Annotated in this window: 329 protein-coding genes, 7 pseudogenes, 2 riboswitches and 1 other annotated feature; of the genes and pseudogenes, 298 read left to right on the top strand and 38 right to left on the bottom strand. The window is 45.4% G+C overall.

From position 1 onward, the window contains the following. Positions 1 to 856 (bottom strand): annotated as a pseudogene (locus KY305_RS06650) (lipase); the annotation flags it as partial. A 57-nt stretch (positions 857 to 913) separates the two neighbouring features. Between KY305_RS06650 and KY305_RS06645 the strand changes: the two are divergent. From KY305_RS06645 to KY305_RS06630, 5 genes and pseudogenes are all read left to right on the top strand, one after another. Beyond that, a complete protein-coding gene (locus KY305_RS06645; protein ID WP_223061872.1) occupies positions 914 to 1231 on the top strand; it encodes a DUF1433 domain-containing protein in 318 nt (105 codons plus the stop codon). Between the two features lie 344 nt (positions 1232 to 1575). Beyond that, positions 1576 to 1710 carry a hypothetical protein gene (locus tag KY305_RS19930; RefSeq protein ID WP_262417617.1) on the top strand — a complete coding sequence of 45 codons (135 nt, stop codon included), beginning with the start codon at positions 1576 to 1578 and terminating at the stop codon, positions 1708 to 1710. A gap of 156 nt (positions 1711 to 1866) precedes the next feature. Continuing rightward, on the top strand, positions 1867 to 2112 hold the full coding sequence (locus KY305_RS06640) for a hypothetical protein (protein WP_262417616.1): 246 nt from the start codon (positions 1867 to 1869) through the stop codon (positions 2110 to 2112). A gap of 256 nt (positions 2113 to 2368) precedes the next feature. Beyond that, positions 2369 to 2473, top strand: a pseudogene (locus KY305_RS06635) (preQ(1) synthase); the annotation flags it as partial. Positions 2474 to 2820: 347 nt separating this feature from the next. After that, entirely contained in the window at positions 2821 to 3096 is a 276-nt protein-coding gene (locus KY305_RS06630; RefSeq protein WP_223061871.1) for a DUF3219 family protein, read from the top strand. Between the two features lie 80 nt (positions 3097 to 3176). Here the strand turns inward: KY305_RS06630 and KY305_RS06625 are convergent, their stop codons facing one another. Then, on the bottom strand, positions 3177 to 3362 hold the full coding sequence (locus KY305_RS06625) for a YkvS family protein (RefSeq protein ID WP_214799694.1): 186 nt from the start codon (positions 3360 to 3362) through the stop codon (positions 3177 to 3179). A gap of 162 nt (positions 3363 to 3524) precedes the next feature. Between KY305_RS06625 and KY305_RS06620 the strand changes: the two genes are divergently transcribed. The 15 genes from KY305_RS06620 (at position 3525) to KY305_RS06550 (ending at position 21088) form a co-directional block, all read left to right on the top strand. After that, the gene (locus KY305_RS06620) at positions 3525 to 3719 is read left to right on the top strand and encodes a hypothetical protein (RefSeq protein WP_223061870.1); all 195 of its coding nucleotides are present in this window, start codon (positions 3525 to 3527) and stop codon (positions 3717 to 3719) included. A 274-nt stretch (positions 3720 to 3993) separates the two neighbouring features. Next, the gene (locus KY305_RS06615) at positions 3994 to 4617 is read left to right on the top strand and encodes a cell wall hydrolase (protein WP_223061869.1); all 624 of its coding nucleotides are present in this window, start codon (positions 3994 to 3996) and stop codon (positions 4615 to 4617) included. A 114-nt stretch (positions 4618 to 4731) separates the two neighbouring features. Then, positions 4732 to 6069 (top strand): polysaccharide biosynthesis protein, encoded by a 1338-nt coding sequence (locus KY305_RS06610; protein ID WP_223061868.1) that lies wholly within the window; start codon positions 4732 to 4734, stop codon positions 6067 to 6069. A 62-nt stretch (positions 6070 to 6131) separates the two neighbouring features. Beyond that, positions 6132 to 6623, top strand: coding sequence for an endospore biogenesis thiol-disulfide oxidoreductase StoA (stoA, locus tag KY305_RS06605; RefSeq protein ID WP_223061867.1), 492 nt, complete (start codon positions 6132 to 6134; stop codon positions 6621 to 6623). A gap of 238 nt (positions 6624 to 6861) precedes the next feature. Then, positions 6862 to 8775: a heavy metal translocating P-type ATPase gene (locus tag KY305_RS06600; RefSeq protein WP_223061866.1), complete on the top strand. Its 1914-nt coding sequence runs from the start codon at positions 6862 to 6864 to the stop codon at positions 8773 to 8775. A 109-nt stretch (positions 8776 to 8884) separates the two neighbouring features. Then, positions 8885 to 9979, top strand: coding sequence for a M24 family metallopeptidase (locus tag KY305_RS06595; protein ID WP_223061865.1), 1095 nt, complete (start codon positions 8885 to 8887; stop codon positions 9977 to 9979). 281 nt (positions 9980 to 10260) lie between these two features. After that, complete coding sequence (locus KY305_RS06590; protein ID WP_223061864.1) at positions 10261 to 11223, top strand: LacI family DNA-binding transcriptional regulator; 963 nt, start codon at positions 10261 to 10263, stop codon at positions 11221 to 11223. A 50-nt stretch (positions 11224 to 11273) separates the two neighbouring features. Beyond that, positions 11274 to 12140 (top strand): glucose PTS transporter transcription antiterminator GlcT, encoded by an 867-nt coding sequence (gene glcT / locus KY305_RS06585; RefSeq protein WP_223061863.1) that lies wholly within the window; start codon positions 11274 to 11276, stop codon positions 12138 to 12140. A gap of 231 nt (positions 12141 to 12371) precedes the next feature. Beyond that, positions 12372 to 14468 carry a glucose-specific PTS transporter subunit IIBC gene (gene ptsG / locus KY305_RS06580; RefSeq protein ID WP_223061862.1) on the top strand — a complete coding sequence of 699 codons (2097 nt, stop codon included), beginning with the start codon at positions 12372 to 12374 and terminating at the stop codon, positions 14466 to 14468. Between the two features lie 96 nt (positions 14469 to 14564). Next, positions 14565 to 14831, top strand: coding sequence for a phosphocarrier protein HPr (locus KY305_RS06575; protein ID WP_043857399.1), 267 nt, complete (start codon positions 14565 to 14567; stop codon positions 14829 to 14831). Then, positions 14831 to 16546, top strand: a complete 1716-nt coding sequence (gene ptsP, locus KY305_RS06570) for a phosphoenolpyruvate--protein phosphotransferase (protein WP_223061861.1) — start codon at positions 14831 to 14833, stop codon at positions 16544 to 16546. Before KY305_RS06575 ends, ptsP begins: the two co-directional genes overlap by 1 nt. An 88-nt stretch (positions 16547 to 16634) precedes the next feature. After that, positions 16635 to 16874, top strand: coding sequence for a splAB operon transcriptional regulator SplA (splA, locus tag KY305_RS06565; protein ID WP_223061860.1), 240 nt, complete (start codon positions 16635 to 16637; stop codon positions 16872 to 16874). Positions 16875 to 16959: 85 nt separating this feature from the next. Further along, on the top strand, positions 16960 to 17988 hold the full coding sequence (gene splB / locus KY305_RS06560; protein WP_223061859.1) for a spore photoproduct lyase: 1029 nt from the start codon (positions 16960 to 16962) through the stop codon (positions 17986 to 17988). Positions 17989 to 18158: 170 nt separating this feature from the next. Then, positions 18159 to 20126, top strand: a complete 1968-nt coding sequence (locus KY305_RS06555) for a methyl-accepting chemotaxis protein (protein WP_223061858.1) — start codon at positions 18159 to 18161, stop codon at positions 20124 to 20126. A 95-nt stretch (positions 20127 to 20221) separates the two neighbouring features. Then, positions 20222 to 21088, top strand: coding sequence for an NAD(P)-dependent oxidoreductase (locus tag KY305_RS06550; RefSeq protein ID WP_223061857.1), 867 nt, complete (start codon positions 20222 to 20224; stop codon positions 21086 to 21088). Between the two features lie 552 nt (positions 21089 to 21640). Here the strand turns inward: KY305_RS06550 and KY305_RS06545 are convergent. From KY305_RS06545 to KY305_RS06535, 3 genes and pseudogenes are all read right to left on the bottom strand, one after another. Next, the gene (locus KY305_RS06545) at positions 21641 to 22033 is read right to left on the bottom strand and encodes a hypothetical protein (protein WP_223061856.1); all 393 of its coding nucleotides are present in this window, start codon (positions 22031 to 22033) and stop codon (positions 21641 to 21643) included. 242 nt (positions 22034 to 22275) lie between these two features. Next, positions 22276 to 22413: pseudogene (locus KY305_RS19925) on the bottom strand (P-II family nitrogen regulator); the annotation flags it as partial. Positions 22414 to 22637: 224 nt separating this feature from the next. Next, positions 22638 to 23414, bottom strand: a complete 777-nt coding sequence (locus KY305_RS06535) for a CAP domain-containing protein (RefSeq protein WP_223061854.1) — start codon at positions 23412 to 23414, stop codon at positions 22638 to 22640. Between the two features lie 337 nt (positions 23415 to 23751). Between KY305_RS06535 and KY305_RS06530 the strand changes: the two genes are divergently transcribed. Continuing rightward, entirely contained in the window at positions 23752 to 25884 is a 2133-nt protein-coding gene (locus KY305_RS06530) for a peptidoglycan D,D-transpeptidase FtsI family protein (protein WP_223061853.1), read from the top strand. Between the two features lie 177 nt (positions 25885 to 26061). Then, positions 26062 to 27882, top strand: a complete 1821-nt coding sequence (locus KY305_RS06525; protein WP_223061852.1) for a PAS domain-containing protein — start codon at positions 26062 to 26064, stop codon at positions 27880 to 27882. A gap of 14 nt (positions 27883 to 27896) precedes the next feature. On the opposite strand, the pseudogene KY305_RS06520 reads toward KY305_RS06525, so the two are convergent. Then, positions 27897 to 29077 (bottom strand): annotated as a pseudogene (locus KY305_RS06520) (aminotransferase A); the annotation flags it as partial. A 193-nt stretch (positions 29078 to 29270) separates the two neighbouring features. Then, positions 29271 to 29432 (bottom strand): hypothetical protein, encoded by a 162-nt coding sequence (locus KY305_RS06515; RefSeq protein ID WP_223061850.1) that lies wholly within the window; start codon positions 29430 to 29432, stop codon positions 29271 to 29273. Positions 29433 to 29620: 188 nt separating this feature from the next. Between KY305_RS06515 and cheV the strand changes: the two genes are divergently transcribed. Further along, complete coding sequence (gene cheV / locus KY305_RS06510; protein WP_223061849.1) at positions 29621 to 30532, top strand: chemotaxis protein CheV; 912 nt, start codon at positions 29621 to 29623, stop codon at positions 30530 to 30532. Positions 30533 to 30571: 39 nt separating this feature from the next. Here the strand turns inward: cheV and KY305_RS06505 are convergent, their stop codons facing one another. The 4 genes from KY305_RS06505 to KY305_RS06490 all read right to left on the bottom strand — a co-directional run bounded on the left by KY305_RS06505 (position 30572) and on the right by KY305_RS06490 (position 33963). Beyond that, on the bottom strand, positions 30572 to 31036 hold the full coding sequence (locus KY305_RS06505) for a YkyB family protein (RefSeq protein ID WP_061522084.1): 465 nt from the start codon (positions 31034 to 31036) through the stop codon (positions 30572 to 30574). A 122-nt stretch (positions 31037 to 31158) separates the two neighbouring features. Further along, the gene (locus KY305_RS06500) at positions 31159 to 32451 is read right to left on the bottom strand and encodes an MFS transporter (RefSeq protein WP_223061848.1); all 1293 of its coding nucleotides are present in this window, start codon (positions 32449 to 32451) and stop codon (positions 31159 to 31161) included. A gap of 75 nt (positions 32452 to 32526) precedes the next feature. Next, positions 32527 to 33021, bottom strand: coding sequence for a L,D-transpeptidase family protein (locus KY305_RS06495; protein WP_223061881.1), 495 nt, complete (start codon positions 33019 to 33021; stop codon positions 32527 to 32529). A gap of 81 nt (positions 33022 to 33102) precedes the next feature. Beyond that, positions 33103 to 33963 carry a metallophosphoesterase gene (locus tag KY305_RS06490; protein ID WP_223061847.1) on the bottom strand — a complete coding sequence of 287 codons (861 nt, stop codon included), beginning with the start codon at positions 33961 to 33963 and terminating at the stop codon, positions 33103 to 33105. A 147-nt stretch (positions 33964 to 34110) separates the two neighbouring features. Here KY305_RS06490 and fadH point away from each other — a divergent pair, with 147 nt between their 5' ends. The 13 genes from fadH (at position 34111) to KY305_RS06425 (ending at position 44091) form a co-directional block, all read left to right on the top strand. Further along, positions 34111 to 34875, top strand: coding sequence for a 2,4-dienoyl-CoA reductase (gene fadH, locus KY305_RS06485; RefSeq protein ID WP_223061846.1), 765 nt, complete (start codon positions 34111 to 34113; stop codon positions 34873 to 34875). Positions 34876 to 35356: 481 nt separating this feature from the next. After that, on the top strand, positions 35357 to 36577 hold the full coding sequence (locus KY305_RS06480) for an EAL domain-containing protein (protein ID WP_223061845.1): 1221 nt from the start codon (positions 35357 to 35359) through the stop codon (positions 36575 to 36577). A 446-nt stretch (positions 36578 to 37023) separates the two neighbouring features. Beyond that, positions 37024 to 37263: a YkuJ family protein gene (locus tag KY305_RS06475; protein ID WP_061522077.1), complete on the top strand. Its 240-nt coding sequence runs from the start codon at positions 37024 to 37026 to the stop codon at positions 37261 to 37263. A gap of 124 nt (positions 37264 to 37387) precedes the next feature. Then, on the top strand, positions 37388 to 37906 hold the full coding sequence (locus KY305_RS06470; RefSeq protein ID WP_223061844.1) for a ribonuclease H-like YkuK family protein: 519 nt from the start codon (positions 37388 to 37390) through the stop codon (positions 37904 to 37906). 141 nt (positions 37907 to 38047) lie between these two features. Then, positions 38048 to 38239, top strand: coding sequence for an antirepressor AbbA (abbA, locus tag KY305_RS06465; protein ID WP_214799644.1), 192 nt, complete (start codon positions 38048 to 38050; stop codon positions 38237 to 38239). A gap of 142 nt (positions 38240 to 38381) precedes the next feature. Further along, complete coding sequence (gene cbpB, locus KY305_RS06460; RefSeq protein WP_061522074.1) at positions 38382 to 38825, top strand: cyclic-di-AMP-binding protein CbpB; 444 nt, start codon at positions 38382 to 38384, stop codon at positions 38823 to 38825. A 139-nt stretch (positions 38826 to 38964) separates the two neighbouring features. Further along, positions 38965 to 39846 carry a transcriptional regulator CcpC gene (ccpC, locus tag KY305_RS06455; RefSeq protein ID WP_214799642.1) on the top strand — a complete coding sequence of 294 codons (882 nt, stop codon included), beginning with the start codon at positions 38965 to 38967 and terminating at the stop codon, positions 39844 to 39846. A gap of 114 nt (positions 39847 to 39960) precedes the next feature. Continuing rightward, positions 39961 to 40434, top strand: coding sequence for a flavodoxin (locus tag KY305_RS06450; RefSeq protein WP_223061843.1), 474 nt, complete (start codon positions 39961 to 39963; stop codon positions 40432 to 40434). Then, a complete protein-coding gene (locus KY305_RS06445; RefSeq protein ID WP_223061842.1) occupies positions 40424 to 41317 on the top strand; it encodes a WD40/YVTN/BNR-like repeat-containing protein in 894 nt (297 codons plus the stop codon). Before KY305_RS06450 ends, KY305_RS06445 begins: the two co-directional genes overlap by 11 nt. A 26-nt stretch (positions 41318 to 41343) precedes the next feature. Next, on the top strand, positions 41344 to 41799 hold the full coding sequence (locus tag KY305_RS06440; RefSeq protein WP_223061841.1) for a flavodoxin: 456 nt from the start codon (positions 41344 to 41346) through the stop codon (positions 41797 to 41799). Between the two features lie 81 nt (positions 41800 to 41880). Next, positions 41881 to 42591 carry a 2,3,4,5-tetrahydropyridine-2,6-dicarboxylate N-acetyltransferase gene (gene dapD, locus KY305_RS06435; protein ID WP_223061840.1) on the top strand — a complete coding sequence of 237 codons (711 nt, stop codon included), beginning with the start codon at positions 41881 to 41883 and terminating at the stop codon, positions 42589 to 42591. Between the two features lie 68 nt (positions 42592 to 42659). Continuing rightward, the gene (locus KY305_RS06430; RefSeq protein ID WP_223061839.1) at positions 42660 to 43784 is read left to right on the top strand and encodes an N-acetyldiaminopimelate deacetylase; all 1125 of its coding nucleotides are present in this window, start codon (positions 42660 to 42662) and stop codon (positions 43782 to 43784) included. 61 nt (positions 43785 to 43845) lie between these two features. Continuing rightward, positions 43846 to 44091 carry a YkuS family protein gene (locus tag KY305_RS06425; RefSeq protein WP_214799631.1) on the top strand — a complete coding sequence of 82 codons (246 nt, stop codon included), beginning with the start codon at positions 43846 to 43848 and terminating at the stop codon, positions 44089 to 44091. Positions 44092 to 44124: 33 nt separating this feature from the next. On the opposite strand, the gene KY305_RS06420 is transcribed toward KY305_RS06425, so the two are convergent. Continuing rightward, positions 44125 to 44931: a mechanosensitive ion channel family protein gene (locus tag KY305_RS06420; protein ID WP_223061838.1), complete on the bottom strand. Its 807-nt coding sequence runs from the start codon at positions 44929 to 44931 to the stop codon at positions 44125 to 44127. Between the two features lie 251 nt (positions 44932 to 45182). Here KY305_RS06420 and ahpA point away from each other — a divergent pair, with 251 nt between their 5' ends. The 3 genes from ahpA to rok all read left to right on the top strand — a co-directional run bounded on the left by ahpA (position 45183) and on the right by rok (position 47356). Continuing rightward, complete coding sequence (gene ahpA / locus KY305_RS06415; RefSeq protein WP_061522065.1) at positions 45183 to 45725, top strand: biofilm-specific peroxidase AhpA; 543 nt, start codon at positions 45183 to 45185, stop codon at positions 45723 to 45725. 85 nt (positions 45726 to 45810) lie between these two features. After that, positions 45811 to 46269 carry a TlpA family protein disulfide reductase gene (locus KY305_RS06410; RefSeq protein ID WP_214799627.1) on the top strand — a complete coding sequence of 153 codons (459 nt, stop codon included), beginning with the start codon at positions 45811 to 45813 and terminating at the stop codon, positions 46267 to 46269. A 490-nt stretch (positions 46270 to 46759) separates the two neighbouring features. After that, positions 46760 to 47356, top strand: coding sequence for a transcriptional regulator Rok (rok, locus tag KY305_RS06405; protein ID WP_223061837.1), 597 nt, complete (start codon positions 46760 to 46762; stop codon positions 47354 to 47356). A gap of 24 nt (positions 47357 to 47380) precedes the next feature. Here rok and KY305_RS06400 read toward each other — a convergent pair whose 3' ends face one another. Beyond that, positions 47381 to 48364 (bottom strand): coiled-coil domain-containing protein, encoded by a 984-nt coding sequence (locus tag KY305_RS06400; RefSeq protein ID WP_223061836.1) that lies wholly within the window; start codon positions 48362 to 48364, stop codon positions 47381 to 47383. Between the two features lie 143 nt (positions 48365 to 48507). On the opposite strand from KY305_RS06400, the gene mobA reads away from it, so the two are divergent. The 16 genes from mobA to sipT all read left to right on the top strand — a co-directional run bounded on the left by mobA (position 48508) and on the right by sipT (position 64927). Next, positions 48508 to 49110 carry a molybdenum cofactor guanylyltransferase gene (gene mobA / locus KY305_RS06395; RefSeq protein ID WP_223061835.1) on the top strand — a complete coding sequence of 201 codons (603 nt, stop codon included), beginning with the start codon at positions 48508 to 48510 and terminating at the stop codon, positions 49108 to 49110. Between the two features lie 52 nt (positions 49111 to 49162). Beyond that, a complete protein-coding gene (locus KY305_RS06390) occupies positions 49163 to 50182 on the top strand; it encodes a MoeB/ThiF family adenylyltransferase (RefSeq protein ID WP_223061834.1) in 1020 nt (339 codons plus the stop codon). Positions 50183 to 50200: 18 nt separating this feature from the next. Continuing rightward, positions 50201 to 51493: a molybdopterin molybdotransferase MoeA gene (locus KY305_RS06385; protein ID WP_223061833.1), complete on the top strand. Its 1293-nt coding sequence runs from the start codon at positions 50201 to 50203 to the stop codon at positions 51491 to 51493. Next, positions 51454 to 51975: a molybdopterin-guanine dinucleotide biosynthesis protein B gene (gene mobB / locus KY305_RS06380; RefSeq protein WP_223061832.1), complete on the top strand. Its 522-nt coding sequence runs from the start codon at positions 51454 to 51456 to the stop codon at positions 51973 to 51975. The genes KY305_RS06385 and mobB overlap by 40 nt, the downstream gene beginning before the upstream one ends. Then, positions 51976 to 52449, top strand: a complete 474-nt coding sequence (locus KY305_RS06375) for a molybdenum cofactor biosynthesis protein MoaE (protein ID WP_223061831.1) — start codon at positions 51976 to 51978, stop codon at positions 52447 to 52449. Further along, positions 52442 to 52675 carry a molybdopterin converting factor subunit 1 gene (gene moaD / locus KY305_RS06370; protein ID WP_223061830.1) on the top strand — a complete coding sequence of 78 codons (234 nt, stop codon included), beginning with the start codon at positions 52442 to 52444 and terminating at the stop codon, positions 52673 to 52675. The genes KY305_RS06375 and moaD overlap by 8 nt, the downstream gene beginning before the upstream one ends. Positions 52676 to 52880: 205 nt before the next feature. Beyond that, on the top strand, positions 52881 to 54638 hold the full coding sequence (locus tag KY305_RS06365; protein ID WP_223061829.1) for an ABC transporter ATP-binding protein: 1758 nt from the start codon (positions 52881 to 52883) through the stop codon (positions 54636 to 54638). Positions 54639 to 54646: 8 nt separating this feature from the next. After that, positions 54647 to 56455, top strand: a complete 1809-nt coding sequence (locus KY305_RS06360; RefSeq protein ID WP_223061828.1) for an ABC transporter ATP-binding protein — start codon at positions 54647 to 54649, stop codon at positions 56453 to 56455. A gap of 169 nt (positions 56456 to 56624) precedes the next feature. Further along, positions 56625 to 57320 (top strand): YknW family membrane protein, encoded by a 696-nt coding sequence (gene yknW, locus KY305_RS06355; protein WP_223061827.1) that lies wholly within the window; start codon positions 56625 to 56627, stop codon positions 57318 to 57320. 1 nt (position 57321) lies between these two features. Next, the gene (locus KY305_RS06350) at positions 57322 to 58458 is read left to right on the top strand and encodes an efflux RND transporter periplasmic adaptor subunit (protein ID WP_223061826.1); all 1137 of its coding nucleotides are present in this window, start codon (positions 57322 to 57324) and stop codon (positions 58456 to 58458) included. After that, a complete protein-coding gene (locus tag KY305_RS06345; RefSeq protein ID WP_223061825.1) occupies positions 58459 to 59151 on the top strand; it encodes an ABC transporter ATP-binding protein in 693 nt (230 codons plus the stop codon). It begins immediately after the preceding gene. Beyond that, positions 59148 to 60341: an ABC transporter permease gene (locus KY305_RS06340; protein ID WP_223061824.1), complete on the top strand. Its 1194-nt coding sequence runs from the start codon at positions 59148 to 59150 to the stop codon at positions 60339 to 60341. The genes KY305_RS06345 and KY305_RS06340 overlap by 4 nt, the downstream gene beginning before the upstream one ends. A gap of 286 nt (positions 60342 to 60627) precedes the next feature. Further along, positions 60628 to 61383: a DeoR/GlpR family DNA-binding transcription regulator gene (locus tag KY305_RS06335; RefSeq protein WP_223061823.1), complete on the top strand. Its 756-nt coding sequence runs from the start codon at positions 60628 to 60630 to the stop codon at positions 61381 to 61383. Next, positions 61380 to 62291 carry a 1-phosphofructokinase gene (gene pfkB, locus KY305_RS06330; RefSeq protein WP_214799596.1) on the top strand — a complete coding sequence of 304 codons (912 nt, stop codon included), beginning with the start codon at positions 61380 to 61382 and terminating at the stop codon, positions 62289 to 62291. The genes KY305_RS06335 and pfkB overlap by 4 nt, the downstream gene beginning before the upstream one ends. A gap of 14 nt (positions 62292 to 62305) precedes the next feature. After that, positions 62306 to 64210: a PTS fructose transporter subunit IIABC gene (locus KY305_RS06325; protein WP_223061822.1), complete on the top strand. Its 1905-nt coding sequence runs from the start codon at positions 62306 to 62308 to the stop codon at positions 64208 to 64210. Positions 64211 to 64345: 135 nt separating this feature from the next. Next, complete coding sequence (gene sipT / locus KY305_RS06320) at positions 64346 to 64927, top strand: signal peptidase I sipT (protein WP_223061821.1); 582 nt, start codon at positions 64346 to 64348, stop codon at positions 64925 to 64927. A gap of 37 nt (positions 64928 to 64964) precedes the next feature. Here the strand turns inward: sipT and KY305_RS06315 are convergent, their stop codons facing one another. Beyond that, entirely contained in the window at positions 64965 to 65234 is a 270-nt protein-coding gene (locus KY305_RS06315) for a hypothetical protein (RefSeq protein WP_223061820.1), read from the bottom strand. A 160-nt stretch (positions 65235 to 65394) separates the two neighbouring features. Between KY305_RS06315 and KY305_RS06310 the strand changes: the two genes are divergently transcribed. Continuing rightward, positions 65395 to 67014, top strand: coding sequence for an ABC-F family ATP-binding cassette domain-containing protein (locus tag KY305_RS06310; RefSeq protein WP_061522045.1), 1620 nt, complete (start codon positions 65395 to 65397; stop codon positions 67012 to 67014). 136 nt (positions 67015 to 67150) lie between these two features. Then, entirely contained in the window at positions 67151 to 68059 is a 909-nt protein-coding gene (locus tag KY305_RS06305) for a ketopantoate reductase family protein (protein ID WP_223061880.1), read from the top strand. A gap of 30 nt (positions 68060 to 68089) precedes the next feature. Here the strand turns inward: KY305_RS06305 and KY305_RS06300 are convergent, their stop codons facing one another. The 3 genes from KY305_RS06300 to mreBH all read right to left on the bottom strand — a co-directional run bounded on the left by KY305_RS06300 (position 68090) and on the right by mreBH (position 70644). Then, the gene (locus tag KY305_RS06300; RefSeq protein ID WP_061522043.1) at positions 68090 to 69322 is read right to left on the bottom strand and encodes an aminopeptidase; all 1233 of its coding nucleotides are present in this window, start codon (positions 69320 to 69322) and stop codon (positions 68090 to 68092) included. 99 nt (positions 69323 to 69421) lie between these two features. Then, positions 69422 to 69556 (bottom strand): protein YkpC, encoded by a 135-nt coding sequence (locus KY305_RS06295; protein ID WP_214799584.1) that lies wholly within the window; start codon positions 69554 to 69556, stop codon positions 69422 to 69424. Between the two features lie 80 nt (positions 69557 to 69636). Then, positions 69637 to 70644: a cell shape-determining protein MreBH gene (mreBH, locus tag KY305_RS06290; protein ID WP_223061819.1), complete on the bottom strand. Its 1008-nt coding sequence runs from the start codon at positions 70642 to 70644 to the stop codon at positions 69637 to 69639. 270 nt (positions 70645 to 70914) lie between these two features. Here mreBH and KY305_RS06285 point away from each other — a divergent pair, with 270 nt between their 5' ends. The 5 genes from KY305_RS06285 to ade all read left to right on the top strand — a co-directional run bounded on the left by KY305_RS06285 (position 70915) and on the right by ade (position 76095). Then, positions 70915 to 71196 (top strand): transcriptional regulator AbhA, encoded by a 282-nt coding sequence (locus KY305_RS06285; protein WP_061522042.1) that lies wholly within the window; start codon positions 70915 to 70917, stop codon positions 71194 to 71196. 175 nt (positions 71197 to 71371) lie between these two features. Further along, a complete protein-coding gene (locus KY305_RS06280; RefSeq protein ID WP_223061818.1) occupies positions 71372 to 72676 on the top strand; it encodes an ATP-binding protein in 1305 nt (434 codons plus the stop codon). Between the two features lies 1 nt (position 72677). Next, positions 72678 to 73505 (top strand): gamma-glutamylcyclotransferase family protein, encoded by an 828-nt coding sequence (locus KY305_RS06275; RefSeq protein WP_223061817.1) that lies wholly within the window; start codon positions 72678 to 72680, stop codon positions 73503 to 73505. A 41-nt stretch (positions 73506 to 73546) separates the two neighbouring features. Beyond that, positions 73547 to 74212: a Ktr system potassium transporter KtrC gene (gene ktrC / locus KY305_RS06270; RefSeq protein WP_223061816.1), complete on the top strand. Its 666-nt coding sequence runs from the start codon at positions 73547 to 73549 to the stop codon at positions 74210 to 74212. Positions 74213 to 74361: 149 nt separating this feature from the next. After that, positions 74362 to 76095 (top strand): adenine deaminase, encoded by a 1734-nt coding sequence (gene ade / locus KY305_RS06265; RefSeq protein ID WP_223061815.1) that lies wholly within the window; start codon positions 74362 to 74364, stop codon positions 76093 to 76095. A 32-nt stretch (positions 76096 to 76127) separates the two neighbouring features. Here ade and rnjA read toward each other — a convergent pair whose 3' ends face one another. Together rnjA and KY305_RS06255 are read right to left on the bottom strand one after the other, a co-directional pair. Further along, positions 76128 to 77795 (bottom strand): ribonuclease J1, encoded by a 1668-nt coding sequence (gene rnjA, locus KY305_RS06260; protein WP_223061814.1) that lies wholly within the window; start codon positions 77793 to 77795, stop codon positions 76128 to 76130. 5 nt (positions 77796 to 77800) lie between these two features. Then, positions 77801 to 78010 carry a DNA-dependent RNA polymerase subunit epsilon gene (locus tag KY305_RS06255; protein WP_061522037.1) on the bottom strand — a complete coding sequence of 70 codons (210 nt, stop codon included), beginning with the start codon at positions 78008 to 78010 and terminating at the stop codon, positions 77801 to 77803. A gap of 366 nt (positions 78011 to 78376) precedes the next feature. Between KY305_RS06255 and KY305_RS06250 the strand changes: the two genes are divergently transcribed. Next, a complete protein-coding gene (locus tag KY305_RS06250; RefSeq protein ID WP_214799571.1) occupies positions 78377 to 79150 on the top strand; it encodes a Cof-type HAD-IIB family hydrolase in 774 nt (257 codons plus the stop codon). 33 nt (positions 79151 to 79183) lie between these two features. Here KY305_RS06250 and def (KY305_RS06245) read toward each other — a convergent pair whose 3' ends face one another. Further along, on the bottom strand, positions 79184 to 79738 hold the full coding sequence (gene def / locus KY305_RS06245) for a peptide deformylase (RefSeq protein WP_223061813.1): 555 nt from the start codon (positions 79736 to 79738) through the stop codon (positions 79184 to 79186). A gap of 109 nt (positions 79739 to 79847) precedes the next feature. After that, positions 79848 to 80030 (bottom strand): YjcZ family sporulation protein, encoded by a 183-nt coding sequence (locus tag KY305_RS06240; protein ID WP_223061812.1) that lies wholly within the window; start codon positions 80028 to 80030, stop codon positions 79848 to 79850. A 251-nt stretch (positions 80031 to 80281) separates the two neighbouring features. On the opposite strand from KY305_RS06240, the gene KY305_RS06235 reads away from it, so the two are divergent. The 5 genes from KY305_RS06235 (at position 80282) to lpdA (ending at position 86350) form a co-directional block, all read left to right on the top strand. Next, positions 80282 to 80950: a YkyA family protein gene (locus KY305_RS06235; protein WP_223061811.1), complete on the top strand. Its 669-nt coding sequence runs from the start codon at positions 80282 to 80284 to the stop codon at positions 80948 to 80950. Positions 80951 to 81379: 429 nt separating this feature from the next. Continuing rightward, positions 81380 to 82495, top strand: coding sequence for a pyruvate dehydrogenase (acetyl-transferring) E1 component subunit alpha (gene pdhA / locus KY305_RS06230; protein ID WP_061522033.1), 1116 nt, complete (start codon positions 81380 to 81382; stop codon positions 82493 to 82495). A 3-nt stretch (positions 82496 to 82498) separates the two neighbouring features. Beyond that, positions 82499 to 83476 (top strand): pyruvate dehydrogenase complex E1 component subunit beta, encoded by a 978-nt coding sequence (gene pdhB, locus KY305_RS06225; RefSeq protein ID WP_013352120.1) that lies wholly within the window; start codon positions 82499 to 82501, stop codon positions 83474 to 83476. A 128-nt stretch (positions 83477 to 83604) separates the two neighbouring features. Then, complete coding sequence (pdhC, locus tag KY305_RS06220) at positions 83605 to 84933, top strand: pyruvate dehydrogenase complex dihydrolipoyllysine-residue acetyltransferase (protein WP_061522032.1); 1329 nt, start codon at positions 83605 to 83607, stop codon at positions 84931 to 84933. A 4-nt stretch (positions 84934 to 84937) separates the two neighbouring features. Beyond that, positions 84938 to 86350, top strand: coding sequence for a dihydrolipoyl dehydrogenase (gene lpdA, locus KY305_RS06215; RefSeq protein ID WP_214799563.1), 1413 nt, complete (start codon positions 84938 to 84940; stop codon positions 86348 to 86350). Positions 86351 to 86397: 47 nt separating this feature from the next. Here the strand turns inward: lpdA and KY305_RS06210 are convergent, their stop codons facing one another. Beyond that, the gene (locus KY305_RS06210) at positions 86398 to 86772 is read right to left on the bottom strand and encodes a hypothetical protein (RefSeq protein ID WP_214799561.1); all 375 of its coding nucleotides are present in this window, start codon (positions 86770 to 86772) and stop codon (positions 86398 to 86400) included. 246 nt (positions 86773 to 87018) lie between these two features. On the opposite strand from KY305_RS06210, the gene KY305_RS06205 reads away from it, so the two are divergent. Together KY305_RS06205 and KY305_RS06200 are read left to right on the top strand one after the other, a co-directional pair. After that, positions 87019 to 87819, top strand: a complete 801-nt coding sequence (locus KY305_RS06205; RefSeq protein WP_223061810.1) for a polysaccharide deacetylase family protein — start codon at positions 87019 to 87021, stop codon at positions 87817 to 87819. A gap of 113 nt (positions 87820 to 87932) precedes the next feature. Beyond that, positions 87933 to 88052: a GapA-binding peptide SR1P gene (locus tag KY305_RS06200; protein WP_003154518.1), complete on the top strand. Its 120-nt coding sequence runs from the start codon at positions 87933 to 87935 to the stop codon at positions 88050 to 88052. 50 nt (positions 88053 to 88102) lie between these two features. Here KY305_RS06200 and KY305_RS06195 read toward each other — a convergent pair whose 3' ends face one another. Then, positions 88103 to 89575 carry an aminotransferase class I/II-fold pyridoxal phosphate-dependent enzyme gene (locus KY305_RS06195; protein ID WP_223061809.1) on the bottom strand — a complete coding sequence of 491 codons (1473 nt, stop codon included), beginning with the start codon at positions 89573 to 89575 and terminating at the stop codon, positions 88103 to 88105. A gap of 179 nt (positions 89576 to 89754) precedes the next feature. On the opposite strand from KY305_RS06195, the gene KY305_RS06190 reads away from it, so the two are divergent. Further along, positions 89755 to 90021 (top strand): UPF0223 family protein, encoded by a 267-nt coding sequence (locus KY305_RS06190; RefSeq protein WP_223061808.1) that lies wholly within the window; start codon positions 89755 to 89757, stop codon positions 90019 to 90021. A 34-nt stretch (positions 90022 to 90055) separates the two neighbouring features. On the opposite strand, the gene KY305_RS06185 is transcribed toward KY305_RS06190, so the two are convergent. Further along, complete coding sequence (locus tag KY305_RS06185; protein WP_223061807.1) at positions 90056 to 90688, bottom strand: DUF1054 domain-containing protein; 633 nt, start codon at positions 90686 to 90688, stop codon at positions 90056 to 90058. Positions 90689 to 90921: 233 nt separating this feature from the next. Here KY305_RS06185 and KY305_RS06180 point away from each other — a divergent pair, with 233 nt between their 5' ends. The 3 genes from KY305_RS06180 (at position 90922) to KY305_RS06170 (ending at position 92480) form a co-directional block, all read left to right on the top strand. After that, positions 90922 to 91110, top strand: a complete 189-nt coding sequence (locus tag KY305_RS06180; protein WP_214799552.1) for a hypothetical protein — start codon at positions 90922 to 90924, stop codon at positions 91108 to 91110. Between the two features lie 133 nt (positions 91111 to 91243). Further along, entirely contained in the window at positions 91244 to 92041 is a 798-nt protein-coding gene (suhB, locus tag KY305_RS06175; protein ID WP_223061806.1) for an inositol-1-monophosphatase, read from the top strand. Beyond that, positions 92028 to 92480, top strand: coding sequence for a GNAT family N-acetyltransferase (locus tag KY305_RS06170; protein ID WP_223061805.1), 453 nt, complete (start codon positions 92028 to 92030; stop codon positions 92478 to 92480). The genes suhB and KY305_RS06170 overlap by 14 nt, the downstream gene beginning before the upstream one ends. 99 nt (positions 92481 to 92579) lie before the next feature. Here the strand turns inward: KY305_RS06170 and KY305_RS06165 are convergent, their stop codons facing one another. Then, entirely contained in the window at positions 92580 to 94145 is a 1566-nt protein-coding gene (locus tag KY305_RS06165; RefSeq protein ID WP_223061804.1) for a M4 family metallopeptidase, read from the bottom strand. A gap of 322 nt (positions 94146 to 94467) precedes the next feature. Here KY305_RS06165 and KY305_RS06160 point away from each other — a divergent pair, with 322 nt between their 5' ends. The 4 genes from KY305_RS06160 to KY305_RS06145 are packed head-to-tail and all read left to right on the top strand — an operon-like array spanning position 94468 to position 97476. Next, positions 94468 to 96405 carry a hypothetical protein gene (locus tag KY305_RS06160; protein ID WP_223061803.1) on the top strand — a complete coding sequence of 646 codons (1938 nt, stop codon included), beginning with the start codon at positions 94468 to 94470 and terminating at the stop codon, positions 96403 to 96405. Next, on the top strand, positions 96395 to 96664 hold the full coding sequence (locus KY305_RS06155) for a hypothetical protein (protein ID WP_223061802.1): 270 nt from the start codon (positions 96395 to 96397) through the stop codon (positions 96662 to 96664). The genes KY305_RS06160 and KY305_RS06155 overlap by 11 nt, the downstream gene beginning before the upstream one ends. Beyond that, positions 96665 to 97186 carry a sigma-70 family RNA polymerase sigma factor gene (locus tag KY305_RS06150; RefSeq protein ID WP_223061801.1) on the top strand — a complete coding sequence of 174 codons (522 nt, stop codon included), beginning with the start codon at positions 96665 to 96667 and terminating at the stop codon, positions 97184 to 97186. Beyond that, positions 97183 to 97476 (top strand): anti-sigma factor family protein, encoded by a 294-nt coding sequence (locus tag KY305_RS06145; RefSeq protein ID WP_223061800.1) that lies wholly within the window; start codon positions 97183 to 97185, stop codon positions 97474 to 97476. The genes KY305_RS06150 and KY305_RS06145 overlap by 4 nt, the downstream gene beginning before the upstream one ends. 35 nt (positions 97477 to 97511) lie before the next feature. Here KY305_RS06145 and KY305_RS06140 read toward each other — a convergent pair whose 3' ends face one another. Together KY305_RS06140 and KY305_RS06135 are read right to left on the bottom strand one after the other, a co-directional pair. Next, on the bottom strand, positions 97512 to 98129 hold the full coding sequence (locus KY305_RS06140; protein WP_223061799.1) for a hypothetical protein: 618 nt from the start codon (positions 98127 to 98129) through the stop codon (positions 97512 to 97514). A 311-nt stretch (positions 98130 to 98440) separates the two neighbouring features. Then, the gene (locus KY305_RS06135) at positions 98441 to 98629 is read right to left on the bottom strand and encodes a YlaF family protein (RefSeq protein WP_214799536.1); all 189 of its coding nucleotides are present in this window, start codon (positions 98627 to 98629) and stop codon (positions 98441 to 98443) included. A gap of 111 nt (positions 98630 to 98740) precedes the next feature. Here KY305_RS06135 and typA point away from each other — a divergent pair, with 111 nt between their 5' ends. Further along, a complete protein-coding gene (gene typA, locus KY305_RS06130) occupies positions 98741 to 100579 on the top strand; it encodes a translational GTPase TypA (protein ID WP_223061798.1) in 1839 nt (612 codons plus the stop codon). Positions 100580 to 100634: 55 nt separating this feature from the next. Next, positions 100635 to 100955: a YlaH-like family protein gene (locus tag KY305_RS06125; RefSeq protein WP_061520393.1), complete on the top strand. Its 321-nt coding sequence runs from the start codon at positions 100635 to 100637 to the stop codon at positions 100953 to 100955. Between the two features lie 42 nt (positions 100956 to 100997). Here KY305_RS06125 and KY305_RS06120 read toward each other — a convergent pair whose 3' ends face one another. Together KY305_RS06120 and KY305_RS06115 are read right to left on the bottom strand one after the other, a co-directional pair. Further along, positions 100998 to 101207 (bottom strand): YlaI family protein, encoded by a 210-nt coding sequence (locus KY305_RS06120; RefSeq protein WP_223061797.1) that lies wholly within the window; start codon positions 101205 to 101207, stop codon positions 100998 to 101000. Between the two features lie 112 nt (positions 101208 to 101319). Continuing rightward, entirely contained in the window at positions 101320 to 101943 is a 624-nt protein-coding gene (locus KY305_RS06115; RefSeq protein ID WP_223061796.1) for a YhcN/YlaJ family sporulation lipoprotein, read from the bottom strand. Between the two features lie 155 nt (positions 101944 to 102098). On the opposite strand from KY305_RS06115, the gene KY305_RS06110 reads away from it, so the two are divergent. After that, positions 102099 to 103427: a PhoH family protein gene (locus KY305_RS06110; RefSeq protein WP_223061795.1), complete on the top strand. Its 1329-nt coding sequence runs from the start codon at positions 102099 to 102101 to the stop codon at positions 103425 to 103427. On the opposite strand, the gene KY305_RS06105 is transcribed toward KY305_RS06110, so the two are convergent. Then, positions 103422 to 103898 (bottom strand): peptidyl-prolyl cis-trans isomerase, encoded by a 477-nt coding sequence (locus KY305_RS06105; RefSeq protein WP_223061794.1) that lies wholly within the window; start codon positions 103896 to 103898, stop codon positions 103422 to 103424. The genes KY305_RS06110 and KY305_RS06105 overlap by 6 nt on opposite strands. Positions 103899 to 104001: 103 nt before the next feature. On the opposite strand from KY305_RS06105, the gene glsA reads away from it, so the two are divergent. The 4 genes from glsA to pyc all read left to right on the top strand — a co-directional run bounded on the left by glsA (position 104002) and on the right by pyc (position 110258). Further along, a complete protein-coding gene (gene glsA / locus KY305_RS06100; protein WP_223061879.1) occupies positions 104002 to 104931 on the top strand; it encodes a glutaminase A in 930 nt (309 codons plus the stop codon). Between the two features lie 108 nt (positions 104932 to 105039). Beyond that, positions 105040 to 105321, top strand: coding sequence for an Fpa/YlaN family protein (locus tag KY305_RS06095; RefSeq protein WP_003154494.1), 282 nt, complete (start codon positions 105040 to 105042; stop codon positions 105319 to 105321). Between the two features lie 205 nt (positions 105322 to 105526). Beyond that, positions 105527 to 106735: an FtsW/RodA/SpoVE family cell cycle protein gene (locus KY305_RS06090; protein WP_223061793.1), complete on the top strand. Its 1209-nt coding sequence runs from the start codon at positions 105527 to 105529 to the stop codon at positions 106733 to 106735. A 76-nt stretch (positions 106736 to 106811) separates the two neighbouring features. Then, entirely contained in the window at positions 106812 to 110258 is a 3447-nt protein-coding gene (pyc, locus tag KY305_RS06085) for a pyruvate carboxylase (protein ID WP_223061792.1), read from the top strand. Between the two features lie 127 nt (positions 110259 to 110385). Here the strand turns inward: pyc and ctaA are convergent, their stop codons facing one another. Continuing rightward, on the bottom strand, positions 110386 to 111312 hold the full coding sequence (gene ctaA / locus KY305_RS06080; protein ID WP_223061791.1) for a heme A synthase CtaA: 927 nt from the start codon (positions 111310 to 111312) through the stop codon (positions 110386 to 110388). A gap of 342 nt (positions 111313 to 111654) precedes the next feature. Between ctaA and cyoE the strand changes: the two genes are divergently transcribed. The 6 genes from cyoE to ctaG all read left to right on the top strand — a co-directional run bounded on the left by cyoE (position 111655) and on the right by ctaG (position 117647). Beyond that, positions 111655 to 112572: a heme o synthase gene (gene cyoE / locus KY305_RS06075; RefSeq protein ID WP_223061790.1), complete on the top strand. Its 918-nt coding sequence runs from the start codon at positions 111655 to 111657 to the stop codon at positions 112570 to 112572. A 237-nt stretch (positions 112573 to 112809) separates the two neighbouring features. Further along, entirely contained in the window at positions 112810 to 113880 is a 1071-nt protein-coding gene (gene coxB, locus KY305_RS06070; RefSeq protein ID WP_223061789.1) for a cytochrome c oxidase subunit II, read from the top strand. A 31-nt stretch (positions 113881 to 113911) separates the two neighbouring features. Further along, entirely contained in the window at positions 113912 to 115780 is a 1869-nt protein-coding gene (gene ctaD / locus KY305_RS06065) for a cytochrome c oxidase subunit I (protein WP_223061788.1), read from the top strand. Next, positions 115780 to 116403, top strand: a complete 624-nt coding sequence (gene ctaE, locus KY305_RS06060) for a cytochrome c oxidase subunit III (protein ID WP_223061787.1) — start codon at positions 115780 to 115782, stop codon at positions 116401 to 116403. The genes ctaD and ctaE overlap by 1 nt, the downstream gene beginning before the upstream one ends. 2 nt (positions 116404 to 116405) lie before the next feature. Then, a complete protein-coding gene (ctaF, locus tag KY305_RS06055) occupies positions 116406 to 116738 on the top strand; it encodes a cytochrome c oxidase subunit IVB (RefSeq protein ID WP_223061786.1) in 333 nt (110 codons plus the stop codon). A 24-nt stretch (positions 116739 to 116762) separates the two neighbouring features. Further along, a complete protein-coding gene (gene ctaG / locus KY305_RS06050) occupies positions 116763 to 117647 on the top strand; it encodes a cytochrome c oxidase assembly factor CtaG (RefSeq protein WP_223061785.1) in 885 nt (294 codons plus the stop codon). Positions 117648 to 117681: 34 nt separating this feature from the next. On the opposite strand, the gene KY305_RS06045 is transcribed toward ctaG, so the two are convergent. Continuing rightward, positions 117682 to 118041: a YugN family protein gene (locus KY305_RS06045; RefSeq protein WP_223061784.1), complete on the bottom strand. Its 360-nt coding sequence runs from the start codon at positions 118039 to 118041 to the stop codon at positions 117682 to 117684. Between the two features lie 140 nt (positions 118042 to 118181). On the opposite strand from KY305_RS06045, the gene KY305_RS06040 reads away from it, so the two are divergent. From KY305_RS06040 to coaD, 8 genes are all read left to right on the top strand, one after another. After that, the gene (locus KY305_RS06040) at positions 118182 to 118628 is read left to right on the top strand and encodes a CBS domain-containing protein (protein ID WP_223061783.1); all 447 of its coding nucleotides are present in this window, start codon (positions 118182 to 118184) and stop codon (positions 118626 to 118628) included. Positions 118629 to 118710: 82 nt separating this feature from the next. Then, positions 118711 to 119748, top strand: coding sequence for a CAP domain-containing protein (locus KY305_RS06035; RefSeq protein WP_223061782.1), 1038 nt, complete (start codon positions 118711 to 118713; stop codon positions 119746 to 119748). A 178-nt stretch (positions 119749 to 119926) separates the two neighbouring features. Then, positions 119927 to 120337 carry a YlbD family protein gene (locus KY305_RS06030; protein ID WP_223061781.1) on the top strand — a complete coding sequence of 137 codons (411 nt, stop codon included), beginning with the start codon at positions 119927 to 119929 and terminating at the stop codon, positions 120335 to 120337. 15 nt (positions 120338 to 120352) lie between these two features. After that, a complete protein-coding gene (locus KY305_RS06025; RefSeq protein ID WP_061520411.1) occupies positions 120353 to 120592 on the top strand; it encodes a YlbE-like family protein in 240 nt (79 codons plus the stop codon). A gap of 117 nt (positions 120593 to 120709) precedes the next feature. Continuing rightward, entirely contained in the window at positions 120710 to 121159 is a 450-nt protein-coding gene (gene ricF / locus KY305_RS06020) for a regulatory iron-sulfur-containing complex subunit RicF (protein ID WP_223061780.1), read from the top strand. A 57-nt stretch (positions 121160 to 121216) separates the two neighbouring features. Further along, positions 121217 to 121489, top strand: a complete 273-nt coding sequence (locus tag KY305_RS06015; protein WP_214799917.1) for a YlbG family protein — start codon at positions 121217 to 121219, stop codon at positions 121487 to 121489. 300 nt (positions 121490 to 121789) lie between these two features. Further along, positions 121790 to 122344 (top strand): 16S rRNA (guanine(966)-N(2))-methyltransferase RsmD, encoded by a 555-nt coding sequence (gene rsmD / locus KY305_RS06010; RefSeq protein WP_214799505.1) that lies wholly within the window; start codon positions 121790 to 121792, stop codon positions 122342 to 122344. Between the two features lie 4 nt (positions 122345 to 122348). Beyond that, positions 122349 to 122831, top strand: a complete 483-nt coding sequence (gene coaD, locus KY305_RS06005) for a pantetheine-phosphate adenylyltransferase (RefSeq protein WP_223061779.1) — start codon at positions 122349 to 122351, stop codon at positions 122829 to 122831. 18 nt (positions 122832 to 122849) lie between these two features. Here coaD and ylbJ read toward each other — a convergent pair whose 3' ends face one another. Then, positions 122850 to 124076 carry a sporulation integral membrane protein YlbJ gene (gene ylbJ / locus KY305_RS06000; protein ID WP_223061778.1) on the bottom strand — a complete coding sequence of 409 codons (1227 nt, stop codon included), beginning with the start codon at positions 124074 to 124076 and terminating at the stop codon, positions 122850 to 122852. Between the two features lie 178 nt (positions 124077 to 124254). Here ylbJ and KY305_RS05995 point away from each other — a divergent pair, with 178 nt between their 5' ends. Continuing rightward, positions 124255 to 125034, top strand: a complete 780-nt coding sequence (locus tag KY305_RS05995) for a patatin family protein (RefSeq protein WP_223061777.1) — start codon at positions 124255 to 124257, stop codon at positions 125032 to 125034. 5 nt (positions 125035 to 125039) lie between these two features. Then, positions 125040 to 126062, top strand: a complete 1023-nt coding sequence (locus KY305_RS05990) for a SepM family pheromone-processing serine protease (RefSeq protein ID WP_223061776.1) — start codon at positions 125040 to 125042, stop codon at positions 126060 to 126062. A gap of 19 nt (positions 126063 to 126081) precedes the next feature. Here the strand turns inward: KY305_RS05990 and KY305_RS05985 are convergent, their stop codons facing one another. Then, positions 126082 to 127329 (bottom strand): nucleotidyltransferase, encoded by a 1248-nt coding sequence (locus KY305_RS05985; RefSeq protein WP_223061775.1) that lies wholly within the window; start codon positions 127327 to 127329, stop codon positions 126082 to 126084. Continuing rightward, a pseudogene (locus KY305_RS20320) lies at positions 127326 to 127509 on the bottom strand (hypothetical protein). Before KY305_RS20320 ends, KY305_RS05985 begins: the two are co-directional and overlap by 4 nt. 27 nt (positions 127510 to 127536) lie before the next feature. Between KY305_RS20320 and KY305_RS05980 the strand changes: the two are divergent. From KY305_RS05980 to gerR, 3 genes are all read left to right on the top strand, one after another. Beyond that, positions 127537 to 128055, top strand: a complete 519-nt coding sequence (locus KY305_RS05980) for a YceD family protein (protein ID WP_223061774.1) — start codon at positions 127537 to 127539, stop codon at positions 128053 to 128055. 21 nt (positions 128056 to 128076) lie between these two features. Beyond that, a complete protein-coding gene (gene rpmF, locus KY305_RS05975) occupies positions 128077 to 128256 on the top strand; it encodes a 50S ribosomal protein L32 (RefSeq protein ID WP_003154457.1) in 180 nt (59 codons plus the stop codon). Between the two features lie 154 nt (positions 128257 to 128410). Beyond that, positions 128411 to 128992, top strand: a complete 582-nt coding sequence (gene gerR, locus KY305_RS05970; protein ID WP_223061773.1) for a sporulation-specific transcriptional regulator GerR — start codon at positions 128411 to 128413, stop codon at positions 128990 to 128992. 40 nt (positions 128993 to 129032) lie between these two features. On the opposite strand, the gene KY305_RS05965 is transcribed toward gerR, so the two are convergent. Continuing rightward, complete coding sequence (locus KY305_RS05965) at positions 129033 to 129515, bottom strand: N-acetyltransferase (protein WP_223061772.1); 483 nt, start codon at positions 129513 to 129515, stop codon at positions 129033 to 129035. A gap of 161 nt (positions 129516 to 129676) precedes the next feature. Here KY305_RS05965 and KY305_RS05960 point away from each other — a divergent pair, with 161 nt between their 5' ends. From KY305_RS05960 to KY305_RS05715, 50 genes and pseudogenes are all read left to right on the top strand, one after another. Continuing rightward, complete coding sequence (locus KY305_RS05960; protein ID WP_316252433.1) at positions 129677 to 130558, top strand: 2-dehydropantoate 2-reductase; 882 nt, start codon at positions 129677 to 129679, stop codon at positions 130556 to 130558. An 86-nt stretch (positions 130559 to 130644) separates the two neighbouring features. Beyond that, positions 130645 to 132264 (top strand): bacillithiol biosynthesis cysteine-adding enzyme BshC, encoded by a 1620-nt coding sequence (bshC, locus tag KY305_RS05955; RefSeq protein WP_223061770.1) that lies wholly within the window; start codon positions 130645 to 130647, stop codon positions 132262 to 132264. A gap of 125 nt (positions 132265 to 132389) precedes the next feature. Continuing rightward, positions 132390 to 132821, top strand: a complete 432-nt coding sequence (gene mraZ, locus KY305_RS05950) for a division/cell wall cluster transcriptional repressor MraZ (RefSeq protein WP_223061769.1) — start codon at positions 132390 to 132392, stop codon at positions 132819 to 132821. 71 nt (positions 132822 to 132892) lie between these two features. Continuing rightward, the gene (rsmH, locus tag KY305_RS05945) at positions 132893 to 133828 is read left to right on the top strand and encodes a 16S rRNA (cytosine(1402)-N(4))-methyltransferase RsmH (RefSeq protein ID WP_223061768.1); all 936 of its coding nucleotides are present in this window, start codon (positions 132893 to 132895) and stop codon (positions 133826 to 133828) included. 39 nt (positions 133829 to 133867) lie between these two features. Next, entirely contained in the window at positions 133868 to 134221 is a 354-nt protein-coding gene (gene ftsL, locus KY305_RS05940) for a cell division protein FtsL (RefSeq protein ID WP_223061767.1), read from the top strand. A gap of 6 nt (positions 134222 to 134227) precedes the next feature. Then, positions 134228 to 136357, top strand: a complete 2130-nt coding sequence (pbpB, locus tag KY305_RS05935) for a penicillin-binding protein 2B (RefSeq protein WP_223061766.1) — start codon at positions 134228 to 134230, stop codon at positions 136355 to 136357. A 111-nt stretch (positions 136358 to 136468) separates the two neighbouring features. Then, positions 136469 to 138458, top strand: a pseudogene (locus KY305_RS05930) (stage V sporulation protein D). Between the two features lie 124 nt (positions 138459 to 138582). Beyond that, positions 138583 to 140055, top strand: coding sequence for a UDP-N-acetylmuramoyl-L-alanyl-D-glutamate--2,6-diaminopimelate ligase (locus tag KY305_RS05925; protein ID WP_223061764.1), 1473 nt, complete (start codon positions 138583 to 138585; stop codon positions 140053 to 140055). A 114-nt stretch (positions 140056 to 140169) separates the two neighbouring features. Continuing rightward, positions 140170 to 141144 carry a phospho-N-acetylmuramoyl-pentapeptide-transferase gene (gene mraY / locus KY305_RS05920; RefSeq protein ID WP_061520429.1) on the top strand — a complete coding sequence of 325 codons (975 nt, stop codon included), beginning with the start codon at positions 140170 to 140172 and terminating at the stop codon, positions 141142 to 141144. Continuing rightward, positions 141145 to 142500: a UDP-N-acetylmuramoyl-L-alanine--D-glutamate ligase gene (gene murD, locus KY305_RS05915; protein WP_223061763.1), complete on the top strand. Its 1356-nt coding sequence runs from the start codon at positions 141145 to 141147 to the stop codon at positions 142498 to 142500. A 59-nt stretch (positions 142501 to 142559) separates the two neighbouring features. Beyond that, on the top strand, positions 142560 to 143660 hold the full coding sequence (gene spoVE / locus KY305_RS05910; RefSeq protein WP_223061762.1) for a stage V sporulation protein E: 1101 nt from the start codon (positions 142560 to 142562) through the stop codon (positions 143658 to 143660). Between the two features lie 114 nt (positions 143661 to 143774). Then, on the top strand, positions 143775 to 144863 hold the full coding sequence (gene murG / locus KY305_RS05905) for an undecaprenyldiphospho-muramoylpentapeptide beta-N-acetylglucosaminyltransferase (protein WP_223061761.1): 1089 nt from the start codon (positions 143775 to 143777) through the stop codon (positions 144861 to 144863). A 31-nt stretch (positions 144864 to 144894) separates the two neighbouring features. Beyond that, positions 144895 to 145806: a UDP-N-acetylmuramate dehydrogenase gene (gene murB, locus KY305_RS05900; RefSeq protein ID WP_223061760.1), complete on the top strand. Its 912-nt coding sequence runs from the start codon at positions 144895 to 144897 to the stop codon at positions 145804 to 145806. A gap of 129 nt (positions 145807 to 145935) precedes the next feature. After that, complete coding sequence (locus KY305_RS05895; RefSeq protein WP_223061759.1) at positions 145936 to 146718, top strand: cell division protein FtsQ/DivIB; 783 nt, start codon at positions 145936 to 145938, stop codon at positions 146716 to 146718. Positions 146719 to 147276: 558 nt separating this feature from the next. Further along, on the top strand, positions 147277 to 148590 hold the full coding sequence (gene ftsA, locus KY305_RS05890) for a cell division protein FtsA (protein ID WP_214799476.1): 1314 nt from the start codon (positions 147277 to 147279) through the stop codon (positions 148588 to 148590). A gap of 35 nt (positions 148591 to 148625) precedes the next feature. Then, entirely contained in the window at positions 148626 to 149777 is a 1152-nt protein-coding gene (gene ftsZ / locus KY305_RS05885) for a cell division protein FtsZ (RefSeq protein WP_214799475.1), read from the top strand. Between the two features lie 284 nt (positions 149778 to 150061). Continuing rightward, complete coding sequence (locus tag KY305_RS05880) at positions 150062 to 154348, top strand: S8 family peptidase (RefSeq protein ID WP_223061758.1); 4287 nt, start codon at positions 150062 to 150064, stop codon at positions 154346 to 154348. 217 nt (positions 154349 to 154565) lie between these two features. Continuing rightward, positions 154566 to 155495 (top strand): sigma-E processing peptidase SpoIIGA, encoded by a 930-nt coding sequence (spoIIGA, locus tag KY305_RS05875; RefSeq protein ID WP_223061757.1) that lies wholly within the window; start codon positions 154566 to 154568, stop codon positions 155493 to 155495. 58 nt (positions 155496 to 155553) lie between these two features. Then, entirely contained in the window at positions 155554 to 156273 is a 720-nt protein-coding gene (gene sigE, locus KY305_RS05870; protein ID WP_007409714.1) for an RNA polymerase sporulation sigma factor SigE, read from the top strand. 140 nt (positions 156274 to 156413) lie between these two features. Further along, on the top strand, positions 156414 to 157196 hold the full coding sequence (gene sigG, locus KY305_RS05865; RefSeq protein WP_061520440.1) for an RNA polymerase sporulation sigma factor SigG: 783 nt from the start codon (positions 156414 to 156416) through the stop codon (positions 157194 to 157196). A 131-nt stretch (positions 157197 to 157327) separates the two neighbouring features. After that, positions 157328 to 158122 (top strand): ABC transporter ATP-binding protein, encoded by a 795-nt coding sequence (locus KY305_RS05860; RefSeq protein ID WP_223061756.1) that lies wholly within the window; start codon positions 157328 to 157330, stop codon positions 158120 to 158122. Between the two features lie 11 nt (positions 158123 to 158133). After that, positions 158134 to 158239: riboswitch (TPP riboswitch) on the top strand. Positions 158240 to 158356: 117 nt separating this feature from the next. Then, positions 158357 to 159622 carry an acetylornithine deacetylase gene (locus KY305_RS05855; protein ID WP_223061878.1) on the top strand — a complete coding sequence of 422 codons (1266 nt, stop codon included), beginning with the start codon at positions 158357 to 158359 and terminating at the stop codon, positions 159620 to 159622. A 59-nt stretch (positions 159623 to 159681) separates the two neighbouring features. Next, positions 159682 to 159933: a YlmC/YmxH family sporulation protein gene (locus KY305_RS05850; RefSeq protein ID WP_061520809.1), complete on the top strand. Its 252-nt coding sequence runs from the start codon at positions 159682 to 159684 to the stop codon at positions 159931 to 159933. Between the two features lie 154 nt (positions 159934 to 160087). Beyond that, positions 160088 to 160924 (top strand): peptidoglycan editing factor PgeF, encoded by an 837-nt coding sequence (pgeF, locus tag KY305_RS05845; protein WP_223061755.1) that lies wholly within the window; start codon positions 160088 to 160090, stop codon positions 160922 to 160924. Between the two features lie 6 nt (positions 160925 to 160930). Further along, positions 160931 to 161623, top strand: coding sequence for a YggS family pyridoxal phosphate-dependent enzyme (locus KY305_RS05840; protein ID WP_223061754.1), 693 nt, complete (start codon positions 160931 to 160933; stop codon positions 161621 to 161623). Then, positions 161620 to 162078, top strand: coding sequence for a cell division protein SepF (sepF, locus tag KY305_RS05835; protein WP_214799464.1), 459 nt, complete (start codon positions 161620 to 161622; stop codon positions 162076 to 162078). Before KY305_RS05840 ends, sepF begins: the two co-directional genes overlap by 4 nt. Before the next feature lie 6 nt (positions 162079 to 162084). Next, a complete protein-coding gene (locus tag KY305_RS05830; protein ID WP_003154408.1) occupies positions 162085 to 162363 on the top strand; it encodes a YggT family protein in 279 nt (92 codons plus the stop codon). 60 nt (positions 162364 to 162423) lie between these two features. After that, positions 162424 to 163194: a YlmH family RNA-binding protein gene (locus tag KY305_RS05825; RefSeq protein WP_223061753.1), complete on the top strand. Its 771-nt coding sequence runs from the start codon at positions 162424 to 162426 to the stop codon at positions 163192 to 163194. Between the two features lie 94 nt (positions 163195 to 163288). Next, positions 163289 to 163783 carry a septum site-determining protein DivIVA gene (divIVA, locus tag KY305_RS05820; protein ID WP_061520447.1) on the top strand — a complete coding sequence of 165 codons (495 nt, stop codon included), beginning with the start codon at positions 163289 to 163291 and terminating at the stop codon, positions 163781 to 163783. Positions 163784 to 163844: 61 nt separating this feature from the next. Next, positions 163845 to 164073: a binding site (T-box leader), on the top strand. A gap of 51 nt (positions 164074 to 164124) precedes the next feature. Then, complete coding sequence (gene ileS, locus KY305_RS05815; protein ID WP_223061752.1) at positions 164125 to 166890, top strand: isoleucine--tRNA ligase; 2766 nt, start codon at positions 164125 to 164127, stop codon at positions 166888 to 166890. 148 nt (positions 166891 to 167038) lie between these two features. Next, complete coding sequence (locus tag KY305_RS05810) at positions 167039 to 167410, top strand: TraR/DksA family transcriptional regulator (protein WP_223061751.1); 372 nt, start codon at positions 167039 to 167041, stop codon at positions 167408 to 167410. A 112-nt stretch (positions 167411 to 167522) separates the two neighbouring features. Further along, on the top strand, positions 167523 to 167984 hold the full coding sequence (gene lspA / locus KY305_RS05805; protein WP_223061750.1) for a signal peptidase II: 462 nt from the start codon (positions 167523 to 167525) through the stop codon (positions 167982 to 167984). Position 167985: 1 nt separating this feature from the next. Then, the gene (locus tag KY305_RS05800) at positions 167986 to 168900 is read left to right on the top strand and encodes an RluA family pseudouridine synthase (RefSeq protein ID WP_223061749.1); all 915 of its coding nucleotides are present in this window, start codon (positions 167986 to 167988) and stop codon (positions 168898 to 168900) included. A 181-nt stretch (positions 168901 to 169081) separates the two neighbouring features. After that, positions 169082 to 169627, top strand: coding sequence for a bifunctional pyrimidine operon transcriptional regulator/uracil phosphoribosyltransferase (gene pyrR / locus KY305_RS05795; RefSeq protein ID WP_223061748.1), 546 nt, complete (start codon positions 169082 to 169084; stop codon positions 169625 to 169627). 171 nt (positions 169628 to 169798) lie between these two features. After that, entirely contained in the window at positions 169799 to 171091 is a 1293-nt protein-coding gene (pyrP, locus tag KY305_RS05790; RefSeq protein WP_223061747.1) for a uracil permease PyrP, read from the top strand. 159 nt (positions 171092 to 171250) lie between these two features. Further along, the gene (locus tag KY305_RS05785) at positions 171251 to 172165 is read left to right on the top strand and encodes an aspartate carbamoyltransferase catalytic subunit (RefSeq protein ID WP_223061746.1); all 915 of its coding nucleotides are present in this window, start codon (positions 171251 to 171253) and stop codon (positions 172163 to 172165) included. Further along, positions 172149 to 173435, top strand: a complete 1287-nt coding sequence (locus KY305_RS05780) for a dihydroorotase (RefSeq protein ID WP_223061745.1) — start codon at positions 172149 to 172151, stop codon at positions 173433 to 173435. The genes KY305_RS05785 and KY305_RS05780 overlap by 17 nt, the downstream gene beginning before the upstream one ends. Next, positions 173432 to 174526 carry a carbamoyl phosphate synthase small subunit gene (locus KY305_RS05775; RefSeq protein ID WP_223061744.1) on the top strand — a complete coding sequence of 365 codons (1095 nt, stop codon included), beginning with the start codon at positions 173432 to 173434 and terminating at the stop codon, positions 174524 to 174526. The genes KY305_RS05780 and KY305_RS05775 overlap by 4 nt, the downstream gene beginning before the upstream one ends. Next, positions 174511 to 177726 (top strand): carbamoyl-phosphate synthase (glutamine-hydrolyzing) large subunit, encoded by a 3216-nt coding sequence (gene carB, locus KY305_RS05770; RefSeq protein ID WP_223061743.1) that lies wholly within the window; start codon positions 174511 to 174513, stop codon positions 177724 to 177726. Before KY305_RS05775 ends, carB begins: the two co-directional genes overlap by 16 nt. Beyond that, complete coding sequence (locus tag KY305_RS05765; protein WP_223061742.1) at positions 177723 to 178493, top strand: dihydroorotate dehydrogenase electron transfer subunit; 771 nt, start codon at positions 177723 to 177725, stop codon at positions 178491 to 178493. The genes carB and KY305_RS05765 overlap by 4 nt, the downstream gene beginning before the upstream one ends. Beyond that, positions 178493 to 179428 (top strand): dihydroorotate dehydrogenase, encoded by a 936-nt coding sequence (locus tag KY305_RS05760; RefSeq protein WP_223061741.1) that lies wholly within the window; start codon positions 178493 to 178495, stop codon positions 179426 to 179428. Before KY305_RS05765 ends, KY305_RS05760 begins: the two co-directional genes overlap by 1 nt. Then, positions 179397 to 180116, top strand: coding sequence for an orotidine-5'-phosphate decarboxylase (pyrF, locus tag KY305_RS05755; protein ID WP_214799433.1), 720 nt, complete (start codon positions 179397 to 179399; stop codon positions 180114 to 180116). The genes KY305_RS05760 and pyrF overlap by 32 nt, the downstream gene beginning before the upstream one ends. After that, complete coding sequence (gene pyrE, locus KY305_RS05750; protein WP_223061740.1) at positions 180113 to 180745, top strand: orotate phosphoribosyltransferase; 633 nt, start codon at positions 180113 to 180115, stop codon at positions 180743 to 180745. Before pyrF ends, pyrE begins: the two co-directional genes overlap by 4 nt. 102 nt (positions 180746 to 180847) lie before the next feature. Further along, positions 180848 to 180952: riboswitch (SAM riboswitch) on the top strand. A gap of 131 nt (positions 180953 to 181083) precedes the next feature. Next, positions 181084 to 181785 carry a phosphoadenylyl-sulfate reductase gene (locus KY305_RS05745; protein WP_214799429.1) on the top strand — a complete coding sequence of 234 codons (702 nt, stop codon included), beginning with the start codon at positions 181084 to 181086 and terminating at the stop codon, positions 181783 to 181785. A 12-nt stretch (positions 181786 to 181797) separates the two neighbouring features. Continuing rightward, positions 181798 to 182862: a sulfate permease gene (locus KY305_RS05740; protein ID WP_223061739.1), complete on the top strand. Its 1065-nt coding sequence runs from the start codon at positions 181798 to 181800 to the stop codon at positions 182860 to 182862. 48 nt (positions 182863 to 182910) lie between these two features. After that, positions 182911 to 184059 (top strand): sulfate adenylyltransferase, encoded by a 1149-nt coding sequence (gene sat / locus KY305_RS05735; RefSeq protein ID WP_223061738.1) that lies wholly within the window; start codon positions 182911 to 182913, stop codon positions 184057 to 184059. A 13-nt stretch (positions 184060 to 184072) separates the two neighbouring features. After that, a complete protein-coding gene (cysC, locus tag KY305_RS05730) occupies positions 184073 to 184666 on the top strand; it encodes an adenylyl-sulfate kinase (protein WP_223061737.1) in 594 nt (197 codons plus the stop codon). A 122-nt stretch (positions 184667 to 184788) separates the two neighbouring features. After that, positions 184789 to 185562 carry a uroporphyrinogen-III C-methyltransferase gene (gene cobA, locus KY305_RS05725; protein WP_223061736.1) on the top strand — a complete coding sequence of 258 codons (774 nt, stop codon included), beginning with the start codon at positions 184789 to 184791 and terminating at the stop codon, positions 185560 to 185562. Next, positions 185563 to 186348 (top strand): sirohydrochlorin chelatase, encoded by a 786-nt coding sequence (locus tag KY305_RS05720; protein WP_223061735.1) that lies wholly within the window; start codon positions 185563 to 185565, stop codon positions 186346 to 186348. Next, positions 186329 to 186817 (top strand): precorrin-2 dehydrogenase/sirohydrochlorin ferrochelatase family protein, encoded by a 489-nt coding sequence (locus tag KY305_RS05715; RefSeq protein ID WP_223061734.1) that lies wholly within the window; start codon positions 186329 to 186331, stop codon positions 186815 to 186817. The genes KY305_RS05720 and KY305_RS05715 overlap by 20 nt, the downstream gene beginning before the upstream one ends. Before the next feature lie 120 nt (positions 186818 to 186937). On the opposite strand, the gene KY305_RS05710 is transcribed toward KY305_RS05715, so the two are convergent. Then, complete coding sequence (locus KY305_RS05710; protein ID WP_223061733.1) at positions 186938 to 188644, bottom strand: Rqc2 family fibronectin-binding protein; 1707 nt, start codon at positions 188642 to 188644, stop codon at positions 186938 to 186940. Between the two features lie 118 nt (positions 188645 to 188762). Between KY305_RS05710 and KY305_RS05705 the strand changes: the two genes are divergently transcribed. From KY305_RS05705 to spoVM, 17 genes are all read left to right on the top strand, one after another. After that, positions 188763 to 191435 (top strand): calcium-translocating P-type ATPase, SERCA-type, encoded by a 2673-nt coding sequence (locus KY305_RS05705; RefSeq protein WP_223061732.1) that lies wholly within the window; start codon positions 188763 to 188765, stop codon positions 191433 to 191435. Between the two features lie 82 nt (positions 191436 to 191517). Further along, positions 191518 to 192393: a YicC/YloC family endoribonuclease gene (locus KY305_RS05700; protein ID WP_223061731.1), complete on the top strand. Its 876-nt coding sequence runs from the start codon at positions 191518 to 191520 to the stop codon at positions 192391 to 192393. Between the two features lie 76 nt (positions 192394 to 192469). Continuing rightward, entirely contained in the window at positions 192470 to 192739 is a 270-nt protein-coding gene (remA, locus tag KY305_RS05695; RefSeq protein WP_003154355.1) for an extracellular matrix/biofilm regulator RemA, read from the top strand. 7 nt (positions 192740 to 192746) lie between these two features. Further along, positions 192747 to 193361, top strand: coding sequence for a guanylate kinase (gene gmk, locus KY305_RS05690; RefSeq protein WP_223061730.1), 615 nt, complete (start codon positions 192747 to 192749; stop codon positions 193359 to 193361). A gap of 3 nt (positions 193362 to 193364) precedes the next feature. Further along, entirely contained in the window at positions 193365 to 193568 is a 204-nt protein-coding gene (gene rpoZ, locus KY305_RS05685; RefSeq protein ID WP_061520469.1) for a DNA-directed RNA polymerase subunit omega, read from the top strand. A gap of 90 nt (positions 193569 to 193658) precedes the next feature. After that, positions 193659 to 194879 carry a bifunctional phosphopantothenoylcysteine decarboxylase/phosphopantothenate--cysteine ligase CoaBC gene (gene coaBC, locus KY305_RS05680; protein ID WP_223061729.1) on the top strand — a complete coding sequence of 407 codons (1221 nt, stop codon included), beginning with the start codon at positions 193659 to 193661 and terminating at the stop codon, positions 194877 to 194879. Further along, the gene (gene priA / locus KY305_RS05675) at positions 194876 to 197287 is read left to right on the top strand and encodes a primosomal protein N' (RefSeq protein ID WP_223061728.1); all 2412 of its coding nucleotides are present in this window, start codon (positions 194876 to 194878) and stop codon (positions 197285 to 197287) included. The genes coaBC and priA overlap by 4 nt, the downstream gene beginning before the upstream one ends. 23 nt (positions 197288 to 197310) lie before the next feature. Next, positions 197311 to 197793, top strand: coding sequence for a peptide deformylase (def, locus tag KY305_RS05670; protein WP_223061727.1), 483 nt, complete (start codon positions 197311 to 197313; stop codon positions 197791 to 197793). A gap of 4 nt (positions 197794 to 197797) precedes the next feature. Continuing rightward, the gene (gene fmt, locus KY305_RS05665) at positions 197798 to 198751 is read left to right on the top strand and encodes a methionyl-tRNA formyltransferase (RefSeq protein ID WP_223061726.1); all 954 of its coding nucleotides are present in this window, start codon (positions 197798 to 197800) and stop codon (positions 198749 to 198751) included. Continuing rightward, complete coding sequence (rsmB, locus tag KY305_RS05660; RefSeq protein WP_223061725.1) at positions 198738 to 200081, top strand: 16S rRNA (cytosine(967)-C(5))-methyltransferase RsmB; 1344 nt, start codon at positions 198738 to 198740, stop codon at positions 200079 to 200081. Before fmt ends, rsmB begins: the two co-directional genes overlap by 14 nt. A 2-nt stretch (positions 200082 to 200083) precedes the next feature. After that, positions 200084 to 201175, top strand: coding sequence for a dual-specificity RNA methyltransferase RlmN (gene rlmN, locus KY305_RS05655; protein WP_214799396.1), 1092 nt, complete (start codon positions 200084 to 200086; stop codon positions 201173 to 201175). A 5-nt stretch (positions 201176 to 201180) separates the two neighbouring features. Then, positions 201181 to 201942, top strand: coding sequence for a Stp1/IreP family PP2C-type Ser/Thr phosphatase (locus KY305_RS05650; protein WP_223061724.1), 762 nt, complete (start codon positions 201181 to 201183; stop codon positions 201940 to 201942). Continuing rightward, positions 201936 to 203879, top strand: coding sequence for a Stk1 family PASTA domain-containing Ser/Thr kinase (gene pknB / locus KY305_RS05645; protein ID WP_223061723.1), 1944 nt, complete (start codon positions 201936 to 201938; stop codon positions 203877 to 203879). Before KY305_RS05650 ends, pknB begins: the two co-directional genes overlap by 7 nt. Positions 203880 to 203893: 14 nt before the next feature. Further along, positions 203894 to 204784 carry a ribosome small subunit-dependent GTPase A gene (rsgA, locus tag KY305_RS05640; RefSeq protein ID WP_223061722.1) on the top strand — a complete coding sequence of 297 codons (891 nt, stop codon included), beginning with the start codon at positions 203894 to 203896 and terminating at the stop codon, positions 204782 to 204784. Position 204785: 1 nt separating this feature from the next. Continuing rightward, on the top strand, positions 204786 to 205439 hold the full coding sequence (gene rpe / locus KY305_RS05635) for a ribulose-phosphate 3-epimerase (RefSeq protein ID WP_214799388.1): 654 nt from the start codon (positions 204786 to 204788) through the stop codon (positions 205437 to 205439). A 66-nt stretch (positions 205440 to 205505) separates the two neighbouring features. After that, a complete protein-coding gene (locus KY305_RS05630; protein WP_223061721.1) occupies positions 205506 to 206150 on the top strand; it encodes a thiamine diphosphokinase in 645 nt (214 codons plus the stop codon). Positions 206151 to 206236: 86 nt separating this feature from the next. Next, positions 206237 to 206317, top strand: a complete 81-nt coding sequence (gene spoVM / locus KY305_RS05625; RefSeq protein WP_061520481.1) for a stage V sporulation protein SpoVM — start codon at positions 206237 to 206239, stop codon at positions 206315 to 206317. A gap of 76 nt (positions 206318 to 206393) precedes the next feature. On the opposite strand, the gene rpmB is transcribed toward spoVM, so the two are convergent. Beyond that, positions 206394 to 206582: a 50S ribosomal protein L28 gene (gene rpmB, locus KY305_RS05620; RefSeq protein ID WP_003154328.1), complete on the bottom strand. Its 189-nt coding sequence runs from the start codon at positions 206580 to 206582 to the stop codon at positions 206394 to 206396. Positions 206583 to 206841: 259 nt separating this feature from the next. Here rpmB and KY305_RS05615 point away from each other — a divergent pair, with 259 nt between their 5' ends. The 127 genes and pseudogenes from KY305_RS05615 to KY305_RS04990 all read left to right on the top strand — a co-directional run bounded on the left by KY305_RS05615 (position 206842) and on the right by KY305_RS04990 (position 333613). Continuing rightward, the gene (locus tag KY305_RS05615; RefSeq protein ID WP_061520482.1) at positions 206842 to 207204 is read left to right on the top strand and encodes an Asp23/Gls24 family envelope stress response protein; all 363 of its coding nucleotides are present in this window, start codon (positions 206842 to 206844) and stop codon (positions 207202 to 207204) included. 15 nt (positions 207205 to 207219) lie between these two features. After that, a complete protein-coding gene (locus tag KY305_RS05610) occupies positions 207220 to 208887 on the top strand; it encodes a DAK2 domain-containing protein (RefSeq protein ID WP_223061720.1) in 1668 nt (555 codons plus the stop codon). Between the two features lie 140 nt (positions 208888 to 209027). Beyond that, positions 209028 to 209690 (top strand): L-serine ammonia-lyase, iron-sulfur-dependent subunit beta, encoded by a 663-nt coding sequence (gene sdaAB, locus KY305_RS05605; RefSeq protein ID WP_214799380.1) that lies wholly within the window; start codon positions 209028 to 209030, stop codon positions 209688 to 209690. A 20-nt stretch (positions 209691 to 209710) separates the two neighbouring features. Further along, positions 209711 to 210613 (top strand): L-serine ammonia-lyase, iron-sulfur-dependent, subunit alpha, encoded by a 903-nt coding sequence (gene sdaAA / locus KY305_RS05600; protein ID WP_223061719.1) that lies wholly within the window; start codon positions 209711 to 209713, stop codon positions 210611 to 210613. After that, positions 210591 to 212639 carry an ATP-dependent DNA helicase RecG gene (gene recG, locus KY305_RS05595; RefSeq protein ID WP_223061718.1) on the top strand — a complete coding sequence of 683 codons (2049 nt, stop codon included), beginning with the start codon at positions 210591 to 210593 and terminating at the stop codon, positions 212637 to 212639. The genes sdaAA and recG overlap by 23 nt, the downstream gene beginning before the upstream one ends. Positions 212640 to 212743: 104 nt before the next feature. Further along, the gene (fapR, locus tag KY305_RS05590) at positions 212744 to 213310 is read left to right on the top strand and encodes a transcription factor FapR (RefSeq protein WP_223061877.1); all 567 of its coding nucleotides are present in this window, start codon (positions 212744 to 212746) and stop codon (positions 213308 to 213310) included. Positions 213311 to 213323: 13 nt separating this feature from the next. Then, positions 213324 to 214322 (top strand): phosphate acyltransferase PlsX, encoded by a 999-nt coding sequence (gene plsX / locus KY305_RS05585; RefSeq protein ID WP_214799375.1) that lies wholly within the window; start codon positions 213324 to 213326, stop codon positions 214320 to 214322. 18 nt (positions 214323 to 214340) lie between these two features. Beyond that, positions 214341 to 215294: an ACP S-malonyltransferase gene (gene fabD / locus KY305_RS05580; protein ID WP_214799372.1), complete on the top strand. Its 954-nt coding sequence runs from the start codon at positions 214341 to 214343 to the stop codon at positions 215292 to 215294. Then, positions 215287 to 216027, top strand: coding sequence for a 3-oxoacyl-[acyl-carrier-protein] reductase (fabG, locus tag KY305_RS05575; RefSeq protein WP_223061717.1), 741 nt, complete (start codon positions 215287 to 215289; stop codon positions 216025 to 216027). The genes fabD and fabG overlap by 8 nt, the downstream gene beginning before the upstream one ends. 85 nt (positions 216028 to 216112) lie before the next feature. Further along, positions 216113 to 216346: an acyl carrier protein gene (gene acpP, locus KY305_RS05570; RefSeq protein ID WP_003154310.1), complete on the top strand. Its 234-nt coding sequence runs from the start codon at positions 216113 to 216115 to the stop codon at positions 216344 to 216346. A gap of 138 nt (positions 216347 to 216484) precedes the next feature. Then, on the top strand, positions 216485 to 217234 hold the full coding sequence (gene rncS, locus KY305_RS05565; RefSeq protein ID WP_223061716.1) for a ribonuclease III: 750 nt from the start codon (positions 216485 to 216487) through the stop codon (positions 217232 to 217234). Between the two features lie 103 nt (positions 217235 to 217337). Further along, on the top strand, positions 217338 to 220898 hold the full coding sequence (gene smc / locus KY305_RS05560; RefSeq protein WP_223061715.1) for a chromosome segregation protein SMC: 3561 nt from the start codon (positions 217338 to 217340) through the stop codon (positions 220896 to 220898). Between the two features lie 19 nt (positions 220899 to 220917). Next, positions 220918 to 221907 carry a signal recognition particle-docking protein FtsY gene (gene ftsY / locus KY305_RS05555; protein ID WP_223061714.1) on the top strand — a complete coding sequence of 330 codons (990 nt, stop codon included), beginning with the start codon at positions 220918 to 220920 and terminating at the stop codon, positions 221905 to 221907. Positions 221908 to 222117: 210 nt separating this feature from the next. Continuing rightward, positions 222118 to 222450 (top strand): putative DNA-binding protein, encoded by a 333-nt coding sequence (locus tag KY305_RS05550; RefSeq protein ID WP_223061713.1) that lies wholly within the window; start codon positions 222118 to 222120, stop codon positions 222448 to 222450. A 13-nt stretch (positions 222451 to 222463) separates the two neighbouring features. Then, positions 222464 to 223804: a signal recognition particle protein gene (ffh, locus tag KY305_RS05545; RefSeq protein WP_223061712.1), complete on the top strand. Its 1341-nt coding sequence runs from the start codon at positions 222464 to 222466 to the stop codon at positions 223802 to 223804. Between the two features lie 105 nt (positions 223805 to 223909). Further along, positions 223910 to 224182 (top strand): 30S ribosomal protein S16, encoded by a 273-nt coding sequence (gene rpsP, locus KY305_RS05540; protein WP_214799356.1) that lies wholly within the window; start codon positions 223910 to 223912, stop codon positions 224180 to 224182. Continuing rightward, entirely contained in the window at positions 224182 to 224427 is a 246-nt protein-coding gene (locus tag KY305_RS05535; protein ID WP_061520497.1) for a KH domain-containing protein, read from the top strand. The genes rpsP and KY305_RS05535 overlap by 1 nt, the downstream gene beginning before the upstream one ends. An 87-nt stretch (positions 224428 to 224514) precedes the next feature. After that, positions 224515 to 224901, top strand: coding sequence for a YlqD family protein (locus tag KY305_RS05530; protein ID WP_061520498.1), 387 nt, complete (start codon positions 224515 to 224517; stop codon positions 224899 to 224901). Between the two features lie 4 nt (positions 224902 to 224905). Beyond that, complete coding sequence (gene rimM, locus KY305_RS05525; RefSeq protein WP_223061711.1) at positions 224906 to 225430, top strand: ribosome maturation factor RimM; 525 nt, start codon at positions 224906 to 224908, stop codon at positions 225428 to 225430. Further along, complete coding sequence (gene trmD / locus KY305_RS05520; RefSeq protein ID WP_214799348.1) at positions 225427 to 226158, top strand: tRNA (guanosine(37)-N1)-methyltransferase TrmD; 732 nt, start codon at positions 225427 to 225429, stop codon at positions 226156 to 226158. The genes rimM and trmD overlap by 4 nt, the downstream gene beginning before the upstream one ends. Before the next feature lie 140 nt (positions 226159 to 226298). Then, entirely contained in the window at positions 226299 to 226646 is a 348-nt protein-coding gene (gene rplS / locus KY305_RS05515; protein WP_003154288.1) for a 50S ribosomal protein L19, read from the top strand. Positions 226647 to 226788: 142 nt separating this feature from the next. Continuing rightward, on the top strand, positions 226789 to 227637 hold the full coding sequence (gene ylqF, locus KY305_RS05510; RefSeq protein WP_223061710.1) for a ribosome biogenesis GTPase YlqF: 849 nt from the start codon (positions 226789 to 226791) through the stop codon (positions 227635 to 227637). Positions 227638 to 227709: 72 nt separating this feature from the next. Further along, the gene (locus KY305_RS05505) at positions 227710 to 228477 is read left to right on the top strand and encodes a ribonuclease HII (protein ID WP_223061709.1); all 768 of its coding nucleotides are present in this window, start codon (positions 227710 to 227712) and stop codon (positions 228475 to 228477) included. Between the two features lie 16 nt (positions 228478 to 228493). Continuing rightward, positions 228494 to 230212, top strand: coding sequence for a glycosyl transferase (locus KY305_RS05500; protein ID WP_223061708.1), 1719 nt, complete (start codon positions 228494 to 228496; stop codon positions 230210 to 230212). After that, the gene (locus KY305_RS05495; RefSeq protein WP_223061707.1) at positions 230209 to 230490 is read left to right on the top strand and encodes a FlhB-like flagellar biosynthesis protein; all 282 of its coding nucleotides are present in this window, start codon (positions 230209 to 230211) and stop codon (positions 230488 to 230490) included. The genes KY305_RS05500 and KY305_RS05495 overlap by 4 nt, the downstream gene beginning before the upstream one ends. 174 nt (positions 230491 to 230664) lie before the next feature. Continuing rightward, entirely contained in the window at positions 230665 to 231822 is a 1158-nt protein-coding gene (gene sucC / locus KY305_RS05490) for an ADP-forming succinate--CoA ligase subunit beta (protein ID WP_223061706.1), read from the top strand. Between the two features lie 28 nt (positions 231823 to 231850). Next, positions 231851 to 232753, top strand: coding sequence for a succinate--CoA ligase subunit alpha (gene sucD, locus KY305_RS05485; protein WP_214799337.1), 903 nt, complete (start codon positions 231851 to 231853; stop codon positions 232751 to 232753). 211 nt (positions 232754 to 232964) lie between these two features. Further along, positions 232965 to 233720, top strand: coding sequence for a DNA-processing protein DprA (dprA, locus tag KY305_RS05480; RefSeq protein ID WP_396021510.1), 756 nt, complete (start codon positions 232965 to 232967; stop codon positions 233718 to 233720). 182 nt (positions 233721 to 233902) lie between these two features. Next, a complete protein-coding gene (gene topA / locus KY305_RS05475) occupies positions 233903 to 235978 on the top strand; it encodes a type I DNA topoisomerase (RefSeq protein WP_223061704.1) in 2076 nt (691 codons plus the stop codon). Positions 235979 to 236045: 67 nt separating this feature from the next. Then, complete coding sequence (gene trmFO, locus KY305_RS05470) at positions 236046 to 237353, top strand: FADH(2)-oxidizing methylenetetrahydrofolate--tRNA-(uracil(54)-C(5))-methyltransferase TrmFO (protein WP_214799331.1); 1308 nt, start codon at positions 236046 to 236048, stop codon at positions 237351 to 237353. 70 nt (positions 237354 to 237423) lie between these two features. Next, positions 237424 to 238341 (top strand): tyrosine recombinase XerC, encoded by a 918-nt coding sequence (xerC, locus tag KY305_RS05465; RefSeq protein ID WP_061528733.1) that lies wholly within the window; start codon positions 237424 to 237426, stop codon positions 238339 to 238341. Between the two features lie 15 nt (positions 238342 to 238356). Continuing rightward, the gene (gene hslV / locus KY305_RS05460) at positions 238357 to 238902 is read left to right on the top strand and encodes an ATP-dependent protease subunit HslV (protein WP_061528734.1); all 546 of its coding nucleotides are present in this window, start codon (positions 238357 to 238359) and stop codon (positions 238900 to 238902) included. 7 nt (positions 238903 to 238909) lie between these two features. Then, positions 238910 to 240322 (top strand): ATP-dependent protease ATPase subunit HslU, encoded by a 1413-nt coding sequence (gene hslU / locus KY305_RS05455; RefSeq protein WP_262417618.1) that lies wholly within the window; start codon positions 238910 to 238912, stop codon positions 240320 to 240322. A 37-nt stretch (positions 240323 to 240359) separates the two neighbouring features. Further along, positions 240360 to 241139, top strand: a complete 780-nt coding sequence (gene codY / locus KY305_RS05450; protein WP_061520513.1) for a GTP-sensing pleiotropic transcriptional regulator CodY — start codon at positions 240360 to 240362, stop codon at positions 241137 to 241139. Between the two features lie 353 nt (positions 241140 to 241492). Further along, positions 241493 to 241882 (top strand): flagellar basal body rod protein FlgB, encoded by a 390-nt coding sequence (flgB, locus tag KY305_RS05445; protein WP_223061702.1) that lies wholly within the window; start codon positions 241493 to 241495, stop codon positions 241880 to 241882. Continuing rightward, positions 241882 to 242334, top strand: coding sequence for a flagellar basal body rod protein FlgC (gene flgC, locus KY305_RS05440; RefSeq protein WP_223061701.1), 453 nt, complete (start codon positions 241882 to 241884; stop codon positions 242332 to 242334). Before flgB ends, flgC begins: the two co-directional genes overlap by 1 nt. A 10-nt stretch (positions 242335 to 242344) precedes the next feature. Then, positions 242345 to 242665 carry a flagellar hook-basal body complex protein FliE gene (fliE, locus tag KY305_RS05435; protein ID WP_214799320.1) on the top strand — a complete coding sequence of 107 codons (321 nt, stop codon included), beginning with the start codon at positions 242345 to 242347 and terminating at the stop codon, positions 242663 to 242665. 43 nt (positions 242666 to 242708) lie between these two features. Beyond that, positions 242709 to 244319 (top strand): flagellar basal-body MS-ring/collar protein FliF, encoded by a 1611-nt coding sequence (gene fliF / locus KY305_RS05430; protein WP_223061700.1) that lies wholly within the window; start codon positions 242709 to 242711, stop codon positions 244317 to 244319. Positions 244320 to 244331: 12 nt separating this feature from the next. After that, entirely contained in the window at positions 244332 to 245348 is a 1017-nt protein-coding gene (gene fliG / locus KY305_RS05425) for a flagellar motor switch protein FliG (RefSeq protein ID WP_214799316.1), read from the top strand. Then, positions 245341 to 246096, top strand: coding sequence for a flagellar assembly protein FliH (gene fliH / locus KY305_RS05420; protein ID WP_223061699.1), 756 nt, complete (start codon positions 245341 to 245343; stop codon positions 246094 to 246096). The genes fliG and fliH overlap by 8 nt, the downstream gene beginning before the upstream one ends. Beyond that, on the top strand, positions 246093 to 247409 hold the full coding sequence (fliI, locus tag KY305_RS05415; protein ID WP_214799313.1) for a flagellar protein export ATPase FliI: 1317 nt from the start codon (positions 246093 to 246095) through the stop codon (positions 247407 to 247409). The genes fliH and fliI overlap by 4 nt, the downstream gene beginning before the upstream one ends. A gap of 3 nt (positions 247410 to 247412) precedes the next feature. Continuing rightward, positions 247413 to 247856, top strand: a complete 444-nt coding sequence (fliJ, locus tag KY305_RS05410; protein ID WP_223061698.1) for a flagellar export protein FliJ — start codon at positions 247413 to 247415, stop codon at positions 247854 to 247856. Positions 247857 to 247867: 11 nt separating this feature from the next. Further along, complete coding sequence (locus KY305_RS05405) at positions 247868 to 248476, top strand: MotE family protein (RefSeq protein ID WP_223061697.1); 609 nt, start codon at positions 247868 to 247870, stop codon at positions 248474 to 248476. 12 nt (positions 248477 to 248488) lie between these two features. Next, positions 248489 to 249856, top strand: coding sequence for a flagellar hook-length control protein FliK (locus KY305_RS05400; RefSeq protein ID WP_223061696.1), 1368 nt, complete (start codon positions 248489 to 248491; stop codon positions 249854 to 249856). After that, the gene (gene flgD, locus KY305_RS05395; protein WP_223061695.1) at positions 249857 to 250282 is read left to right on the top strand and encodes a flagellar hook assembly protein FlgD; all 426 of its coding nucleotides are present in this window, start codon (positions 249857 to 249859) and stop codon (positions 250280 to 250282) included. It begins immediately after the preceding gene. 24 nt (positions 250283 to 250306) lie between these two features. Then, positions 250307 to 251083 (top strand): flagellar basal body rod protein FlgG, encoded by a 777-nt coding sequence (flgG, locus tag KY305_RS05390; RefSeq protein ID WP_223061694.1) that lies wholly within the window; start codon positions 250307 to 250309, stop codon positions 251081 to 251083. 39 nt (positions 251084 to 251122) lie between these two features. Beyond that, positions 251123 to 251338: a swarming motility protein SwrD gene (gene swrD, locus KY305_RS05385; RefSeq protein ID WP_223061693.1), complete on the top strand. Its 216-nt coding sequence runs from the start codon at positions 251123 to 251125 to the stop codon at positions 251336 to 251338. Further along, positions 251335 to 251754 carry a flagellar basal body-associated protein FliL gene (gene fliL / locus KY305_RS05380; protein WP_223061692.1) on the top strand — a complete coding sequence of 140 codons (420 nt, stop codon included), beginning with the start codon at positions 251335 to 251337 and terminating at the stop codon, positions 251752 to 251754. The genes swrD and fliL overlap by 4 nt, the downstream gene beginning before the upstream one ends. A gap of 33 nt (positions 251755 to 251787) precedes the next feature. Beyond that, entirely contained in the window at positions 251788 to 252786 is a 999-nt protein-coding gene (fliM, locus tag KY305_RS05375) for a flagellar motor switch protein FliM (RefSeq protein ID WP_223061691.1), read from the top strand. Continuing rightward, positions 252776 to 253903, top strand: a complete 1128-nt coding sequence (fliY, locus tag KY305_RS05370) for a flagellar motor switch phosphatase FliY (RefSeq protein WP_223061690.1) — start codon at positions 252776 to 252778, stop codon at positions 253901 to 253903. The genes fliM and fliY overlap by 11 nt, the downstream gene beginning before the upstream one ends. 27 nt (positions 253904 to 253930) lie before the next feature. Then, positions 253931 to 254293: a chemotaxis protein CheY gene (gene cheY, locus KY305_RS05365; protein ID WP_003154238.1), complete on the top strand. Its 363-nt coding sequence runs from the start codon at positions 253931 to 253933 to the stop codon at positions 254291 to 254293. Positions 254294 to 254307: 14 nt separating this feature from the next. Further along, entirely contained in the window at positions 254308 to 254961 is a 654-nt protein-coding gene (gene fliZ / locus KY305_RS05360) for a flagella biosynthesis regulatory protein FliZ (RefSeq protein WP_223061689.1), read from the top strand. After that, the gene (gene fliP, locus KY305_RS05355; RefSeq protein WP_214799291.1) at positions 254954 to 255619 is read left to right on the top strand and encodes a flagellar type III secretion system pore protein FliP; all 666 of its coding nucleotides are present in this window, start codon (positions 254954 to 254956) and stop codon (positions 255617 to 255619) included. Before fliZ ends, fliP begins: the two co-directional genes overlap by 8 nt. Before the next feature lie 14 nt (positions 255620 to 255633). Further along, complete coding sequence (gene fliQ / locus KY305_RS05350) at positions 255634 to 255903, top strand: flagellar biosynthesis protein FliQ (RefSeq protein ID WP_061520532.1); 270 nt, start codon at positions 255634 to 255636, stop codon at positions 255901 to 255903. 6 nt (positions 255904 to 255909) lie between these two features. Next, on the top strand, positions 255910 to 256689 hold the full coding sequence (gene fliR, locus KY305_RS05345; RefSeq protein ID WP_223061688.1) for a flagellar biosynthetic protein FliR: 780 nt from the start codon (positions 255910 to 255912) through the stop codon (positions 256687 to 256689). Then, positions 256689 to 257768: a flagellar biosynthesis protein FlhB gene (gene flhB, locus KY305_RS05340; RefSeq protein ID WP_223061876.1), complete on the top strand. Its 1080-nt coding sequence runs from the start codon at positions 256689 to 256691 to the stop codon at positions 257766 to 257768. The genes fliR and flhB overlap by 1 nt, the downstream gene beginning before the upstream one ends. 33 nt (positions 257769 to 257801) lie before the next feature. Then, positions 257802 to 259835 carry a flagellar biosynthesis protein FlhA gene (gene flhA, locus KY305_RS05335; RefSeq protein ID WP_223061687.1) on the top strand — a complete coding sequence of 678 codons (2034 nt, stop codon included), beginning with the start codon at positions 257802 to 257804 and terminating at the stop codon, positions 259833 to 259835. Continuing rightward, the gene (flhF, locus tag KY305_RS05330; protein ID WP_223061686.1) at positions 259835 to 260929 is read left to right on the top strand and encodes a flagellar biosynthesis GTPase FlhF; all 1095 of its coding nucleotides are present in this window, start codon (positions 259835 to 259837) and stop codon (positions 260927 to 260929) included. The genes flhA and flhF overlap by 1 nt, the downstream gene beginning before the upstream one ends. After that, positions 260926 to 261819, top strand: coding sequence for a MinD/ParA family protein (locus KY305_RS05325; RefSeq protein WP_223061685.1), 894 nt, complete (start codon positions 260926 to 260928; stop codon positions 261817 to 261819). The genes flhF and KY305_RS05325 overlap by 4 nt, the downstream gene beginning before the upstream one ends. Next, the gene (locus KY305_RS05320; RefSeq protein WP_223061684.1) at positions 261816 to 262883 is read left to right on the top strand and encodes a protein-glutamate methylesterase/protein-glutamine glutaminase; all 1068 of its coding nucleotides are present in this window, start codon (positions 261816 to 261818) and stop codon (positions 262881 to 262883) included. The genes KY305_RS05325 and KY305_RS05320 overlap by 4 nt, the downstream gene beginning before the upstream one ends. A 5-nt stretch (positions 262884 to 262888) precedes the next feature. Then, positions 262889 to 264913 (top strand): chemotaxis protein CheA, encoded by a 2025-nt coding sequence (gene cheA, locus KY305_RS05315; protein WP_223061683.1) that lies wholly within the window; start codon positions 262889 to 262891, stop codon positions 264911 to 264913. Positions 264914 to 264933: 20 nt separating this feature from the next. Continuing rightward, entirely contained in the window at positions 264934 to 265407 is a 474-nt protein-coding gene (gene cheW / locus KY305_RS05310) for a chemotaxis protein CheW (RefSeq protein WP_214799276.1), read from the top strand. Between the two features lie 15 nt (positions 265408 to 265422). Next, positions 265423 to 266052, top strand: coding sequence for a chemotaxis protein CheC (cheC, locus tag KY305_RS05305; protein WP_214799274.1), 630 nt, complete (start codon positions 265423 to 265425; stop codon positions 266050 to 266052). Next, positions 266049 to 266549, top strand: a complete 501-nt coding sequence (gene cheD / locus KY305_RS05300; RefSeq protein WP_214799272.1) for a chemotaxis protein CheD — start codon at positions 266049 to 266051, stop codon at positions 266547 to 266549. The genes cheC and cheD overlap by 4 nt, the downstream gene beginning before the upstream one ends. Before the next feature lie 26 nt (positions 266550 to 266575). Next, positions 266576 to 267340 carry a FliA/WhiG family RNA polymerase sigma factor gene (gene sigD / locus KY305_RS05295; RefSeq protein ID WP_214799270.1) on the top strand — a complete coding sequence of 255 codons (765 nt, stop codon included), beginning with the start codon at positions 266576 to 266578 and terminating at the stop codon, positions 267338 to 267340. A 27-nt stretch (positions 267341 to 267367) separates the two neighbouring features. Next, positions 267368 to 267844 (top strand): DUF6115 domain-containing protein, encoded by a 477-nt coding sequence (locus tag KY305_RS05290; protein ID WP_223061682.1) that lies wholly within the window; start codon positions 267368 to 267370, stop codon positions 267842 to 267844. Between the two features lie 143 nt (positions 267845 to 267987). Continuing rightward, on the top strand, positions 267988 to 268725 hold the full coding sequence (rpsB, locus tag KY305_RS05285; protein WP_223061681.1) for a 30S ribosomal protein S2: 738 nt from the start codon (positions 267988 to 267990) through the stop codon (positions 268723 to 268725). Between the two features lie 98 nt (positions 268726 to 268823). Beyond that, positions 268824 to 269705, top strand: a complete 882-nt coding sequence (tsf, locus tag KY305_RS05280; protein ID WP_223061680.1) for a translation elongation factor Ts — start codon at positions 268824 to 268826, stop codon at positions 269703 to 269705. 145 nt (positions 269706 to 269850) lie between these two features. After that, complete coding sequence (gene pyrH / locus KY305_RS05275; RefSeq protein ID WP_214799262.1) at positions 269851 to 270573, top strand: UMP kinase; 723 nt, start codon at positions 269851 to 269853, stop codon at positions 270571 to 270573. A gap of 1 nt (position 270574) precedes the next feature. Next, complete coding sequence (frr, locus tag KY305_RS05270; protein WP_061520548.1) at positions 270575 to 271132, top strand: ribosome recycling factor; 558 nt, start codon at positions 270575 to 270577, stop codon at positions 271130 to 271132. A gap of 126 nt (positions 271133 to 271258) precedes the next feature. Further along, positions 271259 to 272041, top strand: coding sequence for an undecaprenyl pyrophosphate synthase (locus tag KY305_RS05265; RefSeq protein ID WP_223061679.1), 783 nt, complete (start codon positions 271259 to 271261; stop codon positions 272039 to 272041). 3 nt (positions 272042 to 272044) lie between these two features. Next, positions 272045 to 272842: a phosphatidate cytidylyltransferase gene (locus tag KY305_RS05260; RefSeq protein ID WP_214799258.1), complete on the top strand. Its 798-nt coding sequence runs from the start codon at positions 272045 to 272047 to the stop codon at positions 272840 to 272842. A 55-nt stretch (positions 272843 to 272897) separates the two neighbouring features. Next, the gene (gene dxr / locus KY305_RS05255) at positions 272898 to 274049 is read left to right on the top strand and encodes a 1-deoxy-D-xylulose-5-phosphate reductoisomerase (RefSeq protein ID WP_223061678.1); all 1152 of its coding nucleotides are present in this window, start codon (positions 272898 to 272900) and stop codon (positions 274047 to 274049) included. Positions 274050 to 274055: 6 nt separating this feature from the next. Then, a complete protein-coding gene (rseP, locus tag KY305_RS05250; protein WP_223061677.1) occupies positions 274056 to 275324 on the top strand; it encodes an RIP metalloprotease RseP in 1269 nt (422 codons plus the stop codon). Between the two features lie 32 nt (positions 275325 to 275356). Then, entirely contained in the window at positions 275357 to 277051 is a 1695-nt protein-coding gene (locus KY305_RS05245; protein WP_223061676.1) for a proline--tRNA ligase, read from the top strand. Between the two features lie 111 nt (positions 277052 to 277162). Then, entirely contained in the window at positions 277163 to 281476 is a 4314-nt protein-coding gene (locus KY305_RS05240) for a PolC-type DNA polymerase III (RefSeq protein ID WP_223061675.1), read from the top strand. A gap of 243 nt (positions 281477 to 281719) precedes the next feature. Further along, on the top strand, positions 281720 to 282193 hold the full coding sequence (gene rimP / locus KY305_RS05235) for a ribosome maturation factor RimP (protein ID WP_223061674.1): 474 nt from the start codon (positions 281720 to 281722) through the stop codon (positions 282191 to 282193). Positions 282194 to 282228: 35 nt separating this feature from the next. Further along, on the top strand, positions 282229 to 283344 hold the full coding sequence (nusA, locus tag KY305_RS05230) for a transcription termination factor NusA (protein WP_223061673.1): 1116 nt from the start codon (positions 282229 to 282231) through the stop codon (positions 283342 to 283344). Between the two features lie 13 nt (positions 283345 to 283357). After that, positions 283358 to 283633 (top strand): glucose-induced regulator RulR, encoded by a 276-nt coding sequence (gene rulR / locus KY305_RS05225; RefSeq protein ID WP_003154193.1) that lies wholly within the window; start codon positions 283358 to 283360, stop codon positions 283631 to 283633. A 1-nt stretch (position 283634) separates the two neighbouring features. Continuing rightward, positions 283635 to 283937: a YlxQ family RNA-binding protein gene (locus KY305_RS05220; RefSeq protein ID WP_003154192.1), complete on the top strand. Its 303-nt coding sequence runs from the start codon at positions 283635 to 283637 to the stop codon at positions 283935 to 283937. Between the two features lie 19 nt (positions 283938 to 283956). Next, positions 283957 to 286104, top strand: coding sequence for a translation initiation factor IF-2 (gene infB, locus KY305_RS05215; protein WP_223061672.1), 2148 nt, complete (start codon positions 283957 to 283959; stop codon positions 286102 to 286104). Continuing rightward, positions 286101 to 286379: a DUF503 domain-containing protein gene (locus KY305_RS05210; protein ID WP_061520559.1), complete on the top strand. Its 279-nt coding sequence runs from the start codon at positions 286101 to 286103 to the stop codon at positions 286377 to 286379. The genes infB and KY305_RS05210 overlap by 4 nt, the downstream gene beginning before the upstream one ends. 16 nt (positions 286380 to 286395) lie before the next feature. Next, positions 286396 to 286749 carry a 30S ribosome-binding factor RbfA gene (gene rbfA / locus KY305_RS05205; protein ID WP_003154185.1) on the top strand — a complete coding sequence of 118 codons (354 nt, stop codon included), beginning with the start codon at positions 286396 to 286398 and terminating at the stop codon, positions 286747 to 286749. 91 nt (positions 286750 to 286840) lie between these two features. After that, on the top strand, positions 286841 to 287770 hold the full coding sequence (gene truB / locus KY305_RS05200) for a tRNA pseudouridine(55) synthase TruB (RefSeq protein WP_223061671.1): 930 nt from the start codon (positions 286841 to 286843) through the stop codon (positions 287768 to 287770). Between the two features lie 19 nt (positions 287771 to 287789). Beyond that, complete coding sequence (gene ribF, locus KY305_RS05195; RefSeq protein ID WP_223061670.1) at positions 287790 to 288731, top strand: bifunctional riboflavin kinase/FAD synthetase; 942 nt, start codon at positions 287790 to 287792, stop codon at positions 288729 to 288731. Positions 288732 to 288897: 166 nt separating this feature from the next. Next, the gene (gene rpsO, locus KY305_RS05190) at positions 288898 to 289167 is read left to right on the top strand and encodes a 30S ribosomal protein S15 (protein WP_003154182.1); all 270 of its coding nucleotides are present in this window, start codon (positions 288898 to 288900) and stop codon (positions 289165 to 289167) included. Between the two features lie 172 nt (positions 289168 to 289339). Next, a complete protein-coding gene (pnp, locus tag KY305_RS05185; RefSeq protein WP_223061669.1) occupies positions 289340 to 291457 on the top strand; it encodes a polyribonucleotide nucleotidyltransferase in 2118 nt (705 codons plus the stop codon). 112 nt (positions 291458 to 291569) lie between these two features. Next, complete coding sequence (locus tag KY305_RS05180; protein ID WP_223061668.1) at positions 291570 to 292529, top strand: polysaccharide deacetylase family protein; 960 nt, start codon at positions 291570 to 291572, stop codon at positions 292527 to 292529. Between the two features lie 40 nt (positions 292530 to 292569). After that, complete coding sequence (locus KY305_RS05175) at positions 292570 to 293805, top strand: M16 family metallopeptidase (protein WP_223061667.1); 1236 nt, start codon at positions 292570 to 292572, stop codon at positions 293803 to 293805. Between the two features lie 80 nt (positions 293806 to 293885). Beyond that, entirely contained in the window at positions 293886 to 294143 is a 258-nt protein-coding gene (locus KY305_RS05170) for a YlmC/YmxH family sporulation protein (protein ID WP_223061666.1), read from the top strand. Positions 294144 to 294296: 153 nt separating this feature from the next. After that, a complete protein-coding gene (gene dpaA, locus KY305_RS05165; RefSeq protein ID WP_223061665.1) occupies positions 294297 to 295187 on the top strand; it encodes a dipicolinic acid synthetase subunit A in 891 nt (296 codons plus the stop codon). Positions 295188 to 295189: 2 nt separating this feature from the next. Further along, complete coding sequence (gene dpaB, locus KY305_RS05160) at positions 295190 to 295780, top strand: dipicolinate synthase subunit B (RefSeq protein WP_223061664.1); 591 nt, start codon at positions 295190 to 295192, stop codon at positions 295778 to 295780. Between the two features lie 135 nt (positions 295781 to 295915). Continuing rightward, a complete protein-coding gene (gene asd, locus KY305_RS05155; protein WP_223061663.1) occupies positions 295916 to 296956 on the top strand; it encodes an aspartate-semialdehyde dehydrogenase in 1041 nt (346 codons plus the stop codon). A gap of 90 nt (positions 296957 to 297046) precedes the next feature. Next, positions 297047 to 298261, top strand: a complete 1215-nt coding sequence (gene dapG, locus KY305_RS05150) for an aspartate kinase (RefSeq protein WP_223061662.1) — start codon at positions 297047 to 297049, stop codon at positions 298259 to 298261. A gap of 30 nt (positions 298262 to 298291) precedes the next feature. Next, positions 298292 to 299161, top strand: a complete 870-nt coding sequence (dapA, locus tag KY305_RS05145) for a 4-hydroxy-tetrahydrodipicolinate synthase (RefSeq protein ID WP_061520570.1) — start codon at positions 298292 to 298294, stop codon at positions 299159 to 299161. 178 nt (positions 299162 to 299339) lie between these two features. Further along, on the top strand, positions 299340 to 301007 hold the full coding sequence (gene rnjB / locus KY305_RS05140) for a ribonuclease J2 (protein WP_223061661.1): 1668 nt from the start codon (positions 299340 to 299342) through the stop codon (positions 301005 to 301007). 116 nt (positions 301008 to 301123) lie between these two features. After that, the gene (locus KY305_RS05135; protein WP_214799218.1) at positions 301124 to 301861 is read left to right on the top strand and encodes a ClpP family protease; all 738 of its coding nucleotides are present in this window, start codon (positions 301124 to 301126) and stop codon (positions 301859 to 301861) included. Next, entirely contained in the window at positions 301858 to 302106 is a 249-nt protein-coding gene (locus KY305_RS05130; protein WP_061528759.1) for a YlzJ-like family protein, read from the top strand. The genes KY305_RS05135 and KY305_RS05130 overlap by 4 nt, the downstream gene beginning before the upstream one ends. Positions 302107 to 302199: 93 nt before the next feature. Continuing rightward, positions 302200 to 304560 carry an FtsK/SpoIIIE family DNA translocase gene (locus tag KY305_RS05125; protein WP_223061660.1) on the top strand — a complete coding sequence of 787 codons (2361 nt, stop codon included), beginning with the start codon at positions 302200 to 302202 and terminating at the stop codon, positions 304558 to 304560. 144 nt (positions 304561 to 304704) lie between these two features. Then, positions 304705 to 305430 (top strand): GntR family transcriptional regulator, encoded by a 726-nt coding sequence (locus KY305_RS05120; protein ID WP_223061659.1) that lies wholly within the window; start codon positions 304705 to 304707, stop codon positions 305428 to 305430. A gap of 46 nt (positions 305431 to 305476) precedes the next feature. After that, positions 305477 to 306769: a bacillibactin exporter BcbE gene (gene bcbE, locus KY305_RS05115; RefSeq protein WP_316252435.1), complete on the top strand. Its 1293-nt coding sequence runs from the start codon at positions 305477 to 305479 to the stop codon at positions 306767 to 306769. Positions 306770 to 307088: 319 nt separating this feature from the next. Next, positions 307089 to 308369, top strand: coding sequence for an EF-P 5-aminopentanol modification-associated protein YfmF (gene yfmF, locus KY305_RS05110; RefSeq protein ID WP_223061658.1), 1281 nt, complete (start codon positions 307089 to 307091; stop codon positions 308367 to 308369). After that, a complete protein-coding gene (gene yfmH, locus KY305_RS05105) occupies positions 308366 to 309652 on the top strand; it encodes an EF-P 5-aminopentanol modification-associated protein YfmH (RefSeq protein ID WP_223061657.1) in 1287 nt (428 codons plus the stop codon). The genes yfmF and yfmH overlap by 4 nt, the downstream gene beginning before the upstream one ends. 58 nt (positions 309653 to 309710) lie before the next feature. Further along, positions 309711 to 310439 carry an elongation factor P 5-aminopentanone reductase gene (gene ymfI, locus KY305_RS05100; RefSeq protein WP_223061874.1) on the top strand — a complete coding sequence of 243 codons (729 nt, stop codon included), beginning with the start codon at positions 309711 to 309713 and terminating at the stop codon, positions 310437 to 310439. A gap of 77 nt (positions 310440 to 310516) precedes the next feature. Beyond that, the gene (locus KY305_RS05095; protein ID WP_223061656.1) at positions 310517 to 310774 is read left to right on the top strand and encodes a DUF3243 domain-containing protein; all 258 of its coding nucleotides are present in this window, start codon (positions 310517 to 310519) and stop codon (positions 310772 to 310774) included. Between the two features lie 127 nt (positions 310775 to 310901). Then, positions 310902 to 311693 (top strand): DUF3388 domain-containing protein, encoded by a 792-nt coding sequence (locus KY305_RS05090; RefSeq protein ID WP_061520583.1) that lies wholly within the window; start codon positions 310902 to 310904, stop codon positions 311691 to 311693. A gap of 18 nt (positions 311694 to 311711) precedes the next feature. Further along, a pseudogene (locus tag KY305_RS05085) lies at positions 311712 to 312624 on the top strand (helix-turn-helix domain-containing protein). 45 nt (positions 312625 to 312669) lie between these two features. Further along, positions 312670 to 313251, top strand: coding sequence for a CDP-diacylglycerol--glycerol-3-phosphate 3-phosphatidyltransferase (pgsA, locus tag KY305_RS05080; RefSeq protein ID WP_223061654.1), 582 nt, complete (start codon positions 312670 to 312672; stop codon positions 313249 to 313251). Positions 313252 to 313269: 18 nt separating this feature from the next. After that, positions 313270 to 314520 (top strand): competence/damage-inducible protein A, encoded by a 1251-nt coding sequence (locus tag KY305_RS05075; protein WP_223061653.1) that lies wholly within the window; start codon positions 313270 to 313272, stop codon positions 314518 to 314520. Between the two features lie 171 nt (positions 314521 to 314691). Further along, positions 314692 to 315735, top strand: a complete 1044-nt coding sequence (gene recA, locus KY305_RS05070; RefSeq protein ID WP_223061652.1) for a recombinase RecA — start codon at positions 314692 to 314694, stop codon at positions 315733 to 315735. Between the two features lie 176 nt (positions 315736 to 315911). Continuing rightward, positions 315912 to 317093 (top strand): serine hydrolase domain-containing protein, encoded by a 1182-nt coding sequence (locus KY305_RS05065; RefSeq protein ID WP_223061651.1) that lies wholly within the window; start codon positions 315912 to 315914, stop codon positions 317091 to 317093. Between the two features lie 293 nt (positions 317094 to 317386). Further along, positions 317387 to 318946 (top strand): ribonuclease Y, encoded by a 1560-nt coding sequence (gene rny, locus KY305_RS05060; RefSeq protein WP_061520590.1) that lies wholly within the window; start codon positions 317387 to 317389, stop codon positions 318944 to 318946. Between the two features lie 67 nt (positions 318947 to 319013). Beyond that, complete coding sequence (ymdB, locus tag KY305_RS05055) at positions 319014 to 319808, top strand: 2',3'-cyclic-nucleotide 2'-phosphodiesterase (protein WP_223061650.1); 795 nt, start codon at positions 319014 to 319016, stop codon at positions 319806 to 319808. 199 nt (positions 319809 to 320007) lie between these two features. Next, on the top strand, positions 320008 to 320268 hold the full coding sequence (gene spoVS, locus KY305_RS05050) for a stage V sporulation protein SpoVS (RefSeq protein ID WP_003154135.1): 261 nt from the start codon (positions 320008 to 320010) through the stop codon (positions 320266 to 320268). 252 nt (positions 320269 to 320520) lie between these two features. Continuing rightward, positions 320521 to 321564, top strand: a complete 1044-nt coding sequence (tdh, locus tag KY305_RS05045) for an L-threonine 3-dehydrogenase (RefSeq protein ID WP_223061649.1) — start codon at positions 320521 to 320523, stop codon at positions 321562 to 321564. A gap of 12 nt (positions 321565 to 321576) precedes the next feature. Next, the gene (locus KY305_RS05040; protein WP_214799908.1) at positions 321577 to 322755 is read left to right on the top strand and encodes a glycine C-acetyltransferase; all 1179 of its coding nucleotides are present in this window, start codon (positions 321577 to 321579) and stop codon (positions 322753 to 322755) included. Positions 322756 to 322895: 140 nt separating this feature from the next. Next, complete coding sequence (gene miaB, locus KY305_RS05035) at positions 322896 to 324425, top strand: tRNA (N6-isopentenyl adenosine(37)-C2)-methylthiotransferase MiaB (RefSeq protein ID WP_214799189.1); 1530 nt, start codon at positions 322896 to 322898, stop codon at positions 324423 to 324425. A 2-nt stretch (positions 324426 to 324427) separates the two neighbouring features. Continuing rightward, on the top strand, positions 324428 to 324859 hold the full coding sequence (gene ricA, locus KY305_RS05030; RefSeq protein WP_214799187.1) for a regulatory iron-sulfur-containing complex subunit RicA: 432 nt from the start codon (positions 324428 to 324430) through the stop codon (positions 324857 to 324859). Between the two features lie 251 nt (positions 324860 to 325110). Further along, positions 325111 to 325656 carry an outer spore coat protein CotE gene (cotE, locus tag KY305_RS05025; RefSeq protein ID WP_223061648.1) on the top strand — a complete coding sequence of 182 codons (546 nt, stop codon included), beginning with the start codon at positions 325111 to 325113 and terminating at the stop codon, positions 325654 to 325656. Between the two features lie 121 nt (positions 325657 to 325777). After that, positions 325778 to 328363, top strand: a complete 2586-nt coding sequence (gene mutS / locus KY305_RS05020; protein WP_223061873.1) for a DNA mismatch repair protein MutS — start codon at positions 325778 to 325780, stop codon at positions 328361 to 328363. 15 nt (positions 328364 to 328378) lie between these two features. After that, positions 328379 to 330247, top strand: coding sequence for a DNA mismatch repair endonuclease MutL (mutL, locus tag KY305_RS05015; protein ID WP_223061647.1), 1869 nt, complete (start codon positions 328379 to 328381; stop codon positions 330245 to 330247). Positions 330248 to 331018: 771 nt separating this feature from the next. After that, on the top strand, positions 331019 to 331510 hold the full coding sequence (locus KY305_RS05010; RefSeq protein ID WP_396021509.1) for a stress response protein YvgO: 492 nt from the start codon (positions 331019 to 331021) through the stop codon (positions 331508 to 331510). An 815-nt stretch (positions 331511 to 332325) separates the two neighbouring features. Further along, positions 332326 to 332502 (top strand): hypothetical protein, encoded by a 177-nt coding sequence (locus KY305_RS05005; RefSeq protein ID WP_045506830.1) that lies wholly within the window; start codon positions 332326 to 332328, stop codon positions 332500 to 332502. A 23-nt stretch (positions 332503 to 332525) separates the two neighbouring features. After that, on the top strand, positions 332526 to 332792 hold the full coding sequence (locus KY305_RS19920; RefSeq protein WP_262417606.1) for a hypothetical protein: 267 nt from the start codon (positions 332526 to 332528) through the stop codon (positions 332790 to 332792). Continuing rightward, positions 332743 to 333060: a hypothetical protein gene (locus tag KY305_RS19915; protein WP_262417605.1), complete on the top strand. Its 318-nt coding sequence runs from the start codon at positions 332743 to 332745 to the stop codon at positions 333058 to 333060. Before KY305_RS19920 ends, KY305_RS19915 begins: the two co-directional genes overlap by 50 nt. A gap of 134 nt (positions 333061 to 333194) precedes the next feature. After that, positions 333195 to 333422 (top strand): hypothetical protein, encoded by a 228-nt coding sequence (locus KY305_RS04995; protein WP_223061645.1) that lies wholly within the window; start codon positions 333195 to 333197, stop codon positions 333420 to 333422. Beyond that, positions 333419 to 333613, top strand: a complete 195-nt coding sequence (locus tag KY305_RS04990; RefSeq protein WP_223061644.1) for a hypothetical protein — start codon at positions 333419 to 333421, stop codon at positions 333611 to 333613. The genes KY305_RS04995 and KY305_RS04990 overlap by 4 nt, the downstream gene beginning before the upstream one ends. Positions 333614 to 333684: the final 71 nt, after the last annotated feature.

Raw genomic sequence — 333684 nt, 5'->3', positions numbered from 1 at the left:
GTTCGGACAGTGTTCCATTAAGCCGCTCCTTTCGGCTGAACTGCGAGAGCGAGGGGTTTTTCGTATAAATCGTTGTCCCATTGTGCCGGTCATATTCGTTCCAATAACCTGCCCCAACCATGTCGTCCGGATTGATGATTGATCGTATGTAAGAATCGTATATGCCGCTGTTGATTTCTTTCTGTTTAGCCTCATCATGCAGTTTAACAACAGAAGGACTGTTAAACGCTACTGCATAGATATCATTATTAACCGAGCTGTATTCCGCCTCAGCGCCGCCGAGTGAGTGACCGGTTGTTGAAACAATCGTTGACGTTCCGGTATACTTTTTCTTCACTTCCTTAACGAGCTGGTCTGCTTGGTCGATTTGGGACGTTTTCGTAATGAGTTTATATTCTCCTGTTGTTAGCATTGCGTCTTGGGAGGGAGTTCCGTTATATTTCCCGAGAGTTTTAGACGTGTCCTTGGCGTCCTTTTTAACAATAAAATGGGCTTCTTTTTTTGGGTCGCTTCCGAAAACAACGTTACTTCCATCAGCTTTTACACCGTCATTGATCGGGTCCTTACCGAGATCTGTTCCTGCAAAAGATACTACAACATTTTCGGGATTTTTTGTTTTAACCCATTTGCCGTTTTTCTTTTCTGCTTGTACTAATACAGCCGCATCAAGTCCTGTGTCATCGTCTGATTTTATTCGGTCAACATACCAGTAAGTAGGATTTGAAATGGAAGAATTGATACGTATATAATCGTTGTTCTTTAATTTCTTTTTGAGATAATCATAGTTATAAGCACGTTGACTCATCCTATAATATGTTTCATCCGTAAGGCTTGAAGTCCTAATTTTCTTGCTCAAGATATACAACACCTTTCTTGTCATGTAAAATAATGAAGGGAAAGGGATGATCTTTTTTTGAAAAAATACCTTATTATTCTACTATTGTTAATTATAACCGTTGGGGGAATGATTATGAAGCATCAATATAATGTGAAAAAGGAAGAAAATGCTCTTTTCGAAAAAGCTAAAACTAAAATGACAGAGTACCTTCATAGTGAATACAAGGGTATAGAGAAAATTTCTTATTATGATGATTATTTTATTGATCCAACTGGTGGAATTACGGTTGAGGGATACCTTAATGGCGATAAAACTAAAGAATTTGACGGCTTATATGATCCTAATGGTGACAAAATAGGAAGCTCCTCAGTGGATGCGGATGAAAAATCTTAAGACGCCTAAATGGCGTCTATTTTTGTATGATTCCTTCTATTGCATCGGATATCGTGGACCATTTTTCTAGTCCGTGAACTGCATGCGTACCTTTACCTGCTATTGTCGCGTATGCTTCGGATGTATTATTAGCCTCGAATACTCTAACCTATAAATTCCTCTCTCTAAAGAGTAGCCATTCTTGTTTTTCTCCTTCAAACAGCATGATTCTCTCCTTCTACCTCGATTAAACTCGTTTATATCTTCAATGTCTAAGGCATTTGCTATGCGTTCAATATGTCCGAAATTATGAAGGTTCTTACGGTCCGGAAATCGGCTGGCATTCCGAAATAAGCGAAAATGTAATGTATTCAATATCGAAAAACGGCCGCATTCCGAGTTTAGAAGAAATCGCAGCAATGTCAGCGGTTGAGCTTATGCTGTTCTTAGCAGGTAAGTACGGAAAGGGGGCGGCTACGCACAATAGTCGGGTGGTTTAATGTGTATGCGGCCGGAAGTGATAGGTATGTCAATTTGAAACCAGAGGATTTTTACGTGCTCTTGCCGCAAGTATCTCGGCGAGCATGCTCTGGCTGCGGGGAAATTAGTGTCACTGCGGCACTTGAACTTTTTGGTGAGCAGGAGGTGCTGCCAGCATGACATCATTCAAGCCGGAAAAAGTACGTTTAGTTCGACATGGCGCGGTGGAATTTTCTTATACGGAAATAAACGACGCCTGCCTTATCGCAGCGGATACAGTAGCCTTGTTTGACTTCAATAGTATGGGCGGGGGCCGATTTGCGGCTTACGATGAGAAGGGCCTAACGAAGTTGCATGATGGATACCACCTATACGACGACAAACATCCGAAAGCATTTGTTTTTGAATTTCCTAATACATAGCATTAACTCGGCTTGATGGCCGGAAAATGGCAGATATGAGTGTCGCGCAGTTCATGCGGATGTTCTTTTAAATGAATGCCCAATGATCCGGGCGAGCGGCAACTCGCGTACGGCAATCGGGAGAGGACAGCCAAAACGAAAAGTGGCGGTCATATATCATGCAACTAGTTAACCGGAGGACTTAAATTGAACGGATTCGAGCAGGGCAGTTGGCGATACTCTGCTATTTTTTTGTCCATTTTCCGAAGTATATACGCATCCATACACAAACTACGGCAGACCGGGAACGAAGTATGAACAAATGGCTGAGCATCGTATGATGAATCATGATATGTATCCGGAGACGATTGATAATCGTTAATGATCTAAAGGCCCCTGTCTTTTCAGGCGGGGGATTTTTGTATAGTTTTTACTGGACAGTCTAAATGATAGGGAATCGTAATAATGCAATACGAAGCTCCGAGTTTCAAGCTGCATCCCTTGGATAAAAAGAATTTTGCTTTGAAAAAAGACGAGTAAACCCGGGGGATTGTACTCGCCGCTACATCACGTGACGGGTGCTGGATGGCAGCTCGTCTGTTTTATTATAAAATAGGAACATACGTTTGTAAATGCCTTCACTTAAATTATTCATTATCGGCAAACAGATCAATTGTAAATCGGTCAGCGGCGTGATAGCATGTCCTGTAAAAAGAAGGAGTGAACATCATGGAGCCGCTGCTTTTAAACGGTGTAAGGCTGGATATGTATAACTGTAAAGAAGGGACGGGCCAAAGCGGCCGTGTCATTTCATTTGTATTAAAGGTAACCAGTGAAGCATATCCTGATATCGCCGTCCTTCTGTATGAAAAAACATTCGAGGTGCAGGCTCCTGAGCGGGGTCTCGATTTCCGCGGTGAAATCACCAATTATTATACATCGATGACAAACCTTTATCGGGAAGGTAAGACCGGGGACTTTTTTATTGAGCTGACTGAGGTTTGACTTCATGTGAAAAAGCTGCCGGGCGGCAGCTTTTGAAAAGCGTGCGGGATATGTAAAGTGTTCGGGTTGCGTGCGGGGGGTTAAATGGAGTCTTTGATGATTTTATAGTTTTTATGATTAACGACAGTGAGGGAATCTAATTCAAGATCACGATAATTATCCATGATGGTTACATCAACGATGACGGAATTTTCATTTACCTTTTCAACAATACCGGTTAATCCGTTTTTAAATTCAATGACGTTTCCAACCTTTGCAATTTTCACGAGCTTCCTCTCCTTTATCATAATTCCTGTTTGAAAATATTTTGCAGTATTTTCTTTAAGAAGTAAAGCAATATGGGTATTGTTCCGCTTATTCATTGTCCGGACGCGGCAAAGATGGTATATTGTTTTTCGTTAATAAGCAGAAAAAGGGGGCTGTTTTTGTTGCTGCCGGAAGAAATTACAGAACGTATCAATCAAATCCGCACCGGGGAAATCCCGGAATTCAGGGTGCAAAAAGAACACTTTCTTGCATTTCGGGCTGTGTTATCAAAGCAGGAAGATTTTAAGCATTTTCGCGGCATTGCCCAGCAAGGCGGAGATGTCGTATTCCAATATTTAGAACAGCCAAGAAGCTGAGGACCCCTCCATGTGAGGAGTCTTTTTTTTATTTTCAGATGCTGACTTCATCTCCCTGTAACAGATGTAAACAAATTGTAAACTCCCTCCGATGGATGTTTTTACAACTATTTGGCTATTTTTATGTGAATCACAGCTGTTTTCTTGGCAATAACAAGGCCGTTATAGAACATCTTCCAGCATAATAGCTGTTTGGGAGAACTGGAAAATCTTTAACCGTGAATTTGAGTGCTGCTCTTGTTAAGGTAGTGAAGTATTTTAAGGAGGAAATCGTATGACGACAAAATTTGCTGCCTTGGCTGTCTTTTTTCTTTGTTTTATGCCTGCAACAAAAATTGAACATACACAAGCTCTAGTTAGTTTAACAAAGAAGCCAAAGCAAGAAGGCACTTCATTGGTTAATCATATAAAACGAAATAGCGCCGTTCCAAAGCTGGCAGATGCTGATCAAAAGCATTCAATCAATGTGATCAAGCTGTCAACGCATACAAAGAAAAAAGCCAAGCCGGAGCCGGCTGAGTATCATCCGTCTAAAAAGGTTTATTCCCAAGCTGACAGAGAACTTCTGTCCCGTCTCGTTCACGCAGAAGCGAAAGGCGAGTCTTATAAAGGGAAAGTGGCTGTGGCAAGCGTAGTGCTGAACCGTACCGAGAAGCACGGCTTTCCGGACACCATTCGGGGCGTTATTTATCAAAGGAACGCATTTGAGCCGGTATCGAACGGAAGTATTAATCAAAAACCGGATAAGGATTCCATTGCAGCGGTAAAAGAGGCGGTGGAAAACCAGGGCAGAGATACAAAGGCATTGTACTTCTACAATCCGAAAACAGCTTCTGACCACTGGATCCGTTCCAGAAAAATCATCGAAAGAATCGGCAGACACGTATTTGCCGTATAAGCATAGCGGGATGAAAAATCCCGGCTATGCTTTTTTTCAATTTTAAGAAATCGAAAATATTTTCAGAACTTGTCTCATATGATGGTGGAAGAACGAGAGACAAGGAGAGACAGCATGAATCGATTTGTGAAAGGGATTATCCTTTTATCCATTGCCGCCTTTTTCGCTGAATGCCTGGAATTTGTAGTGAATATGATATTGGCGCGGGAGCTTGGCGAGCATGGAATGGGGCTTTATATGAGTATTCTGCCCACCATTTTTTTGATTATCGTTATAGCAAGTCTCGAGCTTCCAATCTCAATTTCAAAATTTATTGCTGAATCAAACCAAAAGCTGCATGAAAGCATGCTCCGGCATGCTTTCCGAATGACCGCCATATTTACCGCTTTTTCGACCGCCGCTGCCAGCATCGCGCTGCCGTTTATTCCTGTATTTGATACGTATCATCCTTTTATCAAAGGAATTGTTATCGGCCTGATTCCCATTGTGGCTTTCACATCCATCGCCAGAGGTTATTTTATGGGTGTGCAGCAGATGGGGAAAATCGCTGTTGCGAATGTCCTGAAAAAAATCATTCAAGTGCTGTGTCTGTTTGTATTTTTTCAATGGTACTCTTTTGAAATTGACATGGCGGTGCTCATTTCATTGTTTGTGCTTGTCGCAAGCGATCTCGTGGTGTTTGTTTACCTGTATACGCAGTTTATTTTAGCGCGGAGGGCGATTTCCGGCCAGCAGCATATCCATCTGCGCGGAAGGGATGTGCGGAAACGTCTGTTGGCCGTTTCGATTCCGACAACGGGATTGCGCATTTTTCATGCCGTGACCAATGCTATTGAACCTTTTCTGGTGAAAGCGGCGCTTTTGGCGGCGGGGGCTGCCGGAACAGCTGCGATTGATCAATACGGCATGCTTGCCGGGGTAGCGGTAACGATCGGTTCGTTTCCCGCGTTTATCGCCCATTCATTAATGGTCGTGATGATCCCGAGTATTTCTGAAGCGTACGCGCTTTCTCAATATGATATTGTATTGAAACGGCTGAGGCAGTCGATTTTTATTACATTCGGCTACGGCATTCCGGCAGTTTGGGTGATGTTTCAATTCGCCGGCCCGCTGACCCATCTTTTTTTTCAATCTCCGGAAGCGCAGGTTTATTTGCAGCTGTTATGGCCGTACTTTCTTTTTCACCTGTTTGTTATGCCGTTTCAGGCTTGCCTGATCGGAATCGGCCATGTGAAAACGGCTTTTTTCCATAACGTGTGGAGCCATATTGTTGCGCTGACGATGATGTATGTGCTTGGTTCCATGCCGAATCTGCAAATGCTCGGCATTATTCTCGGAATGAATACGGGGATGATTCTCTTAACAAGCTTGCATTACACGACGATTTGCAAAGAGCTTGGTGTGTCTGTATTTCTTACAGGCGGGGGCAGATCGCCTCGCATCGAAAGCTGAAAAAGCTGATACATTTCAATAAGGAAGGGCAAGCTATCTGAAACGCATGAAAGGAAGATCATATGCTGAAAAATCGCCTTATTGTATGTGCAGCTCTTTTCATACTTGCCGCAGCCTGGATGCCTGAGGCAAAAGCCGCCGGAAAACAGGCTGTTCCTGCAGTCTTTATGATGAAAACGATTGAAGGAGACGATATTTCGATCCCGCATAAAGGCCGGAAAACGATTTTGCATTTCTGGACGTCATGGTGTCCTCCATGCAAAAAAGAACTGCCCCAGTTTCAAACGTATTATGAAAACCATCATTCTGATCAAGTGAGCCTTGTGACGGTTAACCTGGTAAACGCGGAGCAAAACAAGCAGGCCGTTCAAAGCTTCATAAACCAACACCATCTTACATTCCCGATCGTTCTCGATTCCAGAGGCGAGCTGATGAAGGAATACCGTATCATTACAATTCCGACTTCGTTTCTGCTGAATGAAAAAGGAGAAATTGAAAAAACGGTCGTCGGCCCGATGACGGCAGCACAGTTAAAAAAATGGTCAGAACAATAAAAGCTGAGAGGATTTCCTCTCGGCTTTTTTTGCATATAATGAAAAGCAGAAGAGATGCTAATGATAATTATTATCATAAAGAAATTAAAACAATTATAATTGAAATCTTCCGCCGTCGTGCTATAATAAAGAAAACACTGCGATATTGCAGTAAGAGCGCTGCCTGTGAGGCAGCCGTTTTGCTTTTATCAGAGAAATGAAGATGATTTGCGTTCTCAATTAGAGAGGAGAATCTATAATGAATGAACAAGTAATGACCCAAACCAATTCACAGCAGCCAATACAAGAAGAACGGCCTGAGAAAAAGTGGCTTCAGCATGCTGAGCTGATCGCAGCCCTCGTATCCGGCGTCCTCATTCTGGCGGGCTGGTTTTTCAGCGAAACAAAAAGTCTGTCCGTCTCCCTGTATATACTTGCCTTCCTGATCGGCGGATTTGCGAAAGCGAAAGAAGGTATTCTGGATACACTGGAGACAAAGGCGTTAAATGTCGAGCTGCTAATGATTTTTGCAGCTGTCGGTTCTGCTCTTATCGGGTATTGGGCGGAAGGAGCTGTCCTCATATTTATTTTTTCATTAAGCGGCGCATTAGAGACATACACGATGAACAAAAGCAGCCGGGATTTAACATCCTTAATGAAACTTGAGCCGGAGGAAGCGAGCCTGCTTGTGGGCGGTAAAGAAAAACGGATTCCGGCCGCTGATATTAAAGTCGGTGACATGATTGTCATAAAGCCTGGCGAACGCGTAGCAGCCGACGGTATCATTGAATCCGGCTCAACGAGTCTGGATGAGTCTGCGCTCACCGGGGAAGCGATGCCGGTGGAAAAGACAGCCGGAGATGCCGTCTATACAGGCACAGTGAACAGAAACGGTTCATTAACGGTACGTGTCACTAAATCAAATGAACATTCCTTATTCAGAAAAATTATCAGGCTTGTGGAAGCGGCGCAAAACAGTGTGTCGCCGGCCCAGGCGTTTATTGAACGATTTGAAAACGTCTATGTGAAATGCGTGCTTTTTGCGGTCGCATTGCTTTTATTTGTTCCTCATTTCGCTTTAGGCTGGAGCTGGAGTGAAACCTTTTACCGGGCGATGGTATTTATGGTTGTGGCCTCTCCGTGCGCACTTGTTGCTTCCATCATGCCTGCGGCGCTTTCGCTTATTTCTAACGGGGCGCGCAACGGTTTATTGGTAAAGGGGAGCGTATTTTTAGAGCAGCTGGGAAGCGTCAAAATGATTGCTTTTGACAAAACCGGTACAGTTACAAAAGGACAGCCGGCGGTCGAAGCGTTCCAAGCTGCGGAAGATGTAAATGAAGATGAAGTATTAGAAGCGGTTTATGCGATTGAAAAGCAATCAAGCCACCCGCTTGCCAAAGCGATAGCGGAATTTGCTGAGAGCCGCGGCGCCGCGCACGCAGGCTATACATCGATTGACGAAACGTCCGGTTTCGGTGTTCAAGCCGACGTTTCAGGAGCCAAATGGATGATCGGAAAAGCCGGATTCATCGGTGAAGATCTGGCCGCTGCATTTTTGGAAAAGACGGGAAAAGGTTTGAACGATAAAGGCTATACGCTTGTTTTTATTAAAAAAAATGAACGGATAGCGGGCTGCATTGCCTTGAAAGATCAAATTCGGCCTGAAGCAAAAGCGGTTATGGAGGAGCTTGAAGCACTCGGAATCAAAACCGCCATGCTTACAGGCGACCACCCGGAAACAGCGGCTGCCATCGCTAAAGAAGCAGGCATGACGACGGTTGTCGCAGAATGTCTGCCCGATCAGAAGGTAGAAGAAATTAAAAAACTTAAAAAAACATACGGAACGATTGCGATGGTAGGAGACGGCATTAATGACGCGCCGGCTTTAAAAACTTCTGACGTCGGCATCGCGATGGGCGGCGGCACGGACGTCGCATTGGAAACAGCCGACTTGGTCCTTATGCAAAACGATTTGCATAAACTTGTGAAAATGTGCCGGCTTTCCAGAAAAATGAACCGCATCATTAAGCAGAATATCGTTTTCTCACTGACAGTCATATGCCTGTTGATCTGCGCTAATTTTTTGCAGGTCATGGAGCTTCCTTTTGGTGTTATCGGCCATGAAGGAAGTACGATTTTGGTCATCTTAAACGGATTGCGATTATTGAAATAAAAAAACAGCTGCCCGAAAGGCGGCTGTTTTTTAATGGCCATGAAAAGCAAAATCAGCAAAAAACTGATAGAATGGGAGAAGAGTCACTAATGGTAAGGAGGAAAAAGGAATGAACAGATTAGAACGGATTTCGTCCTGGCTGAAAAAAGAAGGGCATGAGGCGGCGTTTATACATACAAAGGAAAACGTATTTTATTTAACGGGTTTTTATACGGACCCGCATGAGCGGCTAATGGGATTGTTTCTTTTTCAGGATCAGGAGCCATTTTTCATCTGCCCGGGAATGGAAGCCGGCCAAGCCCGCAGCGCCGGATGGGAGCATGACATCATCGGTTACGGAGATCATGAGGATCCATGGGAGATGGTACAAGCCGAGCTTGCGAAACGTGACGTCCGGATGCATTCCATCGCGGTAGAAAAGGATTCGATTTCTCTTTCCCGTTCAGAAAAACTCAAGCAGGCTGCAGGCGGCGCTGAGTTTGTTTCCGCGGAAGAAACGCTCAACCAATTCCGTCTAGTGAAAGATGAGAAAGAAATCAGCATTCTCCGGGAAGCGGCAAAACTTGCAGATTACGGTGTTGAAGTCGGTGTTGCAGCGCTTAAAGAAGGAGTCAGTGAAACGGAGGTTCTTGCGCAAATCGAGTTTGAGCTGAAGAAAAAAGGCGTACAGGGCATGTCTTTCTCGACAATGGTGCTGTTCGGAGAAAAGTCAGGCCAGCCCCACGGCAATCCGGGGGCAGACCGTTTGAAAAAAGGTGATTTCGTCCTGTTCGATTTAGGCGTCATCCTTGACGGCTATTGTTCAGACATTACGAGAACATTTGCATACCAATCAATCAGCCCGAAGCAAGAAGAGATTTACCAAACGGTGCTGCGGGCGGAACAAGAGGCGCTTCAGTTAAGCAAACCGGGCGTCAGAATCGGTGACCTTGATTTAAAAGCCCGCGGCATTATAGAAAAAGCGGGATACGGAGACTTTTTCCCGCACCGGCTCGGCCACGGGCTCGGTATTTCGGTTCACGAATATCCTTCAATGAGCCGCACAAATGATACGCTGCTGACAGAAGGAATGGTTTACACGATCGAACCGGGCATTTACGTGCCGGAAGTCGGAGGCGTGCGCATTGAAGATGACGTACTTGTCACTAAAGACGGTGCTGAAGCATTAACGCGTTATCCGAAGGAATTAACGATCTTAAAATAGAAAGCCGTTTTGTGATAAAAAAGGACTTTTCATCACAGAGTCCTTTTTTATTCCCCGTATTAAATAAAAAAATCATCAAAATTCCGAAACGGTTTTATGTCATGCTTTTGCTTAAGCGGCTTTAAAGCAAGGAAGCTGCCGCCAAGAACAGCCAGACACAACCCGAGCAAACAAAAGATACCCATCGCTTTTCTTCTCCTTTCAAGCTGAGTAAAAGTGTTTTGTTTTATCTTAATGTATGAAACGCATTCCAGAGCAAGGGAAAAAGAAAGGGGAGCGCAGTGGCTACGATCAGAGACATTGCCAGCGCGGCTGGTGTTTCCGTTACGACTGTATCAAGGGTATTAAACGACCATCCGTATGTAAGTGAAGAAAAAAGATTGAAAGTGAAAAAAGCGATGGAATCTCTCGGATATACGCGCAATATCCATGCCGTACATTTATCTAAGGGTTTTTCCAATATGATCGGAGTGGTGCTTCCGTCCATTCATCTGCCGTATTTCGCAGACCTGATCGCAGGCATTGCAGACGCTGCCGAAGCATCGGGCGTCCATCTCTCTTTGTACCAGACTGATTATCAGCCTGAAAAAGAAGTTTTTGCCTTATCTCAATTACAGGAGCGCCAGGTGGACGGCCTGATTTTCTGCTCAAAAGCGATTTCCGATGAGCAACTGCTCGGCACGAAAGGCCCGATCCTGCTTTGCCAGGCAGATGCCGCCGGGTTTTCCTCAATCAGCATTCCGCATCAAGAAGCATTTCGGCACGGAATGAACTACTTAATAGAAAGAGGCCACGAAAAAATAGCAATCTGCCTGGCAAGGAAGAAAGGGATGAACAGCCAAGTCCGTATCGCGGCTTATAAGGAAGCGCTGAAAGACATCGGGCAGCCTTATCGGGAGAACTGGGTTGTTGAAAAGGTGATCACGATGCTTGACGGTAAAGCGCTTTTTCATAAATGGAAAAAGTGGCGTGACAAACCGACTGCGCTTTTTGCCGCAAATGATCAAGTATCAGCAGGCTTTTACCTTGAAGCAAGGGCTCACGGCGCCCGCATACCCGAAGATGTCGCCATTTTAAGCATTGATAATCATGAAATCAGCCGGTTGCTCGGTATTTCGACCATTGATATTCAGACGAAAGAAATGGGAAAGCAGGCCTTTCGCATGCTGGAGAAAAGCATCAGAGGACAGCCCGCTGCAAAGAAGGTTCTTGAATACCGCCTCATTGAAAGGTCGACCGTATAAAAAAAGAATTGACGCGCTTTCCGTTCGTTTTGTACGATATGAGGTATTGAATGACAAAGGAGCTGAGGATCATGAATGGGTCCTTTACAGTTGAAAAGGTATTAAATAACAATGTGCTTATTGCAACCCATGATAGATACAGTGAGGTCGTTTTAATCGGAAAAGGGATCGGCTTTGGAAAAAAACAAGCGGATGTCATTGAAGATAAAGGCTATGACAAGATGTTCATCTTAAAGGATGAAAAAGAACAAAAACAATTTAAAAAGCTCCTCGGTTATGTGGACGAAACACTTGTCGACATCTCCAATGACGTCATTTATCATATCAAAAAGCGGACAAACCACTCATTAAATGAGCATATTCATATTGCGCTGACGGATCATATCGCCTTTGCGGTTAAGCGATTGCAGCAGGGTTTTGATATCAAAAATCCGTTTCTGATGGAAACGGAATCACTTTATCCTGAAGAATTTCAAATTGCCCGTGAAGTCGTCGGCCTGATTAATGAAAAGACGGGGATCTGTCTTCCGGAAGGAGAAATCGGCTTTATCGCCCTTCATATTCATTCATCCCTGACGAACCGCCCTCTGTCGGAGGTGAACCAGCATTCCCAGCTGATGGCCCGGCTCGTGCAGGTTATTGAGGACTCTTTTCAAATGAAAGTGGATAAAGAAAGCGTGCACTATTTGCGGCTGATCCGGCACATCAGATTTACCATTGACAGGATTAAGCGGGAAGAGCCGACAAAAGAACCAGAAAAGTTAATGTTATTATTGAAAAATGAATATCCGCTATGCTACAATACTGCTTGGAAACTGATAAAAATCTTACAGCAGATGCTGAAAAAACCAGTTCATGAGGCGGAAGCGGTTTATCTCACGCTTCATCTGTACCGATTAACCAATAAAATTTCATAATTTCAGTTCAGCCTTTAAAAACGTGTTACTGATTCGATCAGGCATGAGTGATTGAGGGTAAAAAACGGGAAGAGCGTTCCCGTTATTTTGCACACCCTTTTTTACTCATGCCTTTTTTGTTGTGTAAAAGGGCAAATGTAAACGGTTAAACTGAAGACTTGCGCCTATGAATTCGTTGTCATGAATTTTCGCTGTAAGGTCAAACTAGCTAATAGAGGAGGTACATTCTTTATGTTTAAAGCATTATTCGGCGTTCTCCAGAAAATTGGCCGTGCTCTTATGCTTCCGGTTGCGATTTTACCGGCTGCGGGGATTTTGCTCGCGCTTGGAAATGCCATGCAGAACAAAGATATGATTCAAGTAATGCATTTCCTAAGCAATGATGGCGTCCAGCTTGTGGCGAACGTCATGGAAAGCGCCGGTCAAATCGTGTTTGACAACCTGCCGCTTCTATTTGCAGTAGGGGTTGCGATCGGTCTTGCAAACGGAGACGGCGTTGCCGGAATCGCAGCAATTATCGGATACTTGGTGATGAACGTATCCATGAGTGCTGTGCTTATGGCTAACGGAAGCATTCCGTCCGACAAAATTGAACGGGCAAAGTTCTTTGCGGAAAATCATCCGGCCTATATTAACATGCTGGGGATTCCTACTTTGGCGACGGGCGTGTTCGGCGGTATTATCGTCGGGGTGCTGGCCGCGTTATTGTTCAACAAATTTTATAAAATTGAACTTCCGCAATATCTCGGATTTTTTGCGGGTAAGCGTTTCGTTCCGATTATCACATCAATTTCCGCATTAATTCTCGGTCTTATTATGTTAGTGATCTGGCCTCCGATTCAGCACGGTTTGAATTCCTTCTCAACGGGACTTGTGGAAGCGAATCCAACCTTGGCTGCCTTTATTTTCGGAATGATTGAACGGTCCTTGATTCCGTTCGGTCTGCATCACATTTTCTACTCGCCGTTTTGGTATGAATTTTTCAGCTACAAAGATGCGGCGGGCGATATCATCCGCGGGGATCAGCGGATTTTCATGGCGCAGATTAAAGACGGCGTTCAGCTGACAGCAGGAACATTTATGACAGGTAAATATCCGTTCATGATGTTCGGGCTTCCTGCGGCAGCACTTGCAATCTATCATGAAGCGAAGCCGGAAAAGAAAAAACTTGTTGCCGGAATCATGGGTTCTGCCGCATTGACAAGTTTCTTAACGGGTATTACCGAGCCGCTTGAATTCTCATTCCTGTTTGTGGCTCCTATCCTGTTTGCGATTCACTGCGTATTCGCGGGGCTTTCCTTTATGGTCATGCAGCTGTTGCATGTAAAAATCGGTATGACCTTCTCAGGCGGTCTGATTGACTACTTCCTGTTCGGAATTCTGCCTAACCGGACGGCTTGGTGGCTTGTTATTCCGGTCGGCTTAGGGTTAGCCGTCATTTACTACTTCGGTTTCCGGTTTGCGATCAGGAAGTTCAATCTGAAAACGCCGGGCCGTGAAGAAGAGGCTGCGGATGAAGGAGCGGGCGCCTCAGGCGAAGCCGGCGACCTTCCTTATGAAATCCTGCAGGCAATGGGTGATCAGGAAAACATTAAGCACCTTGACGCTTGTATCACGAGACTTCGCGTTACGGTCAACGACCAGAAGAAAGTGGATAAGGCCCGTCTGAAACAGCTTGGCGCCTCAGGCGTTCTTGAAGTCGGAAACAACATTCAAGCCATTTTCGGCCCGCGCTCTGACGGTTTAAAAACGCAAATGCAGGATATTATTGCGGGACGCACGCCGCGCCCTGATCCGAAAGTATCCGCACAAGAAGAAGTCAGCCAGCAGGTTGAGGAAGTTATCGCCGAACCGCTCCAAAATGAGCAGGGTGAAGAAGTGTTCGCTTCTCCGATCACCGGTGAAATTCATCCGATTACCGATGTGCCTGACCAAGTATTCTCAGGAAAAATGATGGGTGACGGATTTGCGATTCTTCCAGAAGAAGGTACTGTGGTATCGCCTGTTCGCGGAAAAGTATTAAATGTTTTCCCGACAAAACATGCGATCGGCCTGCAGTCTGACGGCGGCAAAGAGATACTGATCCATTTCGGTATCGACACAGTCAGCCTCAAAGGCGAAGGGTTTACTTCTTTTGTATCTGAAGGAGACCGCGTTGAACCGGGTCAAAAGCTTCTGGAAGTCGATCTTGAAGCGGTGAAACCTAAAGTGCCGTCACTGATGACACCGATTGTATTTACAAACCTGGCTGAAGGTGAAACGATCGCCATTTCAGCTGAAGGTTCAGTAAAAAGAGAACAAAAAGACATCGTGAAAATCGGCAAATAAGCATATAAATACGCCGTGCTTGTCAGATGACAAGTACGGCTGTATGATATAATATTGTGTAGTAAAATAGCTTTAATTTAAAGGAGAATGATAAACATGGCACAAAAAACATTTAAAGTAACTGCAGATTCTGGAATCCACGCTCGTCCTGCGACTGTTCTTGTACAAACTGCAAGCAAATATGACGCTGACATCAATTTGGAATATAACGGAAAAACAGTAAACCTTAAGTCTATTATGGGTGTTATGTCTTTAGGTATCGCGAAAGGCGCTGAAATCACAATCTCTGCTTCCGGCGCAGACGAAAACGACGCTCTTAACGCTTTAGAAGAAACAATGAAAAGCGAAGGACTCGGCGAGTAATGCAAGAATTAAAAGGAATAGGAGCTTCAGCCGGAATTGCAATTGCAAAAGCATACCGGCTTGAAGAGCCGGACTTAACGGTTGAAAAGAAAAACATTGCTGACGCTGAAGCGGAAGTAAGCCGTTTTGAAGAAGCGATTGTACGTTCTAAAGAAGAGCTGGAAAAAATTAAAGAGCATGCTTTAAAAGAACTGGGACAAGACAAAGCAGACATTTTCTCCGCTCACCTTTTAGTTCTGAGCGATCCTGAGCTGTTAAACCCAGTGAAAGAAAAAATCAGCTCAGAATCAGTCAGTGCTGAATTCGCTTTAAAAGAAACAGCTTCCATGTTCGTTACAATGTTTGAATCAATGGATAACGAGTACATGAAAGAGCGTGCGGCTGATATCCGCGACGTGACAAAACGTGTGACAGGACACCTGCTGGGCGTTGAAATACCAAACCCGAGCATGATCTCAGAAGAGGTTATTATCGTGGCTGAAGACTTGACACCGTCTGACACGGCGCAATTAAACCGTGAGTTTGTAAAAGGATTTACGACTGATATCGGCGGCCGTACTTCACATTCCGCGATCATGGCCCGTTCGCTTGAAATCCCGGCTGTCGTCGGTACAAAAGCGGCTACTGGCACAATTGAAAACGGTGTTACGGTTATCGTTGACGGAATCAATGGCGATGTCATCATTGATCCGGCAGCTGAAATCGTAAAACAATATGAAGAAAAGCATAACGCTTATCTGGCGCAAAAAGCTGAGTGGGCGAAGCTCGTCAATGAACCGACTGTTTCAAAAGACGGCCACCATGTAGAGCTTGCAGCCAACATCGGTACGCCTGATGATGTAAAAGGCGTTCTGGAAAACGGCGGCGAAGCTGTAGGGCTTTACCGTACGGAATTCCTTTACATGGGGCGCGACCAGCTTCCGACGGAAGAAGAGCAATTTGACGCCTATAAAACAGTTCTGGAGCGCATGGAAGGAAAATCAGTTGTCGTACGGACATTGGATATCGGCGGCGACAAAGAGCTTCCTTACCTGCAGCTGCCGAAAGAAATGAACCCGTTCTTAGGCTACAGAGCGATCCGTCTTTGCCTTGAAGAGCAAGAGATTTTCAGAACTCAGCTTCGTGCGCTGCTTCGTGCAAGTACATACGGAAACTTAAAAATCATGTTCCCGATGATTGCGACAGTAAACGAGTTTAAAGAGGCAAAAGCGATTCTTCTTGAAGAAAAAGAAAAACTCGTGAAAGCCGGCGTAACGGTTTCTGACGACATTGAAGTCGGTATGATGGTAGAGATTCCGTCAACAGCCGTCATCGCAGATCAGTTTGCTAAAGAAGTTGATTTCTTCAGTATCGGAACAAATGACTTGATCCAATACACGATGGCTGCTGACCGTATGAACGAGCGTGTTGCTTATCTGTATCAGCCATACAATCCAGCGATTCTCCGCCTCATCACCCTTGTGATCGAAGCCGCTCACAAAGAGGGCAAGTGGGTCGGTATGTGCGGAGAAATGGCGGGAGACGAAATTGCGATTCCGATTCTTCTCGGCCTTGGCTTGGATGAGTTCTCAATGAGTGCAACTTCCATCCTTCCGGCAAGAACGCAGATCAGCAAGCTTTCTAAAAAAGAAGCTCAGTCATTTAAAGAAAAAATCTTATCTATGAGCACGACAGAAGAAGTTGTTGCGTTCGTAAAAGAAACTTTCAATAAGTAATAGAAAACCAGACGGACATGAATCCGTCTGGTTTTTTTCATATTCGAAAAGAAGGAGGGAACAATAACCTTCAACAGGAGGGATTACAATGACAAAACCGTTTGGGGCGGGAGATACGGTCTATGTGATTTACCGCAATCCGCATGCCGCCAATGTTGCCCATATTAAAGAGGCGGAAATCGTCCATCACCCGTATCACGAGGGGGAACTGTCACTGTTTTTATACGAAACCTATCACCCGCTCGCAGAGGACGATGCTGTCTTTTCTACTTACGAAGAAGCTGAAGCGCTGTATCATGAGCTTTTTGACGATAATCAATATCAATAAGTGAAGGAAATGTTTACAACACATATCCGCTCCCCTTTAGCGAAAAGTAACCATATGAGAATACGTAAAAAGGGAGTGTCATTCCATGCTGAAGCCGTTTGTTCCGCAGCTTGTTTATATCGAACCGAGAGCGCTGGAATACCCGTTAGGACAAGAGTTAAAAAATAAGTTCGAAAATATGGGACTAGAAATTAGAGAAACGACATCGCACAATCAAGTTCGGAATATTCCGGGAAAAAACCATCTGCAGCAGTACAGGAACGCGAAATCAACATTAGTCATCGGCGTCCGTAAAACGTTAAAATTCGATTCTTCTAAACCATCAGCCGAATATGCAATTCCGTTTGCAACAGGCTGTATGGGGCATTGCCACTACTGTTATTTACAGACAACGATGGGGTCAAAGCCTTATATCCGTACGTATGTTAATGTCGAGGAAATTTTGGACCAGGCAGATGAATATATGAAAGAACGGGCTCCGGAATTTACAAGGTTTGAAGCCTCATGTACGTCAGACATCGTAGGTATCGACCACCTGACCCATACGTTAAAAAGAGCAATTGAGCATTTCGGCCAAAGCGAGTTGGGAAAGCTCAGATTTGTGACAAAGTTCCATCATGTTGATCACTTGCTGGACGCCAAGCATAATGGAAAAACAAGGTTCAGATTCAGCATCAATGCGGATTATGTGATCAAAAACTTTGAACCCGGAACATCCCCGCTCGATAAACGGATAGAAGCGGCTGTAAAGATTGCTAAAGCAGGCTATCCGCTCGGTTTCATCGTCGCTCCGATTTATATTCATGAAGGCTGGGAAGAAGGCTATAAGGAGTTATTTAAAAAGCTGGACGCCGCATTAGATGAGGATGTACGGCATGATATCACGTTTGAATTGATTCAGCATCGTTTTACGAAACCGGCAAAACGGGTGATTGAAAAAAACTATCCGAAATCAAAGCTTGAGCTTGATGAAGAAAAACGCAGGTACAAGTGGGGACGCTACGGAATCGGCAAGTACATCTATCAAAAGGATGAAGAGCATGCTCTGCGGGAAACGCTCGAGTCTTATATTGAAACCTATTTTCCGAAGGCGAAAATCGAATATTTTACGTAAAAGCGGGCTGTCAGCGGGACAGCCCTTTTTTGTTTTCATGAATACGATTTAAGCCGTTTACAACGGGCGTAATGTAAAGAGAAGAAAAGATGAAATTTCAGATAATTATTCCAAGAGTTTATTCATTTTCTTAGTCAAAAGACCGATATAACTCTCAGGAGGGGATGGGTATGTTTAAAAAAATGCATATCAAAATTGCTGTTTTTGTATCGGCAATGCTTATATTAACGGTTGTTTTTTTAACGGTTTCTTCTTATCTGACATTAAAACCGATGATGACGGATGAAGCGAAACATACGACACAGAACGTCACAAATTCACTCGGACAAAACATCGAGCTTCAATTGAAGAATTATGAAATTTCTTTATTGAGATTAGCAAACGGTGAATTGTCCCGTTCATTCTTAACGGAGGAGAAGAAGGATACCGCCCAGCTGTTTCATGATGAATTAAAGCAGATTGAAGAAAATGACAAGTATGTTGCTCTCGCATACGTCGGAACCGAAAGAAAGCAAATGATTACATATCCAAAGGCCGATTTTGCCAAAGACTATGATCCGACAAACAGATCGTGGTATAAGCTGGCAGCTGAAAAGCCGGATCGTGTTGTGTGGACTGAGCCTTATAAAGACGTTGTAACCGGAGATATGATTGTTACAGCTGCCAAAGCGGTTCAAAACGGCGGAAAAGTTATCGGAGTCGCGAGCTTAGACCTTAAACTGTCCTCCATTCAAAGCATGGTCAATAAGCAAAAGGTTCCGTATAAAGGGTTTGCATTTTTGGCTGACGAGAATGGAGCTCTTCTGGCACATCCGTCAGAACAAGGGAAAAATATTTCGGACGATCAAGCCTTAAAAGTAATCAGCTCCGGAAAAGAAGGGATTCAAGAGCAGCAGGGGAAAATGATCGTCTATCAAACGATAAAAGAAACAGGCTGGAAGGTCGGGACGCAGTTTGACAAAGATCAGCTGATGGGGGTCGCCGACCGAATGAACACAGTGGGCATTTTCATGTCACTGATCGCTCTTATCATAACGATCGGGCTCAGCTATTTTCTGGCTAAAACAATTACCGGTCCGATTCAGCAGCTGATCGCAAAAACGAACTCAGTTTCTGCCGGAGATCTAACCGTTCATGCACAGACGAAATCAAGAGATGAAGTAGGCGTATTGACAAAAGACTTTAACCAGATGGTTGAAAATATGAAATCGATGGTCGAGCAGGTCAAAGCCTCTTCTGAACAAGTGTCCGACACGTCAGAACAATTAACCGTCATATCACAAGAGACGAATGAAACGAGCGGGCAAATCGCAAAAGCGATAGAAGAAGTTGCCGCCGGAGCGACAGAGCAGGCGTCCGAGGTTGAAACGATCAATGAAAAATCCGAAAATCTTTCAAGCAAAATGAAAGGAATCGCTGACCGCGCAGGAAGCATTAAAACTCTTTCAAAATCATCAGAGGATGCCAGCTACAAAGGATTGGACGCGCTTGGCCAGCTGCTGATGAAGTCAAACGAAGCCAATACCGAAACGAAAAAAGTAGAGACAATGCTGACTGATCTGGAAAATCAAACGAAAAACATAGAGGAAGTCGTAACGGCGATATCAGCGATCTCTGACCAGACGAATCTGCTTGCGTTAAATGCGAGCATTGAAGCGGCCAGAGCCGGAGAAAGCGGGCGGGGATTTGCCGTGGTTGCAGAAGAAGTCCGCAAGCTCGCTGAACAATCCGCCCTTTCTTCGAAGCATATCAGTGAGACGGTCCGGCTGATTCAATCAGAAACAAAAGAGGCATCTCATGCCATGACAGAGGCAAGCAGAATGAATGATGAACAAAACAGCGCCATTCATGAAACGGGCGAAGTGCTCAATCTCATTACAACTGAAATGCAGTCACTCGTTCAGGGAATCGACCATATCTATCATGACATTCAAAAGATGAGCGAAGAACAAGCGGCTATCTCAGAAGCCATTCAAAGCATTTCCGCCATCTCGCAGGAATCTGCGGCCGCGGCGGAAGAAGTGAACGCCTCGACGGATGAGCAGCTGGTTACGCTCGAAAAAGTGAAACAATCGACAGATCTGTTAAAAAGCGCAAGCGAGGAACTGGTCGGCGCCATCTCTAAATTCACACTGTAGCCGAACTCTTTTTCACTCTATAGAATCGATCTGTAATATGGTAATCTAGAAATGGAAGAATGATATGTGAATCGATCACCAGGGAGGAAAGCGCATTGAAAAAAACAGTCGGTTTTATCGGTTTAGGCGTGATGGGAAACAGTATGGCGTCCCATATTTTAGAAGCAGGCTATCCAGTCCTGGTGTATACGCGGACAAAACAAAAAGCAGATCCGACCCTCAACAAGGGAGCTGTCTGGAAGGAGACGGTCAAGGACCTTTCAGAGGAAGCTGATGTCATCATTACAATGGTCGGCTATCCGAGTGACGTTGAGGACATTTATTTAAGCGAAAATGGGATTCTCAATCATGCAAAAGAGGGGACATATGTCATTGACATGACGACATCAAAACCGTCCCTTGCCAAAAAGATAGCAGAACAGGCGCAGCAAAAATCAATATACGCCATTGACGCACCTGTTTCGGGAGGAGATATCGGCGCCCGAAACGGAACGCTTGCCATTATGGCCGGCGGAGACAAAGAAGCGTTTGAAGCCTGCCTCCCGATCTTTAATGTAATGGGTGAAAACATTCAATATCAAGGGCCGGCAGGAAGCGGGCAGCACACAAAAATGTGCAACCAAATCGCGATTGCGGCCGGAATGGTCGGAGTGGCTGAGGCGATGGCATATGCTCAAAAATCCGGCTTGAATCCGGAACATGTGCTCAAAAGCATCACAACCGGAGCTGCCGGAAGCTGGTCATTGTCAAACCTCGCTCCCCGTATGCTGAAAGGCGACTTTGAACCCGGTTTTTATGTCAAACATTTCATTAAAGACATGGGAATTGCCCTTGAGGAAGCGGAACTGATGGGAGAGGACATGCCCGGCTTGGCGCTTGCCAAATCGTTATACGATAAACTTGCGGCACAGGGCGAGGAAAACAGCGGGACTCAAAGCATTTATAAGCTTTGGGTGAAATAAAAAAGATTGCCCGAACGCGACTATTTTATGGATGCTAAGGAAGCGAAGGCTTACAGTATTGTTGATGGTGTTTTATAAACAATGATCTGCAAACCTTGTATTCTTAGAGCCTTTAATGAAGACAGGAACTTGGCAGGATAATGTATTAACGTGTATCCGTTTATAATGTTCTACTGTTTGGAAAATCCCCCTCGTTTGTTTGATGCTGACTGTCTATTATAAAGGGGGATTTCCGAATAATTATTAGGATTAATACAACTTTACAACAGTAGGATGTATCATGTTTGATTCAAACTATGAATTCGAGTAACCCAAATGTAATAGCAATAAATCGAGTTCGTATTCCCGCAATTAAAACCTAATAATTTGGCATCCGAAATTGAAACTCTACAGATTAGCCTTCTAGCAAAACTGAAAAATAAAAGAGGATGTATCGTAAAAAATCCAAGAGATTTACGAAAACATCCTCGATTCAGAGATTTCATCATTACATGCTGTTTTTTGAATTCCAGATGAAATCAACGTTAAACCCATTTGTTAATAATATGAATTTTAATGTTGTACAGTAATATAGTGTTTCAGTTCTCCTCTATGGGTTTGATTTCCCCAAGTCAATGCTACCACCACATCATACTTGCCTGCTGGAATATTTTTTGTCAAAAAGCTCACTTTAAAACTGCGAATATTACGGCCATTAACATCTATATCTTTGACTACATCTCCTTTTTTATTGACAAGAAGAACTCTAACACCCCAGTTTACCTCATATTTTGTAGGAACAGTACCTGTTACGACAATAGAAGTAGCGTGTTTTGAGTAAGTATTAGCATCTGTTTGGAATTTAATTGCTCCTTTTGAAGTCATGGCTAACGCTTCTGAACTGTTTGAGAAAATCCCGAATGTCAAAAGAGCAACTGTGAATAGTGTCATTACAATTTTTTTCAATTGAAACTTCCTTCCTTCCTTCCTTCCTTCCTTCCTTCCTTCCTTCATTTATTTAGAAACATATTTACTATATTACTGAATTTTGAAAAAGTATTCAACAAAAAATAGGTAAATTCTACTTTTTATTAAATGAAGTATTACTAAAGAAGTAAAGGCTAGCAAAACCAATTTAATCATCACGTTTGAGATTTTACAAAAAAGCTCCCGGCACCTCTGTGCCGGGAGCTCAAATTTTTATAAATTTATAAAGTGTCAGGCCCTTCTTCGCCCGTACGGATGTTGATTTTGTTGTGAATTTCATAAATAAAGATTTTGCCGTCTCCGGGTTCACCGGTTTTGAGCGCTTTTTGCGCCGTCTCAGCCACTTTTTCGACAGGCAAAAGATTGCCCGGAGGGGCAATCTTCAGGCTGTCGAGAAAACCTCGACAGCCTTTTTGAAATTTTAACCACACAATATACTGGTTTGATTCCACATGCAGGAACACCATATTTTGTGTCTCAGAACGAAAGAAATTAAAAAAAGGAGGGTTTCTTTGACATACGTCTTTAAAACCCCCACTTTCTCTTTAATCTGAAGATTGCCCGGAGGGGCAATCTTTTTTGTTTATTTTCCGATAAATTGCTGTGTCCAGATGTTGCCTGATGCCACATAACCGACACCGATTTGAGTAAACTCAGGATTTAAGATGTTTTCTCTATGGCCCTTACTGTTCATCCATGCTTTAACGACAGCTTCAGGAGTCGGCTGTCCTTTGGCGATATTTTCACCAGCAGTTTTATAAGTGATTCCGAAAGACTTCATCATATCGAAAGGTGAGCCATAAGTAGGGCTTTGGTGATCGAAATAGTTTTTGTCTTTCATATCTTGTGATTTTGCGTGCGCTGATTTGCTTAGTTTTTCATCAATCTGCAAAGGTTTTAAGCCTTGCTTTTGTCTCTCTGCATTTGTCAATTCAACGACTTTCTTTTCGTACGCACTTACAGATGAAGGAGCGGCCGTTGTGCTGCTGTTTGTTTTATCTGTTTGCTTTGCGTTGTCAGCCGATTGGCTTTGCCCGGCTTTCGGTTTTTCTGAAGCCGTCGGAGCCGTTTTCGCCGGTGTATTTTTTTGAACATCTTTAATTGTCATATCTGAATGCTTCGCGTGCTTTTGAAGAAGCTGCTTTAATTCTTTTTCATTTTTGACCTTTAACGTTTTAACGCTTGTTTTCATATGTAGCTTTGCGGATGCCTCTTTAAGCGTCAGGTGCTGTACTGTATTTCCTGTTTTTACAGTGACCACGTGTTGGCAAGACAATTCTTTTGCAGATGCCTGCTGGATGCCTCCGAATGTAAATAAGCTGACTGCCGCGGCAGCAGATAAAATAAATGCTTTCTTCATAAGTTCATAGCCTCCCAGAGAAGTTTTTTTCTACACCAAAAATCTTATCATAGTTTTTTTGTCATATTGGAACCAGCCTTTTCCTTTGACAACGGAGGATTGTCATATTTGTAACTGAGAGACGCCGGAAGGCTTTATACAGGGAAAAACGCTCTGTATTTATTTTTATGGTTCTGTTACATGTCTTCAAATTATTTGAAGCGTTAGATATATTTTAAGATAATTTGATCTTGACAGTTTTTTTTACCCTTTTTCGCTGTAACAACTTTTACAAAAATGTTACAATTAAAATCTGTTTATGTAAATATATTGAATGATTTGAGAGGTGTAACGGGAAGTGGCTGAAGTCGCGCGCGAACCAAAGAAAAAAACCAAAAAGCACAGAGCGTTGAGAATGAATCTTTATTTCTTGATTGTTTTCTTTCTCTTTACGGCGCTTATTTTTAAACTCGGTATCGTCCAGATTGTCGAAGGGGATAAACATCGCCAGGATGCGGAGAAGGCAAATGCAAAAACCGCCTATTATCCGACACCGAGGGGAAAGATGTATGACAAGCGGAACAGAGTGGCGGTTGATAACCAGGCCGTACCCGAAATTGTATATGTATCCACCTCAAAAACCTCGGCAAAGGACAAATTGAAAACGGCAAAAAATCTCGCCGCACTGATCCATATTGATACTGAATTTATGAAGGATCGAAATATCATTGATTACTGGCTGGCGGCACATCCGAAGAAGGCGGAAAAGCTTATGAAGGATTCAGAAAACAGCCTGAAACCGCAAGAAGTATACAAACGCCAGATTGAACGCGTTCCGAAGCAGGAGATTGACGCGATCAAAAAAGATAAAAAAGAGCTGGAAATCGCGGCGATTTATACGCGTTTTTCAAGTGGCAACGCCTATCAGCCGCAAGTCGTCAAATCAATGGACCCTAATAAGCTTAACGGAAACGGAAAAAGCGGGTCGCTGCTTGACGAGCATGAAAACAATAAGCAGAAACCGAAAAGCGATCTGACATATGAAGAAGTTTCTATCGTATCCGAGAACCTGAAAGAGCTCCCCGGCATTGACGTAATCAATGACTGGACGCGGAAATATCCTTACGACAAAACGCTGTACTCTCTGTTCGGCGGTGTGACGACCCCGGAACAGGGATTGTTGGGTGAACGGAAAGATTACTATGTCACAAGAGGCTACTCACTGAATGACCGAGTGGGAAAAAGCTACATCGAATATCAGTATGAGGACTATTTAAATGCTCATAAAGAAAAAGTAGAGTATGTGGAAAACAGCAAAGGTGAGGTCGTCAGCCAAAAGCCCGTCGATGAAGGCAGCAGAGGCTACGACCTGCAGCTCTCGCTTGATATGGAACTGCAGTCGAAAGTAGAAAAAGTAATTGAAAAAGAGCTGAGAAGAAGCCGCGCTGCAGGCAACTATATGGTTGACAGAGGGTTTGCCGTCATGATGGATCCGAACAACGGGGATATTCTCTCAATGGCGGGGAAACGCATCGATCTGGAAACAAATAAAATTCAGGATTTTGCGATCGGATCATTTACGACCCAATATGAGATGGGCTCTTCTGTTAAAGGAGCGACTGTTCTCGCGGGGTATCAAAGCGGCCTTCCGCATTATAAAACGTTTGTCGATGCACCTCTTACGTTTAAAGACAACACGAAAAAACAATCGTGGACACAAATGGGACCCATCACTGAGCTGACCGCGCTGCAAAGAAGTTCAAACGTGTATATGTTTAATGTTGCCATGCATATCGCGGGCATTACCTACATCCCGAACGGCACGCTGCCTGCCGGATTAGACGATATTAAGAAAATGCGCAACTACTACGCCCAATTCGGCCTGGGTGTGAAAACCGGGATTGATCTTCCTCAGGAATCAGCGGGAATGCAGTCCAATCCGCAAGTGGTCGGGGGATTGCTGCTGGACTTTGCGATCGGACAATTTGATACATATACGCCGCTTCAAATGGCTCAATATATTTCAGCCATCGCAAACGGCGGATATCGCGTCCAGCCGCGGATCGTCACAAGCATTCATGAACCGGACAGCAAAAACAAACTGGGGAAAGCGATTGAACAGCGTGATATCAAAATATTGAACAAAGTCAATAACAGTCCGAGTGATTTTGACCAAGTTCATAAAGGAATGAAATTGGTCACAAGCTCACCTCAAGGTACGGCTTATACAACGTTCCAAGGTTCCGGCGCTGATGTTTCCGGAAAAACGGGAACCGCACAGACGCACTATTACGGCACGAACAGAAACTGGTGGGGAAAAGAGCCGTATAACCTGACCTTTGTCGGTTATTATCCGTCAGAAAATCCAAAAGTGGCATTCAGCGTCGTTGTTCCCTCAGTTCAAGATGATCACGATCCCGTCAGCAAAAATATTGCCAAGGGAGCAATTGACGCTTACAAAGAACTTGAAAAGAAATACAATAAAAAATAACAAAAGAAAGGGCGGCCGAACATATCGTGCGCCCTTTCTTTCATTCAGGAAAATTGACGTTCACAATTAGAATAGAAGGAGAATACTCATTTTTTAGCGAATCAATCTAGTGGAAATTCTTTTACTATCAGTCCGTGGGCAGCCTGCAGTGCGAGTATAATGCAAAGGAGGGATTCTGTGGAACAGGATACTCAGCATGTAAAACAGCTTCAATCGAAAACTGATATTCATGCCGTCTTAACTTCTAACGGACGCATTATGTATATTTCTGCAAACTGCAAATCATATTTCAGCTATTCCCAGGAAGAGATGATGGGATCATTTCTCAAAACATTTCTGCATGAGGAAGATCAGTTTTTGGTTGAAAGTTATTTCTATAACGAGCATCATTTAATGCCGTGCACCTTTCGTCTTATTAAAAAAGATCATACCATCGTATGGCTTGAAGCGGGTGTGGAAATTGTCACACCGCAAATGGAGGGAACAGAGCGGGAAATCATCCTTAAGATCAAGGTGCTTGAGGAAGAAACGCCCCGCATGCCTCTCATCTGTGAGCAAAAGAAGCAGCAGGCAGAAGAACAGTCAGCAGAGGCGGCTGAAAACGGCGAATTTGAACGTCTTGTTGAAATGCTTCCCAACCCTTTATACGTCAGCATCAACGGTACAATAGCGTACGCAAACAATGCGATGCTTGCAATGCTGGGAGCCGAAAGCAAGGATGTTGTGATCGGCAGGCGATCTTATGAATTTATCGAGGAAGAATATCATGACATCGTGAAAAACAGAATTGTGCGCATGCAAAAAGGAATGGAAGTCGGAATGATTGAACAGACGTGGAAAAGGCTTGACGGCACACCCGTTCATTTAGAGGTGAAAGCGGCTCCAACGACATACAAAAATCAGCGGGCTGAATTGCTTCTCCTGATTGATATTTCTTCACGGAAAAAATTTCAAACGATCCTGCAAAAAAGCAGGGAGCGTTATCAGCTGCTCATTCAAAATTCCATCGACACGATTGCCGTTATTCATAATGACAAATGGGTGTTCATGAATGAATCGGGTATTTCACTGTTTGAGGCGGCAACGTATGAAGATTTAATCGGGAAAAACGTCTATGACCAGCTTCATCCTTGCGATCATGACAGCGTGAGGAAACGCGTCCAAAACATTATCGAACGGAAGACCGAGTCCGAAATCATTAAACAATCTTGGTTTACGTTTAAAAATCGGCTGATCTATACGGAGATGGTCTGTATCCCGACGACGTTTTTCGGAGAAACGGCCGTACAAGTTATTCTGCGTGATATCTCCGAGCGGAAGCAGACAGAGGAATTAATGCTGAAGTCGGAAAAACTGTCCATTGCAGGGCAGCTCGCGGCGGGAATTGCCCATGAAATCCGCAACCCGCTGACGGCCATTAAAGGCTTTTTACAGCTGATGAAGCCTACAATGGAAGGCAATGAGCATTATTTTGAGATTGTGTTTTCTGAACTGAGCAGAATCGAATTAATCCTGAGCGAGCTTTTGATGCTTGCCAAACCACAGCAAAACGCCGTTAAAGAGCGTGTAAACCTGAAGAAAATCATAAGCGAAGTGACGGCTCTCCTAGAAACACAGGCAAATCTCAAAGGAACTTTCATCAAGACGGAATACGGTCAGGACAGCGTGTATATTAACGGCGACCAAAACCAGCTGAAGCAGGTGTTTATCAATTTGATTAAAAATGCGGTCGAGTCCATGCCTGATGGCGGAACGGTTCACATTCTCATGACAGAAGACGAGTATTCCGTTAACGTGACGATAAAAGACGAGGGTGACGGTATACCGGAGAACGTGCTGAAACGAATAGGAGAACCGTTTTTAACGACAAAAGAAAAAGGAACCGGACTGGGGCTTATGGTAACGTTTAATCTGATTAAAAATCATCAGGGAGCCATTCAAGTAGACAGCAAACCGGATAAAGGCACAGCCTTTAAAATTTCATTCCCAAAACAATAAAAAAACAACGGCGTTATGCCGTTGTTTAAATAGTCTGCATGGATTCTCTCGTTTTTAAAACAAATGCTTCCAGCCGGTCCAAGCCTTCTCTTAATGTATCCAGTGAATATGCGAATGACAGCCTCACATATCCTTCACCTAACTTTGAAAACGAGCTGCCGGGCACCAGCGCCACACCTGCATCCTCCAAAAGCGCCATACTAAAATCAAACGATGACATCCCGAATGATTTAATGGAAGGGAAGATATAAAAGGCACCTGACGGCTTTACAACGTCAAGTCCCATTGAAATGAGACGGTCATATACATAATCAAGCCGCTTTTTATACTGTTCTCTCATGATAAGCGCATCATCAACACCGTTTGTCACCGCCTCAAGCGCCGCTTTTTGGGAGATGGATGACGCGCATGTGACGCTGTATTGGTGCACTTTTAAAATATGCTTTGCAATTTCTTTCGGAGCGAAAATGAACCCGATTCTCCAGCCTGTCATGCTGTGTGATTTTGAGAGGCCGTTGATCACGATCGTCTGGTCTCTCAAAAACGATGCAATAGAATAATGAGGTCTGTCAAAGGTTAATTCGCTGTAAATTTCGTCAGATAAAACAAACACATTTCTGCCCTTCAGTACGGCTGCGATATTCTTCAGCTCTTCCTCAGATAACGTCACCCCGGTCGGGTTTGACGGATAAGGAAGCACGACACATTTTGTTTTCGGCGTTATTGATTCTTCAATAAGACGCGCCGTCAGCTTAAAGCCGTGTGTCGTCGTATCAACGTGGACGGGAATGGCGCCGCACATGCGGATAATCGGTTCATAGCCCGGATAAATCGGTCCGGGCAGAATAACTTCATCGCCGGGAGATAAAATCGTCCGCAAAGAGGCGTCAATCGCTTGGCTTGCCCCCGTTGTGACGATGATTTCAGTTTCAGCTTCATAGTTCAAATCGGCTTTTTTCTTCATATAAAGCTGAACGGCCTGTCTCAGCTCAAGCCCGCCCGCATTCGGTGTATAAGCCGTTGCATTCTCATCGATTGCTTTTTTTGCAGCTGCTTTGACATGATGCGGCGTGAAAAAATCCGGCTGGCCGATGGTAAGCGAAATGACGTTTTCGTATTGGGCTACAAGATTTGAGAATTTGCGAATTCCTGAAATTTCGATTTCTTTTACTTTCGGATTAAGCAAATGTTCCATAATTCATCACCTTACACTATATATTGAGTTTATCCTATTTTACCATTAGCTGAGCATTTGTCATCTATTTAATTGGTCTAACCCGAGTATATGTCCGATATGTGAAAACATACCTTCTTTCAGAAAAAAATAAGACAACCAGCTGAAATGATTGTCTTCATTGTATCATGATCTATCTATTGTGATATGTTCATCAATAACCGTATTCAAAGCTGAGATCTTCCTGCCATACGAAATACGGGGAGGGCTTATCAAGACTATCTTCTGCTTCTTTTTTCATCCGCAGATAAGCCGTTTTGCTGATATCTTCTAATACTGTCATTTTATCTTGGTCGAATATGACTACTGTACCCATTCATTACACCCTTCTTCCTGAAAAATCCTTGACTATTTTACCACTGGACGCCAAAAAGTCAATGGGGTATCGGCAAAATGAATCTTTTTGTAAAGAGTTCATAGCCAGTTGGCCTGAACACATTCACTTTTTCTATTTTCAGCCGATATATACAGTACAATACTGAATGCGGATAGCGAGGGATTGAATTGTCTTTACAACAATACAATATTTTATTGGATTCAGGCACAAATGAATTAGAAATCGTCAAATTTGAAGTAGGCGTTAATACATTTGGCATTAATGTGATGAAAGTCCGGGAAATTATCCAGCCGGTCGACGTGACATCAGTGCCCCAGTCTCACAAGGATGTAGAAGGAATGATTAAGCTGAGAGGCGAAATCCTTCCCGTCATCAGCCTGTATTCATTTTTTGACGTTGACGCTCAAGGATCAAAAGACGATAAATATATCGTAACAGAATTTAACAAACGGAAAATTGTCTTTCACGTCGGTTCCGTTTCACAAATCCACCGGGTGTCATGGGAGGCCATTGAAAAGCCGACTTCACTCAACCAGGGCATGGAGCGGCATTTGACCGGTATCATTAAACTCGAAGACACAATGATCTTTTTACCTGATTATGAAAAGATCATTTATGATATTGAATCGGCTTCAGGGGTCGAAACATATCATGTTCACCAAGAAGGGTTTGATGAAAGACGGGCAGGCAAAAAGCTGATTATCGTTGAAGATTCGCCACTTCTGATGCGTTTGCTGACGGATGAATTAACCGAGGCCGGCTACAATGAGATCGCTGCCTTCGAAAACGGCAAAGAGGCGTATGATTATGTGATGAATCTCACGGACAACGGAGCAAACCTGTCAGAGCATGTTGACATGATCATCAGTGACATTGAGATGCCGAAAATGGACGGCCACCGTTTGACAAAGCTTCTGAAGGATAACCCGAAAAGCTCTGATGTGCCGATTATGATCTTTTCGTCCCTGATTACAGATGATCTGCGACATCGGGGAGAGGTCGTCGGGGCAGACGAACAAATCAGCAAACCGGAAATCAGTGAATTGATTAAAAAAGTCGATACATACGTCATGGAATAGAGAAAAGCCGATGCGTTTAAGCATCGGCTTTTTGCAGAATTAAAAATAACTTTCACCGAGTTTTTTAAACACGGGTTTATGATAAGCGGGCTGCTGCCTGTTTGCGGCAATTGGTTTTTCCTTTAAGCCCACATACTTTTGCAATAAGTTTTTCGCTTTTGTCAAAGACATTTGTGCTTTAGGATTGCGGTACGATTGATTTAACGTACCTAAATGCGGAAGATGCTGGAAGTCTTCTTTTGTTGGAGGCATGTGAAAATAGTAGTCTCCGATAGAGATAAGTACGTCTGACTGCTGTTGGCTAAACCTGGGATTATTTGAAAAATGAAGCCCTATTTTCTTCCCTTTGCCTTCTTTCACAAGCTTTTGTAAAGCCCGTTTTTTCAGCAGATAAAGGTATTTAGGGTTGGGGGCGGTTTTTGCATGGCGGTTCACAGTATAAACAGCTTTTGAAAGATTCTCGATGGTTGGCTGCAGCTCTTTCGAATAAGCGTGGTCGTCCATTATTTCTCTCCTTTGCATTGATCAAGTTCTTATATAGATTATACTTTTTTAGCGTTGAAATGCAAATATTGATTAAAAAAATACGCCTTTTTCTGATGAAAAGGGCGCATTTTTTTCCTTTATTAGACAGATTTCGCCGTTTTTCTGGATTCGGCCTTTAACGATTTCTGAACATCGATCTCGGCTGCCTCGGCGCTGTATTTCGGAAGAGCGATAAAATAGAACACAAACACCATCAAAATAACGGCTCCCATACCGTAATAAAGGTAATCAATATTGGAAACGATCTTCGGGAATAACAGGGCGACCAAACCGAGTGTAATGGACTGGGCAAACATCATAAAAGGGTCTTGCCAGCCGCTCACACGGCCCATAATTTTCGGATGGACGATTTTTGGCATCCAGCCGCCGATAGCGATATTGACGGGGCCGATACACATGCCAAGCACGAAAGCAGTCGCATAATAGATCCACAGGTTATCTGTATAGCCAAGCAGAAAGATCAATAGCCCGGCTGCCAAAATAGGAACCGACATTAAATGATGCGGCTTGACCTTCTTGGCGATGACCGTTCCGGCGACACTTCCGGCAAGCAAGCCAAAGCCGAGAGCGACCGTAAAGATGGAAGTATGCGATTCATAATTGTCAGGCGCAAGTCCGTACTTCATTGTAAACATCGGCAGTACGGCAAATCCGCCATTGACAAATCCAAAGATGAAAAAACCGAAAATAAGTGAAGCAAGCAATTTGTTTTTGACAATATACACGATACCTTCTTTAAAATCTGCGACCGAATCTTTAAGCACTGAATCTCCCCATTTAAAAGGACCGTTCGGCTGACGGGCTTCTATTGGAATGCGGCAGGCGCGGATGAGACAGCCTGACACAATAAAGCTGACAAAATCAAGAATGATCGCTCCGTGAATGCCGATCGTTTTATACATAAATGCACCTATACCCACGCCGAATACCATAAAGATGCTGAACAGAATTTGATTAAGCCCCGCAGCTTTCGCATAATGCTCCTTAGGCAGGATAGCTTGTACAAGGCTGGCTTCTGCCGGGAAAAAGAACTTTGTCACGGCGCTTCTGATGAACAAAATACAGAACACGAGAGGGATACTCCCGCTGTATAATGCGGCAAACAATACGATCGTCAGTCCGGCTCTGATCCAGTCACAATTCTCTGCGACCTTTTTCCTGTCAAGCCGGTCAGCTGCGACACCGACAATCAGAAATACGAAAACTGTCGGCAGTGAATACATCAGCTCAGCCAAAGTCGTGTATGCCGGCTGTCTGGAAAAATGGTCCAGCAAGTAAAAAGCGAAAGCCATATTACCTACAGTCGTTCCCATTTGAGAAGCGAGTGCTGCGAAAAATAAACGGACAAAATTACGATTTTTAAATATATCCATAAACACGCTCCTTACCCTAAAGGTCCCACTGTAATATATTATCATCAGCTCGTTTTTTAAACAAATGAGATACCGCTACCTCGTAATTGTCACTTTTGTTCCGTTCGGCACGGTTGCTGCAAGTTCAATAACGTCTTGATTATACATTCGAATACATCCTTTAGACACAGCTTTGCCGATCGAAGAGGGGTTATTTGTCCCATGGATGCCGTAGTGCAGTTTTGACAGGCTGAGCCAATAAGCGCCGAAAGGGCCGCCGGGCTTGGGCTGGCGGTTCACGATGTAAAATTCTCCGGTCGGCGTAGTCGTCAATATTTTTCCGACTGCGATCGGGTATGTGCGGATGAGCCGGCTGTTGCGGTATAATTGCAGCTGCTTCGCTCCGATAGAGACAATAATGGAAAATGGGATGGAGGATGGATCTGGAAGTCCCGGTATTATGATGTTCTGCCCCGGATTGACAGCCGAATGTATAGAGGGGTTTGCCTGAAGAAGCGCCGCAGTGCTCATTCTGAAATCTGCGGCAATGCTGGATATGGTTTCACCTTGTTTGACTTGGTAGATCAGCAGTTCAATCACCCTTCCTATAAGTTCTTTCCCATATACATATTAAGGAAGGGGCGTTTCTGCATCAGGACAAAAGTCTTATTTTTATGCAGCGCACTTCAGCGTGAACAGCGCGATTTCCGGTTTGGCCAAAAATCGCAGCGGCAGCCTTGTCGTACCGAGGCCGCGATTTACATAAATGGCTGTGTCATTTAATGTATACATGCCGTCTGTATATATTTTTCCGTATGGCGGCGTAATAAGAGGCCCGAAAAAAGGGAGCTGAATTTGTCCGCCGTGGGTGTGTCCCGACAGCTGCAGGTTGACGGGGTGTCCGCCAATCTTTAGAGCGGCATCCGGCTCGTGAACGAGTAAAATTGAAAACACATCCGCTGAAAGCCGGGAAAGCGTTCCTTCATAATCGGGTTTTCCGAGCATTAAATCATCCAGAGCGGCGATTTCGATGCTGCTTCCGTCCGTCAGCCGCAGCCGCTCGTATCCGTTCCGCTTTACTTGAAACCCTGCTCCTTCCATCAGCGCCTTATAGGTGTTCGTGCCGAATCCTCCGTGATCATGATTTCCGTAAACACAAAATTTGCCGAAGGGAGCCTGAAGCCTTTGCAAAGCAGCGAGCGCTCTCTTATGATCCCGATACATATGAGGTTTATCGATTAAATCACCCGTGAAGGTAATCAAGTCAGGTTTCAGCTGATTTATCTGTTGCACCGCTTTGTCCAAATCCTTGGATGTATACACATCACTTAAATGTGTATCGGTGAACTGAACGATTTTGAAATTGTCAAAACCGCGTGGGATGAAGCGGTGACGGATCGTGTGCCGGGTTAAATCGATCATACGAGGTTCAATATACCGGGCATAGCTATAGCCGCCGCCGGCCGTCAATATACCCGCGGCCAAAACGCCGATCCCTCTTTTTAAAAACGTTCGTCTTGTCATTTTCTCCATATGTAAACGCCAACCTTTGTCAGAGTTTTTCTATTATATCATCAGCTCGTCTGAAAAATCCCTTTTCAACATGTAATGACGGGAAAAGACAAATATGATAGAATTATGAATGACTATTCATTCAATAAATAAAGGGGTGTGTTTGTTATGAATAAGAAGGCAGTAATGATTACAGGCGGATCGAGCGGTATGGGAAAAGCGATGGCAAAAAGACTCGCAGGAGAGGGATGGCATGTCATGCTGGCGGGCAGAACTCTCGATGCGCTTGAGGAAACGAAAGCCGAAATTGAGACATTTCCGGGGCAGATTGCTTTTATTCAGATGGATGTCCGCTCCGAGACGGCGGCGGAACAAATGGTGGCCAAAACGGAGGAAGCTTTCGGTCGCGTCGACGCACTGATTAACAATGCGGCCGGGAATTTCATCTGCCCTGCTGAAGACCTTTCACCGAACGGATGGAAGGCTGTCATCGACATCGTCCTGAACGGAACATTTTTCTGCAGTCAAGCGGCAGGCCGCTATTGGATTAAAACGAAACAAAAGGGTTCCATTTTAAATATGGCAGCGACTTATGCCTGGGGAGCCGGGGCGGGTGTCGTCCATTCAGCAGCTGCCAAAGCAGGCGTGCTTTCGTTAACAAGAACGCTGGCGGTCGAATGGGGCAGAAAATACGGCATCCGCACAAACGCCATCGCTCCGGGACCGATCGAACGAACCGGCGGAGCGGAAAAACTCTTTGAATCAGAAGCTGCAATGAAGCGAACGCTGAACAGTGTGCCGCTCGGCCGTTTCGGCACACCTGAGGAAATCAGCGCGCTGGCGTCCTTTCTATTATCAGAGGATTCGTCTTATATGAATGGCGAATGTGTGACATTGGACGGAGGTCAATGGCTGAATTCACATCCTTTTTAAAAAACAAATCAGCGGGTATTGACGCTGTCCATATAGTCAATCTGACTTCGACCGGGTCGGAGTAAAAACCACTTGATCAAGGAATGAAATACTTACCAAAAAAATAAATAGGTAAGTAACCGAGCATGTAGTGAAGTTTTAGAAGACGTAAGAATGCCGAATAAAAAATGCAGCAGGCGGCAAATTTTTTTGCTCGCCTGTTTATAGTAGTTTCTTTCAGGTATAGGAGTGTAGCGTTGAAAAAATGTTAGATAATGCTCACATTGTTTTTCGTGGTTCCCTTTTTTTATAACGCCTTGCTCTTACTCATATTACTGCCAATCTTTTATTTAGTTAATAAAAAATATAATGAACGGCTAAATAAGTAATATCATTTCTGATATTACCTAATTCTGTACCCTCAAAAGAATTACCCTGCCTTAAATTGATGTCAATAACCAATGTGGTATAATCAGACAAAGATAGAGAAGCAGGTGATAACATGTTGGACCCACTTGATATATTAACGAATATTGATGATGTCATTCCGTATTATCAAGCCATTTTCAGCGCTGAAGAGCAAAGAGTCGTAGGCTACGAGGTGCTGGGGCGTATTTCGGCAGATTCTGAGATAGAGAGTCTCGGGCCGTTTTTTTTAGATCCCGGCATTCCTGAGGAATATAAGCTGGAGGTCGATGACAAAATTATCCGGCAGGCGCTCGACCGGTTTACAGATGCGGACCGTGACCTTTTAATCTTTATCAATCAGGATGCGAATGTTCTGATGCTTGATCACGGTGAAAGCTTTCTGGAACTCTTGAAAGAATATGAAGCAAAGGGTATTGAACTGAACCGCTTCGTTTTGGAAATCACCGAGCACAATTTTGAAGGTGACATTGAACAGCTGTACCATATGCTTGCATACTATCGTACATACGGAATTAAAATCGCAGTAGACAATATAGGCAAGGAAAGCAGCAACCTGGACAGAATCGCGCTCCTTTCACCAGACCTTTTGAAAATTGATTTACAGGCGCTGAAAGTGTCGCAGCCATCACCGTCCTATGAGCATGTACTGTACAGCATTTCATTGCTGGCGAGAAAAATCGGCGCTGCATTGCTGTATGAAGATATAGAGGCTGACTTTCAGCTCCAATACGCCTGGAGAAACGGAGGCCGCTTCTTTCAGGGCTATTACCTGCAGGCGCCGACTGATCATTTCTTAGATCGAGATCTTTTAAAAGCGAGATTAAAAACAGAGTTTCAGCAATTTATCACGAGAGAAAAAAAGAAGCTGGAAACGGTATATGAACACTCTGAGAATTTTTATAAGCGGGTCAATCAGGCTGTTTCCGAGCTGAAGAAAACCCATCAGGCGGATGATGAGTTTATTAAAAAACTGGCGGAAAACCTGACGGACTGCTGCTTCAGAATTTATATGTGTGATGAAGAAGGCTATCAGCTGACGGGAAATGTGTTCAAGCAATCCGGTGAATGGATCTATCAGCCCGAATATATGGAGAAAAACTGGAGCTGGCGCCCGTATTTTTTAGAAAACATCATGCGGATGCGGAATTCGAGAAAAGGTTTTTTCAGTGATCTATACAGTGACATTGAAACGGGAGAGATGATCAGAACCTTTTCATACCCGATGGATGACCATATGTATTTATTTATCGATCTGCCTTACTCTTATTTATATGAACAGGACGGATTACTTTAAAGCGGCTGCGGAATGCCGCTTTTTTTATATCATTTGAAAAAAATTTTAAAAAAATGATTGACATTGATACTGATAATCATTATCATTTACTTATAGAGAGAAGTTACTCTCTGTTCCCCAACCCCTCTATCAGATCAAGATCCGAAAAAGCTTGGCGCTACCCCCGCCAAGTTTTTTTTTGCTGTCTGTGCATAAAAAAGCCTGTTTTTTCATACATATAACGATGACGGCTCAAAAAGTAAAAAAATCATTTTTAACGCGTATGACATTCAAAAAAAAGCTTCAAACTATCAGAAAACAAGGTTTTCCCGTTTTTTTCTTTTTGTAAAATCCAGCGGGGAAATGCCATCCGGCCTTACTTTATGGTATGATGCTCTGTAGAACTTGTATTATAATAAATACTTGTTGATTTTGAAGTTGTTTTTTGAAAGGAGTCTTTTTTTAGAATGTCACAATTAATGGGTATCATCACAAGGCTGCAAAGCCTGCAAGAAACGGCGGAAGCGGCAAGCGAGCCGATGCAGCGTTATTTTGAAGTTAACGGCGAAAAAATATGCAGTGTTAAATATTTCGAAAAGAATCAAACGTTTGAGCTTACGGTATTTCAAAAAGGTGAAAAACCAACGACATATCCGTTTGATAACATTGACATGATTTCTATTGAAATCTTCGAGCTCCTTCAGTAACTTTATTTGATTTTTCAGGCTGACCAAGCTTCCCGTCTTCCGCAAGCGGAGAGCTTATAAATAACGCAAAGGAATGTGCTTGTTTCATATTGGTTGTAAGATCTTTGAAGAGGAGTGTCTTTACATGGCCGATTCTTTACTGTTTTATAATCTTTCAGAGGCACAAATGACCTTTCAAGATGTGATGGAACGGATGAAAAGCTTTGTCAGAAGAGATCCCCGTTCAGCATATGTGCTGTCTGTAGGGACCGATTCACAAGTTTTCCGCGACCGCACGAAATTTATTACAGCGATACACTTGCACCGAACAGGAAAGGGAGCTTGGGGCTGTTTGAAAAATCATGAACTCGCCAGACCGATACATAGCCTTCGCGAAAAAATTTCGCTTGAAACCGCGTTCAGCCAAGAGACTGCCGCATATATCCTTGACGGCCACTTAATTGAAATTACGGATTTGCTTCTGCCGTTCACCGGAGAAGGAGCGGATCTCACATTTGAAGTGCATCTGGATATCGGAAAAAAAGGGCTGACAAAAGAATTGATACAGGAAATGACCGGCAGGATTACCTCGATGGGCATTGAAGCGAAAATCAAGCCCGATTCCTACACAGCATTCAGTTATGCAAATCGTTATACAAAATAATATTTCATGCTGAGACCGTAAAATGTCGAATTATGCGGTTGACGATTTTTTTCTGTTTACTTATTCTAGCGGTAGAGCTGAAAGCAAATCTAACCTTGCTTTCAGAGGTATTCAGTAAAAAAATAGGGGGCCTGATTACGTATGAGTCTTATCGGTGAACGATTTACGGAAGAAGAACAAGATCTTCTGCTGAATATCCTGATCAATCATGAATATGCCATCGAGCTTTTGACCAGCGAGATCAACGATATAGAAGCAGGGACAAAAAGCGTTGATGGAACCACTTATAAAAAACTCGTAACGCTTTATGACCGTTTTCGAAACGAAAATTAATCAGTGACCTATAATTGATACTCGAATGCAAAGAGTATCTTTTTTATTGACGGAAACTTTTCGACAAAAAATGATAATGTTTATATTATTGTAATATAGGGTATACATGTTTTGATGAAAAATGTAAAGGGGTCGAAGTGACATGATTAGCTTACAATCGGATCAGCTTCTTGAAGCAACAGTCGAACAATTTATGATCGAGGCGGATAAAGTCGCGCACGTACAGGTCGGAAACAACCTTGAGCATGCTCTTTTAGTGCTGACAAAAACCGGCTATACTGCTATCCCTGTCTTGGACGCTTCGTACCGTCTGCACGGCTTGATCGGGACAAACATGATTATGAACAGCATATTCGGACTTGAACGGATTGAGTTTGAAAAGCTGGACCAAATTACGGTTGAGGAAGTCATGCTGAAGGATATTCCGCGTCTTCATATAAATGATCCCATTATTAAAGGGTTCAGTATGGTCATTAATAACGGATTTGTTTGCGTTGAAAATGATGAAGGCGTATTTGAAGGCATTTTTACGAGAAGAGTCGTTTTAAAGCAATTAAGCAAGCATATCAGATCATTGAATAAGTAGGCTCGCAGCACCGGCCTATTTTTTCTTCGTATACCAAAAAAAGAAAGCGTATACATACGAGTGATGCTTGCCTCGGCAGCCTTTATTTTATTAGAATGGAAGATAAGAAATATGCAGGTGCATTGAAAAGGAGGACGACATGCAGCTTCAAGAGCTTCATATGCTCGTAGTTTTAGCTGAGGAATTAAACATGAGAAAGGCTGCCGAACGATTATTCGTGTCACAGCCGGCTCTGTCCCAGCGATTGCAGACCATCGAAAAAGCCTGGGGAACAAAGATCTTTTTAAGGTCTCAAAAAGGATTGACGGTAACGCCGGCAGGGGAAAAAATCATTCAATTTGCAAATGACGTCACGGATCGGCAAGAGAGAATAAGAGAAAATATTGATGAGCTTGAAGGGGAAATACACGGCACATTGAAGCTTGCCGTCGCCTCCATTATCGGCCAGCACTGGCTGCCGAAGGTCTTAAAAACATATGTGGAGCGGTACCCGAATGCCAAGGTCTCACTCATTACCGGCTGGAGCAGCGAAATGCTGAAGAGTTTGTATGAAGACCAGGTACATATCGGCATAATCAGGGGAAACCCGGAGTGGAAAGGCCGAAAAGAATATTTAATGACCGATCATCTATATTTGGTCGATACTGAAATTTCTTGTATTGATGATATCGCCCATACTGATCGGCCGTTCATTCAGTTCAAGAGTGACAGTACATATTTTCAAGAAATTCAGCATTGGTGGCATCAAAAATTTAAAACCTCACCGAAGCAGACGATCCTCGTCGACCAGATCGAAACGTGCAAGCAGATGGCTCTGCACGGAATCGGCTATGCCATTCTGCCTTCCGTCACGCTTGAAGAGGAAGACAAAGTAAATAAAATGCCGCTTTTGGATGTAAAGGATCATCCGATAGGGCGTGATACATGGCTTCTCGGGTATGAGCCGGCATTTGAATTAAAACAGGTGCAGGCCTTTGTTTCTGTCGTGAAAGATATGCTGAAAGAGGAACGCCCATTTTAAGAAAGACAGCGCACATGCTGTCTTTTTTTTTATTTTTCATTGACAATGAAAATCATTATCATTTAAAGTATTGTATATGTTAATGAAAATCATTATCAATTATGGGGTGGTCATATGCAAAAAGCATTAATCATATACGCAAGCATGTCCGGGAATACAGAGGATATTGCCAATATCATAAAAGAAACACTGAAAGAGCACCAGATTGCAATTGACTGTGCTGACATGGATGAAGCTGATGCAGATTCCCTTATGTTATATGATTATGTCTTTATCGGGACATATACCTGGGGTGACGGCGATCTTCCTTATGAAGCTGAGGATTTTTATGAGGACATTTCAAATCTCCAGCTCAATGGGCTGAGAACGGCTTGTTTCGGGTCCGGCGACCATGCTTATCCGAAGTTTTGCGAAGCTGTAACTCTCTTCAGCCACGTGCTGGAAAAGGCCGGAGCTGTTTTGTATCCGGAAACGCTGAAAATCGAGCTTGCGCCGGAGACGGATGAAGATAAGGAGTGCTGCAAGGAGTTTGTCCGCGGTTTCCTTGCCTGGGCCGCACACCACGGGGACCAATGCCATGTTTCATAAAGGCGCGACGGCGGTGATGGCCTCTGTGTCTTCAGGGTATTTTGTCGCCATCAAAGGAGAGGGCATCTTTCATTTTTCTTTAGAAGAGGGATGGAAAAAGCTGTTTCAAATGAAAAGCACTATTCATGTAATGACGTACATAGGGCCTTATATATTTGCCGCGGGAGAAAAAGGGGTTATCATCAGATCGGCCGACCAAGGAAAAACCTGGACGACATCCAGTTTTCCGACGAGCGCTGCGATATGGGCTGTTACGGGCCGCAGCGACGGGTTTGTTTGTGCGCACGGCAAGCATTGCCTTTACTTATCCGATGATTTCGGCGCCACTTGGCATGTGGCTAAACCTTTTTCACGATTGAAGGAGCCGCCAGTGATCCGGTCATTATGTTTACACGGGCAGACCCTTTATATCGGCACTCGAATCCATATGAACCACGGCGGCATTTGGGCCTTTGATTTGGTGAGCGGAAGCGTCCGGCACGTGAATCGGGAAAGTCACCGCATGACGGCATCGATGCTGATGTATCAGGAGGACTGGCTGATTTCCGCCAAGGGTTCCATTAAGGGGAAACGAGGCGCGGTTACAGTACAAAATATCTGGACGGGAGAGGAGCTTGCCATTTCACCCGGACCTGCCGGGCGGGAAAAATCATTTCTCGATGTCTCTGAGGATGACGGCATTATTTATGTCACCTCTTCCCAAGATGAAAATGGGTTTTCACGCATTTATCAGGCGGATCTCGCGGCGCGGGAATTAAAATGGTTTGATACCATCAAAGGCCACGGCTGGAGGGTTGCAAACCGAAAAGAGAACTTTTTTTGCGCGGGTCTGTATGAATGTAAATTTGTCAGGCCGTATGAGGCAGCGCAGCTCGCGCATTAATGTCAATACATAAAGGAGAGAAGAAGATGGGGAATATTTTGCTTGTTTATGCCACGATGTCAGGAAACACTGAAGCAATGGCCGATCTTATTGAAAAAGGGCTTCTTGAAGCTGAGGCATCCGTTGACAGATATGAAGCAATGGATATAGATGCTGAGCTTTTGAATGATTATGAGCACATTATTTTTGGAACATATACATGGGGGGACGGAGATCTTCCCGATGAATTAATGGATATTGCCGAGGATATGGAAAACCTTCAATTTACGGGGAAAACGTTTGCTCTGTTTGGATCGGGAGACACGTCCTATGAATTTTTCTGCGGAGCGGTTGATGAATTGGAAAAGACGATCACGGCACGCGGCGGCCGGGTGGTGCTGCCGTCTGTCAAAATTGAAATGAACCCTGAAGGCAGTGAGGAAGAGGAATTGAAGGAATTCGGAAGACAATTTGCCGTTTTGTGCAGACAGCCGGCAGAATAAAGGCTTGTTCCTTTTTTTCTTGTCTTTGTATCCTTCCTTTGTTACAGTAATGAGGTAGAAAATCAGAGGAGGACATTACATATGAAAATGATGGACGCAAATGAAATTATTTCATTTATTCAAAATAGTACAAAATCAACGCCTGTTAAAGTTTACGTAAAAGGTGAACTGGAAGGCATCAATTTTGGCGCTTCAGCAAAAGCTTTCATCAACGGAAACACGGGTGTCGTTTTCGGTGAATGGAGCGAAATCAAAACAGCTATCGAAGAAAACCAAAATAAAATCGAGGATTACGTGATAGAAAACGACCGCCGCAATTCTGCGATCCCTATGCTCGATCTTAAGGATGTAAAAGCACGCATTGAGCCGGGCGCAATCATCCGCGACCAAGTAGAAATCGGTGATAATGCAGTCATCATGATGGGCGCTTCTATCAATATCGGTTCGGTGATCGGCGAAGGCACGATGATCGATATGAACGTTGTCCTCGGCGGACGCGCGACAGTCGGAAAGAACTGCCACATCGGAGCGGGTTCTGTATTAGCGGGAGTGATCGAGCCGCCAAGCGCTAAACCGGTTGTTGTTGAAGATGATGTCGTCATCGGCGCAAACGCAGTTGTGCTTGAAGGTGTAACGATCGGAAAAGGCGCGGTTGTCGCTGCAGGAGCAATCGTTGTAAATGACGTTGAGCCGTACACCGTTGTAGCGGGAACACCTGCGAAAAAAATCAAAGACATTGATGAAAAAACAAAAGGCAAAACAGAAATCAAACAGGAATTACGCCAACTGTAAGGAATGGTTTGATGGGAAGGGCGTGGATGACAATCCACGCCTTATTCGTATAGGCAGGAGGAATCAAAATGGAAAAAGAGCGGCTGATTGCCATCCGCAGAGACTTGCACCGCATTCCGGAGCTTGGCTTTCAGGAATATAAAACCCAGCAATATCTATTAAATATCCTAAAGCAATACCCTGAAGATAGAATTGAAATCGAAACATGGAGAACGGGGATTTTTGTGAAAATCAACGGGACGGCCCCGGAAAAAATGCTTGCCTACAGAGCGGATATGGACGCGCTTTCGATTGAAGAACAAACGGGGCTTCCGTTTGCGTCTGAGCATCCCGGCTTTATGCATGCGTGCGGACACGATATGCACATGACGATAGCGCTTGGCATTATTGATCATTTTGTCCATCATCCCGTTAAGCATGATCTTCTTTTCTTATTTCAGCCGGCGGAGGAAGGTCCGGGCGGGGCAGAACCGATGCTTGAAAGTGATGTCCTGAAAAAGTGGACGCCGGATCTTGTGACGGCTTTGCATATCGCGCCTGAACTGCCGGTCGGCACGATTTCCACGAAAAGCGGGCTGCTTTTCGCCAATACAAGTGAGCTTGTCATTGATCTGGAGGGCAAAGGCGGACATGCGGCGTATCCGCATACCGCAGATGACATGGTCGTAGCCGCAAGCACGCTTGTCACTCAGCTGCAAACAGTCATTTCCCGGAACACGGATCCGCTTGACAGCGCGGTGATCACTGTCGGGACGATTACCGGGGGAACGGCGCAAAACATCATTGCGGAAAACGCTCATCTGGAAGGAACGATCCGGACGCTTTCTGAGAAGTCAATGCGTATGGTGAAAGAACGGATTGAAGAATTGGTCAAGGGGATTGAAATAGGGTTTCGCTGTAAGGGAAAGGTCACATACCCATCTGTTTATCATCAAGTATATAATACAAGCGGCCTGACTGAAGAGTTTATGGAATTTGTCGCTGACCGTCAACTGGCAGTAGTAAAAGAAGCGAAAGAAGCCATGACCGGGGAAGATTTCGGGTATATGCTTAAAAAGTATCCCGGCTTTATGTTTTGGCTCGGAGCTGATTCCTCCCACGGTCTGCACCACGCAAAGCTAAACCCCGATGAGGGCGCGATAGAAACCGCAGTAAAGGTTATGGTCGGATATTTTTCGGAATATGCCAATTAAAGCCGAGAAGAAGAATAATCTAACAAAAAATGAGCCATTCTACATAACGGAGGTGTTCGATATGACGAAAAAAATTGGAATTGAACAATCATTATCGGATGTAGAACAAGCTTTAAAGCAAAAAGGCTATGACGTTGTGATGATGAAGACTCCTGATGACGCTAAAGGCTGTGACTGCTGTGTCGTCACCGGGCTTGACAGCAATGTGCAAGGTATAGCCGATACTTCCACACAGGCATCTGTCATTACGGCTTCCGGGATGACGGCTGACGAAATCTGCAGCGAAGTAGAAAAGAAACTTCATTGAATTGAAAAAACCGAAGCATGGGCTTCGGTTTTTCTATTCATCTGAAGCGGCTGCCTTGTGCCGGTCAAGCGCGATTTTTATTTCTCTTCGCAGGACGCGTTCGACCCGCCATTGCTCCATGTTTTCTGTTTTCGCGATAATTCTGATCACCATTTCGGATGCGCTTAAATCCTGCACGCCGATGACATCCGGCCCTTCTTTAATTTGCGGAAGCTCTGCGGCGGCTTTGTCACACGCTGCCTGAAGAATTTGAACCGTTTCATCGAGATTTTTTTCAAGCGGCACTTTAATATCGACAAGCGCCTGCATCGTGCCGCGGGAATGGTTGCTCACATTAATGATGCCTCGGTTGGGAATATAGTGGAGCGTGCCGTCAAAGCTGCGGATTTGTGTTGTGCGAAGCCCGACCTGCTCGACGATACCGTTGAAGCCGGCAACCGTAATGTAATCACCGACGTCGATTTGTTTTTCTAATAGGATGAAAAATCCGGTGACGATGTCACTGACAAGCCCTTGGGCGCCAAAGCCGACCGCAAGCCCTACCACGCCTGCTCCGGCAATGAGGGCACTCGGGTTGTAATGAAATAAATCCAATATCATCACGATAAAAATGAAAATCAGTATGTATGCATACACATTCAGCGCCAGGCTTTGCAACGTATAGGCGCGGCCTGTCGAAAGGTTGTTTTGTTTCTCGAATTTCGCAAACAGATGCTTGATCAGTTTGCTGCCGAGCGCCCGAAAAATAAAATAGGCTAAAATAATGAGGACCAGTTTTATGACGAATATTCCGGCAACAGTCAGCAGTCCGGCCCAATCATAGTGTTTCAAATCAATCATAGAGATGTCTTCCTTTCCGGTCATATTGCAGATAAAGCTAAAAGTTTGTTTCCCTGCTCAAGAACATGTTAAACTTTTTATAGCGATTGCGATAGAGTTATTTACATTTATTATTTGTTAATATTGACTAAAAAAACTGATTCCTTTATAATTATTTTTGTGAAGATATTAACTAAATGAGAATATTTATTCTCTTTTCTCATTTTAACATGGCTATTCAGCCAAATCATATACTTTGGAGGGAATTACATATGGCAGAACGTATGGTAGGAAAACAAGCTCCTCGTTTTGAAATGGAAGCTGTTCTCGCAAATAAGGAATTTGGCAAAGTCAGTCTTGAAGAAAATATGAAAAACGACAAATGGACAGTGCTTTTCTTCTATCCGATGGATTTCACTTTTGTATGCCCGACTGAAATTACAGCAATGTCAGACCGTTATGACGAGTTCGAAGACCTTGATGCAGAAGTTATCGGCGTATCAACTGATACAATCCACACTCACTTGGCTTGGATTAATACTGACCGTAAAGAAAACGGCCTTGGCGAGCTGAAATACGCGCTTGCTGCTGACACAAACCACGAAGTATCCCGTGAGTACGGCGTGTTAATTGAAGAAGAGGGTGTAGCGCTTCGCGGATTGTTCATCATCAATCCTGAAGGCGAACTTCAATATCAAACAGTATTCCACAACAACATCGGCCGTGACGTTGATGAAACATTACGTGTTCTTCAAGCCCTCCAAACAGGCGGACTTTGCCCGGCTAACTGGAAGCCAGGCCAAAAAACACTTTAATTTCGTTCACTTGAGCGGAGAAGATAAAAAGGTCTAACTACTGTTAGGCCTTTTTCATACTTATCAATATTGGAGGGAAAAAGAGATGAAATTACGTCAGCCAATGCCTGAATTGACAGGCGCTAAAGCTTGGTTTAACGGAGAAGTCACAAAAGAGCAGCTGATCGGAGAAAAACCGACATTAATTCACTTCTGGTCTGTCAGCTGTCATTTATGTAAAGAAGCAATGCCGCAGGTGAACGAGTTCCGCGATAAATATAAAGATAAGCTGAACGTTGTTGCCGTTCATATGCCTCGTTCCGAAGACGATCTTGATCTTGACAAAATCAAAGAAGTAGCGGCTGAGCATGATATTACACAGCCGATTTATGTAGACAGTGATCATGCGCTGACAGAGGCGTTTGAAAATGAATATGTGCCTGCTTATTACGTATTTGATAAAACGGGCCAGCTCCGCCATTTCCAAGCGGGAGGCAGCGGGATGAAGATGCTTGAAAAACGCGTCAACCGTGTTCTTGCGGAAACAGAGCAGGCTTCTGAATAATGTGATGACAGATTGGCTGCCGGGATGTTCCTGTCAGCCTTTTGTCTCGTTTTTTAAAAACCCTTCCCGTATCGGCAGAAAGGGTTTTTTGTGCGCTATTTGGATATGGATTTCCAAATAGCACACTTGCGAAATTTGTTAATAATTGTATGGTGATTTCTGCGGCAAGAGAGAAAAACAGCTGAGTACAGGCTCGTTCCTCGTTTTTCTCCTTTTTTGTTTATCGGTTTACATAGTCGAAAATTGTAGATAACTTCATTAAAGAAGTAATTTTAAGTTATATTTTGCATTTGTTGAAAAAAATGGAATGTTGTCCAAAATCCCCTATGGAATAAGGGATTTTTGTATAAAAAGTCTCATTTTCAGAAAATAAGCACTTTTTCATAGAGTAAATAAAATAGTAAAATGATAAAATAATAGTTGATAAAATTACTTTTGTAATCTAATATCTTAAATAAAGCGTTTAAATTTTTGACAGGGGGTTTTACACATGTTTAATGAAAGAGAAGCGCTGCGCTTACGTTTAGAACAATTGAATGAAGCAGAGGTTAAAGTCATTCGTGAATATCAAATAGAACGTGATAAAATATATGCAAAACTGAGAGAATTGGACAATACAGGAAGCCTGTCTGATACAAAAAAAGAGTATCGTCCGGAGAAGAAAAGCGAGTCTCTTCCGGTGCTTGCAGAGCTAGCGGCACAGGAAATGAGAAGCTATCAAAAACCGCAAACACAGCCTCAATCCGTTCAGCCGCAAATACAGTCTATTTCATCTCTTCCCGCCGGCATTCCTGACGGTTCTACAAGAAGAAGAAGAGGAACGGCAAGACCCGGATCAAAAGCAGCAAAACTGCGCGAAGCAGCTATTAAAACATTGAAACGCCACAACGCAGCCATTAAAAGTTCTGAGCTGCAAAAGGAAATTGAAAAGGAAAGCGGCCTTGAAATTCCTAATATGACAACATTTATGCAAAGCTTAATTAAAATGTACCCGGAAGTAAAAAAACCATACCGCGGCCAGTATATTCTCGAAGGTGAAATTGCTCCGGAAACGTCTGAATCAGTTACTGACACGTCTGCTGAATAGAAAAACAGTAAAAAACTGCTTGCGTTACTCAAGCAGTTTTTTTGCGTTGTCACGTTTACTCTCAGCTGATTTTGTGTCTTTTTTTTCGAGCTTTACGACCCATTTTTGGAAAGGTTTTTCTTCAGCTGCCCGTTCCTTGATCGCGTCCAGTTTTTCATCCAGAGACTCATCACGCCGCTCTGATTCTGCAAGCTGTTTTTGCAGGGAGAAGACTTGCTCCGTAACGGCTTCAAGCAGATGCTCTGTATGTTCGGAATTCGCGGAAACTGTGTGAAGTTCTGCCGCCGGTTCTTTCGTTTCCGCCGTGCGGCTGTCAATATCAGCAAAATGGCTGGCAATCCAAGCATCACTTTCATCAAGCTGCCTTTTATACGATAAAATGGTTTCTTGAAATAGTTTTTCTTTTGTTTTTTCTATTTCTACAAGCCGTTCTTTTGTTTCTATTATTCGTTCTCTCATATGATTAATTTCTATTTTGATATTTTTCAGCTGGTATTCTTTTTCTGTGATTTGTTTTTGCAGCCGGTTTTTTTCCTCCGCAACAGCGTCAAAAAGCTGTTTCGTTTCCTGATGAGAAGTCTGTTCAGCTTGTATGGCGGTTTCAAGTAATTGGATTCGGGTATGTAAGTTTTTATTTTCTTCTTCGAATTTTACGTTTGTCAGATGAAGACGGTGTTTTTCTTCAATTTCTCTTTTTCGCTGGAACGTTTCTTGCTGAAGCAGTTCTTGCAGGGTGACAATTTTATCAAGCAGCTCGGCTCTGACCTCCTGAAAAGTCCGGCTCGAGTTGTTTGTCTGTTTTTGCTGTGCCGTCATTTCTTCTAATTCGGATGAAAGTTTTTGAAGCTGTTCCTTAATGTTGGCGTTTTCCTGGAGAAGTTTATTGTTTTTTTGATGAAAATAGCTTTCTTCAAACTCTGAAATTAATTTTTGGCATCTGGCCAGTTCTGATTTTAAGTAAAGGTTCTCTTGAGAAGTGTCGTGGAAAAACGGACCTGATATTTTCATAAGAACCATCTCCCTCATGATGTTAACACTACAATATGGGAAAGGAAGAACGGCTATTCCTCTTAAATAAACAGACAAGCACCGGAACATTGTGTTTCGTATGAGGCGTTTGCTATCCTTTTATACAGAATAGGAGAGATGACATGAAACGGGTGAATGTATTATTGGCAGGCGGAGCTTCCCGACGATTCGGTGAGCCGAAAGCATTTGCAAAATGGAGAGGCGAAATGTTTTATGAACGGGCGAAAAACGCATTTGGCAGCGGAGAATCGGTTATTATCTGCCGTCCTGAACATATTGAAAGATTTACATCACACAAAGAGAAATATGTTTTTCCGGATTTACTGCCTTTCCGGGGAATGGGTCCCTTGGCCGGCATATATACGGCAATGGAACAGATGGAGGGCGAGTCATATACGGTGTTATCCTGTGATACGCCGCTTGTTTCAAGGAGGACCGTGGCTTCACTGGAAATGAGGATGACGGGCGGAGCGGACGCTGTCATTCCGATTTGCGGAAAAAGAGAGCAGCCGCTGATCGCGGTATATCATAAACGGGTCAAAAACCTGCTTTTTGATCAGCTTACACATAACCAGCTGCGGATGGCGGATGCGCTGCGGCAGCTGTCGGTCTGTTACGTGCAGGCTGAAGAGATCGGCGCAGCGCCGGAGGAGTTTGTAAATATTAATACTCAGGATGACTACCTCGGACTTTTGGCTCATATGGAGTCTTCGAATCAGGACTAAGCGGGAAGAAACATGGTATGATGGAAATAAAAAAGGCAAGGGGACAATACAGATGGAAGAGCGCTATTCACGGCAGACGAGATTTAAGCCGATAGGGGAAGAGGGACAGAAGGCACTGGCTGACAGCAGCGTGCTGATCGTCGGAGCCGGCGCCCTCGGAACAGCCGGCGCGGAAGGCCTTGCGAGAGCCGGAATAGGCCGCATGGCGATTATAGACCGGGACTATGTGGAATGGAGCAATTTACAAAGACAGCAACTGTATACGGAAGAAGACGCGAAACAGCGCATGCCGAAAGCGATGGCGGCAAAATCGCGTCTTTTGGCGGTCAACAGTGAAATACATATAGATGCCTATGTGGCGGAAGGTACGGCCGAAACCCTTCAGCCCCTTATAGAAGCGGCTGATTGCGTAGTGGACGCGACTGATAATTTTGAAACGAGAATGCTGATAAATGATCTTGCGCAAAAAACGAAGACGCCTTGGATTTACGGGGCCTGTGTCAGCAGCCAAGGGATGTATATGACGATTATTCCGGGAGTTACGCCGTGTTTGTCATGCCTGTTTGAGCAAATACCAGTGGGCGGGGCGACATGTGATACGGCCGGCATTATTCCCCCTGCGGTTCATATCGTCTCTGCATATCAGCAGGCTGAGGCGCTTAAACTGCTGACAGGTCATGTGAAAACAGTCAATCGGCGCTTTGTCACCCTTGATGTGTGGAATAACAGCAGTATGAGCATAAATGTAGATCATATCAAGCGGGATCATTGTCCGTCCTGCGGCCTGGAGCCCGAGTATCCGTATTTGCAGCCTGAAAACACGCCGAAAGCAAGCGTGTTATGCGGAAGAGACACTGTTCAAATCAGATCGGACGCTTTAAAACGGCTGCCGAAACAAGAGCTTGTAAAACGGCTGAAGCTGATCGGGAAAGTCGAAGCGAATGAATTTCTGCTGCACATAGCGTATGAGCGTTTCAGAATCGTCATTTTTCAAGACGGCCGTGCGCTGATTCACGGTACAAATGACATAACAGAAGCAAATTCAGTTTTGGCAAGAGTGATTGGGCTGTAACAACAGGAGGGGATCTATATGCTGGAAAAAAGAACACCGATACAGGTAGATGAGGCGGTTCGCCGTGTAAGTCAATATAAAAAACAAGGGGAAACAGAATGGGTAGGGCTGGAGGACAGCCTTCACCGCTATTTGGCGGAGGACGTTAAAGCCGACCATGATGTGCCGGCTTTTGACCGTTCTCCATATGACGGGTTTGCCATCAGGGCTCGCGATACAAAGGCGGCTTCGCGGGAAAATGAAGTCAAGTTTGCGGTGATTGACCATATCGGAGCCGGCGCCGTGTCAGAAAAAGAGCTTGGCCCGTATGAAGCGGTCCGCATTATGACCGGAGCGCAGATTCCAAAAGGCGCGGATGCCGTCGTCATGCTTGAGCTGACCAAAACGTTTTCGGAAAACGGCACGGATTACATGTCAGTGAGACGCCCGTTTCATGAGGGTGATAATATCTCCTGTCAAGGAGAAGATGCAAAAAAAGGCAGATCCCTATTAAAAAAAGGAACGAAAATTACGCCAGGCGTAACCGCACTGTTAGCAACCTTCGGCTATGCGTCCGTTCCGGTTGTCAGAAAACCCGTTGTCGGCATTATCGCCACCGGAACGGAGCTGCTCCATGTCAGCGACCCGCTTGAGCCGGGTAAAATCCGCAACAGCAACGCGGCAATGGTATATGCCCAGGTCATTGAAGCGGGGGCGGTTCCTCTTGATTTAGGCAAAATCTCCGACGATTTTGAAGACAGCTACGCTGCGGTGAAGGAAGCGATGAAAAAAGTTGATTTTCTGATCACTACAGGCGGCGTGTCTGTCGGTGATTTTGATTTTCTGCCTGACATTTATGAAAAACTCGGCGCGGAGGTTTTGTTTAATAAAGTTGCAATGCGGCCGGGGAGCGTCACAACCGTAGCCCGGGCAAATGACATGCTGCTGTTCGGCCTTTCAGGCAATCCGTCCGCATGTTATGTCGGTTTTACGCTGTTTGTGAAGCCGATGATCCAGACGTGGCTTCTGAATGAAAAGCCTCACTCAGGATGGGCTGAGGCCGTGCTGACAAATGATTTTCCGAAGCCGAATCCGTTTACGAGATTTGTTCGGGCGTTCGTTTATCACGAGGATGGCAAGATGATGGCGTCACCGGTCGGTTTGGACAAATCAAGCTCCGTAACGTCCCTTGCTGAGGCGAATGCGTTCATTATTTTACCGGGCGGCACGAGGGGATATGAAGCGGGCCGGACGGTTTATGCGCTCCTTATCCGCGATGAGAATGGAAGTGAATGGCCGTGGTCAATTCTTTCCCGATCCTCCAGGTCGTAGGTTTTCAAAACAGCGGAAAAACGACGTTTATCGAACGGGTGCTGGCGTCTGCTCCGAAGGAATTAAAAGTGGGCTGTTTAAAGCATCACGGCCATGGCGGCGAGCCCGATCTGTTTTCTGAAGAGAAAGATTCGGAGCGCTTATTGGCGGCCGGAGCCGATATTACGGCAGTTGAGGGTGCTGGCGTCTTGCAGCTCACGGTGCGCAGGGAATGGGACCTCACGCGCCTGATCGGCCTGTACGGTTTTCTCGGGACGGACTGTCTGCTTATTGAGGGGTTTAAGCGTGAACCGTATCCGAAAATCGTGATGATTAAAAATAAAGAAGAATGGCAAAAGCTGCGGCAATTAGAGCACGTAATCGCCGTTGTCTGCAGAAATATGGAGCTTGCAGCGGCACAGCCGGGATTGCCTGTGTTCCATGCGGATGATCCGGCTGCCGTTACGTTTGTGCTTTCACAGCTGAAGGGGGAATCTGCATAAATGAACCGTTTTCAAATCACAACAGAACCTATCATTACAGAAGATATCGTAAAAAAAGTTGAAAAACGTGAAGCTGGGGCAATCACCACGTTTATCGGCACGGTGAGAGAGTGGACGGCCGGCCGCCGGACTGTAAGGCTTGAATATGAAGCCTATGAGCCGATGGCTGTTCAAATGCTGTCTCAAATCGGCGCAGAAATCAGCGCGAAATGGGAGGGGGCAGAGACGGCGATCACCCACCGGGTCGGCGTCCTTGATATCGGCGAGGCGGCAGTTGTCATTGCGGTCTCCTCACCGCACAGAAAGGCCGCATACGAGGCGAATGAATACGCGATTGAACGTATTAAACAGATCGTGCCGATTTGGAAAAAAGAAATATGGGAAGACGGTGAAGAATGGATAGGCGACCAGCTTGAAACGACTGCATATCCGAATGGAAAACCGGATCGCAAAAAAGGGGATAGCCATGATTAAAGTTCTTTTATTTGCCGGACTTGCCGAGCAGGCAAAAACATCTGTCATAGAGCTTGACGAGAAGCAGGCTGCAATTTCGGAAATTAAAACGCTGTTAAAAGAGCAATACGACCTTCACGCAATTGACAATGCGATGATAGCGGTAAATGAAATGTACGTAAAAGAAAACATCATATTATCGACTGGCGATACAATCGCCTTTATCCCTCCGGTAAGCGGAGGATGAGAAAAACCGGATGAGCATGACTGCCATCCGGTTTTTTATTTGCATATCTTCCGATTGAAACAGCATACAATGATGTTTTGTAAGGTATTTTACCGCCGCCGGATGGAGAAAAGATACATCTTCTGACTGATTTTTAGGAATATTATGGAAATGAAAAGAAGGAACGGATATAGTAAAAAGAATCATATCGGAAAGGTGCATGCTCATGAATACATTTAAAAGATTAAAACATTATTATTGGCCGTTCAAAAACGTATTTATATGGTCGATTCTTGCGATGCTCATTACAATTGCCATTACCGTTGTCTATCCTGTCATCTTGCAAATTACAATTGACGACATCGTGCTGGGCGGTCAATTCCAGCTTGCTGCATGGATCGGTCTCGGGTTTATCGGCGTCATGATCATAAAAGGAGCCGCTACGTTTTTTCATCAATATTTAGGCGACATGTTCGGTATTCGATCGGTTTATCAGTTAAGAAACGGACTGTACGGCAAGCTGCAAAGGCTGTCTTTTTCTTATTATGATAACGCCAAAACGGGGGACTTAATGTCTCGTCTTACTGCGGACGTCGAAGGCCTCCGTTTTTTCTTATCATACGGCCTCGCTGAATTCATTCGTTTTATTCTGCTCGTTTCGGTCAGTTTGAGCGTCATGTTTTACTACTCAGTTTCCCTCACCATCGTGACAATCGCTGTTCTGCCATTTTTAGCCGCCGCAGTATACAGGTTTGATAAAAAAGTCCATCCTGCCTTCAGAAGCGTCAGAACATCATTCGCAAGCCTCAACACGAAAGTTCAAGAAAATATCAGCGGTATTCATACCGTGAAATCGCTGTCCAGAGAAGACTTTCAAATCAGCGGATTTAACAAAGCGAATCAGGAATACCGCTCGACCTTTCTAAAGACCTCCTCGATCTGGTCAGCTTACTTTCCGTTAATGGAGCTGATCGGTAACATTTCTATCGTGGCACTTCTTTCTTACGGAGGCTATCTTGTTATGCAAAACCAGCTCAATCCCGGTGAACTGGTGGCGTTTTTCAGTCTTGTCAATTATATGATGTGGCCGATTATGAACTTGGGCTTTGTCATTAATATGTTCTCCCAAGCGAAAGCATCAGGCGAACGATTGCTCGACATTTTAGATCAAGAAGAAGAAATGAAAGATCAACCCGGTGCGGCAGTCATTGAGGGTGTGAAAGGCACTGTTCAATTCAGCGGCGTGTCATTTAGCTACGGAACGGAATCCAAACAAGCGCTCAGCAGCGTCAGTTTTGAAGCTGGACGCGGGAAGGTTATCGGATTGCTGGGGCCTACCGGCTCAGGTAAAAGCACAATTACTCAGCTTTTAAGCCGATTTTACGAACCGTCAGGCGGAGTGATTTTCTTGGATGGCAAGCCGCTTTCTGAGTACTCTTTGCAGTCATTGCGTTCCCGAATCGGTGTCGTGTTCCAAGAATCGTTTCTGTTTTCTTCGACGATAAGATCGAATATTTCATATGGAAATCCAGAAGCCGCAATGGAGGATGTCATTGAGGCGGCTGAAAAAGCCCAGGCCCATGACTTTATTATGGAGCTTCCTGACGGGTATGACACCATGCTCGGGGAAAGGGGGCTGGGCTTGTCAGGCGGCCAAAAACAGCGGATCGCCATTGCAAGGGCCATCTGCTTACAGCCTGACATTTTATTGCTGGATGATGCGACAAGCGCTGTGGATATGGAAACAGAGCAGAACATACAGGCGGGGTTAAAAGAGGTGATGAAAAATCGCATTACGTTTATCATCGCGCACCGAATCTCGTCATTAAAGCATGCAGATGAAATTCTGGTTATACAGGACGGAGCCGTCACAGAAAGAGGCACTCATGAAGAGCTTCTTGGGAAGTCCGGCTATTACAAAAAAATCCATGATATTCAGTACAAAGATCTGGAAGCGGTGCAGATGCCGCATCGGGTCGGATAGGGGGCCGCATGGACGGGACGAAAAAACAAACCGTGATGAAACGTTTTTATTACACATCTGATGAAATCATCGAAAAGCCTTTTAATTGGGGGCAAATGTGGCGGCTTCTAAGTTATGTGAAACCGTACAGAAAACATTTGCTGCCGCTTTCGTTTTTAACGGTGTTTATCGGAACGGCAGTCCGGCTGCTCGTTCCGGTTCTCATCGGAGTTTATGTGCTGGACAAAGCAATTACCGACAGAAATACCGGGCTGCTTGTTCAGCTGATCTTTGTCATCAGCGGGTTATATGTACTTAATTACGCTGCGAATACGTTAAGAATCCGCTGGATGAACCGGCTTGGCCAGCATGTTATTTACGATCTGAGAAAGCATTTGTTTACACATGTCCAGCGTTTGTCTCATCGCTTTTTTGACCAAAGATCGGCGGGTTCGATCTTAGTCAGAATTATGAATGATATTAATTCTCTGCAGGATTTATTTACGAGCGGCGTTATTAATCTATTAACTGACTTGCTGCTTCTTTTGGGCATTTTTGTTATTTTGTTCACTTTAAGCCCGCAGCTGACGGCGGCCATTATGATTACGCTGCCGATTATGTTTTTTATTTCGACAAGCTTACGGAAACGCATCCGCCGTTCATGGCAGACAGTCCGTCTGAAGCAATCAAAGCTGAATTCTCATTTGAATGAAAGCATCCAAGGCATCCGGGTTACACAAGCGTTTACGCAGGAAAACGAAAATATGGCATACTTTGACGGCATAAATCAGGAAAATTACCGTTCTTGGCAGGAAGCAACGAAAAAAAACGCCATTTTCAGGCCGCTCGTTGATTTGACCAATGCGGCCGGAACCGCTGTTTTGATCTGGTACGGAGCTGCATTGATGATGAACGGAGTGATTACGATAGGTGTTTTTGTTTCATTTGCGTTTTACCTGGGAATGTTTTGGGAGCCGATTTCAAGACTGGGCCAAGTGTATAATCAGCTGTTAATCGGAATGGCTTCGTCAGAACGGATATTTGAGTTTTTAGATGAGAAGCCGAATGTGAAAGAAAAACAAAATGCAGTCCGCCTTCCGCGTATAAAGGGAGATATTCAATTTCATCATGTTGAATTTTCATATGATCAAAAACGCAAGGCGCTTTCTGACGTCTCTTTCGCAGTCCCGGCGGGAACGACTCTTGCTCTTGTAGGACATACGGGCAGCGGCAAAACGACGATTGCGAATTTAATCAGCCGATTTTACGATGCGACGGGAGGGACGGTTGCAATAGACGGAATACCGATTGCAGACCTGTCACTTTCCGATTTGCGTGCAAAAATCAGTATCGTGCTTCAGGACACGTTTATCTTCTCGGGAACGATCATGGAAAACATCAGATTCGGAAGGCCGGAAGCTTCTGATCAAGAAGTCATAGAGGCGGCGAAAGCCGTCGGCGCGGATGAATTTATATCAAATCTCGCGAACGGGTATAACACCGAGGTAGAAGAGCGTGGCAATGTTTTATCTGCCGGACAGCGTCAGCTCATTTCTTTTGCAAGAGCTCTTCTTTGCGACCCTTCCATATTAATACTGGATGAAGCGACCGCAAGCATTGACACCGAAACCGAGGTGAAGATCCAGCATGCGCTGCGGACGCTTTTAAAGGACCGGACAGCGGTCATGATCGCCCATAGGCTGTCTACGATCCGTGATGCCGACCGGATTATCGTCCTTGATCACGGTAAAAAGATCGAGGAAGGAAATCACGCCGAGCTAATGAAGCATAACGGTATATACGCGGGACTCGTTAAAGCGCAGTACAGTATATCATGACAGTAAAAAATGCCTTCCCTCAGCGGAGGCGTTTTTACATAATAATGGAACGAAAACGAACTGGATTTATGTTACAATTTAGCATAAATGCGTATGCGGTAAAAAAATGAAACTTCTCCAAGCCTCATGCGTAACTATAAACTGAATATACATAGGAGGGATCAGCAGTATGGAACCAAAGGTTGAAAAAAGCAATACCGCAGTAACGGAAAAGCCGTCTCTCTTCGGCGTGATCACAAGTCCCGTTGTTCAATTTAAAAGATTAAGAGAAAAGCCGATCATAGGCATTCCGCTCTTCATTGTCATTGTTCTCATTGCAGTCGGCTATATGTTACAGGGACTGGGGATGAATTATGATGAAATTCTGAAAAGCTCGTCACTTGAGGGATTGACGGATGAACAGATAGAAATGACCAAATCCATTACGAAATACGCTACGATTTTCGGCGGCATCTTTGGCGGCATTCTCGCGCTGTTTATCGTTCCGTTAATTTATTGGCTGTGCGTGAAAATCTCAGGTGGTGTCACGACCTACAAAAAAATGCTCTCTCTCGGTCTATTCACGGCCTTTATTTCAAACATTGGCTTAGTCATTAACGGCCTTGTTATTTATTTCACTGATGCAAACTCAATTTACCGTGTCACGTCTTTGGCAAGTATCATACCCGCAGGCAAGTCAGCGGCGGCCTTTTTAAGCTCGATCGAAATCTTCAGCATCTGGAGCTATATTCTGCTTGCTGCAGGTCTGCATCACACAGGCGGCATTTCTAAAAAAGCGGCCTGTATTTCAGCAATCATTTTGTTTGTTATCATGCTCTTGTTCTCGTTTGTCGGAGGACTGGTAAATTCAGTGGCAGGTGCGTAACATGAAAAAAATATGGATCGGAATCGGCATCGCAGTTATTATCGCAGCATTCATCGGTATAAATATTTACCGGTCTGCCGCTCCCGCCGGCGGCAGCGCCGGGGAAAAGATTGAAACAGGAACCTTGGAAAAACAGGAAATCTCATCAACCGTTATGGTGCCGGGAACACTAAAATTTTCAAATGAACAGTATGTCTTTTATGAAGCTGATAAAGGCACTCTTGATAAGGTGAAAGTAAAGGAAGGGGACAAGGTGAAAAAAGGAACGTCCTTAGTTTCCTATACAAACGAGCAGCTGAACCTTGATAAAGAACAGAATGAGCTATCTGAAGAATCAAAACGGCTGCAAATCGATCAGATCACAGAAAAACTGAACACATTAAACAGCAAAGAAAAAGAACTGGCAAAGCAAGTGGGAGAAAAAGAAGCTGAAAAACAAATTGAATCTGAACGGACTGATTTACAGCTTCAGCAAAAAACGGCAGAAATTGAATTGAAGCAATCTGAGCTGCAAAAGCAATCTCTCAGAAACCAAGTGGCTGATCTTGAAGTAAAGAGCGAGATGGATGGAACGGTGATCTCGGTCAATCAAGAAGCGGCCTCTAAAAAATCAGATATTCAAGAACCGATCATACATATAGGCGACCCGGAGCATCTCATCGTAGCCGGAAGTTTGTCTGAATACGATACGCTGAAAGTGAAAAAAGGGCAAAAGGTAACGATCACCTCAGACGCCATTCCGGATAAAACGTGGAAAGGCAGAGTGACAGCGGTCGGCCTCGTTCCTGATCAAAAGTCAGGTACAGCCTCAGGCGCAGACACGGAACAAGCCGTGCAGTATCCGTTTCAGGTCAAGCTGATCGGCAGCCTTCCGGAAGGCAAACCGGGTTTTAAATTGATCATGAACATTGAAACGGACAAACGAAAAGCTGATACTCTTCCGTCAACGGCCGTCAAAAAAGAAGATAATGAACATTACGTCTTTACGATAAAAGACGGCAAGGCCAAACGGGTGAAGGTCAAAGTCGGCGATACGGCAAAGCAGATGACGGAGATAAAAGAGGGACTTTCAAAGGATGATAAAGTCATTCTGAATCCGGCTGACAGTTTGACCGACGGAACGGATGTGAAAGCGTAAATGATTCAGCTTTCAAAGGTGAAAAAGAGCTATCAGATCGGCAAGGAGACGTTTGATGTGCTCCGCTCTATCGACCTCACGATTGAAGAGGGAGAATACGTGTCGATTATGGGGCCGTCAGGATCGGGAAAATCTACGATTATGAACATTATCGGCTGCCTTGACAGACCGTCATCGGGGAGTTACAGACTTGCGGGTGAAGACGTTTCTTCCTGCACGGAAAAAGAGCTTGCAGCCGTCCGCAACAAATCAATCGGATTTGTGTTTCAGCAATTTCAGCTGCTGCCCCGTTTAAATGCGAAGAAAAATGTGGAACTGCCCATGATATACGCCGGCATCGGCAAAAAAGAACGCGAGGAGCGGGCGGAGTACGCGCTGGAAAAGGTAGGCTTAGCGGACCGGATGCTTCACATGCCGAATGAGCTGTCGGGCGGCCAAAAGCAGCGTGTAGCCATAGCAAGAGCGATTGTCAACGAGCCGAAGCTCATCCTGGCTGACGAGCCGACAGGCGCATTGGATACGAAAACAAGCATCTCCATTATGGAGCAGTTCACAGAACTGAATGCCGAGGGCGTGACCGTGGTGCTCGTCACTCATGAACCTGAGGTGGCGGACTTTACAAACAGAATCATTTTCGTCCGTGACGGCCAGATCGTTTCCCGCGATTCTGAGCAAAGGAGAGTGGGGGAATGAGTCTGATAGAAAATCTTCGGATGGCCCTCAGTTCTGTAAGAGCCCATAAGATGAGATCCATCCTGACGATGCTTGGCATCATTATCGGCGTCGGCTCAGTTATCGTCGTCGTAGCGGTCGGCCAGGGCGGCGAACAAATGCTGAAGCAATCCATCAGCGGCCCGGGCAACACGATTGAATTGTATTATCTTCCGAGTGATGAAGAATTGTCGGCCAACCCGAACGCTTTAATGGAAGCGAGCTTTACAGAAGATGATATTAATGGATTAAAAGGGCTGGACGGTGTCAAGCAAGTCGTCGCTTCCGCAGTCAAGTCCATGACGGCGCGTTATCATGAAGAAGAAACGGATATCACGCTAAACGGAATTAACAGCGGCTATATGGACGTGAAATCATTGGACGTCAAAGACGGAAGAACATTTACAGACGATGATTTTCTTGCCGGGAAAAGAGCGGGAATTATTTCGAAAAAAATGGCTGAGAAGCTGTTTGGCAAAAAAACTCCGCTCGGAAAAATCGTCTGGGCTAATGGCCAGCCGATTGAAGTTGTCGGTGTATTAAAAGAAGAAAACGGCTTTCTCTCGTTAGGCCTTAGTGAAATGTATGTGCCTTTTAACATGATGAAATCTTCTTTCGGAACGAGTGACTACAGCAATGTCTCTGTTCAGGCGGCTTCTGCCGACAGCATGAAAGCAGCGGGAAAAGAAGCGGCCCGGCTTTTGAATGACAATCACGGGACGAAAGAGTCCTATCAAGTCATGAATATGGAAGAAATTGCAGCCGGAATCGGGCAAGTCACAACGATTATGACGACAATCATCGGTTCAATTGCCGGCATTTCACTTGTCGTCGGCGGGATCGGAGTCATGAATATTATGCTTGTTTCAGTGACGGAACGGACCAGGGAAATCGGCATCCGTAAATCGCTCGGTGCGACAAGGGGACAGATTTTGACCCAATTCTTAATTGAGTCCGTTGTGTTAACCTTAATCGGCGGTCTGATCGGAATCGGCTTCGGCTATGGAGGGGCATCTCTCGTTTCTCTCATCGCGGGATGGCCGTCGCTCGTTTCATGGCAGGTCGTTTGTATTGGTGTTCTGTTCAGTATGCTGATCGGCGTTATATTCGGCATGCTGCCTGCCAACAAAGCGTCACGTTTGGACCCGATTGAAGCTTTACGATATGAATAGTCAAGAGCCCCATGCAGCCTGCATGGGGTTTTTTGGCGGGTTTTTATAGTAATGATGAATATAATAGACTTTTTTCATTTATCATAAAAGAAAATGTCATACAATTGTCCCTCTTTTTGTCGAATTTACAGTTTACAAACCCTATATACATACGTTAATATGAACAAACATGAAAGATTTTGATAGTTATTGAATGAATGTGAGCGATTTTAGTTGCTTAAAGTAAAAAAAGCGATTACAATAATCTTGTAACCAAAATGAATACGTTTTCATTAGGAGGCGGGATATGCTAACTCCTGAAAGGTATCAGTTGATTATTGATCAGATTGACAAGCGTGACGTGGTAAAGATTCAAGAGCTGATAAGCATGACGAACGCTTCTGAATCAACAATCAGAAGAGATTTATCAACACTTGAGGAGCGCGGTTTTTTAAAGCGCGTTCATGGCGGAGCGTCGAAGCTTTCCAATAGCAGGCTCGAACCGGATATGCTAGAAAAATCCTCCAAAAACCTTCAAGATAAACTGAAGATCGCTGAAACAGCTGCGGCTTTATTAGAAGAAGGCGACTGTATTTATCTTGATGCGGGAACAACTACATTGCATATGATTGAATTTATAGATAAAACGAAAGACATTGTGGTTGTCACAAACGGGGTTATGCATATTGAAGCTTTAATAAGAAAAGGCATTCCCTTTTATCTTCTCGGAGGATATGTGAAGCATCGAACAGGTGCGATGATCGGGGGCGCTTCATTAACCGCGATCAGCCAGTACCGATTCGATAAAAGCTTTCTCGGAGTCAACGGCGTGCATATTGAAGCAGGGTTTACAACACCAGATCCTGATGAAGCTCTGTTGAAGACAAAGGCAGTAAGGCAGGCAAAAACAGCGTATGTTTTAGCCGACCCTTCTAAATTTGGCGAGATTTCTTTCTCGGCGTTTGCCGACTTGAGCGACGCCGCAATCATTACCACTGACGCTGATGAACTTGCATTCGATAATTACCAAGAAAAAACTGTCGTAAAGGTAGTGAAACCATGATTTACACTGTAACTCTCAATCCGTCTGTTGATTACATCGTACACGTTGAAGATTTTACTGTAGGCGGTTTGAACCGCTCAAGCTATGACACGAAATATCCCGGCGGAAAAGGCATCAATGTTTCAAGATTGCTGAAAAGACACCATGTGCCGTCAAAAGCAATGGGATTTGTCGGCGGATTTACCGGAAACTATATTACGTCATTTTTACAGCAAGAAGGCTTAGAAACAGCTTTTTCTGAGGTGAAGGAAGACACGCGTATAAATGTAAAACTGAAAACGGGCGAAGAGACGGAAATTAACGGACAGGGCCCAATCATTTCAGACGAGGTGTTTAACGCCTTTTTAGAGCAATTCTCCGAGCTTGAAGAGGGAGATATTGTGGTTTTGGCGGGAAGCATTCCTTCTTCCTTGCCGCACAACACATATGAAAAAATAGCAGAAGTTTGCAGCAGGCAAAATGCCCGGGTTGTAGTAGACATCTCCGGAGAAGCCCTGATGAAAGCGACTGAAATGAAACCGTTTTTGATGAAGCCGAACCATCATGAGCTCGGCGAGATGTTCAATACGGTCATTGATTCCGCCGAAGCTGCTGTTCCTTACGGTAAGAAATTGATTGAACAAGGTGCTGAACACGCGATCGTTTCCATGGCTGGTGACGGAGCGCTCCTATTTACGAAAGAGGCGGTTTTCCTCGCTAACGTTCCGAAAGGAAAATTAGTCAATTCTGTAGGTGCGGGTGATTCCGTTGTAGCAGGTTTCCTTGCAGGGATTTCAAAGCAGCTGCCTTTGGAAGACGCGTTCCGCTTAGGAGTTGCTTCCGGAAGCGCGACGGCATTTTCTGAGGAGCTCGGAACTGAAGAGTTTGTAAAGCAGCTTCTTCCTGAAGTTCAGGTCACACGTCTATAGAGGAGGAATGAAAAGTGAAGATAACTGAGCTGTTAACAAAAGATACAATCCATCTGAACATAGAGAGTAAAGAGAAAGAAAACGTTATTGATGAAATGGTAACGGTGCTGGATAAAGCGGGCAGATTAAATGACAGAGAGGCTTACAAAGCAGCCATTTTGAATCGTGAAAGCCAAAGCTCAACGGGAATCGGCGAGGGCATTGCCATTCCCCACGCGAAAACAGCCAGTGTTATTAATCCGGCCATCGCATTCGGACGCTCAAAAGAAGGCGTTGATTACGATTCATTGGACGGCCAGCCGGCGCACTTAGTCTTTATGATTGCGGCTACTGAAGGAGCAAATAATACTCACCTTGAAGCATTATCAAGACTTTCTACGCTTCTTATGCGTGAAGAAATCCGCAAGCAGCTTCTCGAAGCTGAAACAAAAGACGCCATCATTGACATCATCAATCAGCACGACAAAGATGATGACGAGGAAGAAGAAGAGCAGGAAGAGCAGGCATCCCCGTCAGGCAAAGGGAAAATCCTGGCTGTTACGGCATGCCCGACAGGTATCGCTCATACGTTTATGGCAGCTGATGCGCTGAAAGAAAAAGCAAAAGAGCTCGGCGTTGAGATCAAAGTGGAAACAAACGGATCAAGCGGTATTAAGCATAAGCTGACGGCTCAGGAAATTGAAGACGCGCCGGCGATTATCGTCGCGGCCGACAAACAGGTTGAAATGGAACGTTTCAAAGGAAAACACGTTCTTCAAGTGCCTGTCACTGCCGGTATCAGACGTCCGCAAGAGCTGATTGAAAAAGCTGTAAATCAAGATGCTCCTATTTACGAAGGCAGCGGCGGTTCTTCATCTTCATCAAACGAAGACGGCCCGAAAACGAAATCAGGCAACAGCATCGGAAGCATGTTCTATAAACATTTAATGAGTGGTGTCAGCAACATGCTGCCGTTTGTAGTAGGAGGCGGAATCCTCGTTGCGATTTCATTCTTCTGGGGAATTCATTCAGCTGATCCGAAAGACCCTACTTATAATACGTTTGCTGCCGCGCTGAACTTTATCGGCGGCGACAATGCGTTAAAACTGATTGTTGCAGTGCTGGCCGGTTTTATTGCAATGAGCATTGCGGATCGCCCGGGATTTGCGCCCGGTATGGTCGGCGGTTTTATGGCTACACAAGCGAACGCAGGATTTTTAGGCGGACTGATTGCCGGATTCTTAGCCGGTTATGTTGTCATCCTGCTGAAAAAGCTGTTTGTCTTTATCCCTCAGTCGCTTGACGGTTTAAAACCGGTATTGATTTACCCGCTGCTTGGTATCTTTATTACAGGCGTACTGATGCAATTTGTCGTTAACACACCTGTTGCAGCGTTTATGAACTTCTTAACAAACTGGCTTGAAAGCCTGGGAACAGGAAATCTTGTCTTAATGGGTATTATTTTAGGCGGTATGATGGCGATCGACATGGGAGGCCCGCTCAATAAAGCGGCGTTCACCTTCGGTATTGCCATGATCGATGCCGGAAACTATGCGCCGCATGCGGCAATCATGGCAGGCGGAATGGTTCCGCCGCTGGGAATTGCGCTGGCGACAACATTCTTTAAACACAAATTCTCTAAACGCGACCGTGAAGCGGGTATTACATGTTACTTCATGGGAGCGGCTTTCGTCACAGAAGGTGCCATCCCATTTGCGGCAGCTGATCCGCTTCGCGTCATTCCAGCCGCTGTGATCGGTTCAGCGGTAGCCGGAGGCTTGACAGAGTTTTTCCGGGTAACCCTTCCTGCACCGCACGGGGGAGTATTCGTTGCCTTCATCACGAACCATCCATTGCTTTACTTAATGAGCATTGTGATCGGTGCGATTGTAACGGCGGTTATTTTAGGAATCATAAAAAAACCTGTTACTGAGAAATAAGAAAAAGCGTCCGTTACGGGCGCTTTTTTCAATCGCTTCGATATGTGCACAGCAGCGTTATGTATTTTGTTATAAATTGTGATAAAGTAAAGATGGTACATCAACTGAAACAGTGATCGTCTAGGAGGAACTACGTTGACTGAAGAACAAAAACCTGCTTCTGAAAAATCGGTAAAAAGAAAATCCAACACATATTGGGAATGGGGAAAAGCGATTATTATTGCGGTCGCACTGGCGCTTTTAATCCGCCATTTCCTGTTTGAACCGTACTTAGTGGAAGGATCATCAATGTACCCGACATTACATGACGGCGAAAGGTTGTTTGTCAACAAAAGCGTCAATTATATCGGAGAAATTAAACGGGGAGATATCGTCATCATTAACGGCGATACTTCGAAGGTGCACTATGTAAAGCGGCTCATCGGAAAACCGGGCGAAACGGTTGAAATGAAAAATGACACGCTTTATATAAACGGCAAAAAAACAGCCGAGCCTTACCTTGCAAGCAATAAAAAAGAAGCAAAGAAACTGGGAGTCAACCTGACCGGAGATTTTGGTCCCGTTAAGGTACCGAAAGGCAAATATTTCGTGATGGGAGACAATCGGCTGAATTCGATGGACAGCCGGAACGGACTCGGCTTAATTGCCGCTGATCGGATCGTGGGCACATCGAAGTTTGTGTTCTTCCCATTTCATGATATGCGTCAGACAAAATAGAAACGCCGCGCTGCCCGATTCGGACGGCCGGCGTTTTTTATTTCGCAAACGAGGCAGCTGCGGCGATGAAAAATACAGTGATCAGCACTGACCCGACAATCGCGAGGACGCTGAAAAAAAGATGCACCTGCTGCTGCTCTTTTCCCCGCTTTTGAAGCAGCTGTTTTGAAAAGATATGTGAAAACGTATAAATGAGGGCAATTCCGATATACAAGCCGATATCCTGTGCGTTAAAGCCGGTTACAGCCAAATAAACCCCCGTGAAAAAAATCAATAAACAGTATTCGGTAAGTGTTAAAAGCTTCAACTTGTTCCTCCGTGTTGATATATGTATATCACTATTGTATCACAGAGCTGTCCGTTTCGCGCATACGTGTTTTTCGACTAAGCAATTAGCAGGAAGCATTTCTCTTCCCCTTTATTCATGGTATACTTTTAATGATGATAGACACGATGGAGGATTCTAAATGATTGCTGTAAATAATGTGAGCTTACGTTTTGCGGACCGTAAGTTATTTGAAGATGTAAATATTAAATTCACGCCGGGCAATTGCTACGGATTAATAGGCGCAAACGGTGCCGGTAAATCAACGTTTTTAAAAATTTTATCAGGTGAGCTTGAGCCGCAGACGGGCGATGTTCACATGAGTCCCGGCGAACGTCTGGCTGTCTTAAAGCAGAACCACTTTGAATATGAAGAATACGAAGTGTTAAAAGTCGTTATCATGGGCCATAAGCGTCTGTATGAGGTCATGCAGGAGAAAGACGCTATTTATATGAAGCCTGATTTTTCTGATGAAGACGGAATCCGGGCCGCTGAGCTTGAAGGCGAATTTGCGGAATTAAACGGATGGGAAGCTGAAAGTGAAGCCGCCATTTTGTTAAAGGGCTTAGGAATTTCAGAAGACCTGCATACGAAGAAAATGGAAGACTTAGGCGGATCAGACAAGGTGAAAGTCCTTTTAGCACAAGCGCTGTTCGGCAAGCCTGACGTTTTGCTGCTTGATGAACCGACGAACCACTTGGATCTCAAAGCGATTCAGTGGCTGGAAGAGTTCCTGATTAATTTTGAAAACACAGTCATCGTCGTTTCCCATGACCGCCACTTTTTAAATAAAGTGTGCACACATATTGCCGATCTTGACTTTAACAAGATCCAAATTTATGTCGGCAACTACGATTTTTGGTATGAATCAAGCCAGCTTGCGTTAAAACTTTCTCAGGAAGCCAATAAGAAAAAAGAAGAGCAGATTAAGCAGCTTCAAGAGTTTGTCGCCAGATTCAGCGCCAACGCTTCGAAATCGAAACAAGCGACATCCAGAAAAAAACTTCTTGATAAAATTTCGCTCGATGATATTAAACCGTCATCACGCCGTTACCCTTACGTCAATTTTACGCCGGAACGCGAGATCGGAAATGACGTGCTTCGGGTAGAAGGGCTGACAAAAACGATTGACGGAGTCAAGGTGCTCGATAATGTCAGCTTTATTATGAATAAAGAGGATAAAATCGCGTTTACGGGTCGTAACGAGCTGGCAGTAACGACATTGTTTAAAATCATTTCCGGGGAAATGGAAGCTGACAGCGGCACATTTAAATGGGGCGTGACAACTTCTCAAGCGTACTTCCCTAAAGATAACAGCGATTATTTTGACGGCAGTGATGCGAACCTTGTTGACTGGCTCCGCCAATACTCGCCGCATGACCAAAGTGAGAGTTTCTTGCGCGGCTTCTTAGGCCGTATGCTGTTTTCAGGTGAAGAAGTCAACAAAAAATCCAACGTCCTTTCCGGGGGAGAAAAAGTGCGCTGCATGCTGTCAAAAGCGATGCTTTCCGGCGCGAACATTTTAATTTTGGATGAACCGACGAACCACTTAGACTTGGAATCCATCACAGCGCTTAACAACGGCTTAATCAGCTTTAAAGGCGCTATGCTGTTTTCTTCTCATGACCATCAGTTTGTACAAACGATCGCCAACCGTATCATTGAATTGACGCCTAAAGGCATTGTCGACAAACAAATGAGCTATGACGAATTTCTTGAAAATACAGATGTGCAGAAAAAGCTTGAAGAACTATACGCATGATAAAAAAGCAGAGGAAACTCTGCTTTTTTGCTTATAAACAAGTTTTCAATGTTCTGACTTCCTTGTAAAATAGACATAACATTTGATGTGACACGGTCGCCTGTTCAACATACATAAAGAGACGGAGGAATAAATGATGAAATTTTTAATTGTCGGAGCCGGAGGAGTAGGAGGATATATCGGTGCGCGGCTTGCAGAGAAGGGGAATGACGTCACGTTTCTCGTCCGTCAAAAACGGGCGGAGCAATTAAAACAGACGGGACTTACCGTAAAAAGCGAAAAAGGCGATGTATCCATTAAGCCGGCATTAATCAGTGCGGGAGATAAAGGGGAGTTTGATGCTGTTATCATTGCTTCAAAAGCCTATTCCCTGAAGCAGGTGATAAAAGATGTAAAATCGTTTGTACATTCCTCAACTGTCATCATTCCGTTTTTAAACGGGTACAGGCATTACAATGAGCTGTTTGACGCCTTTTCAAAACAGCAGGTGCTGGGCGGCCTCTGTTTTATTGAGAGCGCCCTTAACGAAAAGGGCGAAATTCTTCATACAAGCGCTGCTCACCGGTTTGTTTTCGGCGAGTGGAGCGGCGAACGCACCGAACGTATCAGAGAGCTGGAACAAGCATTTGCCGATATAAAGGCGGAGGTTATAGTCAGCACACATATTGAAAAGGACATCTGGAAAAAGTATATGTTTATTGCCGCCCAAGCCGGAGTGACTTCCTTGTTTCAAAAGCCGGTCGGCCCCATTTTGGATACAGAAAGCGGCCGTAATACGGCAAAACGTCTTTTTGCCGAACTCGGAGCCATATTTCGGGCTGACGGCATTCCGGCAGATCCGAATCTCGAAGAGGAGAGCTATCGTACATTGACAAGCATGGCTTACCATATGAAATCCTCTATGCTGAGGGATATGGAGAGGGGGCAAATGACCGAAGGGGACCATTTACATGGTTTTCTGCTTGAGAAAGCCAAACGTTTATCCGTGGAGACGCCCGTTTTGGAAACCGTTTGCGCCAACTTGCAAATATATGATGCGAAATAAAAAAGGAGGCCGATTCGCCTCCTTTTTTCATTAAAATGCCCAATTTCCGTTTCTGAAGACAGGTTCTCTTTTGCCGTCAGCTGTAATACCGTCGATATTCATATCTTTGGAACCGACCATAAAATCAACATGCGTAATGCTTTCATTCAGGCCTTCTTTGACAAGCTCTTCACGTGTCATTTGTTTTCCGCCTTCAATATTAAACGCATACGCGCTGCCGATCGCCAGGTGGTTTGATGCATTTTCATCATATAGTGTGTTGTAAAATAAAATATTTGATTTAGAAATCGGAGAATCATACGGGACTAAGGCAACTTCTCCAAGATAATGTGACCCTTCATCGGTTTCGACGATGCCTTTTAAAATATCCTCGCCCTTTTCGGCTTTTACATCAACGATGCGGCCGTTTTTAAAGGTAAGGGTAAAGTTGTCGATCACGTTTCCTCCATAGCTCAGCGGTTTTGTACTGGAAACTGTCCCGTTTACGCCGTCTCGCTGCGGCAGGGTGAAAACCTCTTCGGTCGGCATGTTTGCCATAAACTCATGCCCGCTTTCATTGACGCTTCCCGCACCTGCCCACACATGTTTTTTCGGCAGCTCAATGGTTAAGTCTGTGCCTTCAGCTTGATAATGCAGCGCGCTGTAATGTTTTTTGTTAAGGTGTTCCACCTTTTCATGAAGGTTCTGATCGTGTTTCTTCCAAGCTTCCACGGGATTTTCCTCATTTACACGGGTTGTTTTGAAGATTTCCTCCCATAATAGCTGAATGGCTTTTTCCTCCGGCTGATCTGGGAATACTTTTTTCGCCCAGCCTGCTGAAGCCGCTCCGATTACCGTCCAGCTTACTTTATCTGATTGAATATATTGTCTGTATGTATGTAATGCTTTTCCGGCGGCCTTCTGGAAGGCTGCGATCCGTTTGCCGTCAGTTCCCTTTAACAGATCGGGATCAGAGGACACGACAGAAATAAACGCCGCTCCTTTTTTGGCGAGCTCTTCTTTGCCTTTTGCCTCCCATTCAGGGTATTCTTCAAACGCTTCAAAAGGAGCCATTTCGTATTTTAATCTGGATAATTCATCGTCCTGCCAGTTTACGGTGACATGTTTAGCGCCTTTTTCATACGAGTGCTTGGCAAGCAGTCTGACAAGATCACGGACATCGGTTGAGGCGTTGATTACCACATGCTGTCCTTTCTGGACATTGACGCCGACTTCTACGGCCAGCTGAGCATATGTATTTAACTTTTCAATAAACGAACTCATGGTTCATTCCTCCTCATCGGTTTTTCTCATCATATCAAATATCACCGTAGAAAGGAAAGAAAGGAGCGTAAGCAAAAAGACACAGCCTCCGCTGCGTCTTTACGGGTGATTCGGTTTTACTGTGTTTCCCGCCGGGGAATGGGGCATATTGGCTAATGAAATGCTCATTCCCCCTAAAATAATACCGCTTAAAATGACGGCCACGGCTACGCGTCTTCCTACATCTTTAAGCATATGCTTCCTCCTTAATGTTTCTCCGTTCTCACAATATGAGCTGACCGGAGAAAAAAGAAGCAGGATATTTGTAAATATTATTATTTAATGGCTTTTTGAAGCTTGTCTATCACTTCTAAAGAACGTCCCGTGCCGATTGCCACTGACTCAAGCGGGTTTGCCGCCAAATGAACGGGAACGACGATTTCCTCTGTCAGCCATTCTTTCATGCCGTTTAACATCGCGCCTCCGCCGGTTAGCACGACGCCGCGGTCGACGATATCCCCGCTCAGCTCAGGCGGACAATCCTCAAGCGTGGCTCTGATCGCTTCAAGAATGTGCAGGAGAGATTCCCGCATCGCATGCTGAATTTCATTTGACTGCAGACTGATTGTTTTCGGAAGCCCGGTCACAAGGTCACGGCCCCTGATTTCCATTGTTTCCGGCACGTGTTCAATCAGCGCAAAGCCGATTTCCATTTTCACCTGTTCCGCCGTTCGTTCCCCGATCAGCAGGTTGTATTTTTTTCTGACGAACGAAACGATATCTTCATCAAGCTGGTCGCCGCCGATTCTGATAGAGTGACATGATACGACGCCTCCGAATGAAATGATGGCTACCTCAGTCGTTCCGCCGCCGATGTCCACGACGACATTCGCTACCGGCTCGTCAACCGGCAAGTCGGCTCCGATCGCAGCGGCCACGGGCTCTTCAATCAAGTGAACGTTTTTGGCGCCGCAGTTTTTGACGGCGTCACTGATGGCCCTGCGTTCGACAGCAGTTGAGCCTGAAGGCGTGCATACGACGACATTCGGTTTGCGGAATGTCATGCCGATCTTTTTTCCGGCTTTTTTCATAATGTGTTTTAATAAGTCAGTTGTCATATCATAATCAGCAATGACGCCATCTTTCATCGGTCTTACGGCGATGATTTTCCCCGGCGTTTTTCCGATCATGCTTTTCGCGTCGGTACCGATGGCCAGCACCGCTTTTGTTGTTGTATCTATAGCGACAACAGAAGGCTCATTCAAAATAATTCCTTTATTTTTACTGTAAACTAGTATATTGGCTGTTCCTAAGTCGATTCCGATCTCAGTTGATTGAAACATATTTTCACCCAATCCCTATCCTGATTTAATTGATTCTACATTTAAAGTTTCTAAGAAAAAACACGATTTTTGGGGGTTTGCGCCGGGAATGAAATGTTTTTGTAAAAAAGGAGGGAAAGTCTGTATCCCATGTTTCATACGGACTTCAATCTGTAAAAAAACAATCATTTCCGTAAGCGGAGAAACTTTTGCTCTATTACCTTCGTCTACGTTTATGAAGGATTTTCCTTGGACATATATAAGAGACATTAAAGGAAGTAGGGGATTTCTATGAAATCAATTGGTGTAGTAAGAAAAGTAGACGAACTTGGGCGTATTGTCATGCCGATTGAATTAAGAAGAGCATTAGATATTGCGATTAAAGATAGTATCGAGTTTTTTGTAGACGGAGACAAAATCGTCTTGAAAAAATATAAGCCGCACGGTATTTGCTTAATGACGGGAGAAATTACGACTGATAATAAAGAATACGGCAACGGTAAAATTATTTTAAGCCCTGAAGGTGCGCAAATGCTGCTTGATGAAATTCAGGAAGCACTAAAAGATAAATAATGGACAGGAGAAGGGGCGGAATGAAGATTCCGGCCTTTTTTCATTGAGTTGCGCAAAACACACGAACAATAGCAAGCAAACTGCCCAAATAATTGGGAATAGTTATCATTTTTTAGTCAATAATGCAGTCAACAATGTTACAATATACAGAGAAACGCTAGCGGCAGGTGGGAATATGGGAAAATATCAAGTGCGCATCATTTCCGTAATCATGGCAATTATTTTTATTATATTTTGGGATTATCTATTCTATATTATTGAGCGGAATCCGATTAACTGGCCTGCTGACATCACCTTCACAGCCGTTGCATTAATCAGCGTCTGGCTGCTGGCTTATTGTGTAGATGATAAAAAGCAGCTTTTGATAGAGCTGAAAGACAGTGAACAGAAAGCAAAGGCGTTATCAGATGAAAAAAACCGTATCATGGATAATCTGCAGGAAATCGTTTTTCAAACGGATTCACAAGGGAATATTACATATTTAAATCAAGCCTGGACGGCTATCACGGGCCACTCAATCAGCGGATGCATGGGCACGATGTATAACGATTATTTTATAAAAGAAAAGCATATCATTGATTATATTTCCTCCCAAATTAAACAAAAGTCGGCGTCGGGTATGTTTACGGCCAAATATATCAAAAGGGACGGCACCATATTTTGGGGAGAAGTCCACTATAAGCTTTATTATGACCGAAAACAGCAATTTGTCGGAAGCCTCGGCACGATGTCCGACATCAGCGAACGGAAAAAAGCGGTGGACGAGCTTTTGAAAACGAATGAACGGCTCGCGATGCAATCTCAAAAACTTGCCATCGCCGGCGAACTCGCGGCGGGAATCGCCCATGAAGTAAGAAATCCCTTAACATCAGTCAGCGGCTTTCTCCAGCTGATGAAAGCCCAGTACCCGGAAAGAACGGATTACTTCGATATCATTTTTTCAGAGATTAAAAGAATTGATCTTGTATTGGGTGAACTGCTCCTGCTTGCCAAGCCGCAGACCGTGGCGTTTAATTCTCATAATCTTAATCATATTTTAAAACAGGTGACGACGCTTCTGGATACAAACGCGGTCCTGTCTAACACGGTGATCGAAAAAGATTTCAGCCATACGGAGTCCTGTATGATCAACGGTGATGAAAATCAGCTGAAACAGGTTTTTATCAACATTATAAAAAACGCGATAGAAGCCATGCCAGACGGAGGATATATTCATATCTGCACTGAACAGAAAGAACATGATGCGGTTATCAGCATACAGGATGAGGGAAACGGCATGTCCAAAGAAAAACTTAAAAATATAGGAAAACCGTTTTTCTCCACAAAAGATCAGGGGACAGGACTTGGTCTGCCGATTTGTTTACGAATTCTGAAGGAGCATAATGGTAAACTAAACATTAAGAGCAAAAATGGGGAAGGCAGCACGTTTCAGGTGATTTTGCCATTGGAGTCGGCTGCTGTCCAAAAGGAGGAGAGATGAGGTGCTTCTTTTTGCATACGGTTTGTTACGGAAGCGTGAAAAAAACCATCAGTTGTTGAAAGGTAAGCGGTGTGTGTGCGAGCAGGCGGCAATAAACGGCGTGCTGTACGAAACTGATAAAGGTCAGCCGGCGGCGTCATTAACAGGAACATCTTTTATTTACGGAGAACTGTACGAAACAGATCATCAGATGATCCGTAAGCTGGATGCTCATTATCTGGATTTTGAGCGAACAGAGGTCGCCGTGAATACGGACCTCGGGAATAAAACCGCCTTCGCTTATGTCATGAAGCCGGAACAATGTGTTCCATTCGACCGTATCGAAAGCGGAGACTGGAAAGAGTACCGGTTTATGAAGCGGGAGGATGACAGCCCGGTTTATTATTTCGCATATGGCTCGTGCATGGATAATGCCCGCTTTAAACAGGCGGGAGTCGATCACTTTTTTGCCGAGCCTCTCGGAGGAGCCGTTGTTGAAGGGTATTCGACGAGATTCACATTAAAGCGTCCTGACGGTTCCAGAGCTGATCTTGTAGAAGACGGCGGCCGGACTGAAGGGGTGCTGTACAAGCTGCCGTTTGAAGCGGCAACCTATTTGTATAAAAGAGAAGGCGTCGATTCTTATACGTATCGTCCCGCTTTCATAGATGCTTGTGCCAATGGCCGTGTATACACCGGCTGTCTGACGTTTCTCGTGCTTGAAAAAGCGGAGGAAATTGCGCCTCCGGGTCATTATCAGGAGGAAATCGAACGCGGGGCGGACCTGTATTTATCTCCGGGCTTTTCAGAAAAGCTCAAGCGCTATATGAATTCTTTGCCGAAAATATGATAATATTCCTACTAAGAGATATTGATTAAAGGAGCACTGTAATGAGAAAAGAGTTTGCTGTTATCGGCCTTGGCCGCTTTGGGGGGAGCATTTGCAAAGCGTTAAGTGAGGAAGGCCTTGAGGTCATGGCGATGGATATTGATGAAGATAAAGTGAATGAATACGCCAAAATCGCTTCACACGCGGTGATCGGCGATTCAACCGATGAATCCGTTCTGAAAAATTTAGGGCTGCGCAATTTTGACCATGTAATTGTTGCAATCGGCGAAAATATACAGGCGAGTATTTTAACGACGCTTATTTTAAAGGAGCTAGGCGTTCAAACCATTACGGTAAAAGCGCAAAACGATTATCATGAAAAAGTGCTGGCGAAAATCGGAGCCGATCATATCGTCCACCCTGAGCGTGACATGGCAAAGCGGATCGCACATAATATCGTATCGAACAACGTGCTCGATTATTTAGAACTGTCCGATGAACACAGCATCGTTGAAATCGTGGCCAACAGCCGCCTTGCCGGGAATACATTGCTTGATTTGGACATTCGGGCGAAGTACGGAATTAACATCGTCGCTATCAAAAGGGAAAAAGAGGTCATCGTATCTCCGCTGGCAACTGAAGTCATTCAAAAAGAAGATATTCTGATCGTCATCGGATCTATTTCAGACATTTCACGTTTTGAAAAAAGAGTGCTGCATACAAAGTAGACTAAAGCCGTCTGAACAGGACGGTTTTTTTATATGTCAGAATAGAAAGACATTAGCATGTAAGCGGTGTTTTCTTCAATTTTTATTGACTAAGATTACGCGATCCGATAGCATATTGTACCATATAAAGAAAAAGAGGAGGCCCCATTTTGAACAAAGAAACACTGGCTAAACGGCTGAACGCTTCGGCCGGCAGACAAAAAGCCGATACCGTCATTAAGAACGGAAAAATCATGGATGTATTTAATCAGGAATGGATCTCTGCAGATATCGCCATCACTGACGGAATGATCGTCGGGCTGGGTGATTATGAAGGGGAAGAAGTCATTGATGCAGAGGGTCAGATGATCGTTCCAGGCTTTATTGACGGACATGTTCATATCGAGTCCTCTATGGTTACTCCGATTGAGTTTGCAAAAGCAGTCCTTCCGCACGGCGTGACCGCTGTCATTACCGATCCGCACGAAATTGCAAACGTTTCTGGGGCGAAAGGCATCTCATTTATGATAGAGCAGGCGAAAAAAGCGCCGCTTCACATTCATTTTATGCTCCCTTCCTGTGTTCCCGCTGCAAGCTTTGAACGCTCAGGCGCGGTGTTAACAGCCGCTGACTTAAAGCCTTTTTACCAGGAGAAAGAGGTATTGGGGCTTGCGGAAGTGATGGATTATGTATCTGTTGCCGAGGGCGAAGAGGATATGATCGAGAAACTGCTCGATGCCAAACTTCATGGGAAACGGATTGACGGACATTTAGCGGGATTATCTTCTGATTTGATTAATATATACAGAACCGCATTGGTGTCAAATGATCATGAAGTGACGACAAAAGAAGAAGCGCTGGACAGAATCAGACGGGGAATGTATGTGATGCTGCGTGAAGGATCAGTGGCAAAAAATACGCTCAGCGTACTGCCGGCGGTTAATGAAAAAAATGCGCGGCGTTTTTTCTTTTGTACGGATGATAAGCATGTGGACGATTTGCTTTCAGAAGGAAGTGTCAATCACCAAGTCAAATTAGCCATAGCAGCCGGTCTAGATCCGTTTTTGGCTTATCAGCTGGGCAGCTTAAACGCCGCTGAGTGTTACGGCCTTGATACGAAAGGAGCGGTGGCGCCGGGATTTGATGCTGATTTGCTGTTTATTTCTGATTTGCGGCAGGTCACGATTACAAAGACGATGGTGAACGGGCGAACGGTTGCGGAGAACGGCCGGACGACTTATGAGCAGACGGCTGACTCAGAATCACCAGATGCCGCGCTTCTGGACACCGTGCAGCTGAAAGCACCGCTGACTGAATTGGATTTTCACATGCCGGTTCAAGAAGGAAAACATATGAATGTGATTCAAATCATACCGAATCATTTGGAGACGAGACGGAAAGAAGTGCCCGCGCCGCCTTCTGACATGTTCCGGCCGGATATCGAGCACGATTTATTAAAGATCGCCGTCGTGGAACGGCATAGCGGAGAAAAAATCATGGGGCTCGGGATCGTTCATGGATTCGGGTTAAAAGAAGGGGCGCTTGCCACCACCATTTCTCATGATTCACACAATATCATCGCCGTCGGAACAAACGATGCGGACTTGGCCGCGGCGATCAACCAGCTTCACGACATCGGCGGAGGATTAGCCGCCGTTAAAAACGGGGAATTGCTTCATTCTGTTCCGCTGCCGATTGCGGGTTTGCTTTCTGACCAATCGGCGGAGTGGGTAAATGACAGTTTGGCCGTGCTTCACGAAAAGCTTCCGCTGATGGGATTTACCGGGGATTTTAACCCGTTTCTCACTCTTTCATTTTTAGCTTTGCCGGTGATTCCGGATATTAAAATGACGGCGACGGGGCTGTTTGACGTGAAAGCCTTTCAGCATATTTCGCTGCAATAAAAAAGCTGCACTCATGATGAGTGCAGCTTTTATTATACCTCCATAATGATCGGAAGGATCATTGGGCGGCGTTTTGTTTTTTCGTATAAGAACGGTGCAAGTGTATCGGTAATTTCGTTTTTGATTTCTGACCACTGCGTCGTTTTCCGATCCATTACTTTTTCCAAATGGTTCGAAATCAGCTGCTGTGCATCGTTGATTAAATCACCGGATTCTCTCATGTAAACAAAACCTCTGGATATTAAGTCAGGTCCTGCCGATACTTTAAAGTCATCCATATTGATGCTTACGACAACGATGACAAGGCCTTCCTCTGAAAGAATACGGCGGTCCCGAAGCACGATATTTCCAATATCACCGATCCCGCTTCCGTCAATGTAAACGGAGCCGGACGGGATTTTACCTGCCACAGAAGCTTCTTCACCTTTCAACGCAAGCACTTCGCCGTTGTCCATAATAAAACAGTTCTCTTCCGGTATGCCGCAATCCATCGCAAGTTTTGTATGCATTTTCTGCATTCTGTACTCACCGTGGATCGGCATGAAGAATTTCGGTTTGATCAGGCGGAGCATCAGCTTTTGCTCTTCTTGTCCGCCGTGTCCGGATGTATGAATGTCATTCAGAGACCCGTGAATAACCTCTGCGCCCGCACGGTACAATTGGTTGATCGTGCGGCTTACGCTGATCGTGTTTCCGGGAATCGGAGAAGAAGAAAAGACCACCGTATCTCCCGGATTGATTGAAATCTGGCGGTGCGTGCCGTTAGCGATTCGAGATAACGCCGCCATCGGTTCACCCTGGCTTCCCGTACATAAAATCGTTACTTTATTTGCGGGAATCCGATTGATTTCATTATGCTCGATAAATGTATTTTTCGGACATGTGATGTACCCGAGTGTCTGTCCGATTTCGATAGCCGATTCCATACTGCGTCCAAATACGGCGACTTTTCTGCCGTTTAAAACGGCTGCTTCAATCACTTGCTGAAGGCGGTGTATATTCGAAGCAAACGTCGCGAATATAATTCTGCCGTCCACTTTGCGGAAAATATCGTGAATGCTTTCGCCTACGCGGCGTTCTGACATGGTGAAATCAGGAACTTCACTGTTTGTACTGTCAGACAGCAGGCATAACACGCCTTCTTTCCCGATTTCCGCCATCTTTGTCAGATTTGCCGGTTCGCCTACCGGAGTAAAGTCGAACTTAAAGTCACCGGTATGCACGATGTTGCCCGGAGGTGTTTTGACAACAATTCCGTATGAATCCGGAATGCTGTGTGTCGTTCTGAAGAAGGACACAGACGTCTTGCGAAACTTAACAATGTCGTCTTCTCCGATAATATTTAATTTCGTCTGTCTTAACAGTCCGTGCTCTTCAAGTTTATTCCGAAGTAAGCCGATCGCGAGTTTACCGCCGTAAACGGGAATATTTACTTGTCTGAGCAGGTATGGAATACCGCCGATATGGTCTTCGTGACCATGGGTGATAAACAAACCTTTAATTTTATCTTCATTCTTTACTAAATACGTGTAATCAGGGATTACGTAATCAATGCCGAGAAGCTCGTCTTCTGGAAACTTAATTCCCGCATCAATCAGTACAATTTCATCCTGAAACTGCACCCCGTACGTATTTTTCCCGATCTCGCCCAATCCGCCGAGGGCGAAAACGGCAGTCTGGTCATTTTTTACAAATTTCATTCCGCTCATAACTCCAATACTTTAAAATTTTCGCTCTGCTTCTCATATTCTAAGAAAGCACCGTCTACAGGCTGAACAAATTCAATGTTGTATTTCTTATCTTTCAGCTTCGTTCTGACGTCCCGTTCTGAAACGCCCTCAATATAAAGTGAATCTGTTTTTTCACGAACAGGTACTTCGTCAGCCTTCTCTTGATAAAATACCTTATAAATCATCCAAATCTCTCCTTAAATGCCGTATGTTAGACTCGCTTATTCTATTATATTCGAAAACGGAATATAAGGAAAGTCTTGAGCAAAAAAGGGACTTTCGAAAAACGAAAGATCCCTGTCAGGCAATGACTTTTTTTCGGAGCATTCCGCCCCACTGCCGTCTGAGTTTCTTCCGTAATCTGCGCAGCATAGTGCATACCTCCCATTAGGCTTAACAATTACCTTTATAGCAGTAGTATGCGGAAAATCCTGTTTTGTTTTTCGTGGGTATAAATGGAATTTAAACAAGACGGTTTGCCGGACCGAAAACTTTCTGTATGATGAAAGGGGAAAAGACGTGATGACAAATGGGATAAAGGAGAAATTGATATGAAACCTAAATTAATCTTTTTTGATATTGACGGAACAATATACGACCATGACAAGCATATCCCCGAAAGCACAAGAAAAACGGTGGCGGCGCTTAAAGACGCCGGGCACCACGTGTTTATCGCCAGCGGCCGTTCTCCGTTTTTGGTAAAACCGATTCTCGAAGAGCTCGATATTCAATCGTTTATTTCTTACAATGGGCAGTTTGTCGTATTTGAGGGTGACGTGATTTATAAAAATCCATTGCCTGAAGATGCGATCGAACGTTTATTGCAGCAGGCGGCGGAGGGGGAGCATCCTGTTGTATTTATGGCTGAGGACACAATGAAAACGACCATTGCCGGACATCCGCACGTCTCAGAAGGGATCGGCACTCTGAAAGCTCCGTATCCCGAGGTGGATGAACAGTTTTATAAAGGGAAAGAAATTTATCAGCTGCTTTTATTCTGCCGGGGTCATGAAGAAAAAGCATATGCAGCTTTTCCGGAGTTTGATTATGTCCGCTGGCATGAGCTGTCAACTGATGTGCTTCCGAGCGGAGGTTCAAAAGCCGAGGGGATAAAAAGAGTGCTTGAGCGGCTTCCGTATGAAATCAGTGACACTTATGCCTTCGGCGACGGATTAAATGATCTTGAGATGATCGGGTTTGTCGGCACTGGGGTGGCGATGGGAAATGCTGTGCCGGAATTAAAGGAGGCAGCTGATTTCGTCACGAAACCTGTAGACGAGGAAGGTATCAGCTACGCTGTAAAAGAGCTTGGCCTTCTGAAATAAAAATACCGGCACTTCTAAAGTGCCGGTCGTTTTTTACCGATCAATGGCAATGGCATTGTCTGGTTCTTTGAACGGATTTTCTTTATCGATATGGTCGTAAAACATAACCCCGTTCAAATGGTCAATCTCGTGCTGAAACACAACGGCCGGAAAGCCCTTGAGGCGAATGTCAATCTGTTCCCCTTCAAGCGTCGTTCCTTTCACTCTGATGCGGGCGTAGCGAGGAACGTAGCCCGGAATGGGCTCGTCTACAGACAGGCATCCTTCTCCGCTTGTTAAATAGCTTCTTTCGACTGAGTGGCTGACGATTTTAGGGTTAAACAGCGCGTAGCTGTATAATGTTCCTTTAGCATCTTCAGCGTGAACAGCGATCATCCGTTTTTTTACGTCGGTTTGCGGAGCCGCAAGCCCTACACCCGGACGAAGCTGGTATTTTTCGGCCAACTCCGGGTTTTGGCTGTTTTTCACAAACTCAATCATATCAGCAAGGTGCTGTTTTTCTTCGTCGGACGCGGGAAGCTGCACCTCTTCTGCGATTTCTCTGAGCGCGGGATGCCCGTCTCGGACAATATTTTCCATAGTAATCAAGAAACTTCACTCCTAAAGCTTTATATGTAAATTATAGCGAATTTCTTTACCTGGGTGCAACGAAACAAATGACCAGCCTTAAAAGGCTGGTCGATTTCATGGAAGGCGATCAGCAGCCGCAGCCTCCTCCTAAATAAGCGGCACCGACGATGATCAATAAGATAAATAATACTACGATTAACGCGAACGTGCGGCCATATCCGCCTCCGCAGCCGTATCCTCCGCCATATCCGTAACCGCCGCCATAACCGCAACAACCGCCGCCATATCCGTATCCATATCCTCCGTACATAAAAAAACCTCCTCTTTTAATTACGCTGACCCTTTGTCAGCAGGGCCGGCGTCTACTATAACCTATGTAAAAGCCAAAAAGATGTATGGTCATACGCCCTGTTTTCTCTAATTTTTTGTGCAAGTTTTCTTTGACAATCTCCTGACGGCTGCAATCCCGAAGCATGCAGAAATAAGCAATTACAGCTCAGCTATTGTCAAACGGCGCCGAGGCTTCTATAGTGGAAATTGTCAAGATTGGGGGATTTCAGTGTGAATAATTTTCAAAAACGGATGTTTGCTGGCATCGGAGCACTCGGCGCTGCAAGTATGCTGCTTGCAGGCTGCGGGGGGAAGGATCCGGTTGACACGCTTCATGATGCGATGGAAAAAGCCGTTCAAGCGGAAAAGCCGTTTCAAAAGGAACAGAAGACATTAGAGAAATTAGAGAAGAAAGACGATAAGCTGTATAACGAGGTCATTCAGATGAACATGGACGATTACTCCAAAATCGTTTCTCTGTCGGATGAAGCGCTTAAAAATGCGGATCAGCGAGAGCAGCATTTAAAAACGGAAAAAGACAGTATTGACAGCTCTAAAAAAGAATTTGAAGACGCCAGACAAGCAGCTGACTCGATTAAAGATAAAACCATTAAGAAAAAGGCTAAAGAAGCGGCTGTCCATATGGAAAAACGTTATGCATCGTACACCGGCATGCATAAAGATTATGAAAAAGCGATTCAATACGACAAAGAATTGTACAAAATGATTAAGAAAAAAGACCTGACTGCCGATGATCTTGATGAACAGATCAGCAAAGTGAACGATTCCTACGAAAAGGTGTTAAAACAAACCGGAGCGTTCAACGAGCAGACAAAACAATACAATAAATCAAGGGAAGCGCTATATAAAGCGGCAGGCTTTCACATCAAAGAAAGCTGAACGTGTGTGAAGGGGCCGGCTGTCCGGTCCCTTTTTTTATATGTTTGAAAAAACAGTTTGTGAATTCTATTGTAGTACAGTTGACAGATGTATACTAGTACAGTTTGGAAAGTGAAAAACAGCTTGCCGCGCCCGGTAAATATAAAGCGAATACATTTATTAAAAATCAATGTTCAAAACGATTGACGGGTCTTCTTTGTTTAGTGTAAACTTATCCATGTTAAGCGGTGTTGTATCAGTCATTTACAACTCCGTAATAATACAGTTCAGATCAGATAGTGATGATCCTACATAAAAGGTTTCGGCAAACTGGGGATAGGCTAAATTATATACGACTTGCTGCTAATACTTTAGGGTATCCTAGGTTTGTATGTATAAAGGAATGCACGTCTAATGACTGTTTAAAAGAAAGGAAGAGGTGACTTTAGTATGGCTGCAAAAACGAAAAAAACGATCGTTGACAGTAAGAAGCAATTTGATGCCATTAAGAAGCAGTTCGAAACGTTCCAAATTTTAAATGAAAAGGGAGAAGTCGTGAATGAAGCGGCGATGCCTGATTTAACAGATGATCAATTAAAAGAGCTTATGCGCCGCATGGTGTATACACGTGTGCTGGATCAGCGCTCTATTTCATTAAACCGTCAGGGACGTCTCGGTTTCTACGCTCCTACTGCCGGCCAAGAAGCTTCACAAATTGCAACACATTTCGCGCTTGAAAAAGAAGATTTCGTTCTTCCGGGCTACCGTGATGTACCGCAATTAATCTGGCACGGTCTGCCGCTTTATCAAGCGTTCTTATTCTCTCGCGGACACTTCCGCGGAAACCAAATGCCTGATGACGTGAACGCCCTTTCTCCGCAAATCATTATCGGTGCTCAATACATCCAAACTGCCGGTGTGGCGTTAGGTCTTAAAAAACGGGGCAAAAAAGCCGTAGCGATCACTTACACAGGTGACGGCGGTGCATCTCAAGGGGACTTCTACGAAGGAATCAACTTTGCCGGCGCTTACAAAGCTCCTGCGATCTTCGTAGTGCAAAATAACCGCTATGCCATTTCAACTCCGGTTGAAAAGCAATCAGCGGCACAAACGATTGCTCAAAAAGCAGCGGCAGCAGGAATTGTCGGTGTGCAAGTAGACGGTATGGACGCTCTTGCGGTATACGCTGCAACTGCTGAAGCGCGCGAACGCGCAGTCAACGGCGAAGGCCCGACTTTGATCGAAACACTTACATTCCGTTACGGCCCGCACACAATGGCCGGTGACGATCCTACGAAATACCGTACGAAAGAAATTGAAAACGAATGGGAGCAAAAAGATCCGCTTGTTCGTTTCCGCGCATTCCTTGAAAACAAAGGACTGTGGTCTGAAGAGGAAGAAAGCAAAGTGATTGAGGCTGCGAAAGAAGAAATTAAGCAAGCCATCAAAAAAGCAGATGCTGAACCAAAACAAAAAGTGACTGATTTAATCAAAATCATGCACGAAGAATTGCCTTATAACCTTAAAGAGCAATTAGAAACTTATACACAGAAGGAGTCGAAGTAAGCCATGGCGCAAATGACAATGATTCAAGCAATCACGGATGCGTTACGCACAGAACTGAAAAATGACGAAAATGTCTTAGTTTTCGGAGAAGACGTTGGTGTAAACGGCGGCGTATTCCGTGCGACTGAAGGATTGCAAAAAGAATTTGGTGAAGATCGTGTATTTGATACGCCTCTTGCTGAATCCGGCATCGGCGGTCTTGCTCTTGGTTTAGGGTTGAACGGTTTCCGTCCGGTTATGGAAATTCAATTCTTCGGATTTGTATATGAAGTAATGGATTCAGTTTCAGGCCAAATGGCTCGTATGCGCTACCGTTCAGGCGGACGCTGGACTTCTCCTGTGACAATCCGTTCTCCTTTCGGCGGCGGTGTTCATACACCTGAACTTCACGCTGACAGCTTAGAAGGCCTTGTGGCTCAGCAGCCGGGAATTAAAGTCGTTATTCCGTCAACTCCGTATGACGCTAAAGGGCTTTTGATTTCTGCAATCCGTGATAACGATCCTGTCGTTTTCTTAGAGCATATGAAACTTTACCGTTCTTTCCGTCAGGAAGTTCCTGAGGAAGAATATACAATCGAACTTGGCAAAGCTGATGTGAAACGCGAAGGAACTGATCTTTCTATCATCACATACGGCGCAATGGTTCATGAGTCGCTGAAAGCTGCTGAAGAGCTTGAAAAAGAAGGCGTTTCTGCTGAGGTTATCGACCTTCGTACTGTAAGCCCGCTTGATATTGATACAATCATTGCTTCTGTTGAAAAAACAGGCCGCGCAATTGTTGTACAAGAGGCTCAAAAACAAGCCGGCGTAGGCGCTAACGTTGTAGCTGAAATTAACGACCGCGCGATCCTGAGCTTGGAAGCTCCTGTTCTCCGCGTCGCTGCGCCTGATACAGTATTTCCTTTCTCGCAAGCTGAGAGCGTATGGCTTCCAAACCATAAAGACGTTCTTGAAACTGCGAAAAAAGTTCTTGAATTTTAATCAGGTTTCATAACAGGAGGAGAAGACGAGTGCTTTTCCTCCCTTATTTAAAGGGCTGTTTTTCTGATGGTTCAATGCTTGCGTATGTATAACTAAAATTTGCTTAATCAACTAGGAGGTCGAAAACTGTGGCATTTGAATTTAAACTTCCAGATATCGGAGAAGGTATCCACGAAGGTGAAATCGTTAAGTGGTTTGTCAAGCCGAACGACGAGGTAGAAGAAGACGATGTACTGGCTGAAGTGCAAAATGATAAAGCAGTGGTAGAAATTCCTTCACCTGTCAAAGGAAAAGTATTAGAATTAAAAGTTGAAGAGGGAACAGTTGCAACTGTTGGACAAACGATTATTACGTTTGACGCACCTGGTTACGAAGATCTTCAATTCAAAGGAAGCGACGAGTCCGGCGACGCAAAAACTGAAGCGCAAGTTCAGTCATCTGCTGAAGCGGGACAAGATGTAGCGAAAGAAGAGCGCGCTGCCGAGCCGGCAAAAGAAACCGGCGCAGGACAGCAGGACCAAGCGGAAGCTGATCCGAACAAACGCGTAATCGCTATGCCTTCCGTACGTAAATATGCGCGTGAAAAGGGCGTTGATATCCGTAAAGTAACGGGTTCAGGAAATAACGGACGCGTTGTAAAAGAAGATATCGACAGCTTTGCAAATGGCGGAGCGGCTCAAGAGGCGGCGCCTCAAGAAACTGCTGCACCTCAGGAAACAGCAAAACCTGCAGCGGTTCAAGCTCCTGAAGGCGAATTCCCGGAAACTCGTGAAAAAATGAGCGGTATCCGTAAAGCGATTGCAAAAGCAATGGTGAACTCTAAGCATACTGCACCGCACGTAACTCTAATGGATGAAGTTGACGTAACAAATCTTGTTGCACACCGCAAACAGTTCAAACAAGTTGCTGCTGATCAAGGCATTAAGCTGACATACTTGCCTTACGTCGTAAAAGCTTTAACATCCGCGCTCAAAAAATTCCCTGTTTTAAACACATCTATTGATGATAAAACAGATGAAGTCGTTCAAAAACACTACTTCAACATTGGAATCGCTGCGGATACTGAAAAAGGCTTGCTAGTGCCGGTAGTGAAAAATGCCGATCGTAAAGCCGTTTTCGAAATCTCTGATGAAATCAACAGCCTTGCTACAAAAGCGCGTGAAGGCAAGCTTGCACCTGCAGAAATGAAAGGCGCTTCTTGCACAATCACAAATATCGGTTCTGCCGGCGGCCAATGGTTTACTCCGGTCATTAACCATCCAGAGGTTGCGATTCTCGGTATCGGCCGCATCGCTGAAAAAGCGATTGTCCGCGACGGTGAAATTGTAGCTGCTCCTGTCTTAGCTCTTTCTCTCAGCTTCGACCACCGTATGATCGACGGAGCAACTGCACAAAATGCGTTAAATCACATCAAGCGTTTACTGAACGATCCACAACTTATTTTAATGGAGGCGTAATGTTATGGTAGTAGGAGATTTCCCTATTGAAACAGATACTCTTGTGATTGGTGCGGGACCTGGCGGCTATGTGGCTGCCATCCGCGCCGCTCAGCTTGGACAAAAAGTAACAGTCGTTGAAAAAGCAACTCTTGGAGGCGTTTGTCTGAACGTCGGCTGTATTCCTTCAAAAGCGCTCATCAATGCAGGCCATCGTTATGAGAACGCAAAACACTCAGATGACATGGGAATCACTGCTGAGAACGTAACAGTTGATTTTACAAAAGTCCAAGAATGGAAAGCTTCTGTTGTAAATAAACTCACTGGCGGTGTTGCAGGTCTCCTGAAAGGAAATAAAGTAGACGTCGTCAAAGGCGAAGCTTATTTCGTAGACAGCAACTCTGTCCGTGTGATGGATGAGAACTCTGCGCAAACATATACATTTAAAAACGCGATTCTTGCTACCGGTTCTCGCCCTATCGAATTGCCAAACTTCAAATATAGCGAACGCGTTCTGAATTCTACAGGCGCACTTGCGCTTAAAGAAATTCCTAAAAAGCTTGTTGTCATCGGCGGCGGATATATCGGTACTGAGCTTGGAACAGCGTATGCAAACTTCGGAACTGAACTTGTTATTCTAGAAGGCGGAGACGAAATTCTTCCTGGCTTCGAAAAACAAATGAGTTCTCTTGTAAAACGCAACCTAAAGAAAAAAGGCAACGTTGAAATTCATACAAGCGCTATGGCAAAAGGCGTCGAAGAAAAAGCTGACGGCGTAACAGTTACCTTTGAAGTAAAAGGTGAAGAAAAAACGGTTGATGCTGATTACGTATTAATCACTGTCGGCCGCCGTCCAAACACTGATGAGCTCGGACTTGAGCAAGTCGGTATTGAGATGACTGACCGCGGCGTAGTCAAAACTGACAAGCAATGCCGTACAAACGTGCCGAACATTTACGCAATCGGTGATATCATCGATGGACCTCCATTGGCTCACAAAGCGTCTTACGAAGGTAAAATCGCTGCGGAAGCTATCGCCGGAGAGCCTGCTGAAATCGATTACCTCGGTATTCCAGCCGTTGTATTCTCTGAGCCTGAACTGGCTTCTGTCGGTTACACTGAAGCACAGGCGAAAGAAGAAGGTCTTGAAGTGGTTGCTTCTAAATTCCCGTTTGCTGCAAACGGACGTGCGCTTTCTCTTAACGAAACTGACGGCTTTATGAAGCTGATCACTCGTAAAGAAGACGGACTTGTCATCGGTGCGCAAATTGCCGGTGCGAGCGCTTCTGACATGATTTCTGAATTGAGCTTGGCGATCGAAGGCGGAATGACTGCTGAAGATATCGCAATGACAATTCACGCTCACCCGACATTGGGCGAAATCACAATGGAAGCGGCGGAAGTGGCCATCGGAAGCCCGATCCATATCGTAAAATAATAACGTAATACAAAAAACAGCCTCCGTGTCATAACGGGGGCTGTTTTTTATTGTGCCAGCACATGCTGCATAGGCTTTATAATATCTTCTTTTTTCTTAACCGACCCTTCTATCTTCATGACGACATGGCTATGGTTAATGACCATAAGAGCCGGGAACGTATTGATTTCTTTTTCCCATCCTTTTCTGTTGTCATATACCTTCATTTGATCTACATGATGAGGATATTTCTTCTCCAAATCAAGGATCGCATCGTAATAGGGCACTTCTTTATCTATATGGTTTTCATCGGAAAAAAACAAGATTTGAGTGTGATGAATGCTGTCGATCCGGTTTTTTTTGAATGGACTGACCGTAGAAACCGAACAGCTTGACAAAACAAACAACATCAAAAAAAAGGGAATCACCATGCGGTAGCGCATCTATCTTTCTCCTCTGTTTTATATTGTAATGGAATATCCGTTTAACAAGGACTATATAAAGTGTATCACGAGACCTGAGAAAGCTAAGGCTTGTTACTTAATTGTTATATAATTGAAACTGTTTTTAATGAAGAAATAATACGGGTGACAAGATCCGTTCACAATGCGTAATAAAGGCACATTATTCATCGTGAAACTGCTGTTTTTTCGTTATACTGTGGGCAAAACCAAGCAGGAGGGATTCTTATGTATAAAGCAATTGCAGCTGTCATGTGTGTTTTCTTCCTCGTCAGCTGCCAATCAAATCAGGAGCCGGAATCAAGCAAAACCCATTCGCATGTCGCTTCCGGTAAAACGGAGCAGAAAACCAGCAAGGAAAAAACAGATAAACCGGTAAAGCAAAAGGCTGAGGCCCGCTATCAAATCAATCCGAAAACCTTTGCGGTTGAAAGACTGGATGAACAGAAAGACAAAAAACCGATTGCGCTGTTAACCATTGATGACGCGCCGGACCGGCATGCGGCTGACATCGCCGACAAGCTGCACGACCTTCATGCATCAGCGATTTTTTTTGTGAACGGACAATTTCTAAAAAAAGATGAAAATAAAAAAGCGCTTCAGCATATTCATGATTTAGGCTTTATGATCGGAAATCATACGATGACCCATCAAAATTTAAAAAATCTTTCAGAACAAAAGCAACGGGAAGAAATTATCGGCGTCAACAAAGCCGTTGAGAAGGTAATCGGGGAAAAGCCTGCATTTTTCAGAGCGCCCTTCGGAAGCAACACGGATTACAGTGACAGGCTCATCCAAAAAGAAGGTATGGTGAAAACGAATTGGACCTTCGGATATGACTGGGACCAGAAATATCAATCAAAAAAAGCGCTCACAGACATTACCCTTAACAGCCCTTATTTACAGGACGGCGCTAATATCCTCATGCATGATCGGAAGTGGACGGATGAAGCGATACCGGACATTGTGAAAGGACTCCGGGATAAAGGATATACCATTATCGATCCAAAAGCGATCAAGAGGCCGTAAAAAATAAATGTGTTATACAGTTTAGTGGTTGACATATTAAATGTGACATAATAATATAATAACAACAAATGAAAATTAAGCGTTTTCAAATTCTGAGAAATGGGGAATGAGAGATGGGAACGATTGTTTGCCAAGACTGTAACGAAGCCATTCATTACTTTGAGGATGAGAAGGTGACAACGTTATACGGAACATGCTGCGGACAATGCCAGTGTCATCTTGAAGAAGAGTAAAAAATATAAAAAAAGCCCGAAACCACTTGTGTTTCGGGCTTTTTCATGCCTTATTGGATGGCCTTTTGTTCTTTAATGACACGGATCATTTCAAGTGTCGCGTCTTCAGGGCCTTGAACGGGAAGGCCGGCATCAAGGTTTTTGAAAATGTAGCTGATGTTTTCTTCTGTAATGATTTCACCAGGAATAAAAATCGGTATTCCCGGCGGATACACCATAACAAACTCCGCAATAATCCGTCCCGCCGATTCTTTCAAAGGGACGATTTCCGTATTGGCGTAAAATGCGTCACGGGGTGTCATGGCTAAAAGCGGAATTTCAGGGAGCAGGACTTCCGTTTGCTTATGAGCAAATTCATTGGCTGAGGCCCGTTTTGAAATCTCGGCAAGCGCGTTTACAAGACGGTCAGCATCATCAGCTCTGTCGCCCGGAGTGAAAATACATAAAATGTTATACAAATCGGACAGTTCGACTTCGATATTATATGATTCGCGCAGCCATTTTTCAACGTCATGACCCGTCAGGCCGAGATTTTTGACAGAGATGATTAATTTGGTCGGATCATAACTGAACGCAGCCTTAGAGCCCGTTATCTCTTCTCCGACACAGCGAATGCCTTCAATTTGGTTCAGGCGTTCCCGTGTTTGATTTGCCAGGATAATCGTATCCTCCAGAAGCTTTCGGCCTTCTGTTGCCAGCCGTTTTCTCGCGACGTCTAATGAAGCGAGAAGCAAGTAGGAAGTTGATGTTGTTGTCAGCATGCTTAAAATCGATTGCACCCTGTCTTTAGACACAAGGCCTTCTCTTACATTTAAGATAGAGCTTTGCGTCAAAGAACCGCCTAATTTGTGAACGCTTGTGGCTGCCATATCAGCGCCTGCCTGCATAGCGGACAGAGGGAGCTGATCATGGAAGTGAATATGCACGCCGTGTGCTTCATCCACAAGGACCGGGACGCTGTAAGAATGCGCGAGCTTCACAATGCTGCTTAAGTCGGCTGCGACGCCGAAATAAGTCGGATTAATGACAAGAAGCCCTTTGGCGTCAGGGTGCTCAGTCAAGGCGCGCTCGGCTGATTCGAGTGTGATGCCGTGAGAGATGCCAAGCTCGTCATCAATTTCCGGGTGTATAAAAATAGGCACCGCTCCGGAAAATACAATAGCTGTCATAATTGATTTATGGACATTTCTCGGGATGATGATTTTATCTCCGGGTCCGCAAACCGCCATGACCATCGTCATTATGGCGCCGCTCGTTCCTTGTACGGAAAAGAAGGTGTGGTCTGCGCCGAATGCCTCAGCCGCCAGTTCCTGCGCTTCTTTAATAATCCCTTTTGGCGCATGTAAATCATCAAGAGGTTCAATGTTAATTAAATCTATGCTTAACGCGTTTTCTCCGATAAATTGTCTGAATTCTGGGTCCATCCCTGCGCCTTTTTTGTGGCCCGGAATGTGGAATTGGACAGGCTGTCTGTTCGCGTGCTTTTTCAGTCCGCTGTACAGGGGTGTTTCTTGTTGCGGCAATTGTTTTCCCACCTTTGTCATAATACCTACGCAATTAGTGTGTATTACATTCAGTTTATTACCCGTTTTTTAAACGTAAAACAAATGAATTATATTATGAACTTGAAAGAATGTAAAGAACAATTTATGATCTATGGAAGATGCTTTTTTTGAGCAGGATAATGAAGGAGTGAAGAGATTTGGAATATCAATATCCGATGAACGAGGACTGGACGACAGAAGAGGCTGTGGATGTAATTGCCTTTTTTCAGCAGGTGGAAAATGCCTATGAAAAAGGTACGGACCGTGACAAATTGCTGCAGGCGTACCGCCGCTTCAAAGAAATTGTTCCGGGAAAAGCGGAGGAAAAGAAGATTTGCGGCCAATTTGAGACAGACAGCACATATTCTCCGTACAGGACTGTGAAACAGGCAAAAGAATCAGATCAAGCGGTTATTAAGATGTAAATAAAAGCGAGCCGGAAACGGCCCGCTTTTTATGTTATGAGACTTTCTGCGTCAGAGTGTATAAAAACGAAAGCTTATGAAAGGCATCTTCAATCGTTTGCAGAAATTCTTGGTTATTCATATTAATAACCTCGTCTTTTGGAAGCTGAATGCCGCATAAAAGCTCAGCTTTTTTTACTGTCTGCAGACGTTCAAATAATGTTTTCAGCTGCTCATGATCCATTTCTGACTGCTTGTACGCAGCAGGCTTCGTATGATCCGGCGACCAGACAAAGTGAGCCGGGATTTGCTTTGTAACCTCTTCCTGCTTCGCTTCAAGCAATTTGCCGTACTCCTCTTTTATCGGAGACTCATAAATGATGGCGAACCATACAAACATATGAGTGTCCCATAAACCGATTTGAAAGTGGGGGAGTTTTTTGTAGCCCCTTTTGCTGCTGGCAAAGGCGACCCAGCTGTCAGCCGGCGGGTTGACCGATCTTCTGGCGTGCTTGGCGACGTGCGGAAACATTTCGTCTCCGGTCAATGCCGACAATGTCGGGGCAAAATGCTCGCCTAAAAGGGTCAGCTTCGGCCGGACCTGTTCCTTTAACACCTCCATGCGCGCATCTAAACCTTCTATTGTAAATGTATCAAAGTCTTCATTTGTAAAACGCATCTGTGTCATGTTTTTCCTCCTTATAATAAGTATTCATATTTTACCACAGTTGCTTTTCCCGGCAAAAACATTGAGAACGTTTGAAGAGAGGAGAAATGTGGTAAAAAACGAATAGGTAAACACACAATTTTTAGAATGATGTTACAGCCGAATATAAGTTTCCATACGATATAAGAAGTATCATAAATGATTTGGAATGGGATGCTTTTTTAACAAATGATCTCTGGAAGGGGCGAAAGACAATGAGGCAAGTGGTGAAGGAAGGGTTCAGAGAGGAAAAAAATAACCGTGTAGCTGTCTGGAGACTAGAGGTTGATTATGAATTGGCAACCCTGTACGAGGCATTGCAAAAAGAAAATGAAGATCAAATTGATCTCAGCAAAAGGAAATTAGAGCGTCTCAGAAAAGAATGGATTCGTCTTAACGGATAAAGAATAGTAAAAACGAACCGCCGGAATGGTTCGTTTTTACGTGAGAAGGCATATTTTTCATTTTCCTTGCTTTTTAATCGCTTTTATCAGTATGCTATAGAGTAAAGCTATACATAGAAAAGAGGTACACGGTATGACAAATTGGACGGAAATTGATGAAATCGCAAAAAAATGGGTGAGAGAAGCGGGAAGCAGAATCAAACAATCCATGCAGGAAAAATTGACGATCGAAACAAAATCAAATCCGAATGATTTAGTCACGAATATTGATAAAGAGACAGAACGCTTTTTCATTGACCGTATACAGCAAACCTTTCCGGGCCACCGCATTCTCGGGGAAGAAGGGCAGGGGGATAAGCTGCACTCCCTTGAAGGCGTTGTCTGGATTATCGATCCGATTGACGGGACGATGAATTTTATCCACCAGCAGCGGCATTTTGCGATCTCAATCGGCATTTTTGAAAACGGAAAAGGGAAAATCGGGTTGATTTATGATGTCATGCAGGATGAGCTGTACCACGCATTCAGCGGAGAGGGCGCTTATATGAATGACACGGCGCTGCCTTCTTTGCGGGAAGTGTCGATTGAAGAAGCGATTATTGCAGTGAATGCCACTTGGGTGACGGAGAACAGAAGAATTGACCCGGGCATTTTAGCGCCGCTTGTGAAACGGGTGAGAGGGACACGCTCTTACGGCTCTGCGGCACTGGAGCTGGCAAGTGTCGCGGCAGGACGCATCGACGCATACATTACCATGAGGCTCGCTCCGTGGGATTACGCTGCAGGCTGTATTTTGCTGAACGAAGTCGGAGGCATTTATACAACAATTGAAGGGGAGCACTTCACGTTTTTAGACAACCACAGCGTGCTAGCGGGAAATCCGGCGATACATAAAATCATTTTTGACGACTATTTGCATGCTGACAAGTAGGGATTTTGAAGAGGCGGATCTCAGCTTCTTGGAGCGATTAGCAGAAGCTCATCCTGTGTGGAAAAAAGAGGAACTTGGAACAAAAGATGCTGCGAGCTTTATGCTTACGTACTCCATGTATAATGGAACATGGCTCGTATGGGAGGATGACGGGATTCCGGCTGCCGTCAGCTTTCATTTGGAATGGGCGCCCTCAAACGGTAAGCCGTGGCTTGGAACCGTGGCGGTACGTCCCGAAGCAGAGCATAAAGGATTTGCCCGCGCGATTATAGAAAAGATTGCAAGCAGGCTGAAAGCGGAAAATAAAGCTATGTTTGCAGCCGTTCCGGTTGACAGGCAGGAATGGGTTCTGTTTTTAAGCCAATGCGGCTTTGAACAGCTGAAACTTGAAAAAGACGACCGGGAAAATACGTATATGATTTTGGTAAAACCATTGTGAAAAGCCGCCGTGTAAAACCGGCGGCTTTTTTTATTGACAGCTGTAAGAACGTTTTTCAATATGACAAAAAGAGACCGGAAATATCCGGTCTCCTTATGATTACAATCCGACTGCATTCCATGCAGCTTCTACGCTGGCAGCGTCTTGAGAACCGTAAAGGTCGCGCGCTGATTGAATTAAAGCCGCTTTTGCATCTTTAAAACTGGAAGAAGGAGTGAGGTATACCGTTAATGCACGATAGTAAATTTGCTCCGCCTTTTTCACGCCGATTTTTGTAATCGTATTGTAAGCGGCTTTATTCGGAATTCCGCTGTTTGTATGAACGCCGCCGTAGTCGCCGTCATCGTTGTTCGGAAGATTTTGGTAATTTCTGTAATGGTCAGGCTGTCCGTATTTTGTCGGATTTGATAAGCTGCGGAGAGCCGGCTGGCTGACCGTAATATCTTCACCGATATCCCAGTCCTCAGTATCATTAAAGTATCCAAACACATCAGAGAAGGATTCATTTAAAGCGCCCGGCTGATTTTCATAATTCAGGTTTGCTGTTTCCTGTGTGACGCCGTGCGTCATTTCATGAGCGGTTACGTCCATTGAACCGGAAAGAGGAGAGAAGAATGAACCGTCACCGTCACCGTAAATCATTTGGTCGCCGATCCAGGCCGCGTTATTGTATCTGCTGCCGTAGTGAACGGAAGAAACGATTTTGCTGCCTCTATTATCATAGCTGTTGCGTTTAAAAGTCTGATAGAAATAATCATACACTTTGCCGAGATTGTAATGTGCATCAACGGCAGCGCGCTGAGAAGAAGTTGTGAATTGGTTTGTGCTGCTTGATACTAACGTACCCGGCAGGTTAGATTGGCGGTTTTGCAGATCATACGTAATAATTTGTGTTCCGGTTGGTTTGGAAAGATCGCGTAATACATATTTTCCGCCTTCAGATGAAATATTTAATGATACCGTTTTTCCTTTAAGAGTTGTACCTGTTCCGGTTACAGCGGCATGCTCGACTTTATTTTGCTTTTTCAGGATTTTACCCGTTTCTGCATCAACGGTTACTTCCCAGTTTGCCGGTTCCGGGTCGATGTAGCGGATGGTTACATCATAGGCGAGGCGGTATTTTCCGTCTTTTGTGGCAGCTGCTTTCAGCTCAGCTTTGTTTTTATTTGCAACATTTCCGTTAGAAACGGCTTCAGGTGATTTGCCGATCGCTTTAAAAGCGTGATCGAGCGCCTGGTTTGCAGACAATTTTTTGTTGTTCGCTGTTTTAGCGGAAGATTCGTTGTTTAATTCTCCGTTAATCGCATAGACATTGTTGGATTTATCGACGTGAATAATGACCTGAGAGTCTTTAACAGGTACACCATTAACGACAGGCACATAGCGGAAGTGCTTATAGCCGAGGTCATCTGTTGTATGGTCAATCAGTTTCAGTCTTTCAGATGGGTTGCCTTTAAACACCTTGCCGTTTTGTTTCAAGTATTGCTTGATCGCTTTATCACTGACAGAAGGTAATTCAGATTGCACCAATGAGTGCTTCGGCACAAAATTTGTCAGGTTTTCTTTAAGCTGAGGATTTTCAGCAGCCTGAACACCTGGCAAACTGATTGTTAAACTCATAAATGAAGCAGCGACAGCAACAGACAATTTCTTACCTAAACCCACAATAAATCCCCCTTTTTGAAAATAATGAAAACTTATATTGTTATAATAAACCAGTAATCTCACACTCTGCAATATAAAAATAGCCTTGAAAGATGAATTGATAGAATTGTCCTGTGTAAGCTTCTGTCGGAAGGTGTCGGGAGATAAGCCGAGAGGCACGTGTTGATGCAGACATGAGTCGAATGACGCGATTTAGAGTGAAAAAAATGACAAATGGAAGCAGAAAAAATGATAGGGGAAAAATTTTATTATCATTGAAACTTTTTTCAGTGCCGGTTGTCTAACCGGGTAAGGCCTTAATAAATGTAAAGGATTGTTACAGATGTCAGACACTTTCAGCCATTTTATTTTGCACTTCGACAGGCACTTTATTTTAAGCAGGCAGAGCGTTTTTATCATTCAGTGGTCAGCCGCTTGCCTTGCCGTTTTATACGCGCTTACCTTCCATCCGAAAATCAGCCGACAGGCAATGATGTTTTACGCCGGGTTTCTGCTGCGTGCCATTTTACTGACGGGCATTACAATTGAACTGATTCATCAGGTGCGAATCACTCATTTTACAGCGGGTTATTTGACGTCACAGAGCAGTGAGCTCCTCCCGATTCTCCATCTCTTAATGTATGGGTATGTGCTGCTTACAGCCTTTCACTATATGCTTTTGCCTCAAGAGCAGAAGGGCAAGGGAATGTTTTATACCTTTGATCTCACTGTCGTAACGATGCCTGTTATTCAGGTGATCTTCAGTTTTTTCTCCTATTGGAGACACAACCCTGAATACATATCAAAAACAGAAATTTATGAAGCGCTTTGTTCTACGGTGATTATTTTATTGCTCTTGGTCTCTATGAATTTCTTATTCTTTAAGATGTACTGGAAGCCGAAAGCCGTCTTTATCGGTTTGTTTTATGCGGTGGTGATCGGGCTTATGGTTTTCGTGCTCGTCCCGTATCCTGGCGACACTGCAAAGGATTACGGCAGGCTTTTTCCGTATACAACCTATTTAACAATGGCGGTTTTTTTGATGAGCCATCATTTGTTTCACAGGTCAAAAAGAATAAGCTGCCGGGTGAAAACAGCCCTTGCGGCAGCGATTGCTGTTTGTTTTATTGTCTTTTTAAACCCGCTGTACAATGCCGGGGATGCTGCTTTTGCCATTTCGAAGCCGATTGCAGCTGATTCTGTTGATTATGTCGGTGAGCATATTACCTCAGAAAAAGCGGAACGGATTGTAACGTCATTTTTTCCGGCAAAAGAACCGGTTTACTTAGCGGGGTCCGACCAGGATCTGCATTATTTTTATCGTTTTAAAACAGAAGATTATGAAGCAGACGTGGATGAAGTCTCACAAATGATACAAGATTACAACTGCCTGAAGAAACCGGAAGGCCGTACATTGACAGAGAAAGAATATCGCAAAAAGTCATTGGAGTTTTTATCTGCGCACGGCCGGAAGCTTGATACAGAACGCATTAAAACGAAAGTAAGGAAAGAAAATCAGCAGATTGTGGTAGAGATTATACCGAAGAAACCGGACATTCATCATGAGCAGCAGGGTGCTGTGTTTTACTGGGAAAAGGAAACCATCATGAGCTTTTCTGAAAACCCGTCAATCTATAAGCTTGAGTCCTTGCCGCAGGTGCACATGTCTCAAAAAGAGATCATTAATAAAACAAAAGCCGCCTTTCGTACGCTGCAAATGTCTGATCAGGCTTTTGATATTACAAATATAGACATCAACAGCGTGATTGGCAGCAGTTTGACGGTTACTGCGAAAAACGGTGCGGAGCTGGAGTTTGATACAGAATCCGGGCGTCTTTTCAAGATTAGTCTCCCAGATGGAAAATCGTCTCTTACAAAGGCCGGGCTTCAAAAAAAGCTTTTCTCATTGCTGGGCGCGGACATGGCAGAGATTAAGCAAGATAACAAATTGAAAGACGGTTTCGTGTTTCAGGATGCCGGCGGAAAGCACACGATTACACTGCAAAATGACGAGGGGATTACAGAGGTATCTTTAGATGATTGGGGGATGGCTAAAACATTTCAACACACATACGAAGAGGGAAAAAAAGCATTTCGCAAGGCAGCCGCAAAATATAACGGTGTCATCTACAAAAAACGGGTGAAGCCTGTCACAGCGGTGAAAGACGGTGTGAGATATAATGCGTGGCTTGTGATCATTCAGCCGTTCGGTTCAAACCGCCATGATGCCTATGTGGTAAATGCGGACACTTATAAGGCGGTGAACCTTTATGAACAATAAAGAAAAAAAGTCTGTTTTTCTCGATTTATATGAACTTTATAAGGAAGGAGAGCTTGAGGGCGGCACACTTCAATGGATGAAGGAACATGAACCGTTGTTCGGAACCGAAGCGAAAAAAGCGAAAAAGCAGCGTGAGGATGTGATGAAGACGCCGGCGGATGATGCCAGCCAGATCAAATATATGAAACGCTGCGCGTACGTATTATATAGCTTCTTTATCGTGCTCTCGATCTGGATGACAGTGTGGTTTTATTTTTAAATGAAAAACAAGATGTCGATTGAACAGTTATACCGTGAACATTATCAAGATATTATGTATTACTTGTACAGAAGGACGCATGATGCTGAAACCGCTAAGGATCTCGCCCAGGACACGTTTATGAAGGCATTTAACGGGCTTGAGTCGTTTAAAGGCCATTCTTCTATCCGGACATGGCTGTATGCCATTGCTCATCATACATTTATCAATTGGTACAGGCGGGACAGAAAATATCAATTTTCAGATATCAGCCTGAATGAAGGGCTTCAGCAAACGACATATGAACTGCCGGAACAATACATAAGCCGGACAGACAGGCATGAGGCATTAACCCGGCAGATTCTGCGTTTGAAAAGCGATCAGCAAACCGTTTTGATTTTAAGAGAATTTCAAGAGCTGTCTTATGAAGAGATTGCTGATATTTTAGGTTGGAGCCTTTCAAAGGTGAAAAGCACGCTCCACAGAGCAAGGCTGCAGCTGAAACAGCAATTAGCGGAGAAAAGGAAGGACGGACAGATATGACTTGCTGTTTAGTGAGAGATTTGCTCCCTTTATATATAGAAGGTGATTGCAAAAAAGAGACGGAACGGTTTATAGCCCGCCATCTTGAGGAATGTGAGGAGTGCGGGAAGTTGCATCGTTTGATGAAGGAACCGCTTGAGCTTGATGCCGTCAGGATAACAGAACCCGCCTGTTACGAGGAGGAAGAAAGGCGGTTCAGACAGAAATATTACGGCGTTTTGCTGACAAAAGCCTCCTGCTTGTTCGGCGCGGTATTCCTGATCATGCTGCTTGTCAATCTGCTGCTGTAAAAAAGCGCCCGGCTAATTGCCGGGCGTCTTTCCATTTATGCAGCTGGATGAAGGCCTGTATAAATGCTTTCCAGCACTTCTTGAGGCAGTGAATTGAAAAAGCCGGCATATAACTGCGCCTGTTCTTTGCCGATGCCTGCTTTCACGGCGAGTTCTTTGTCAAACACATAAGCGCCGTCTTCCTTGACGATCATTGTTTGAAGGAGCTGCAGGCTTTGTGAGAAGGCGGTAAACAGCTGATCAACGAAAAGGGCTTCTTTTTCCGTAAAGCCGAGTTCAACTGCTTTTTCTTTATTAAAGGTATACTCGCCGTCTTCTTTCTCAATACATTGAGAAAGAACGCTTAAAAATTCGGTTGAACTGTCCCACAATTTTTGAATGAGCTGTGCTTCTTCTTTGTCCATTCCCAATTCGGCTGCTTTTTCGCTGTCAAAATAATAGACGCCGTCTTTTTCGTCAATCGATTGATTAAGGATGTTAAGCAGCTTTGTAAGATCTTCAGGATTTTTTTGTGCGGCTGATTGCAGGAAATGTGTTTCATCTGGATTCAGCGTTTTTGCTCCGGCAGAGTCGAGCGGGCTGAATGCAAGCAAGGCGGCTGAGGCAGTTACGGCGGCTGTTAATGCGGTTTTCTTGAAAAAAGGTGTTTTCATTTCGTTCTCTCCCTGTCATGTGTATTTGCTTACAGTCACAGTATAGGGAGAGAGATTTGGAATTGAAATAGGTTTTATGGTATTTCCTGCATGACTTTGCCGGACTATTTCAAGGTGCACCGTTTGACTGTCTCTGCTGATGTAACTACGGCAAGTTCCGTTTTTTACGGCTTCCTGACTAGGTGACGGGGAGGTAAGCCTTAATGATCAGAACATTTTTGCATCATGGAGACGCAAAAAAAGCCTGAATCTTTTATTCAGGCTTTACAAGCGCTTTTTGTGTTTACGGGATTTCAGGATTGGTCATGCTTTTAATCAAGCAGTCCTCGTTCACGCATTTTTTTCTTTAAAGTGAAACCGCTTCCCATCATAACGGTAACGAGAACAAGGCTTCCGATGATGCCCCAGGCGCTTTTTTCTGCGATAGATACGCCGATCAGCATCATGCTGAAAACAGCTGCGAATGCAAATAATAATAAAAGCCAATTGAATTTTTTCATATTCCCATCCCCTTTAACGTCATACCTTCAGTTTACAGAAAAACGTAACGCTTTTAAAGAGGATGTGTGGTATAATATGAAAGTTATCTAATTTTTTTAGGAGATGAAAATGTGAAACTTCGAACCGATCTTCGCAACATCGCGATTATTGCCCACGTTGACCATGGGAAAACGACTTTGGTAGACCAATTGCTTCACCAAGCCGGAACATTCCGTGCCAACGAAAATATTGCTGAACGCGCAATGGATTCAAACGATCTTGAACGTGAACGCGGTATTACAATTCTTGCGAAAAATACTGCGATTAACTATAAAGATACACGTATTAATATTTTGGATACTCCGGGACACGCAGATTTCGGAGGAGAGGTAGAGCGGATTATGAAAATGGTTGACGGCGTTCTTTTAGTCGTTGACGCATACGAAGGCTGCATGCCGCAAACCCGCTTCGTGCTGAAGAAAGCTCTTGAGCAAAACTTAAATCCGGTTGTTGTCGTTAACAAAATCGACCGTGATTTCGCGCGTCCTGAAGAAGTGATCGATGAAGTTCTTGATTTGTTCATCGAACTTGACGCAAACGAAGAACAGCTTGAATTCCCTGTAGTATACGCTTCCGCCATTAACGGAACGGCAAGCCTTGACCCGAAAAAGCAGGACGAAAACATGGAATCTCTGTATGAAACGATTCTTGAGCATGTGCCTGCGCCGGTTGACAATGCTGACGAGCCTCTTCAATTCCAAGTGGCTTTGCTTGATTACAACGATTACGTCGGCCGTATCGGTATCGGACGTGTTTTCCGCGGCACGATGAAAGTCGGCCAGCAAGTCTCCTTGATGAAGCTTGACGGAACGGCGAAATCTTTCCGCGTAACGAAAATTTTCGGTTTCCAAGGGCTGAAACGCGTGGAAATTGAAGAAGCGAAAGCGGGTGACCTCGTAGCGGTTTCCGGAATGGAAGACATCAACGTCGGGGAAACGGTTTGTCCGGCTGACCATCATGAACCGCTGCCTGTTCTGCGTATTGATGAGCCTACCCTTCAAATGACGTTTGTCGTCAACAACAGTCCATTTGCGGGACGGGAAGGTAAATTTGTCACAGCCCGAAAAATTGAAGAGCGTCTGAACGCGCAGCTTCAAACTGACGTCAGTCTGCGTGTCGAGCCGACAGCATCACCTGACGCGTGGGTCGTTTCAGGCCGCGGTGAGCTTCACTTATCCATCTTGATTGAAAACATGCGCCGTGAGGGCTATGAGCTTCAAGTGTCTAAACCTGAGGTTATCATTAGAGAAATCGACGGGGTAACTTGTGAGCCGGTTGAACGCGTTCAAATCGACGTGCCAGAAGAGCACACTGGTTCTGTCATGGAATCAATGGGTGCCAGAAAAGGCGAAATGCTCGATATGATTAATAATGGAAACGGCCAAGTGCGCCTGATCTTTACCGTTCCTTCACGCGGTCTTATCGGCTACTCTACTGAATTTTTGTCACTGACGCGCGGTTTCGGTATCCTTAACCACACGTTTGACAGCTATCAGCCGATGCAAAAAGGCCAAGTCGGGGGACGCCGCCAAGGTGTGCTCGTGTCTATGGAAAACGGAAAAGCGACATCTTACGGAATTCAAGGTATTGAAGACCGCGGTGTGATTTTCGTTGAGCCGGGCACAGAGGTTTATGAAGGAATGATCGTCGGCGAGCATAACCGCGACAATGACCTCGTGGTGAATGTCAGCAAAATGAAACAGCAGACTAACGTCCGTTCTGCGACGAAGGACCAAACGACAACGATTAAAAAAGCGCGCATCATGTCGCTTGAAGAATCGCTGGAGTACTTAAACGACGATGAATACTGTGAAGTAACGCCGGAATCCATCCGTTTAAGAAAGAAAATCCTGAACAAAAACGAACGTGAAAAAGCGGCGAAAAAGAAAAAAACAGCAGGAATGTCTTAATCACTTGCAGAATTTGAAAAGATAGAACCCGAACGTAAAAGGGGAGGGAATCTTTTTGAATGAAGTGAGTGAGCGGCTGTCGTTCTTTGCAGCTCTTTATCAAGTGGATCAGCATCCGCTGACGGGGATGTGGCTGTTATACGGAACGATAGTCGTGCTTTCGGTGATTGTGTTTAAACTGGGCTTTGCCAAACGGCTGCCGGTTTTAAAGGCTGCGGCCGTTTATCTTTTTCTTGTGCTCGGCTGCACCGTGCTGACCTTTTTCGGTGTCTTTTTGCCGGTAGGGGAGGGCTTGGTTGTCGCCGCCTTGATTTTGATTATCTACAAAATCCGGCTGCACCAGTCAAAAAAAGGACAGTCAGCTAAACCGCAATAAAAAAATGACCTTGCCTCCCGGCGGGGTCATTTTTATTTCGATCTATTTTTTCACTTTGTCTTTTTTCGCTTTTTGTCCGGGATGAAAGGAGAAATGTCCGGTTTTCAGCCGCGCTTCTGTTTTGATTTTGATTCGATCATGGCATTCCTGGCACATATATGTATGAATCGGGCGGTTGCGGAGGCGTTTGGCTGTCAGTGTTTCATCATCAATTTGTTCAAGTTTGTCGCATATGGAACATTTTACTCTCATTGATTTTTTCACCTCTTTCACTATGACAAGCATTATAACACGGATCCGCCGGGGGCCAAAATAAGAAGATGAAAAGAAAACAACGCCCGGCATATGTGCAGGGCGTTGTTTCTTACTGCCGGTTTTTCATATGATGATCCGATTGATCGTTCTGTTCTTGCTGTAACTTGTTTTGGTCCCTTTGGTTAAGCTGATCATTATTTGATTTTGTCGGTGATTCTTTCTCATTGTCCGTCACATTGTTTGGCACTTCCGGCAGCACCCGGCCGACAATGGCGGCGAGTTCATCCAAAATGCCTGAGACAGGGCGGCCTGCCTTAATATCCTTGCCCATTCCTTTTAATCGGGCGACTGTATCAGGGTCGGCGACCACAACGGCATTTGCGCCGTAAGGATCATTTTTTAATGCTTGGGCCACGGTATATTTAATGGTTTCCACTTTGCTTCTTTCTAAATTATCCTCAACATCGATTCCGACAACGGAATACCGTCCGAGAACAACCGCAGTCGCGTCTGTTATACCGGGGATTTTTTCCGTTACCTCAACAAGGTGTCTGGCGATGTCTGTCCGGCCTGGATTGTTGTTTGTATCAGGAGCCGTATTTTTGACATGAATCGGTTTTGTTTCCTGCTGATTGGCTGATTCATTTTGTGCGGCGCGGTCCCGCCCGTACTGTACAGCGTTGCAGCCTGTCAAAATGAAAAGAGCTTGTATGATAATGAAAAGAATTCGCACTGACAGATTCCCTCCTTTAATGCTTTCATTTATTTTATTGTTGAATTAACCTTCTATCTTTATTCACCAAAACATATATTTTAGCAGGCATCCCCGTTTTTCAACTGAAGAGAAGCATATGCTGGGCTTTGATCCTTATATCAGGAGGCTGAGACTTGAGTAAAATTTATGTGTTAGATACGAATGTACTATTGCAGGATCCTAACGCCATTTTTTCCTTTGAAGAACACGAAGTTGTCATCCCTGCCGTTGTGCTCGAAGAGGTCGATTCAAAAAAGCGGTATATGGACGAGGTCGGAAGGAATGCGAGGCACGTATCTAAGCTGATAGACGGACTCAGGCAAAAAGGAAGGCTGCATGAAAAAGTTCCGCTTGCAAGCGGAGGAACGATTAGAATTGAACTGAACCACCGATCATTTCATCAGCTGCAAGAAATTTTTATTGAAAAAACAAATGACAACCGTATTCTGGCGGTGGCAAAAAATTTAAGCCTTGAAGAAGAAACAAAGGAAAACGGGCGCCTCGTCATCCTGGTCAGCAAAGATGTGCTTGTCAGAGTGAAGGCGGATGCCATCGGGCTTTTGGCTGAGGATTTTTTAAACGACAGAGTCGTTGATCATGATGAAGTCTACAGCGGGTACAAAGATATATACATGAATAAAGAGCTGTTCACATCGTTTTACAAAAACAAACAAATCACCGCGCAAGAGCTGCCTCAGCATCGGTTTTACCCAAATCAATTTGTGCTGATGAAGGATGAATTGGGGGGATCTTCGTCTGCGGTCGGCATTGCTGATAAAAAGGGAGAAGCCGTAAAAAGACTTGTCTTCGATGATGAACATGTATGGGGAATCAGACCGAGAAACGTCCAGCAGACAATGGCGCTTGAACTCTTGCTTCGGGAAGATATTCCGCTTGTGACATTAATAGGTAAAGCGGGAACCGGGAAAACCCTGCTCGCCCTTGCTGCAGGGCTATTGCAAACGGAGGATTTAGGTATTTATAAAAAGCTGATCGTCGCACGGCCGATCGTTCCGGTAGGGAAGGATATTGGATATTTGCCGGGTGAAAAAGAGGAAAAGCTTAAGCCTTGGATGCAGCCGATATTCGATAATCTTGAATTTTTGTTCAATGCGAAAAAGCCGGGTGAGCTTGAAGCGATTTTGGCCGGTATCGGTTCGATTCAGGTCGAGGCGCTGACATACATCCGGGGAAGAAGCATTCCGGATCAATTTATTATTATTGATGAGGCGCAAAATCTGACGAGGCATGAGGTGAAAACGCTTTTGACAAGGGTCGGTGAGGGCAGCAAAATTGTCCTGATGGGCGATCCGGAGCAAATAGATCACCCATATTTAGACAGTTTAAATAACGGACTTGCTTATGTTGTGGAACGGTTTAAAGGACAAAACGTTTCAGGCAGCGTCAAGCTTGTGAAAGGCGAAAGGTCCGGCCTTGCCCAGCTGGCAGCCGATTTGCTATAGGACTTCGATTTCTTTTACGCCGGTTATCGGCTCATCAAAGTTTTCGTCCACATAAATATGGATGGGACCGCCGTCTTGGAGCGGCTTGCCCGCTTCGCTGAAATGAGCGATGCTTTCAAGCGCCTTTTCCAGCGGTACGGCGGTTCTCTTTGAGTCTGAAATAAAGACGCATTGGACAGCGCTTTCTTTCGGTTCCGCGTTTGATAAAACCGCGCCCAGCTTCATTGCGAAACTGCCGTTCATCAGCTTTTCCTTTTCAAAGCGTTTTTCGCTTTTTAATGTCGGCGGCGAAATGCGCCCTTCTCTGATCACACGCTCTGTATCAATCGTATGTTCATCCGTTTCAGCCGTGCCGTCTGGATGAACGGGCTGCTGTTTCTCAAACGGAAACTTGCGGTCATCAAAAATCCAGACACTCGGGTCAATTGTAATTGGGTATGTTACATTTCCTTTAACTTGAATAACGCTCATGGTGAAGCCCCCCTTTTATCTAAAGTATAAAAGTTTTCGCATGAATTGTCACTTTGCGTCACAAATTAGATGTAAAGAAGGCAGCGAAGTGAGGGTGATCGAGATGGTGTGCCGGCATAACCGGGAGCTGGAGGCGTTAGTTCAGGAAGCGAAAAAAATGACCGAGAAAGGCAAGGTTGCCGACTACATTCCGGCTTTGGCTGAATCGGAGAAAAACAGCCTTTCCGTCACAATTTATCATGCGGAAAATACATGTCTGTCGGCAGGCGACGATGACCAAACATTTACGCTGCAGAGTATTTCGAAGGTGCTTACTCTTGCGCTTGTATTAATGGATTACGGGAAAGAAAAGGTATTCAGCTATGTCGGGCAGGAGCCGACGGGAGACCCGTTTAATTCCATTATTAAGCTTGAGACCGTGAATCCGAGCAAGCCTTTAAATCCGATGATTAATGCGGGCGCCCTTGTGGTCACAAGTTTAATTAAGGGACAGTCTGCGAAAGAAAGTCTGGATTATTTGCTCGGATTTATCAGAAGGCTTGCGAACAATCCTGATATTACATACTGCAAGCACGTAGCAGAATCAGAATTCCGCTCCTCGATGATTAATCGCGCGATGTGCTATTACATGAAGCAATATGATATTTTCGAAGGCGATGTTGAAGAGGTGATGGACCTATATACGAAGCAATGTGCAATTGAGATGACCAGCCTGGATTTAGCTAAAATCGGCTGCGTATTCGCACTTGACGGAAAGCATCCGGAGACGGGAGAGCAGGTCATCTCAAAAGATGTCGCAAGAATTTGTAAAACCTTTATGGTGACATGCGGCATGTACAATGCGAGCGGTGAGTTTGCGATCAAAGTCGGCATCCCGGCGAAAAGCGGCGTATCAGGGGGGATCATGGGTATTTCGCCTTACAACTTCGGCATCGGGATTTTCGGCCCGGCGCTGGACGAAAAAGGCAACAGTATAGCGGGTGTGAAGCTTCTGGAAATCATGTCTGAGATATACAGGCTGAGTATTTTTTAAAACATTTTTTTATCATAACATCTGCTTAAATCCTCTTGCAATTTCAGCTGATACCCTTTATGATAAATAGAAGAATTAGGTACTCGCCTGGGGAACGGAGGGATACTTTTGGCTTCAGAGATTATAGTTGACCATCAGCAGAAAGCATTTGAGCTGTTGAAGCTAGATGCTGAGAAGATTTTGAAGCTGATCCGAGTACAAATGGATAACTTAACGATGCCTCAATGTCCTCTTTATGAAGAGGTTTTGGATACTCAGATGTTCGGACTGTCGAGGGAAATCGATTTTGCTGTCCGCCTGGGATTAGTTGATGAAAACGACGGAAAAGAACTGCTGGACAGATTGGAAAGAGAACTGTCCGCTTTGCATGACGCGTTTACAGGAAAATAAATGATCAAACTCAAACTTTTCAACGGTTTGGGTTTTTTTATAACCGTAAACCGTTTTTTTTACATCTTCTTTTCAAGAGACGGTCTCTTAATCTGCATTTCATCCGAAAAACTATAAAGAAACTGCGTAAATTGTATATGAATTATAGTAAAATATAATACGCAATAAGTATTAAACGTAAGCTTTAAGCAGGAAAGAGGATGTTATGTTTAAAAGAATGTTAAAATCTTACGATTATTCATTGATATGCGCTATCATTTTGCTGTGCAGTTTCGGACTGTTGATGGTATACAGCTCAAGTATGATTACCGCTGTTTCGCGCTATGGGGTGAGCAGTGATTATTTCTTTAAACGGCAGCTGTTTGCTTTCATTGCAGGGAGCGTTTTGTTTATCATCATGGCCGTATTTCCTTACAAAGTGCTTGCCCATCAAAAAATTCAAAAATTTATATTGCTCGCGTCATTGGCTGCGCTGTGTGCGCTGTTTGTTTTCGGACATGTTGCCGGAAACGCGCAAAGCTGGTTTAAAATAGGCGGAATGGCCATTCAGCCGGGGGAATTTGTAAAGCTGACGCTTATTTTGTATCTTGCGGCTGTTTATGCAAAAAAACAGAGCTATATTGACCAGCTTTTAACGGGGATTGCGCCTCCGGTGATCGTTACCGTAGTCGTTTGCGCGCTTATTGCCATCCAGCCTGACTTCGGAACCGCGATGATTAACGGTTTAATTGCGCTCTGCGTCATTCTTTGCTCGGGCTTCAGCGGCAAAACACTGCTCAGGCTTGTCGTGATGGCGGGAATCGTCTTGCTTCTTGTCAGCCCGCTTATTTATTTGAATTGGGACAGCATTTTAACTCCGGGGCGTTTAAGCCGGTTTGAAAGCCTTGAAAACCCATTCAAATATGCCAGCACGTCCGGCCTGCAAATCGTAAACTCGTATTATGCGATCGGCTCAGGCGGATTTTTCGGACTCGGCCTAGGTGAAAGCATTCAAAAATACGGATACCTGCCTGAATCACATACTGACTTTATTATGGCAGTCATTTCAGAAGAACTGGGCATTTTCGGTGTCTTGTTTGTTATCCTATTACTCGGTTTTGTCGTGTTAAAAGGATTTTATATTGCCAGGAAATGTGAAGATCCGTTCGGAAGCCTTTTGGCAATTGGAATTTCAAGCATGATTGCGATCCAATCTTTTATTAATCTCGGCGGTGTGAGCGGTTTAATTCCGATCACCGGAGTTCCGCTTCCGTTTATCAGTTACGGAGGATCATCATTGCTCTTATTATTAACGAGCGCGGGTATTTTAGTGAATGTAAGTATGCATGTGAAGTACTCAGAAAAAAAGAAAAAGAGGGAACCTGTTCTGCCGAAGGGAAGCCAAAGACAGGCGGAAAAAACTGTGTATCTGTAAAAAACAAATGTATACACGGGGAGGATATTCCTTTATTATAAAGTACATATTTATTTAGGCCAAGGGGGAGAGAAGTTTGTCACAACAGTCCATCCAAAAAGTGTTAGTAGCAAACAGGGGAGAAATCGCGATCCGGATTTTCCGGGCGTGCACAGAGTTGAACATCAGAACGGTAGCCGTTTATTCAAAAGAAGATTCCGGTTCCTATCATCGCTATAAAGCGGATGAAGCATATATTGTCGGAGAAGGCAAAAAACCGATTGATGCGTATCTTGATATTGAAGGAATTATTGAAATCGCTAAAAGAAACAGCGTGGATGCCATTCATCCGGGCTACGGATTCTTATCTGAAAATATCCAATTTGCGAGACGCTGCGAAGAAGAAGGCATCGTATTTATCGGGCCGACTTCAGAGCATTTAGATATGTTTGGTGACAAGGTGAAGGCCCGCGAGCAGGCTGAAAAAGCCGGCATCCCAGTTATTCCCGGAAGTGACGGGCCGGCTGAAACGCTTAAAGATGTCGAACAATTTGCAAAAGTTCACGGATATCCGTTTATCATTAAAGCGTCACTTGGCGGCGGCGGTCGGGGCATGAGAATCGTCAGAAGCGAAAGTGAATTGAAAGATTCGTTTGAACGCGCCAAATCTGAGGCGAAAGCCGCTTTCGGAAACGACGAAGTGTATGTTGAAAAACTGATCGAAAATCCGAAGCATATTGAAGTTCAAGTAATCGGAGATAAAGAAGGCAATGTCGTTCATCTGTATGAAAGGGACTGTTCCGTCCAAAGACGCCACCAAAAGGTCATTGAAGTGGCACCGAGTGTTTCATTGTCGGCCGAATTAAGGGGCGAGATTTGTGAGGCGGCCGTCGCGCTTGCGAAAAATGTCGGCTATATCAATGCCGGAACAGTTGAGTTTCTCGTCGCGGATAATGAATTTTTCTTTATCGAAGTAAATCCACGCGTACAAGTGGAGCATACCATTACGGAGATGATTACGGGCGTTGATATTGTGCAGACGCAGATCCTTGTCGCACAGGGGCACAGCCTGCACAGCCGGGCTGTCAATATCCCTCAGCAGAAAGATATCGTCACAAACGGTTATGCCATTCAATCGCGCGTGACCACAGAAGATCCGCTGAATGATTTTATGCCTGACACGGGTAAAATTATGGCCTACCGCTCCGGCGGAGGATTCGGTGTCCGTCTTGACACGGGGAACAGCTTCCAGGGCGCTGTCATTACGCCTTATTATGATTCCCTCCTCGTTAAGCTGTCGACATGGGCTTTAACGTTTGAGCAAGCTGCGTCGAAAATGGTCCGCAACCTGCAGGAATTCAGAATCAGGGGCATTAAAACCAATATTCCGTTCCTTGAAAACGTGGCAAAACATGATAAATTCCTGACGGGTCAATATGATACATCGTTTATCGACACAACGCCTGAATTGTTCATATTCCCTAAACAGAAGGACCGCGGGACGAAAATGCTCAGTTATATCGGAAATGTGACGGTAAACGGTTTTCCGGGTATCGGGAAAAAAGAAAAACCTGCATTTGATAAACCGCAGATCGTTACGCTGGGTGTCGGAGAAAAGCCTGCGAACGGAACAAAGCAGATACTTGATGAACGAGGCGCAGAGGGGCTTGCGGACTGGGTAAAAGAGCAAAAGTCCGTTCTTTTAACTGATACGACGTTCAGGGATGCCCATCAGTCATTATTGGCGACTAGAATCAGAACAAATGATTTGAAAAGAATCGCAAACCCTACGGCTGCATTATGGCCTGAGCTGTTCAGCCTTGAGATGTGGGGAGGCGCGACATTCGATGTAGCATACCGCTTCTTAAAAGAAGATCCTTGGAAGCGCCTGGAGGATCTCCGGAAAGAAGTGCCGAACACTTTGTTCCAAATGCTGCTCCGCTCTTCGAACGCCGTCGGCTATACAAACTATCCAGACAATGTCATCAAGGAATTTGTGAAGCAGTCAGCTCAATCGGGAATTGATGTATTCCGGGTATTTGACAGCTTAAACTGGGTGAAAGGCATGACACTGGCCATTGATGCCGTTCGTGAAACAGGCAAAGTGGCGGAGGCTGCGATTTGTTATACAGGGGATATCCTTGATAAGAACCGGACGAAATATGATCTGAATTATTACCTCTCAATGGCGAAGGAGCTTGAAGCTTCCGGCGCGCATATTCTCGGCATTAAGGACATGGCCGGTTTGCTTAAGCCTCAAGCTGCATATGAGCTTGTGTCAGCACTTAAGGAAACGATTGATATTCCTGTCCATCTGCATACGCATGATACGAGCGGCAACGGCATCTATCTGTATGCTAAAGCTGTTGAAGCGGGTGTGGATATTGTTGATGTTGCTGTCAGCTCGATGGCAGGTCTGACATCCCAGCCGAGCGCAAGCGGATTTTATTATGCGCTGGAAGGAAACAGCCGCCGTCCTGAGATGAATGTGCAGAATGTTGAAAGACTGTCACAGTATTGGGAATCCGTGCGCCATTATTACAGTGAGTTTGAAAGCGGCATGAAGTCCCCTCATACTGAAATTTACAACCATGAAATGCCTGGCGGCCAGTACAGCAACCTTCAGCAGCAGGCCAAAGGCGTCGGCCTTGGCGAACGCTGGAATGAAGTAAAAGACATGTACAGCGTCGTCAACCGTATGTTTGGCGATGTCGTCAAAGTAACGCCGTCTTCTAAAGTTGTCGGAGATATGGCGCTTTACATGGTGCAAAATAATTTAACAGAGCAAGATATTTATGATAAAGGCGAAACGCTTGATTTTCCGGATTCAGTTGTCGAGCTGTTTAAAGGGCAGATCGGCCAGCCGCACGGCGGATTCCCGGAAAAACTGCAAAAACTGATTCTTAAAGGGCAAACGCCGATTACGGTAAGACCGGGTGAACTGCTTGAACCTGTATCATTCGACGGCATTAAAGAAGAATGGAAGGAAACCCATCAGCTGGAATTGAGTGATCAAGATGCTATTGCGTATGCACTTTATCCGAAAGTGTTCACGGAATATGTCAAAACAGCTGAACATTTCGGGGACATTTCCGTTTTGGACACGCCGACCTTCTTCTATGGCATGACGCTCGGCGAAGAAATTGAAGTTGAAATCGAGCGCGGAAAAACGCTGATTGTGAAGCTTGTGTCTATCGGAGAGCCGCAGCCTGATGCAACGCGTGTCGTTTATTTCGAATTGAACGGCCAGCCGCGTGAGGTTGTCATTAAAGATGAAAGCATCAAATCATCCGTGCAGGAAAAATTAAAGGCCGATCGGACAAACCCGAGCCATATCGCCGCCTCAATGCCAGGGACCGTTATTAAATTGTTAACGGAAACCGGCGCGAAGGTGAATAAAGGCGATCATTTAATGATCAATGAAGCGATGAAAATGGAGACGACTGTACAGGCGCCGTTCTCTGGAACAATACAGCAGATTCATGTGAAAAATGGTGAACCGATTCAAACAGGCGATTTACTGATTGAGATTGAAAAAGCGTAATTGATGAAAAGCCGGAGCATGCAACGCCATGGTCCGGCTTTTTTTATAAAAAGAACGGAAGGAATAGGTAAAAGGGGAATTTTTGTTCAAAAAAAGGCCGAAGCTGCTGAGCTTTGGCCTTTTTTCATCAGCCGTTCTGCTGTTTAGATTCATAGCGGAAACGGGCGATTAATAATAGGAAATAACATAAGACGCCGAACAATCCGGCGATAAAGAGCGAATGGGCAAGCGCGAAACCGGTCGCCATTTCGGAATAAACGACCATGATCCCTGATATCGCCTGCAATAAGACGAAGGCGAGTGCTGCCATCCAGCCCCAAAGAATCTGTTTTTGATCTTTGTAAGAACGAACCGCGTGCACGGCTGCGATAATGATCCATACAAATAACAAGAGCGCCGCCGTCCGGTGACCCATCTGCACCCATTCCTGGAAGTGGGCCGGAAGTCCGTGGTTCAGCCTGCTGCAAAGCGGAACATTCGGACAGGCCAGGCTTGAACTGGTATGGCGCACATAAGCGCCCGTATAAACGACGACATATGTGTAAATCAAAAGCCCGATCATATGCACCTGCATTTTCTTGCCGATACGAAGCGGTTTGACGAGCTTTCTGACTGATTTATCAGCTTCAAATATGAGCAGCGTTAAAATCAAAACGGAAGCGAAAGAAATCAGCGATATGCCGAAATGAAGCGCCATAATCAGCGCGTTTGAGCCGAAAACAACCGCCAATGCGCCGAGGAGCGCCTGTAAAAATAAAAAGATGATGGACATAATGGCGAGAAAGGTTGTCTCACGGAAAACCGGCGTGACTTTTCTCCATGCCCAAAAAGCGAGACTCAGGACGAGAACGATGGATACACCGCTTGCGAGCCTGTGGCTCCATTCAATGATGGACGCGGCGTTCAGTTCCGGGAAAAACCGGCCGTTACATAGCGGCCACTGCCTTCCGCAGCCGAGACCCGACCCCGTTTTTGTGACGAGGGCCCCGCCTATCAGGACGACGAGCATGACAAATGTCGTCAGCACACCTAGTGCTTTTAATGCTTTATTCATTATACATTCACCTTCTTAACAAACTGAACAAATTTATATACGTACCAAGTGTAAGCGAATATGTGTTTTGTGGCAATTCTCAATTCTGTTTGTTCACAAAAATATAATAGAATCAGGACTTCTTATATTATGGGGTTGATTATTCCACATGGGTCTGATAGAAATAAAGTAACCGCTTTACTCAAAATCGGCGAATTTGGTAAAATTCATAAAAAGTTCACAAATAAATTCCTGTTTCTCGTTTAATATTTAAGAGGATGTTTTTTTACAAGGAATTATCTTGTATGATAGAGTTGCAGGTCTTAAAAAACCTGTTTTAGGTTTGTAAGGGAGGTTTACGTTATGGCTAATTCCAGAATTTTAAACGATACAGCTATAGACGGGCAGATTGAAGAGACGACGGCATGGAAGGATTTCCTTTCTCTTATTAAAATAGGAATCGTCAATTCAAATTTAATTACGACTTTTACCGGGATGTGGCTTGCGTTACATATATCCGGTTTAAGCTTTTTAGGCAATTTAAACACCGTGCTTCTTACATTAATCGGTTCTTCTTTGATCATCGCCGGTTCCTGTGCCATTAACAACTATTACGACCGGGATATCGATCATTTAATGGAGCGCACGAAAGTAAGGCCGACGGTTACCGGAAAGATTCAGCCGAATCAAGCGCTGTGGTCAGGGATTTTACTCGTTGCTTTAGGACTTATCATGCTTTTAATGACCACCGTGATGGCAGCAGTGATCGGTTTTATCGGCGTGTTTACGTACGTTGTTCTTTATACAATGTGGACGAAACGCCGCTATACGATTAATACGGTTGTCGGCAGTGTCTCAGGCGCCGTGCCTCCGTTAATCGGCTGGACGGCAGTTGAAGGGCATATCGGGGTTGTCGCGTGGGTATTGTTCATGATTTTATTCATTTGGCAGATTCCCCACTTTTTATCGCTGGCGATTAAAAAAACAGAAGATTACAGAGCCGCAAATATCCCGATGCTGCCGGTTGTGCATGGCTTTGAAGTGACGAAAAGACAGATTATCGTCTGGGTCGCGTGCCTATTGCCGCTTCCGTTTTTTCTCGGAAGTCTCGGTCTTCCGATTGTCATTCTCGGCACTTTGTTAAACGTCGGATGGCTCGTTCTCGGACTGATGGGTTTCCGGATGAAAAACATCATGAAGTGGGCAACTCTTATGTTTGTCTATTCACTTAATTACATGACCATTTATTTTGTTGCGATGGTGATCTTTACTCTATTTTAAAATTGAATAACGAGCTTGTTTGATCGCTTCAAAACAAACGCTGACAACTAGTAAACGCCGCCTTGACCTTTTGTTTAATCAGGCGGCTTTGCTTTTATACATAGATGGAATTTTAAGTAAAAAATCTCATATTTTAAGAAATGAGGAAATGAAGCATTTCAGTTGGAAGCAGTTTATCTGCTTGTGAACATTCCGTTGAAGTTCATCTTGTACTGATCAAAAAAGGGGTTGGGTGAAATGTTAAAGCGTTGGCGTCTTTTTTCATTATTAGCCTTAGTGCCGCTTTTGTTGAGCGGCTGTGGAAAACCGTTTCTGTCCACACTCAAGCCTGCCGGCGAGGTGGCTGATAAACAGTATGATCTGACCGTGCTCAGCACACTTATTATGGTTGTAGTCGTGGCGGTCGTGGCCGTTATCTTCTTTTATGTCATTGTAAGGTTCAGACGGTCGCGTGTAGGAGAAAACACGATACCGAAACAGGTCGAGGGGAACCGCTTTTTAGAAATCACATGGACGGTCATTCCCATCTTGCTTTTGATTGTTCTTGTCATTCCGGTTGTAATCGACACACTGGCGCTCGCGGATACATCGCCGATGGATAAGAAAAACCGGAAAGCGGAGGATGCGCTCGTTGTGAATGTCAGGGCTAATTTATACTGGTGGGAATTTGAATATCCGGATTACGGAATCGTGACGAGCCAGGAGCTTATCGTTCCGACGGATGAGCGTGTCTATTTCAAACTGAAGTCATCAGATGTAAAGCATTCCTTCTGGATTCCGTCAGCGGGCGGGAAAATTGATACGAATACGGATAATGACAATACTTTCTTTTTAACCTTTGATTCGAAGCGAAGCAAAAAAGCGGGAGAGTATTTCTTCGGCAAATGCGCGGAGCTGTGCGGGCCTTCACACGCGCTGATGGATTTTAAAGTGAAGCCGCTCTCGTCAAAAGAGTTTAAAAACTGGACGAAAGCGATGAAAAATTATAAGCATAAGACGAATTCTGATTTAGCCGCACAAGGCGAAGAGCTGTTTAAGGAGAAAAACTGCCTGAGCTGCCACGCGGTTGAGCCTAATGATAAACGGGCAGAAGCGGCGAGAACGGCTCCGAACCTGGCAACCTTCGGCGAACGGGTCAAAGTAGCCGGGACCAAGGATTCGAATAAAAAAAATGTGAAGGCTTGGCTGAAAGATCCGGAGAGCATTAAGCCGGGAAACAAAATGACAGGATCGTATCCGAAGCTGACAGATTCTGAAACGGATGCGCTGTATGAATATTTAAAAGGGTTAAAAGCGGAAAGCAAGTGAGGACAGGGAGATATTTGGGGGGAGGTCGCAAATGTTGAATACGCTTACAGAAAAGCGGAAAAGAGGCTCTTTGCTTTGGGATTATTTGACGACGGTTGACCATAAAAAAATCGCGATTTTATACATGATCGCCGGGGGATTTTTCTTCGTAGTCGGCGGGCTTGAGGCGATGCTTATCAGGATTCAGCTCTTAAGGCCTGACAACCATTTCGTCAGTTCTCAGCAGTTTAATGAAATTATGACGATGCACGGAACGACAATGATTTTCCTTGCGGCTATGCCGCTTTTATTCGGACTGATGAACGCCGTCGTGCCGCTTCAGATCGGGGCCCGTGATGTCTCATTTCCATTTTTGAACGCGCTCGGCTTCTGGCTGTTTTTCTTCGGGGGGATTTTTCTGAATCTGAGCTGGTTTTTAGGCGGCGCCCCTGACGCCGGCTGGACATCTTACGCGTCGCTTGCGCTGCATTCAAAAGGGCACGGCATTGATTTCTTCGTGCTTGGTCTGCAAATATCGGGGTTAGGGACATTGATTGCCGGGATTAACTTCTTGGCAACCATTATTAATATGAGGGCGCCCGGTTTGACCTATATGAGAATGCCGCTGTTTACGTGGACGACATTTGTGGCGTCGGCACTCATCTTATTTGCTTTTCCTCCGCTCACGGTCGGCTTGGCGCTGATGATGCTGGACCGTTTGTTCGGAACGAATTTCTTTAATCCTGAGCTCGGAGGAAATACGATTATTTGGGAGCACTTGTTTTGGATTTTCGGGCACCCGGAAGTATATATTTTAATCCTTCCTGCTTTCGGAATTTTTTCAGAAGTGATTCCCGTATTTGCGAGAAAACGGCTGTTCGGATATTCCTCAATGGTCTTTGCGATTGTGCTGATCGGCTTCCTCGGATTTATGGTTTGGGTGCATCACATGTTCACGACAGGACTCGGACCGATTGCCAACGCGATTTTTGCTGTTGCTACGATGGCAATTGCAGTGCCGACGGGTATTAAAATTTTCAACTGGCTCCTGACGATCTGGGGAGGAAACGTCAAGTTTACGACTCCTATGCTGTACGCGGTGGCATTTATCCCTTCTTTCGTTCTCGGCGGGGTGACGGGTGTCATGCTGGCTGCGGCTGCGGCCGATTACCAGTTCCATGATACGTACTTTGTCGTTGCCCATTTCCATTATGTCATTATCGGCGGAGTTGTATTCGGCATCCTTGCCGGTGTGCACTTCTGGTGGCCGAAGATGTTCGGTAAGGTGCTTAACGAAACGATGGGAAAGATTTCGTTCATCTTATTTTTTATCGGTTTTCACTTAACTTTCTTCATCCAGCATTTTCTCGGATTGATGGGAATGCCGCGGCGTGTTTACACGTATCTTCCTGACCAGGGTCTTGATACGGGCAACCTCATCAGTTCAATCGGAGCATTTTTTATGGCCGGTGCGGCTGTTTTATTGGTAGTCAATATCATTTATACCTCTGTAAAAGGCAAATACGTCGGAAATGACCCATGGCTTGACGGGCGTACACTTGAATGGGCCGTATCTTCGCCGCCGCCTGAATACAATTTTAAGCAGCTGCCATTTGTAAGAGGGCTTGATCCGCTTTGGATCGAAAAGCAGGCCGGAAATCAGGGGATGGCACCCGCAGAGCCTGTAGAAGACATTCATATGCCGAACGGTTCCATTTTGCCGCTTATCATTTCTTTTGGGCTATTTGTCGCAGCATTCGGACTTTTGTATCGCTCCGACCATTCTTGGGGGCTTCCCGTCATCTTTATAGGGCTAGGCATTACGTTCTTTTCCATGCTGCTGCGCTCTGTGATTGATGATTACGGCTATCATATTCATAAAGAAGATTTGCCGAATGATGATAAAGGGGTGAAGGCGTAATGCAGCTTCAGGAAAAAATGACGGCTGAAACCTTTCCGGCTTCTCCTGAAAAAGAAACGCTGGAGGGGAAAAATAAATTTTTAGGATTTTGGCTCTTTCTCGGCGGGGAAACCGTTTTGTTTGCCTCGCTTTTTGCGACATTTCTCGCCTTAAGGCAGTCGAAAGCCGGGGGGCCGTCCACCGCTGAGATGTTTGAGCTTCCGATTGTGTTTATTGCTACGATGCTGCTGTTAACGAGCAGCTTAACAAGTGTGTATGCGATGTATCATATGAAAAATTTCTCGTTCAGAAAAATGCAGCTGTGGCTTCTGATCACCATCTTATTGGGAGCGGGATTTTTAGGCGTAGAAATTTATGAGTTTACACATTACACTCATGAATTCGGATTCACCATCACGAGCTCTGCGCTCGGTTCAGCGTTTTACACGCTTGTCGGCACACACGGAGCCCACGTGGCGTTCGGCCTTTTATGGATCAGTACGCTCATGATCCGAAATGCAAAAAGAGGGCTCAGCCTTTATAATGCGCCAAAATATTATGTTGCCAGTTTATATTGGCATTTTATCGATGTCGTGTGGGTCTTTATCTTTACCGTTGTATATTTAATGGGGATGGTGGGATAACGATGGACGATAAAAAAAACAGAGCGACTGTCAGTACGGATTTTGAATACAGGAAAAAGAAAAATGCCGAGGAGATGAAATATCAAATCATGTCCTTCGGTTTAATGATCGGCCTTACGCTTGTCGCGTTTCTGACGGTGGCGGCCGATGGCATCGCGAGCTGGTTTACAATGCCGTTTCTCATCCTGCTTGCAGTCATCCAAGTCATTTTTCAGCTGTTTTATTTTATGCATATGAGCCAAAAAGGGCATGAAGCGCCTTCATTATTTCTGTATTCGGGAATATTTGTCGCGTTTATCACCGTGCTGGCATTTGTCACGATTATTTGGTGGTAATCGGGGCGGCAGGGAGTGAGGGATTTGATTAATTTAGAGATGTTTGGGTTTCGCGCGATGTGGAGCCCTTATCTGTTCTGTGCGACTGCCGTGATTACGGCGCTTTATTTTTACTGGTGCAGCCGGCATAAGGGTCGTGTATCGGTAAAGGAGAAGGTTTTGTTCGGGCTTTCGGCGTTCTTTTTTTACGCAGCTGCCGGAAGTCCGGTGGATTTATTGGGGCACGTGATGTTCAGCGCTCATATGGCGCAGATGGCGGTTTTATTTTTAGTTGTGCCTCCGCTTTTGATTTCAGGAATTCCCGGCTGGGCGTGGGAGAAACTCATTTTCAGGCCGGTCGTTAAACCGCTGTTTTCTTTTTTTTCACTGCCGCTTATCGCATTGCTGTTATTTAACGGGATATTTTCTCTCTATCACGTTCCGTTTATATTTGATGCCGTGAAAACGGATTCTCTGTATCACACGCTGATGAACGGTTTGATATTTATCACGGCGTTTTTTATGTGGTGGCCGCTTGTGCATCAAGTGAACGGCCTGCCGCGCCTCAGCGGCTTAATGAAGCTTGGGTATATTATGGCAGACGGAATTCTTCTGACGCCGGCCTGCGCTCTCATTATGTTCAGCGGAGCACCGCTGTATGCGACGTATACAGACCCGGCAGTTTGGGCTGAAGCGATGAAGCTGTGCGTGCCTTTAGATTTGCTGCAGCAGATTCCTTTATCGGGGCCCGAGATGTTTAACACGCTGCCTCCTTTAGAGGATCAGCAGCTTGGCGCGGTATTAATGAAAATCATTCAAGAGCTCGTGTACGGAACGTATTTGGCTGTCGTTTTTTTTCAGTGGGTGAAAACGGAGCGGGAAAAAGATACGCCGACAGAGCCTCCGTATATTCAGCATACGGTATCATAAAAAAGGTACAGCAGAACATGCTGTACCTTTTGTCTTACATTTGCACTGTTTTTAAAGGCTCTGCTAATTCAAGGATCAATGCTTTGCTTTGGGCGACGACATGGCTCGGAAATTCTTCTGTGCTGCCGTATTCAACACCGTGCGGATAATAATGCTTGCCTAAAAGAGGGGCCATCAGCTGTATAACGGCGCGGCCGCTTCCTACATCACCCTCTGCTGCAACCCCTTGAATCCGCAGATAAAATGTCCCCTCAGCAACTGAAAATTTTTTATCATAGGTCACTCTTTCATAATCCCATTGGCCAGCCCGGATTAATCCCTTGCTTTCCATCAGGTCATCCAGGCGGTTAAGCTCGGCTTTTACTCCTTCAAGACCGCTGTCCTCAAACTTCAAACGTTCCCCCTCCTTTTAAAATTTACCTTTCCTGACAATCATAGTATGAAAGCGTTACACTTTCAATGATTCATACGGTGAAAGTATGCGGAAAGAAAAATTTGACGACAATAGTAGCAGAAAAAAGGAGGAATTCCGCAATGACAAAGATCAATAAGCTCATGACGTCAGACTTGCATTATTGTACAGTATTAGATAATGTATATGAAGCTGCGGTGAAGATGAAAGACGCAGATGTCGGCGCCATTCCGATTGTAGATGAGGACGGTAAGACACTGGTTGGGATCGTGACAGACAGAGATCTCGTATTAAGAGGGATTGCCTCAAAAAAACCAAATTCCCAAAAAATAACCGACGCTATGACAAAACAGGTCATCAGTGTTGAGAAGGATGCTTCTGTAGATGAAGTGCTCCATACGATGGCAGAGCATCAGCTCAGAAGAATTCCAGTCACACAGGATAAAAAGCTTGTCGGCATTGTCACCCTCGGGGATCTTTCTTTAGCCGAGCAATCAAACGAGAGGGCAGGCCAAGCTCTTTCTGACATTTCTGAAGATGGGGACAGCCAGCAGGGTTTTATCCATTAAACATAAATCACGGACGTTAAAAATAGGCTGTACTGTATGAGAAAAAATAATAGAACGGTATGATTTTTATGGGGGTGAGAGGTTGAAAAATATCGCAAGGGCTCTCGTTATCCTTTTACTTATTTACGGGGCGTATGTTCTGTTTATACAATATGGATCAGCTCCTCAGAAACAGACAAATCCTGAGGAGCCGCAGGTCTCTAACGAGGAAGCAAACGGAAAACGGCTGAAAATGCCGTCATCAGGACTTCTTTCTTTAATGGGGAAATCTGCTGCCGAGGTAAAAAAGAAACTGGGGGAACCGGTACGGAAAGATCCGTCTGCCTATGACTATGAATGGTGGGTATACAATCAGGGGAAAGACCAATATGTTCAAGTCGGCATTTTGAATGATAAAGCGGTGACTTTATACGCTTCAGGAAGCGGCATCAACGCGAAACCGTTTAAAATCGGGGAATCGACAGGCGAGGTCTTTAAAACAACACAGGTGGCTCCGTTCGTCAATGTCACTGACAAGGGGAATACGTATCGGTTTGAGTTTTCGGAAGAGGATATCAATACCCGTCCGACAGTGAAGATAGGCGGAATGTATGTTCAGCTGTATATGGACAAATTTGAAGGAAATCTATCAAGCATCCGCGCGTTTGATGCGGAAACGCTTGTGAAACAAAGACCGTACGAGGTCATGTACAGAGGGAAGCTGACCGAGCCGGAGCCTGTTTCCGATAAAAAATGGGATGAAATTGAGCGGGCGAGTGAACAGCAGATTCTTGATATAACTAATGTGATCCGCGTCAAACACGGCCTTGCGAGGCTGAAGTGGGATGAGCCGGCGGCAAAGGTGGCATTCGGCCATAGTGAAGACATGAAAGACAACAAGTATTTCTCGCATGTGTCAAAAAAATACGGCACTTTAAAGGACCGGTTAGAAAAAGGGAATGTGAAATTTCAAGAGGCCGGAGAAAATATTGCGTATAACTATGTGGACGGGCCGGCTGCCGTGGAAGGCTGGCTGAACAGCGAAGGGCACAGAAAGGCGCTGTTAAGCCCGGACTATACCCATCTCGGTGTCGGTGTGGACAGAAAATATTACACGCAAAATTTTATTAAGCCTTGGTAGCAAAAAGACCGCAGGGGAGGAATCACCCGTGCGGTTTTTTTATTGTTTTCTGCATCAGGTACTGACCAAAAGAAAGAACCTTTGAGATATACCAGCTTTTTTTTCAATTTAGGCGAACATAAAGGCGCATAAACCGATACATTATAGCAGGTAAAACTTTTCGGAGGGGGTGAGAATTGTGGCGAATCAACAATCCAGACAATCAATCGATGATTTTAAACAATTCGTAAAAAAGCATCCCAAGCTGATTCAAAACGTTCGCAAGGAACAAAAAAGCTGGCAGGAAGTTTACGAAAATTGGGTTCTGCTCGGTGAGGAAGATCCTATGTGGACTCCTTTTAAAGAACAGTCCGTGCAGCCTGCTTCTCAAGCGGAAACCAAAGAAGAACCGGCTGAAAAAAACGATTTTGTTTCAAAAATGGTGACCGCCGTCAAAAAAATGGATATGAACCAAATGAATGAGCAGATCAATAAAATGAGCCAGTCCATTTCGTCATTGCAAAGCCTTTTGAGCCAATTTTCAGGCAGCAGCTCAAAGCAGCCTCAGCAGGGCTCTGGACAACATCCTTTTTCGTTCAGAAAGGATTAAAGAAGGAGATCGTGTATGCGCAAAGAGGTTCAGGAATTCATATTGGCTGATGAAGAACGGAAACGGTTTATAAGGGAACGCCCCATCTGGTACCGCAGACTTGCGAGAAAACCCGATGATCTGAATTCATTTCAGCTTGACATGATGAATTTTTATGAAAAAACGATTCCGCACCGCGTTCATCAATTCACAAACGGAATTCAAATGGCGCAGATGATGATGCAGATGGTCCATGCGATGCGGACGCAGGATTAAAGCCCGGCTTTTTTTAGCCTCCGAAAACTCTCATAAAAAAGAAAAAGGAGCGCCTCATTCTCCGCATTTTCCAATTGGCTGGTTTCATGGTAAACTAACAACTGGAGGTGCGTATTCATGTATGCAACAATTGAGTCCGTCAAGCTTCAAAGTGAAGCGGAGCAGCTTGCCGGCATGATTCTGCAGTCTGAGACGGCTGAAAATTACCGCGATTGTTACAAGCGTCTCCGTGAAGATGAAGAGGCAGGGCGGATCATTCGTTCTTTTATGAGCATTAAAGAGCAGTATGAGGATGTGCAGCGATTCGGCAAGTATCATCCTGATTATAGAGAGATTTCCCGCAAAATGAGGGACATTAAGCGGGAGCTGGACTTAAACGATAAGGTGGCCGATTTTAAAAAAGCAGAGACCGAGCTTCAGTCGCTGCTTGACGAGATCAGCGTTGAGATCGGAACGGCCGTATCGGAGCATGTAAAAGTTCCGACGGGAAATCCTTATTTTGACGGCCTGTCATCCTGCGGCGGAGGCTGCGGTTCCGGCGGAGGCTGCGGATGCAAAGTTTCCTGACGAGACGGCCGTCTCGTCTTTTACATAAATGAAAAGAAAGTCAGGCGGGTGATAATGGTGGAAAGTAAGCGCCAAGGCATAATCGTATATCTTCACTCCTTAAAGCACAGTAAAATGCTGAGAAAATTCGGGAACGTGCATTATGTTTCGAAACGGCTGAAATACGTTGTGCTGTATTGCGATATGAGTCAAATCGAAAAAACGATGGACAAGATATCCTCTTACTCATATGTGAAAAAAGTGGAGCCTTCCTACAAGCCTTTTCTAAAGTTAGAGTTTGAATCTAAGCTTGATAAAGCAAAAGAATACGATTATAAGGTCGGTATATAAAAAAATCCCCGCAGACATCTGCGGGGTCCTTCTATTCCTTAACAAGTTAAGGAGAAGGCAAAGGGAGAGGAGAAACCGGAGGAAGAACTTATGGGGAAACGTAAGTCTTCTCCGCGGTTGGCAACAACATCACTAATGATGCTGTTACACGTAGTATTGACAAGAACGTGTGTAAGTATACATGGTATTCCCGTTCGTTGTTTGGGAGAATGCTTTATGATAAGATAGGATTTGTTTTTATACATATCGGCCTAAAGCCGAAGCCAGACATTAAAGTTTTCAGAAAAAGTGGTGTGGAAAATGAGAGTAATTTCCGGTTCGAGAAAAGGACGAGCCTTAAAGGCTGTGCCGGGCACATCAACGAGGCCGACGACGGACAAAGTAAAAGAGTCTATCTTTAATATGATCGGCCCGTATTTTGACGGAGGAACGGGGCTTGATTTGTTTGCGGGGAGCGGAGGACTCGGGATTGAAGCGCTGTCGCGCGGGTTTGACCGCTGCATTTTTGTAGACCGTGATTTTAAGGCCATCCAAACGGTAAAAGCGAATTTAAAAACGCTTGACCTGCTGTCTTCAGCGGAAGTGTACCGCAATGACGCAGAACGGGCTCTTTATGCCGCAGCCAAACGGGAAAAAGGTTTTCACGGTATTTTTTTAGATCCTCCGTATAAGGAACAAAAGCTGAAAGCGCTTATCGAGATGATTGATGAGCAAAACATGCTGAAAGAGGACGGTTTTATCGTTGCCGAACATGACAAAGAGGTGGAGCTGCCTGAAGCTGTCGGCGCGCTTCTTGTAACGAGACGGGAGATTTACGGGCTTACAGGAGTGACGATATACCGAAATAGGGGGTAGTGATGTGGCAAGTATAGCTGTGTGTCCCGGAAGTTTTGATCCTGTCACCTACGGGCATCTGGATATCATCAGACGGGGAGCGAACGTGTTTGAGCACGTGTACGTATGCGTGCTGAATAATTCTTCTAAGCAGCCTTTATTTACGGTCGAGGAACGCTGTGAGCTGTTAAGGGAAGTAACGAGAGACATACCGAACATTACGGTGGAAACGTCTCAAGGACTATTAATCGACTATGCGAAAAAGAAGCAGGCAAAAGCGATCATCAGAGGGCTGAGAGCCGTTTCTGACTTCGAATACGAAATGCAGGGGACTTCTGTAAACCGCGTGCTTGACGAATCAATAGAAACCTTTTTTATGATGACGAACAATCAATATTCATTTTTAAGTTCAAGCATTGTGAAAGAGGTCGCAAAATATAATGGCCCTGTTTCAGAGTTTGTTCCGCCGGAAGTCGAACAGGCACTGGAGCAGAAATTTAAAGGATGAGAAATGCCGGCCGGCGTCTCATCCTTTTTTTATTCTTGCTGACAGTCTATGCCAATAAATCATCACATACACGGCAAGCGCCGCCAATGTGACAGCTGGGCCGCACGCGACAAGGCTGTTCCAGCCGCTGACAAAAAACGATGCTGCTCCCTGATCATTCAGAGGCAGAAATACGGACTGATGAGGTTCGTCCAATGCGAGATAGAGCGGTTTCCACAATAAGAGAATAAAAACAGCGGCATAAAAGCCCTGAAGAGCACGCGCCATAAAAAACGGCTTGAACCTGATATCTGTATCTGATAATATCCCGGCAACCTGCGCTTGAACGGAAAGTCCGCTGAAACCAAGGATGAAGCTTGCGATCATGGCTCTTGGAAGCAAAGCGGCATCTGCTTCGCTGACCAGTTTGCTTCCGAGCGTAATTTCAAACATACCGCTCATGAGGGGGATGTCCAGTTTTGCAGGCAGATGAAAGAGTGTAAGTACAGCATTTGTGAAAACCGACAGGGCATCCATTACTTGTACAACAGATAATAACCGATTAAAAACAGAAAACAATATAATAAAACCGCCTACCATGAGAAGAGTTTGCACAGAAGAGGTTACCGCGTCGCCCAATATTTTCCCGAAAGGCCGTTGTTCCGCCATCCGTGCGCTGTGCAGCGCCTGGAATGCTTCCTTCAGCGAAGGAAGAGAGAACGTTTTTTTGCCGGTATACTTCGCTTCCTCTTTCCGTCCGTATGAACGCATTGTCAGGCCGACGGCGATATTTCCGAGATAATGAGCCGAGGCGAGCAAAATGCCTAGTGGCGCGTTATGAAAAAAACCGACCGCAACGGCGCCGAAAATAAATAAAGGGTTTGACGAATTGGTGAAAGAGACGAGTCGTTCAGCCTCCACTCTCGATATTTGTTTTTCCTGCCGCAGCCGCGCAGTCAGCTTAGCCCCGGCCGGATATCCTGAGGCCATGCCCATAGCCAGTACAAATCCGCCGACTCCCGGCACTCTGAAAATCGGGCGCATAAAGGGCTCAAGCAAAAGGCCGACAAACCTGACGATGCCAAAGCCTATTAAGAGCTCTGACAGAATAAAAAACGGAAGCAAAGAAGGAAAAACAACCTCCCACCACATTGAAAGACCGGTTTTGGAGGCTTCGAATGAGGCCTGCGGGTGCGTAATAACCGTCGCCGTCAAAAAGATAAAAAACAATGCAATCAAAAATGTATGAAACTTCGACAAGTTCATTCTTACCTCCCCGATGCTAAAAATGCACACTGACATTTATATCATGATAAAATAAAGATCAGACCTTAAGGATGGCCGGGCAAGTACCTATTTGTGATCCTGTACTAATATACGAGCATAGGGGTTCAATTTAGACCATAGAATTCAAGTATAGGATGTCTATAGGGGGTTAATCACGTTGGCCAAACCTACAATCGGGTTAGCGTTAGGTTCGGGAGGGGCCAGAGGGATTGCTCATCTCGGAGTGTTATCCAGTTTACATAAGCATCAGATTCCAATTGATATGATCGCCGGAAGCAGTATGGGAGCCTTGGTCGGCAGCTTTTATGCGGCGGGGCATGACGTCGCTACGATGAAAAAAGTTGCTAAAGCTTTTAAAAGGCGGCTGTATGCGGATTACTCGATACCGAGGCTCGGATTTTTGAAAGGAGACCGCATCAGGCAGCTCGTGCATGCGTATACGTTCGGCAAGCCAATAGAGGAACTGCAAATCCCGCTTGGCATCGTTGCCTGCGATCTGCAGACCGGCGAAAAAGTCGTCTTTAAAAAAGGCTCTGTTTCTGAAGCCGTCCGCGCGAGCATCAGCATACCAGGCATTTTTGTCCCGCAAAAGATGAATGGGCGTTTTTTGGTAGACGGCGCAGTAGTCGACAGAATCCCGGTATCGGCCGTGAAGGATATGGGGGCCGATATCGTCATCGCCTCAGATGTATCCCGGGTGAAAAAAACGGAAAAAGCGGCACATATTTTTGATGTAATCATGCAAAGTATGGATATACTGCAAAACGAATTGGTCCGTCACCAGACCATTGCCGCAGACGTCATGATCCGCCCTTCTCTTGAAACATTCAGCTCAAGCTCATTTGCCAACATCGATCATATGATCACCGCCGGCGAAGAAGCCGCAGACCGGATGATCGGCCGGATTAAACAAGAAATAGAGAATTGGGAGGGCTAACTCATATGAAGACAAAACATTTTCGCTGGGTGTTTATCATCCTGATCTTATTGATTGCCGTTACATTTATTAAGCTTCCGTATTACATAACACAGCCCGGAGAAGCATCGGAGCTCAGGCCGCTGATTAAAGTTGACGGAGGGTATCCGGAAAAGGGAAGCCTGTCCTTAATGACTGTAAAAGTTGGCCCTGCCAATCCGTATACATATCTTTGGGCGAAAGTGCACCCTTATGACGAGATCGTTCCTGACGAAAGCATTAAAGAAGAGGGCGAATCAGATACTGAATATATGAAGCGCCAGCTGCAAATGATGAAGAGCTCTCAGGAAAACGCGGTTATTGCCGCCTATCAGGAAGCGGGCAAACAGGTAAGCTACTCATTTAACGGCATTTACGCAAGCTCAGTGGTGTCAAACATGCCGGCGAAAGGAAAGATTGAGGTCGGCGATAAAATCATCAGTGCGGACGGGAAAAAATATGAGTCCGCAGAAAAGCTGATTGATTATATCAGCAGCAAAAAAGCCGGTGAAAAAGTGACATTTAAGATTGAACGTGACACAAAAGAAAAGACGGTCACTCTCGTGCTGAAATCATTCCCGGACGAGCCGTCAAGGGCGGGAATCGGCGTGGCATTATACACGGACCGGAACGTGAAAGTGAAGCCGGATCTCCATTTTAACATTGAAAACATAGGGGGCCCATCCGCCGGTCTTATGATGTCATTAGAAATTTATAACCAGCTGACAAAGCCGGACGAAACAAAAGGCTACAATATCGCCGGAACGGGAACGATTGACGTTGACGGCAAGGTCGGACCGATCGGCGGAATCGACCAAAAAGTAGTCGCCGCAGACAAAGCGGGAAAAGACATCTTTTTTGCGCCGAATCAAAACGGAGCAAAAAATTCCGATTATAAAAACGCTGTGAAAACGGCAAAAGCCATCGGCACCCATATGAAGATCGTCCCGGTCGACACCATGCAGGACGCGCTTGATTATTTGGATAAGCTGAAAGTAAAGAGCACCTGACGATCGTCAGGTGCTTTTCTCATGCATTCAAAAAACGTTTTTCATCTTCATCATAGCGGATCGGAGCTTGTGAAAATTCCTGCCGGTCAAACATCGTTCTGAGCGGCTCCTTTATCGGCAGGCTGTAAATCCGGCCCGCCTTAATTTCTAAATCAAGTGCGGGATGGGAAAAAGAAGACAGCTTGCTCACCAGCGGTGCTGAAAGCTCTTTTTTCTTACCGGCCAGATAGGCCTGTCCTTTTTTAGTCATTCCGAGCAGTCTGATATAAGGGGCGGCAGAAGGTTTCAGCAGCTTGTGCATATCCTCTTTTTTGGTTCGTGTCAATATGTGCGTGTTCATACGCTGGAGCCTCGTCCACGTATACCGTTTTGTTTTCAAAAGCTCCATCATCTCATGGTAAGATCGCGCCTGTCTGATGATCCGCAGTATTCTATGCTCAAGTCCCTCTTCCACTTCATAGATTTGGCTCAGCTCTTGCGGGGAGAACGTGCTGAGACTGTATTTTACATATGAAAAATAGTCTTCAGCGGTGTGCCATAATCCGTATGTTGTGTGATATGTGTTCAGCTCCCGCGCAGACGTTTCCGGGAGAAAGTCCTCGACGGCGGCCGATCCTTTTTCTATCAGCGCCTTGCGGATGCTTGTGGCACTGGCTATCCGGCTATTTGTGTCAGGGAGCTCGGCATCATGGTACTGTGAGGCGATTCGGGCTGTCGTGTACGGCTTCATGGAAGAGCCGGCCGCTTGTATCGCGGTTACATAGTGGAAACCGAGAATGTTGTTCGGCTTTGACAAGTCGAGCATATTGTTTTCTTTGAAAATGGCTGAAAATGCTTTTGAGGCGGCGGCGGGATAGCTGACGCCTTTTTTGAGCTCTTCTTTTACTATAATATTATAGTTCTTTTCCTGCCGGCCGAATGACTCAGCTGCCTCAATAAAAGGTTCAATCCGCCCGTTTTCGCTTCCGAAAAACAAGCTGCTGCAGCCTAATTGGTGTAAAAGCGAAACACTTCCCCGCGCAAATATTTCCGCTTTTTGCACGGCATACATATAAGGGAGCTCAATCACAAGGTCCACTCCGTTTTCCAGCGCCATCTTGGTTCGTGCCCATTTTGAGACGGCAGCCGGTTCCCCGCGCTGCAAAAAATGACCGCTCATCACTGCCGCAGCCACGCTGCTTCCCGTGCTGATTTTTGCTTGTTCGGCATGATAGCGGTGTCCGTTATGAAAGGGATTATATTCAACAACCAGTCCGACTGCCTTCATAAATCTCCCGCCTTTCTTGCTATGTTTTGCTTCGTGTGGTACATTTGCAAATGAAACGCATTTTGCGTCCGTTTCGTTTAGTGTATGCATAGCCCATTCGGCTGTCAACGATTGCATAACGGCGGCATTATGCTGTAAAGAAAAAATATTGACAAAAACATTCTGAAAAGCTATAATCATGTTTGTTGCTTTCCTGAGGTGATACAAATGAAATGGACGATTTATCAGCTTCATCAAATGGCTAAAAAGAGCTTTGAGTTTGATGAAACAGTTGAGTTAAATGAGATGACAAAATTGAATTCTGACATCCGCCGCATTTCTCCCGTCAGGGTGAAGGGCCGCGCGGAGATTGAATCCAAGCAGGTTTCGTTTGACTTTACGATTTCAGGCGAAATGATTTTGCCGTGCTCAAGAACTTTAGTTGATGTGCCGTATCCATTTACAATCGCGACAAAAGAACTGTTTAGATTTCATAAGACGGATGAAATAGAAGATGAGGACGTTCATATTGCAGAAGACGATACTGTCGACTTAACTCCGATCGTAAAAGAAGAGATTCTTTTAGAAATTCCTATGCAAATCTTTTGTGAAACTGAACAAAAAGAAGGAGCCGCTCCCCAAGTGGGGAAAGATTGGCAAGTGATTTCTGAGGAAGACAAGCAAAATCAAATCGACCCCAGACTTGCAGATCTGAAAAAGCTCTTAACACAAGATGATGAATCTTAACTCTTTAAGGAGGTGGGAATAATGGCTGTACCTTTTAGAAGAACTTCTAAAATGAAAAAAAGATTGCGCCGTACACATTTCAAACTAAATGTACCTGGTATGACAGAATGCCCGTCATGCGGAGAGATGAAATTGTCTCACCGTGTATGTAAAGCATGCGGATCATACAACGGCAAAGACATAAATGTAAAAAGCAATTAATGTATGAAGAAAAGCGCGGGAATTTGATTCCTGCGCTTTTCTTTTTTTCTCCCTCCGGCTTGTCTGTGCGAAAAAATTGTGAGCGGCAATAGTCTATCTAATCTATCAGCGGCATATGTATGAGGTAAACGAGCAAATATGGAGGGGGATACGATTGACCATAACGAGACAAGATGCCTGGACACAAGATGAAGATTTGCTGCTGGCCGAAGTGGTGCTGCGGCACATTCGGGAAGGCGGGACGCAGCTTTCCGCTTTTGAGGAAGTCGGCAGAGCTTTGACGAGAACGGCTGCTGCCTGCGGGTTCAGGTGGAATTCCTATGTCAGAAAGCAATACCAGTCCGGCATAGAGCTTGCCAAAAAGCAGCGCAAAGAATTAAGAAAACAAATCGGCGTGCATTCCGCCAATATGCCGGGCGCCGTTAGACAATCTCCGGTCCGCCGGGCGGAAGGAGAAAGAGAGTTATCCATTGATGACGTTATTGCGTTTCTTCAGCAATTCAAAGAGTCGCCGGCTGCCGAGGATGTGCATCACGAAAAAGAAAAGCTTTCGGCGCAGCTGAGCGCACTGCAAAAAGAGGTAGAGGATTTGCGCGAGGAAAATGAAAACTTGAGAAACAGGCTGGAGATGACGGAAGAGGATTATAAAGCTTTGATTGACATTATGGACAGAGCGAGAAGAATGGTGGATTCAAAAGAAGATGAAAGACATAAAAAATCGGCGCAGGGCATATAAAGTGAACCGGCCTGAGGGCAGTGTCCCGGCCGGTTTTTTATTATGCTGATTCCCCAGATGTCATTTCGCCGTCCATATCAGGATGCCAAATGTAAGGATTTTCTCCTTTGTCGCGCGCCATATCATATTTAACAGGCTCGAAATTCATTTTATCCCAGAAATCCGCCGATTTCATACGCGAATTTGTTCTGATCGGCATTCTGAATGATTTGGCGAAGTCAACGAGCGCCCTGCCGTAGCCGTTTTTTTGGTAGCCCGGAAGAACTTCAAGCTTCCAAAGCTCTAAAAAGTCCTGGCGCTGGTCAAAATACGGATTCGTGCTGCCGTTTACCTGATATAAACTCATCCGCGCCACTAGTTTATCCCCGAAGTAAATCCCGTAAAATGGCGAGGTGCTGTCATTTTCAATGATATTATCCTGAAGCTCCTCAAGCATCGACAGCTCCTGCATCCCGTATTCCTTAAACCTTTTAAATTCTTCAAGTGTTTTAAAGTTGATGAGCAATCGCTCTATTTTCAACACAAACTCCCCCTTTGTTGTGTTCTACCATTATTGTAAACGCTTTAATTGAAAATTCCAACTATAAGATGTTTATCGTACTTTCACCTGAAACGAAATTGAAGTAATTTGCCCCGGGTTCTGCTATGATAATATGGAAAAATGCAGATATAGGGTGTGACAGTGTGAAAATCGGAATTATCGGCGGCGGAGCGGTGGGCCTGCTGTGTGCTTATTACTTATCGTCCAGCCATCAGGTATCGGTCTTAACGAGGCGTCAGGAGCAGGCGGACGCTATAAATGCCCGCGGCATCCGCCTGGTGAAAGACGGAAAAGAGTTCAATGCCGAGTGCGGAGCTGCGGCAGGCGTTGTTTCCGGCTATGATCTTTTGATCGTAACCGTTAAACAGCATCAGCTCAGCAGTGTTTTACCGAGCTTGATGAACATAAAAGCGACAAATGTTTTATTTTTGCAAAACGGCATGGGGCATATACACGATATAGAACATTGGCACACGGATCATTCGCTTTATGTCGGCACGGTGGAGCACGGAGCTGTAAGAAAATCAGATACAGCCGTTGAACATACCGGAACCGGTGCGGTAAAATGGAGTACGTTTCGCGGCTCACGGCCGGAAGCACTCGAAAATATCTTTTCCGGCACGCACTCGTATTTTCCCGTTTATTTCGAAACCGATTGGTATCGGCTGTTAACGGGAAAACTGATCATTAACGTGTGCATCAACCCGTTAACCGCATTATTGCGTGTGAAAAACGGAGAGCTGTTATCGTGTGCTGCTTACAAAGAATATATGAGAAAGGTATTTGAAGAGGCGGAGGCGATTTTACGCCTCGACGACAGCGCCGAAGCGTGGAACCGGGTTTGCGTTGTTTGCAGGCAAACGAAAAATAATCACTCTTCCATGCTTGTCGATGTTATGGCGGGAAGGCAGACAGAGGTCGATGCCATTATCGGTTATCTTGTAAAAGAAGCCAAAAGCCGCGGATTGAAAGCCGTTCATTTGCCGTTTTTATACGGCAGCATAAAAGCGTTAGAAGGAAACTGAAACAAAGTCTTTTGAGGTTTCCGGGTAACATGCTATACTCATTTCGGAAACCTAACTATTTATTGGAGAAAGGAAGTTCCAGACAGATGCAGCTAACTGAACTTTCCATCAAAAGTCAAAACAAGTTTGTACAGCACTATATAGATGGAGAAAACATGTCTTCATTTTTTGATTATGATATTCATTCTGAGAACGTATGGCAAAAGAGGCTTCATGATCTGTCTGTACGGTCGTTTGCCAGGGAGGAATTAGCGGATTATCTATCCTCATATCACGAAAAATTTCACTCCGAAGCCATGCAGGCATCCATCGAAAAATTAAGAGATCCGTCAAGCGCTGCTGTAGTAGGCGGTCAGCAGGCCGGTCTTTTAACAGGGCCTCTTTACACTATACATAAAATCATCTCCATTATCGTACTTGCCAAACAGCAGGAACAAGCTTTACAGGTTCCTGTCGCTCCGATTTTCTGGGTGGCGGGGGAAGATCACGATCTGGAAGAAATCAATTATGTTCATACTTCATCAGACGAAAAAGGCCCCGTTAAATGGAAGCTGCCGCAATCCTACTGGAAAAAAACGTCGGCGGCTAAAACCGTGCTCGATCAAGAAAAATGCGCAGCATGGATCGATGACGTGTTCGCATCGTTTGAAGAGACGGATCACACAAACGCTCTACTTCAGCACGTGAAGCGATGTTTACGCTCATCAGAGACATTCACGGACTTTTTTGAGCTGTTAATTGCTGATCTCTTTCAAGAAGAAGGGCTTATTCTTGTCAATTCGGGAGACCCGGGTATTAAAAAACTGGAAACGTCAATGTTTCAGCAGATATTAAAGCACAATGATGAATTGTCGGACGCGGTGTCAAACCAGCAGCAAATCATGCGCGAGGCTGGCTACAATCCTATTATTGAATCGGGAAAAGAACAGGCGAATCTGTTTTATGAGTACGAAGGGGAACGCTTTTTAGTTGAAAAAGAAGACGGCGTTTTTGTCATTAAAGAGCTTGACCTGAAGTGGACAAAAGATGAACTCCATACTCATATGGAAGAAAAACCGGAATGCTTCAGCAATAATGTCGTGACAAGACCGCTCATGCAGGAGTTTCTCATCCCGACTCTTGCGTTTATCGGAGGCCCCGGTGAAGTCAATTATTGGGGCGAGCTGAAACAGGCATTTTCACTGATGGGTTTAAAAATGACTCCGGTTATGCCGAGGCTCAATATTACGATCCTTGAACGCCATATTGAAAAGAAGCTGGAAGAACGGAATATTTCGCTTCAGGAAGCGATCGAAGGCGGAACTGATCGTTTTAAGGACACTTACTTTGAAGCGCAAATCCCGGAAGAGTTTACGACTGTGATGGAGCAAGCAAAGGCGCAGATTGAAGCAATCCACAAGTCTGCGAGACAGCAAGCGCTTAAAGTCGATTCAAGCCTGGAGCCGCTTTTAGAGAAAAATGCCGCCTTTATTCAAGATCAGCTCACGTTTTTAGAACGGACGGTGACAAAACGAATTGAAGAAAAAGAAGGTTTCGTGCTGCGTGACTATGAAAGAATACAAAATAGCATCAAACCGCTGGGTGCCCCGCAGGAGCGGATTTGGAATATGATGTATTATCTTAACCGGTACGGTCCAAAATTCTTCACAACCTTCAAACATCTGCCATTTTCTTTTCAAAACCAACATCAAATTGTCAAACTTTGAAACAAAGTTTTAATGAACCCTGAATAGTTCAGGGTTTTTTTTTATGTGTAAACAGTGTAAAATGAGGGTGTGGAGAGAAGTGGCGGATAGTGGTGAGCTGAGGGGAGAAAGTGGGGGTCCTTATCATGTTTATGGGTGAATACCAGCATACAATCGATTCAAAGGGCCGCATGATCGTTCCCGCAAAATTCAGAGAAGGCCTGGGTGAGCAGTTTGTGCTGACCAGAGGGCTTGACCAATGTCTTTTCGGCTATCCCATGCATGAATGGAAGCTGATAGAAGAAAAACTGAAGGCTCTTCCTCTCACCAAAAAAGACGCCCGCGCATTTACCCGTTTCTTTTTTTCCGGGGCGACCGAATGCGACCTGGACAAGCAAGGAAGGATTAATATTGCGTCATCTCTTCTGAACTATGCAAAACTTGAAAAAGAATGTGTTGTCATCGGGGTTTCCAATCGAATTGAATTGTGGAGTAAGGTAATATGGGAACAATACACAGAAGAGCAAGAAGATTCATTCGCTGAAATTGCTGAAAACATGATTGGATTTGATATATAATGGATCTTCGTGCATCACACACTAACAACTGACAATTCAATTCATCCTGATAAAAGGTGGGACCGACACAAATGTTTCAGCATAAAACAGTACTTCTTCGAGAAACCGTCGACGGTTTAAATATCAAACCGGACGGAACCTATGTAGACTGCACCCTTGGAGGCGCCGGGCACAGTACATATTTATTACAGCAGTTATCGGAAAAAGGGCGGCTAGTCGCTTTTGACCAAGATGACACGGCGCTGGAGAACGCAAAGGAGACTTTGTCCGATTATAAAGGACAGCTTATTCTTGTGAAAAGCAACTTTCGTTATTTAAAAGAATGTTTACATGAACACGGCATTACGAGCGTCGACGGGATTTTATTTGATTTGGGAGTATCCTCTCCGCAGCTTGATACGCCGGAACGGGGATTCAGCTATCATCATGACGCACCGCTGGACATGAGGATGGACCAGTCGGCCGCACTTACGGCAAAAGAGGTCGTAAACGAATGGCGGTATGAGGATCTTGTGCGGATTTTCTTTAAATACGGAGAAGAGAAGTTCAGCAAGCAAATCGCCAGAAAAATTGAAGAGGCAAGATTAAAATCGCCTATTCAAACAACCGGCCAACTGGTCGATCTAATAAAGGACGCGATACCGGCTCCGGCAAGAAGAAGCGGGGGACATCCGGCGAAACGCGTATTTCAAGCGATTCGAATCGCCGTAAACGACGAGCTTAAAGTATTTGAAGAGGCCCTCTTACAAGCGATAGAGATGCTGAAGCCGGGCGGAAGGGTATCTGTGATCACCTTCCACTCGCTGGAAGACAGAATGTGCAAAACGACATTTAAGGAAAAATCATCACTTCCTGAACTGCCGCCGGGCCTTCCTGTTATACCGGAAGAATTTGAGCCTGAATTAAAACTCATTACGAGAAAGCCTATTACGGCGTCAAAAGAGGAACTTGAAGAAAATAACCGCGCCCGATCAGCTAAACTCCGGATTGCTGAAAAACGAAAATAACGGGCAGCAAATGACAACATTAAAGGAGGTCATCAGCCTATGAGCAATTTAGCTTACCAGCAAGAAAAACAACAGCGGCAAGTGATAAGTCCCGAAAAAAAGATGATTGTCAAAAAGAGGGTTTCCATTACACTCGGAGAAAAGGTGCTGCTCGTCCTGTTTGCGATTGCCGTGCTGAGCACATCAATGTTTATCGTGTCAAAAGCATATGCGGCATATCAATCAAATATTGAAGTGCAAAAACTGGAGGAGCAAATTTCCGAGCAAAAAAAGCAGATCGGTGACCTCGAAAAAACGGCAGGTGACTTAAGCAAGCCGCAGCGCCTGATGGATATCGCAAAAAAACACGGCTTGAATTTGAAAGACAAAAAAGTGAAAAACATACAGGAATGATAACCCATGCCGAAAAAAAATAAGTTTATGAACAGAGGAGCAGCGATACTTAGTATTTGTTTCGCTCTCTTTTTCTTTGTCATTCTTGGAAGAATGGCATACATTCAAATAACGGGCAAAGCAAACGGAGAGGCACTGGCGACAAAAGCGACCGAGCAGCATGAAAAGAAACGGACGATTGACGCGAGCCGCGGCTCTATTCTCGACCGAAAGGGCAAAGTGCTGGCTGAAGATACGGCCACTTATAAGCTCATTGCCGTGCTTGACAAAAAGATGGCGCCTCAGTATGTCAAGGATAAAGAGAAAACAGCGGAAGAGCTGTCCACGGTCATTGACCTTGACAAAAGTAAGATTCTGGACACTTTAAACAGGGATGGCGCGAAACAGGTCGAATTCGGATCAGCCGGACGGGACATCTCGTATGCGAAAAAACAAAAGATCGAAAAAATGAATCTCCCGGGCATTTCTTTCTTGAGAGATACGAAACGCTACTATCCGAACGGCGTATTTTTATCAAATGTTCTCGGCTATGCGGATGTCAACCAGAAAACAAACCAAATTCAAGGCTCCTTAGGGCTTGAAAAAATACTTAACAACTATTTAACGGAACACGACGGCTCTGTCACATATGAAAGTGATAAATCCGGCTGGAAGCTTCCGAACAGCAAAGAGAAAATTACCGCACCAAAAAATGGTGACAATGTATATTTAACCATTGATCAGAAAATTCAAACCTTTTTAGAAGACAGTATGACAAAAGTGGCGGAAAAATATAAACCGAAAAAGATCATGGCTGCCGTCGTAGAACCGAAAACCGGAAAGGTGCTTGCGATGGGGCAGCGCCCAAGTTTTGATCCGAATATAAGAAACGTCACGAATTATTACAACGACTTAGTTTCTTACTCGTTTGAACCGGGATCGACGATGAAAATCTTTACGCTTGCCGCAGCGATTCAGGAAAACGTGTTTAATGCAAATGAAAAGTATAAATCAGGAACGTATGAAGTTGGCAACAGACCTGTGAGAGATTGGAATAACGGAGCTGGCTGGGGCATGACAACCTTCCGTGACGGTCTTATGAGATCTTCAAATGTCGCCTTTGCCAAGCTGGCAAACGAAAAGCTAGGCTTTGACCGATATAATGAGTATTTGCATAAGTTCGGATTATACCAAAAAACGGGGATTGATCTTCCAGGCGAAGTGTCAAGTAAGATTAATTTCAAATATGATTTTGACAAGGCGTCTACGGCATACGGCCAGGCATCTGCGATTACGCCGATTCAGCAGCTTCAAGCGGTAACGGCGATTGCAAATAACGGCAAAATGATGAAGCCTTACGTCATTGACCATATTGTGGATCCGGATACGAAAAAAGTTGTCAAGCAGACTAAGCCTGAACAAGTAGGCACGCCGATTTCAGCCGATACGGCCAAAAAGGTCCGGAATCTGCTGGGAGAGGTCGTCACTTCAGATATCGGAACCGGTAAGCCTTATAAAATTGAAGGCTTTGATGTGGCAGGAAAAACCGGAACTGCGCAAATTGCCGGAACAGGCGGATATTTATCAGGAACGAGCAACTATGTGTTTTCGTTCATGGGAATGGCGCCGAAAAACGATCCTAAGCTTGTCATCTATGTGGCCGTGCAGCAGCCGCAATTAAAGGCGGGACAAAGCAGCTCAGATCCTGTTGCAGAGATCTTTAACCCGACGATGAAAAACAGCCTGCATTACTTGAATATTGAACCGACTGACACGTCTGATTCAAATAAAGAAGAAACGAAAACTCAGAAGATGCCTGATCTGACAGACCGAACGGTAACAAGTGCGGAGAAGGAAGCCAAAAGCGAAAACCTTACGCCGATTGTCATCGGCAGCGATGTTGCTGTAAAAGAGCAATATCCTGAAGCCGGGGAAGACATCATTACAAAACAGAAGATCTTCTTAAAAACAGACGGAAAGATGACCATGCCGGATATGTCAGGCTGGTCGAGACGGGAAGTGCTCCAATTCAGCAAAATATCAGGCATTCACATTGATGTAAGCGGTGAGGGATACGCCGTAAGCCAGAGTGTGAAAAAAGGAAAAAAATTAAAAGAAAACACAGTAATTAAGGTAAAATTCAAAAACCCTGATTAAATGAGAAAGGAAGTCCGCAGATGCTGCGGGCTTCTTTTTTGATACGCCGTTCTATGTGACCAAGCTTAGGCATAAATTGTAAACAAGCCTAAATAAGGAGTGAACGATCCCTTGCGCGTCTCAAATGTAACGGTTCGGAAACGTTTATTATTTGTTTTGCTTTTTGGAGTGATCATTTTCTTGGTCATTGATACTAGATTAGGCTATGTCCAATTTATTATGGGAGATAAGCTTACCTCGCTTGCGAAAGATTCGTGGAGCCGGAATTTGCCGTTTGAGCCGGAGCGGGGAGAAATTCTTGACCGGAACGGTGTCGAGCTGGCCACAAATAAAAGTGCGCCGACTGTATTTGTCGTTCCCCGCCAAATTCAAAATCCAATCAAAACAGGCAAGCTGCTCGCATCAGTCTTAAATATGTCGGAAGAAAAGGTCTATAAGCACATCACAAAGAAAGCCTCCATTGAAAAAATTTCACCCGAAGGCCGGAAGATTTCAAATAAGAAAGCAAAAGAAATCAAAGCGCTTGATTTAAAGGGGGTATATGTGGCAGAAGACAGTATCCGCCACTATCCGTACGGCAGCTTTTTATCACATGTTCTCGGCTTTGCCGGGATCGATAACCAAGGTCTTCTTGGGCTGGAAGCCTATTATGACGATGATTTAAAAGGTGAAAAAGGATCGGTGAAGTTTTATACAGATGCCAAAGGGAAAAAAATGCCGGATGAAGCTGATGACTACACACCGCCGAAGGACGGCCTCGATATGAAACTGACAATTGACGCCAAGGTTCAAACCATCATAGAAAGAGAGCTCGATAATGCGGCGGCGAAGTACAATCCGGACGGAATGATTGCGGTCGCCATGAACCCGAAAAACGGGGAAGTTCTCGGAATGTCAAGCAGACCTGATTTTGATCCTGCTGACTATCAATCAGTGGAACCGTCCGTGTACAACCGCAACTTGCCGGTTTGGAGCACGTATGAACCGGGTTCAACCTTTAAAATTATTACACTGGCAGCCGCCCTTGAAGAGCAAAAAGTGAATTTGCAAAGAGATCAGTTTTATGACAAGGGGTTTGCCGAGGTGGACGGCGCCCGCCTCAGATGCTGGAAAAAGGGCGGCCACGGCTCGCAGTCCTTTCTCGAAGTCGTCCAAAATTCCTGTAACCCGGGGTTCGTACAGCTTGGGGAGCGGCTTGGAAAGGAAAAACTGTTTAAATATATAAAGGACTTCGGTTTTGGGAAAAAAACCGGCATTGATCTGCAAGGGGAAGGAACGGGGATTTTGTTCCCGCTTGACAGAGTCGGACCGGTCGAGCAGGCGACAACTGCTTTCGGTCAGGGGGTGTCCGTCACGCCTATTCAGCAGGTAGCTGCTGTATCAGCAGCCATAAACGGCGGGACGCTTTACACCCCGTTTATCGCGAAAGAATGGGTCGACCCCGTCACGAAAAAAACGGTTAAAAAACAATCGCCAATTGCGAAAAGACAAGTTATTTCCCAGGAAACGTCAAAACAGATCAGATTCGCTTTAGAAAGCGTCGTTGCCCAAGGAACGGGACGGAATGCCTTTGTGGAAGGATATCGTGTCGGCGGCAAAACAGGTACGGCGCAAAAAGTCAAAGACGGAAAATATCTTGAAAACAACCACATTGTCTCGTTTATCGGCTTTGCGCCGGCTGACGACCCGAGCCTTGTCGTTTACGTTGCAGTCGATAACCCGAAAGGCACGATTCAATTCGGCGGAACCGTCGCAGCGCCGATCGTCGGAAACATCATGAGAGACAGCCTGCCGGAGCTCGGCGTTAAACCGAGAAAAAATCAAATAGAGAAAAAATATCAATGGTCCGACACAAAAACTATAGAGGTTCCGAATGTTGTAGGGATGTCTGTCTCTGATCTTGAGTCGCTGCTTGTCAATTTAAATATAGACTCCTCAGGAAAAGGAAGCAAAATTGTCAAACAATCACCTGCAGCCGGAACGAAAGTAAAAGAAGGCTCAAAGATCCGGGTTTATTTGAGTGAAGATTGAGTCTGATGAGGCAGCCGATTGTTTTCGGCTGCCTTTTATCATAATGAGAAAAAAAGAAGATAACTTTTAAGATTAACTGGATGTATCCTTTTTTTTACGCTAAAATATGAACTGTATGTTTAAAAGCCGTTCTGACTTTCATAAACGGTTATCACGATAAAAGAATGAATAGAATTTCTGAGAGGTTTGATACAATGAAACTTACAAAGCTGCTTACATATTTAATGACCGAACCTGTTCAAAATGACTTTCATGACCCTGATATAACTTCAATCGAGATGGACTCCAGGGAAGTGAGAAAAGGGAGTCTTTTTGTATGTATAAAAGGGTACACGGTAGACGGGCATGATTTTGCGCAAAAAGCTGAAGAAAACGGAGCAGCTGCCATTGTCGCTGAAAGAGAGCTTGACGTCAGTGTCCCTGTTATTATCGTCCGCCGTTCACAGCGGGCGCTCAGTGTCCTGTCAGACGCGTTTTACGGGCAGCCGACGAAACAGCTTCAGCTCATCGGCATCACCGGCACAAACGGCAAAACATCGACGACGCACATGGTGGATGAGGTGTTCAAAAAAGCGGGAAGACAGACAGGCTTAATCGGCACCATGTATATTAAGATCGGCGATGAAACATTCCCGGTAAAAAACACAACGCCGGAAAGTGTCACCCTTCAAAAGACGTTCAAAAAAATGAATGATGAGCATGTCGACACAGCCATTATGGAAGTATCGTCGCACGCTCTCTCATTGGGAAGGGTGCACGGCTGCGATTATGATATCGCCGTGTTTACGAATCTGACCCAAGACCATCTGGACTATCACAAAACGATGGATGAATACAGGCAGGCAAAAAGCCTTCTGTTCTCCCAGCTGGGCGGCGCCTTTAACCATGAAAAGCCGAAGCGGGCCGTGTTAAACGCTGATGATGAGGCGAGTGCTTATTTTGAAAAAGCAACGGCGGCGCATATCCTTACATACGGAATTAAAAACGATGCCGATGTGATGGCGAAACATATTGAGATTTCCGCGCAGGGCACAAGCTTTGAGCTTGTAACGCCAAAAGGGACGAAACATATTACGGTTTCTCTCGTCGGTCAGTTCAACGTGTATAATGTGCTGGCTGCCGCCGCGACGGCGATTGCTGCAGATCTTCCTTTTGATACGATTACAAGCGCACTTGAAGAACTGCAAGGTGTCAGAGGGCGTTTCGAATTGGTGAATAAGGATCAGCCGTTCCCTGTCGTCGTCGATTACGCACACACACCTGACAGTCTTGAAAACGTTCTGAACACCTGTAAAGACATGACCGAGGGCAAGCTTTTCGTCGTCGTCGGCTGCGGCGGTGACAGAGACAAAACGAAACGCCCGAAAATGGCGGAAATCGCGGTGCGTATTGCCGATGAACCGATTTTCACCTCAGATAACCCGAGAAGCGAAGACCCGCTGGCTATATTAAGAGATATGGAAAGAGGAGTCGAAGGCTGCTACTATCACAGTATCGCAAATCGTGAACAGGCAATCTTTTTTGCCATTGCCAATGCGAAAAAAGGAGATGTCGTGCTGATCGCCGGCAAAGGACATGAAACCTATCAGCAAATCGGCACTGAAACATTTGACTTTGACGATGCCGAAGTAGCGGGGAGAGCTATCGTCGAGCTGAATAAAAAGTAAAACAGGAAAGAGTGTTATGAATGAGGGAATTGAAAAGAATTTCACATACGGGGAAACAATGTGAATATGATAAATACGTATGTCGTTTGAACGAAACGGGAGGAGAAAAGAGCAATGCTTGAGCAAGTGATTTTATTTACAATTATAATGGGATTTTTAATCAGTGTTCTGATATCTCCGATTCTTATCCCGTTTTTAAGACGATTAAAATTCGGCCAGAGTATTAGAGAAGAGGGGCCGAAATCACATATGAAAAAATCAGGGACGCCGACGATGGGCGGGGTCATGATTATTGTATCAATCGCCATTACGGCCATTGTCATGACGCAGAAATTTTCGGAATTAAGCCCGGAAATGTTTCTTCTGCTGTTTGTCACAATCGGCTACGGGCTTCTCGGCTTTTTAGATGACTATATTAAAGTTGTCATGAAACGGAATCTCGGATTAACGTCCAAGCAGAAACTGATCGGTCAGATCATTATTGCTATCATATTTTATGGTGTATATCATTATTGCCATTTTGCAACCGATATCCGGGTGCCGGGCACTCATCTATCAATCGATCTCGGCTGGGGATACTTTATTCTCGTACTCTTTATGCTTGTCGGGGGCTCAAACGCCGTCAACCTGACGGACGGCCTTGACGGCTTGCTGTCTGGAACTGCGGCTATCGCATTTGGCGCTTTTGCTATTTTGGCATGGAATCAATCACAATATGATGTTGCGATTTTCTCAGTTGCCGTTGTCGGCGCTGTTCTCGGTTTCCTTGTATTTAACGCGCATCCCGCCAAAGTATTTATGGGGGATACCGGCTCGCTTGCGCTTGGCGGAGCGATCGTGACTGTTGCCATTTTGACGAAGCTTGAAATTCTGCTTGTCATTATCGGCGGAGTATTTGTGATCGAGACCTTATCTGTTATCTTACAAGTTATCAGCTTTAAAACGACAGGAAAACGAATCTTTAAAATGAGTCCGCTTCATCACCATTACGAACTGGTCGGGTGGTCTGAATGGAGAGTCGTCGTGACATTTTGGACTGCGGGACTGTTGCTTGCCGTTTTAGGAATTTACATCGAGGTGTGGTTATAAGTGGAAAAAGAACTTTTTTTGCAAAAACAAAATTTTCTAGTCCTCGGACTGGCAAAAAGCGGGTATGCGGCAGCGTCAATTCTGCATGAAAAAGGCATTAACGTCATCGTTAACGATCAGAAAGCCTTTGAAGAAAATGAACCTGCCCAAAAGCTTTCTGCCAGAGGGATTGAAGTCATCTGCGGAGAGCACCCGACGTCACTTTTTGATCAGCATGACATTACCATTATGATCAAAAATCCCGGGATTCCGTATGAAAATATTATGGTGCAGGAAGCGCAAAAAAGAGGCATCCCGGTCTGGACGGAAATTGAGCTTGCATATTATATAACAAACGCAAAATTCATCGGCATCACAGGCTCGAACGGCAAAACAACAACAACAACGCTCATATATGAAATGCTGAAGGCTGATTCTCAAAAAGCGTTGATTGCAGGCAATATCGGCACTGTCGCCAGTGAGGTGGCATATCACGCCGACGGAGACGAATGGATCGTCACGGAGCTTTCTTCCTTTCAGCTTATGGGGACGCATGCGTTCAGACCTGAAATCAGCCTGATTTTAAACATATTTGACGCCCATTTAGATTATCACCACAGCCGTGAAAATTACGAGAAGGCCAAGCAGAAGGTGTATCTTCACCAGCTTGAAAGCGATACGGCCATCGTCAATCAAAACGATGAAACAGTGGTGCGGCTTGCAGAATCGAGCAAAGCCGGCATCGTTCCGTTTTCAGTTCAACAGCCGCTCTCCAGCGGCGTATTCATAAAAGACGGAATGCTGATGTTTAATGATGAAGCGATTCTTCCTATAGATGACATCGTCCTGCCTGGCGCGCATAATTTAGAAAATATTTTGGCCGCCGTTGCCGCTGCGAAGACTGCGGGCGCATCAAATGAAGCGATTCAAAAGGTGCTGACAAGCTTTACGGGAGTGAAGCACCGGCTTCAATACGTGACGACGATTCAAGAACGAAAATTTTATAACGACAGCAAAGCGACGAATATTTTAGCAACGAGCAAAGCGCTTTCCGCGTTTAAAGCTCCGGTAATTCTGCTTGCCGGCGGTCTTGACCGCGGCAACGGCTTTGATGAACTAAAACCGTATATGGAACATGTCAAAGTGATCCTTACGTTCGGACAGACAGCGCCAAAGTTTGTAAAACTGGGCAACGAGCTGGGAATACAACATGTCAAACGTGTCGATAATGTTGAACAAGCAGTATCTGCGGCGTTTGCGCTCTCAAATGAAGGAGACGTCATCCTCTTGTCACCGGCGTGTGCAAGCTGGGATCAGTTTAAAACATTTGAAGAACGCGGTGACATGTTTATAGATGCCGTGCATATGCTTAAGTAAGGGCTTGTCTAAAGAATTTCGGCAGCCCTAATGAACTTATGCTTGGGGTGTCGATTGCTTTGACTACTAAAAAAACAGCGCCTGATTTGTTATTAGTCATTATTACGTTATTGCTTTTAACAATAGGATTAATTATGGTCTACAGTGCAAGTGCGGTATGGGCGGATTATAAATTTGATGACTCGTTTTTCTTTGCCAAACGGCAGCTGCTGTTTGCGGGGATCGGCGTCATTGCCATGTTTTTTATAATGAACGTTGATTATTGGACATGGCGGACTTGGTCGAAACTGCTTCTGATTATCTGTTTTTTTCTGCTTGTGCTCGTTTTGATTCCGGGAGTGGGAATGGTGCGGAACGGTTCAAGAAGCTGGATCGGTGTGGGAGCGTTCAGCATTCAGCCTTCGGAGTTTATGAAACTCGCGATGATTGCGTTTCTGGCTAAGTTTCTTTCTGAGAAACAGAAGAACATTACGTCATTCAGACGCGGATTCATTCCCGCGCTCGGAATCGTGTTATCTGCCTTTATTATTATCATGTGTCAGCCCGACCTCGGAACGGGGACGGTTATGGTGGGCACGTGTATCGTAATGATTTTTGTGTCCGGTGCGCGCATCGCTCATTTTGCGTTTCTGGGGCTGATCGGACTAAGCGGGTTTGCGGCCCTCGTCCTGTCCGCTCCGTATCGGATCAAGCGGATTACCTCTTACTTAAATCCGTGGGAGGACCCGCTTGGGAGCGGCTTTCAGATCATTCAGTCGCTGTACGCCGTAGGTCCCGGCGGGCTGTTCGGCATGGGGCTCGGCCAAAGCCGGCAAAAGTTTTTTTATCTGCCGGAGCCGCAAACCGATTTCATTTTCGCTATTTTATCAGAAGAGCTTGGCTTTATCGGCGGTACGCTCATATTGCTGCTGTTTAGTATTTTATTATGGCGGGGCGTCAGAATCGCCCTCGGCGCTCCGGATTTATACGGGAGCTTCGTCGCCATCGGTATTATTTCGATGATTGCCATTCAAGTCATGATTAATATCGGCGTTGTGACGGGTCTCATTCCGGTGACGGGAATTACGCTGCCATTTTTAAGCTACGGGGGCTCATCATTGACACTGATGCTTATGGCCGTCGGCGTACTCTTAAATGTCAGCCGGTATTCGAGGTATTGATCTGTATCTTGCCTCATAAATCATGATATATTCGTAATATAAAAAAACAGACAACATCAATAACCCTGTCCTAAAAAACAGGGTTATCGCTATGTGATGAAGGGGGACATACGCATGCGTATTGCAGTAAGCGGAGGCGGTACGGGAGGACATATCTATCCGGCCCTGGCCTTTATTAAAGAAGTGCAGCGCCGCCATCCGGATGTGGAATTTTTGTATATCGGAACGGAGAACGGCCTTGAGAAAAAAATCGTCGAACGGGAAAACATTCCGTTTCGTTCAATTGAAATTACGGGTTTTAAACGAAAACTTTCTTTTGAAAATGTAAAAACCGTTATGCGCTTCTTAAAAGGCGTGAAGACGAGCAAATCGTATTTAAAAGAATTTAAACCGGATGCCGTCATCGGGACGGGCGGTTATGTATGCGGTCCTGTCGTATACGCGGCTGCGAAATTGGGGATTCCGACCATTATTCATGAACAAAACAGCCTTCCGGGCATCACAAATAAGTTTCTCTCGAAATATGTTAATAAGGTAGCGATTTGCTTTGAAGAAGCAAAATCGCATTTTCCCGCTGAAAAAGTTGTTTTTACGGGAAACCCCAGAGCATCTGAAGTCGTCTCAATTAAGACAGGCCGCTCATTAACCGAATTCGGGCTGAAAGAAAATCAAAAAACGGTACTGATTTTTGGCGGTAGCAGAGGCGCAGCTCCAATTAACCGCGCCGTTATTGACATGCAGGAAGAATTAAAAACGAGACCTTATCAAGTGCTGTATATTACCGGAGAAGTGCATTATGAGAAGGTAACGGCGGAGCTGAAAGGCAAAGCCGCGGATAATATGGTGACTAAACCGTTTTTGCACCAAATGCCGGAATACTTAAAATCAATTGATGTGATTGTGGCAAGAGCCGGAGCGACAACAATCGCCGAGATTACCGCCCTCGGAATTCCGAGCGTGCTCATTCCGAGCCCGTACGTTACAGCCAATCACCAAGAAGTCAATGCGAAGGCGCTCAGCCAGCATGACGCTGCAATTGTGCTGAAAGAAACCGAGCTTAGCGGAGAAAAACTGATCGCCGCTCTTGACCGAATCGTAATGAATGAAGAAACACTAAAGGACATGAGTGAGCGGACAAAGTCACTCGGTGTTCCAGATGCGGCAGCCAGACTGTACAGTATCATGGAAGAGATTAAAAAATAAGAGAAGAGCAATTGGAATGCGGAGGTTTACGATGGAGAACGTGATACAGGAATTAAAAGACCGCGAAGTTGGCAAAGTGTTAGAACAAGAGCCGCTCGCGAACCATACAACGATGAAAATTGGCGGACCTGCCGACATTTTGATTATTCCCAATCGGGTGGAAGCGGTCAAAGATATCATGGATATTGTGAAAAAATATGATTTGCCATGGACTGTCATCGGCCGCGGTTCAAACCTGCTTGTACTTGATGAAGGCATCAGGGGAGTTGTCATAAAACTCGGACCCGGCCTTGACCATTTAGAGCTTGAAGGTGATCTAGCAACGGTGGGAGGCGGTTATTCAGTTGTACGTCTGGCTACATCCATGAGCAAAAAGGGGCTGTCCGGCCTTGAATTTGCAGCCGGAATTCCCGGGTCAATCGGCGGGGCCGTCTATATGAACGCCGGCGCCCACGGCTCGGATATGAGTGAAATCCTTGTAAAAGCCCGTATTTTATTTGAAGACGGTTCAATCGAATGGCTTACGAATGAAGAAATGGATTTCAGCTACAGAACGTCTATTTTGCAAAAGAAACGGCCCGGCGTCTGTCTTGAGGCGGTCCTAAAACTTGAACAGAAGGAACGTGAAGCGATCACAGCGCAGATGCAAAATAACAAAGACTACAGAAAAAATACACAGCCGTACTCAAGCCCGTGTGCGGGAAGCATATTCAGAAATCCGCTGCCGAACCATGCGGGAAGCCTGGTTGAAAAAGCGGGGTTAAAAGGGCATCAGATCGGCGGCGCCAAAGTATCCGAGATGCACGGGAATTTTATCGTCAATGCCGGCGGAGCGACTGCCAAGGACGTCCTTGACCTGATTGATTACGTGAAAAAGACAATCCGTGAGCAATATGACGTGGAGATGCACACAGAAGTTGAAATCATCGGCGGCAATCGCTAAATGGTTCTCTGATTTACACGAGCTCATGTGATATACTTTGAACAAATGGCAAACGGCATCACAGCATGCCGTTTGTTTTTCAATCAGACGAATGTAAAGCTGTTTCATTCTTAGTGAGGTGGACAGGCAGTGAACCCGAATCATGAAAGAGAAAAAATTGTAAATATTGAAGAACGGATTCCGAAAATTAAAGAGCAGCGAAAACAAAAAGCAAACCGCCGTCTCATTTCATTTATTCTGCTCTTTTTTATGATGGTGCTGATCATCGTGTATTTGCAGATGCCGATCAGTAAAGTATCTTCTGTTTCTGTTTCCGGAAACGAAATTGTGCCCGCAAAAGAGGTTGCCGCGCTTTCTGATATTCATAACGGCCAAACAGAATTCTGGAGCTTGAATAAGAAAAAAACAGAAGAAAAGATCGAGCAAAACAAGCTGGTGAAAAAGGCGGCGATTACAAAAGCCTTCCCTAACAAAGTCAACATCAGGATTGAAGAGTATAAGACCATTGCGTATTTACAAAAAAACGATGTATATTATGAAGTGCTGGAAAACGGAACCGTACTGCCGAACGAAGTCACTCCGGATGATGCCGGGCCGATTTTGGTAGACTGGACAAACGGGAAAAAACGGATCAAGTTGGCAAAGCAGCTTGATAAGCTGTCAGGTTCTTTAAAACAGTCGATTTCTGAAATTTATTACACGCCGGCAAAAATGGACAATGACCGGATCAAGCTGTATATGAACGACGGATATGTGGTTACGGCTTCTATTAAGACTTTTGCAAGCAAAATGAAAACCTATCCTTCTATTATTTCACAGCTGGATGGGAAAAAGGGAATTATCCATTTAGAAGTTGCTACATATTTTGAAGAATTTAACAAGGGTAATGGTGATAAGAAGAAAGGGAATTGATGAAATAAGTCTAAATGCCTATTTTGTGTCCGTTCAAAAGAATCAATTAAAATCAGCGCAGGCAGCCGATATAACCGATAGCGGAATAATTATGACACTATGTCTGTTTTTTGCTGAAGATATGGCTGATAAACAAGCGGAAAATTCTCAGTGTTATGTGTATGGTACATGAGATAAGCATTGCATTTGGAATTTTCCTCCTGTTTCTTCTTTTTTTGTATGATTCTGGCAATATCTATAGCTTTTCTGAAGGTTCATCTTAGTGTAGACTTGTATAAAGCGGATATATTTGCATCATGTGTTGTTACAATATGACGCCATCAAAAGAAATCTTCTGATAAGGTGGGCCATCTTTAAAAAAAATAAAAAAAATGTGATATAAAAGAGGATATACATAGAATATAACGAATAGTTTCAATAAACATAAATTGTGAGAAATCAGATAAGAATATGTTGTTGCTGTTGTTTTTGTTACACACTTGTAAAGCCACATTCATTGTATTGTTGTTCCGCAAATAATAGAATAGAATTGATCGAAATGTGAGGAGGTGCCATAGAATGAACAACAATGAACTTTACGTCAGTCTTGACATCGGTACGTCCAATACAAAAGTGATCGTCGGAGAAATGACAGATGATTCCCTTAACATTATCGGAGTGGGAAATGTACCGTCTGAAGGGTTGAAAAAAGGCTCAATCGTTGATATAGATGAAACCGTTCATTCTATAAGAAAAGCGTTTGACCAAGCTGAAAGAATGGTAGGTTTTCCGCTGAGAAAAGCCATCGTCGGTGTTAATGGAAATTATATTAATATTCAAGATACGAACGGCGTTGTCGCTGTTTCAAGTGAAAACAAAGAGATTCACGTGGAAGACGTCCGCAGGGTGATGGAGGCGGCACAGGTCGTTTCGGTCCCGCATGAGCAGCTGATCGTTGACGTCGTTCCGAAACAGTTTATCGTTGACGGAAGAGATGAAATTACAGATCCGAAAAAAATGCTCGGTGTCCGCCTGGAAGTGGAAGGCACGCTGATTACCGGCTCAAAAACGATCTTACATAACTTACTTCGCTGTGTGGAGAGAGCGGGCGTCGAAATTACGGATATCTGCCTGCAGCCGCTTGCGGCCGGTTCGGCGGCTTTATCAAAAGACGAAAAGAACCTCGGTGTCGCAATGATTGATATCGGCGGCGGATCTACGACGGTTGCGGTTTTTGAACAGGGGCATCTTAAAGCGACCACCGTAATTCCGCTCGGAGGCGAAAACATCACAAAAGACGTGTCAATCGGTTTACGGACGTCCACAGAAGAGGCGGAAAGAGTAAAAAAACAATTCGGACATGCTTTCTACGACGAGGCTTCAGAAGATGAAGTATTTGAAGTCACCGTCATTGGCACGAATCAAAAGCAATCTTTTACACAGCAGGAAATTGCCAATATCATCGAAGCAAGAGTGGAAGAGATTCTTGAGATTGCCGCATCTGAAATCGAACATATGGGAATTACCGACTTGCCCGGCGGCTTTGTGCTGACCGGAGGACAGGCCGCAATGCCCGGGGTGCTTTCATTGGCACAGGACGTGCTGCGGCACAATGTAAGAGTCGCAAGCCCGAACTATATCGGCGTAAGAGACCCGCAGTATATGACGGGTGTCGGCTTGATACAATTCGCCTGCCGAAACGCAAGAATTCAAGGAAGAAAAATAGGCTTTCATATGCCGGAGGAAGCCGTGCAGGAAATTGCGGTTTCACACGAAGAACAGCATCATCAGCGGCAAGAGGCACAGCAGCGGCCTAAAGCAAAACAAAAAACACAAGCCGAACAGAACAAACCGAGCAAAATGAAAAAACTATTAAGCATGTTTTGGGAATAGATAGATAGTCATTCGGCAGATTAGGAGGATTTAGCATGTTGGATTTCGAAACAAACATAGACGGCTTAGCATCAATTAAAGTAATCGGAGTAGGAGGCGGCGGAAATAACGCGGTCAACCGAATGATTGAAAATGAAGTGCAAGGTGTAGAGTACATCGCGGTGAATACGGATGCACAAGCTCTTAACCTGTCAAAAGCAGAAGTGAAAATGCAGATCGGAGAAAAACTGACGCGGGGTCTTGGAGCTGGAGCAAACCCTGAAGTCGGCAAAAAAGCCGCTGAAGAAAGCAAAGAACAGATTGAAGAAGCGTTAAAAGGCGCTGACATGGTTTTCGTTACAGCCGGAATGGGAGGCGGAACCGGAACGGGAGCCGCACCGGTCATTGCCCAAATCGCAAAGGATTTAGGCGCTCTGACTGTCGGAGTCGTAACAAGACCGTTTACATTTGAAGGACGGAAGCGCCAGCTGCAGGCGGCTGGCGGAATTACAGCAATGAAAGAAGCGGTGGATACGCTGATCGTGATTCCGAATGACCGTATTCTTGAAATTGTTGACAAAAACACGCCGATGCTTGAAGCATTCCGTGAAGCTGATAACGTGCTTCGCCAAGGGGTTCAAGGTATCTCTGACCTCATCGCGACGCCCGGACTGATCAACCTGGACTTCGCCGATGTCAAAACCATCATGTCGAATAAAGGTTCTGCATTGATGGGAATCGGAATTGCAACCGGAGAAAGCCGTGCGGCAGAAGCTGCGAAAAAAGCCATTTCCAGCCCGTTATTAGAAGCGGCAATTGACGGAGCGCAAGGTGTTCTGATGAACATCACAGGCGGCACAAATCTGAGTCTATACGAAGTACAGGAAGCTGCGGATATCGTCGCATCTGCATCTGATCCTGACGTGAATATGATTTTCGGTTCAGTAATCAATGAAAATCTGAAAGATGAAATTGTCGTGACTGTCATCGCAACAGGGTTTATTGAACAGGAAAAAGACGACTCAAAACCGCAGCGCCCGACATTAAACCAAGGGTTAAAATCACAAAACCAAAATGCTGCTAAGCGTGAGCCAAAGCGTGAAGAAACGCAGCAGCATCAAAACACGGCAAACCGTCATACATCACAGCCGGCGGATGATGCCTTGGATATTCCGACATTTTTAAGAAACCGCAACAAACGCGGCTGATTTAAAAGGACAAAACCACATGGTTTTGTCCTTTTTCTTTCCTCTATAGACTGATTTCTTCCCCAGATCCTCCGATTCATATACCAAAAAAGAATCTTTATCCCTATGTATAAAACATGACCATTGAATTATTTTCAGTTTCATATGGCTTTCTGACAGAATACGACAATATCTGAATTGAAGATTGTCTACATTTAACGTACAACATCGAAATGACAAACGATTCCATTTTTGAAGGAGGGAAGACAAAATTACATTATATTTCTAAATAAGGGGGAATACGATTGAGGAAAAAAACGAGAAACAAGTGGACAGGCTCCGTTTTAAGCGTCATTGTCGTCAGCTCACTGCTTTTTCCGGGTGCAGCCGGAGCGAACAGCACACATGCAGCTGCTTCTTTAAAAGAAGAACTCTCTTCCTCGAAGTCCATCCAGCATAAGATTTCTGATTCGGTCAAGAAACGTTTTGAAAAGAGTGATAAGGTCACGTTTCTCATTAAATTCAAAGAGCGGGCTGATACGAAAAAAGCTGCCAAGACGGCCGAAAAGAAAGCCGAGTCACATTCGCTTTCAGCAGCGAAAACAGAATATCAAAAACGTTCGGCCGTTGTCTCTTCTTTAAAGGTAACAGCTGATGATGCGCAGCAAAATATAAAAAATTACTTGGAAAAACAAAAAAAGAAAGGCAAGGCAGACCATATTCATTCCTATTATATTGTCAACGGAATGGCTGTCCGTGCTTCGAAAGAGGTAATGGAAAAAGTCGCTTCATTTCCTGAAGTAGAAAAAGTGCTCCCGAATGAAAAGCGTCAGCTGACAAAATCATCCGCACCTTTTCAAATGAAGAAAAAACAAAAAGAAATCAAAGCAAAAGGCGGTATCGAATGGAACATCAGCCAAATCGATGCACCTAAAGCCTGGGCTTTAGGCTATGACGGAACCGGTACGGTTGTGGCATCCATTGATACCGGAGTTGAGTGGGATCACCCGGCATTAAAGGAGAAATACCGCGGCTATGATTCTAAAAATCCCGCTCAGCCGAACCATGACATGAACTGGTATGATGCCGTTGCCAAAAAAGACGCTCCCTATGACGACCAAGACCACGGCACTCATGTGACCGGAACAATGACGGGGTCTGAACCTGACGGCTCAAATCAAATCGGCGTGGCTCCCGGCGCAAAATGGATTGCGGTAAAAGCTTTCTCGGATGACGGAGGGACAGATGCCGATATTTTGGATGCCGGTGAATGGGTGTTGGCGCCAAAAGATAAAGACGGGAAGCCGCATCCTGAAATGGCTCCGGACGTTGTGAATAATTCTTGGTCTGGCGGTTCAGGAATTGACGAGTGGTACAGAGATATGGTCAACGCGTGGAGAGCGGCTGATATTTTTCCGGAATTCTCTGCGGGAAATGAAGACTTGTTTACACCTGGAGGACCGGGGTCGATTGCCAATCCCGCCAATTATCCGGAAGCATTTGCGACAGGTGCTACCGACAGCCAAAAGAAACTCGCTGATTTCTCACTTCAAGGCCCTTCACCGTATCATGAAACAAAACCGGATATCTCGGCTCCGGGAGTCAATATCCGTTCATCGGTGCCGGGGGGAACATATGAAGGCGGCTGGAACGGAACTTCGATGGCCGGGCCGCATGTGGCTGCAACAGCGGCTCTGTTGAGGCAGGCGAATGCCTCTATTACGGTCGATGAAATGGAAGACGTCTTGACTCGCACAGCAGAAAAGCTGACCGATTCCGCCTTTCCGGATTCGCCGAATAACGGTTACGGCCACGGTCTTGTCAATGCATTTGACGCCGTTTCGGCTGTAACGGACGGGATCGGAAAAATAGAAGGGCAGGTGTTGACAGCAGGTGAAGATAACGAACCGCCTGTATATCAGCATGATCCTGTCTCGGAAGCTTATCAAGGCGCGAGTCTTCCGTTAACTGTCACGGCGGAAGACAATGTGGGCGTTACGAAGGTTACGCTTTCCTACCAGTTTGATGAGGGAGATTGGAAAACGATCACCGCGGTGCAAAAAAGCGGAGATGAAAAAAAAGGAACATATCAAGCGGAAATCCCGAATGTAATGGCCAAATCAGTAAGCTACAAATGGACGATAAAGGACTTTGGAGGTCATTCGGCGGAATCTGACACGTACCGGGTCACTGTCAAACCAAGCATTACAGCGGGCTACAAAGAGAATTTTGAGTCGCAGCCCGCAGGATGGTCAAGCTATGGAACACAAGATCAATGGGAATGGGGCGTTCCGGTTTCAGGCCCCGGTGCAGCAGTCTCCGGAGAAAAAGTATTTGCGACGAACCTGGCTGGCCCTTACGCCGATTCGGCCAACATGAATTTAGTGATGCCTCCGATTCAAGTGCCGGATGACGGGCGTCTGTTCCTTCAATTTAAAAGCTGGCACACGCTCGAAGAATTTTTTGATTACGGATATGTGTTTGTACTTCCTGAAGGGAAAACGAATTGGGAGCAGGCGGCCATTTATAACGGAGCTTCGGCAGGCTGGACTGATGAAGAAATTGATTTATCGGCATATAAAGGCCAAAACATTAAAGTCATGTTTAATTTGCAGTCCGATGAAGTGGTAAATGAAGACGGATGGTATATCGATGATGTCAGCCTCTCAGCCGACTCTTCCGGCAAGGTGAAAAAAGCTAAACTCGGTATACAAAAGCCGTCCGGCAAACTAAAGAAAAAGGCTGTTAATCCTAAAAAAGCGAAACCGGCGGCAAAATCAGCAGGAAAAGCTGTAAACCGCGGAACAAACCTGCTTCCGCTCAGAGCGCAAGTCAGTGTTGCCGAGACGGGAAAATCCGTTTATTCAGACCCGGCAAGCGGCAAATACACCCTTTCTCATAAAGCGGGCAGCTATACGCTGAAAGCGGAGGCTTACGGGTATCAGCCACAAACAGAAAAAGTCTCGATACAATCAGATCAAACGGCACAGGCAGACTTCACGCTGGAAAAAATGCCATCCGGCACGTTAAAAGGCACGATCACCAATCAGTCAACGGGAGAACCGGTGAAAGGCGCCGCGCTGTATGTCATCGAGGATGCCGCAATTGAACCGGCGGTTACGAATGACAAAGGGGAATATTCACTTCAGGTGTACGAAGGCTCCTATACGATCAAAATCGCCGCAAAAGGATTTTACAACAACGAATTTTCTGTTGATGTGAAAGGGAATGTCACCCAAAACTCCGAATTAAAGCCGTATATCGGCTATGAAGGCGAAATTGCCTATGATAACGGTGTGGAAGAAGCCGCCATGTCGTATTTTGAGGCAGGCAGCAAATCTGCGGTTAAGATGACGCTCGCTGACGGAAAAGACCTTGGCATGCTGACAGGAGGACTGTTTAAATTTTGGGGTGAAAACTGGCCTGCCCCTGGCGGCACGGAATTTCAAATAGAAGTATATGACGCATCGGAAAAAGACGGTGCGCCCGGTAAAAAAATCGCCGGTCCTTTCAAAGCGGAAGCGCTCAGAAACGGTGAATGGACAAAAGCCGACCTCAGCTCAAAAGGAATTGCGGTCGGTAAGGAATTTTATCTCGTCTTCGTACAGACGAAACCCGATCCTTATTCGCCGGGATTGTCAGCCGATGACGGAAGCCCGTATTCAAACAGAAACTGGCAGTACATCGGCGGCAGCTGGTCAAAATCGGATAAATCTGACGGAAACTATATGATCCGCGCTTTGGTTGACTATGAAGCGGCAGTGCCTGAGATTACTTCTCCGCAGGACAAATCATTTACAAATCAAGAGAAACTTGCGGTAAAAGGGACCGCTTCTCCGGGGACGGCTGTCCGTCTTTACAACGATGAAAAAGAAGCCGCTGAAACAAAAGCCGGAGCAGACGGCACCTTCCAGGCTGATGTATCGCTTCATAAAGGAGCCAACCGCCTGACGGCATCAACGTCAACCGACAGGGGATCAACAGACGCTTCCGGCCCTGTCACGGTGATACTTGATCAGGACAAACCGGATTTGACGATCGATAATCCGAAAAACGGAGATAAAACAAATAAAGAAACCGTGACTGTAAAAGGAAAAGCTGCCGATGATTATTTGAAGTGGGTGAAGGTGAACGGCCAAAAAGCTGAGGTGAAAGACGGCTCTTACCAAGCCCGAATTCTTCTGGAAAACGGCAGCAATGAAATCAAAGTCACGGCAGCGGATGAAGCGGGAAACAAAACGACGAAAAAGACGGTTATCAATGCAAATTACACCGCCCCCGTTATTTCTGGGTTAGTTCCCGGAGAGGATAAAACATTAAAAGCCGGAGAATCAGTGAAAATCGCTTTCTCCAGCGGAAAGAAATTAGACGCCACGTTTGTCATTCGTCTTCCGCTGACAAATGCGCGTGCAACTACTCAAAACGCAACGGAGCTTCCGCTGAGAGAAATTTCTCCGGGAAGATATGAAGGATACTGGACGGCCGCCTCTTCAATTAAAGCGAACGGAGCAAAAATTGACGTTATCGTAAGAGATGACTATGGGAATGAAACGAGACAAACGGCGAAAGGAAAACTTTATATTAACGAGTAAAGAAGAGCGCTGCCTTTAGAAGGGCAGCGCTTTTTCAGATGATCCGAACCTAGCAAAATGCCCAAACAGGCATCCTCGACAAATAAAACGGTTATCCCTTAAAAATTGTACTTTCCCCTCAACATTAATTGACAGACTTTCCCACAGAGCTTGCTTTATACTTATGAAACAAGAGAGAGAAACAGGTATGTAAGACAAAAGAGGAGAGGGGTCAGATGTGAAAATCTATCTGGATGTCATTTGGCTGTTGAACTTTTGTTTTGATTCTCTTTTGCTTTTATTGACGGCCTTTATTTTAAAACGCCAGGTAAAGAAAAGAAGAGTGGTGGCTGGGGGCTTGATCGGTTCAACGATTGTGCTGCTGATGTTCACCCCTGTTTCGCCGCTTGTGGAGCACCCAGCGGGAAAAATGGTATTTTCAGTTTTCATCGTGCTTACGGCTTTCGGATTTAAACGGTTTCGGTATTTTTTACAAAATTTGTTTGCCTTTTATTTCGCAACATTTCTCGTCGGCGGGGGAATGATCGGTGTTCATTCGTTATTGCAGACAAAATCAATCGTGCAGCATGGCGTAATGGTGACAAGCCAGACCGGGTTCGGTGATCCGATCAGCTGGATGTTTGTCGTCATCGGATTTCCCGCCGTGTGGTTTTTTTCGAAAAAAAGAATTGAAGAGATCGAAACAAAATCCATTCAGTATGATGAACTTGTCAGGGTGCAGGCTGAATTCGGCGGACAGACAATCCATGCGAAGGGATTGGTGGATTCGGGAAACCAGCTGTACGATCCGCTGACGAAAACGCCGGTCATGATTCTTCATATTGATAAGTTTGCCCCGCTTCTCGGGGAAAAGGAAACAGACATTATCAAAACCGCCAGTCCGCTTGAGGTGATCGAACAGCTGGATAATACGTTCCGCCACGCAGAAAAACTCAGACTGATTCCGTACAGGGGCGTCGGCCAGGACCATCAATTTTTACTCTGTTTGAAGCCGGATTACGTGACCATTTTAACAAAAGACGAAATGATCGCATGTGAGAAATGCCTGATCGGAATCAGCACGAGACAATTATCGGCAGACGGTGAATTTGACGCGATCGTTCATCCGAAAATGCTGACAGGAAAAGCGGTGAAACATGTATCCTGATATAAAAGTCTGTTACTAATCATACTCAATCCGCATTGTATTTAGAAGGGGGAGGAAGATGAAAAAACTTAAGCTGCGTTTGACATATCTTTGGTATAAATGGCTGATGAAACTCGGGCTGAAAAGTGATGAAGTTTATTACATAGGGGGAAGCGAAGCACTGCCGCCGCCTCTGTCAAAAGAAGAAGAACAGGTGCTGCTTTTAAAGCTGCCGAGCGGGGATCAGGCGGCACGCGCTATTTTAATTGAAAGGAATTTACGCCTTGTCGTATACATCGCCCGTAAATTTGAAAACACGGGCATTAATATTGAGGATTTGATCAGCATCGGGACAATCGGTCTGATCAAAGCGGTAAACACCTTTAACCCGGAAAAGAAAATAAAGCTTGCCACCTATGCATCACGATGCATTGAAAACGAGATTTTAATGTACCTGCGCAGAAACAATAAAATCCGTTCTGAGGTATCCTTTGATGAGCCGCTTAATATTGATTGGGACGGAAATGAACTGCTGCTTTCAGATGTGCTCGGAACAGATGATGATATTATTACAAAAGATATTGAAGCAAATGTGGATAAAAAGCTTTTGAAAAAAGCGCTTGAGCAATTAAACGAGAGAGAAAAGCAGATCATGGAACTGCGTTTCGGGCTTGTCGGAGAAGAAGAAAAGACGCAAAAAGATGTAGCCGACATGATGGGAATCTCCCAATCCTATATTTCCCGGCTTGAAAAACGGATTATAAAAAGACTGCGAAAAGAGTTTAACAAAATGGTGTAAAAAAATTTCCATCAGCCAACCCTTACTGCTGTAAGGATTGTCTTGGACAGATGTTTTTTTCTGTAAAATGAAAGTGCATATTTTTCCCACCCGAGGAGATACTTAACGTTGTACAGCAGCTCCTGTTGGGAGGGAAAAACGTGTCAAGAAATAAAGTCGAAATTTGCGGGGTGGATACCTCCAAATTACCGGTGCTCAAGAATGAAGAGATGAGAAAGCTATTTAAGCAATTGCAGGATGAAGGCGATGATTCAGCAAGAGAAAAGCTGGTAAACGGCAACCTGCGCCTTGTCTTAAGCGTCATTCAAAGGTTTAACAATAGAGGAGAGTATGTTGATGACTTATTTCAGGTCGGCTGCATCGGACTAATGAAATCCATTGATAATTTTGACCTAAGCCATAATGTTAAGTTTTCAACATACGCTGTACCGATGATCATCGGAGAAATCCGCAGATATTTGCGTGATAACAATCCGATCCGCGTCTCAAGATCGCTGCGTGATATCGCATATAAAGCGCTTCAAGTAAGAGAGCGGTTAATCAGTGAGACAAGCAAGGAGCCGACAGCAGAGGAAATCGCCAAAGTTCTTGAAGTGCCCCATGAAGAAATTGTGTTTGCTCTTGACGCCATCCAAGATCCGGTGTCGCTGTTTGAGCCGATTTATAACGACGGCGGTGATCCGATTTACGTCATGGACCAGATCAGCGATGAGCGAAACAAGGATACACAATGGATTGAGGAGCTGGCTTTAAAAGAAGGCATGAGAAGGCTGAACGAACGGGAGAAAATGATTTTGCGCAAACGCTTCTTTCAGGGAAAAACTCAAATGGAAGTGGCTGAAGAAATCGGCATATCCCAAGCTCAGGTTTCGAGGCTCGAAAAGGCAGCCATTAAACAAATGAATAAGAACATCCATCAATAACGGGAAAAGCCTTTAAAACAAATGTTTTAAAGGCTTTTTTCGTGTCTCCGGTTTACGTATGAAAAAAAGTCATGTATTCTAATCTGTAAAAGTTTTAAGAAAATTGAAACATATTTGCAGGAGGGAGCGTAATGATTTTACAGCTTGACCGCGTGTCATTAAAAAGAAACGGCAAATGGATTCTGAAGGATATAAACTGGCATGTTGAACAAAATGAAAACTGGGTGCTGTACGGATTAAACGGTGCCGGCAAAACAGCTTTGTTAAATATGTTATGCTCATATTACTTTCCTACTTCAGGAGAGATGCAGGTGCTCGGCCATCAATTCGGAAAAACAGAGCTCGGTGATAAGCTCAGAAGAAAAATCGGCCTTGTGTCAGCCGGGCTTCAGCATAAACTATACCCCGCGGATTCCGCATTTGAAATTGCTCTCAGCGGTGCGTACGCATCTATCGGTTTATACGAAACGCCGAGTGAACAAGTGAGGGAAAAAGCGATCGGGCTTTTGAAGGATTTGGGCGCGATCGGTTACGCGGACAGGCGCTATGAGACCTTATCTCAAGGAGAAAGACAAAGGGCGCTGATTGCCCGTGCCCTTATGGCAGATCCTGAACTTTTAATTTTGGATGAGCCGGTGACAGGGCTTGACTTTATGGCGAGGGAAAAACTGTTAGATACGATTACATATATCGCCGGAAAAGAAAATGCGCCGTCAATCCTTTACGTCACCCATCATGCTGAAGAAATTTTACCGGTATTTGATAAAGCGCTGCTTATAAAACAAGGAGAAGTGTTCGCCTCAGGCGGGATACGGGATATGCTTTCTGATGAACGGCTTTCTGCCTTTTTTGACATACCGGTCAGCGTGATGTGGAACAATGACCGTCCGTTTTTAACACGGGCGAAAGAAACGTCATCCGTGTGAAAAGTGAATACATTTCATCCTGGGGGTGCTGTCCGGCAGCTGAGAGAGGCGTGTGTCTCAACCCTTAACAGACCTGATCTGGATCATGCCAGCGGAGGGAAGCGGTGAAAAAAGCGGAGGAAGCGGCGGTTTACATATTGCCGAGCCCTGTGCGTTTTTTTAAAGCCGTTTCATTCGTTGAAACGGTTTTTTCTATACAACAAGAAGGAGAGATTTCCATTGGATCAACTCAATATGATATTACAAAAAGCAGATGAGCAGCAGGCTGATTTAATCAGTATCGCCAAAACTTTAATCTCCTTTCCCACACCGGCGCCGCCCGCAAGAAATACGAAAACCGCGCAGAAATGGGTTGCCGGGTTTTTAAAAGAGATGGGCTGTTCTGTCGATATATGGGATGTCTACCCCGAAGATCCGAACGTAGTCGGTGTGTTAAAGGGAACCGATTCCGAACATTATCAAAGCCTCATTCTAAACGGCCACATTGACGTAGCCGAAGTAAACGGGGAAGACTGGGACTCGGACCCGTTTCAGCCTCTTATAAAAGACGGCATGTTAATCGGACGAGGCGCTTCTGATATGAAAGGCGGGCTGGCGTGCGTGCTTTTTTGCCTGAAGCTGATTCATGAAGCCGGTTTACAACTGCCTGGCGATCTGATTGTGCAGTCGGTCATCGGCGAAGAGGTGGGTGAAGCGGGGACGCTTGAATGCTGCAGACGCGGTTATCATGCGGACTTTGCGGTTGTCGCGGATACGAGCAGCCTGCATATCCAAGGCCAGGGCGGAGTGATTACCGGCTGGATAGAAATCAAAAGCGCAAAAACGTTTCACGACGGAATGAGGCGCAATATGATTCACGCGGGCGGCGGCACATTCGGGGCAAGCGCGATTGAAAAAATGGCGAAGATCATCGGCGCCCTCGGAGAGCTGGAACGCCACTGGTCGGTAATGAAAAGCTATCCCGGCTTTACGCCCGGCACAAATACGATCAATCCCGCCGTAATAGAAGGGGGAAGACACGCCGCCTTTGTCGCGGATGAGTGCCGCTTATGGATTACGGTTCACTTTTATCCGAACGAAACACATGAACAAGTGTCGGCGGAAATTGAAGACTTTGTAAACCGAATCAGCGACAGTGATGTGTGGCTGAGGGAAAACAGACCGGTTTTCAAATGGGGCGGCTCTTCAATGATTGAGGACAGGGGCGAAATTTTTCCGGCGCTGGAAATAGATCCTGATCATCCGGCGGTTTGTGTTTTGGCAGCATCGCACCGCGCCGTCAAAAAGGAGGAGCCCGTTACAGATGTATCACAAACCGTAACAGACGGCGGCTGGCTTTACGATGCCGGGATTCCGAGCGTCATATACGGGCCGGGCGACCTGAAGAATGCCCATTCCGTAAACGAGGAAGTGTCCGTTGAGGAGCTTATTGAGTATACGAAAATCATGCTGAGATTTATCATTACATGGTGCAGCCGCAAAAAAGATTGCCCGGCTTGACAAGGTTCGGCCCGACCGTTCATATAATAAGAAAAAGAACGGTAAAGGACGTGATCCGGATGATCAGCATTTCTGAATTTCAAATAAAAGATGTGGTGAACGTTTCGAACGGAAAAAAACTCGGAAGCATCGGTGACATCGATATTAATGTGACAACGGGTAAAATTCAGGCGATCATTTTAGGGGGCAGCGGAAAAGTTCTCGGTTTTTTCGGAAAAGAAGAGGAAATGGTCATTCCTTGGCGAAATATAGTTAAAATTGGGGAAGATGTCATCTTAGTGCGTGTAAATGAACCAAAGGGCTCTGCGTGATCAGCCCTTTACTTGTAAAATGCCGGAAATCTCAATGTTTCCGGCACATTTATTTTATTCATTTTAAAGTCAGCCGCTAAACGAATGCTTTAAATTGTGGTAAAATGATTGGGAAATTACGCTTTTTTAATGTTTGTCGAAAGGTTGGATCCTCATGAATACATATCACCCGTTTAGTCTTACCACCCCCTCGGCACTCATGATACAAGACTGGAACCGTGTGAATCAGCATAACACAAAGGTCATCGCCGGATTTACAACGAAAAACGGCGGTGTCAGCAATCCGCCGTATGAATCGTTAAATACTGGATTGCATGTCCGTGACGAAGCTTGTGATGTCGTTAAAAATCGTGAAATCATCGCGTCTTTATGCGGCTCTGAACTGGATTCTTGGGTATTTGCCGATCAGACACATGAAAACCGCATTCAAAAAGTGACAGCCGGGGACAGAGGAAAAGGAGCGAGGGACTACTCCGCTGCATTTCGCAGGACGGACGGGCTCTACACGAAAGATAAAGGCGTCTTTTTGGCTCTGTGTTTTGCCGACTGTGTGCCATTGTATTTTTATGACCCTGTGAATTCTCTTATCGGCGCTGCCCATGCCGGATGGAAGGGAACCGTTAAACAAATTGGGCGCATCATGACGGAACGCTGGGCAGATCAGGAAGGCTCCCGTGTATCTGATATTCACGCTGTCATCGGCCCGTCCATCAGCGGCGGATGCTACACCGTAGATGACCGTGTCATCAATGAAGTCCGGGCGCTGCCTTTTTCGGCTGAGTCAGCCGTATGTGAAACGGGCGCAGGCCAATATAAGCTCGACTTAAAAGAGGTCAACCGTCTTCTTCTGACACATTGCGGCATTCCGGAAGAAAACATTTCTGTCAGCGGTTTATGTACGGAAACAGAGCGTGATCTTTTCTTTTCACACCGCCGCGACAAAGGAAAAACGGGACGCATGATGTCCTTTATCGGAATGAAGGAGGCATAAGTAATCTTGCGTGTTGCTGATCAATTACGACATATAAACGAACGAATAAACGAAGCATGTAACAGATCGGGCCGAAGCCCTGAGAATGTGACCATCATCGCTGTTACAAAATATGTATCAACAGAAAGGGCTCAGGAGGCCGTTGATGCAGGCATTACAAGCCTGGGAGAAAATCGGGATACCGAGCTGGTCCGCAAGCAGGATGCCATCACGGGGAATCCGGATTGGCATTTTATCGGCAGTCTTCAGTCAAGAAAAGTGAAGTCTGTCGTTGACAGCGTATCTTATATTCACTCCTTAGACAGACTGTCATTGGCAAAAGAGATTGAAAAACGCGCTTCACATAAAGTGCGCTGTTTAGTGCAGGTGAATACATCGCTTGAACCGTCTAAGCACGGTATGAAAACAGAAGAGGTCATCCCCTTTATCCGGGAGCTTTCAGGATTTACAAACATCTCTGTAGAGGGGCTGATGACGATGGCTCCGCTGACAGACGAAAAAGACAGGATCAGAGCCTGTTTTCGGGAATTACGGGATCTCCGCGACCGCGTGCAGGAGCTGAACCAGACGAACGCACCGTGCCGGGAGCTCTCCATGGGCATGTCAAATGATTATGAAATTGCTGTTGAAGAGGGCGCTACATTTATCAGAATAGGCTCCTCATTAGTCGGAAATGAAACAGGGGGTGTTAACAAATGAGCATGAAAAATAAACTGAAAAACTTTTTCTCCATGGATGAGGAAGAGTATGAGTACGAATATATTGAAACAGAGCAGGATCATCCGGAAGAGCATGATCAGCAAAAAGAAAAACAGCCAGCCTATGCTCAAAAGGCGGCCGGCAAGCAAAACGTGGTAAGCTTGCAAAGTGTTCAGAAATCCTCTAAAGTGGTGTTGAGTGAGCCGCGTGTATATGCGGAAGCGCAGGAAATCGCCGATCATTTAAAGAACAGGCGGGCAGTTGTCGTTAATCTTCAGCGCATTCAGCATGATCAGGCGAAAAGAATCGTCGACTTTTTAAGCGGGACTGTCTACGCCATCGGCGGCGACATCCAAAGAATCGGTTCAGATATCTTTCTGTGCACGCCTGATAATGTCGACGTATCCGGCACGATTTCGGAGCTCATATCTGAAGACGAACATCAGAGGTGGTAAAGCAGGATGATTCTTTATCAAATTTTTTCCGTTCTGAGCTATTTAATTTACATCTACTCGTTTGCCCTGATTATTTATATTTTTATGTCCTGGGTGCCGAGTACGAGGGAAACGGCAGTCGGACGGTTTCTCGCAGCAATATGCGAGCCGTATTTAGAGCCGTTCAGAAGGATCATTCCGCCGATTGCCATGCTGGATATATCCCCGATTGTTGCCATTATCGTGCTTCGGTTTGCCACGACAGGACTTTGGGGTCTGTACCGCATGATCGCAATGTATACGTAATGTGACAGTTTGATACAGGCTTGGCACCAGCCAAGCCTCTTTACATAGAAAGGAAAGAACATGAGCGATATTTACCAGCACTTCAGAAAGGACGAGCGGCCTTTTATCGATCAGGCGCTCGAATGGAAACAGATTGTCCTGGAGCAGTATCGGCTGAAACTGACCGATTTTTTAGATCCGAGGGAACAGGTGATGTTAAAAGCCGTTATCGGTGATGCCTGCGGTCTCGCGTTTTTCGGAGGATATGATCGGGCCGAACGCAAACGGGCGATATTATACCCTGATTATCTTGAGCCGGAACAGAATGATTATGAGCTTCAAGCTTTTGAGGTTCAATATGCTGAAAAATTCGTCAGCATCGACCACCGTTCTCTTCTCGGGTCTTTAATGGGGATCGGATTAAAGCGGCAGAAATTTGGCGATTTGGTGTTTTCGGAAAAAGCGGTGCAGCTTATCGTGTCCGGGGAAATTGCTGATTTTGTCAGCGTCCAGCTCAGCAAAGCGGGCAAAGCCCCGGTAAAGCTTGAGAAAATTGCGCTCGCCGATCTTCACATTCCTGCTTCGGATGTCGAAATAAGAGATGACACGGTTTCTTCATTGCGTCTCGATGCCGTTTGCGCCTCAATGAGCCGGCAATCCCGGCAAAAGGCGCAGACGCTTGTGAAAAACGGACTCGTCAAGGTAAATTGGAAGGCCGTTGAGGACCCGTCCTATCAGGTCGCAGAAGGAGACATGCTTTCCATTCGGGGCTTCGGCCGATGCAGTTTGACAAAAATTGATGGAAAAACGAAAAAAGACAAGTGGAAAGTCACGTTTGAACGTCAAAAATGAGTCGTTTTTTCAGTTTTTTTCTCCATCTGTGCCGTATTTGTTTTATAATGTGAACTAGATAATCGTACTGAAATGTAAAAATGGAGGTGGCAGTATGCCATTAACGCCAAATGATATCCATAACAAAACGTTTACAAAAGGTTTTCGCGGATATGATGAAGATGAAGTAAATGAATTTTTAATGCAAGTCAGAAAAGATTATGAAATCGCACTCCGTAAAAAAGCGGAGCTTGAAGCGAAAGTGAATGAGCTTGACGAAAGAATCGGACACTTTGCCAATATCGAAGAAACGCTGAATAAATCAATCCTCGTGGCGCAAGAGGCCGCAGAAGACGTCAAACGCAACTCACAGAAAGAGGCGAAGCTGATCGTCCGTGAAGCGGAAAAAAATGCGGACCGCATCATTAACGAGTCGCTCTCAAAATCAAGAAAAATCGCCATGGAAATTGAAGAGCTGAAAAAACAGTCAAAAGTGTTCAGAACCCGTTTCCAAATGCTAATTGAAGCGCAGCTCGACCTTTTGAAAAATGATGATTGGGATCATCTGCTTGAATACGAAGTCGATGCGGTGTTTGAGGAAAAAGAATAATTTTCTGATTTTCTTGACATTCTCAGGGCCGTTCGAATATAATACGTTCATAAATTCAGATGAAAAGACGATTGAAAGGGACCGTCATGACTCAAAAAAGCCATAAAGCGAACCGGGGAAGGTGGAAGCCCGGCATGGCCTGAATCATGTGGATCAGCCCTTTAGTTTCCTTTCTGAACTTACAGTAGGAAAGGACGTTCCATCACGTTACGATGCTCGAGTGGAAAAGGCGGGATTTGCCGCTTTTTCTAAAAGGGTGGTACCGCGAGATAAGCTTTCTCGTCCCTTATGGGATGAGAGGGCTTTTTTTATTTTCTGAAAAATGTTGTGGAGGAATGAAGATGGATTACAAAGATACGCTGTTGATGCCGAAAACAGATTTTCCGATGAGAGGAAATCTGCCGAACCGTGAACCGGACATGCAAAAACAATGGGAGGAACAGGACATTTACCGCCTTGTTCAAGAACGGACGAAAGACCGCCCGAAATTTGTGCTTCATGACGGGCCTCCGTATGCAAACGGAGACATCCACATGGGCCATGCCCTGAACAAAATCCTGAAAGACTTTATCGTCCGCTATAAATCAATGAGCGGCTACAACGCCCCGTACGTGCCGGGCTGGGATACACACGGGCTGCCGATTGAAACGGCGCTGACAAAAAACAAAAAAGTAAACCGGAAAGAAATGTCCGTTGCTGATTTCCGCAAGCTTTGTGAAGAATATGCATGGCAGCAGATTGAAGGGCAGCGCGAACAATTCAAGCGCCTTGGCGTCAGAGGAGACTGGGAAAACCCTTATGTCACGCTGCAGCCTGAATTTGAAGCGCAGCAAATCCGCGTTTTCGGTGAGATGGCGAAAAGAGGCTACATTTATAAAGGCCTGAAGCCTGTTAACTGGTCTCCTTCAAGTGAATCTGCTTTGGCAGAAGCGGAAATTGAATATCAGGACAAACGTTCTCCATCTATTTATGTCGCGTTTAAAGTGAAAGACGGAAAGGGCGTTCTTGAAAACGGAGAAAGCTTCATCATCTGGACGACGACACCATGGACGATGCCTGCCAACCTCGGAATTTCCGTTCATCCGGAGTTAGAATACAGCGTCATTAAAGCCGGAGAGAAACGTTATGTCGTCGCAACTGATTTAATCGAAAACGTTGCCCAAGCATGCGGTTTTGAAAACCCGGAAGTTGTCGCCCAATACAAAGGAAGAGAATTGGAACATGTGATTGCTGAACATCCGCTGTATGGCAGAGATTCGCTCGTCATGCTCGGTGAGCACGTGACAACGGATGCCGGAACGGGCTGTGTCCATACTGCTCCGGGCCACGGGGAAGATGACTTTATCGTCGGTCAAAAATACGGCTTAGAGGTTCTTTGCCCTGTTGATGAAAAGGGGAACATGACTGACGAAGCACCTGGTTTTGAAGGCATGTTCTATGATAAAGCAAACAAGCCGATCACAGAGAAGCTTGAAGAAAATGGCGCGCTGTTGAAGCTCGAGTTCATTACACACTCCTATCCGCACGACTGGAGAACAAAAAAACCGACCATTTTCAGAGCGACTGCGCAATGGTTCGCGTCCATCAAAGATTTCAGATCTGACCTGCTTGATGCCATCAAAAAAACGAAATGGGTGCCCGAGTGGGGCGAACAGCGTCTTTACAACATGGTGCGCGACCGCGGTGACTGGTGTATTTCAAGACAGCGTGTCTGGGGTGTACCGATTCCGGTATTTTATGCTGAAAATGGCGAGCCGGTTATCACTGACGAAACAATTGAACACGTTTCAGAGCTGTTCAAAAAACACGGCTCAAACATCTGGTTTGAAAAAGAAGCAAAAGACTTGCTGCCGGAAGGGTTTACGCATCCGGGAAGCCCGAACGGCATCTTCACAAAAGAACAGGACATCATGGATGTGTGGTTTGATTCCGGTTCTTCGCATCAGGCTGTGCTTGAAGAACGTGAAGATCTCGTCCGTCCGGCTGATTTATATCTTGAAGGCTCAGACCAATACCGCGGCTGGTTTAACTCATCCCTTTCTACCGCTGTTGCCGTCACAGGCCATGCGCCTTATAAAGGTGTCTTAAGCCACGGCTTCACACTTGATGCAAACGGCAGAAAAATGAGTAAATCACTCGGCAACACCATTGATCCGACAAAGATCGCCAGACAGCTTGGAGCGGAGATTTTACGCTTATGGGTGTCATCAGTAAACTATCAGGCCGATCACCCGGTTTCTGAAGATATTTTAAAACAAGTCGCTGAAGTATACCGTAAAATCCGCAATACATTCCGTTTCCTTCACGGCAACCTGTTTGATTTCAATCCGAACGTTAATGCCGTTGATGTAAAAGACCTTCGGGAAGTGGATCAGTATATGCTGATCAAACTGAATAAGCTGATTGACAAAGTGAAAAAAGCATATGATGAATATGAATTTGCGGTTGTATATCACAGCATTCATAATTTCTGCACGATCGAGCTCAGCTCTTTCTATCTTGATTTTGCAAAAGATGTGGTGTACATCGAGCATGCGGATCATCCGGACCGCCGCAGCATGCAGACGGTTTTTTATGAAACCCTGCTTGCGTTAGTGAAGCTGACTGCGCCGATTCTGCCGCATACGGCTGATGAAATGTGGTCTCATTTATCATTTGTGGAAGAACCGAGTGTTCAGCTGACAGATATGCCGGAAACGATCTCTGTTCCTGACAGTGGAGCGGCAGAGGAAAAATTTGACCGTTTCATGGAGCTGCGCAATGACGTGTTAAAAGCGTTAGAAACAGCCCGTAACGAAAAAATTATCGGAAAATCATTGGAAGCGAGCCTGACTTTGTATCCGAACAAAGAAAATCGTGACCTGCTGTCATCCATTAAAGAAAATACAGCACAGCTGTTTATCGTGTCTGAACTGACGGTGAAAGAAGAAAGTGAAGCGCCGGAAGATGCGCAAAGCTTTGCCACAGGAAAAATAACCGTAGAAAAAGCAGAGGGCCAAATGTGTGAACGGTCCCGTGTGATTTCCAAAGATGTCGGCGCCAATCCGAAATATCCGACATTATCGCTCCGAAATGCGGAAATCGTGGAAAAATATTATCAAAAGTAATGGTTTGTAGGCGCCCGGTGTGAACCGGGCGTTTTTTTCATGCCAGCAATGTCATCGATTAGAACGATAGGAAAAATCTTATGGGCTTCAGATGACGCCGCGGGGGCAACAATAGAGGTATAACCTCAAAGAGCAGGAGTTGTGATGAATGAATGATCAACTGACCGCAATCCATACGGAGCTTCTTATGATGAAAGAAGAACTCCAGTCAAGATTATTTGAGTATTCTTGCTTTCAAATGTCAGCATCTGTTGAACCTTCAATAAACAATCAAAAAGCAACTCTGATCTTTCATATTAAAGAAGAACTTCAGGATGTTCTTCTTGCGCTGTCTAAGTTTGAAAACAATACATTCGGTTATTGTGAAAAAACCGGCGCCCCCATTCCGATTGAAAAGCTTGCGGTTTTGCCGACGGCACGGACCGCCGATGATTTTTATTATCCCGCCCAATTTGAAAAGAAAACCCTTCCTTACTGGGAGCCCGAGATGTATTCATATGATCAGGCGCTGTATGAATGACAGCGTCTGTTTCCGTGTGTTTGCCGCAGCATGATGATCTGCCTTTACTCCTGCATCTTTTATTGATAAAATTCATAAAGGATAAAAGTAACTGTATAATGGAGGAACGTGTGTGCTTTATTATCTTATCGCTCTTTTAATTATCATAGCCGATCAATTGACGAAATGGTTTGTCGTAAACCATATGGAATTGGGACAAAGCATACCTGTCATCGATCAGGTGCTGTATATCACCTCACATCGGAACACAGGAGCGGCATGGGGCATTTTAGCCGGTCAGATGTGGTTTTTCTACTTGATTACCATCGCAGTGATCATCGGTATCGTTTATTACATACAGCGTTATGCAAAAGGGCAGATTTTACTCGGGATTTCTCTCGGTTTAATGCTGGGGGGCGCTGTCGGAAATTTTATTGACCGGGCGGCGCGTCAGGAAGTAGTGGATTTTATCCATGTCATCATCGTTAATTATCATTACCCGATTTTTAATATCGCGGACTCTTCATTGTGTGTCGGCGTGATACTTTTATTTATTCATATGCTGTTTGACAGCGGGAAAAAGAAGGAGCAATAACATGAATCAATTTGACATAACCGCTCAGCCTGAACAAAAAAGCGAGCGGATTGATAAATTTTTGGCCTCATCCGGTGAAAACTGGTCACGGACCCAGGTGCAGCAATGGGTAAAGGAAGGCTTTGTGTCTGTTAACGGAAAGTCAGTGAAAGCAAACTACAAAATGCAGCCCGGCGACCAAGTGACAGTGACCGTCCCCGAACCTGAGGAGCTGGACGTGCTTGCCGAGCCTATGGACTTGGATATTTATTATGAGGACCAAGACGTGTTGGTCGTAAATAAACCGCGTGGCATGGTCGTTCACCCGGCACCCGGCCATGTGACGGGGACGCTTGTTAATGGACTGATGGCCCACTGCAATGACCTTTCCGGAATCAACGGCGTCATGCGGCCCGGAATCGTTCACCGTATTGACAAAGACACCTCAGGCCTGTTAATGGTTGCAAAAAATGATATGGCGCATGAATCACTTGTCAATCAGCTCGTCAATAAAACCGTTACCCGGAAATACACAGCGGTTGTCCACGGAATTATTTCTCATGATGACGGAACCATTGACGCACCGATCGGAAGAGATAAAAAAGACCGCCAAAGCATGACCGTTACGAGAGAAGGCAGCAAAAATGCCGTAACGCATTTCCACGTGCTGGAGCGCTTTGATGACTTTACGCTTGTAGAGTGCCGCCTTGAGACCGGAAGAACGCACCAGATCCGCGTCCATATGAAGTATATCGGCTTCCCTTTAGCGGGAGATCCGAAATACGGGCCGAGAAAAACCATTGATTTTAACGGCCAGGCGCTGCATGCGGGAGTACTGGGCTTTCAGCATCCGCGGACAGACGAATATATGGAATTTGAAGCGCCGCTGCCCGAAGATATGCAAAAACTCATCGAAAATTTGAGAAATAGCCGTTGACAGCAAGTTTCTTTTCTGAAATAATAAAAACAAGCTAATAGATTCTTTAACACAGTCCAGAGAGGCTGAGAAGGATAACGGATAGGACGGAAGATATATGTGTTCCGTCCTGAAAGGAACCCCTCTATGCTCTGGCAGGAGGGGTTTTTTCTTCTTATATACGAATGGAGAGGTGTCACGCGTGAATCAAAAAGCTGTTATTCTTGATGAGCAGGCGATCAGAAGGGCTTTAACAAGGATTGCCCATGAAATGATCGAGCGGAATAAAGGAATGAATGACTGTATTCTTGTCGGGATTAAAACAAGAGGCATTTATTTAGCGAAGCGGCTTGCTGAACGAATTGAGCAGATTGAAGGAAATCCCGTGACCGTCGGGGAAATTGACATTACCCTTTATCGTGACGATCTTTCAAAAAAAACGAGCAATGAAGAGCCGCTTGTAAAAGGTGCAGACATTCCGACCGATATTACCGACCAAAAGGTCATTGTAGTCGATGACGTGCTTTATACGGGACGGACGGTAAGAGCGGCGATGGATGCGCTCGTTGATGTAGGGCGTCCGTCATCTATACAGCTTGCCGTGCTTGTTGACAGAGGACATCGGGAGCTGCCGATCCGAGCGGACTATATCGGGAAAAACATACCGACCTCAAAGGCTGAAAAAGTGATGGTTCAGCTGAGCGAAGTCGATCAAACGGATTTGGTCGCCATATATGAAAATGAATAAAGTACCTTTTTAAATGCATTCCAGAGAGTTTGCAAAGAGGATTTCTAACGCACAAAAGCCGGGCGGAATGACGCGGCCGGACTTTGTATGCCTCTTTGCGCAAAAAGCAAAGAGGTTTTTTTATACCATTTAAGAGTCATCCTAAAGAGACGTCAATCAGGAGGAAACGCCATGAGTAAGAAAAAAGTAAATCTGGGAGTCAGGGATGTCCCAAACCCATTGTCTTGGCTGTCATTCAGCCTGCAGCATTTATTCGCCATGTTCGGCTCAACCATCCTCGTTCCGAAACTGGTCGGGATGAGTCCGGCAGTGGCGCTTGTCACGAGCGGAATCGGGACACTCGCCTATCTCTTGATTACGAAAGGCCAAATTCCTGCTTATCTCGGATCATCATTTGCCTTTATTTCTCCGATTATATTGGTGAAAGCAACGGGAGGGCCGGGGGCGGCCATGGTAGGCGCCTTCCTGGCAGGAATCGTGTACGGCTTGATCGCGCTGCTGATCAGGCAGCTCGGAACGGGGTGGCTGATGAAGCTGCTGCCGCCGGTTGTCGTCGGACCGGTCATTATCGTCATCGGGCTCGGGCTGGCAAGCACGGCCGTCAACATGGCGATGTATGCAGACCCGAATGCGAAGGAGCTCGTCTACAGCTTAAAGCACTTCAGTGTAGCCGGCGTCACCTTGGCGATTACCATCATCTGCGCCATCTTTTTACGGGGGTTTTTAAGCCTGATCCCGGTGCTGATCGGCATTATAGGCGGGTACCTGTTCGCTCTTACACAGGGCATCGTCGATTTCCAGCCTGTCATTGATGCCAAATGGTTTGCCGCTCCTGAGTTCATCATTCCGTTTAAAGACTATACGCCGTCTGTGACACTCGGCATTGCAGCGGCGATGGTGCCGGTCGCTTTCGTGACGATGTCAGAGCATATCGGCCATCAAATGGTGCTGAGTAAAGTTGTCGGACAGGATTTCATTAAAAAGCCGGGACTGCACCGCTCCATAATGGGAGACAGCGTTGCGACAATCATCGCTTCGTTAATCGGCGGCCCGCCGACGACAACGTACGGCGAAAACATCGGTGTACTGGCCATTACGAGAGTCTTCAGCGTCTTTGTCATCGGAGGCGCAGGTGTCATCGCAGTATGCTTCGGGTTTGTCGGCAAAGTATCGGCGCTGATCAGCTCAGTTCCGTCCGCGGTCATGGGAGGCGTTTCCTTTCTTCTCTTCGGGATCATCGCGTCCAGCGGTTTGAGAATGCTGATCGACAATAAAATTGATTATGAAAACAACAGAAATTTAATTATTACATCCGTCATCCTCGTTATCGGCGTAGGCGGTGCTTTCATTCAAGTATCTCAAGGCGGCTTTCAAGTATCGGGTATGGCGCTTTCGGCAATCGTCGGAGTCATCCTCAACCTGATTCTGCCGCACGCAAAGGAAGAAGAGGCTGACGCCTCATAACAGCATCATATATAAACCTTTTAAAGAAAGTCCAGAGAGGCTTGGAAGGGTTATGACGGGAAGAAGCTGCGTGCTGCTTCTCTCTTTAACCGCACCCCGAGTCTAGTGACCGGGGTGTTTTTTTACGGCCTTCAAGTTGAAACGGAAGGGGAAAAAAACATGAATCATTTAACGGCGATGAGTGAACTTAGCACTGCTGAGATCGAAGAACTGCTGCGTGCAGCAAAAGCAATTAAAGAGGGAACGGAACACACGGACCTCGCAGGGAAATTTATTGCGAATTTGTTTTTCGAACCAAGCACCAGAACACGGTTCAGCTTTGAGGTTGCGGAAAAAAAACTCGGCATGAACGTTCTGAATTTAGACGGAACGAGCACAAGCGTTCAAAAAGGCGAGACTTTGTACGATACTGTCAGAACGCTTGAATCTATCGGTGTCGACGCCTGCGTTATCAGGCACAGGGAAGATGAATACTACAAGGATTTGGCAGACAAAGTTAATATTCCGATCTTAAATGCGGGAGACGGCTGCGGCCAGCATCCGACCCAATCATTGCTCGATTTAATGACGATACAAGAGGAATTCCAAAGCTTTAAGGGCCTGACAGTTTCCATTCACGGCGATATTAGACACAGCAGGGTGGCAAGGTCTAACGCCGAAGTGCTGACAAGACTGGGCGCGCACGTTCTGTTTTCAGGGCCGCCGGAATGGCAGGATGCAGAAAACACGTTCGGCACCTGTGTCCGAACGGATGAAGCAGTTGCCGCGTCAGATGTCGTCATGCTGCTCCGCATTCAAAATGAAAGGCACCAAACGGAATCCGACCAACAAGGCTACTTGGAAAAATTCGGGCTGACGGTAAAGCGGGCTGAAAACATGAAGCCGCATGCCATCATCATGCATCCCGCACCGGTAAACAGAGGAGTCGAAATTGACACAACATTAGTGGAATGCCGAAAATCAAGAATTTTTAAACAAATGGAAAACGGTGTGTTTATCAGAATGGCGGTACTAAAGCGAGCACTGCAAACAAATGTGAAAAGGGGAGAAGCGTCGTATGTCTTATCTCATTAAAAACGGCTGGATGTTAAACGAAAATGGTGAAAGAATCGAACAGGATATCCGTGTGGCTGGGGAGGTCATTTCTGAAATCGGCAGTCTCACAGCAAAAGACGGAGAAACGGTGATCGACGCCGAAGGGCTGTTCGTATCTCCGGGGCTTGTCGACCTCCACGTACACTTCAGAGAGCCGGGCGGCGAGAAAAAAGAAACCATTGAAACAGGCTCGAAAGCTGCGGCACGTGGCGGATTTACCACAGTCGCCGCCATGCCGAATACAAGACCCGTGCCGGATACGAAAGAGCAAATGGAGTGGCTCCAAAACCGCATTCAAGAAACCGCATCTGTCAGGGTGCTTCCGTACGCATCCATCACGATCAGACAAATCGGCGAAGAAATGACAAATTTTGAGGCGCTGAAAGAAGCAGGCGCGTTTGCCTTCACGGATGACGGCGTCGGTGTACAGACTGCCGGAATGATGTATGAAGCAATGAAGCGGGCTGCAGCTGCGGATAAAGCGATTGTCGCCCATTGTGAGGACAACTCCCTCATTTACGGAGGAAGCGTGCACGAAGGTGTTTTCTCAAAAGCAAACGGTCTGAACGGCATTCCATCTATATGTGAATCCGTCCACATTGCCCGTGATGTGCTGCTTGCAGAAGCAGCGGGCTGCCACTACCATGTGTGCCATATCAGCACGAAAGAATCCGTCAGAGTTGTAAGAGACGCTAAGAAGGCCGGGATCCGCGTGACAGCCGAAGTGTCACCGCATCATCTGCTGCTTTGTGACGAGGATATCCCGGGGCTTGATACCAACTATAAAATGAATCCGCCGCTTCGCAGCAAAAAAGACAGAGAAGCACTGATTGAAGGGCTGTCAGACGGCACAATTGATTTCATTGCGACTGACCATGCGCCGCATACGGAAGAAGAGAAAAATACGGACATGAAGCTTGCTCCGTTCGGCATTGTCGGCTTAGAAACGGCCTTCCCGCTTTTATACACACACTTCGTAAAAAACGGATCATGGTCGCTGAAGCAGCTCACAGACTATATGACGAAAAAACCTTGCGAAGCGTTTGACCTTCCGTACGGGACACTGAAACCGGGTGCGGCAGCGGATATCACCCTCATTGATCTGGAAAAAGAAGCCGCTATAGACAAAGATACATTTTTATCAAAAGGGAAAAACACACCATTCAACAAGATGAAATGTTTCGGCTGGCCTGTCGCGACAATCGCAGCCGGGAAGCTTGCATATGAAGAAGGGAGACTCGTCAAATGAAAAGAAGACTAGTACTGGAAAATGGAGCGGTGTTTGAGGGGAAAGCATTCGGAAGCCTGGAGCATACCGCGGGTGAAGTCGTATTCAACACCGGAATGACCGGTTATCAGGAAATTTTATCAGACCCTTCTTACTGCGGGCAGATCGTTACGCTGACGTATCCCCTTATCGGCAACTACGGCATTAACCGGGATGACTTTGAATCCATTACACCGTTTGTAAAAGGACTCATTGTAAAAGAGTTATGCGAACTGCCATCCAACTGGAGGTCGGCTTATACACTCGATGAATATTTAAAAATGAAAAATATCCCGGGTTTACAAGGGATTGATACGAGAAAGCTCACAAGAATGATCCGCACGGCCGGTGCATTAAAAGGAACGTTTGCTTCATGTGATGAGGATGTGGAAGCGGTTCTTACACGGCTGAAAGAAACCGAACTTCCGAGAAACCAAGTCGCGCAAGTGTCAGCGAAAACGGCTTATCCTAGCCCGGGCCGGGGCAAACGCATCGTGTTAGTCGATTTCGGCATGAAGCACGGCATTTTAAGAGAATTAAACAAACGTAAGTGCGACGTCATCGTTGTGCCTTACAATGTAACGGCAGAGGAAGTGCTTCAATTAAAGCCGGACGGCGTCATGCTTTCTAACGGACCCGGAGACCCGAAAGATGTCCCGGAAGCAATTGAAATGATAAAAGGAATACTCGGAAAAGTGCCTTTATTCGGAATCTGCCTCGGCCACCAATTATTTGCGCTGGCATCCGGAGCCGATACAGAAAAAATGAAATTCGGACACAGGGGCTCCAATCATCCGGTAAAAGAGCTTGCGACAGGAAAAGTCGCTTTGACTGCCCAAAACCACGGCTATACGGTCTCTTCTATTGATGAGACAGAGCTTGAAGTGACGCATGTCGCGATAAATGATGACACAATTGAAGGGCTGAAGCATAAAACATTGCCGGCATTTACGGTTCAATACCATCCTGAAGCTTCACCAGGCCCGGAAGATGCCAATCACTTGTTTGACAGATTCATCGACATGATCGAAACAACAGAGAAAGAAGGGGAAGCGGTATGCCAAAACGCGTAGATATTAAGAAGATATTAGTGATCGGGTCCGGTCCGATTATTATCGGCCAGGCGGCAGAATTTGATTATGCGGGCACGCAGGCGTGTCTTGCATTAAAAGAAGAAGGCTATGAAGTCATTCTCGTCAATTCAAACCCAGCCACTATCATGACGGATACAGAAATGGCCGATCGGGTATACATCGAACCGCTGACGCCTGAATTTCTCACCCGTATTATCAGAAAAGAACGTCCGGACGCCATACTGCCGACATTGGGCGGCCAGACAGGCCTGAACCTTGCCGTAGAGCTTTCTGACCTCGGCGTTCTTGAAGAATGCGGTGTGGAAGTGCTCGGTACGAAGCTGTCAGCCATCCAGCAGGCAGAAGACCGTGACTTGTTCCGCTCGCTGATGAATGAGCTGAATGAACCCGTGCCGGAAAGTGATATTATTCACTCTTTACAAGAAGCTGAGGATTTTGTCAGCCGCATCGGGTTCCCGGTCATCGTGCGTCCTGCTTATACATTGGGCGGAACAGGCGGCGGCATCTGCTCGAATGAAACGGAACTGAAGGAAATTGTAGAAAACGGATTAAAGCTGAGCCCGGTTCACCAGTGCCTGCTTGAAAAAAGCATCGCCGGCTTCAAAGAAATCGAATATGAAGTGATGAGAGACGGCAGGGACCACGCGATTGTCGTCTGCAACATGGAAAATATTGATCCGGTGGGCATCCATACGGGAGACAGCATCGTCGTTGCTCCGAGCCAGACTTTGAGCGATCGGGAGTACCAACTGCTGCGAAACGTCTCATTAAAGCTTATCCGCGCGCTCGGCATCGAAGGCGGCTGTAACGTTCAGCTGGCATTAGATCCTGACAGCTTCCAATATTACATTATAGAAGTAAACCCGCGGGTCAGCCGGTCATCTGCCCTCGCCTCAAAAGCAACGGGTTATCCGATCGCAAAATTGGCGGCTAAAATCGCAGTCGGTCTTTCTCTCGATGAAATGATGAACCCTGTAACGGGTAAAACATACGCGGCATTTGAACCTGCGCTTGACTATGTCGTCTCCAAAATCCCGCGCTGGCCGTTTGATAAATTCGAATCGGCAAACCGCAGACTCGGCACGCAAATGAAAGCGACGGGAGAGGTAATGGCCATCGGCCGCACACTTGAAGAATCGCTTTTAAAAGCCGTCCGCTCACTGGAAGCTGACGTCTATCATCTGGAATTGAAAGATGCGGAGGAGATTTCTGACGGGCTTTTGGAAAAACGGATCCGAAAGGCGGGAGATGAGCGGCTGTTTTATCTCGCTGAGGCTTTCAGAAGAGGCTACACAGTTGAACAGCTTCATGAGTTTTCTGCCATCGACGTATTCTTTTTGCACAAGCTGCATAAGCTGGTTGCGTTTGAAAACGAGCTGAAAGCAAATAAAGGCAGCCTAACAGTTTTACAGACGGCAAAAGAACTCGGTTTCTCTGACAAATACATCAGCAGGGAATGGAACATGCCGGAATCAGAGCTGTACAACCTGAGAAAACAGTCGTCTATCCTGCCGGTATTTAAAATGGTAGATACGTGTGCGGCGGAATTTGAATCTGAAACCCCGTACTTCTACAGCACGTATGAGGAAGAAAATGAGTCAGCTCTCACTTCAAGAAAAAGCGTCGTCGTCCTCGGATCAGGACCGATTCGCATCGGACAAGGCGTTGAATTCGATTATGCGACTGTTCATTCTGTGTGGGCGATTAAGCAAGCCGGCTATGAAGCGATTATCATCAATAACAACCCGGAGACGGTGTCAACTGATTTCAGCATTTCAGATAAGCTGTATTTTGAACCGCTGACGGTTGAAGATGTTATGCACATCATCGATTTGGAACAGCCGGAAGGCGTTGTCGTCCAATTCGGCGGCCAGACGGCCATCAACCTTGCAGAGGAGCTGAGCGCCCGCGGCGTCAATATCCTCGGCACATCACTTGAGGATTTAGACCGTGCGGAAGACCGCGATAAGTTCGAGCAGGCGCTTGAGGCGCTGAACGTGCCGCAGCCGCTCGGAAAAACCGCTGTGTCAGTTAACGAAGCGGTCAAAATTGCCGCGGCCATCGGCTATCCGGTTCTCGTCCGCCCTTCATATGTACTCGGCGGCCGGGCGATGGAGATCGTCTACCACGAAGACGAGCTTCTTCACTATATGAAAAATGCGGTGAAAATCAACCCGCAGCATCCGGTCTTAATCGACCGCTATTTAACGGGGAAAGAAATCGAAGTGGATGCCGTTTCAGACGGCGAAACAGTCGTCATCCCGGGAATTATGGAACATATCGAGCGGGCCGGCGTCCATTCAGGGGATTCGATTGCCGTCTATCCGCCGCAGTCTTTAAGCGAAGAAATTAAGCGGAAAATTGAAGAGTACACGGTGGCTTTGGCGAAAGGCCTCAACATCGTCGGCTTGCTGAACATCCAATTCGTACTGTCGCAAGGTGAAGTATACGTGCTTGAGGTGAATCCGAGATCAAGCAGAACCGTACCGTTTTTAAGCAAAATCACAAAGATTCCGATGGCGAACCTTGCGACAAAGGTCATCCTCGGCCAAAAGCTTGCTGATTTTGGCTATCAAGAGGGACTGCAGCCTGAACAGCAGGGAGTATTCGTCAAAGTGCCTGTCTTCTCATTCGCGAAGCTGAGAAGAGTCGATATTACATTAGGGCCTGAAATGAAGTCGACGGGAGAAGTGATGGGCAAGGATTCAACTGTCGAAAAGGCGCTTTATAAAGGGCTGATTGCCTCAGGCATCCAAATCCCGAATTACGGATCAGTGCTTCTGACCGTTGCCGATAAAGACAAAGAAGAAGCACTGTTGATCGCCAAACGCTTCCATTCGATCGGCTATAAGATTTTGGCGACGGAAGGAACGGCGGCATATCTGAAAGATGCTGCAATTCCGGCTCAGGTTGTCGGGAAAATCGGTGAAAAAGGCCAAAACCTGCTTGACGTCATCAGAAACGGAGAAGCGCAATTTGTCATCAATACGCTGACAAAGGGCAAACAGCCGGCAAGGGACGGCTTCAGAATACGCCGTGAATCTGTGGAAAACGGCGTGGCCTGCCTGACGTCTCTAGACACGGCCGAAGCGATTTTGCGGGTATTGGAAAGTATGACATTCCGAGCGGACCATATGCCGGCATCGGAAACGAATCAGGAGGCAGCTGTTACGATATGAAAAAAGCGCATTTGACTGTTCAATCCAACCGCGAGATTGCCGACCGAATCTATCAAATGGTGCTGAAAGGAGAACTTGTCCAGCACTTTACGGAGCCGGGACAATTTCTCCATCTGAAGGTAAGTGACGCGGTCACGCCGCTTTTAAGAAGACCGATCAGCATCGCAGACGTCAATTTTTCAGCGAATGAAGTGACAATTATTTATAGAACAGACGGTGAGGGAACGCGCCTTTTGTCTCAGAAGCAAAAAGGAAGCAAGATTGATGTTCTCGGCCCTCTCGGGAATGGATTCCCCGTTCGGCAGATTGAATCCGGAAAAACCGCCCTGTTAGTCGGGGGCGGGGTCGGGGTTCCGCCTTTGCAGGAACTGTCAAAGCGTCTTACGGAAAAAGGCGTAAACGTCATCCATGTGTTAGGATTCCAGTCGGCTAAGGATGTCTTTTACGAACAAGAATGCCTCAGATACGGAGACACCTATGTGGCCACGGCTGACGGGACACACGGTGAAAAAGGGTTTGTGACGGATGTCATTAAACAGAAGCAGCTCGAATTTGACGTCCTCCTCAGCTGCGGGCCGACCCCGATGCTGAAGGCATTAAAGCAGCAGTACGGCCATAAAGAGGTTTATCTTTCAATGGAGGAGCGGATGGGCTGCGGCATCGGAGCGTGTTTTGCCTGTGTGTGCCGCACTGACGAAAGCGATACGTCATATGTCAAAGTTTGTCTCGACGGGCCTGTATTTAAAGCTGAGGAGGTGGCGCTGTAATGTTAGAAGTGAATTTGCCGGGTCTTCATTTAAAGAATCCGATCATTCCCGCTTCCGGCTGTTTCGGCTTCGGGAAAGAATATGCACGGTTTTACGATTTGTCATGCCTCGGTGCGATCATGATTAAAGCGACCACGAAAGAAGCGCGCTTCGGAAACCCGACGCCGAGAGTGGCGGAGACCGGCGCAGGAATGCTGAACGCCATCGGACTGCAAAACCCCGGCCTTCAGCATGTTCTTGAACATGAACTGCCTTGGCTGGAACAATTTGATACACCGATCATCGCAAATGTGGCCGGCTCTCAGGTTGAAGACTATAGGGAAGTGGCAGAGCATATCAGCAAAGCGCCGAATGTGCACGCGCTTGAGCTCAACATCTCATGCCCGAACGTCAAAACAGGCGGAATCGCTTTCGGCACAGATCCTCTGATGGCCGCAGAAGTGACAAAAGCGGTAAAAGATGTGTCTGAAGTGCCTGTGTATGTCAAGCTGTCGCCGAACGTCGCAAACATTACAGAAATTGCAAAGGCGATTGAAGCGGCCGGAGCTGACGGATTGACGATGATCAATACACTTGTCGGGATGAGGCTTGATTTGAAAACCGGCAAGCCGATTTTAGCAAATAAAACGGGCGGGCTGTCAGGTCCGGCAATAAAACCTGTCGCCATTCGGATGATTTATGAAGTCAGTCAGGCTGTAAACATTCCGATCATAGGGATGGGCGGCGTCCAGACGGCAGAAGATGCATTGGAATTTCTTCTGGCGGGGGCGAGTGCGGTTGCCGTCGGCACGGCTAACTTCGTCAACCCTTTTGCCTGCCCTGAGATCATTGAACAGCTCCCTCGTGTGCTGGGCCAATACGGCTTTCAATCGATAAGTGAATGCATCGGAAGGAGCTGGAAACATGAAAAACAACCTGCCCATCATCGCGCTTGATTTCGCATCGGCTGATGAGACGCTCGCTTTTTTAGATCTATTTCAAAAAGAGAGGCTGTTTGTCAAAGTGGGAATGGAGCTTTTTTATCAAGAAGGACCCGCCATCATACAGCAATTAAAGGAACGGAATTGTGAATTGTTTTTAGATTTAAAGCTCCACGACATTCCGACAACCGTAAATAAGGCGATGAAACGGCTTGCGAGCCTCGGAGTTGATCTTGTAAACGTGCATGCCGCAGGGGGCGCGCAAATGATGCGGGCCGCTCTCGAGGGACTGGAAGAAGGAGCCCCGGCAGGAAAAAAACGGCCGTCTTTGATTGCGGTCACACAGCTGACAAGCACCTCAGAGCAAATGGCGAAGGAAGAGCTGCTGCTTCAAAAACCGCTTTTAGAAACGGTTGTGCATTACAGCAAGATGGCGGATGAGAGCGGGCTTGACGGGGTGGTATGCTCGGTTCATGAGGCAAAAGCCATTTATGAAACGGTCCGCCCGTCATTTCTGACTGTCACGCCCGGCATTCGCATGTCACAAGATACAGCAGACGACCAGGTTCGTGTGGCGACACCCGCTTTCGCACGAGAAAACGGATCATCAGCCATTGTCGTGGGCCGGTCCATTACAAAAGCGAAAAACCCCGTCAAAGCGTATGAATCAATCAAACTGGAATGGGAGGGCGTTAGCCAATGAAACAAGCCATCGCAAAACATCTATTAAACATTAAAGCTGTATTTCTGCGCCCGAATGAGCCGTTTACTTGGGCGAGCGGCATATTATCCCCGATCTATTGCGATAACCGTCTGACACTGTCGTTTCCGGAAGTGAGAAATGATGTGGCAGACGGCCTCAGCAAGCTGTTAAAAGAGCATTTCCCGGAAGCTGAGATGGTCGCGGGAACAGCAACGGCCGGCATTCCGCACGCCGCGCTTCTGGCAGACCGTTTGGATGTGCCGATGTGCTATGTCAGAAGCAAGCCGAAAGCACACGGTAAGGGAAATCAAATCGAAGGCGCCCTCAAAAAAGGGCAAAAAACCGTCGTGATCGAAGACTTAATTTCCACGGGAGGCAGCGTGCTTGAGGCAGCGGCGGCTCTTCAAAGAGAAGGCGCGGACGTTCTCGGCGTCATCTCGATTTTCACATACGGCCTTCCGAAAGCAAGAGAAGCATTTGAGAAAGCAGGCCTGCCGTATTATTCATTAACGGACTATGACACGCTGACGGAAGTGGCGCTGGAAAACGGGACGATTCACTCAGATGACCTCGAAAAGCTGAAAGCGTGGAAAAAGAATCCCGAGTCAAAAGATTGGTTTAAAAAATAAATGAGAGAAAACAGGCCGCAGGGCCTGTTTTTATTATTCCTATCAAAAAACTCGGGTTGACTTCTGTTAGAATTGTGCTAAAATTTAGTACAAATCTAAAAAAACTTATCAAGAGCGGCTGAGGGACTGGACCGATGATGCCCGGCAACCTGCATATCATGCAAGGTGCCGCATCCAGAAAAATGCATAGCATTTTGAAGATAAGGGCTATACCGGGTCACTGTCTTTCATTCCGCTGGATTGAAAGTTTTTTATATGATGAGAATAACAGATTAAGGAAAAGACAACCGGCAGAAAGCAACAGCTGTTTGATTGTCTCCGAGAGGAGGAAAGAAAAAATGTTAACGTATGACACATGGGAAGAGCCGGCGATTACATTTCCGGAAGACGATTCTTATAAGGGTGCGCTGTCAGTCCTGAAATGGGCGTACGGACACTACGGAGATCAGCTCGTTTATGCGTGCAGCTTCGGAATTGAGGGGATCGTTCTGATCGATTTAATTTATAAAGTGAAGAAAGACGCGGAAATCGTTTTTCTTGACACGGGTCTTCATTTTAAGGAAACGTACGAGACGATTGAAAAAGTCAAAGAGCGGTATCCCGGCCTTAACATCATTTTGAAAAAACCAAACCTTTCTCTTGAAGAACAGGCTGAGGCTCACGGGGATAAACTGTGGGAAAGTGACCCTAACCAGTGCTGCTTTATCAGAAAGATTCTGCCGTTAAGAGAAGCGCTGTCGGGGCATCCTGCATGGCTTTCCGGCCTGCGCCGCGATCAAGGTCCGAGCCGGGCAAATACGAATTTCCTGAATAAAGACGATAAGTTTCAATCAATCAAAGTATGCCCGCTGATTCATTGGACATGGAAAGACATCTGGAGATATACATCCAAGCATGAACTGGATTATAACCCCCTTCATGACCAAGGCTATCCGAGCATTGGCTGTGAACCGTGCACCTCTCCTGCATTTACCGCAGAAGATTTGCGCAGCGGCAGATGGAACGGCATGGCTAAAACGGAATGCGGCTTGCATGAATAAGGGAGCTGCGCGATGGAAATAGCCGCAATTTTATTCAGCCTGTTTTTTGCCATGAATATCGGAGCAAGCGGCGCAGCGGCTTCGATGGGAGTCGCTTACGGGTCTGGCGCCGTAAAAAAGAAAACCTTCGCGCTGTTGATATGTGCAGCCGGCGTTCTGTCCGGTGCGATCATCGGCGGGGGAGAAGTGGTCAAGACGATAAGCTCCGGAATCATTCCGGAACAGACGATTACGCTCTCTATTGTCTGCATCATTATCGGAGCGGCGGCACTGTCATTATTTACGGCAAATGTGCTCGGCATTCCGTTATCGACAAGCGAAGTGACCGTCGGTGCGATTGTCGGAGTAGGCGTAGCCTACAAAGTTTTATTTTTACAGCATCTTTTTGTGATCGTTATATTTTGGGTGCTGGTTCCGTTTGTCGCCTTCTGCTTCACGTATCTCATTTCGAAGCTGTTCAGTTCTCTGAATATTCGCGTCATTTCAACCCGAAAACAGCGAATATTGGGAATTGTGCTCCTTATCGCAGGATTTTCGGAAGCTTTTTCAGCCGGAATGAACAACGTGGCAAACGCCGTAGGCCCATTAGTTGCGGCCGGAGTGCTCAACGTGTCTAACGGCACGTTGTACGGAGGCGTCTTTGTTGCCCTCGGGGCCTTGCTCTTAGGACGAAAGGTGCTTGAAACAAACGGCAAAAAAATTACGAGATTTTCAGCCGGAGAAGGCATTCTGCTTTCCGGAACCGGAGCAGGTCTTGTCATTATCAGCTCCGTATTCGGATTGCCGGTTCCTTTGGCGCAAGTGACTTCATCGTCAATTATCGGTATCGGAATGGCTAAAAACGGGCCTAACGTTTTTCATAAACGAGTCGTGAAAACGATGCTGAAAGTTTGGATCGTTTCGCCGTTTTTATCACTGTCTATTTCTTACCTGCTTGTCTCCTTATTATTAAAAGGAGATTACTATTCCATCTTTATGATGGCAAGCGTGCTTTTAGCCGCCGGCGGAGCAGTCAGCCTGATGAAAGCCATCCGCAAAGAAAAGCGCTCTGTCCATGAACAAGGCGGGGGCATTTAACTATTAATCTGAGTTTATTTATCTGTTAACTGGGAGGAACAAATTGTTATGAGTTTAGCACCGCACGGAGGAACATTAATTAATCGGGTAAACGAGCAATACGACGTTACATCTATTCAAAAGGAAATCGAATTGGACCTGATTTCGTTTGCTGATTTAGAGCTGATCGGGATTGGGGGATACAGCCCGATTGAAGGATTTTTCACAGAAAAAGATTACGTGTCAGTCGTTGAAAACATGCGTTTGGCATCCGGAACTGTCTGGTCTCTTCCGATCACGCTTCCGGTTGATTCAGAAAAAGCAGCTGAGCTTGCAATCGGCGACACCGTCAAATTAACCTACGGCGGAGAAACATACGGCGTGGTAGAGATCGAAGATATGTACACGCCAGACAAACAAAAAGAAGCCATTCATGTGTATAAAACCGACGATGCCGCGCATCCGGGCGTGAAAAAATTGTTCAGCCGCGGTGATACGTACGTCGGGGGACCGATCACATTAATCAAAAAAGCGTCAAAACAGTTTCCGGAGTTTACCTTTGAACCTGCTGAAACAAGACGCAGCTTTGAAGAAAAAGGCTGGAAAACCATTGTCGGCTTCCAAACGAGAAATCCCGTTCACCGCGCTCACGAATATATTCAAAAAACAGCGCTTGAAACGGTTGACGGTTTGTTTTTGAACCCGCTTGTCGGTGAAACAAAATCAGACGATATTCCGGCAGACGTCAGAATGGAAAGCTATCAGGTGCTGCTCGATCATTATTATCCGAAAGACCGCGTTTTCCTTGGCGTATTTTTAGCGGCCATGCGGTATGCTGGCCCGAGAGAAGCCATTTTCCACGCGCTTGTCCGGAAAAACTACGGCTGCACACATTTTATCGTCGGCCGCGACCATGCCGGAGTAGGTGATTACTACGGCACATACGAAGCGCAAGAGCTGTTCAACCAGTTTACAGCAGATGAACTCGGCATTACGCCGATGAAATTCGAGCACAGTTTCTTCTGCCAAAAATGCGGCAACATGGCGACTGCCAAAACATGCCCGCACGAAAGAGAGCACCACGTCATTCTTTCAGGAACGAAAGTCAGAGAAATGCTGCGAAGCGGCGTGATGCCGCCTGCGGAGTTCAGCCGTCCTGAAGTTGTCGAGGTATTAATTAAAGGGCTGAAAACGAAAGAAGAAGCAGGCGTTTCTTAAGGAGGAAAAAAGAGTGACGAATCGTGATATTGTGTGGCATGATGCCTCAATAACGAAAGAAGAATATCAGGAGAAAAACAATCATAAAAGCTCCATTCTCTGGCTCACAGGCTTAAGCGGCTCCGGAAAATCCACGATTGCAAATGCCGCAGCGCGCGAGCTGTTTGAACAGGGCTATCAAGTGATCGTATTGGACGGAGATAATATCCGCCACGGATTAAATAAGGATTTAGGGTTTTCTGATGATGACCGCAAGGAAAATATTCGCAGAATCGGTGAAGTGGCGAAGCTTTTCGTTCAGCAGGGCACCATCGTCATTACCGCCTTTATTTCTCCGTTCCGTGAAGACAGAGAGCAGGTTCGCCAGCTGGTGAGTGAAGGTGAATTTAATGAAGTCTACATCAAATGCGACCTCGACATTTGTGAACAGCGGGACCCGAAAGGTTTATATAAAAAAGCAAGAAACGGCGAAATCCCTTTCTTTACAGGAATTGATTCTCCGTACGAGGAGCCGAAAGCGCCTGAGCTCGTACTTGATTCCGGCAAATATGAACGCGAAGAATGCACAAGCCAGCTCATTGAATTTGTGAAAAACAACTTAGCATAATAAGTCCAAAAAGGCCGCGCATTCAGCCGGATGTCCGTCAGAAGAACGGGATATGATAAAATGGCTGGTGTGCGGCCTCGCGGCTGTTCTGGAAGACTTCAAAACGGATCGGGGAGAATACCATGGGGAAAGTATTTATCGTTGGGGCCGGTCCGGGAGATCCGGACTTATTAACGGTAAAGGCAATGAAGGCCATTCAGCAAGCTGACGTTATTTTATATGACAGATTAGTAAACAAAGAGATTTTACAATACGCCAAAGAAGAAGCGGACTTGATTTACTGCGGTAAGCTCCCTGATTTCCACATTATGAAACAGGAAACCATTAACCGTTTCCTTGTGAAATACGCGAAAAAGGGAAAAACCGTCGTAAGGCTCAAAGGGGGCGACCCGTTCGTGTTCGGCCGCGGCGGAGAAGAAGCAGAAACTCTCGCGCAAAACGCCATTCCGTTTGAGATCGTACCGGGCATTACATCGGGCATTGCGGCGGCCGCTTACGCCGGCATTCCCGTCACGCACCGGGATGCGGGCTCAAATGTCGCGTTCGTTACCGGGCATTATAAAAAAGAGGACGATTTTGAAGAAAAATGGAGGGCGCTGGCGACCGGCATTGATACGCTTGTCATCTACATGGGCATCAAAAATATCCGGCATATTGAAAAAATGCTGCTGGAAAACGGCAGGGACGGCGAAACGCCTGCTGCCTTTATTCACTGGGGCACGACTGACAAGCAAAAGTCAGTTTTCTGCACAGTGGCCACACTTTCGGAAACGGTGATAAAAGAAGAGATCAAAAATCCGAGCTTAATTGTCATCGGTGATGTCGTCAATTATCACTGTAAGCTGGACTGGTTTGAATCTGAACTGAAAAAACATGATTTGAGCGAGGCGTTGTAAATGAAGCAGGCGATATTATACGTCGGACACGGGAGCCGGCTGAAAAAAGCTCAGACAGAATCGGCAGCGTTTTTAGAAGGATGCAAGATGCACACAAAAGCCCCTATTCAAGAAATCTGTTTTTTAGAGCTGCAGGAACCGTCTATTGAAACGGGATTTGAAGCATGTGTCAATCAAGGCGCCACTCACATTGCGGTGGTGCCTCTCTTGCTGTTGACTGCCGCTCACGCAAAACACGACATTCCGATTGAGATCGCTCACGCAGCAGCCCGCCATCCTGATGTACAGGTGACGTATGGCGTTCCGATCGGGGTGGACGACGAGGTCGTAAAAGCGGTTTACCATCGTCTCTTAGAAACAGGCGGAGCGATTGAACAGGCGAAAGTTGTGCTGATCGGAAGAGGAAGTACAGATCCCGCTGTCAAAAAGGATATCAGCGAGATTGCCGGAAGGCTCAGCCGGATCGCCCCCGTTAAAGAAGTAATTCCTTGTTTTTTAACTGCCTGTGAACCGCACTACAAAGAAGTGTTTGCCAGGCTTGCGGAGGATGACGGCGCTCCTGTTTTTATCGTGCCTTATCTGCTGTTTACCGGGCTTTTAATGACAGAGATCGAGCGGGAGGTTCAAAAGCTTCAAACCGTGAATCAAAACGTTTATCTTGCTTCATATCTGGGCTTTCACGAGCATATCAGGCAGGCGTTTTTGAACCGTGTGGCAGAAGCCGCTGAAAATCCCGACGGTCAGTTTGATTTCAAGGGGGAATTATATGCTGCCCCTTCACATTAACCTCAGCGGAAAGAAAGTGGTCATTGCAGGCGGAGGCAATGTTGCTTTAAGGCGGCTGAAAACAGTGCTTCCGGAACGAGCGGAGATTACTGTGATCAGCCCTGAAGCTCTCCCTGAAATTAAACAATTGGCGGAGGAGGGCCGCATCCGCTGGATTGCCCGCAAAATTGAAATGGAGGATCTTACGCCTGCCTTTTTCATCATCGCAGCAACAAATGACCGAACCGTGAATTTGCAGATTGCCGCAAACGCTTCTGATTCCCAGCTGGTCAACTGTGTAAGCGAGGCTGAAAACGGCAGCGTCTATATGCCGAAGATCATCCGTAAAGGGCATATTCAAGTGTCAATTTCAACAAGCGGTGCAAGCCCAAAACACACCAAACAGATTGCAGAAAAAATAGAACCGCTGATCGGCGGCGAATTGGTTGAAGAAGTGAACCGCTTGTTTGAGAAAAGAAGAGGAACATAAATACTGCCGAAACACCTTAGTAAGGAAGAGAGAGGCTGATGCAGCCTCTCTTGTTTATTTCTGGGTTCACTTCCTGAAAAAACCACCTCCAAATCAACTGGAGGTGGTGTTATGTTCTTTTTATTTTTTCAGCCGTATGACGAGGTCGGCATCAGGTGTGACAAATACGGTATGCTGGCTGTCATAGGTCACAAAGCCTGGTTTTGCGCCATTAGGTTTCTTAACGTGCCTGATTTTTGTATAGTCAACAGGCACTGATCCGGAATCCTTCGCTTTTGAAAAATAAGCGGCAATTGCTGCTGCTTCCAGAATGGATTGTTCATCCGGCTCGCTGCTTTTAATTACGACGTGTGAGCCCGGAATGTCTTTCGTATGAAACCACATATCATCCCTTGCTGCAGCCTTTGTCGTTAAATACTCATTTTGTTTATTATTTTTGCCGACCAGAATGCTCAGACCGCTGGAAGATTCATATTGCTCCAAAACAGGCGCGAGCTGTTTGTTCTTTTTCTGTCCTTTTTGCTGCTTCGGGCGTAAGTATTTGCCTTCGACAAGCTCCTCTCTTATTTCATGAATATCCTTTGTTGAAGCGGAAGAGAGCTGCTGGATCAGCTGATCGAAATAGGCGATTTCTTCCTCGGCCAAACGGATTTGCTCTTTGACGACCGCAACGGAATTTTTCGCTTTTTGATACTTAGTAAAATATATCTGCGCATTTTCTGAAGGTGTTTTGTTCGGATTTAAAGGAATGGTGATCACCGGGCTTTCTTCATCGTAATAATTGATGACCTTCGCTTCCTTATCTCCTTTTTTCAGCATATACAAATTCGCCGTCAGCAGCTCGCCATATAACTGGAATTCCTTCGCGTTCTCGGAATAGTCGAGCGTTTTTTCGAGCTTTTTGATTTTATTGGCGTTCTTTTTCCGTTCGTTCACGACAAATCGTTCGAGATCCTGAGCCTGCTGTTTGACGCGGTCACGTTCCGCTTTTCCGAAATAAAACCGGTCCAGCAGTCCGCTCAATGACTGAAAGCGGCGCTCCTCTCCGTTTACGTGCGTGAGTGCAAGTAAATAGAAATATTCCTTCCCGCCTGCTGATGTAATATTAGGCGTTAACTTGCCTTCCTTCACCGCTTGAAACATCTCTAACAATGTCTTCGGGAGCGTAATTTTGTTCGCCAGTCCCGCTCTGTAGACCGCTTCTTTTGCAAAAAGCGGAGAAACACCGGAGAAATGCTTGACGATCTGCTGGTCAAGCCGCCCTTCCTGAAAACTGAGATAACGTAAAATGTCCTCTTCATCCGCAGTCAGCGGCGATATTTTTTCCTGAGCGGGCGGAAGTTTGTAATCATAGCCGGGCAGCACGGTCCGGTAGCTGTTCATAGACGGAGATAAATGCTTTAAGCCGTCTATGATTGACCCTTCTTCGTCAGTCAAAATCAAGTTGCTGTGCCGCCCCATAATTTCGACGTAAAGCGTTCTTGCGGTTTCATCGCCGATCTCATTTCTGCTTTTAATATGAAACATCATAATCCGGTCTAATCCGGCCTGTTCGATTTTCTCAATAAATCCGCCTTCTATATGCTTTCGGAGCAGCATACAAAACATTGGCGGCTCGCTCGGGTTTTCATAGGCCTGACCGGTCAAATGCACCCGTGAGTAGCTGGGGTGTGCTGATAATAATAATTTATGGTTTTTTCCGTTTGCGCGAATATGGAATATCACGTCATGCTTAAAAGGCTGATGGACTCTTGTGATCCGGCCTCCGGCAATCTTGCTGTTCAGTTCGTGTGTCATTCCGTATGTAAACATGCCATCAAAAGACATATGAAACACCCTTTCCTTCTTCCTGCATTCGATAATTATAGCATGAAAAGGGACGAGTCAGAATAAGCTTGTTTGTAGAGTGACATCTCTAAAGTGAGCAGGGGAGTGGACGAGGGAAATGAAGTTTCATGAAATGGGACAAACCGATTTGCTGCAAGCAACAAATACGTCCATTAAACAGGGATTGACCGAAAAAGAAGTGAAAAAACGCCTTGAAAAGCACGGACCGAATGAACTTCAAGAGGGGAAGCGGACCTCAGCGATCGTATTGTTTTTCGCTCAGTTTAAAGACTTCATGGTGCTTGTGCTGCTGGCGGCAACTTTAATTTCAGGATTTTTGGGCGAATATGTAGATGCAATTGCCATTATGGCGATCGTATTTGTCAATGGTGTCCTCGGCTTTTTCCAAGAGCGGCGTGCGGAAAAGTCTTTGAAAGCATTAAAAGAGCTGTCGACGCCATATGTGTCAGCGCTTCGGGATGGGAACTGGACGAAAATTCAGTCCAAGGAACTCGTCCCCGGAGATATTGTGAAATTTACAAGCGGCGATCGGATTGGCGCAGATGTGCGAATCGTTGAAGCGAAGAGCCTTGAAATCGAAGAATCGGCACTCACCGGAGAATCACTTCCGGTTGTGAAGCAGGCTGATAAGCTGAGAGAGCCGGATGTCTCCTTAGGCGATATCACCAATATGGCGTTTATGGGTACGATCGTCACGCGCGGCAGCGGCGTCGGTGTCGTTGTCGGCACAGGAATGAATACGGCGATGGGAAAAATCGCCGATATGCTGGATTCAGCGGGCAATATTTCAACGCCGCTGCAAAGAAGGCTGGAAGAACTGGGCAAAATTTTAATTGTTGTCGCGCTGCTATTGACGGTATTGGTCGTAGCTGTCGGCGTTATACAGGGACATGAGCTCTACAGCATGTTTTTGGCGGGAGTGTCATTGGCGGTAGCCGCGATTCCGGAGGGCCTCCCTGCCATCGTTACGGTTGCTTTATCACTCGGCGTACAGCGCATGATCAAACAGAAATCAATCGTAAGAAAGCTTCCGGCGGTTGAAACGCTGGGCTGCGCCTCGATTATTTGTTCTGATAAAACCGGAACACTGACGCAAAACAAAATGACGGTCACCCACATGTGGTCGGGCGGAAAAACATTTAAAGTGTCAGGCATCGGCTATGAGCCGGCCGGGGTTTTCACACGCGATGATCAAGAAATCAAACCGAAAGATGATAAGCCGCTTGAGCAAATGCTGCTCTTCGGCGCATTATGCAATACGTCCGAAATTGCACTGAAAGACGGGCACTATGTATTAGACGGTGATCCGACGGAAGGGGCGCTATTGACGGCGGCGAGGAAAGGCGGTTTTACAAATGACTGGCTCCAGTCGCAATACCGCGTGATTACTGAGTTTCCGTTTGACTCCGTCCGTAAAATGATGACTGTTATTGTAGAGGGGAAGGATAAGAAGCAGTTCGTCATTACAAAGGGTGCTCCTGACGTGTTAATTGAGCGTTCATCACATATGATGTATGACGGCAGAACCGCCCCTTATTCTGGAGAAAAGAAAGCCGAAACAGAAGCGGTGCTCAAACAATTGGCGTCTCAAGCGCTCAGAACGATTGCCATTGCATACAAACCGCTAAAGTCCGGCGAGAAGCCGACGATGGAGCAGGCGGAAAAAAACCTCACGATGCTCGGGCTTTCCGGTATGATTGATCCGCCTCGTCCCGAGGTCAGGCAAGCCATTAAAGAATGCCGGGAAGCAGGCATTAAAACCGTTATGATTACGGGTGACCATGTGGAAACGGCAAAAGCTATCGCAAAAGAATTGCGTCTTCTTCCGAAAAAAGGCCGTGTGATGGACGGGAAAATGCTTAACGAGCTTACGTCAAAAGAGCTTGCTGAGGCTGTAGATGATGTCTATGTATTTGCCCGCGTATCGCCGGAGCATAAATTAAAAATCGTCAAAGCGTTTCAAGAGAACGGACACGTCGTCGCGATGACGGGAGACGGAGTCAATGACGCGCCGGCCATTAAGCAGGCCGATATCGGTGTCGCTATGGGCGTTACCGGTACGGATGTGGCGAAAGAAGCGTCCTCTCTTATTCTCGTAGACGATAATTTTGCAACCATTAAATCAGCCATTAAAGAAGGAAGAAATATCTATGAAAATATAAGAAAATTCGTCCGTTATTTGCTCGCATCAAACGTCGGTGAAATTCTCGTTATGCTGTTTGCGATGCTTCTCGCCTTGCCTCTGCCGCTAGTTCCGATTCAAATATTGTGGGTAAACTTGGTCACAGACGGCCTTCCTGCCATGGCGCTCGGCATGGATCAGGCCGAGAATGACGTAATGAGGCGGAAGCCGCGGCACCCGAAAGAAGGGGTGTTTGCCAGGAAACTCGGCTGGAAAGTGCTATCGAGAGGATTTTTAATCGGCGCCGCAACCATTTTAGCCTTCATCGTCGTCTATCATCGCAATCCTGAAAATCTGCCGTACGCCCAAACAGTCGCATTTGCAACCCTTGTACTGGCTCAGCTCATTCACGTGTTTGATTGCCGGAGCGAAACGTCTGTTTTCTCCCGTAATCCATTTGAGAATCTTTATTTAATCGGCGCCATCCTGTCGTCTGTTTTCTTGATGACCATTGTGATCTACTATCCGCCGCTGCAGCCGATATTCAAAACCGTACCGATTACGCCTGGTGATTGGATGCTCGTTATCGGCATGTCATCCATCCCGACTTTTTTACTGGCGGGTCAACTTTTGACAAGAAAAAAATAAATCCATATGATATAATCTTAGGGGTAATAGCATGTCTATTGCCCTTTTATTTTGATAACGGGAAAGAAATTGGGTGTTTCATATGATACGGAGTATGACAGGCTTCGGCAGCGCAAGCAGCACAAAAGACGATCTCTCAGCAACCGTTGAATTGAAATCCGTGAACTACCGGTTCAAAGAAGTCAATGCTCGTCTGCCAAGGCCTTTGCTATATGTAGAGGATAAGCTGAAACAAATGATTTTACAGCATATACAGCGCGGAAGAGTGGAATTATTTCTGACTGTAAACAGTGACGCGCTTATAAAAAGAAGCCTGGCGATTGATTGGGAGCTGCTTGATGAATATGTGAGCGCAGCACGCGACATGAAAAAGCGCTACAGCCTGGCTGCGGAGCCCGATGCAATGGATTTTTTCAAGTTTGAGCATGTCGCGCAGATCCATGAGGAACAGATGCGCGATGATAGGCTTGAAGAGGTGATCAGGGAAGCGGCTGAGCTGGCGGTAAAGGAACTTTGTGACATGAGGGCGAAGGAAGGCCGGCTTTTGGCAGAGGACTGCCTTTTGCATATTGAACGTCTCGAGGCTCTGTCCGGACAAGTGAAAGACCGCGCTTCGGCCGTTGTGGATCATTATCGCGAGCGGCTGTACGCCCGAATGAAGGAATGGACGGAGGACGCGCTTGACGAAAGCAGGCTGATCACGGAATGCGCGATTTTTGCCGACCGATCTGACATTACAGAAGAGATTACCAGGCTGAAGAGCCATTTTGTTCAATTTCGTGATATATTGGAAGAAGGCGGGGCTGTGGGCCGCAAACTCGATTTTCTCGTCCAGGAGCTGAATCGCGAAGCCAACACAATCGGCTCAAAAGCAAATGATCATCAAATCACAAAGCTTGTCGTCGAAATGAAAAGTTCTATTGAAAAATTAAAGGAACAAGTGCAAAATATAGAATAGCGACTGTGCGTATTGTTTACAGACGGTCTCTCTAGGTTACACTAGAGACGTCTATTTTACAGGGGGAACGTAGAAGATGACGATTAAACTGATTAATATCGGATTTGGCAATATCATCTCCGCCAATCGGATGATTTCGATTGTCAGCCCGGAGTCTGCGCCAATAAAGCGAATGATTCAGGATGCAAGAGACCGCGGAATGCTAATAGACGCTACATACGGACGAAGAACCCGTGCAGTTGTCGTCATGGATAGTGATCACATTATCTTATCTGCCGTCCAGCCTGAGACAGTTGCACACAGACTTTCTGTGAAAGAAGAAATTATGGATGAAGGGCAGGGATAATTGCCGCATGAAAGAAAGAGGGTTATTAATCGTTCTCTCAGGTCCCTCAGGAGTTGGTAAAGGAACGGTTCGGCAAGCAATATTTTCACAAGAGGATACGAAATTCGAATACTCGATCTCAGTCACGACGAGAAGCCCGAGAGCGGGCGAGACGGACGGAATCGATTATTTCTTCAAAACAAGAGATGAATTCGAACACATGATTGAAAACAACAAACTGCTCGAATGGGCAGAATATGTCGGCAATTATTACGGAACGCCCGTCGATTATGTCGAAAAGACGCTTCAAGAAGGAAAAGACGTCTTCTTAGAGATTGAAGTGCAGGGCGCACTCCAAGTGCGAAATGCATTTCCGGAAGGCCTGTTTATCTTCTTAGCGCCGCCGAGCCTTTCTGAGCTGAAGAACAGGATCGTGACGAGAGGCACAGAAACCGATGATTTAATTGAAAACAGAATGAAGGCGGCCAAAGCGGAAATCGAAATGATGGACGCGTATGATTACGTCGTTGAAAACGACAATATTCAAACGGCTTGCGACAAGATCAATGCGATCGTTCTCGCTGAGCATTTAAAGCGTGAACGCGTTGCTCCGAGATATAAGAAAATGCTGGAGGTAGAATAACTTATGTTAGATCCGTCAATTGACTCTTTAATGAATAAATTAGATTCAAAATATACGCTGGTGACTGTTTCTGCAAGACGTGCGCGTGAAATGCAAATCAAAAAAGACCAGCAGATTGAACATACCATTTCACACAAATATGTAGGCAAAGCTTTAGAAGAAATTGATGCGGGCCTGCTTTCGTTTGAAAAAGAAGACAGCGAATAAAAAGCACACGTAGCAACCTATCTCTAAATAGGTTGTTATTTTTTTCCGCTGGGAATTTGTCCAATGCTTTCATAAGGGGGAGAAGACTTCATGATTAACCGAAACATTTTACTATGTGTAAGCGGAGGCATTGCCGTTTATAAAGCCTGCGCACTGACAAGCAAGCTGGTTCAGGCCGGTGCGAACGTAAAAGTGATTATGACTGAGTCCGCGCGTGAGTTTGTTTCTCCGCTGACATTTCAGGCATTAAGCCGGAATGAAGTATATACAGATACATTTAAAGAACAGAATCCGAAAGTCATTTCCCATATCGATGCGGCTGACTGGGCGGATTTAATCATTGTGGCGCCCGCTACGGCAAACATCATCGGCAAGCTTGCCAACGGGCTGGCTGATGATATGCTCACAACAACGCTGTTAGCGGCGGAGGCCCCTGTCTGGGTGGCTCCTGCTATGAATGTCCATATGTATGATCATCCGGCGGTGAAACGGAATATCTCCGTGCTTTATCAGGACGGCGTTCGTTTTATCGAGCCGAGCGAAGGCTATTTGGCATGCGGGTATGTCGGCAAAGGAAGATTAGAAGAGCCGGAGCATATTGTCGAGCGTGTCAAAGAGCATTTTTCAAAGGCGGAGGAAGATGCGCCGCTGCGCGGAAAGCATGTCGTCATTACGGCTGGACCGACACGCGAAGCCGTTGATCCTGTCCGCTTTTTTACAAATAAGTCAACAGGGAAAATGGGGTACGCCGCCGCGGAGGCTGCCGTCCGGCTCGGTGCGCGCGTGACATTGATTTCCGGGCCGGTGGCGATAGAACCGCCCGAGGGGCTGTATCAATTTCTGCCCGTTCAGTCCGCAGCCGATATGAGAGAAGCGGTGCTTTCTGAGTTCGATTCATGTGACATGGTGATAAAAACGGCGGCCGTGGCTGATTTCACGCCGGCATCGGTTTCAGATCAAAAAATGAAAAAGAAGGACGGCTCGCTCACGATGGAATTCAATCGTACTGCTGACATTTTGAAAGAACTTGGCGAACGGAAAACCCATCAGCTTTTAGTCGGATTCGCGGCTGAAACACAAGACATCGAACGCTACGCGCGCAACAAACTGGAAAAGAAAAACCTTGATATGATTGTCGCTAATGATGTTAAAGCAGAAGGGGCCGGGTTCGGCACAGACACTAACCTCGTCACTTTCTATTTCCGGGACGGCAGAAAGCGGGAGCTTGCGCTTATGTCGAAGCTTGACGTTTCCTTTGAACTGCTGAAGGAAATGACCGCGTTGAAAGATGAGGGCCAAAAGCGAGTATGAATGTAGCAGAAGTCATTGTGGATGTCAGCTCCAAAAACATTGACAGGCCCTTTGATTACAAAATCCCGGATCATTTAAAAGGCATGATTGAAGTCGGCATGCGGGTGATTGTCCCGTTCGGCCCGCGCAAGCTTCAAGGATTTGTGACCGGTTTGAAAGATTCGTCAGAGCTTAACGGCAAGTCAGTGAAGGAAGTTGAGCAGCTTCTTGATTTGACGCCAGTGTTGACTGAAGAACTGATGCAGCTGTCTTCATGGCTCTCAGACAAAACGCTGTCCTTTAAAATCACAGCGCTTCAGGCGATGCTGCCTGCTGCGCTGAAAGCAAAGTATGAAAAAGAACTGAAGGTCATTGACGAAGAGGCATTGTCGCCGGAAATCAAGCAGCTCTTCCGGGACCAGAAGAACCTTCTGTACTCCGATATTTCCGATCAGAACATCCTTTCGTCACTTCAAAAATTCGTACGCCGAGGCAGCATTGATGTCACTTATAAAGTGGCGCAAAAAACGAATAAAAAAATGATCCGCATGATTGAGGCAGACGCAGACAAAGGAGAACTCATCCGGCAGGCAGACGCCTTAACGAAACAGGCTTCCAAACAGCTGGCCGTGCTTCACTATTTTATCGCCGGGGGAGCAAAGATTTCTGCAGCCGACCTTTGCAAAAAAACAGATGCCAGCTCAGCGACAATAAAAACGCTGCTCAAAAAAGGGCTTCTGAAGGAAAGCTTTGAAGAGGTTTACCGCGACCCTTATCAGGACAGAATGTTCAAAAAAACAGAGCCGCTGCCGCTGACAGACGAGCAGCATGCTGCTTTTGAGCCGATTAAACAAGCGGTAGCAGATAATGTCCATCATGTGTTTTTGCTTCACGGGGTGACCGGAAGCGGAAAAACGGAAATTTATTTGCAGTCTATTGAAAAGGTGCTTGCTAAAGGAAAGGAAGCAATCGTGCTCGTTCCGGAAATCTCTTTAACGCCGCAAATGGTCAACCGTTTTAAAGGCCGATTCGGCTCACAGGTTGCGGTCATGCACAGCGGTTTATCCACTGGTGAAAAATATGATGAATGGCGGAAAATTCAGCGCAAGGAAGTCAGGCTTGTCGTCGGAGCAAGATCGGCGATTTTTGCCCCGTTTGAAAACCTTGGCATGATTATCATTGATGAAGAGCACGAGTCTTCCTATAAACAGGAGGAAATGCCTCGATATCATGCAAAAGACGTGGCGATTAAACGGGCAGAGCATCACAGCTGCCCGGTCGTTCTCGGCAGCGCCACGCCGACGCTGGAGTCCTTTGCACGGGCGAAAAAAGGCGTTTATGAATTACTGCCATTAAAACACCGTGTAAATCGCCAGCTTATGCCGGAGGTTTCTCTCGTTGATATGAGGGAAGAGCTGAGAAACGGCAACAGGTCGATGTTTTCGACAGAGCTGATGGAACAGCTGGAGGAGAAGCTGGCAAAAAAAGAGCAGGCTGTGCTCTTTTTAAACAAGCGGGGTTATTCATCCTTTGTGATGTGCCGTGATTGCGGTTATGTGCCTCAATGTCCGCATTGCGATATTTCAATGACCTATCACCGCTACGGACAAAGGCTGAAATGCCACTACTGCGGACATGAGGAGCCCGTGCCGGGCACGTGCCCTGAATGCAGCAGCGAGCATATCCGTTTTTTCGGCACGGGAACGCAGCGTGTGGAAGAGGAACTCACCAAAGTGCTGCCGCAAGCGCGGGTGATCAGGATGGATGTAGACACGACCTCCAGAAAAGGCGCTCATGAGAAGCTGTTATCGGCTTTCGGCGAAGGAAAGGCAGATATCCTTCTCGGTACGCAAATGATCGCAAAAGGCCTTGATTTTCCGAATGTGACCCTTGTCGGGGTGTTAAGCGCGGATACAACGCTGCATATCCCTGACTTCCGGGCGGCTGAGAAAACGTTCCAGCTGCTGACGCAAGTAAGCGGACGGGCGGGCCGTCATGAGAAGCCGGGATCGGTGATCATCCAAACGTATACGCCGTCGCATTACAGCATCCAGCTGACGAAAACACATGACTATGAATCTTTTTTTCAGCAGGAAATGGCGCATCGGCGGGCTCAGTCCTATCCGCCTTATTATTATGTGGCGCTTGTGACCGTTTCTCATGAAGAAGCAGCCAAAGCCACGATAACCGCAGAAAAGATTACAAACTTTTTAAAATCAGGATGCGGGCCGGATACGAAAATTCTCGGGCCGGCTGCTTCACCGATCGCCCGGATCAAAGATAGATATCGCTACCAATGCGTGATAAAATACAGACAGGAAACCGAGTTGCAGGTTCAGCTCAAGAAAATACTGGACCATTATAAACGTGACATAGCGCAAAAGCATGTGATGATTTCCATTGATATGAATCCTTACATGCTGATGTAACATTTGTTTTGGAGGAAAAAAATTTGGCTGTGAAAAAAATCGTCACACACCCGGCGGAAGTTCTGGAAACACCGGCTGAAGATGTGACAGTATTTGATAAAAAATTAAAAAAACTGCTTGACGATATGTACGATACAATGCTTGAAATGGACGGCGTCGGCCTTGCAGCTCCGCAAATCGGCGTCCTCAAAAGAGCAGCCGTTGTGGACATCGGTGAAGAAAGCGGCAGGATCGACCTTGTAAACCCCGTCATTCTTGAGAAAAGCGGTGAACAAACAGGCGTGGAGGGCTGCTTAAGCTTCCCTGGTGTATACGGCGATGTCACACGTTCTGACTACGTGAAAGTAAAAGCTTTTGACCGCAAGGGAAAGCCGTTCATTTTTGAAGCGGAAGGCTTTTTGGCAAGAGCCGTGCAGCATGAAATGGATCATTTGGACGGCGTTTTATTTACATCAAAGATATTGACCTACTATACAGAAGAAGAACTGGCAGAAATGGAAGGATGATTGGATGACAAGGATCGTTTTTATGGGAACGCCCGATTTTTCAGTTCCCGTGCTGCGGACGCTTATAGAAGACGGGTACGAGGTCGTGGGTGTTGTCACCCAGCCTGACCGCCCGAAAGGAAGAAGAAAGGTAATGACGCCTCCTCCTGTAAAGGCTGAAGCCGAACGCCACGGCATTCCGGTGCTTCAGCCTGAAAAAGTAAGGCTCGAAGAAGAGATAGAAAAAGTGCTCAGCCTGCGCCCCGACTTAATTGTCACGGCCGCATTCGGGCAAATATTGCCTAAACAGCTGCTGGACGGCCCTAAACACGGCTGTATCAATGTGCATGCGTCACTTTTGCCTGAGCTAAGAGGCGGAGCGCCGATTCATTATTCCATTCTGCAAGGAAAGAAAAAAACCGGCGTGACCATTATGTATATGGTTGAAAAGCTTGACGCAGGCGATATGATTTCAAAAATCGAAGTGGAAATCGATGAGAAAGATAATGTCGGCACGCTTCATGACAAATTGAGCGCAGCCGGAGCGAAGCTTTTATCAGAAACCGTTCCGAACGTCATTTCCGGAAATATTAAGCCGATTAAGCAGGACGAGTCTAAAGCGACTTACGCGCCGAACATTAAGCGTGACGAGGAGCGGATTGATTGGACGAAAACGGGCGAAGAAATTTACAACCAAATAAGAGGTTTAAACCCTTGGCCGGTCGCCTATACAACGCTGAACGGGCAAAATGTTAAAGTGTGGGCGTCCGAAAAAGTCGATGCCGATTCTGAAGCAGCGCCCGGCACCGTCATTCGCACGGACCAAAACGGCTTTGTCGTCGCTTCAGGCAACAGCACCGCTATTTTAATTACAGAACTTCAGCCGGCCGGAAAAAAACGAATGAAGGGCGAGGACTTTGCAAGAGGCAAAAAAGTGCAGGCCGGTGACGTGTTAGGAGCAGCAAATGAAGAAAAATAATGTCCGGGAGCTTGCCCTCGAGGCGCTGGAAAAACTGGATCAAAACCAGGCATACAGCAACCTGCTCCTTACCTCAGTCATAAAAACAAACGAACTCAGTGACCAGGACAGAGGACTGCTGACAGAGCTTGTTTACGGAACACTCCAAAATAAATTCGCTTTAGACTATATACTGAAACCTTTCATCAACAAGCCGAACAAGGTAAAGCCGTGGGTGATTCAGCTTCTGCGCCTGTCTGTTTACCAAATGGAGTACTTGGAAAAAATACCGGATCGCGCGGCTATCCATGAAGCGGTTGAAATTGCCAAAAAGCGCGGGCATAAAGGCATTGCATCATTTGTCAACGGTATTCTCCGCTCCCTTCAACGGGAAGGCGCTCCGTCATTTGCCGATATAGAAGACCCGATTCTCCGCCTTTCAACGGAGACAAGCCATCCTGAATGGCTCGTTAAGGAGTGGGCGGAGGCGTATGGCTTTGAAGCGGCTGAGAACATTTGCAGCATTCATCTTGTTCCGCCGAAGCAGACTCTCCGTGTCAATCAAATAAAAGCCGACAGGGAAACAGTGCTGAAAGAAATGATGGATGAAGGAATCGAAGCTGAAACTGGAGACCTCTCTCCAGACGCGATTAAGCTTTTAAAAGGCAACATTGCGAAAACGAAATTTTTCCAAAGAGGGCAAGTATCCATTCAGGATGAAAGCTCCATGCTTGTCGCGAGGGCGCTTGATCCGAAGCCGGGCGAAACCGTGCTTGACGCTTGCGCCGCACCAGGAGGAAAATCCGCTCACATCGCTGAGCTGATGAAGAATGAGGGCAGCCTTACTTCCTTGGATCTTCACCGCCACAAGGTCAAGCTGATAAAAGAAGGTGCAGAGAGGCTCGGTCTGGATATCATTGACGCTAAAACGATGGATGCAAGAAAAGCGGGAGACGCTTTTCCTGCCGAACAATTTGACCGGGTTCTCGTTGACGCCCCGTGCTCAGGCTTTGGGGTAATCAGAAGAAAACCGGATATGAAATATACAAAAACACCGGAGGACAGCACACGGCTGTCGCACATTCAGCTCGGCATTTTAAGGGAAATCGCGCCATTAGTAAAAAAAGGTGGCACTCTCGTATACAGTACGTGTACAATGGACCGGACAGAAAATGAAGAAGTTATGCATGCGTTTATACAAGAACACCCTGAATTTGAACCCGATTTGTCTCTTGAAAAGCGGCTGCCTGAAAAGGCGAGACCCTTTGTTCAGGATGGAAGCCTTCAAATCCTTCCACACTATTTCGGAACAGACGGTTTCTTTATTAGCAGCATGAGAAAGAAGGGATAAAAATGACAGAACTAAAAAAGACAAAAGTACGAAAAGAGCTGCGGACTGAACAGCCGTCCATTTACTCTTTTGAATTAGATGAAATTAAACAATGGCTGACTGAGCAAGGCGAAAAGCCGTTCCGCGCGGCCCAGATTTTTGAATGGCTGTATGAAAAACGGGTGTCTTCCTTTGATGAGATGACAAACCTTTCAAAAAGCCTGCGTGACAAGCTGAAGAGCCATTTTGTGCTGACAACGCTGAAAACGGCGATTAAGCAGACCTCTCAAGACGGCACAATGAAATTTTTATTCGAGCTTCATGACGGTTATACGATCGAAACCGTATTAATGAGACACGAGTATGGCAATTCTGTATGTGTAACGACACAGGTCGGCTGCCGCATCGGCTGTACATTTTGCGCGTCGACGCTTGGCGGGCTGAAACGAAACCTTGAAGCAGGCGAAATCGTCGCTCAGGTCTTGAAAGTGCAAAAAGCGCTTGATGAGACGGATGAACGCGTCAGCTCCGTTGTAATAATGGGAATCGGCGAGCCTTTTGACAATTTCAATGAAATGCTTGCTTTCTTAAAAATCATTAACCACGACAAAGGCTTAAATATCGGCGCGCGTCATATCACGGTTTCTACGAGCGGAATCATTCCGAAGATTTACGAATTCGCCGATCAAAAAATGCAGATCAATTTCGCGATTTCTCTGCACGCGCCGAATACGGAAATCAGAAGCCGGCTCATGCCGATTAACAAAGCTTACAAGCTTCCTGATCTTATGGAAGCCGTTAAATATTATATTGAGAAAACAGGCAGACGGATCAGCTTTGAATACGGTTTGTTCGGAGGCGTGAATGACCAGGTCGAACACGCTGAAGAGCTTGCAGAGCTGTTAAAAGACGTAAAATGCCATGTAAACTTAATTCCGGTTAACTATGTGCCTGAACGGGATTACGTCCGCACACCGAGAGACCAGATTTTTGCATTCGAAAAAACGTTAAAATCCCGCGGTGTAAATGTCACGATCAGAAGAGAGCAAGGCCATGACATTGACGCGGCCTGCGGTCAGCTTCGCGCGAAGGAGCGTCAAGACGAGACGAGGTGAAGAGGTTGATTACAGCCTTAAAAACAGATACAGGTAAAATCCGCCAGCATAACGAAGATGATGCGGGTATTTTCAGAAAAGAAGATTTAGTATTGGCGGTTGTCGCCGACGGAATGGGCGGCCATCTTGCCGGAGATGTAGCGAGCAAGATGGCTGTGGCGGCCATGGAGGAGCAATGGAACCAGGCAGAAACGGTTCCTTCCCTGCCGTCTGAATGCGAAGTGTGGCTGAAAGAACGGATTCAGCAGGCGAATACCCGGATATATGATCATGCCAAAGCGCATGAAGAATGCCGGGGAATGGGAACGACCATCGTGTGTGTGTTATTTACGGGGAAGTTTGTCACTGTTGCGCATATTGGAGACAGCAGATGCTATCTGCTTCAAGAGGATGATTTCATTCAGCTTACTGAAGACCATTCACTTGTCAATGAACTTGTCCGCACGGGGGAAATTTCTAAACAAGACGCTGAGCATCATCCGCGAAAAAATGTTCTGACACGGGCGCTGGGAACAGATGAAAACATCAGTGCTGATGCCCGTTCATTTGAGCTTTCTGAAGGAGATCAGCTGCTCTTATGCTCTGACGGGCTGACGAATAAAATTGAAGACGATGAATTAAAACAAATGCTTCAAGCCGAATCTCCGCCTCAAGAAAAAGTTGACCTGCTCATCGACAAAGCGAATCAAAACGGCGGCGAGGATAATATTACCGCAGTTTTGCTTGAGCTTGCTTTACATGCAAAAGAGGGTGAAGACAAGTGCTAACCGGCAAGCGGATCAGCGGGCGTTATCATATTCTCCGGCCGATTGGCGGCGGCGGAATGGCGAACGTTTATTTAGCTGAGGACATCATTCTCGAACGTGAAGTCGCAATCAAAATTCTGCGGTTTGACTTTGTGAATGACAATGATTTTATCAGGCGTTTCAGAAGAGAAGCGCAGTCGGCATCAAGCCTTGACCATCCGAATATCGTCAGCATTTACGATATCGGGGAAGAAGGCGATATTTATTATATTGTCATGGAATACGTGGAAGGCATGACGCTGAAGGAATACATAACAACACACGGGCCGCTGCACCCGAAGGAAGCGCTGTCGATTATGGAGCAGATCGTTTCAGCCATCGCCCATGCCCATCAAAATCATATCGTGCACCGGGATATTAAACCGCACAACATTTTAATCGATCATATGGGGCATATAAAGGTTACCGATTTCGGCATTGCCACCGCCCTCAGCTCGACCACAATCACCCATACAAATTCTGTCTTGGGATCTGTCCATTACCTGTCTCCCGAGCAGGCAAGAGGCGGATTGGCAACTAAGAAATCCGATATTTACGCGCTTGGCATCGTGCTTTTTGAGCTGCTGACGGGCAAAATTCCTTTCGACGGGGAATCGGCCGTCAGCATTGCGTTAAAGCATCTTCAAGCAGAAACACCTTCGGCCAAAAAGTGGAATCCTTCCATTCCCCAAAGCGTCGAAAACATTATTTTAAAGGCGACCGCCAAAGATCCGTTTCACCGCTATGAAAGCGCGGAAGACATGGAAGAAGACATCAGAACTGCTTTCGATGCCGACAGGCTGAATGAAGAAAGATTTTCTGTGCAAGATGACGAGGAAATGACAAAAGCGATACCCGTTATTACAGACGATTCAGGCGTCACCCCGCCTGAAACGCAAAAGCAGGCTGAAGATGATGATAAAAAACCTGTGAAAAAGAAAAAGCGGAAATGGCCGTGGATTCTTTTAGCTGTCTGCTTCGTTCTCATAACTGCCTCTGTCCTTGCCGTCACCGTGTTCCCGTCTCTCTTTATTCCAAAAGACGTCAGCGTTCCTGACGTAAAAGGAATGGAGTACGAAAAGGCCGAGGCGCTTCTTGAAAAGAACGGGCTGCAGGCGGATTCTGATGTAACGGACATTGAGGATGAAAAAGTACAAGAAGGCTTAATGGTCAAAACTGATCCTAAAGCGGGTTCGACCGTAAAAGAAGGTTCTTCTGTAAAATTGTACAAAAGTATAGGGAAAGCGAAAACAGAGCTGGTTGACGTAAAAGGCCGGTCAATTGACAAGGCGAAAGAAGCATTAAAGGAAAAAGGCTTCAAGCATGTGAATGTAAAAGAAGTGAATGATGCCAGTGATGCCGGAACCGTTATTGATCAAGAACCGTCAGCGGGCACCGAGATGGTCGCGGGGGATGACGAAGTGAACTTGACGGTCAGTATCGGCCCGGCGGACATTACGCTCAGAGATTTAAAAACATACAGTAAAGAGGCGGCTTCAGGGTATCTTGAGGATAACGGTCTGAACCTGGTTGAAAAAGAAGCCCATTCAGATGACGTGCCGGAAGGGCAAGTGATCAAACAGGAGCCGTCGGCAGGGACGGCGGTGAAACCGGGAAGCGATGTCAAAGTTACATTTTCGCTCGGTCCTGAGGAAAAGCCGGCCAAGACGGTAAAAGAAAAAATCAGCATTCCTTACGAACCGGATCAGGAAGGGGACGAGCTTGAGGTCCAAATCGCGATCGATGATAAAGACCACAGCATTTCTGATACGTATGAGACGTTTAAAATAAAAGAGCCGACGGAAAAAACGATCGAGCTGAAGATTGAACAAGGGCAAAAAGGGTATTATCAAGTGATGGTAAACCATAAAGTCGTCAGCTACAAAACGATTGAATACCCGAAGGATGATAAAGACTGACAAGGAGGGACCGTATGCCGGAGGGCAAAATTATTAAAGCATTAAGCGGATTTTATTACGTATTGGATGAATCTGAAGACAGCATCATTCAATGCAGAGGAAGAGGCATCTTCAGAAAAAATAAAATAACGCCTCTTGTCGGCGATTACGTTGTGTATCAGGCTGAAAACGACAAAGAAGGCTATCTGTTAGAAATCAAAAAAAGAACGAATGAGCTGATCAGGCCGCCGATTTCTAACGTCGATCAGGCAGTTCTCGTCTTCTCAGCCGTCCAGCCGGCGTTCAGCACGTCTTTATTGGACCGTTTTCTCGTTCTCGTTGAAGCCAATGGCATTAACCCGATCATCTGCATTACCAAAATGGATTTAGCCGAAGACCAGGAAACGAAAGAAGCCATCCTTTCTTATGTGAAAGACTATCAAAAGATCGGGTATGACGTATATGTTACGTCTTCAAAAGAAAACAGCGGCTTAACCGACATCGCTAAACATTTCCCGAATAAGACGACGGTATTTGCCGGACAGTCCGGTGTCGGAAAATCATCGCTGTTAAACGCGATCAGCCCGGAGCTTGAGCTGAAAACAAATGAAATCTCCGCGCATTTGGGCCGCGGGAAGCATACGACACGCCACGTGGAGCTCATTCATACGTCCGGCGGTTTAGTGGCGGACACACCGGGGTTCAGTTCGCTGGAATTTACAGACGTAGAAGAAGAAGAGTTAGGAAGCACGTTTCCTGATATCAGAGAAAACAGCGCTGCGTGCAAATTCAGGGGCTGTCTGCATCTGAAGGAGCCGAAATGCGCTGTAAAGCAAGCGGTAGAAGAAGGAGAAATCCAGCCGTACCGCTATGAGCATTACAAAGAATTCATGCAGGAAATAAAAGACAGAAAGCCGAGGTATTAATATGATGAAGGTTGCGCCATCAATTCTTTCCGCCGATTTTGCTTCATTAGGCGAGGAAATTAAAGACGTGGAAAAGGGAGGGGCGGACTATATCCATATTGATGTCATGGATGGCCATTTCGTCCCTAACATTACAATCGGCCCGCTTATCGTGGAAGCGGTCCGTCCGGTGACAGATCTGCCGCTTGATGTGCATCTGATGATTGAAAATCCCGACCGCTACATTCCTTCATTTGCGAAAGCGGGAGCGGATATATTATCTGTCCACGTTGAAGCGTGCCCGCATCTTCACCGGACCGTTCAATTGATCAAAGAGCAGGGAGTGAAGGCGGGAGTCGTGCTCAATCCGCACACGCCTGTCCAAATGATCGAGCATATCATCGACGAGCTTGATCTCGTGCTTTTAATGACGGTTAATCCCGGTTTCGGAGGGCAGACTTTCCTTCATTCAGTCCTTCCGAAAATTCGTGAAGTCAAACAGCTCGCCGAGGAAAGAGGTTTAACTGAGCTTTTAATTGAGGTGGACGGAGGCGTCAATAAAGAAACAGCGCCTTTATGCGCTGAAGCGGGCGCCAATCTGCTTGTTGCCGGTTCTGCTGTTTATAATCAAGCAGACCGAAAAAAAGCCATTTCTGATATCCGAAGCGGCAAATAAGCTGAAAAAGAGCCCGGCATCAGCCGAATAGGCTCTTTTCTTGGTTGAAAGAGAAAGGAAAGCCATATGAATACAATCAATATCGTTGCAGGCGGCCCTCCTGAGCTCATCCCTGATCTGACCAAGTATACGGACAGCGATACGACGTGGGTCGGAGTGGATAAGGGTACGGTCACTCTCTTACAAGCCGGGCTGATTCCGAAAGAAGCGTTCGGCGATTTTGACAGCATAACAGATAAGGAGCGCCGACAAATTGAAAAAGCGGCGCCCGGCCTGCATGTCTTTCAGGCAGAAAAGGATCAGACCGATCTTGAGCTGGCCCTTGACTGGGCTTTAAAGATGGATGCGAACAACATTCACATGTTTGGTGTTACGGGCGGGAGAGCCGACCACTTTTTAGGGAACATTCAGCTTCTTTACAAAGGCTTAAAAACAAACGCCGCTATCAGGCTGATAGACCGGCAGAATGAAATTCAAATGTTCGCTCCGGGGCGTTATACGCTTGATGCAAGAAGTGACAAACGCTATATTTCATTTATCCCCTTTACGGAAGCCGCAGACGGCATGACCCTGGAAGGTTTCAAATATCCGCTGAATAATTGTCATATTACCCTCGGTTCCACACTATGTATTAGTAACGAACTCATTCATTCACGAGGTACTTTTTCGTTTGCAAAAGGCATATTAATAATGGTAAGGAGCGCGGATTAAAAAAGCGGCTTCTGCCATATACGGAAAAACCATGAATCCTAAAGTGATGAACGCAGCGGATACGGGACTTATAGGAGGGGACAAAAATGAAATTTTATACCATTAAATTGCCGAAGTTTTTAGGAGGAATTGTCCGGGCGATGCTGAGCTCATTTAGAAAAGAGTAAGCCTCAGAAGCTGAATTGCCCTCTTTGAACACATAAAAACGCCTGCCGCATAAAAGGGGCAGGCGTTCATTTTTGCTTATACACGCTCAACTTTACCGGATTTCAAAGCCCGAGCAGATACATATACTTTTTTAGGTTTGCCATCAACAAGGATGCGGACCTTTTGAAGGTTGGCGCCCCAAGTACGCTTAGAAGCGTTCATTGCGTGAGAACGGTTGTTGCCGGCTTTTGTTTTTTTACCTGTAATAAAACATTTACGTGCCATTTGTTTCCCTCCTAACTGCGCGAAACATCTTTTCCAAACATAGTGTCTTAGATGCTTTCGTTATACAATACTTTAAATAATTTACCACAGCTAAAAACCGTTTGCAACTATTGTTTACCCTACTTTCAAGAAAAATCACTTGACATGTAAAAGCAGCAACATTTCTTCTTGCAATGTTGCTGTCTGTATCTTTTCTTTTCATAATGGAATACATATAGTAGAATAGCTATAACTCTATGCACCCGAAGGAGGAACCTGTGTGTCCATTGAAATGAAGACAAAATACGGACAGATTGATATATCTAACGAAGTCATCGCAATGGTTGCCGGAGGCGCTGCCATTGACTGTTACGGAATAGTGGGGATGGCCTCAAAAAACCAGATTAAAGACGGTTTGTCTGAAATCCTCCGGAAAGAGAACTTCGCAAGAGGCGTGCATGTCCGCCAGGAAGCAGAACAAATACATATCGACATGTACATTATTGTCAGCTACGGCACAAAAATATCAGAGGTAGCCTACAATGTTCAGACGAAAGTAAAATACACAGTAAATCAAACAATCGGACTTGCAGTGGATTCTGTAAATATTTATGTCCAAGGCGTACGTGTAACGAACCCGTAGTGAGGAGGATGAGTATTGTCTAGACGAAACTTAGATGGAAGAGCCTTTGCGGCAATGATTCTGGCGGGGGCTGAGACATTGTCTCAAAACGCATCGGCAGTCGATGCGCTGAACGTATTTCCTGTGCCTGACGGCGATACCGGAACAAACATGAATTTATCCATGTCATCAGGCGCGAGGGAAGTTGAGCACCTTGACTCTCCTGAAATCGGCAAAGTCGGCATCGCCTTGTCAAAAGGCCTGCTTATGGGAGCCAGAGGGAACTCAGGGGTGATCTTGTCCCAATTATTCAGAGGTTTCACAAAAAGCATTGAGAACAAAAAAGAAATAAACGCCAAAGAATTTGCCGCGGCTCTTCAAGCCGGAGTGGATATGGCATATAAAGCGGTGATGAAGCCGGTTGAAGGAACAATTTTAACGGTGGCGAAAGACGCGGCTAAAAAAGCGGTCGCCTCAGCCAAAGAAGAAACCGATATCATTGCGTTAATGGAGGCGGTCATTGAAGAAGCGGAAGCGTCACTGAACCGCACGCCGGACCTGCTCCCTGTTTTAAAGGACGTCGGTGTCGTTGACAGCGGCGGAAAAGGCCTGCTTTGTGTATATGAAGGCTTTTTAGCTTCATTAAAAGGAGAAACCGTTTCAAAAAAAGCGGTTCTGCCGGCGCTCGACGATATGGTGAATGCCGAGCATCATAAAAGCGCGCAGAGCATGCTGAGTACAGAAGATATTGAATTCGGATTTTGTACGGAAGTTATGGTAAGGCTGGACCAAGATAAACGAACGTTCAGTGAAGATACGTTCAGAAATGAGCTGAGCCGTTTCGGCGATTCATTGCTGGTCGTTGCCGATGATACGCTGGCAAAAGTCCATATTCATGCCGAGGAACCGGGAAACGTGCTCAATTTGGCACAGCGTTACGGTGATTTAATCAAAATCAAAATTGAAAACATGAGGGAACAGCATACCTCCATTCTCAGCCAAGAGGCCGGGGAGCAGAAGCCGGCAGGCGTCTCGAAGGCGGCGCGAACACCTTTTGGAATCGTGACTGTGGCCATGGGGGAAGGCATTTCTGAACTGTTTACAAGCATCGGCGCGTCACATGTCATTGAAGGCGGGCAGACGATGAACCCCAGCACTGAAGATATTGTTGAGGCCGTAAAGTCTGTAAACGCGGAAACGGTATTCATTCTTCCGAACAATTCGAATATTGTGATGGCAGCCAATCAAGCGGCGAGTGTTGCTGAGGAAAAGGTAATTGTCATTCCGGCCAAAACGGTGCCTCAAGGTATGGCTGCGCTGCTTGCGTTTAATCCCGAGCAGTCAGCTGGGGTGAATGAAGCCGGCATGCTTGAAGCGATACAGCATGTGAAAAGCGGCCAGGTGACCTACTCTGTCAGGGATACCCACATAGACGGCAAGGATATTAAAAAAGGTGATTTTATCGGAATTTTAAACAGCTCGATTATCGGCAGCGCCGGCGATCGGCTTTCTGCCGCAAAATTGCTGCTTGATGAAATGATTGGGGAAGAAGATGAAATCGTAACTATTTTGTATGGAGAGGACGCATCAGAAGAAGAAGCTGAGAAACTCGGCGATTATCTCACAAGCGTTTACGACGATATCGAGGTTGAAATCCATAACGGCAGACAGCCTCTGTACCCATATATATTTGCGGCGGAATAGAAGGGCTTTTTAGGCCCTTCTATTCTTATGCCGTTATTTACCTGCGCCAGTGCGGCAGCGCGCCGGCTTGCCAATTTATAAATGATCAATTAGTCTAAAGAAAAGCGCTGAAGAAGTGATGATAAGGAGGAACAAACAGCATGAAGTATAGGAGCGTTTTTGATATTATCGGTCCGGTTATGATCGGCCCATCCAGCTCACATACGGCAGGAGCCGCACGGATCGGCAGAGTGGCCAGAAGTTTATTCAGGCGGGAGCCCCGGCGTATCGTTGTATCCTTTTACGGATCGTTTGCGGAAACGTACAAGGGACATGGCACTGATGTCGCCATTATCGGCGGCCTGCTTGATTTTGATACATTTGATGAACGAATTAAAACAGCGATTCAAATCGCTGAAGAAAAGGGCATACATGTAGAGTTCCGCACTGAAGACGCCGTGCCCGTTCACCCGAACACGGCGCGCATCGTCATTTCGGATGATGAGGGAGAGCTTGCCCTTACCGGTATTTCAATCGGCGGAGGCAAAATAGAAATAACGGAATTAAACGGTTTTGACCTGCGTCTTTCAGGAAACCACCCGGCCATTTTAGTGGTTCATAATGATAAATTCGGCACCATTGCGGGGGTTGCCAATGTGCTTGCGAAATTCTCCATCAATGTCGGCCATATGGAAGTTGCCCGCAAAGACGTCGGCCAGCTTGCGCTGATGACGATTGAAGTCGATCAGAATATTGATGAAGAAGTGCTTGACGAACTTTCAACACTGCCGAATATTATTCAGGTTACTAAGATAGCTGACTAAAAAGTCAGGAGGAATATGACATGTTTCGTAATGTAAAAGAATTAATCGAAATCACAAAAGAAAAACAAATTCCGATTTCAGAAGTCATGATTACGCAAGAGATGGAAGTTACCCAAAAAACGAGAGAAGAAATCTTTCAAGGGATGGAGCGCAACCTTTCCGTCATGGAGGCCGCAGTCGAAAAAGGGCTGAATGGCGTTACAAGCCAAACCGGATTAACAGGCGGAGATGCGGTTAAACTTCAGGCGTACATTCAATCAGGAAAGAGCCTGTCAGGCAATCTTATTTTAGACGCCGTTTCAAAAGCTGTAGCGACAAATGAAGTCAATGCTGCGATGGGAACGATCTGTGCGACTCCGACTGCCGGTTCGGCGGGGGTTGTGCCGGGGACTTTATTTGCCGTAAAGCATAAGCTCAACCCGACGACAGAACAAATGATCCGTTTTCTTTTTACAGCCGGTGCTTTCGGCTTTGTCGTTGCGAATAATGCGAGTATTTCAGGGGCGGCCGGCGGCTGTCAGGCAGAAGTCGGGTCGGCTTCCGGGATGGCAGCGGCTGCAATTGTGGAAATGGCGGGCGGAACGCCTCAGCAATCAGCGGAAGCAATGGCGATTACGCTTAAAAATATGCTCGGCCTCGTGTGTGACCCGGTTGCAGGCTTGGTTGAAGTGCCTTGCGTCAAACGGAACGCAATGGGGGCATCCAACGCAATGATTGCGGCAGATATGGCGCTTGCCGGCATCACAAGCCGCATCCCTTGCGATGAGGTCATTGACGCGATGTACAAAATCGGACAAACAATGCCGACCGCACTTCGAGAAACGGGACAAGGCGGTTTAGCCGCGACACCGACGGGAAGAGAATTAGAGAAAAAAATATTCGGAGGAGCGCTAAAGTCAAGTGAAACAACATCAGCAAACTAGTATAGCGGATATTAAGGGCATTGGGCCGGAAACAGAAAAAACATTACATGAACTGGGTATATATGATATTTCTGATCTTCTGAATTATTTCCCTTACCGTTATGATGACTATGAGCTGAGGGATTTAGAAGAAGTAAAACATGAAGAGAGAGTCACCGTAGAAGGGAAGGTTCATTCAGAACCTTCTCTTACCTATTACGGCAAAAAACGAAACAGGCTCACATTCAGAGTGCTTGTCGGAAACTATTTAATCACGGCTGTTTGTTTTAACCGCCCGTACTTAAAAAAGAAGCTTTCACTCGGTTCTGTCGTCACGATATCCGGAAAATGGGACAAACACAGGCAGACCGTTTCGGTGCAGGAATTAAAAAACGGCCCGCACCAAGAAGACAAAAGCATTGAGCCGGTATATTCCGTTAAAGAAAACGTCACCGTTAAAATGATGAGGCGATTTATCAAGGAAGCGCTGCAGCATCATCTTGATGCGGCCGCTGACCCGCTTCCTGAGAAACTGAGAATCCGCTACAAACTGCTTGATTACCGCCGCGCCTTGCAGACGATGCACCAGCCGGAAACGAGAGAATCTTTACAGCAGGCAAGACGCCGATTTGTTTATGAAGAATTTTTAATATTCCAGCTGAAGATGCAGGCGTTCCGAAAGGCGGAAAGAGAACAGTCAGAAGGCATCAGCCATTCGTTTCCGGCCGAAAAGCTCACCGCCTTTGTCAGCAGCCTGCCCTTTTCGCTTACAGATGCCCAGACGCGTGTGCTGCGTGAAATTACGGCGGATATGACATCGCCTTACAGAATGAATCGTCTGCTGCAAGGCGATGTCGGATCAGGGAAAACAGCCGTCGCCGCTATCGCTTTATACGCCGCGATTCTCTCTGGATATCAAGGGGCTTTAATGGTGCCGACGGAAATCCTTGCTGAGCAGCATGCCGACTCCCTCGTATCTTTATTTGCGAACGAAGATGTCAACATTGCGCTTTTGACCAGCTCCGTAAAAGGAAAACGGCGCAGGGAGCTGCTGGAGCGCCTTGCCCTCGGAGAGATTGATATTCTTGTAGGCACTCACGCCTTAATTCAGGATGAAGTGGAATTTAAAGCTTTAAGCCTTGTCATTACGGACGAACAGCACAGGTTCGGAGTCGAGCAGCGCAAAAAGCTCAGAAGCAAAGGCCAGGACCCTGATGTGCTGTTTATGACCGCCACGCCGATTCCGAGGACCCTTGCCATTACCGTATTCGGAGAAATGGATGTATCCGTTATTGATGAAATGCCTGCCGGGCGGAAACAGATTGAAACCTATTGGGTCAAGCATGACATGCTGGAGCGGATTTTGGCTTTTATTGAAAAAGAGCTGAAGCAGGGAAGACAGGCATATATCATTTGCCCGCTCATTGAAGAATCGGACAAGCTTGATGTGCAGAATGCAATTGATGTGTACAACATGCTGTCTGACGTTTACCGCGGAAAATGGAATGTCGGCCTGATGCACGGCAAGCTCCATTCTGATGAAAAAGACCAGGTCATGAGAGATTTCAGCGCCAACCATTGTCAAATTCTTGTATCAACAACCGTGGTTGAAGTCGGAGTAAACGTGCCGAATGCGACCATCATGGTCATTTATGATGCTGACCGCTTCGGTTTATCACAGCTTCACCAGCTTCGCGGCCGGGTCGGCCGGGGGGAGCACCAGTCCTTTTGTATCTTAATGGCCGATCCGAAATCTGAAACCGGCAAAGAGCGGATGAGAATCATGTCGGAGACAAACGACGGCTTTGAGCTTTCAGAAAAAGACTTAGAACTGCGCGGGCCCGGCGACTTTTTCGGGAAGAAACAAAGCGGCATGCCTGAATTCAAAGTGGCTGATATGGTTCATGACTACAGAGCGCTGGAAACGGCCCGGCAGGATGCAGTGAATCTTGTATCCTCAGAGGCTTTCTGGAAAGATGACGAATACCGCGCACTGCGGGATCACTTAATCTCAAGCGGCGTCCTTGAAGGCGAGAAATTAAGCTGAGCCGGAAATTTTGGTTTTCTTCGTAAACAATCATTGCATTCCAATCTATGAAATTATATACTACTATTAGTACCTAGTCTTAATTGTCCGGATGGTGTTTAATGATGAGAAGAAATAAGAAAGAACGCCAAAAATTATTACAGCAGACGATCAAATCGACACCCTTCATCACAGATGAGGAATTATCGGGGAAATTCGGAGTAAGCATTCAGACGATCCGTTTGGACCGCTTAGAGCTCTCCATACCGGAGCTTAGAGAAAGAATTAAAAACGTGGCAGAACAAACACTTGAAGACGAAGTGAAGTCACTGCCGTTAGATGAAGTAATCGGTGAAATCATTGATCTGGAGCTTGACGGCCAGGCCATTTCTATATTTGAAGTAAGACGCGAGCATGTCTTCAGCCGCAATCAAATTGCGCGGGGGCATCATTTGTTTGCGCAGGCGAACTCACTCGCCGTTGCCGTAATTGATGATGAACTGGCGCTGACCGCAAGCGCGCATATCCGTTTTACAAGACAGGTAAAAGAGGGAGAACGCGTCGTTGCAAAAGCAAAGGTGACGGCAGTCGAAAAAGAAAAAGGCAGAACGGTAGTCGAAGTCAACAGCTATGTAGGAGAAGAAGTCGTTTTCTCGGGGGATTTTGACATGTACCGTTCAAAACATTCATAAAGGTGGAGCATGCATGAGAATAGCTGTAGATGCAATGGGAGGCGACAACGCACCCAAAGCTGTTATTGACGGAGTAATGAAGAGTATAGAGGCTTTTGACGATCTTCATATTACGCTTGTCGGTGACAAGACAACAATAGAATCACATTTGCCAACAACATCAGACCGCATCACCGTATTGCACGCCGACGAAGTGATTGAACCGACGGACGAACCGGTTCGCGCCGTACGCAGAAAGAAAAATTCTTCCATGGTGCTGATGGCGCAGGAAGTGGCAGAAAACAGAGCGGACGCCTGCATTTCGGCGGGGAATACGGGTGCGCTGATGACAGCGGGGCTGTTTATCGTCGGCAGAATTAAAGGAATTGACCGTCCGGCGCTCGCACCGACGCTTCCGACCGTATCAGGCGACGGGTTCCTTCTTCTTGATGTGGGAGCCAATGTCGATGCCAAACCAGAACATCTTGTTCAGTATGCGATAATGGGTTCTGTCTATGCCCGCCAGGTTCTCGGTATCCCCTCACCGCGGGTAGGCTTATTAAATGTCGGCACGGAAGAGAAGAAAGGAAACGAGCTGACGAAAAAGACCTTTGAATTATTAAAAGAAACAAACGTCAATTTCGTCGGAAATGTTGAAGCGAGAGATCTGTTAGAAGGCGCTGCCGACGTCATTGTCACAGACGGCTTTACGGGAAATGTCACGCTGAAAACATTGGAAGGTTCGGCTTTATCCATTTTCAAAATGCTGAAAGACACGCTTACATCAAGTTTCGCATCAAAGCTTGCAGCCGGGGTGCTGAAACCGAAACTGATGGAAATGAAGCTTAAAATGGATTATTCTGAGTACGGCGGAGCGAGTCTTTTCGGATTAAAAGCGCCTGTCATTAAAGCGCACGGCTCTTCTGACGCACGCGCCGTTTACCATGCAGTGCGCCAGGCGAGAGAAATGGTCAGCCAAAACGTAGCTGCATTTATTGAAGAAGAAGTAAAAGAAGAAAAAACAGATGAGTAGTCTGGAGGTTACCGCATCATGAGTAAGATTGCATTTTTATTTCCCGGACAGGGATCACAATTCATCGGTATGGGAAAAGACTTGTATGAACGGGAAGAAGCATCAAAGCGTATTTTTGATGAAGCGGACGAGACGCTTGAAACAAAGCTCAGCTCGCTGATTTTTGAAGGAGACGCCAGTGAATTAACTCTTACATATAACGCGCAGCCCGCGCTGTTAACAACAAGCATTGCCGTATTAGAAAAATTTAAAGAATCCGGCATCACGCCTGATTTTACAGCCGGACACAGCCTTGGCGAATATTCAGCGCTTGTTGCGGCTGGAGCGATATCATTTAAAGACGCCGTCTACACTGTCAGAAAACGCGGAGAATTTATGAACGAAGCAGTACCGGCCGGAGAAGGGGCGATGGCTGCGATTCTCGGCATGGACGCGGAAGCCTTGAAGAAGGTAACGGATCAAGTGACCGAAAAAGGCAACCTCGTGCAGCTTGCCAACCTGAACTGCCCCGGTCAGATCGTGATTTCGGGAACGGCAAAAGGCGTAGAGCTTGCATCAGAAGAAGCGAAAAACAACGGAGCGAAACGGGCTATTCCGTTGGAGGTAAGCGGTCCGTTCCACTCTGAATTAATGAAACCCGCCGCACAAAAGCTTGAAGAGGTGCTTGACGCCTGTGAATTAAAAGATGCCGCTGTTCCGGTCATTTCAAATGTTTCAGCAGATGTTATGACCGAAAAAGACGATATCAAGAAAAAACTGATCGAACAGCTTTATTCACCTGTACGCTTTGAAGAAACCGTCAATAAGCTGATTGACGAAGGCGTCACGACTTTTATTGAAATCGGGCCCGGAAAAGTGCTTTCAGGGCTTGTAAAAAAAGTAAACCGCCGCTTAAAAACAATTGCGGTTTCTGATCATGAGACGATTGAATTGGCGATTCAAACGCTGAAGGAGGAGAACCAGGATGCTTAATGAAAAAACGGCAGTCGTAACGGGAGCGTCACGCGGCATCGGACGGGCCATCGCGCTTGACCTTGCGAAAAACGGCGCAAATGTTGTGGTCAATTATTCAGGCAATGAAGCGAAAGCGAATGAAGTGGTGGATGAGATTAAATCATTGGGCCGAAACGCGATCGCGGTAAAAGCGGATGTATCAAATCCCGAAGAAGTACAAAACATGATGAAAGAAGCTATCGCGGCATTTTCGTCTATCGACATTCTCGTGAACAATGCGGGCATTACGAAAGATAATTTATTAATGAGAATGAAAGAAAATGAATGGGATGACGTCATTAACATTAACCTAAAGGGTGTATTCAACTGCACAAAAGCTGTGACAAGACAGATGATGAAGCAGCGTTCCGGCCGGATTATCAATGTATCATCCATCGTCGGCGTCAGCGGAAACCCCGGACAGGCCAACTATGTGGCGGCAAAAGCCGGCGTGATCGGCTTAACCAAATCATCAGCTAAAGAGCTTGCAAGCCGCAATATTACGGTAAATGCCATTGCGCCGGGCTTTATTTCCACAGATATGACGGACAAGCTTTCTAAAGAAGTCCAAGATGAAATGCTGAAGCAGATTCCGCTCGCGCGTTTCGGAGATCCCGGTGATGTCAGCAGCGTTGTGACGTTCCTGGCTTCTGAAGGAGCGCGTTATATGACGGGCCAGACCCTTCATATTGACGGCGGAATGGTGATGTAAAGATTTGTTTTTAAAATTTCGTCCTAGTTTCTCTAGTTTTTTAAAAACGAATCCACTATAATACTTTGAGGGGAGGTGAATTGCTATGGCAGATACATTAGAGCGTGTAACGAAGATCATCGTAGACCGCCTTGGCGTTGATGAAGCTGACGTCAAACTTGAAGCTTCTTTCAAGGAAGACTTAGGTGCTGATTCCCTAGATGTAGTTGAGCTTGTTATGGAACTTGAAGACGAGTTTGATATGGAGATTTCTGACGAAGATGCTGAAAAAATTGCAACAGTCGGCGACGCTGTGAACTACATACAAAACCAGCAATAAGCTGATGCTGAAAGTCCCGCCTAACCGCGGGGCTTTAGCCCTTTAATCGTGCGGTTATCAGCGTATGACGCTGTGCGCGCTGCCGATTCCGTTTATGGTGAGGAGCGCGGTGAACCTGATGTGCCTATGGAGGTTACTATGTCAAAACACTCACATTTTAAAGATAAAAAAAAGTTCTATAAAAAAATAGAGCAATTTAAAGAGTTTCAAGAACGGATTTCGGTTCATTTTCAAAACGAGAAACTTTTGTATCAAGCATTTACACATTCATCTTATGTGAATGAGCATCGGAAAAAGCCGTATGAAGATAACGAAAGGCTTGAATTTTTAGGTGACGCTGTTTTGGAACTGACGATCTCCCAATTCTTATTTGCCAAATATCCGGCCATGAGTGAAGGAGATTTGACGAAGCTGAGAGCCGCTATCGTATGCGAGCCGTCACTCGTTTCCCTTGCCCACGAATTGTCCTTCGGCGACCTCGTGCTGCTGGGAAAAGGAGAAGAGATGACGGGCGGCAGAAAGCGTCCGGCGCTTTTAGCGGATGTGTTTGAGGCGTTTATCGGCGCGTTGTACCTGGATCAGGGCCTTGAGCCGGTTCAGCAATTCCTAAAAGTTTATGTATTCCCTAAAATAAACGATGGTGCTTTTTCTCATGTGATGGATTTTAAAAGCCAGCTTCAAGAATTTGTACAGCGGGACGGAAAAGGGTCGCTTGAGTACAAAATACTCAATGAAAAAGGGCCTGCCCATAACCGGGAATTCGAAGCCATCGTCTCTCTTAAAGGCGAAGCGCTCGGTGTCGGCAACGGCCGCTCCAAAAAAGAAGCCGAGCAGCACGCAGCACAGGAAGCTCTTGCGAAATTGCAAAAACACCATACGAAACAATAAAATCCCCCTGTATCTCCTAGGGGGATTTCAGTATGTTTGCCGACTGATATAAGCGTGTGATTATGATAATATTGAAATACTTATACGATAAGGAGGATCTAAGATGTTCCTCAAACGTTTAGACGTTATAGGATTTAAATCATTTGCAGAACGGATCTCCGTTGACTTTGTGAAAGGCGTCACGGCCGTTGTCGGACCGAACGGAAGCGGAAAAAGCAACATTACGGAAGCGATCCGCTGGGTGCTGGGCGAACAATCGGCCCGTTCGCTTCGGGGCGGGAAAATGGAGGACATTATTTTTGCCGGAAGTGACTCGCGCAAACGGCTGAATCTTGCTGAAGTTACTTTGACGCTTGATAATGAAGATCACTTTCTGCCGATTGATTTTCACGAAGTCAGTGTGACGAGACGGGTGTACCGATCAGGAGAAAGTGAATTTCTCATTAACAACCAGCAGTGCCGCCTGAAGGATATCATCGATTTATTTATGGATTCCGGGCTCGGAAAAGAAGCGTTTTCCATTATCAGCCAAGGAAAAGTCGAAGAAATTCTCAGCAGCAAGGCAGAAGACCGCCGCAGTATTTTTGAAGAAGCGGCCGGAGTGCTGAAATATAAAACAAGAAAGAAAAAAGCAGAAAACAAGCTGTTTGAGACGCAGGATAACTTAAACAGGGTGGAAGATATTCTTCACGAACTTGAAGGCCAGGTCGAACCGCTTAAAATCCAGGCGTCTATCGCCAAAGATTATTTAGAGAAAAAGAAAGAGCTTGAGCACGTTGAAATTGCCCTCACTGCTTTTGATATCGAAGAGCTGCATGGCAAATGGACCGGCTTAAAAGAAAAAGTACAGACGGCAAAAGAAGAAGAGCTTGCGGAATCGTCCGCAATATCAGCCAAAGAAGCGCTGATTGAAGAGACGCGAGATAAAATTCACGCTCTTGACGAATCAGTAAACGAACTGCAGCAGGTTCTGCTTGTGACAAGTGAAGAGCTTGAGAAGCTCGAAGGCCGGAAAGAAGTGCTGAAAGAACGCAAAAAAAACGCCGCACAAAACCAAGAACAGCTTGAGGAAGCGGTTACGCACTATGAAAAAAAAGAAACCGAACTGAAGGCCGGCATTTCGAAGCAGTCGGCTGTCTATGACAAGCTGCGGGCAGAAGTAAAACAATTAAAAGCCCAGGTGAAAGAAAAGCAGCAGGCCCTCAGTCTGCACAACGAAAACGTAGAAGAGAAAATTGAACAATTAAAAAGCGATTACTTTGAGCTGTTAAACGGTCAGGCGGCGATTCGGAATGAGCTTCAGCTTTTGGATGACCAAATGTCCCAATCAGCCGTCCAGCAGGCAAGACTGACCGCAAATAACGAAAAATACATCCAAGAACGCAAAGACATTTCTGTCCGCAAAGCGGCGTGTGAGGATGAATTGGCCCGTATTGAACAAGATATTCACAATCAGGTCGGCACATACCGCGACGTACAGACGGCATATGAACAGAAAAAACGCCAATATGAAAAAAAAGAATCCGCGCTTTATCAGGCATATCAATTTGTCCAGCAGGCCAGATCTAAAAAGGATATGCTTGAAACGATGCAAGGCGACTTTTCAGGATTTTATCAAGGTGTAAAAGAAGTGCTGAAAGCGAAGGAGCAGCTCGGCGGAATCCGGGGCGCCGTTCTTGAACTGATCACCACCGAACAAAAATATGAAACGGCGATCGAAATCGCGCTCGGCGCAGCGGCGCAGCACGTTGTCACAGAAGATGAGCAGTCCGCGAGAAAAGCGATTCAATATTTAAAACAGAATTCTTTCGGCCGCGCGACGTTTCTGCCGCTTTCGGTGATCAAAAACCGCCAGCTGCAATCACGGGACGAGCAGGTGGCACAAGGGCATCCTTCTTTTCTCGGCACAGCAAGCGGGCTCGTCACATATGACCCGGCTTACCGAAACGTCATACAAAACCTTCTCGGCACGGTGCTGATTACCGAGAATTTAAAAGGCGCAAATGAACTGGCCAAGCTTCTCGGCCACCGCTACCGCATCGTCACGCTTGAGGGCGATGTCGTCAACCCCGGCGGGTCTATGACGGGCGGTGCGGTGAAAAAGAAAAACAATTCTTTGCTGGGCAGAAGCCGTGAGCTTGAAACAGTGACGGCGCGGCTTACCGAAATGGAAGAAAAAACGGCCGTGCTCGAAAAAGAAGTCAAAACTCTGAAACAAGCCATTCAGGAACTTGAGAATACACTCACCGGCTTGCGTGAAGACGGTGAAGCCTTCAGAAGCAAACAGCAGGATGTAAAAGGCCGGCTGTATGAACTTGAAGTCGCCGAAAAAAACATCAATACCCATTTGGAGCTTTATGATCAGGAGAAAGCGTCACTCACTGAAAACAGCCGGGAGAAACAGATGCGCAAGTCGGAATTGGAAAAGCAGCTCCAAGAAGCATCAACCCAGCTGAAAGAGCTTGAAGAGGAAATGGACAGGCTGACAAAGCAAAAGCAAACTCAATCCTCTACAAAAGAAACGCTCTCCCATGAGCTGACAGAATGTAAAGTAGCCGCAGCGAAAAAAGAACAGGCATGCACGAGCGAAGAGGAAAATCTCACAAGGCTGAAAAAAGAGCTTGAAGAAACACAGCTCGCCTTAAAAGAAACGAAAGAAGATTTAAGCTTCTTAACCTCAGAGATGACCTCAAGCACGAGCGGGGAAGAGCAGCTTGAAGAAGCGGCAAAGCATAAGCTGCACGATAAAACGAGAACGATTGAACTGATTGCGTTACGTCGCAACCAGCGTGTCAAACTCCAGCGGGCTCTTGATACGAACGAGCTTGAACTGAAAGAGATGAAACGCCTGTACAAGCAAAAAACAGCCATCCTGAAAGATGAAGAAGTAAAGCTGGGCCGGATGGAAGTAGAGCTCGATAATTTACTGCAATATTTACGGGAAGAATACAGCTTATCCTTTGAAGGGGCGAAAGAAAAGTATCACCTCGAAACAGAACCTGAAGAAGCAAGAAAACGGGTCAAACTGATCAAGCTGTCAATTGAAGAGCTTGGAACGGTCAATCTCGGAAGCATTGATGAATTTGAAAGAGTCAATGAGCGGTATGAGTTTTTAACAGAGCAAAAAAATGATCTGACAGAAGCGAAAAATACGTTGTTCCAAGTCATTGAAGAGATGGATTCCGAAATGACGAAGCGTTTTCATGAGACGTTTGTCCAAATCCGTTCTCACTTTAATGACGTGTTCCGTTCCTTATTCGGGGGAGGACGCGCCGAACTGAAGCTTACCGATCCGAATGACCTTCTCAACTCAGGTGTGGACATCATCGCGCAGCCTCCGGGGAAAAAACTGCAAAACTTAAATCTGTTGTCAGGCGGAGAACGGGCGCTTACAGCCATTGCCCTTTTGTTCTCCATTCTGAAGGTAAGGCCTGTGCCGTTTTGCGTTCTTGATGAAGTTGAAGCTGCGCTTGATGAAGCCAATGTCTTCAGGTTTGCGCAATACTTAAAGAAATACAGCGGCGACAGCCAGTTTATCGTCATCACCCACAGAAAAGGCACGATGGAAGAAGCGGATGTCCTCTACGGCGTCACCATGCAGGAATCCGGCGTCTCCAGGATGGTTTCAGTGAAACTGGAAGAAACAAAAGAATTCGTTCAGTAACGAGGAAAGAGGTTGAAAGATGAGCTTTTTTAAAAAATTAAAAGAGAAAATCACGAAACAGACAGACTCCGTATCTGAAAAATTTAAAGAAGGACTTGAAAAAACGAGAAACTCTTTCTCAACTAAAGTGAACGATCTCGTCTCCCGCTACCGAAAAGTTGACGAAGACTTTTTTGAAGAGCTTGAGGAATTGCTGATCAGCGCGGACGTAGGCTTTACAACAGTAATGGAGCTGATTGACGAGCTGAAAAAAGAAGTGAAGCTGAAGAATATCCAAGACCCTCAGGAAGTTCAGTCCGTTATTTCTGAAAAGCTTGTCGAGATTTATAACAGCGGCGATGAACAAATTTCTGAATTGAATATTCAGGACGGCCGCTTGAATGTCATCCTGCTTGTCGGTGTAAACGGCGTCGGAAAAACGACAACGATCGGAAAGCTTGCCCATAAGCTGAAAAACGAGGGCAAGTCAGTCGTGCTTGCTGCCGGAGACACATTCAGGGCGGGAGCGATTGAACAGCTTGAAGTATGGGGAGAACGGTCTGGCGTGCCTGTGATTAAGCAGGCTGCCGGAAGTGATCCTGCGGCGGTTATTTACGATGCCGTACATGCTGCAAAAGCGAGAGGCGCGGATGTGTTAATTTGTGATACGGCTGGCCGCCTTCAAAATAAAGTAAACTTAATGAAAGAGCTTGAAAAAGTAAAACGCGTCATTGAAAGAGAAGTGCCTGACGCGCCCCATGAGGTTCTGCTCGCTCTCGATGCGACGACAGGACAAAATGCGATGGCGCAGGCTAAAGAATTCTCCAAAGCGACAAATGTGACGGGAATCGCATTAACGAAGCTCGACGGAACCGCAAAAGGCGGAATTGTTTTGGCGATCCGTAATGAGCTCCACATTCCGGTCAAGCTGGTCGGCCTCGGCGAAAAAGTCGATGATCTCCAGCGGTTTGATGCGGAGTCGTACGTATACGGACTCTTTTCAGACTTAGTGGAAAACGCGGAAGAATAGACTGCCGGTTTCAGCCGGGGCGCAAAAAGCGCTCCGGCTTTTCGCTTACAGAAAGCCGCGGAATAAAATGAAAACGGCATAATATTCTAGAGAGAATGAAGGGATTTCGGCTGGCTTTCCATTGACAAGATAAAAACTTGACAGTTGCTTTGAAACCATGTAAACTAAGTTTTTGTAAAGGGATTTGACTTAACAAAGGGGAGAGCTCAAATGTCGCTCGAAAAAACGACGAGAATGAACTATTTGTTTGACTTTTACCAGTCGTTGTTGACGTCAAAACAAAAGAGTTATATGTCGCTTTATTATTTGGACGATTTCTCCCTTGGTGAAATAGCCGAAGAGTATGACGTTTCAAGACAAGCCGTTTACGATAACATCAAACGGACAGAAGCGATGCTTGAACAATATGAAGAAAAACTGCTCCTTTTAAAGAAGTTTCAGGAGCGTAAAGAGATGTTTACAAAGCTGAAAGAGCTTGCTTCCGGCTTGCGGGAAGAAAAAGAAATGACGGCTCTGATTGAAGCGCTTGAGAAATTAGATTAGGAGGCGGCAAACAATGGCATTTGAAGGATTAGCCGACCGACTGCAAAAGACGATTTCAAAAATCCGCGGAAAAGGAAAAGTCAGCGAACAAGACGTTAAAGAGATGATGCGTGAAGTCCGTCTTGCACTTCTTGAGGCTGACGTTAACTTTAAAGTCGTAAAGGATTTTGTGAAAAAAGTAAGTGAACGGGCCGTCGGGCAAGACGTCATGAAGAGTCTGACACCCGGACAGCAGGTTATTAAAGTTGTAAAAGAAGAGCTTACCGAGCTGATGGGCGGCGAAGAGAGCAAAATCGCCGTTGCCAAACGCCCGCCGACCGTTATTATGATGGTCGGGCTCCAAGGTGCCGGTAAAACGACAACCACGGGGAAGCTTGCCAACCTGCTGCGTAAAAAGCATAATCGCAAACCGCTGCTCGCAGCTGCGGATATCTACCGCCCCGCTGCGATCAAGCAGCTGGAAACACTGGGGAAACAGCTTGATATGCCCGTTTTTTCACTCGGCGATCAGGTCAGCCCGCTGGAAATCGCCAAACAGGCGATTGAAAAAGCGAAGGAAGAGCACTATGATTATGTGATTATAGATACCGCCGGACGCCTGCACATTGATCATGAATTGATGGATGAGCTCGCCGGCGTAAAGGAAGTTGCAAATCCTGAGGAAATTTTCCTTGTCGTAGACTCAATGACCGGTCAGGATGCGGTAAACGTTGCCAAAAGCTTCAATGATCAGCTCGGATTAACCGGTGTTGTATTGACGAAGCTTGACGGGGATACCCGCGGCGGCGCTGCGCTTTCTATCCGCGCAGTGACAAACACGCCGATTAAGTTTGCGGGATTGGGAGAAAAACTCGACGCGCTTGAAGCGTTCCATCCTGAACGGATGGCTTCCCGGATTCTCGGAATGGGTGACGTGTTAACCTTGATCGAAAAAGCTCAGGCGACAGTCGATGAAGACAAAGCCAAAGAGCTTGAACAAAAAATGAGGACGATGAGCTTCACATTGGACGACTTTTTGGAGCAGCTCGGTCAGGTCAGAAACATGGGCCCTCTTGACGAACTGCTGCAAATGATGCCCGGCGCAGGCAAAATGAAGGGCTTAAAAAACATCCAAGTGGATGAAAAACAGCTTAATCATGTAGAAGCGATCATTAAATCAATGACTGTTCTTGAAAAAGAACAGCCGGATATCATCAATGCCAGCCGGCGCAAGCGGATTGCGAAAGGAAGCGGAACATCCGTTCAGGAAGTCAACCGTCTTTTAAAGCAGTTTGAGGAAATGAAAAAAATGATGAAGCAAATGACAAACATGTCAAAAGGGAAGAAAAAAGGCTTTAAATTACCTTTTATGTAATCGGTTATACATGATAAAACCGTTGTTAAGAAAAAACACTTTACAAACACTTTTATCATTGTTAATATACTATCTTGTTGAAATATTTTCGGAGGTGCTAGTAAAATGGCAGTAAAAATTCGTTTAAAACGTATGGGAGCAAAAAAATCTCCTTTCTATCGTATTGTTGTAGCAGATTCTCGTTCACCGCGTGACGGCCGTTTCATCGAAACAGTCGGCACATACAACCCGGTTTTGAAACCGGCTGAAGTTAAAATCAACGAAGAGCTTGCTCTTAAATGGCTTCAAACAGGAGCTAAACCTTCTGACACAGTTCGCAACTTGTTCTCAAGCCAAGGAATTATGGAAAAATTCCACAACGCTAAACAAGGCAAGTAATGACTGATCAACACTTGGAAGATTTGATTGTCAGTGTTGTGGCTCCGCTTGTCGACCATCCGGAAGACATCCGGGTCACAAAAGAAGAGACCGATCAAAAGATTGCGCTTCGCTTATCTGTCAATGAGTCAGATACCGGTAAAATTATCGGAAAGCAAGGCCGGACTGCAAAAGCGATTCGAACCGTTGTTTTTGCAGCTGGCGCACAGTCTTCTAAGAAAGTTCAATTTGAGATATTTGACTAAAAGGGAGAGGGCCGGCACCTCCCCTTTTTTTACACGTAAAAAAAGCAAATGAACAGAATATGTTGGAAAAGTGGGGAGTCTGGTCCTATGCAGATTATTCACAGGGTAACCGTTATGCAGGTTCTGACCGAGCAAAGTAAGGAAAAGCTTTTAGCCTCTTTTGCAGAAAAAAAGCAAATGCTTGAACGAGAATGCAGCCAGCTCTATTTTCAGCTTAGAAAACATGAAAAAGATCAGCAGAATCCGGATGTGGCGGAATCCTTTAAAAAAGCCATTGAAAAAAGACAAGACAAAATCAAAATGATCGATTTTCAGATGAGCCAGACACACACGCTGCCGCTTGGAAGCGAAGTGAAGGAAAAGGAAATCGATGCGCTGCTGTCGATTGAAGTCGGTGATAACTGGCATGAAAAAACAGCGGCAAATACCATCGTCATAAAAGACGGGGTAGTAATTGAAATTCGCCCGAGGTGATGATATGACAAACAGATGGTTTAACGTAGGCAAAATTGTAAATACTCACGGCATTAAAGGCGAAGTGCGGGTTATTTCTAAAACGGACTTTGCCGAAGAACGGTACAAGCCCGGCAATACGCTGTATCTATTTATGGAGGGTGCGGCGGAGCCTGTAAAAGTTACGGTAAATACACACAGGCTTCATAAACAGTTTCACCTGCTGCAATTCAAAGAAAGACCGAGCTTAAACGAAGTAGAAAATTTAAAAAACGCGATCATCAAAGTTCCGGAAGAAGATCTGGGAGAGCTTGAGGAAGACGAATTTTATTTTCATGAAATCATCGGCTGCGAGGTTGTTTCAGAAGACGGAGAGCTGATCGGCACAGTCAGAGAAATTTTGACGCCGGGGGCTAATGACGTTTGGGTAGTAGCAAGAAAAGGAAAAAAAGATGCGCTCATTCCGTATATTGCTTCCGTGGTAAAGGATATTAATATAAATGAGAAGAAAATTAAGATTCATGTAATGGAAGGGTTAATAGACGAATGAAAATCGACTTTTTAACACTGTTTCCCGAGATGTTTCAAGGTGTGCTCGGCTCATCCATCCTGCTGAAAGCGCAGGAAAAAGAAGCGGTGCGCTTTGACGTCATCAATTTCCGGGCCTTTTCTGATAATAAGCACCAAACGGTTGACGATTACCCGTACGGCGGGGGCGCAGGAATGGTGTTAAAGCCTCAGCCCGTCTTTGATGCGGTTGAAAAGCTGACAGCCGACACAGACGCTAAGCCGCGCATTATTCTCGTCTGCCCGCAAGGTGAGCGCTTCACGCAGAAGAAAGCGGAGGAGCTGGCGCGCGAGGAGCATTTGATGTTTATCTGCGGCCACTATGAAGGGTATGATGAACGCATCCGGGAGCACCTCGCAACAGATGAAATCTCGATCGGAGACTTTGTGCTGACGGGAGGAGAGCTGCCTGCGATGATGATTGCCGACAGTGTTGTCAGGCTTTTGCCGGGAGTCCTCGGAAAAGAAGCGTCCCATGTGGAGGATTCCTTCAGCACGGGGCTTTTAGAGCATCCGCATTATACAAGGCCCGCAGATTATAAAGGTTTAAAAGTGCCAGATACCCTTCTTTCCGGCAACCACGCAAAGATAAAAGAGTGGCGGAATAAAGAATCGATCAGGAGAACCTTTTTAAGAAGGCCGGATCTTCTTGAAAACTATCCGCTTACTGACGAACAAAGAAAATGGATTTCTGAGTGGGAAAACGAATAGATCCTATTGCACAGGCAATGAAGTTATGATATGATACTACTTGTGGCTTAAGAGGGCTTATCCTTCAAAAGCTTGAAAACGATGTTCCGCTGTGCCGGGCAATTGTGGCTAAGAGCATCTGTTGGAAGGAGTTGAAAACGATGCAAAAACTAATTCAAGATATCACAAAAGAACAGCTTCGCACTGATCTTCCTGCGTTCCGTCCTGGTGACACTTTACGTGTACACGTAAAAGTTGTTGAGGGTAACCGTGAGCGTATCCAGATCTTTGAAGGTGTTGTGATTAAGCGTCGTGGTGGTGGAATCAGCGAAACGTTCACAGTTCGTAAGATTTCTTACGGTGTTGGCGTTGAACGTACTTTCCCTGTACACACACCAAAAATCGCGAAAATCGAAGTTGTACGTTACGGTAAAGTACGCCGTGCTAAGCTTTACTACCTGCGTGAACTTCGCGGAAAAGCGGCTCGTATTAAAGAAATCAGACGATAATGATAACGAACGAAAAGAGCTTGTTACCCGTAACAGGCTCTTTTTTTATATTAAATTTGTAAAAGCGGCATAAGCAACGTAAAATACATAAGAGATCACCGGAACTTACGGTTTCGGGAAATAAGGCAGGTGTCAGAGTCACATGACCATTCAATGGTTCCCGGGCCATATGGCTAAAGCAAGACGGGAAGTAACAGAAAAACTAAAATTAATTGATATCGTATACGAATTGGTTGACGCGAGAATCCCCATGTCATCCAGAAATCCGATGATTGAGGAGATTTTAAAAAATAAGCCGCGCATTATGCTGTTAAATAAAGCAGATAAAGCCGACGCAGCAGTGACGGCGCAGTGGAAAAACCATTTTGAACAGCAGGGCATTCCCTCTCTTTCCATCAACTCCGTCAACGGACAAGGCTTACATCAAATCGTACCATCCTCGAAGGAGCTGTTAAAGGATAAGTTCGATAAAATGAAAGCAAAAGGCATTAAGCCGAGGGCCATCCGCGCTTTAATTATCGGGATTCCGAACGTCGGAAAATCAACGCTCATCAACCGACTTGCCAAGAAGAACATTGCCAAGACAGGGGACAGACCCGGTATTACCAAATCCCAGCAGTGGGTGAAAGTGGGCAAGGAATTAGAGCTTTTAGATACGCCGGGTATTTTATGGCCTAAATTTGAAGATGAGCTCGTCGGTTTGCGCCTGGCAATCACCGGGGCGATCAAAGATTCTATCATCAATTTACAAGACGTAGCCGTTTTCGGGCTGCGCTTTCTGGAAGAGCATTATCCCGATCGTTTAAAAGAGCGCTACAGCCTTCAAGACATTCCTGAAGACATTGCTGCCCTTTTTGACGCAATCGGCGAAAAACGCGGATGTTTCATGAGCGGCGGGCTTATTGACTACGATAAAACGACAGAGGTCATCATCCGGGACATCCGGACGGAAAAGTTCGGCAGGCTGTCATTTGAAAAACCATCAGAATAAAGACGCGCAGCGATGCGGGTCTTTATTTTTTCCGCGCCGGACCGATATACATAAAGTAAGGGAGAAGAGAAAGTGAATACATTAACCGTAAAAAGCGTAAAAGAGCGCCTGCAAGAGATGAAGGACGAACGCGACCCATTCCTTGCCCAATGCGAAAAAGACCCCAGAAAAAGCGTACAGGCGCTTGCAGAGCAATGGCTGAAAAAGCATGCGAAGGAAAAAGCGCTCAAAGAGCAGTGGCTGAACATGACGGCCTACGAAAGGCTGTCCTGCAAAAAGGGTTTCCGTCTCATTGCGGGTATTGACGAAGCGGGGAGAGGGCCGCTGGCCGGACCGGTTGTCGCAGGCGCCGTCATATTGCCGGCGGAATGCGAAATCCTCGGCCTGACAGATTCAAAAAAGCTTTCCGAGAAGAAGCTGGAGGAGTATTACAGCCGGATTTCGGAAGAAGCGGTATCCATCGGAATCGGCATTGTTGACGCTTCTGTCATTGACCGGATAAACATATACGAGGCGGCAAGACTGGCGATGGTCAAGGCAGTTAATGAGCTGGAAAAAGCGCCGGATTATCTGCTTGCAGACGCAATGACGCTTCCGGTCGATATCCCGCAATCGTCTATTGTAAAAGGCGATGCGAAAAGCGTTTCGATCGCTGCCGGAGCCTGTATAGCCAAAGTGACAAGGGACCGCCTGATGGCCGAGTATGCGAAAACATACCCGATGTACGGCTTTGAGAAAAACAAAGGCTACGGAACGAAAGAACATCTTGAAGCTCTTGCGGCATACGGACCGACAACTATTCACAGAAAAACGTTCGCTCCCGTTCAATCTTATTGTTAGAAGAGGGGCTTAAGACATGAACATAAGCGGCGATATACAAACGGCGTTCAAACAGCTGATGGCAGGAAGTGCTGCCGCGCAGCAAGACGGTGATAAACAAAGCGGAACACAGAGGCTGCTTTTAGGAAAGGTTCTCCGTTTACTGGGGGATCAAAGCGCCCTCATCCAAATCGGCGGCCAAACGATACAGGGCAAGCTTGAAGCCGAAATCCGCCCGCAGGCGTACTACTGGTTTTCCTATGATAAACAGCCGGCTGAAAAAATGGGCCGCCTTCAGGTCGTTGATCGGTTTGAAGGCAGCCCTAAAACCGTTCAAGAAGCCGCCGGCAGGCTTTTAAACGCCCTTTCCATTAAACCTGACCCGGCATCTCTTCAAATCGCCGGAGCATTTATGAAAAACAAGCTGCCGATGACAGAAAACAATCTTAAAGCTGCTGTCCGCTGGGCGGAATCCCTGCCGTCCGCCGAATTGAAGAAGGCGGCAGACACAGTCGTATTCGCGCTGAAAAGGGAGCTTCCCGTTCATCCGGAGGTATTGTCAGGAATTCATGCCGTCAAATATCCGGTTCCGACCCGCCGCCTGCTGTCCCGGCTGCTTCAGGCGATCAATCAGGCTCCCCAATCGGGAAAAGAGCTTTCAGGCCTCAAGGAGGCCGTGACTGATGTATTAAACTCAGAAACTGATCTTCATGCCGAGCGCCTTTTGAAGAAGCTTGCATCGGCTGCGGATATGCCTCTTTCTGAGACAGGTCAGAAAGAAGAAGGCGAATTGTCAGCGGAGAAAAAACCATTCCCGGTCCGTGAAACGCCCGGAAATGTGAAAACCCCCGCAGACAGCAAACCAGACAAACGCGCTTTACCAAGTGTCGGGACAGGCACTGAAATACCTAAGAGAGAGGCAAAACAGCTTCTGGAGAAATTGCTGATGTCCGCTGAAAAAAACGAAAACCAGCCGGTGAAAGAAACAGCGAACATGATCAAAACCCTATTTTCTCTAGAAAAAACAGGTAAAGCACCGTCTGTTCTTCACACCGCACAGCTGACCGATCAAGAGGCAGCTGTTTTCGAAAAAGCCGTGCAGCTGACAGAACTGAAATTTGCTGAAAAGCATGACGTGCTAAGCCTTTTACAGAGGCTGAAAAAAGGATTGGGCGCCCGCGATGAATTAACATTCATTAAATCGTTTGAACAAGGCGTTTCTCCGCAAACGGCTGATAAACAATCGTTAAAGACGGCCCTCCATGCCGCCCGTTTGCTTCAAGATGTGCCGCAATCGGTTAAACAAGAGGCAGAGCCGCTTATGCACAAATTAAACGGTCAGCTTTTTATCGAACAAACCCATCCGTCCTTCACGCAGATCATGCTGTCATTTCCGCTCGGCCCGTCTGCATATGAACATGATATGACCGTTCTTTTTAAAGGACAGAAAAAGCCTGACGGAAAGCTTGATCCGTCACATTGCAGGCTGCTTTTTTTGCTGCAGCTGGAGACGTTAAAAGAAACCATCGTCGATTGTATGATTCAGCAAAATGTGATGACCATTTCTATCGAAACCGACTTTGAGCTGCAAGCGGCAATTGATCCATTCGTGCCGGGCCTGAAAGAGGCTTTAAAAGAAACGGGCTGCAGCCTGTCCGGCGTTACGGCTAAAAAAAGACGGCCTGAAGAACAAAATGCTGTGATGGAGGAGTTTATGGCAAAAAGCGGAGGGCAGGAAGTGGATGTGAAAATATGAAAGAACAAACCCCGTTAAGAAAAGCTGTCGCCCTGCATTATGACCGGCAGAAAGATAACGCTCCCAGAGTCATCGCGACAGGCAGAGGGCATGTGGCGGAAAATATCATCAAAGAAGCTGAAAAGGCGGGAGTCCCCATTCAGGAAGACAGGACTCTTGTCGAATTAATGCGCCATTTAACAGTTGACGATCAAATTCCGGAGGCGCTTTATGAAACTGTTGCTGAGATTTTTTCCTTTGTATACAGGCTCGATGAAAGTCTGAAAAACGAAAAATAAGGTACATTCATTTCCTGGACTCCGTTGAAATTTATATTTTTAATAAAATAAAAGTTAGAATGTTTGGAAGGATAGAAAGATTTTGTTTCGAACCCTAGACAATTCTTCCAGTATTATATAGAATGAAAGCGCAGTCTATTTTTAGTTTTGCTACATAAGTTAGGAGGATGGGAAATGAATATCCATGAGTACCAGGGAAAAGAAGTCCTCAGAAAATATGGGGTGTCTGTTCCTGAAGGTAAAGTGGCTTTTACAGCAGAGGAAGCAGTTGAAAAAGCAGAGAGTCTGTCAAGCTCGGTTTATGTCGTAAAGGCGCAAATCCATGCTGGCGGCCGCGGCAAAGCTGGTGGGGTAAAGATTGCAAAAACAAAAGATGAAGTGAAAGAGTATGCCGAAGAATTGTTAGGCAAAACGCTCGTCACACATCAAACGGGTCCTGAAGGACGAGTAATAAAACGCTTACTTATTGAAGAAGGCTGCGATATTAAAAAAGAATATTACGTCGGGCTTGTACTTGACCGCGCCACTTCAAGAATCGTGTTAATGGCGTCTGAAGAAGGCGGCACGGAAATTGAAGAAGTAGCGGAAAAAACACCGGAGAAAATCAAAAAAGCGGTCATTGATCCGGCTGTCGGCCTTCAAGGATATCAAGCCAGGGAAATTGCATTCGCAATTAACATCCCGAAAGAGCTTGTCGGTAAAGCCGCTAAATTTATGCTTGGCCTATATAAAGCATTTGTTGAGAAGGACTGCTCTATCGCCGAAATCAACCCTCTCGTCATAACGGGAGAAGGAAACGTCATGGCGCTGGATGCGAAGCTGAACTTCGACAGCAATGCGTTATACAGACAAAAAGACATTTTAGAATATAGAGATTTAGACGAAGAAGATCCGAAAGAAATCGAAGCGTCTAAGTACGATTTAAGCTATATCTCCCTTGATGGAAATATCGGCTGTATGGTAAACGGCGCGGGTCTTGCGATGTCTACAATGGATATCATTAAACACTACGGCGGAGAACCTGCAAACTTCCTGGATGTCGGGGGCGGCGCAACCGCTGAAAAAGTAACGGAAGCATTTAAAATCATTCTTTCCGATCAAAACGTAAAAGGGATTTTCGTCAATATTTTCGGAGGCATCATGAAGTGTGATGTCATCGCAGAGGGTGTTGTTGAAGCGACGAGACAAGTCGGATTGACATTGCCGCTGGTCGTGCGCCTTGAAGGGACAAACGTAGATTTAGGAAAGAAAATCCTGAATGAATCAGGCTTAAATATCACATCTGCGGAATCAATGGCAGACGGCGCGCAGAAAATCGTATCCTTAGTTTAGGAAAGAATGAAAGGCAGGGGACCAGATAATGAGTGTTTTTATCAATAAAGATACAAGAGTTATTGTACAGGGGATTACAGGTTCTACCGCTTTATTTCATACGAAGCAAATGCTTGAATACGGCACGAACATCGTTGGCGGGGTAACACCTGGAAAAGGCGGAACAGAAGCGGAAGGAGTGCCTGTATTTAATACGGTCGCAGAAGCTGTTCATACGACAGGCGCTAACGCGTCAGTCATCTATGTTCCGGCTCCGTTTGCGGCGGATGCAATCATGGAAGCGGTAGACGCTGAACTTGATCTAGTCATTTGCATCACTGAGCACATTCCTGTTTTGGACATGGTGAAAGTGAAGCGCTTTATGGAAGGCAAGAAAACGAGATTAATAGGACCGAACTGTCCCGGCGTTATTACGCCTGAAGAATGCAAAATCGGCATTATGCCGGGATACATTCATAAAAAGGGCCATGTAGGCGTTGTGTCCCGTTCCGGAACATTAACATACGAAGCCGTGCATCAGCTTTCAGAAGCGGGTGTAGGCCAGTCTACGGCTGTGGGAATCGGCGGAGACCCGGTCAACGGCACGAACTTTATTGACGTGTTAAAAGCGTTTAACGAAGATCCTGAGACACATGCCGTTATTATGATCGGCGAAATCGGCGGTACTGCTGAAGAGGAAGCGGCAGAGTGGGTAAAAGCCAACATGACAAAACCTGTTGTCGGCTTTATCGGCGGTAAAACCGCACCTCCTGGAAAACGCATGGGACATGCCGGCGCTATCATCTCCGGAGGAAAAGGCACAGCGGATGAAAAAGTCAAAACGATGAACGCCTGCGGTATTGAAGTAGCGGAAACACCATCTGTCATGGGGGAAACGCTGATTAAGGTGTTAAAAGAAAAAGGCTTATTTGAAACGTGCAAAACTCACTAATGATAAAAGGGGCAGCCGTAACGGCTGTTCCTATTTTTGCTGTTAAAAAAGAGGAGGTCATTTAGAGTTGGATCAAACGTCACGGAGTCTGATCATCTGCAGAATCAAACAATTCATTTCCCCGTCTCTTCTATTAAAATGGTGGAAAGCCGATTCTACACTGTCTTTTGCACGAGATCCTCATCCTTTAACCGCTTTATCAGGAGGGAAAATAGACTCTGAAGCCATTAAACTGCAAATTGAGCGTGAGAGCCCGAAGCTTGAAGGTGCTCTTTCAGATTTCCGCCGCCAAGGGATTTCAGTCATTCCGATTTCATCAAGCCGATACCCTTCATGGCTGAAAACGATTTATGATCCGCCGGCTGTGTTATTTGCAAAAGGAGATGTATCACTTCTCGAAAAAGGAAGAAAAATCGGGATTGTAGGAACGAGGAAACCGACGGAAGACGGGATAAAAGCGGTTCATCATCTTACCGCTGAACTTTCAAAAAAAGGCTGGATTGTTGTAAGCGGGCTCGCAGCAGGTATAGACGGATTGTCTCATAAGGCGAGCATCAGGGCAAAAGGGCATACGATCGGCGTAATAGCCGGCGGATTTCACCATATCTATCCCCGAGAAAATCTCCCGTTAGCAGAATACATGGCTGAACATCAGCTCCTTCTATCAGAACATCCCCCTGAAACAAAGCCTAAAAAGTGGCATTTTCCGATGAGAAACCGCATCATCAGCGGATTAAGTGAAGGAATTGTAGTTGTACAGGGAAAAGAAAAAAGCGGTTCATTAATCACGGCCTACCAAGCTCTTGAACAAGGAAGAGAAGTATTTGCCGTTCCCGGTTCCATATTTAATCCATATTCCGGAGGACCCATAAAACTGATTCAAGAAGGGGCGAAAGCTGTGTTATGCGCAGAGGATATTGACGGAGAGCTGACCGGGCAAAACGTTCAGTATACGGAACCCTTTTGAAATATCGTTTGACAAACGGCATTGTAATATTTAATAATAGTGAGGATTTAAAGTTGCACATTGATTTTCATGTATAAAATGACGTTCATCATAAAGAATGAAATGTTGAAAGCCATAAAAAGGCAGCTCTAAAATGAATTGATACTTGAGAAGAGAGAGAACACCTCTTGAGGGGGATGAAAATGTCTGATTATCTAGTTATCGTGGAATCGCCGGCTAAGGCGAAAACGATTGAACGTTATTTAGGTAAAAAATATAAAGTCAAAGCTTCAATGGGACATGTCCGGGATCTCCCGAAAAGTCAAATGGGAGTTGACATTGAACAGAACTTTGAACCGAAATATATTACGATCCGAGGAAAAGGCCCTGTTTTAAAAGAATTAAAAACAGCGGCAAAGAAAGCCAAAAAAGTCTATCTCGCGGCTGACCCCGACAGAGAAGGGGAAGCGATTGCATGGCATCTGGCCCACAGCCTTGATCTTGACCTTAGCTCTGACTGCCGGGTGGTCTTTAATGAAATAACGAAAGATGCCATTAAAGAATCATTTAAACATCCGCGCATGATCAATATGGATCTTGTCGATGCGCAGCAGGCGCGGCGCATATTAGACAGACTCGTCGGATACAAGATCAGCCCGATCCTTTGGAAAAAAGTGAAAAAAGGGCTCAGCGCGGGCCGCGTGCAATCCGTTGCGCTCCGTCTGATTATTGACCGAGAGAAAGAAATCAACGACTTTAAGCCTGAAGAATACTGGACGATTACCGGCTCGTTTTTAAAAGGCAAAGACACATTTGAAGCAGGCTTTTTCGGGAAAAACGGCAAAAAGCTTCCTTTAAAAAGCGAAGAAGACGTGAAAGCCGTTCTCGCTGAACTGAAAGGAAACAAGTATACCGTAGACAAGGTAACGAAAAAAGAACGGAAACGTAATCCCGCTCTGCCGTTTACGACGTCCACCCTTCAGCAGGAAGCGGCCCGGAAACTTAATTTCCGAGCGAAGAAAACGATGATGATCGCCCAGCAATTATATGAAGGAATTGACCTCGGCAAAGAAGGAACGGTCGGTTTAATTACGTATATGAGAACGGATTCAACCCGGATTTCAAACACGGCCGTTGATGAAGCTGCAGCCTTTATTGACCAGGCATACGGAAAAGAGTTTTTAGCCGGAAAACGCAAAGCGGCGAAGAAGAATGAAAATACACAAGACGCCCACGAAGCGATCCGCCCGACTTCCGTGCTCAGAAAACCTGCCGATTTAAAAGCCGTGCTGGGAAGAGACCAGCTCAGATTATACAAGCTGATTTGGGAACGCTTTGTCGCTAGCCAAATGGCATCTGCCGTCTTGGATACGATGAGTGTCGACCTCAGCAACAACGGATTGACATTCCGGGCTAACGGAAGTAAAGTCAAGTTCTCCGGATTTATGAAAGTTTATGTAGAGGGAAAAGACGATCAGCTTGAAGAAAAAGATCGCATGCTCCCAGATCTTAAAGAAGGAGACACGGTCTTATCAAAGGATATTGAGCCTGAACAGCACTTTACTCAGCCGCCTCCGCGCTACACAGAGGCACGCCTAGTCAAAACTCTTGAAGAGCTTGGGATCGGCCGTCCGTCAACATATGCGCCGACCCTTGACACCATCCAGCGCCGCGGTTACGTCGCACTGGACAATAAACGGTTTGTGCCGACGGAATTAGGCCAGATCGTGCTTGACCTCATCATGGAGTTTTTTCCGGAGATCATTAACGTTGAATTTACGGCCAAAATGGAAAGAGATCTTGACCATGTGGAAGACGGCCAGACGGAATGGGTACAAATCATTGACAGCTTTTATACCGATTTCGAAAAACGGGTGAAAAAAGCGGAAGCCGAGATGAAAGAAGTAGAGATAGAGCCTGAATACGCTGATGAAGACTGTGAGCTATGCGGCTCCCGAATGGTGTATAAAATGGGGCGTTACGGTAAATTCATGGCGTGCTCTAATTTTCCTGACTGCCGGAATACAAAACCAATCGTCAAACAAATCGGCGTAAAATGCCCTAAGTGCCATGAAGGAAATATTGTTGAACGAAAATCGAAAAAGAAACGCGTGTTTTACGGCTGTGACCGTTACCCTGAATGCGACTTCGTATCCTGGGACAAACCGATTGAACGAAAATGCCCGAAATGTGAAAATATGCTCGTAGAGAAAAAACTCAAAAAAGGCATACAAGTCCAATGCGTGGAATGTGATTATAAGGAAGAACCACAGAAATAGCGGTGAGCAGAGCCTTGCTCACCTTCTTTGTGTGTGTGGAGAGACAAACAACAGGAGATGAAAATAGATGAACCAGCAAACAGTCAATGTAATAGGAGCAGGCCTTGCCGGAAGTGAAGCGGCGTGGCAGCTTGCCAAACGCGGAATTCAAGTAAAACTATATGAAATGCGTCCCGTAAAGCAGACGGCGGCCCACCATACCGATAAATTTGCCGAGCTTGTGTGCAGCAACTCATTGCGTTCAAATACGCTTGCTAATGCAGTGGGCGTATTAAAGGAGGAAATGCGCGCGCTTGATTCAGCGATCATTAAAGCGGCCGATGAGTGTTCCGTACCTGCGGGAGGGGCGCTTGCCGTTGACCGCCATGAATTTGCACAAAGCGTGACGAATCTCGTGAAAAACCACCCGAACGTAACGGTTCTTCATGAAGAAGTAACAGAAATTCCGGAAGGCCCGACAATCATCGCGACGGGGCCGCTCACTTCTGAATCGCTCTCACAGCAGCTGAAAGAGCTGACCGGCGAAGACTATCTTTATTTTTATGACGCAGCGGCGCCGATTGTCGAAAAAGACAGCCTTGATATGGATAAAGTGTACTTAAAATCCCGTTATGACAAGGGTGAAGCGGCATATTTAAACTGCCCTATGACAGAGGAGGAGTTTGACCGTTTCCACGAAGCGCTGACAACGGCTGAGACGGTCCCGTTAAAAGAGTTTGAAAAAGAAATTTTCTTTGAAGGCTGCATGCCGATTGAAGTCATGGCGAAAAGAGGCAAAAAAACAATGCTTTTCGGCCCGATGAAACCGGTCGGCCTTGAAGATCCCAGAACTGGAAAGCGCCCATACGCCGTCGTTCAGCTCAGACAGGACGACGCGGCGGGAACCCTTTATAATATTGTAGGATTTCAGACACATTTGAAATGGGGAGATCAGAAAGAAGTGCTTAAATTGATCCCCGGTCTTGAAAATGTTGACATCGTCAGATACGGTGTCATGCACAGAAATACATTCATTAACTCGCCGAGTTTACTGAAGCCGACATACCAGTTCAAAAACCGGAACGACCTGTTTTTCGCAGGCCAGATGACCGGGGTGGAAGGTTATGTTGAATCTGCGGCCTCCGGTCTTGTGGCAGGCATCAACGCAGCGAAACTCGTGCTGGAGCAAGAGCTGGTCACCTTCCCGCAGGAGACGGCGATAGGCAGCATGGCTCACTATATTACGACAACCAATCAGAAGAACTTCCAGCCGATGAATGCAAACTTTGGGCTTTTAAAAGAATTGCCTGTTAAAATTAAAAACAAGAAAGAACGCAATGAAGAATACGCTAAACGGGCAATTGAGACTATTCAAACTATTTCGAAAACGGTATAGCTTTTCATTGCAACTTCAACGCATAATATGATACCATTTAAAAGCCCTTCGGAGAGGGAGGTCTTCAATAATGGCGGAGAATGTTAACTTTTTTTTAAAGTTATTCGTTGAATATTTACAAATTGAAAAAAATTATTCACAATATACTATTGTGAATTATGTTAATTCGATTGAAGAATTTGAGATGTTCCTGCATGCTCAAAATATAAATGGAATGAAAGAAGCTGCATATCATGATGTAAGGATATTTTTGACAGAAGCCTATGAAAAAGGTCTGTCAAGAAAAACAATCAGCAAAAAAATTTCAGCTTTGAGAAGCTTCTATAAATTTTTAATGAGGGAAAAGCTTGTAGAAGAGAATCCGTTTCAGCTTGTTCATCTGCCGAAACAGGAGAAACGGATTCCGAAATTTCTTTATCAAAAAGAACTTGAGGAGCTATTCGCTGTTTCTGACAAAAGCCAGCCGTCCGGGATGCGGGATCAAGCATTGCTGGAGCTTCTTTATGCGACCGGAATGAGGGTCAGTGAATGCTGTTTGCTCACTGTGAGTGATCTTGATTTGTTCATGGATACGGTGCTCGTTCACGGAAAAGGCAAAAAGCAGCGCTATATTCCGTTTGGTTCATACGCCCGGGAAGCGCTGGAGCTTTACATAAACAGCGGAAGGCAGTGCCTGCTGGAAAAAGCAAAAGAACCTCATGATGTGTTATTTGTCAATCAAAGAGGCGGCCCGCTTACAGCCAGAGGAATCCGGTATATTTTAAGCGGGCTTGTAAAAAAAGCATCCGGCACTTTACATATACACCCGCATATGCTTCGCCATACATTTGCGACCCATCTGTTAAATGAAGGGGCGGATTTAAGAAGCGTCCAGGAACTTCTGGGCCATTCCAATCTGTCTTCTACACAGATATATACGCACGTATCGAAGGAAATGCTGAGAAACACATATATGTCCCACCATCCAAGAGCTTTTAAAGAAAATTAAAAGGAGGCCCTTCTCATGTCATCTTTTCATGCGACAACGATTTTTGCCGTACAGCATAAAGGAAAAAGCGCCATGTCAGGAGACGGCCAGGTCACATTCGGTCAGGCCGTTGTCATGAAACATACCGCAAGAAAAGTGAGAAAATTGTTCAACGGAAAAGTTTTAGCCGGCTTTGCGGGATCTGTTGCAGACGCTTTCACTCTTTTTGAAATGTTTGAGGCGAAACTCGAAGAATACAACGGCAACTTAAAACGCGCGTCAGTTGAGCTTGCGAAAGAATGGCGCAGCGACAAAGTGCTGCGCAAGCTGGAAGCCATGCTGATTGTCATGAACCAGGATACCTTGCTTCTCGTATCGGGAACAGGTGAAGTCATTGAGCCGGATGACGGCATATTAGCGATCGGCTCCGGCGGCAACTATGCCCTGTCCGCCGGCCGGGCGCTTAAAACATATGCCGGCGAAAACCTGTCTGCCAGAGATATTGCCAAAGCCGCTTTGGAAATCGCGGGCGAGATTTGTGTATACACAAACGATCAAATCATTTTGGAAGAACTTGAATAGAAAGGACTTGAGGCGCATGGAAAACAAACCGTTAACACCGAGACAAATTGTAGATCGGTTAGACCAATACATTGTAGGGCAGCAAGATGCAAAAAAAGCTGTCGCCGTGGCATTAAGAAACCGCTATCGCAGAAGTCTTCTTGATGAAAAGCTGAGAGATGAGATCGTTCCTAAAAACATCCTTATGATGGGCCCTACCGGGGTGGGGAAAACAGAGATCGCCAGACGGATCGCCAAACTTACCGGTGCGCCATTTATAAAGATTGAAGCAACTAAATTTACAGAAGTCGGATATGTAGGCAGAGATGTCGAATCAATGGTCAGAGACCTTGTAGAGACGTCCGTACGGCTCATTAAGGAAGAAAAAATCAGCGAAGTAAAAGAACAGGCTGAAGAAAATGCAAACAAACGCATTGTGCGGCTTCTTGTTCCGGGAAAGAAAAAACAAACGGGTGTGAAAAATCCGTTTGAAATGCTGTTCGGAGGCAGTCAGCCGGCAAATGATGATGAATCTGAACATCAGGAAGAAGCAAGCCTTGAAGAAAAAAGAAAACGCATGGCGCATCAGCTCGCGTTAGGAGAGCTGGAAGACCATTATGTGACCGTAGAGGTGGAAGAGCAGCAGCCGTCGATGTTTGACATGCTGCAAGGCTCAGGCATGGAGCAAATGGGCATGAATATGCAGGATGCGCTGAGCAACCTGATGCCCAAAAAGAAAAAACGCCGAAAAATGACGGTCAGAGAGGCAAGGAAGGTTCTGACCAATGAAGAGGCAAGTAAACTGATTGATATGGATGAAGTAGGCCAGGAAGCCGTTTTGAGAGCTGAAGAAGGCGGCATTATCTTTATTGATGAAATAGATAAAATCGCAAAAAACGGAGGAGCTTCATCCTCTGCTGACGTATCGAGAGAAGGCGTTCAAAGGGATATCCTTCCGATTGTCGAAGGCTCTACGGTCGTCACCAAATACGGCTCCGTCAAAACCGATCATGTGCTGTTTATAGCTGCCGGAGCGTTTCATATGGCAAAACCGTCTGATCTGATTCCGGAGCTGCAGGGGCGTTTTCCGATTCGTGTAGAATTGAGCAAACTGACAGTGGATGATTTTGTGAAGATTTTGGTTGAACCCGATAACGCGCTTCTGAAACAATATCAGGCATTATTGCAGACAGAAGGTATATCTCTTGAATTTTCTGACGAAGCTATTCGTAAGATCGCAGAAGTGGCTTATCATGTGAATCAGGATACAGATAACATCGGTGCGAGAAGGCTTCATACGATATTGGAACGGCTTTTAGAGGATCTTTCTTTTGAAGCGCCGGACGTGACGATGGAAAAAGTGTCCATCACGCCGCAATACGTTGAAGAAAAGCTCGGAACGATTGCAAACAACAAAGATTTAAGTCAATTTATATTGTGAAAATTTAATAAGAGGAATTCTAGGAGGATTATTTATTATGGCTTTACTACAAAAAACACGCATTATTAACAGCATGCTGCAAGCTGCTGCAGGCAAACCCGTAAACTTTAAGGAAATGGCTGAGACTCTCCGTGACGTCATTGACGCCAATATATTCGTTGTCAGCCGCAGAGGGAAGCTTTTAGGCTATTCTATTAATCAGCAAATTGAAAATGACCGTATGAAAAAAATGCTTGAAGACCGCCAATTCCCGGAAGAGTACACAAGAAATCTGTTTAACGTTCCGGAGACATCTTCAAACCTCGATATCAACAGCGAATATACGGCATTCCCGGTCGAAAACAGAGACCTTTTCCAAGCCGGCCTAACTACGATTGTGCCGATTATCGGCGGTGGCGAGCGTCTGGGCACGCTCATCCTGTCCCGTCTGCAGGATCAATTTGAGGACGATGATCTCATTCTTGCCGAATACGGAGCAACCGTTGTAGGAATGGAGATTTTAAGGGAAAAAGCAGAAGAAATTGAAGAAGAAGCGCGAAGCAAAGCGGTCGTTCAAATGGCGATCAGCTCTCTGTCATACAGTGAGCTTGAAGCCATTGAGCACATCTTTGAAGAGCTTGACGGTAACGAAGGGCTGCTGGTCGCAAGTAAAATTGCGGACCGTGTAGGCATTACGCGTTCTGTGATCGTCAACGCGCTGAGAAAATTAGAAAGCGCCGGTGTCATTGAGTCAAGATCACTCGGAATGAAGGGGACTTATATTAAAGTCCTGAACAACAAATTCCTGGTTGAATTAGAAAATCTGAAATCTCATTAATCCAAAAGCAGGGTCCCTTGTGAAAGGGGTCCTGCTTTTTTTATGAACAATGGGTGAAAAGTTGCAGTTTAAAGTTGATTAATGACAGGTGTTCTGAGATAATCCATTTTGCTGTGCGGAAGCAGGGGAAAGATACAGAAATTCTGCTATTTTCAGGCTTATATCAAACAAATTATTGTAGGACAAATACTCTAGGACTTAATACCCACTTATAAAATAGATATAATTGAGCACTTTTTTTTAACATAACTTCATAGACTTTAAGCCTGTTATTTCTTACAATAAGCATATGGTTTTACAAATCTCGACAAGGATTTTTAGGAGAAAAACAACTGAAATGGAGGTAAGTGGATTTGGACTTATTTTCTGGAACCATACAAAATCTTGATAAAGCCTTGGGGAGAGCGAACATTAAGCAAAAAGTCATAACTGATAATATCGCCAATATAGATACACCGAACTATAAGGCAAAAAAAGTCTCTTTCCAAAATTTATTAAATCAGGAAACAACTAACCTTGAGGCTGTAAAAACCGACTATCGTCACGTTGACTTTACGGATTCAGGGACTGATTATTCAATCGTGTCCAGCGGTGACACATCGTATCAGCAAAACGGAAATAATGTGGACATTGATAAAGAGATGACAAGTTTAGCTGAGAACCAAATCAACTATCAGGCTTTGGTCGAAAGAATGAGCGGCAAATTCAATTCTCTGAAAACCGTTCTGACAGGAGGAAAATAATGAGTGCCTTTCAAAGCTTAAATATTTCAGGTTCCGCTTTAACCGCACAGCGTGTCCGGATGGACGCCGTATCGTCTAACTTGGCCAACATGGATACGACGAGAGCGAAGCAGGTTAACGGAGAGTGGGTGCCTTACAGGAGAAAACTGGTTTCCCTGCAATCCGGCGGAGAATCGTTTTCATCACTCTTAAACTCCAAGCTGAGCGGAAGCGGCAGTGTCGGAAGCGGTGTTAAGGTATCCGGTATTACGGAAGATCCATCGGATTTTAATCTCGTTTACGATCCGCAAAACCCAGATGCGAATAAAGACGGATATGTGCAAAAGCCTAATGTTGATCCGTTAAAAGAAATGGTTGACCTTGTCAGCAGCACGAGATCATATGAAGCAAATGTAACGGCAATGAATGCTTCCAAGGGCATGCTCTTGAAGGCTTTAGAAATCGGAAAGTAAGGTGATGTAAGTGGTTAACGCTATTACTCCTTTTCAGCTTCAAAATACCCAAAACACTCAAAACGTAACGAATCAATTGAACCAAAGTCAAAAAACTGACTCTTCAAATCAAACAAGCTTTTCGGAGCTTTTAAAAAACTCTATTGATTCGTTAAATGAGTCTCAAGTGCAATCTGACCATATAACGAACAAATTGGCTGCAGGAAAGGATGTCAACCTTGACGAGGTCATGATCGCTGCCCAAAAAGCAAATATTTCTCTGACGGCTGCAACTGAATTCCGCAACAAAGCGGTGGAAGCCTATCAGGAAATCATGAGAATGCAGATGTAAGGGGTCAGATTGAAGAGAATGACTGGAATGACCGGGGGTTAACATGAATCGTACTCTAATGCAAATGAAAACCAAAACGGCAGCGTTTTGGAACAACAGATCAAAAACACAGAAGATACTCATGACAGGCGGATTAGCCGCATCGATAATTTTACTCATCGTAGTTATTATTTTTACTTCTTCTGAAAAGATGGTGCCTCTTTACAAAGATTTATCGGCTGAAGAAGCCGGCAAAATCAAAGAAGAGCTTGATACGAAAAAAGTATCTTCTGAGCTTGCTGACGGCGGCACAGTCATTATGGTTCCGGAAAGCCAAGTGGATACGCTTAAAGTGCAGCTTGCAGCAGAAGGCCTGCCGAAAACGGGATCAATCGATTATTCGTTTTTCGGACAGAACGCAGGCTTCGGCCTGACAGACAATGAATTCGACGTGTTAAAGGTTGAAGCGACCCAAACTGAATTATCGAACCTGATTAATGAAATGGACGGTATTAAAAGCTCGAAGGTTATGATTAATATGCCGAAAGAAGCTGTTTTTGTCGGCGAAGATCAGCCGGCAGCATCCGCATCCATCGTTTTGCAGATCAAGCCGGGCTACTCGCTCGATCAAAGCCAGATTAACGGGCTGTACCATCTCGTTTCTAAAAGCGTTCCGAATTTAAAAGAAGATAATATCGTCATAATGGACCAAAATTCAACATATTATGACAAAAGTGACAGCGGTGCAGGGTCTGTTTCTGACAGTTATGCTTCTCAGCAGGGTATTAAGTCGCAGGTCGAAAAAGACATACAAAAACATGTGCAGTCTCTGCTCGGCACAATGATGGGACAAGATAAAGTCGTTGTCTCTGTTACAGCTGATATAGACTTCACAAAGGAAAAACGCACTGAAGACATTGTCGAGCCTGTCGATAAAGATAACATGGAAGGGATAGCAGTAAGTGCTGAAAAGGTTTCAGAAACTTATAAAGGTGATGGGGCGGCCAACGGCGGAACAGCCGGAACAGGCAGCAATGACACTGCAAACTATGCCCAGACAAACGGAAGTTCAGGCAGCGGTGACTACGAAAAAAACAGCAATAAAATCAACTATGAAGTAAACCGCATTCATAAAGAAATTGCGGAAAGCCCGTATAAGGTGCGGGATTTAGGCATCCAGGTAATGGTAGAACCGCCGAATCCGAAAAATGCCGCGTCTTTAACCGCTCAAAGACAGGCTGATATTCAAAAGATTTTGGGAACTGTCGTCAGGACGTCTCTTGATAAAAATGAGACGCAAAATCAAAACCTTACAAACAATGATATCAACAACAAAATCGTCGTTTCCGTTCAGCCGTTTGACGGAAAAGTAAGCCTGAATACTGCGTCGGCCAACTCATCAGGCCTGCCGATCTGGGTATACATTACAGGCGGCGTGCTGCTTGCGGCCATTATTCTGCTGATCATTCTTCTCATCAGAAAGAAACGTTCACGGGATGATGAATACGAAGAATACGAGTATGAAACAGCGCAGGAGCCGATTCGATTGCCTGATATCAACGAAGAAGAAAATGAAACGGAAGAAACAGTCAGACGAAAACAGCTCGAAAAAATGGCAAAAGAAAAGCCGGAAGACTTTGCGAAATTGCTTCGAAGCTGGCTGGCCGAGGATTAGGGGGAATAAAAAATGGCGAGACGTGATCAAAACAAGCTTACAGGAAAACAAAAAGCAGCCATCCTCATGATTTCCTTAGGCCTTGATGTATCAGCCTCCGTATACAAGCATTTGTCTGAAGAAGAAATAGAAAGGCTGACACTCGAGATTTCGGGAGTCAGAAGCGTTGACCATCAGAAAAAAGATGAAATCATTGAAGAGTTCCATAATATTGCGATTGCTCAGGACTATATTTCTCAAGGCGGATTAAATTATGCCCGCCAAGTCCTTGAAAAAGCGCTCGGAGAAGACAAGGCTGTAAGCATTTTAAACAGGCTTACCTCCTCTCTGCAGGTAAAACCGTTCGACTTTGCAAGAAAAGCCGAACCAGAGCAGATTTTGAACTTCATCCAGCAGGAGCACCCTCAAACAATGGCGCTGATTTTATCTTATCTTGACCCGGTGCAGTCCGGACAGATTTTGTCTGAGCTGAATCCGGAAGTTCAGGCTGAGGTTGCGAGAAGGATTGCCGTTATGGACAGAACGTCTCCTGAAATCATAAATGAAGTGGAGCGGGTTCTTGAACAAAAGCTGTCATCTTCCTTTACGCAGGATTATACACAGACTGGCGGCATTGAAGCCGTTGTCGAAGTGTTAAACGGCGTAGACAGAGGAACGGAAAAAACAATTCTCGATTCATTGGAAATACAGGATCCTGATTTGGCAGACGAAATCAAGAAACGGATGTTTGTCTTTGAAGATATTGTTACACTTGATAACCGCGCGATTCAGCGGGTGATCAGAGACGTTGAAAACGACGACCTTCTGCTTTCATTAAAAGTTGCGAGCGAAGAAGTCAAAGAGATCGTCTTCAGCAATATGTCGCAGCGTATGGTTGAAACCTTTAAAGAAGAAATGGAAATCATGGGGCCTGTGCGTTTGCGTGATGTGGAAGAGGCTCAATCAAGAATCGTGGGTGTTGTCCGAAAACTTGAAGAAGCCGGTGAAATTGTAATCGCGCGAGGCGGAGGAGACGATATTATTGTCTAATGTGATTAAACAGCAATCATCATTTTCTCCTGAACAAAAAAGGCGAAAGCTATCCTTGCAGGAAGTTCGCCAAAGTCATCCTCAGATTGATCAGGAGGGTGCCGAAAACCCGGAGGCTCTCATGGCGTTAGCCAAAGCGGAAGCTGATCGGGTTTCTGAAGAAGCGAAAAATCAGATGGAGCTCACCCGTCAGCAGATTGAACAAGAGAAAAACAGCTGGGCCGAAGAAAGACAGCGGCTGATTGAAGAAGCAAAAGCAGAAGGCTACAAAGAAGGCATGGCGTTGGGAAAAGCTGAAGCGGCAGATCAATATGCAGACCTCATCAGCCAAGCCAACGCGATTACCGAAATGGCCAGACAGTCGGTCGAAGAGAAACTGGAAAGCGCAGAGGAAGAAATCATTGAGCTTTCTGTTGCGCTCGCTAAAAAAGTATGGCAGCAAAAAAACGATGATCAAGAGGCTTTCATTCTGTTAGTCAAACAGGTAATAGCCGAAGTGAAAGATTATGATGACATTTCAATTTATGTAGACCCCGAGTATTATGAAGCGGTTTATCAGCATAAGGACGAAATTCAGCAGCTGCTATACAAAGAATGCAGGTTAAGCCTGTATGCCGATGAGAAAGCCGAAAAAGGCACTTGTTATATAGAAACACCGTTTGGGCGGGTTGATGCCGGCATAGATACCCAGCTGATGCAATTGAAGCAAAAACTTTTAACGGCACTTGAGGTGGGAGCGGATCAATGAAAACGCAGCATTTAATAGACGCGATTGAAATGGCGGATTCGTACAAACGCTACGGCAAGGTGAAGCGCGTTATCGGGCTGATGATTGAATCGAAAGGACCCGAAAGCTCGATCGGAGACGTTTGTCTGATTTATCCGAAAGGCCGGGCCGGAAAAGCGATTAAAGCTGAGGTCGTAGGCTTTCAAGATGAAAGTATTCTATTAATGCCCTATCTGGAAGCAGCCAGTATTGCACCGGGGAGCATTGTGGAGGCTACAGGCGAATCACTCCGCATCAAAGTGGGAGCAGGACTGATCGGGCAAGTAATCGACGCATTCGGTGAACCGCTTGACGGAAAGGCGCTTCCGAAAGGCTTATCCCCGGTATCAACTGAACAGTCCCCGCCAAATCCGATGAAACGGCCGCCGATCCGGGAAAAGATGGGTGTCGGTGTCAGGTCAATTGACAGTCTGCTGACTGTAGGCAAAGGACAAAGAATCGGTATTTTTGCAGGAAGCGGAGTCGGAAAAAGCACCCTGATGGGAATGATTGCAAAGCAGACGGAAGCCGACTTAAACATTATCGCTCTTGTCGGTGAACGGGGCCGTGAGGTGCGGGAATTCATTGAGAAAGATTTAGGCGCAGAAGGCCTGAAACGTTCTATCGTCGTTGTCGCTACATCTGACCAGCCCGCCTTGATGCGGCTGAAAGCAGCATATACGGCCACCGCCATTGCAGAATATTTCCGCGACAAAGGGCAGAATGTGATGTTTATGATGGATTCCGTCACGAGGGTGGCAATGGCTCAGCGGGAAATTGGGCTGGCTGCCGGCGAACCGCCGACGACAAAAGGATATACGCCTTCTGTGTTCGCTATATTACCTCGTTTATTAGAACGAACAGGTGCGAATGAACAGGGCACGATAACCGCTTTTTACACTGTTCTCGTTGACGGGGATGACATGAACGAACCCATTGCAGATACGGTCCGCGGGATTTTAGACGGACATATCGTACTCGATCGGGCGCTTGCCAACAAAGGGCAGTTTCCGGCCGTGAATATACTGAAAAGCATCAGCAGGGTCATGTCAAACATTTCGGAAAAACAGCATTTAGATGCGGCGAACAAATTCCGCGACCTTCTGTCAACTTATCAAAACTCTGAAGATCTCATTAATATCGGAGCATACAAAAGAGGGTCATCAAGAGAAATTGATGAAGCGATTCAGTTTTACCCGCAGCTTATTCAATTTTTAAAACAAGGCACAGAAGAACCGGCTCAATTGGAAGAAAGTATCGCGGCATTGACGAGTTTGACAGGAAAAGAGGAATAAATCGTGGCGTATCAATTCAGATTTCAAAAGCTGCTGGAATTAAAGGAAAATGAAAAAGACCAATCATTATCAGAATACCGGCAATCGGTATCTGAATTTGAAACGGCAGCTGAGAAACTATATGAAAATATGAGCAAAAAAGAATTGCTGGAAAAAGATAAAGAATCAAAGCTGAGAACCGGAATGAGTGTTCAAGAAATGAGGCACTACCAGCAATTCGTTTCAAATCTTGAAAACACCATTTATCATTACCAAAAGCTTGTCATTATGAAAAGAAATGAAATGAATGAGAAGCAGGATCAGCTGACAGAAAAAAACATTGAAGTAAAGAAATTTGAAAAAATGCGAGAAAAACAGTTTAATATGTTCGCTCTTGAAGATAAAGCTGCAGAAATGAGAGAAATGGATGATATTTCAATTAAGCAGTTTATGATTCAGGGGCATTAGGAGCGAATGAGATGTCCGATAAAGAAAAGGGATCTGGCAAGTTTGGTTCAATCCTGCTTTTTATCATTATTCCGCTGATTTTCCTGATCATCGTAGCAAGCATTGTGCTTTGGGCTGCCGGCGTAGATGTGATGAAGCCGATTCAGGAAACGGCCGCTAAAACGCCTGTTTTGAAACAGCTGGTTCCTGAAACGAAAGAAAGCAAAAATGCGGCGGAGAAGCAGCAGGAAGACAGAACGGCTTCGCTTGAGAAAACCATCAAGGAACAAAAAAGCGAAATTAATATTTTAAATAAAGATTTAGACACGAGCAAATCAGAAATAGACAGCCTGAATCAGAAAATCCGTTCAATGAAGCAGGAAGCTGAAGAACAGAAGAAAAAAACGGACGAAACGGCAAAGACCGCTGCTTCGGATTCAGCCGGGAAAGATAAAATAATCAATATATATAAAAGCATGGACAGCGGTAAGGCAGCAAGTATCATTACACAGCTGAAGGAGAAGGAAGCGCTCGATATTTTAAACGGATTAAGTAAAAAGCAGCTTGCTGAAATCTTGACGAAAATGACTCCTGAACAAGCGGCAAAATATACAGAAAAAATATCCGCTGATGAAAAATAGGGGTGATGTAAATTGAAGTTGCTTGAATTAACGGGAAACCGCATGCAGACGGCGCAAAACAGCAATGTAAAGGCAAATCAAAACAGCTTAGGTTTTTTTCAGAATTGGCTTCTGTCTGAAATCACTTCTCCTCAGCAGCCTGAAGAAGAGACGAAGACAGACAATAAAGCGCTGAAGGATGCCCTTTCGAAAATCGGCGATTGGCTGAAGGCCGGCCAGGAAGAAAAAGAACAGCAATTGGAACAGCTGCTGCAGTCGGTAAAAGAGCTTGAAGGAAAGCAGACAAATGAAAACGTCCTGCCTTTATTACATAAGCTTGCTCAATCTGTTGAAGCAATGTTAGCCAAACAGCAAAATGAGGTGAAGCCTGAGATCCAAAATCCGCAGCCTTCAGCGGAGGAGCGGGATTCCGGCCGTGACGCGATTGAGTCTGGACTTCTTTTCATTCAAGGCGCTCTGTGCCAGCTTCTGCAGCATGAACAAGAGCTGCCGGGCGGCACTCAGGCACAGGCAGTTTATCAAGAAGGCGGCCGTATATTGGATACTTTGAAAAGCCAAGGGGTTCCGGATCGACTGATTCAAGATCTGCAGCAGACGTTATTTCCGAAAAACGAATCGGCTTCTAAGCTCTATACAATGTCGGCTGCTGAGCTGAAAAGCTTCCAAAGCGTTATAAAGCAGCTCACAGGCCTTTCTCAAAAAGGAATGAAGGAATGGAGTATGGCTGAGACCGAGCTGAAAGCTCTCGTGTTATCTCAATCATCTGAATCGTTTCAAGAGTTTGGCAGACAAATGCCGGCATCAGCCGGAAAAACGGAAAAGGCGAACAGCGGCGCGGATGCTCCGTTAAAGGCTGCTGACAGCAAATACGCTGCGCATATGCTGTTTACCGGAAACCGCAGTCTTGCTGGTATACAACAATCAGCCATCGGGACAAGCGAACAGCCGGTTCCTGACAATAAACCTTTGGCTGACCAGGTCATCAGCGGATGGAAACAGATGAAATATACACCGTTCGGAAAATCAACAGGCAGTTTTACGATTCGTCTGAATCCGGAAAATCTCGGATTTGTCACAATTAAGGTAACGAATGAAAACGGAATGTTTCAAAGCAAAATTATCGCATCAAGCCAATCTGCAAAAGAGCTGCTGGAACAGCATCTTCCTCAGCTGAAACAATCTCTCCCGAATATGTCGGTGCAAATCGACCGTTTCACCGTCCCGCTTCAAAGTGCGGATCAGCAGCCGGTCTACGGACAACTGGCTGACCAGCAAAAGCAGCAGCAGGAGGGGCAGAGAGAGCAGAGGCAAAAGCAGCAGTCAAATGATTTCGGAGATATGCTGGAAGAGCTTTCTCTTAATGAAATGGAGGAAGAATAATTGACATCAGTGAACTCAGCTGCGGCAAGCAGTAATGCGGCTAAAAGCACCACCGCCGCAAACAAAAGCACGAGTTTAGGAAAAGACGAATTTCTGAAGATTTTAATGACGCAAGTCCAAAACCAGGACCCGCTCAATCCGGTTGATGATAAAGAATTTATCAGTCAGATGGCGACATTTTCTTCATTGGAGCAAATGATGAATTTGAATACAACGATGACAAAATATGTGGAAAATCAAGACCCGTTTACGATGTATGTAAACTGGATCGGCAAAAATGTGACTTGGAGCGACAGCGACGGAACCGAGCAAACGAGTCCGGTCAATTCAGTAAAACATTCAAACGGCAATTATGTGCTCGTTCTGGAAAACGGTAAAGAGGTTAGTCCGTGGAATGTCACGGCCGTAAGCCAAACTTCTAAATAAAAAGAAACCTAGGGGGAATTTGACATGTTACGTTCATTATATTCTGGTATCAGCGGGATGAAAAACTTTCAAACAAAACTTGATGTAATCGGCAATAATATCGCCAACGTCAACACAGTGGGCTTTAAGAAAAGTCGTGTCACCTTTAAAGATATGATCAGCCAGACGGTATCCGGCGGTTCGGCAGTGACCAATTCAAAGCAGATCGGTTTAGGTGCCGCTACTTCTTCTATTGATGTCGTTCATGCTACAGGAGCGCCTCAATCAACCCAGATTAAAAGTGATCTGGCCATTAACGGAGACGGCTACTTTCAAATAAATACCGGGGCAGGAATCGCTTATACACGGGCCGGGAATTTCGGGAAGGACAATGACGGAAATATTGTCACAACCGACGGTTACTACCTTGAAAAAATCGGCGGCGGCAAAATCAATATTCCTACTGATGCGAAAGATTACAGCATCGGACCAGACGGGAACGTTACATACACTGATTCAGGAGATCAGGTCCACAATGCGGGGCAAATCGGGCTTGTCACTTTTCCAAACAGTGACGGTCTTGAAAAAATCGGGGGCAACCTCTACAGAGAATCTTTAAGTTCGGGGGCAGCGAGCGCTGTCAATATTCCGGGAGAAAACGGCTCAGGTAAGCTTCTGCCGGGCTATCTTGAAATGTCCAACGTTGATTTAACAGACGAATTTACCGAAATGATCGTTGCTCAGCGCGGTTTCCAATCAAACTCAAAAATCATTACGACATCAGATGAAATCCTTCAGGAGCTGGTTAATCTGAAACGCTAAGGAGGGAGGAGAGGCGGTTAAACTGCTTCTCCGGATTTTATGATTAAGGTCACCCGTTTAAACGGCCAGCCTTTTACGCTTAACGCGCTGTTTATTGAGCAGATTGAGTGCTTCCCGGATACTACGATTACTCTGTCCAACGGCAAAAAATTCGTAGTAAAGGAAACGGAAGAAGCAGTGCTGGAAAAGGTCACATCGTTTTACCATAACATACAAATATTTTCACTGGATCAGGGAATAGAGGAAGAAGAATGAAGAAAAAATTAGTCATCATTATGCTGATTATTTTGGTTGTCCTTGCCGGCCTCGGAGCCGCAGCATATTTTGTCGTAAGCGGAAATTCCGAGAAAGACAAAAAGCCGACAATTGATGAAGTCGTTGCAGCTACTGTGTCTGTAGACGATATTACGACAAACTTAAAGTCAAACACCATCATCCGCATAGGAATCAAGCTTGAAACAGACTCGTCAAAAGCGAAGGAAGAACTTGAAAAACGCGATTTTCAGGTGAAGGATAACATTATTTCCATTTTAGCTGATACAAGCGCCGACAAGATTGAGGGAGATAAAGGAAGAGAAGCGTTTAAAGATACATTAAAAGAGAAAATAAACAGCTATCTCCAAGCAGGAAAAGTTCAGAAAGTGTACATTACCTCCTTTAATCTGCAATAAAAACGAATTTGACAGAATACGGAGGTGAAGAAAATGTCAGGAGAAGTTCTCTCCCAAAATGAAATCGACGCATTGCTTTCTGCTATATCAACGGGTGAAGCGGATGCGGAAGAGCTGAAAAAGGAAGTAAAAGAGAAAAAAGTAAAGGTATATGATTTTAAACGGGCTCTCAGGTTTTCTAAAGACCAGATACGGAGTTTAACCCGGATACATGATAACTTTGCGAGACTTCTCACAACACACTTTTCTGCAAAGCTCAGAACGTATATTCACATATCTGTCAGCTCAGTTGACCAGGTGCCGTATGAGGAGTTCATCCGCTCAATACCGAACATGACGATCTTAAATTTATTTGACGTCCATCCGATGGAAGGCAGAATTATGATGGAGGTTAATCCAACCATCGCATACGCCATGCTTGACCGCGTCATGGGGGGCATTGGAATCACCCATAATAAGGCGGACAATCTCACGGAAATTGAAACTAATATTATTTCTAATTTATTTGAAAATGCACTGGGCAACTACAAAGAAGCGTGGCAATCCATTGCCGATATTAATCCTGAAATGACCGAATTTGAAGTGAATCCTCAATTTGTGCAAATGGTTTCACCTAATGAAACTGTTGTGGTCATTTCACTCAATACGCAAATCGGTGAAATCAGCGGTGTCATCAATCTTTGTATTCCGCACGTTGTGCTTGAGCCGATTATACCTAAGCTTTCCGTTCATTATTGGATGCAATCTGAACGAAATGAAGCAAAGCCGGAAGAAACGAAGTCTCTTGAAAAGCGCATCATGACGGCTCAAATTCCTGTTGTGGCTCTATTGGGCGCTTCTGAACTGACAATAGAAGAGTTTTTAAGTTTGGAAGTCGGGGACTGTATTACTCTAGACAAATCAGTGACTGCTCCTCTTACTGTATTGGTCGGAAACAAACCGAAATTTTTAGGGCAGGCCGGCCGGGTGAATCGTAGACAGGCAGTGCAAATTTTAGATCACGACATAAGAGGTGAACAAGATGAACAATAGATTATCTCAAGATGAAATCGATGCTCTTCTTAATGGCAGCAGTCAATCGGAGGAGTCTGAACAGCCCGGCATGAACTTGTCTGAGCTGGAGCGTGATGCGATCGGAGAAATCGGAAACATTTCATTCGGCAGCTCGGCTACGGCGCTTTCCACCCTTTTAAATCAAAAAGTGGACATTACAACGCCGAGTGTGACCGTCATTTCAAAAAGCAAAATCAGCGATGAATTTCCTCATCCGTATGTTGCGATTGAAGTGAACTATACAGAAGGTTTTGACGGCAGCAACTTGCTTGTTGTCGAGCAAAACGACGCGGCAATCATTGCTGACCTGATGATCGGAGGGGATGGCAAAGGTGCTGACCCTTCACTCGGTGAAATCCATCTGAGCGCCGTTCAGGAAGCGATGAACCAAATGATGGGGTCGGCGGCAACGTCTATGTCGACTGTATTCAGTAAAAAGATTGATATTTCTCCGCCGCGGGTTGAACTGCTTGATGTGACAGAAGAAAAAGGCACGGACAGAATACCTGAGGATGATTTGCTTGTAAAAGTTTCATTCCGGTTAAAGGTCGGAGAATTAATAGATTCGAGCATTATGCAGCTTTATCCGATCACGTTTGCGAAAGATCTGATTGCAGAGCTGATGAATACGGATGAGGCCCAAGAAAGTATGCAGATATCAGAACCGCAGGAAACGTACGAGCCGCAGCCGGAACCGGCTGTTCAGCAAGAACCGCAGTCACTACCGGAGCAGAAGACGCAGAAGAGACAGGGAACTGCCAAAAAAGCTGCACCTGTTCAAGTCGCGCCGGTGGAATTTCAAGCATTTGATCAAAATGACGCGGCACACGCTTCCAGAAATAACCTTGATATGCTGATGGATATTCCGCTTTCTATTACAGTTGAGCTTGGAAGAACGAAAAGAAGCGTCAAGGAAATACTTGAGCTTTCTGCTGGAAGTATAATCGAGCTGGACAAGCTTGCGGGTGAACCCGTTGATATTTTAGTCAATCAGCGGATCGTAGCCAAGGGCGAGGTAGTTGTAATTGAAGAAAACTTCGGCGTAAGAGTCACTGATATTTTAAGTCAGGCAGACCGCCTTAACAATTTAAAATAACCGAACAATAGAGGAGAGAAACAGATTATGGCACATAGAATTTTAATTGTAGACGATGCAGCATTTATGAGAATGATGATTAAGGATATTTTAGTGAAAAACGGTTTTGACGTCGTGGCCGAAGCATCAGACGGAGCGCAGGCCGTTGAAAAATTCAAAGAGCATTCACCTGACCTGGTGACGATGGATATTACAATGCCGGAAATGGACGGAATTACTGCTTTAAAAGAAATCAAACAAATCGATCCGCAGGCAAAAATCATCATGTGTTCTGCCATGGGCCAGCAGTCAATGGTTATTGACGCGATTCAAGCCGGCGCAAAAGACTTTATTGTGAAACCGTTCCAAGCAGACCGCGTGCTTGAAGCAATTAATAAAACATTAAGCTAAAGGGTGTACGACTGTTGAAAAAGAGTCATGGTTTACTAGCTTTGATTTGTTGTTTCGTTTTACTCAATGTACATCCGTTCGCTGCTTTTGCAGCGGGGTCTGACAACTCAACTGTCAACGAATGGTTTGACAAACAATCAACAAACAAAACAGAGAAAAAAAGCGATAAAACGAAACAAACGGCTGATGATGAGATAGGGGATGCTTCTGCATCTTCTGTCTCAGCTTTTGATTTTGTGAAGATGATTGCAGCACTATTATTTGTCATTCTGCTGATCTATGGATTTGTCAAACTGATGAATAAAAGAAACCGCCTGCTAAAGCCGTTTCAATATGTGGAAAATATCGGCGGAACCTCAGTCGGCCAAAATCGTTCGGTCCAGCTGATTAAAGTCGGAAACAGCGTATTGGTAGTCGGTGTCGGCGATACAATCCAGCTCTTGAAAGAAATTGAAGATGAAAAAGAGCGAGAAGCGATACTGAGCCAATATGAAGAGGCGATGTCCTCTAAGATGGAATGGTCTAAAATTGTGAGTCCGCGCAAGGATTCAGAGAAAAAGCCTCAAACCATGCTCCCGTCGTTTTCAAAAGCGTTAAAAGAGCAGCTGAACGAACTGAAACAAAACCGTTCTGAAGGAAAGAAGAAAGGCCCGTATCATCATGAATGAGTTCATTAATCTTTTTAATTCAAGCAATCCGACCGAAGTCAGCTCAACTGTTAAATTACTATTGCTCTTGACTGTATTTTCAGTGGCGCCGGGCATCCTGATTTTAATGACCTGCTTTACGAGAATCGTCATCGTCCTTTCTTTTGTCAGAACGTCACTGGCGACGCAGAACATGCCTCCGAATCAGGTTTTAATCGGGCTCGCGCTGTTTTTAACATTTTTTATTATGGCTCCGACATTTTCAGAGATTAATAAGGAAGCCTTAACACCTTTGATGGATAACAAAATCAGTCTCGACGAAGCTTATACAAAAGCCGAGAAGCCGATTAAAGAGTTTATGAGCAAACATACAAGGCAGAAGGATTTGGCGCTGTTTATGAACTACGCCAAAATGAAAAAACCTGAATCGCTGCAGGATATTCCTTTGACGACGATGGTGCCTGCCTATGCGATCTCAGAACTCAAAACCGCTTTTCAAATGGGCTTTATGATCTTTATTCCGTTTTTGATTATCGATATGGTTGTGGCCAGTGTTTTAATGTCAATGGGAATGATGATGCTTCCGCCGGTTATGATCTCTCTGCCCTTTAAAATATTGCTTTTTGTTTTGGTCGACGGATGGTATTTAATCGTGAAATCTTTGCTTGACAGCTTTTAGGGTAGGTGCTAAATGTGAGTTCAGAATTTGTAATTTCCATGGCGGAAAAAGCCGTATATGTAACACTTATGATCAGCGGGCCGCTCTTGGCAATCGCTTTAATAGTCGGTTTGCTCGTCAGTATCTTTCAAGCGACAACTCAAATCCAGGAACAGACTCTCGCTTTCATCCCGAAGATTGTGGCGGTTATGCTCGGGCTGATCTTTTTCGGTCCGTGGATGCTGTCAACGATTCTTTCGTTTACAACTGAGCTGTTCTCTCATCTGAACCGATTTGCAGGGTAGAATCAAATGAATTCAATCATTGATTTATTTCCCGCTTTTTTATTGGTTTTTATTAGAATTTCTGCTTTTTTTGTTACGGTTCCGCTGTTCGGCCACCGAAATGTGCCGGCCGTTCACCGTATCGGCTTTGCCTTTTTTCTTTCGGTGATTTGCTTCAGCACACTGCAGCATGCACCGTCAATTGAAATAGGGGAACAGTATATGCTTCTTGCCGTAAAAGAGGCGGTCGTCGGTTTGAGTCTCGGCCTGATCGCTTACATGATAATGGCAGCTATTCAAATAGCCGGCTCCTTTATCGATTTTCAAATGGGGTTTGCCATTGCCAATGTGATTGATCCGCAGTCAGGGTCTCAAAGCCCTTTGATCGGCCAATTCGTGTATACGATGGCGCTGTTATTTATGCTCAGCGTAAATGCCCATCACCTTTTGCTGGATGGTATTTATTACAGCTTTCAGTATATTCCGCTTGATCAGGCATTTCCGGCGTTTGGAAATGAACAGTTTGCACTTTTTATCGCGAAGAGCTTCAATGCCATGTTTATTATCGCTTTTCAAATGTCGGCGCCGGTTGTGGCCAGCCTGTTTTTAGTTGATTTAGCCCTCGGCATTGTGGCCAGGACTGTGCCGCAGCTGAACGTTTTTGTTGTCGGGCTTCCTTTAAAAATAGCTGTCAGCTTTATTATGCTGATCGTTTGTATGTCCGTGATGTTTGTCGTGGTCCGCAGTATTTTCAGCTTAACCGTTGAAACGATGCGAAATCTATTGGCATTGGTCGGTGTGACATGATGAGACTCAGACTGGATCTGCAATTCTTTGCAGGAGAAAAGACGGAGAAAGCCACTCCGAAAAAACGAAAGGACACGAGGAAGAAAGGGCAGGTTGCGAAAAGCACGGATGTCAATACAGCGGTTTCGTTATTGCTGATTTTCCTTTCGCTATTAGCAATCGGGCCTTTTATGAGGGACAGGCTGCTGTCGTTTATTAAAAGGTTTTATACCAAATCAATCTCGATGCAGCTGTCAATGTCTAACGTGCACGAGCTGTTTGTTGATGTGGTAAAAGATATAGCCATTATTCTTGCGCCGATTTTGCTTGTTGCCCTTCTGGCGGGTGTTATAAGCAATTACATGCAGGTGGGATTCTTGTTTTCTGCAGAAGTCCTTAAGCCTGATCTCAATAAGCTCAGCCCGTTAAAAGGTTTTAAGCGAATCTACAGTATCAGGGCAATCGTGGAACTGATTAAATCCATTTTGAAAATTGCCGTGGTCGGTTTTGCCGCTTTTCTTGTGCTCTGGCTGCATTATGGGGACATTCTGCGCCTCCCGCTTTTAACGCCTGCTGAAGTCCTTACCTTCGTCTCCAAGCTGACCCTTTGGATGGGTCTTGCCGGATCGGGGGCTTTAATGGTATTGGCGGGTCTTGATTATTTATATCAGCGATTTGACTATGAAAAAAACATCAGAATGTCAAAGCAGGATATAAAAGATGAATATAAAAAATCGGAGGGTGATCCGATTATCAAGTCCAAAATTAAGCAGAAGCAGCGGGAAATGGCCATGAGGCGGATGATGCAGGAAGTGCCGAAGGCCGATGTCATCATTACCAACCCGACCCATTATGCGATCGCTTTAAAATATGACGAGAAGAAGATGGATGCCCCCTATATCGTTGCCAAAGGGGTCGATCACCTCGCCTTAAAAATCAGGCAAATTGCCAAAGAGCATGATGTCATGACGATTGAAAACAGACCGCTTGCGCGTGCGTTATATGACCAGGTTGAGATTGACCAGCCCGTGCCGGAGGATTTTTTCAAAGTCATCGCAGAAATTTTAGCTTATGTATATAAAACGAAACAAAAAGTATAGTGAATTTCAGATTCAAAAGGAGAGAAAAACAGCATGTCAACAAGAGATTTATCGGTTTTAATAAGTGTTGTCCTCATTGTGGCAATGCTGGTGATTCCATTTCCTCCATGGTTGTTAAGTATTTTGATCATCATTAATATCTCTCTTGCGTTGATCGTGCTTCTCACCACAATGAATATGCAAGAACCGCTGCAGTTCTCCATTTTCCCGTCATTGCTGCTATTGCTGACGTTGTTTCGGCTTGCGCTTAATGTTTCGACGACCCGTTCCATTCTTTCTCACGGAGAAGGGGGAAAAGTTGTTGAGACATTCGGGAATTTCGTTGTCGGCGGAAATGTGCTGGTAGGACTTGTTGTCTTTATTATTTTAATTATTATCCAATTTATCGTTATTACCAAAGGCGCCGAACGTGTGTCAGAAGTCGCTGCCAGATTTACGCTTGATGCGATGCCGGGAAAACAAATGAGTATTGACGCTGATTTAAATGCCGGCATGATCACGGAGCAGGACGCGAAACACAGGCGTGAAAAAGTCGGAAGAGAAGCTGACTTTTACGGCGCGATGGACGGTGCGAGTAAATTTGTTAAAGGGGACGCCATCGCCGGAATTATTATCGTGATGATTAATATTATCTTCGGAATTGTTATCGGCATGCTTCAGCAGGGGATGAGTATTCAAGAGGCAGCTTCTCACTTTACAATGCTGACGGTCGGTGACGGAATCGTCTCCCAAATGCCCGCCCTGCTCATTTCTACGGCCACGGGAATTGTCGTAACGAGAGCGGCGTCAGACGGAAACCTCGGTCACGATATTACAGGACAGCTGTTTGCATATCCTAAGCTTTTGTATGTAGCGGCAGCCACCGTTCTTTTGCTAGGTCTCTTTACGCCAATCGGCATTCTGCTTACAGGCCCTATTGCCGGCTTGCTGGCCTTTGGCGCTTACACGCTGTCCAAAACCGCCAAACCGAACGAAGAAGAGGAAGAAATTCTTGAAGAAGAGGCTCAAGTGGATGAACTGAAAAGTCCGGAAAGCGTTGTGCAGCTTCTGCATATTGATCCGATCGAATTCGAATTCGGCTACGGTCTCATACCGCTTGCAGATGCGGGGCAGGGCGGTGATCTTCTGGATCGGATCGTCATGATCAGACGCCAGCTTGCGCTTGAATTAGGGCTTGTGATTCCGGTTGTCCGCATTCGGGATAATATCGCGCTTCAGCCGAATGAATACCGATTAAAAATCAAAGGCAACGAAGTCGCAAAAGGTGAGCTTTTGCTCGATCATTATTTAGCAATGTCACCGACGCCTGAAGATGACATCATTGAAGGAATTGAAACGGTTGAACCGTCGTTCGGGCTTCCCGCGAAATGGATCGGAGAAGCCGCTAAGGACGAAGCGGACATGCTCGGCTATACGGTTGTTGATCCCGCGTCTGTCGTATCTACGCATATTACAGAAAAAATTAAACAGCATGCCCATGAACTGGTCGGCAGACAGGAAACAAAACAGCTTATCGATCATCTGAAGGAGAATTATCCTGTGCTTGTGGATGAAGTCACACCTAATCCGTTATCTGTCGGCGACATTCAAAAGGTGCTTGCGAAACTATTGAAGGAAAAGGTATCAATTCGGAACCTGGTTACCATTTTTGAAACACTTGCCGATTACGGAAAATTAACGACGGATTCGGACCTTTTGACAGAATATGCGAGGCAGTCACTGGCCAAACAAATTACCGCCCAGTACGCAAGAGATGATGAAACACTGAAAGTCATGACATGCTCAGGGCGGGTGGAAAAGGCGATTGCAGATGGCGTGCAGCAGACTGAACAAGGCAATTATTTGTCGCTTGAGCCTGACGTGTCAGACAGCATCATCCGTTCAGTCGCCAAAGAGGCTGAGCAGCTTTCAATCCGGCAGGAAACAGCCATTCTGCTTTGCTCTCCTCCGGTCAGAATGTATGTAAAACAGCTGTTAGAACGCTATTTCCCTGATCTTCCGGTTCTTTCCTATAATGAGCTTGAAGCAAATGTTGAAGTACAAAGCATTGGAGTGGTGGATATTTAATGAAGATTAAAAAATTTACAGCCGCTTCAATGCAGGAAGCCGCAAAACAAATCAAAAAAGAACTCGGCAACGACGCCGTGATTTTAAATTCGAAACAAGTGAAAAAACGAAAATGGCTTGGCTTGCGGGCGGAGCAGGCTGTTGAAGTGATTGCGGTGTTAGATCGGGACGTAAGGGAAGCGAAAAAAACTCCGCCAAATATCGGCGAGGGGAAGAAAAAGACGGAAATGACAGACACCGTGCAAACCATTCAGCCGCCTCAGCAAGCGCCGAATCAAAGCACGTCCTATGATCTGTCTCATTACAAAGAAGTGCTGCCTGAACCTTTAAAGAAAGCGGAACGTCTTTTGGATAAAGCGGGGCTTACAGACCAAATGCAGAAAACGGTTTTGAGTGAGCTCCTCAATTCTTCAATTGCAGCAGGCGATTTGACTGAAGAGAACGTCGTTGTCAAATTGCAGGAACTATTAGCTGAAAAGCTTCCTTCAAAAGACAGGTGGCAGGAAGGCATTCAATCAAAATACGTGGTGCTTTTCGGTTCAACAGGAGCCGGGAAAACGACAACTCTCGCGAAACTGGCCGCTTCATCGATGCTTGCGGAGCATAAGAAGATTGCGTTTATAACGACGGATACTTACAGGATCGCCGCGGTCGAACAGCTGAAAACATATGCGGAGCTGTTACAGGCGCCCCTTGAAGTATGCTATTCGAAAGAAGAATGTCTTAAAGCTCAAGCCAAATTTGCGGAATATGACCATGTCTTTATCGATACCGCGGGAAGAAACTTTAAAGAAGAGCAATATATTACGGAATTACAAGAGATGATTCCGTTCGAATCCGGCTTACAATCGTTTCTTGTATTATCGGCATCTTCAAAATATGAAGATATGAAACAGGTGCTGACACGGTTTTCCGATGTTCCGGTGAATCAATTCATCTTTACGAAAACAGACGAGACCGCCTCACTCGGTTCGGTTTATCAAGTGCTGACAGAATCAAGGATCGGCGCGGCTTTTTTGACAAACGGACAAAATGTGCCTGAGGATATACTGACTGTTTCTCCGAAAGACTTTGTAAGGATGCTTATGGCATGAAACCCGATCAGGCCGAGTCATTAAGAAGAAAAATGAAACAGCGGCAGCTGATCAAGCCGCAGCTGTATGAAAAAAAAGCAAAGACATTGGCGGTTATCAGCGGAAAGGGCGGCGTCGGAAAATCCAATATCACGTTAAATTTGGCAGTTGCCCTGCAGGAAAAAGGGGAAAATGTGCTCATTATCGATCTCGATATCGGAATGGGAAACATTGATGTGCTGATCGGGGCTTCTTCTTCCCGCACCATCATCGATGTGATGGAGAACCGGTATGCGCTGGCTCAATCACTGTCTGCCGGTCCGAAAGGCATCCGCTACATATCCGGAGGGACGGGGCTTGATGTCATATACCGGGCGGACAGGGAGAAATGGTCGTATTTTATGAATGATCTTTCCGCTGTTTTAAGAGACTTTGATTATGTTCTGTTTGACATGGGAGCGGGTTTATCAAAAGAGCAGCTGCCGTTTATTTTATCAGCGGAAGAGATTCTCGCCGTCACAACGCCTGAGCCGACGGCCATTATGGATGCCTACAGCGCAATTAAACATCTCGTGATTGCAGATGAGCGGCTGTCGATAAGCATTGCCGTTAATCGCGCCCGCAGCAAAAAAAATGCACTGGATACTTTTGCCCGCCTTTCTCACGCGATTCACACGTTTTTGGGTGCAGACGTCAAATTCGCCGGCTCTATACCGGATGATCCGCTTGTGAGTCAAGCTGTGATTGACCAGGTGCCTTTTTTAATAAATAGTCCTCAAGCAAAAGCCAGCAAGTCCGTCCGTCTGCTAGCGGATGTCTTGTTTCAAACGGAAGAAAACAAACCTAGAGAAGAAAAGTCAGCATTTATTGAGAAATTATCTTCTTTTTTGATGAGGAGGACTTTACATTGATTCGTGTGCTTGTCGTTGATGACTCAGCTTTTATGAGAAAGATGATTACAGATTTTCTGGCCGCGGAAATACAGATAGAAGTCATCGGGACTGCAAGAAACGGAGAAGAGGCGTTAAAAAAAATAGAGCTTCTTCAGCCGGATGTTGTCACGCTTGATATTGAAATGCCGGTCATGAACGGAACGGATACATTGCGGAAAATCATCGACATTTATAAACTTCCGGTGATTATGGTATCGAGCCAGACACAGCAAGGAAAAGACCGCACGATTAACTGCTTGGAAATGGGAGCGTTTGACTTTATTACAAAGCCTTCCGGAGCGATTTCCCTTGATCTTTATAAAATTAAAGAGCAGCTGATTGAAAGAGTCATTGCTGCCGGACTGTCTCAAACCAAAAAACCAGAAGCGGTTTCGGCCGAACCCCTCACGCCTAAACGCCCGGCTGCAGCCGGGCTTGAAAAACCGAAAATAAGATCGGCCAAGCAGGCTGTATTCATTGCGACGTCTACAGGGGGGCCGCGTGCGCTGCAAAAGGTCATTCCGAAGCTGCCGAAGGATTTAAACGCGCCGATCCTTGTCGTTCAGCATATGCCTGAAGGCTTTACCGCTTCACTTGCAGACAGGCTGAACCACTTGTCAGATATACAGGTGAAAGAAGCAGAAAACGGTGAAGAAGCAAAAGCAGGCTGTGTGTATATCGCCCCCGGCGGAAAAAACATGACGGTTATACAAGACGGCGGGAGACTCCGCATTGTTCTTGATGTTCATGACACGGCAAGCAGGCATAAGCCGTCAGCCGATTATTTGTTTCGTTCAGCGAGCAGGCTGCACGATTATGAAAAGGTGGCCGTCATTATGACCGGCATGGGCAGTGACGGAACCGAAGGCGTAAAAGAAATGCTTAGAGCCGGCGGTGTCAAAACGATTGCGGAATCGGACGAATCATGTGTTGTGTTCGGAATGCCGAAGTCAGCCATAAAAGCGGGCCTCATTCATGACATTAAACATGTAGAAGATATCGCAGCATCCATCACGAGCTGTGTGAAAAAAGAGAGGGTGTGAATCAATTGGATATGAATCAATATTTAGATGTCTTTATTGATGAAAGTAAAGAGCACTTGCAGACATGTAACGAAAAGCTGCTGCTTTTGGAAAAAGATCCGGCAGACCTTCAGATTGTCCATGACATCTTCAGAGCTGCCCATACGCTGAAAGGCATGAGCGCAACAATGGGGTATACAGACTTGGCGCATTTAACCCATCTGATGGAAAATGTGCTGGACGCCATCCGCAACGGAGAGATGGCGGTTACATCAGAATGGCTGGACGTCCTGTTTGAAGCGCTTGACCACCTTGAAGAGATGGTGCAGTCCATTATTGACGGGGGAGACGGCAAAAGAGATATTTCTGAAGTGAGCGCGAAGCTCGACGTAAACGCTGTGCATGAGACCGCAGCTTCCGTTGAAACAGTCGAACCGCCAGCCGCAGAAAATAAGGAAGCGGCAGCATGGGATTATGATGAATTCGAACGGACCGTCATTGAAGAGGCAGAAGAGCAAGGATTCAGCCGCTATGAAATAAAGGTGTCCCTCAATGAAAACTGCATGCTGAAAGCAGTGCGGGTTTACATGATATTCGAAAAGCTGAATGAAGCTGGAGAAGTCGCGAAAACGATTCCGAATGCGGAAGTGCTTGAAACGGAGGATTTCGGTACAGATTTTCAAGTGTGCTTCTTAACAAAGCAGCCCGCTGATGAGATTAAGCAAATCATAAGCGGGATTTCAGAAGTGGAACGCGTGGAGGTTTCTGTCGGCGCGCCGTTAAAATCGGCTGAAAAACCGAAAGAGCCGCAAGCTGCTGAACCAGTGAAGACCGTGCCTGCCAAAAAAGCCGAGAAACAGCCGAAGCCTGCAAAAACAGAAGAGCATACGAAACATAACGGCGGCTCCAAAACGATCCGTGTCAATATTGAAAGACTTGATTCTTCGATGAATCTATTCGAAGAGCTGGTCATTGACCGGGGGCGGCTTGAGCAAATCGCCAAAGAGCTGGATCATAATGAATTGACTGAAACCGTTGAACGGCTGACAAGAATCTCTGGAGACCTCCAGTCTATTATTCTCAATATGCGAATGGTTCCAGTAGAAACGGTCTTTAACCGTTTTCCGAGAATGATCCGCCAGCTTCAAAAGGAATTAAACAAAAAAATAGAACTGTCCATCATCGGCGCTGAAACCGAACTTGACCGCACAGTGATTGATGAAATCGGCGATCCGCTTGTTCATTTAATCAGAAACAGCATTGATCACGGTATAGAATCGCCTGAAGTGCGCGTAAGTAAAGGGAAATCAGAATCCGGCCGGGTCGTTCTTAAGGCTTATCACAGCGGCAACCACGTCTTTATTGAGGTTGAAGATGACGGAGCGGGACTGAACAGAAAGAAGATTCTCGAAAAAGCGCTCGAACGCAACGTGATTACCGACCGGGAAGCTGAAACGCTTGAAGATAATGAAATCTACGAACTTATTTTTGCGCCCGGCTTCTCGACTGCTGATCAAATTTCCGATATTTCAGGCCGGGGCGTCGGATTGGATGTCGTTAAAAACAAACTCGAATCTCTCGGCGGATCAGTCAGTGTAAAATCAGCAGAAGGACAAGGCTCGCTCTTTAGTATTCAGCTTCCGCTGACACTGTCCATTATATCTGTTTTGCTGATAAAACTTGAAGAAGAGACATTTGCGATACCGATTTCTTCTATTATAGAGACGGCAGTTATTGATAAAAAGGATATCCTGCAGACGCATGACAGGGAAGTCATTGATTTCAGAGGACAGATCGTGCCGATCGTCTACTTGAAAAAAGAGTTTAACATCACCGATACAAAAGAAGACGCAGAGCAGTTCCATATGATTGTTGTGAAAAAAGGCGATAAATCAACTGCATTTGTCGTCGACTCTTTTATCGGCCAGCAGGAAGTCGTACTCAAATCACTAGGCGACTATTTAACAAATGTCTTTGCGATTTCCGGCGCCACGATTCTTGGGAATGGCGAAGTGGCGCTGATTATTGATTGTAATGCGCTGATCTACTAACGACACGAGGAGGTGCCCACATGACTGCGGAAATCAAAACTGGTGAAAAAATGATTGTGTTTATGATAAACGGGAAAGAGTACGCGATTTCGGTTTCACAAGTGAAATCAATTGAAAAGTGGCAAAAACCGACGAGAATACCAGGTGTTGAATCCTATATTCGCGGCGTCATTAATTTACGCGGTGTGATCACGCCGGTTCTGGATTTAAGAAAGCGTCTTAACCTGCCTGAGCAAGAAATCACTGAAGAATCACGAATTATTATCATCGCTTACCGTGATGCGGAGGTCGGATGGGTCGTGGACGAAGCCAATGACGTCATTACCGTGCATGAAAATGAAATCGAGTCTGCGCCTGAAAGCCAGACAAAAGAAGCGGATGTGTGGATTAAACAGATCGTAAAGCAAGAAAACAGGCTGTTGAATATTATTGATGCGCAAGCGGTACTGGACAAAGATTCTGCGCTGTCTGTGCCCGATCAACCTTATGCTTAAAGGGGTTAAGACAACATGAGTATGTTTAAAGGAATCAAAGAAGAGCAAATGGACATTTTGCGGGAAGTCGGGAATATCGGTGCAGGCCACTCGGCTTCTGCAATGGCTCAGCTGCTCAATAGAAAAATAGATATGGAAGTGCCGTTTGCTACATTGCTGACATTTGATGAGCTCGCTGATTTTTTTGGCGGCGCTGAAACGCCGGTTGCCAGTATCTTTTTAAGAATGGAAGGCGACATGACCGGCTCTATCTTTCTCATTATGCCTTTTCATCAAGCGGAACAGTTTATCAGAGAGCTGATCGGCAATCCGGATTTTGATATTGATCAGTTAAGCGAGGACCATTTAAGCTCTTCTGCCTTACATGAGCTGGGCAATATTTTAGCAGGTTCCTATTTAACGGCATTGGCTGATTTGACGAAACTGGACATTTATCCGAGCGTGCCGGAAGTCTCCCTTGATATGTTCGGAGCGGTCATCAGCGAAGGATTAATGGAGCTGAGCCAAGTCGGGGAGCATGCCATTGTCGTGGACACCTCTATTTTTGACCAGAGCAGCCGGCAGGAGCTGAAAGCCCATATGTTTATGCTGCCGGACTATGATTCATTTGAAAAACTCTTTGTCTCATTGGGTGCATCTTTATGAGCCATGCGGAAGCTGTCGTCGTAAAAGTAGGGATTGCTGACGTTCAGGTCGCCCGTTATCCGGAGAAAATCCGGACTTCGGGTCTCGGTTCATGTGTGGGATTGGTTTTATATGATAAAGACAAGCAGACAGCCGGACTTGTTCATGTCATGCTGCCGGATTCCGCTTTATCGAAAACAGCAGAGCTTAACCGGGCAAAATATGCCGACACTGCCGTAAAGGCGACGATTGATATGCTGCTGGAAGCCGGATGCCGCAAGTTTGCTCTAAAGGCTAAACTCGCGGGGGGAGCGGAAATGTTCAAATTTAAAATGACGAACGACTTGATGAAAATCGGCCCCCGAAATGTAGCGGCCATTAAAGAACAGCTTACATTGTATAACATTCCTGTCATCAGTGAAGATACGGGCGGCTCAAGCGGCCGGACGATTGAATTTGAACCAAAGTCCTGCATGCTGCATATCCGGACTGTTAAACAAGGTGAAACAACGATTTAATTAAGGTATGAGGTAGGGGGATAACGATGCAATCCTTGAATTATGAAGATCAGGTGCTTTGGTCGCGCTGGAAAGAGTGGAAAGATCCTAAAGCCGGTGATGATTTAATGCGCCGTTACATGCCGCTAGTCACATATCATGTCGGCAGAATTTCTGTCGGACTGCCAAAATCGGTGCATAAAGACGATCTAATGAGCCTTGGTATGCTTGGTTTATATGATGCCCTTGAAAAATTTGACCCCAGCCGGGATTTAAAATTTGATACCTACGCCTCGTTTAGAATTCGCGGTGCAATCATTGACGGGCTGCGCAAAGAGGATTGGCTGCCCAGAACTTCACGGGAGAAGACAAAAAAGGTCGAGGCTGCGATTGAGAAACTGGAACAGCGCTACCTTCGCAATGTGACGCCCTCAGAGATCGCAGAAGAGCTGGGGACGACGGAGCAGGACGTGGTGTCAACGATGAACGAAGGTTTTTTTGCCAATCTTTTGTCAATCGATGAAAAGCTGCACGATCAGGATGACGGTGAAAACATTCAAGTAATGATCAGAGATGACAAAAACGTGCCGCCGGAAGAAAAAATCATGAAGGACGAGCTGATCGCTCAGCTTGCCGGAAAAATTCATGAGCTTTCTGAAAAAGAGCAGCTTGTCGTCAGTCTATTTTATAAAGAAGAGCTGACATTGACCGAAATCGGACAAGTGCTGAACCTTTCGACTTCGCGGATCTCGCAGATTCATTCAAAGGCACTTTTTAAATTAAAGCATTTGCTTGAAAAAGTAATTCAATAATGAACTCATGGTTAGCGAGTGAAAAACATGTCAACACTATTATGGCTTTTGAGCTTTGTGCTTCACGGCGTACTGCTTTATGCCGTCATTATTCTGTATACGAGGTTTTCAGCTCTTAAGGAGACAGAGCGTCAGCAGCAGAAGATACTGGAAGAGACGGAAAACACCCTTGCTGCGTTTCTGCTCGAATTAAAAGAAGAAAACGAGAGACTCAAAGATACCCGGAGCCCGAATGCCGGGATGGAAGACACCGCAAATGACACGCCTCAACCCGCTGAATCAAAGCGGCAGCCTGACATTCCGGATCATATTGAAGCGCTGATCAGTGAAGTGGAACGCGCTGAAAATGACGAAAACAAAGGCGGGCGTTCGTTTGAAGAGCAGGTTTCAGATTTATACGAACAAGGGCTCACTCCGGGCGAAATCGCCAAAAGGATGAAAAGCGGAAAGACGGAAATCGAGCTGTTTTTAAAATTTCGCGGCAAAGCTGTAAAGGATTCTTGATTGTCGCATAAAGCTGTGTTATATTATTTCTTGGTGTTAAATACACACGCTTAACGATTTATGCAGAGGGTGCTGCAGGCGGCAGTTCTGCACAAAAATGACCTAAGCGGAGGAAAAAAACCATTTTATTAGGAGGAAATCACATGTCAGTTATTTCTATGAAACAATTGCTTGAAGCTGGTGTTCACTTCGGTCACCAAACACGCCGTTGGAACCCAAAAATGAAGCGTTACATTTTCACGGAGCGTAACGGAATCTACATCATTGACCTTCAAAAAACAGTGAAAAAAGTAGAGGAAGCTTACAACTTCACGAAAAACCTTGCTGCTGAAGGCGGAAAAATCCTTTTCGTCGGCACAAAAAAACAAGCTCAGGATTCTGTTAAAGAAGAAGCTGTACGCTCTGGCATGTTCTATGTCAACCAACGCTGGTTGGGCGGAACACTGACAAACTTCGAAACAATCCAAAAACGTATTAAACGTTTGAAAGACATTGAAAAAATGCAAGAAAACGGTACGTTTGAAGTACTTCCGAAAAAAGAAGTTGTTCAATTGAAAAAAGAATTAGAGCGTCTTGAAAAATTCCTAGGCGGAATTAAAGATATGAAGGATCTTCCTGATGCATTATTCATCATCGATCCTCGCAAAGAGCGCATCGCTGTTGCGGAAGCTCGCAAATTGAACATTCCTATCATCGGAATCGTAGATACAAACTGTGATCCTGATGAAATTGATGTCGTAATCCCTGCAAACGATGACGCGATCCGCGCTGTCAAACTTCTTACTTCTAAAATGGCAGACGCTATCTTGGAAGCGAAGCAAGGCGAAGAAGAAGCGGTAGCTGAAGAAACTGCACCTGAAACAGAAACGACAACTGCGTAACCTAATCAAAAGGTGATAAGAGGGACTGCCTTTTATCACCTTTTTTCAAGAAAAATGTATCTATACATATCTTGTTACACATATAAGGAGGAATAAACATGGCTATTACTGCACAGCAGGTAAAAGAACTGCGTCAAAAAACAGGCGCGGGTATGATGGATTGTAAAAAAGCGTTAACTGAGACTGACGGAGATATGGACAAAGCAATCGACCTTCTAAGAGAAAAAGGGATTGCTAAAGCTGCTAAAAAAGCTGACCGTATCGCTGCTGAAGGTTCTACGCTTATTAAAACGGACGGCAACAAAGGCGTTATCTTAGAAGTAAACTCTGAAACTGATTTCGTTGCGAAAAACGAAGGTTTCAAAGAACTTCTGAACACACTTGCTGACCACCTTCTTGCAAACGCTCCGGCTGATCTTGAAGAAGCAATGGGACAAAAAATGGAAAATGGTTCTACTGTTGAAGAATACATCACTGGCAACGTTGCTAAAATCGGAGAGAAAATCACTCTTCGCCGTTTTGCCGTTCTTACAAAAGAAGACAGCGACGCTTTCGGCGCTTACCTTCACATGGGAGGCCGCATCGGCGTATTATCTGTTCTTAGCGGAACATCTGATGAAGATCTTGCGAAAGACATCGCTATGCACGTTGCTGCAGTAAACCCTCGCTACATTTCTCGCGACCAAGTGTCTGAAGAAGAAGCGAACCATGAGCGTCAAATCCTGACTCAGCAAGCCCTTCAAGAAGGTAAACCTGAAAACATCGTTGCTAAAATGGTTGAAGGCCGTCTGAACAAGTTCTTCGAAGAAATTTGCCTGTTAGACCAAGCTTTCGTTAAAAACCCAGACGAAAAAGTGAAACAAGTTGTGGCTGCGAAAAACGCAACAGTTCAAACTTACGTCCGCTACGAAGTTGGAGAAGGTATTGAAAAACGCCAAGAAAACTTTGCTGAAGAAGTTATGAACCAAGTGAAAAAATAATGGTGAAAAGCCTTGGCGAATCTTTCGCCGCTTTTCAGGCAGTATAGGGGACACAACTTGTGTTCCCTATTTTTAAAACTATATTTACAAACCTTTTTTTCTCTTGCATAATAGGAAACGGCAATGTTTACACTTGGAGGTTATCATGGAAAAACCAAAATACAATCGTATCGTTTTAAAGCTTAGCGGAGAAGCATTGGCAGGGGAACAGGGAAACGGAATTAATCCGACTGTCATTCAATCCATAGCAAAACAGGTAAAAGAAATCGCTGAGCTTGACGTCGAAGTAGCCGTAGTCGTAGGCGGCGGCAACTTATGGCGCGGAAAAACAGGCAGTGACTTAGGAATGGACCGTGCGACGGCCGATTATATGGGTATGCTTGCGACTGTCATGAACTCACTTGCTTTGCAGGACAGCCTCGAAACACTCGGAATCCAGTCCAGAGTGCAAACATCAATTGAAATGCGGCAGGTCGCTGAGCCGTACATCAGAAGAAAAGCCATCCGCCACTTGGAGAAAAAACGTGTCGTTATTTTTGCCGCGGGTACAGGAAATCCTTATTTCTCTACGGACACAACCGCAGCACTGCGGGCCGCTGAAATTGAAGCGGATGTGATCTTAATGGCTAAAAATAATGTCGACGGTGTTTATAATGCCGATCCGAGAAAAGATGAATCCGCAGTAAAATACGAAACATTATCTTATCTCGATGTTTTAAAAGACGGGCTGGAAGTCATGGATTCTACAGCTTCTTCACTCTGTATGGATAATGATATTCCGCTGATCGTCTTTTCTATTATGGAAGAAGGAAACATTAAGCGCGCCGTAATCGGCGAATCAATCGGAACGATCGTAAGGGGGAAATAACGTGTCAAACGAAGTATTAACACAAACGAAAGAACGTATGGAAAAAGCGGTTGCCGCTTATTCTCGTGAATTGGCGTCAGTCCGTGCGGGACGTGCCAATCCGTCTCTATTAGATAAAGTAACAGTTGAATACTACGGTGCCCAAACACCTTTAAACCAGCTGTCTTCCATCAATGTGCCTGAAGCTCGTATGCTAGTTGTCACACCGTATGACAAAACAGCGATCGGCGATATTGAAAAAGCGATTTTAAAAGCGGATCTTGGTGTAACACCTACAAGTGACGGCACAATCATCCGCATCGCCATCCCTGCTTTGACGGAAGAAAGACGGAAAGAACTTGTCAAAGTTGTGAAAAAATACGCGGAAGAAGCGAAAGTGGCCGTCCGTAATGTGCGCCGTGACAGCAACGATGAACTCAAAAAACTTGAGAAAAACGGTGACATTACTGAAGATGAGCTGCGTGCTTCTAATGAAGACGTTCAAAAGCTGACAGATGAATATGTGTCAAAAATTGACAGTGTTACAAAGGACAAAGAAAAAGAAATCATGGAAGTTTAATGAAAAACTCTGTACAATAGATAATGTGAAAAGACCCTCTCATGTTTACAGGGGGTTTTTTTGTTAATACTGTTGATTAACATTGATCATCAGCAACGCAACCTTTTTGGGTGACGGAGGAATCTCATGCTCAACATACTCAAAAATTGGAAGAATCAGCAGAATGCGGCTTCCAACTTAGAACGGTATACAAAAGAAGACATACTGAAGGGTGAAATTCCCGCACACATTGCCATCATTATGGACGGGAACGGACGCTGGGCGAAAAAACGCTCACTTCCGCGAATTGCCGGACATCATGAAGGAATGAAAGTGGTAAAAAGAGTCACGAAGCTTGCAAACCAGCTGGGCGTCAAAGTTCTGACCCTATATGCCTTTTCCACGGAAAACTGGAAACGTCCGAAAATGGAAGTGGACTTTTTGATGAAGCTTCCGGAAGAGTTTTTGAACACGTATCTTCCTGAATTAGTCGAGGAAAATGTGCGGGTGAAAATCATCGGGGATGAATCCGCGCTTCCTTCCCATACGTACAAGGCGATAGAAAAGGCTGTAAAAGATACTGAACAAAATGACGGACTGATTCTTAATTTTGCCTTGAACTACGGCGGACGGACAGAGATCGTAAATGCTGCAAAAGCACTCGCTGAGCGGGTGAAAGACGGCTCATTGAATATCGAAGACATTGATGAAGCGCTTTTCTCCGATCATTTAATGACTGAATCGATACAGGATCCGGAGCTTCTTATCAGAACGAGCGGAGAAATCAGGCTGAGCAACTTTATGCTTTGGCAGGTGGCTTACAGCGAATTCGTTTTTACAGATGTCTTGTGGCCTGACTTTAAAGAAAATCACTTTTTACAGGCGTTGGGAGAATATCAACAGCGGGGCCGGAGGTTTGGCGGAATTTAGAGGATGGTGGAAATGAAACAAAGATTGTTAACAGGTGTTCTGGCGGCGGCACTATTTTTATTTTTAGTTATTTTCGGAGGATTGCCGTTCACCGTATTTGTTTACGCAATGGGAAGTATAGCGCTTTTTGAGCTTTTGCGGATGAAAAAGCTCAGGTTTTTTTCATTTCCGGGACTGATCAGCCTGCTGTTATTGTGGCTGTTTATCATGCCGGGCAAATATCATTTCTTTGATGCGAAAATTGAAGTGACGATTTTCGCTGTACTGATATTGCTCAGTTACACCGTGCTGGTGAAAAACACCTTCACCTTTGACGAGGTCGGTTTTATCGTCCTCGCGACGATTTATATCGGGTTATGTTTTCATTATTTTATCGAAATCAGAAACATTGAAACAAGCGGGCTTTTATATATTTTTTATGCCTGTGTTGTCATATGGTCGACAGATTCCGGCGCATATTTCGTCGGAAAATCGCTCGGGAAACGTAAGCTGTGGCCTGAAATCAGTCCTAACAAAACAGTGGAAGGATTTCTCGGCGGCATTATTATCGCCCTCATATGTACAGCGGTATTTCAGCTGTTTGCAGGTCTTCCGATTTCATATCCGCTTCTGCTTTTGATTACGCTGGTTTTGTCTGTTTTCGGACAGATCGGGGATTTAGTGGAATCAGCGCTCAAACGGCATTATGAAGTAAAGGATTCGGGGAAAATCCTGCCGGGGCACGGCGGTATTTTAGATCGATTTGACAGCTTTTTGTTTGTCATGCCGTTCTTATACTTTCTGCTTGCGCTTTTTTCATAAGAAAGGCTAATATGAAAATAAGACCGATCTGGACGCATAGAATGGGAGTGGCATTTTGAAGAATATTTGTCTTTTAGGAGCAACAGGATCAATAGGGGAGCAAACGCTTGATGTATTGCGTATGCATCAAGACCAATTTCGTCTCGTCTCAATGACATTCGGCAAAAATGCCGAGAAGGCGATTCCGTTGATCAAAACCTTTCAGCCGAAATTTGTAGCGGTCGGCGACATGGATACATATCAAAAAGTGAAAGAAGCGTCTTTTTCTCATGAATGTCAAATCGGTATCGGAGAAGAAGGCCTGATTGAAGCGGCAGTCATGGCTGAAGTGGATATCGTTGTCAACGCGCTGCTCGGAAGCGTCGGATTAATCCCGACGTTAAAAGCGATTGAACAGAAAAAGACAATCGCGCTTGCAAATAAGGAAACTCTCGTTACTGCCGGGCATATAGTGAAAGGACACGCAAAACAATACGGTGTGCCTCTCTTGCCGGTTGACAGCGAACATTCCGCTATTTTTCAGGCGCTTCAAGGCGAGAAAAATAAAAACATCGAACGCCTGATTATCACAGCATCCGGCGGAAGCTTCAGAGATAAAACACGGCAGGAGCTTGAATCAGTGACGATTGAAGATGCGCTGAATCACCCAAACTGGTCGATGGGCGCAAAAATCACGATTGATTCGGCTACAATGATGAATAAAGGACTTGAAGTCATTGAGGCGCATTGGCTGTTTGACATTCCGTATGAACAAATTGACGTTGTTTTACATAAGGAGAGCATCATTCACTCGATGGTTGAATTTCACGACAGAAGTGTCATTGCCCAGCTCGGTAATCCGGATATGAGGGTGCCGATCCAATACGCGCTGACATATCCTGATCGGCTGCCTCTCCCTGAAACAAAAAGACTTGAATTATGGGAGATCGGGAGCCTCCATTTTGCGAAAGCTGATTTTGAAAGGTTCCGCTGCTTACAATTTGCCTTTGAATCGGGTAAAATAGGGGGAACGATGCCGGCGGTCTTAAATGCGGCGAATGAAGAGGCCGTTGCTGCTTTTCTGGCCGGACACATTTCGTTTTTAGCTATTGAGGACCTGATTGAAAAAGCACTGCATCGTCACAGCGTGATTCAGCATCCGAGTCTTGCGGATATTCAAGAAGTGGACAAAGACACCCGGGGATACGTCAATTCAATACTCACATAAGGTGGTATGTTCGTGAATACAGTTATAGCGTTTATTATTATTTTCGGAACGCTCGTTTTCTTCCATGAACTGGGGCATTTATTGCTTGCCCAAAGAGCGGGGATTCTCTGCCGTGAATTTGCGATCGGCTTTGGCCCTAAAATTTTCTCATTTAAAAAAAATGAAACCGTATATACGATCAGGCTCCTTCCGGTCGGCGGTTTCGTCCGCATGGCCGGTGAAGATCCGGAGATGATTGAAGTTAAACCCGGTTATACCGTCGGGCTTCTTTTTAATAAAGACGACCAGGTTGAGAAAGTCATTATTAATCAAAAAGAAAAATATCCCGATGCGTTAATTATTGAAGTAGAGACGGCTGATCTTGAGCATGAGATGAAAATTTCCGGGTACGAGCAGGGGAAAGAAGACGAACTGTCAAGCTTTACAGTCAGTCAAACCTCTTTTTTCATCGTAGACGGAGAAGAAGTGCAAATCGCGCCGTACAATCGTCAATTCGGATCAAAGCCTGTCTGGAAACGGATTAAGGCCATCGCTGCCGGTCCGATTATGAACTTCATTTTAGCGTATGTCATTCTTGTCATGCTCGGTTTCATACAAGGCGTGCCTTCTAATCAGCCTGAGCTCGGGAAGCTGACAGATAACGGACGCGCAGCGGCTGCAGGTTTACAAGAAGGCGACCGCATTCAAAGCATTAACGGAGAAAAAATGCGGTCATGGACCGATATTGTTACCGCGGTAAAAGAAAATCCGGGAAAAAAAATAGACGTTGCCGTCAAAAGGGATGGCAAGTCGCTTCATATTTCGGTTACACCTGAAGCGGTAAAAGATGAAAACAAAAATACAATCGGCCGTTTCGGCTCTTATGCCCCGACTGAAAAGGGCGCTTTTGCGGCTATCTCTTACGGGGCCACGTCAACGGTTGATGTGACAAAAGCGATCCTGACTAATCTGGGCAAGCTGGTTACGGGACAGTTTAAGCTTGATATGCTCTCAGGCCCCGTCGGAATTTACGATATGACAGACCAGGTTGCAAAAACGGGCATCATCAACTTATTCCAGTTCGCTGCGTTCTTGAGCATCAATCTCGGAATCGTCAACCTGCTGCCGATTCCGGCGCTTGACGGAGGAAGATTGTTATTCCTGTTTATTGAGGCAATCCGCGGCAAACCGATTAACCGTGACAAAGAAGCATTTGTTGTGTTTATCGGCGTGGCTTTCTTAATGCTTCTTATGCTGGTTGTCACATGGAACGATATCCAGCGCTTATTCTTATAATTGACTAGTAAACAAATCAGAGGTGCGAAGACATGAGACAAAGTTTGACGCTTATTCCGACTCTGAGGGAAGTGCCGGCTGACGCTGAAGCAAAAAGCCATAAGCTTCTTTTACGAGCGGGATTTATCAGACAAAATACGAGCGGGATTTACAGCTATATGCCCCTTGCTTACAGGGTCATTCAAAACATTCAGAAGATCGTGCGTGAAGAAATGGAAAAAATCAACGCGGTGGAAATGCTGATGCCGGCCCTTCAGCAGGCCGAAACATGGCAGGAATCAGGCAGATGGTATACGTACGGGCCTGAATTAATGCGGTTAAAAGACCGTCACGGCCGTGAGTTTGCTTTAGGAGCGACACATGAGGAAGTGATTACGTCACTCGTGCGCGATGAAGTTAAATCTTATAAGCGTCTGCCGCTGACTCTTTATCAGATCCAGTCTAAATTCAGAGATGAAAAACGCCCTCGTTTCGGATTATTGCGGGGCCGTGAATTTATTATGAAGGATGCATATTCTTTCCATTCTTCTGAAGAGAGCCTGGAGGAAACGTACCAAAACATGTACAGCGCGTACAGCAGCATTTTCGCCCGCTGCGAATTAAACGTCCGCCCGGTTATTGCTGATTCAGGCGCAATGGGAGGAAAAGACACGCATGAGTTTATGGCTCTTTCTGAAATAGGGGAAGATACCATTGCTTATTCCGACGAATCCCCTTATGCGGCAAACACGGAAATGGCGGAAGTTGTCATGAACAGCGAGCCTTCAAATGAAAAACCAGAGGCGCTCGAGAAAATCGATACGCCGAATGTCAAAAGCATTGAAGAACTTTCTGCTTTCTTACAAATCGAGCCGAGTGCCTGCATCAAGTCTATTCTGTTTAAAGCGGATGACCGGTTTGTTCTCGTTTTAGTCAGAGGAGATCATGAGGTCAATGACGTAAAAGTGAAAAATCTTCTCAATGCAGAAGTGGTTGAGCTTGCGTCATTTGAAGAAGCAGCAGAAAAACTCGGAACGGAGCCCGGATTTATCGGCCCTGTCGGTGTTGATTCAGATATTGAGATTTATGCCGACCAAGCTGTGAAAGTCATGGTGAATGCCGTCAGCGGTGCGAATGAAAAAGACCGCCATTACCGGAACGTTAATATTGAACGGGACGCTTCCGTTAAAGAATATGCTGACCTCCGAATCATTCAGGAAGGCGATCCGTCTCCTGACGGAAAAGGAACGATCCGTTTCGCGGAAGGTATCGAGGTCGGACAAGTCTTTAAACTCGGCACGCGTTATTCTGAAGCAATGAATGCGACATATCTTGATGAAAACGGACGTGCGCAGCCAATGCTGATGGGATGCTACGGAATCGGCGTATCCAGAACGCTTTCGGCAATCGCTGAACAGCACCATGACGAGAAAGGCCTGATCTGGCCGAAAAGCGTTGCTCCGTATGACCTTCACATTTTGGCTTTAAACATGAAAAATGAAGCGCAAAAGGAACTCGCTGAACAGCTGTACGGCAAATTCCAAGCGGAAGGCTATGACGTGTTATATGATGACCGTGCGGAACGCGCCGGCGTAAAATTCGCTGATTCTGACCTGATCGGCCTTCCGATCCGCATCACTGTCGGAAAACGTGCCGACGAAGGCATCGTTGAAGTGAAAATCCGCAAAACCGGCGAATCCGCCGAAGTTTCAGTGGATGAGCTGTCTGAATTTATCAAGACGAAGTAATCAGCATAACGAATTGGTGAAAACCATGTTAAAATAGAGAAAAAAGAAGGTACCTCATCACCAGCGGAGGTACCTTCACTTATGATGTTTTTAGGGAGGGATACTGTCTGAATGGAACAGTTATCAGTAAACAGAAGACAGTTTCAGATTCTTCTGCAGCAGCTTAATATGACAGATGATACCTTCATGACGTACTTTGAAGACGGAGAGATTGATAAACTGACAATTCATAAAGCACAAAAGGCTTGGCATTTTCAATTTCGCTTTAAGGCTCTTTTGCCGTATCAAATATATGACGCGTTTATGATGAGATTGACACAATCATTTGCTCATATTGCCCGCGTCACGTCGTCGATTAAAGTCATTGACCCGGCAGTCAGCGAGGAGCTTGTGCAAGATTATTGGACACGCTGCATTGAAGAGCTTGAAGGCACCTCGCCGCCGATGGTGGCTTTGTTAAATCAGCAGAAGCCGAAGCTCATGGGGAACAAACTGATCGTCAAAACAAAAACCGATACAGAAGCATCGGCCCTTAAAAATAAATACAGCTCACTTATCCAGCAAAGCTACCGCCAGTTTGGCTTTCCTGACCTTCAGCTCGATACGGAAATTTTTGTGTCTGACCAAGAAGTGCAGAAATTCCGGGAGCAAAAGCTTGCCGAAGACCAAGAGCGGGCAATGCAGGCTCTGATCGAAATGGAGAAGAAGGAGAAAGAGGGCGATGAGGACCAGGCGCCGTCAGGACCGCTTGTCATCGGCTACCAAATTAAAGAAAATGAAGAGATTCGGACGCTTGACAGCATCATGGATGAAGAAAGAAGAATTACGGTGCAAGGCTATGTTTTTGATGCCGAAACACGTGAGCTGAAAAGCGGACGCACGCTTTGTATTTTTAAAATTACTGACTACACAAACAGCATTTTAATTAAAATGTTTGCAAGAGAAAAAGAAGACGCCGCTTTAATGAAAACGCTGAAAAAAGGCATGTGGGTGAAAGCAAGGGGAAGCATCCAAAATGATACGTTTGTCAGAGACCTCGTCATGATTGCAAACGATGTGAATGAAGTAAAAGCAAAAACCCGTGAAGATACTGCCCCTGAAGGCGAAAAACGGGTCGAGCTTCATCTGCATTCTCCGATGAGCCAAATGGATGCCGTAACGGGCATCGGAAAGCTTGTGGAACAGGCAAAAAAATGGGGGCATGAAGCGATCGCATTAACAGACCATGCTGTCGTACAGTCTTTCCCGGATGCATATGCCGCGGCGAAAAAGCACGGAATTAAAATGATTTACGGGATGGAAGCCAATATCGTTGATGATGGTGTTCCGATCGCGTACAACCCTGCACATCGTCTGCTTGAAGAAGATACTTATGTCGTATTTGACGTTGAAACGACAGGTTTGTCAGCCGTATACGATACCATAATTGAGCTTGCGGCAGTCAAAATAAGAGGCGGAGAAATCATAGATAAATTCGAAGCATTCGCCAATCCCCATCACCCGCTGTCGGCAACGACGATTGAACTTACCGGTATTACGGATGACATGGTTCGTGACGCTCCGGATGTTGTTGATGTAGTGCGGGATTTCAAGGAATGGATCGGCGATGATGTGCTTGTGGCACACAACGCAAGCTTTGATATGGGATTTTTAAATGTGGCGTACAAACGTCTCCTGAAAACGGAAAAAGCGAAAAACCCGGTCATTGATACGCTCGAACTTGCGCGTTTCCTTTACCCTGAATTTAAAAATCACCGTTTAAATACGTTATGTAAGAAATTTGATATTGAATTAACCCAGCACCACCGTGCGGTTTTTGACGCAGAGGCGACAGGCTACCTGCTGTTAAAAATGCTGAAAGATGCCGCCGAAAGAGATATTCATTATCATGATCAGCTGAATGAGAACATGGGGCAATCTAATGCTTACCAAAGATCCAGACCTTATCACGCAACATTGCTTGCCGTAAATGAAACCGGCCTGAAAAACTTGTTTAAGCTTGTATCTATTTCTCATATTCACTATTTCTACAGAGTGCCGCGCATTCCGAGGTCACAGCTTAATAAATACCGGGAAGGCCTTTTAATCGGTTCTGCCTGTGACAGGGGAGAGGTCTTTGAAGGCATGATGCAAAAATCGCCTGAAGAGGTCGAAGATATCGCTTCCTTCTATGATTATCTTGAAGTGCAGCCGCCGGAAGTATACAGGCATCTGTTGCAGCTTGAGCTCGTCCGTGATGAAAAAGCGCTGAAAGAAATCATCACGAATATTACCAAGCTCGGTGAGAAATTGAATAAGCCCGTTGTCGCAACGGGAAATGTCCACTATTTAAACGATGAGGACAAAATTTACCGGAAGATCTTAATTTCCTCCCAAGGCGGTGCCAATCCGTTAAACCGGCATGAACTGCCGAAAGTGCACTTTAGAACAACTGATGAAATGCTTGACGCTTTCTCCTTTTTAGGCGGGGAAAAAGCGAAAGAAATCGTCGTCACGAATACGCAAAAAGTCACCTCGATGATTGAGGACATCAAACCGATTAAAGATGATCTGTACACGCCGAAAATTGAAGGCGCCGATGAAGAAATTCGTGAAATGAGCTACCAGCGCGCCAGAAGCATTTATGGCGAAGAACTGCCTGAAATTGTGGAAGCGAGAATAGAAAAAGAGCTGAAAAGCATTATCGGCCACGGTTTTGCCGTTATTTATCTTATTTCTCATAAGCTTGTAAAACGGTCACTCGATGATGGTTATCTTGTCGGCTCACGGGGATCGGTCGGTTCGTCACTTGTGGCGACGTTAACGGAAATCACTGAAGTAAACCCGCTTGCTCCGCACTATGTGTGCCCGAGCTGCAGGTATTCCGAGTTCTTTAATGACGGCTCAGTCGGTTCAGGCTTTGACCTTCCGGATAAAAGCTGCCCGTCTTGCGGCACTCCTTTGAAAAAGGACGGACATGATATCCCGTTTGAAACGTTCTTAGGCTTTAAAGGTGACAAAGTACCCGATATCGACTTGAACTTCTCAGGTGAGTATCAGCCGCATGCCCATAACTACACGAAAGTGCTGTTCGGTGAAGATAACGTGTACCGTGCGGGAACGATCGGCACCGTTGCGGAAAAGACGGCTTACGGGTATGTGAAAGGCTATGCGGGCGATCACAATCTTCATATGCGCGGCGCGGAAATCGACCGCCTCGTGCAGGGCTGTACAGGCGTCAAAAGAACGACCGGACAGCACCCGGGGGGAATTATCGTTGTGCCGGATTATATGGATATTTACGATTTTTCACCGATCCAATTCCCGGCGGATGCGACGGGCTCTGAATGGAAAACGACTCACTTTGACTTCCATTCCATTCATGACAACCTGCTGAAGCTTGATATATTAGGGCACGATGATCCGACAGTCATCCGTATGCTTCAGGATTTAAGCGGTATTGACCCGAAAACGATACCGACTGATGACCCCGAAGTGATGAAAATATTCCAAGGGACTGAATCTCTCGGTGTAACCGAAGAACAAATCGGCTGTAAAACGGGAACGCTCGGTATTCCTGAATTCGGAACGCGGTTTGTACGGCAAATGCTTGAGGATACAAAGCCGACGACGTTTTCTGAGCTTGTCCAAATTTCCGGCCTTTCCCACGGAACTGACGTATGGCTCGGCAATGCCCAGGAATTGATCCACAATAATACGTGTGAACTCAGTGAAGTGATCGGCTGCCGTGACGATATCATGGTTTACCTGATCTATCAGGGCCTCGAGCCGTCACTGGCCTTTAAAATTATGGAGTTTGTCCGTAAAGGAAAGGGCCTCACGCCTGAATGGGAAGAAGAAATGAAAAATAACAATGTACCGAACTGGTATATTGATTCGTGCAAAAAAATTAAATATATGTTCCCGAAAGCCCACGCCGCCGCGTATGTGTTAATGGCGGTACGGATTGCATACTTTAAAGTGCACCACGCGCTTTTATATTACGCCGCTTATTTTACCGTGCGTGCCGATGACTTTGACATTGACACAATGATTAAAGGCTCGACTGCCATCAGGGCGGTTATGGATGAGATCAGCTCAAAAGGGCTTGATGCTTCGCCGAAGGAAAAAAACCTCCTCACTGTTTTAGAGCTTGCGCTTGAAATGTGTGAACGAGGATATTCCTTCCAAAAGGTTGATCTTTACCGCTCCAGCGCAGCGGAATTTATCATCGACGGCAACAGCCTGATTCCGCCGTTCAACTCGATCCCGGGGCTTGGAACAAACGCCGCTCTTAATATCGTGAAAGCGCGTGAAGAAGGGGAATTCCTTTCTAAAGAGGACCTTCAAAAAAGAGGTAAAGTGTCAAAAACCATTTTGGAGTATTTAGATCGGCACGGCTGTCTGGAGTCGCTGCCTGACCAAAACCAGTTATCACTGTTTTAAAGCCCGTGTAAGTAAGGCTTGCGATGGATATTGATTTGCATAAAATATATGGTTATGGTATAGTTTTATTGGAAATGCTAACGATTACCGAGGCAAAGAGTGGGGAAACCCGCTCTTTTGTATTGAACAGGCAATTTTGCCTCGACATGTCCATCGTTTTCTTAAAGCCCCTGCTCTTTTGAAGCAGGGTTTTTATGCAGAGAAGACGGCTGATATGATATCGCCAGCACAAGGAGGAAAAACATGAGCAAAAAAGTGACTGATACCGTTCAAGAAATGGCTCAGCCCATACTAGATGACCTTCAGCTTGAACTCGTAGACATTGAATTTGTCAAAGAGGGTCAAAACTGGTTCCTTCGCGTGTTTATTGATTCCGATGACGGTGTTGATATTGAGGAGTGCGCCAAAGTCAGCGAAGCGTTAAGCGAAAAGCTGGATGAGGCCGATCCGATTACTCAAAACTACTTTCTTGAAGTATCCTCTCCTGGAGCCGAGCGCCCATTAAAGAAAAAAGCCGACTTCGAAAAATCACTTGGTAAAAATGTTTATATGAAAACGTACGAACCGATTGACGGTTTAAAAGTGTTTGAAGGCAAATTGGCTGAATTTGATGGACAAACTGTTACAATAGAGATGACGATCAAAACAAGAAAGAAACGGGTCAATATTCCGTACGAAAAAATAGCTAATGCAAGATTAGCTGTAACATTTCATTAATTGAGTATAAGTGTTTAAGGGGGGAGACCGCTAACATGAGCAGTGAACTATTAGATGCCCTCACTATTCTTGAAAAAGAAAAAGGCATCAGTAAAGACATTATCATCGAAGCAATTGAAGCTGCCTTAATTTCTGCCTATAAGCGAAATTTTAACCAGGCGCAAAACGTACGTGTTGATTTGAACCGTGAGACGGGCACCATTCGTGTGTTCGCCAGAAAAGACGTTGTAGACGAGGTGTATGATTCAAGGCTTGAAATCTCGCTCGACGACGCCCAAAGCATCCATCCGAACTATCTTGTCGGAGATGTTGTTGAAATAGAAGTGACACCTAAAGATTTCGGACGAATTGCCGCGCAAACGGCGAAACAAGTCGTGACGCAGCGTGTCCGCGAAGCTGAGCGCGGTGTGATTTATTCGGAATTTATCGATCGTGAAGAAGACATCATGACGGGAATTGTACAGCGCTTAGACAGCAAATTTATTTACGTGTCTCTCGGCAAGATTGAAGCGCTGCTGCCCGTTAATGAACAAATGCCGAATGAAAGCTACAAACCGCACGACCGGATTAAGGTATTTATCACCAAGGTCGAAAAAACGACAAAGGGACCGCAAATTTATGTGTCAAGAACACATCCTGGTCTTTTAAAGCGTCTTTTTGAAATAGAAGTGCCGGAAATTTATGACGGAACCGTTGAGCTGAAATCTGTTGCCAGAGAAGCAGGCGACCGTTCTAAAATCTCCGTCCGCACTGACGATCCTGATGTAGATCCGGTCGGCTCATGCGTCGGTCCGAAAGGTCAGCGCGTGCAGGCGATCGTTAACGAGCTGAAAGGCGAAAAAATTGATATCGTCAACTGGTCTGACGATCCGGTTGAATTTGTTGCCAATGCGCTCAGCCCGTCCAAAGTGCTGGAGGTCATCGTCAACGAAGAAGAAAAAGCAACCACTGTCATCGTCCCTGATTACCAGCTTTCTCTTGCAATCGGAAAAAGAGGGCAGAACGCCCGCTTAGCTGCGAAACTGACAGGCTGGAAGATTGATATCAAAAGCGAAACGGATGCAAGAGACCTTGGCATCTATCCGAGAGAGCACGATGAAGATTTAGAGCCGCTCTTTATGGAGCCTGAAACAGCCGAATCGGATGAATAAGAGGTGACTTTAGGTGAATAAGCGAAAAAAAATTCCTCTGCGCAAATGCGTGGTAACGGGGGAAATGAAGCCTAAAAAGGAACTGATCCGAATTGTCCGTTCTAAAGAAGGCGAGATCTCAGTCGATCCGACCGGAAAAAAGAACGGCCGGGGTGCCTACATCACCCTTGAAAAAGAATGCATCTTAGCTGCGAAAAAGAAAAACACATTGCAAAATCAATTTCAATCACAAATCGATGACCAGATTTTCGAAGAATTGCTGGAACTGGCGGAAAAGGTGAAAAAATAACATGTCTGGAATGGAATGGTTTCCCTTGCTGGGTCTGGCCAATCGAGCTCGTAAGGTCGTGTCAGGCGAGGACTTGGTTATAAAAGAAATTAGAAATGCGCGTGCAAAGCTTGTTCTGCTGACAGAAGATGCATCAGCGAATACTGCAAAGAAAGTATCCGACAAATGCAATTATTATAAAGTGCCCTATAAAAAAGTCGAAAGCCGCGCGGATCTCGGCCGCTCTATCGGCAAGGAATCACGTGTCGTTGTCGCCGTCACTGACCAAGGTTTTGCGAATAAGCTGATCAGCTTGCTCGATTAATATTTTTGGGGGTGAACGAATGGCTAAAATGAGAGTATACGAATATGCAAAAGCCATCAATGTTTCAAGTAAGGAAATTTTGACGGCGCTGAAAAACATGGATATAGTAGTAAATAACCATATGGCAACGCTTGAAGAAAAGACCATTAAGCAGCTTGATGCGAAATTTAAAAAAGGCGGCGCCGGCGTTAAATCTCAAAAGCCTGCGGAAACGAACAAAAACAAGCAGCCGCAAGGGGTTAATCAGCAGTCTGCTGGAAATCAACCAAACAAAATTCGAGACGGAAAGAAGAATGACGTGCAGAATAATCAATTTAACAAAAACAAGAAGAATAACAACAACAAAAAAAACAAACGCAATCACAACAACAAAAATCAGCATCAGCAAAAACCGCTGAAGCCGAAAAAAGAGCTTCCTGAAAAAATTACGTTTTCAGGCACTTTAACAGTCGGAGCCTTAGCCGAGGAACTTGGCAAAGAACCGTCTGAAATCATTAAAAAACTCATGCTTCTCGGCGTAATGGCCACCATTAACCAGGAGCTTGACAAAGACACAATCGAACTGATCGCATCTGAATACGGTGTGGAAACAGAAGAAGTGATTGTTCTTGAAGAAACTGAGCTCGAAAAGTACGAAGAGGCTGACAAAGAAGAAGACCTTCAAATCCGTCCGCCTGTCGTAACGATTATGGGCCACGTTGACCACGGGAAAACGACGCTTCTCGACAGCATCCGAAAAACAAAGGTTGTTGAAGGGGAAGCCGGCGGAATTACGCAGCATATCGGTGCATACCAAATCGAAGAAAACGGCAAAAAAATCACGTTTCTTGATACACCGGGACACGCGGCTTTCACAACGATGCGTGCGCGCGGTGCGGAAGTAACCGATATTACGATTTTAGTTGTAGCGGCCGATGACGGCGTTATGCCGCAAACAGTCGAAGCCATCAATCACGCAAAAGCGGCTGAAGTTCCGATTATCGTTGCCGTGAATAAAATTGATAAAGAAAGCGCAAACCCTGACCGTGTCATGCAGGAGCTTACGGAATACGGACTTGTTCCTGAAGCATGGGGAGGAGAAACGATTTTCGTTCCGCTATCCGCTCTTTCCGGCAAGGGAATCGATGAGCTTGTCGAAATGATTCTGCTTGTCAGTGAGGTAGAGGAGCTGAAAGCCAACCCGAACCGCCAGGCAAAAGGAACGGTTATTGAAGCCGAGCTTGATAAAGGCAGAGGATCGGTTGCGACATTACTCGTTCAAACGGGAACATTGCATGTCGGTGATCCGATCGTTGTCGGAAACACATTCGGCCGCGTGCGGGCAATGGTCAATGATCTCGGCCGCCGCGTGAAAACAGCCGGACCGTCAACACCTGTAGAAATTACGGGTCTTAACGACGTGCCGTTAGCAGGTGACCAATTCCTCGTCTTTAAAGACGAAAAAACAGCCCGTTCTGTCGGTGAGGCGCGCGCTTCTAAACAATTGGAAGAACAGCGCAGCGACAAAGCAAAGCTCAGCCTTGATGATCTGTTTGAACAAATCAAACAAGGCGATGTCAAAGACATTAACTTAATTGTGAAAGCTGACGTTCAAGGTTCAGCTGAAGCGTTAACGGCCGCTCTTCAAAAAATTGAAGTAGAAGGCGTTAAAGTGAAAATCATTCATACAGGGGTCGGCGCGATTACGGAATCAGACATTATTCTGGCTTCTGCATCAAATGCGATCGTTATCGGGTTTAATGTACGCCCTGACGGAAATGCTAAAAGTACGGCTGAAGCTGAAAATGTAGACATCCGCCTTCACCGTATCATTTACAAAGTCATCGACGAAATTGAAGCAGCGATGAAAGGTATGCTTGATCCTGAATACGAAGAGAAAATCATCGGTCAGGTTGAGGTTCGCCAAACGTTCAAAGTATCTAAAATCGGCACCATTGCCGGAGGCTATGTAACCGAAGGCACAATCACACGCGACAGCGGCCTGCGTCTGATCCGTGACGGCGTCGTCATCTTTGAAGGTGAAGTAGACGTTCTGAAACGCTTTAAAGATGATGTAAAAGAAGTTTCACAAGGATATGAATGTGGTATTACAATTAAGAAATACAATGACATTCGCGAAGGTGATATCCTTGAAGCGTATGTCATGCAGGAAATCGAAAGAAAGTGATCGGATTTGCGGAATGTGAATGCATCATTTATGATGCGGGATCATTAAAGGAGAAGCGCGCTGTTTTGAAGCGGATCATCACAAGGGTTCGAAATAAGTTCAACGTGTCTGCCGCAGAAATCGGCTATCAGGACACTTGGCAGAGAACCAGCTTCGGAATCGCCGTGGTATCCTCCTCTCACGTTCAGGCGGAAAGGGAGCTGCAGCGCGTTCTCGCGTTTATTGACTCCTTTCCCGAAATTGAGCGGACGATCACTAGAACAGAGTGGTTTTAACTTAGAGGTGATTGAAATGAGTATGAGAGCAAACCGTGTCGGCGAGCAGATGAAAAAAGAGCTTGGGGATATTATCAGCCGTAAGCTGAAAGACCCGAGAATCGGTTTTCTGACTGTAACAGACGTACGTGTTTCTGGTGATTTACAAATTGCAAAGGTGTATATCTCCGTTCTCGGCGGAGAGAAAAAGAAAGAGGAAGCGCTGAAAGGGCTGGAGAAAGCGAAGGGATTTATCCGTTCGGAAATCGGCAGCCGAATCAGACTCCGCAAAACGCCTGAGCTTGAATTTGAATTCGATGAATCCATTGAATACGGAAACCGTATTGAAACATTGATTCATGAACTGCATTCAGATAAACCATCTGAATAATCCGGAAAAAGAGGATGGGCGTATGTCGTCTGTCCTCTTTTCTGCGTCTGAAAGACACAAATGAAAACAATTCAGAAGGAGCGAAGGACAGATGGTTAACGGAGTTCTCCTTTTACATAAACCTGTCGGCATGACCTCGCACGATTGCGTGATGAAAATAAGAAAGCTGTTAAAAACAAAAAAAGTCGGGCATACGGGAACGCTTGATCCCGAAGTGTCAGGCGTGCTGCCGATCTGTGTCGGACGGGCCACAAAGATCGTCGAGTACGTCACAGAAAAATCAAAAACGTACGATGCAGAGATCACCCTCGGTATTTCGACATCGACTGAAGATCAGACGGGGGAAACAATCAGCGTAAAACCTGTTGAGACGCCGATAGCTGAGGAAGACATCAAAAACGTATTGGAAAGTCTTAAAGGGCCGCAAGAGCAAGTGCCGCCGATGTATTCCGCCGTTAAAGTCAACGGTAAAAAGCTGTATGAATATGCAAGAGCGGGAATTGAGGTAGAACGTCCGAAGCGAAAGATCACGATTGAAGACATAGCCCTCACTTCACCTGTCACGTATACGGATGACACCGCGTCGTTTCGTTTCAACGTAACGTGCACGAAAGGGACGTACGTCCGGACATTGGTGGTTACGATCGGTGAAAAGCTCGGCTACCCCGCTCATATGTCGCATCTCATCCGCACTGCTTCCGGAGATTTCAGCCTTGAAGAGTGTTTTACGTTTGAGGAGCTTGAACAGCAGGCAGCCAATGGCACTGTCGCGGATCACGCAGTACCGATTGAAAGAGCGCTTAATCATTTGCCGAAATGGGTCATAAGTGATACATTAGCTATGAAAGCAGAAAACGGGTCAGTATTTGAAACCCCGGCGCAATTTTCTGCAATGACAAGCGACGGCCGTATAGCGGTCTGTACTGAAGCCGGAGAATGTGTGGCCATTTATATGCCGCATCCTACAAAAAAAGGACTGTTAAAACCGGCCAAAGTACTGATGCAAAAAAGCGAACAATAAGAAAAAAGGTGACCGTTCTGTGAAGACGATACATATTTCTCATCCGCATCATTTACAAAAGGAAGAGCAGGCAGCGTCCGTGATGGCTCTCGGCTACTTTGACGGCGTCCATTTAGGGCATCAAAAAGTAATCGGCACCGCCAGACATATTGCCGAAGAAAAAGGCCTTTCCCTGGCCGTCATGACATTCCATCCTCATCCGTCCCATGTTCTCGGCAGAGACAAAGAGCCTAAGGATTTGATTACGCCGCTTGAAGACAAAATCAGCCAAATTGAGCGTTTAGGCGCGGATGTGCTGTATGTGGTGAAGTTTGATGAAGCGTTTGCCGCCCTTTCTCCCAAACAGTTTGCAGAGGATTATATTCTAGGGTTAAACGCCCGGCATGCCGTTGGGGGATTCGATTTTACGTATGGAAAATACGGAAAAGGCACGATGGACACACTGCCCCTTGATCTGGAAGGTAAGGCTGATTGCACGACTGTCGAGAAACTGACCGAGCAGGACAGGAAAATCAGTTCCACTTATATTCGATCGGCGCTGCAAAACGGCGATGTTGAGCTGGCGCACACCCTTCTCGGACAGCCTTATTTCATAAAGGGCATTGTAATCCACGGTGATAAAAGAGGGCGGACCATCGGGTTTCCGACCGCGAATGTCGGTTTACATAACAGCTATATCGTACCTCCGACAGGCGTCTATGCCGTCAAGGCTGAGATAAATGGAAACGTTTATGAAGGGGTCTGCAATATCGGCTATAAACCGACGTTTTATGAAAAACGCCCGGATCAGCCGTCTATTGAAGTCCATTTGTTTGATTTTGACCAAAACGTATACGGGGAAACCGTGAAAATTGAGTGGTATAAACGCATCCGGAGTGAACGGAAGTTTAACGGAATTGATGAATTAACCGCTCAAATCGAGAAAGATAAACAGGAAGCAATCCGTTATTTCAGCAAATAACGGAAAGAAAGTGAAAAAGTGTACAAATTTTATTCTAAAATATTTGCATACGGGCGCGATTTTTAGTATCATATATTTCGTAGTCTTAAAACCATTGCTTGGCAATCCGAAGTCACCGACGGTTGCTAGGTAACTGGGGCTAATTATGATATGGAGGTGAAACAGGATGGCAATTACTCAAGAACGTAAAAACCAACTCATCAGCGAGTTTAAAACACACGAATCTGATACTGGATCTCCAGAAGTTCAGATCGCTATCCTAACAGACTCAATTAACAACTTGAACGAGCATTTGCGTACTCACAAGAAAGATCACCACTCACGTCGCGGTCTTCTTAAAATGGTAGGTAAACGTCGTAATCTTCTTACGTATCTGCGTAATAAAGACGTAACTCGTTACCGTGAGTTAATTAACAAACTAGGCTTACGTCGATAATCGTAAAAAGCGGGAGGATTCCCGCTTTTTTATCGTATTAAAGCGAAAAAAATGTTGATCAATACATTGAAATCCTTTTACATACTACTTTGACATTGATATGTTCAATTCATTTCGTTCATAATAGGAGTAATTGATTATTTCACACATAAAGAGAGGAGCTCGTAATCGAATGGGACAAGAGAAACATGTCTTTACCATAGATTGGGCCGGCAGACAGCTTACAGTAGAAACCGGCCAGCTTGCCAAACAGGCAAACGGCGCTGTCATGGTCCGCTACGGCGATACCGCAGTGCTCAGCACAGCAACTGCATCAAAAGAACCGAAACCGCTTGATTTTTTCCCGCTTACCGTTAACTATGAAGAAAGATTATACGCAGTAGGTAAAATTCCGGGCGGCTTTATTAAAAGAGAAGGCCGGCCGAGTGAAAAGGCTATTTTAGCCAGCCGTCTGATTGACCGTCCGATCCGCCCGCTTTTCGCTGACGGATTCCGTAATGAAGTACAGGTCATCAGCATTGTGATGAGTGTCGATCAAAACTGCTCTTCTGAAATGGCGGCTATGTTCGGTTCATCACTGGCTCTTTGCGTATCAGATATTCCGTTTGAAGGCCCGATTGCGGGTGTGACGGTGGGCCGCATTGACGGTCAGTTCATCATCAATCCGACGGTTGACCAGCTTGAAAAAAGCGATATCAACCTCGTCGTTGCAGGTACGAAAGACGCAATTAACATGGTGGAAGCCGGAGCAGATGAAGTTCCTGAAGAAATCATGCTTGAAGCGATTATGTTCGGCCATGAAGAAATTAAACGCCTGATTGCATTCCAAGAAGAAATTGTCGCTGCAGTCGGCAAAGAAAAGACTGAGATTGCCCTGTATGAAATTGATGCAGAACTCAGCGAAAAAGTGAAAAGTCTTGCAGAGCCGGATCTTCTTAAAGCGATTCAGGTTCATGAGAAGCATGCGCGTGAAGATGCCATTAATGATGTGAAAGATGCAGTCGTTGCTAAGTTTGAAGAAGAAGAGCACGATGAAGATATCATTAAAAAAGTGAAACAAACGCTGTCTAAGCTTGTGAAAAACGAAGTGCGCCGTTTGATCACAGAAGAAAAAGTCCGTCCTGACGGCCGCGGCGTCGATCAAATCCGCCCGCTTTCTTCAGAAGTCGGCCTTCTTACTAGAACACACGGCTCCGGATTGTTTACAAGAGGACAAACACAAGCGCTCAGCGTTTGTACGTTAGGCGCCCTCGGAGACGTTCAGATTCTTGACGGCTTAGGCGTTGAAGAATCAAAACGGTTTATGCATCACTATAACTTCCCGCAATTCAGTGTTGGTGAAACAGGACCGATGCGCGGCCCGGGACGACGTGAAATCGGACACGGGGCTCTTGGAGAGCGTGCGCTTGAACCTGTCATTCCGAATGAAAAAGACTTCCCGTATACGGTTCGTCTTGTATCAGAAGTGCTTGAATCAAACGGTTCAACATCACAGGCAAGTATTTGCGCCAGCACACTTGCGATGATGGATGCAGGGGTTCCGATTAAAGCGCCTGTTGCGGGTATCGCGATGGGACTTGTGAAATCAGGCGAGCACTATACTGTATTAACGGATATTCAAGGCATGGAAGATGCCCTCGGTGACATGGACTTTAAAGTAGCCGGCACGGCAAAAGGCGTTACCGCGCTTCAAATGGACATTAAAATCGAAGGCCTTTCAAGAGAAATTCTTGAAGAAGCGCTTCAGCAGGCGAAAAAAGGGAGAATGGAAATCCTTAACAGCATGCTGAGCACGCTGGGTGAATCAAGAAAAGAACTTTCTCAATATGCGCCGAAAATTTTAACGATGACAATCAATCCGGATAAAATCCGTGACGTTATCGGACCAAGCGGCAAGCAAATCAATAAAATCATTGAAGATACCGGTGTTAAAATCGATATCGAACAAGACGGCACCATCTTTATTTCTTCTACTGATGAGAGCAGCAACCAAAAAGCGAAAAAAATCATCGAAGATCTTGTCAGGGAAGTAGAAGTCGGCCAGCTTTACCTCGGTAAAGTCAAGCGAATTGAGAAATTCGGAGCTTTCGTTGAAATCTTCAGCGGAAAAGACGGTCTCGTTCATATCTCTGAACTTGCGCTTGAACGCGTCGGCAAGGTTGAGGATGTTGTAAAACTCGGCGATGAAATGCTTGTGAAGGTAACCGAAATTGACAAGCAGGGTCGAGTAAATCTGTCACGCAAAGCAGTGCTGCGTGAGGAAAAAGAAAAAGAAGAACAACAATCTTAAATGAAAACCTAACAAGGAGCCTGGGAGACCCGGCTTCTTTATTTTGAGAATGACTGCATGCGGGTTCTACCTTGTCCTCCTCTTACATAATGTGTGGTGAGGGGGGAAGGACATGTTGAAAAAATTCGTGCCGTTTGCCGTTTTTTTATTTCTTTTTTTTGTTTCGTTTGAAATGTTAAAAAATCCGTACACAGTTGATTACATAGACGCAATGAAGAAAGACGCAGTGACTGTTTCAGCTTCAAAAGATTCGCTCTACGAAGAATTGCAGCGAAAAGCGCCGGAGTATGAAGTAAAGGCTCAAGACGCAAGAATCGACAAAATATGGAAAAGTATACCTGGCTATAACGGTTTAAAAGTCAATGTGGAAAAATCCTATAAGCAAATGAAAAAGGATGGAGAATTTCATGAAGATGACCTTGTGTATGAGCAGGTAAAGCCGAAAGTTCATCTTGATTCTCTTTCACCTGAGCCCATTTATAAAGGAAATCCGGACAAACCGATGGTTGCTTTTTTAATAAATGTAGCGTGGGGAAATGAATATGTGGAGCAAATGCTGCCTATTCTGAAAAAGCAGCAAGTCAAAGCGACCTTTTTTCTGGAAGGAAAATGGCTGAAAAACAATCAGGAACTGGCCAAACAAATAGCAGCGGACGGACATGAAATCGGAAATCACTCATACAATCACCCTGATATGAGCAAACTGACTTCAGGAAGCATTTCCGAACAGCTTGACAAAACCAATGCACAAATCAGCAAGACGCTCGGTGTAAAGCCGAAATGGTTTGCGCCGCCAAGCGGCAGCTTCAGAAAAGCGGTGGTTGACATTGCTGCGGAAAAAGGAATGGGCACCATCATGTGGACCGTTGATACCATTGACTGGCAAAAACCGTCTCCGGCTGTTTTACAAACAAGGGTGTTGAGCAAAATACATAATGGGGCCATGATTTTAATGCATCCGACTGATCCGACAGCGAAAAGCCTGGACGTGTTAATTACGAAAATTAAAGAAAAAGGCTATGCACTCGGTTCAGTGTCTGACTTAATGGATGAAAACAGGCTGATGAAGTAGCAGGCGGCAGTTTGCCTGCCTTTGAATAGGAGGAACAAACTTGATAAAACGCTATACATGCCAAAATGGTGTAAGAGTTGTGCTTGAAAATAATCCGACAGTGCGGTCTGTGGCAATCGGCGTCTGGATCGGAACGGGTTCACGCCATGAAACGCCGGAAACCAACGGCATCTCACATTTTTTAGAGCATATGTTTTTTAAAGGGACAAATACGAGATCCGCACGTGAAATCGCAGAATCCTTCGACCGTATAGGCGGACAAGTGAATGCCTTCACTTCAAAGGAATATACGTGTTATTACGCGAAAGTGCTTGACGAACATGCAAACTATGCGCTTGATGTGCTGGCGGATATGTTCTTTCATTCTGCTTTTGATGAAAATGAACTCAAAAAAGAAAAAAATGTCGTATACGAAGAGATTAAAATGTATGAAGATGCACCGGATGACATTGTCCATGATCTGCTGAGCAAAGCAACGTACGGCAATCATTCGCTCGGTTACCCGATTCTCGGTACAGAGGAAACGCTTGCTTCTTTTAACGGTGATTCCCTCAGAAAGCATATGGATGATTTCTACACGCCGGACCGTGTCGTCATTTCTGTTGCCGGCAATGTGACGGAGCAATTTATCAAAGACGTTGAGAAATGGTTCGGTACATACGAAGCAAAAGGCAAAGCGAGCAGTATCAGCGAGCCGGAGTTTCATTATGAAAAGCTGACAAGAAAAAAAGATACCGAGCAGGCACACCTCTGCCTCGGTTTTAAAGGTCTGAAAGTCGGGGACCCGGACATCTACGATTTAATTGTGCTGAACAACGTGCTTGGCGGAAGCATGAGCAGCCGGCTCTTCCAAGATGTGCGTGAAGATAAGGGGCTGGCTTATTCTGTATACAGCTATCACAGCTCTTATGAAGACAGCGGTATGCTGACGATTTACGGCGGCACCGGCGCCAATCAGCTCGGGCTTCTGTCAGAAACGATCCAAGAGACGTTATCGGTTTTAAAACGTGACGGCATTTCTCCGAAAGAGCTGGAAAACAGCAAAGAGCAAATGAAGGGAAGCCTGATGCTAAGCCTAGAAAGCACAAACAGCAAAATGAGCCGTAACGGAAAAAATGAACTGCTGCTCGGCAAGCATAAAACAATGGATGAAATCATCGGTGAATTAAATGCGGTCAGCTTAGAAAGCGTCAACGGCCTCAGCCGCCGCTTATTCACGGATGACTATGCATTATCATTGATCAGCCCGACAGCCAGCATGCCTGCCTCAACATAAGCAAGAAAGCGGTCTGCCTCTATATATGGGGCAGGCATTTTTTTATGCTGAAGGTCATATAGTACAAGGGGGTGTCTATCATGAGGCTTAGTGAACTATCAGGTAAAGAAATCGTAGACATTAAACGGGCTGAGCGGCTCGGAGTGCTCGGCCAAACCGATTTGGAAATTAATGAGCAGGACGGACAAATTACGGCCCTTCTCATACCGACGGTAAAATGGTTTGGTTTAAGAAAACAAGGCCATGACATTCGTGTCCCCTGGAACCATATACAAAAAATCGGATCAGATATGATTATTTTAGACGTGCCCGGGGACATCACTCCTCCTGAAAGGTAAGATTCTTAATTTACAGCATCGGCTTATCAGCGCCGATGCTTTTTTATTGAAAAAAAATACTGTACATTCACCGCCCTTTCTATTCGAACATACGATGAAGAGGAGAATGACACTTAAAAGATCCAGTAACTGTAAAGAAGGTGAACGTTTCATATGTTAACCGGATTGACAATTGCGATCATTGGCGGTGACGCAAGGCAGCTTGAGATTATAAGAAAGCTGACAGAACAGCATGCTGATATTTATCTCGTAGGATTTGACCAGTTAGATGACGGTTTTACAGGAACCGTAAAATGCAAAATCGATGACATACCATTTCAGAAAATAGACAGTATGATCCTGCCCGTATCAGCAACAACCGGAGAAGGTGTTGTCTCGACGGTTTTTTCAAATGAGGAAGTGGTGTTAAAGCAGGAGCATCTTAATCAGACACCGGCGCATTGCGTCATCTACTCAGGCATCTCAAATGCCTATCTGGAAGGAATCGCCCAAGAAGCCGGCCGACAGCTCGTTAAATTGTTTGAGCGGGACGATATCGCGATATTTAACTCTATTCCGACGGTTGAAGGAACGATCATGATGGCTATTCAGCATACTGATTACACCATCCACGGATCGAGTGTGGCCGTTCTCGGATTAGGGCGCACCGGCATGACAATCGCCCGGACATTTGCGGCTTTAGGAGCAAAGGTAAAAGTGGGGGCGCGAAGCTCGGCGCATTTAGCCCGTATATCCGAAATGGGGCTTTCTCCTTTTCAAATAGAAGAGCTTGCAGACCATGTGAATGATATTGATATCTGTATTAATACTGTGCCGAGCTTGATTTTAAATCAAAACGTTTTGTCACGGATGACACCGAAGACCCTGATTTTAGATTTAGCTTCCCGTCCGGGCGGAACGGACTTCAAATATGCTGAAAAGCAGGGCATTAAAGCGCTGCTTGCCCCGGGACTTCCGGGAATTGTCGCGCCGAAAACAGCCGGCCAGATTATTGCAAATGTCCTCAGCAAGCTTTTGGCAGATGTAAAGAAAGAGGGGGAATAGCCATGTCTCTGAATGGGAAAAGAATCGGATTCGGATTAACCGGCTCACACTGCACATATGATGCCGTCTTTCCGCAAATCGAAGCGCTTGTAAATGAAGGAGCTGAAGTCCGTCCTGTCGTAACGTCCACCGTCCAATCAACCGACACCCGATTTGGAGAGGGAGCGGAATGGGTCAGAAAAATCGAAGAGCTGACTGGGTTTGAAGCGATAGACTCAATTGTAAAAGCAGAGCCTCTCGGGCCGAAGCTTCCGCTTGATTGCATGGTCATCGCCCCGCTGACGGGAAATTCAATGAGCAAGCTGGCAAATGCAATGACCGACAGTCCGGTGCTGATGGCCGCGAAAGCCACAATCAGAAACGGCCGTCCTGTCGTGCTCGGAATTTCGACAAACGACGCGCTCGGATTGAACGGCACGAATTTGATGAGATTGATGTCAACCAAAAACATTTTCTTCATCCCGTTCGGTCAGGATGATCCTGTTAAAAAGCCGACATCGCTCGTCGCTAAAATGGAGCTGCTTCCGATAACGGTTGAAAAAGCCCTTCTGCATGAACAGGTTCAGCCGGTGCTTGTACAGCATGATGAATAAAATGATTAAATATACAGAAAATCTTTGCGGAATAAAAAAATTCAGTCAATCCGTGACTATTCTATGGTAAAATAAAACGTAAAATGCATAGTCAATTCAACAAATGATGCTTAATTGGCGGAAGGAGTTTTACAGATGGGAAGAGGATTACATGTAGCAGTTGTCGGAGCGACGGGAGCTGTAGGACAGCAAATGCTGAAAACACTGGAAGACAGAAACTTTGAAATAGAAACACTCACACTACTATCCTCAAAACGCTCTGCTGGTACGAAAGTAACGTTTAAAGGCGAAGAATATACGGTGCAGGAAGCCGTTCCTGAAAGCTTCGAAGGCATTCACATCGCTTTATTCAGCGCCGGCGGAAGCGTATCACAAAGCTTGGCGCCTGAAGCTGTAAAACGCGGAGCTATCGTCATTGACAACACAAGTGCGTTTCGCATGGATGAAAATACACCGCTTGTCGTGCCTGAAGTGAACGAGGCTGATCTGCATGAACATAACGGTATTATCGCCAATCCTAACTGCTCAACCATTCAAATGGTGGCGGCTCTTGAACCGATCCGCAAAGCATACGGCTTGAAAAAAGTCATTGTTTCTACTTACCAGGCAGTGTCCGGTGCGGGTAATGAAGCGGCCAAAGAACTTTACAGCCAGACAAAGGCGATTTTAAATAATGAACCGGCAGAACCATCCATTATGCCTGTTAAAGGGGACAAAAAGCATTATCAAATCGCTTTTAATGCCATCCCGCAAATTGATAAATTCCAAGATAACGGCTATACGTTTGAGGAAATGAAAATGATTAATGAAACGAAAAAAATCATGCATATGCCGGAGCTGGAAGTAGCGGCGACATGTGTCAGACTGCCGATTGAAACAGGCCACTCCGAATCTGTCTATATTGAACTAGATCGTGATGATGCAACGGTTGAAGACATCAAACATCTTTTAAAAGAAGCACCGGGCGTTACGCTTCAGGATGACCCGGCGGAGCAGCTTTACCCAATGCCTGCCGATGCCGTCGGCAAACGCGATGTATTTGTGGGACGAATCCGTAAAGATTTGGACAGAGCAAACGGTTTTCATTTATGGGTTGTTTCTGATAACCTGTTAAAAGGCGCTGCTTGGAACTCAGTTCAAATTGCGGAAAGCCTGCAAAAACTGAACCTCGTATAAAACGAAACGTATTTTTCTATAGGCGAACAGAAGAGAGTAAGGCTCTGCCTGCTCTCTTCTGTTACGTCAGACTAATTTGGAGTGAAAATAGTGAAGATCATTGTTCAAAAATTCGGCGGAACATCCGTAAAGGATGACAAAGGACGTAAGCTCGCGTTATCGCATATTAAAGAAGCCATCAGTGAAGGATATAAAGTCATCGTTGTCGTGTCGGCGATGGGCAGAAAAGGAGACCCGTATGCAACAGATTCTCTTATCGGGCTTCTTTACGGCAGCCAGTCTGATATTTCTCCGAGAGAGCAGGATATGCTTCTGTCTTGCGGGGAAACGATCTCTTCTGTTGTTTTTACCAGCATGCTTAAAGAAAACGGGATAAAAGCCGCGGCTTTGACAGGAGCCCAGGCCGGCTTTTTAACAAATGCCCAGCATACCGATGCCAAGATTCTTGAAATGAAAACAGAGCGGCTGTTCGCGGCGCTCGCCAATCATGAAGCCGTAGTTGTCGCAGGTTTTCAGGGAGCCACTGAAAAAGGCGACACGACGACGATCGGAAGAGGAGGCAGCGATACGTCGGCAGCAGCGCTCGGCGCGGCGGTCGATGCCGATTTTATTGACATTTTTACGGACGTGGAAGGCGTTATGACAGCCGACCCGAGAATCGTTGAGAACGCCAAGCCGCTTCCGAATGTCACATACACGGAAATCTGCAATCTGGCTTATCAAGGCGCGAAAGTCATTCATCCGCGCGCAGTGGAAATCGCTATGCAGGCAAAGGTGCCGATTCGCGTGCGCTCCACCTATTCAAAAGACAAAGGTACATTGGTGACGTCCCATCATTCTTCAAACGTCGGCAGCGATGTTTTCGAAAGATTGATTACCGGAATCGCTCATGTAAAAGATGTGACGCAATTTAAGGTTCCTGCTAAATTAGGGCAATACAACGTTCAGACAGAAGTCTTTAAAGCTATGGCAAATGCCGGAATCAGCGTCGATTTCTTTAATATCACGCCGAGCGAAATTGTTTATACCGTGGCCGGCAATAAAACGGATGCCGCGCGCAGCATTTTGGCCGATTTAGGCTATGAGCCTACGGTAACGGAAAGCTGTGCAAAAGTGTCAGCGGTCGGAGCCGGTATTATGGGTGTGCCGGGAGTCACGTCGAAAATCGTCTCAGCGCTGTCTGACAAAGGCATTCCTATTTTGCAATCTGCCGACAGTCATACTACGATTTGGGTTCTTGTCCATGAAAAGGATATGGTGACGGCCGTAAATGCTTTGCATGAAGTGTTTGAACTTTCAAAGTAAATGTGATTGAATCATGATGAGGTGAAAAAAATGAATGTCGGAAATATATCTACAGCGATGATTACGCCCTTTGACAATAAAGGGAATGTAGACTTTCAGAAGCTGTCTACATTAATTGACTATTTGTTGAAAAACGGAACGGATTCTTTAGTCGTTGCGGGCACAACGGGAGAATCCCCGACCCTTTCAACAGAAGAAAAAATTGCACTCTTTGAATTTACTGTCAAAGAAGTGAACGGACGGGTTCCGGTCATTGCGGGGACGGGAAGCAACAATACGAAAGACTCAATCAAACTGACAAAAAAAGCGGAAGAAGCCGGCGTCGATTGCGTCATGCTTGTCACGCCTTATTATAATAAACCTTCACAGGAAGGAATGTACCGCCATTTTAAAGCCATAGCTGAAGAAACGTCTCTTCCGGTTATGCTTTACAATGTGCCGGGCAGAACGGTTGCTTCACTTGCGCCGGAAACGGCGATCCGGCTGGCTGAGATTCCGAATATCTCAGCTATTAAAGAAGCGAGCGGCGATTTGGATGCCATTACGAAAATTATCGCGGAAACGCCGGAGGATTTCTACGTCTATTCCGGTGACGACGGTTTAACGCTTCCTGTTCTTGCGGTGGGCGGAAGAGGGGTCGTGTCAGTGGCGAGCCATATCGTCGGCCCTGACATGCAGCAGATGATTAAAAACTATACAAACGGGCAAACGGCAAATGCGGCGCTGATCCACCAGAAGCTTTTGCCGATTATGAAGGAGCTGTTTAAAGCGCCTAATCCGGCTCCGGTCAAAACAGCGCTTCAGCTGAAGGGCCTTGATGTCGGATCTGTGCGTCTTCCTCTTATCCCGCTGAATGAAGATGAGCGGCTGAGCCTGAGCAGCGCCATCAGCGAACTGTAAGAAAAAATTCATACAGTGAACATAAGCGGTCATTCTCATCTTTATCATGAGTTTGACCGTTTTGTCTACATATTGGTTTTCCCTAAACCCTCTGCTTCAGCTTGTTTTCTAAAATTGATATCAGTTATAATAGAAACAAGTGATGATGGACGGGTATGAGACTAGGAGGATATAGATTTTGAAAAAGAAAAATACAGAAAACGTCAGAATTATCGCCCTTGGCGGTGTCGGAGAAATTGGGAAGAACCTATATGTCATCGAAATCGACTCAGACATATTTGTAGTTGATGCAGGGCTGATGCATCCGGAAAATGAGATGCTCGGAATTGATGTCGTCATTCCGGACATTTCTTATTTAGTTGAACGGGCTGACCGCGTGAAGGCCATCTTTCTGACACACGGACACGATGAAAACATCGGAGGCGTCTTTTATTTATTGAACAAGCTGTCAGTTCCCGTATACGGAACAAAACTTACACTTGCTTTGTTAAGAGAAAAACTGAAGCAGTACGGACACAATCGAAAAGCTGATTTACGGGAAGTTCACTCAAAATCTGTCATTACATTCGAATCAACAAAAGTATCGTTCTTTAAAACGATCCACAGCATTCCGGATTCAGTGGGAGTCAGCTTCAAAACATCACTTGGCTCTATTGTATGCACGGGAGACTTTAAATTTGACCAGACGCCCGCTTATCACCAATCATGTGATATCGGCGAGATCGCAAAAATTGGAAACAGCGGCGTGCTTGCCCTGCTTTCAGACAGCGCCAACGCTGAGCGGCCGGGGTATACTCCATCTGAAGCGTATGTAAGCGGAGAAATTTCTGACGCGATGTACAATTCAGAAAACCGGGTCATCGTTGCCGTATTTGCGTCAAATATCAATCGCATTCAGCAAGTCATTCAGGCTGCTGCCCAAAACGGCCGAAAACTCGCCATAGCCGGAAAGAACCTGCAAAACGTGCTTCAGCTTGCGCGCAAGCTCGGCTATATCGAAGCCGATGATGAATTGTTCATTCCGGTTCAAGATGTGAAAAAATATCCGAAACGCGAAGTGGCGATTGTCACGGCAGGAAGCCACGGCGAGCCGTTAGCCGCTCTGACGAGAATGGCGAAACAAGCGCACAAGCAGCTCAACATCGAAGAAGGGGACACTGTTGTCATCGCGTCAACGCCGATTCCGGGACACGAACTGATTTATTCTAAAACCGTCAACCTTCTCGTGCGCGCCGGCGCTCAAGTTATTTTCGCCCAAAAACGCGTGCATGTGTCAGGCCACGGTTCTCAGGAAGAATTGAAGCTGATGCTTAATTTGCTAAAACCGAAATATTTGATTCCGGTCAACGGCGAATTCAGAATGCAAAAAGCACATTCAAAAATCGCTGAAGAAATCGGCATGAAACGCAGTGATATTTTCTTAATCGAAAAAGGCGACGTTGTCGAATTCCGCGGACAGAATGTGAAAATCGGTGATAAAGTATCTTACGGAAACGTCCTGATTGACGGCCTCGGTGTCGGTGACATCGGCAATATCGTATTAAGAGACCGCCGCTTATTGTCACAAGACGGTATTCTGATTGTCGTGATTACGCTCGATAAGCAGAAAAAACACCTTGTATCAGGTCCGGAAATTATTACGCGCGGTTTCGTTTATGTCAGAGAGTCAGAAGGGCTGATTGTACAAGCAACTGAGCTCGTCCGCTCTATCGTGACGGAAGCGACGGAAACGTCCGCCGTAGAATGGTCAACATTGAAACAGGCGATGCGCGACGCGTTAAACCAATTCCTTTATGAAAAGACAAAACGCAAGCCGATGATCATCCCGATCATTATGGAAGTATAATGTAAACAAAGCCGGAGCGGCCGAAAAAGCTCCGGCTTTGTTTTTCGTTCTCCCCGGATGGAAACCCGATTCTTTGTTCATAATACAAAGAGACATTCGGAAAGGGTGAAAGTAAAATGGATCATCGTATGGAAAACAACGAAGAACAGCAGCCCGAAAAAACAGATGCGAAAGACAGTATCATGAGCAAAATTCAGCAGCTGGGAGAAACATCTCTTCCGCAAATGCCTCAAGATACCAATATTCATTGCCTGACAATCATCGGGCAAATTGAGGGGCATGTACAGCTCCCGCCGCAAAACAAAACAACCAAATATGAACATGTCATCCCGCAAATCGTGGCCATCGAGCAAAATCCGAAAATTGAAGGCCTTCTGATCATATTAAACACTGTCGGCGGTGACGTGGAGGCGGGGCTTGCGATTGCCGAAATGCTGGCGTCATTATCAAAACCGACTGTTTCGATCGTGCTTGGAGGCGGTCACTCCATAGGCGTTCCGATTGCCGTGTCATGTGATCACAGCTTTATAGCCGAAACCGCGACCATGACCATTCACCCGGTTCGTCTTACGGGGCTTGTAATCGGCGTCCCGCAAACGTTTGAATACTTGGATAAAATGCAGGAGCGGGTCGTGAACTTTGTTACGAATCACTCCAATATTTCTGAAGAAAAATTCAAAGAACTCATGTTTTCAAAAGGAAATTTAACTCGGGACATCGGTACGAATGTCGTCGGAAAAGACGCGGCTGATTACGGTTTAATTGATGACGTCGGCGGAGTCGGCCAGGCGATTAAAAAGCTGAACCAGCTTATTGAGGAACGAAAGGGCGAGGAAGGAAGGATAATTCAATGATTCTTTACACCGTCATGCCCCAAGAAGTCGTCTATCAAAGTGAGCAGGAGCAAAGCGTGCATGAACAGGTTGATTACGCAGGTGTGCCGCTGCTCGTTGAAATGAAGGGAAATGAAGCGGAAGTCGTGCAAATTTTAAGTACGAACCCGATGGATTTTCTGAATCCCCACATTGCCCCCGGGCAAAAACTTAAGTTGAATCTAACCGGCATTCAGTCCGCTTCTCAGGGGCAAAATATGCTATAATAGGGGAATCCTACAGAAAAATGCAGCCGAAAGAAGGCTGCTTTTCTTCATGATGTATGATTTTACATTTTTTAACGCAGTAAGGTGATGAGTATGGCCAAGAAAAAACGGAAATCAAAAAAGAAACAAGAGAGCAAGCTCAACATAAAATACGAACTATGCGGATTACTCTGTGTTGCGATCTCGATTATAGCCGTTTTGCAGCTCGGCGTTGTCGGACAGACCTTTGTGTATTTGTTCCGTTTTTTTGCGGGAGAGTGGTTTATTTTATGTTTGCTGGCGTTATTCCTTTTAGGAATTTCGTTATTTTGGAAAAAGAAGAGTCCTAGTCTTTTAACGAGAAGAAAAGCCGGATTGTATTGTATTATCGCCAGTCTTTTGCTTTTGTCTCACGTCCAGCTTTTTAAAAATCTGTCTCATCACGGATCCATTCAGTCAGCGAGCGTCATCAGTAATACGTGGGAGCTGTTTATGATTGATATGAATCAGCAGGCGGCTTCACCAGATTTGGGCGGAGGCATGATCGGTGCGGTTCTGTTTGCCGCGTCCCATTTTTTATTTGCGTCAACAGGTTCTCAAATTATGGCGTTTGTGCTGATTCTGATGGGATTGATACTGGTTACGGGACGTTCTCTTCAAGAAACGCTCATAAAGTGGACAAGCCCCATCGGCAGGTTTATAAAAGGCCAATGGCTGGCATTTATTGAAGATATGAAAACGTTCAAAACAAATATGTCTTCTCCGAAAGCAAAAACAAAATCGGGCAAAAAACAAAAACGGGTGCAAAAGAAAAAAGAAGAGCCTGAACCGGAAGAAGAGGACGAAGAAATTATGTCGCCTATCATCCATTCAGAGCCGATTATCTCAAGCTTTTCAGACCGCGAGGAGCAGGCAGAACAGCCGATGATTCTGGAAAAAGCACATGTGCCTGCCCAAGGGGCGAAAGAAGAGCAGATAACCGTTCAAGACTCTGACGAAACGGCCGCGGCTCCGCCGATGACCTTTACAGAGCTTGAAAATAAAGACTATCAAATGCCTTCACTCGACATATTGGCGGATCCTAAGCATTCAGGACAGCAAACTGACAAGAAAAACATTTACGAGAATGCAAGGAAGCTGGAACGGACGTTTCAAAGCTTCGGTGTGAAGGCAAAAGTAACACAGGTCCATCTCGGCCCCGCCGTGACAAAATACGAAGTATATCCTGACGTAGGCGTCAAGGTCAGTAAAATCGTCAATTTGAGCGATGACCTTGCTCTTGCGCTTGCAGCAAAAGATATCCGGATAGAAGCGCCGATCCCGGGCAAATCGGCCATCGGCATCGAGGTGCCGAATGCTGAAGTGGCGATGGTTTCATTAAAAGAAGTGCTGGAATCCAAGCTGAACGACAGGCCGGATGCGAAGCTGTTAATCGGCTTAGGCCGGAATATTTCCGGCGAAGCGGTGCTTGCGGAATTAAACAAAATGCCCCACTTACTCGTAGCCGGAGCAACGGGAAGCGGAAAAAGCGTTTGTGTCAACGGTATCATTACGAGCATTCTTATGAGGGCAAAGCCTCATGAAGTAAAAATGATGATGATTGACCCGAAAATGGTCGAACTGAATGTGTATAACGGCATTCCGCATCTGCTCGCTCCGGTCGTAACAGACCCGAAGAAAGCGTCACAGGCTTTGAAAAAAGTCGTCAATGAGATGGAGCGGCGCTATGAGCTGTTTTCTCACACGGGAACGAGAAATATAGAAGGCTACAACGATTATATCAAGCGGTCGAATGCCGAAGAAGAAGAAGTCAAGCAGCCTGAACTGCCTTACATCGTCGTCATTGTTGACGAGCTTGCCGATCTGATGATGGTTGCTTCGTCGGATGTGGAAGATTCTATTACGCGGCTCTCACAGATGGCAAGAGCCGCCGGAATCCATTTGATTATCGCGACACAGCGGCCTTCGGTGGATGTCATTACAGGGGTCATTAAAGCGAATATCCCGTCAAGAATCGCTTTCAGCGTCTCTTCCCAAACAGATTCCCGGACGATTTTGGACATGGGCGGCGCGGAGAAGCTTTTAGGCCGCGGAGATATGCTGTTTCTGCCTGTCGGCGCCAATAAACCGGTGCGGGTGCAGGGTGCATTCCTATCTGATGAAGAGGTTGAGCATGTCGTTGAGCATGTCATTACTCAGCAAAAGGCGCAGTATCAAGAAGAAATGATTCCGGATGAAACGCCTGAAACACACAGTGAAGTAACAGACGACCTGTATGATGAAGCTGTCGATTTAATAATCGGCATGCAGACGGCATCTGTCTCCATGCTTCAAAGACGGTTCAGAATCGGATACACGAGGGCGGCACGATTAATTGACGCGATGGAAGAACGCGGAGTCGTCGGACCGTATGAAGGAAGCAAACCGAGGGAAGTATTATTATCGAAGGAACAATATGATGAGCTCTCTTCTTAAATGAAGAGAGCTTTCCCATGTATGCTTGTTACTCATAACAAACTTATGTCAACCAGCGCATCCCTATTTATTTTTTTGACAAAACATGATATAGTTGTCCCAATTGTTCAATAATTTATCGAAAGTGGTTTACGGAGGGGAAACATGTCTACAAAAGCTGACAATCGTCACTTGTATTTAAAAGTGATTGAGCGAATCAAAGAGGATATTAAAAACGGAATTTACACCGAAAAAGAAAAGCTTCCTTCTGAATTTGAGCTTTCAAAATCAATGGGTGTCAGCCGGGCAACTCTGCGTGAAGCTTTACGTATCCTTGAAGAGGAGCATGTGATTATCAGAAGGCACGGTGTGGGCACTTTTGTCCATACAAAACCGCTGTTTCTTTCAGGTATTGAACAGCTCAACAGCGTGACCAAAATGATCAAACAAGCGAATATGGTGCCGGGAACGATTTTTTTGTCGTCCCAAGTCATTGCGCCGTCTGATGAAGATATGTCAAGATTCCAGCTGCAGCGTGACCAGGAGCTTTTTTATTTGGAACGCGTCAGAACGGCCAGCGGAACGCCTGTCGTTTATTGTTTAGATACGATTCCGATGGATATTCTGCCAAGTTCTTTCTGCCATGAGCAAGAGTCCATTTTCGACTTGATTGAAAAAAATTCCGGGTCTGTGATCAGCTATGCTGTCGCTGATATTGAACCGATCGGATATCATGATAAGATTTCGCCTGTTTTGGAATGCGAACCGGAGACCGCGCTTTTATTGTTAAAACAAACGCACTTCAATCAGCATGATCAGCCTGTGCTGTATTCTTTAAATTATTTTCGTGCTGACAAATTCAGCTTCCATGTATTAAGAAAACGTTTTTAAGACAGACGCTTACACGTGTCTGTTTTTTTATTTGTCCCGTTTGTACATACTTTGGTTCAAAGCAAGGCACAATGAAAGAGAAACAACCAAGTACAGTGAATGGGTGAATATGTTGAGTAACAAAAATGGAACGAAAAATATTATTGCTTTATCTTCTGTACCGCTCGTCATGACACTTGGGAATTCAATGCTGATTCCCGTGCTTCCGATGATTGAAAAGCAGCTGTCCATCTCGTCCTTTCAGGTGTCGTTAATTATAACGGTCTACTCGATAGTGGCGATTATTTGTATTCCGATTGCGGGATATTTGTCGGATAAATTCGGAAGAAAAAAGATCCTTTTGCCCTGTCTGCTGATAGCGGGGGCGGGCGGAGCGCTTGCTGCATTTGCCTCGACCGCCTTTAAGAATCCCTATCCGATTATTTTGGCCGGGCGGGTGCTGCAAGGCATTGGGTCAGCAGGGGCTGCGCCGGTTGTCATGCCGTTTATCGGGGATTTGTTTAAGGGGGATGATGAGCAAGTTACGGCAGGGCTCGGCGATATTGAAACCTCCAACACTGCCGGGAAAGTTTTAAGTCCGATTCTCGGATCGTTACTGGCATCTTGGTATTGGTTTATGCCGTTTTGGTTTATCCCGTTTTTTTCACTCATCAGCTTTTTTCTCGTCTTATTTTTAGTGGAAAAGCCCAAAAAGCAAAACGAAGCACCCTCTATTTCTGAATTTGTGAAAAAAGTGGGCGGCATTTTTAAGCGGGACGGACGCTGGCTTATCACAGTGTTTATCATCGGCTGTGTGATCATGTTTTTACTTTTCGGCGTTCTTTTTTATTTATCAGAAACGCTTGAGAAAAAATACGGGATTGACGGCGTGGCTAAAGGCGGTCTATTGGCAATCCCGCTTTTATTTCTTTCGGTCAGTTCGTATATTGCAGGAAGAAAAATCGGCAAAAAGCAAGGCAGGATGAAGTTTTGCGTTGTTGCGGGAATGAGCGCTGTGACACTGTCGTTTATCGGCTTATGGTGGAATCACAGTTTTTATTTTTTATTTATTTTTCTGTGTGTCAGCGGAATTGGCATCGGAATGGCTTTGCCGGCTTTAGACGCCGTCATCACAGAAGGCGTGGAGAACGAGGAATCCGGCACCATTACCTCATTTTATAACAGCATGCGGTTTATCGGAGTGGCGGCGGGACCGCCGATATTTGCCGCATTGATGTCAAATGCAAGCTGGCTGATCTTTATTTTGTCCGCTTTTTGCGGCATCCTCTCGGTACTTTTAGCGGTGTTTAATGTCTCCTCAGAACAAAAAGAAAAAAAGGAATCTTTAAAGACGGTGTAATCTGCACTGTCTTTTTTTATTTTCGACACGATTCGTGATCGTTATTTTGAACGATACCGCCCTCGGGCGTTTGTCCCTCTTGCAGCCGCGGGTTAACCGGGTGCGCAATTGTAGTGCTGCCGGTAATGGTCAATATATCCGGAAGTGCCCTTTCGAAGCCGAAACATAAAGCTGCAGCCTCTGTCTGTTTTCCGGCAGAAGTTTTTTGTTTCCTTATAAATCCTCCAGTTGATATAATTACATTCACGCACTCTTTTTTGCGAATGCTGAATTTTGGTCATAATACATACTATTAAAGAATGAACGAAGGAGGTTTCACATGACTTACGTAAATGAAATGAAGTCAAAGCACGGCGGAATCACCGCCCATATTGTTAAGACAGAAAAGTTTAAAACCGTTTCACTGACATTTAAAATGCTGGCTCCTTTAACAAAAGAGCTCGTAACGAAAAGGGCGCTGTTTCCGCATGTGCTTCTCCGCGGTACAGAAAGCCGGCCGAAAACCGCTGATTTGCGCGCTTATTTTGATGAGCTTTACGGCACATCCGTTTCCGCAGACCTGGCAAAAAAAGGGGAGCGGCATATTATCACATTCAGGCTGGAAATCCCGAACGAAAAATATTTAAAGGATCGGACGCCATTGCTTGAAAAAGGGCTGCAGCTTTTATCAGAGCTGGTGTTTTCACCTGCTCTGGAAGACGGCGCATTTCAGCCGCTGTATGTCACGCAGGAAAAACGGACGCTGAAACAGCGCATTCAAGCCGTATATGACGATAAAATGAGATATTCCAACTTGCGTCTCGTTCAGGAAATGTGCAAAGACGAGCCTTACGCCCTTCACGTAAACGGTGAACTTGAGGACGTCGAACACATTACGCCGAAGAATCTGTATGAAGCATATCAAAAAGCCGTCAATGCAGATCAGCTTGATCTGTATGTGATTGGCGACGTCGATACAGAGCAGGTAAAAACGGCTGTCGATACGTATTTTAAAACAGAAGAGCGGGCGCAGCAGCCATTTGAAAGAAACCAGACAAATGAACAGCCTGAGCCTAAGGAAGTCATTGATGAAGAGGATGTCAAACAAGGCAAGCTGAACATCGGATTCCGGACCAATACCACCTACACAGACCGGGACTATCCCGCATTGCAAGTGTTTAATGGGCTTTTCGGCGGTTTTTCACATTCGAAGCTGTTTATGAATGTCCGTGAAAAAGCGAGTCTCGCTTATTATGCCGCATCGCGTGTTGAAAGTTTTAAAGGGCTTTTGATGGTCATGTCGGGCATTGAAGTGAAAAATTACAAGCAGGCTGTCACAATTATTGAAGAACAATTTCAGGCGATGCAAAACGGGGATTTCTCTGAAGATGATATCACCCAAACAAAGGCCGTTATTAAAAACCAAGTGCTGGAAACGATTGATACCGCATACGGTTTAGCAGAATTTCTGTATCAGCAGGCCGCAGCCCAAGTGGAAATACCGGTCGAGACGTTCCTTGGCAATATCGAGCGGGTGACGAAAGAGGACATTATCAATGCCGGAAAGAACATTAAATTGGATACGACTTATTTCTTAAAAGGGACGGGGGGAGCATCTTGACTAAACCGATAGAATTCGAACAGCTTCAGGAAACGCTGTATCATGAAAAAATGGCAAACGGCCTTAACGTCTATGTGCTGCCGAAACAGGGCTTTAACAAAACATACGCCGTTTTTACGACAAAATACGGTTCCATTGACAATCAGTTCGTCCCTTTGAAAAAGGAAAACATGGTTCATGTCCCGGACGGCATCGCACATTTTCTGGAGCATAAGCTGTTTGAAAAAGCGGACGGCGACGTGTTTCAGGATTTCAGTAAGCAAGGAGCTTCGGCAAATGCCTTTACGTCTTTTACAAGAACCGCTTACCTGTTTTCGAGCACTTCAAATGTAGAGCGGAATTTAGAAACACTCGTTGATTTTGTGCAGGATCCTTATTTCACGGAAAAATCGGTAGAAAAAGAAAAAGGCATTATCGGCCAAGAAATTAACATGTATGACGATAATCCCGATTGGCGGCTGTTTTTCGGCCTCATCGAAAATATGTATAAAGACCACCCGGTCAAAATTGATATCGCAGGCACGGTGGAAAGCATATCTCATATCACGAAAGACCTTCTGTATGAGTGCTACGAAACCTTTTACCATCCGAGCAATATGCTGCTCTTTATCGTAGGCCCTGTCGATCCGGAAGCCGTCATAAAGCAGGTCCGGGAAAATCAGGAGAAAAAACCGTTTACAGACCAGCCTGAAATCAAGCGGAAGGAAGTTCAGGAACAAGAAGCTGTTTTCCGTCAGGAACAGGAATTGAAGATGAACGTCCAAGGCTCAAAATGTCTCGTCGGCTTAAAAGCAAAAGACCCATATAAAACAGGACAGGAGCTTTTGAAACACGAGCTTGCCATGAACCTGATGCTTGAGAGCCTTTTCGGTAAAAGCTCTTCGCATTACGGGGACTTATATGACAAAGGGTACATTGATGAAACATTCAGTTTCGATTATACGGCTGAATACGGATTCGGCTTTGCCTCAGTCGGAGGAGACACACCGGAACCGGATAAGCTGGCAGATGAATTAAAACAGATGCTTCTTCAAGCGGGATCTGCGGTTACCGCGGAAAAACTTGATTTGGCGAGAAAAAAGAAAATCGGGTCATTTTTAAAAGCGCTGAATTCACCTGAATATATCGCGAATCAGTTCACCCGCTACGCGTTTTTAGACATGAGTTTATTTGACGTAGTGACCGTGCTGGAACAAATTACGCTGGAAGACGTGCAGCGTGTCATAAAAGAAGAAATCGCCGAAGACAGGCTGACAGTCTGCAAAGTGGTGCCAAAATCATAAGGAAACATCCCTCAACGTTTTGAGGGATGTTTTTCTGGGGAAAGAAGGGATTTGAGTGATGAATCCGACAGCACTCGTGACCGGCGCAAGCGGCGGCATCGGGCAAAGTATAAGTGAAACGCTCGCCAAAAACGGGTATGATGTGCTTTTGCATTATTATTCTCATAAAAAGTCTGCAGCCGCGCTTGCAGAAAGACTGACCGCGGCGTTTGACGTGCGCGCCGATATTATACAGGGTGACCTGTCTTCGCCGGACGGAGCGGAGACACTCACCCGTTTGATTCAAAAGCCTGTTGATGCCCTTATTCTGAACAGCGGAAAAAGCCATTTCGGTCTGATTACAGACGTGACGGATGAAACGGCGCGGCAGATGGTGCAGCTGCATGTGACAAGCCCGTTTATATTGGCGAGAAACCTTGTGCCCGGCATGATTCGGAAAAAAAGCGGCGGCATTGTCGCGATCGGCTCTGTATGGGGAGAAACTGGGGCATCATGCGAGGTTTTATACAGCATGGTAAAAGGAGCACAGCATTCGTTCGTCAAAGCCCTTGCCAAAGAACTCGCCCCGAGCGGCATCAGAGTGAACGCGGTCGCGCCCGGAGCGGTGGATACGAAAATGCTTGATCAATTCACCGCAGACGAAAAAGAAGCATTGGCAGAGGAGATTCCGGCAGGCAGGCTTGCGGAGCCGAAAGAAATCGCCGAAGCTGCGGCATTTTTATTGTCGGACAAGGCTTCCTATATTACGGGGCATATTTTATCCGTTAATGGAGGCTGGCACTGCTGAATAAAAAATATGTGTATAGTTTGTATCTGCACGGACAAAATAATTTTGTAACGACAGATGAAATGGAGGAAGCCCAAATGTCAGTATTAGAAAACTGGGATAATTGGAAGAATTTCCTTGGAGACAGATTGAACTATGCGCAGGAAAAAGGAATGAGTGATGAAACCGTCACTGATCTCGCTACAGAAATCGGCGGTTACCTCGCGAACGAAGTCGATTCTAAAAACCATCAGGAAAAAGTGCTTGCGGATCTTTGGAGTGTAGCTTCTAAAGATGAACAGCGTGCCATTGCAAATATGATGGTTAAGCTTGTTGAAAATAACAGCACTCATTAAGAGGGGAGATTTCTCCTCTCTTTTTTTATGTTTTCCTCTGGAGAGCAACATTCTTCTTTCTAATTAGAGAAAAATGCTTTATGATAAAGGAAGGTAAAAATTTGCCACAATGGAGGGGGTATATCATTTGGCAAAGCTCGAATGGTATTTTGAATATGAAATTCAAGTGAACCGCCCCGGCCTGCTCGGGGATATTTCATCTCTTCTCGGGATGCTTTCGATTAATATTGTCACCATTAACGGCGTCGACCTTTCCAGAAGGGGAATGCTGCTCAGATGCCGCCATATAGATCAAATTAAACGATTAGAATCAATTTTAAAAACAATGGAAACCATTAAAGTAACGAAGCTGAGAGAACCGAGGCTTCGCGACCGCCTCGCAGTCCGTCACGGAAGATACATCCAGCGGGATGCCGACGATAAAAAAACCTTCCGCTTTGAGAGGGACGAGCTGGGCCTTTTGGTCGATTTTATGGCTGAGCTGTTTAAAAAAGAAGGACACAAACTGATCGGAATCCGTGGAATGCCGCGCGTCGGAAAAACGGAATCCATCGTCGCTTCAAGCGTATGCGCCAGCAAAAGATGGCTTTTTGTATCATCAACGCTTTTAAAGCAAACGATCAGAAGCCAGCTCATTGCCGATGAATACAGCACGGAAAACGTATTTATCCTGGACGGTATCGTCTCAACAAGGCGGGGATCGGAGCGCCATCTTCAGCTCGTCAGTGAAATTATGAGGCTGCCTGCGACAAAGGTTGTGGAGCACCCCGATATTTTTATCCAAAATACGGAGTACACGCTGGATGACTTCGATTATATTATCGAGCTCAGAAATGATCCTGACGAAGTGATTACATATGAACATGCAGAAGAGCCGCAAATGTTTGACCAGACCGGTTTTTCAAGCTTTGATTTTTAATATTGGAAGGTGTTTGTTGTGACAGAATTAGCAATCCGGCTCAAAGAAGCCAGAGAGGAAAAAGGCATGTCATTGGATGACCTCCAAGCGGCGACGAAAATTCAGAAAAGATACTTAACCGCTTTGGAAAAAGGCGCTTATGACGTCATCCCCGGCAATTTTTATGTGCGGGCGTTTATCAAGCAATACGCTGAGGCTGTAGGGCTTGATCCAGATCAATTATTTGAAGAATATAAAAAAGACATCCCTAACACGTATCATGACGATGTATCAGAAAAAATTTCCGGTCTCGGCATGCAAAGGGAGCTGCCGAAGCCCGCTTCAAAAGCGGTTGAATGGCTTCCGACTATTCTTGTCGTCATTGGTGTCATTATCGTCATCGCGATCGTATATGCGATTATTCAGTTCGGAATGAGCAAGTCCGGACAAAGCGACGCCGATAAGGCTGCCACGCAGAGTGAGAGCAAATATGAGATTCCTAAAGATTCTGCGCTGAAAAACGATGGCAATAAAAACGGAGAATCTCAAACAGACAGCAAAAAGGACACAAAAGCATCTGATAAAAAAGATAAAGAAAAAAGCAGCAATAAGACTGTGATTAAAGCGGCCGGCACGGAAGGTTCAGCCACTTCGTATAAAGTCTCCGGCGCGGATAAGTTTGAGCTTGAGCTGACTGCGTCAGACAGCGCATGGATCCGTGTTCGTGATGATAACGGCAGCTCCTTAAAAGAAGGAACACTGCAAAAAGGGGAAACCTATAAAAAAGATATAACCGATCAAAAGCAAGTTGAAATACGCACGGGCTATGCCCCTAACCTGAAAATTAAAATCAACGGAGAGGTTCTTTCATATGAACTCAATCCACATGACGTGATGGCGCAAACAATCAAGATTACAAAATAAAAAGGAGGAAAAGTCATCTGCACAATAAGATGACTTTTTCTTCACGTCCGAGTACATACATTGGAGGGGCTTTATGTTTAACTTACCGAATAAAATCACACTGGCAAGAATCGCTTTAATTCCTGTATTTATGATTATCATGCTTGTTCCTTTTCAATGGGGCAGCCTTCATATCGGGGAAGAGTCGATTCCGGTTGCACATCTTGCAGGAGCTATTTTGTTCATTATCGCATCAACGACTGACTGGGTGGATGGATACTACGCCAGAAAACTGAACCTCGTGACAAATTTCGGGAAATTTTTAGATCCGCTGGCTGACAAGCTGCTTGTTTCGGCAGCATTAATTACGCTTGTGCAATTTGACCTTGCACCTGCGTGGATGGTTATTGTCATTATCAGCCGCGAATTTGCCGTGACGGGCTTAAGGCTTGTGTTAGCAGGGACGGGGGAAGTCGTTGCCGCCAATATGCTGGGGAAAATTAAAACATGGGCTCAAATCATTGCTGTTGCTGCCCTTTTACTTCATAATCTTCCATTTGAGCTCGTTTCCTTCCCATTCGGCGATATCGCTTTATGGGTGGCCGTGCTCTTTACAGTCGTCTCAGGCTGGGATTATTTTGCGAAGAACTGGGAAGCGTTAAAAACATCTAACTAACGAAAGAAGGACTGTAAGATGGAAATAGCCAAAAAAGCGGAAATTATTGCGGTCGGTTCAGAGCTTTTGCTCGGCCAGATCGCCAATACAAACGCGCAGTTTATCAGCAAAGAACTGGCCGAAATCGGCGTAAACGTATTTTATCACACTGCCGTCGGCGACAATCCGGAGCGGCTTAAGCAGGTGATCCGCATTGCCGAGGAGCGTTCGGACCTGATTATTTTTTCAGGCGGGCTCGGACCGACAAAAGATGATTTAACAAAGGAAACTATCGCAAACACATTGGGCCGGCCGCTCGTACTGAATGATGAGGCGTTCCGCTCCATTGAGGAATACTTCGTGAAAACGAAACGGACAATGTCGCCCAATAACCGTAAACAGGCGCTCGTCATTGAAGGTTCAGAGGTTTTGGCGAATCATTTCGGCATGGCGCCGGGAATGCTCGCAGAGCATGACTCGCGGCTTTATATGCTGCTGCCGGGACCGCCGAGCGAGCTGCGCCCGATGTTTGAAAACGAAGCCAAGCCGCTGCTTCTTAAAAAGCTCGGTTCAAATGAAAAAATTGTATCAACGGTTTTGCGGTTTTTCGGAATAGGCGAATCTCAGCTTGAGGCTGATTTAGAAGATATCATTGACGCCCAGACAAACCCGACGATTGCGCCTTTGGCCGCTGACGGGGAGGTCACGCTCCGTTTGACGGCGAAACATGCCGACGAAAAAGAAACAGAGCGGCTTTTGAAAGAAACGGAAGCCGTCATTTTAGAACGTGTCGGTGAATTTTTCTACGGATATGATGATACATCTCTGGTGAAGGAGCTTTCAAAAGCATGCAGGGAAAACGGAATCAAACTTTCCGCTGCTGAAAGCTTTACCGGCGGCCTGTTTTCAGAGTGGCTGACTGATATAAGCGGCGCTTCTCACATATTTGCAGGGGGCGTGGTTTGCTATTCTAACAGCGTGAAACAAAACGTGCTTGGCGTAAAAGACGAGACGCTGAGCGGCAGCGGTGCGATCAGCAAGGAATGTGCAAAAGAGCTTGCTGCCGGCGTGAGAAAGCTGACCGGAAGCGATATCGGCATCAGCTTTACGGGAGCAGCCGGACCGGAACCGCAAGAGGGGCATTCTCCGGGACACGTCTTTATCGGCATATCGGCGGCCGGTAAAGAAGAGGTGCACGAATTTAACTTCGCCGGCTCTAGAACGGGTATCAGAAAGCGCGCCGTCAAATACGGCTGCCATTTGATTTTAAAGCTGCTGGAGCAAAAATAATATTTTCAGTGCAGTTTCTCCTTCATAATCAAGTTTTATAGGTGAAATTATACTGTTTTATCAAAAAGCGAACGCGGAAAAAATCCGAATATGCGTTCGCTTTTTTCTTGGCAAATGCCAGCAAACAAGGTATAGTATATGTAGTGGCAAGATAAAGGAGGAAAAAAATAAATGAGTGATCGTCAGGCAGCCTTAGACATGGCTCTTAAGCAAATAGAAAAACAATTCGGCAAAGGTTCCATCATGAAACTCGGGGAAAAGACGGATACAAGAATTTCAACGGTTCCGAGCGGTTCCCTTGCACTTGATACCGCTCTCGGAATAGGCGGATACCCGCGCGGACGAATTATTGAAGTATACGGACCTGAAAGCTCAGGTAAAACGACTGTAGCGCTTCATGCGATTGCTGAAGTTCAGGAGAAAGGCGGACAAGCCGCATTTATTGATGCTGAGCATGCCCTTGACCCTGTTTACGCGCAAAAGCTCGGTGTAAATATTGAGGAGCTGCTGCTTTCTCAGCCTGATACGGGAGAGCAGGCGCTTGAGATTGCCGAAGCGCTGGTACGAAGCGGAGCCGTCGATATCGTAGTTGTCGACTCTGTTGCGGCGCTTGTTCCGAAAGCTGAAATCGAAGGAGATATGGGGGATTCCCACGTCGGTTTGCAGGCCCGTTTGATGTCTCAAGCGCTCCGTAAGCTTTCCGGTGCCATCAATAAATCTAAAACAATCGCAATCTTTATTAACCAAATTCGTGAAAAAGTCGGCGTTATGTTCGGAAATCCGGAAACGACTCCGGGCGGACGTGCGCTGAAATTCTACTCTTCTGTGCGTCTGGAAGTGCGCCGGGCTGAGCAATTGAAGCAGGGCAACGACGTAATGGGGAATAAAACGAGAATTAAAGTCGTGAAAAACAAAGTCGCTCCTCCGTTCCGTACGGCTGAGGTCGACATTATGTATGGTGAAGGAATCTCCAAAGAAGGAGAAATCATCGATCTTGGAACTGAACTTGATATCGTGCAAAAAAGCGGCTCATGGTACTCTTATGAAGAAGAACGCCTCGGGCAGGGACGTGAAAATGCCAAGCAGTTCTTAAAAGAAAATAAAGACATCATGCTGATGATTCAAGAACAGATCCGTGAACATTACGGTTTGGACAATAACGGCGTTACGGACAAAGCGGAAGAAGTTCAGGAAGAGATTGAGTTTGAAGAATAAAAAACGATATAAAAAAAGAGCGGAATGAGCGATTTCCGCTCTTTTTTTTGTGTGTTTCAAAAAACACTGGCTATTTCGGAAATTTTTATCTGGAATGTTACAACTTTTTTCACACTTCATTCGTCTAAAATCATGGCGAAAGCGAAAGTTGAAATTATATCTGAGGAGGAAAAAAGATGACAAGCCCCCGCCGCACCAGAATAAATAAAAAAAGAAAGAAAAAGCTGATAAAAACGGGAGGGCTGTTTCTTTTTCTGCTGCTTGTCACTGTTTTTATAACGATCTGGAGCATTACAGCCCATCATCGGGATGAAGAATCTGCCAAAAGCGCTCCCGCTGCTCAATCTGATTCTTCAAAAGACCAGAATCAACAGAAAAAAGAAAAGAAGCAAAAAGAGAAAAAACCCAAATCCATCGACAACGATAAAAAGATCAGCAATTATTTACACCAGATCGGATTCAGCGGCACAGCCATGATCGTAAAAGATGGAAACGTTGTGTTGAAAAAAGGCTTCGGTTATGCGGACCGTAAGCAAAAGATCGAAAACAATCCGGAAACAGCGTATTATATCGGTTCATCACAAAAAGCATTAATTGCGACTGCTATTTTGCAGCTTGAAGAAAAAGGGCTGTTGCAAACGAGTGATCCCGTCAGTACATATTTGCCGAATTTTCCTAACGGGGCGAACATCAAACTGAAGAACCTGCTCAACCATACGTCCGGCATAAACGGGCACATTGAAGGGCAGGGGGCGATTTCTCCAATTGATTTAATAAAGGATATAGAATACCGCGGGATAAAACGGCAGCCGGGAATATGGGATTATAGGGATTCCAATTATTCGGTACTCGCCTATATTGTAGCCCAGGTCAGCGGAGAGTCATACGAGCAATACATAAAAGATCATGTGTTCAAACCGGCCGGAATGAAGCATGCCGGATTTTATAAAACGTTTGCTAAGGAGAAGTATCCTGCCGTCGGATACAAAGTAGATGAGGGCGGTCAGCTTGTAACGCCTCATATTCTCGACTTATCACAGCTTTACGGGGCGGGCGACATGTATATGAGCGCTGAAGATCTTTATAAATTTGATAAGGCACTTATAAACGGTAAGCTGTACTCAAAACAGAGTTTTTCAAAAATGTTCACACCAGGGAGCAATTCAACCTACGGAATGGGCTTTTACATTGACCCCGGCAGCTATTCCAACCACGGCGTCATGCCCGGTTATAACATTTTAAACAGCTTCAGCCATTCGGCGAGCAAATATGTCATATTACTGTCAAATATCCAAAATAACGCCAAATTAGGACAGGTAAACAACAAAATATACCAATTGCTTAACCAAGAATCATAAACGAAGCCGTCATTTACAAAAAGAAGATGAAGGTATGGTATGATGTAAGCAGGCTGCAGGTTCAGAGCTGAGGGCTAAACGTTAAGCTGGCAAGCTTGACAAGTATTTCCGACACAATTACAATGAAGTTGTAACATTTGTTTTTTTAACATGATTGTTAAACCATTAAACTTGACAAGGGCATGAGTGATTCATTCCCTGTGAAGGTCCTGTATGTTGAGGAAATCAGACAATGTACACGCCGACACTTATTTTTAGCAACAACCAAGTTCATAGCAAGAGGAGGTGAAAGTATGACCCCAATGATGGTTCTCATCTCCATTTTGCTGACTCTGCTCGGTTTAGTTGTTGGCTACTATGTTCGTAAAACCATTGCCGAAGCAAAGATTGCGGGCGCACGCGGTGCTGCCGAGCAAATCCTTGAAGATGCAAAGCGTGATGCTGAAGCACTGAAAAAAGAAGCTCTGCTTGAAGCAAAGGACGAAATCCATACACTTCGAATAGATGCTGAACAGGAAGTTCGTGAAAGACGAAATGAGCTTCAAAAACAAGAAAACCGTTTACTTCAAAAAGAAGAAAATCTTGACCGTAAACATGAAGGAATTGATAAACGGGAAGCGATGTTGGAGAAGAAAGATCATTCTCTGAATGAACGACAACAACATATTGAAGAGATGGAAAGCAAAGTGGATGAGATGATTCGTATGCAGCAGTCAGAACTCGAACGCATTTCGAGCCTGACAAGGGATGAAGCGAAACAAATCATTCTTGACCGGGTTGAAAACGAGCTTTCACATGACATCGCCATCATGACAAAAGAAACCGAAAACCGTGCAAAAGAAGAGGCAGATAAAAAGGCGAAAAACATTCTGTCACTTGCCTTGCAGCGCTGTGCAGCAGATCATGTTGCCGAAACGACGGTATCGGTCGTCAATCTTCCGAATGATGAGATGAAGGGACGTATCATCGGCCGTGAAGGGCGTAACATCCGTACGCTTGAAACGCTTACAGGTATTGACCTGATTATTGATGACACACCTGAAGCCGTCATTCTTTCCGGATTTGATCCGATCAGACGGGAGACGGCAAGAATTGCTCTTGATAAACTCGTTCAAGATGGACGTATTCACCCGGCGCGCATTGAAGAAATGGTTGAAAAATCCCGCCGCGAGGTTGATGACTACATTCGGGAAATGGGTGAACAAACGACGTTTGAAGTCGGCGTTCACGGACTCCACCCGGATTTGATTAAGATTCTCGGCCGGTTGAAATTCCGTACAAGCTACGGGCAGAATGTACTGAAGCATTCAATGGAAGTTGCGTTTTTAGCCGGTTTAATGGCTTCCGAGCTTGGAGAAGATGCGAAGCTTGCCAAGCGGGCCGGTCTTCTGCATGACATCGGAAAAGCAATTGACCATGAGGTGGAAGGAAGCCACGTGGAAATCGGAGTGGAGCTTGCGACCAAATATAAAGAGCATCCAGTCGTCATTAACAGTATTGCGTCACACCACGGAGACGAAGAGCCGACTTCCATTATCGCCGTTCTGGTCGCTGCAGCTGATGCACTGTCTGCCGCAAGACCGGGAGCGAGAAGTGAAACGCTCGAGAACTATATCCGCAGACTTGAAAAGCTTGAAGAAATCTCCGAGTCTTACGAGGGTGTCGAAAAATCATTTGCGATTCAGGCAGGCCGTGAAGTTCGTATTATGGTGAAGCCGGATTCCATTAATGATTTAGAAGCCCATCGTTTGGCGCGTGACATCCGTAAACGAATTGAGGACGAGCTTGATTATCCGGGCCACATTAAAGTGACTGTGATAAGAGAAACTCGGGCTGTAGAGTATGCAAAATAAAGTGATGCTTAGCGCATCACTTTATTTTTTTGATTGGCAAAAGCTGAAAAAGAGAGGAATACAAAGCATGAGAATTTTATTTATTGGCGATGTTGTCGGCTCCCCGGGCCGCGACATGGTAAAAGAATATGTCCCGAAACTAAAAGCAAAACACAAGCCGCATTTTACGATCATTAACGGAGAAAATGCCGCACACGGCAAAGGCCTGACGGAAAAGATTTACCATAGCCTGATGGAGGCGGGGGCGGACGCCATTACGATGGGGAACCATACGTGGGATAAAAAAGAGATCTTTGACTTTATTGATGACGTACCGCACCTCGTCCGCCCTGCAAACTTCCCGGAAGGAACACCGGGAAAAGGCATTACGTATGTGAAAGCTCAAGGAAAAGAGCTTGCCGTCATCAATTTACAGGGCCGCACTTTTCTTCCGCCGCTTGATGATCCGTTTCTGAAGGCTGATGAGTTAATTGCTGAAGCGAAAAAACGCACGCCGTACATTTTTATTGATTTTCATGCCGAGGCAACAAGCGAAAAACTTGCAATCGGATGGTACACAGACGGGAGAGCGTCTGCGGTTGTAGGGACGCATACACACGTGCAAACGGCAGATAACCGCATTTTGCCGAAGGGAACTGCATACATTACTGATGTGGGCATGACAGGGCCGTATGACGGCATTCTTGGAATGGACAGAGAAACGATTATTAAGCGGTTCAAAACGAATCTTCCGGTCCGGTTTACGGTCGCGGAAGGAAAAACAACGCTGAGCGGAGTGCTCATTGATATTGATGAGCAAACGAAAAAAGCCGTTAAAATCGAACGAATTTTAATAAATGATGACCATATGTTCTTTGAATAGGTGTTCACATGTTTGTTTTATAAAAATATTAAAAGGAAAAGCAGGAATATAGCAACTTCTTAGTGAATATAGTAGAAATGGAAGGTAGCCCGCTATTTATGAAAAGCATTGTGGGGATGGCTTTTTGGATAGCAACATCTAATAATGATTGTTCTAATGAACACTCACTTATCCATTGTAAAACTAAGGGGGAGCAGAAATGGAAATCTTAAAAGTTTCAGCAAAATCAAGTCCAAATTCAGTAGCAGGCGCGCTGGCTGGCGTGTTGAGAGAACGCGGAGCCGCCGAAATTCAAGCGATTGGGGCGGGTGCCTTGAACCAGGCTGTTAAAGCGGTTGCCATTGCCAGAGGCTTTGTCGCGCCAAGCGGCGTTGATTTGATTTGTATTCCAGCTTTTACAGATATACAGATTGACGGAGAGGAAAGAACGGCAATTAAATTAATTGTCGAACCCCGTTAACAAAAAATGTACATTCTCAACCTGCTTGCGTGGAGCAAGCAGGTTGTTTTTATTGTTGTTATATTTTCTCACAATATTATACTGGTAGTGTGAACAAATGTTGAACGACTTTATTCGTATAATATTTCAAAAAAAACCGCCCATTTTTCCAGGAAGAAGCAGTTGTCTTTTTCTGGTGGACACTGATGTTTACCTCCTTCGTAGCACATGGTACAATCCAGTTATAATAACGTTTTTTGAAAAGGAGTGTACATGTTGGAAGGAAAGATGAAAGCTGTTGTTAAAAATGAAAACGCTTACGGGGCTGCGCTGAAAGAAATACCTATACCTTCCATTAATGAGAATGAAGTTCTTATTAAAGTACAAGCCGCATCTATATGCGGTACAGATGTGCATATTTATAATTGGGACCAATGGGCACAAAAACGAATCAAAACACCCCAAGTATTCGGACATGAATTCAGCGGTACTGTAGAAGCAGCAGGGAAACACGTCACAAATGTCAAAAAAGGGGATTATGTGTCGGCAGAAACCCATTTCGTCTGCGGAACTTGTATCCCTTGTTTATCTGGCAAGCATCATGTGTGCACTCATACAAAAATCCTCGGCGTTGATACAGCCGGTTCCTTCGCTGAATACGTCAAAGTGCCGGCCCAAAACATTTGGAAAAACCCCGTTGATATGGATCCGGTGGTCGCCTCCGTTCAGGAGCCGTTAGGAAATGCAGTGCACACGGTACTGGAAAGTCAGCCGGCGGGAGGCTCCGCAGCGATTATCGGCTGCGGGCCGATCGGACTGATGGCAGTGGCCGTAGCAAAAGCGGCAGGTGCAGCCCGTATTGCGGCTATTGATAAAAATGACTACAGGCTGTCTTTAGCGAAAAAAATGGGAGCCACAGTCACCATTTCAGCTGATAAAGAAGATCCGCTCGAAGTGATTGACGCATTAACCGGAGGAGAAGGGATCGACCTTGTCTGCGAAATGTCAGGCCATCCCCAAGCCATAAACCAAGGATTGAAAATGGCAGCCAACGGGGGAAGGTTTCATATGTTAAGCCTGCCGGAAAATCCGGTAACGATTGATCTGACAAATGACGTCGTATTTAAAGGCCTTACCGTCCAAGGCATTACGGGCAGAAAAATGTTTGAAACCTGGCGGCAGGTATCTCACCTGCTTGAATCTCAGCTCGTTGATCTGACGCCGCTCATTACTCATCAATTCCCGCTGGAGGAATTTGAAAAAGGATTTGACCTGATGAGAAAAGGCCAGTGCGGGAAAGTCATTTTAATACCATAAGGGGAGGGTTTTATTATGAAAGAATTTGAATTTTTGAAAAGTGAACTTGATAAAATGAAAGAAAATAAGACATGGCAGCAAATCAAACAAATCGAAACGAAGCAGGGACCTTGTGTAAAGGTCAAAGGAGAAGAGGTCATTCAGCTTTCGTCAAATAATTATCTCGGCTTGACGTCACATCCGAGGTTAGTAGAAGCAGCCAAACGCGCCGCAGATGAGTTCGGAGCGGGGACGGGCTCGGTTCGGACGATCGCCGGGACGTTTACGATGCATAATGAATTGGAGAAAAAACTCGCAAATTTTAAGAAAACAGAAGCGGCCCTTGTTTTCCAATCGGGGTTCACAACGAATCAAGGCGTATTATCAAGCATTCTCACAAAAGAGGATATTGTTATTTCTGATGAACTGAATCATGCGTCCATCATTGACGGGATCAGACTGACAAAGGCAGACAAAAAGGTATACCGCCATGTTGATATGGATGATTTGGAAAAAGTGCTGAAAAAATCAATGAATTATCGCATGCGGCTGATCGTAACCGACGGCGTTTTCTCCATGGACGGCAATATCGCTCCTTTGCCTGATATCGTAAACCTGGCGGAGAAATACGATGCATTTGTGATGGTAGATGATGCCCACGCTTCCGGCGTGCTCGGAAAAAACGGAAGGGGAACCGTTAATCATTTCGGACTTGACGGCAGAGTGCACATTCAGGTGGGCACATTAAGCAAGGCAATCGGAGTGCTTGGGGGTTACGCCGCCGGATCTCAAGTTCTTATTGATTACCTGCGTCATAAGGGACGCCCGTTTTTATTCAGCACCTCTCATCCGCCTGCGGTGACGGCTGCCTGCATAGAAGCCATCGATGTTCTGCTGGAAGAGCCGGAACATATGGAAAGGCTTTGGAAAAACACGGCGTATTTTAAAGACAAACTGATTCAAATGGGGCTGACACTTACAAAAAGTGAAACACCGATCATCCCGATTTTAATCGGCGAGGAAGAAAAAGCCCAGGCATTTTCTGACCGTCTTTTGTCACACGGCGTCTTTGCTCAAAGCATTGTATTTCCGACTGTCGCCGAAGGAAAAGCGAGAATTCGCACGATCATTACGGCGGAGCATACGGAAGAAGAACTCGATCGGGCGCTTGACGTCATCCGGTCAGCTGCAAAAGAGCTTCAGCTCGTGTAGAGGGGGATATCCCCTCTTTTTTATTTCTTATTGATTCTTATTCTCAGTAAGGTGTACAATGATAGGCTGGCGGTTGTGCCAATCGGTTATAACCAGTATACTTGAGGGTGGAAGTTTCGGTTGAAAGGAGACATTCGAATATGAATGAAAAGCAAAAGCAAGAAAGCGGACAAGTGAATCCAGCGGACAAAAAATCCGAAAAGGATTACAGCAAGTATTTTGAAGCCGTATATATTCCGCCTTCTTTAAAAGACGCGAAAAAACGCGGCAAGGAAGCCGTTCAATATCATAACGATTTTAAAATCTCAGAAGACTTTAAAGGCCTCGGTGACGGCAGGAAGTTTTATATCCGTACGTACGGCTGTCAAATGAACGAACACGATACAGAAGTGATGGCGGGTATTTTTATGGCTCTCGGCTATGAAGCGACAAATTCGGTTGATGATGCCAACGTGATTTTATTAAACACCTGTGCGATCCGGGAAAATGCTGAAAACAAAGTGTTCGGGGAGCTCGGCCATTTAAAAGCCCTCAAAAAAAATAACCCAGATCTTATTTTAGGCGTATGCGGCTGCATGTCACAGGAAGAATCAGTCGTAAACCGCATATTAAAGAAGCATCCGTTTGTCGATATGATTTTCGGCACACACAACATTCACCGTCTGCCTGAGCTGTTATCAGAGGCTTATTTATCAAAAGAGATGGTCATCGAAGTGTGGTCGAAGGAAGGAGACGTTATTGAAAACCTTCCGAAAGTCCGCAATGGAAAAATTAAAGGCTGGGTCAACATTATGTACGGCTGTGACAAGTTCTGCACATACTGTATCGTGCCGTATACCCGCGGAAAAGAAAGAAGCCGCCGGCCTGATGAGATTATTCAGGAAGTGAGAAGGCTCGCGAGCGAAGGTTATAAAGAAATCACCCTTCTCGGCCAAAACGTAAATGCATACGGAAAAGATTTTGAGGATATGACGTACGGCCTCGGAGATTTAATGGACGAACTGCGCAAAATTGATATTCCAAGAATCCGATTTACAACGAGTCATCCGCGTGACTTTGACGATCACCTTATTGAAGTCCTCGCAAAAGGCGGCAACTTGCTCGACCATATCCATCTACCTGTTCAATCAGGAAGCTCTGAAGTGTTAAAAATGATGGCGCGCAAATATGACAGAGAGCGCTACATGGAGCTTGTCGGTAAAATCAAAGCGGCAATGCCGAACGCTTCCTTAACAACGGATATTATCGTCGGTTTCCCGAATGAAACGGACGAACAGTTTGAAGAAACGCTTTCCTTATACCGTGAAGTGGAATTTGACAGCGCCTATACGTTTATTTATTCCCCTCGAGAAGGCACACCTGCTGCGAAAATGAAAGACAATGTGCCGATGAGGGTCAAAAAAGAACGTCTCCAGCGCCTCAATGATTTGGTTAAAGAAATTTCAGCCAAAAAAATGAAGGAATATGAAGGAGAGACTGTCGAAGTATTAGTCGAGGGAGAAAGCAAAAATAACCCTGACATTCTTGCCGGCTATACGGAAAAAAGCAAGCTCGTCAACTTCAAAGGGCCGAAAGAGGCCATCGGCAAGATTGTACGCGTCAAAATCCAGCAGGCGAAAACATGGTCGCTTGACGGAGTGATGGCAGGAGAAGCAATCGAGGTGAATTAATAATGACGCTTTACTCTAAGAAAGACATTGTACAGCAAGCCCGGAATCTTGCAAAAATGATCTCAGAAACCGAAGAAGTTGATTTTTTCAAACGCGCGGAGGCGCAGATCAACGAAAATGAAAAAGTATCTGTGATCATTAATCAGATTAAGGCCCTGCAAAAGCAAGCCGTCAATTTGAAACATTATGAAAAGCTCGAAGCATTGAAGCAAGTTGAAAATAAAATTGACGCTTTGCAGGAAGAGCTGGAGGGCATTCCGGTCATTCAGGAATTCAGAGATTCCCAGCTTGAGGTCAACGATCTTTTGCAGCTTGTGGCACATACGATATCCAACCAGGTCACAAATGAAATCATCACATCGACCGGCGGCAACCTGCTCACGGGAGAAACCGGTTCAAAGGTGAAACATTCGAATAACAGCTGTTCCTTTTAACACGAGGCCTTTTTAAAGGCCCCGTGTTTTTTTGTTTTATTATAAACTAATTGAATTATGAACTAAATGTTCTATAGGGTTTTTGTCCTGCTTCCGCGAGAAACTTTATCAGACTTAAAAGTAAAGTTTCTGGGCAGGGCTGCATACAATGAAACAGAAACTTTGTATTTTTATATTTTCTTTATAAAAATGCACATTAGACGAATGCCCAGCATAAGATATCACGAAGAAGAACAAGGAGGCATAACGGAATGTCTGAATACAGGGAAATTATTACGAAAGCGGTAGTAGCCAAAGGCAGAAAGTTCACTCAATGCACCAATACGATCTCTCCTGATGAAAAACCGTCAAGTATATTGGGCGGCTGGATTATCAATCACAAATACGATGCTGAAAAAATCGGAAAAACGGTAGAAGTTGAAGGGTATTATGATATAAACGTCTGGTACTCTTACAGCGACAATACAAAAACAGAGGTTGTCACCGAAAGAGTTAAATATGTAGACGTTATCAAGCTCAGATACAGAGACACCAATTACTTAGATGATGAGCACGAGGTAATTGCAAAAGTACTGCAGCAGCCGAATTGTCTTGAAGTGACCATTTCTCCTAACGGAAATAAAATCGTCGTTCAGGCTGAAAGAGAATTTTTAGCTGAAGTGGTCGGTGAAACGAAAGTGGTCGTTGAGGTGAACTCTGACTGGGAAGAGGATGATGACGACGATTGGGAAGATGATCTTGACGAGGAATTAGAAGACATTAACCCAGAGTTTTTAGTCGGAGATCCTGAAGAATAAAAAAAGGCTAGGGGAGTTAAACACCCCAAGCCTCTTTTTTATATGAAGATATCACTCTTTTGTTTATGTTATAATGGGATGCGGAATAGAGAAACGTTGATACATAGTGAGGGATTAAATGATGGCTAGTTATACGCCTATGATACAGCAATATTTAAAGATAAAGGCAGAGCACCAAGATGCCTTTTTATTTTTTCGGCTTGGTGATTTTTATGAAATGTTTTTTGAGGATGCGAAAAAAGCTTCACAAGAGCTTGAGATTACACTGACAAGCCGTGACGGCGGTTCTGCCGATAAAATTCCGATGTGCGGCGTGCCGTATCATTCTGCGGCCGCTTATATCGAACAGCTGATAAAAAAAGGGTATAAAGTGGCGATTTGTGAACAGACAGAAGACCCGAAGGCGGCAAAAGGCGTAGTTAAGCGTGAAGTCGTCCAGCTGATTACACCGGGAACCGTGATGGACGGAAAAGGCATTCACGAGTCTGAAAACAATTTTATCGCTTCCGTTTCTGAATTTACAAACGGGTACGGACTGGCTTTATCAGACTTAACGACCGGAGAAAATTTAGCCGTTTTTATTGAGCGGATTGAAGATGTTATGTCGGAAATTTATTCAGTCGGCGCAAGGGAAATCGTTATTTCAAGCAAGTTTGATGAAAAAGCGGCGGTTCAGCTGAAAGAGCGGTGCGGTGCCACGATCTCAATCGAAGACGGAAAAATTGAAGAGCGGATCGACATTGCGAAGCATCTGCCAAGTGAAGAACTGACAGAAACTTTTATGCGTTTATATACGTATTTGCAGAAAACGCAAAAACGGAGCCTCGATCACCTGCAGCCTGTCCAAATGTATGAATTAGAAGAAGCGATGAAAATCGATCTGTATTCAAAACGAAATCTTGAGCTGACAGAGACGATCCGTTCTAAAAATAAAAAAGGGTCATTGCTCTGGCTGTTAGACGAGACGAAAACAGCCATGGGAGGAAGGCTTCTTAAGCAGTGGATCGATCGGCCGTTAATCAGGGCAGCTCAAATCGAAGAGCGGCAGGAAATGGTCGAGACGCTGATCAATCATCTGTTTGAGCGCGAGGATTTGCGCGAGCGGCTGAAAGAAGTTTACGATTTGGAGCGTCTCGCGGGCCGTGTTGCATTCGGCAACGTGAATGCACGGGACTTAATCCAGCTGAAAGAATCCTTAAAGCAAGTGCCGAGCATTAAACAGCTTGTGGCATCACTCCGTCACGAAAAAGCGAAAGAACGCGCCCGCCTGATTGATCCGTGCAGTGACCTGCTTGAGCTGTTGGAAGAGGCATTATACGAAAACCCGCCGTTATCTTTAAAAGAAGGAAACTTAATTAAAGACGGTTATCATCAAAAGCTTGATGAATACAGGGACGCCAGCAAAAACGGAAAAGATTGGATCGCCCGCCTTGAACAGCAGGAGCGCGCTTATACGGGCATTCGCTCTTTAAAGGTCGGCTTTAATAAAGTATTCGGTTATTATATTGAGGTCACAAAAGCAAATCTTCATTTGCTTGAGGACGGACGATATGAGCGGAAGCAGACGCTGACGAATGCCGAACGGTATATTACACCGGAATTAAAGGAAAAAGAAGCGCTTATCTTAGAAGCGGAAAACAACATCTGTGAGCTGGAATACGAGCTTTTTGCCGAACTGCGTGAAAATGTGAAGCAGTATATCCCGCGCCTGCAGCGCTTAGCGAAACATATGAGTGAACTCGATGCCCTGCAATGCTTTGCGACGATCAGTGAAAGCAGGCATTATACGAAGCCTGCATTTTCCGAAAATGAGGTCAAGGTGATTGAGGGAAGACATCCCGTCGTTGAAAAAGTGATGGACAGCCAAGAATATGTGCCGAACAATTGTATGATGGGAGAATCAAGAGAAATGCTCCTGATCACAGGCCCGAATATGTCAGGAAAAAGCACGTATATGAGACAAATCGCCCTCCTTTCCATCATGGCTCAAATCGGCTGTTTTGTGCCCGCAAAAGAAGCGGTCCTGCCGATTTTTGACCAGATCTTTACGAGAATCGGAGCTGCGGATGATTTAATTTCCGGACAAAGCACCTTTATGGTCGAGATGCTGGAGGCGAAAAACGCAATTGTGAATGCCACAAAAAACAGCTTGATTTTGTTCGATGAAATTGGCCGCGGCACCTCAACATATGACGGCATGGCGCTTGCACAGGCAATCATTGAATATGTTCATGACCATATCGGCGCGAAAACACTGTTCAGTACACATTATCATGAGCTGACTGTGCTAGAGGAAAAGCTTCCTCAGCTGAAAAACGTTCATGTGCGCGCTGAGGAATACAACGGGACGGTCGTCTTTCTCCATCAAATAAAAGAAGGGGCCGCCGATAAGAGCTACGGCATTCATGTCGCCCAGCTTGCCGAGCTTCCTGATGATCTGATCAGCCGGGCGCAGGAGATCCTGAAAGAGCTTGAGCAGTCAGAGAATAAACCGGAACTGCAATCGCCGCAGGAGAAAAAAACTGCCGTGAAAGAAGAACCGGCCCAGCTGTCCTTCTTTGAAGAAGGAGAGAAAGAAAAGAAGGCTCCGCCCATGTCTAAAAAAGAAAAACAAGTGCTGGAAGCCTTTAAATCGATCAATATTCTCGATATGACACCGCTTGAAGCAATGAACGAAATGTACAAGCTGCAAAAGAAATTGAAATAGAAAGAGGTGATCGACTTGGCAAAAGTCATCCAGCTGTCAGATGAACTTTCAAACAAAATAGCGGCCGGCGAAGTGGTGGAACGGCCGGCCTCTGTCGTCAAGGAATTAGTGGAGAATGCGATTGACGCAAACAGTACAGTCATTGAAATCGACATTGAGGAAGCGGGGCTTTCATCCATCCGGGTGCTCGATAATGGCGAAGGGATGGAGACCGATGATTGCAAACGGGCTTTCCGCCGCCATGCGACAAGTAAAATCAAAGATGAAAACGACCTGTTTCGGGTAAGAACTCTCGGATTCCGCGGAGAAGCTTTGCCAAGTATCGCGTCAGTCTCACATTTGGAAATAAAAACGAGCGTTGGTGAGGGAGCGGGAACGCATCTCATTCTCCAAGGCGGGAATATCATTTCTGAAAAGAGATCCTCAAGCAGAAAAGGAACGGAAATCGCTGTTACTAATCTGTTCTTTAATACACCGGCCCGATTAAAATATATGAAAACCGTGCATACGGAGCTTGGCAATATTACGGATGTCGTCAACCGGATTGCTCTTGCTCATCCTGAAGTATCGATCCGCCTCCGCCATCAAGGGAAAAATCTGCTGCAAACAAACGGCAACGGGGATGTGCGCCACGTGCTGGCGGCGATTTACGGGACGGCGGTCGCTAAAAAAATGATACCGCTCCATGCCAGCTCACTCGACTTTGAGGTGAAAGGTTTTATTGCGCTGCCGGAAATCACTCGAGCCTCCAGAAACTATATGTCGTCAGTCATTAACGGAAGATACATTAAAAATTTCCCCCTTGTCAAAGCGGTGCATGAGGGCTATCATACACTGCTGCCGATCGGCCGCCATCCGATTACGTTTATTGAAATCACGATGGACCCGATATTGGTCGATGTGAATGTTCATCCGTCAAAGCTTGAGGTCCGCCTCAGTAAAGAGACGGAGCTGCACGAGTTGATCCGCGACGGCATTAAGGATGTATTTCAGCAGCAGCGGCTGATTCCGAGCGCCCAGCTGCCGAAAAAATCAACACCGCCGCCGATAAAAAACGAACAGCAATTTATGACATTTGACGAAAGCGCGTCTGAACGAAAGCTGCCTGAAAAACCGCCGGAACCTTCCTATTCGCCGTTGAAGCTAAGTTCGGTTGTAAAAGAGCCAGAGCCTGTAAAAGAAGAAAATACTCTCACAGAGGAAGCGGAAAGTGAGCTGCTGCCGGAAATCGATCGGCCGGAACCGCTTCCAGAAGTGCAGGCTGCTTCAGAGGAACCTGTCTATGAGGGAGAGCCGTCAGAAAGAGTACCGGTCATGTATCCGATCGGCCAAATGCACGGGACATATATATTAGCCCAAAACGAAAATGGCCTGTACATCATCGATCAGCATGCCGCCCAGGAACGGATTAAATATGAATATTTCCGGGAGAAGGTCGGGCAGGTTGAGCCCGAGGTGCAGGATATGATCGTGCCGCTCACCTTTCATTATGCTGCAAATGAAGCGCTCATCATCGAACAGCATCAGCAAGAACTTGAAAGCGTCGGCGTATTTTTAGAAGCATTCGGCTCTAACAGCTACATCGTCCGCTGCCATCCGGCCTGGTTCCCAAAAGGAGAAGAAGCCGAGCTGATTGAAGAAATTATTCAGCAGGTGCTGGACGCCAAACAGATCGACATTAAAAAGCTGCGGGAGGAAGCGGCTATTATGATGAGCTGCAAAGGCTCTATCAAAGCGAACCGCCATCTGCGCAACGACGAAATCAAAGCACTTTTAGACGACCTGCGCCGAACGACAGATCCATTCACATGCCCGCACGGCCGCCCGATTATTATTCACCATAGTACGTATGAGATGGAGAAGATGTTTAAGCGCGTGATGTAATAAACTGAACCGCGAACCTGAAATTGCTAAAAAAGATTTTGGCAGAATAACGGCACACCATTTTGTTATAGATAAGGTATGATGGTAATAGGTAATAAACAGGCAGGCGCTTTCCCGCAGGGGAGGGCGCTTTTTCTATTGAGGAGGGATATTATTGAGCGGCATTGGCACACCGTCTTACGAAGAAGTAAAACAATGGATGAAACTTGATCCATGCGGTAACGGAATAATGTCTATGTCTAGTTTGCAACGGCGGTTTAAAATCGGTTACATGAATGCTGCAACACCATGGAGCGGCTGGAAGAGGAAGGGATTGTATCTCCTTGGGATGGCTCTAAGCCGAGAACAATCTTAGGAAAAGAAAATAACTAATTATGCTACCGTTCTCTTTTAAATCGCTGAAAATGAATCCTTTTGACCACGTTGAAAACAATTGTGATTTTTTCTTCCAAAAGCTTCTGAAAAAAGTGAAATATATACTGTTCATTCTATTAAAAAAGACCCGATTGATTTATATGACCTATCGATCTGTCCCATGTTATATTTTCTTTCCCTTCCGTTAATATGACTTCTGACTAATCAGAAAATACTCTTTTTTCATCATTATTTCAAACGAGAAACTTTATATACTTGATTCAAGGAAAGGGGGGGGCATAAAGCAGGAAACGAGAAATAAGTTGTCTGTTGTTGGCCTATTGATCTCACACTTATTAAAAAATCTCGAGGAGGAAATTTGAATTGAAGAAAAAAATAATCACATCCGTCACCGCTATGATGGTCGCTACTTCCTGTCTGCCTGTTTTAACCCACGCTAAAGAAAAAGTGGCTGAACCCACTGTTTCATCAGCACCCGCTGTTAACGAAACAATGAGCCTTAAACAGCTTAATGCTAATGCCAGCACTGGTATCCCTGGTGTTAATTTCAACGTGAATCTTGACGTCCTCGGCATAGCAAATTCAATCCGAGATGCTGTTGTGCAAAACGCAAATCGAAGCGGTTTTGTCAAAAACATGATGGAATCTACCTTTTACTCTGCGGGACAGAAATATAATGTCATGGTATTTAATTTAAGCCAGAATTACGAAGATCATTTCAATGGGGTCAAATTCTATGGATCTGCCGTTCTTAACGGAGTGGTGTACGGCATCTGGGTGTTTGAAAGCGGAGAATTCACCAACAAAGGAGATGGCGGTTGGGATAACTGGGCTTTCAGAGGCTGGTTTGACAGAAATGACAAACATGTCACATTTCGTAAACCGTAAACCGTAAACCGTAAACCGTCAAAAAAGGTGTGCAACTTTATCAACTGCACACCTTTTTGACGTTTTGTTGAAAGCAAATTTAAGGCCGATCAGTCAAATAAAGTTCCTTATCAACAAGTAAGGTTTATTTTATGTTGATAAGGATGCACCCTTTCGATGTTACACATTGCAATGCTGCAGAACAATTTATTGAATAAAAAACGGGATATAACTTAAGCATCCGCCGGTGTTTTTTTGTCTTACGACTGCCACCTATTTATGAAAGACACTCTTGTTCGACAAATTTTGCGAATGGTTCCTTTCTTCTGCTCCTTAACCGGTAAAGGTGGGAGGTGAGTGTATGAAACCAATTTAATGATTTCCTAGAAAAACAAGGGCATAGAGCGTGGTACGATATAGAAAAAGATATGCAAGAGGAGTTGTGGCGGATTGGTAGAAAGTACAATGTGACGGGGCCTACTGTATTCCATGAGTATATGGATTGGAGAGCGAGTCAACTGAAGAAGTAAAAACAAGCATCCTTCGGGTGCTTTTTTATGTTCTCTGTAATCTGCATCCGGTAAATCAGTCATCGGTATTTACTGAATTTGTTTCAAATATAGTTTATAAGAATCATTTATAACGCTTTACCATTCTTCCACCTCTAATAGTGTGTTAACATGTTTTAATAAATCGGTATCTTTACAGCTAGTACCAGTAAAGGGGAAATAAATTATTATTAGAAAGTTGCGGGTAGGCAAAATATTTTATGTTTTATAAAAAATAGGTGTGTTTATAAACAAGCATCCGGAATTATGCAGATGGAGGAAATCAAAATGACTAATAAGAAAATTATCTTTGACATCATTATGTACATCATTTTCGGTGGGGTAAGTGTTTACTTATTTTCGCAAACTAATTTTGGAACAGGTGCGTTGATTTGTATTATCGTAATTTATCTTGCTGTTATCGGGTATAAAGTCAAACAGTTAGTCAGTCGGGCTGATTCTTAGGGTGCGTTAAGGGGGATTAGTAAGTGAAAAGGAAAAAAATTTTCGCCGGTGTTTTGGCTGTGTCAATCGCTGCAGGTACAGTTTTACCAACAAGTTCTGCGTTTGCTAAAAGCATTGAAGCGCCATCCTATGGACAATTAAACAAGGATTTTAATATCACAAGTGAAGTAATTAAGGATGGCGGCAAACTAGTGAAGATTCAATACGCCAAACAAGGTGAGAAACACAAAGCTGTGCTTAATGCAAAAGACCATACTTGGAACGGTGTCCGGTCATACAAAAGAGTCTAAAAATGCAATCACCTTAGAGGCATCTTTATATGGAACAATTCCCGGGATTGGATGGGGTGATAAAGCTGCGGGTGTCTTGTTTGCTTACTGGACTAAAGAACGAATCCCTGATGCTTATTACAAATATGATTTATATGAAAAAGGTGCAATGACTAACTCATGGTATCAATATACTACGACTCAATTTTTTGAAGATAAAGCTCATAAAAAACTGATGGGTAAACCTTGGACAAGTAGTCCATCCAAAATTGATTTGCCTAATAGCTAACTAGGAAAGCAGGTGTTTAAGCCTGCTTTTTTATATTCTCTGTAAACTGCATCCTGTAAATCTCAGGTGAGACTATGGGCGGTTAACAGCTTGAGTACGGGGACAGTTTAGAAAGAATATGAAGGAGGATAAGCATGAGTGTCATAAAAGGATTGACGCATTGCACATTCAGACCACTGAAAAAGTGTACTGAGCCGCCGTTGGGTGTAATCCCCAATTGGTTGCATAATGAACGCAGAGCAGAAGATTTAAAGGCGGCTATTAATAGATACATTGATACAAACTGCGAGATTCCCGCTGAATGGGTTGAAGAATATAATTTGTTGATTAGGTCGATTAGAGCTGAAGGAGAGAACAAATGAAATTATTATTAGTCCAAGCTGATTCTTATTTGACGAATGAAACTAAGGAGAAGCTAAAGAAGGATGTCGTAAACGCACTCAGACAAGAATTCTTAGTTTATGATAAAGGGTTACATGTGCAAGTTGTTGAGCGGGGTGGCGTTTTGGCCTTTCCCTGTCGCTTCTTGTATTGCCTGAAAATCTGCCAATAAACGTCTCATTAGCTTATGTCAGCGCATATTCATTTGAAAGGTTGTTATCCAGCTCACCAATTTTTTGTATT

Source organism: Bacillus sp. YC2, from assembly GCF_019891195.1.
Taxonomy (GTDB): domain Bacteria; phylum Bacillota; class Bacilli; order Bacillales; family Bacillaceae; genus Bacillus.
This window is presented reverse-complemented; position numbering and strand designations above follow the sequence as displayed.

Excerpts from the sequence above, each read along its gene's own strand:
- coxB (WP_223061789.1), top strand. The coding sequence starts at position 112,810 with ATGTTAAAGCGTTGGCGTCTTTTTTCATTATTAGCCTTAGTGCCGCTT.
- recA (WP_223061652.1), top strand. The coding sequence starts at position 314,692 with ATGAGTGATCGTCAGGCAGCCTTAGACATGGCTCTTAAGCAAATAGAA.
- infB (WP_223061672.1), top strand. The coding sequence starts at position 283,957 with ATGGCTAAAATGAGAGTATACGAATATGCAAAAGCCATCAATGTTTCA.
- ctaD (WP_223061788.1), top strand. The coding sequence starts at position 113,912 with ATGTTGAATACGCTTACAGAAAAGCGGAAAAGAGGCTCTTTGCTTTGG.
- KY305_RS06025 (WP_061520411.1), top strand. The coding sequence starts at position 120,353 with ATGCGCAAAGAGGTTCAGGAATTCATATTGGCTGATGAAGAACGGAAA.
- pgeF (WP_223061755.1), top strand. The coding sequence starts at position 160,088 with ATGAATACATATCACCCGTTTAGTCTTACCACCCCCTCGGCACTCATG.
- KY305_RS06210 (WP_214799561.1), bottom strand. The coding sequence starts at position 86,772 with ATGCGCTACCGCATGGTGATTCCCTTTTTTTTGATGTTGTTTGTTTTG.
- KY305_RS05775 (WP_223061744.1), top strand. The coding sequence starts at position 173,432 with ATGAAAAGAAGACTAGTACTGGAAAATGGAGCGGTGTTTGAGGGGAAA.
- rsmD (WP_214799505.1), top strand. The coding sequence starts at position 121,790 with ATGAGAGTAATTTCCGGTTCGAGAAAAGGACGAGCCTTAAAGGCTGTG.
- cbpB (WP_061522074.1), top strand. The coding sequence starts at position 38,382 with ATGATTAGCTTACAATCGGATCAGCTTCTTGAAGCAACAGTCGAACAA.
- KY305_RS05220 (WP_003154192.1), top strand. The coding sequence starts at position 283,635 with ATGTCTGGAATGGAATGGTTTCCCTTGCTGGGTCTGGCCAATCGAGCT.
- KY305_RS05990 (WP_223061776.1), top strand. The coding sequence starts at position 125,040 with ATGAAGACAAAACATTTTCGCTGGGTGTTTATCATCCTGATCTTATTG.
- mobB (WP_223061832.1), top strand. The coding sequence starts at position 51,454 with ATGGCCGTGGTCAATTCTTTCCCGATCCTCCAGGTCGTAGGTTTTCAA.
- flhB (WP_223061876.1), top strand. The coding sequence starts at position 256,689 with ATGAGACTCAGACTGGATCTGCAATTCTTTGCAGGAGAAAAGACGGAG.
- KY305_RS05180 (WP_223061668.1), top strand. The coding sequence starts at position 291,570 with ATGTTGAAAAAATTCGTGCCGTTTGCCGTTTTTTTATTTCTTTTTTTT.
- KY305_RS06480 (WP_223061845.1), top strand. The coding sequence starts at position 35,357 with ATGTTGGACCCACTTGATATATTAACGAATATTGATGATGTCATTCCG.
- KY305_RS05830 (WP_003154408.1), top strand. The coding sequence starts at position 162,085 with ATGATTCTTTATCAAATTTTTTCCGTTCTGAGCTATTTAATTTACATC.
- truB (WP_223061671.1), top strand. The coding sequence starts at position 286,841 with ATGGTTAACGGAGTTCTCCTTTTACATAAACCTGTCGGCATGACCTCG.
- spoVM (WP_061520481.1), top strand. The coding sequence starts at position 206,237 with ATGAAATTTTATACCATTAAATTGCCGAAGTTTTTAGGAGGAATTGTC.
- KY305_RS06470 (WP_223061844.1), top strand. The coding sequence starts at position 37,388 with ATGGCCGATTCTTTACTGTTTTATAATCTTTCAGAGGCACAAATGACC.
- lpdA (WP_214799563.1), top strand. The coding sequence starts at position 84,938 with ATGGTAGTAGGAGATTTCCCTATTGAAACAGATACTCTTGTGATTGGT.
- KY305_RS06535 (WP_223061854.1), bottom strand. The coding sequence starts at position 23,414 with ATGAAGAAAGCATTTATTTTATCTGCTGCCGCGGCAGTCAGCTTATTT.
- moaD (WP_223061830.1), top strand. The coding sequence starts at position 52,442 with ATGATTAAAGTTCTTTTATTTGCCGGACTTGCCGAGCAGGCAAAAACA.
- fliR (WP_223061688.1), top strand. The coding sequence starts at position 255,910 with ATGAATTCAATCATTGATTTATTTCCCGCTTTTTTATTGGTTTTTATT.
- KY305_RS06450 (WP_223061843.1), top strand. The coding sequence starts at position 39,961 with ATGCAAAAAGCATTAATCATATACGCAAGCATGTCCGGGAATACAGAG.
- KY305_RS06425 (WP_214799631.1), top strand. The coding sequence starts at position 43,846 with ATGACGAAAAAAATTGGAATTGAACAATCATTATCGGATGTAGAACAA.
- mreBH (WP_223061819.1), bottom strand. The coding sequence starts at position 70,644 with ATGTTTCAATCAACTGAGATCGGAATCGACTTAGGAACAGCCAATATA.
- ctaA (WP_223061791.1), bottom strand. The coding sequence starts at position 111,312 with ATGAATAAAGCATTAAAAGCACTAGGTGTGCTGACGACATTTGTCATG.
- KY305_RS05065 (WP_223061651.1), top strand. The coding sequence starts at position 315,912 with ATGACAAGCCCCCGCCGCACCAGAATAAATAAAAAAAGAAAGAAAAAG.
- KY305_RS05825 (WP_223061753.1), top strand. The coding sequence starts at position 162,424 with ATGAGCGATATTTACCAGCACTTCAGAAAGGACGAGCGGCCTTTTATC.
- KY305_RS05495 (WP_223061707.1), top strand. The coding sequence starts at position 230,209 with ATGAAAGAACAAACCCCGTTAAGAAAAGCTGTCGCCCTGCATTATGAC.
- KY305_RS06360 (WP_223061828.1), top strand. The coding sequence starts at position 54,647 with ATGGACGGGACGAAAAAACAAACCGTGATGAAACGTTTTTATTACACA.
- flhA (WP_223061687.1), top strand. The coding sequence starts at position 257,802 with ATGTCAACAAGAGATTTATCGGTTTTAATAAGTGTTGTCCTCATTGTG.
- stoA (WP_223061867.1), top strand. The coding sequence starts at position 6,132 with ATGCTGAAAAATCGCCTTATTGTATGTGCAGCTCTTTTCATACTTGCC.
- ctaE (WP_223061787.1), top strand. The coding sequence starts at position 115,780 with ATGCAGCTTCAGGAAAAAATGACGGCTGAAACCTTTCCGGCTTCTCCT.
- KY305_RS06430 (WP_223061839.1), top strand. The coding sequence starts at position 42,660 with ATGGAAAAAGAGCGGCTGATTGCCATCCGCAGAGACTTGCACCGCATT.
- cheY (WP_003154238.1), top strand. The coding sequence starts at position 253,931 with ATGGCACATAGAATTTTAATTGTAGACGATGCAGCATTTATGAGAATG.
- fadH (WP_223061846.1), top strand. The coding sequence starts at position 34,111 with ATGAATAAGAAGGCAGTAATGATTACAGGCGGATCGAGCGGTATGGGA.
- mraY (WP_061520429.1), top strand. The coding sequence starts at position 140,170 with ATGCTTGAGCAAGTGATTTTATTTACAATTATAATGGGATTTTTAATC.
- KY305_RS06310 (WP_061522045.1), top strand. The coding sequence starts at position 65,395 with ATGATTGCTGTAAATAATGTGAGCTTACGTTTTGCGGACCGTAAGTTA.
- KY305_RS05245 (WP_223061676.1), top strand. The coding sequence starts at position 275,357 with ATGAGACAAAGTTTGACGCTTATTCCGACTCTGAGGGAAGTGCCGGCT.
- KY305_RS05800 (WP_223061749.1), top strand. The coding sequence starts at position 167,986 with ATGAATCAATTTGACATAACCGCTCAGCCTGAACAAAAAAGCGAGCGG.
- yfmF (WP_223061658.1), top strand. The coding sequence starts at position 307,089 with ATGACTTACGTAAATGAAATGAAGTCAAAGCACGGCGGAATCACCGCC.
- hslV (WP_061528734.1), top strand. The coding sequence starts at position 238,357 with ATGTCATCTTTTCATGCGACAACGATTTTTGCCGTACAGCATAAAGGA.
- tsf (WP_223061680.1), top strand. The coding sequence starts at position 268,824 with ATGGCTATTACTGCACAGCAGGTAAAAGAACTGCGTCAAAAAACAGGC.
- KY305_RS06335 (WP_223061823.1), top strand. The coding sequence starts at position 60,628 with ATGCTAACTCCTGAAAGGTATCAGTTGATTATTGATCAGATTGACAAG.
- divIVA (WP_061520447.1), top strand. The coding sequence starts at position 163,289 with ATGCCATTAACGCCAAATGATATCCATAACAAAACGTTTACAAAAGGT.
- KY305_RS06200 (WP_003154518.1), top strand. The coding sequence starts at position 87,933 with ATGGGAACGATTGTTTGCCAAGACTGTAACGAAGCCATTCATTACTTT.
- fliG (WP_214799316.1), top strand. The coding sequence starts at position 244,332 with ATGGCGAGACGTGATCAAAACAAGCTTACAGGAAAACAAAAAGCAGCC.
- KY305_RS05260 (WP_214799258.1), top strand. The coding sequence starts at position 272,045 with ATGGTGGAAATGAAACAAAGATTGTTAACAGGTGTTCTGGCGGCGGCA.
- rncS (WP_223061716.1), top strand. The coding sequence starts at position 216,485 with ATGTCAAAACACTCACATTTTAAAGATAAAAAAAAGTTCTATAAAAAA.
- KY305_RS05985 (WP_223061775.1), bottom strand. The coding sequence starts at position 127,329 with ATGAAGGCAGTCGGACTGGTTGTTGAATATAATCCCTTTCATAACGGA.
- KY305_RS05240 (WP_223061675.1), top strand. The coding sequence starts at position 277,163 with ATGGAACAGTTATCAGTAAACAGAAGACAGTTTCAGATTCTTCTGCAG.
- xerC (WP_061528733.1), top strand. The coding sequence starts at position 237,424 with ATGGCGGAGAATGTTAACTTTTTTTTAAAGTTATTCGTTGAATATTTA.
- KY305_RS06300 (WP_061522043.1), bottom strand. The coding sequence starts at position 69,322 with ATGAGTTCGTTTATTGAAAAGTTAAATACATATGCTCAGCTGGCCGTA.
- sdaAA (WP_223061719.1), top strand. The coding sequence starts at position 209,711 with ATGTTTCGTAATGTAAAAGAATTAATCGAAATCACAAAAGAAAAACAA.
- rpsB (WP_223061681.1), top strand. The coding sequence starts at position 267,988 with ATGTCAGTTATTTCTATGAAACAATTGCTTGAAGCTGGTGTTCACTTC.
- KY305_RS06385 (WP_223061833.1), top strand. The coding sequence starts at position 50,201 with ATGCTGGAAAAAAGAACACCGATACAGGTAGATGAGGCGGTTCGCCGT.
- nusA (WP_223061673.1), top strand. The coding sequence starts at position 282,229 with ATGAGCAGTGAACTATTAGATGCCCTCACTATTCTTGAAAAAGAAAAA.
- pyrF (WP_214799433.1), top strand. The coding sequence starts at position 179,397 with ATGAAAAACAACCTGCCCATCATCGCGCTTGATTTCGCATCGGCTGAT.
- KY305_RS05810 (WP_223061751.1), top strand. The coding sequence starts at position 167,039 with ATGAATGATCAACTGACCGCAATCCATACGGAGCTTCTTATGATGAAA.
- KY305_RS05325 (WP_223061685.1), top strand. The coding sequence starts at position 260,926 with ATGAAACCCGATCAGGCCGAGTCATTAAGAAGAAAAATGAAACAGCGG.
- cheD (WP_214799272.1), top strand. The coding sequence starts at position 266,049 with ATGAGCCATGCGGAAGCTGTCGTCGTAAAAGTAGGGATTGCTGACGTT.
- flgG (WP_223061694.1), top strand. The coding sequence starts at position 250,307 with ATGTTACGTTCATTATATTCTGGTATCAGCGGGATGAAAAACTTTCAA.
- cheW (WP_214799276.1), top strand. The coding sequence starts at position 264,934 with ATGACTGCGGAAATCAAAACTGGTGAAAAAATGATTGTGTTTATGATA.
- acpP (WP_003154310.1), top strand. The coding sequence starts at position 216,113 with ATGGCAGATACATTAGAGCGTGTAACGAAGATCATCGTAGACCGCCTT.
- dapD (WP_223061840.1), top strand. The coding sequence starts at position 41,881 with ATGAAAATGATGGACGCAAATGAAATTATTTCATTTATTCAAAATAGT.
- KY305_RS05075 (WP_223061653.1), top strand. The coding sequence starts at position 313,270 with ATGGAAATAGCCAAAAAAGCGGAAATTATTGCGGTCGGTTCAGAGCTT.
- rimM (WP_223061711.1), top strand. The coding sequence starts at position 224,906 with ATGACAAACAGATGGTTTAACGTAGGCAAAATTGTAAATACTCACGGC.
- KY305_RS06515 (WP_223061850.1), bottom strand. The coding sequence starts at position 29,432 with ATGGGTACAGTAGTCATATTCGACCAAGATAAAATGACAGTATTAGAA.
- carB (WP_223061743.1), top strand. The coding sequence starts at position 174,511 with ATGCCAAAACGCGTAGATATTAAGAAGATATTAGTGATCGGGTCCGGT.
- KY305_RS05125 (WP_223061660.1), top strand. The coding sequence starts at position 302,200 with ATGGCCAAGAAAAAACGGAAATCAAAAAAGAAACAAGAGAGCAAGCTC.
- flgC (WP_223061701.1), top strand. The coding sequence starts at position 241,882 with ATGAGTGCCTTTCAAAGCTTAAATATTTCAGGTTCCGCTTTAACCGCA.
- pdhB (WP_013352120.1), top strand. The coding sequence starts at position 82,499 with ATGGCGCAAATGACAATGATTCAAGCAATCACGGATGCGTTACGCACA.
- KY305_RS05500 (WP_223061708.1), top strand. The coding sequence starts at position 228,494 with ATGAACATAAGCGGCGATATACAAACGGCGTTCAAACAGCTGATGGCA.
- ftsZ (WP_214799475.1), top strand. The coding sequence starts at position 148,626 with ATGTTGGATTTCGAAACAAACATAGACGGCTTAGCATCAATTAAAGTA.
- ymfI (WP_223061874.1), top strand. The coding sequence starts at position 309,711 with ATGAATCCGACAGCACTCGTGACCGGCGCAAGCGGCGGCATCGGGCAA.
- KY305_RS06410 (WP_214799627.1), top strand. The coding sequence starts at position 45,811 with ATGAAATTACGTCAGCCAATGCCTGAATTGACAGGCGCTAAAGCTTGG.
- spoVS (WP_003154135.1), top strand. The coding sequence starts at position 320,008 with ATGGAAATCTTAAAAGTTTCAGCAAAATCAAGTCCAAATTCAGTAGCA.
- ricA (WP_214799187.1), top strand. The coding sequence starts at position 324,428 with ATGACGCTTTACTCTAAGAAAGACATTGTACAGCAAGCCCGGAATCTT.
- KY305_RS06140 (WP_223061799.1), bottom strand. The coding sequence starts at position 98,129 with ATGAAAACACCTTTTTTCAAGAAAACCGCATTAACAGCCGCCGTAACT.
- cotE (WP_223061648.1), top strand. The coding sequence starts at position 325,111 with ATGTCTGAATACAGGGAAATTATTACGAAAGCGGTAGTAGCCAAAGGC.
- murG (WP_223061761.1), top strand. The coding sequence starts at position 143,775 with ATGCGTATTGCAGTAAGCGGAGGCGGTACGGGAGGACATATCTATCCG.
- fliP (WP_214799291.1), top strand. The coding sequence starts at position 254,954 with ATGAATGAGTTCATTAATCTTTTTAATTCAAGCAATCCGACCGAAGTC.
- rpmF (WP_003154457.1), top strand. The coding sequence starts at position 128,077 with ATGGCTGTACCTTTTAGAAGAACTTCTAAAATGAAAAAAAGATTGCGC.
- KY305_RS05130 (WP_061528759.1), top strand. The coding sequence starts at position 301,858 with ATGATTCTTTACACCGTCATGCCCCAAGAAGTCGTCTATCAAAGTGAG.
- rpe (WP_214799388.1), top strand. The coding sequence starts at position 204,786 with ATGATGAAGGTTGCGCCATCAATTCTTTCCGCCGATTTTGCTTCATTA.
- ptsG (WP_223061862.1), top strand. The coding sequence starts at position 12,372 with ATGTTTAAAGCATTATTCGGCGTTCTCCAGAAAATTGGCCGTGCTCTT.
- glcT (WP_223061863.1), top strand. The coding sequence starts at position 11,274 with ATGACAAAGGAGCTGAGGATCATGAATGGGTCCTTTACAGTTGAAAAG.
- KY305_RS06105 (WP_223061794.1), bottom strand. The coding sequence starts at position 103,898 with ATGAGCGTTATTCAAGTTAAAGGAAATGTAACATACCCAATTACAATT.
- ymdB (WP_223061650.1), top strand. The coding sequence starts at position 319,014 with ATGAGAATTTTATTTATTGGCGATGTTGTCGGCTCCCCGGGCCGCGAC.
- KY305_RS05780 (WP_223061745.1), top strand. The coding sequence starts at position 172,149 with ATGTCTTATCTCATTAAAAACGGCTGGATGTTAAACGAAAATGGTGAA.
- splB (WP_223061859.1), top strand. The coding sequence starts at position 16,960 with ATGCTGAAGCCGTTTGTTCCGCAGCTTGTTTATATCGAACCGAGAGCG.
- KY305_RS05705 (WP_223061732.1), top strand. The coding sequence starts at position 188,763 with ATGAAGTTTCATGAAATGGGACAAACCGATTTGCTGCAAGCAACAAAT.
- dpaA (WP_223061665.1), top strand. The coding sequence starts at position 294,297 with ATGTTAACCGGATTGACAATTGCGATCATTGGCGGTGACGCAAGGCAG.
- ccpC (WP_214799642.1), top strand. The coding sequence starts at position 38,965 with ATGCAGCTTCAAGAGCTTCATATGCTCGTAGTTTTAGCTGAGGAATTA.
- KY305_RS06555 (WP_223061858.1), top strand. The coding sequence starts at position 18,159 with ATGTTTAAAAAAATGCATATCAAAATTGCTGTTTTTGTATCGGCAATG.
- KY305_RS06440 (WP_223061841.1), top strand. The coding sequence starts at position 41,344 with ATGGGGAATATTTTGCTTGTTTATGCCACGATGTCAGGAAACACTGAA.
- asd (WP_223061663.1), top strand. The coding sequence starts at position 295,916 with ATGGGAAGAGGATTACATGTAGCAGTTGTCGGAGCGACGGGAGCTGTA.
- fliM (WP_223061691.1), top strand. The coding sequence starts at position 251,788 with ATGTCAGGAGAAGTTCTCTCCCAAAATGAAATCGACGCATTGCTTTCT.
- rpsP (WP_214799356.1), top strand. The coding sequence starts at position 223,910 with ATGGCAGTAAAAATTCGTTTAAAACGTATGGGAGCAAAAAAATCTCCT.
- KY305_RS06615 (WP_223061869.1), top strand. The coding sequence starts at position 3,994 with ATGACGACAAAATTTGCTGCCTTGGCTGTCTTTTTTCTTTGTTTTATG.
- smc (WP_223061715.1), top strand. The coding sequence starts at position 217,338 with ATGTTCCTCAAACGTTTAGACGTTATAGGATTTAAATCATTTGCAGAA.
- sucC (WP_223061706.1), top strand. The coding sequence starts at position 230,665 with ATGAATATCCATGAGTACCAGGGAAAAGAAGTCCTCAGAAAATATGGG.
- ffh (WP_223061712.1), top strand. The coding sequence starts at position 222,464 with ATGGCATTTGAAGGATTAGCCGACCGACTGCAAAAGACGATTTCAAAA.
- rpmB (WP_003154328.1), bottom strand. The coding sequence starts at position 206,582 with ATGGCACGTAAATGTTTTATTACAGGTAAAAAAACAAAAGCCGGCAAC.
- KY305_RS06180 (WP_214799552.1), top strand. The coding sequence starts at position 90,922 with ATGAGGCAAGTGGTGAAGGAAGGGTTCAGAGAGGAAAAAAATAACCGT.
- KY305_RS06340 (WP_223061824.1), top strand. The coding sequence starts at position 59,148 with ATGAGTCTGATAGAAAATCTTCGGATGGCCCTCAGTTCTGTAAGAGCC.
- KY305_RS04995 (WP_223061645.1), top strand. The coding sequence starts at position 333,195 with ATGAGTGTCATAAAAGGATTGACGCATTGCACATTCAGACCACTGAAA.
- glsA (WP_223061879.1), top strand. The coding sequence starts at position 104,002 with ATGGTGTGCCGGCATAACCGGGAGCTGGAGGCGTTAGTTCAGGAAGCG.
- KY305_RS06345 (WP_223061825.1), top strand. The coding sequence starts at position 58,459 with ATGATTCAGCTTTCAAAGGTGAAAAAGAGCTATCAGATCGGCAAGGAG.
- mutS (WP_223061873.1), top strand. The coding sequence starts at position 325,778 with ATGGCTAGTTATACGCCTATGATACAGCAATATTTAAAGATAAAGGCA.
- codY (WP_061520513.1), top strand. The coding sequence starts at position 240,360 with ATGGCTTTACTACAAAAAACACGCATTATTAACAGCATGCTGCAAGCT.
- KY305_RS05005 (WP_045506830.1), top strand. The coding sequence starts at position 332,326 with ATGACTAATAAGAAAATTATCTTTGACATCATTATGTACATCATTTTC.
- rsmH (WP_223061768.1), top strand. The coding sequence starts at position 132,893 with ATGTTTCAGCATAAAACAGTACTTCTTCGAGAAACCGTCGACGGTTTA.
- fliI (WP_214799313.1), top strand. The coding sequence starts at position 246,093 with ATGAAAACGCAGCATTTAATAGACGCGATTGAAATGGCGGATTCGTAC.
- KY305_RS06475 (WP_061522077.1), top strand. The coding sequence starts at position 37,024 with ATGTCACAATTAATGGGTATCATCACAAGGCTGCAAAGCCTGCAAGAA.
- KY305_RS06500 (WP_223061848.1), bottom strand. The coding sequence starts at position 32,451 with ATGGATATATTTAAAAATCGTAATTTTGTCCGTTTATTTTTCGCAGCA.
- rpoZ (WP_061520469.1), top strand. The coding sequence starts at position 193,365 with ATGTTAGATCCGTCAATTGACTCTTTAATGAATAAATTAGATTCAAAA.
- KY305_RS06090 (WP_223061793.1), top strand. The coding sequence starts at position 105,527 with ATGTTTAAAAGAATGTTAAAATCTTACGATTATTCATTGATATGCGCT.
- KY305_RS05535 (WP_061520497.1), top strand. The coding sequence starts at position 224,182 with ATGACTGATCAACACTTGGAAGATTTGATTGTCAGTGTTGTGGCTCCG.
- KY305_RS05760 (WP_223061741.1), top strand. The coding sequence starts at position 178,493 with ATGTTAGAAGTGAATTTGCCGGGTCTTCATTTAAAGAATCCGATCATT.
- KY305_RS06505 (WP_061522084.1), bottom strand. The coding sequence starts at position 31,036 with ATGGACGACCACGCTTATTCGAAAGAGCTGCAGCCAACCATCGAGAAT.
- tdh (WP_223061649.1), top strand. The coding sequence starts at position 320,521 with ATGTTGGAAGGAAAGATGAAAGCTGTTGTTAAAAATGAAAACGCTTAC.
- KY305_RS06610 (WP_223061868.1), top strand. The coding sequence starts at position 4,732 with ATGAATCGATTTGTGAAAGGGATTATCCTTTTATCCATTGCCGCCTTT.
- mobA (WP_223061835.1), top strand. The coding sequence starts at position 48,508 with ATGAAACGGGTGAATGTATTATTGGCAGGCGGAGCTTCCCGACGATTC.
- rny (WP_061520590.1), top strand. The coding sequence starts at position 317,387 with ATGACCCCAATGATGGTTCTCATCTCCATTTTGCTGACTCTGCTCGGT.
- pgsA (WP_223061654.1), top strand. The coding sequence starts at position 312,670 with ATGTTTAACTTACCGAATAAAATCACACTGGCAAGAATCGCTTTAATT.
- KY305_RS06350 (WP_223061826.1), top strand. The coding sequence starts at position 57,322 with ATGAAAAAAATATGGATCGGAATCGGCATCGCAGTTATTATCGCAGCA.
- fapR (WP_223061877.1), top strand. The coding sequence starts at position 212,744 with ATGAGAAGAAATAAGAAAGAACGCCAAAAATTATTACAGCAGACGATC.
- KY305_RS05980 (WP_223061774.1), top strand. The coding sequence starts at position 127,537 with ATGAAATGGACGATTTATCAGCTTCATCAAATGGCTAAAAAGAGCTTT.
- ylbJ (WP_223061778.1), bottom strand. The coding sequence starts at position 124,076 with ATGAACTTGTCGAAGTTTCATACATTTTTGATTGCATTGTTTTTTATC.
- KY305_RS05700 (WP_223061731.1), top strand. The coding sequence starts at position 191,518 with ATGATACGGAGTATGACAGGCTTCGGCAGCGCAAGCAGCACAAAAGAC.
- KY305_RS19915 (WP_262417605.1), top strand. The coding sequence starts at position 332,743 with ATGCAAAAGACCATACTTGGAACGGTGTCCGGTCATACAAAAGAGTCT.
- KY305_RS06365 (WP_223061829.1), top strand. The coding sequence starts at position 52,881 with ATGAATACATTTAAAAGATTAAAACATTATTATTGGCCGTTCAAAAAC.
- KY305_RS05010 (WP_396021509.1), top strand. The coding sequence starts at position 331,019 with ATGATGGTCGCTACTTCCTGTCTGCCTGTTTTAACCCACGCTAAAGAA.
- KY305_RS05855 (WP_223061878.1), top strand. The coding sequence starts at position 158,357 with ATGATATTACAAAAAGCAGATGAGCAGCAGGCTGATTTAATCAGTATC.
- ftsL (WP_223061767.1), top strand. The coding sequence starts at position 133,868 with ATGAGCAATTTAGCTTACCAGCAAGAAAAACAACAGCGGCAAGTGATA.
- sepF (WP_214799464.1), top strand. The coding sequence starts at position 161,620 with ATGAGCATGAAAAATAAACTGAAAAACTTTTTCTCCATGGATGAGGAA.
- KY305_RS05135 (WP_214799218.1), top strand. The coding sequence starts at position 301,124 with ATGGATCATCGTATGGAAAACAACGAAGAACAGCAGCCCGAAAAAACA.
- KY305_RS04990 (WP_223061644.1), top strand. The coding sequence starts at position 333,419 with ATGAAATTATTATTAGTCCAAGCTGATTCTTATTTGACGAATGAAACT.
- ktrC (WP_223061816.1), top strand. The coding sequence starts at position 73,547 with ATGAGAAAAGAGTTTGCTGTTATCGGCCTTGGCCGCTTTGGGGGGAGC.
- pyrH (WP_214799262.1), top strand. The coding sequence starts at position 269,851 with ATGGAAAAACCAAAATACAATCGTATCGTTTTAAAGCTTAGCGGAGAA.
- ileS (WP_223061752.1), top strand. The coding sequence starts at position 164,125 with ATGGATTACAAAGATACGCTGTTGATGCCGAAAACAGATTTTCCGATG.
- rimP (WP_223061674.1), top strand. The coding sequence starts at position 281,720 with ATGAGCAAAAAAGTGACTGATACCGTTCAAGAAATGGCTCAGCCCATA.
- ahpA (WP_061522065.1), top strand. The coding sequence starts at position 45,183 with ATGGCAGAACGTATGGTAGGAAAACAAGCTCCTCGTTTTGAAATGGAA.
- rok (WP_223061837.1), top strand. The coding sequence starts at position 46,760 with ATGTTTAATGAAAGAGAAGCGCTGCGCTTACGTTTAGAACAATTGAAT.
- rseP (WP_223061677.1), top strand. The coding sequence starts at position 274,056 with ATGTTCGTGAATACAGTTATAGCGTTTATTATTATTTTCGGAACGCTC.
- ftsY (WP_223061714.1), top strand. The coding sequence starts at position 220,918 with ATGAGCTTTTTTAAAAAATTAAAAGAGAAAATCACGAAACAGACAGAC.
- KY305_RS05765 (WP_223061742.1), top strand. The coding sequence starts at position 177,723 with ATGAAAAAAGCGCATTTGACTGTTCAATCCAACCGCGAGATTGCCGAC.
- ricF (WP_223061780.1), top strand. The coding sequence starts at position 120,710 with ATGTATGCAACAATTGAGTCCGTCAAGCTTCAAAGTGAAGCGGAGCAG.
- KY305_RS06170 (WP_223061805.1), top strand. The coding sequence starts at position 92,028 with ATGCTGACAAGTAGGGATTTTGAAGAGGCGGATCTCAGCTTCTTGGAG.
- KY305_RS06150 (WP_223061801.1), top strand. The coding sequence starts at position 96,665 with ATGAAAAACAAGATGTCGATTGAACAGTTATACCGTGAACATTATCAA.
- KY305_RS05405 (WP_223061697.1), top strand. The coding sequence starts at position 247,868 with ATGTCCGATAAAGAAAAGGGATCTGGCAAGTTTGGTTCAATCCTGCTT.
- KY305_RS06305 (WP_223061880.1), top strand. The coding sequence starts at position 67,151 with ATGAAATTTTTAATTGTCGGAGCCGGAGGAGTAGGAGGATATATCGGT.
- KY305_RS06135 (WP_214799536.1), bottom strand. The coding sequence starts at position 98,629 with ATGAAAAAATTCAATTGGCTTTTATTATTATTTGCATTCGCAGCTGTT.
- KY305_RS06600 (WP_223061866.1), top strand. The coding sequence starts at position 6,862 with ATGAATGAACAAGTAATGACCCAAACCAATTCACAGCAGCCAATACAA.
- plsX (WP_214799375.1), top strand. The coding sequence starts at position 213,324 with ATGAGAATAGCTGTAGATGCAATGGGAGGCGACAACGCACCCAAAGCT.
- ctaF (WP_223061786.1), top strand. The coding sequence starts at position 116,406 with ATGGACGATAAAAAAAACAGAGCGACTGTCAGTACGGATTTTGAATAC.
- KY305_RS05745 (WP_214799429.1), top strand. The coding sequence starts at position 181,084 with ATGTTAACGTATGACACATGGGAAGAGCCGGCGATTACATTTCCGGAA.
- KY305_RS05170 (WP_223061666.1), top strand. The coding sequence starts at position 293,886 with ATGAGGCTTAGTGAACTATCAGGTAAAGAAATCGTAGACATTAAACGG.
- pdhA (WP_061522033.1), top strand. The coding sequence starts at position 81,380 with ATGGCTGCAAAAACGAAAAAAACGATCGTTGACAGTAAGAAGCAATTT.
- miaB (WP_214799189.1), top strand. The coding sequence starts at position 322,896 with ATGAATGAAAAGCAAAAGCAAGAAAGCGGACAAGTGAATCCAGCGGAC.
- KY305_RS06595 (WP_223061865.1), top strand. The coding sequence starts at position 8,885 with ATGAACAGATTAGAACGGATTTCGTCCTGGCTGAAAAAAGAAGGGCAT.
- KY305_RS06400 (WP_223061836.1), bottom strand. The coding sequence starts at position 48,364 with ATGAAAATATCAGGTCCGTTTTTCCACGACACTTCTCAAGAGAACCTT.
- pyrE (WP_223061740.1), top strand. The coding sequence starts at position 180,113 with ATGAAACAAGCCATCGCAAAACATCTATTAAACATTAAAGCTGTATTT.
- bshC (WP_223061770.1), top strand. The coding sequence starts at position 130,645 with ATGCAGCTAACTGAACTTTCCATCAAAAGTCAAAACAAGTTTGTACAG.
- suhB (WP_223061806.1), top strand. The coding sequence starts at position 91,244 with ATGACAAATTGGACGGAAATTGATGAAATCGCAAAAAAATGGGTGAGA.
- rbfA (WP_003154185.1), top strand. The coding sequence starts at position 286,396 with ATGAGTATGAGAGCAAACCGTGTCGGCGAGCAGATGAAAAAAGAGCTT.
- mraZ (WP_223061769.1), top strand. The coding sequence starts at position 132,390 with ATGTTTATGGGTGAATACCAGCATACAATCGATTCAAAGGGCCGCATG.
- sucD (WP_214799337.1), top strand. The coding sequence starts at position 231,851 with ATGAGTGTTTTTATCAATAAAGATACAAGAGTTATTGTACAGGGGATT.
- rlmN (WP_214799396.1), top strand. The coding sequence starts at position 200,084 with ATGACAGAACTAAAAAAGACAAAAGTACGAAAAGAGCTGCGGACTGAA.
- KY305_RS06420 (WP_223061838.1), bottom strand. The coding sequence starts at position 44,931 with ATGATTGATTTGAAACACTATGATTGGGCCGGACTGCTGACTGTTGCC.
- KY305_RS06120 (WP_223061797.1), bottom strand. The coding sequence starts at position 101,207 with ATGAGAGTAAAATGTTCCATATGCGACAAACTTGAACAAATTGATGAT.
- KY305_RS05530 (WP_061520498.1), top strand. The coding sequence starts at position 224,515 with ATGCAGATTATTCACAGGGTAACCGTTATGCAGGTTCTGACCGAGCAA.
- sat (WP_223061738.1), top strand. The coding sequence starts at position 182,911 with ATGAGTTTAGCACCGCACGGAGGAACATTAATTAATCGGGTAAACGAG.
- KY305_RS06145 (WP_223061800.1), top strand. The coding sequence starts at position 97,183 with ATGACTTGCTGTTTAGTGAGAGATTTGCTCCCTTTATATATAGAAGGT.
- KY305_RS06280 (WP_223061818.1), top strand. The coding sequence starts at position 71,372 with ATGGGAAAATATCAAGTGCGCATCATTTCCGTAATCATGGCAATTATT.
- KY305_RS06295 (WP_214799584.1), bottom strand. The coding sequence starts at position 69,556 with ATGCTTAAAGATGTAGGAAGACGCGTAGCCGTGGCCGTCATTTTAAGC.
- KY305_RS05720 (WP_223061735.1), top strand. The coding sequence starts at position 185,563 with ATGAAGCAGGCGATATTATACGTCGGACACGGGAGCCGGCTGAAAAAA.
- KY305_RS06640 (WP_262417616.1), top strand. The coding sequence starts at position 1,867 with ATGACATCATTCAAGCCGGAAAAAGTACGTTTAGTTCGACATGGCGCG.
- remA (WP_003154355.1), top strand. The coding sequence starts at position 192,470 with ATGACGATTAAACTGATTAATATCGGATTTGGCAATATCATCTCCGCC.
- ptsP (WP_223061861.1), top strand. The coding sequence starts at position 14,831 with ATGCAAGAATTAAAAGGAATAGGAGCTTCAGCCGGAATTGCAATTGCA.
- ftsA (WP_214799476.1), top strand. The coding sequence starts at position 147,277 with ATGAACAACAATGAACTTTACGTCAGTCTTGACATCGGTACGTCCAAT.
- splA (WP_223061860.1), top strand. The coding sequence starts at position 16,635 with ATGACAAAACCGTTTGGGGCGGGAGATACGGTCTATGTGATTTACCGC.
- murB (WP_223061760.1), top strand. The coding sequence starts at position 144,895 with ATGGAGAACGTGATACAGGAATTAAAAGACCGCGAAGTTGGCAAAGTG.
- KY305_RS05925 (WP_223061764.1), top strand. The coding sequence starts at position 138,583 with ATGAAACTTACAAAGCTGCTTACATATTTAATGACCGAACCTGTTCAA.
- KY305_RS06575 (WP_043857399.1), top strand. The coding sequence starts at position 14,565 with ATGGCACAAAAAACATTTAAAGTAACTGCAGATTCTGGAATCCACGCT.
- trmD (WP_214799348.1), top strand. The coding sequence starts at position 225,427 with ATGAAAATCGACTTTTTAACACTGTTTCCCGAGATGTTTCAAGGTGTG.
- KY305_RS05715 (WP_223061734.1), top strand. The coding sequence starts at position 186,329 with ATGCTGCCCCTTCACATTAACCTCAGCGGAAAGAAAGTGGTCATTGCA.
- KY305_RS05860 (WP_223061756.1), top strand. The coding sequence starts at position 157,328 with ATGATTTTACAGCTTGACCGCGTGTCATTAAAAAGAAACGGCAAATGG.
- KY305_RS05630 (WP_223061721.1), top strand. The coding sequence starts at position 205,506 with ATGAATACAATCAATATCGTTGCAGGCGGCCCTCCTGAGCTCATCCCT.
- KY305_RS05550 (WP_223061713.1), top strand. The coding sequence starts at position 222,118 with ATGTCGCTCGAAAAAACGACGAGAATGAACTATTTGTTTGACTTTTAC.
- KY305_RS06630 (WP_223061871.1), top strand. The coding sequence starts at position 2,821 with ATGGAGCCGCTGCTTTTAAACGGTGTAAGGCTGGATATGTATAACTGT.
- fliL (WP_223061692.1), top strand. The coding sequence starts at position 251,335 with ATGAAGAAAAAATTAGTCATCATTATGCTGATTATTTTGGTTGTCCTT.
- pyrP (WP_223061747.1), top strand. The coding sequence starts at position 169,799 with ATGAGTAAGAAAAAAGTAAATCTGGGAGTCAGGGATGTCCCAAACCCA.
- sigE (WP_007409714.1), top strand. The coding sequence starts at position 155,554 with ATGAAAAAACTTAAGCTGCGTTTGACATATCTTTGGTATAAATGGCTG.
- KY305_RS06040 (WP_223061783.1), top strand. The coding sequence starts at position 118,182 with ATGACAAAGATCAATAAGCTCATGACGTCAGACTTGCATTATTGTACA.
- dapA (WP_061520570.1), top strand. The coding sequence starts at position 298,292 with ATGAATGTCGGAAATATATCTACAGCGATGATTACGCCCTTTGACAAT.
- fliF (WP_223061700.1), top strand. The coding sequence starts at position 242,709 with ATGAATCGTACTCTAATGCAAATGAAAACCAAAACGGCAGCGTTTTGG.
- KY305_RS06155 (WP_223061802.1), top strand. The coding sequence starts at position 96,395 with ATGAACAATAAAGAAAAAAAGTCTGTTTTTCTCGATTTATATGAACTT.
- pfkB (WP_214799596.1), top strand. The coding sequence starts at position 61,380 with ATGATTTACACTGTAACTCTCAATCCGTCTGTTGATTACATCGTACAC.
- sdaAB (WP_214799380.1), top strand. The coding sequence starts at position 209,028 with ATGAAGTATAGGAGCGTTTTTGATATTATCGGTCCGGTTATGATCGGC.
- KY305_RS05120 (WP_223061659.1), top strand. The coding sequence starts at position 304,705 with ATGTCTACAAAAGCTGACAATCGTCACTTGTATTTAAAAGTGATTGAG.
- KY305_RS05710 (WP_223061733.1), bottom strand. The coding sequence starts at position 188,644 with ATGTCTTTTGATGGCATGTTTACATACGGAATGACACACGAACTGAAC.
- ylqF (WP_223061710.1), top strand. The coding sequence starts at position 226,789 with ATGACCATTCAATGGTTCCCGGGCCATATGGCTAAAGCAAGACGGGAA.
- KY305_RS06250 (WP_214799571.1), top strand. The coding sequence starts at position 78,377 with ATGAAACCTAAATTAATCTTTTTTGATATTGACGGAACAATATACGAC.
- flhF (WP_223061686.1), top strand. The coding sequence starts at position 259,835 with ATGAAGATTAAAAAATTTACAGCCGCTTCAATGCAGGAAGCCGCAAAA.
- KY305_RS06445 (WP_223061842.1), top strand. The coding sequence starts at position 40,424 with ATGTTTCATAAAGGCGCGACGGCGGTGATGGCCTCTGTGTCTTCAGGG.
- trmFO (WP_214799331.1), top strand. The coding sequence starts at position 236,046 with ATGAACCAGCAAACAGTCAATGTAATAGGAGCAGGCCTTGCCGGAAGT.
- cheC (WP_214799274.1), top strand. The coding sequence starts at position 265,423 with ATGAGTATGTTTAAAGGAATCAAAGAAGAGCAAATGGACATTTTGCGG.
- priA (WP_223061728.1), top strand. The coding sequence starts at position 194,876 with ATGAATGTAGCAGAAGTCATTGTGGATGTCAGCTCCAAAAACATTGAC.
- dpaB (WP_223061664.1), top strand. The coding sequence starts at position 295,190 with ATGTCTCTGAATGGGAAAAGAATCGGATTCGGATTAACCGGCTCACAC.
- KY305_RS06390 (WP_223061834.1), top strand. The coding sequence starts at position 49,163 with ATGGAAGAGCGCTATTCACGGCAGACGAGATTTAAGCCGATAGGGGAA.
- KY305_RS06160 (WP_223061803.1), top strand. The coding sequence starts at position 94,468 with ATGTCAGACACTTTCAGCCATTTTATTTTGCACTTCGACAGGCACTTT.
- abbA (WP_214799644.1), top strand. The coding sequence starts at position 38,048 with ATGAGTCTTATCGGTGAACGATTTACGGAAGAAGAACAAGATCTTCTG.
- fabD (WP_214799372.1), top strand. The coding sequence starts at position 214,341 with ATGAGTAAGATTGCATTTTTATTTCCCGGACAGGGATCACAATTCATC.
- gmk (WP_223061730.1), top strand. The coding sequence starts at position 192,747 with ATGAAAGAAAGAGGGTTATTAATCGTTCTCTCAGGTCCCTCAGGAGTT.
- fmt (WP_223061726.1), top strand. The coding sequence starts at position 197,798 with ATGACAAGGATCGTTTTTATGGGAACGCCCGATTTTTCAGTTCCCGTG.
- rnjA (WP_223061814.1), bottom strand. The coding sequence starts at position 77,795 with ATGAAATTTGTAAAAAATGACCAGACTGCCGTTTTCGCCCTCGGCGGA.
- rplS (WP_003154288.1), top strand. The coding sequence starts at position 226,299 with ATGCAAAAACTAATTCAAGATATCACAAAAGAACAGCTTCGCACTGAT.
- KY305_RS06185 (WP_223061807.1), bottom strand. The coding sequence starts at position 90,688 with ATGACACAGATGCGTTTTACAAATGAAGACTTTGATACATTTACAATA.
- yknW (WP_223061827.1), top strand. The coding sequence starts at position 56,625 with ATGGAACCAAAGGTTGAAAAAAGCAATACCGCAGTAACGGAAAAGCCG.
- sigD (WP_214799270.1), top strand. The coding sequence starts at position 266,576 with ATGCAATCCTTGAATTATGAAGATCAGGTGCTTTGGTCGCGCTGGAAA.
- topA (WP_223061704.1), top strand. The coding sequence starts at position 233,903 with ATGTCTGATTATCTAGTTATCGTGGAATCGCCGGCTAAGGCGAAAACG.
- rsmB (WP_223061725.1), top strand. The coding sequence starts at position 198,738 with ATGAAGAAAAATAATGTCCGGGAGCTTGCCCTCGAGGCGCTGGAAAAA.
- swrD (WP_223061693.1), top strand. The coding sequence starts at position 251,123 with ATGATTAAGGTCACCCGTTTAAACGGCCAGCCTTTTACGCTTAACGCG.
- KY305_RS06490 (WP_223061847.1), bottom strand. The coding sequence starts at position 33,963 with ATGGAGAAAATGACAAGACGAACGTTTTTAAAAAGAGGGATCGGCGTT.
- rsgA (WP_223061722.1), top strand. The coding sequence starts at position 203,894 with ATGCCGGAGGGCAAAATTATTAAAGCATTAAGCGGATTTTATTACGTA.
- pnp (WP_223061669.1), top strand. The coding sequence starts at position 289,340 with ATGGGACAAGAGAAACATGTCTTTACCATAGATTGGGCCGGCAGACAG.
- KY305_RS05265 (WP_223061679.1), top strand. The coding sequence starts at position 271,259 with ATGCTCAACATACTCAAAAATTGGAAGAATCAGCAGAATGCGGCTTCC.
- KY305_RS05850 (WP_061520809.1), top strand. The coding sequence starts at position 159,682 with ATGATCAGCATTTCTGAATTTCAAATAAAAGATGTGGTGAACGTTTCG.
- cobA (WP_223061736.1), top strand. The coding sequence starts at position 184,789 with ATGGGGAAAGTATTTATCGTTGGGGCCGGTCCGGGAGATCCGGACTTA.
- coaBC (WP_223061729.1), top strand. The coding sequence starts at position 193,659 with ATGATTAACCGAAACATTTTACTATGTGTAAGCGGAGGCATTGCCGTT.
- fabG (WP_223061717.1), top strand. The coding sequence starts at position 215,287 with ATGCTTAATGAAAAAACGGCAGTCGTAACGGGAGCGTCACGCGGCATC.
- fliY (WP_223061690.1), top strand. The coding sequence starts at position 252,776 with ATGAACAATAGATTATCTCAAGATGAAATCGATGCTCTTCTTAATGGC.
- pbpB (WP_223061766.1), top strand. The coding sequence starts at position 134,228 with ATGCCGAAAAAAAATAAGTTTATGAACAGAGGAGCAGCGATACTTAGT.
- KY305_RS06205 (WP_223061810.1), top strand. The coding sequence starts at position 87,019 with ATGTATAAAGCAATTGCAGCTGTCATGTGTGTTTTCTTCCTCGTCAGC.
- KY305_RS06240 (WP_223061812.1), bottom strand. The coding sequence starts at position 80,030 with ATGTACGGAGGATATGGATACGGATATGGCGGCGGTTGTTGCGGTTAT.
- KY305_RS06285 (WP_061522042.1), top strand. The coding sequence starts at position 70,915 with ATGAAATCAATTGGTGTAGTAAGAAAAGTAGACGAACTTGGGCGTATT.
- KY305_RS06375 (WP_223061831.1), top strand. The coding sequence starts at position 51,976 with ATGAACCGTTTTCAAATCACAACAGAACCTATCATTACAGAAGATATC.
- KY305_RS05290 (WP_223061682.1), top strand. The coding sequence starts at position 267,368 with ATGTCAACACTATTATGGCTTTTGAGCTTTGTGCTTCACGGCGTACTG.
- KY305_RS05095 (WP_223061656.1), top strand. The coding sequence starts at position 310,517 with ATGTCAGTATTAGAAAACTGGGATAATTGGAAGAATTTCCTTGGAGAC.
- KY305_RS05785 (WP_223061746.1), top strand. The coding sequence starts at position 171,251 with ATGAATCATTTAACGGCGATGAGTGAACTTAGCACTGCTGAGATCGAA.
- KY305_RS05740 (WP_223061739.1), top strand. The coding sequence starts at position 181,798 with ATGGAAATAGCCGCAATTTTATTCAGCCTGTTTTTTGCCATGAATATC.
- cyoE (WP_223061790.1), top strand. The coding sequence starts at position 111,655 with ATGGCTAATTCCAGAATTTTAAACGATACAGCTATAGACGGGCAGATT.
- rpsO (WP_003154182.1), top strand. The coding sequence starts at position 288,898 with ATGGCAATTACTCAAGAACGTAAAAACCAACTCATCAGCGAGTTTAAA.
- KY305_RS06255 (WP_061522037.1), bottom strand. The coding sequence starts at position 78,010 with ATGATTTATAAGGTATTTTATCAAGAGAAGGCTGACGAAGTACCTGTT.
- KY305_RS19930 (WP_262417617.1), top strand. The coding sequence starts at position 1,576 with ATGTATTCAATATCGAAAAACGGCCGCATTCCGAGTTTAGAAGAAATC.